Origin of the sequence: Methylomarinum sp. Ch1-1, from assembly GCF_030717995.2 — a bacterium.
GTDB lineage: Bacteria > Pseudomonadota > Gammaproteobacteria > Methylococcales > Methylomonadaceae > Methylomarinum > Methylomarinum roseum.
Genome location: NZ_CP157743.1, coordinates 2,418,529 through 2,879,901, shown reverse-complemented (window position 1 = coordinate 2,879,901; position 461,373 = coordinate 2,418,529). Strand labels below are relative to the sequence as shown.

Annotated in this window: 401 protein-coding genes, 4 tRNA genes, 2 other RNA genes, 4 pseudogenes and 1 CRISPR repeat array (2 of these 412 cut by a window edge); of the genes and pseudogenes, 133 read left to right on the top strand and 278 right to left on the bottom strand. The window is 50.4% G+C overall.

The window, feature by feature from the left end; all coding sequences use genetic code 11:
• From Q9L42_RS13265 to Q9L42_RS13250, 4 genes and pseudogenes are all read right to left on the bottom strand, one after another.
• On the bottom strand, positions 1–478 hold the 5' portion of the coding sequence (locus Q9L42_RS13265) for a transposase (RefSeq protein WP_305907910.1). 662 nt of this gene lie to the left of the window's left edge; only the first 478 of its 1,140 coding nucleotides appear in the window; its start codon is at positions 476–478; its stop codon lies off the left edge, out of view.
• Entirely contained in the window at positions 429–1,178 is a 750-nt protein-coding gene (locus Q9L42_RS13260) for an IS5 family transposase (protein WP_305906342.1), read from the bottom strand. Before Q9L42_RS13260 ends, Q9L42_RS13265 begins: the two co-directional genes overlap by 50 nt.
• A 94-nt stretch (positions 1,179–1,272) precedes the next feature.
• A pseudogene (locus Q9L42_RS13255) lies at positions 1,273–1,494 on the bottom strand (ISNCY family transposase); the annotation flags it as partial.
• 189 nt (positions 1,495–1,683) lie between these two features.
• Complete coding sequence (locus tag Q9L42_RS13250; RefSeq protein WP_349431223.1) at positions 1,684–3,360, bottom strand: ATP-binding protein; 1,677 nt, start codon at positions 3,358–3,360, stop codon at positions 1,684–1,686.
• Positions 3,361–4,411: 1,051 nt separating this feature from the next.
• Here Q9L42_RS13250 and Q9L42_RS13245 point away from each other — a divergent pair.
• Together Q9L42_RS13245 and gltA (Q9L42_RS13240) are read left to right on the top strand one after the other, a co-directional pair.
• Positions 4,412–4,606: a hypothetical protein gene (locus Q9L42_RS13245; RefSeq protein WP_349432757.1), complete on the top strand. Its 195-nt coding sequence runs from the start codon at positions 4,412–4,414 to the stop codon at positions 4,604–4,606.
• A gap of 42 nt (positions 4,607–4,648) precedes the next feature.
• Positions 4,649–5,959 carry a citrate synthase gene (gltA, locus tag Q9L42_RS13240; protein WP_305907914.1) on the top strand — a complete coding sequence of 437 codons (1,311 nt, stop codon included), beginning with the start codon at positions 4,649–4,651 and terminating at the stop codon, positions 5,957–5,959.
• Here gltA (Q9L42_RS13240) and Q9L42_RS13235 read toward each other — a convergent pair.
• The gene (locus Q9L42_RS13235; protein ID WP_349431222.1) at positions 5,956–7,203 is read right to left on the bottom strand and encodes a hypothetical protein; all 1,248 of its coding nucleotides are present in this window, start codon (positions 7,201–7,203) and stop codon (positions 5,956–5,958) included. The genes gltA (Q9L42_RS13240) and Q9L42_RS13235 overlap by 4 nt on opposite strands.
• Positions 7,204–7,333: 130 nt before the next feature.
• Here Q9L42_RS13235 and Q9L42_RS13230 point away from each other — a divergent pair, with 130 nt between their 5' ends.
• Positions 7,334–8,647, top strand: a complete 1,314-nt coding sequence (locus Q9L42_RS13230) for a TolC family outer membrane protein (RefSeq protein ID WP_349431221.1) — start codon at positions 7,334–7,336, stop codon at positions 8,645–8,647.
• Between the two features lie 32 nt (positions 8,648–8,679).
• On the opposite strand, the gene Q9L42_RS13225 is transcribed toward Q9L42_RS13230, so the two are convergent.
• Together Q9L42_RS13225 and Q9L42_RS13220 are read right to left on the bottom strand one after the other, a co-directional pair.
• A complete protein-coding gene (locus tag Q9L42_RS13225; RefSeq protein WP_305907917.1) occupies positions 8,680–9,414 on the bottom strand; it encodes a class I SAM-dependent methyltransferase in 735 nt (244 codons plus the stop codon).
• The gene (locus tag Q9L42_RS13220; protein ID WP_305907918.1) at positions 9,407–9,715 is read right to left on the bottom strand and encodes a DUF1244 domain-containing protein; all 309 of its coding nucleotides are present in this window, start codon (positions 9,713–9,715) and stop codon (positions 9,407–9,409) included. The genes Q9L42_RS13225 and Q9L42_RS13220 overlap by 8 nt, the downstream gene beginning before the upstream one ends.
• Positions 9,716–9,873: 158 nt before the next feature.
• Between Q9L42_RS13220 and Q9L42_RS13215 the strand changes: the two genes are divergently transcribed.
• From Q9L42_RS13215 to Q9L42_RS13195, 5 genes are read left to right on the top strand one after another with little or no spacing between them, the layout of a single operon-like run.
• The gene (locus Q9L42_RS13215) at positions 9,874–10,206 is read left to right on the top strand and encodes a hypothetical protein (protein WP_305907919.1); all 333 of its coding nucleotides are present in this window, start codon (positions 9,874–9,876) and stop codon (positions 10,204–10,206) included.
• A 25-nt stretch (positions 10,207–10,231) separates the two neighbouring features.
• Positions 10,232–10,774, top strand: coding sequence for a septation protein A (locus tag Q9L42_RS13210; protein WP_305907920.1), 543 nt, complete (start codon positions 10,232–10,234; stop codon positions 10,772–10,774).
• Complete coding sequence (locus Q9L42_RS13205; RefSeq protein WP_305907921.1) at positions 10,774–11,076, top strand: YciI family protein; 303 nt, start codon at positions 10,774–10,776, stop codon at positions 11,074–11,076. The genes Q9L42_RS13210 and Q9L42_RS13205 overlap by 1 nt, the downstream gene beginning before the upstream one ends.
• On the top strand, positions 11,073–11,348 hold the full coding sequence (locus Q9L42_RS13200; protein ID WP_305907922.1) for a BolA family protein: 276 nt from the start codon (positions 11,073–11,075) through the stop codon (positions 11,346–11,348). The genes Q9L42_RS13205 and Q9L42_RS13200 overlap by 4 nt, the downstream gene beginning before the upstream one ends.
• A gap of 3 nt (positions 11,349–11,351) precedes the next feature.
• Positions 11,352–12,353 carry a peptidylprolyl isomerase gene (locus Q9L42_RS13195; protein WP_349431220.1) on the top strand — a complete coding sequence of 334 codons (1,002 nt, stop codon included), beginning with the start codon at positions 11,352–11,354 and terminating at the stop codon, positions 12,351–12,353.
• Positions 12,354–12,422: 69 nt separating this feature from the next.
• Here the strand turns inward: Q9L42_RS13195 and Q9L42_RS13190 are convergent, their stop codons facing one another.
• The 13 genes from Q9L42_RS13190 to prmB form a co-directional block, all read right to left on the bottom strand.
• A complete protein-coding gene (locus Q9L42_RS13190; protein ID WP_305907924.1) occupies positions 12,423–13,358 on the bottom strand; it encodes a hypothetical protein in 936 nt (311 codons plus the stop codon).
• Positions 13,359–14,332: 974 nt separating this feature from the next.
• Positions 14,333–16,078, bottom strand: coding sequence for a single-stranded-DNA-specific exonuclease RecJ (gene recJ, locus Q9L42_RS13185; RefSeq protein WP_349431219.1), 1,746 nt, complete (start codon positions 16,076–16,078; stop codon positions 14,333–14,335).
• Positions 16,079–16,187: 109 nt separating this feature from the next.
• Entirely contained in the window at positions 16,188–17,282 is a 1,095-nt protein-coding gene (thrC, locus tag Q9L42_RS13180; RefSeq protein ID WP_305907928.1) for a threonine synthase, read from the bottom strand.
• 6 nt (positions 17,283–17,288) lie between these two features.
• A complete protein-coding gene (locus Q9L42_RS13175; protein ID WP_349431218.1) occupies positions 17,289–18,599 on the bottom strand; it encodes a homoserine dehydrogenase in 1,311 nt (436 codons plus the stop codon).
• Positions 18,600–18,693: 94 nt separating this feature from the next.
• Entirely contained in the window at positions 18,694–19,878 is a 1,185-nt protein-coding gene (alaC, locus tag Q9L42_RS13170) for an alanine transaminase (protein ID WP_349431217.1), read from the bottom strand.
• 119 nt (positions 19,879–19,997) lie between these two features.
• A complete protein-coding gene (gene kdsB, locus Q9L42_RS13165; RefSeq protein WP_305907930.1) occupies positions 19,998–20,786 on the bottom strand; it encodes a 3-deoxy-manno-octulosonate cytidylyltransferase in 789 nt (262 codons plus the stop codon).
• Entirely contained in the window at positions 20,783–20,974 is a 192-nt protein-coding gene (locus tag Q9L42_RS13160) for a Trm112 family protein (RefSeq protein ID WP_305910200.1), read from the bottom strand. Before Q9L42_RS13160 ends, kdsB begins: the two co-directional genes overlap by 4 nt.
• Positions 20,967–21,965: a tetraacyldisaccharide 4'-kinase gene (lpxK, locus tag Q9L42_RS13155; protein WP_349431216.1), complete on the bottom strand. Its 999-nt coding sequence runs from the start codon at positions 21,963–21,965 to the stop codon at positions 20,967–20,969. The genes Q9L42_RS13160 and lpxK overlap by 8 nt, the downstream gene beginning before the upstream one ends.
• Entirely contained in the window at positions 21,962–22,399 is a 438-nt protein-coding gene (locus tag Q9L42_RS13150) for an ExbD/TolR family protein (RefSeq protein ID WP_305907931.1), read from the bottom strand. Before Q9L42_RS13150 ends, lpxK begins: the two co-directional genes overlap by 4 nt.
• A complete protein-coding gene (locus Q9L42_RS13145) occupies positions 22,399–23,013 on the bottom strand; it encodes a MotA/TolQ/ExbB proton channel family protein (protein ID WP_305907932.1) in 615 nt (204 codons plus the stop codon). The genes Q9L42_RS13150 and Q9L42_RS13145 overlap by 1 nt, the downstream gene beginning before the upstream one ends.
• A 96-nt stretch (positions 23,014–23,109) precedes the next feature.
• A complete protein-coding gene (locus Q9L42_RS13140; RefSeq protein WP_349431215.1) occupies positions 23,110–24,300 on the bottom strand; it encodes an MFS transporter in 1,191 nt (396 codons plus the stop codon).
• A 292-nt stretch (positions 24,301–24,592) separates the two neighbouring features.
• Positions 24,593–25,681 (bottom strand): chorismate synthase, encoded by a 1,089-nt coding sequence (gene aroC, locus Q9L42_RS13135; RefSeq protein ID WP_305907933.1) that lies wholly within the window; start codon positions 25,679–25,681, stop codon positions 24,593–24,595.
• 2 nt (positions 25,682–25,683) lie between these two features.
• A complete protein-coding gene (gene prmB, locus Q9L42_RS13130) occupies positions 25,684–26,613 on the bottom strand; it encodes a 50S ribosomal protein L3 N(5)-glutamine methyltransferase (protein WP_305907934.1) in 930 nt (309 codons plus the stop codon).
• Between the two features lie 93 nt (positions 26,614–26,706).
• Between prmB and Q9L42_RS13125 the strand changes: the two genes are divergently transcribed.
• Both Q9L42_RS13125 and Q9L42_RS13120 read left to right on the top strand, forming a co-directional pair.
• A complete protein-coding gene (locus Q9L42_RS13125) occupies positions 26,707–27,585 on the top strand; it encodes an HDOD domain-containing protein (RefSeq protein ID WP_305907935.1) in 879 nt (292 codons plus the stop codon).
• Positions 27,586–27,588: 3 nt separating this feature from the next.
• Positions 27,589–29,079, top strand: a complete 1,491-nt coding sequence (locus Q9L42_RS13120; RefSeq protein WP_349431214.1) for a flagellar hook-length control protein FliK — start codon at positions 27,589–27,591, stop codon at positions 29,077–29,079.
• Positions 29,080–29,124: 45 nt separating this feature from the next.
• On the opposite strand, the gene Q9L42_RS13115 is transcribed toward Q9L42_RS13120, so the two are convergent.
• The 9 genes from Q9L42_RS13115 to Q9L42_RS13075 all read right to left on the bottom strand — a co-directional run bounded on the left by Q9L42_RS13115 (position 29,125) and on the right by Q9L42_RS13075 (position 38,814).
• On the bottom strand, positions 29,125–29,718 hold the full coding sequence (locus Q9L42_RS13115) for a c-type cytochrome (protein ID WP_349431213.1): 594 nt from the start codon (positions 29,716–29,718) through the stop codon (positions 29,125–29,127).
• Positions 29,719–30,189: 471 nt separating this feature from the next.
• Positions 30,190–31,842: a SulP family inorganic anion transporter gene (locus Q9L42_RS13110; RefSeq protein ID WP_349431212.1), complete on the bottom strand. Its 1,653-nt coding sequence runs from the start codon at positions 31,840–31,842 to the stop codon at positions 30,190–30,192.
• Between the two features lie 620 nt (positions 31,843–32,462).
• Positions 32,463–33,977, bottom strand: a complete 1,515-nt coding sequence (locus tag Q9L42_RS13105; protein WP_305907940.1) for a cbb3-type cytochrome c oxidase subunit I — start codon at positions 33,975–33,977, stop codon at positions 32,463–32,465.
• A 2-nt stretch (positions 33,978–33,979) separates the two neighbouring features.
• Positions 33,980–34,576 (bottom strand): cytochrome c, encoded by a 597-nt coding sequence (locus Q9L42_RS13100; protein ID WP_305910202.1) that lies wholly within the window; start codon positions 34,574–34,576, stop codon positions 33,980–33,982.
• The gene (locus Q9L42_RS13095; RefSeq protein WP_349431211.1) at positions 34,573–34,902 is read right to left on the bottom strand and encodes a hypothetical protein; all 330 of its coding nucleotides are present in this window, start codon (positions 34,900–34,902) and stop codon (positions 34,573–34,575) included. The genes Q9L42_RS13100 and Q9L42_RS13095 overlap by 4 nt, the downstream gene beginning before the upstream one ends.
• Positions 34,903–35,624: 722 nt before the next feature.
• Positions 35,625–36,587, bottom strand: coding sequence for a multicopper oxidase domain-containing protein (locus Q9L42_RS13090; RefSeq protein WP_305907941.1), 963 nt, complete (start codon positions 36,585–36,587; stop codon positions 35,625–35,627).
• Between the two features lie 121 nt (positions 36,588–36,708).
• Positions 36,709–37,056 carry a c-type cytochrome gene (locus Q9L42_RS13085; RefSeq protein ID WP_305907942.1) on the bottom strand — a complete coding sequence of 116 codons (348 nt, stop codon included), beginning with the start codon at positions 37,054–37,056 and terminating at the stop codon, positions 36,709–36,711.
• A complete protein-coding gene (locus Q9L42_RS13080) occupies positions 37,053–37,766 on the bottom strand; it encodes a c-type cytochrome (protein WP_349431210.1) in 714 nt (237 codons plus the stop codon). Before Q9L42_RS13080 ends, Q9L42_RS13085 begins: the two co-directional genes overlap by 4 nt.
• Position 37,767: 1 nt before the next feature.
• Positions 37,768–38,814: a multicopper oxidase domain-containing protein gene (locus Q9L42_RS13075; RefSeq protein ID WP_349431209.1), complete on the bottom strand. Its 1,047-nt coding sequence runs from the start codon at positions 38,812–38,814 to the stop codon at positions 37,768–37,770.
• Positions 38,815–39,086: 272 nt separating this feature from the next.
• Here Q9L42_RS13075 and Q9L42_RS13070 point away from each other — a divergent pair, with 272 nt between their 5' ends.
• The 4 genes from Q9L42_RS13070 (at position 39,087) to Q9L42_RS13055 (ending at position 45,546) form a co-directional block, all read left to right on the top strand.
• On the top strand, positions 39,087–39,743 hold the full coding sequence (locus Q9L42_RS13070) for a helix-turn-helix transcriptional regulator (protein WP_305907944.1): 657 nt from the start codon (positions 39,087–39,089) through the stop codon (positions 39,741–39,743).
• Between the two features lie 408 nt (positions 39,744–40,151).
• Positions 40,152–40,781: a helix-turn-helix transcriptional regulator gene (locus tag Q9L42_RS13065; RefSeq protein ID WP_305907945.1), complete on the top strand. Its 630-nt coding sequence runs from the start codon at positions 40,152–40,154 to the stop codon at positions 40,779–40,781.
• 611 nt (positions 40,782–41,392) lie between these two features.
• Positions 41,393–42,487 (top strand): efflux RND transporter periplasmic adaptor subunit, encoded by a 1,095-nt coding sequence (locus Q9L42_RS13060; protein WP_305907947.1) that lies wholly within the window; start codon positions 41,393–41,395, stop codon positions 42,485–42,487.
• The gene (locus tag Q9L42_RS13055; protein ID WP_349431208.1) at positions 42,484–45,546 is read left to right on the top strand and encodes an efflux RND transporter permease subunit; all 3,063 of its coding nucleotides are present in this window, start codon (positions 42,484–42,486) and stop codon (positions 45,544–45,546) included. Before Q9L42_RS13060 ends, Q9L42_RS13055 begins: the two co-directional genes overlap by 4 nt.
• A 39-nt stretch (positions 45,547–45,585) precedes the next feature.
• On the opposite strand, the gene Q9L42_RS13050 is transcribed toward Q9L42_RS13055, so the two are convergent.
• The gene (locus Q9L42_RS13050; RefSeq protein ID WP_305907950.1) at positions 45,586–45,957 is read right to left on the bottom strand and encodes a DUF6444 domain-containing protein; all 372 of its coding nucleotides are present in this window, start codon (positions 45,955–45,957) and stop codon (positions 45,586–45,588) included.
• 588 nt (positions 45,958–46,545) lie between these two features.
• Here Q9L42_RS13050 and Q9L42_RS13045 point away from each other — a divergent pair.
• The gene (locus Q9L42_RS13045; RefSeq protein WP_305907951.1) at positions 46,546–47,175 is read left to right on the top strand and encodes a helix-turn-helix transcriptional regulator; all 630 of its coding nucleotides are present in this window, start codon (positions 46,546–46,548) and stop codon (positions 47,173–47,175) included.
• A 484-nt stretch (positions 47,176–47,659) separates the two neighbouring features.
• Here the strand turns inward: Q9L42_RS13045 and Q9L42_RS13040 are convergent, their stop codons facing one another.
• The 5 genes from Q9L42_RS13040 to Q9L42_RS13020 all read right to left on the bottom strand — a co-directional run bounded on the left by Q9L42_RS13040 (position 47,660) and on the right by Q9L42_RS13020 (position 53,358).
• Positions 47,660–48,817, bottom strand: coding sequence for an HlyD family efflux transporter periplasmic adaptor subunit (locus tag Q9L42_RS13040; RefSeq protein ID WP_349431207.1), 1,158 nt, complete (start codon positions 48,815–48,817; stop codon positions 47,660–47,662).
• Between the two features lie 2 nt (positions 48,818–48,819).
• Complete coding sequence (locus Q9L42_RS13035) at positions 48,820–50,259, bottom strand: efflux transporter outer membrane subunit (RefSeq protein ID WP_349431206.1); 1,440 nt, start codon at positions 50,257–50,259, stop codon at positions 48,820–48,822.
• Positions 50,256–51,836, bottom strand: a complete 1,581-nt coding sequence (locus tag Q9L42_RS13030; protein ID WP_349431205.1) for a DHA2 family efflux MFS transporter permease subunit — start codon at positions 51,834–51,836, stop codon at positions 50,256–50,258. The genes Q9L42_RS13035 and Q9L42_RS13030 overlap by 4 nt, the downstream gene beginning before the upstream one ends.
• A gap of 115 nt (positions 51,837–51,951) precedes the next feature.
• Positions 51,952–52,371 (bottom strand): hypothetical protein, encoded by a 420-nt coding sequence (locus Q9L42_RS13025; protein WP_305907959.1) that lies wholly within the window; start codon positions 52,369–52,371, stop codon positions 51,952–51,954.
• A 63-nt stretch (positions 52,372–52,434) separates the two neighbouring features.
• Positions 52,435–53,358, bottom strand: coding sequence for a hypothetical protein (locus Q9L42_RS13020; RefSeq protein ID WP_349431204.1), 924 nt, complete (start codon positions 53,356–53,358; stop codon positions 52,435–52,437).
• Positions 53,359–53,490: 132 nt separating this feature from the next.
• Here Q9L42_RS13020 and Q9L42_RS13015 point away from each other — a divergent pair, with 132 nt between their 5' ends.
• A complete protein-coding gene (locus tag Q9L42_RS13015) occupies positions 53,491–54,372 on the top strand; it encodes a LysR family transcriptional regulator (protein WP_305907961.1) in 882 nt (293 codons plus the stop codon).
• Positions 54,373–54,772: 400 nt separating this feature from the next.
• On the opposite strand, the gene Q9L42_RS13010 is transcribed toward Q9L42_RS13015, so the two are convergent.
• The 12 genes and pseudogenes from Q9L42_RS13010 to tnpA form a co-directional block, all read right to left on the bottom strand.
• Entirely contained in the window at positions 54,773–55,090 is a 318-nt protein-coding gene (locus Q9L42_RS13010) for a YbjQ family protein (protein ID WP_349431203.1), read from the bottom strand.
• A 155-nt stretch (positions 55,091–55,245) separates the two neighbouring features.
• Entirely contained in the window at positions 55,246–55,770 is a 525-nt protein-coding gene (locus tag Q9L42_RS13005; protein WP_349431202.1) for a hypothetical protein, read from the bottom strand.
• A 311-nt stretch (positions 55,771–56,081) separates the two neighbouring features.
• Positions 56,082–56,495, bottom strand: a complete 414-nt coding sequence (locus Q9L42_RS13000) for a GFA family protein (RefSeq protein WP_305907965.1) — start codon at positions 56,493–56,495, stop codon at positions 56,082–56,084.
• 267 nt (positions 56,496–56,762) lie between these two features.
• Complete coding sequence (locus Q9L42_RS12995) at positions 56,763–57,023, bottom strand: hypothetical protein (RefSeq protein WP_349431201.1); 261 nt, start codon at positions 57,021–57,023, stop codon at positions 56,763–56,765.
• 358 nt (positions 57,024–57,381) lie between these two features.
• The gene (locus Q9L42_RS12990) at positions 57,382–58,047 is read right to left on the bottom strand and encodes a TVP38/TMEM64 family protein (RefSeq protein ID WP_349431200.1); all 666 of its coding nucleotides are present in this window, start codon (positions 58,045–58,047) and stop codon (positions 57,382–57,384) included.
• A 339-nt stretch (positions 58,048–58,386) separates the two neighbouring features.
• On the bottom strand, positions 58,387–58,938 hold the full coding sequence (locus tag Q9L42_RS12985; protein ID WP_305907967.1) for a pyridoxamine 5'-phosphate oxidase family protein: 552 nt from the start codon (positions 58,936–58,938) through the stop codon (positions 58,387–58,389).
• A gap of 114 nt (positions 58,939–59,052) precedes the next feature.
• A pseudogene (locus tag Q9L42_RS12980) lies at positions 59,053–60,440 on the bottom strand (IS4 family transposase).
• Between the two features lie 81 nt (positions 60,441–60,521).
• The gene (locus tag Q9L42_RS12975) at positions 60,522–60,746 is read right to left on the bottom strand and encodes a hypothetical protein (RefSeq protein ID WP_305907968.1); all 225 of its coding nucleotides are present in this window, start codon (positions 60,744–60,746) and stop codon (positions 60,522–60,524) included.
• 350 nt (positions 60,747–61,096) lie between these two features.
• Positions 61,097–61,285: a hypothetical protein gene (locus Q9L42_RS12970; protein ID WP_349431199.1), complete on the bottom strand. Its 189-nt coding sequence runs from the start codon at positions 61,283–61,285 to the stop codon at positions 61,097–61,099.
• A gap of 129 nt (positions 61,286–61,414) precedes the next feature.
• Positions 61,415–61,852 carry a hypothetical protein gene (locus tag Q9L42_RS12965; RefSeq protein ID WP_305907970.1) on the bottom strand — a complete coding sequence of 146 codons (438 nt, stop codon included), beginning with the start codon at positions 61,850–61,852 and terminating at the stop codon, positions 61,415–61,417.
• An 80-nt stretch (positions 61,853–61,932) separates the two neighbouring features.
• Positions 61,933–62,742 carry a hypothetical protein gene (locus Q9L42_RS12960; RefSeq protein WP_305907971.1) on the bottom strand — a complete coding sequence of 270 codons (810 nt, stop codon included), beginning with the start codon at positions 62,740–62,742 and terminating at the stop codon, positions 61,933–61,935.
• A 130-nt stretch (positions 62,743–62,872) separates the two neighbouring features.
• Positions 62,873–63,304, bottom strand: coding sequence for an IS200/IS605 family transposase (tnpA, locus tag Q9L42_RS12955; RefSeq protein WP_305907972.1), 432 nt, complete (start codon positions 63,302–63,304; stop codon positions 62,873–62,875).
• A 460-nt stretch (positions 63,305–63,764) separates the two neighbouring features.
• Between tnpA and Q9L42_RS12950 the strand changes: the two genes are divergently transcribed.
• Together Q9L42_RS12950 and Q9L42_RS12945 are read left to right on the top strand one after the other, a co-directional pair.
• Positions 63,765–64,655 (top strand): transposase, encoded by an 891-nt coding sequence (locus Q9L42_RS12950; protein ID WP_349431198.1) that lies wholly within the window; start codon positions 63,765–63,767, stop codon positions 64,653–64,655.
• On the top strand, positions 64,630–64,806 hold the full coding sequence (locus Q9L42_RS12945) for a transposase (RefSeq protein WP_349432756.1): 177 nt from the start codon (positions 64,630–64,632) through the stop codon (positions 64,804–64,806). Before Q9L42_RS12950 ends, Q9L42_RS12945 begins: the two co-directional genes overlap by 26 nt.
• A gap of 390 nt (positions 64,807–65,196) precedes the next feature.
• Here Q9L42_RS12945 and Q9L42_RS12940 read toward each other — a convergent pair whose 3' ends face one another.
• The 13 genes from Q9L42_RS12940 to acnB form a co-directional block, all read right to left on the bottom strand.
• Entirely contained in the window at positions 65,197–65,520 is a 324-nt protein-coding gene (locus Q9L42_RS12940; RefSeq protein ID WP_305907974.1) for a DUF4357 domain-containing protein, read from the bottom strand.
• On the bottom strand, positions 65,493–65,966 hold the full coding sequence (locus Q9L42_RS12935) for a GIY-YIG nuclease family protein (RefSeq protein WP_305907975.1): 474 nt from the start codon (positions 65,964–65,966) through the stop codon (positions 65,493–65,495). Before Q9L42_RS12935 ends, Q9L42_RS12940 begins: the two co-directional genes overlap by 28 nt.
• A gap of 90 nt (positions 65,967–66,056) precedes the next feature.
• Positions 66,057–66,323 carry a DUF2442 domain-containing protein gene (locus Q9L42_RS12930; protein WP_305907976.1) on the bottom strand — a complete coding sequence of 89 codons (267 nt, stop codon included), beginning with the start codon at positions 66,321–66,323 and terminating at the stop codon, positions 66,057–66,059.
• The gene (locus Q9L42_RS12925; RefSeq protein WP_305907977.1) at positions 66,283–66,522 is read right to left on the bottom strand and encodes a DUF4160 domain-containing protein; all 240 of its coding nucleotides are present in this window, start codon (positions 66,520–66,522) and stop codon (positions 66,283–66,285) included. The genes Q9L42_RS12930 and Q9L42_RS12925 overlap by 41 nt, the downstream gene beginning before the upstream one ends.
• Positions 66,523–66,745: 223 nt before the next feature.
• The gene (locus tag Q9L42_RS12920; RefSeq protein ID WP_305907978.1) at positions 66,746–68,560 is read right to left on the bottom strand and encodes a V-type ATP synthase subunit A; all 1,815 of its coding nucleotides are present in this window, start codon (positions 68,558–68,560) and stop codon (positions 66,746–66,748) included.
• Positions 68,557–69,246, bottom strand: a complete 690-nt coding sequence (locus tag Q9L42_RS12915) for a DUF2764 family protein (RefSeq protein WP_349431197.1) — start codon at positions 69,244–69,246, stop codon at positions 68,557–68,559. The genes Q9L42_RS12920 and Q9L42_RS12915 overlap by 4 nt, the downstream gene beginning before the upstream one ends.
• A complete protein-coding gene (locus Q9L42_RS12910) occupies positions 69,243–69,929 on the bottom strand; it encodes a hypothetical protein (RefSeq protein WP_349431196.1) in 687 nt (228 codons plus the stop codon). The genes Q9L42_RS12915 and Q9L42_RS12910 overlap by 4 nt, the downstream gene beginning before the upstream one ends.
• Complete coding sequence (locus Q9L42_RS12905; RefSeq protein ID WP_305907983.1) at positions 69,926–70,381, bottom strand: ATP synthase subunit C; 456 nt, start codon at positions 70,379–70,381, stop codon at positions 69,926–69,928. Before Q9L42_RS12905 ends, Q9L42_RS12910 begins: the two co-directional genes overlap by 4 nt.
• 2 nt (positions 70,382–70,383) lie before the next feature.
• Entirely contained in the window at positions 70,384–72,177 is a 1,794-nt protein-coding gene (locus Q9L42_RS12900; RefSeq protein WP_305907984.1) for a V-type ATP synthase subunit I, read from the bottom strand.
• On the bottom strand, positions 72,174–72,776 hold the full coding sequence (locus tag Q9L42_RS12895) for a V-type ATP synthase subunit D (RefSeq protein WP_305907985.1): 603 nt from the start codon (positions 72,774–72,776) through the stop codon (positions 72,174–72,176). The genes Q9L42_RS12900 and Q9L42_RS12895 overlap by 4 nt, the downstream gene beginning before the upstream one ends.
• On the bottom strand, positions 72,754–74,112 hold the full coding sequence (locus tag Q9L42_RS12890; protein ID WP_305907986.1) for a V-type ATP synthase subunit B: 1,359 nt from the start codon (positions 74,110–74,112) through the stop codon (positions 72,754–72,756). Before Q9L42_RS12890 ends, Q9L42_RS12895 begins: the two co-directional genes overlap by 23 nt.
• Positions 74,113–74,567: 455 nt before the next feature.
• Positions 74,568–75,692 (bottom strand): cell division protein ZapE, encoded by a 1,125-nt coding sequence (gene zapE, locus Q9L42_RS12885; protein ID WP_305907987.1) that lies wholly within the window; start codon positions 75,690–75,692, stop codon positions 74,568–74,570.
• A 70-nt stretch (positions 75,693–75,762) separates the two neighbouring features.
• Positions 75,763–78,333: a bifunctional aconitate hydratase 2/2-methylisocitrate dehydratase gene (gene acnB, locus Q9L42_RS12880; RefSeq protein WP_349431195.1), complete on the bottom strand. Its 2,571-nt coding sequence runs from the start codon at positions 78,331–78,333 to the stop codon at positions 75,763–75,765.
• A 371-nt stretch (positions 78,334–78,704) separates the two neighbouring features.
• On the opposite strand from acnB, the gene Q9L42_RS12875 reads away from it, so the two are divergent.
• On the top strand, positions 78,705–79,178 hold the full coding sequence (locus Q9L42_RS12875) for a hypothetical protein (RefSeq protein WP_305907988.1): 474 nt from the start codon (positions 78,705–78,707) through the stop codon (positions 79,176–79,178).
• A 57-nt stretch (positions 79,179–79,235) separates the two neighbouring features.
• Here the strand turns inward: Q9L42_RS12875 and Q9L42_RS12870 are convergent, their stop codons facing one another.
• On the bottom strand, positions 79,236–80,246 hold the full coding sequence (locus Q9L42_RS12870) for an isocitrate/isopropylmalate dehydrogenase family protein (RefSeq protein WP_305907989.1): 1,011 nt from the start codon (positions 80,244–80,246) through the stop codon (positions 79,236–79,238).
• A 991-nt stretch (positions 80,247–81,237) separates the two neighbouring features.
• Between Q9L42_RS12870 and icd the strand changes: the two genes are divergently transcribed.
• From icd to cynS, 4 genes are all read left to right on the top strand, one after another.
• The gene (gene icd, locus Q9L42_RS12865) at positions 81,238–82,530 is read left to right on the top strand and encodes an NADP-dependent isocitrate dehydrogenase (protein WP_305907991.1); all 1,293 of its coding nucleotides are present in this window, start codon (positions 81,238–81,240) and stop codon (positions 82,528–82,530) included.
• 131 nt (positions 82,531–82,661) lie between these two features.
• Positions 82,662–83,579, top strand: a complete 918-nt coding sequence (locus Q9L42_RS12860; RefSeq protein ID WP_349431194.1) for a LysR family transcriptional regulator — start codon at positions 82,662–82,664, stop codon at positions 83,577–83,579.
• A 122-nt stretch (positions 83,580–83,701) separates the two neighbouring features.
• Positions 83,702–84,904, top strand: a complete 1,203-nt coding sequence (locus Q9L42_RS12855; protein ID WP_305907992.1) for an NAD-dependent formate dehydrogenase — start codon at positions 83,702–83,704, stop codon at positions 84,902–84,904.
• 207 nt (positions 84,905–85,111) lie between these two features.
• Positions 85,112–85,552 (top strand): cyanase, encoded by a 441-nt coding sequence (cynS, locus tag Q9L42_RS12850; protein WP_305907993.1) that lies wholly within the window; start codon positions 85,112–85,114, stop codon positions 85,550–85,552.
• Positions 85,553–85,779: 227 nt separating this feature from the next.
• Here the strand turns inward: cynS and Q9L42_RS12845 are convergent, their stop codons facing one another.
• The 12 genes from Q9L42_RS12845 to Q9L42_RS12790 form a co-directional block, all read right to left on the bottom strand.
• Positions 85,780–88,146: a phosphoketolase family protein gene (locus Q9L42_RS12845; protein ID WP_349431193.1), complete on the bottom strand. Its 2,367-nt coding sequence runs from the start codon at positions 88,144–88,146 to the stop codon at positions 85,780–85,782.
• A gap of 85 nt (positions 88,147–88,231) precedes the next feature.
• On the bottom strand, positions 88,232–88,480 hold the full coding sequence (locus Q9L42_RS12840) for a succinate dehydrogenase assembly factor 2 (RefSeq protein WP_305907994.1): 249 nt from the start codon (positions 88,478–88,480) through the stop codon (positions 88,232–88,234).
• Positions 88,480–89,265, bottom strand: coding sequence for a succinate dehydrogenase iron-sulfur subunit (locus Q9L42_RS12835; RefSeq protein ID WP_305907995.1), 786 nt, complete (start codon positions 89,263–89,265; stop codon positions 88,480–88,482). Before Q9L42_RS12835 ends, Q9L42_RS12840 begins: the two co-directional genes overlap by 1 nt.
• On the bottom strand, positions 89,265–91,049 hold the full coding sequence (sdhA, locus tag Q9L42_RS12830; protein WP_305907996.1) for a succinate dehydrogenase flavoprotein subunit: 1,785 nt from the start codon (positions 91,047–91,049) through the stop codon (positions 89,265–89,267). The genes Q9L42_RS12835 and sdhA overlap by 1 nt, the downstream gene beginning before the upstream one ends.
• 3 nt (positions 91,050–91,052) lie before the next feature.
• Positions 91,053–91,433 (bottom strand): succinate dehydrogenase, hydrophobic membrane anchor protein, encoded by a 381-nt coding sequence (gene sdhD / locus Q9L42_RS12825; RefSeq protein ID WP_305907997.1) that lies wholly within the window; start codon positions 91,431–91,433, stop codon positions 91,053–91,055.
• Between the two features lie 8 nt (positions 91,434–91,441).
• Positions 91,442–91,816: a succinate dehydrogenase, cytochrome b556 subunit gene (gene sdhC, locus Q9L42_RS12820; protein ID WP_305907998.1), complete on the bottom strand. Its 375-nt coding sequence runs from the start codon at positions 91,814–91,816 to the stop codon at positions 91,442–91,444.
• 473 nt (positions 91,817–92,289) lie between these two features.
• Positions 92,290–92,463, bottom strand: a complete 174-nt coding sequence (locus Q9L42_RS12815) for a DUF1674 domain-containing protein (protein WP_349431192.1) — start codon at positions 92,461–92,463, stop codon at positions 92,290–92,292.
• A gap of 25 nt (positions 92,464–92,488) precedes the next feature.
• Positions 92,489–92,884, bottom strand: coding sequence for a GlcG/HbpS family heme-binding protein (locus tag Q9L42_RS12810; protein ID WP_349431191.1), 396 nt, complete (start codon positions 92,882–92,884; stop codon positions 92,489–92,491).
• A gap of 60 nt (positions 92,885–92,944) precedes the next feature.
• A complete protein-coding gene (locus tag Q9L42_RS12805; RefSeq protein ID WP_305908000.1) occupies positions 92,945–94,252 on the bottom strand; it encodes a citrate synthase in 1,308 nt (435 codons plus the stop codon).
• 1,529 nt (positions 94,253–95,781) lie between these two features.
• The gene (locus Q9L42_RS12800) at positions 95,782–96,651 is read right to left on the bottom strand and encodes an alpha/beta hydrolase family esterase (protein ID WP_349431190.1); all 870 of its coding nucleotides are present in this window, start codon (positions 96,649–96,651) and stop codon (positions 95,782–95,784) included.
• Between the two features lie 11 nt (positions 96,652–96,662).
• Positions 96,663–97,274, bottom strand: coding sequence for a hypothetical protein (locus Q9L42_RS12795; RefSeq protein WP_349431189.1), 612 nt, complete (start codon positions 97,272–97,274; stop codon positions 96,663–96,665).
• A 285-nt stretch (positions 97,275–97,559) separates the two neighbouring features.
• Positions 97,560–98,324 (bottom strand): YdcF family protein, encoded by a 765-nt coding sequence (locus Q9L42_RS12790; RefSeq protein ID WP_305908004.1) that lies wholly within the window; start codon positions 98,322–98,324, stop codon positions 97,560–97,562.
• Positions 98,325–98,934: 610 nt separating this feature from the next.
• Here Q9L42_RS12790 and Q9L42_RS12785 point away from each other — a divergent pair.
• The 7 genes from Q9L42_RS12785 (at position 98,935) to Q9L42_RS12755 (ending at position 108,238) form a co-directional block, all read left to right on the top strand.
• Complete coding sequence (locus tag Q9L42_RS12785; RefSeq protein WP_305908005.1) at positions 98,935–99,087, top strand: hypothetical protein; 153 nt, start codon at positions 98,935–98,937, stop codon at positions 99,085–99,087.
• A 9-nt stretch (positions 99,088–99,096) separates the two neighbouring features.
• A complete protein-coding gene (locus Q9L42_RS12780; RefSeq protein WP_305908006.1) occupies positions 99,097–99,630 on the top strand; it encodes a cytochrome C oxidase subunit II in 534 nt (177 codons plus the stop codon).
• Entirely contained in the window at positions 99,620–101,245 is a 1,626-nt protein-coding gene (locus Q9L42_RS12775; protein WP_349431188.1) for a b(o/a)3-type cytochrome-c oxidase subunit 1, read from the top strand. Before Q9L42_RS12780 ends, Q9L42_RS12775 begins: the two co-directional genes overlap by 11 nt.
• A 2-nt stretch (positions 101,246–101,247) precedes the next feature.
• Positions 101,248–101,895 carry a c-type cytochrome gene (locus tag Q9L42_RS12770; protein WP_349431187.1) on the top strand — a complete coding sequence of 216 codons (648 nt, stop codon included), beginning with the start codon at positions 101,248–101,250 and terminating at the stop codon, positions 101,893–101,895.
• A gap of 545 nt (positions 101,896–102,440) precedes the next feature.
• The gene (locus Q9L42_RS12765) at positions 102,441–103,778 is read left to right on the top strand and encodes a TolC family protein (protein WP_349431186.1); all 1,338 of its coding nucleotides are present in this window, start codon (positions 102,441–102,443) and stop codon (positions 103,776–103,778) included.
• A 96-nt stretch (positions 103,779–103,874) separates the two neighbouring features.
• Positions 103,875–104,969: an efflux RND transporter periplasmic adaptor subunit gene (locus Q9L42_RS12760; protein ID WP_305908009.1), complete on the top strand. Its 1,095-nt coding sequence runs from the start codon at positions 103,875–103,877 to the stop codon at positions 104,967–104,969.
• Entirely contained in the window at positions 104,966–108,238 is a 3,273-nt protein-coding gene (locus Q9L42_RS12755) for an efflux RND transporter permease subunit (RefSeq protein ID WP_305908010.1), read from the top strand. The genes Q9L42_RS12760 and Q9L42_RS12755 overlap by 4 nt, the downstream gene beginning before the upstream one ends.
• Before the next feature lie 47 nt (positions 108,239–108,285).
• On the opposite strand, the gene Q9L42_RS12750 is transcribed toward Q9L42_RS12755, so the two are convergent.
• A complete protein-coding gene (locus tag Q9L42_RS12750; protein ID WP_305908011.1) occupies positions 108,286–108,759 on the bottom strand; it encodes a carbohydrate-binding protein in 474 nt (157 codons plus the stop codon).
• Positions 108,760–108,927: 168 nt separating this feature from the next.
• Here Q9L42_RS12750 and Q9L42_RS12745 point away from each other — a divergent pair, with 168 nt between their 5' ends.
• From Q9L42_RS12745 to Q9L42_RS12725, 5 genes are read left to right on the top strand one after another with little or no spacing between them, the layout of a single operon-like run.
• Complete coding sequence (locus Q9L42_RS12745) at positions 108,928–111,390, top strand: hypothetical protein (RefSeq protein WP_349431185.1); 2,463 nt, start codon at positions 108,928–108,930, stop codon at positions 111,388–111,390.
• A gap of 14 nt (positions 111,391–111,404) precedes the next feature.
• The gene (locus Q9L42_RS12740) at positions 111,405–111,743 is read left to right on the top strand and encodes a DnaJ domain-containing protein (protein WP_305908014.1); all 339 of its coding nucleotides are present in this window, start codon (positions 111,405–111,407) and stop codon (positions 111,741–111,743) included.
• Entirely contained in the window at positions 111,740–112,411 is a 672-nt protein-coding gene (locus Q9L42_RS12735) for a nucleotide exchange factor GrpE (RefSeq protein ID WP_305908015.1), read from the top strand. The genes Q9L42_RS12740 and Q9L42_RS12735 overlap by 4 nt, the downstream gene beginning before the upstream one ends.
• A complete protein-coding gene (locus Q9L42_RS12730; RefSeq protein ID WP_349431184.1) occupies positions 112,408–114,168 on the top strand; it encodes an Hsp70 family protein in 1,761 nt (586 codons plus the stop codon). The genes Q9L42_RS12735 and Q9L42_RS12730 overlap by 4 nt, the downstream gene beginning before the upstream one ends.
• Positions 114,168–114,551: a hypothetical protein gene (locus Q9L42_RS12725; RefSeq protein ID WP_349431183.1), complete on the top strand. Its 384-nt coding sequence runs from the start codon at positions 114,168–114,170 to the stop codon at positions 114,549–114,551. Before Q9L42_RS12730 ends, Q9L42_RS12725 begins: the two co-directional genes overlap by 1 nt.
• A 28-nt stretch (positions 114,552–114,579) precedes the next feature.
• Here the strand turns inward: Q9L42_RS12725 and Q9L42_RS12720 are convergent, their stop codons facing one another.
• Complete coding sequence (locus Q9L42_RS12720; protein ID WP_349431182.1) at positions 114,580–116,820, bottom strand: spermidine synthase; 2,241 nt, start codon at positions 116,818–116,820, stop codon at positions 114,580–114,582.
• A gap of 702 nt (positions 116,821–117,522) precedes the next feature.
• Between Q9L42_RS12720 and Q9L42_RS12715 the strand changes: the two genes are divergently transcribed.
• On the top strand, positions 117,523–119,424 hold the full coding sequence (locus Q9L42_RS12715) for a B12-binding domain-containing radical SAM protein (RefSeq protein ID WP_349431181.1): 1,902 nt from the start codon (positions 117,523–117,525) through the stop codon (positions 119,422–119,424).
• Positions 119,421–120,350 carry a hypothetical protein gene (locus Q9L42_RS12710; RefSeq protein WP_305908024.1) on the top strand — a complete coding sequence of 310 codons (930 nt, stop codon included), beginning with the start codon at positions 119,421–119,423 and terminating at the stop codon, positions 120,348–120,350. The genes Q9L42_RS12715 and Q9L42_RS12710 overlap by 4 nt, the downstream gene beginning before the upstream one ends.
• A 321-nt stretch (positions 120,351–120,671) precedes the next feature.
• On the opposite strand, the gene Q9L42_RS12705 is transcribed toward Q9L42_RS12710, so the two are convergent.
• On the bottom strand, positions 120,672–122,441 hold the full coding sequence (locus Q9L42_RS12705) for an ABC transporter transmembrane domain-containing protein (protein ID WP_349431180.1): 1,770 nt from the start codon (positions 122,439–122,441) through the stop codon (positions 120,672–120,674).
• 401 nt (positions 122,442–122,842) lie between these two features.
• Between Q9L42_RS12705 and Q9L42_RS12700 the strand changes: the two genes are divergently transcribed.
• The 7 genes from Q9L42_RS12700 (at position 122,843) to Q9L42_RS12670 (ending at position 133,110) form a co-directional block, all read left to right on the top strand.
• The gene (locus Q9L42_RS12700) at positions 122,843–123,538 is read left to right on the top strand and encodes an ABC transporter ATP-binding protein (protein ID WP_305908026.1); all 696 of its coding nucleotides are present in this window, start codon (positions 122,843–122,845) and stop codon (positions 123,536–123,538) included.
• Positions 123,535–126,066, top strand: coding sequence for an FtsX-like permease family protein (locus tag Q9L42_RS12695; protein ID WP_349431179.1), 2,532 nt, complete (start codon positions 123,535–123,537; stop codon positions 126,064–126,066). Before Q9L42_RS12700 ends, Q9L42_RS12695 begins: the two co-directional genes overlap by 4 nt.
• A gap of 90 nt (positions 126,067–126,156) precedes the next feature.
• Positions 126,157–127,308 carry a lipocalin-like domain-containing protein gene (locus Q9L42_RS12690; RefSeq protein WP_349431178.1) on the top strand — a complete coding sequence of 384 codons (1,152 nt, stop codon included), beginning with the start codon at positions 126,157–126,159 and terminating at the stop codon, positions 127,306–127,308.
• A gap of 209 nt (positions 127,309–127,517) precedes the next feature.
• Complete coding sequence (locus Q9L42_RS12685) at positions 127,518–128,096, top strand: hypothetical protein (RefSeq protein WP_305908031.1); 579 nt, start codon at positions 127,518–127,520, stop codon at positions 128,094–128,096.
• Between the two features lie 462 nt (positions 128,097–128,558).
• Positions 128,559–129,830: a DEAD/DEAH box helicase gene (locus Q9L42_RS12680; RefSeq protein ID WP_305908032.1), complete on the top strand. Its 1,272-nt coding sequence runs from the start codon at positions 128,559–128,561 to the stop codon at positions 129,828–129,830.
• Between the two features lie 630 nt (positions 129,831–130,460).
• Complete coding sequence (locus tag Q9L42_RS12675; protein WP_349431177.1) at positions 130,461–131,450, top strand: rhodanese-related sulfurtransferase; 990 nt, start codon at positions 130,461–130,463, stop codon at positions 131,448–131,450.
• Between the two features lie 28 nt (positions 131,451–131,478).
• Positions 131,479–133,110, top strand: a complete 1,632-nt coding sequence (locus Q9L42_RS12670) for a protein adenylyltransferase SelO (protein ID WP_432648902.1) — start codon at positions 131,479–131,481, stop codon at positions 133,108–133,110.
• 1,672 nt (positions 133,111–134,782) lie between these two features.
• Here Q9L42_RS12670 and Q9L42_RS12665 read toward each other — a convergent pair.
• The gene (locus Q9L42_RS12665; RefSeq protein WP_305908033.1) at positions 134,783–139,984 is read right to left on the bottom strand and encodes a RecQ family ATP-dependent DNA helicase; all 5,202 of its coding nucleotides are present in this window, start codon (positions 139,982–139,984) and stop codon (positions 134,783–134,785) included.
• Between the two features lie 414 nt (positions 139,985–140,398).
• On the opposite strand from Q9L42_RS12665, the gene Q9L42_RS12660 reads away from it, so the two are divergent.
• From Q9L42_RS12660 to Q9L42_RS12635, 6 genes are all read left to right on the top strand, one after another.
• Positions 140,399–140,947 (top strand): hypothetical protein, encoded by a 549-nt coding sequence (locus Q9L42_RS12660; RefSeq protein WP_305908034.1) that lies wholly within the window; start codon positions 140,399–140,401, stop codon positions 140,945–140,947.
• Positions 140,948–140,954: 7 nt separating this feature from the next.
• Positions 140,955–142,991 (top strand): DNA phosphorothioation-associated putative methyltransferase, encoded by a 2,037-nt coding sequence (locus Q9L42_RS12655; protein ID WP_349431175.1) that lies wholly within the window; start codon positions 140,955–140,957, stop codon positions 142,989–142,991.
• 486 nt (positions 142,992–143,477) lie between these two features.
• Positions 143,478–144,638: a cysteine desulfurase family protein gene (locus Q9L42_RS12650; RefSeq protein WP_305908035.1), complete on the top strand. Its 1,161-nt coding sequence runs from the start codon at positions 143,478–143,480 to the stop codon at positions 144,636–144,638.
• A 126-nt stretch (positions 144,639–144,764) separates the two neighbouring features.
• Positions 144,765–144,941 carry a hypothetical protein gene (locus tag Q9L42_RS12645; RefSeq protein ID WP_305908036.1) on the top strand — a complete coding sequence of 59 codons (177 nt, stop codon included), beginning with the start codon at positions 144,765–144,767 and terminating at the stop codon, positions 144,939–144,941.
• A 215-nt stretch (positions 144,942–145,156) separates the two neighbouring features.
• Positions 145,157–146,428: an AAA family ATPase gene (locus Q9L42_RS12640; protein WP_305908037.1), complete on the top strand. Its 1,272-nt coding sequence runs from the start codon at positions 145,157–145,159 to the stop codon at positions 146,426–146,428.
• A 10-nt stretch (positions 146,429–146,438) separates the two neighbouring features.
• Complete coding sequence (locus tag Q9L42_RS12635; protein ID WP_305908038.1) at positions 146,439–147,104, top strand: RloB family protein; 666 nt, start codon at positions 146,439–146,441, stop codon at positions 147,102–147,104.
• Between the two features lie 781 nt (positions 147,105–147,885).
• On the opposite strand, the gene Q9L42_RS12630 is transcribed toward Q9L42_RS12635, so the two are convergent.
• From Q9L42_RS12630 to Q9L42_RS12560, 15 genes and pseudogenes are all read right to left on the bottom strand, one after another.
• The gene (locus Q9L42_RS12630) at positions 147,886–148,470 is read right to left on the bottom strand and encodes a Uma2 family endonuclease (protein WP_305908039.1); all 585 of its coding nucleotides are present in this window, start codon (positions 148,468–148,470) and stop codon (positions 147,886–147,888) included.
• Positions 148,471–148,539: 69 nt separating this feature from the next.
• Positions 148,540–149,943, bottom strand: a complete 1,404-nt coding sequence (brxL, locus tag Q9L42_RS12625) for a BREX system Lon protease-like protein BrxL (protein WP_305908040.1) — start codon at positions 149,941–149,943, stop codon at positions 148,540–148,542.
• A complete protein-coding gene (locus Q9L42_RS12620; protein ID WP_349431174.1) occupies positions 149,943–152,231 on the bottom strand; it encodes a hypothetical protein in 2,289 nt (762 codons plus the stop codon). Before Q9L42_RS12620 ends, brxL begins: the two co-directional genes overlap by 1 nt.
• Before the next feature lie 4 nt (positions 152,232–152,235).
• Positions 152,236–155,928: a hypothetical protein gene (locus Q9L42_RS12615; RefSeq protein WP_305908043.1), complete on the bottom strand. Its 3,693-nt coding sequence runs from the start codon at positions 155,926–155,928 to the stop codon at positions 152,236–152,238.
• A 124-nt stretch (positions 155,929–156,052) separates the two neighbouring features.
• Positions 156,053–156,520, bottom strand: coding sequence for a hypothetical protein (locus Q9L42_RS12610; RefSeq protein ID WP_349431173.1), 468 nt, complete (start codon positions 156,518–156,520; stop codon positions 156,053–156,055).
• Positions 156,521–156,529: 9 nt separating this feature from the next.
• Positions 156,530–157,870, bottom strand: coding sequence for a DUF4007 family protein (locus Q9L42_RS12605; protein ID WP_349431172.1), 1,341 nt, complete (start codon positions 157,868–157,870; stop codon positions 156,530–156,532).
• A gap of 7 nt (positions 157,871–157,877) precedes the next feature.
• The gene (locus tag Q9L42_RS12600; RefSeq protein ID WP_305908047.1) at positions 157,878–158,672 is read right to left on the bottom strand and encodes a phosphoadenosine phosphosulfate reductase family protein; all 795 of its coding nucleotides are present in this window, start codon (positions 158,670–158,672) and stop codon (positions 157,878–157,880) included.
• Positions 158,673–158,725: 53 nt separating this feature from the next.
• Positions 158,726–159,139 (bottom strand): DUF3368 domain-containing protein, encoded by a 414-nt coding sequence (locus tag Q9L42_RS12595; RefSeq protein ID WP_349431171.1) that lies wholly within the window; start codon positions 159,137–159,139, stop codon positions 158,726–158,728.
• 64 nt (positions 159,140–159,203) lie between these two features.
• On the bottom strand, positions 159,204–159,449 hold the full coding sequence (locus Q9L42_RS12590; RefSeq protein ID WP_349431170.1) for a hypothetical protein: 246 nt from the start codon (positions 159,447–159,449) through the stop codon (positions 159,204–159,206).
• 66 nt (positions 159,450–159,515) lie between these two features.
• On the bottom strand, positions 159,516–162,920 hold the full coding sequence (locus tag Q9L42_RS12585) for a DUF6079 family protein (RefSeq protein WP_305908049.1): 3,405 nt from the start codon (positions 162,918–162,920) through the stop codon (positions 159,516–159,518).
• Complete coding sequence (locus Q9L42_RS12580) at positions 162,920–163,855, bottom strand: DUF4007 family protein (RefSeq protein WP_349431169.1); 936 nt, start codon at positions 163,853–163,855, stop codon at positions 162,920–162,922. The genes Q9L42_RS12585 and Q9L42_RS12580 overlap by 1 nt, the downstream gene beginning before the upstream one ends.
• A gap of 365 nt (positions 163,856–164,220) precedes the next feature.
• Positions 164,221–164,586, bottom strand: coding sequence for a WYL domain-containing protein (locus Q9L42_RS12575; protein ID WP_305910207.1), 366 nt, complete (start codon positions 164,584–164,586; stop codon positions 164,221–164,223).
• Positions 164,562–165,098: pseudogene (locus Q9L42_RS21475) on the bottom strand (IS701 family transposase); the annotation flags it as partial. The gene Q9L42_RS12575 and the pseudogene Q9L42_RS21475, both read right to left, overlap by 25 nt.
• A gap of 105 nt (positions 165,099–165,203) precedes the next feature.
• Positions 165,204–165,668, bottom strand: a complete 465-nt coding sequence (locus Q9L42_RS12565) for a hypothetical protein (protein ID WP_305908052.1) — start codon at positions 165,666–165,668, stop codon at positions 165,204–165,206.
• Complete coding sequence (locus Q9L42_RS12560; protein ID WP_305908053.1) at positions 165,668–165,976, bottom strand: nucleotidyltransferase domain-containing protein; 309 nt, start codon at positions 165,974–165,976, stop codon at positions 165,668–165,670. The genes Q9L42_RS12565 and Q9L42_RS12560 overlap by 1 nt, the downstream gene beginning before the upstream one ends.
• A 511-nt stretch (positions 165,977–166,487) precedes the next feature.
• Between Q9L42_RS12560 and Q9L42_RS12555 the strand changes: the two genes are divergently transcribed.
• Positions 166,488–167,831, top strand: coding sequence for a cyclic 2,3-diphosphoglycerate synthase (locus Q9L42_RS12555; protein WP_305908054.1), 1,344 nt, complete (start codon positions 166,488–166,490; stop codon positions 167,829–167,831).
• Positions 167,832–167,885: 54 nt separating this feature from the next.
• Here Q9L42_RS12555 and Q9L42_RS12550 read toward each other — a convergent pair whose 3' ends face one another.
• The 7 genes from Q9L42_RS12550 to Q9L42_RS12520 form a co-directional block, all read right to left on the bottom strand.
• On the bottom strand, positions 167,886–168,314 hold the full coding sequence (locus tag Q9L42_RS12550) for a transposase (protein WP_349431166.1): 429 nt from the start codon (positions 168,312–168,314) through the stop codon (positions 167,886–167,888).
• 240 nt (positions 168,315–168,554) lie between these two features.
• Positions 168,555–168,740, bottom strand: coding sequence for a hypothetical protein (locus tag Q9L42_RS12545; RefSeq protein WP_349431165.1), 186 nt, complete (start codon positions 168,738–168,740; stop codon positions 168,555–168,557).
• 226 nt (positions 168,741–168,966) lie between these two features.
• Entirely contained in the window at positions 168,967–169,221 is a 255-nt protein-coding gene (locus tag Q9L42_RS12540) for a hypothetical protein (protein WP_349431002.1), read from the bottom strand.
• A gap of 307 nt (positions 169,222–169,528) precedes the next feature.
• Positions 169,529–169,981, bottom strand: a complete 453-nt coding sequence (locus Q9L42_RS12535; RefSeq protein ID WP_305908055.1) for a roadblock/LC7 domain-containing protein — start codon at positions 169,979–169,981, stop codon at positions 169,529–169,531.
• A 22-nt stretch (positions 169,982–170,003) separates the two neighbouring features.
• A complete protein-coding gene (locus Q9L42_RS12530; RefSeq protein WP_305908056.1) occupies positions 170,004–170,417 on the bottom strand; it encodes a roadblock/LC7 domain-containing protein in 414 nt (137 codons plus the stop codon).
• A 31-nt stretch (positions 170,418–170,448) separates the two neighbouring features.
• Positions 170,449–170,997 (bottom strand): V4R domain-containing protein, encoded by a 549-nt coding sequence (locus Q9L42_RS12525; RefSeq protein WP_305908057.1) that lies wholly within the window; start codon positions 170,995–170,997, stop codon positions 170,449–170,451.
• Between the two features lie 20 nt (positions 170,998–171,017).
• Entirely contained in the window at positions 171,018–171,737 is a 720-nt protein-coding gene (locus Q9L42_RS12520; RefSeq protein ID WP_305908058.1) for an OmpA family protein, read from the bottom strand.
• A 919-nt stretch (positions 171,738–172,656) separates the two neighbouring features.
• On the opposite strand from Q9L42_RS12520, the gene Q9L42_RS12515 reads away from it, so the two are divergent.
• Positions 172,657–172,911 carry a type II toxin-antitoxin system Phd/YefM family antitoxin gene (locus Q9L42_RS12515; protein WP_305908059.1) on the top strand — a complete coding sequence of 85 codons (255 nt, stop codon included), beginning with the start codon at positions 172,657–172,659 and terminating at the stop codon, positions 172,909–172,911.
• Positions 172,904–173,170: a Txe/YoeB family addiction module toxin gene (locus Q9L42_RS12510; RefSeq protein WP_305908060.1), complete on the top strand. Its 267-nt coding sequence runs from the start codon at positions 172,904–172,906 to the stop codon at positions 173,168–173,170. Before Q9L42_RS12515 ends, Q9L42_RS12510 begins: the two co-directional genes overlap by 8 nt.
• 811 nt (positions 173,171–173,981) lie before the next feature.
• Here the strand turns inward: Q9L42_RS12510 and Q9L42_RS12505 are convergent.
• From Q9L42_RS12505 to Q9L42_RS12445, 13 genes are all read right to left on the bottom strand, one after another.
• A complete protein-coding gene (locus tag Q9L42_RS12505) occupies positions 173,982–174,536 on the bottom strand; it encodes a FecR family protein (RefSeq protein ID WP_305908061.1) in 555 nt (184 codons plus the stop codon).
• A gap of 14 nt (positions 174,537–174,550) precedes the next feature.
• Positions 174,551–174,946 (bottom strand): RNA polymerase sigma factor, encoded by a 396-nt coding sequence (locus Q9L42_RS12500; protein ID WP_305908062.1) that lies wholly within the window; start codon positions 174,944–174,946, stop codon positions 174,551–174,553.
• Between the two features lie 440 nt (positions 174,947–175,386).
• A complete protein-coding gene (gene arcC / locus Q9L42_RS12495; protein WP_305908063.1) occupies positions 175,387–176,322 on the bottom strand; it encodes a carbamate kinase in 936 nt (311 codons plus the stop codon).
• Between the two features lies 1 nt (position 176,323).
• On the bottom strand, positions 176,324–177,322 hold the full coding sequence (argF, locus tag Q9L42_RS12490) for an ornithine carbamoyltransferase (protein WP_305908064.1): 999 nt from the start codon (positions 177,320–177,322) through the stop codon (positions 176,324–176,326).
• A 49-nt stretch (positions 177,323–177,371) separates the two neighbouring features.
• Positions 177,372–177,557, bottom strand: a complete 186-nt coding sequence (locus Q9L42_RS12485) for a hypothetical protein (RefSeq protein WP_349431163.1) — start codon at positions 177,555–177,557, stop codon at positions 177,372–177,374.
• Positions 177,558–177,627: 70 nt separating this feature from the next.
• Positions 177,628–178,761 carry an alanine racemase gene (gene alr / locus Q9L42_RS12480; RefSeq protein WP_349431162.1) on the bottom strand — a complete coding sequence of 378 codons (1,134 nt, stop codon included), beginning with the start codon at positions 178,759–178,761 and terminating at the stop codon, positions 177,628–177,630.
• On the bottom strand, positions 178,754–179,854 hold the full coding sequence (locus Q9L42_RS12475; protein ID WP_349431161.1) for an alanine/ornithine racemase family PLP-dependent enzyme: 1,101 nt from the start codon (positions 179,852–179,854) through the stop codon (positions 178,754–178,756). Before Q9L42_RS12475 ends, alr begins: the two co-directional genes overlap by 8 nt.
• A gap of 6 nt (positions 179,855–179,860) precedes the next feature.
• A complete protein-coding gene (oraE, locus tag Q9L42_RS12470) occupies positions 179,861–182,047 on the bottom strand; it encodes a D-ornithine 4,5-aminomutase subunit OraE (RefSeq protein WP_305908067.1) in 2,187 nt (728 codons plus the stop codon).
• Positions 182,044–182,397: an ornithine aminomutase subunit alpha gene (locus tag Q9L42_RS12465; RefSeq protein ID WP_305908068.1), complete on the bottom strand. Its 354-nt coding sequence runs from the start codon at positions 182,395–182,397 to the stop codon at positions 182,044–182,046. The genes oraE and Q9L42_RS12465 overlap by 4 nt, the downstream gene beginning before the upstream one ends.
• Positions 182,372–183,787: a 2-amino-4-oxopentanoate thiolase subunit OrtB gene (ortB, locus tag Q9L42_RS12460; protein ID WP_305908069.1), complete on the bottom strand. Its 1,416-nt coding sequence runs from the start codon at positions 183,785–183,787 to the stop codon at positions 182,372–182,374. The genes Q9L42_RS12465 and ortB overlap by 26 nt, the downstream gene beginning before the upstream one ends.
• Positions 183,780–184,097 carry a 2-amino-4-oxopentanoate thiolase subunit OrtA gene (ortA, locus tag Q9L42_RS12455; protein WP_305908070.1) on the bottom strand — a complete coding sequence of 106 codons (318 nt, stop codon included), beginning with the start codon at positions 184,095–184,097 and terminating at the stop codon, positions 183,780–183,782. Before ortA ends, ortB begins: the two co-directional genes overlap by 8 nt.
• Positions 184,094–185,164: a 2,4-diaminopentanoate dehydrogenase gene (gene ord, locus Q9L42_RS12450; RefSeq protein ID WP_349431160.1), complete on the bottom strand. Its 1,071-nt coding sequence runs from the start codon at positions 185,162–185,164 to the stop codon at positions 184,094–184,096. Before ord ends, ortA begins: the two co-directional genes overlap by 4 nt.
• Positions 185,165–185,407: 243 nt before the next feature.
• On the bottom strand, positions 185,408–186,142 hold the full coding sequence (locus Q9L42_RS12445; RefSeq protein ID WP_349431159.1) for a DUF2231 domain-containing protein: 735 nt from the start codon (positions 186,140–186,142) through the stop codon (positions 185,408–185,410).
• A 342-nt stretch (positions 186,143–186,484) separates the two neighbouring features.
• Here Q9L42_RS12445 and Q9L42_RS12440 point away from each other — a divergent pair, with 342 nt between their 5' ends.
• From Q9L42_RS12440 to Q9L42_RS12430, 3 genes are all read left to right on the top strand, one after another.
• The gene (locus tag Q9L42_RS12440) at positions 186,485–186,907 is read left to right on the top strand and encodes a hypothetical protein (protein WP_305908073.1); all 423 of its coding nucleotides are present in this window, start codon (positions 186,485–186,487) and stop codon (positions 186,905–186,907) included.
• A 402-nt stretch (positions 186,908–187,309) separates the two neighbouring features.
• Positions 187,310–188,458 carry an exonuclease SbcCD subunit D gene (locus Q9L42_RS12435; protein ID WP_349431158.1) on the top strand — a complete coding sequence of 383 codons (1,149 nt, stop codon included), beginning with the start codon at positions 187,310–187,312 and terminating at the stop codon, positions 188,456–188,458.
• A 12-nt stretch (positions 188,459–188,470) separates the two neighbouring features.
• Entirely contained in the window at positions 188,471–191,536 is a 3,066-nt protein-coding gene (locus Q9L42_RS12430; RefSeq protein ID WP_349431157.1) for an SMC family ATPase, read from the top strand.
• A gap of 116 nt (positions 191,537–191,652) precedes the next feature.
• Here the strand turns inward: Q9L42_RS12430 and Q9L42_RS12425 are convergent, their stop codons facing one another.
• From Q9L42_RS12425 to Q9L42_RS12415, 3 genes are all read right to left on the bottom strand, one after another.
• Positions 191,653–191,796, bottom strand: a complete 144-nt coding sequence (locus Q9L42_RS12425; protein WP_305908079.1) for a hypothetical protein — start codon at positions 191,794–191,796, stop codon at positions 191,653–191,655.
• A 295-nt stretch (positions 191,797–192,091) separates the two neighbouring features.
• On the bottom strand, positions 192,092–192,622 hold the full coding sequence (locus tag Q9L42_RS12420; RefSeq protein WP_305908080.1) for an REP-associated tyrosine transposase: 531 nt from the start codon (positions 192,620–192,622) through the stop codon (positions 192,092–192,094).
• 22 nt (positions 192,623–192,644) lie between these two features.
• Positions 192,645–192,797 (bottom strand): hypothetical protein, encoded by a 153-nt coding sequence (locus Q9L42_RS12415; protein WP_349431156.1) that lies wholly within the window; start codon positions 192,795–192,797, stop codon positions 192,645–192,647.
• 460 nt (positions 192,798–193,257) lie between these two features.
• On the opposite strand from Q9L42_RS12415, the gene rlmA reads away from it, so the two are divergent.
• Positions 193,258–194,082, top strand: coding sequence for a 23S rRNA (guanine(745)-N(1))-methyltransferase (rlmA, locus tag Q9L42_RS12410; RefSeq protein ID WP_305908083.1), 825 nt, complete (start codon positions 193,258–193,260; stop codon positions 194,080–194,082).
• A gap of 231 nt (positions 194,083–194,313) precedes the next feature.
• Here the strand turns inward: rlmA and Q9L42_RS12405 are convergent, their stop codons facing one another.
• The 8 genes from Q9L42_RS12405 to Q9L42_RS12370 form a co-directional block, all read right to left on the bottom strand.
• On the bottom strand, positions 194,314–194,484 hold the full coding sequence (locus Q9L42_RS12405) for a hypothetical protein (RefSeq protein WP_305908084.1): 171 nt from the start codon (positions 194,482–194,484) through the stop codon (positions 194,314–194,316).
• 10 nt (positions 194,485–194,494) lie between these two features.
• Positions 194,495–194,665 (bottom strand): hypothetical protein, encoded by a 171-nt coding sequence (locus tag Q9L42_RS12400; RefSeq protein WP_305908085.1) that lies wholly within the window; start codon positions 194,663–194,665, stop codon positions 194,495–194,497.
• A gap of 144 nt (positions 194,666–194,809) precedes the next feature.
• Positions 194,810–195,376, bottom strand: a complete 567-nt coding sequence (locus tag Q9L42_RS12395) for a condensin complex protein MksE (RefSeq protein WP_305908087.1) — start codon at positions 195,374–195,376, stop codon at positions 194,810–194,812.
• Positions 195,369–196,757, bottom strand: a complete 1,389-nt coding sequence (locus Q9L42_RS12390) for a hypothetical protein (protein WP_305908088.1) — start codon at positions 196,755–196,757, stop codon at positions 195,369–195,371. Before Q9L42_RS12390 ends, Q9L42_RS12395 begins: the two co-directional genes overlap by 8 nt.
• On the bottom strand, positions 196,754–199,666 hold the full coding sequence (locus Q9L42_RS12385) for a hypothetical protein (protein ID WP_349431155.1): 2,913 nt from the start codon (positions 199,664–199,666) through the stop codon (positions 196,754–196,756). The genes Q9L42_RS12390 and Q9L42_RS12385 overlap by 4 nt, the downstream gene beginning before the upstream one ends.
• Complete coding sequence (locus Q9L42_RS12380; RefSeq protein WP_305908090.1) at positions 199,666–200,472, bottom strand: hypothetical protein; 807 nt, start codon at positions 200,470–200,472, stop codon at positions 199,666–199,668. Before Q9L42_RS12380 ends, Q9L42_RS12385 begins: the two co-directional genes overlap by 1 nt.
• Positions 200,473–200,512: 40 nt before the next feature.
• Positions 200,513–201,151, bottom strand: coding sequence for a response regulator transcription factor (locus Q9L42_RS12375; protein ID WP_305910208.1), 639 nt, complete (start codon positions 201,149–201,151; stop codon positions 200,513–200,515).
• Between the two features lie 507 nt (positions 201,152–201,658).
• Positions 201,659–203,272, bottom strand: a complete 1,614-nt coding sequence (locus Q9L42_RS12370; protein ID WP_305908091.1) for an alkaline phosphatase — start codon at positions 203,270–203,272, stop codon at positions 201,659–201,661.
• Between the two features lie 114 nt (positions 203,273–203,386).
• Here Q9L42_RS12370 and Q9L42_RS12365 point away from each other — a divergent pair, with 114 nt between their 5' ends.
• On the top strand, positions 203,387–204,043 hold the full coding sequence (locus Q9L42_RS12365; protein WP_305908092.1) for an REP-associated tyrosine transposase: 657 nt from the start codon (positions 203,387–203,389) through the stop codon (positions 204,041–204,043).
• Positions 204,044–204,045: 2 nt separating this feature from the next.
• Positions 204,046–205,053: an alpha/beta hydrolase gene (locus tag Q9L42_RS12360; protein ID WP_349431154.1), complete on the top strand. Its 1,008-nt coding sequence runs from the start codon at positions 204,046–204,048 to the stop codon at positions 205,051–205,053.
• Between the two features lie 6 nt (positions 205,054–205,059).
• Here the strand turns inward: Q9L42_RS12360 and Q9L42_RS12355 are convergent, their stop codons facing one another.
• Positions 205,060–205,407 (bottom strand): phenylpyruvate tautomerase MIF-related protein, encoded by a 348-nt coding sequence (locus Q9L42_RS12355; RefSeq protein ID WP_305908093.1) that lies wholly within the window; start codon positions 205,405–205,407, stop codon positions 205,060–205,062.
• A gap of 24 nt (positions 205,408–205,431) precedes the next feature.
• Positions 205,432–206,469: an NADP(H)-dependent aldo-keto reductase gene (locus Q9L42_RS12350; protein WP_349431153.1), complete on the bottom strand. Its 1,038-nt coding sequence runs from the start codon at positions 206,467–206,469 to the stop codon at positions 205,432–205,434.
• Positions 206,470–206,800: 331 nt separating this feature from the next.
• Between Q9L42_RS12350 and Q9L42_RS12345 the strand changes: the two genes are divergently transcribed.
• A complete protein-coding gene (locus tag Q9L42_RS12345) occupies positions 206,801–208,822 on the top strand; it encodes a cache domain-containing protein (protein ID WP_349431152.1) in 2,022 nt (673 codons plus the stop codon).
• A 203-nt stretch (positions 208,823–209,025) separates the two neighbouring features.
• Entirely contained in the window at positions 209,026–209,535 is a 510-nt protein-coding gene (locus tag Q9L42_RS12340; protein ID WP_305908098.1) for a SixA phosphatase family protein, read from the top strand.
• A gap of 60 nt (positions 209,536–209,595) precedes the next feature.
• Here Q9L42_RS12340 and Q9L42_RS12335 read toward each other — a convergent pair whose 3' ends face one another.
• From Q9L42_RS12335 to dapA, 4 genes are all read right to left on the bottom strand, one after another.
• Entirely contained in the window at positions 209,596–210,033 is a 438-nt protein-coding gene (locus tag Q9L42_RS12335; protein ID WP_349431151.1) for an Hsp20/alpha crystallin family protein, read from the bottom strand.
• A gap of 140 nt (positions 210,034–210,173) precedes the next feature.
• Positions 210,174–214,034 carry a phosphoribosylformylglycinamidine synthase gene (gene purL, locus Q9L42_RS12330; protein WP_305908100.1) on the bottom strand — a complete coding sequence of 1,287 codons (3,861 nt, stop codon included), beginning with the start codon at positions 214,032–214,034 and terminating at the stop codon, positions 210,174–210,176.
• 71 nt (positions 214,035–214,105) lie between these two features.
• Positions 214,106–214,765 carry an outer membrane protein assembly factor BamC gene (gene bamC, locus Q9L42_RS12325; protein WP_349431150.1) on the bottom strand — a complete coding sequence of 220 codons (660 nt, stop codon included), beginning with the start codon at positions 214,763–214,765 and terminating at the stop codon, positions 214,106–214,108.
• A gap of 4 nt (positions 214,766–214,769) precedes the next feature.
• On the bottom strand, positions 214,770–215,645 hold the full coding sequence (gene dapA / locus Q9L42_RS12320) for a 4-hydroxy-tetrahydrodipicolinate synthase (protein ID WP_305908103.1): 876 nt from the start codon (positions 215,643–215,645) through the stop codon (positions 214,770–214,772).
• A gap of 397 nt (positions 215,646–216,042) precedes the next feature.
• Here dapA and Q9L42_RS12315 point away from each other — a divergent pair, with 397 nt between their 5' ends.
• Positions 216,043–217,779 carry a DEAD/DEAH box helicase gene (locus Q9L42_RS12315; RefSeq protein WP_349431149.1) on the top strand — a complete coding sequence of 579 codons (1,737 nt, stop codon included), beginning with the start codon at positions 216,043–216,045 and terminating at the stop codon, positions 217,777–217,779.
• Between the two features lie 451 nt (positions 217,780–218,230).
• Here Q9L42_RS12315 and Q9L42_RS12310 read toward each other — a convergent pair whose 3' ends face one another.
• Both Q9L42_RS12310 and Q9L42_RS12305 read right to left on the bottom strand, forming a co-directional pair.
• Positions 218,231–218,770 (bottom strand): hypothetical protein, encoded by a 540-nt coding sequence (locus Q9L42_RS12310; protein WP_349431148.1) that lies wholly within the window; start codon positions 218,768–218,770, stop codon positions 218,231–218,233.
• Positions 218,771–218,918: 148 nt separating this feature from the next.
• Positions 218,919–219,899: an integron integrase gene (locus Q9L42_RS12305; RefSeq protein ID WP_305908105.1), complete on the bottom strand. Its 981-nt coding sequence runs from the start codon at positions 219,897–219,899 to the stop codon at positions 218,919–218,921.
• A gap of 280 nt (positions 219,900–220,179) precedes the next feature.
• On the opposite strand from Q9L42_RS12305, the gene Q9L42_RS12300 reads away from it, so the two are divergent.
• Together Q9L42_RS12300 and Q9L42_RS12295 are read left to right on the top strand one after the other, a co-directional pair.
• Entirely contained in the window at positions 220,180–220,941 is a 762-nt protein-coding gene (locus Q9L42_RS12300) for a hypothetical protein (RefSeq protein ID WP_305908106.1), read from the top strand.
• Between the two features lie 5 nt (positions 220,942–220,946).
• Positions 220,947–221,873: a DNA-methyltransferase gene (locus Q9L42_RS12295; protein WP_305908107.1), complete on the top strand. Its 927-nt coding sequence runs from the start codon at positions 220,947–220,949 to the stop codon at positions 221,871–221,873.
• A 37-nt stretch (positions 221,874–221,910) separates the two neighbouring features.
• On the opposite strand, the gene Q9L42_RS12290 is transcribed toward Q9L42_RS12295, so the two are convergent.
• Complete coding sequence (locus Q9L42_RS12290) at positions 221,911–222,345, bottom strand: IS66 family transposase (RefSeq protein WP_349431147.1); 435 nt, start codon at positions 222,343–222,345, stop codon at positions 221,911–221,913.
• The gene (locus Q9L42_RS12285; protein WP_349431146.1) at positions 222,339–223,481 is read right to left on the bottom strand and encodes an IS66 family transposase; all 1,143 of its coding nucleotides are present in this window, start codon (positions 223,479–223,481) and stop codon (positions 222,339–222,341) included. Before Q9L42_RS12285 ends, Q9L42_RS12290 begins: the two co-directional genes overlap by 7 nt.
• Before the next feature lie 140 nt (positions 223,482–223,621).
• On the opposite strand from Q9L42_RS12285, the gene Q9L42_RS12280 reads away from it, so the two are divergent.
• From Q9L42_RS12280 to Q9L42_RS12255, 6 genes are all read left to right on the top strand, one after another.
• Positions 223,622–223,828 (top strand): hypothetical protein, encoded by a 207-nt coding sequence (locus Q9L42_RS12280; protein ID WP_305908109.1) that lies wholly within the window; start codon positions 223,622–223,624, stop codon positions 223,826–223,828.
• Positions 223,829–223,918: 90 nt separating this feature from the next.
• Positions 223,919–224,671 (top strand): hypothetical protein, encoded by a 753-nt coding sequence (locus Q9L42_RS12275; protein WP_349431145.1) that lies wholly within the window; start codon positions 223,919–223,921, stop codon positions 224,669–224,671.
• A gap of 190 nt (positions 224,672–224,861) precedes the next feature.
• Positions 224,862–225,563: a hypothetical protein gene (locus Q9L42_RS12270; protein WP_349431144.1), complete on the top strand. Its 702-nt coding sequence runs from the start codon at positions 224,862–224,864 to the stop codon at positions 225,561–225,563.
• A gap of 61 nt (positions 225,564–225,624) precedes the next feature.
• Positions 225,625–226,479, top strand: a complete 855-nt coding sequence (locus Q9L42_RS12265) for a hypothetical protein (protein WP_305908114.1) — start codon at positions 225,625–225,627, stop codon at positions 226,477–226,479.
• A 944-nt stretch (positions 226,480–227,423) separates the two neighbouring features.
• Positions 227,424–228,644 (top strand): ISL3 family transposase, encoded by a 1,221-nt coding sequence (locus tag Q9L42_RS12260; protein WP_349431143.1) that lies wholly within the window; start codon positions 227,424–227,426, stop codon positions 228,642–228,644.
• A gap of 51 nt (positions 228,645–228,695) precedes the next feature.
• On the top strand, positions 228,696–229,538 hold the full coding sequence (locus tag Q9L42_RS12255; RefSeq protein WP_305908116.1) for a transposase: 843 nt from the start codon (positions 228,696–228,698) through the stop codon (positions 229,536–229,538).
• Between the two features lie 72 nt (positions 229,539–229,610).
• On the opposite strand, the pseudogene Q9L42_RS12250 reads toward Q9L42_RS12255, so the two are convergent.
• The 10 genes and pseudogenes from Q9L42_RS12250 to Q9L42_RS12205 form a co-directional block, all read right to left on the bottom strand.
• A pseudogene (locus tag Q9L42_RS12250) lies at positions 229,611–230,673 on the bottom strand (IS4 family transposase); the annotation flags it as partial.
• A 258-nt stretch (positions 230,674–230,931) separates the two neighbouring features.
• Complete coding sequence (gene ppgK / locus Q9L42_RS12245; protein ID WP_305908117.1) at positions 230,932–231,696, bottom strand: polyphosphate--glucose phosphotransferase; 765 nt, start codon at positions 231,694–231,696, stop codon at positions 230,932–230,934.
• 260 nt (positions 231,697–231,956) lie between these two features.
• The gene (locus tag Q9L42_RS12240) at positions 231,957–233,000 is read right to left on the bottom strand and encodes a GGDEF domain-containing protein (RefSeq protein ID WP_349431142.1); all 1,044 of its coding nucleotides are present in this window, start codon (positions 232,998–233,000) and stop codon (positions 231,957–231,959) included.
• Positions 233,001–233,055: 55 nt separating this feature from the next.
• On the bottom strand, positions 233,056–233,766 hold the full coding sequence (dnaQ, locus tag Q9L42_RS12235; RefSeq protein WP_349431141.1) for a DNA polymerase III subunit epsilon: 711 nt from the start codon (positions 233,764–233,766) through the stop codon (positions 233,056–233,058).
• A 4-nt stretch (positions 233,767–233,770) separates the two neighbouring features.
• Positions 233,771–235,069 carry a citrate synthase gene (gene gltA, locus Q9L42_RS12230; protein ID WP_349431140.1) on the bottom strand — a complete coding sequence of 433 codons (1,299 nt, stop codon included), beginning with the start codon at positions 235,067–235,069 and terminating at the stop codon, positions 233,771–233,773.
• A 433-nt stretch (positions 235,070–235,502) separates the two neighbouring features.
• Positions 235,503–236,543: a fatty acid desaturase gene (locus tag Q9L42_RS12225; protein ID WP_349431139.1), complete on the bottom strand. Its 1,041-nt coding sequence runs from the start codon at positions 236,541–236,543 to the stop codon at positions 235,503–235,505.
• Positions 236,540–238,684, bottom strand: a complete 2,145-nt coding sequence (locus tag Q9L42_RS12220) for an iron-containing redox enzyme family protein (RefSeq protein WP_349431138.1) — start codon at positions 238,682–238,684, stop codon at positions 236,540–236,542. The genes Q9L42_RS12225 and Q9L42_RS12220 overlap by 4 nt, the downstream gene beginning before the upstream one ends.
• The gene (locus Q9L42_RS12215; RefSeq protein WP_349431137.1) at positions 238,668–240,425 is read right to left on the bottom strand and encodes a carbamoyltransferase family protein; all 1,758 of its coding nucleotides are present in this window, start codon (positions 240,423–240,425) and stop codon (positions 238,668–238,670) included. Before Q9L42_RS12215 ends, Q9L42_RS12220 begins: the two co-directional genes overlap by 17 nt.
• A gap of 36 nt (positions 240,426–240,461) precedes the next feature.
• Entirely contained in the window at positions 240,462–242,471 is a 2,010-nt protein-coding gene (locus Q9L42_RS12210) for a B12-binding domain-containing radical SAM protein (RefSeq protein WP_349431136.1), read from the bottom strand.
• Between the two features lie 205 nt (positions 242,472–242,676).
• Positions 242,677–243,243 (bottom strand): hypothetical protein, encoded by a 567-nt coding sequence (locus Q9L42_RS12205; protein ID WP_305908125.1) that lies wholly within the window; start codon positions 243,241–243,243, stop codon positions 242,677–242,679.
• Positions 243,244–243,588: 345 nt separating this feature from the next.
• Between Q9L42_RS12205 and ssrA the strand changes: the two genes are divergently transcribed.
• Positions 243,589–243,966, top strand: a transfer-messenger RNA (tmRNA) gene (gene ssrA / locus Q9L42_RS12200).
• A 1,127-nt stretch (positions 243,967–245,093) separates the two neighbouring features.
• On the opposite strand, the gene Q9L42_RS12195 is transcribed toward ssrA, so the two are convergent.
• Together Q9L42_RS12195 and Q9L42_RS12190 are read right to left on the bottom strand one after the other, a co-directional pair.
• Positions 245,094–245,420, bottom strand: a complete 327-nt coding sequence (locus Q9L42_RS12195; RefSeq protein ID WP_305908126.1) for a type II toxin-antitoxin system RelE/ParE family toxin — start codon at positions 245,418–245,420, stop codon at positions 245,094–245,096.
• A complete protein-coding gene (locus tag Q9L42_RS12190) occupies positions 245,420–245,695 on the bottom strand; it encodes a type II toxin-antitoxin system Phd/YefM family antitoxin (RefSeq protein WP_305908127.1) in 276 nt (91 codons plus the stop codon). The genes Q9L42_RS12195 and Q9L42_RS12190 overlap by 1 nt, the downstream gene beginning before the upstream one ends.
• Before the next feature lie 467 nt (positions 245,696–246,162).
• Between Q9L42_RS12190 and Q9L42_RS12185 the strand changes: the two genes are divergently transcribed.
• Entirely contained in the window at positions 246,163–246,312 is a 150-nt protein-coding gene (locus Q9L42_RS12185) for a hypothetical protein (RefSeq protein ID WP_305908128.1), read from the top strand.
• 212 nt (positions 246,313–246,524) lie between these two features.
• Here Q9L42_RS12185 and fabB read toward each other — a convergent pair whose 3' ends face one another.
• From fabB to Q9L42_RS12170, 3 genes are all read right to left on the bottom strand, one after another.
• Positions 246,525–247,745, bottom strand: coding sequence for a beta-ketoacyl-ACP synthase I (fabB, locus tag Q9L42_RS12180; protein WP_305908129.1), 1,221 nt, complete (start codon positions 247,743–247,745; stop codon positions 246,525–246,527).
• Positions 247,746–247,757: 12 nt separating this feature from the next.
• Positions 247,758–248,273 carry a 3-hydroxyacyl-[acyl-carrier-protein] dehydratase FabA gene (fabA, locus tag Q9L42_RS12175; RefSeq protein WP_305908130.1) on the bottom strand — a complete coding sequence of 172 codons (516 nt, stop codon included), beginning with the start codon at positions 248,271–248,273 and terminating at the stop codon, positions 247,758–247,760.
• A 74-nt stretch (positions 248,274–248,347) separates the two neighbouring features.
• The gene (locus tag Q9L42_RS12170) at positions 248,348–250,255 is read right to left on the bottom strand and encodes a transglycosylase SLT domain-containing protein (protein ID WP_349431135.1); all 1,908 of its coding nucleotides are present in this window, start codon (positions 250,253–250,255) and stop codon (positions 248,348–248,350) included.
• Positions 250,256–250,569: 314 nt separating this feature from the next.
• Between Q9L42_RS12170 and Q9L42_RS12165 the strand changes: the two genes are divergently transcribed.
• The 5 genes from Q9L42_RS12165 to Q9L42_RS12145 all read left to right on the top strand — a co-directional run bounded on the left by Q9L42_RS12165 (position 250,570) and on the right by Q9L42_RS12145 (position 256,235).
• The gene (locus Q9L42_RS12165) at positions 250,570–252,363 is read left to right on the top strand and encodes an ABC transporter ATP-binding protein (protein ID WP_432648840.1); all 1,794 of its coding nucleotides are present in this window, start codon (positions 250,570–250,572) and stop codon (positions 252,361–252,363) included.
• Positions 252,363–253,196 (top strand): PHP domain-containing protein, encoded by an 834-nt coding sequence (locus tag Q9L42_RS12160; RefSeq protein WP_305910211.1) that lies wholly within the window; start codon positions 252,363–252,365, stop codon positions 253,194–253,196. Before Q9L42_RS12165 ends, Q9L42_RS12160 begins: the two co-directional genes overlap by 1 nt.
• Positions 253,197–253,349: 153 nt before the next feature.
• Positions 253,350–254,783 carry a glutamate--cysteine ligase gene (locus Q9L42_RS12155; protein WP_305910212.1) on the top strand — a complete coding sequence of 478 codons (1,434 nt, stop codon included), beginning with the start codon at positions 253,350–253,352 and terminating at the stop codon, positions 254,781–254,783.
• Position 254,784: 1 nt separating this feature from the next.
• On the top strand, positions 254,785–255,795 hold the full coding sequence (locus Q9L42_RS12150) for a M14 family metallopeptidase (RefSeq protein WP_349431134.1): 1,011 nt from the start codon (positions 254,785–254,787) through the stop codon (positions 255,793–255,795).
• Entirely contained in the window at positions 255,792–256,235 is a 444-nt protein-coding gene (locus Q9L42_RS12145; protein WP_305908136.1) for a YcgN family cysteine cluster protein, read from the top strand. The genes Q9L42_RS12150 and Q9L42_RS12145 overlap by 4 nt, the downstream gene beginning before the upstream one ends.
• 165 nt (positions 256,236–256,400) lie before the next feature.
• Here Q9L42_RS12145 and Q9L42_RS12140 read toward each other — a convergent pair whose 3' ends face one another.
• The 14 genes from Q9L42_RS12140 to Q9L42_RS12075 form a co-directional block, all read right to left on the bottom strand.
• The gene (locus Q9L42_RS12140; RefSeq protein ID WP_305908137.1) at positions 256,401–256,688 is read right to left on the bottom strand and encodes a hypothetical protein; all 288 of its coding nucleotides are present in this window, start codon (positions 256,686–256,688) and stop codon (positions 256,401–256,403) included.
• Between the two features lie 398 nt (positions 256,689–257,086).
• Positions 257,087–258,037 carry a YncE family protein gene (locus tag Q9L42_RS12135; protein WP_305908138.1) on the bottom strand — a complete coding sequence of 317 codons (951 nt, stop codon included), beginning with the start codon at positions 258,035–258,037 and terminating at the stop codon, positions 257,087–257,089.
• Between the two features lie 116 nt (positions 258,038–258,153).
• Positions 258,154–258,756, bottom strand: coding sequence for an SRPBCC family protein (locus tag Q9L42_RS12130; protein WP_349431133.1), 603 nt, complete (start codon positions 258,754–258,756; stop codon positions 258,154–258,156).
• Positions 258,757–259,029: 273 nt separating this feature from the next.
• Positions 259,030–260,481: an exodeoxyribonuclease I gene (gene sbcB / locus Q9L42_RS12125; protein ID WP_305908139.1), complete on the bottom strand. Its 1,452-nt coding sequence runs from the start codon at positions 260,479–260,481 to the stop codon at positions 259,030–259,032.
• Between the two features lie 13 nt (positions 260,482–260,494).
• A complete protein-coding gene (locus tag Q9L42_RS12120; RefSeq protein WP_349431132.1) occupies positions 260,495–260,890 on the bottom strand; it encodes a CBS domain-containing protein in 396 nt (131 codons plus the stop codon).
• 304 nt (positions 260,891–261,194) lie between these two features.
• A complete protein-coding gene (gene nqrM / locus Q9L42_RS12115) occupies positions 261,195–261,380 on the bottom strand; it encodes a (Na+)-NQR maturation NqrM (protein WP_305908141.1) in 186 nt (61 codons plus the stop codon).
• Positions 261,377–262,411, bottom strand: a complete 1,035-nt coding sequence (locus Q9L42_RS12110) for an FAD:protein FMN transferase (RefSeq protein WP_349431131.1) — start codon at positions 262,409–262,411, stop codon at positions 261,377–261,379. Before Q9L42_RS12110 ends, nqrM begins: the two co-directional genes overlap by 4 nt.
• Before the next feature lie 87 nt (positions 262,412–262,498).
• On the bottom strand, positions 262,499–263,719 hold the full coding sequence (nqrF, locus tag Q9L42_RS12105; RefSeq protein ID WP_305908144.1) for an NADH:ubiquinone reductase (Na(+)-transporting) subunit F: 1,221 nt from the start codon (positions 263,717–263,719) through the stop codon (positions 262,499–262,501).
• Between the two features lie 12 nt (positions 263,720–263,731).
• The gene (gene nqrE / locus Q9L42_RS12100) at positions 263,732–264,340 is read right to left on the bottom strand and encodes an NADH:ubiquinone reductase (Na(+)-transporting) subunit E (protein ID WP_349431130.1); all 609 of its coding nucleotides are present in this window, start codon (positions 264,338–264,340) and stop codon (positions 263,732–263,734) included.
• Complete coding sequence (locus tag Q9L42_RS12095) at positions 264,340–265,020, bottom strand: NADH:ubiquinone reductase (Na(+)-transporting) subunit D (RefSeq protein WP_305908145.1); 681 nt, start codon at positions 265,018–265,020, stop codon at positions 264,340–264,342. The genes nqrE and Q9L42_RS12095 overlap by 1 nt, the downstream gene beginning before the upstream one ends.
• Positions 265,021–265,029: 9 nt before the next feature.
• Positions 265,030–265,884 (bottom strand): Na(+)-translocating NADH-quinone reductase subunit C, encoded by an 855-nt coding sequence (locus Q9L42_RS12090; RefSeq protein WP_305908146.1) that lies wholly within the window; start codon positions 265,882–265,884, stop codon positions 265,030–265,032.
• Positions 265,877–267,079 (bottom strand): NADH:ubiquinone reductase (Na(+)-transporting) subunit B, encoded by a 1,203-nt coding sequence (locus Q9L42_RS12085; RefSeq protein ID WP_305908147.1) that lies wholly within the window; start codon positions 267,077–267,079, stop codon positions 265,877–265,879. The genes Q9L42_RS12090 and Q9L42_RS12085 overlap by 8 nt, the downstream gene beginning before the upstream one ends.
• Positions 267,080–268,429 carry a Na(+)-translocating NADH-quinone reductase subunit A gene (locus Q9L42_RS12080; protein WP_305908148.1) on the bottom strand — a complete coding sequence of 450 codons (1,350 nt, stop codon included), beginning with the start codon at positions 268,427–268,429 and terminating at the stop codon, positions 267,080–267,082.
• Between the two features lie 416 nt (positions 268,430–268,845).
• Positions 268,846–269,574, bottom strand: a complete 729-nt coding sequence (locus tag Q9L42_RS12075; protein ID WP_305908149.1) for a metallophosphoesterase — start codon at positions 269,572–269,574, stop codon at positions 268,846–268,848.
• A 114-nt stretch (positions 269,575–269,688) separates the two neighbouring features.
• Here Q9L42_RS12075 and ispG point away from each other — a divergent pair, with 114 nt between their 5' ends.
• A complete protein-coding gene (gene ispG / locus Q9L42_RS12070; RefSeq protein ID WP_305908150.1) occupies positions 269,689–270,909 on the top strand; it encodes a flavodoxin-dependent (E)-4-hydroxy-3-methylbut-2-enyl-diphosphate synthase in 1,221 nt (406 codons plus the stop codon).
• Between the two features lie 562 nt (positions 270,910–271,471).
• Here the strand turns inward: ispG and Q9L42_RS12065 are convergent.
• The 5 genes from Q9L42_RS12065 to Q9L42_RS12045 form a co-directional block, all read right to left on the bottom strand.
• Positions 271,472–272,647, bottom strand: a complete 1,176-nt coding sequence (locus Q9L42_RS12065) for an NnrS family protein (protein ID WP_305908151.1) — start codon at positions 272,645–272,647, stop codon at positions 271,472–271,474.
• Positions 272,640–273,443 (bottom strand): ferritin-like domain-containing protein, encoded by an 804-nt coding sequence (locus Q9L42_RS12060; protein ID WP_305908152.1) that lies wholly within the window; start codon positions 273,441–273,443, stop codon positions 272,640–272,642. The genes Q9L42_RS12065 and Q9L42_RS12060 overlap by 8 nt, the downstream gene beginning before the upstream one ends.
• A 974-nt stretch (positions 273,444–274,417) precedes the next feature.
• The gene (gene rpoS / locus Q9L42_RS12055; protein WP_305908154.1) at positions 274,418–275,398 is read right to left on the bottom strand and encodes an RNA polymerase sigma factor RpoS; all 981 of its coding nucleotides are present in this window, start codon (positions 275,396–275,398) and stop codon (positions 274,418–274,420) included.
• 42 nt (positions 275,399–275,440) lie between these two features.
• The gene (locus tag Q9L42_RS12050) at positions 275,441–276,157 is read right to left on the bottom strand and encodes a peptidoglycan DD-metalloendopeptidase family protein (RefSeq protein ID WP_349431128.1); all 717 of its coding nucleotides are present in this window, start codon (positions 276,155–276,157) and stop codon (positions 275,441–275,443) included.
• Between the two features lie 33 nt (positions 276,158–276,190).
• Positions 276,191–276,679, bottom strand: a complete 489-nt coding sequence (locus Q9L42_RS12045; protein WP_349431127.1) for a DnaJ domain-containing protein — start codon at positions 276,677–276,679, stop codon at positions 276,191–276,193.
• A gap of 470 nt (positions 276,680–277,149) precedes the next feature.
• Here Q9L42_RS12045 and mobB point away from each other — a divergent pair, with 470 nt between their 5' ends.
• A complete protein-coding gene (gene mobB, locus Q9L42_RS12040) occupies positions 277,150–277,674 on the top strand; it encodes a molybdopterin-guanine dinucleotide biosynthesis protein B (RefSeq protein ID WP_305908158.1) in 525 nt (174 codons plus the stop codon).
• Positions 277,671–278,918, top strand: coding sequence for a molybdopterin molybdotransferase MoeA (gene moeA, locus Q9L42_RS12035; RefSeq protein ID WP_349431126.1), 1,248 nt, complete (start codon positions 277,671–277,673; stop codon positions 278,916–278,918). Before mobB ends, moeA (Q9L42_RS12035) begins: the two co-directional genes overlap by 4 nt.
• A gap of 219 nt (positions 278,919–279,137) precedes the next feature.
• Here the strand turns inward: moeA (Q9L42_RS12035) and Q9L42_RS12030 are convergent, their stop codons facing one another.
• The 3 genes from Q9L42_RS12030 to Q9L42_RS12020 are packed head-to-tail and all read right to left on the bottom strand — an operon-like array spanning position 279,138 to position 281,355.
• Positions 279,138–279,857, bottom strand: a complete 720-nt coding sequence (locus tag Q9L42_RS12030; protein WP_305908159.1) for a DUF3581 domain-containing protein — start codon at positions 279,855–279,857, stop codon at positions 279,138–279,140.
• Positions 279,858–279,877: 20 nt separating this feature from the next.
• Positions 279,878–280,201 (bottom strand): rhodanese-like domain-containing protein, encoded by a 324-nt coding sequence (locus tag Q9L42_RS12025; protein ID WP_305908160.1) that lies wholly within the window; start codon positions 280,199–280,201, stop codon positions 279,878–279,880.
• Positions 280,192–281,355, bottom strand: coding sequence for a pyridoxal phosphate-dependent aminotransferase (locus Q9L42_RS12020; RefSeq protein ID WP_305908161.1), 1,164 nt, complete (start codon positions 281,353–281,355; stop codon positions 280,192–280,194). The genes Q9L42_RS12025 and Q9L42_RS12020 overlap by 10 nt, the downstream gene beginning before the upstream one ends.
• A gap of 219 nt (positions 281,356–281,574) precedes the next feature.
• On the opposite strand from Q9L42_RS12020, the gene dksA reads away from it, so the two are divergent.
• The 3 genes from dksA to acs are packed head-to-tail and all read left to right on the top strand — an operon-like array spanning position 281,575 to position 284,886.
• A complete protein-coding gene (dksA, locus tag Q9L42_RS12015; protein WP_305908162.1) occupies positions 281,575–282,006 on the top strand; it encodes an RNA polymerase-binding protein DksA in 432 nt (143 codons plus the stop codon).
• Entirely contained in the window at positions 282,006–282,905 is a 900-nt protein-coding gene (gene gluQRS / locus Q9L42_RS12010; RefSeq protein ID WP_349432754.1) for a tRNA glutamyl-Q(34) synthetase GluQRS, read from the top strand. Before dksA ends, gluQRS begins: the two co-directional genes overlap by 1 nt.
• Before the next feature lie 43 nt (positions 282,906–282,948).
• The gene (gene acs / locus Q9L42_RS12005; RefSeq protein WP_349431125.1) at positions 282,949–284,886 is read left to right on the top strand and encodes an acetate--CoA ligase; all 1,938 of its coding nucleotides are present in this window, start codon (positions 282,949–282,951) and stop codon (positions 284,884–284,886) included.
• A gap of 494 nt (positions 284,887–285,380) precedes the next feature.
• Here acs and Q9L42_RS12000 read toward each other — a convergent pair whose 3' ends face one another.
• Complete coding sequence (locus tag Q9L42_RS12000; protein WP_305908163.1) at positions 285,381–285,806, bottom strand: hypothetical protein; 426 nt, start codon at positions 285,804–285,806, stop codon at positions 285,381–285,383.
• A gap of 571 nt (positions 285,807–286,377) precedes the next feature.
• Here Q9L42_RS12000 and cysD point away from each other — a divergent pair.
• From cysD to queG, 4 genes are all read left to right on the top strand, one after another.
• The gene (cysD, locus tag Q9L42_RS11995; protein WP_305908164.1) at positions 286,378–287,286 is read left to right on the top strand and encodes a sulfate adenylyltransferase subunit CysD; all 909 of its coding nucleotides are present in this window, start codon (positions 286,378–286,380) and stop codon (positions 287,284–287,286) included.
• 32 nt (positions 287,287–287,318) lie between these two features.
• Positions 287,319–287,660: a four helix bundle protein gene (locus Q9L42_RS11990; protein WP_305908165.1), complete on the top strand. Its 342-nt coding sequence runs from the start codon at positions 287,319–287,321 to the stop codon at positions 287,658–287,660.
• Between the two features lie 43 nt (positions 287,661–287,703).
• Positions 287,704–289,335 carry a sulfate adenylyltransferase subunit CysN gene (gene cysN, locus Q9L42_RS11985; RefSeq protein WP_305908166.1) on the top strand — a complete coding sequence of 544 codons (1,632 nt, stop codon included), beginning with the start codon at positions 287,704–287,706 and terminating at the stop codon, positions 289,333–289,335.
• A gap of 499 nt (positions 289,336–289,834) precedes the next feature.
• The gene (queG, locus tag Q9L42_RS11980) at positions 289,835–290,905 is read left to right on the top strand and encodes a tRNA epoxyqueuosine(34) reductase QueG (protein ID WP_305908167.1); all 1,071 of its coding nucleotides are present in this window, start codon (positions 289,835–289,837) and stop codon (positions 290,903–290,905) included.
• A 43-nt stretch (positions 290,906–290,948) separates the two neighbouring features.
• Here the strand turns inward: queG and Q9L42_RS11975 are convergent, their stop codons facing one another.
• Entirely contained in the window at positions 290,949–292,271 is a 1,323-nt protein-coding gene (locus Q9L42_RS11975) for a DUF3754 domain-containing protein (RefSeq protein ID WP_349431124.1), read from the bottom strand.
• A gap of 552 nt (positions 292,272–292,823) precedes the next feature.
• Between Q9L42_RS11975 and Q9L42_RS11970 the strand changes: the two genes are divergently transcribed.
• Complete coding sequence (locus tag Q9L42_RS11970; protein WP_305908170.1) at positions 292,824–293,864, top strand: threonine aldolase family protein; 1,041 nt, start codon at positions 292,824–292,826, stop codon at positions 293,862–293,864.
• A gap of 57 nt (positions 293,865–293,921) precedes the next feature.
• Here Q9L42_RS11970 and Q9L42_RS11965 read toward each other — a convergent pair whose 3' ends face one another.
• The 3 genes from Q9L42_RS11965 to Q9L42_RS11955 form a co-directional block, all read right to left on the bottom strand.
• A complete protein-coding gene (locus Q9L42_RS11965) occupies positions 293,922–294,842 on the bottom strand; it encodes a hypothetical protein (protein WP_349431123.1) in 921 nt (306 codons plus the stop codon).
• Positions 294,843–295,060: 218 nt separating this feature from the next.
• Positions 295,061–295,252, bottom strand: coding sequence for a hypothetical protein (locus Q9L42_RS11960; RefSeq protein WP_305908172.1), 192 nt, complete (start codon positions 295,250–295,252; stop codon positions 295,061–295,063).
• Between the two features lie 5 nt (positions 295,253–295,257).
• The gene (locus tag Q9L42_RS11955) at positions 295,258–297,546 is read right to left on the bottom strand and encodes a DNA translocase FtsK (RefSeq protein WP_349431122.1); all 2,289 of its coding nucleotides are present in this window, start codon (positions 297,544–297,546) and stop codon (positions 295,258–295,260) included.
• 1,666 nt (positions 297,547–299,212) lie between these two features.
• Between Q9L42_RS11955 and trxB the strand changes: the two genes are divergently transcribed.
• From trxB to efpL, 4 genes are all read left to right on the top strand, one after another.
• Positions 299,213–300,169, top strand: coding sequence for a thioredoxin-disulfide reductase (gene trxB, locus Q9L42_RS11950; RefSeq protein WP_305908174.1), 957 nt, complete (start codon positions 299,213–299,215; stop codon positions 300,167–300,169).
• 55 nt (positions 300,170–300,224) lie between these two features.
• Complete coding sequence (gene aat, locus Q9L42_RS11945) at positions 300,225–300,920, top strand: leucyl/phenylalanyl-tRNA--protein transferase (RefSeq protein WP_305908175.1); 696 nt, start codon at positions 300,225–300,227, stop codon at positions 300,918–300,920.
• A complete protein-coding gene (locus Q9L42_RS11940) occupies positions 300,917–301,621 on the top strand; it encodes an arginyltransferase (protein WP_305908176.1) in 705 nt (234 codons plus the stop codon). Before aat ends, Q9L42_RS11940 begins: the two co-directional genes overlap by 4 nt.
• 61 nt (positions 301,622–301,682) lie before the next feature.
• Positions 301,683–302,249, top strand: coding sequence for an elongation factor P-like protein EfpL (gene efpL / locus Q9L42_RS11935; RefSeq protein ID WP_305908177.1), 567 nt, complete (start codon positions 301,683–301,685; stop codon positions 302,247–302,249).
• 97 nt (positions 302,250–302,346) lie between these two features.
• Here efpL and Q9L42_RS11930 read toward each other — a convergent pair whose 3' ends face one another.
• The 10 genes from Q9L42_RS11930 to orn all read right to left on the bottom strand — a co-directional run bounded on the left by Q9L42_RS11930 (position 302,347) and on the right by orn (position 314,341).
• Complete coding sequence (locus Q9L42_RS11930) at positions 302,347–302,694, bottom strand: hypothetical protein (RefSeq protein WP_349431121.1); 348 nt, start codon at positions 302,692–302,694, stop codon at positions 302,347–302,349.
• Positions 302,695–303,132: 438 nt separating this feature from the next.
• The gene (locus Q9L42_RS11925) at positions 303,133–303,834 is read right to left on the bottom strand and encodes a transposase (protein ID WP_349431120.1); all 702 of its coding nucleotides are present in this window, start codon (positions 303,832–303,834) and stop codon (positions 303,133–303,135) included.
• Between the two features lie 52 nt (positions 303,835–303,886).
• Positions 303,887–304,666, bottom strand: a complete 780-nt coding sequence (locus Q9L42_RS11920) for an alpha/beta hydrolase (protein WP_349431119.1) — start codon at positions 304,664–304,666, stop codon at positions 303,887–303,889.
• A gap of 96 nt (positions 304,667–304,762) precedes the next feature.
• Entirely contained in the window at positions 304,763–305,827 is a 1,065-nt protein-coding gene (locus Q9L42_RS11915; protein WP_305908182.1) for a response regulator, read from the bottom strand.
• Positions 305,828–305,857: 30 nt separating this feature from the next.
• A complete protein-coding gene (locus Q9L42_RS11910; protein ID WP_349431118.1) occupies positions 305,858–309,955 on the bottom strand; it encodes a PAS domain-containing hybrid sensor histidine kinase/response regulator in 4,098 nt (1,365 codons plus the stop codon).
• Between the two features lie 738 nt (positions 309,956–310,693).
• Positions 310,694–311,086 carry a hypothetical protein gene (locus Q9L42_RS11905; RefSeq protein WP_305908185.1) on the bottom strand — a complete coding sequence of 131 codons (393 nt, stop codon included), beginning with the start codon at positions 311,084–311,086 and terminating at the stop codon, positions 310,694–310,696.
• A 358-nt stretch (positions 311,087–311,444) separates the two neighbouring features.
• Positions 311,445–312,719, bottom strand: a complete 1,275-nt coding sequence (gene serS / locus Q9L42_RS11900; protein ID WP_305908186.1) for a serine--tRNA ligase — start codon at positions 312,717–312,719, stop codon at positions 311,445–311,447.
• Positions 312,720–312,777: 58 nt separating this feature from the next.
• Positions 312,778–313,089, bottom strand: coding sequence for a DUF190 domain-containing protein (locus Q9L42_RS11895; RefSeq protein ID WP_305908187.1), 312 nt, complete (start codon positions 313,087–313,089; stop codon positions 312,778–312,780).
• The gene (gene crcB / locus Q9L42_RS11890) at positions 313,086–313,793 is read right to left on the bottom strand and encodes a fluoride efflux transporter CrcB (protein ID WP_432648839.1); all 708 of its coding nucleotides are present in this window, start codon (positions 313,791–313,793) and stop codon (positions 313,086–313,088) included. The genes Q9L42_RS11895 and crcB overlap by 4 nt, the downstream gene beginning before the upstream one ends.
• Before the next feature lie 2 nt (positions 313,794–313,795).
• Positions 313,796–314,341: an oligoribonuclease gene (gene orn / locus Q9L42_RS11885; RefSeq protein WP_305908188.1), complete on the bottom strand. Its 546-nt coding sequence runs from the start codon at positions 314,339–314,341 to the stop codon at positions 313,796–313,798.
• 95 nt (positions 314,342–314,436) lie between these two features.
• Between orn and Q9L42_RS11880 the strand changes: the two genes are divergently transcribed.
• Positions 314,437–315,687 (top strand): M48 family metallopeptidase, encoded by a 1,251-nt coding sequence (locus Q9L42_RS11880; RefSeq protein WP_305908189.1) that lies wholly within the window; start codon positions 314,437–314,439, stop codon positions 315,685–315,687.
• Positions 315,687–316,568 (top strand): ribosome small subunit-dependent GTPase A, encoded by an 882-nt coding sequence (rsgA, locus tag Q9L42_RS11875; RefSeq protein WP_305908190.1) that lies wholly within the window; start codon positions 315,687–315,689, stop codon positions 316,566–316,568. The genes Q9L42_RS11880 and rsgA overlap by 1 nt, the downstream gene beginning before the upstream one ends.
• Before the next feature lie 57 nt (positions 316,569–316,625).
• On the opposite strand, the gene cas2 (Q9L42_RS11870) is transcribed toward rsgA, so the two are convergent.
• The 7 genes from cas2 (Q9L42_RS11870) to Q9L42_RS11840 all read right to left on the bottom strand — a co-directional run bounded on the left by cas2 (Q9L42_RS11870) (position 316,626) and on the right by Q9L42_RS11840 (position 328,575).
• Entirely contained in the window at positions 316,626–316,934 is a 309-nt protein-coding gene (gene cas2 / locus Q9L42_RS11870) for a CRISPR-associated endonuclease Cas2 (protein WP_305908191.1), read from the bottom strand.
• Positions 316,934–317,680 (bottom strand): CRISPR-associated endonuclease Cas1, encoded by a 747-nt coding sequence (locus Q9L42_RS11865; protein ID WP_305908192.1) that lies wholly within the window; start codon positions 317,678–317,680, stop codon positions 316,934–316,936. The genes cas2 (Q9L42_RS11870) and Q9L42_RS11865 overlap by 1 nt, the downstream gene beginning before the upstream one ends.
• On the bottom strand, positions 317,677–318,642 hold the full coding sequence (gene cas1 / locus Q9L42_RS11860) for a CRISPR-associated endonuclease Cas1 (protein WP_305908193.1): 966 nt from the start codon (positions 318,640–318,642) through the stop codon (positions 317,677–317,679). The genes Q9L42_RS11865 and cas1 overlap by 4 nt, the downstream gene beginning before the upstream one ends.
• Before the next feature lie 3 nt (positions 318,643–318,645).
• Positions 318,646–318,930, bottom strand: a complete 285-nt coding sequence (cas2, locus tag Q9L42_RS11855) for a CRISPR-associated endonuclease Cas2 (RefSeq protein ID WP_305908194.1) — start codon at positions 318,928–318,930, stop codon at positions 318,646–318,648.
• 294 nt (positions 318,931–319,224) lie between these two features.
• A CRISPR array of direct repeats spans positions 319,225–323,594; the repeat unit is 37 nt; unit sequence GTCTTAATCCCTTCTTAATAAGGTCTAGGTTTTAAAT.
• A 79-nt stretch (positions 323,595–323,673) separates the two neighbouring features.
• Positions 323,674–324,804 carry a Card1-like endonuclease domain-containing protein gene (locus Q9L42_RS11850; protein WP_305908195.1) on the bottom strand — a complete coding sequence of 377 codons (1,131 nt, stop codon included), beginning with the start codon at positions 324,802–324,804 and terminating at the stop codon, positions 323,674–323,676.
• Between the two features lie 14 nt (positions 324,805–324,818).
• Positions 324,819–326,930, bottom strand: a complete 2,112-nt coding sequence (locus Q9L42_RS11845) for a CRISPR-associated ring nuclease (RefSeq protein ID WP_305908196.1) — start codon at positions 326,928–326,930, stop codon at positions 324,819–324,821.
• Between the two features lie 361 nt (positions 326,931–327,291).
• Entirely contained in the window at positions 327,292–328,575 is a 1,284-nt protein-coding gene (locus tag Q9L42_RS11840; protein WP_305908197.1) for a TIGR02710 family CRISPR-associated CARF protein, read from the bottom strand.
• A gap of 272 nt (positions 328,576–328,847) precedes the next feature.
• Between Q9L42_RS11840 and Q9L42_RS11835 the strand changes: the two genes are divergently transcribed.
• Positions 328,848–330,140 (top strand): IS4 family transposase, encoded by a 1,293-nt coding sequence (locus Q9L42_RS11835; protein WP_305910214.1) that lies wholly within the window; start codon positions 328,848–328,850, stop codon positions 330,138–330,140.
• A 126-nt stretch (positions 330,141–330,266) separates the two neighbouring features.
• Here Q9L42_RS11835 and csx16 read toward each other — a convergent pair whose 3' ends face one another.
• The 11 genes from csx16 to Q9L42_RS11780 all read right to left on the bottom strand — a co-directional run bounded on the left by csx16 (position 330,267) and on the right by Q9L42_RS11780 (position 341,053).
• Positions 330,267–330,563, bottom strand: coding sequence for a CRISPR-associated protein Csx16 (gene csx16 / locus Q9L42_RS11830; RefSeq protein WP_305908198.1), 297 nt, complete (start codon positions 330,561–330,563; stop codon positions 330,267–330,269).
• Complete coding sequence (locus tag Q9L42_RS11825; protein ID WP_305908199.1) at positions 330,560–332,212, bottom strand: RAMP superfamily CRISPR-associated protein; 1,653 nt, start codon at positions 332,210–332,212, stop codon at positions 330,560–330,562. The genes csx16 and Q9L42_RS11825 overlap by 4 nt, the downstream gene beginning before the upstream one ends.
• Complete coding sequence (gene csm4 / locus Q9L42_RS11820; protein WP_305908200.1) at positions 332,209–333,165, bottom strand: type III-A CRISPR-associated RAMP protein Csm4; 957 nt, start codon at positions 333,163–333,165, stop codon at positions 332,209–332,211. Before csm4 ends, Q9L42_RS11825 begins: the two co-directional genes overlap by 4 nt.
• Entirely contained in the window at positions 333,165–333,884 is a 720-nt protein-coding gene (gene csm3 / locus Q9L42_RS11815) for a type III-A CRISPR-associated RAMP protein Csm3 (RefSeq protein ID WP_305908201.1), read from the bottom strand. The genes csm4 and csm3 overlap by 1 nt, the downstream gene beginning before the upstream one ends.
• Positions 333,885–333,898: 14 nt before the next feature.
• Positions 333,899–334,285 (bottom strand): type III-A CRISPR-associated protein Csm2, encoded by a 387-nt coding sequence (gene csm2 / locus Q9L42_RS11810; RefSeq protein WP_305908202.1) that lies wholly within the window; start codon positions 334,283–334,285, stop codon positions 333,899–333,901.
• Positions 334,286–334,529: 244 nt separating this feature from the next.
• Positions 334,530–335,060, bottom strand: a complete 531-nt coding sequence (locus tag Q9L42_RS11805) for an REP-associated tyrosine transposase (RefSeq protein ID WP_349431117.1) — start codon at positions 335,058–335,060, stop codon at positions 334,530–334,532.
• A 64-nt stretch (positions 335,061–335,124) separates the two neighbouring features.
• Complete coding sequence (cas10, locus tag Q9L42_RS11800; RefSeq protein ID WP_349431116.1) at positions 335,125–337,815, bottom strand: type III-A CRISPR-associated protein Cas10/Csm1; 2,691 nt, start codon at positions 337,813–337,815, stop codon at positions 335,125–335,127.
• Complete coding sequence (csm6, locus tag Q9L42_RS11795) at positions 337,816–338,922, bottom strand: CRISPR-associated ring nuclease Csm6 (protein WP_305908205.1); 1,107 nt, start codon at positions 338,920–338,922, stop codon at positions 337,816–337,818.
• Positions 338,923–338,949: 27 nt separating this feature from the next.
• Complete coding sequence (gene cas6, locus Q9L42_RS11790; protein WP_305908206.1) at positions 338,950–339,915, bottom strand: CRISPR system precrRNA processing endoribonuclease RAMP protein Cas6; 966 nt, start codon at positions 339,913–339,915, stop codon at positions 338,950–338,952.
• A 551-nt stretch (positions 339,916–340,466) separates the two neighbouring features.
• The gene (locus Q9L42_RS11785) at positions 340,467–340,709 is read right to left on the bottom strand and encodes a type II toxin-antitoxin system HicA family toxin (RefSeq protein WP_305908207.1); all 243 of its coding nucleotides are present in this window, start codon (positions 340,707–340,709) and stop codon (positions 340,467–340,469) included.
• Positions 340,709–341,053, bottom strand: coding sequence for a DUF1902 domain-containing protein (locus Q9L42_RS11780; RefSeq protein ID WP_305908208.1), 345 nt, complete (start codon positions 341,051–341,053; stop codon positions 340,709–340,711). The genes Q9L42_RS11785 and Q9L42_RS11780 overlap by 1 nt, the downstream gene beginning before the upstream one ends.
• Positions 341,054–341,325: 272 nt before the next feature.
• On the opposite strand from Q9L42_RS11780, the gene Q9L42_RS11775 reads away from it, so the two are divergent.
• Positions 341,326–341,466: a hypothetical protein gene (locus Q9L42_RS11775; RefSeq protein ID WP_305908209.1), complete on the top strand. Its 141-nt coding sequence runs from the start codon at positions 341,326–341,328 to the stop codon at positions 341,464–341,466.
• Between the two features lie 417 nt (positions 341,467–341,883).
• Here the strand turns inward: Q9L42_RS11775 and Q9L42_RS11770 are convergent.
• From Q9L42_RS11770 to nrdR, 9 genes are all read right to left on the bottom strand, one after another.
• Positions 341,884–341,960: transfer RNA gene (locus tag Q9L42_RS11770), tRNA-Met, on the bottom strand.
• 54 nt (positions 341,961–342,014) lie between these two features.
• Positions 342,015–342,512 carry a phosphatidylglycerophosphatase A family protein gene (locus Q9L42_RS11765; protein ID WP_349431115.1) on the bottom strand — a complete coding sequence of 166 codons (498 nt, stop codon included), beginning with the start codon at positions 342,510–342,512 and terminating at the stop codon, positions 342,015–342,017.
• Positions 342,496–343,431, bottom strand: coding sequence for a thiamine-phosphate kinase (gene thiL, locus Q9L42_RS11760; RefSeq protein ID WP_305908211.1), 936 nt, complete (start codon positions 343,429–343,431; stop codon positions 342,496–342,498). Before thiL ends, Q9L42_RS11765 begins: the two co-directional genes overlap by 17 nt.
• On the bottom strand, positions 343,431–343,874 hold the full coding sequence (nusB, locus tag Q9L42_RS11755; protein WP_305908212.1) for a transcription antitermination factor NusB: 444 nt from the start codon (positions 343,872–343,874) through the stop codon (positions 343,431–343,433). Before nusB ends, thiL begins: the two co-directional genes overlap by 1 nt.
• The gene (ribH, locus tag Q9L42_RS11750; protein WP_305908213.1) at positions 343,871–344,350 is read right to left on the bottom strand and encodes a 6,7-dimethyl-8-ribityllumazine synthase; all 480 of its coding nucleotides are present in this window, start codon (positions 344,348–344,350) and stop codon (positions 343,871–343,873) included. Before ribH ends, nusB begins: the two co-directional genes overlap by 4 nt.
• Positions 344,351–344,572: 222 nt before the next feature.
• Positions 344,573–345,682, bottom strand: a complete 1,110-nt coding sequence (gene ribBA, locus Q9L42_RS11745) for a bifunctional 3,4-dihydroxy-2-butanone-4-phosphate synthase/GTP cyclohydrolase II (protein ID WP_305908214.1) — start codon at positions 345,680–345,682, stop codon at positions 344,573–344,575.
• Entirely contained in the window at positions 345,682–346,338 is a 657-nt protein-coding gene (locus Q9L42_RS11740) for a riboflavin synthase (protein WP_305908215.1), read from the bottom strand. Before Q9L42_RS11740 ends, ribBA begins: the two co-directional genes overlap by 1 nt.
• A 9-nt stretch (positions 346,339–346,347) precedes the next feature.
• Positions 346,348–347,436 carry a bifunctional diaminohydroxyphosphoribosylaminopyrimidine deaminase/5-amino-6-(5-phosphoribosylamino)uracil reductase RibD gene (gene ribD / locus Q9L42_RS11735; RefSeq protein ID WP_305908216.1) on the bottom strand — a complete coding sequence of 363 codons (1,089 nt, stop codon included), beginning with the start codon at positions 347,434–347,436 and terminating at the stop codon, positions 346,348–346,350.
• Positions 347,433–347,885 carry a transcriptional regulator NrdR gene (gene nrdR / locus Q9L42_RS11730; RefSeq protein ID WP_305908217.1) on the bottom strand — a complete coding sequence of 151 codons (453 nt, stop codon included), beginning with the start codon at positions 347,883–347,885 and terminating at the stop codon, positions 347,433–347,435. Before nrdR ends, ribD begins: the two co-directional genes overlap by 4 nt.
• A gap of 1,395 nt (positions 347,886–349,280) precedes the next feature.
• Between nrdR and Q9L42_RS11725 the strand changes: the two genes are divergently transcribed.
• Both Q9L42_RS11725 and grxC read left to right on the top strand, forming a co-directional pair.
• Positions 349,281–349,925, top strand: a complete 645-nt coding sequence (locus tag Q9L42_RS11725; RefSeq protein ID WP_305908222.1) for a class II aldolase/adducin family protein — start codon at positions 349,281–349,283, stop codon at positions 349,923–349,925.
• A gap of 36 nt (positions 349,926–349,961) precedes the next feature.
• On the top strand, positions 349,962–350,219 hold the full coding sequence (gene grxC, locus Q9L42_RS11720) for a glutaredoxin 3 (protein WP_305908223.1): 258 nt from the start codon (positions 349,962–349,964) through the stop codon (positions 350,217–350,219).
• Between the two features lie 272 nt (positions 350,220–350,491).
• Here grxC and Q9L42_RS11715 read toward each other — a convergent pair whose 3' ends face one another.
• The 18 genes from Q9L42_RS11715 to cysM form a co-directional block, all read right to left on the bottom strand.
• Positions 350,492–351,085 carry a PilZ domain-containing protein gene (locus Q9L42_RS11715; protein ID WP_305908224.1) on the bottom strand — a complete coding sequence of 198 codons (594 nt, stop codon included), beginning with the start codon at positions 351,083–351,085 and terminating at the stop codon, positions 350,492–350,494.
• A gap of 225 nt (positions 351,086–351,310) precedes the next feature.
• On the bottom strand, positions 351,311–352,960 hold the full coding sequence (locus Q9L42_RS11710) for a putative bifunctional diguanylate cyclase/phosphodiesterase (protein WP_305908225.1): 1,650 nt from the start codon (positions 352,958–352,960) through the stop codon (positions 351,311–351,313).
• An 88-nt stretch (positions 352,961–353,048) separates the two neighbouring features.
• Entirely contained in the window at positions 353,049–354,230 is a 1,182-nt protein-coding gene (locus tag Q9L42_RS11705) for an O-succinylhomoserine sulfhydrylase (RefSeq protein WP_305908226.1), read from the bottom strand.
• Positions 354,231–354,465: 235 nt separating this feature from the next.
• Positions 354,466–355,974 (bottom strand): amidophosphoribosyltransferase, encoded by a 1,509-nt coding sequence (gene purF / locus Q9L42_RS11700; RefSeq protein ID WP_305908227.1) that lies wholly within the window; start codon positions 355,972–355,974, stop codon positions 354,466–354,468.
• A 19-nt stretch (positions 355,975–355,993) separates the two neighbouring features.
• Positions 355,994–356,485 (bottom strand): CvpA family protein, encoded by a 492-nt coding sequence (locus Q9L42_RS11695; RefSeq protein ID WP_305908228.1) that lies wholly within the window; start codon positions 356,483–356,485, stop codon positions 355,994–355,996.
• Between the two features lie 8 nt (positions 356,486–356,493).
• Positions 356,494–356,991, bottom strand: coding sequence for an SPOR domain-containing protein (locus tag Q9L42_RS11690; RefSeq protein ID WP_305908229.1), 498 nt, complete (start codon positions 356,989–356,991; stop codon positions 356,494–356,496).
• A 12-nt stretch (positions 356,992–357,003) separates the two neighbouring features.
• Positions 357,004–358,266: a bifunctional tetrahydrofolate synthase/dihydrofolate synthase gene (folC, locus tag Q9L42_RS11685; protein WP_305908230.1), complete on the bottom strand. Its 1,263-nt coding sequence runs from the start codon at positions 358,264–358,266 to the stop codon at positions 357,004–357,006.
• A gap of 14 nt (positions 358,267–358,280) precedes the next feature.
• The gene (gene accD / locus Q9L42_RS11680) at positions 358,281–359,228 is read right to left on the bottom strand and encodes an acetyl-CoA carboxylase, carboxyltransferase subunit beta (protein ID WP_349431114.1); all 948 of its coding nucleotides are present in this window, start codon (positions 359,226–359,228) and stop codon (positions 358,281–358,283) included.
• Positions 359,229–359,244: 16 nt separating this feature from the next.
• Positions 359,245–360,054: a tryptophan synthase subunit alpha gene (gene trpA, locus Q9L42_RS11675; protein WP_305908231.1), complete on the bottom strand. Its 810-nt coding sequence runs from the start codon at positions 360,052–360,054 to the stop codon at positions 359,245–359,247.
• A complete protein-coding gene (gene trpB / locus Q9L42_RS11670) occupies positions 360,051–361,253 on the bottom strand; it encodes a tryptophan synthase subunit beta (RefSeq protein ID WP_305908232.1) in 1,203 nt (400 codons plus the stop codon). Before trpB ends, trpA begins: the two co-directional genes overlap by 4 nt.
• Before the next feature lie 2 nt (positions 361,254–361,255).
• Positions 361,256–361,882, bottom strand: a complete 627-nt coding sequence (locus Q9L42_RS11665) for a phosphoribosylanthranilate isomerase (RefSeq protein WP_349431113.1) — start codon at positions 361,880–361,882, stop codon at positions 361,256–361,258.
• 385 nt (positions 361,883–362,267) lie between these two features.
• Entirely contained in the window at positions 362,268–362,903 is a 636-nt protein-coding gene (locus Q9L42_RS11660) for a DUF2231 domain-containing protein (RefSeq protein ID WP_305908233.1), read from the bottom strand.
• Between the two features lie 350 nt (positions 362,904–363,253).
• Entirely contained in the window at positions 363,254–364,057 is an 804-nt protein-coding gene (gene truA / locus Q9L42_RS11655) for a tRNA pseudouridine(38-40) synthase TruA (RefSeq protein ID WP_305908234.1), read from the bottom strand.
• 1,182 nt (positions 364,058–365,239) lie between these two features.
• Positions 365,240–365,728 (bottom strand): L,D-transpeptidase, encoded by a 489-nt coding sequence (locus tag Q9L42_RS11650; RefSeq protein ID WP_305910216.1) that lies wholly within the window; start codon positions 365,726–365,728, stop codon positions 365,240–365,242.
• Entirely contained in the window at positions 365,728–367,062 is a 1,335-nt protein-coding gene (gene rlmD / locus Q9L42_RS11645; RefSeq protein ID WP_305908236.1) for a 23S rRNA (uracil(1939)-C(5))-methyltransferase RlmD, read from the bottom strand. The genes Q9L42_RS11650 and rlmD overlap by 1 nt, the downstream gene beginning before the upstream one ends.
• A 2-nt stretch (positions 367,063–367,064) precedes the next feature.
• Positions 367,065–367,652, bottom strand: a complete 588-nt coding sequence (locus Q9L42_RS11640) for a YdbL family protein (protein WP_305908237.1) — start codon at positions 367,650–367,652, stop codon at positions 367,065–367,067.
• A gap of 12 nt (positions 367,653–367,664) precedes the next feature.
• The gene (locus tag Q9L42_RS11635; protein ID WP_305908238.1) at positions 367,665–369,800 is read right to left on the bottom strand and encodes a C4-dicarboxylate ABC transporter; all 2,136 of its coding nucleotides are present in this window, start codon (positions 369,798–369,800) and stop codon (positions 367,665–367,667) included.
• The gene (cysM, locus tag Q9L42_RS11630; protein ID WP_432648838.1) at positions 369,760–370,650 is read right to left on the bottom strand and encodes a cysteine synthase CysM; all 891 of its coding nucleotides are present in this window, start codon (positions 370,648–370,650) and stop codon (positions 369,760–369,762) included. The genes Q9L42_RS11635 and cysM overlap by 41 nt, the downstream gene beginning before the upstream one ends.
• A gap of 525 nt (positions 370,651–371,175) precedes the next feature.
• Here cysM and Q9L42_RS11625 point away from each other — a divergent pair.
• From Q9L42_RS11625 to Q9L42_RS11565, 13 genes are all read left to right on the top strand, one after another.
• A complete protein-coding gene (locus Q9L42_RS11625; protein ID WP_305908240.1) occupies positions 371,176–372,360 on the top strand; it encodes a PP2C family protein-serine/threonine phosphatase in 1,185 nt (394 codons plus the stop codon).
• Complete coding sequence (locus tag Q9L42_RS11620) at positions 372,353–372,520, top strand: hypothetical protein (protein WP_305908241.1); 168 nt, start codon at positions 372,353–372,355, stop codon at positions 372,518–372,520. The genes Q9L42_RS11625 and Q9L42_RS11620 overlap by 8 nt, the downstream gene beginning before the upstream one ends.
• A gap of 412 nt (positions 372,521–372,932) precedes the next feature.
• Positions 372,933–374,513 carry a hypothetical protein gene (locus tag Q9L42_RS11615; protein WP_349431112.1) on the top strand — a complete coding sequence of 527 codons (1,581 nt, stop codon included), beginning with the start codon at positions 372,933–372,935 and terminating at the stop codon, positions 374,511–374,513.
• Between the two features lie 376 nt (positions 374,514–374,889).
• Complete coding sequence (locus Q9L42_RS11610; RefSeq protein WP_305908243.1) at positions 374,890–375,426, top strand: hypothetical protein; 537 nt, start codon at positions 374,890–374,892, stop codon at positions 375,424–375,426.
• 51 nt (positions 375,427–375,477) lie between these two features.
• Positions 375,478–375,553: transfer RNA gene (locus Q9L42_RS11605), tRNA-Gly, on the top strand.
• Positions 375,554–375,603: 50 nt separating this feature from the next.
• Positions 375,604–375,677, top strand: a tRNA-Cys gene (locus tag Q9L42_RS11600).
• A gap of 34 nt (positions 375,678–375,711) precedes the next feature.
• Positions 375,712–375,787 (top strand) — tRNA-Gly (locus tag Q9L42_RS11595).
• Positions 375,788–376,325: 538 nt separating this feature from the next.
• Positions 376,326–377,117 carry a bifunctional hydroxymethylpyrimidine kinase/phosphomethylpyrimidine kinase gene (gene thiD, locus Q9L42_RS11590; protein WP_305908244.1) on the top strand — a complete coding sequence of 264 codons (792 nt, stop codon included), beginning with the start codon at positions 376,326–376,328 and terminating at the stop codon, positions 377,115–377,117.
• Positions 377,114–377,728, top strand: coding sequence for a thiamine phosphate synthase (thiE, locus tag Q9L42_RS11585; RefSeq protein ID WP_305908245.1), 615 nt, complete (start codon positions 377,114–377,116; stop codon positions 377,726–377,728). Before thiD ends, thiE begins: the two co-directional genes overlap by 4 nt.
• Before the next feature lie 24 nt (positions 377,729–377,752).
• Positions 377,753–378,223 carry a thiosulfate oxidation carrier protein SoxY gene (gene soxY, locus Q9L42_RS11580; protein WP_305908246.1) on the top strand — a complete coding sequence of 157 codons (471 nt, stop codon included), beginning with the start codon at positions 377,753–377,755 and terminating at the stop codon, positions 378,221–378,223.
• The gene (gene soxZ, locus Q9L42_RS11575; protein ID WP_349431111.1) at positions 378,216–378,533 is read left to right on the top strand and encodes a thiosulfate oxidation carrier complex protein SoxZ; all 318 of its coding nucleotides are present in this window, start codon (positions 378,216–378,218) and stop codon (positions 378,531–378,533) included. The genes soxY and soxZ overlap by 8 nt, the downstream gene beginning before the upstream one ends.
• Complete coding sequence (moeA, locus tag Q9L42_RS11570) at positions 378,533–379,795, top strand: molybdopterin molybdotransferase MoeA (RefSeq protein WP_305908247.1); 1,263 nt, start codon at positions 378,533–378,535, stop codon at positions 379,793–379,795. The genes soxZ and moeA (Q9L42_RS11570) overlap by 1 nt, the downstream gene beginning before the upstream one ends.
• A gap of 269 nt (positions 379,796–380,064) precedes the next feature.
• On the top strand, positions 380,065–380,760 hold the full coding sequence (locus Q9L42_RS11565; RefSeq protein WP_305908248.1) for a helix-turn-helix domain-containing protein: 696 nt from the start codon (positions 380,065–380,067) through the stop codon (positions 380,758–380,760).
• 329 nt (positions 380,761–381,089) lie between these two features.
• Here Q9L42_RS11565 and Q9L42_RS11560 read toward each other — a convergent pair whose 3' ends face one another.
• Together Q9L42_RS11560 and Q9L42_RS11555 are read right to left on the bottom strand one after the other, a co-directional pair.
• Complete coding sequence (locus Q9L42_RS11560) at positions 381,090–381,854, bottom strand: ABC transporter permease (protein WP_305908249.1); 765 nt, start codon at positions 381,852–381,854, stop codon at positions 381,090–381,092.
• Positions 381,851–382,756, bottom strand: coding sequence for an ABC transporter ATP-binding protein (locus tag Q9L42_RS11555; RefSeq protein WP_305908250.1), 906 nt, complete (start codon positions 382,754–382,756; stop codon positions 381,851–381,853). The genes Q9L42_RS11560 and Q9L42_RS11555 overlap by 4 nt, the downstream gene beginning before the upstream one ends.
• 297 nt (positions 382,757–383,053) lie before the next feature.
• Between Q9L42_RS11555 and ppx the strand changes: the two genes are divergently transcribed.
• Both ppx and Q9L42_RS11545 read left to right on the top strand, forming a co-directional pair.
• Positions 383,054–384,550 carry an exopolyphosphatase gene (ppx, locus tag Q9L42_RS11550; protein WP_349431110.1) on the top strand — a complete coding sequence of 499 codons (1,497 nt, stop codon included), beginning with the start codon at positions 383,054–383,056 and terminating at the stop codon, positions 384,548–384,550.
• Positions 384,551–385,798, top strand: coding sequence for a hypothetical protein (locus Q9L42_RS11545; protein ID WP_305908251.1), 1,248 nt, complete (start codon positions 384,551–384,553; stop codon positions 385,796–385,798).
• Positions 385,799–386,427: 629 nt separating this feature from the next.
• Here the strand turns inward: Q9L42_RS11545 and Q9L42_RS11540 are convergent.
• Positions 386,428–387,429, bottom strand: a complete 1,002-nt coding sequence (locus Q9L42_RS11540) for a cytochrome-c peroxidase (protein WP_305908252.1) — start codon at positions 387,427–387,429, stop codon at positions 386,428–386,430.
• A 774-nt stretch (positions 387,430–388,203) separates the two neighbouring features.
• On the opposite strand from Q9L42_RS11540, the gene Q9L42_RS11535 reads away from it, so the two are divergent.
• The 7 genes from Q9L42_RS11535 to Q9L42_RS11505 all read left to right on the top strand — a co-directional run bounded on the left by Q9L42_RS11535 (position 388,204) and on the right by Q9L42_RS11505 (position 395,533).
• Complete coding sequence (locus Q9L42_RS11535; RefSeq protein ID WP_305908253.1) at positions 388,204–388,668, top strand: pilin; 465 nt, start codon at positions 388,204–388,206, stop codon at positions 388,666–388,668.
• A 66-nt stretch (positions 388,669–388,734) separates the two neighbouring features.
• Positions 388,735–390,699: a hypothetical protein gene (locus tag Q9L42_RS11530; RefSeq protein WP_305908254.1), complete on the top strand. Its 1,965-nt coding sequence runs from the start codon at positions 388,735–388,737 to the stop codon at positions 390,697–390,699.
• Positions 390,659–391,546 carry a glycosyltransferase family 2 protein gene (locus Q9L42_RS11525; RefSeq protein WP_305908255.1) on the top strand — a complete coding sequence of 296 codons (888 nt, stop codon included), beginning with the start codon at positions 390,659–390,661 and terminating at the stop codon, positions 391,544–391,546. Before Q9L42_RS11530 ends, Q9L42_RS11525 begins: the two co-directional genes overlap by 41 nt.
• Positions 391,547–391,606: 60 nt before the next feature.
• A complete protein-coding gene (locus Q9L42_RS11520) occupies positions 391,607–392,692 on the top strand; it encodes a glycosyltransferase family 4 protein (protein WP_305908256.1) in 1,086 nt (361 codons plus the stop codon).
• Positions 392,682–393,389 (top strand): class I SAM-dependent methyltransferase, encoded by a 708-nt coding sequence (locus tag Q9L42_RS11515; RefSeq protein WP_305908257.1) that lies wholly within the window; start codon positions 392,682–392,684, stop codon positions 393,387–393,389. Before Q9L42_RS11520 ends, Q9L42_RS11515 begins: the two co-directional genes overlap by 11 nt.
• A gap of 162 nt (positions 393,390–393,551) precedes the next feature.
• Positions 393,552–394,652 (top strand): glycosyltransferase, encoded by a 1,101-nt coding sequence (locus Q9L42_RS11510; protein ID WP_305908258.1) that lies wholly within the window; start codon positions 393,552–393,554, stop codon positions 394,650–394,652.
• Entirely contained in the window at positions 394,649–395,533 is an 885-nt protein-coding gene (locus Q9L42_RS11505) for a glycosyltransferase family 2 protein (RefSeq protein WP_305908259.1), read from the top strand. The genes Q9L42_RS11510 and Q9L42_RS11505 overlap by 4 nt, the downstream gene beginning before the upstream one ends.
• A gap of 68 nt (positions 395,534–395,601) precedes the next feature.
• Here Q9L42_RS11505 and fcl read toward each other — a convergent pair whose 3' ends face one another.
• The 11 genes from fcl to Q9L42_RS11450 form a co-directional block, all read right to left on the bottom strand.
• Positions 395,602–396,579, bottom strand: a complete 978-nt coding sequence (gene fcl / locus Q9L42_RS11500; RefSeq protein ID WP_305908260.1) for a GDP-L-fucose synthase — start codon at positions 396,577–396,579, stop codon at positions 395,602–395,604.
• A gap of 8 nt (positions 396,580–396,587) precedes the next feature.
• Positions 396,588–397,712 carry a GDP-mannose 4,6-dehydratase gene (gene gmd / locus Q9L42_RS11495; protein WP_305908261.1) on the bottom strand — a complete coding sequence of 375 codons (1,125 nt, stop codon included), beginning with the start codon at positions 397,710–397,712 and terminating at the stop codon, positions 396,588–396,590.
• Positions 397,709–398,953, bottom strand: a complete 1,245-nt coding sequence (locus tag Q9L42_RS11490) for a glycosyltransferase family 4 protein (protein ID WP_305910218.1) — start codon at positions 398,951–398,953, stop codon at positions 397,709–397,711. The genes gmd and Q9L42_RS11490 overlap by 4 nt, the downstream gene beginning before the upstream one ends.
• 5 nt (positions 398,954–398,958) lie before the next feature.
• Positions 398,959–399,657 (bottom strand): sulfotransferase family 2 domain-containing protein, encoded by a 699-nt coding sequence (locus tag Q9L42_RS11485; RefSeq protein WP_349431109.1) that lies wholly within the window; start codon positions 399,655–399,657, stop codon positions 398,959–398,961.
• Positions 399,644–400,534 carry a nucleotide-diphospho-sugar transferase gene (locus tag Q9L42_RS11480; RefSeq protein ID WP_305908264.1) on the bottom strand — a complete coding sequence of 297 codons (891 nt, stop codon included), beginning with the start codon at positions 400,532–400,534 and terminating at the stop codon, positions 399,644–399,646. The genes Q9L42_RS11485 and Q9L42_RS11480 overlap by 14 nt, the downstream gene beginning before the upstream one ends.
• A gap of 6 nt (positions 400,535–400,540) precedes the next feature.
• Positions 400,541–401,476 carry a UDP-glucuronic acid decarboxylase family protein gene (locus Q9L42_RS11475; protein ID WP_349431108.1) on the bottom strand — a complete coding sequence of 312 codons (936 nt, stop codon included), beginning with the start codon at positions 401,474–401,476 and terminating at the stop codon, positions 400,541–400,543.
• 95 nt (positions 401,477–401,571) lie between these two features.
• Positions 401,572–402,366 (bottom strand): FkbM family methyltransferase, encoded by a 795-nt coding sequence (locus Q9L42_RS11470; protein ID WP_349431107.1) that lies wholly within the window; start codon positions 402,364–402,366, stop codon positions 401,572–401,574.
• Positions 402,350–403,729, bottom strand: a complete 1,380-nt coding sequence (locus tag Q9L42_RS11465; protein WP_305908266.1) for a flippase — start codon at positions 403,727–403,729, stop codon at positions 402,350–402,352. The genes Q9L42_RS11470 and Q9L42_RS11465 overlap by 17 nt, the downstream gene beginning before the upstream one ends.
• A gap of 873 nt (positions 403,730–404,602) precedes the next feature.
• Complete coding sequence (locus Q9L42_RS11460) at positions 404,603–405,955, bottom strand: ATP-binding protein (protein WP_349431106.1); 1,353 nt, start codon at positions 405,953–405,955, stop codon at positions 404,603–404,605.
• Positions 405,956–405,967: 12 nt separating this feature from the next.
• Positions 405,968–406,798, bottom strand: a complete 831-nt coding sequence (locus Q9L42_RS11455; RefSeq protein WP_305908269.1) for an ABC transporter permease — start codon at positions 406,796–406,798, stop codon at positions 405,968–405,970.
• A 235-nt stretch (positions 406,799–407,033) separates the two neighbouring features.
• Complete coding sequence (locus tag Q9L42_RS11450) at positions 407,034–407,525, bottom strand: CinA family protein (protein ID WP_305908270.1); 492 nt, start codon at positions 407,523–407,525, stop codon at positions 407,034–407,036.
• A 37-nt stretch (positions 407,526–407,562) separates the two neighbouring features.
• Between Q9L42_RS11450 and mutS the strand changes: the two genes are divergently transcribed.
• Both mutS and Q9L42_RS11440 read left to right on the top strand, forming a co-directional pair.
• Positions 407,563–410,133 carry a DNA mismatch repair protein MutS gene (gene mutS, locus Q9L42_RS11445; protein WP_305908271.1) on the top strand — a complete coding sequence of 857 codons (2,571 nt, stop codon included), beginning with the start codon at positions 407,563–407,565 and terminating at the stop codon, positions 410,131–410,133.
• Between the two features lie 1,367 nt (positions 410,134–411,500).
• A complete protein-coding gene (locus Q9L42_RS11440; RefSeq protein WP_305908273.1) occupies positions 411,501–412,517 on the top strand; it encodes an NAD(P)/FAD-dependent oxidoreductase in 1,017 nt (338 codons plus the stop codon).
• A 12-nt stretch (positions 412,518–412,529) separates the two neighbouring features.
• Here Q9L42_RS11440 and Q9L42_RS11435 read toward each other — a convergent pair whose 3' ends face one another.
• Positions 412,530–412,913 (bottom strand): 4a-hydroxytetrahydrobiopterin dehydratase, encoded by a 384-nt coding sequence (locus tag Q9L42_RS11435; RefSeq protein WP_305908274.1) that lies wholly within the window; start codon positions 412,911–412,913, stop codon positions 412,530–412,532.
• Positions 412,914–413,058: 145 nt separating this feature from the next.
• Here Q9L42_RS11435 and smbP point away from each other — a divergent pair, with 145 nt between their 5' ends.
• The 4 genes from smbP to Q9L42_RS11415 all read left to right on the top strand — a co-directional run bounded on the left by smbP (position 413,059) and on the right by Q9L42_RS11415 (position 418,535).
• Positions 413,059–413,412 carry a small metal-binding protein SmbP gene (gene smbP, locus Q9L42_RS11430; protein ID WP_349431105.1) on the top strand — a complete coding sequence of 118 codons (354 nt, stop codon included), beginning with the start codon at positions 413,059–413,061 and terminating at the stop codon, positions 413,410–413,412.
• Between the two features lie 1,243 nt (positions 413,413–414,655).
• Positions 414,656–416,698: a choice-of-anchor F family protein gene (locus Q9L42_RS11425; RefSeq protein ID WP_305908276.1), complete on the top strand. Its 2,043-nt coding sequence runs from the start codon at positions 414,656–414,658 to the stop codon at positions 416,696–416,698.
• A 122-nt stretch (positions 416,699–416,820) separates the two neighbouring features.
• Complete coding sequence (locus Q9L42_RS11420) at positions 416,821–417,093, top strand: hypothetical protein (protein WP_305908277.1); 273 nt, start codon at positions 416,821–416,823, stop codon at positions 417,091–417,093.
• Positions 417,094–417,998: 905 nt separating this feature from the next.
• On the top strand, positions 417,999–418,535 hold the full coding sequence (locus Q9L42_RS11415) for a hypothetical protein (RefSeq protein WP_305908278.1): 537 nt from the start codon (positions 417,999–418,001) through the stop codon (positions 418,533–418,535).
• 49 nt (positions 418,536–418,584) lie between these two features.
• On the opposite strand, the gene Q9L42_RS11410 is transcribed toward Q9L42_RS11415, so the two are convergent.
• The 11 genes from Q9L42_RS11410 to rluC all read right to left on the bottom strand — a co-directional run bounded on the left by Q9L42_RS11410 (position 418,585) and on the right by rluC (position 427,778).
• Positions 418,585–418,923, bottom strand: a complete 339-nt coding sequence (locus Q9L42_RS11410; protein ID WP_305908279.1) for a histidine triad nucleotide-binding protein — start codon at positions 418,921–418,923, stop codon at positions 418,585–418,587.
• 23 nt (positions 418,924–418,946) lie between these two features.
• Positions 418,947–419,543: a recombination mediator RecR gene (gene recR / locus Q9L42_RS11405; protein ID WP_305908280.1), complete on the bottom strand. Its 597-nt coding sequence runs from the start codon at positions 419,541–419,543 to the stop codon at positions 418,947–418,949.
• Between the two features lie 10 nt (positions 419,544–419,553).
• Positions 419,554–419,877 (bottom strand): YbaB/EbfC family nucleoid-associated protein, encoded by a 324-nt coding sequence (locus Q9L42_RS11400; protein WP_305908281.1) that lies wholly within the window; start codon positions 419,875–419,877, stop codon positions 419,554–419,556.
• 10 nt (positions 419,878–419,887) lie between these two features.
• Positions 419,888–421,507: a DNA polymerase III subunit gamma/tau gene (gene dnaX, locus Q9L42_RS11395; protein WP_305908282.1), complete on the bottom strand. Its 1,620-nt coding sequence runs from the start codon at positions 421,505–421,507 to the stop codon at positions 419,888–419,890.
• A 34-nt stretch (positions 421,508–421,541) separates the two neighbouring features.
• An RNA gene (ffs, locus tag Q9L42_RS11390) (signal recognition particle sRNA small type) lies at positions 421,542–421,638 on the bottom strand.
• A 235-nt stretch (positions 421,639–421,873) separates the two neighbouring features.
• On the bottom strand, positions 421,874–423,217 hold the full coding sequence (locus Q9L42_RS11385; protein WP_349431104.1) for an ATP-binding protein: 1,344 nt from the start codon (positions 423,215–423,217) through the stop codon (positions 421,874–421,876).
• Between the two features lie 12 nt (positions 423,218–423,229).
• Complete coding sequence (locus Q9L42_RS11380; protein ID WP_349431103.1) at positions 423,230–423,907, bottom strand: response regulator transcription factor; 678 nt, start codon at positions 423,905–423,907, stop codon at positions 423,230–423,232.
• A gap of 14 nt (positions 423,908–423,921) precedes the next feature.
• Entirely contained in the window at positions 423,922–424,182 is a 261-nt protein-coding gene (locus Q9L42_RS11375) for a PepSY domain-containing protein (RefSeq protein WP_432648837.1), read from the bottom strand.
• Between the two features lie 1,020 nt (positions 424,183–425,202).
• A complete protein-coding gene (sppA, locus tag Q9L42_RS11370) occupies positions 425,203–426,174 on the bottom strand; it encodes a signal peptide peptidase SppA (protein WP_432648836.1) in 972 nt (323 codons plus the stop codon).
• 13 nt (positions 426,175–426,187) lie between these two features.
• The gene (locus Q9L42_RS11365; protein ID WP_305908285.1) at positions 426,188–426,835 is read right to left on the bottom strand and encodes an HAD family hydrolase; all 648 of its coding nucleotides are present in this window, start codon (positions 426,833–426,835) and stop codon (positions 426,188–426,190) included.
• The gene (gene rluC, locus Q9L42_RS11360; protein WP_305908286.1) at positions 426,819–427,778 is read right to left on the bottom strand and encodes a 23S rRNA pseudouridine(955/2504/2580) synthase RluC; all 960 of its coding nucleotides are present in this window, start codon (positions 427,776–427,778) and stop codon (positions 426,819–426,821) included. Before rluC ends, Q9L42_RS11365 begins: the two co-directional genes overlap by 17 nt.
• A gap of 428 nt (positions 427,779–428,206) precedes the next feature.
• Here rluC and Q9L42_RS11355 point away from each other — a divergent pair, with 428 nt between their 5' ends.
• Positions 428,207–430,420: an Rne/Rng family ribonuclease gene (locus tag Q9L42_RS11355; protein ID WP_349431102.1), complete on the top strand. Its 2,214-nt coding sequence runs from the start codon at positions 428,207–428,209 to the stop codon at positions 430,418–430,420.
• A 53-nt stretch (positions 430,421–430,473) separates the two neighbouring features.
• On the opposite strand, the gene dnaE is transcribed toward Q9L42_RS11355, so the two are convergent.
• From dnaE to efp, 8 genes are all read right to left on the bottom strand, one after another.
• Positions 430,474–433,965, bottom strand: coding sequence for a DNA polymerase III subunit alpha (gene dnaE / locus Q9L42_RS11350; RefSeq protein WP_349431101.1), 3,492 nt, complete (start codon positions 433,963–433,965; stop codon positions 430,474–430,476).
• Positions 433,966–433,988: 23 nt separating this feature from the next.
• Complete coding sequence (gene rnhB / locus Q9L42_RS11345; protein WP_305908288.1) at positions 433,989–434,549, bottom strand: ribonuclease HII; 561 nt, start codon at positions 434,547–434,549, stop codon at positions 433,989–433,991.
• A gap of 7 nt (positions 434,550–434,556) precedes the next feature.
• Entirely contained in the window at positions 434,557–435,327 is a 771-nt protein-coding gene (lpxA, locus tag Q9L42_RS11340; RefSeq protein WP_349431100.1) for an acyl-ACP--UDP-N-acetylglucosamine O-acyltransferase, read from the bottom strand.
• A complete protein-coding gene (gene fabZ / locus Q9L42_RS11335; RefSeq protein WP_432648901.1) occupies positions 435,327–435,758 on the bottom strand; it encodes a 3-hydroxyacyl-ACP dehydratase FabZ in 432 nt (143 codons plus the stop codon). Before fabZ ends, lpxA begins: the two co-directional genes overlap by 1 nt.
• A gap of 117 nt (positions 435,759–435,875) precedes the next feature.
• Positions 435,876–436,376 carry an OmpH family outer membrane protein gene (locus tag Q9L42_RS11330; RefSeq protein ID WP_305908290.1) on the bottom strand — a complete coding sequence of 167 codons (501 nt, stop codon included), beginning with the start codon at positions 436,374–436,376 and terminating at the stop codon, positions 435,876–435,878.
• 303 nt (positions 436,377–436,679) lie between these two features.
• Positions 436,680–438,926, bottom strand: a complete 2,247-nt coding sequence (gene bamA / locus Q9L42_RS11325; protein ID WP_349432752.1) for an outer membrane protein assembly factor BamA — start codon at positions 438,924–438,926, stop codon at positions 436,680–436,682.
• 502 nt (positions 438,927–439,428) lie between these two features.
• A complete protein-coding gene (gene epmA, locus Q9L42_RS11320) occupies positions 439,429–440,409 on the bottom strand; it encodes an EF-P lysine aminoacylase EpmA (RefSeq protein ID WP_349431099.1) in 981 nt (326 codons plus the stop codon).
• Positions 440,409–440,978: an elongation factor P gene (gene efp, locus Q9L42_RS11315; protein WP_305908291.1), complete on the bottom strand. Its 570-nt coding sequence runs from the start codon at positions 440,976–440,978 to the stop codon at positions 440,409–440,411. The genes epmA and efp overlap by 1 nt, the downstream gene beginning before the upstream one ends.
• A gap of 439 nt (positions 440,979–441,417) precedes the next feature.
• Between efp and epmB the strand changes: the two genes are divergently transcribed.
• On the top strand, positions 441,418–442,404 hold the full coding sequence (gene epmB, locus Q9L42_RS11310; protein ID WP_305908292.1) for an EF-P beta-lysylation protein EpmB: 987 nt from the start codon (positions 441,418–441,420) through the stop codon (positions 442,402–442,404).
• A 468-nt stretch (positions 442,405–442,872) separates the two neighbouring features.
• Here the strand turns inward: epmB and Q9L42_RS11305 are convergent, their stop codons facing one another.
• On the bottom strand, positions 442,873–443,409 hold the full coding sequence (locus Q9L42_RS11305; protein ID WP_305908293.1) for an REP-associated tyrosine transposase: 537 nt from the start codon (positions 443,407–443,409) through the stop codon (positions 442,873–442,875).
• 399 nt (positions 443,410–443,808) lie between these two features.
• Between Q9L42_RS11305 and Q9L42_RS11300 the strand changes: the two genes are divergently transcribed.
• Complete coding sequence (locus Q9L42_RS11300) at positions 443,809–445,353, top strand: hypothetical protein (RefSeq protein ID WP_305908294.1); 1,545 nt, start codon at positions 443,809–443,811, stop codon at positions 445,351–445,353.
• On the opposite strand, the gene Q9L42_RS11295 is transcribed toward Q9L42_RS11300, so the two are convergent.
• Genes Q9L42_RS11295 through Q9L42_RS11280 form a run of 4 tightly spaced genes read right to left on the bottom strand, consistent with a single transcriptional unit; the run spans position 445,304 to position 447,828 of the window.
• Positions 445,304–446,197: a 5'-nucleotidase gene (locus tag Q9L42_RS11295; protein ID WP_349431098.1), complete on the bottom strand. Its 894-nt coding sequence runs from the start codon at positions 446,195–446,197 to the stop codon at positions 445,304–445,306. The genes Q9L42_RS11300 and Q9L42_RS11295 overlap by 50 nt on opposite strands.
• Positions 446,197–446,943, bottom strand: coding sequence for a phosphate/phosphite/phosphonate ABC transporter substrate-binding protein (locus Q9L42_RS11290; RefSeq protein WP_349431097.1), 747 nt, complete (start codon positions 446,941–446,943; stop codon positions 446,197–446,199). Before Q9L42_RS11290 ends, Q9L42_RS11295 begins: the two co-directional genes overlap by 1 nt.
• Before the next feature lie 16 nt (positions 446,944–446,959).
• Positions 446,960–447,436, bottom strand: coding sequence for a PAS domain-containing protein (locus Q9L42_RS11285; RefSeq protein ID WP_305908296.1), 477 nt, complete (start codon positions 447,434–447,436; stop codon positions 446,960–446,962).
• 29 nt (positions 447,437–447,465) lie between these two features.
• Positions 447,466–447,828, bottom strand: a complete 363-nt coding sequence (locus Q9L42_RS11280) for a roadblock/LC7 domain-containing protein (protein WP_305908297.1) — start codon at positions 447,826–447,828, stop codon at positions 447,466–447,468.
• 570 nt (positions 447,829–448,398) lie between these two features.
• Here Q9L42_RS11280 and Q9L42_RS11275 point away from each other — a divergent pair.
• The gene (locus Q9L42_RS11275) at positions 448,399–448,698 is read left to right on the top strand and encodes a hypothetical protein (RefSeq protein ID WP_305908298.1); all 300 of its coding nucleotides are present in this window, start codon (positions 448,399–448,401) and stop codon (positions 448,696–448,698) included.
• Positions 448,699–449,066: 368 nt separating this feature from the next.
• Here the strand turns inward: Q9L42_RS11275 and Q9L42_RS11270 are convergent, their stop codons facing one another.
• The 5 genes from Q9L42_RS11270 to Q9L42_RS11250 all read right to left on the bottom strand — a co-directional run bounded on the left by Q9L42_RS11270 (position 449,067) and on the right by Q9L42_RS11250 (position 454,586).
• Entirely contained in the window at positions 449,067–449,711 is a 645-nt protein-coding gene (locus Q9L42_RS11270) for a hypothetical protein (RefSeq protein ID WP_305908299.1), read from the bottom strand.
• Positions 449,712–449,714: 3 nt separating this feature from the next.
• The gene (locus Q9L42_RS11265; protein ID WP_349431096.1) at positions 449,715–450,254 is read right to left on the bottom strand and encodes a GTP-binding protein; all 540 of its coding nucleotides are present in this window, start codon (positions 450,252–450,254) and stop codon (positions 449,715–449,717) included.
• 6 nt (positions 450,255–450,260) lie between these two features.
• Complete coding sequence (locus Q9L42_RS11260; RefSeq protein ID WP_305908302.1) at positions 450,261–451,490, bottom strand: hypothetical protein; 1,230 nt, start codon at positions 451,488–451,490, stop codon at positions 450,261–450,263.
• The gene (locus Q9L42_RS11255; protein ID WP_305908303.1) at positions 451,490–452,191 is read right to left on the bottom strand and encodes a tetratricopeptide repeat protein; all 702 of its coding nucleotides are present in this window, start codon (positions 452,189–452,191) and stop codon (positions 451,490–451,492) included. Before Q9L42_RS11255 ends, Q9L42_RS11260 begins: the two co-directional genes overlap by 1 nt.
• Positions 452,192–453,122: 931 nt before the next feature.
• The gene (locus Q9L42_RS11250; protein ID WP_349431095.1) at positions 453,123–454,586 is read right to left on the bottom strand and encodes an SPOR domain-containing protein; all 1,464 of its coding nucleotides are present in this window, start codon (positions 454,584–454,586) and stop codon (positions 453,123–453,125) included.
• A gap of 285 nt (positions 454,587–454,871) precedes the next feature.
• Here Q9L42_RS11250 and Q9L42_RS11245 point away from each other — a divergent pair, with 285 nt between their 5' ends.
• The 3 genes from Q9L42_RS11245 to Q9L42_RS11235 are packed head-to-tail and all read left to right on the top strand — an operon-like array spanning position 454,872 to position 457,308.
• Complete coding sequence (locus Q9L42_RS11245; protein ID WP_305908306.1) at positions 454,872–455,396, top strand: glycine cleavage system protein R; 525 nt, start codon at positions 454,872–454,874, stop codon at positions 455,394–455,396.
• A 6-nt stretch (positions 455,397–455,402) separates the two neighbouring features.
• Positions 455,403–455,873, top strand: a complete 471-nt coding sequence (locus Q9L42_RS11240; protein WP_305908307.1) for a peroxiredoxin — start codon at positions 455,403–455,405, stop codon at positions 455,871–455,873.
• Positions 455,874–455,892: 19 nt separating this feature from the next.
• Complete coding sequence (locus tag Q9L42_RS11235; protein WP_305908308.1) at positions 455,893–457,308, top strand: PhoH family protein; 1,416 nt, start codon at positions 455,893–455,895, stop codon at positions 457,306–457,308.
• Positions 457,309–458,734: 1,426 nt separating this feature from the next.
• On the opposite strand, the gene Q9L42_RS11230 is transcribed toward Q9L42_RS11235, so the two are convergent.
• The 4 genes from Q9L42_RS11230 to Q9L42_RS11215 all read right to left on the bottom strand — a co-directional run.
• On the bottom strand, positions 458,735–459,835 hold the full coding sequence (locus Q9L42_RS11230; RefSeq protein ID WP_349431094.1) for an AI-2E family transporter: 1,101 nt from the start codon (positions 459,833–459,835) through the stop codon (positions 458,735–458,737).
• Positions 459,836–460,117: 282 nt separating this feature from the next.
• Complete coding sequence (locus Q9L42_RS11225; protein ID WP_305908312.1) at positions 460,118–460,423, bottom strand: STAS domain-containing protein; 306 nt, start codon at positions 460,421–460,423, stop codon at positions 460,118–460,120.
• A 10-nt stretch (positions 460,424–460,433) separates the two neighbouring features.
• Entirely contained in the window at positions 460,434–460,730 is a 297-nt protein-coding gene (locus Q9L42_RS11220; RefSeq protein WP_305908313.1) for a hypothetical protein, read from the bottom strand.
• Positions 460,731–460,790: 60 nt separating this feature from the next.
• Positions 460,791–461,373, bottom strand: partial view of a methyl-accepting chemotaxis protein gene (locus Q9L42_RS11215; RefSeq protein ID WP_349431093.1) — the end only. The gene runs 614 nt beyond the window's last position; only the last 583 of its 1,197 coding nucleotides appear in the window; its start codon lies beyond the right edge, outside the window; the stop codon is at positions 460,791–460,793.

The following is a 461,373-nucleotide window of genomic DNA, read 5'->3' as shown; positions in this document are numbered from 1 at the left end:
AATCATCGCCCAGCACGGTGATGCCTCGAGGAGCGTAATGAGCACCCCACGTGGTGAGCCAGCGCTTGGCCGCCGCCAATTCGCAGTCTTGTTTGTCGACGCCGTCTTGGACGCGAACAAATTCCGGCGGCAAAGGCACCACGCGGCTTTGCCCGGGGGCGACAATCACCGGTGTCACGACGGTGTGACGGTATAAGGTTTGGCCGTTTTTCAGCGTTTGTTGAGTACAGCACGGACAGGAAATCTTTTCCGAGCTGAAGGAATCGGTGCCGTCCATCGCCACCAACAAGGTGCCGCCAACACTCATGAACGGCTTCAGACAACCCTGCGTGTAAAGCTGGTCACCCACCTCGGCCAACACCGGATAGAGTGTTTCCGGTGCAATCGGATCCAGCAGGTTGCCGATTTGGCTAGGGGCTGTTGCCGTTTCACATAGGTAACCATAAAAAAGCGCAAGCCAAGGCCACAGAAGCTTCAAAATTTCGTTTGAGCTTGTCATATCGTGTAGCAATAGCTCTGAAATGTTTCAGTCTTGCAAACACATTTTCAACGAGGTGACGATATTTGTAGAGACACCAATCCATATCATCATTCCCTACGTTTGAATTCTTTTTTCTTGGAATGACAGGAACAGTTCCTTTGTCTTGAATCTGAACACGTAGTGGTTCACTGTCATAGCCTTTGTCAGCAACGATATAGTCAGCTTTAGGCAGTTCAGCGACCAAGGTTGGCGCTTCTTTACAATCATGAACTTCGCCACCCGTCACTGTAAAGTGGATGGGAAGACCACAGGCATCAACAGCCATATGAATTTTGGTTGTATTACCCGCAACAGATTTACCAATCGCCGATTCTTGCCCATAGGCCGCACCGCTACTATGCTGATGAGCTTTCACAATACTTCCATCAATAAATTCCCATTCCAAGTCAGGCTCAACTATCAGTTCGTTAAAAATACCCATCAGTTTTTCTTTACGAGACCATTCATTGAAGCGTTTATAAACAGCATTCCAGTTACCAAAGGCACTGGGTAGATCTCGCCAGGGACAACCTACGCGCAAACGATAAAAAATCCCTTCGGTTGTTTGCCGAAGAAAGGGTTTGTCATATATCCCCATTTTCAACATAATCATCTTCAATTTTCCCCAGTGTTCATCCGTAAACATTTGTCGCGGCATAGTTTGCTTGTTTTTGGCTCAAAATAAACAAGTTATGAGGCGGAATTATTGAAATTCAAGGGTAAGTTACAAAACGGCAACAGCCCCTAGTCGAAGGAATTTGATGGACACCAAAAATTGATTGCGCATTGTTTCGATTGTGAAGCTTTTGCATTCGCTGCTGATAGTCCAGAAAAGACGGGCTTTGCGTAAAGAAGACCGAGAAGGCGCTCAGGGCGGCATCTTCCACCGCATATTTCCGATTGTTGCCGGGTTTGCGGTGGTCAGGCAGGTTTTCGAAGGTAGTGCGAATCTGGTTAATTATTTCCAAGTCCATTTGAATTGACCTATGGGATTATGGGGGGTGATTTACAGGTTTAAAATTGCCACTATTTTACCAGGGTTTTAAATTGGGAATTGCTGGTCTTATGATGATTTTTTCAACTCCGAAACTTTATATGTTAAATTATAATCGCCGTCGTCATACAGAGCAGCCACGTTCTCAATGGACAGTCGCCTACACTGCTCATGCGTTCAGGAACGAAAGATGGATTTCGCTGCCATAACGGTGAATAATATCCTGTTTAACCGCGCGATAGGCTTTGGCATTGCGCTTACGGGTTGATTTTTCAACCGCACGCCGAGCTAATTCATCTGAAATTACATCCATGAAAAGCTCGGCCAGCAGTAACCTGGCCGCATCGCGAAAATATCCGCGGCCATCGACATACAGCTGCACTGTCGGCGCTGAGGTGTTGATGATGATTTTTCGTTCCTCAGGACTGTATACCGCTCTCTCCAACGCATTATCGAGCCGCCGAAACTCATAGCCGACGAACATATCGGCGCCGTGATCTCGCGGTTTTTTTCGTTTTGCATCATGAGCGGAATAGCCATGGCGGCGGCCGGATGCCTCTTCGGCGATAACGATCTCGCACCAGGCCGAATAGTTCCCGATGCGCGCACTGATTTCACCATGATCTCCTACTACATCACCCACGATTGACCATTCTAGCCGCTGCAGGCCGCTGTACTTTTCGATCGGTACTGTTGTCGGCGCGGGCTCTATACGCATCGAATCGGACAAGTGATAGTCGAGGCTCAGAAATTCGTTATCGGGAAACTGATTGTGATCGACTAGCAAAGCGACATGAAAAAGGTAATTAACCTTGCGATAATAGAAAGGCGTGGTAAAACGCAGAGCTGCCGGTAATTCTGTCTGCTCGAATGCGTCGGTTTCCATTTCCGGCATAGGCGGCAGTACGATGCCCAAGTCTTGAATCGCCGCCCGGCTCATGCGCTGGAGCAGATGCTCGATCATATGGCTGGTCCGTCCAGACGTGGTTGCGCGCTGCAAATGCTTCAGTTTTTCTTGCTCCGCCAACACATATGGCGCGATCATTCTGCTGACGGCCTCGGAAAAAGCCCTGACGAAGGCATTCTTAGTATTCAATCCCTCTCTTTCGTCGCTAATTATCGCCATGCCCTGGCCTAATTTATCGGTCAACGCTTGGCAACGCACCGTGCCAAAAAGATACTCGGTTCCCACCTGGCTTTCATATTCAAACAGTTGACAGTCGAGGACCGCGGAGTCTGAGAGGACGAGCAAGCCATTGGTCCGCTCATCGCCTTTCAGTATTAATTCCTCATCCTGGGCGCGTTTCAAGGTCAGGGTAAACGGATAGCTCTCTCGTTGATAGACAAAGTTACCGGATTGATCTGGTCCTAGCAGTGTTATAGCAGCCGGTTCACGATACCGCACAGGTCCGCGCCGTTCCGTTTCTTTGCCTCGTTGGATATTCAGCAGTTCTACATTGCGTCGCGACAGCACATCGCGCAGATAGATATTATTGGCTACCGTCTGCACAACGGTGCGGTAATGGGAGATATTGACGTAGCTGTTTTCAATGACGATCGTCACTTGGGTGCCGCTGCCGACTATGCCCATACGGCGATAGTCTTCCTTTTCCGCCGATCGGTCACCTCCCGAATCGTCATATAAATAGCCGCCATTCTCGCTGCGGAATAATTCAATATGGGAATATCGTCCGTTGTGTATGGACTCGATCCAACCGTGACCGAGTCCAAAAATGGCCTGCTTCAGCCCACGACCGAAATATCCGCGCCCGCCACCTTCTCCCCGCGCCAAAGGGCTGTGGGCGCCTCCATAGGCCAAAATCGAGCAGATCCGCTTGAATGACATCCCTTCCGCCTGGTCGCTGACTACCAGCACCCCCCCCGGCCTTATGACGTTGATATTCGATGAGTATGCGGCCAGTCACTTGGGTTTCGAAATTTTCTAGTCGAGCATAACTGTCATCGGAGTTGGTGATCAATTCGACCAAGGCCTTCTCTACAGAAGCGAAGCGGCGCGAATCGATATCGATGACCCGTTGGTCCACTGGCATTGCGGTGATTGCCATGCAAGCTCCCCTTTTACGTTTTGCTGAAGTTTCCTAATAATTCGGAAGTAATCCGTTGTAGCGTCTAGAGCGACATTATTTTTAACAGGGTTTGCGTGAAACATGGCAAATCCATTAAAAAATACCCCTACAAGTCAGGATACCCCCCTAAAAACTGGGAAACTTCAGTACGTTTTGTATATCTTAACTTTTACGTTTTGTATATCTTAATTCGCCGGATATGAACTCTTATGTTTGACGGCGATGGAATTTTCGACTTAGTCCATACGTCATTCTTCCAACATGCTTTGTACCTTAAAAGGCATGAATTAGCAGAGGCGGAATTCACTCGTGATTAGTATTAAAGCATAAACTCATTCCTAAAACAGTAAATATGCCCAGCGTCGGGACGGGATGAATTATCCGACCCGACCTAGCCAGTCTTCCTTTACTCGGCCATTCCTGCAAACCATTGCTGTTTCAGCAAATTTTCCAGGAACCGCAAGCAAATTGTTAAGTCGTAATAACATGCCGGCCCCTCTTCGAGGCGACGGTCTTTCATCAATGAGGAGGTAATAAGGAATACGGTCCATCGATTCCAAAATGTACGCTTATTCAAACAGGCTGGATTAGCGGTGGACAATGGCATCCTCGTAGAGGAAGAGCCCTTGTAATTATTCAGCGTAGCTTTACTAAGAGGGAGTAGGTTATTGATTTATCGGGCTGTCTGCAACAGGACGTTGCAGTCAGAGCTTACATGGAAGTATTCACCCAGCACCTAAATACCATAGACTATTGGCAATGATTTATAATCGTCGTTTATTTAGGTGCTGGGTGAACGCGTCCTGAGAAATCAATGACCTACTGCCTAAAACCCGAAAGATACTGAATAGTTACGAGCCCTTTAAGAAAGACGTCCTCTATTATCAGCAGGAAAATCGAGTGCGAGGCGTATTGTTATGGAAGGTTTGGGAATACGTCGACGCGGCTCGCGCGTTAATCGCCAAATCGGGACCGATTAGCCAGGCGGATATGCAATTATGTTAATCGTTTCCCATTCGCTTACATCCTTTCACGGAGAACCTAGTTATGAGTAGCAAACGCAATTACATTCTATCCGATGACGATGGCTTGAACGCTTATAGCCTGCCGCGGTTGTCCGGTTCGGTGGGGCCCGATGTTGTCGATATTCGAGCTCTCTATCAACAAAGCGGGCTTTTTGCTTACGACCCTGGTTTTACCTCGACCGCCAGCTGCCGTTCGGAAATCACCTATATCGATGGTGAAGCCGGTATCCTATTATATCGCGGTCATCCGATTGAACAACTGGCCGAAAAATGTTCATTCCTGGAGGTCAGCTACTTATTGTTAAATGGAGAATTACCTACGCAGAAGCAGTATGATGACTTTGTCAGACAGGTGACCTATCATACGTTGTTGCATGATCAACTCAGTTATTTCTTTCAAGGGTTTCGACGCGATGCTCATCCGATGGCGATCATGGTTGCTGTGGTCGGTGCGCTATCGGCTTTTTATCACGATGCCTTGGATATACGTTCTAAGGCCAACAGGGATCTAAGCGCGATAAGAATTATCGCCAAAATCCCGACCATCGTGGCGATGAGTTATAAATACAGTATCGGTCTGTCCTTCATGTATCCTCGCAATGACTTAGGCTATGTCGAAAATTTCATGCGCATGATGTTGGGTAATCCTTGTGAGGAATATCATGAAAATCCGGTGTTGGTTAAAGCCTTGGACCGAATTTTGATTCTACATGCCGACCATGAGCAAAACGCTTCGACCTCAACGGTACGCTTAGCCGGCTCCAGCGGAGCCAATCCTTATGCCTGTCTCACTTCGGGCATTGCATGCCTATGGGGACCGGCGCACGGAGGCGCCAACGAAGCGGTATTGAATATGCTGCTGGAGATCGGCGATTCTGAAAATATCAGTCATTACCTGGAAAAAGCCAAAGATAAAAACGACCCCTTCCGACTGATGGGCTTCGGCCACCGTGTCTATAAAAACTACGACCCGCGAGCAAAACTGATGCGGCAAACCTGTCATGAGGTGCTTGATGAGTTAGGCTTGCATGACGACCCCTTATTCAAGCTGGCATTGGAACTCGAGCGCATCGCGCTGGAAGATGAGTATTTCATCGAGAAAAAACTCTATCCCAATGTCGATTTTTATTCAGGCATCGTCCTCAGGGCCTTGGGAATACCAGTCAACATGTTTACCGCGATGTTTGCCATGGGCCGTAGCGTCGGCTGGATAGCGCACTGGGATGAAATGATCTCCGACCCGGAACATAAAATTGGCCGTCCGCGTCAACTCTATACCGGGAAAACCCAGCGCGACGTGTTGTCGATCGGCGAACGAGAGAACAGCGCTTAATCTATCGTTTCAATCCAATGACAGCGCTGTTTGACGGCTTCGGCGGTGTTATTATGACCGATGCCCTTAGCGATCAGTCCAACCACCCTATCATCGGTGTCGTAACCGATATGGGCATCCAAGGGATTTGCCATTTTCCCCATCCCGAACACATCATAGACTGTCGCGACGTTGATAATGACATTGGTCACACTGATGCAGAGTCTGGAGTCCAGATAATTGTTGATGAAATTCTCCGGTATCGCATAACTCAGCAAGTCGTTAGGATCGCTAAACGCGATGATCGGCGTTTTGGCCAGCATCCGTTCGTCATACTTTTCACCTTCAGGCTCACAAAAGGTGTCATGCTGATTGCTGACTTCCGGTAATTTCCGTCCCAATTGCAGCATCGGCAATTGATTGGACATCATATAAATGGGGATTTCCTTGCTTTTTAAAGCAGTCACTAAATCCCAATGCAGCTGATCAGTTTGCGGGCCACCAAATAACGAAGCGATTCTTTGTAAGCCGTCGATGGTGATGCGGCTGCCTAGGCTATGAGAGACAAAAGCGTAATTATCGTTATAGATCGAGTCGATGTTTTGCCACTGACAGCTCTGGTGGACTTCATCGGGCAAATCATTCCAATTGCCGCTGGTCATCCAGCATAACGATTGTTCGAAGGCGACCAGGATATCTTCGCGGCTATCACCCAGATAGATAATCGGGTCAGGGCCGGTATCATTGGAAAACTTCTTTAATAAATCGTTGACTTCGGCGCGCCTGAAGGAATATTCCCCGGAATTATCATAAGACAGAACCTTTTTTTCCTCGGCGGTAATTTCCGACCATGTCAGTTCATAAAGCAGTAATTCTTGGCTTTGTTCTTTGTTCAGGTAGCGGTTGATGCGCAGATTGCCCAGTTTTTTTTCGCCATTGTTTGGAGAACTTAGGGCGATATTTTTATGTTTTGTCGCTGTCACCGTTAAATCGAGTTCTTTGGCCAATTTCTCAAAAAATTCGGTGGCGTAGCCCGGCAAGTGATCCCCTACCCCATGAACCATCAGGACTTTCATTTTACTCCCCTCGACTTCAAGGTTTGGCTTTAAACCTTCGAAAGCATGTCCTCGAATTTCGCATAAGCGGGTGTCCTCTTGCTGTTGTTTTTCCATAATCGCTTCGGTTATGCCTCTTCCAAAACTTGCACAACCATTGAGGGTTATAGCGAGAGTCAATAAAACGAGTGTTGTCAGTGTCTGCTTCATAACAATATCGATGGCTCGTAAAAAGGGATTATGTTCTGATAGTTGATGCCATTCTAAAGTAATTCGTCAAAAAACTGTATTTGCGGCTTGTTAGCCATTACAATTTAGTTTTTCTGAAACGGGGTAGATTGTGTTCAAATTAAAAATTGCTGCTGTTTTGTTGGCAACATTGCCTATTCAACAGGGATATGCTCAAGATTTAATCGAAACCTATCAACTGGCTCTGGAAAACGATCCGCAATTTAAAAGCGCCTATCTCAATCAGTTTTCAACGGCGGAATTTAAATCACAAAGCATCGCCCAGATGCTGCCAAATATATCGGTTTCCGCATCCAGTTCCAGGGACAGATTGAATAACAAAAAGGCCACGTTCCAGCGCGCCGGCACCCAAAACTTTTGGAATCATGGCATAACCTTCAATTTCACACAACCGGTGTTCAACTGGGGGCATTGGGTGCAACTGGGCCAATCCGACAATCGCATCGCCCAGGCGGAGGCTCAATATCAGGCGGAATATCAGGCCTTGATCGTCAGAACAGCAGAAGCCTATTTCGACGTTCTGGCAGCCGAGGATAACCTTGAGTTCACGGTTGCAGAAAAAAAAGCCATTGCCAAGCAACTGGAGCAAGCGAAACAGCGCTTCGAAGTCGGCTTAATCGCGATTACCGACGTCTATGAAGCGCAGGCGGCCTATGACCAGGCTAGAGCCAATGAAATTGAGGCCGCCAATTTACTCGATGACGCCAAGGAAGGCCTGCGCGAACTGATCGGCGATAATCAGGCAGATTTAAATCCTCTGCATGAAAAAATCATCTTGAATCGCCCCGAACCCGACGATATATCCTTGTGGGCGAATTCGGCGCAAAATAATAATTTCAATATCGTGGCTCAATTAAACCAGGCCGAGGTGGCCAGAAAAGAAATCAGGTTGCAACAAAGCGCCCATTTGCCGACCATCGATATCGTCGCCAATTATAACGTCCAGGATAATACCAGTACCTTTGGCTTGCGAGGCGACACGCAAAGCGTCGGCTTGCAACTGAACCTGCCTATTTTCGAAGGCGGCGGCGTCTATTCCCGCACCCAGCAAGCCCAGTATGACTATCAACGCGAAAAAGAAGATCTGACCAAGGTTAAAAGAACGGTCACCCGTCAGGTTAGAAATGCCTATCGCGGCGTGTTGGCCAGCCTCAGTCGGGTAAAAGCGCTGACGGCGACCGTTAAATCGTCGCAAAGCGCTTTGGAGGCCTCCGAGGCCGGTTTAGAAGTCGGCACCCGGACCATGGTCGATGTGCTGGCCGAACAGCGCAATCTGTTTCGATCGAAAAGGGATTACGCCCGCAGTCGCTATGATTATTTAATCAACGGCATCAAGTTAAAAGAAGCCGCCGGCAGTTTGAGCGAGGCTGATTTGCAGGAAGTCAACAAATTCTTGCAACGCTAGCCCGGTCGGCTATTTGACAAAGTCAGCTCACACTACTTCCGCGCCGTCACCAAGGCATTGACTTCCATGCGGTTCGATAATTGGATATCGGTGAATCCGGCATCGGCCAATTGCTGCAAGGAAACGCTTTCACGCATCACATGATTTTCCGATTCGTCGCTAAATAAATGTATGATCCAATGTTCCAGCACATCCAGACGCTGATGTTCGGTGAGGACCTTGAAGTAGCCCGCGACTTCCTGCTGTATCTTCACGGTATGGGCTGAAATGTCATCCAGGCCGTAGCGGTCGCCGTTGATAAATTGACCGTCCTTTTTTAACACCCGGTAGATTTCGTTGATCACCTGTTCCCGGTAGCTATGTTCGAAATTGTGCAAGGTATAAGCCGAGGCGAGCATATCGATACTATCGGAGGCGATATTTTGCAAGGCGGTCAAGGCATCATCGCTGGAAAATGTCACCCTCCCCTGTTCCTGCCAACTTTGCAGATTGGTTTTGGCCTGTTGTTGCATAGTTGGCTCATTATCGACGCTCAATACCTTGACTCGGTCATCGGCGGATAAGACCGATAACGTGGTGATGCCGGTTCCGCCGCCCAACTCCAGGACGTGTATATCTTCGCTGGTAGCGGAAGCCCCAAAGGTCTTGACGGCTTCGCCGACCAGACGGCTCATTTCCGTGGCTAAAGGACAAATAAGCTTGAGCAGCTGATAATCTTGCCCAATGACGCCGGAAAACATGGCGTCAAATTGTTGCTGACTAGTCATGCGTTTGTTTTTCCTCTTGTTTGCGTTGATAGGCGGCTAATTGTTCAGGCGTCGCTTCGCGTTGAAATTTTTCCTTCCATTGCGGATAGGGCATGCCGTAAACGATTTCCCTGGCCTGTTCATAATCGAGCGTATCGCCTCGTTCGGCAGCGGCTTCGACATACCACTTGGCCAGACAATTACGACAGAAATTGGCCAGAATCATCAAGTCGATATTTTGCACTTCGCTATGCTCTTGCAAATGTTTCAACAAGTGTCTGAAGGCGGCGGCCTCATATTCGATTTTGTTATCTTCGTTCATCATAAATCCTTAAAATCCTGCTATTCTAACAGAAACATGTTTCAGTTAATGTACATTGGCGCCCAAAGATTTTACAATTACGCTCAACGCAGATGAAATCCGGCGTTTTTTAGTGAGCCGCGTTACATAAAAATTAAATGCATCGATAGACATCACTCGTGGAAATACATAGTTCATCTCTGGCTTTGTTACCGGCTTCGACGACCCCATCAACGGCCGCTCAAACCAATAACGCCAAGTTAACTGCGAATAAGGAACTTAATTCAAATGAACAAGACAAAGCAAGCATTGCGCGTCAGCCTGAAAACGGCATTGTCAATCCCGAACAACTGGAACAACAACTAGAACAGCTTAAATCTGTGTCACTCGCGTCAGAAAATTTACCCGCCAACAGTCGTATAGTCAAAGCCCTGAATGCCTACAGCGAAACGGTAAATAGTCCATTACAGGAACAACGAACCCGATTAGCCGGGATCGATCTTTACGTCTGAACAAGCAGATTCTGCTATATAACTCATGAAGCAATTACTCGAATTTATCCCTATCATACTGTTTTTTATCGCCTATAAGTTGTATGACATTTATGTCGCGACCGGCGTCGTCATCGTTGCAACGATTGTCCAGGTCGCCATCACCTGGCTCAAATACCGAAAGGTCGAGAAAATGCAATGGATTACGCTGGTGCTCATCGTCGTCATGGGCGGAGCGACCATCTATTTGCAGGATGAAAACTTCATTAAATGGAAACTAACGATCATCGAATGGTTGTTTGGGCTCGCCTTTCTCGGCAGCCAATTTATCGGCCACAAACCCTTTGTCGAACGTATGATGGGCGCTAATCTGGAATTGCCCGGAAAAGTATGGAGAAGATTGAACTTGATCTGGTCCGCATTTTTCATGGGGGTCGGCTGTCTTAATTTGTATGTGATGTATTCCTTCAATACCGATGATTGGGTCAGCTTCAAAACCTTTGTCGTGCCAGGCCTGATGGTCGTATTCATCATTTTACAAATGATTTATTTATATAGATATCTGCCCGAAACAGAGGAAAAAGAATAGTGTTATATGCCATCCTAAGCGAGGACGTCGAAAAGAGTTTGGAAAAACGACAGTCGGCCCGCCCTGCTCACCTGCAACGTTTGCAACATTTACAGGACCAAGGACGCCTGGTCTTAGCCGGCCCGCATCCGTCCATAGACAGTGACAACCCCGGCGAAACCGGCTTCACCGGCAGCCTGGTCGTAGCCGAGTTCAACAGCTTGAGCGAAGCGCAAAGCTGGGCCGACGCCGATCCTTATATCGAGGCTGGTGTTTACGCCCGTGTCACCGTGAAACCATTCAAACAGGTATTTCCTCAATGAGATCTGAAACTATCAAGCAAAAATTAACTGAAGCTCTAAACCCGGAACTGATCGAAGTCATCGATAACAGTGCGGCTCATGCCGGACATTTAGGTGCGGCACAAGGCGGCGGGCATTACAATGTGACTATCATTGCAGATAGCTTTGCCGGTAAGTCGTTGGTGCAGCGACACCAATTAATTTATAAAGCGCTAGGCGACATGATGAAAGAAGAAATTCATGCGCTGGGCATTAATGCATTAACCCCCACTGAACACAATGAAGGAAAATGATAAATGAATAAAAAACTGATTCCGATCATCCTCGCTAGCACCACTTTATTGCCCGGTTGTTTTGAAGAAAAAACCAATAATGCGGGGGGAGCTGAGCCGGCGGCTCCGGCAGTCTCTAAAGAAGACGCAGTCGCCGTGGTCAACGGCAAATATATCAGTAAGCAAAGCCTGCAGGCTCTGGAAAACGACATCAAGCAGCGCAGTCATGGTCAATCGTCGTTTCCCAAGGAACAATTGATCGAAGAATTGATTCAACGCGAATTATTGGTGCAAGAGGCGCTGGAGAAAAAACTGGACCAATCGCCTGAAGTCGTCGAGCGCTTGAGCACGATCAAGAACTCCCTACTGTCGCAAGCCGCCTTACAGAATTATCTGAAATCCAATCCGGTGACCGATGACGAAATCAAAGCCGAATATGATTCGAAAATGGGCAATGCCGGCACCGAGTATAAGGCTCGCCACATTCTGGTCAAAAGCGAAGAAGAAGCGAAGCAGTTGATCGACGAACTGAATAAAGGGGCCGACTTTGTTGAATTGGCGAAAAGCAAGTCGACGGGTCCTTCAGGCCCCCAAGGCGGCGATCTAGGTTGGTTTACCGCCGACAGAATGGTAGCGCCTTTTTCTGAAGCGGTCATTGCGATGGAGAATGGGAAATTCAGCACCGAACCGGTCGAGACTCAGTTCGGCTGGCATGTGATCTTAAGAGAGGATTCAAGAGCACAGACTCCACCTCCGCTTGAAGCGGTTAAAGAGCAGATCCGTCCAATGCTGCAACGCCAGAAAGTTCAAGCTATGATGGAAAATCTGCGCAATCAGGCTAAAGTGGAAATTCTGCTGCCGGCGAGCGCGGAAAAAGCTGAGGCGGAGCCGGCCGCAGCTGCCGAAGCGACAGAACAAGTAGAAACCGAAGTAAAATCAGAGACTACAACAGAACCGCAAGAACCCGAAGCTCCAGCAAGCGAAAGCGAGCAAAGCGAAGAGAAAGCAGCTACGCCAGCTGAATAACAATCGCGAAGCCAACTAAAACGGCTGGCAATCGTACAAACGCCTCCATCAATCTTTGGGGGCGTTTTTTTACTCGTCGGCAAACTTCGGTGGTTTATAACGATGCACATTCAGGGTCAACAAAAACGGTTCTTCATCGATCTCGACATCGGAACGCTTTCGCCGCGCGTTTTGATCCTGAACGGATTGCGGCAACGGCCTGATCCGTGGAATCTGGAAATCGGCATCATGTAAATAAAAAATTGGCGCATAGGCCAAACGCTGACATTTCTCAGGACATTGTCGATATTTGTCCGCTATAACCCGAACCAAATTCACCCTGCGGTGAACGATCTCCGTCTTGATCAACGCGAGATATTCATTGCCCCGCAAGCTGCGCATTAAACGATAATCATGTTGCAAACGCTGATCGCTCGGATCTTCAGGGTCTTCGCTGCCTAGCGCTCGCAGTTTATCTTCGATAATTTGTTTGGCGGTAAGCCTCACCGAAGGAACATAGCGATTCCAGAAAAAACCGGCATATTCCAAAGGATAAGATACCGAAATAAATTTACGACAGACTTGTATCCGGTTTAACCTGGCAAGCCCCATATCGGACAAGGCCTTCCTCGATAACGGAACCTTGACCATTTGATCGCTTTCCGATGACGGGATTTCCAACATAATCTTATCCATGGCCATCAAGATTTTCTGTAGCTCCTTCTTAGCCAGATTTAATCGTTCAAGTTGCTGCAGCGTGTGTTCGGAACAAGCGATCACCCCCGGCATCTGTCTAGTATCCTTTCCGGATGCTTCATGATCTTCAAACATCGTTTCATTGACCATGTCTACAATAGCCATGCGCGCGGATCGCCAATCGGCAGGCAATAAGCGCTCATGGCCATCGATCCAGGCTGGAAACTGGGTCTCGTTCAGGATGGCCTCGGACAACGCTTGATTATGTTGCAACAGATTGTGATAAGCTCGAGCCAGATCCGCGCGTAATTCAGAATGTAAACTCGCCATAAATTTCGCATTAAAATAGTATATTTATACTATTTTAATGCATTCTTCTCAACCGATCAGGATTACTTCATTAAATGAATGAGTGGCAAAGCAGAATTTAACAACAAATACGCCAGGCAGAATGAAGATATGGACTCCTCTCCTTTCCAAGGTGTCGTATACAGCGGTCATTTTTAAACGGAATAAAACAGGGGCCCGACATGAATTATAACGTAGTGGATCTTGAGCGGGCCGGGCTTTGTAAGCCATACGCATCAAGCTAAACGCAACTCCTCGCTTTTTGATGCGCTTCACGCTGTTCAGCACATCCGAAGACAAGGCTACATTGACATGCAACAGGATTCGCCGCCAGGCAATCCGCCTGGATACGCACAACGGCTAATTTTGCCTCCGGTGGCGGGGTTTGGCGGCTTGCTTCGCGAAGCCGCCCTACAATGGCGGATCCGCTGCGCTTAATCCGCCCTACCCGCACCGGTTTTTGATGCGCTTCACGCTGTTCAACATCCGAAGGCAAGACGGTGCTTTGCGTAGGAGCGCCGCCCTCGGCGCGAAAAGAGCCATTCGGCCCGAGGGCGGGCCTCCTACGGGCAGACTTTGGCGAAGCCGCGGCGCAAGGGGAGCCCTGCTCAACCGATAAGTTAATTGATTTGGCTAAGATTAGAGAAAATGTAGACTAATGGCTAGCTATAGTGATCACGACCTTGGCTCAACTCATCATACGGTCATGAATAAAATATTGTTCTTTAGCAGATGAGTCTCCTTCCCTATTTGATTTTTAGCTTAAATTAAGGTTTTTGTATTTAATACACTTCTGTGCTTCGGGGTGTGTTAAATTTAGTACCAATAAAATAGATTATAGTATAAATATACTATTTTATTAATCCGTTGCTCTGCTTGTTTATAATATTATGGTTGAGAAGCTCAGGCTGGGAAATTATTTATCAGCAGCGCTAAATCCTATGAAGCCAGCTGATTCATTTTAATTTTTCAAAGTACTGCAGCATCAGTTGTATGCTTTGATTCCCTCGGTATTCGTTGATGTCCAGCTTATACGCCGCTTTCAGTAAACGGCATCCCAACCAACTTTCCGGTTGTTCGACGAAAAAGCCGATGGCGTCGATCAATAACGAACAATTGTCGGGTCTGAGTACAAACTTTAAATGATGCTGCCCCACTATTCTGCACTGAATAACCTCGAATTGACCGTGAAAAACAGGTTCCGGGAATTCCTGCCCCCAGGTGGCCGAATTTCGGAGCAATTCGGCGAATTCCATCGTTAATTGCCTTTCCTGCAGTTCGCCGTCCGAATAAATTTTCTGCTCCAGGTCCGCATGTTCCAACTTCTCGCTGACAATTTCATCGAATGCCAACGCGAATGGTGGATAATCATGCATTTTGATACTTAATCCGGCCGCCATCGCATGGCCGCCAAACTTGCTCAACAACTGCGGGTGTCTTGCCGCTACTTCGCTTAATACGTCGCGGATATGGACGCCGTTGATCGAGCGAGCCGAGCCCTTGATCTCGCCGTTATCGGCCGGAGCAAAAGCGACGACCGGCCTGTGCAACCGATCCTTAATGCGCGAGGCCAGTATACCTATGACACCCTGATGCCAATCCTGGTTGAACAGGCATACGCCGGACGGTAAATGCTTTTCATCTAAGGCCTTCATTTCCGACAGCAGCTGCATGGCTTCTTTTTTCATCTGCCCTTCGATGTCTTTACGGTCCTGGTTCAGCTCATCAAGTTGTTGTGCGACTTGTTTGCAATATTCCGGGTCATCGCTGAGCAGGCATTGAATGCCCAGTGACATATCATCCATGCGGCCGGCAGCATTCAAGCGCGGCCCGATCGCGAAACCGAGGTCGGACGCATGAATGTTAGTCAGTTTACGGCCGGAAATTTCGACTAAAGCGGGAATGCCCGGGTGACATTGCCCCGAGCGTATGCGCAGCAACCCTTGATGCACCAGGATTCTATTGACCTGATCCAAGGCGACGACATCGGCGACGGTGCCTAATGCGACGAGATCCAGCAATTGGGCCAAATTAGGTTCGGCAATATGTTGCTGTTGAAACCAATTCCGTTCGCGCAGGCGGCTGCGCAAGGCCATCAAGACATAGAATATGACGCCGACGCCGGCGATGTTGGAGCTGGGAAATTTATCGTCAGGCAAATTGGGATTGACGATGGCCTCCGCATCGGGCAACTGCTCTCCCGGAAGGTGATGATCGGTGATCAAGACCTTTATACCGGCCTGACGTGCGGCCTCGACCCCGCTTATGCTGGAAATGCCGTTATCGACGGTGACGATGACATCGGGATTCTGTTGTTTGACCAGCGCCACGATTTCGGGGGTCAGGCCGTATCCATATTCAAAACGATTGGGTACGACAAAAGAAACGTATTGGGCGCCTAGCAATGTCAAGCCGCGCAAAGCCACTGCGCAGCTGGTGGCGCCGTCGGCGTCGAAATCCGCGACGATGGCGATTCTTTGCCGTTCCTTCAACGCGGTCTGCAAATGTCCGACCATGTCCTCGATGCCGCTCAGCAACCAGGGCGACGGCAATTTGTTCAACGAGCGCTCCAGTTGTTCCGCTTTCGTGACGCCGCGGCTGCTGAAAATGCGTTTTAACAGCGGGTCGAGTCCCTCCAGTTGCAGATGTTTCTTGCCTTCCGGACGCAGAACGATATTTTTTTTAACACCCTGATAATACATGGCTTACGATAAAAAAGCCGGCTGTCGCCGGCTTATGTTAGACACCAAAAGAAACGATGAGTATCACGGCGGCTGGCCGCATGACGGTATTTAATCGCCTCGGCGAGACTTACATGTGATCCAGAATCGCTTTCTTCACCGCATCCAGGGTCGCATCGATGGTTACCGGATGGGTGTCTTTACATTGGCCTATCGCGGTATCCGGATCCTTCAATCCATTGCCGGTCAATGTACAGACGATTTTGCTACCTTCCGGAATTTTACCCGCTCCGATATCTTGTAATGCGCCCGCCAGCGATGCAGCCGATGCCGGTTCGCAGAAGATACCTTCAAACTGGGACAGCATTTTCTGAGCGGCAAGAATCTGCTCGTCGCTCATCGCATCAAACCAGCCGCCGGATTCCTTCTGCGCATTCCAGGCCTTATCCCAAGATTGGGGATGGCCTATGCGTATCGCCGTGGCGACGGTCTCCGGATTATCGACCATTTTTCCGGTGACGAATGGCGCCGCGCCGGCGGCCTGATAACCGCACATGACCGGGCGTTTATCGGTCACCGCCTTATGCCCTTCGAAATCGCTGGCGTATTCGGAATAGCCTTTCCAGTAGGCGGTAATATTTCCGGCATTGCCGACCGGTAAACAATGAAAGTCAGGAGCGCAACCCAGTTCGTCGACGATTTCGAAGGCCGCCGTTTTCTGACCTTCGATACGAAACGGATTGATCGAGTTGACGATCGTGACCGGGGCATGGTCGGCCACTTCCTTAACCAACGCCATGCCGGCATCGAAATTGCCGTTGATCTGAATGATTTCGGCGCCGTACATCAAGGTTTGCGCCAATTTTCCCATCGCGATCTTGCCTTCCGGAATCAACACGAAAGCCTTGATGCCGGCGCGCACCGCATAGGCGGCCGCCGCAGCCGAGGTGTTGCCGGTGGAGGCGCAGATGATGGCCTGGCTGCCTTCTTCCACCGCCTTGGTCACCGCCATCGTCATGCCGCGATCCTTGAATGAACCGGTCGGATTCAAACCTTCGTATTTAACATAAATATCGACATCCTTACCGATCAGCCTGGGGATATTTTGCAACTGTATCAGTGGCGTGTTGCCTTCACCGAGACTGATGAAGCGAGTATTATCGCTCACCGGTAAACGGTCTTTATAATTTTCAATTAAACCTGTGTATCGTTTACGAATAGACATAATTATTTATTTCAAGGATTCCAGACGAATGCGGCAAACTTTGCCGGTGACGGTAGATAATGCTTCAATTTCGCTAATTGCGGCATTCATTTCTTTTTCCAGCGTCAACTGGGTCAGCATGATGATCGGCAGCACCGCTTCGCCTTCGTGAGGTTCTTTCTGGATCATCGCCTCGATGCTGATATTATGATCGGCGAGAATATGGGTAATATCGGCCAGCACGCCGGGTTTATCTTCCACCGTCAGGCGCAGATAATAGGCGGTGCGGAAGTCTTCGTCCGACAACACCGGAATATCGACTATCGCCTCCGGCTGAAAGGCCAAATGCGGCACCCTGTTTTCAGGATCGCTGGTCAGCGCACGGACGACATCGACGACATCGGCGACCACTGCGGAAGCGGTCGCCTCGGCGCCGGCGCCGGCGCCGTAATAGAGCGTTGGACCGACCGCATCCCCTTTGACCAACACCGCGTTCATCACGCCATCGACATTGGCGATCAAGCGGCGTTCCGGAATCAACGTCGGATGCACGCGCAATTCGATGCCCTTCTCGGTTTTTCGGGCGATGCCCAGATGTTTGATGCGATAGCCCAGCTGTTCGGCGTATTCGACATCCTCACGGGTGATCTTGCTAATGCCTTCGGTAAAAATCTTGTCGAATTGCAGCGGAATGCCGAATGCGATAGACGCCAAAATGGTCAGCTTGTGAGCGGCATCGATGCCCTCAACATCGAAAATAGGATTGGCTTCCGCGTAGCCTAAGGCTTGCGCTTCGGCCAAGACGTCGCCGAAATCACGTCCTTTATCGCGCATTTCGGTCAAAATGAAGTTGCCGGTGCCGTTGATGATGCCCGCCAGCCACTCGATCTGGTTGCCGCTCAAGCCTTCTCGTATCGCCTTGATGATCGGAATGCCGCCGGCGACCGCCGCCTCAAACAACACCATTACGCCCTTCTCGCTGGCCTTGCGAAAAATTTCGTTGCCATGCAACGCGATCAAGGCCTTGTTGGCGGTGACCACGTGCTTGCCTTTTTCGATCGCCTGCAACACCAAGTCCTTCGCCAGGGTTTCGCCACCGATCAATTCCAGCACAACCTCGATTTCCGGGTCATTGATAATGTCGAACGGGTCGGCGGTCAAGGCAATGCCATCGGTATCACAAATGCGTTCCCGGTCCAGGTTTCTCGCCAGAGCACGGGTCACGATGATCTCCCGTCCCGCCCTGCGGGCGATTTCTTTTGCGTTCCGCTTCAACACATTGACGGTGCCGCCACCGACTGTGCCTAAACCCAATATACCAATTTTTACCGGTTTCAAATGTCACTCCCAAACTGTAAATTCTCTTTTTTGCAAAGCGCGCCGCTAATAATTCAGGCGGCGCCAAGCATGCGATTAGCTCAACAGCCGGCTATTATACTACGTTGTCTTTCTTCAGCATATTGCGAATGCCGCGCAACGCCTGCCGAGTTCTGTGCTCATTCTCAATCAGGCTGAAGCGCACATGACTATCGCCGTGCTGGCCGAAACCGATGCCCGGCGAAACCGCGACTTTGGCATCGATAATCATTTTTTTGCTGAATTCAACCGACCCCATATCCTTGTAGGCGTCGGGAATCGGCGCCCAAACAAACATCGTAGCCTTCGGTTTTTCGACCCGCCAGCCCATCGCATTCAGCCCGTCGCATAGTACGTCACGGCGATTTTTGTACATCTCGCAGATTTCCTTTACGCAATCCTGCGGCCCTTCCAACGCGGTAATGGCGGCCACCTGAATCGGCGTAAAAGTGCCGTAATCCATATACGACTTGATCCGGGTCAAGGCCGCCACCAACTGGGGGTTTCCGCACATGAAACCAACCCGCCAACCGGGCATGTTATAGCTTTTCGATAACGAGAAAAATTCCACCGCGACGTCTTTCGCCCCCTCGACCTGTAATATCGATGGCGCCTTATAGCCGTCAAACACGATATCGGCATAGGCGATGTCATGGACCACCCAGATATTATGCTCTTTGGCCACAGCAACGATCTTTTCGAAGAAATCCAATTCGATGCATTGCGTGGTCGGGTTGCCGGGAAAATTCAGAATCAGCATCTTCGGTTTCGGCCAGGAGTCCTCGATAGCCCTTTCCAACTCTTCAAAAAAGTCCACTCCGGGCACCAGAGGCACATGGCGTAAATCGGCGCCGGCGATGACGACGCCATAGGGATGAATCGGATAGGCAGGATTCGGCACCAACACGATGTCTCCCGGCCCCAAGGTGGCCAACGCCAGGTGAGCCAGTCCTTCTTTGGAACCGATCGTGACGATCGCCTCGGTTTCCGGATTTAAATCGACATCGAACCGATTTTTGTACCAATTGCAAATGGCCTTGCGTAAACGGGGTATGCCTTTCGAAACGGAATAGCGGTGAGTGTCGCAGCGAACGGTCGCCTCAACCATTTTGTCGACGATATGCTTGGGCGTCGGTTGATCGGGATTCCCCATCCCAAAATCAATAATATCTTCACCCTCGGAACGGGCCTTGGCTTTTAATTCATTGACGATATTAAAAACATAAGGCGGGAGACGACTGATTCGATGAAATTCTTCCATTAACGACTCTAAAAAGTTATGACTATAAAATTGGCAAACTGTTTAAGGTAGTGTTTTTACATACCCTTGTCAATCAGCCAATTCGGGACTGCTTGGCATTTCGATGAATTGACCTGAGGTCATGGATAGGCATGAAAGTGGGTTTCGGTCATTAGCCGTTCCACGCGGTGTAAGTCTTGCTCGGTGTCGACGCCGGCCGGCGGCGTTTGCGCGACCGTGTTAACGCGTATTTTTCCCCCATGCCACAACACCCGCAGCTGTTCCAGCGACTCGACCGCCTCCAACGGAGACGCCGGCCAGTCGCAATAACGCGTTAAAAACTCGACGGTATAGGCGTACATGCCGATATGTCTTAAAAAAGGCTGTGCCTCATTGCTCAAGTCGGCGCGCTCCGGAAAGGCGCCTCGTTCCCACGGAATAGGCGCCCTGCTGAAATAAAGCGCGTAACCGTCCTTGTCCAACACCACCTTGACGGCATTCGGGTTAAAGATTTCGGCCTGATCATCAATCCGCGCCGCCAATGTAGCCATGCCGGCCAGTTCTTGACCGGCCAAGGCATCGGCCACCTCGTTAATATAGTCCGGCGGTATCAGCGGTTCGTCGCCTTGCAGATTGACGATGATGTCCTCGTCCCGCCATTTCAGAACACTCGCTACCTCAGCGATTCTTTCACTGCCGGAAGCATGGTTGGGATCGGTCATCACGACCTGCAGACCCAGCGTTTCGACAGCACTATAGATGCGTCGATCATCGGTAGCGACCACCACCTGCTCTGCCTGAGCTTCCAGCGCGCGGGCGCAAACATGGGCGATCATCGGCTTACCGGCAATATCGAGCAAGGGTTTGCCGGGCAAACGGGTGGAACCGAAGCGGGCCGGAATCACGACCTTGAATGCCGTCTTCTTCATTTTTTTAATGCGTCTATTTCTTCATTGGATAATTCGCGCGCTTCATCCTCCAGCATCACCGGAATGTCGTCGCGTATCGGAAAGGCCAAGCGGTCGGCCTTGCAGATTAATTCCTGTTTGGCGTTGTCATAGATCAAGGAGCTTTTACAAATGGGACAGGCCAGAATATCGAGTAATTTTTTATCCATGTTTTTTTTCTTTCAATAAAGTTAATAATTGCTCGCTGAACTCCGCTTGCGGTTCAGCATCGATCGGAACATACCAATGTTTTTCACCGGCAAATTTCAGGCATTTGACTGCATCTTTTTCGGTCATCAGCACTGGTCTATCATCATCAAATTCAATATCGGCGGCGGTAAACTGATGATGATCGGGAAACGCCCGCCCCTCAAAACTCAGACCGGCCTGGTCGAGTAAGTTAAAAAAACGGTTCGGATTGCCGATGCCGGCCAAGGCATGTAGTCCTTGGCCGCAAAATTCCCGCAGCGGCACGGATTCACCGGTTTTCAGACAAACCGCCTCGGCGCCGACAAAATGCATCGAATACTCCCCTTCCTCCACGGCGACGCCATTGACGATCACCAAGTCGACTTCGCGTAGACGTTCCAGCGGTTCTCTGAGCGGTCCAGCCGGCAGGCAATAGCCGTTGCCAAAACGGCGTTCGCCATCGATCACCGTGATTTCGATATCCCGTTCTAAAGCATAATGTTGCAGGCCGTCATCGGAAATAATGATATTACATTGATGCAGCCCGGTTAGCAGTTGGGCCGCCGCAACCCGGTTGCGGCAAACGGCCATCGGGCAGTCGCTGTGTTTAACGATCACCAAGGGCTCATCGCCGACGATGCCAGGTTGGCTGTCCGCCTCCACGATAACCGGTTCGTTCTTCGCTGCGCCGCCATACCCACGGCTGATTATCCCGGGACGATAACCTTTTTGTTTCAACAGCTTGGCCAGCCAGATTACCAGCGGCGTCTTGCCGGTGCCGCCGACGCTGATATTGCCGACGATGATGACAGGAACCGGCAGTTTTGTCGACTTAAGCAAGCCCTTACGATATAAAAAACGACGTAAACGGATGATGTCCAGATAAATCATCGACAAAGGCGCGATCCAGATAGAGAAATACCTCTCTCCATACCATACATCCTGCCACCATCGAGCCAAGGTTTTTTTCATGGCGTCGTCGGCACGCTTTTGGTAGCGAAGGTAATGCGCTTGAACCCCAGCTGACTGGCGATATCCAGAGCGCTAACGACGGCCTGATGCGGCGTCTTGCCGTCGGCGCTAATGACGAAGGGGATCCGTCTGGAATTGCCGGCCGCCTGACTCAACGCTCTTTTCAATGTCGACAATTTTTGATTGATCAACTGATGAAATTTGCCATCGTCGCCGGACAAAAAATAGGTGCCGTCCTCATCGATCATCAACGTGATGATCTTTTCTTTGCTATCGCTCTCTACGCCGTGCGCTTCCGGCAAGTTCACTTTCAACTCGGTTTGCCGATTGAAGGTCGTCGTGACCATGAAAAAAATCAATAACAAAAACACCACATCGATCATCGGCGTGATCGAGATCTCCAGCGGCGGTCTTTTTCGGCGATGAAAATCCATCAGGCTTCCTCTCTGTCACCATGCATGACGTCAATCAGATGCAAAGACTCCTCTTCCATCTTGACCACATACTCATCAACCAAACGTTCAAAATAGCGATGAAAGATCAAGCTGGGAATCGCGACGGTCAATCCGGCCGCGGTGGTAATCAATGCCTCGGAAATGCCGCCGGCCAACACGCCCGGATCGCCGACCCCGTGCACCATGATCGCGGAAAAAACCTTGATCATGCCGATGACGGTCCCCAGCAAGCCCAGTAACGGCGTAATTGAAGCGATGGTGCCCAGTGAATTGAGATAACGCTCCAAATCATGCACCACTTGTCGCCCGGCCTCCTCGATACTGATCTTCATCATTTCCCGGCCGTGTTCACTGTTGGCGAGTCCAGCCGACAACACCGCTCCCAGCGGCGAACTAACCTTGATTCGGCGCAACGTCACATCGTCGAGCTTATTATCCCGATGCAATTGCCATATGCTTGGAACCAGCTCCGCCGGCAAGATTTTCTTGCGTTGCAATGACCAGAAGCGCTCGCCAATAATACCCATTGCACCGATCGAGCACAGAATAATCGGCAACATCATCCAGCCGCCATTTTTAATCAATTCAAACACGTATTTATTCCTTTGTTAACAACCAGATATAGAGTCATACACGACAGCTGAGAGCAACTTCGTCGTGCGCATTTATACATCAAAACGGCGGCCATTTTAACGCATTAGCGTTTGTTTTTCTCGCCCGACCCAGAAGAAGGCGATCAAGAAAGCCAGGCAACAGGAAGCGGCCGCCATCGAATAGACAAAGGTGGCGCCGAAAGAATCCCAAAGATAGCCGCTGTAGAGACTCCCCAGCATGCCCCCCAAGCCGAAGCTCATGCTGCTGTATAAAGCCTGGCCTTTGCCTTGGTGTCGGCTGCCGAAATAATGATGCACCAGATGTATCGCCGCAACATGCGACGAGCCGAAGGTGGCGGCATGCAGCAACTGGGCTGCGACCATCAGCATTAGCGACTCCGGAAAATGGGCTATCATCCACCAGCGGACGATGCTGAGAAAAATACTGAACAGTAAGATAGTCCGCAAGCTGATCTTCGACAGCAGCCTTTTCATGAAGATGAACAGGATGATTTCCGCGCAGACCCCCAGAGCCCAGAGCAGGCCGATCATTGTCGCCGAATAAGCGTATTGATTCAGATAAATGGAGTAAAAAACATAATAAGGGCCGTGGGCCAATTGCAACAACATGTAAACCACGAAGAAAGCCAATACTTCCGGTTTCATCAGGATATGCCACAGACCGAGGCCATCCTGCTGGGAATGACTGGCCCGCGCTTCCGGCGTAATCATGGCAACCAACCAGATCAGGCTCAGCAACACGATGATCAGCCAAGGCAGATAAGCGATGTCAAATAATTCCAACAAGCTGCCTATGCCCAGTACCGAGGCGATGAAGCCCACCGACCCCCACAGCCTGATCTGGCTATAGCGGTGCGATTCCTGCTTCAGATGAAACAAGGTGGCGGCCTCGAATTGCGGCAGCGCTGCATTCCAGAAAAAACTGAAGCAGACCGTGATCACCGCATAGTGGAGATAGCCTTCGGCGAACAGGAAGCCGGAAAAAAACAACGCACCGAAGAACGACGCGATACGGATAACCCTGAGGCTTTTACCGGTATGATCGGCGATCCAGCCCCATAAATTCGGCGCAATGATCTTGGTCGCGACCATTAAAGCCGACAGTTCGCCGATTTCGAGCGCCGAAAACCCGGTGTTTTTCAGGTACAGACTCCAGTACGGTAAAAAGCCGCCCAGCGTCGCGAAATAACAAAAATAAAAAGCGGAGAGTCGCCAATATGGCAATGTCATGCAGACCGATTCATGCTGTTTGATAGGGGAAGTCACTGTTTAGCCGCTAGTACAGCACCATTATTCTAATGGCGGGTAAAGACATTAAAAAATACCGATCTACTCGACCAAAATACCTAAGAATTCATGCGATTGCTAAAGCAGACAATTCGTCAGACGAAAATGACATGTAAGCTCTGACTGCAACGTCCTGTTGCAGACAGCCCGATAAATCAATAATCGACTCCCTCTTATAAAACCACTAAAACCACGCTGATTAAAGACAATAATTTTAAGCGCTGTAGACATCCTATCCAAACCGAAAAGGATGTCTATACCACCTGCCCTGTTAACGCAAAACCGGCAAGCCGGCATCGACGTCGATATTCTGCGCCCGGTGCCGCAGCAGATGGTCCATCAGCGTGATCGCCATCATCGCCTCGGCGATCGGCGTCGCCCTGATGCCGACACAGGGGTCATGGCGTCCATGGGTGACTACCTCGATGCTCTCGCCGTGCCGGTTAATGCTTTTGCCGGGAAGACGCAGGCTGGAGGTCGGTTTCAAGGCGATTCTGGCAACGACGTCCTGGCCCGTCGAAATGCCGCCGAGCACGCCGCCGGCATGATTGCTTAAAAACCCTTCCGGGGTGATTTCGTCACGAAAGGCGGTGCCCTTGCTGTCGACACAGGCGAAGCCGTCGCCGATTTCGACGCCTTTGACCGCATTGATGCTCATCAAGGAATGAGCCAATTCGGCATCGAGGCGGTCAAACACCGGCTCCCCTAAACCGGGCGGCACATTGCGGGCGACGACATCGACCTGAGCGCCGATCGACTCCCCTTCCTTACGCAATGCATCCATATAGGCTTCCAGTTCAGCCACCTTATCGGCATCGGGGCAGAAGAAAGGATTGCTATCGATGACATCCCAATCGATTTTTTCGATCTTGATTGGCCCTAATTGTGATAAATACCCGCGAATTTCAACATTGAACTGCTGTTTCAGGTATTTTTTCGCGATCGCGCCGGCCGCCACCCGAATCGCCGTTTCCCGCGCCGAGGAGCGACCGCCGCCGCGATAGTCGCGGAAACCGTATTTATGCTGATAGCTGTAATCGGCATGACCTGGACGAAAGGTATCGGCGATTTTGCTGTAATCCTTGGAACGCTGATCGGTATTTTCGATCAGCAAGCCGATTGGCGTGCCGGTGGTTTTTCCTTCGAAAACTCCGGATAGAATTTTCACCTGGTCGGCCTCGCGCCGTTGCGTGGTATGCCGCGACGTACCCGGCTTTCTTCTGTCCAGGTCGATCTGCAAATCGTCTTCAGACAACTCCATGCCGGGGGGACATCCGTCGACTATGCCGCCCAGGGCCGGACCGTGACTTTCGCCGAATGTAGTGACAGTGAATAATTTTCCTATTGAGTTTCCAGACATCGTTATAAAGCGTTGGCAAATAAAGAATGATAGTGATTGAGCTGTTCGGCCGTTAACAGAAACACGCCGTCGCCGCCGCGTTCGAATTCCAGCCAGTAAAAAGGCACTTCCGGGAATAAATGCTGTAAGGTTTCTGAGCTGCTGCCCACTTCGATCACGAGTATGCCGTGCTCCGTCAAATAACGACCTGCATCGACCAGTATGCGCAATACCAGATCCAGTCCGCTAACGCCTCCCTTGAAGCCCATTGCTGGTTCGGCATGAAACTCGGGCGGCAACCCTTCCCATTCCTCAACACTGACATAGGGCGGGTTGCTGACGATGATATCGTAGGGTTTCCGAGGCAACGCCGTAAACAAATCCGATTGATGCAGCGTGACCTGATCGGCGAGATCATGTTTTTCGATATTGATCCGGGCAACCTCACAGGCGTCGTCGGACAATTCCACCGCATCGATCTGCGCCTCCGGGAAAGCATAGGCGCAGGCGATGGCGATACAGCCGCTGCCGGTGCACAGATCAAGGACATTGAAGACACGCTCCTCATCGATCCAGGGATCGAAACGTTCCTCTATCAGTTCAGCGAGCGGAGAGCGCGGCACCAGCACCCGCTCGTCGACATAAAACGGCAAACCGGCGAATATCGCCTCGTGAGTCAAATAGGCGGACGGTTTGCGTTCGCGGATTCTTCTTCGAATCAGGTCGACGACGGCCTCTCTTTCCTCCATCGTCAACATAGTGTCCAAATAAGTCTCGGCCAGATTATAGGGTTGATCCAGTGTATGCAATACAATCGCCGCCGCCTCATCCAGCGCCGTGACCGTGCCATGTCCTAGAAAAACCCGATTGGCGGCGAACTGACTGGCGCCCCAGCGAATATAGTCCCTGATGCTGCTAAGTGTTGTGATAACATCTGCTGATGTTGTGTTCATGGCTTATAATTAATTTTCAATGAATCTGGATCAACCGGAGCATGAATTTTAAACTAAACTGTACTGGCTTGTCCGAATAAAGCAAAAATTTTTATGTCCGACCCCGTAACCCCTCCACAATCCGCCAATCTCGCCAAGAACCGTTTATATTTGGATTGCTACAAATATATGCAGTCCGACAAACTGGCATTGCCGACCATTCCAGATGTATCCTTCAAGATTCGACGGGCGATCAATGATAAAAAAGCGAATAACAGTAAAATCGCCAAAGTCGTACAGATCGACCCCAGCATCACTGCACGGCTGATCAAAATTTCCAACAGCCCCCTTTATCGCGGCCGCAGGAAAATTGAAAGTTGCCCCGAGGCCCTGACGCGTCTGGGCCTGAAAGTGTCTCAGAACATCATTACCGCATTTGCGATGAAAGCCGTTTTCACCGCCAAATCCCATATCATTCGGCGCAAGATGCAGGATTTATGGACGCACAGCAGCTATGTCGCGGCGATCAGCGCGGTTTTTGCCCATAAAACGCCCGGCTTCGATCCCGACCGGGCGATGCTGGCCGGCCTGATACACGATATCGGTGTCGTGCCAATTCTGGCTTACGCGGATAAAAATGCCGATATCCTGACCCATCCCAAGGATCTTGCCGAAACCATCAAGGAGCTGAAAAATGACATCGGCATACAGATTATCCGCAAATGGGATTTCCCCAGCGACTTTGAAGATGTCATCAATCATTCGGAGGACTGGTACCGCGATGGCGGCCCGGAAGCCGACTATACCGATATCGTGATGATATCCCAGCTACACAGCTATATCGGCAAGATCGATATCAAGAAAATGCCGAAAATGGACCAGCTCCCCGCCTATAAAAAACTGGCGGCCGGCCATCTCGATGCGGACCAGAGCATCAACATTCTGGATCAGGCCAGGGACGAAATCGATCATATCCAACAAATGCTCAGCTAGTTGATGGACATCAAGCTGCCTTTGCCATCCTTATCGTTGCCCGCTGGTAAAGGCCGACTCGACACCTCATTGCTGCAGTTAAACCAATATCTGGACGTCAAGGTCGTCGACGCCGATGTCGCCAAGAATAACTTGGCGTTACAGTTAGGCAATAAAATTTTGCAGACCCAAAGCGATAAACCCGTCGATATAAAGGCCGGACAAAAGCTGACGCTGCAAGTCGTCAAATTAAGCCCGCTGATTGAATTCAAAGTCGTTGCTGCGCAGACAGAGACGCCGGGTCAACAGAATCAACACCCCCCCTCCGCTTATCGGTCTTCTTCCGAACTCCTGTTGAAACAGGTTTTACCGCAAGCCAGCAGCCTAAAAGAAACATCGGCATTATTGCAACAATTGCCGCAAGGCCAGCGTTTGCAGATGCAAGTGACCGTGGCCGGCGCCGAGCAGCTGACCGGCATGGCATCCGTCGTCGAAGGCGGCCATAAAGAAAACGTGAAAACGCCGCAAATGTTAACGCTGTCCGATAAACAGTTCGTCACCTCGGCCGACGGCAAACAGCCGCCTTGGGCAACGGCGAAACCGGGCCAGCTGATCACGCTGGAGGCGGTCAAAAGCGGCGATCAGGTCCAGTTAAAAATTGTGCAAAACAATACCGCGACAGTGACCGACCAAGTCGTTCACGCGGCCTTAAAACGCTATTTACCGCAGCAAGAACCTGCCGGCGCCGTGATCAATCAACTGATTAGAACCCTGCCTGCGCTGGAAAAAAATGAGCAGATTCCGCAGACGCTTAAGAGACTGGCGCGACAAATTCTGCAGCAGCTTCCGCAACGCTCACAGCTGACTCAGGTGGAAACGTTAAAACAGCAAATCGCTCTATCCGGGCGTTTTCTTGAAAGCCATCTAATTCAAGACAAAACCGACATCGATCTACAGCAAGATTTCAAATTGAGATTGTTAAAACTGATCGATCAGTTGCAGCAGCAAACCGAACCTAAGACGGAGCAAAAGCTAGCCAACAATGAGCTTAACATGCTGAAGGCGCTATTACAGAAATCCACGCAATCGCTGGCCAGGGTCATTGTCGATCAACTCCAGACGCTGCCGAAAGAGGAAGGCAATAAACAAGTATGGATGCTGGAGCTTCCGTTTATCGATGACCAGCAAGCTAATCAGGTAACGATAGCAATCGAACAGGAAAAAAACTCCGCACCAGCGGGACAAAAAAACGGCTGGTCGGTCAAGATCACCGTCACACCGCCCGAATTAGGAACAATACAGTGCAAAATCAGCTATTACGACAACCTTATCAGCACCCGTTTCTGGAGCGAAAGTAGCGCCACCGTCGCGAAAATCGACCGGCAATTGGATTATCTAAAACAGCAGTTTGAAAAAAACGGCCTCAAGCCGGGACCGATGGAGGTACAGCAAGGCAAACCGGAACAGACGAGCACCCCATTGCCCGGTAAAAATCTATTGAACGAAAAAGTTTGAGAGGAAGGCGAAGGATGCAAAACCGCGCATCCTTCATGACGAGTCTTATTCAACCACGCTTAAGCCTGACTGTCTGGCGAAATAAGCGGCGATGTCTTGCAGGTCGTCCTCGGACAAGCCATTCAGCATCGACTGCATGATCGGGTTGTTGCGTTTTCCCGCTTGATAGTCATGCATGGCCTTGATCAGATAGTTTTCATGCTGTCCGGCCAGAATCGGCATGTTGCCGCCATCCTTCAGCTTATTGGTATGGCAGCTGACGCAGGTTGCGGCCAATTCTTTGCCGTTGGCAGGATTCCCCCTCGCAGGTGCTGGACTTTTTTTACCGGGATTGGCTTGGATGTAGGCGGCGATATTTTCGATGGTCTGCTCGCTTAGGTCATAGGCATTCGCTTTCATCGTGCCGTGAGCGCGATTTTTTTCCTTATAGGCTTTCAGCGCCGCCACGCTATACTCGGCCCGCTGCCCACCGATTTTCGGCACATAATAGGTCGGATAGGCATTGCTGTAGTTAGGAGCGCTGTGGCAACCGCGACAGGTTTCAAACGCCGCCTTACCTTCTTCCAGATCAGCCGCCTGCGCCTGTATGCTTGACAACGCCAGAAAGCTGCAAGCAAATGCGATAATTGATTTTTTCATTAGTTCTACAATCCGGTTGTGAGAATGTTTAAGTATGATCCCGCATCTAAACCCGGGGCTCGATTAAGCCGCTATATTACTAAATGCCCAAAAACCATGCAAAGCAACGATCTCAAAAAACACATTTAAATGGAATTTAACATGCTAAATCCAAGCTCGGCTCGGGATAAAAGACTTATATATTGCAAAGGGTTCAGACAGTATCAGGTCGCTCTGGAAGAAGTATGCGGCATGGCCGTTTTTTGTTCTGACCGCGCTCAAGCCTACGCCGCACAAGGACGTGTAAGTGCAGCGGTAAGCAGGAGCTGTTAGCCGCCACGGACGTATTCACCCAGCACCTAAATTCCATAGGCTAATGGCTGCGATAAATCATCTTCGTTTATTTAGGTGCTGGGTGAACGGCGTCTTCTGGAAGCGCTAGCTGATACAGGCGGGTTCCGTAACCGGCACTCAGGTTTAAACCTAGGCAGATCATAACTCTCGATCGTCAGCAGTCATCAAGCGGGCCGCCAGGCGATGATCGGAAAATGTCTCCAATGCCCGGCCTATTTGTAAACACCTGCCGCCCTGGGCCTGATACTGAGCGCTGAAATCATGAATGAAATCCATCACGGTATGGTCGATCAAATAACCGTCGGAAAAATTGAAGACGATAGTCTTACCGTTCTCCAATTCCGCCAACGCCTTTTTCAACGGCAGAAAATTGGAAAACATCGCCGAACCGATCAGTTTAACGACGATGGTGTTATCATCGGGACGGCGTATGCTGAAGTGTATCTTGAACATGTTCTCGGGCCAAACGCCACGCGCCAAATGTATGCCTAGTTTGACGGCGATGCCTATCGCCACGCCGATCAACAGATCGGTAGCTAATACGCCGATGATCGTGATGACAAACAACGCGAACTGTTCCAAGCCTATATCCAATACGTTCCTGAATGATTGCGGCGCAGCCAGTCGGTACCCGGTATAGACCAATAGCACGGCCAACGAGGCTAACGGAATATTATGGATCAGGTGGGGAAATAGTACGACGAACAACAACAGGATCAGGCCGTGAAAGAAATTGGCCCAGCCGGTCCGGGCGCCGTTATCGACATTGGCCGAACTCCGCACGATTTCTGCAATCATCGGCAGGCCGCCTATCATGCCGGCGATGACGTTACCGACGCCTATAGCGGTCAGATCCTTATTCAAATCGGTCGTCCGCTTATAAGGATCGAGACGGTCTACCGCGCTCGCGCTCAACATGCTTTCCAGCGTTCCGACCAAACACAGGCTGATCACCGCTCCCCAGAACTCCGGCGTGGCCCACTTGGAAAAATCGGGAAAATAGAAACTGGCCAGGAAATCATCAGGTATATCAACCAGAAATCGCGGCGCGATCAGATGCTCATGCTCGCCGATCGGGGATAGCGACAAATGAATGTGTTCATGCTGCAAGCCGAAGAACTGTCCCAGCAACATGCCGACAAGCAGCACCACCATCGGCGCCGGAATCATTTTCCAGCGGGCGGACTTGAGTCGCGGCCATAGGCCCAATACCAGCAAACCGCTCAACCCGATGAAGGCAATCTCCGGGGTGGGGTTCATCAAACTATGTGGGATCTGCGCCAAGGTGGACAGGATACCCCCCGGTTCAGGGGTGACACCGAGCATCACATGGCTCTGCTTGGCGATAATGATAATGCCTATCGCCGCTAGCATGCCATGAACGACGGCGGCGGGGAAAAATGCGCTGAGCTGTCCGGCTCTGAATACGCCCAGCAATATCTGCAACACGCTGGCGACGACGATCGCCGCCAAGGTGTAACGATAACCGGCCATCGCATCGCCCTCGCCTAGCGTTTGAACCGCGGCAAAGACCACGACGATCAAGCCCGCCGCGGGTCCGTTTATCGTGACATAAGAACCATTAAAGCGCGACACCAAGATGCCGCCGATCACCGCCGATATAATGCCGGCGGCCGGCGGAAAGCCGGAAGCCACGGCGATCCCCAGACACAGCGGCAAAGCCATCAAAAACACCAGAAATCCCGACAGCAAGTCGCTGCGCCAATTTTCCTTTAACCCTTCCAGACCCGTTTTAGGTAGGGAAGCTGATGCGTGTGAATAATGATTCATTAGCAGTCCCGTTAGAATAAATCATTAATAATATCATTTTAAGCAAGGTAAAAGGAAAACAACAATTCATCAGTTTGAGCGCAGGGCTACCTCATTAAATGAATGAGTGGCAAAACAGAAAATTAGCAACAATTACCAGCAATTCCCAGTTTAAGTATTTTTGCAGGGTTTAGGGCATGAGGTGTGTCTGTCGAGGAGCGCCGTTCACCCAGCACCTAAATTATCCTGGAATGTAAAATATAGTCCTGTAGCCATGGAATTTAGGTGCTGGGTAAACCCATCCCTGGGGGCTTGACGGCAGCATCCTTGCTGCCGACATCCTCGCCAAACACACCCCATACCCTTTTTGAACGCCAAAGTGGGAATTGCTGAACAATTACGCCTAAAGTAAGTTAAACGTTTAGGGTGTGTTAAATAACCCGCCCCAATTTTGCCCTGGTGGCGGTTTTTGGCGGCTTGCTTTGCGAAGCCGCCCTACCCGTACCCGTACCGGTAGGGTGTGCTGACGATAGGAAGCGCACCATTTTTGATGCGCCACACGTTGTTCAGCACATATAACGAGAACGCTCTTCGCAACTGTTGTCATTTTGGAAATGCAGCATGCAGCATTGCCGACCCATTTAGCCTTCCGCTTGGGCAATGACTTCGGCCTTACGCGTCTCCTCCTTACCGATCGTCAATAAATCCCAGATCAGCAACACCAACCCGGCAAATGTCACCAAGCCCCAGACTAAGCGCCATACCATCGCGTTTTGAAAAGAAGGATGATTCTGCGCACTGAAATAACCGCCCCAAGTGGAACCCTCCATCGCCCGCTCTATGAACGACTGTTCGTAACCTGCGATCAGCAACGCGATGGTCATGCCCATCACGCCGGCATTCAGCAGACCCAGCGCCCATTTCCAGCGCCAGGCATTGCGACTGCCGCCGGCCATCCAGACATCGCCCCGCCAGTGTTGAATGGCCAGATAAAAGAACGCGATGTTGATCGTCGCGTAAGCGCCGAAAAAGGCGAGATGACCATGAGACGCCGACCATTGCGTGCCGTGGGTGTAAAGATTGATCTGCGGCAAAGTATGCATAAATCCCCATACACCGGCGCCGAAGAAATTACCGAAGGCATGGGCAATGATCCAGGCCAAGGCCGGATGATTGCCGGTTTTAAAAGCATGAACGCCGGAATCGTAGACGGCATGCACCACCATCGCAACCAGCGGGATGGGTTCCAATGCCGAGAAAAAGCCGCCTATCGTCAACCAGTATTCAGGCGTGCCGATCCAGAAATAATGGTGACCTAGCCCCAAGATCCCCGAACCGAACATCAAGGCGACCTCGATATACAGCCAGGTTTGCACGATTTTGCGTCTAACCCCCAGCAACTTCATCAGCGACCAAGCCATGATCACGCCGACCAAGACCTCCCAGGTCGCTTCCACCCAGAGATGAATCACCCACCACCACCAATATTGATCATGGGTGATATTGGTCATATAAAACATACCGGCCAGATAAAGTCCGGCCAAGGCGACCAAATCCAGGGTCAGGACGCCGGCGATACCGGACCATTTCCCCTTGCTGAAAGTGGCGACTACGTTATAGAAAAACACCAACATCACCGCGACGATGCCGATATCCGCCCAACGCGGCGCTTCGATATATTCCCGGCCTTCGTTAATGAACCAGAGGCTGGAATCGGTGCCGGAACCGATCTGTATGAACAAATAGACCAATACCACCAGCGTCACCGCTCCGGTCAACACCCAAAAAGCAAGATTTCCCCATTTCAAGCCGACGATGTCGCTGCCGCTTTCGTCTTCCAGCAGCCAATAAATGCTGCCCATAAAACCGTACAGCATCCAGACCACCATGGCGTTAATATGCACCATTCGGTTGACGTTGAAATCCAGAATTTCATAAAGGAAGCCGGGAGCAATAAACTGTATCGCCGCCAGCAATCCGAACACAATTTGCGCGAAGAATAGGATCACCGCGACACTGAAATATTTAACCGCCAATTGCTGTCCGCCGCTCAGGTTACCGCTATCTAACCGAACCCAGGACTGGAATCGCTGAATCAACGTACAGACTCGATTCTGAAAAATCAGGGTCACCGATTTTGCTTCATTCGAACTCATATTCAGTCCTCCGTCTCGATGCTGGTAAAGTGATGGGGAAAGCCGTTGGTGTCGATGCTGGCCATCCATTTCAAGAAGGCGACTATGCCCTTGGCTTCATCTTCGGTAATGTTCAGGTTAGGCATCTTACGGCCGCTGCCATAGGTGCGCGCGTTCTTCTCGGGGTCCATCAGAAACTTGACCATCATATCCTCGCGCAGCTCGGTGCTGATCCAGCCTTGATCCAACCAGGCTTTGGTCAAATCCGGCGCATAATAAGCCCCGTTGCCGAGCAGTGTATGGCAATTCATGCAATTTTTCGCCTGTATGGTTTTTTTACCCAGGGTGACCCTCTGCTCTGCCTCTTCAGGGGTGAATCTTTTGCCGAATAACAGTTGTTCTCCGCCAATCACCGGCATATATTTATTTAGTTGTTCATCGAAGCGATAATCGATTTTTTGATTAATGACGGTATAGGCCGGGACGCGCTGAGTGCCGGCCGATGTCTTGCTAAGCGAATCCAGCGTCAGCACGATTAAAATTAAAAAGGACCCGGCGGTCACCCAAACAGCCGTTTTTTTCCAGAATGATTCCGAAGCCCAAAGTGGTGTCTCGTTCATCGGTCTTCCCCCCTTTTTGTGATGGTTGTTCGGTCATCATGTGTTTTCACACATAAATGCCAAATGCCGATAGGCGCAAAAAAATAGCCGATGACCATAGCGAATGAAATCAGCAGCCAATAACCTGAAAAATTCGCCGCCCTAGTCAATTCGGCTACAGCAATGACCAACACGATGTAAGATAAATAAGCGCATTGCTTAATGCGCGGATTCGTATGGATCTTGGACCAGGCAAACAGCAAGGCATAAGCGGCCCCCGCCATGATGATGAGCGCCGATGAAAAAAAAGTGATAAAAAAGTCTTTTAGCGCAACGGGTTCAATCATAAGCAATTGACAATGAAATGTGTTCAGGCATTGAAAAAACCTTCAAGGGCGACGAAGCAAAGCTTTAAAAACCTGCTTTTGATAGCGATAAATTGTGTGACTAATCCATCAAAAACCGATAATCATGTGCTCATATTAGGTCTTGTAACAACAAAATGCGAATTTTTCTCATTCATTAATTATTCAGCGTAGTTTTATAAGAGGGGTTATTGATTTATCGGGCTGTCTGCAACAGGCAGATTTTTGCCCTGACCGTCAAGGAAGGCGAAAATGTAGAAAATGCAGGAGCAATTTTCTACCTGCAAAATCTGCATGTCCATCGTCCCTGACGGTCAGACGTTGCAGTCACCCCTTACGCCGCACAAGGAAGTGCAAGTGCCGCGTGAGATAGGACATCGCTAGCGGCCGCCGCACAAGGAAGTGCAAGTGCCGCGTGAGATAGGACATCGCTAGCGGCCGCCGCACAAGGAAGTGCAAGTGCCGCGTGGGGCAGGATGCCATTAGCTGCCATGGATGTATTAACCCAGCACCTAAATTAACGAAGATTATTAATCATAGCCAATAACCCAGGGTATTTAGGTGCTGGGTGAACCCGTCCCGAGAAATCAATGACCTACTGCCTAAAACCCGAAAGATACTGAATAGTTACAATGAATGCTGTATTAGCTCCTTTTTTTAGATGATGGGTTGTGCATCCCTGCACTGTTGTTACCGGCATCTCCTCAGCGAATCAGAATGTTGTTTCCTTTCCCTAATTCAGGATCGGCATCAGGCATATTCATCAACACGGTGATCGCTCCCCGCATCGCGGCGCTCATCGTATGATCAACAATTGCATTATTGGTGGGATGATCGGCGGGCGACACCAGATCAAAGGTATCCGCCGTGGCTACCGAGACGTTGTAAGTTTGGACACCTTCCAGCACATTTTTCGGATTGCCGTTGATATATACCCTATCCCAGATACCGGCGATGGGGTGAAAGGCAACCGGGTTGTTGATGTTAGCATTGACAAAAAATATCCGGACTCTTTCGCCGGGCTTCGACTGTAACGTCAATGACGCGTCTTCATCGTGGACCGGATCGTAATGGAATATTTTTCCATTGATTAACGACCCCGCCCAGCCGCGATTTTCGATCATGGCGTCTTTATCCTTTGCATTGGGAAAGTATTGCGATTGAATCAATACATATTCTCGGTCTGGCTTAGGATAATTTTTACTATATCCTTCTTTCGGATCAACAATGATGATGCCATACATGCCTCTAGCGATGTGTTGCGCCATCGTCGCGGCGCCGCAATGATACATAAAGACCCCGGGATGCTTGGCGACAAAGCTGAACTGCTTGCTTTCACCTGGTTTTACTTCACTAAACTCTTTCAACACATCGACTACGGCCGCATGAAAATCCATGGAGTGACTTTCTTTATTGGTATCCGGGTTGGTGAGAGTAAAGTCTACCGTATCGCCTTCAGTCACACGCACGACCGGCCCCGGAATCTTGCCATCATAAGTCCAGGCCGGATACTCAGTTCCTTTATTGTCGATGACGACGGTATTTTCCTTGGCCGTCATCGAGACTTTTACCGTTTTCGCGGCAATCGGTTCTGCGATACAAAGAGCCGTCAACATAACGGCTAATACTCTGTATTTGCCTGGGTTGGATAAATATTGAATATTCATGTATTTCCCCTATTATTGTTTTATAAAAATGAAAGTAACTGCTCGCCCCACTTATCGAATGCGGCAGGGGTGGATGCGATCCGCTTATCCACCCTACGAATGAAAGAACGCGGGTTTTCTGCTAACACTGGCAGAGCTGGTGTAAATAGTTAACCAAACCCTCAATTTCTTCATCCGACAGTGTGGAGCCCCAAGGTGGCATCAAGACCGATTTATTAATTGATTGCCCACCCTCCTTGATGACTTTAAAAAGCTCCGCATCGGTTCTAGCCGACATTTCCTTTGCATCTGTGTGATCTCGCGGTTGGGTCGACATATCGGCGACATTGATTCCTTTGCCATTGCCTTCCATACCGTGACATTGCACGCAATAGGTTTTGTAATTGTCCTTCGCCGTTTCAGCGCCTGCATCAGCTGAGGAAATCAATAACAGCGAACAGTAAATCCACATCAACGTTAAAGGTTTCATTTAAAATTCTCCTGACTTAAGGCGCGCAGATAATGCGCCAGTTTCTGTAGGTCTCTTTCCTTTAAACTCTTATTGGGCATGATGGTTTTAGGATTCCAGGCCTGGGGGTTGCGCATGAAACTGATTAAATAATCTTCCTGCAAGCGCTTTGCCGCCGTATAGACTTCAGGTCCGGAGAGACCACCGTAACCCGGTTCGATTTGATGACAAGCTAAACAACCTTTGAACTTGTCAAACGTCATTTCACCCATCGTGATAGAAATTGACCCCGGTTTATAATCGCCGGCTTCCACCAGATTTTGGTTTTGCTTTAGCGTCATTAACAGCCCGGTAACGCGTGAGGCTTCTTCGCTGGACAAACTTGGGTGTTTCACCAGACTCTCCGTCTCGATTTCGTCCGATTTTTCCCCTTGCTTGAGATGGCGGCCATAGAACATTCCCGCGGGCCTGATTCGAGTCGGGTTTTGCAGCCATTCCGTCAGCCACTCGGATTTATATTTGATCCCCGCCGAAGACAAGTCCGGACCTTTTCTGTCCCAGAGATCCTTTAATGTTTCCGGAGTCTTTTTATCGATCGTATGACAAGATAGGCATTGACTATCAAGACTATTCTTGTCGAAATTTCGCTCATCGGCGGAAGTGGTCCCTGCGATGGCGGTCAGCAACGCGGCCGATAAAAAGAGACGATATTGACGTGTCTTGCCATTCATCTTATTCCCCCCTATTTCTGCGGCGTCTTCTTTCAATAGGCGTCCCTTTAAAGCCCGCTTGATCATGTATGCCATGCGCCTTCTTGACTGATTCGCTAAAGAAGAAGTCGCCATCAAAATCCTTGTCTTTCCAAACATACCAATCGTCCACCGGGATGCCCTCATATTCGATTATCGTGATGGCGCCACCGGGGAATTTACCGGCATTGGTAACATGGGTATCGACATGGTCATGAGCGATGAAACGGCCCGGATTATTCATTGTGATGATCGCGTCATAGCGCTCGCCTGGACCGATTAACAAGGTATCGGCTTCGTAAGGCTCGGCTAACGGCAAGCCATCCTTATGGGTGACTAACATATCGTGTCCGTGAGGATGAAAAGAGTGAATCGCGCCGCCGGCGCCGAACAAGCGAAAACGAACGACATCCCCTTTTTTGACGCGTAAGGGCTGAGTGAAAGGAAACGAACGACCATTGATAGAAAAATAATCGACCACATCCGCCGGAGTGCCTCCTTCGCCGAACTTGTCCGCATGACTTGACTCCCAACTGCTGAACATCAAAACGGCATCCTTGGTGACAGTTTTTTCCAGCTCGGTTGGATTGACCGGATCGACAATAATCGGCCCCCACATACCTCGAATCCCGACATGTTCGTTGACATTGGTATGGCAGTGATACCAAAGGCTTCCGGTTTTCTCCGCCTTCCATTTATAGGTAAAACTGTCGCCCGCTTCGATGGCCGCTTGTGTCACATCCGGAACGCCGTCATGGCGCCAATTATTGGTCTGATAAACACCATGCCAATGGATCGTGTGAGGCGTCGATGTGTTATTGGTCACCAACACTTCAACATCATCACCTTCTTTTACATGAATCAACGGTGCCGGAACCTGGCCATTGAAGGCAAAGACTTTGTATTCCAACTTGGGGGCGACGTTAATCGTCACCTCCTCGATAGTCATCTCAAATTGATGTTGCTCCGCTTGAACCATAGTTACCCAGAAAGTCACCATGCCAAGACATATAAGTTTTCCAACGTTCATATTGCACTCTCCTCTCAAGCAATCACGCTAAGTTGAATATTGTTGCGTGATTTGAACCTAAGCTTACCTACCTTAATTAACTTTGTAAAGTATTTACTGTTATAAGTTTTTTATGTTGCAAATTCTTATTTATTTGACCGTTTATTGTTTGCTGATTAATGTTTAAAATAACCAAGCAACCTTGGAGAGATCGCTCAAGCATTCAAAACAGCCCTTGGAATTTAAGTTGGGACGAACGGTCTAAAAAAATTTAATGAACAAAGAGGGAATTTATGGGAATCGTGGGATTCAGTGAAAATCAACAGAAAATACTGCGTTATTTGGTGAAGGAAAAAGAAGGATTGACCATTGAACAGTTTTCCAAACTTTTGCAAATCTCAAGAAGCGCCATACATCAACACATGATGGTATTGGAGAGAGATGGCTATGTCAGAAAATCCGTATCGATGCAAACAAAAGGTCGACCGGGCGCTACGTTTGTACTAACGGAAAAAGGGATACATATTTTCCCTAAAAATTACAGCCTTTTTGCTGAAATGCTGATCAATTTAATCAAACATAAATTGGGTTCAGAGGAGCTGATTAAATACCTCCAAGAATTGGGGGCATCACTTTCAGAAAGCAAAAAAGCGGCGTTGAAAAACAAATCGTTGAATGAACAGATAGAAATGACGGTAACGATTATGCAGGAATTGGGATATGAAGCCCAAATAGCGAAGAGTGAAACTGGAAATGACCTGATGATCGATGCCTATAATTGTATTTTTCATGATCTGGCCTACAAGAACCAGGAAGTCTGTGAACTAGATCTTTCATTGCTCTCATCCCTACTTAATAGCGAGATTGAACACGTCTGTTGTATGGCGAAGGGTGATGGCCGTTGTCGTTTTAAAGTATTGCCTTACGATAAATCCAAAGAAGATGACTAAATGTAATTTGGTTCTTAACTCCTCCTTTTCCTCCAAATAACCGGCATCACGGACAAAACCCTCATTGCACGGGCGCTTTCTCTGCAAGCATTTCAAGCTATAAATCACGCAGCCTGAGCAGCAATCGCTCAAGCCAGAGTCTGCGCTGGCATCCGTGATGTTTATCCAACCTTCTGCGTCCGATATCCCTTAAATTCCATTCTCTTCATGAAATATCCGGGTTAACGAAATAGCGGACTTAGTATGGTGCTTACATTCTTGTCCTGACTTCGTTTCTAAAGCACTGAATAATTCGGGAAAAAGTATCTTTATTTCCCCCATAGTTATGAATCTTATTTATTTTAAATGTTTTATATGTTTTCTATGTTATCTTTAGTATTCGTTAGACTGTACCGGACGAGGCCCGACATGCTACAAAAAATTAGTTCACGACAACATCAGATTCTTGAATTGTTAATGAAAAACAAAACGGGGCTGAGTATCGACGAAATCGCCAATGCCCTGGATATTTCCAGAACGGCGGTACAGCAACATTTTGTCGCCATTGAAAACGAAGACTACATCAGAAAAAACACCCTCAATAAAACCGCCGGTCGTCCGGTCACCATTTATGTCATCACCGACAAAGGGATCAATTATTTCCCCAAGCAATACGCCTGGTTTTCGGAATTGATATTGAGCGATCTGCAGGATGAAATCGGCCCCGAACGCTTTCGAGGCTATATGCAAAGACTGGGTATCAGGTTAGCGGAAAAATTACGCGACCGGTTTGAAGGGAAGAACCTGGAAATGCGCCTGGAAGAGCTACTCGTCATCATGACCGAGCTGGGTTATCAAGTCGAAACGACGGATAACGGCGATCCGGATCATATCCACATGCAAGCGCATAATTGCGTTTATCATGACCTCGCCCAACAACACCAAGAGATCTGTCAATTCGATATAGCATTGATGTCTAACTTGCTTGATCGAAACGTAGAACTATTGACGTGCATGGCTAAAGGCGACTGCACTTGCCGCTTTAACATCAAAAAGTAAAAACGCTATTTTTTCAATATTAGGGCTCCCTCATTGAAAAGTACCGTAACCAACACATTGGTTAATATCGCCTCATCCCTATGGGTGAGGCGGATTATTTAACCCGCCCCAAACGTTTAACTTACTCTAGTCACGGTTGAATCGTTCAGGATCTCGTTGACCTGCATGTCGCAAGCGACATGCGGCTACTTGCTTTTCGCGCCAAGGGCGACTGCCCGTAGGAGGCCCGGCCTCGGGCCGAATGGCTCTTTTCGCGCCGAGGGCGGCGCTCCTACGCAAAGCACCGTCTTGCCTTCGGATGTTGAACAGCGTGAAGCGCATCAAAAACCGGTGCGCTTCCTATCGTCAGCACACCCTACCCGCTCGGTCGAACACAATTTGGCCATTAAACCGCCGACCAGAGGTTAACCGCCGAAACTGCAAGGGCGGCCGATCGGTCGCCCTTGCTGTCAATGTAAGCGTTATTTAATTCCTCTTTCTTTACCACCCCGGAAAATCTCATCAAATTCAGGAATTAACAAAAAAACATTGAATAGAGCCTGTTATAAATACTTATAATGAGTCAATCCTCATGCCTTTGAGCAACAAACGGACACTCATTATAGGAACTCATGATCAAGCGAATTTTCCTTATCCTTACGTTATCCGTATTGATTTTCGGCGGCCTGTTCGGCTGGAAGTTTTACCAGGACAGACAAGCGCAAAGCCAAATGCAAGCGCCGCCGCCCGCCGTTGTGGCGGTTACCAAAGTCAAACAGGAGCAGTGGCAGCCGTATTTGACCAGCGTCGGCAGCCTTGTTGCCGTCGCCGGCGTTGACGTCAGCAATGAACTGGCCGGCAAGATCACGGCCATTCATTTCGAGTCGGGGCAGTCGGTCAGGAAAGGGCAGTTGTTAATTGAACTGGATACATCGACGGATGAAGCAGAGCTCAGAGGTCTGCAGGCCGATCAATTATTGGCGCAGGTCCGTTTCGATCGAGGCAAGAAGCTAATCGGTAAACAATTCATCTCCAAATCCGATTATGACCTTAACCGCGCGCAGCTGGCCCAGGCCAAATCGGCCGTCAAGGCCAAACTGTCGGTAATCGACAAAAAACACATCCGGGCGCCTTTCGACGGCAAACTCGGCATCCGGCTGGTCGATATCGGACAGTATCTGGCCGAAGGTTCGGCGATTGTGCCCTTGCAAATGCTCGATCCCATCTATGTCGATTTCACGCTGCCCGAGCAGCATCTGGCCGGACTGACTATTGGCCAGCAATTGATTCTGACGGTGCAGGCTTATCCGGACAAGCCATTTAATGGCAAGATCAGCGCCATCAATCCGGCCATCGACATCGAGACCCGGTCGATCAAGCTGCGCGCGACGCTGGCCAATCCCGAACAGATCCTGCGTCCGGGCATGTTTGCCGACGTGCGGGTCTTGTCCAGCTGGAAACAGGACGTGCTGACGCTGCCCGATACGGCCATCACCTACAACCCTTACGGCGATTCCGTGTTCGTGGTCGAGTCCGGCGAGCAGGTCCTAACGGTACAGCGCCATCAAGTGGAAACGGGCGAAACGCGCGAGGGTCGTGTGCAAATCCTCAAGGGCCTGCAGGCCGGCGAGCGCGTGGTCAGCGCCGGCCAGGTCAAATTGCGCAACGACATGCCGGTGCGCATCGACGACCAACCCGCGCCCGGCGAACGTGAGAATGCGCCATGAAATTCACCGACCTGTTTATCCATCGGCCGGTACTGGCCAGCGTCATCAGCTTGCTGATTCTGGTGATCGGCCTGCGATCGATTCTCGTTCTGGACGTGCGCCAATATCCGAAGACCGAAGACACGGTCGTCACCATCAGCACGGTCTATCCCGGCGCCAGCAGCGATCTGGTCAAGGGCTTCATCACGACGCCGCTTCAGCAGGCGATTGCCGAGGCCGAAGGTATCGATTACCTGTCCTCGACCAGCCGTCAGAGTAGCTCCACGATCGAAGCGCATATGCGCCTGAACTACAACCCGAATGCAGCGGTGGCCGAAATTCAGGCCAAAGTCGCGAGCCAGCGCAACGTCCTGCCAGAAGAAGCCGAAGACCCGGTCATTACTTCGCAGACCGGCGACCGGACAGCACTGATGTATCTGGCTTTATACAGCGACACGCTGTCGCCGGCGCAGATCACCGACTACATGCTGCGCGTCATACAGCCCAAGATGCAGGCCGTGGCCGGCGTCGGCAAGGCGCAGATGCTGGGCAACAAAACCTTCGCCATGCGCATCTGGCTAGACCCGCAGCGCATGGCGGCGCTGGGCGTGACCGCCAATGATGTCGCCGAGGTGCTGCGCACCAACAATTTTCTGTCAGGCGCCGGCCAAACCAAGGGCGATTACGTCATGATGGACCTGAGCGCCACGACCGATGTCGCGGACGAACAGGACTTTCGGCAGTTGGTCGTGGGCAACCGCAACGGCACGCTGGTGCGCCTTGGCGATGTCGCACAGACGGAAATGGGCAGCGAAAACTATGATTCAATTAATTGGTATAAAGGCAAGAATGCCATCTTCATGGGCATCGAGCAGGCGCCGGGCGCCAATCCGCTGGTGGTCGCCCAGAATGCGCGAAAAGCACTGAACGAGCTTGAGGACGAGTTGCCGGAAGCTCTCAAGGTGCTGGTGCCTTACGATGCCAGCCAGTTCATCCAGGACTCGATCAATGAAGTCTTTTTTACCCTGATAGCTGCGGTCGCGATTGTGCTGATAGTGATCTATCTGTCCCTGGGCTCGGCGCGCGCGGCGCTGGTGCCGGCCGTGACCGTGCCGCTGGCGCTGATCGGCAGCACGTTTCTGATGCTGCTGATGGGCTTTTCGATCAATCTGCTGACCATGCTGGCGATGGTGCTGGCTATCGGTCTGGTCGTTGATGATGCCATTGTCATCGTCGAAAATGTGCATCGTCACATCGAGTTGGGCACCCCGCGTTTTCAGGCTGCGATTGAAGCCATGCGCGAACTGGTGCTGCCGGTTATCGCCACGACCGTCGCCCTGGCCGCGGTCTATCTGCCGATCGGCTTCATGGGCGGCCTGGTCGGGACATTGTTTACCGAGTTCGCTTTTTCGCTGGTCGCGGCCGTGGTCGTATCGACCGTTGTAGCGCTGACGCTGGCCCCCATGCTCAGTTCGAAAGTCCTGAAGGAAAAAGGCGCGGCCGGCCGCTTCGAGCATACCGTCGAGCGTTTGTTTATCGGCCTTTCCGAGCATTACCGGCGCATGCTGCATAAAGTTTTGGAATTCCCGTCAGTGCTGCCGGTTTTCGCGCTGGCCGTGATGGTCAGCCTTTATTTCATGTTCGCGCTGGCGCAGAAAGAGCTGGCGCCGACCGAGGACCAGAGCATCCTGTTCTTCATGGCCACGGGGCCGCAGACCGCGACCTTGAAATACAACGAGACTTACACGCGCGAATTGGTCAAGACTTTCGAGACCATTCCCGAATACAACGAAAGCTTTTTGCTGCTCGGTTTCGGCGGCGACGACAACGTCGTGTTCGGCGGTTTTAAAATGCCGTCGACGACCGAGCGGCAGCGCTCGCAAATGGACATCCAACCGGAGCTGCAGGCCAAGGTCAATGACATCGCCGGTTTTCAGACGGCCGTGATTCCGCGCCCGAGCCTGCCCGGATCGGGCGGCGGCCTGCCGCTGCAGTTCGTGATACAAAGCGATGCCGATTATGCGCAGATCGATCAGCTCGCCGATCAGCTGGTGAACTCGGCCACGGCCAGCGGACGGTTTTCCTTTCTGATGAAGGAAGTCGAATTCACCCGGCCCAAGGCTACGCTGGTGATTAATCGCAACCGGGCCGCCGATCTCGGCATTTCGATGGAGGACATCGGCCGCAATCTGGCCGCATTGCTGGGCGACAGCTATATCAATCGCTTCAATCTGCAGGGGCGCAGCTACAAGGTCATACCGCAGGTGAAAGACGGGTACCGGCTCAACACCGGCAAGTTCAGCGATTATTACCTGCGCACCGCTTCCGGCGGCCAAGTGCCGCTTTCGTCGCTGGTGCACATCGAAAAATCGGTGGAACCCAGCAAGCGGACTCAGTTTCAGCAGCTCAACAGCCTGACGGTTTCAGGATCGCCTGTGCCGAACGTCGCCCTGGGCGATGCCATGGCTTATCTGGAGCAGCTGGCCCGCGACATCTTTCCGCGCGGTTACAGCTTTGATTACACGGGCGCCTCGCGCCAGTATGCGCAGCAGGGCAGCGAACTGATCATCACTTTTTTCATGTCCCTGCTGGTTATTTACCTGATACTGGCGGCGCAGTTCGAAAGCTGGCGCGATCCGCTGATTATTCTGACCTCGGTGCCGATGTCCATCGCCAGCGCGCTGGCGTTTTTGATGCTGGGGGTTGCCTCGATCAATATTTACACGCAGATAGGGCTGATTACCCTGATCGGGCTGACGGCCAAAAACGGCATATTGATCGTCGAATTCGCCAATCAGTTGCAGATCAGAGAAGGTCTGTCCAAACACGATGCCGTGGAACAGGCGGCCAAGATCCGCTTGCGGCCTATCCTCATGACGGCCGTATCGACGATGGTCGGCATGGTTCCGCTGCTGCTGGCGACAGGGCCGGGAGCTGCCAGCCGCTTCGATATTGGCCTGGTGATCGTCACTGGCCTCGGCATCGGTGGTACGCTGTTTACGCTGTTCGTCGTGCCGCCTTTTTATCTGCTGCTGGCGCGCGACCGGCGTCAGGGCGAGGGGCTTGTTCAGAAATCATAGGATGGATGGATAATGGATAGGAATTTCAACCCCACTTTCCTATATCTTCGGGCTCTTCGGGCTCTTCGCAATATTTGCAATATTTGGGGTCAGAATATTTGGGGTCAGAGTAAGAATATTCGAGGCGTCCTCGTCTGATTCTTTGGCTGGACTCGGTGGTGTTTCGTCAGAACCCGCTGTGTCCCGCTGTGTTTCCGATTCGTTGCCGGCATCATTCCGACCGGCCTCTTTTTCCCAGGACGCTTCACTGCCGGGCGGCCGGGAGCTGTTGCGGGAATTTTGCTTTAAGCGTTCGCGCGCCTCTTTTAAATCATTGAGCAATTTCACGGAAAGATGGCGCAGAACTTCTTCCGGTAAATTCAGAAGTTCTTCTTCATCAAGTTGGCTTAAATCTCGGTCGCTCAGCTGCATGGGCTATAGGTTACTTCGTGTGATCAGTCTGAATATTTACTCTCGACCTGCTTCCAGAATCAATTTCGTTTTAGCTGGATCTTTTAATTCTTTCACCCCTATATCTTGTATCAGGAGGCGCTAATTGACTACCCCTTTTAAAGTATTGCCTTACGATAAATCCAAAGAAGATGACTAAATGTAATTAGGTTCTTAACTCCTCCTTTTCCTCCAAATAACCGGCATCACGGACAAAACTCTCATTGCACGGGCGCTTTATCTGCAAGTATTTCAACCTATAAATCACGTAGCCTGAGCAGCAATCGCTCAAGCCAGAGTCTGCGATGACATCCGTGAAGTAGATCCAACCTTCTGCGTCCGATATCCCTGAAATTCCATTCTCTTCATGAAATATCCGGGTTAACGAAATAGCGGACTTAGTATGGTGCTTACATTCTTGTCCTGACTTCGTTTCTGAAGCACTGAATAATTCGAGCAAAAAGTATCTTTATTTCCGCCCATAGTTATGAATCTTATTTATTTTAAATGTTTTATATGTTTTCTATGCTATCTTTAGTATTCGTTAGACTGTACCGGACGAGGCCAGACATGCTACAAAAGATTAGTTCCCGACAGCATCAAATTCTTGATTTGTTAATGAAAAACAGGACGGGGCTGAGTATCGACGAAATCGCCAATGCCCTGGATATTTCCAGAACGGCGGTACAGCAACATTTTGTCGCCATTGAAAACGAAAGCTACATCAAAAAAAATACCCTCAATAAAACCGCCGGTCGTCCGGTCACCATTTATGTCATCACCGACAAAGGGATCAATTATTTCCCCAAGCAATACGCCTGGTTTTCTGAATTGATATTGAGCGATCTGCAGGATGAAATCAGCCCCGAACGCTTTCGAGGCTATATGCAAAGACTGGGCATCAGGTTGGCGGAAAAATTACGCGACCGGTTTGAAGGGAAAAACCTGGAAAAGCGCCTTGAAGAGTTACTCGTCATCATGACCGACCTGGGTTATCAAGTCGAAACGACAGATAACGGCGATCCGGATCATATCCACATGCAAGCGCATAATTGTGTTTATCATGACCTCGCCCAACAACATCAAGAGATTTGTCAATTCGATATAGCATTGATGTCTAACTTGCTCGATCGAAACGTAGAACTATTGACGTGCATGGCTAAAGGCGACTGCACTTGCCGCTTTAACATCAAAAAGTAAAAAAGCACCGTCTTGCCTTCGGATGTACTGAACTGCGTGAAGCGCTTCAAAAACCGGTGCGCTTCCTATCGCCAGCACACCCTACCCGCATCGTAGGACGGCTTCGCGAAGCAAGCCGCCAAAAAATGCCACCGGGGCAAAATTAGCCATTGTGCTTATCAGGCGGATTGCCTGGCGGCGAATCACCCTACGGCTGCGAAGCCAATTTAGCCTTGCCTGCATAGGATGTGCCGAACTGTTTGAAGCGCATCAAAAACGGTGCGCTTCCTATCGTCAGCACACCCTACCCGTACCGGTAGGGCGGATCAAGCGCAGCGGATCCGCCAACGTAGGGCGGCTTCGCGAAGCAAGCCGCCAAAAACCGCCACCGGGGCAAAATTGGCCGTGCACGCGGGGCGGGGTATAAACGTTTAACTTACTTTAGGCGTATTTGTCGTTAATTTCTGTTTTGCCACTCATTCATTTAATAAGGTAGCCCTGCCTGCTACCCTTGATTTTGGACAATAATCCTATCGATCAGTTGCTCGACGCCGTCTAATTCGTGCTGATATATTTGGGTTCGATAGGCATCGCCATCGCTGTTGACCGACGAACTGTATAAGGCATCGCCCGACTCGCTGATATTGATTCGAGTCAGCGTGGAAAGGCCCGGCTGTAACGGGTTTTGCTTGAGTTCTTCGGCATCCAGACCGATGCGCACTGGCACTCTTTCGGCGATATGAATGAAGTTTCCGCTTGAATTATCGGTCGGCAACAGCGCGAAAGAACTTCCGGTTCCTGGATTGATCCCTTGCACCCGGCCGTGATAAAGCAACTCATCGCCATAGGCATCGACTCTAATTTCTGCCGACTGTCCCGGCCTGATATCGGCGATTTTGGTTTCCAAGAAGTTCGCATCGATCCAGAGGTCGTCGAGCGGCACGATCACCAACAAAGACGCGCCGGCCTTAATCGAATCGCCCACCTGAGCCTGCCGTTTAGCCACCACTCCCGATACCGGCGCCCTGACATTGCGACGCTGATATTCCAGGAAAGCGCGACGAACCCGACTCTTGGCTTTCTCGACGGCCGGGTGTGTCTCGACAGCTCCCCCTAAAACCTGGGCCTGCAAACCGTTTTTTTCGGCTCTGATTTCGGCGATCGTCGCTCGCAAGGCCATGAGCCTGTCGCGGGCGTTTTCAACTTTCTGATCGGCAACCGCGCCCTCGCGCTGGGCGGCAACGAAACGGTCAAGATCATGTTTGATTAGGGCCATGGTTGCCTTCTTTGCTGCAATGCGCTGACGCAAAGTTTCAACTTCGGCATTTAACGTCACGATATTGCGCACTGTCTCGCCCAATTCGGCTTGCGCCTGTTCCAGGTCGATTTGCGCTTTGGTTCCGTCGAGACGAACCAGCACCTGCCCGCGTTTGACCGCTTGAGTATTTTCGGCCAGTATCTCGACGACCGTACCGTCGGTTTGGGCTTTTAATTTAATCAAATGACCGCCGACAAAGGCGTCATCGGTCGTCACCCAATCCCGGTTCAGGTACCACCAATAGGCGAAATAAGCCAGACTGGCCAGCAATATGAACAAGGTCACCGCCTTTAAACGGCGATTACGTTGACGAATAATTTCCTTAGGTCGAATATTTTTTTGCATCATCAGAGTCCATCGGTGCGGGCGTAACCGCCCCCCAGCGCTTTAATCAAAGAGGTCGCAGCTTTGAAATAATCGCCTTCCAGTTGCGCCAAATCCAAGCGCCTTTGATATTCGACGGCTCGCGCTTGAAACGGCTTACGCAGATCGCTTAGACCGGTCCGCCATAAAGACTCGGCAAGGCGTCGGGATTCGTTGGCGGCGGCGACCATCTCCCGCTGTTCCTGCAAACGGCCATCTAGATCCCGCCATAAGGTCAAGGCATCGGCGACTTCCTGTACCGCTTTCAGCAACTGACTATTGTAGTGTTCAACCGCGGCATCGTAGCCGGCCTGCTGATAATTCAATTGAGCCCGTAAACGCCCCCCCTCGAAAATCGGAAATTCCAGCGTAGGCCCCACCGCATAGGCCAAACTGGAGCCTTCCAATAGCAAGTCGCTAATACTGACGCTATGCAAACCGGAAAAGGCAATCAGGTTGACATCGGGATAAAATGAGGTCCGCGCCACTTCGATTTCCTGGGCCGCCGCCTGCACGCGCAGTCGGGTCGCTATCACATCGGGACGGTGGGCCAGCAGATGCAAAGGCAGTTGTTCGGGCAACGGCAAACGTTCGGGCAACGGCGTCAAGCCGGCGACCAGCTTCCTGCCCCAATCCGGGCCTTTGCCGGCTAAGGCGGCCAGCTGGTTATGTTGTCGTTCGATTTCGGCGCCGACAGCAGTCAGCTGTTGTCGGGCTTCATTCAATTTAAGCTGCATCCTTAACAACGGCGCCGGCGTAGCCAAACCGTTGTCGACGCGCACTTGAATCAGGGTCATCAAACGTTGATAGCAGGCAACCAGCTGTTCGGCGATGCGTTGCTTTTCGGTGGAGGCCGCCAGGTCAAAATAACCGCGCGCCACCGCCACGGACAACAATAAACGCGCATCGGCCAGCTCGGTTTCCTTGGCCATCGCCTTGCCAATTGCGGCTTCCAGCGCCGCTTTGTCGCGTCCCCACAAGTCCAAGTGATAACGCAGCACGAATGGATTGAGCAACAATTGACGGAAATGTTCGCCGGCTAACTTGGCCTGCGTACTGTTGGCTGAAAATCGCTGGGCGCTGAAACTGACATTCGCTTCGACGGTCGGATAAAGCTCAGCCGCCTGTTCATCAACCAATGACTGAGACTGGCGCAAACGGGCCATGACTCCCTTCAGATCGGGATTGTCGGCGACAGCCGTCTCAATCAGATCATTCAAATCCGGGCTGCCGAATATTTCCCACCAAGCCTGTCTCGGCCAACGATCGCTAACCGGCAGGTTTGCACGCGCCGAGGCCAGCGTTTTGTTCATCGCGGGCATCGCGATAGTCTTTGCCCGCTCAGTCGGCTCAGGAAACCAAGCGCAGCTGGTCAGCAACAACGTACTAGCCAGGACAAGCACATGGTGATAAATGCGGCTCATACTTCCCTCATCAGCAAAGCCATAGCCCGGCGGCGTATAACTTGAATCAGCGTCGGTTTCTTTGCCGGCTGAGTCGGATGAGCAAACCAGACCAGAATCGATAAGCCGACAAATACACAAGCCGCCATCCAATAAGCATCGTTCAAGGCCCAAATCGTCGCTTGCCGGCTCCCGATAGCGGCGAAGCGTATCAAGGCAGTGGATTCCGAAAGGCCACTGACTACCAATGTCTCGATCATTTGCGAAAAACTGGAGTCAAACGGCGACTGAGTCTCGGCTAAACGGGTCATATGGAAAGGCGCGCGTTGGTAAAGCACGATGCCTTGCAACGATATGCCAAAAGCGCCGGCAGCGATACGCATCAGGCTGGCGAGCTCCACCGCTCGCCACTGCCGTTCCGTTGGCAAGCCCTGCAGTAATAAGGCTGTCAGCGGAGCAAAAAAACTACCCAGACAGACGCCTTCCAACAATTTCGGCCAAAACAATTGGGCATAGGCGTCTTGATGATCGAAGCGACTCAGCCAGAAATAGGTTGCGGCGAAGCCTAATAAATTGAGCGAAGCCAATAAACGAGCGTCATAACGCTTGATCAATTGATGAAAAAAACCGGCCACCGGTTTGGAAAAAATAGCCATAGGCAGGAATACCAGGCCAGCCAAAAATGATGAATAACCTAATGACAACTGCAGCTGCACGATCAACATCGACAACAAGCCCTGAAAACAGAGAAAACCGAAAAAAAGGCTTAGCGCGCCAATCGTGAAGTTACGGTAGGCGAATAAACGGATATCGAGAAAGGGATGACGAACGCTTAATTCCCATACAACCCAATAAATCAACATCACCACCGTCATCGCCATTAAGGTCTGAAGATAAGACGACTGTTGCCAATCCCAATCATTGCCCTGGTTGAGTAGAGTTTGAAAACTGCCTAAAATGATCACCAACATGCTAAAGCCGACCCAGTCGAAACGCCGGCGCATGATGCGGGCGCCTCGCCGGTACAATAAAGCTCCGACGATGCCGGCAATCGCCAAGGCGACCGGTATATTGAACAGAAACAACCAGCGCCAGCCTAAATAATCGGCAATCCATCCTCCTAACGGCGGCCCGAAAGTAAAGGGCGTCAAGGTAAATAGATTCCACACGCCGATGCCTATCGATTTTCGCCGATCTGGATACTCCTTTAGAATCATCGATTGCCCTAACGGCAGCGTCAGCCCGCCCGAAAAACCTAGCAGAATGCGGCCGGCAAGAAAAGCATATAACGAGGTGCAATAAAGACAGAGCGCCGAAGCCAGCGCGAACAAGACAAAGGCACAGACAAAAGGACGGTATTCACCGATGCGCCGCGAAAACCATATGCCGACAGGAAACGCCAAAGCCAATCCAATCATGTAGTCAGTTTGGGTCCAGGTGGCGAAACTCGGCGGAATCCGCAAGCCGCCGGCAACTCGAGGCAACATCGCGATATAAGCACCGGCATTGAACAAGACCACAGCATGTCCCAGACCGAGACAGGCATTGAATAATACAAAGCGCCAGCCGCGCAATTTTTTATCGTAAATGACAGCCATGCGCCTCCACTTGTCTGTTGTTTGCAAGCGAAGATCGTTCGTCGCAACTATGTTTCATATTTTCGGGCTCCTTCCGGTTACTAAATAAACTGCATCCAATACCATCGCTAATCGATTAACTAAACAATCCCCATAGTAATAAGCAGCCGCTAACCACCCATACACTCCCCCATTGGATCTTGTCGATCAAGCGCATGGTTTGCCAATATTTCCTAACCTTGTTTTTCAATCCTATACGCGCTTCGAAAAGACTATTTTTCATCTTGCGATAGCTGCCAAGCAGCCGTTTCCCAGCTTTATACACAACGACAGCGGCTGCCAGCATCATTAAATAAAAAGCAATCAACTGTGATGTATAACGATCAGTTTTAAAGATATGCTCAACCAAGGTATCGAGAATAAATTCCAATAACTCAAACGATGTATGCAATAAGTGAAGCAGTTGTTCTAACAAGGTATCGAACAGAACAGTGGCGATCGCCAGCAGTACGATGCCGGTTAATAACTTACGCAAAATCGAAGCTTCACTTTTCATCAGTGGCAACTCAATTATCGTCTGGATCACGAACCGGGGCGAAAAACACGGCATTAACAAACGTTAAATCTTTAACCTCATCTCTTGTAGCCCTTGTGCGACTAAACGCCCCCCCATATCAGAGAATAACAGCTTAAACTTTGCACCATCATGGTTAAGTTGATGTGAAGCAGCCGCTAGAAAAGCTCTGCTTTTGACGCGGGTTTTAGCGATAATCCGACCAGATTCCGGATCGATTAATTTAAACAGCAGCTGTAGCGTTGCGTGTCCATGCACAACTCTGTAATCGGCAATACCGAGTTCAAGCACTGCATCAATGTCTTTAAGGCCCGCATATTGAGAATCAGCCTCACGCCCTTGATACCAGCGCGCTATCGCCGACCGCCAACCGACGAGATCGGCGTCACGCTCGCGTAATGGCAATTGACGCATATAAGAAGCCGGGACCGTTTGAAAAGAATCGGCATTTAATTGCATGGCCGTTTCCGTTGCCAATAGCAATGTTGGCAGCCAAGCGCGGGATTGTTCATCAATGGAGTGTAACCCCCTAATCGTGTCGGATGATTCTGAAAAATCCGCAATATCCACAATGTCATCACGGCCTACATGACCGGTGATCAGGATGCCCCCCGAATTCCGATAGATTTTTCGCTCTGGCGATATGGGCAAGGCCATATTATGAAAACTCTGATAAACCGGCAGACGGGATTCGAGTAAATCGGGAATCACTTCTAGAGGCGGCGCCTCGACCGCCACAACCATGATCTTCTGTACTTTAGGTCTAACCGATTCCGCCAATTTGAGAGCGGATCCCTGGCCTTGACAGCCGACCAATATCGACAGCAATGACAAGCCCAAAAGCAGTTTAATCATATGGATACGGCTGAGTATGGAATTGATCATTTCGTTATGATGGATGGAGTTTAGGTAAGTCTTTGTCCCTGCAGCAGATCTAATCCTTCCTAAAGCTATATTGAGTGACAACATAATGATATCTCGGTTGAATGACAGAAATGCGGCTCGAGAGCCAGCTTGTTAAATACTATAGGATCAGAATATGATATAAGACAAACGATTTTTATTGGACTTTAATATCGAATATATCGATATAATATCGCTATGGACATAGAACAAATCAGAACTTTTTTAAGCGTTGCCGCCAACGGCAGCTTTCAGGAAGCCGCCAACAGACTTTATGTCACTCAGTCGACAGTGAGTACGCGAATACAGCGGTTAGAATCCTATCTGCGAGTCTCGCTGTTCGTGCGCAACCGCTCAGGCGCCCATCTGACCCAACAAGGTCACCGCTTCATGCGCCATGCAAAATCATTATTATTGACGCTTGAACAGGCGCGCCACGATATAGGGCTCCCAACCCGATTTCGAGCCAGCATAACGGTCGGCGCTCGCATCGCCTTATGGGAAGAAATGCTACCCCACTGGATCGGTGAAATTCACAAGCAAATGCCCGACGTCTCTCTACGCTGTGACATCGGTTTCGAAGAAGACCTGACGCGCAGATTGATCGAAGGCACTATCGATATCGGTTTAATGTATACCCCCCAACATAGCCCCAGCGTCATGATCGAACATCTGTTCGATGAAACATTGGTATTACTGACGACCGATCCGACTAAACCATGGCCGGATGATGATTATGTCTATGTCGATTGGGGACCAGCATTTTATGCACAGCATTGCATCAGCTACCCTGACCTTGAACGGCCTGCTCAAGTGGTCAATATCGGCTGGCTGGGCATACAATTGGTCATCAGCAATGGAGGGTCGTGTTTTTTACCGCTGCGTATAGCCGAACCCTTGATTAGGCGCCAACAGCTGCATTGGGTGCCAGACAGTCCACAATTTAAATTGCCTTCCTATATGGTTTTCCCCAAAGACAGTGATTGCAACGTGCTGGAACAGGTGCTTGATAACTTGCGCGCCTTAGCCAGGCTGGAACAGCAAAAGAATTATGATCTAGACAATGCCGGAGCATATTAAACTCGGCGCAATAACAGGCATCGACCCTCAATCCCACCCAATCGGGAATGTACATAACCTATCGTGCATCATCTAATTGATATTAGATGTTCAAGATACTCGGAACCTTGCTTAGTTCTCGATAGCTTCGGGGTAGATTGGTTTGACAAAAATAGAATATAGTATAATTATACTATAAATATAAATCACGCCTTGGATCGGCTTGAGCCACATTTAATGGCGAAAATTTCGAAGTTTGGTGATTTTAAAGCCTTAGATCAGTACGCTGTCATGTAATTATGGCGTTTCACAGGCGACGAATGGGAGGAAAGGCGTTCATCAAATAAGATGAAGTAGAAGACAAATGGTAGAAATCAGTATCAAAGCGACTTTCGATGGAATTGATCAAACCGTATCTTGACTAAGACTTTAGCTTCACGGCGGTGCCGTAAACCATAATTTCGGCAGCTCCTTCCATGACTTGACTGGTGGAAAAACGCACATTAACAATCGCATCGGCATTTTTTCTTTCGGCTTCTGTTAACATCCTTGCTATCGCCTGATTCCTCGCATCGGCAAGTAACTCTGTATAGCCCTTTAACTCGCCACCGACGATGGATTTGAGGCCAGCCATCAGATCTCTACCGATATGTTTCGATTGAACAACATTACCGCTCACAACGCCGAGTATCTCGGCAACGCTTTGATCGGGAATCGTTTCGCTAGTCGTGACAATCATTTTCCAGCCTCATCTTGTAGGTGTAACCAGTGCACGAAGGAAGCTTAACGCCCTTCCCTTTTCCTTAGCTTGGCAAACTCAATCATCGCAATGATCGAGTTTGTCTGGTCATCGCTGTAGGTTGAGCTGAAAACTCAACACTACAGCAAAGTTCATTATTTCAGGCGAATGGGGAATCCCTTGTGTTTTGATTTTTTCTCGACGTCGGCGGCGGTCAGAAAGCCGTCTTTATCGCGATCGAGCGCCTCGAATTTTTTGCGCTCAAAGAGCTCGATTTCATCGTTTTCGACCAATCCGTCGCCATCTTCGTCCATTTGTTTAACAATCTGCTCGGACTTTTGTTCGACCGAATTCAGCGTATTGGTAATAGTCACATCGGCATCATGTTCGGAAACGCCGACCCTGTTCATTTCACTGACTGTTTCGATCAAGTCTTCCTTGAGTTCTAACTCTATTTCGCCGGAAGTGATGTAGCCATCTCGATTGACGTCATATGAATCTTGATTATCGGTGACTTCCTGTTGATAAAACTCCTTGAAATCGACTTTTTTATCGGCATTGTCATCCATTTTTCTAACGATTTCTTTCGCTTCGTCCTCTGCATAAGACTGCGCTAAAACCGAGGACGAAGAGGCGACCATGATTGAACCGGTTATCAATGAACTTATTAATACTTTCATCTGTACTTTCCTTAATTTCTTGATTACTTATGATATCGATAAACCCACATACCTTGATGGCTTTCCAACAAGACATCAAGGTCACGAATCTCGATCGATGATGAATTTATAGCCAATATCGGCCCCTATTATAACGAGATAGCCATGCAATTACAGGGCAAAAGCCATTTTACTTGAGCCGACGCAGATTTATTTTTCAATCAAGAGCCTCAGGTATTAGCAGCTGTATGGAGCTTATACGTATTGCCCAGAGGCCACACATTAGGGACTTATTATTGCTCTACCGCGGTAAAATACGCATCATAAAGCAGTCACCCTGGATATTCTGAGTAACGCGGCAACGTATCTCCATCACATGCCCAATCGACTCGTGAGTCCCAGAAGATTCGTGCCTGTGGCTTGATCGGGATATCGCCCTCCAATGATCCGGCAGGGATTACTACAAAGTTCATTTCCGCAACGAATTGAGCCACTGAACTCCCGCAATTACTACAGAACTGCCGGGTGAACCTCTTGGCTTCTGGAACCTTATATTGCTTCACCGAGGACTCACCGCCCGTAAAGAGCAGGTTCGCATTTGATAAGATTACATTTGATGTATGCCCGGTTCCTGAAGACTTTCTGCACCGTGAACAGTAACAATGATAAAAATGTTGAAGATCACCGTTTACTTCATATTTGACAGCGCCACAAAGGCAGCCGCCTTTAAGCGTTACGTGGGACATATAAACTCCTGTTACTCGATGAATTCAGAATGCTGAACTAAAAAGCCCTAGGAGACTGTCCGATAACTAACGTTTAACTTATTCCACATCAATATATAGATTCTGCCAACAATGTTTAAGCGCTAAATATTGTGCTTATAAAATTGAGATAGCTATTCTCGGACAGCCTCCTAGCGCCAAATGCGGGACCTACTTCTTTTTTAATTTACTTTGCTATGATTCTTAGGCCGTATTTCGAAGTAAGTAACTCACAAGACTGAAACAACTTTAATTCACCTTGAATCTCTTCGACATCACTGCCCCCCCAACGACCAACAACTCTTTCCAACAAGGGTGATGTTCGATTATTGCTTCAACATAACATTCAAACATTTGCACAGCCATATCTCCTTCATCAAACGGAAATGTAGTGACTTCTGATTCCAACATACTTAAAGCTGCTCGATTGGCAACAGTATCCACTGCCCAAATGTAATAATCAGTCGCCAGATCAGCAATTTCATTCGCTGCATCAATACTAACAATCACTGCAATTTTTGATTTTCTGACTGTAGCACTGAACTTTATCTTCTAACATAATGTTCGGTTATTAGAATCAGGTGAGCTTCCTGCCTAGGCTAGGCTGGTTTCACTCGGGAATAACGCCCAGTTCAACGAGTTTATCTCTCTTAACTAAAAGCTTAAAGTGTTTCGGACCATCATCGGCTAACAAATGAAGGAGAGTTTCGAGTAGGACAGACGCTCCCGACGTGAAGGAGGGTTACCCAGGCCTTACATTTCACACTCCCTCTTTTTATTCGTCATGTAAGGTCTAAAATGCTCAAGCGCCGGCGGGCGGATATTTATTATCCTCTGCCAGAATCGGATAAATGAAAGAGGGCCTTTTTCATGAACTGCCTTCCCCTTTCCTCGCCAATAATGGGAATAGACCCAAAAGTGCGAACGATCCCAGCAAGGCCGGCGACAGAATGCCGGACAACGAATCGACATTCGCAAGATGATTGCCGGCGTTGACTAAAACCACAGTTCCCGCCAACATGCCGATCTGACTGACCCAATAAAAAGTCCACGTCCGGATCGTTGTCAAGCCCATCGTCAGATTGATCACAAAGAACGGTATCACCGGCATCATCCGCAAGGTGAACAAATAATAAGCACCATCCCGATTCACGCCTTCATCAATCACTTTTAATCGCGCCCCGAACCGGGCTTTAACCGCATCCCGAAACAAATAACGCGCCGCCAGAAAGGACAGCGTCGCACCGATGGCCGACGCGAAGGATACGATCAATGTGCCCCACAGCAGGCCGAACAAGACCCCGCCCGCTAGCGTCAGCACCGTCGCGCCCGGCAGCGATAAACTGGTCACGACGATATAGACCAGAACGTAGATCGCGGTGGACAAGCCGGGATGAGCGTCCCGATAAGCTTCTATACTCGTTTGTTGAGCCTTCAAAAAATCCAGACTCAGATATTGCCGCAGATCAAACAGAAAAAAAGCGGCGATCAAGACTGCGATTAGCAACAGCAATAATCTTTTTGACGACGTCATGATGGGCTACCTGTCCGCTTTGCCAGAAGAAACGTATAACTCTTATTAATCTATATTATGTCGCATGTTGGAGAAAATATCTAAACAAAGCAAAAGCAGCAAAAGGGTCCAATAATCCCGTCCTTTTTAGATATTTCATCAACAAGTAGCCCCTTGCTTTATCCTTTGCTGCAAACTAAGCGAAGCGACGCTAGGAGCCTGTCCGAGAACTAAGGTTTAACTCATTCCGCGTCAATATATAGTGTCTGTAAATAATTATTAAGCACTAAATATTGTGCCTAGAAAACTGAGATTGCTATTCTCGGACAGCCTCCTAGGTGTGTTCGCTTGAGCGCCGTGTTAGCCATTTTTTGCGACAATGTGAGTAGGGATGCCGTCGATGCTCATTTGATTATTCCTTTCCCAATACTGCTTCAAACCTTCATCACCTTTCTTTGTGGCCCAATCAGAGAGTAATGCTCGATCACCAGCATACGAAAAATAGGGTACAGCCATTCCACAAGAAGTTTGCACGAGGTCAATTCTTACGTCGAAAATTTGCCGAGCACCGGGCAATGGGACGAATAAACCAAAAAGATCATCCCATTCGGGATCGGTGATGTGAACAACCTTTGCGGTACCGTAAAGCCGCAAGATTAGAGGAGGATCATCAAAGGCGCAGAACATGAGGGTCATTCGTGGGTTTTGCAGCACATGAGCGGATGATTCATTACCGCTACCGGTAACATTTAGCCAAGCGATACGAGAATTGCTTAGCACCCTAAACGAGTCCATACCCTTTGGGGACACATTCACGCGACTCTCTGCGGTCGCTGTCCCGACAAAGAAGATCTTTTGTCCTTTGATAAAGTGGATATGTTTATCGGAAAGTTGGTTAAATTGTTGTCCCATTGGGCACGCCGTGTTGAAAAAAGTTGAAAAAGGGGACGGACGAAAAAGGACCGAAAAAGGGGACAGATTTGAATGGCACTTACTTAAGCCCATAACTCTTTTAATAACAACCACTTATTTTACTTTCTTTGGGTGGCCATTCTTTCTAATATCTGCTCTTGCTTCATTTCTAGGTTTTGTTAGTAAAGAGAACTGTTTTGGCCTCCTTTTTACTGCACGGGGCTCTATTCGTCCCGAACGATTTCCAATTCGTCTTTGAGCAATTAATATGAATAACAGCTCTTCACTTGTTCCGATATCAATAAAAACACTTTGTTGATTCCAGGCTAACCAGCATTGTAATGTATGTTTAAAACTCAGCTGGCGAGGCAATATATCGGCTAATAATGCGGACTGAGCCATCAATAGCCGTATTAAGTTATACGCTAAAAAATAAACCCATATTTCTTTCTCAGTCATTTCGGGCGTTTTACAGCTTAAAGTTTCCATTCCCATGGTTGTTTTTATATTGCGAAAATCAACTTCAATTTGCCAGCGTTTTTTATATAACGCTTTTAACTCAGATTTAGAAGCCTCTTTAGGTGAAAGGAGTGTGGTTATAAGTAATTTTCCTTTTACGCTTACCTCGCGAATAAGGAGTGTCTCAGGCGCATCATCATATTGGCTTTGCTCCATCCAGTCAGGTTTTTTCTTTGGTTTTTTTGAGTGTCACCAGGTGGTCTTCGTCACCTAACTGTTTGCCTTTACTGAAATCTGTTGTCCGTTTACGTGCTCCCATTTGTTCAAATACGGCATCAACACCTTTCTCCTGTAGCGATGCCAACAAAAATAAGTGCCATAATAGGCATCTCCTAGAACAAGGTCTCCGGTATTAAAGGTTCCCAGCATGTTACGAAGTAGACTTTGTTCATCGCCTCCTTTCCTTTGAAAGGTCCGATAGACGCATTTAAAACGGCTCCACTCGCCAGACAGATGACGCCTACAAGACGGCAGATAGGAAAACCAAGCCCAGGCTTCTGACAACTTTGCTGGGGATAAACGGCCTGGTTTTCTGCTGTGTCAGGCATCGTAACAGTCGTTCCATCTATTAGATGAACACGCTTTCCTCGCCAACGCCATTGAGTAGGCACTTCCTTATCAATAAGTTCGCCTGTTCGACAAACTAATTCAGAGATCATGGCTAATGGTAGTCGCTGTCTTGCTCGACAATAGCCGCCCGTCGTTGTGCTTATCGCGGGCAAACCTGCTGCAATTCGTTGTATGGCGGCATCATTAACGGCCTTTTGACACGAGCGGTCTTGGTTCATCCCTTGAGCCAAAAACATGGAAAGTGTTTCTGTCGGAGGATAAAGTCTTTCCCGATGTTCGGGCAGCAACCCTTCAATTGAGGATAATAATTCCGGACTGGTTAGAAGATTAAAAAAACTATACGAATGAGTTTCTTTTCTGTACTTCTGAATTCTTTGTTGCTGGGCGTGAATAAGTTTGTTATTAATGAACATTAAGGCAGGGGGCTTGGTGATTGCTTCTTTGTTTCGTCACAATAAGTTTATCACTTCTTCTGCCTTTTTTAATACTTTCAACTAGTTATCGCTTAAGTAAGTGCCATTCAAATCTGTCCCCTTTTTTCCCCTTTTTTCGGTTCTTTTTTCGATCAAGCCCCGCCATAAATTAGACGACATCGATGAGGTAAACGGAACAATCACGGCGAGCAGCGTGTAGACAAACAAAGAGGCTCGCTCCCGTCCCAGGTCAGTCTCGGAAAAATGGGCTTGGAGAGGGCGAAGCAAATCGCGTAAAATGAACATGAATGAGGCCCTTTTGTTTGTGTAATCAATGATTTAGAAACCAATATTATACTACAAAAGGCGACCTCATTCACCCATAAGCTATTGTTTTTAATGAGATTCGCCATAGCCTAACAATCAATATTAGGATCAGCTAATGTTTCAGCTGAATATTAGAATTATCTGATATTCTTGCCCTCAAAAAATTGGGAAACTTCAGGTTGTAAAATCTTGTGTTAATTTTTTCTGCTACAAGAACAGCTGTATGTTGTCTTTTGGGGGCGCTTCTTTTTCTCTATATCCCAGTATTCGATCGTTCTGACAATGTGGGTTTCGTCTGTTTCTCCGAGCATCACTTCAATTTCATAGAGCTACTCATCTGAGCCTTTCATTAAAATATCTAAGCGACCACCAGAAGATTGCTTTTTTTCCTTTGAAACCAGCTCGATATCGCCCAAGCCAAGACATGTAGGATTTTGGCATATATAATCTTGCAGCCAGTATTCATCTAATCCATGATCTCTGACCGATACTAATTCTAATGTTTTTATATCTTGCACTGACCCGAATCCTCTTGAGCTCTAAAAAATAAATCTGTCCCCTTTTTTCCGCCGTGATTGATCAGCTAACGTAAAGGTGAGGGGCGCGGAGCCACGCTTTTTGGCGGAGCGTCCCTCTCGACCGCAAGGTTAGCAAGAAGGTAAATCTTCAGCCAAATTTTGAATATAGCCATAAGCCTTCTTTAGCCACTCCATGTATATCGACGCATAAATATTCAAAGCATCGGATTGTCCATTTTTTTCAGCTTCAATTGCTAGTAGGCGATGCTCATTTGCGAGTTTAATAGCCCAATGAGCTTTCATTACCTTCATGGAAATTGATATAGGCATTACCCCAATTGCTGATACTGGAAGCGGAGTCAGCGACGGCAACTCGGTTTTGCTGAAAACTTTTGCCTCAGTTGTAGCAAAGGGTCTCAAATGTTCCAAAATTACCGAAACTTCAGCTGATAGCGATTTAGACAAAAACTTTTTCTCGCGATACAGCCGAACCCAGTCCACAATCAACGTCAAGCCGACACCAAGAACGGCACCAAATAAAATTTTGATTAAGTCAGAAATTTCCATAACTCCAGCCTGCTAACGCTCAGCTCACCCGACGAAAACCGCGTAGCGGTTTTTGGTCAGGTGGAGCGTCGTGTTAGATTTTACGCCTGCTTGATATTAGAGATTAAATAGCGCTTAGTAACTCCTTTTGAGGTGAGAACGCGCTTGGCATCAATAAGCAGCTTTCCTTCGCCTTGCGCTTCCTGGGCGTAGTGCATTGACCATGTCAACAGTTGTTTCTGGGCAGAACTAACATCATCACCAATTTTGAATGATACGGTTCTATCTAGTTCATCATCATAGAACCTTCCATAACCTGACAATATATTGTATCGAGTGACGTTTCCGCGAATGTTGTGTGTGGTGGCATCTTCGACACGAAGCGATACTTTCTCCAAAGTTGACGAATCTAAACGAACAACCTCACCAATTCTTTGGCGCTTTATAGTAACAACCACATTTTCGTCTTTTTTGATTGGTCTGTGCGCTTGCTCAAGAGGAACCTCAAGGACCTCTTCCATTTCACCGATGAATGGTTCAATTCTCTCAGATAATTTTCGTACGTGCGGGGTTTCTGGTTCGTAGGCGATCTCTAGAGTTTTAGACCATGTCCACTTGATTAGGTCGTAGAATGCAGCAGCGGCAATGCTTGCACCAATAGCTTCTTTGTTTGTAATAACAAACGTTACTATCTGTTCAAAACTGCCTTTTCGTGATGGGTTAATATAGAGTTCACCACCTGCTATTTGGTGCCCTTTTTTCCGTATTTCGCCATCATTCAATAAGGCGTGAGCCGTAATAGATAGTGCTCTTGCAAAGCCCTGGAATGACACAGCTGCATCGTACATATCAAGACGGCCTTGTTCGGCATCACCATAATGATATTTTATGGCGAATGTGATTGATGTCATTTAGGTTCCCTCCGAATGCTTTTAGTAAATATCCCCCGGCAAAGCCGGGGGCTTTATGTTGTGAACCGCTCAAAGCGGTATAAGGGGTCGCTAACGCGGCCCCAATTTAATAGCCACCTAAAGGTGGCACTCAATTCCAAAGATTCAATTGTTCAATTCTCTGGTCTTCTTGTTCTTGGTGACGGATGTATTCTCGGATCATCGTTTCATCTCGACCCACTGTCGAAACAAAGTAACCCCGCGCCCAAAAGTGTTGCCCAACAAAATTTCGTTTCTTCTCTCCATAGACTCGAGCCAAATGGATTGCACTTTTGCCTTTGATAAAACCAATCACCTGGGAAACGGCGTATTTCGGCGGTATCGCGATCAACATATGCACATGATCCGGCATCAAATGCCCTTCTATAATCCGGCTTTCTTTCTGGCTCGCTAGCCTTCGAAATACCTCGCCCAAATGTTTACGCAACTCTTTATACAAAGTGCGACGCCGGCATTTGGGGATAAATACCACATGATATTTGCACTCCCATCGCGAGTGACTTAAGCTTTCATTCTCGTCCATCAGGTTCTCCTCTATCGTGTGCTTGGCGGTTCACGATGTTGAGTTTCCTGATGGACTCCTCTGAATGTCAAACTTTTGCTGTCTCCCCGGCAGAGCCGGGGGATTTCTCATTATTTGTTAAAATCTAACCAATGATTATCAGGTCAATTTTCCCTGATAAGTTGATAATTTCCGGTAATTCGGGCATATATTCCTGCATATCCTGAAAATCAGGCATTTTTGCCTTGATAAGTTGATATCAACAGACAAATCGAGAAAACCGGCCTGCATATTTTTGGGAATGACAGTAAGCGTTAAGTTGATTGTTGTCAAGCGCCCTACTTTGCTAGCTCTTCCCCAGATCGCCCCGACCTCTTCTCCCATAAGCGCCAACTTAAGACGCAAGACTTTGATTCACAGTTAAAAAATCAAGGTGTGACCACAACATAGAGTATTTTTACCGACGAAAGTGAAAATCTCTATGAAGCAGCCACAGCTAACAGATACCCTTTTTGATGACTTTTTGCAAGAGCTCCCAGCAGATTTCCAGGAGCAGGCCTATGAATTACAGGCGTTTGCACGGGCACGGAAAATCCGATCACCGTTGCAATTATTGCAGCTAGTCCTGTTGTATTGCGGACTGGACTTGTCGTTGCGCAGCTGTGCCGGCGAAGTTGCCAAGCTTCAAGGCTGTTTGAGCGACACGGCGGTGACCAAGCGACTGGTGGCCTGCGTGGTGTGGATCAAGTCGTTACTGAAGCGTGTGTTCGGATTGGATAAACAGATCAACAATGGCTCCTTGAATTTCATTGTGATTGACGGTTCGACCGTGCAAGAACCCGGTGCGAAAGAAACAACGTATCGCTTGCATGTGGCCATCGACCTGTTGAGCTTGACACTCCGCGAGGTCAACGTCACGACCGATAAAGTCGGCGAGAGCTTGGATCACTATCAGTTAGCCGCAGGTGATGTCGCGGTGGTTGATCGAGGCTACAACCAACCGAAGTCTTTAGTCCCGGTCATTGATCGCGGCGGCCACGTTGTGCTGCGCTACAATCCACACAGCATGACCCTTTACGAAAGGCGCAACGAACCGAAAAATGTCAAAATCGATTGGGAACAGCGCATACGCGATTTGAATGGTCAGCCGGGTGCGATACCGGTTTATCTGTGTCATCAAGACAAACGTATTGAAGGCGTGGTGCATGCCATGCCGTTACCGCCGGAACAGGCGGCGCAAGCACGCCGCAAAGCGAAACAACGCGCGCGTGATAAAGGTCGCACGGCGAGCCAAAAGACCTTGATGCTGAGCGGCTGGGTGTTGATTTTACTTCGCTCCCGAGTCGCTGCTCGACACGAAATCAATCGCTGAGCTCTACCGGGTTCGTTGGCAAGTGGAGCTGGTCATAAAGCGGCTAAAGAGCTTGCTCGATATCGACCGGCTACGCGCCCGAAAAGACAGCAAGCTGGCGGATTTGTATTTGCACGGCAAGTTACTGTTTGCTGCAGTGACTCAAAAATAGCGCAACGCCGATTCGGCCGAGCGGCCACCACAATGGACGGCGATCGTTCAATTACCCATTGGCGCTTATGGCGCACGATCGCCAATGAGATCAAGGCAGGACTTGGCTTGTTTTCAAAAATAGTACTTTATTGACGACTGCATAAAAAGCCTCTGTGAACGTCCGCGCAAGAGAAAGCTTCAGGGTTTGCCGGATCGAGTTTTGGAGCTCATTACTGAATGTCGGGATTTAGGTGTTAGCCTTTTTTAATCAATTACTTAGATGCTTAAGTTGGCGCTTATGACCTCTTCTCCTTCTCGAGGCCACAGTGTTCATTCTCAAAAAAGAGGACAAAAAGGGAACAGATTTATTTTTCATGCAGCGAGTAATTTTTCCGTGTGCAGCAAATTGTTAAGTTTCATTAGCTTCGATCTCTTTGAGCTGAATGCCTTGTGAATTTTTCCAATTCGTAAGGCCATTTGTATTACCTCCACGAACAACGCTACCAGCGGTGCTTGGTGAGCCAAACTCTATGTCTTTGGTAAATACTAGGTGATCGCCTTCTTGCAAAAGAACCCCCTTTTCAATCAACTGTTCTCTTTTGGCTCGCATACGCTTCGCAGAAGCTCTGTGCTCTAAGACAGCCTGCGAACCAGCAAAGACAATAAAACCGTTTGCAGTTCGTTTCCCCGTGGCAGTGAGCCCCTTTATTTTGCAATAAGGAGTTGAAGACATTTTTCCAGAAAAACATCCATCTCTGCCGCATCTGACTCTGGAAGTCTTGCTCCGCTACTTGCAGAGTTCATAACAATGGCAACGCCATTGTTGTTTGCTCTTTCGATTAGTACACCCTCTATATAGCGTATATGGGCTTTCGTCAGATTCTCATCTTTAGAAACAAAGACTGTTGCAGCATTCCAAAAGTCCTTTGTTGCATGACCTTTCAACCTATTTGTGACATTTTCGGCTTCACCAATATAAATAGCTCTATCACCCGATTCTGGGTCGACGCCTGTTAGAAGATAGAATCCTGGGTTTGCAAGCTCCTCTCGTTTCAAAAGGTCTGAAATCTCTGTTCTTGGCGCGGCGATGGCTTTGCCAGACCAATTTGACAGCTCTGCCGTCCTTAGTCCGCTTGGACTTCCGTGAACCAGGAATATTTTTATTGTTGCTGCTTGCAATGAACTCTCCTTGAAACTTAACGCTTCGCATCACCAGCCGCTAAAAGAAGTGCGAAGCGGCACTTTTGGCGGTCTGAGTGAATGCGATTGTCATGTACTTTGTGCTTTAAGTGGGAATCTTTCAATATGTTCAATGATTTCTTCGGTCAAATCCACATCAATATCTGGCCAATAAAAATGACCAGGCGATTGTTCTTCAACATTAATGACTGAACTTATCGCCTGATCTTTAAACCAGGGAAAATCTTTATACGACATAAAAAGTTCTTTTCCATGACTATAAAGCCAAACACCATGTGTAGAAATATTGGTTACTTCAACTGCCGAAGTGTTGTTTCCATGCGCCAATGAGTTCATTGTAATGAGCCTCCACAAGTGATTCGATTGTTTTCAATTGCTTTCTTGAATAATTATAATTCTTTGCCAATTCAATTTCTGGCTCAAGCCAAAACTTTGCCTCTCCTTCTCCTGATACTACATGGACGTGCATACGTTCCTCTTCTCGTGAGAAAAAGAAAAAACGGTATCCATCTTCTCTAAATACTGTTGGACTCATAACTTCATATTTACCAGTACATAATGAATGATTACCCAGATCTGCACATCTCATTCATTAGAAATGCAAATCCCCCCTTCTGTATTGAAAACCTTGTAGCTCTAAACGGCATAACATACTTATTTTCATGATAAACAGATTTAGATATCTCCAGTATAATATTTCCCATCGTATTACCTAGCTGTCTTCGATTGGTCAAACTCTAGACGCTTTTGTCGTCCCCCTAAGCCTGCACCGCCCCCGCTAGCTCATCAATTTTGTTCAGCAAGGCCTGATATTCGGCGGATTGATATTTCGCATAATTCAGATTCTTGAACAAACCGGTCAAGCGCACGAAATATTCTCTGGCCTGGCTCTGATCGCCGAAGCGGTAATCGGCCGTCACCAGTTTGACTAACAGCTTGAAGTTTTCTTTTTGTCGCTGTATCGGCACCGCGACATCGACCTCGTCGAAGGCGTCCTGCTGCAAATAAACCATGTCTACGAACAATGCCTCCTGATAAGTCACATAATCCGCCAAAGTGATGCCCTCTTCCCCGGCGACCTGTATCATTTGATAAATATCATCACCGCGTTTCAGTAATGCCAGCACCGCCAATACCTGACCGCTCCAGCCTGGCTCCAGTTCGCGTTCATACCAGTCGTGCAGCTGTTCGAGATATCTGGACCAGGAAATCAGCGGGTCCACGGCCGGATAGAAACGCTTATAGGCCCGTTCTGCACTGAGCCCCAAAAATGTCTTAACGGTATTCAGCGTCGACTGGGTGACCGGCTCTTCAAAGTTGCCGCCGGCCGGCGACACCGTACCGATCATCGTCAAGCTGCCGCGGCTGCCGTCGGCGGTCACCAGCATGCCGGCCCGTTCATAGATCGATTTGATCGAGGAATCCAGGTAGGCTGGAAAGGCTTCTTCTCCGGGAATCTCCTCCAGGCGGGCGGAAGTCTCCCGCATCGCCTGCGCCCAGCGCGAGGTGGAATCGGCCAGCAACAGCACATTCAATCCCATCTGGCGATAATATTCACCGAGGGTAATGCCGGTATAGATCGAGGCTTCGCGGGCGGCGACCGGCATAGACGAGGTATTGCAGATGATGATGGTTCTATCCATCAGCGAACCGCTGCCTTTAGGGTCCGATAACTGCGGAAATTCTGTGATCGTTTCGACCACCTCGCCGGCCCGTTCTCCGCAGGCGACGACGATGACGATATCGACGTCGGAATTACGCGAGATCAGATTCTGCAAGACCGTTTTGCCGGCGCCGAACGGGCCCGGGATACAGCCGGTGCCGCCCTCGGCAATCGGAAAAAAGGTGTCGATCAAACGCAGATGGGTGATCAAAGGCCGGTCGGGATACTGACGTTCGGCGAGGTTATGCATAAGCAGCTGTCTCGGCAACGGAATCCTGACCGGCCAGCTTTGTTTCAAGTAAATATTCTGCTCCCGACCGTTTTTCAAGCGGATCACCGCCACTGCTTCTTCGATGCTGACGGCGCCCTCCTGAATCCAGATCACTTCGGCTTCTCCACCGACATCGAAGGGCACCATAATTTTATGTGTGAAGCGTCGTTCAACGACGGTGCCGATGACCGAGCCGGCCGTGACCTTTTCGCCGCTCTGCACGATCGGCGTGAAAGCCCATTTGCTGTTAACGTCCAGAGCCGGCAAATCGACGCCTCTGGGCAGGAAATAGCCGTATTCTTTGCCGAGCAAATCCAACGGATTTTGCAAGCCATCATAAACCTGCCCAAGCAACCCCGGCCCCAACTCCACCGACAACATTCGGCCGCTCTGCTCGACCGGATCGCCGACGGCGATCCCGGCGGTGCTTTCATAGACTTGGGCGTCGGCGCGGTCGCCGTGTATCCGCAATACTTCGGCTTTCAGACGCTCGGTGTACCTGGCTGTGCTTCGGGAAGGCAGGATATAGACCAACTCGTTCTTGGTCAGCGCCTTATCGACGCCCGGCAACGACTGAATCGAAACGATGTCATCCTGAACGGCAATGACTTTTGCGCTTGCCTGTGTCTCTGTATTCATTGATAAAATCCGTCAAAAACACCTTGTAAACGTTGCTCGACGATATCGGAGAAACGTTGCACCGCCTGTTGCTTATGATAATGATTCCAGCGATTGATCACGTCCCAGCGCAGCACATAAATGATAACCGCCTCAAAATCGAAATAATGACCGTTGCCCTGTTGTTCGTAGTGCCGCCATACCAGATTCAGCAGAAATTTTTCCAGCGCCAGACTGTCTTGGTTTCTGATCAGGGTATTGGCCTGATCCAGCCACGGCAACTGACGACCGATGCCGAAATCGGCCTGCTCCCAGTTTTTTTCGATAAACAAATTCCACCGCCCGACCCCCAGCGCGGACTTGTCCGGAGGCGTCTTCATGCCCTGATGACGCTTTCTTAACGCGGCGATGACGGTGCGTAATTCCAAACGCCAGGTGATTACCTGGCGAAAAAAAACATTATGAAGCGTCTCCAATATCGCCGAGGTATGAGCGATAAAATTCTCATCGCTGGCATCGGGTATTTTCGACCAATACAACAAGGATTGTATCTTGGCCAGGTCCTCGGCATCCTGGGGCTCCAGCCACTGTAAACGTTTCTGCAGCTGAATCTCGGAAATCGGCGTCTGCTTGGCGGCGTACAGGTCGGGCTTATGCGGCGGCAGGCTGGCCATCAACATCGCATATTTGAAACGTTCGGCGATCATTTTACGATGCCCTGCAGCAAAGCCCTGAAGCGCGGCTGTATATGCTCCAGCAACAAGGCGGCCACAGTTTGGTCACTGAAATCGATGACCATTTCCTCGTTTTCCAGCTTGATAAACAAACCGCCGCTCAGATCGTCATTGATCTCGAACCTGACTCCCTCCCGCAACATCTCGGCGGCGAGCGAGGCGGTATATTGCGATAACGCCCCCTGTTTCAGTTCTTCGGGGTTCTTTTTCAGTTCTTCCACGCCGATCACATCGGTCGGCAACTGCATGGCGACGGACTCGCTGCGGTCCATCGCGGTTTTTTCCCGCACCGAACCGGCCAGCTCCAGTATCAGTTTTTCCATAAAGGTACGGTCTTGCATTTGTTCGCCGACCACGCGGCCGACTTCCTGGCTGAAGCCGTTGAGCAAGGAGTCGCGCAGTTTGATCAGCGCATCTCTCGCCGCCAATTGCAAGGCATCCTGAGCTGCCGCCTGCATCGACTCGACGTCTTGTCTCGCTTGCTCCTTCAGCTGACGGGCTTCTTCTTCGGCTTCTTCGACGATCCATTCGGCGCGTTTTTGCGCATCGAGTACGATGGCTTCGGCCTTCTTCTGTCCGGCGGCCAAGCCTTCGTTCTTAAGTCGCTCGATCAATGCCTCCACGCCCGAGGAAGCAATTTGTTGTTTCTCCGTCATACCGGCGCCTGCGCGATGCCTGCGCTAATCACCAAGGCGAAGATGAAGGCAAACACGGCAAAACCTTCGACGATGGCGGCCGGGGCAATCGAAAGCCCGAAGATTTCCGGCTTGGCCTTGGCGGCATGGATCGCCGAGGCGCAACACTGGCCTTGATAAACCGCGCTGAATAACAAAGCGAATCCCGACAGCAAGCCGATCGCGAAGATGCCGGCGGCATTATCTCCGGCGATGGGGCGATTCAACGTAAACATAATCACGATGCCGTAAATGACCTGCGACGAAGGCATCGCCGATACGCCAACATAACGGCCATAGCCGCTCTCGGTGTCCAGCATCGCGCCAATCGCCGCCTGTCCGGCTATCGCGCAACCGATGATGCTTCCGATCGCACCGAGCGCCATCGGCGCATATAAGCCCAACCAACCCAGCACCAGCATAATTTCAATCATGTTCACCCACCCTTCCGTGAAAAAGCCTTAAACGGATAACCTTCATCAGACACACTCCAATTATAAAACTCGATAAAATTAAGCCGTAAGCCATGCACCAGGCCGCTCATCAAGCATAACAGCAAATTCAGGCCGTGCCCGAACAGCAAGATCAACAGGCTGAACAACAAACCGACGCCAGGCACCGAATGATAAACCTGGCCAGCCAGCTGATTAAAGGTCAAGGCCAGCGAGGCGCTGGCCAAGCCCAGCGCAAACAAGCGCATATAGCTTAAGACATCACCGAAAATCCGGGTAACGCCGGTCAAACTTTTAAGGCCTTGCAATAATCGCCAGAGCAGATCCACCGGTTGACGAACCGGCCGCTCGCTGTTGAAGCCTAACACGAATATCGCAGCCAAGGTCAACAGGGCATAAGCGGCGATCCGTCCGCTTTCATTAGCCTGTTCCAGCGCTAACCAATAAGTAAAGCCGCCGATGACGGCAAGCACCCAGCCGAGCGGCGCCAGCGCCGATAAGCGACGCCTGTTCTGATAGAACTTGACCAGATTGGCGAGCGCAATATGGCCGACCCCGACGCCGATCGACAACCGCATCATACTGTCAAAATCTTGCAAATCAAAGATCTTCAGTTTCGCGATAAAGCCTTGGCCGGTCGGCGCTAGCCCGAAATAGCTGCCGGTCAGCACTCCCCAAACCAGCGAACAGCCGATCGTGACGGCGGCCAGCATGCGCAGACGCCGCCTGCTCTTACTACGTTTCAGCGAGGACCATTTCAACATCAGCAACACCCCGAACACAAGGGCATAACCGGCATCCGACAAAATCATCGCAAAAAACAGGGCGAAGGAAAAAAACACCACAACCGACGGGTCCCAATCGAAATAACTAGGGGTCTGATAAAAACTAATGACCTCCTCGCCGCCGGCCAGCTCTTCCTGGTTGGACAGCAACGTCGGCGGTTTGTCATTCGGTTCGGGGTCGCTGAACTGTATCGCCAAACCATGGAACTTGGCAAAATCAGCGTAACGTTCGGTTTCGCTGGCCGGAATCCAAGCTTGAGAGACAAACACCGGATCGCTGTCCAGCGTCATCGTATGAGCGACCTTCAAATCGGCATGCTCTTCATTTTTAACCAGACTTAACGAGATCAAGGTAATCCAGCGGGTTAGCGATTCCCGCTCCGCCTGCAGATCCTCCAGCCGCAGTTCGGTCTGTTGCAGCTGTTTTTTCAATTGCGACAGCGGCACCCGACCGGTATGGGTGCGGGCGACCGGCAACGCGGTGCTGTCGGGTTCTTGTTCCGATAACACGACGACATAACAATACAAATTGTCCTGATGCACGACTTGATAAACGAGCGCCTTATTCAGTTTGTGCATCAAGCGTTTCGGAACGATGTAAAACCATAATTGGATCGGGCCCAAATCGTCCTTTTCCGTCAGTTGGAAATCTCCCCAAGGTTCGATTTCGGCGATGCGTTTCAGCAGAAAATCGCGTTGATCGGATAACAGGCGGCATTCGTAGCGCACCTTGGCGACATTGTCGACCACCGTCTCCAAATTGAACTCTTCGTCATCATGAACCTGATGGCGCTTGTTACGGCACTGCATCAGGTATTTCAACGCATTGACGGCTTTTTCGGTGATGTGCTGGGTTGCGGTCTGTGCAGACTCCGGCATCTCGGTCAATGGAATCAAATGGGCGCCGCCCAGGGCCTGCAATTGGTGCAGTATGGACGCTTTTTCGTCGAGCAGACCGCATAAGGTCATTCTTTTTAGGCTGACGATGCTCATGATGCATGCCTGAGTCGTTTTTGCTTGGTGATTTTGGCGCGAATCACCGCCGCTCTTTCGCTATCCGACAGGAAGATGCGAATCTTACGTATATTTTTTTCGGCTTTGGGAATCAATATCTTATCGAACAGATTGACCCGCTGGGTCACCTTTTTGACTGCATGATCCAACAATTCCAAGCGTCTGCGTTCAACTTGCAACTGTATCTTTAGCGTCAGCATCTCCTTCAATTTGCGGACATAGAGGTCGACCCAGTGCGGCTTGCAGAAAAATGAATAAGCTTTTTCGCTGATGTCGATATCGGCTAGCCGGGGAATTTCGACGCCCACCCGATTTTCTTGTTCAATCCGTATATCGTTGACGGCGACCAGCTCGGCCAGCTTGATATTCTCATCGGCCAACATCGGCAAGTTGTCACGGACAAACTGTAGCGTTTGTTCTATCTGCTGTTGCGTCGCCCGCATTTGTTTCATGGCCTTCGCCCGTTCGGCAATTAGTTGCTGGCGCTTCAAATCCAGCGAAGGCAGATACTGACGATAGCGCTTCAACAGGGCGCTTTGCTTGTGCAGCGACGCTTTACTGTATTGCAGTCTGCTCATGGCGCGGATAATATTTATCAATCAAGGACTGCTTCATTAACAATTCACTGTCATCGAAACATTCGGCCAGCGTCTGCCAGCATAAATCGAGAGCGTCTTCGAGACTGATGGAAACATTGATATCCATGAAGCGTTCTCTGAACAGGCGGCCAAACCTTAGCAGATTATGATCATGTTCGGATAAATCAAAGGCCATCGCCTGTTTCTGCTCGGCGTCATTGGCGCCCGAATAAAAACGAATCATCGTGTTCATGATCTGGGCGTGATCTTCGCGAGTCACCTTGCCGATGACATGCTGTTTCAGCCTCGACAATGAACCGAAAGGGTCGAGCATGCGGTCATGCAGATAAAACTGGCCCTCGGTGATATAACCGGTATTGTCGGGCACCGGATGGGTCACGTCGTTGCCAGGCATCGTCGTAACCGACAGTATCGTCACCGAACCGGCGCCGTGGTAATCGCAGGCTTTTTCATAGCGTTTGGCCAATTGTGAATACAGATCGCCCATATAACCGCGATTGGAAGGCACATGCTCCATCGACACGCCGACTTCCTTCATCGCATCGGCGTAAGCGGTCATGTCGGTCATCAGCACCAAGACTCTTTTCCCCTCCTCGACGGCGAAACGCTCGGCGACCGTCAACGCCATGTCCGGCACCAGCAAACGCTCGACGATCGGGTCGGAAGCCAGGTTCGTAAACATCACCGTGCGCGCGAAAACACCGGCCTGCTCGAACTGGGAGCGAAAAAAATAGAAATCATCGAAAATCAATCCCAAGCCGGCGAAGACGACGATATCGGCGTCGGCCTGTATGCCGATCCGGGCCAGGAAGGCATTATAGGGTTCGCCGGAAATCGAAAATATGGGGATTTTCTGGCTTTCGACCAGACAGTTGAACAGGTCGATCATCGGCACATTGGTGCGGATCATTTTCGATGCCATCACCCGCCTCATCGGATTGACCGACGCGCTTTCGATCGCGACCTTAGGGTCCGGTTGCAATGATGAGCCGCCGTCCATCGGTTCGCCCACGCCATTGAAGAGCCGGCCTAGAATATTATTGGAATAGGTCACCCTCATCGAATGACCGAGAAAACGCACCGATGCGTGGGTGGAAATGCCCTGGGTTCCGGAGAAAATCTGCAGCGCTATGTCGTTGCCGTCGATTTTAATGACCTGGGCCAAAGAATGTAGGCCATTTTCATCCTCGATCTTGGCCAAATCGCCGAAACGCGGCGTGATCTCATCCAATATATCCATGTTGGCAAGCCTGATCGTGATGATATTACCGACGATAGACTTGATATTGTGATGCCTGACCATGTTTTCAATCACAAACCATCCTCCTGTTTAAATGAGCTCAATTTTCCCCATTCTTTGAATACGGCTCGCTAAAACCGGGAAACATCGTTCTCCGCCCCCTCAGTTCGGTTTAAGAAACGTAAAAAGCATCAGGCATTGACTCAGAACATGTCTCTCAAACTGTAGGGCAATTTTTTATTCCGAACTCAGTTTATGATAACGCCGGCATGATTAAAATCAATCAGCGCGGTACTTTTCCAGCAATTCCCAGTTTGAACATTTTTGCTGTGTTTAGGGCATGGGGTGTGTCTGTCGAGGAGCGCCGTTCACCCAGCACCTAAATTATGCTGGAATGTAAAATATAGTCCAGTAGCCATGGAATTTAGGTGCTGGGGGCTTGACGGCCGCATCCTTGCTGCCGACATCCTCGTCAAACACACCCCATGCCCTTTTTGAACGCCAAAGTGGGAATTGCTGGTACTTTTCCATCATTTTACATAGCGATCGGATTGCATTTCCATTAATCGCGAGACGGTTCGCTTGAATTCAAACGCTCCTTCGCCCGCCTTATAGATTTCCCGGGGCGGTGCCTCGGCGCTGCAAATGAATTTGACCTTATGTTCGTACAAGGCGTCTATCAGGATTTCAAAGCGCCTCGCTTCATCGCAGTTATCCGGCGCTAATCTCGGGATATCGGCCATTAACACCGTGTTGAACCGCGCGGCGATATGCAGATAATCAGGCGCCCCCAATGATTGCTTGCAAAGCTGATCGAACGAGGTCAGCAAGGTGTCGCCATGCACCGCCGTCAGACTGATGTCCCTGCCGAATACATGAATACTGCCTTTAGACGGTTTTTCCGCCCCGCTGCTATGTAGAAATCGCTGGTTCAGCAAAAAATCCGCCTCGGCGCCTAGCGGGCAGAAATAACGCCGATCTTCAGCTTCCTCGACGGCAAAACGATAATCGACCTGTCCTGCCAATTCGACGATATCGGCCGAATTAAGCAGCAAATCGACGAAAGGCAAAAACTGTTCTCTAAGCAAACCGCCGCGATAAAGATCGGAGGGATGACGATTGGACGTCATCACGGTCACGACGCCGAGTTCGAAAAGGCTGCGAAACAGCCTTTCCATGATCATCGCATCGGCAATATCGGTGACATGAAACTCATCGAAACACAATAATAGCGTCGACGACCTGATTTGTTTGGCCAATGCGGCAATGACGTCACCACGCGGCCGTTTCTCCCAGCGGTGTATGAATTCATGCACTTCCTGCATGAAGGCATGAAAATGCACCCGTCTTTTCTGTTTAACCGGGCAAGCGTCAAAAAACAAATCCATCAACATCGATTTGCCATGGCCGACGCCGCCATAAACATATAAATGTCTACAGCGACCGATTAATTTTTTGCCGAAAACGCGCCGCTGCAGCCTCTCCTGCAACTGTACCCTGTCCAGCACAGCCTGTAAATACTCTAACAGCGCGATTTGATTGGGATCCCGGCGATAATGGTTTTGCTCGATCAATCTGTCATAAGCGCCGCTTAAATCGATCGAGGCGTCGACTGAACTTAATGAATCCGGTTGTAGAAAATATTTTTTCAACATGCTCAGGTTTCGGTATGACTGCCGTCGAGATCGTCCATGCCGCAACAGCGTTGCCGTCGCGGCATGACCATCATGCTTCTTCGTTTACCTGTTCGGCCTTCTGCTGATAACTGTCGAGCTGATCGAAGTTCAGGTAGCGATAGGTGTCGGCGCTGGTTTCATCAATAATGCCGGCATATTGCTTATATTCCTCCATCGTCGGTATTTTACCGAGTAGCGAACAAACTGCCGCCAATTCGGCGGACGCCAGATAAACGTTCGCCCCGGTACCCAAACGATTGGGAAAATTGCGCGTCGAGGTGGAAACCACGGTGGCATTGTCCGCAACCCGGGCCTGGTTTCCCATGCACAACGAACAACCCGGCATTTCCATTCTGGCGCCGACCTTGCCGAAGGTACTGTAATAACCTTCTTCGGTCAGTTGGTTCTGATCCATCTTAGTCGGCGGCGCCATCCATAGGCGAGTCGGTAATTCCCCTTGCTGTTGTTGCAGCAGTTTACCGGCGGCGCGGAAATGGCCGACATTAGTCATGCAGGAGCCGATGAAAACCTCATCGATCTGAGTGCCGGCAACATCGGATAGGGTTTTGACGTCGTCTGGATCGTTCGGGCAGGCTAACAAGGGTTCCTTGATTTCCGACATGTCGATTTCGATGACCTCGAAATATTCCGCATCGGCATCCGCCTGTAATAAACTCGGATTATCCAACCATTCCTGCATCGCCTTGATACGACGCCGCAGGGTTCGGGCATCGCCATAGCCTTCGGCAATCATCCATTTCAACAGCGTGATATTGGAAGTCAGATATTCGCGTATCGGCTCTTCATCAAGACGAATCGTGCAGCCGCCGGCGGAACGTTCCGCCGAAGCATCGGACAGCTCGAAGGCCTGTTCGACTTTTAGATCAGGCAAGCCTTCAATTTCCAGTATGCGTCCGGAAAAGACATTCTTCTTACCTTTTTTCTCGACGGTCAGCAAGCCGCGTTGAATGGCCGCATAAGGAATCGCATTGACCAGATCTCGCAACGTGATGCCGGGTTGCATTTCGCCTTTGAAACGCACCAGCACCGATTCCGGCATATCCAACGGCATCACACCGGTCGCCGCGGCAAACGCAACTAACCCGGAACCGGCCGGAAAGGAAATCCCGATCGGAAATCGGGTATGTGAATCGCCGCCGGTGCCGACGGTATCCGGCAGCAACATTCTGTTCAGCCAGGAATGGATGATGCCGTCGCCGGGACGCAATGAAACACCGCCGCGATTCATGATGAAATCCGGCAGGGTATGTTGCGTTTCGACGTCGACCGGCTTCGGATAGGCGGCCGTGTGACAGAACGACTGCAACACCAAGTCGGCGGAAAAGCCCAGGCAAGCCAGATCCTTCAGTTCGTCACGGGTCATCGGACCGGTGGTGTCCTGGGAGCCGACCGTGGTCATGTGGGGTTCGCAATAAGTGCCCGGCCGCACACCTTCGACGCCGCACGCCTTACCGACGATTTTTTGCGCCAGCGTGTAACCCTTGCCGCTATCGTTAGCGGGAGTCGGACGAAAGAATACTGTCGAAGGCTCTAAGTCCAGCGCCTTGCGGGCCCGGTCGGTCAAGCCGCGGCCGATGATCAATGGAATCCGTCCGCCGGCGCGCACTTCATCGAGTATCGCTTCCGTTTTCAGGGAAAATTCGCAGATTACTTCGTCGGAGTCGTGCCGTTTCACCAAGCCCTGATAAGGATAGATATCGATCACGTCGCCCATGTTCAGATCGCTGACATCGCATTCGAACGGCAAGGCGCCGGAATCTTCCATCGTATTGAAGAAGATGGGCGCGATCTTGCCGCCGATGCAAACGCCGCCGGCGCGTTTGTTCGGGATATAGGGAATATCGTCGCCCATATGCCATAAAACGGAATTGGTCGCCGATTTTCTCGACGAACCGGTGCCGACGACATCGCCGACATAGGCGACTGGAAAACCTTTTTGTTTCAACGCCTCGATTTGTTGCTCGGCATTGGTAATTCCCTCACGCGGCATTTTCAACATCGCCTTGGCGTGCAACGGAATATCCGGTCTGGACCAGGCGTCTTGAGCCGGCGACAAATCGTCGGTATTGGTTTCACCGGTGACCTTGAACACGGTCACGGTCATTTTTTCCGGAACTTGCGGCTTGCTGGTAAACCATTCCGCGTCGGCCCAGGACTGAATGACCTGCTGCGCATAGGTATTGCCCGCTTGCGCTTTTTCGTTGACGTCATGGAAGGCGTCGAATACCAGCAAGGTATGCGACAACGCCTTGACCGCCAATGGCGCCAAGGTTTGATGATCCAGTAACTCGGTCAACGGCGCAATATTGTATCCTCCAAGCATCGTGCCCAACAATTCGGTGGCCCGCTCCGGCGTTAGAATCGGAGAGTCGGCTTCGCCTTTGGCCACCGCAGCCAGAAATCCGGCTTTGACATAGGCAGCTTCGTCGACACCGGCGGGAACACGGTTGGCCAGCAAGTCGAGAATAAACTCTTCTTCCCCGGTCGGCGGCTGTTTGATCAGCTCGACCAGTTGGGCCACCTGTTCGGCGTCCAAAGGCTTGGGAACGACGCCTTCGGCGGCGCGTTCCTCAACGTGTTTACGATATTGTTCTAGCATGATGAATCCTGTTGATTAAATATCTGCGGTCTGTCGCCATCATTAATCGCTACCGACACTTCAGACACGGCGTTAAAGATAGTGTTAATTCTACTCGTTTCACTCCGGCGAGGCCATTTAATCTGGCCACCAGCGGTGTTTACGGCAGTTTGTCGCTTTTTATTTAATTCCAGCAATACCTAATTTGGATAACAAAGAGGCTTGGGGTGTGTTTGTCGATGATTTAATCCGGAAAGCTAAGACTCGCTCCTAAAAACTGAAGAACACGAAATTGTTACCTATACTTTAGATCAGCGTCGCTTGCTGTGCGGCTAAGCAGGCCGATTGGATCGACATTACCTTAATTTGACTAAATAAACCCGAGCCCACCGATGTCCCAACTAGATCGCTTTGAACAGTTGAAAGTCGAATTCAACTTGAAAGACTCCGATTTTTATTTTCTGGATTTAATTCCCCTGATTGACATGATCTGGGCAGATGGAATAAATCAGGAAGGTGAATTAAAAATACTCTATCAATTCGTTATTGAGCATATCGCCAAGCTTGATCAGCTATACGCAACGCCGGTGATTTCGGTGGCCGATGCCAATAGCTTTTTGGATCGTTTCGCCCATCAAAAACCGGATCGGCGCTTGCTCGGGGCGCTGACGACGCTTTTCCTCAGCGAGGATCATCGTCATCGACAAACGATTCTTGACTATTGTATGGATATTGCCGCCGCCTGCACGACTCAGTATCCCTTTGGAATGCATGAAAGAGTGGTGCGGGAAGAGAAGCAATTGCTGGAAAAACTGATCCGAGAGTTGAATATCGCTCCCGAGCGCAAAGGCCCTTATACCGAATGATAGAGAAGCGCCAAGACAGCACCATAGCGGTACTGTCTTGGCCACTGCTTCAGCAGACTATGCCATCGCGTCGATAATTGCCTGACCCATTTCGATGGTGCCGGCTTTGGAAGCCGGATTCAGATCCGGCGTCACAAATTGACCGTCATTAATGACTTTTTCGATCGCTTGCTGCATGCGGGCCGCCGCATCATTTTCGCCCAGATATTTCAGCATCATCACCCCGGCCATCATCACTGCGGTCGGGTTGGCCAGGTTTTTGCCCGCGATATCCGGGGCGCTGCCATGCACTGCTTCGAATAGCGCCGCATCCTTGCCGATGTTAGCACCTGGAATCAGGCCGAGACCGCCGACCAAACCCGCGGTCAGATCGGACATGATATCGCCGAACATGTTGGTGGTGACGACGACATCAAACTGTTGCGGATTCATCACCATATGCATACAGGCCGCATCGATGATTTTTTCGTCGAACTCGATATCGGGATATTTTTGCGCAATTTCCCGGGCGACGTCCAAGAACAGGCCTTGGGTGTATTTGAGGATATTCGCCTTATGGCAAACCGTCACTTTCGAGCGGTTATTGTCGCGCGCATACTGGAAGGCATATTCGATGACCCGCTCAGAGCCTTCGCGGGTGACGACCGCCAGACTCTCGGCGATATCTTTCTTATGGGTCAGATAATGCTCCAGACCGGCATACAAGCCTTCGGTGTTTTCCCTGACGATGACGATATCGACATCTTCGAAACGGGTTTTCACGCCCGGCCAGCTTTTGGCCGGACGAATATTGGCGTACAATTCGTAACGTTTTCTCAGCTCGACATTGATGCTTCTGAAGCCGCTGCCGACCTGCGTGGTTAATGGACCTTTGAAAGCCACACGCGTCTTTTCGATGGATTCCATGGTTTCATCCGGCAACGGCGTACCGTATTTTTCAAAAGCCCCCATACCGGCTTCCGCTTCATGCCAATGAATTTTTGCACCTGATGCGTCAATTACTTTTACCGCGGCCTCCATGATGGAAGGACCGATACCATCACCTTTGATCAACGTGACGTTGTGCATTCAAATCTCCTGAATTGCCAAAATGTGCAGTATGATACACAGTTTCCAAGCATCTTGTCATCTAGTTGCCAAGCTAACCCCTCATCGTTATACATAAGTCTCGTCATACCCGCTGGGATGCGGGTATCCAGGGTCAAGGATGACAGCCCAAATACATCCATGTAGCCTGGATTCCGGCAATCCCTGCAGCAATTCCCATATTTGGCGTTCAAAAAGGGCATGGGGTGTGTTTGGCGAGGATGTCGACAGCAAGGATGCTGCCGTCAAGCCCCCAAGGATGGGTTTACCCAGCACCTAAATTCCATGGCTACTGGACTATATTTTACATTCCAGCATAATTTAGGTGCTGGGTGAACGGCGCTCCTCGACAGACACACCCCATGCCCTAAACCCCGCAAAAATACTCAAACTGAGAATTGCTGAAATCCCTGCCGGAATGACATGGATAACATAAAGATGTGTATAACGATGAGAGCTAACCCAGGGCTCCCTCATTAAAAAATACCTTCTGGGCGGGCCTCCTACGCAAAGCACCGTCTTGCCTTCGGATGTGTCGAGCAGCGTGAAGCGCATCAAAAACCGGTGCGCTTCCTATCGTCAGCACACCCTACCCTACCCGCACCGGTAGGGCGGATCAAGCGCAGCGGATCCGCCAACGTAGGGCGGCTTCGCGAAGCCGCCAAAAACCGCCACCGGAGGCAAAATTGGTCATTGTGGTATCCAGGCGCGCAGCAAAACCTCAATATTCACCCCATGAATGTCAATATTTTCGATTGCAATATCGGCGAATATAGCGGCGGCTGGATCGAAGCCGATCAAATAATTGATATATAGCCCTCCAATATCCCTATTTGTACGGACAGATTTTTGCAGTCAACCGAGGTTTAGTCATGATACTCTGAACAAACTGAAAAACCGTTTTCACCGATAGCGATGACGGCAAACTGGCCTCAAGCTATTCAATCTTTTGAGCTGACAGCGAGGATATCCCATGGCAACGCTTACCCCTCCCTCCAACGGCAGTCCGATAACCATGGAAAACGGCAAACTGGTGGTACCGGACTTGCCGATTATTCCCTTCATCGAAGGCGACGGCACCGGCCCCGATATTTGGCGAGCCACGGTTCGTGTCCTGGATGCGGCAGTCGCGTCCGCCTATCAGGGGCAAAAACAAATTCAATGGCTGGAAATCTACGCCGGCGAGAAAGCCCACCGTCTGTTCGACAGCTGGCTGCCTGACGAAACGGTGGGCGCCTGCCGCGACTACAAAGTCGCCATCAAGGGGCCGTTAACGACTCCGATTGGCGGCGGTATCCGTTCGCTGAATGTCGCGTTGAGGCAAATGCTCGACCTGTATGTCTGTCTGCGCCCTGTGCGCTGGTTTAAAGGCGTACCCTCGCCGGTCAAGAACCCGGCTGCGGTCGACATGGTGATCTTCCGGGAAAATACCGAGGACATCTATGCCGGGGTCGAATTTGAACAGGGCAGCGAAGAAAATGAACGTTTTTTGCAATTGCTGCAGCAACATTTCCCGGATCATTTCAAAAAAATACGCTTTCCTGAAACCTCCGGCATCGGCATCAAGCCGGTATCTAGACAAGGGACGGAACGTCTGGTCCGTGCCGCAATCGAATATGCCCTGGCCAACGGACGTAAAAGCGTCACTATCGTCCATAAGGGCAACATCATGAAATTTACCGAAGGCGCCTTCCGTAATTGGGCTTATGCCCTGGCTGAGCGCGAATTTCCCGAACAAACCTATACCTGGGAGCAGTGGACACGCAGTAAGGAAGCCTCAGGCGAACAAGCCGCTAATCAAGAACAGGCAAAGGCGCTGGCTGAAGGCCGCATCTTGATCAAGGACGCCATCGCCGACATCAGCCTCCAGCAGGTGCTGACTCGGCCGGACGAGTTCGATGTGATCGCGACGATGAACCTGAACGGCGATTACTTGTCCGACGCGTTGGCCGCTCAGGTTGGCGGCATCGGCATCGCGCCGGGCGGCAACATCAATTACCTGACCGGAGCCGCTATTTTCGAGGCGACCCACGGCACCGCGCCGAAATACGCCAATCTGGACAAGGTGAATCCCGGTTCACTGATCCTGTCCGGGGAAATGATGCTGCGCTATCTGGGCTGGACCGAGGCGGCCGACAAGATTATCGACGCCATGGACGCCGTGATCGCCAGTAAACAGGTCACCTATGACTTCGCCCGCCAGATGGAAAACGCCACCGAAGTCAAATGCAGCAAATTCGCCGACGTGCTGATCGAAAACATGTAGCTTAAAACAATGGGGCGGGATGCATATCCCGCCCCCCGCCGCTGTACAAAATTTCGCACAATCCCTGCGGCCGTCATGCCTTCGTCGTTGCTAAACCAGCCTGTCCCCCTTTTTACGTTAATTTCGTTCTCATGTTTATCCGCCAAATTGATTATCTGCTCGCCCTCGCCAAAACCGGCCATTTCGGACGTGCCGCCGAAGCCTGCCATGTATCCCAGCCCGCTTTGTCCACCGCGATCCAGCATCTTGAAGAAGAGCTCGGTATTACCATTATAAAACGTGGCCATCGCTTCCAAGGATTTACCGATGAAGGCGAGAAGGTTTTGCAATGGGCTCGGATTTTAGCCCAAAACTGGGAAGGCATGCGGCAGGCCGCGGCGCAATATAGCCAACAACTGACCGGCATATTGCAGTTGGGGGCGATACCGACGACGCTGCCCGTTACGCCCTTATTGACCGAACCCTGTCAGCTTGAATACCCCGGGATGACAATCAAACTCGTTTCTCATTGCGCCGAGAAGCTAATACGCCTGCTCGACAATTTCGAGTTGGATTTGGCGCTGACCTATTTGGGAGATAGCCGGCTTAAAGGTTTCGCGACTTTATCGCTCTATCGAGAGCGCTATGTGTTGTTGGCGCGCAATCCCGATCCTGGTTTGATAAAAAGCCACTTAAGCTGGCGCGATATCGCTGGATTTCCCCTATGTTTGCTGACCCAAAACATGCAAAACCGCCGGCTGATCGATGCCGCCTTTCGCGAGGCCGATGCCACTCCCAATGTCAAATTGGAAACCGATTCCATTTTTGCCTTATATGCCCATGTCCGTAGCGCCGGGCTATACAGCATCGTTCCGCATAGCATGCTAAGCCAGTTTGAGTTACACCAGGAAGTTACCGCCTTACCGTTAACGCCAGAGTTGTCAAGAGAAGTCGGTTTGATTATGCGTCGACAAAGCACATCTTCCCCGATTCAGGATGCCGCCTGGCAGATCGCTCAACAATTGGATTTACAGCGACGTTTTGATGCAATGATAACCACCGCCTATTAAATCATACTTCAAAACAATTGGACGCACATCGCTGCCTACGCAGACAATAATGCCACCCGGCCGGGAAACATCTGAGCATATCGTTATGCCCAGTCATCCACTAAAATTTAGGTAACAATAAAATGGCTAAAATTGTTTGTGTTCTTTATGACGATCCCATCGACGGCTATCCGACGTCTTATGCGCGCGACGATCTTCCCCAGCCGGAATATTACCCGGACGGTCAAACGCTGCCGACGCCCAAATCGATAGACTTCAAGCCCGGCGTGTTGCTCGGCAGCGTTTCCGGCGAATTAGGGCTGCGCAAATACCTGGAGTCGAATGGCCACGAACTGGTCGTGACCTCCAGCAAGGACGGCGTCGACAGCGTGCTCGATCGAGAATTGCATGATGCCGAAATCGTCATTTCCCAGCCGTTCTGGCCGGCTTATATGACTGCCGAACGCATCGCCAAGGCCAAAAATCTGAAAATGATCATTACCGCCGGTATCGGTTCCGATCATACCGATCTGCAGGCGGCAATAGATCACGGTGTCACCGTCGCAGAAGTCACCTATTGCAACAGCCACAGCGTGGCCGAGCATGTCGTGATGATGACGCTGGCGCTGGTGCGCAACTACATTCCTTCTTACAATCATGTGATCGATGGCGGCTGGAACATCGCCGATTGTGTGGCGCGTTCGTACGACCTGGAAGCGATGAATGTCGGCACGATCGCCGCCGGCCGCATCGGCCTGCGTGTACTGCGTCTGCTAAATCCCTTCGATGTAAAACTACACTATATGGATAGACATCGCCTGCCGGAAGCGATCGAGCAAGAACTCAACCTGACTTATCACGACACTTTGGAAAGCTTAAGCAAAGTCTGTGACGTGGTGACATTGAACTGTCCGTTGCACCCTGAAACCGAGCACATGATCAACGCGCAGTCACTGAAACATTTCAAGCGCGGCGCCTACTTGATCAACACCGCGCGTGGCAAACTATGCGATCGCGATGCCATCGTCGAAGCCCTGGAAAGCGGTCAACTGGCGGGCTATGCCGGCGATGTCTGGTTTCCCCAACCCGCACCGCAAGATCATCCTTGGCGCAGCATGCCCCATCACGGCATGACGCCGCATATTTCTGGCACCAGCCTATCGGCGCAGACTCGATATGCGGCAGGCACCCGCGAAATCCTGGAATGTTACTTCGAAGGGCGTCCCATCCGAGATGAATACCTGATTGTTCAGGGCGGTCAGCTGGCCGGCGTCGGCGCGCATTCCTATAGTGAAGGCAATGCCACCAGTGGCTCCGAGGAAGCCACCAAGTTCAAGCAGGCCTAAAGGCCTAAGCCTAACAACGAGCTGGCTAAGGCATGGCCTATCATGCCCTATGTCCTTCGTTATTAGAATCAACGGTTGAGCGGCGAGACTGCGATATGAATGGCCATATATAGCTTTCACAGTCTCGTCCACCTGGCAGGCAACTACACACCTAATTATCAGTACAGCGGTACAGAGATAACCTTTGTTAAACTCCGGGAGGAAAACATGAATAGAATGAAAGTGACCGAAAAGATCATCGCCAGCAAAATCAGTCAAGGATTAAAATGGAGCGACGTGGCCACGAAGGTCGGTCTGAGCAAGGAATGGGTGACCGCTGCCTGTCTAGGCCAAATGACGCTGGCCGACGACCAGGCCGATATCGTCGGTGAATTATTCGATTTAAGCACAGAAGAAAGAACCTGGCTGACCGTAGTACCTTATAAGGGGGCGACCAGCGACACGCCGGCCGACCCGTTGATATATCGCTTTTATGAATTGATTGGCGTCTATGGACCTACGCTGAAGGAACTCATCCATGAGGAATTTGGCGACGGTATCATGAGCGCCATCGACTTTAAAATGGAAATGGCCCGCGAACCGAACCCAAACGGTGATCGAGTCCAGATCACGATGTCCGGCAAGTTCCTCCCTTACCAGAGTTACTAACGCCGTTTCGGTGCAATAGAGTTGGAGCTATTGCACCCTATCTTTAACCTCAATTCGGTTTAAATAACATGAAGAGCATCAGGCAATGACTTCAGAAAACGCGGACTATATGCGTTCATATATTCTTGAACGCAGCCTCCCTACTGCACGCATTTGTTCTGTCAATACCTGATAAGCATTTATCTCAAATATTAAGAAATTTTCATCCCGAACTCAGGATATCCTTATCAGTCCGGCCAGGTCCATTGGGCGAATTCGGGCTGGTCGACGCCATGCCGGTAGGCGTATTGACTGCATTCGATCTGCATGTCCCGTAGCCTTTCCTTGGCGTGAGCGCCGGCGACCTGCAATCTAGGCACTCGATTGATGACATCGATCGCCAGGCTGAAGCGATCGATTTCGTTGCGTATCGCCAGCTCCAGCGGCGTATTGATACTGCCCTTTTCCTTGTAACCGCGAACGTGCAGATTCTTATGGTTGCTGCGGCGATAAGCCAGTCGATGAATCAGCCACGGGTAGCCGTGAAAATTAAAGATCACCGGTTTATCCTTGGTGAATAGGCTGTCGAAATCGTGATCCGACAATCCATGCGGATGCTCGCTTTCAGGCGTCAGTTTATACAAATCGACGACATTGATGAAACGAATCTTCAAGTCGGCAAAAAACTCCCGCAACAAGGAAATCGCCGCCAATGCTTCCTGAGTCGTCACATCACCGCAACCGACCATGACTGCGTCAGGTTCCTGCCCTTGGTCGTTGCTGGCCCATTCCCAGATACCAATACCCTTGGTGCAATGTTTGATCGCCGCCTCCATATCCAGGAATTGGATGTGTTTTTGCTTGTCGGCGACGATCACGTTGATATCGTTTCTGCTGCGCAAACAATGATCGGCGACCGACAACAGGCTGTTGATATCGGGCGGCAGATAAATGCGGCAAACTTTCGGGTTTTTATTGACGACCACATCCAGGAATCCGGGATCCTGATGGGTGAAACCGTTATGATCCTGGCGCCAAACCGTCGAGGTAATCAATAGATTCAACGACGAAATAGGCGCCCGCCAGGGAATCTCTTCGCTGATCGCCAGCCATTTGGCGTGCTGATTGAACATCGAATCGATGATATGGACAAAGGCCTCATAGCTGGAAAAAAAACCATGGCGCCCCGTTAATAAATAACCTTCCAGCCACCCCTCCAAGGTATGCTCGGACAGCATTTCCATGACTCGACCATGGGGCGACAACTCGCCGCCATCCTCATCTTCCGGCAGATAGCCGCCCATCCAGGTCTTCTTACTGGCCTGATAGATCGCATCCAGTTTATTCGAAGTGTTTTCATCCGGCCCGAACACCCTGAAATTGGTCTTATTCAAACGCATGATATCGCGCAGAAAACAGCCCAATGGTCGAGTATTTTCGGCCTCCTGACGCCCCGGTTTGTCCACCGGAACCGCGTAATCCCTAAAATCCGTCATCCGCAATGATTTACGTAATAATCCGCCGTTAGCGTGCGGGTTGGCGCTCATACGTCGAGTACCTTGCGGGGCCAATGTTTTTAATTCCGGCAGCAAGCGTCCCCTGTCATCGAACAGCTCTTCCGGCCGATAACTGCGCAACCATTCCTCTAGCTGCTGCAGATGCTTGGGATTTTCCTTGACGGCCGCCAGCGGTACTTGGTGGGCGCGCCAATAACCTTCCACCTTGTGCCCATCCACCGTCGCCGGCCCGGTCCAACCCTTGGGGCTGCGCAATACGATCATCGGCCACAGCGGACGACTGACATCGTTATTCGCCCGGGCGCTTTGCTGAATATCCTGGATATCCAACACACATTGTTCCAGCGTCGCCGCCATCTTGCCATGCATGTCCATCGGCTCGCTGCCTTCGACAAAATAGGGTTTCCAACCGTAACCCAGCAATAGATGTTCGAGTTCGTCATGGGGAATGCGGGCCAGTATCGTCGGGTTATTGATCTTGTAGCCGTTCAGATGCAATATCGGCAAGACCGCGCCATCGCGGATCGGATTAAGAAACTTATTGGAATGCCAGGAGGTCGCCAACGGCCCGGTTTCCGACTCGCCGTCTCCGACCACCACCGTCACGATCAAATCAGGATTATCGAAGGCCGCGCCGAAGGCGTGAGAAAGACTGTATCCCAATTCCCCGCCTTCATGTATCGAACCCGGCGTTTCCGGTGTGCAATGGCTGCCGATCCCGCCGGGAAAAGAAAACTCCTTGAAAAAAAGGCGCATGCCTTCTTTGTCTTCGCTTTTGTTAGGATAGATTTCCGAGTAGGTGCCTTCCAGATAAACCGGCGCCAGCACCCCCGGGGCGCCATGTCCCGGCCCCGCCAGGAAAATGGCGTTCAGATCATATTTGTTGATCAACCTGTTCATGTGCACGTAACTGAAACTTAATCCCGGGCTGGCGCCCCAGTGTCCCAGCAAACGATTCTTGATATGTTCCGGCTTGAGCGGTTTTTGCAACAGCGGATTGTCTGTGAGATAGATCATGCCGGCGGCCAGATAATTGCAGGCCCGCCAATACGCGTCCAGCATTTCGTAGTCCGCTCTGTCGTTTTCATTCTTTGCCATTGCCTGCCCCCTTATCGCTTAGATTCAGTCGACCTAAATACTTAACGACAGAGTAACAACTGCTGACGTTAATGTCATCAATACTTTATCCGCCATCCTCACTTAACCGACGCATTTTAGCCACCACTGCGACCAACGCGCCGTCATCCGGCTCGGCATAGCCCATCATATAGCGCATCAACTCGCCGTCTTCCAGCTCCAGCAGTTGCAAAAAAACGTGCCGCTCCGAGGCATCGGCCTGGCAGTAACACTGATCCAGATAACGGCGAAATAGGATGTCCAGTTCCAGCGTCCCGCGCCGACAGCGCCATTTCAACTTGCTCAGCTCTTCCATCAACCCTGTTGTCTTTGCACCAGCTGTTTCTTGATCTCGGCGATGGCTTTGGCCGGATTCAAGCCTTTCGGACAGGTATCGGTGCAGTTCATGATGGTATGACAGCGGTAAAGCTTGAACGGGTCTTCCAATTCATCGAGACGGGCGCCGGTGTTTTCATCGCGACTGTCCGCCAACCAACGATAAGCCTGCAGCAAAATGGCCGGTCCCAAATAGCGCTCGCTGTTCCACCAATAACTGGGACAACTGGTCGAGCAGCAGGCGCACAAAACACATTCATATAATCCGTCCAACTTTGCTCGCTCTTCTTTGCTTTGCAAGCGCTCTCTATCGGCCGGAGGCGGCGTCTGGGTCTCCAGCCAGGGCTTGATCGACGCATATTGGGCAAAAAAATGGGTCATATCCGCCACCAGATCCTTGATCACATCCATATGCGGCAACGGAAATATCTTCACCGCGCCCGAATAATCGGAAATCGCCTTGGTGCAGGCCAAGGTGTTTTTGCCGTTAATATTCATCGCGCAGGAACCGCAGACCCCTTCCCGGCAGGAACGCCGGAAAGTCAGCGTACTGTCGATCTCATTCTTGATTTTCAAGATCGCGTCCAACACCATCGGCCCGCAAGCATCCATGTCGATTTCGTAGACGTCGATGCGGGGCTTCTCGCCGGAATCGGGATCCCAGCGATAAACTTCGAAACGGCGGACATTGCTTGCGCCTTCCGCCGCCTTGAAGGTTTTTCCTTCCGTTATTCTGGAATTTCTAGGCAATGTAAACTCGACCATTAATAAACCCTCTCTTTAGGCGGAAAAGCCTCGACTTCATCGCTTAAGGTGTAAAGATGCACCGGTCGGTAATCGATTTTGACCTGGTTGTTTTCCAGCCACACCAAGGTGTGCTTCAACCAATTATCGTCATCGCGTCCGGGGAAATCCTCGCGAGCGTGGGCGCCTCGGCTTTCCTCTCGTCCATAGGCGGCATTGATGGTCACGGTGGCCTGGCTGAGCAGATTATCCAATTCCAACGTCTCCACCAAATCGGTATTCCAGATCAGCGACTTATCGCTGACCTTAACATCGGCGAAGCTCTCGACCACCTCGGCGATGCCGGCCACCCCCTCGGCCAAGGTTTCCCCGGTCCTGAACACCGCCGCCTTGCTTTGCATCGTTTTCTGCATTTGCAGACGTATATCGGCCGTTTTGCGGCCGCCGTTGGCATGACGGATGCGATCGAATCGCCTCAATGCTTGGTCGCAGGCATCCGAGGCCAGCGGCTTATGCGCCGCGCCGGGTTTGACCAGTTCGGCGCAGCGAATGGCCGCAGAGCGGCCGAACACCACTAGATCCAGCAACGAATTGGAACCGAGACGATTGGCGCCATGCACTGAGACGCAGGCGGATTCACCGATCGCCATCAAGCCGGGCACGACCGTGTCGGGATCGCCGTTTTTTAGCGTCACCACCTCGGCCTTGTAATTTGTCGGTATGCCGCCCATGTTGTAATGCACGGTCGGCAACACCGGTATCGGTTCCTGGGTCACATCGACACCGGCAAAGATGCGCGCGGTTTCGGCGATTCCCGGCAGACGTTCATGGATTATGGCCGGGTCGAGATGTTCGATATGCAGATAGGCATAATCCTTAGTCGGCCCGACCCCACGGCCTTCGTTGATTTCGATGGTGATCGCTCGACTGACCACATCCCGTGAAGCCAAATCCTTGGCCGTCGGCGCATAGCGTTCCATGAAGCGCTCGCCTTCCGAATTAGTCAGGTAGCCGCCCTCGCCTCTGACGCCCTCGGTGATCAGGCAACCGGCGCCGTAGATGCCGGTCGGGTGAAACTGAATGAACTCCATGTCCTGCAGCGGCAACCCTGCCCTTAACACCATCGCATTGCCGTCACCGGTCACGGTATGGGCGGAGGTGCAGGAAAAATAACTGCGCCCGAAACCGCCGGTCGCCAACACCGTCTGATGGGCGCGGAATAAGTGCAGCGTACCATCATCGAGACACCAGGCCAACACGCCGCGGCATTCACCGTCTTCCATGATCAGATCCAGGGCGATGTATTCGATGAAAAACTCGGCATGATGTTTCAGCGCCTGCTGATACAAAGTATGCAAGATAGCGTGACCGGTCACATCGGCCGCCGCGCAAGTTCTTTGCGCCGTCCCCTTGCCGTAATGAGTCGTCATGCCGCCGAAGGCGCGCTGATAGATCTTGCCCTCAGGGGTGCGAGAAAAAGGCACGCCGTAATGTTCCAATTCGATGATGGCCGGAATCGCCTCGCGGCACATATATTCGATCGCATCCTGATCGCCCAGCCAATCCGATCCTTTCACGGTATCGTACATATGGAAACGCCAATGGTCTTCGCCCATGTTGCCTAGCGCCGCACTGATCCCGCCCTGTGCGGCTACGGTATGACTGCGGGTTGGGAACACCTTGGAAATACAGGCCGTTTTCAAGCCTTTTTCGACCATGCCGAAGGTCGCCCTCAGCCCAGCGCCACCGGCGCCGACGACCACGACGTCATGTTTATGTTCGATGATTTTATATTCTGATGACATTGCTTAACCCGCTGAAATAGTACGAAAAATAGCTAGCAAAGCCATCCCCGCCAAAAACAGGCATACCAGCTTGTTGACCCATACCGCGACGATTTTCAGCCATTCGGTCGATACATAATCCTCTATTACGACCTGAACGCCCAGCGCAGCATGATAAAACACGGCGATCGTCCAGGCTGCGATACAGGCCGTATTCAGCGGTTCCGTCAACCAGGCGATCGTTTCGGCATAGGGCGCAACGCTGATCATCTTCAACAATTTAAGCATCCAGACGCTGAGAGGGATCAAAGCGACGGCAGTCACTCGCTGCAGCCACCAATGTCCAGTTCCGGTCTTGGCGGAACCCAGCCCCTGAGCACTAGCTAACGGTGTCTTATATTCCATGTCTGATCCTATAGATAGAGGAAAAAAGTTGCGAGGGTCAACGCAATGGAAGCAAGCAACTCGATAACGGCGTAGCGATTCATCGTGTCGCGCTGAAAACCAGCGCCGCTATCCCAAATCAGATGGCGAACGCCATGACAAAGATGGAAAAACAATGCGTAGATGAAGCCCCAGACTATCAGCTTGAAAACCAGCGTATTCAACGAACCCTGCAGGCTTTGATAGGCGTCTTCTCCGGAAGCCATCATTGAAACGAGATAAACGAAAAAAATCAAACCGATGGATAGCAACACGCCGGTTACCCGATGACTGATCGACATCAGTCCGGTTAATGGCAAACGGTAGACTTGAAGATGGGGGGACAAGGGTCTATTTCTATTCATTGCCAACGATATCCAAAGAGTCGTAAAAAGAACGTAACTATTCAGTATCTTTCAGGGTTTAGGGAGTAGACCATTGATTTCTCGGGACGCGTTCACCCAGCACCTAAATTAACGAAGATTATTAATCATAGCCAATAACCTAGGGTATTTAGGTGCTGGGTGAATACATCCATGTAAGCTCTGGCTGCAACGTCTGACCGTCAGGGACGATGGAAATGCAGATTTTGCAGGAGCAAAAAATCTGCCTGTTGCAGACAGCCCGATAAATCAATAGCCTACTCCCTCTGATAAAAATACGCTGAATAATTACAAAAGAACAAGATTTTATGGCGTTAAAAACGTTCAATGCAGCGAGCGCTTCCGACCTGACATCAGGGCTTGTCAAATCTGGAATAAGCCTGGTTTAGGGGAAAATCATCCTCTGCCCAAATAAACGTTTTTTCGACCCTTTATGCAAGGCCTTGGCCGCCGAATCAGAAATCAATACAACGGCCGTTTTTTTCCCAATCGCCAAAACGAGTGGGTTCGGGTCCTTTGACGCCGCCAATTTCCGGTGTTTGTCCACCGTCCGCCCCGGCATCCTCTTGCCCGGTTTCACTAATGTGTCGATCTTGCGGTTCGCCTGTTTGCTGTTTTTTTATCGTCATCATGCTCACCTAGAGATCAAGACTGTTATAACGCCTTGGCGCCAGCTCTGGCGATATGGCCATCTTCGGCCGAGGTAATCCCGCTGACGCCGATAGCGCCGACTACCTGGCCATTATGCAGTAATGGCACCCCACCCTCAACCGGCAACATCTGAGGCATCGTTAAAAACCCCTGCTTACCATCGGCAACCATTTGTTCCAACGCCTTGGTCGGACTTCTAAACAATACCGCGCATTTCGCCTTGCTGATCGCCACCTCGATACTGCCTAACTGGGCATTTTCACGCTGCAGATAAAGCAAATGTCCACCTTGGTCGACAATCGCGATGACCACATCCCAATTATTGATGCGCGCTTCCGCTTCGGCCGCATTGGCGACCCGTTTCGCATCACCTAACGTCATTCTGTAAATTGTTTCCAAATCATTCCTCCGCCTGAAATATATAAACAATCTTCTTTGCTATCACACTTAGATCATACATTACCGACTTTCAATCGGCACAAAATTTCTTTGTCCCGGTCCCTGATATAACTGTCTGGGCCTACCGATCGGAGTCGACGGGTCGGCCATCATTTCCAGCCAATGCGACACCCAGCCAGCGGTGCGGGCGATCGCAAACATCACAGTAAACATGTCCACCGGTATATTCAGAGCCTTATAAATGATGCCTGAATAAAAGTCGACATTCGGATAGAGTTTCTTTTCAATAAAATAGTCGTCTTTTAGCGCATATTCTTCCAGAGCCAGGGCCAGTTCGAACAAAGGATCGTTCTTATTACAGCCTTCTAAAACCTGGTAACAGGTCTTACGGATAATCGTCGCTCTGGGATCAAAATTTTTATAAACCCGGTGCCCGAAGCCCATCAACCGAAAAGGATCATTTTTATCTTTGGCCTTGGCGATATATTCCGGAATTTTATCAACCGTACCGATTTCGGTCAGCATGCTCAAAACCGCTTCATTGGCGCCGCCGTGAGCCGGCCCCCATAACGCGGCTATACCTGCCGCAATACAAGCATAAGGATTGGCGCCGGTGCTAGCGGCCAAACGCACCGTCGAGGTGCTGGCATTCTGTTCGTGATCGGCATGCAGAATGAACAACAGGTTAAGCGCCTTAACGGCGCATGGATCGATATAATGATTCGGGTCTATATAATTCGGTGACGAACGTGAAAACATCATATTCAGAAAATTTTCACAATAACTAAGATCCACCAGTGGATAGACAAAAGGCTTGCCGACCGAATGCCGATAGGTGGCCGCAGCAATCGTTGGCATTTTACCGATCATCCGAGTCGCACAAATCCTCCGATGCTCTGGATCCTTCATGTTTAGTTCGCTATGGTAAAAGGCCGATAGCGAGCCGACGACCCCGACCAACATCGCCATCGGATGGGCGTCATAATGAAAGCCTTCAAAAAAGCTTCTCAATGACTCATCGAGGATGGAGCGCCTGTTAATTTCATCGCAAAACGTCTCCAACTCTTGTTTCGTCGGCAATTCGCCGTACATCAATAGAAAAGCGACTTCCATGAAGTCGCAATGTTCCGCTAATTGTTCGATCGGATATCCACGATAGAGTAAAATACCGGCATCGCCATCGATAAAGGTGATATTACTTTTGCAGCTGGCTGTCGCGGTAAACCCTGGATCATAGGTAAAACAGTCAAAATCTTTATATAGAGAACGAATGTCAAGCGTTTCTTTGCCTAATGTCCCCTGCAATAACGGATATTCAGCTTCCTGACCAGTCCTATTATGTCGTATCGATATTGTATCTTTTGACATGAAACGCAATTCTCCTGTAACGGTTCAGATGAAGCTAGTGTCTATCTCATCCGTCTCATAGGCCTCCGAGACTTTGTCGCAATAAAAAGAGTTTAGCTTCTTTCGGTCTCAGGATTATTACAACTCCTTTACTTTTAGTCAAAATCCCTTTTAGCCTGAAACGAAAATGGATCTGTATAGTGGCGTTATCGTAGATCGGTTTATTCGATGAGAAAGAATCCGCATGATCGACTCTAGCGGTCTGATGATCGCCTTCGCGGCGCGATTATGGCAGGATTGGAGCTAAACACCGACTCCTTACGGCAAGACTGCAGCAACTCCAGTTTGAGCATTTTAGCGGCATTAAGCACATGAGACCTATCTGTCGAGGACCGCCGTAGCCCCGACCAGGGCTACCTCATTAAATGAATGAGTGGCAAAACAGAAAATTAACAACAAATACGCCTAAAGTAAGTTAAACGTTTAGGGTGTGTTATATAACCCGCCCCGCGTGCAGGTTTTTGGCGGCTTGCTTCGCGAAGCCGCCCTACGATGCGGTAGGGTGTGCTGACGATAGGAAGCGCACCATTTTTGATGCGCTTCACACTGTTCGGCACATCCGAAGGCAAGACTCCATTGGCATCGCAACCGTAGGGTGGATTCGCCGCCAGGCAATCCGCCTGGATACGCACAACGGCCAATTTTGTCCCGGTGGCGGTTTTTGGCGGCTTGCTTCGCGAAGCCGCCCTACGATGCGGTAGGGTGTGCTGACGATAGGAAGCGCACCATTTTTGATGCGCTTCACACCGTTCGGCACATCCGAAGGCAAGGCTACCTTGGCATGCAACAGGATTCGCCGCCAGGCAATCCGCCTGGATACGCACAACGGCCAATTTTGCCTCCGGTGCGGGGTTTGGCGGCTTGCTTCGCGAAGCCGCCCTACGATGCGGTAGGGTGTACTGACGATAGGAAGCGCACCATTTTTGATGCGCTTCACACTGTTCGGCACATCCGAAGGCAAGACTCCATTGGCATCGCAACCGTAGGGTGGATTCGCCGCCAGGCAATCCGCCTGGATACGCACAACGGCTAATTTTGCCTCCGGTGCGGGGTTTGGCGGCTTGCTTCGCGAAGCCGCCCTACGATGCTATTTCTGCGAAAGCTTGTTTTGGGCATCCCAGCCCAAGCAAGCGGCAGAAATTACGTGGCGTTTATTGCCTCCGGCGGCCCCGATTCGTCCTGCGTCCGTGCCACTCCGCCATATCATCGTAAACTCGATGCTGGCTCCGTCGCACTCCCACAAATGACTTGACGGCGTTTCGGGAGACCTTTTATTTTGTCTCCACCTTCGCTCTCGCTTCGATTCCGACAAAACAATCGGCCCTACGCCTATCGGGGACTAAAAATCTTCACTTCGCTGGCGCTCCGTTTCCAAGATTTTCAATGGAGGACCGAACTTACCCTAATCGAACATGAAGCAAAAAAGCAGTTATTTTCGGCCACATCCTTACTCGCTTTACAGACTATTTCATTGATTGAGTTGAATTGCCTTAACGACTTGATGAAGCCAGAAACTTCAGCATAACATTGTTTAATTGCGGCCATTTCGCATGGATTTTCTCCCCTTCACAGTACCAGGTTTTTACTTCGTTTTTACAATCGGTATAAGCGATACAGCCATTTTCTAAGGTTTTCGGAATCGGCGAGCAATCGTTACAGGCGGCCCACCATCCGGAAGCTTCCGAACCGTAACCTGGAAACAGATGGTCGTTTTTACTATGCATGACCATCACGGAAATCGGTTCTGGGCAGCTATGCGTTTTCAAATCGCGATAGCTGACACCCGCGGCGCTAGGCGCGATAGCCGAGGGAATATGCCGGGTTCCGTTCATGAACGCCAACGCCATCGCGACGGTGCCGCCGTCGGAATGCCCTGTTAGATAAATCCGTTTTTTATCGATGCACCATTTTTTAGCGACCTGCTCCGGAATGCTTCCTAGCTCAACGGTGGAAGAAGTCGATAATTCAGGATGATCGGCATAGGCAACAATAAACCCCAATGAAGTCGCCTGATATGTCAGCCCCGTCATTCTTTCAGTTTTGGCGCGATTAGCTTGAGCGGGCGCATAGACGACCAACAAAGGATGTGCAAACGTGGCGTCATAATTCAGCGGGGTACGGACATTATATTTGATTCCTCCTGGCGTTTCTTCGCCGTAAGTCGCGCCTTTTTGTCCCTGAAAACTTCCAGGAGAGCAACTTTGTCTTTCAACACCAGCATAGGATGTCGTGCCCATTTTGGCGAATTCATCATCGTCGTCGACCAACAGTAGCAGAATAACCACTACGATGGGCGCCAGCATAATTATCACTTCATACTTGCGCATGGTAGCGAATTTAGACTTAAGTCTCGTTAACATAGCCGTCCTCTTTATTCGTCAGAGTCCGACGTTGTCATTTGAGTCTCTTGTTTACTCGCCCGGTTCAAGATAACAAAATATGCAATCAGCAGTAGCACGAGTGCAATAAAAACATAAAACCCCCACGGAGTTTTGATTTCCTCGGAACCTACCACAAACGGCAAATGTGTATCCAGTCTCTCGCCCTTATGCACAATAGTGATGTGTGCCAGATAATCTCCGGCGCCATAGGGGGTGAAATCTACCGCCGCATTCATGCTGCCGGTTTTGATTTTTTTCGGTTCTTGATAAAAAATCCGAGTTCCTTCCGGTTCTTTGGTGATCTCATATTCTATGCTGACATCGCGTAACTTCTTGCCTTCATAATCAAAAACTAGATTAGTCAGCCCTACATTCGGAATAAACTGACAAAACCCCTGCCCCTTAGTGAACTCGGGTGTATAAGCGGTAAAATGGATTTTTTCAAAACCTACTTTGATACGACAAGTGTCTATCTCATCGACCGCCCCTCTGTGAGCATAGACGTTAACGGACAACAGGGTCAAAAACAAAACAAATACAACGTTAACAAACCAAAAACCATATTGATTCGAATTTTGTTGCCGAAAAAAATAATTTTTCATGTTTAATGCCTCTATATAAATGCGCATGATAATAAATGCGCATGATACATTGATGCATCAGGCTAACACGGCGCAGACTTCTTTCCAAGGCAATATACTTCGACGGCGGTATTCAAACATATCGGTAACTATTCAGCTTGATACTGAGAAAATATTTCTTTTACTATCAATTGCTTGTGGAAGAAGTGTATGCGACAGGGATGTCGCATCCAAGCCTATAGGGACATATTTACGGCGTCTTCTGGAGCAAGTAACTGATAGTAAAAGCATTTTTATACTGAATAGTTACACATATCGTAACTGATACCAATAAAACCCCAGCCATTCATGGGTCAACAAAAAACTTTTTTGCAACGCGCTGGCCGAGGGAATGAAGCTGAAGATGCCCCATGGTTCAGCACTGAATATGAAATCGGTCGGAGCCGGCAACACCATCAAGCCGAACTTTTCGAATTGAATCAATGCCCTCGGCATATGATATGCTTGAGTAACCAGAATGATGCGTTGAATATTGTTTTCAGCTAGTATTGCATGACTATTGCGGGCATTCTCAAAGGTATTCCGGCTTTCTGTTTCCAGCCAACGCGCCTCGAGTTGATAATCGCGATGCAGATAATCCGCCATCAATTCGGCCTCCGATAAGGCAACATTGTCCAGCACCCTGCCTCCGGCTAGCAATATCGGCAGCCCCGTTTCGCGGGCCACGCTCGCCGCATAATGCAACCGTATCCATGTCCTCGCAGCCAAGCCGACCTTCCGGCCATACTCTTGCCCGGATTTTTTCATGCCGCCGCCCAAAACGACAATCGCCTGCGGTTTTAACTGGGTAACCCTCTGATGTTGCAATGCGGGAATAGTCTCCCAAGACCTCGCGATGAAATTCACAAAGACCGGCATGCTAAAAAGAAACAAGCCGCATAAACTAATAGCAATCATAAACCCGCCTGATTTTCTCTGTCTGATCAACAAACCCGCCATGCCCAGCAACAAGAAACCAGCGGGCGGCAATAACAAGGCTTTCAATAGGGCGATAATTTTCAGCGCTGTCATAATCCGTCGCTTTGCTTCCAAATCATAAGATCATTACTATGCATAAAACGCTGAACAAGTTCGACTGATCCGGATATTTTATAAATGAAGTGGAATTTCTGGGAAATCTGGCTAAAAAACAATCCAGGTCAATTAACTCCGTACACAACAAAAATTTATTCAATGGTTCATGGAGTTTGCGGTAGGGTGAGGAGAAGCGATAGCGAAACCCATCCCACACAAGAAACTAAAATCTCCATGCAAATTAATTTATTACTAATTATTAAGACTTTTTATCATGTACAGAGTTTATTTACTAAATTCGAAATAAAAAATATCACTGACCGATACGAGTAAAAATTGACAGCTAAAATAATCTGCCACTATATTAACTTAACCGTAATTATTCAGCATAGTTTTATAAGAGGGAGTAGGCTATTGATTTATCGGGCTGTCTGCAACAGGACGTTGCAGTCAGAGCTTACATGGAAGTATTCACGCGTCCCGAGAAATCAATGGTCTACTCCCTAAACCCTGAAAGATACTGAATAGTTACACTTAACCTTAATAAAAATAATCCTGCCAATTTCCGCCTGTCCCCAAAAAAATAATAATCCGCCTCGGAGGAAAGATGAATCAACTCAGCGAAGAAGAACGTAAAAAAATACTGAAAAGCGCTCCTATCGGCACCTGGGCGTTGATGCTTCTCGTCGGCGCCAGCATGGTCGTCGCCTGGTTATTCCTGTACTACGGGGTATTCACGCCCCGCGGTATCATCAACTAGGGGGCAATTATGCATATCGATCCGTTAGAAAAGCAATGGGCGCAAATCGTCCTCGCCATTTGCGGCCTATTCGTCACCCTGATCATCATCGACGCCTTGTTTCACAACATCACAACCCCCGGCAATGTCGAAACGATCGATTCCGCCAGCCTGCATTTAAGCGAAGAATTCGCCGAAGATAATCTGGGCGTGCATCGCGATGAAAACGGCAACGTCAGCGTCAAAATGGTGGCGGGACGTTATTCGTTCTTTCCCAAGGAAATCTCGGTGCCGGCTGAAACCAATATCACCTTCCGTTGGGTCAGCATAGACGTTTTGCATGGCGTTCATGTCCCGATGACCAACATGAGCACGATGATCGTGCCAGGCTTTGTCGCCGAATTGCAGACCTCTTTCCCGAAACCGGGCGATTACCCGATGCTCTGCAACGAATACTGCGGGTTAGGGCACGATCATATGTGGGGCAGAATCGACGTGGTCGAAAAAGACCAATGGCATGCGTCTAAACAAACAACGAACGGAGCGGCCGGCAATGAACGATAGCAATGAAAGAAAACTGGCGTTAAGCCATATGACAGTGGCCTTTACCGCCTTCATCATCGCCTGTTTCATGGGCGAATACCAAGTCCTGGAACGCAGCGGCTTAATTGAATCTCTAGGATCGCCGACGGTTTATTTTGCTTCGGTCAGCACCCATGGCGTGTTGATGGCCTATGTGTTGACCACCTTCTTCATCATGGGCTTCGGCTATTACACCGCCAGCACCTCGTTGAACATGCCGGTCTGGAACAAAGAATTGGCCTGGGGCGGCTTCGGGGTGGCTCTGTTCGGGGTGGTATTGGCAGCGATACCGCTGCTATCCGGCCTAGCCTCGGTCCTCTATACTTTCTACCCCCCAGTACAAGGCCATTACCTATTTTACCTGGGCGCCACGCTGCTGATCGTCGGTTCGTGGGCCTGGTGCGTCGTGATGATCGTGATGTTCTATCAGTGGAAAGAGGCCAACCCCGGCCAACCGGTGCCATTGGCGATGTTCGCAACCACCGCCAATGCGCTGTTATGGCTGTGGACCAGCGCCGGGGTGGCGATGGAGGTCTTGTTTCAATTGATCCCCTTGTCATTGGGTTGGTCCGATACGATCGACCCGGGACTGGCCCGCACCCTGTTTGCCTGGACCCTGCATCCGATCGTTTATTTCTGGCTGATTCCGGCTTACATCGCTTTCTATGTGTTTGTCCCGAAACAGGCAGGCGCTTTTATATTCAGCGACGAAGCGGCGCGAGCCGCCTTCATCGTGCTGGTGGTGTTCAGTCTGCCGATCGGTTTCCACCACCTTTATATGGATCCCGAACAAGGCAAGGGCTGGAAAATGCTGCACGGCATCGGCACCTTCATCGTGACGGTGCCGACTTTCATGACCGGTTTCACCGTCATCGCCTCGCTGGAAATCGCCGGCCGCTTGCGCGGCGGCAAAGGCCTGTTCGGTTGGATCGGCAGCCTGCCATGGACCAACACGATGGTGCTGGCGGTGATACTGTCGTTGTTGATGCTGATCTTCGGCGGCTTCGGCGGCATCGTCAACGCCAGCTATGCGATGAATGCGATGGTGCATAATACCGCTTGGGTGCCCGGCCATTTTCATCTGATTTTCGCCGGCACCACCGTGATCATGTATTTCGCGATCGCCTATTATTTATGGCCGATATTGTGCAAGAAACCGCTGTTCTCCAACAATCTTGCTTTGGTGCAATTGTGGACTTGGTTTATCGGTATGACGATTCTGACGACCCCGTGGCATATATTGGGCCTGTTGGGCCAACCCCGGCGTATTTCCAGCGTCGTCTACAACAATCTTTTAACGCTTTCTTGGAAACCTTATGAGCTTGCGATGATAGCCGGCGGACTGATCATGCTCGGTTCGGCCTGTTTGTTCGTCTATCTGCTCTATAAGACGCAATTCGGCCCGGCCACTGAAGAGTTCAACGCGCAAGTCGAGTATGCCGAACCGCTACACCCGGTTAACTCGCTGCCGGAATATCTGAATGACTTCAAATTGTGGAACAAGGTTATCGCGGCTTACATGGCCGTCAGCTTCGGCATCCCGATTCTGCAGTTCTTCTTCATCGGCACCTTCGACTCAAGCGCCTGGGGATATTAACCATGAAATGCCTATTGCCTTTAATTTTATTGCTCTGTCCTGTCCTTAGCGTTGCGGAGCCTTCCACTAACATCGCCTGGACGCCGGATTTACTGAATTTCGTCAAAAACGGCAAACCCAAAAACGGTCAGAAGCTGGCGCAATCCTGCGTCGGTTGCCATGGCGAAAAAGGCGTCAGCCCAATCGCCAGCAACCCGTCGCTAGCCGGCCAACTGGCGGCCTATACCTACAAACAGCTGCGTGATTACGCCGACGGCAAACGCGAGCATATGTTGATGAATTCGATCGCCCAAGGTCTGTCGGAACAGGATAGCGCCGACCTAGCCGCCTGGTTTGCCTCTCTGCCGAGAGCACAAAACCCAAAAAGCGGCAATGGCGCATTGAAAAAGGCTAAAGTGCTGGTAAGCCAGGGAAACGGAAAAAAAATCATCCCTCCCTGCTTCACCTGTCACGGCAGCAACGGCGACGGGGAAAAACAGGATATTCCGGCGCTAGCCGGCCAGCAAGTGGAATATTTCGTCAATACCTTGACCGAATACAAGACCGGCGTGCGTCATAATGACATCTATGGCCGCATGCGTTTGATTTCCGAACAACTCAGCGAGGAAGATATTCGGCAGCTTGCGCAATATTACTATCAACTCAACTAGTACTCAGTCATTTTATATATGACGGGTACTCGGCAGGCGCCAGCTATTCCATGTCATCAGTTTGTGCATTTTTGCTGTGTTTAGGGCATGGGGTGTGTCTGTCGAGGAACGCCGTTCACCCAGCACCTAAATTATCCTGGAATGTAAAATATAGTCCTGTAGCCATGGAATTTAGGTGCTGGGTAAACCCATCCCTGGGGGCTTGACGGTAGCATCCTTGCTGCCGACATCCTCGCCAAACACAACCCATGCCCTTTTTGAACTCCAAAGTGGGAATTGCTGACTTTACCCTGCCAATCGTACAAATTGCGCGACTGGCCCTCTAGATCATCGAGGATCAATGGCGGCAATTCCCAGGCGCTACTGATGCGCCGTTTGTGTTGTGGCGCATCGGCGACCGACACGGGGACATTGAACAAGGCGGTCAAACAGAGTAAGACTATTAAGCGATGAATTCTAAGGTCTTTATTCATTTTCACACTGTCTTTTAACATAGAATCGTATACAATATTAACATTCTCTAACATACTGGAACTGGCTGAGCTATGCACCTACTTCGAAAATACCTTATTTTTCTCGGCGCTGCATTATCGTTGAATAGCGGCCTTCTCCACGCAGAAAGCTATACCCTGCAAAAAGCGGTGGATTATGCGTTACAAAACAATCCCGATCTGCAGATCATGCAGGAAAGAATCGGCCAGGCCGAAGCAAAACTGGGTCAAGCCCTCGCCGCATTCTATCCGCAAATCAAAACACGACTATCCTATGAGCATAGCGACAACCCATCTCGGGCATTCGGCATGGTCATTTCGCAACGACGCCTGGATTTTTCCATAGGCGACAGTGGCTTCAATCATCCCGGCGGAATCGACAATTATCGCCCGGAAGTCACGGCCAGTTATTCATTGTTTCGCGGCGGCCAGGATTACCAACTCAGCAAGGCCGCGGAACTGGGCGTGGAGGCGGCAAGCCTGAACCGGGACGCATTACGCAATCGTTTGATACAGGCGGTACACTCGGCCTTTTACGCCTATCTCGCCGCGATTGAAGCGCATAAGGTCACCCAACGCTCGATTACCGCGGTCAGCAGTGAGTTCGATCAAAGCCGCATCCGCTACGATGCCGGTACGACGCTGAAATCCGATGTCCTGTCGCTGGAAGTGCAACTGGCTCAAGCTCAGGACGATGAAATTCAGGCCGCCAATGCCATCGAACTGGCCCGTACAGGACTGAAGATGCTGCTAGGATTGAATGCCGAACAAACCTTAGACATCGATGCCACCGTTGATTGGCAACTGCCGAAGCAGCAGGCGACTTTTACCGATTTGCTCAACCAGGCATTGGGGCAGAGACCGGAAATACGCGCGGCCAATAAGCAGCTGGCCATCGCCCAGCGCCGGCTCAGCGCCGCAAAAGGCGCCCACCTGCCAAAAGCCGACGCCTATCTTAGTTACGGTTCGGACAGCAAAGATCTGGACTTCAGCACCAATCGGGACAATGTCACCGCCGGGGTGATGGTGGAAATGGATATCTTTTCCGGATTCAGCACCCAGGAAAAAATCAATAACGCCAGCCACCAGCTCTCCGAGGCCGAAAAAGCGGTGACCCGCACCCGTCTGCAAATCGAGAATGAAGTCAAAACCGCCCATCTTAAATTACAGGAAGCGCTGGCCCGACTGAATGTCACGATGGCCTCGGTGGCGGCCGCCGAAGAAGCCTTACGCATGGTCAATGAACAACGCAATGCCGGCACCGTGACGGTCACCCGTTATATCGAAGCGGAAGTCGCGCGTGACCGCGCGCTGTCGCGCAATATCGCCGCCCGCTTTGACGCCCTTACCGCGGAAGCGCTGTTGAATCAGGCCATAGGCCGTTGGCGATGAAATGCAATGCCATGTACCGGTATTGATTTAATCCGGAAAAAGCTGAAATTCCTGGCAGCGCCAATGATCTTAAACCATAACAACTGATAATTCATCATGACTGACGAACATACTTCTACCCCTAGCAAATGGTTGATTCCGGCGCTGTCGATACTGGCCCTGATACTGGTGATTTTGTTTGCCCTGGGCGTGATCGGCGGCGGTGAAAAGGTGGCGCCAGGCAATACTTCGCACAAACTGTCGCCGTTGCCGACGGGGGCCGAAACGCTGACCTTAGGCAAGGAATTGTCCGACAACGTCATGTCATGGCCGGGGACGATACGCTCGCGCAGCATCGCTAAGATCGCCCCTAAGCTGAATGCCCGCATCCTCGAAGTCACCGTCAATGCCGGCGATACCGTTAAAAAAGGCGATGTCATCGCCCGACTCGATGAACAAGCCTTGCGCGCGTCCTATCAGGAAGCGGTGGCCGTGCTGAACGCCGCGCAATCACAAGCCAAACAAGCGATCGCCGATGAAAAAAGAATCAAGGAACTGTACAGCAAAGACGCCGCCACCCGACAAAATTATGACGCCGTCGTGGCTCGGGCCAATACCGCGCGCGCCAATGTCAGACAAGCCCGCAGCGCGCTGAAGCAGGTTAATGTCAATTTAGACGAGAATATCCTGCTGGCGCCGTTTGATGGCATCATCAGCGAACGCCTGAAGGAGCCCGGCGACATGGGCCTCCCCAACGATCCGATCGTGATCCTGCAAAAACAGGATGATTTGCGTATGGAAGCCGCGATCCCAACCAACTGCGCGAAACGCATTACCCTAGGCATGGAGGTCGATATCCGCATCGACACTTTGAATAAGACAATTACAGGCGTCATCGATGAAATCGTGCCGGAAATCGATCCGTTGACGCGCACGCAACTGGTCAAAGCCGCCCTGCCTTCTTCCGAGGGCCTGATCCCGGGCCTGTTCGCCTGGATGGAACAAAGCTGCGAAGAACATCAAAACGTCTTGCGCATTCCCGCTTCCGCGGTGTTGCATTACGGCCAGTTGGAGGCGGTCAAAATCGTCGAGGACAATCAAGTCTATACTCGCCATATCCGCACCGGCAAACAACGCGGCGATAAAGTCGAGGTGTTGTCCGGCCTGCGCGAAGGCGAAACCATCCTGATTAACAGCGGATTAGTGCAATGAGCGATAAGCAGGAAATGCAAAAAGACAGCTTCACCGTCAGCATCGTCAGGCTGTTCACGACCTCGCAACTGTCGCTGCTGTTTTTGATCATCTCGCTGTTGGCCGGCGCCGCCGCGCTGGTATTGACGCCACGCGAGGAGGACCCGCAAATCGTCGTGCCGGTCATGGATGTGTATGTCGATTACCCCGGCGCCTCCAGCGAGGAAATGGAGATGCTGGTGACGACGCCGCTGGAAGCCTTGCTATACACAATTCCCGGCGTCGAATATGTCTATTCCGCCTCCAGTCCGGGACAGGCGGTCGTCACGGTGCGTTATTATGTCGGCGAGGAACTGGAACAAAGCCTGATCAAAACCCGCGACAAATTGCTCGCCAACCAGGATATCATTCCGCCCGGCGTCACCAACTGGCTGGTCAAGCCGGTCGAGATTGACGATGTGCCGACCGTACTGATCTCGCTGTCGCCGCAGAACGAGGTCTACGATTCGATGGCGATCCGCCGTATCGCCGACGAATTGATCGAGCGTTTGCGCACGATTGAAAATGTCGGGCGTAGCCGGGTGGTCGGCGGCGCCGCCCGCCGCATCACCGTTTACCCCGACCCGGTCAAAATGGCCGCCCGGGGTACGACGCTGTTGGAAATCAAACAAGCGTTGGCCAACAGCAATGTCAATAGACAGGCGGGCGCCTTCGACAATCATGGCAAGGAGATTCTGTTGGAAGCCGGACCGCATTTCAAGACTCCGGAACAGGTTGCCGCTACCGTGATCAAAAGCGTCAACGGTCGTCTGGTTTATTTGAGAGATGTCGCCCGCATCATCGATGGCCCGCTGGATCCACGTCATTACACCCGCATCGGTTTCGGCCCTGCCGTCGCAGAAATGCGCGCGATCGGCGCAGCGATCGGCAATCAACCGGAAATCGGCGAAGAACGCGAAATGGTGACCCTCGCGATCGCCAAGCGCAAGGGCAGCAACGCGGTCAGCGTCGCCGAACAGGTGTTGGCGCTGACTGAACAACTGCGCGGCACGTTGATTCCGGATGACGTGCTGCTGACGGTGACCCGCAACTATGGAGAAACCGCCGACCACAAAGTCAATGAACTGGTCAAACATCTCGGCATCGCGATTGTAACCATCATCGTATTGCTGGCCCTGGCATTGGGGCTAAAGGAATCGCTCATCGTCTCGATCGCGGTGCCGATGACCTTCGCCGTGACCTTGCTCTGTGACCTGATCTTCGGTTACACGATCAACCGAGTGACACTGTTTGCATTGATCTTATCGCTGGGTCTGCTGGTCGACGACCCGATCGTCGATGTGGAGAACATTCATCGTCATTACAAGATGCGCAAGGAGCCGCCATTGCAGGCGCTGTTGACCGCGGTTGATGAAGTGCGTCCGCCGACCATTTTGGCGACCTTTGCGGTCATCTTGTCTTTTATACCGATGTTCTATATTACCGGCATGATGGGGCCGTATATGGCGCCGATGGCCTTCAACGTACCGATCGCGATGCTGTTGTCTCTGATTATCGCCTTCACCGTGACCCCTTGGGCCAGTTATCGGCTGTTAAAGAAGGACTACGGCAAGGGTCACAACAAACCGTTCGAGTTAAAGAACACCTTAGGCTACCGGATTTACAAGACTATCCTTGCGCCGCTGATCGCTACGCCGGCGCGATCGCGCTGGTTTCTGTTGGCGGTGTTCATCGCCTTCGTCGCTTCGTCGCTGCTGGCCGTGACCCGCGTGGTGCCGTTGAAACTGCTGCCGTTCGATAATAAAAACGAATTGCAACTGGTCATCGACATGCCGCGCGGCAGCACGTTGGAGGAGACCGATGCCGTGGCGACGGCGCTAGGACGTTATTTATCGACGGTCAATGAAGTCACCGACTATCAGAGCTATGTAGGACTCGCCTCGCCGATGGATTTCAATGGCATGGTCAGACATTATTATCTGCGCCAGGGCAGCCATGTCGGCGAAATCCGCATCAATCTGCTGGAAAAAGAACACCGGGTCCATCAATCGCATGAGATCGCCTTGCGCATACGGCCCGACATCGACCGCATCGAACAGCGCTATGGCGCCAATATCAAGATCGTCGAATTGCCGCCCGGCCCGCCGGTGCTGTCGACCGTGGTCGCCGAAGTCTACGGCCCGCCGGCGGCGAGCTACGATGACATCATCAATGTCTCCGACCGGGTCAAGGCCGCGATGCACCAGACCGATGGCGTGGTCGATATCGACGATATGGTCGAGGCCGAACATGAGCAAATTCATTTTCTATTGAATCGGCCCAAGGCCGCACTGAACGGGATCACCGCCGAACAGGTCGCGGCTACCTTGAAGCTGGCATTGGCCGGAGAAACCGCCGGCACCGTGCATATCGTCACCGAACGCCAGCCGCTGCTGATTCATCTGCAGCTGCCTAGAGCGCTGCGCTCATCGGCCAACGACCTGCTGGCGCTGCGCGTTAAAACGGATGACGACAAGCTGATTTCTCTAGGCGAAATCGGCACGATGGTTGACGAAAAAGGCAGCCGCACCATTTATCATAAAAATTTGCAGCGTCTGTCCTATGTCACCGCCGAAATGGCCGGCCGCAGCCCGGTCGAGGCGGTGCTCGATCTGTATGAGTGGATGGATAACAATCCACTGCCGGAAGGCTTTCATGTCGAATTGGCCGGCGAAGGCGAATGGAAAATCACCGTCGACGTGTTCCGCGACCTCGGTTTGGCCTTTGGCGCGGCGATGGTGATGATTTATGTGTTGCTCGTCGGCCAGACCGGCTCGTTGGGCATTCCGTTGATCATGATGATCGCGATTCCGTTGACCGTGATCGGCATCATGCCGGGCTTTTGGTTCATCAACTTGTTTTCGGAGCCGGTCGGCGACTACGCCAACCCGGTTTATTTCACCGCGACGGCGATGATCGGCATGATCGCATTGGCCGGCATCGTCGTGCGCAACTCGATCATCTTAATCGACTTCATCGAACGCGCCTACAATCGCGACCAGGAAACGACGCTGCCCGATGCCTTGATCGAAGCCGGCGCAACTCGGCTGACCCCGATTTTCCTGACCGCCGCGGCTGCGGTCTTCGGTTCGGCGATCATCGTGCTCGATCCGATCTTCTCCGGGCTGGCCTGGAGTTTCATCTTCGGCATCATCGCCTCGACCCTGTTTTCGTTGGTGGTGATACCGGTGGTCTATTATTTGATCATGCGTAACAAGCCCAAACAGATGAATATCGAGCCAGAACTATAGCCTAAAAAAGCATGTCCAGTACCGGGTTACGTTAACCCGAGGTTGCTTCAGGCCAGCCGCAGCAAGGCCAGCGAGGCGAGCGCTCGGCCTCCGCTGATATCCGGTTTGATATTCAACTCGAGCACCGAAACCTCGGCCAGTTCGACAACATGATCCTCGATTTGATGAGTCGATCCCTGGGGACTGAAATGCCACTGTTGTCTAACAATCTCTTGAAAAGACTCGCCATGATCCGATGACCAGCGCAACACATATTCCTGAGTGCGCTCGATCTCGGTTTCGACGAAACTCAGCCTGATGCGCCTGAGTCGCTGGGGTTCGATGAAGATCAATCGAATCGTCTGCTCGCCCGGAACGGCGGCAAGCCAACCTGAAGCCGCCCCGGGCAGTAATGCGTTTTCAATCGGATGTTGCACATCCTCTGAGCTGAGCTCCACCTTCGCCAACTCTTCGAGATTCAGCCAGTGAGGTTCCTCGATGCTTGTTTCCCGTTGTTCCGGGGTGATGATACGCTTGCGCATGACATGCCTCCTATTTATCGATTGCTAAGAAAATGCGGATGAAAAAGGTCTTGCCTATTGTTCTGCTTCAACGCTAAATAATTTACAATGGCTGTCTAGAAGCGCTGATTAAAGGGGACGAATTTATTCGGCGTTTCCCCTGTACTCTTCGAGCTCGCCATACCCTAAATGATGCCCATGACCGCCGACAATACCTTGCAACAAAAAGCCCGAACCGAAGCCAATGCCGGTCATTATCAGGAAGCCATCGCGTTGTATAAAAAACTGTTGCAACAAGGCGACAACGAAGACTGCCATCGGCAGCTGGCCCATTGTTATCTGCAACGCGCGAAAAGTTTCGCCGGCCGGGAAATGATCAGGGAAGCGCTGGTCTTATGGGAAAATCATGCCCGACATTCCCCGCCCCCCTATCAGGCTTTTGACCGTTACCTGCTGTGGCTGATCTTAAGCAATAATCAGACGAAACTTCAACAGAGAGTCAAACAATTGACCGCGCAACAACTGGATAGGGACTATCCTGAGCTGGCCGCGGTACTGGGTTTACTGATCTTGACACGGCTGCCCCGGTTGCAGCAAGCATTACCGGAGGATTCGGTTTTCACCAGCCACCTTAATCGCGTACAACTCGCGCTGCAGGCGCGAGATCTGGACGGCATGCTGGAAGCGCTGCAACAGCTTCCTTACCGTTCCGCATTCAGGGATTTGCGCAGCTTGGTAAAGGCCTGCAAAACGGCCTCGCATTCGCCAGCCGAAGCAAGGTCGTTGCTGAACAGGATACCGCCACATTCGCCTTATGCAAACAGCGCTAAATTATTGCAGATTTGCGGCTATCATGGCGCCGTGTTGGCCCGGCAGCTGGCGAATCTGGATTCGCATCGACGCCAGCTGCTGGGCGATGTCATCGGCCTCAAGAGCGAACAGCTCAAGCTGTTGGACGCTCTGTGCAAACAAGCGGACAAGCTGAACGATAAGGCTAAATTCACCCTGGCCCTGCAATTTCAATCGTTGTTCGGCGCCGAACTGACGCAACGCTACTGTCTAGCGATGTTGCCGCGTTATCCGGCCGGACTAAAACCGTATCAGAAACATTTCGGGACGATCGATGATTATCAACATCATCGACTCAAGGCGCTGACTTACGAACGGGAACATAGGCATCAAGCGGCCGAGTCACACTGGCGAAACTGCATCGACCTGTTACGGCATAATCCGGACGGCAACAGCGATCTGAAAATCGCGCTGATACTGCGTCACATGGCCGAAAATCAGGAAGGCCCGGAACTGGCCAGCCAGTTACGGATGGAAAGCCTGGAATATGACCCGAACGACCGGAACTGCCTGCTGGAAATTGTCCGTTATTATGGCCAAAGCAAGGAAACAGCCGATCGCCAGAAGGCCTGGCTGACGAAGGCCCTGGCCAAGTTTCCGGAAGACATCGAGCTGTTAACGCTGGCAATCGAGGCCGCAATTCATCACAAAGCCTATAAAAAAACCGTACACTACGCGAACAGAATACTGCAAATCGACCCATTGAACCGTTTCGCTCAGCAAACTCTGCTCAATGGCCATTTAAATCACGCCCGCAAGCTTCTGAAAAACAATAAATATTCTCTGGCCGATCAGGAAATCCGGCAGGCCGAAGCGCTGAAGGGCGGAAAATCTAAGACTCTAGAAACGCAATTGTTGCGCGCACTGCTCTGTTTCGCAGACGGAGATCAAACGCAAGGCCTACAATTGCTGGCAGAAACGCTGACTAAGCTGCATAGCGACCCTGTCAACATGCATTTTCAGGTCGTCGTCGAGGCGCAGTTATGCGGCTTGCCGATGGCGACCCTGTCACAGGCATTGCCTACGGCCAAGGATTATCGACTGTCGGCAAAGGAACTGAGCAGGTTGAACCAGCAACTGCGACAATACGGCGCGCTGCCTGGCAGACGGACATTGCTTTGCAAAGCCCTGGAAAAGATCAAGGAACCGGTGAAAAAATCGCTGACGCAACTGGATGCTAACGAAGACTTGCTGTTAAGTCTTTGCCAAACCCTGGAAACGATCGGCCATTTCGAATTACTGCGATTCTGCTCAGAATGCGCGCCAGAGCCGTCGGCAAATCCGATCTGGGTCTATTATCAGATATTTGCCGATAGCCAGGGCGACCCAACTCGCTGCGACGCCATGCAAGCACACCGTCTAACGGTCAATCTCGACAAGGCGAAAGCGGAAAAAAACCTGCGCGCCAGGGCGCTGATCGAGCCCTACCTTAACCGTTATCATCTAGCCTACCCGGAACTGGAACCGATGCTCGACGTCTATGATCAACATAGGTCCGCGGACTCGATCGAACAATTGTTTGCCCAGGTGCCGGACGAAGTACTGGCTCAAATCAACAAAAAAATGGCAACGCTGTTCAAGAAAATATCGCCGGAAAGACTCGTCAGCGATTTAAATCAATCAACCACCGATAGCGACACGCTATTATCGGCGATCATGAATGAACCCAATTTATTCACCGCCTTATTGATGCTTAGAGCCGCAGATGAATTGGGCGTGGATTTAGGCGTCAGTGTCGAACGGGTGCTGAGCTTTTTCGAAGTAGCCCAGCCACCCTCCCGCTCTTTCCGTTTTCCATTTTGAACATTTCATTAACGATGAAAACACCGTATCAAATATTGGCCGTCAGCGCTGATGCCGACGATGCTCAAATCAAACAGGCTTATTTGCATCAGGTCAAAAACTACCCGCCGGATCGCGACCCGGAAAATTTCCGGCGCATCAAGCAAGCCTATGAAGCTATCAAGGATCATCACAGCAGACTGCGCTATGAACTGTTCAGTCTGCCGGAGGCCGACTTCGATGCGCTGCTGGATCAGGCTTTGGAGACGGCGGCCGACATTCGCATTGACCCTGAGAAATTGCGTAAACTGTTAGATGCCGGACTGGATGACGCCAGTTTGCTGAACACCTTAACCGATAACGATCAATCATGACGACCGACGCTCAGAACAGCGAATTATTAGAAGAATTCCGCCATTATTTGGAACAAAGCCGTACAGAAGATTTCAGTGGCGCGGAATATCCGGACTTACAGACCCTGCTCGGTGAAATGGCCGGATTGAAAACCGAAGTTAAAAGCGAATCCAGACAGTTTAAAAACACGCTGGATAGCTTGAGCCAGGCCTTAGACACGCTGCGGCAGGATAATAAAGCCTTATCGGCGGAACTTGGTCGCCACAGCGAACTGCTGGAACGGCAGCGTCACGACACCCGCCGGACGCTGTTATTGGAGCTGGTCGATATCTATGAACGCTTGGTGACCAGTGTCGAAGTTCTTGACAATTATCAACCGGTCAACGCGTTATTCCGGCATTCCAAACCCAAAGACATACGCTTTATCGAAGGCATTAGAGAGGGACAATCGATCACGCTGAAACGTTTTGAACAATTATTACTGCGCTACCGGGTAAAAGCGATCGACTGCGTCGGCAAACCTCTGGATCCGAAAACGATGAATGCGGTGGCGATAGCCCATGATCCGCTGATGCAAAACGGTATCGTCCTAGAACAGCTACGCCCAGGTTTTCTGTTCGAGGATGAGGTCTTGAGGCTCGCCGAAGTCAAAGTGAACAAAATCCATTCCCCAGTGAAAACATTATGAATGAAACAATTATCGGTATCGATCTAGGCACCACCAATTCGGAAGTCGCGTACGTCGAAAACGGTATCGCGCAAGTCATCGCCGACCAGGGCCAAAAAATTCTGCCTTCCTTCGTCGGCATCGATGATAACGGTACGCTGATGGTTGGCGAGACCGCCAGAAACCAATATTTGGTTTATCCCGAACGCACGGTCAAATCGATCAAACGCCTGATGGGGCAAGACACCCGAATAGCGCTGAACGGTCAAAGCTACACGCCTCAGGAGATTTCCGCTCTCATCCTGAAACGCTTGAAGGCGATCGCCGAGCAGCAACTAGGCCGCGTTGTCGACAAGGCGGTGATCACGGTGCCGGCTTATTTTTCGGACGCTCAACGTCAGGCTACGCGGGAAGCCGGACAAATTGCCGGACTGGAAGTCGTGCGCATGATCAACGAACCGACTGCGGCGGCATTGGCCTACGGCGCCAAGCAAAGCGAGGCCAAACAGATGCTAGTTTACGACCTGGGCGGCGGTACTTTCGATGTTTCGGTCGTCAGTGTGCAAGCCGGCGTGGTCGAAGTCTTGGCCAGTCACGGCGATAATCATCTCGGCGGCGACGATTTCGACCAGCAAATCGTAGACTTTCTGTTGAGCCGCCTAAAACAAAGCCATCAAGTCGATGCGCGCGGCAACAGCAAGGCAATGGCGCGCCTGACTCGGGCGGCGGAACAGGCCAAATTGCAGCTGTCCGACCAGCCTTACGTCAAGATCGAGGAAGAATATCTATTGGAAAAGGACGGCTCCGCGATTAATTTGGCGGTGGAACTTTCGCGTATGGAATACGAGGAGATGATCGAAGACTATATCGATGCGACGATGGATGCGATGCATATCGCGTTGAAAGACGCCAAAATGATCACCTCCGATATCGACGACATCATCCTGGTTGGCGGCTCCACACGCACACCGTGCATACGCGAACGTCTGCTCAATGAATTCGGCTTCGAAGCGCACGGCGAAGTCGATCCCGAATTATGCGTGGCGCTGGGGGCGGCAACGCAGGCGGCGATGATCGCCGGTCAACAGGTCGAGACCGTTTTGGTCGACGTCACCCCTTATAGCTACGGCACCCAAGCGATAGGCACGTTGAACGGTCAGTATTATCCCTATATGTACGTGCCGCTGATCCATAAGAACAGCGCCTTGCCTATCCGCAAGACCGAGGCCTTCATGACCAGCCATGACGGACAGGAGGCGGTCGAAATCACGATCTACCAGGGCGAAGAGCCCGATGCGCTGAACAATATCAAAATCGGCGAATTCTGGGTCGAAGGTCTGCGCGATGTCGAAGCCGGTAACATCATCACGCTGACTCTGGAGCTCGATTTGAACGGCATGCTGCATGTGTCGGCCCGGGAGAAAGCGACCGGCCTGGAGAAATCGATCACGATCAAAAACGCGCTGGCCCGCTTCGAAGGCAGCTCGATGGATTTAGCCAAACAGCGCATTACCTCCTTATTCGGCCAGCTCGAATCAGACCCGGAGGCGCATAAAGATCAAGCATCGGCCGAACCAACACCCGCCCCGGAAATCATTGCCGCCCGGGAATTGATTCGCAAAGCCGAAGGACTGTTCGGACGCGTCTCGGCTGAAGACAAGGAAGACATGGAGGAGCTAATCGAAATCATCGCCGCTTGCATCGAACGGGGTGATCTCGAAGGCTTGGAACAGCCGGCCGAACAACTGAACGACATCCTCTATTATCTGGAGTCATGATGGAACGCTGCCCCTGTTGTAACGCTCGTTTGCGCTCTGTGTCGTTATGCCCGCGCTGCCGGAGCGATTTAAGCCACGCCGCAGCAGCCGAACGAGGCGCCCGGGATTACTTGTTCAGGGCGATACGTCATTGCCAAGAAAACAATGCCGAGCTCGGCCTGCAATCGCTGGCTCATGCTCAGTCTCTAAAAAAAACGCCGCTGGCCGCCGCCTTAGGCGATTTTTTGCTAGACCGACAACGTCGGGAAATATCGCAGTTGCTCGCGCAAAAACAGCTATTGCCGGCCAAAAAACGCCTTTATAAGCTGGCAAAGATCGCACCGGGCGACGAACAATTAAGGCTGCTGAACGACTTTGTCGATTATCAACTGGCATGCCGTTAATTGCCGGCGACATGCTTGCGGCCATGCTTCATTTCCAGATACTGACAAGACTGGTGAAGTCATCAGTCCATGGCCGAATCTCCGCGACCGCGAGGCTATGCCAGCGAGCAGCCTGACTTTCCAACAATGGTTGCAGCGCAGCGGAATTTCTAGCCAACACGACCCAGTCAGAACGGTTGGTCAGCGGAATTTTACGTTCCGGCCTGAATTCCTGTATCAATGCGCTTAGCCCCAGTTTTTGGGCATGATCCGCCAACACCTTCTTCAGTTCCAGATAGCGATTAGAGATATGAAAAGCCAGCAAGCCATTATCGTTCAACCTGGAAAAGTACAGCTCAAGCGCCTCGCGGGTCAATAAATGGGTGGGGATCGAATCCGAGGTAAACGCATCGATCACCAGCAGATCGAACGGCGGCTGCTGCTCTTGTTCCAGCACCAGCCTGGCATCGCCCACCTGTATATCGTAATGAGCTACGCAGCGGCTTAAAAAGTTGAAATATTCCGGCTTGGTCGCGACATCGACGACCGCCGGATTCAATTCGTAGAATCGCCAATATTGCCCTTTTTTCGCATAACCGCCTAAAGCGCCGCTACCGAGGCCGACGATGCCGACCCGCCAGTCTGCGTTGAGTCCATCGTATCGGCTGAATAACTGGCCGATCGGCCCCTGTCGACCATAATAACTGACCGGCGTGCATAGCAGATTCTCACTACGCACTTGTGCGCCATGTTCGGTGGAACCGCTGTAAATCTCATGCCTTACAATGCCTTCGCCGACGTTCTCGGCCAGGGTTTTCTTGATCGACAACACACCATAAAAATTTCTGTCCTGATAAAGCACGCGATCGCTTGCCAGTCGAGCCGTCGAGGTCGTGGTGCAGGAGGCGATTACGCCGCTGTACAAGGCCAAATAAAGCAGGTTTTTGTGAAAGATGAAATAATTGGCGACGACGGCAATGATCACTAAGCCGAGTATCAGCTCGTCGATCGATTCTTCGAAGTTAAGGTAAAAAACCGTACCGAAAAACACTAAATATAGCGACAGGATGATGCTGGCCCAGCGCCCATCTAGGGTAAAACGTTTGGATTTATTGGTCGGATTCAACATCAACGCGACGATAATCATCAGCGGATACTCATAGAACGAGTCAAAAATAAACGGCACGACAAAATTGTTGAATGCCCCGCCCAACATGCCGCCGAAAGACATGATCAGATAATACTGGGTCAGGTGTTGCGGCGCGGGGCGCTTGTGCGCGAATTCGCCATGACAAACCATGATGGAGACAAAAAACACCAACAGATGAAACGCCAATTCCAGGCCAAAATCAGCGAGTTTCTGACCGGAAAAATAATAAATCAAAAACGACGTAATCAACCAAGGCTGGATCAACACGAAGCCTTTGTGAAACACGCTGCTATAGCTTGAAAAAACGATGATGAAGGAAAGCAAATACAATGCCAGCGGGATGACCCACAGTAACGGCACCGAAGCGATATCGATGCTGATATAGTTGGTCGTGCCTAATAACAGACTGGAGGGGACGAAGGATAAAAACAGCCAGCGCAGCTTCAACCACAGATCGGGTTGAGTGGTCAACGTCGTCGTTGGCTGATATTCCCGCCGCTCCGAACGACCTTGATGTTTTAATGTCATCATGCATAAGGTGATGAAGGCGCAAAGCAATAAGAAGCCGGTGCTCCAAAACTGCTGCTGATCCGTCAAGCCGATGCTCGGTTCGAGCAAAAACGGATAACTCAACAGCGCGACCAAGCTGCCGGTGTTGCTGGCGATCGATAGATAATACGGATCATCGCTGGTTTTATGGCCTATCTTCGAAAACCATTTTTGCAGCAACGGCGAAGTGGTCGACAAAATGAAAAACGGCAAACCGATCGAGACGAGCAGTACGGTCAATAACCAAGGCGTAGGGTTTTGTTCGCTGGGCGGCGAACCGTTTGCCCAGATACCGATCGGCAGGAAGCTCAGACTGAGCATCAACAAACTGCCGTGTATCAATATCTGTCGATTTTTGCTGAAATGATTGGCGAGTATGTGGGCATAGAAATAGCCGAGGAATAGAATACTCTGATAAAAAACCATACAGGTATTCCAGACCGAAGCGGCCCCGCCCAATAATGGCAGCAGCGCCTTGCCAAACATCGGCTGCAGAACGAACATCAAAGAAGCGCTGAGGAATAATGTAAACGTAAACAAGAAAATAGGAACGAAATCGCGTTTGGTTTCGCTCTGCAGAGCAATATCCATACGTCATCACCTAATGCTAATTAACGCTGACAAAAAGTCGGCTTTAAACTTAAATCAAATTAAAAATAACAAAGTTCCTTAGTCAAGTATTATCTGCTGTTAAGCAAAAGTTAAAAAAATTTTCCTGCAAAGTCAAGATAAAAAGTTCACCAAAATCAGCGCGGCGACAGGGCTACCTCATTAAATGAATGAGTGGCAAAACAGAATTTAACGACAAATACGCCTAAAGTAAGTTAAACGTTTAGGGTGCTTTAAATACCCCGCCTCGCGTGCACGGCCAATTTTGCTCCAGTGGCGGTTTTTGGCGGCTTGCTTCGCGAAGCCGCCCTACGATGCGGTAAGGTGTACTGACGATAGGAAGCGCACCGGTTTTTGATGCGCTTCACGCAGTTCGGCACATCCGAAGGCAAGACGGTGCTTTGCGTAGGAGCGCCGCCCTCGGCGCGAAAAGCAAGTAGTCCGCATGTCGCTATGCGAAATGCGGGTCACCGAGGTTATGAACGGTTCAACCGAGACTAGAGTCAGTTAAACGTTTGGGGCGGGTTAAATAACCCGCCCCGCCCAGAGGGATGATGCGATATTAACCAATGGGTTGGTTCAGGTACTTTTTAATGAGGGAACCCTGAGCGCGGAGACCTCGTCGCTATTTTCAGTCAACTTTTTAACTTATAATTGCAAGGATTTTTGCTCGCAACGAAATCGATGAAAATTCTGCTGTTAACCCCGCCCATGACCCAGTTGAATACGCCCTACCCGGCGACGGCCTATCTAACCGGCTTTTTAAGGCATCAGGGCTATCAGGCGACGCAACGTGACTTGGCGATCGAGTTATTGTTGACGATGCTGAATCGACAAGGACTGGCGGATATATACCGAATTGTCGAAGACCGCTATGCGGAAGTTGACGACGATCAGCTGCCGGACTCGATTTATCACTTTTTTAGTCACTACCCACTCTATCAACAGCGTATCGAATCCTGCGTCCGTTTTCTGCAGGGCAAAGACCCCAGTTTGGCGCTGCGCATCGCCTCGCGCCGATTTCTGCCGGAAGGCCCGCAATTTGAGGCCTTGCATCAGATGGAAGAGATGTCCGGCGAGGTATTGGAACAGGCTTTCGGTGCGCTAGGCATACAGGATAAGGCGAAATACCTGGCGACGCTGTTTATCAACGATATAATTGCCGTGATCAAAGACGGTGTCGATCCGAACTTCGAGGTATCACGCTATGGCGAGCGCCTGGCTGCCAGTAACCCTTGTTTCGATGACTTGTATCGGCAATTGACGGAAACCGACAGCTATCCCCGACAATTGCTGGGCCAGCTGCTGGAGACCTGTCTGGACGAAACGCAAGCCGATGTCGTGGGCATTACCGTGCCCTTCCCCGGCAATATGCTCGGTGCGCTGGAGATCGCCGATCATTGCCGGCGCATCGCGCCAGATATCAAGATCGTGTTGGGCGGCGGCTTCGTCAATACCGAGCTGCGTACCTTGAAAGATCCCCGTCTGTTCGAATTTGTCGATTACATCACCTTGGATGACGGCGAACGACCGCTGCTGACGCTGCTGGAACATCTGCGGGGTCAACGTCCCGTCGAACAATTATTCCGCACCTACCGGCTCAAAGGCGGCAAGGTTTTCTATCATCCGGACAACCCCGAACTTCAGGACTTTCCCCATCAGAGCACCGGCGCGCCCAGTTATGAAGGCCTGGTGTTGGACCGCTATTTGTCGTTGTGCGAAATGCTCAATCCGATGCATCGAATCTGGAGCGACGGGCGTTGGAACAAGCTGACCGTCGCGCACGGCTGTTACTGGAAGAAATGCAGCTTCTGTGACATCAGCCTCAATTATATCGGTCATTACGACGAAGCCGGCGCCGATATCATCGTCGACCGCATCGAAAGCCTAATCGCCGAAACCGGCCAGACCGGCTTTCATTTCGTCGATGAGGCCGCGCCGCCAAAAGTCCTGTTCGCGTTGGCGAAAAAACTGATCGAACGGGAAATCGTGATAACCTGGTGGGGAAATATTCGTTTCGAAAAGACCTTCAGCGCCGAAAAATGCAGGCTGCTGGCCGAGTCCGGCTGCGTCGCCGTCAGCGGCGGCCTGGAAGTCGCCTCTGATCGACTGTTGCGACTGATGAACAAAGGCGTCAGCGTGGCGCAGGTCGCCCAAGTCACCCGACATTTCGCCGACGCCGGCGTCTTGGTTCACGCCTATCTGATGTATGGTTTTCCGAGTCAGACCGAGGCGGAAACGGTGGAATCGCTGGAAATGGTCAGGCAAATGATGCTGAACGGATGTTTCCAATCGGCTTATTGGCACCGTTTCGCCGCGACAGTCCATAGCCCTGTCGGACAGCACCCCGAACGCTATCAAGTACGCTTACAGCCGAACCCGAATGTGCGCTTCGCCGAAAACGAAGTCGCATATATCGACCCGGTCGCGGCCGACCATGAATTATTGGGGCGCGGCCTGAACAAAGCGCTTTATAATTATATGCATGGCATCGGCTTCGACTATCCACTGAATTTCTGGTTTGATAAAAGCGTCGCCGAACCCGATATCGCTCCCGACTTAATTGAACAATGCTTACAACCATGAAAGACCCAGCTTTCGTCTTTGAACAGATTCATTTGGAAGTCGCCAGAAACGCATCGGATGACTTTAACCTGTTCCATGACAAACACAAGTGGCTGCAAATCACCCATAATCCATTCAAAGGCCCCATCGTTCTCGGCTTTCAGCTGAACACCTTCATCGAATATCAGATGCGCCTATATCGGGAGGCCAATCATGAGAATCAGATCATCGAACAAAACGATCTACGTTTCAGCAATTACCAGATCACCTTCGTCAATGCGCTGCGCCCGCGCCAAGAGTTCCATCTCGATATCAAGAAAACGCTGATCAAGACCATCCCCAATCTGACATTGGGCAATCGTATCGCACTGAAATCGGAAAACAAGACGATTTTACTGGGCTTCAAGAAGGAGACTCATGACCCCTTGTTTCTAGCCGCTACCTCTTTCGATCAATTGCCAGACTTAAACAAGCTGAAGGATAAGACCATGGTGCCCGGCAGTGATTATTTTCTGAAACATAAATACATGCATAACGGCAACGCCAAGAACTTTCTCTCCGGTTCATTAGCCGAACAATCCGATTATTTCGACGAATTGAATCATCTCGCTCATTACCCGGAAATATTTCCCTGCAGCTTGACTTCCGGCGCACTGCTGGAAAAGGCCCAGTTGGAAGATCATGATTTCAAAAGTAATCCGATGGTTTACACATCACACGAACTCTCCGTGGATCGACATCACCTGAGCCAGGTCAAGGACAATGACACATTACATATCCTGGTCAAGCAATTGCCGGAATCCCGGGAAAATACGCTGAATCAAACCAATATCATGCTCCGCACCTATGAATGCTACGGTTTATTGGAACACAACGAAATATTGTTCCGCGCCAAAATGAACCTGGTGCCGTTAGAGGAAATCCTGAAAAACCTCGGACAAACTTAGGCTAGGAGGCTGTCCGAGAATAGCAATCTCTGGGCGGGGCGGGTTATTTAACCCGCCCCAAACGTTTAACTTACTCTAGTCACGGTCGGCTGAATCGTTCAGGACCTCGTTGACCTGCATAGCGACAGGCGGCTTCGCGAAGCAAGCCGCCAAAAAACCTTGATGCGTATGGCTTTACATACCCCGGCCCGCTCAAGATCCACTACGTTATGATTCATGTCGGGCCCCTGTTTTATTCCGTTTAAATTGGCGTTCAAAACATGACTGAGTACGAGCGCAAAATCAGTCGGAGCGGTTCACGCTCCCACTGATGCTCAAAATCTATATGTCCAGATTCCCAAATTGCAGCGCCGCCAGTCTGGCATAAAGACCCTGTTGTTTTAATAACTCCCGGTGCGTGCCGCTGGCGACGATTTGTCCATGATTGATCACCACAATACGATCGGCTTGCAACACCGTAGCCAAACGATGAGCGATCACCAGTGTCGTGCGTTTCTCCATTAAATGCTGCAAGGCAGTTTGAACCAATTTTTCACTTTCGGCATCCAGCGAACTGGTCGCCTCATCCAACAATAGAATTGGCGCATTCTTCAGTATCGCTCTGGCGATCGCGATGCGTTGGCGTTGACCGGCCGACAATCTGAGCCCCCGTTCACCCAAAAACGTGTCATACCCCTCCGGCAGAGCGCGGATGAACTGATCGGCCGCCGCCGCTTCGGCGGCCTTGACGATGTCTTCGTCACCGGCGTCGAGTCGGCCGAAACGGATATTTTCCCTGACGCTGGCCGCGAAAATAGCCGTTTCCTGCGGCACGATCGCGATCCTTTCCCGAAGCTGTCCGGGATCGGCGGCGACGATATCGACACCGGCCACGGTGATCCGTCCCTGCTGCGGTGTATAGAAACGCAGCAAGAGTTGAAACACCGTGCTCTTGCCGGCGCCCGACGGCCCCACCAGAGCGACGGTTTCGCCGGGAGAGACATCCAAGGAAAAGTTCCGCAACGCATGCTGCTGCGGACGGGAAGGATAATTGAAACGCACATCGCGAAATTCAACGCCTTTAGCGATGATATCCGGTATAGGCTGAGGCTGGCGGGGAACGATCAGACCAGACTGAGTATGCAGTAATTCCAGGATGCGCTCCATCGCCCCGGCGGCGCGTTGGATATCGCCCCAGACTTCGCTCAACGCCGCGGCATTGGTGGCGACCATGACACCGTATAGCAGAAACTGGCTCAGCTCTCCCAGCGTTATTTTACCGGCCTGCACCCATTGTGCTCCCAGCCAAACAATCGCCAACAGGGCGCCGAATACGGTGAAGATGGCAAAGGCCGACAGCAAGGCCCTAGCCGTTAAACGATGACGGGCGGTGGCGAATGCATGTTCCACCGATAAGCCGAATCGATGATTGAAAAACTGATCGAGGTTATAGGATTGCAGGACCTGTATCGCATTGAAGGTCTCGCCGGCTATCGCGCTGGACTCGGCGATGCAGTCTTGATTCTTTTTCGACAAGCGCCTGACCTTACGCCCGAAGAAGATCAATGGCAGCAAAATCAGCGGCACCAGGATCAGGATCAAGCCGGTCAGCTCTAAATTGGTGACCGACAACATGATCAGACTGCCGATCAATAACAAGGAGCAGCGCAAGGTCACCGAAATGCCGGCGCCAACCACCGACTGCACCAGCGTGGTGTCGGTGGTCAGCCGTGACAACACCTCGCCGGTGCGAGTCGTTTCGAAAAAAGCCGGTTCCATGCTCAGCACATGGCGATACAGCTTGATGCGTATATCGGCGACGATGCGTTCGCCCAGCCACATGACCAGATAGTAACGCGCCGCCGCAAATACCGCCATGACCGCGATGATCGCCAACAGCACGATGAAATAGCGTCGCAGCATCTCAGCCTGCTGCAACACATAACCCTTGTCGATCAACAGCTTGATCGCCACCGGCAATGCCAACGTCGCGGCGGCTGCAACCAGCAGCACCACCAGAGCCAACAGCAGCCGTAAGCGATAAGGTTTAAAAAATCCGCTTAATTGTTTCAGTGCACTCAGTCGGCGAAAGCCGTTGCGAGTTTCGGGCATGAGGGTCCTCGGAATGTACGGTGATATAAAAAAGGGGAATTGACCGATCCATCAAAACGATTGTATCGCAACGCCAGCGTCGATGTACCGAGGATTGCCATGTATTCTGTCGTCGACGCATACCCTATCGTGATTGATTGAAACCGCTGCGTAATAAGTAGGATGCCGCTGAGCAACGCGAAGCGCATCGCCTCCCATTCGCGCCGAGGGCGGCGCTCCTACGGTCCCGAAGCCGGACGGAGTTTGCAACTCCGTCCGCAATCTGAAATTATAATGATTGCCACAGGTCAGCATAGACGCCACCTTTGATATCGAATGCTAAGATGGGGAGAGAGACGCTAACCTCGTCATGGGCATGACACCATCCTTATCGACAGGCTTAAACAGACCGGATAAATACCATGAGCACAAGCAACGCCGTAGAACTCAATGGATTGGGCAAGGATTACCGGGAATCCGGACAACGCCATCAGATCCTCGCCGAGTTGTCTTTATCGGTCACCGCCGGCGAATTCATCGTCTTGCTCGGCCGCAGCGGCTCGGGAAAATCGACCTTACTCAATCTGATCAGCGGCATCGACCTGCCCGACGAAGGCACTGTATGCGTGCACGACACGCTGCTGAATGATTTATCCGAACAACAAAGAACCTTATTCCGTCGCCGCCACATAGGCTTCGTGTTCCAGGCATACAATCTGATTCCCACCCTGACGGTTGCCGAAAATCTGTTATTGCCGCTGGAGCTGATCAAGGCAATCAACCCCGTTGACCGGGAAAAGGTGTTGTCGTTATTGCAACGACTGGGACTGGCCGAACGCGCCGATACCTACCCGGATCGCTTATCCGGCGGCGAACAACAACGCGTTGCGATTGCCCGGGCGCTGATCCACGATCCGGATATCATCCTGGCCGACGAACCGACCGGAAACCTGGACCTGGAAACCGGCGACCGGGTCATGTCCCTGCTCAACGAACTGGTGCGCCAAACCGGCAAGACCCTGATCATGGCGACTCACAGTCAAGAACTGACCGGGCAGGCCGACCGGGTGTTCACAATCCACGACAAGCGCTTGAATGAGCTGAGCAAACATCGATGAGCCTGTTAAACAAAGCCAGCCGCAACTTTTTATACCGCCACCCCTGGCAATTGGGTCTGGCGCTATTGGGAATCACCTTGGGCGTGGCCGTCGTCGTCTCGATCGACCTGACGCTGGACAGCTCTTTAAACGCCTTTATCCAGACGACGCGCACACTGTCCGGCAAAGCCTCCCACCGCATAAGCGCCAGCGCCGGCGGACTGGACGAGAAACTGTACACGCGTCTACGAGTCAAGCACGGAATACACGGGCTGACGCCGGTCATCGAAGGTTATGTCGCGGCGGTTGCCGACCCGGACACACTCCTTAAAGTCCATGCATTCGACCCGCTGACAGCTTCCCGCTTACAATCGGACTGGCAACAACAAAATACCGCCACCTATGGCCGAGGCCTGATGACCGAGCCGAACAGCGTCCTCATCAGCCGCCGGACCGCGGCCAAGTTCGGTGTAAAAATCGGCGAGCACTTCGTGATCGAAAGCCGGGATAAACGCCACGAACTGACCGTGTTGGGCTGGCTGCCCGAGGACGAATCGGTCGCCGGGGAATTGTTGGACAACTTGCTGATCACCGATATCGCGACGGCCCAAGAAATTCTCGGCATGATCGGAAAACTTAGCGCGATCCATGTCTATAGCAAAGCCGATCAAGATCAGCGCCTGAAACGCATTAAACAATACTTGCCTAACGATGTATTGCTGATTCCGCTCGAAAATCAACAGGCCTCGCTGCGACAAATGACGCAAGCCTTCTCGCTGAATCTGACGGCCCTGGGCATGCTGTCGTTATTGGTCGGCATGTTCCTGATCTACAACACCATGACCTTTCTGGTCATACAGCGCCGGCGGCTGATCGGTTGTCTGCGCGCGATGGGCGTCACCCGGCGGCAGGTTTTCCGTCTGATGCTGAGCGAAGCGCTATGGTTGGGACTGATCGGCACAACATTAGGCATAGCCCTCGGCATCATGCTCGGGCACGGCTTGCTGCGCCTAGTTGCCGGCACGGTCAACCTGTTTTACTTTCATGTCGACCAAACCGCCCTGCTGATTAGCCCGCAACAGATCGGCAAGGCCGTCGTATTGGGGATAGCCGCGACCTTGCTGGCCGTGTTGGCGCCGGCCTGGGAAGCGACCCGGCACTCCCCCCGACTGACGCTGGCGCGTTCGCAACTGGAATCGTCGATGCATCGCCTTTTGCTATCGGCGGCCGGCTTGGCGGTGCTGTTGTTGATGAGCAGCGCCGCCCTGGTCTTGTGGACCGATCAGGCCGTCTTGCCCGGTCTGATCAGCATCTTCCTGATGCTGTTCGGCTTTGCGCTGTTGATGCCGTCGGCGACCTATGGATTGATGCGCCTGCTGGAAAAAGCGCTGCCGCAGACGTCGGGCGTATTGATCCGGCTGCCGGCCAGAATGGTGCGAGCCGAAATCAGCCGCACCGGGCTGGCCATCGCGACCTTGATGATTGCCGTTGCGGCCGCGATCGGCATGGACTTGATGATTGGCAGCTTTCGCCAAACGGTTTCGGATTGGCTGCAAACCAGCCTGCGGGCCGATCTTTATGTCTCGGTCGCCGGCAACGACGAGGCGGCCGATAAAGCCCGACAAGACCGGCGTCTGCGCGACCAATTGGCCGCTTTGCCGGACGTTGCCCGACTGAGCAGCGTGCTGCGCACGCAATTATTTGTCGGCGAGCAGCGGACCCGGGTTTCCGTGTTTGAATTAAACGAACAGGCCAAACAAGGCTTCATTTTCAAGCAACAAATACCGGATGTCTGGAAGGCCTTCAACCGGCAAGACACGATCTTCGTGACCGAACCCTATGCCTATCATCATCACGTCCACCTGGGCGACAAATTGAAGTTGCGCACCGCCGACGGCGAACAGACCGTCAAGGTCATCGCGATATACGCCGATTATAGCGGTGACCAGGGCCACCTTACCATGAGCCGCGACATCTATCGGCAATACTGGCCGGATTTGGGCTACTCCGGCATCGGGATTTATGCGCGCCCGGAAGCCGATCGACAGCAATTGGAGGCGCGCATTAACGCCTTGCTCAAACCCTACCAAACGGTCAATTCCGAAAAGGCGATTTACCGCACCTCGATGCAGATGTTCGCCCGCACCTTCAAGATTACCGAAACGCTGCGCTGGCTTGCCGCAACGATCGCCTTTATCGGCGTGTTCAGCGCCTTGATGGCCTTGCAGTTTGAGCGCACCCGGCAGCTCGGCGTGCTCCGGGCGATAGGCATGACGCCGTGGCAAATCGCCCGTTTGATTGCCACCGAAACCGGCTTATTAGGGCTGTTGGCCGGCTTAATGGCGCTACCGGTCGGACTGCTGATGGCTTATGTGTTGATCACCGTCGTTTATAAACGCTCTTTCGGCTGGACCCTGACCTTGCATTGGGACGCCCAGGTATTGGCGCAAGGCATGCTCTTGGCGCTGATGGCCGCGCTGCTGGCCGGCGTGTTACCGGCGATCAAAATGGCCCGCACCCGTCCAGCCGAGGCATTGAGAAATGAATAACCTAGTAAAGTCGTAGGTCATGTTACCGCGCCAGCGGTTACGTGACGCTTCGAAATAACGGCATTTATGGCCCGGCCGAGGCATCAAAAAATGAATAACACGAACAAACGACTGATTTGGGCTAGCCTGTTAATCGTCATATTGGCGTTGGCCTGGTTTATCGGCCAGCAAAACGCACAGCCTGAAGCCGAGCCTAAAAACACGGTATCCGAGGTGCTGTCCGCCGACGATGAAGAATTTGCCCGTGTATTTAAACCGAGACCGTTCGTCTTTCCAAGGGACCACGGCCCGCATGACGCCTACCGCTCCGAATGGTGGTATTACACCGGCAATCTGCAGTCGAAGACGGGGCGCCGCTTCGGTTACGAACTGACCTTTTTCCGTTTCGCCCTTACGTCACAGCCGATCGCCGGCGCATCGAACTGGCGCAGCAATCAGGTCTATATGGCCCATTTCGCGCTGACCGATGTCGAAAACCAGCGCTTTTACGCCGATGAACGCTACGCCCGCGCCGGCAACGGTTTGGCCGGCGCCCGCAAGGACAAGCTGCATGTCTGGCTTTATGATTGGCAAGCCCGGGCACACGATGCGAATGAAAAGGCAGGCATCACGCTGAACGCTCAAAGCGATGAAGCGGCGATCGACCTGCAACTGACGCCGCTGAAACCGCTTGTCCTGCAAGGTCAAGACGGCCTTAGCCAGAAAAGCGCCGAACCCGGCAACGCCTCGTATTATTACTCCTACACCCGGCTGCAGACCGAAGGCCGGCTACGAATCGGACACGAGAACTTTGCCGTCAACGGCGCCAGCTGGATGGACCGGGAATGGAGCAGCAGCGCGCTGTCAAAGGAGCAAGCCGGCTGGGATTGGTTTGCCCTGCAGCTCTTCGACGATAGCGAGATCATGTTTTACCGGCTGCGACGCAAAGACGGCAAGGCCGACCCGCACAGCGCCGGCGCCGTTTTTCACGCCGACCACAGCCAAACCAATCTGAGCTCAACGGACGTCGTCATCGAACAGCTCGATAATTGGCGCAGTCCGCACTCCGGGATTAGCTATCCATCCCAATGGAGACTGTCGATTCCTTCCCAGAAACTGGAACTATTGATCACGCCTCTGATGGAAGATCAGGAACTGAATATCACCTACCGCTATTGGGAGGGCGCCGTCTCGGTCAGCGGCGTTCATCAGGGTCGCCCCGTTACCGGCCAAGGCTATGTCGAACTCGCCGGCTATCGATAATCCACACATCCCCACGGGCTTCCCTCATCCTTATACACAACGAGCGGTCGCTACGAGCATAAAAATCAATCCTCCCCGTAGACGCGCCGGAAAAAGCGGTTCCAATCTCGCCTGAAGACCCGCTATTTATGCTATGCTGACACTTGATTCCATGCTATCTCGGTGTTCCTTCAAACCTTTTTTGAAACCCAATTTATTTGAAAGCAATCATGAAACCTAATAAAAAACCTGAATTCATTCAATTCACATCAAATTCGGTCTGGTACACCCTTCGAGGAAGGGCAATGGTTGGCATCGGCATAACCATAGCAATCTTATGCTTGGTCTCACCCAATGTATACATGCTGGGAGAAAACGCCTCCTGGCTACCCGTTATTGGCTTGGTGGTTCTGTCGGTGGGTGTATTACGCTGCATCGATGGTCTAAACTCAAAAACAACGCAAGGGTATCTGTATAATATCCAGGGCGGCATATTGGATATCGTCGTTGGTTTTTTAGTCTTTTTTAGCAGCAATAGTTCCGAGATCGAAAATGAAAATCTTTTAATTGTCGGCTATTTACTCACCCAAGGGATATACCGTAATGTTTTGTTATCGGCCAGCGAGATCCCTAACCCCTTGGCCAACAGAGTGACGGGTTTAGTTTCAATTATACTGGCCTTCGTCGTATGGTACGATTGGCCGACCTCGATGTGGTTTATTGCATTTTCACTGAGCATCGATATCATTTTCCGGGGCTGGGCTTTAATGGTCATGGCGGCAAGCCTAAAAAAACATTTTAATGATTGACTCTTACGTCCCCGCAGCCAAACGCACCCTATCGTCAACGCCTTCTGTAGAGCTCCGGGCGCAAAGGAATTTGCCGTTTGAATCAACACTCGTAGGAACGCCACCCTCGGCGCGAAAAGCGTCATTCCGCCCGAAGGCGGGCCTCCTACGGCGACATCACTCGTTCCCACAGCCCTGTGGGAACGCAGAATGGATATAAACATTACCAGGGCATTTATTCTGTTTTATCGAGAATAGTTCTAGGTTCTAGACTTGAAACAGCATATAATAGAAAAATTAAATTCAAGAACGCTCTTGAATACATTCATCATAACATCGATCAACATCACTCTTTAATCTGACTATTACGGCAATCAATGCTTCCCCACCGTTCGTTGGCGTATTCTTAAATTAAAATTGTTATACATTCACAATGCTGCAAGACACTTGTCACCGGCAGCCATTCATTGAGATTTTATTAATATGCCATTTACTGCACTCGGTTTAGCCGATCCCCTTTTGCGTGCTATCGCCGATTCCGGCTATGCCACGCCTTCCCCGATTCAATCACAAGCCATACCCGCCGTTTTAGGCGGTCATGATGTCCTGGCCACCGCTCAAACCGGAACCGGTAAAACCGCCGGATTCACCTTGCCGATTCTGCATCGCTTATCGCAACAGACTTACAGCAAAAACCGACCGGTCAGAGCATTGATCCTGACACCGACCCGAGAGCTCGCCGCACAAATCGGCGAATCGGTCAACAAATACGGAAGCCATTTACATCCGCGCCTGAAGTCCCTGGTTGTGTTTGGCGGGGTGAAAATCAATCCGCAGATGATGAAATTACGAGGCGGCGTCGATATTCTGGTGGCGACGCCGGGCAGGCTTTTGGATCTGGTCGAACAAAATGCGGTCAAATTGAATCAGGTGGAAACCCTGATCCTGGACGAAGCCGACCGCATGCTGGACATGGGCTTCATCCGCGATATTCGCAAGGTGGTCGCCTTATTGCCGAAAAAACGCCAAAACCTGCTGTTCTCGGCGACTTTTTCCGAAGACATACGCAAACTGACGACGGGACTGCTGGTTAATCCGGTAAAAATCGAAGTGGCGCCGCGCAATACCGCGGCGGAACTGGTCGAACAGCGCGCCTATCTGGTCAACAAGACCGATAAAACGGCGCTGCTGTCTCACCTGATCCAAGAACATGACTGGAAACAGGTACTCGTATTCACCAGCACCAAACACGGCGCCAACCGGCTCACCGAAAAACTGAACAAAATCGATATCAAGGCCGCCGCGATACACGGCAATAAGAGTCAGGGCGCCAGAACCACCGCATTGGCCGGATTCAAGGCCGGTGATATCAGAGTATTGGTCGCGACCGATGTCGCGGCGCGCGGCATCGACATCAACCTGCTGCCGCATGTGGTCAACTTCGAACTGCCTCGGGCCGCGGAAGATTACGTGCATAGAATCGGCCGCACCGGACGCGCCGGCGAGGAAGGCCAGGCCATTTCTTTGGTTTCCCATGACGAATACAATGGCTTGCGCCAGGTTGAAAAATTGATCGGCAAGGAAATCAAACGCGAACAAATCGCCGGCTTCGAACCTGCCGCCATTGCCCCGCCGATGCCGGCCAAACCGGCAAGAAGCCCGCGCCCCCGGAGAAGCTCGAACCCGGCCCGCAAACCCAACGGCAACCCCGGAGGCAGTCGGAACAGAAACAGGTCCCGGGCAAAAATCGCCTAACAGACGCCATTTGCCTCGCTGCCCCGATCGCCGCGTATAAACAGATCTCTGCCGGGATGCTGCTGAGCAACGCTCGGCGCATCGTCTTTGACGATCCCTTTTCGCGCCGGGGGCGGCGCTCCTACAATTGGACAAATGCTAGAAACGATCCCTTCTTGTTCTTCAGCGTCTCATGATCCTAGATGAGTGATTGTGGCAGGCTTTAAACGCCGCGTTTTTCAACCTGTGGGAGCGCCGCCCTCGGCGTAAAAGTTTCACAACCAGTAATAATCGCGACTAAAGCCCAGCAATTCCCACTTTGGCGTTCAAAAAGAGCATGGGGTGTGTTTGGCGAGGATGTCGACAGCAAGGATGCTGCCGTCAAGCCCCCAGGGATGGGTTTACCCAGCACCTAAATACCATAGACTATTGGCTATGATTTATTATCGTCGTTTATTTAGGTGCTGGGTGAACGGCGCTCCTCGACAGACACACCCCATGCCCTAAACACCGCAAAAATACTCAAATATGGGAATTGCTGACTAAAGCCCATCATCTACTCAAGCGTTCTCGATTCATGTATAGTCGCGTATTACCAGAAGCGGAGCAGCAAGCCCCTCCCCGTAACCCATCTCTGCATACAGGTGTTATATGCCCAATATTGTAGTTTCCGCATTGTACAAATTCGTCAAACTCGACGACTATGCCGCGCTCAAACCACCGCTGTTGAATCTGATGGACGAACATCAGGTCAAAGGCACTTTATTGCTCGCCAATGAAGGCATTAACGGCACCATAGCCGGTTCTCGGCCAGGAGTTGATGCGGTGCTGGCCTGGCTGCGCGCAGACCCGCGCTTTCAAGACCTCGAAGTCAAAGAATCTTACGAACAGGAAACGCCTTTTTACCGCAGCAAGGTCAAGTTAAAGCAGGAAATCGTGACCATGGGAGTCGACGGAATCGATCCTGAAAAAACAGTCGGCACCTATATCAAACCCCAGGACTGGAATGTGCTGATTAGCGATCCGGACGTCTTGTTGATCGATACCCGCAACGATTACGAAGTCGAAATCGGCGCATTTAAGGGCGCCGTCAACCCGGACACCGAAACTTTTCGCGAATTCCCGCAATATGTCAAAGATCACCTCGATCCGGCCAAGCACAAAAAAGTCGCGATGTATTGCACCGGCGGCATACGCTGTGAGAAATCGACAGCTTATCTGAAGGAGCAAGGCTTTGAGGATGTTTATCATCTGCAAGGCGGCATATTGAAATATCTGGAAGAAATACCGTCGCAACAGTCCTTATGGCAGGGCGAATGTTTTGTCTTCGATAACCGCGTCGCCGTCAATCACGATCTAAAAAAAGGCCGATATGACCAATGTCACGCCTGCCGCCGTCCGATTACCGAAGACGATAAAAACAGCGACCTCTTTCAGCAAGGCGTCAGCTGTCCACATTGTTACGACAAGGTCAGCGAGCAGCAACGCCGGCGCTTTCAGGAACGGCAAAAACAGGTACAGATGGCCAAGCAGCGCGGCGAAGAACACATCGGTTCTTCCGCCCGAGCGATCTCTTCAAAACGCCGGGAGTTGAAACACCAATACAAGGATCAACAAAGAAAAAGTCGGCAGACAACCTGAAGATAACGAATTTCGATAATAATCAATGATGCGTAACAACAGCCAATCTAGCATCGGCCTCGACAACTTGGTCTTTGACAACCGATTCATCCAGGAACTTCCGGCCGATCCCGAGACTGAAAACTATCGCCGCCAAGTCACCGGCGCCTGCTATTCAAGGGTCTTCCCGACTCCGGCGATCCAGCCTGCCTTGGTCAGTTATTCGCAGGAAATGGCCGAACAATTGGGGCTTAACGCCGGCGATTGCGAGTCCGATCATTTTGCTCAGGTTTTTGCCGGCAACCGATTGCTCACGGGCATGGAGCCTTACGCAAGCTGCTACGGCGGCCATCAATTCGGTCATTGGGCAGGACAGTTAGGCGACGGCCGCGCAATCAATCTGGGGGAAGTCGTCAATCAAAATAATCAACGTTGGACCCTGCAGCTTAAAGGGGCGGGACCAACCCCCTATTCCCGAACTGCCGACGGCTTGGCCGTGTTGCGTTCCTCGGTGCGTGAATTCATATGCAGTGAAGCGATGCACCACCTCGGCGTTCCAACTACACGCGCTTTAAGCCTGACGTTAACAGGCGAACAGGTGGTGCGCGACATGTTCTATGACGGAAATCCGCAATCGGAACCGGGCGCCGTTGTGTGTCGGGCAGCGCCCTCGTTCACACGCTTTGGCAATTTTCAGATTTTTGCCGCCAGAGGCGAAACCGACTTGTTGCGTCAATTCACCGATTTCACGATACGCACCGACTTCCCCCATTTAATGAACCGTTCCGGCCAACTCGGCAAAGACATTTACCTACGCTGGTTCGAAGAAATTTGTCGCACCACGGCCGAAATGATCGTGCATTGGCAACGGGTCGGTTTTGTTCACGGCGTCATGAATACCGACAACATGTCTATCCTGGGGCTCACGATAGATTACGGCCCTTACGGCTGGCTGGACCATTATGACCCGGACTGGACGCCTAACACCACCGATGCGACTCACCGTCGTTATCGATATGGTCAGCAACCGCAGATCGCCTTATGGAATCTGGTGCAATTGGCAAACGCCATTTACCCTCTGATTGAAGAAGCTGCGCCGCTGGAACAAGCATTAGGCATTTATCAAGACACCTTTGATCAAGGTTGGCGGGTGATGATGGCGCAGAAATTAGGCTTCGATACCTTCGATCCGAAAACCGACGAGGCATTGTGTCAGGCGTTATCGACCTTGTTGACCGAGGTGGAGACCGATATGAGCATTTTTTACCGAAAACTGGCCTTGCTTGAGGTCGATAGCGACATTGACCGTCTCAGCGACGAACAATTGCTCAAGCCTTTGATGGACGCCTATTATCAGCCTGACGCCATCAATGATGCTGTGCAAGCAAAAGTCGCTGACTGGCTGCGAAAATATTTATATCGTTTGCAGCAAGAAGGCGCGGTGCAGGCCGATAAAAAACAGCGCATGAATGCCGCCAATCCAAAATATGTCTTCCGCAATTACTTAGCCCAATTGGCCATCGATAAAGCCGAACAAGGCGACTTTGCGCTGGTGAATGAATTATTGGGTGTCCTGCGCAAGCCTTACCAAGAACAGCCTGACAAAGAACAATACGCCGTTAAAAGACCGGACTGGGCGCGCCAAAGACCGGGTTGCTCCATGTTATCCTGCAGCTCGTAAATTTATTGAACGACTCATTCCCACGCTCCTGCGTGGGAATGAATCTACCCCCCTGGGTAGGATGCCGCTGAGCAACGCGAAGCGCATCAGCATTGAACCAATCCCTTTCGCGCCGGGGGCGACGCTCCTACAAGAGCCAAACGAACCGATGTTTACTCGTTCCCATGCTCCTGCGTGGGAATGCATACCGGACTTAAAGCCCACAGTATAGGTTCCCACGGAGGACCGTGGGAACCAGTTTACACCGATCATCTTGGTAGGATGCTGCTGAGCAACGCGAAGCGCATCAGCATTGAACCAATCCCTTTCGCGCCGGGGGCGACGCTCCTACAAGAGCCAAACGAACCGATGTTTACTCGTTCCCATGCTCCTGCGTGGGAATGCATACCGGGCTTAAAGCCCACATCTAGGTTCCCACGGAGGACCGTGGGAACCAGTTTACACCGATCATCTTGGTAGGATGCTGCTGAGCAACGCGAAGCGCATCAGCATTGAACCAATCCCTTTCGCGCCGGGGGCGACGCTCCTACAAGAGCCAAACGAACCGATGTTTACTCGTTCCCATGCTCCTGCGTGGGAATGCATACCGGGCTTAAAGCCCACATCTAGGTTCCCACGGAGGACCGTGGGAACCATCCACCCCCTTGGGTAGGATGCCGCTGAGCAACGCGAAGCGCATCAGCATTGAACCAATCCCTTTCGCGCCGGGGGCGACGCTCCTACAAGAGCCAAACGAACCGATGTTTACTCGTTCCCATGCTCCTGCGTGGGAATGCATACCGGGCTTAAAGCCCACATCTAGGTTCCCACGGAGGACCGTGGGAACCATCCACCCCCTTGGGTAGGATGCTGCTGAGCAACGCGAAGCGCATCAGCATTGAACCAATCCCTTTCGCGCCGGGGGCGACGCTCCTACAAGAGCCAAACGAACCGATGTTTACTCGTTCCCATGCTCCTGCGTGGGAATGCATACCGGACTTAAAGCCCACAGTATAGGTTCCCACGGAGGACCGTGGGAACCAGTTTACACCGATCATCTTGGTAGGATGCTGCTGAGCAACGCGAAGCGCATCAGCATTGAACCAATCCCTTTCGCGCCGGGGGCGACGCTCCTACAAGAGCCAAACGAACCGATGTTTGCTCGTTCCCATGCTCCTGCGTGGGAATGCATACCGGACTTAAAGCCCACAGTATAGGTTCCCACGGAGGACCGTGGGAACCAGCATACCCCTTTGGTAATCGGTGAAAATCGCATTGACGGCGGCGGAAACGGCCATCGCAATCAAGCCCGCGGCGCCGGCATTGCCGCCGACTCCGCCTGAATCATGCGTGTAGGTTTGTTTGTAATTATTCAGCGTATTTTTATCAGAGGGAGTAGGCTATTGATTTATCGGGCTGTCTGCAACAGGACGTTGCAGTCAGAGCTAACATGGAAGTATTCACGCGTCCCGAGAAATCAATGGTCTACTCCCTAAACCCTGAAAGATACTGAATAGTTACGTTTGTTTTCCCATAACACCAAACCGGTGCGCGTGTCTTTCAACACATATTCCATTTCGACGACCACGACCGAAGCGAGCACCAGATACAAAGAAATATTTTCTCAGTATCATGCTGAATAGCTACCTTTTTCTTTAAGAGCCATAACAGTTATCGCAAAGTGTAGTCCTGTTCATGACAAGATCAAACGCCCCGCTTGTTCCGAATGATCGATTGCGACAGCATCATGGATCAGCACCTCCAACATCGGCACTTCCCATTTATCCACTTTGCAGCGCGACTGGTAGGCCTCTTCGTTATCGCTTCGATAACGGGTAATCATCGCGATCACCGCCGCAGACCTGACCCGATCCACCCTATCCCACCACAGCTGCCGGGCCTTTTTTGACAAGACCGCAACGGCAGTCTGATCGCTCACGACGACGATCTTATCGCCTTGCCGGCATAGCGATACGACAGAGCCGACATCGAGCGCCGCCAAGGCCCGGTGTATCGGATGGCGTTCGGCAAAACTGCCGGCATAGCTCAGATCCAGATCCTGCAACCCCAGAAACTCATAAGACTTGTCCGCCTGGCCGGCGAGTTCTTCATTCTGATGCTCGACTGCGCGGCGCAAGATAAAGTCGCCCTGTAACGCCGGCAGATAAGGATTAGGACTATCCTGGCTGTGCAGCAGACAAAGCGTTTCCCTGGCCCGGGTCATCGCCACATAGAGCAGTCGGCGCTGTTCCTCGCTGGCCGTCGCCGACCAGCCGCCGTCCAGGATGAACCCATGACTGAATTCCATGCCCTTGACCGAATGGATGGTGCTGAGAAAAACGCCCTGTCCAAGCCGGCAGTCGCGACGCTGCTCTCCCAAAGATTCGTACAGATACTCCAGCAAGGATTGCTTGCCGGTTTCGGCATCGCCGCTTTCATCGCGCCAGCTCTGCAACAGCTTCTGCAGCTGTTTCGTCCAGATGTTGTCAGGCTTGGCGGTCAAATAATCCAGCCATTCGCTGGCCTTGCACAAGCGTTCCGAACTTTGCTTGATTGCGTTAAGCAGTTCCAGATTCTCCCGGATGCGAAACGGCGGCGGCAACGCCTGTTTGGGTAAGGCCAGGCTGAGCGGTATCGCTTGCGCCTCCAGACAGGCCCTGACCGGATTCAACAAGCGCCATTCGGTTGTCAGAATAGCACATTGCGACCAATCCAGGCTGGGATTTAACTGGCGCAGACGTAACAACTCCTGAACCAACACCCGGGCCTGTCGGCTCTGATCCGGGCACTCCAATATCTGTACCCGGCCCTTGGCTAGCGGGTCTAGTTTTTCCCAGCGCCCGCCGGCCGGCAGTGTTTTCCGCCCCTGATTGATCCGGATCGGATGCCGCTGTTTCATCCGGTCCCGATTGGCCTCGATCAATTGGTTGGCGGCGGCGATGATATGGGCGCTGGAGCGGTAGTTCTCGACCAGATAATGTTGAGTGGCCCGATAGTCCTCCTCAAACTGGCGAATGAAGCCGATATTGGCGCCGCGGAACTGATAGATGTTCTGATCATCGTCGCCGACCGCCAATATCGTCAGCTTGCTGTCTTCGTCCCGGTTACGCCCGGCCAGCGCCGAAATCAACCGATACTGCAATTGATCGATGTCCTGGTATTCGTCGACCAAAATGTGGCGATACCCCGCCAACAGCCGATCGCGCATCTCGTCGCCGTCGACATTCAGACAGGGCGTGTCGCCGTTCAACAAGTCGATCGCCTGCTTGATCATGGTCTGAAATTGTTGCTCGCTTTGCTCGGGGTCGCCACCGTCGATGCCAGTCAAGGCATGACCTGTCAGACGTAAACTCAAACCATGATAGGTCTGTATTGTCACCGCCTTGGCGTCGGCCCCGACCAAATCGAACAAGCGCTGGCGCAGTTCGGCGGCGGCATTGCGGTTGAAACACAACACCAGGATGCTGCTGGCCGGCGCCTGCCTGACCCGCAGCAGATAAGCGCAGCGGTGAATCACCACCCGCGTCTTGCCGGAGCCGGGCCCGGCCAAAATCAATTGGTTATCGTCTTCATCAGCGGCGACCAGCGCCTGTTGTTGCGGATTCTGCAAATCGCTGACGATGCGTTGGAATGACTGCTGACTAGTGGCCCGCTCCAGTATCTCCCGACGCCCCTTGAAATAGCGTTTGACGAACTCGGTTTTATCCTGGGAAAAATAAGCCACGACGAAGGCCAGCGCCTGGCCGATCTTCTCCATGCCCTTGCGCGCGTATTCATTCATCACATGAACCTGAAAAATACGCTCGCCGTAATGCTGGGACAGCGGCTCGTAATCGCCCTTGTTATAACGTCGCCCCTTGGACTCCGGTAATACCTTGATCGTCATCGCCTGGCGGAATACCGCCAACCCCTTCTGCAACGTGATGACCTTCTGTTCGTGCAGAAAATTAAGCCCTCTTTCGACCGCCGCCAGCGGATCGTTGACCGCCGAATTCATCTCGATATCCTGCTTCAATGCGGCCAACAGATCCTCGACCGCAAACTCGACCAACAAGTCGGCGCTAGGCTTGGTTGCCGGCGGAATCTTGGCCAGCATCGCATTCAACGCGATCTGGGCGACGCCTTGCCGGCGCTGCACCGTTCCCATCAGCGCTTGCCAGCCCCGATTCAGCTTGACCCGGTATTGGTCCTGCGAACTATGGCGCAGAGTCAGGCTGCCTTTATTGCCGGCCAGCCCCTGACCGTCCCGGCTCATAGACACCAACAACAGACGCAGCACTTCCGGGTTGCATTCGCTAAAGCCCAAGTCCAACATGCGTTGATTGACATGCCTCAGCGACAAGGCCTGCCAATCGCCTTCCTCGGCATCGGGCGCCTGTTCCTGCAATACCTCAATCAGCGCCTGTTCCAGTCGGCAGATCTGCTGCAGCAGACCGGCCGAGGCGTTGGCGACCTTGTAGCGAACGAACGCGGTCAACAACAGGTTTTTCTGGATCAGCCCCAGTTCGGACATTTGATATAAGGTGCGGATCACGCGCTGACTGGCGCTGATCCGCTGTTCCTCGTCGTCGGTTGGCGCGAACTCGCCCGACAAGGCCAGTTCGTCGGCGCTGAAACCCTCGTCGCCGTCGGCATTGAACAAGGCGTCCAGGATCGCCAGCCAGCGTTTCTGCTGCCGCGCCGACAAATCCAGTTGGGCGATTTTTTGCTCCGCCTCCTCCCGGTTTTTCACCAGCGGTCTGCCCTGAAACACCTGGGTCTTGTTCTCGTTGCGTTCGATGAAGCCGGAACGCTCCAGCCACGACACCGCGGTGATCACCTTGGTCGCGGCATTGTAATCCTCGGCGTCGAACGAGGTCTCCACCTCATCGTGCTGCAGCAGCTCGCCGGTCGTGATCACGACATTGCCGCTGCGGTCCTTGCGCACCCGCCTGAGGCCTTTCAAAATTTGGGCGATATCGCGCTGATTCAGCTGCGACGAAGCCGACAGCTTGAACTGGGTGTCGATATCGTTTTCATCGAACAACAGGATGCATTCGGCGTCTTGCTGGTCGCGTCCGGCCCGCCCGGCCTCCTGCAGATAGTTTTCCAGCGATCCCGGTATATCGGCATGAATCACCAGCCTGACGTCCTCCTTGTCGATGCCCATGCCGAAGGCGTTGGTCGCGGTGATGACCCGGGTCGAACCGGTGATGAAGTTGTCCTGGATATGCTTTTTCTCGGCGGCGTTCTTAGCGGCATGAAAGGCCTCGACCCGCCAGTCCTGCTGCTGCAGAAACTCGGCGAGCTCTTCGGTTTTGGCCCGTGTGGCGCAGTAGATAATCGCGCTGCCGCTTTCCAGTCCGTCCAGGTGTTCATGCAGTAGCGTGTTGATGCGCGGATATTTATCGACACTGCCCACGGTCTGCACCTCGAAATGCAAATTGTCGCGTTCGACGCCGCCCTCGAATACTGCCAGCTCCTGGCCCAGATTGGCGCGGAAATAATCGATGATCTCGTCCTTGACATCCTGCTTGGCCGTCGCGGTAAAACATTGCACCGGCGGCAACAGGGCCTGCTGTTTGGCGGCGAATTCCTTGATGAAGCGCCCGACATAGAGATAATCGGGCCTGAAATCATGCCCCCATTTCGACAGACAATGGGCCTCGTCAAACACCCAACAGCCGATTTCACGGTGTTCGATCGCATTTTGAAAACCGACATTGCGCAATTGTTCCGGCGACACATAAAGCAAGGCGATATCGCCCAGCTGTATCGCCTTCAGCACCTCGCCACGCTCCGGCCCGGTCAGCATGCCGTACAGAGCCGCAACGTTGGGCGCGCCGGTCTTGTTACGCAAGTTATCGACCTGATCCTTCATCAAGGCCTGCAACGGCGAAATCACGATCGTCAACACGCCACGGCGCTGATACCGCGCCAGCGCCGGCAATTGATAACACAATGATTTGCCGCCGCCGGTCGGCAACACCGCGAACATCGGCGTGTCGGCCATTCCTGCCTGGACGATGTCCTGCTGCAGGCTGCCGCCCTCGTCATTTTCCGGCTGCGGCCTGAACGCGGAAAAACCGAAATATCGTTGCAATTGCCCGACCGGATCGTGGACTTGCCGGCAATAACGACAATCGGGCGACTGGCAAGGAATGTCGCGCAACTGCCTCAGCGCCGGCGCGACTCGATCAAACTGCCGGCGCACCCACGGCGGCAACACCGAATTGCCGCCGGCGACCCGCAGCCAAGCCAAACAATAGGCCAAGGCCGGGCGCAGTTCCGGATTCGGCAAATAGGCCAATATCACCTTGTTGAATGCCGTCCTGCACACCCTGTCCTCGGTCAAGGCTTTCAGCAAGTCGAAAGCGGCGGCGGCCTTCAACGTATCGGCGCCCATCGCCGAGAAGGCCCGCTGCAAACCGTCATAGCGTGGATTCTCAGCAAAAGCGTAATGATAAAAAGACAATAGCTCCGTGTCGGCGTGCTGCTCCCGCAACGCCTGGAATTGATCCTGAAACAGCGACAGCGCCAATTTGGCGTCTGCCAACGGATCGTTCAGGCTGTCCCGCACCAGCTTGTAGTTCTTCACCAGCCGGTGATAAGGATTTTCCGGAAAGGCCAGCGGCGACAGAAACAAGGTATCGATCACCGGCTTGGCGTATAGATCCAGCCGAGGGTCGACCGCCCGGCACAGCGGCAAGTCATGCAGCAGAATGTTATGGCCCAGGACGAATTCGGCCTCCCCGGCAAAGGCGTCTAACTCGGCCAGCACCTGCCTGATATCGAACGGCGAACGACGCAGAAACGTTCGATCCCGGAACACCGCGCCCAGCGCGATAATCTCGCCGTGCTCATCGGCTTCCAGATCCAAGCTGCAAATATTATGTTGTAGTGTGTCCCAGTCCATTGCATTACCGGCGAAGTCTATTCTCAACGCCTAATCATAGCCTACCTGCCGTCCGATGCCCATTCCCTGTAAAAATCACCTCCCTCCTTAGCTTTTACTCTGCGGCGTTCAATGTAGGGGCTATTGAACGAAGGGTGCCGCTGAACGTAGGGGCAGCTAAACCTAGGGTGCCGCTGAACGCCAGTGAAGCGCACCAACGTACAGTACCGCTAAACGTACGGTACCGCTAAACCGTAGGGTGCCGCTGAACGGTAGGGTGCTGCTGAACGCCAGTGAAGCGCACCAGAGCCGCACCAGACCGCACCAAGCATAGATAACACCCATCAACCACCAACGGCACACACAAAGATTAATGATGACTCAGCCGTTGATGACTGGGAAAATATAAAACCAAACTTGCGATTAACCATCCCTATGACGACATTGAACCCATCAACGCCCTGCAGTCGCCACTTCAAATTCGCCGATTTAATCCATTGCGGGGAAACCTATCAAAAAACGCAAGTGGCTAATATCCCCAAAGATCCGAACACTGTTGCCGCCATCGAACAAATGGCTCGAACCATACTGGACCCCGTCGTCGACCAATTTGGCGAAATAAAACTCACCTATGGCTTCTGTTCAAACGAACTGCTGAAACAAATTAAACGCCAGCCCAAGCCAGGCATCGCTCCTCAACTTGACCAACACGCCGGTTTCGAACTGAATTCAAGAAACACTCCGATCTGCAAACGCCCGGGCTTCGCCTGTGATTTTTATGCCGTCAACACCGACTCATTGATGCTGGCGAAATGGATTATCAATCACCTAACCTTTGACCGGCTATATTATTATGGTAAAAATAGACCGATTCATATCAGCGTTGCGCCGAACATGCTTGGAGCGATTACTCTCTTACAAAACCATCCCAGCGGCCGAAACATTCCACGCAACATAACAAAGCAAGATTTCCTGAAATATTAATCTAAGCATGGATTTCAATCGCTACAGCCAACTAATCAAACCCATAAAAATCGGCAAACATGTCGGCAATGCCTGTTATCTCCATGTGTCCGCCTTAGATGCCATAGAAGACGAACTGCATAAATTTATTAAGCTAATTGCCAATGCCCTGAAAATCCAAGAGGAACAATGGAATATCATCAAACTGCATAAGCAACAGTTCAAACTCTCGTATTTGCTCTATCCAGACTTTGACGACGACGCCTACCCGGCATTGCAACACAGCATCACGGTCGATTTAGAACACAAGACACGCAAAGACGCCGATTACAGCGAAACCGAAAACGTCCCCATTCTGCACCGCAAAGAACTGTTTATCACGCCCGACCACCCGCACTACGATGAATTTGTCGCCATTACCGAAGAAGGCGAAGCCGCGGGACTGTATGAAAACAGCCGCATCATCGGTTTTAAAAAATCTTGGGAACGCCTGATCAGACAACATGGTTATGAATTAGTCGATAATCGATTATTCCGCGCCAGCGCCGTCATCAATAGTGAACATAAAGACGACGCCAACATCGACCGGCACAAAACCGCGATACAACGCCATGCGCTTTCCGCCCCGATGAAGGCATTAGCCAAACATAACTATTTGAATGGCGATTACACCGTGTTCGATTACGGCTGCGGATTAGGCGACGACTTGAGAGAACTTGAGGCCCATGGTATCGATGCCGCCGGCTGGGACCCCACCCACCGTCCTGAAGTCGACCGCTTCCCTTGCGACTTGGTCAACCTGGGATTTGTCATCAATGTCATAGAAGACCGCGAAGAACGCATCGAAGCCCTGCACCTGGCTTATGAACTGGCCGACAAATTGCTAGTCGTCGCAGCGATGATCGCCGGAGAAGCCCATATCGAAAAGTTCAGGGCTTATAAAGACGGGATCATCACCACGCTAAATACCTTTCAAAAGTATTATTCACAGTCCGAATTGCAAACCTTTATTGAAAACACACTGGATGAAAATGCCATCGCCGTCGGCCCCGGCATCTTCTTTGTCTTTAAAGATAAACTGGAAGAGCAGTTATTTCTATCCGAGCGGCAGAAAAGACATCATCATTGGAAACAACTGACCACCCGCCCTATAGGCGACCAGGAAAAATTCGAACTGCTTTATGCCGAAAACGAACCGCTTTTTCAAGAGTTTTGGCATACTTGTCTGTTATTAGGACGCATTCCGGCCAACGATGAATTCGAACAAAGCGGCATAATCAGAAAACTATGCGGTTCGCATAACAAGGTCTTCAACCAACTTAATATGTTGTTCGAAGACAACGAATTTGAACTTGCCCAACGCTATCGCCAGGAAGACTTGCTCGTCTATTTTGCCTTATCGCAATTTGAAAAAAGAAAGCCCTACACCCAGCTTCCCGAGTCTCTGCAACGCGATATCAAGATATTCTTCGGAAACTACAATAGCGCGCAAGAACAAGCCAAAGCATTGCTTTTTTCGATTTCCAATCCGGAACTTATTGAAGAAGCCAGCCTGAAAGCCCAACAACAGCTGCCCGCCAGCGAGTTAAGTGAAAATCATTCCCTGACTTTTCATAAAGACTTCATCGAATTACTACCTTCCCTGTTACGGGCTTATGTCGGATGCGCAATTCAACTTTACGGCGAGCTCGATGCGATTCAACTCGTCAAAGTTCATTTCCATTCCGGCAAAGTCTCGTTCATGGGCTATGAAAACTTCGATGATTCTCCCTTGCCGTTACTAAAAGAGCGCATCAAAGTGAAGCTCGGCCAACAATCGGTAGATTTCTTCGACTATATCGATGAATACAATGACCAACCTTTATACTTCAAGTCTCGATACATCACCGAAGACTATCCCAACTACAAAAAACAATGTAGTTTCGATAAAAAAATCGCCCTCTTTTTACCCCCTCAAGCCCGCTACGGAATCCGACTTGAAAACCTTAAGCAGATACTCAATAACAATGGCGTGGAAATTAAGGGCTTTCGTTTCTATAACAAAAAACCAGGCAATAACATATAATGATTGCAAATCGATATCGATACTTAGGGCTTGGGCACTCATAATTTCCCTCTTATGACTCCCATGCTCCAGCGCTCATCGTTATACATTATTAAGTCTCGTCATACCCGCTGGGATGCGGGTATCCAGGGTCAAGGATGACAGCCCAAATACATCCATGTAGCCTGGATTCCGGCAATCCCTGCCGAATGACATGGATAACATAAAGATGTGTATAACGGTGAGCGCTCCAGCGTAGGAGCACACTTATGCCGCTCTGCAGTGCGGGACGCAGAGCGTCCCTGGATGCATTCCACGCTAAAGCATGGAAACGATGAGGGTAGAAGAAATCGAGAAATCAATAAAAATCACACGCTAGACGTGCTTTATTTCTTCATTAACGAAAAGAAGCCAGGTTTTCATTATTGTGGTTTATCCCGTAAGCCCCCTCCTTCCAAAATATCTAAGTGATAATCCTGCAAATCTTATTACAGTAATTGAAATAATATGACTAACCCGATCTATCTCGACTATGCTGCGACCACTCCTATAGCTCCAGAAGTCGTTGACAGCATGTTGCCATACTTAAGCAACACGGCACTCTTCGGCAACCCATCGTCGCTTCATAGTTTTGGCGAAAAAAGCGGGGACGCAGTTGAATACGCCCGTAAAACAATTGCCGAATATTTGCACTGCAAAGCGAAAGAATTAATTTTTACATCCGGCGCAACGGAATCCAACAATCTTGCCATCAAAGGCATTGCATCCGCTTATCGTAACCAAGGCAAACACATAATCACCTCGGCCATTGAACATAAAGCGGTTTTAGATACTTGCAAATACCTCGAAACACAAGGCTTTGAAGTGACTTATCTACGCCCTAACAACAAGGGCCTGATTGTACTGGATGACATCCTAAATGCGATCACCGGAGAGACGATTCTCGTCTCAATCATGCAGGTCAATAATGAAACTGGCGTGATACAACCTATTGGAGAAATTGCCCAAGCGCTTAAAGATAAGCCATTATTTTTCCACGTCGATGCCGCACAAAGCGCAGGGAAAATAGCGATTGATTTATCGACCACACCAATCGACCTAATGTCGATTTCGGCGCATAAATTTTACGGCCCAAAAGGCATCGGCGGCTTATATATTAGCAAACGTAAAAAACCCCACTTGCAACCGATAGTGCATGGCGGCGGACAAGAACATGGATTGCGTCCCGGAACACTCCCTACCCATCAAATAGTTGGAATGGCAACCGCTTTTCAACTCGCCCAGAAAAACTTATCCAAAGATTTCGAGCATTGTCGACAATTGAAGCGATCGTTGTTAGACATATTGCTGCAAGTTGAAGGCGTCACCCTCAATGGAGGACAGGAACATGCCTTGCCTAATATCATCAATCTCAGTTTTGACCAAGTCGGCTCTGACTCCCTCATCATTGCTCTAAGGGACAGCCTAGCGATATCTTCCGGTTCCGCCTGTAATAGCGGCGCCATAGAAGCTTCGCATGTACTACGGGCGATGGGTATAGAAGGCGATAGGCTATACGGCGCTATTCGTATAAGCTTAGGACGTTATACGACCGAAGCGGAAATTAAGAAGGCGGGACACGCTATTGCAGAGGAAATCAGGCGTTTACGAGAACTTGCACTGACATAAAATAACAAATAAGCAGTCATTAAAAATATACTGAAGTTTCCCAGTTTTTTTGGGGGGGGTATCCTGACTTGTAGGGGTCTTTTTTAATGGATTTGCCATGTTTCACGCAAACCCTGTTTAAAAATAATGTCGCTCTGCACATTGGCTTACGATAACAACCCGAACTTTACCCGCTTGCAGCACGAACTAGGCCTGCCGTTTAAGCCTCACGAAGCCTTCAAAAAGCAGGACTTGGATACCCAGCAACAACTGTACCGAGCTATCTGTGAGTGCATTTGGCATCACGATTTAAGTAACGCCTAAAACGGTTGTCATCGGTGAGATCAATGTTCGTAGTTACGGAGAGGAAGCGGGATAGCTTATATTTTGGGCCGCCTGCAGGCCAGGCCCGGCAATAGGTTGTTTTAGGTTTATTTTTGACAAAAAAGTCAATATTATTAGCTTATTTTGGTTTTATAGTGTTTTATATGCTATATTTTGACATAATTTGTCAAAATATACTTTTCAGGAGAATCTCAATGTTAATTGAGATGACTGTAGCGAACTTTCGTTCGTTCAGCGGCACACAAACCTTTAGCCTGGTAAAAGGCAAAGGAGACGAATTGGCCGCATCGAATACCTTTAAGGTATCTGCGGCCAATGAGTTTGAGCTGCTGCGCTCGACCGCCATTTATGGCCCCAATGCCAGCGGCAAGTCCAATTTTTTGCGAGCACTGCAAACGATGAAGCGCATTGTGCTCGAATCGGCTGCCAGCCAGCAGCGAGGGGATCTTCTTCCGGTAACGCCTTTTCGGCTTTCATCGGATACTTGTCAGGCTCCCAGTGAATTTGAAGTGACGTTTGTGGTAAACGGTGTGCGCTACCAATATGGTTTTTCCGCCACGCCTGAGCAGATTCATGAAGAGTGGCTGTTAGCTTTCCCAAAAGGTCGAGCGCAACGCTGGTTTACCCGTGTCTGGGTAGAAGAGAAAACCCGTTTTGAATGGGAACTGGGTAACAGCCTGTCGGGTGAAAAGCAGCTCTGGCTAAAATCCACACGCGACAATGCGTTGTTTCTTTCAACGGCTGTGCAATTGAACAGTGAGTCGCTACAACCTGTCTTTGACTGGTTTAAGAGTACGCTGCGCTTGGCTAACGTGGGAGGATGGGGACCATCGTTTAGTGCGTCTTTGTGTGAAAATGAAGAAAAATCCAAAGTAATGGCGTTTCTGAACGCTGCGGACATTCACATTGACGACATCCTGGTCGAAACGAAATCCTTTAACCCTGACGATCTACCCGATGATATGCCGGATGCTTTGCGGGCTGTGGTTGTCGGAGAAATGAAAGGCAAAAAAACGCTTGAGATCAAAACGGTTCATAAAGGTAGCGATGGGAAGCCGGTGACCTTCGCTTTTGATGATGAGTCAGACGGCACTCGGAAACTTTTTTCATTTGCTGGCCCTTGGATTGACGCGCTCGAACATGGTTATGTGTTGTTTATTGACGAGCTGCATGACAATTTACATCCCAAATTGGTTCGTTTTTTAGTGGAGCTATTCCACAATCCGGAGACAAACCCCAAAAATGCGCAACTGGTTTTCACCACGCACGAAACTTCTATTTTAAACCAGGAGGTTTTTCGTCGAGATCAGATTTGGTTTTGTGAAAAAAATAAAGCACAGGCTACAGAAATTTACCCGTTAACGGATTTCAGCCCACGAAAAGGCCGTGAAAACCTTGAGCTGGCCTATCTTTCGGGGCGATATGGGGCATTACCGTTTGTGAAAAAGATACGACCAATGGGTTGAGAGGCATCGCATGGGATCGGACGATTTATTTCATAAACGCAAAGCGAAGAACGCCAAGAGCCTGCAAAGAAGACGCCCCCGCCGAGAGACCTATGAAAAAATATTGATTGTATGCGAAGGCGAGAAAACAGAGCCCAATTATTTTGAAGAGGCGAGAGAATATTACTGCCTTAATACGGTTAACGTGGAAGTGCGTGGTGATTGTGGCTCTGACCCGAAGAGTATCATCAACTTCGCTAAACAGCGCTTTAGAGAAGAAAAAGACGCCGGTGATCCTTTCGACAAAATATACTGTGTTTTTGATAAGGACGGACACGCCACCTACGCACGCGCATTAGATACTCTAGCCTCTGCTGCTCCTAAAGATACGTATTTTGCCATAAACTCAGTGCCTTGCTTTGAATATTGGTTACTGTTGCACTTTATCTATTCAACCCGCCCTTATACTGGCTTATCGGGTAACAGCTCAGGCAACCAGGTTTTGACGGAACTAAAGAACTACATCCCAGATTACGAGAAAGGTCGGCGTACACTATTTTCCGATCTTATCGGCCAATTGGATCAGGCAAAGAAGTTTGCTGAGCGAGCCTTGCGAGAAAGCGAACGCAACCAAACAGACAACCCCAGTACTCGCGTGCATGAGCTGGTTCAGGTTTTACAAGATTTAAAGGATTAATAACGCACATGGCCGCCCATCACGAAGTGCATCTTGAATCTTACGTCGTCAAAAAGCTGGTTGAGAACGACTGGGTGGAAGGCCATAACAGCCATTATGACCCGGTACGGGCATGTACCCGGAAGACGTGGTGAGCTAAATTAAAGCCTCGCAGCCGCAAACCTGGGATAAGCTGACCCGGCTAAATGGTGGCGATGCGGAAAAAGCAATGCTGGATCGGTTAGACAAGGCACTCTCGGCCAAAATCGGTGGCGCCATGAAAGTACTGCGTCAGGGGGGTTAATAGCAACATGTCGTACACAGCTAAAACAGAAACATCAGTATATTGAATTTGAACCTGTCTTTTGAAACTTGGTAACTGCTCGCCCCACTTATCGAACGCGGCAGGGCATGTAGGGTGGATAAGCCTGAAGGGCGCATCCACCAAAGATGCCGACCCGGTGGATGCGCTCCGCTTATCCACCCTACGAATGGGGGTGAGTAGTTCCGAAACTTGTTTCCTAACAATTTAACCTCTTGCAAATCAATCAGTTAACCCCGTGAACGCTTACGGTTTGATATGGCTGGATGACGAACGCAACAGCAGTATCAGAACAATATTCTGCACGTGGTGCGGCAACTGAAGTATTGCCCGACACGGGAATGGGCGATTAATTTGGGCTTGTTTATTAATGGCCTGTAGTAATACGTGGAAACAGAATGCAACGCTCATTCAACCAGGTTTTAATCGATACAACTAAATGATAGGCAAAATGGCGACTAACATAAAAAATTGCATTAACTACTCCGGTTTGTAACTTAAAAATTCGATCATATCCTCATTCTGCACCCGGCTATAAATTTCGACCACCGGCAAGGTGAGATCGATCGACTCGAAGGTGATGTCATCGCCCAAAAAATAGTGCCTGGGCAACCAGGATTCATTCCTTCGAATCACCTGAATATCGACATAATCCTGCTCGATCAAAACATACTCTTGCAAAGAAGGAATATTGATATAAGACAGCAGTTTTATCGTCTCATCGGTCTTGCGCGTGGCCTTGGACAGCACTTCGACAATAATGACGGGGGATTCCGTGTAATAAGGCTCAGACTCATCGAAATCACAATCGACGATCACATCAGGATAGAAAAAGTTTGAACCGACTTTAACCTTCATATCCGAACCGAATGGTTCGCACGGAGATCCATCCAAATGATTACCAAATTGTCGGTAAATATTCCCGGTAATCCGCTCATGATTGGCGCTGGCTCCGGCCATAGCATAGACACAACCGTCGATCAACTCATGTTTTACGTCGCTGATTAACTCGCCTTGTAGATAGTCTTCTATGCTAACCCAATCTTTGTTTTTTGGTTTTAACATATTCCAATTCTCCAGAAATACAGAACAATTAAGTACATTAATTTATTAATCCAGCACGCAATATTCAATTTAATTAACTATTTTTTCAATATTGACATATGGCTTGAACTCATGTGGATTCAATTCAGCTAATTGCTCGCGTACCCTTTGCCTGAGCTCTATTGCTGGATTTAATACATATTCTTCATAGTCCGAATGCTCCGGATTAAGAAGTAATAGCTTTGATAAGGCAGAAGCTAGTCTAGTAACAGCTTTAACATCCCGGCTATCGCCTTTTAAATTAGGTACATCACCATAAGGGAACTCGACGTGACTGACTATACGTAATTGATGGAGATACTGTCCAAATACATCGGCCTTAATACCATAACCTTGAGCAGCTGATTCCGTGGTAAATCTAGGAATTTTCCATCCTGGAATAATGCCATGGAAGCGATCAAGTAACGCATCGTCATGAAACATTTCCGGCAAATTTTTAATGTAATCTGGTTGGCGAGGTAGACCATCATATAAATCAATATTGGCTAAAATAATCAATCCACATTCGCTGGTGATTTTTTCCCTTCCAATGCTGTATTGCCCCGATTCCAAATAATCTTTAAATTTCGCATGAATATCGTCAGCACCTTTGAAATTAATTGACTGCCCCTCATCTAACACTAAAAGGTCATACTTTCCTAATAAACCAACTTCCTTAGTGCTCAAGTTCATAAATAACTGTGCTTGAGAAAGAGCTCCACCGCTATTCAACCAAGCATACCTACTTAAATTCGAATAAATAAAAGACTTACCGGTTCCTTTCGGCGCCAACTCCATCATATTCAAATTGTTTTGCACTAATGGCAATAACCGTAACAAAACATAGTCTTGCTGTTCTTCTGTATAAGCACTCGGCTCATAGCCCATCGTCCTCATTAGCAAACAGATCCACTCGCGTGTGGTAAAATCCTGCCTGGAATTAATGAGCTGATCTAACCGAACTATTCCAGACTGCATAGGATGAAACTCTACTAGCTCAATGACCTTATTCTTTCCTTCCGGCCGTATCGATAATCTTCCAGCGCCCCATTGCCCTCCCTCTAGTAAAGTTTGATTTTTTTCCAAAACCTCATGAGCCACATGAGCATTTCGTTCATCTAGACACGGAATCGTTAGCAGTTTTCTATCTTTATTGATATCAATCCGAGCCTCAAAACGGTCCAGCAATACGACGGATTCGTTCAACTGCAAGCGATATTTTATTTTTTCTTTTTCTGTTTTCGCCGGTAAGTGATTACTCATAAAACTGGTAATGTCCCTATAAACATCTCCATCAGTTTTACCAGGCTGTTGAAACCGAGAAACTAACCATTCTTCAACAAAAGTAGGAATTGTACGTTGCTCACGTATTTTTAACTTTCTGACTAAAGCTTTATCAATCGTTAATTCGCTAAAAGTCTCACTAATTTTGTAATCTAATTGTTCTTTATTCATTAGTTGAACATATCCTCAAAGCCTTGAGTCGTAGCATCTTTTTCAATCAATGATTCAGGAAAAACGCAGGAGAATTGCTTAGTATTAATCTCATGAGCTCCGTCTCGATCATATTTCAGATGAATCGTTATATCCGTTAAGCCAATTTGCTCAGAAGAAGATGAAAAATCCAAAAACAATCGCTGATACGAACTAACATCTAAAGCCATTATTGACTCCTCCCCGTTCAAAGGCGATTCAAGTTTTATTTCTACATTTTTTACTGCAACACTAGCAAATAACTCCACACTAAGTCTCCATGTCTTATCACCTAGACGCTGACACTTATTGTTCAACACCGTCAATTCTAACGGCGTTGTTATTGCCTCAGGTTGACGAGAGGTTAATGTTACAAAAGGAACTAAAACTTCTTCCGGCGTTAACCCTCCATGTGTTAAACCGGCGCTATCATTCAAACCAACCCGCGCTGTCGGCACTAGATATCCATAATTCGTGTCTTGCTGAATAAATTCAAAGCCCTCAATATCATCATTAGGCATATTTTTCCTCTTAAAAACACGCTCTTTCACCTCACCTAATACCTCTCCTTGATAATTAGCTTGAACAACCGTCATACCATGGTCAGCTGTAATTAGAAATGCGACCTCTCGATTCATATAGCAAGCATCTTTCTTCCAATTATCGATGGATGCCATCACCTGCTTCAAAATTGGCGCAACATCTTTTCTATGTTTTGAAAAATCAACACAATCATGGAGGCGCTCATCAATTCTGTTCTCAAAAAACACAACAAGATTAGTCTCTTCTACTATGTGCTCTGACGCAGATGATTTCCAACTTTTTATAACTTTAAGTGAATTTTCCTTTGGTAAATAAGCCTGATAGCTCTGTCTGATTGCAGATTCCTGGTCGCTAGGTAATTGGCTTGAGGGCTTCCCTGTCACAATAGCCATTTTCCCTACCTCGGTTAAAGTAGGTAAAGGAGCAAACAAGATTTCGCTTTTCAAATCTAAATGCTCGATTTGTTTCGCGCTTTCCAACAATAAATCCTGATTTAATGCAGATAACGCATCTACCACACAAACAACTACTAAATAACCTTGTTGCAGAAAACTTTCTACTCTCTTAGAAAATTGCCTCCAGTCAGCACCTGAACGAGTTACACGTGCTGACTGTTTAACCAGCCATTTACTAAAACTTACATTTAAAGTTTCGTTAAGCGCTTGCTTATGTAAAAACTGCTGCCGAACAAGTTCAAAATAACGCTCACTCCAACGTAATACATCATCCGTCGTCGCATCGTTCGATAACGGTGAAAGTAATGTTAAATCGACTTGTTTTTTAAAAGCCTCGGCTAATTGGCAAGCTTTTTTAGAATTAAAACACTCCAGTTGCTCTACAAGTTCCGTCGAAATTAATATTCCATTTCTTTTAATTAATTCGACTAATTTATTTAAAAGTGTTGGCCAAGGAGCAATAATTACATCCGAAACATCACTAGGCTTTGCTTGCTTTTTTTCAACCTTCCTAGCAAGCTCTTCCAATGCCGAGATACATTTAGAAGGAAGTTCTCTAGCATCTTCCTCCATTAATTCCAATAGGGGAGCACTTAACAATATTGAGGGTAAAGATTTAGGCGGCAATGATATATGTAAATGCAATTCAGCAAACTTTCTCCTCAATAAATCCTGATGTTGCTCATAGGCTAATAAATCTAAAAAAGCATCTATAGATGGATTACCTACAATTTTCTCTAGAAAAGCCGTTGCTAATTCTTCTGAAAAATCAAAGGAAAAACGAAAATGTTCATAAAAACGTTCTTTAACTTCAGAAACTGCTAACAACTTCCAAAATGCGTTATCTTGCTTTATTAAAGCGTTGGTAAAGTCCAGATAGTCTTTCGCTAATAGATCTCTACCACAGGTCAAAATAATGTTATCAAGCAACGTAGAACCTAAAACTTGACCTTCATGACGACTCAGCAAATTTAACTGAATAATCATTTCATTGCTTAACCAGTCAGGTAATACCTCATTAACTTGATCACGATAAACTAAGCGAGGTAACAAGCGCAGGGTAGGTAATACGTTATCTAAACCTTCAAAATCCTTAAAACGTTCATATAAAGCCTGACTTTTAAAACGCACTCTTAACAACTCCTCGTCACAATCCTTTAGATGTTGAGTAATCGTTTGTCGAAGCTTATCGATTGCCAAAAAATTATTGTCCGCGACAATCGCTTGTTCCGAGTCAATCCCGAAGGTATCAATCACTAATAAAACAGTCATAGGACTATTTCCTATAATCCTCTAGGAGACGTTCTAATATTTCAATCATATTTTCTTTAGGCAAACCAGATTTCTTTACAATATGTCTGACCGAATCCATAGTTTCTTGAAATGACGACGGCTCGCTAACTCCACCTGGCAATGGGTTTGTCCCCGGGAAAGAATTTGGATTCTGAACTGGCTGTGGATCTGGTTCAATAGGCCGGTGCGGTTGCCTAGCCTGCTCGAATGACGTTTCAATTGCATTTATACAACGACCAATATCCAAGTCTGAGCTATCATCAAAGCGTTTGTGGAGCAGTTTATAAATAACTTCTTTAGGATCAACATCTTCTGCTTGACTCGCCCGCTCCAGTAGCATAACTAACTCGTTAGCTTGTCTTGTTCCGATGTGACGCAAACGATTAATAATTGATTCTCGTTCGTCCGGTTTATCCGGAAAATGCTTAAACCAAGATTTTTTTATTTCTAAGAGGTTTTCATTTTCAACTTTTAAAAAATCATCGAACAAGTCCTTAATAGCGATTATTACCTTTGTGACATCCTGATCCGGCAGATGATTTTTCACACCTAATAAATCGATTAAGAAATCGGCCAAGTCCTGGTCGCTTTGTCCTTTTGTATTAACATACTTAACCAACTCTTGCGTTTTTAAATCTAGCTTGTTGGAATTTCGTACGCCCTCCGGCTTGTTATTGATAAACTCCCTTAGCTTTGAGGCGCAGCACGCCGCATATTCCTCTGATGATTGACCTTCTAATTGTTCAAGCTTTAAACATTCACCAGTTCGAAACAACATAGCGGATTGCTTCCGACTAAACTCAAACAGCCTAACTGTTAATTTATTGTCCTTAGTAAATGCTTCAACTAAGTTTTTCGAAAAATTTGATTCCTTACTACATCCCCACCGCAGACGCTTCACTTCATGGCGAATGGCAACCGCGGAAAACAACGGTAAAGTACAAGCAGGCAATCCATAGGGTTCAGCTACTAATTTATTTCTTAACTCACCAACCTGATAAGGGTTTTCTCGCTTTCTTAAAAAGGTATCATGCAGTAATTTCAACAAATCCTTTATGTTTCCTTCAGTTTCCTCAACCAATTTAATATCCCATCCATTGGAACGTTGAATAAACAATTGATTTGCGCCAAGAATGCCATCCGTTAAGGCAGCAGGCTCGCTAGTCTCTTTTTTCTCACCTAACAAATCGGTTTGATAATCCGGGTTCTCATCAAACTTAAGAATGCGTTCGACCAGCTTTACCACTTTAGCACTGCCTGAATATTTCTCATCGCGTAATATATTCATATTCATGGCCCTTATTGGTACTTCTTGTGAATATAACGCATTGACGTCGGTATAAAGCAATTCTTTAAAACCATGCCAACTATTGCACGACAAAGGTTCGACCGAACCAGCCTGATACACTTGGCATTTAGCCGTCTCCAAGCCCGAACGCCCATAAAGGTTTTGTAGAATTTTCTTAATGGCCTGGCGGTTACTTTCCCATTTTGCCTCTAACTGCCGACGCAAGTCTTCCGATAAAGCGGAGCCTTGTTTTAGTTGTTCATTAATCGCGAGATAACGACAGAAAAGATCATTGAGATTGAGCGTTGTATCATTATCGACTACGGTTTCTGTTTCTATGCCTTGAACAGGAATCCAAAAATATATATTGCGCTTGGCCATTTCTTGAATTCTGGCTTTCGCGATTTGGACCTCATGTTGAGATTTTGCCAATACCAGAAAAACGCGGGCTGATAATAAATCAGTCTTAAATTTTAACTGCTCATGACTAAAAGGAGGAGTTAATAGACTAACAGAGTAAGAGCGGATAATACCGCAGGAAGATGGATCTAAATCATGCACACCTAGTACGGGTAAAATATCTTCTTGTAATACAGGGTAATTTTCCAATAGATATTGATAACTACGCCCGGAAAACTGACTTGTATTTTTTTCAATCAATTTATCAATATCAACGCCGCCCTCTCCAGCTAAAGTCCAAAAATGGGTTACGTTATTTTTCCAAATTAAACCAGCACCTTTTAGCCATGCCAAATTTTGATTCAATGGCTCTGATGTAGGCGTATTAGGAAAAGCATCATAAAGCGCGCAGGCCAACAATTCATCGCTAGCTTTAAAGTTCTCTCCCAATAATTGCGCTAAAAGCAGGACATTTAAGATATCCTTTCTTGCCTGATTTTCCGCAGGCGTTTCGCCATTAACTTGGTTGATTGCCTGTTCATATCTGCGCCAATCGCTCCCCGCCACCTTTTTCAAGTTTTCAGCATAATAATTAAGCAATTTAGGCAAACGCACTAACTCCTTTTGCCATAGTTTCGAGTCTTCCAACTCGGCATTTAAAATTTCTCCAGCATTATCACGAAAAAACGTCAATGCGGTACGATTGGCTTGTGCCAATTTAGATAAGTTAAATAAACCAACGGCCATAACCGGGTGCATCGGATAAACATCTTCAAAGACTTGCTCTAAATGTTCACTCAATGGCTGAAACAAAGGTAACCGTTGACATACCTGTAATAATTGAGTCTTGGACGATTGCTCCTCACTCAGCAACTGACGCCCTTGTGCTGACCAGGTTTTCTGCATGCCCAATAAATGATAACCATCCTTTTCAGAAGCATTTAGTTCAATTCTAAATGGCTTATTAAGTCGTCCTGAAATTTTTTCTAAGCCTTCCTTAACTACCTCAGAAGCATGAGTTCTATCGCCATACTCCTGAAAAGAAACATGGGTAACGCCTACAAAAAAAGTATGCCCACTATCCGGTTCACAAACGGTTTCGACAAATTTTTGTAATGAAATTATTTCTTGGCCAGCATTACGAGCCGGATTGCCTATTAGGTCTTCAAGAGCATTACCGAACTCATCCCATAACACCACTATCCCGCCATAATGGTATTTTTCCGCCAGATTCTTACCAGCCTCAAAATAAGCCTCGATATAATTTTTACCGCCGGATTGAGAAATATCAAAGGGTTGACCAAAACAAACGGCTTTATGCCATTGTAAAAAAACATCTAGCGCCGAAGGTTGATGATTTTTTAATGATTCGAGTAAATCCTCCGTCGCCAAAAAATCACTTTGCTCCAAATTCCATTGCGACAAATCAGCATTTTCGAATGCTGAATTTTCAGTAATCATTTCTTCAAAACGTTTAACGCAAACTTCATACTCAGTTGATGGCAATATTTCCTTTATGTCGAGTTTTCGTTCTCGCTGCAACGCATCGTATAATCCCTCCATTAGCTTAGCCCCTAATGAGGTGGTTCCGGAGGCGTAAAGCGAAACAAGCAAATAAGGTCTGGCTTCAGCATCGTTCTGCGGCAAGAAAGTATTTTTTAACTTCTCGGCCAACTGCTTATTGCCTGCCTGCTCTAAACGGGTCATAAGCTGCGTAAAACCAGGCGTCTTTGCACCGTCTCGAAGTAACTGAGCCAACACAACGGCTAAATGGCTTTTTCCCGACCCATAACTGCCATATAAATTGATAGCTCGTTGTTCAGATGTCGCTGAAGGTAAAACTGCCTGGCAAAAATGTTCAAAGACCTGAATAGATGCCTGTGTTGGGGTGTACTGAGCAACTAAGGCATTGTCGGAAACGCCTTGTTCAAGAACGATAGCCGCACTGGTATGTTCTGGATTAATTTGGATTACATCATGCAAATTCATTCTTATTCCTTGTCTAAATCGTAGCTCTAACCGATCAATTCATCCGCCACCATATAAAATATGGGGTGAACGGAGAAGCACAAACTGAACTTAATCTGTTGGCATTAATATTTATTAATTTTTATTATTCCGCTCGCGCTGGACGCCATAGGCGAATATTTAAACCCTCTAGCGATAAGGATTTAAAATAATTATTATTAATTGATTGAAATTCATGGCTTTCCGCGAACACCAAAATGACATTTGTTTGGCCATGCCACATCCCCACTGTTGACCAAAACGCTTGCTTTTCTAATAAAGGCCAATGACTTAACCACTGTTCTGGCTGGTGGATAATGACACCCTCTTGTTTGACCCGAGAAATAGAATCCAGAAAGCTTTTTCGACTAATCAAAGATTCGGGCGCTCCTTGTTTAGACGGATTTTTCCAGACCGCATACCCTGGTAATAGGCTTCTTAATGTCTGCGAGATATCATCTAAATCGGCAAGATTTTTACTAGATAAAGCAATATTCTGGTAACGAAGATTTGATTTTAGATGGAATTGGGTGAGTACCGACTTCAGGCTAGTGTGCAAAAAATTCAAATCCATTATTTTTCCTTACATCCAGGTATCTTCGCCATTTTGCAATAACAACAAAATGGTTTTATTCGGATCACAAGCATCCTTAAACGTAACGGAATCTAAATCCACCGCATGATCGAAGCTAAAAAACGCCTGCCATTCATGCATTTGACTCATACGTTGATAATGTTTGCGTAGTTGATCTTTAGAACAACACAAAAAGTTCGGTAAACCTGTATTCGCTAATGTCGAAAAATCGACGCTCTCGCGGCTTTTAAAATGAGTAAAACGACACAAGGCCAACGCATGAATCAATATCTCATCGGTCAATCTCGGTGATCCAAGCCGCACAGACAAACCAGAATCCTGAAGCCCTTTACGTATTTCAATTAAACCTAGTTCAGCTAGAGGATTATCTGTCTGAAACATTTTTTTTACGCCCTCTAGATTTGAGTTTATGCTTTGTTCAGCAGCGTCTTCAATAGATGAGTAAAGTCGTTCAGTAAATTGTTTCCATGTAACCCAATCTTTAGTTAAGGAGTCCAGCTTAAGAAAGAATTGAATATAAGGCTCTCCTCTGTCTGAAAAACAGAGAGACAAATGTATACCCCACCATGTTGAAGATTTAAGTAGCTTAGGATCATTCTTGGAAATTGACATTCCAAAATCAGTTAAGCCATATTTTCCTTTGTCCGTTATTCTTGATGCTAACATCCAGTTATTTATTGCTTTAATAACTGCAGAACCCGCTATGAAGCATTTCATTGCTTCTCTTTGATTTCTTTGCGAAAAAATATCAGGTTTTATTTGAACTATTTCAATACCTTTACTTAACCACCACCGAGAAATAGCAAACTTTTGAGTACCAATTAATGCCACAGTTTTTTTACTCCTTGTATATTTCACATGATTAACTTCACCAGTTACTTTCAAGTATTCCTTTATATGATTATGTAAATTCAAAGAAATATATTCATGCAACAAGTAATCTATTATCTTTAATATTTTATTATTATCTAACTTGAGTTCATTGTAGACATCAACAGCAAAACCACCAGAAATATTTTTTTCAAATAGTTCCTTTTTGTGCAAGTGTCCAACACTTGTGCGACTTAAATTTTTGCTATCCTCTACTTCCCATATATCATCATTTTCTAACTTACCGAATGGATAATGAGAGTTTTGATATCTTCCTTCTAAATTGAACTTAAAAAAGAAGCCTCTGAATTCATTATCTAATTGTGAAAATGGAATAAATCTATTATGTTGCTTATAACAATGACTCAGTGCTATAAGCAACATAACAGGCTTATGAATACTAGTAACCCCATCTTCTTTATAAGCCCTTATGTTTTCAAATTTTTGAAGAATATCCATATAATCCCTATAGCATACAAATCAAACATCCATCATTATCGTCATCATCTGAATCTAAAACTGCATCAACTAAACCTTTTGAGCGTTTAGTTTTTTCATTATCTTTAGCAAACTTTTCTTTGATTTCATCTTTTCTTGCTAATAACTCATCTAGCGACTCACCTTGAGTCCAGGTGTATCTTTTTCCTGTTTTCTCATCATACTTTTCATATCGTTTAGCGTCTTCGAATAAATCTGGATGATTCTCATACAAACCAATCCATTCTATTTTCCTCTGATAAAAACAAAAGTGGCATCCAGAACGCTTACGCCAATCATAGTATTTAGGCAGCCCTAAACCAGAATCTTCAAGCAGCTTGATAATGTCATCTTTAACTAAACCATCTTCCTTAAAAGGAAATACTGCTTTGATATTCGGTTTAGTGGAAATATAGCCTTCTCGCTGAGGCTCATCTGCGCGAATACCAACGTAACTTATAACTTCGTCATCACCGACAAAATCTTCAAAGGGTTTGAGCTTTAAATTAATCGTGCACCAGCGCTGTTGTGCTGACGGCAAGTAGTTATTGTGCAATTTAAAGTAGTAATCGAACTTTCGTCCTCCATTTAGGCGAATTACTTCTTTACCCAAATAATCTTCCATTAAATCGATAAACTCTAAAGTCTCGGGTAATTCGGCACCGGTATCAGTGAAATAATATTCCATCTCCGGAACCTTATCTTTTAAATAGATAGCAAGTGCCGCACTATCCTTGCCCCCGGACAAACCAAGCAAATGTCTTACTTTTTTCTGTTCACTCATAACTGTTTATATTTTAGGGTTAATAAAAGAGCTGTTATTACGCTGCCCTAACTTTAGTGAATATCTAATAATTGCGCTTTTAAGTGTTGAAGAAGTTGTGGTGACAAATACATATTATGGAGTTCCGTCAATTGCCTTATTTTTTCCCAAGTTTGTTCGGCATTCAAAGATCCTCGCTTTTCCATTAGCAATAACATGCCTATCGTTCCAATCACGTTAATTCCAAGACTTTGCGCTTTACGCCGTGCCAACAAATCATCCAACACAACAAAATCGGCGGCTAATTCTTGGGTGAGCACAATGGCTTCGAGTTCGCCTTGATGCAATCGCCCTAGTGCCCCCCGCACATAAGCTGCACCTATCTCTGAAAGCCTACAAGGCTTTATCAAAACCGGTAACTTATATTCATTCAATTCATCAACAACGCCCTGTGGTACAAAGACCTCATTAACACAGTCGGCTAACAAATGAAGACAGGCTATTTTGCTGAGAAAAATAACCTGGGCTGGTATTCAGTACAATTTTCACGGTTTAAGATAGTTCTCGCACCGTTTGAATATCTTCCAGCACACTCTCATCCGCTACAATATAGCCTTGATTAAAGTGTTCCATTAAGCGTGATTTAAAAGCCTCAAAATCCAGCCCAGCCAGATGTGCAGCACTCGCAAAGCTGATTTTTCTCGCATGATATAAGCTTGCTGCTAAAAAAAATTGCGCAGCATCATTACCTAGCGGTTGTAATACATCGTCAAATTCGGATTGCAATTGTATGTGCATTTTCTTTTCCTAAAACTATTGGCTGAATTTTCACCCAATATTAGTCAAAATTATCCACCCCAGAGACTATTCGTTTTTCTCTAACAATTCACTCATTAATCTCGCAAGAATGGCATGCTTTAAGGATTTGTCCGCTTTATCCAACTTCAGTTCCGCTATCCTAGCATCCGCTTGTTTTTTCAGCTCGTCGGTTAGATAAGCAACCTGGCTATATTCACCCTGCTCACTAACAACCCGAATCAAGGTCGCTTGATTGCCAACATCGGCTTTCAGTTGTTCAGCGTGGACGACTGCTAATTCTTTTAACCGTTCACTGAGTTCGCGGAGCCTATAATCGGCTTCAGTGATATTGTTTTGTTTCCATTTCTCCGGTGGCGCTTTGCCTAAAAAGGCGGCTATCGATTCCAGCCAACCTTGATCGCTATCTTTGTCGTTCTGCAAGCGAAGAATGAACGCCTTTAAACCTAAACCATCTACAGTGTATTTTTCCAAACCCGCATATCGTTGATTGAGCGTATTTCTTATATGCCCAATATTATCTTGTTCACCTAACTCGAAGGCTTGGCAGAGTTGCTGTTTAAATTGCGCCAGCAAATTTTGATAGGCCTTATTCAGTATATTGAGGTTCTCGACCAACACATTGAGAAAGTCGTTGGGGTTGCTGCCGTTAAAATGTTGTTCGTCGGTATAGGCGGGAAAACCACACGCCTCCGGCAACTCCTTGAATAATAATTGCATCGGGCTTTGGGTGTTGCGAAACGCATCACGCACCGCCAAAGCTTTCGGATCCAAGTTGCGGGTTGCCAAGGTATAAGGCGGCAATTGATGGATAAATTTTGCCAGCGGTTTGACGATATCCAGCAAAGTGCTATTTTCCGGCGATTTACCGACCAGTTTTTCCAGATATTGATTAAACAAGTCAGCCCGAATACCGCTGAAGTCGAAAGCTTCAACAGAAAATAAGTCAGGACGCTTCAGTAAAATTTCAAAGTGTTCCTGAGTAACATGTGGGCAAAAAACGCCACTTTCATATAAGGCGAGAGAGCGCTGTTTTGACAGGTAATAGGCGATAAACAGCACGGGGAGGACGCCCTGTTTAACCCCATAAGGTGGCTTACTAAGGAGTTCATAGATCGCCGCTAACGCTTTCGGACGTGTATCGCTTTTTAAATAATCAGTAATCCCTTGCCACACATGGAACAATTGGTAATCGTTATCGCGCGACGGCTCAACAATCTGCCAATAACCATTGTTATTGACATGGATGCCTGTTTCTTTAAGAACCGCTCGATATATCGATTTTTCCGGTGGATATTTTGTCGGATCAAAAGCTAAGTCTTCCTGATGTGAATGGGTTAATAACGCCGCCACCAGTTTATTTCTAGCCGAGTTCGCTTGCGCCGAAGTCTTGTTACGATTGACTAATTCGTTCTTAATTATCGGCGTTTTCGCATAAATAGACTGCAAAATTTCAGAAAGCTGGTGTTGCAATGCTTTTTTATTGGCAATATCCAGTCTGTCAGCACGCCAAAACCACCGATTTTGCTCCGGTTGATCCAATATTTGACTTAATAAAAACTCCTCCGTTTGCCTAGCAGCAACTAATCTGTCCTTCAATTCTCGTTGCGCGACTGGATCTGACTTTATTTCCGGGCTTTCGATTTGAATTCTTTCCAAGGCCAGTACTTCAACGACGGCGCTTAATAACTGTGTGACATTTTCACACAACGCAAATATTGTCAGTTCATTGGCTATTTTCGTGAGCTCATGAAATGCATTGAGTGCGTCCGAATCTTCCGCCAGAAAAAACACAATCTGCGGTGTATCATCTTTTTCAGCCTGTTTTAATCCTGCATCTGACGACGCATAAACGGGTTGAAAATAGCGCAATGTACCGGTTGTAATTGAATATCTTCTCGCCACGATCGGTAACAGAGTCTTACGCTTATTTAACACCTCGGCTAAATCAATCCGACCTAATTGTTGCGAGAATTCATTCACTTGTGCATCCAAATCAAAATCGCTGCCTTCCCAGATGCGATATTCGGAGCTGAATTTGCGATAAGTGACGATCGACTTATCCTGTAAGGCTTTAAGATCGGCACTGACTTGATCTGAATTGGGGAAGCACAGTTCCAATAATTCCTCACTGGCTTTTAATCCGCCTTGCGCGCCGATTATATTGAATAAACCGATGGTTTTAAGCAGCTGGGTCTCGCTTTCCTTGGCATCTCCGAGCCGTTCAATGGCAATCAACACTTCCGTCCAGCGCCGATGAGTCGCATGATCGGATGTCATGGTTGGTTGATTGTGAATAAAGTATTCAAATATTTCCCAAGGCTGAACCCAGTCGCCAACCTTACGCAGACGTGTTAATCCATCTTGAAAGCCATAATGCTCCTGGCTGCCCAAGTAGCTAAACAGCGTACGTTCATTCTGCGCAACTTTTTGGCACAGTACCGGCAAAATTAAAGCTGCAACCGGATGCAACGGATAACATTTTTCCAGGAGTTCCTCGGCAATGGCCGGGGACAAGGATACGGGTAAGGCATGCTGTTTGCTCAGAACCGAGGTAATTTTTTGGGTCTGTTGCCGTATCGCAATTCGCTGGGATTCCGTTACCTTCGACTTGAATGCGGCGGAAACTACTCGCAGCGTTTGTTCGGCAGATTCCAGAAAAGGCATGCTTTCAAAGCGTCCCTGTACTTTTACCCATTCGTTACGTAGCGTTTCACCTAAGCCCTTTGAATATTGCTCAAAAGCCTGATGCATCAGCACGACGAGCAACACATTGGCTTCACCGCCTTTATAGGCATATTCGGCTAATGCTTGCAGTAAATAAATGTCGTTCGCGCCCTGATGGCGTGCTTCGTATTCGAGAAACTTGCCTAACTCATCTATGACAATTAGAACGCCTCTACCCTGCACATTAAGAACGGCTTGTTTTAATTTACCCAACAAGGCAAGGATTTCACTGACTGTGGCGCCGTCCTGCGCCGCAATTTCCAATTCTTTGATGATGCCTGGTTTTTTGCCTTGTTTTTCTTGCCAGTATGTTTCCGCCGCACTATGCATGGCTTTCAGCAAACGCCTGCTCAACGATTCTGCGCTACCGGTTAATAACACAGTGCAGTATGCATTTGACTGTTGGGTATGAACAATAAACCTTTGTGCTAATTTAGAATTGTGTTTTGTTAATAACTCTTCCGCCGATACGCTTGTTATATAATTTGGGTCTTCTAACAAATGCGTCAAGAAAATTGCAAACGAAGATTTCCCCGAACCATAAGGGCCAATTAACGACCATGCTCTTGGTATGGATTGTTCATTAAACGTATCTGCAATTTTATCCAACATCACCATCGCTTTTGACGTTGGGATATAGGCGTTTAGAATTGAGTTTGAATCGATATCCCTTTCAAGATTGATTGATCGCGTATAGTGTGTATCGACTTGTACAAATGCTTCCATTATGCGTAAATTCCTTCCCTACTTTCATAGTGATGGCGTAAAAAACTTAACGACTCGACGTCATCTTTGTCGCGAAATAACTGATTAATCCCCGCTGTTTCATTGATATTGAAAATTCCAGGATATCGTTTAATTAAGTCTTCCAACTTAGAAAGTAATTCACCTTCAGTTAAGCGAAAGGCGCTGCCAATGGCAATTCCGTGTTTTTCACCATACATTAAATCGGCAATAGGCAGTGAGGAGACTTTCCGCTGATTAAAAACTTCATTCACTGCGAAACCGATCACATCTAAGGGTAAATTCTGGCGACGTTCCGGACGAGATATGTAATGTTGCGTCGTACCTCCTAGGGATATTAACCGTAAAGAAACCAACGGAACATCTAAGACATCTTCCAGATCCAGTTTAGCCATTGATCTTGTTTGACTATACATCCTCAATATGAGGTTTATTTCATGTTTGACGGTTCTTTCCGAATGTTTTCCGGTCAAATTTTGATTCACAAATTCGACCAGCGCATTTGCCGCTTCATCGACAGTAAATTCCGATTTGTGAAAACAATTGAAAAACCAGAACCAGGCTGTTGCCAATTCGGCGTTTGAACAAACCAGCCAATGGATTAACCAAAGTGTCGCTTCGTCTTCAAGATAGGGGTCCCATCCATGTTCCGAAAAAATCGCTTTTCCGATTTCTGTTGTTTGTAGCCCTTCCGGTTTGGTCTCCAATATTTGTGTTGCGCGTAACCAATAACGAATCGAATTCACCATGTTTTTTCCGACACCCAGCCTGACAGTAGCTTCATCGGAAGTAAAAATTTTGTTATCGTGTTGAAACGCTTGAAATCCTTTTGTCAGCCAGCTATAGCGAAGGGAAAAAGTTTCGTGACGTCCAAAAGCGGCCTTATTGGGAATGAGAGGTCTGATTAGGCTGTCCATATTAATTTGAAAATTCAATTTTATAAGCTGGCAGCATTCTACACAGTTAATCGGTAAATATAAAATCAACAGGTCCATTCAAGCTCGGTGTTCAGCATGTTTGTCTCAACGTAATTATTCAGCGTAGTTTTATCAAAGGGAGTAGGTTATTGATTTACCGGGCTGTCTGCAACAGGACGTTGCAGTCTGAGCTTACAGGGATGTATTCACGCGTCCCGAGAAATCAATGACCTACTGCCTAAGCCCTGAAAGATACTGAATAGTTACGTTTCAACAAACTTTATTAACATCAGTGATCTGAAAAACGCCATTTATTCATTGATGAATACCCTATACCCTATACCCTATACCCTAGCCTTAACAATTTATGTCACGGTCGTATAATATTGTCCGGCTTCCCTGAGCGTACGCGCTATTTCCTCGCGCAATTCTTCCGGTTTTAACAATTCAATGCGCTCTCCTTCCCCTAATACCCACCATCGAAGCTGCCAATTATTAGGGAGGTTCGCACTTACCACCTTGAAGCCTGGATCAGTTGACTCCGTCAATTGCTGTGATTCGCTTAACGCCGTTTCCGCCAAAATGGCTGCCAAGTGATCGCAGACTCGGGCCTGAAATGGAATAATGTCACCGACACCGAAATGGGCCTGATTTTTGGCGAATTCTGCAAGATCAAAACCTTGCTTGTTTCGGCTATCTTTAGAAGTTACGCATTGACGACCGGATGAAATTCAGGGTTTAAATGTTTGATAGTTGGCACAATATTCTCGATGAAAGAGGCGATGACTTCCTTGAATAAATTCCGTTGTACGCCGTAGCAGTTGTTAATGACTGTCGCGAAGCTGAGTTTCTGTCGTTGTACAAAACCACAAATCGCCGCGAAAAGATGATTATTGATAGCCCCTTTACTGCGAACTTGGAAACGCTCTATGTTGCAGACCTGCTTAATCGCACGGTGATATTGCTCAATCTGCTAAGGTCGGTCATGTTGTTCGTTAAAGGCCTTGCGATCAAAGGTAGCGGTCTGCTCATCGTCGGATAAAGCACAGATATAATGGCGCAGTTGGTCTTTTAACTGCGTCCGAAAGACTTTGCCATAACCGAAATTCTTGAGCCAGACCCTTAAACCATCTCCTGGAATGCCCAACTGTTGAGCTTGAACCCAGGACCCTTTTTCCACGGAAACCAACTGGTTGCTTTCCAAAACAGTAAACCCGGTGTTTCCATTTATGATGCGTATCAAAATGCCAATGCCTAGCGGCATCTTCCTGCGGACAAGCCAAGCAAATGCCTTACTTTTTTTGTTCGCTCATAATTTTTGATCTCTAAAATTCAAAAAGGTAACCGGTTACGGTTTATGGATATAGGGGGCAATAAATACGCTCACCTTTTCGAGCACCTCAAGCAGTTGTGCCGCCAGTTCAAATGCCTTATTCAATATTTCCGCTTGTAAATCGGGGTCATCGGGATAGTCGTGTGAGAAGGCATTTCTAATTTCTCGCATCAACAACCAATCATCGGCCGAAGGAATCGCGCCTATTTTCTCTAGCCGATAAAGTTTATCGATAAAGGCTCTCAGATCGCCTGGTTCTTTGGTGAGTTCGAGTATGACGGGGAATAACTTTGCCCCCATCAAATCATGCAATTTGCCAAAACGGGTAGAGAATTGGTCGAGTATGGCGATCTCGACATTAGTCAAGCACGATAATTTTTCCGCCGAAAAAGGCAAATGAGATTGTAACTCCGCCATAGCCCACTGTAGACGGTCGGCATGTCGGTCGCATAGTTTCAATACTTCAGTAATCGTTTCCATTATTGCAATAACACTCCGGTTTGCCTTGCGATCCGATAGATCGGCAAATCAAGCGATTGTCCGGCTCTACGCAAAACGACATCGATCTTTTGCTCACCGATTTTTTTATGGCATTCGCGTAAGAACTGCAACTTAGCCGTTATCAGTCCAGCGGCATCCTGACTCTGCGATTCGATATAGAGGTCGATATCGCCCCCTTTGCTCTCATCGTCTACTCGGGAGCCAAATAACCACACATGGGCATCCGCGCCAAAGTATTTTACGGCGCTTTCACAGATGACTTGTTTTTGGATGTGTGTCAATCGCATGGTTCTAGTTAAAGCATTTCGCTACTCAAAGTATGGCTTAATAAATTATTTCGTACCTGCGTAATACTGGTTTTTCATCTGCTCCAAAATAGCAAGCGTCAGCATCACACAGGTTATTAATCAGACTCACTGAAATATTGACATTCTTGGAAATGAATAGGCTGTCCATGTTTATTAGAAAAATCAATTTTATAAGCTGGCAGCATTCTACACAGTTAATCGATAAATATGAAATCGGCGCGGCCGTTCAAGCGCCGTGTTTTGCATGTTTATCTCGATAGACATCATCATCTGAATTGTCAGGGAACATTCGCGCGCACCCTGAGCTACCCGGTGCAGATACCGTAGCCCGGATGCAGCGTAGCGAAATCCGGGATTCGTGGCTACTTGCTAATAATTATGGGCATCCGAATGGGAGCGTATTACGATATTGGAGTAAAAAAGCTTTAGCTTTTTAGGCAAAAGCTAAAGCTTTTGCATTCCGAAAATCAAATTAACGAGGCGAAAGCAGATGGCAAAGACAACAGACAGACGGCGTATCGTCATCATGGGGGCGGCCGGGCGCGATTTTCATAATTTCAACATGGCCTATCGCGACGACGCAGACTGCGAGGTGGTCGCCTTCACCGGCGCGCAGATCCCGGATATCGCCGGCCGCCGCTATCCGCCCTCGCTGGCCGGCCCGCTTTATCCGGACGGCATTGAGATCGTCGAGGAAAGTGAATTGTCGACGTTGTGCCGGGAACGAAGAGTCGATCAGGTCGTGTTCGCCTACAGCGACCTCCCCCATGTCGAAGTGATGCATAAGGCTTCGGTCGTGTTGGCGGCCGGCGCCGATTTTGTGCTGATGGGGCCGGAGCGCACGATGCTGACGGCGAACGTTCCGGTGGTCGCCTGCTGCGCCGTGCGTACCGGCTGCGGCAAATCGCAAACGACGCAATGGCTGGCGGGCCTGCTTAAGCAGCATGGGCTTAACGTCGCGGTGATTCGCCATCCGATGCCTTACGGCGATCTTGAGCGGCAGGCTGTGCAGCGCTTCGCGTCCCGGGCCGATCTGGATGCCGCCGAATGTAGCATCGAGGAACGCGAGGAATATGAACCGCATCTGGAATTGGGCAACATAGTGTACGCCGGCGTCGATTACGCTCGAATTTTGGCCCAGGCGGAACAGGAAGCCGACGTGATTCTCTGGGACGGCGGCAATAACGATTTTTCCTTCATACGCCCCGACTTGCATATCGTGCTGGTCGATCCCTTGCGCCCCGGCAACGAGAGCAGCCATCACCCCGGCGAAGCGGTCTTGCGCATGGCCGATATCGTCTTGATCAACAAGGTCAATTCGGCCTCCGACGAGAATATTCAAAACGCCGCCGAAGCGGCGCGCCGGCTCAATCCAAGCGCGCCCATCGTACGCGGCGCATCGGTGGTGCAGTTGCAAAACCCGGAATCGATACGCGGCAAGCGGGTACTGGTGGTCGAGGACGGCCCGACCATCACCCACGGCGGCATGCCCTATGGCGCCGGCTATGTCGCCGCGATCCAGGCTCAGGCCGGCGAGATCGTCGACCCTCGCGCCCTGGCGGTCGAGCAAATTGCTCAGGTATACAGCACCTATCCGCATATCGGCAAGGTATTGCCCGCGATGGGTTATCATCCGGAACAATTGCAGGCCTTGCGCGAGACGATCAACCAAGCCGATGTCGACGTCGTTGTCGCGGCGACGCCATGTGATTTGGCCGCATTGATAAAGATCAACAAGCCGGTGCGGCGGGTCAGCTATCGATTTGCCGAAGTCGGCGAACCTTCGTTAGCTCGTTTGCTCGAGACTTTCCTCCGGGAAAAGCGACTCGGATAATTCCTGAACATTTTACAGGCTTTAGTTTGATAACTGAAGTTTCCTAAAAACGCCTCAAGCCACCATGCGTAACAACACCGCGACCAGCGAATTTTTCATGGGATTGGTGGGTTTATGGCAAAGCCTATCAAAATCTTCACTCAGTGAGGCTTCGGCGATGAGGCGCCGGACATCGGAAAAGGCGAAACTCGTCCGCCCCTTGACCTTGTGCCGACGTTGCGGATCCGCTTTGATGCGATCGGCGTACATCCAGGTGACCGTGGTGGCCATCATACAGAAATGCAGGTGGTTTATCACGGCCTGGGCATTCCGGCTCTGGCATTTTTGACTGCCAATGTCTTGCTTGAGTTCTTTAAAGCCGGACTCGATCTTCCAGCGAGCGCCATAATATTCGATGACCTGGGTGACCGACAAGTCGAGATCGGTCGTAAACAAGGCGACCCACTGGGTTTTACGAAACACCACACGACCTTGATGGGGCATTTTAAGGTCTTCAGCATGACGGTTTTCTCAACCGCCAGTACTTCGCGTACTTTGCCATACAGGTTAACCTGATAGGCAGCAGTTTGCTGCCGGAGCGCGTGCGCTCGGTCGGTCACGGTCCCCAGACGCTGGCCGTATTTACGGGGCGTCCGCGTGTCTTGGCATCGGCGGACCGGGCGTCGGGGAGCGCATAGAGCACCTGGTTGCTGCGCAATCGGGATAACAGGTGAAAACGTTCGCCTACCGTTTGGCGCACCGGCTTCCATAACCCTGATTCCCAAACCAGCTGTCGGTGACCGCCAGCATTGGTGTCGAAGCAAAGTGACCGGCGACGGCGATTAGCAATTCCGCCGCTTGCGTGAGTTTGCTTTGAAACGGCGCGACTTGGCCTTTGATTTTGGCGGTTTCCTTTTGTTCGGCGATCATGTGACGGGGTAAGTAAAACGAAAGCCCAAAACAAACAGGCCCAACGACCTTTGACCTGCTTCAGTAAGCCGATCGACACCACATTTTGCGCCCAGGGTAACGGCTTTGATTCGCTTTGGCGGCATGATCGAAAATCGACGCGCAGCCGAAAATGTGTTGACCCACTTTGAGGTTGATAAAATCGTCCAAGCCAATCAATAAGCGGCCATCGGTCGTGGGGACGGAATCAATCCCACAGCGTCGTCCAAAGCCTTTCCCAGGGCAGTGTCGACGAAGCCATGAAGGTATAGAACCGCTTTTGCTTAATCTCGATCCCGAACAAAGTCTCCAAGGCCCGCCATAAATTAGACGACATCGATGAGGTAAACGGAACAATCACGGCGAGCAGCGTGTAGACAAACAAAGAAGCTCGCTCCCGTCCCAGATCAGTCTCGGAAAAATGGGCTTGGAGAGGGCGGAGAAGATCGCGTAAAATGAACATGAATGAGGCCCTTTTGTTTGTGTAATCAATGATTTAGAAACCAATATTATACTACAAAAGGCGACCTCATTCACCCATAAGCTATTGTTTTTAATGAGATTCGGCATAGCCTAACAATCAATATTAGAGCCGGCTAATGTTTAAGCTGAATATTAGCATTACCTGATATTCCTTGCCCTCAAAAAATTGGGAAACTTCAGTTTGATAATGGAGCCGTCCGATTGCGTCAAGCGAATCGAACCCGGTCCGTATAGCATCAATAATCGAAAATTGAACGACATGGCCGTCCGAACATAAAATCCTTCGCTTATTTTCGCCGGCTCAATGCCGAGGCCAGGTTGACACCTTTGGGACAGGCAATGCAAAGGACAATCGGGCCGACATTTAACATGGCGACTTTATCGGTTGAGCCGATAATCAGGATCTGTTCAATGTCTCCCAAATTCAATATCGCGGCCCCTTTTCGCGCCACGCCGACACTTTCCTGAATCATCGCGCCCAAAGCGCCCAAGGCATCAATATTGGGCATCCGGCCGGAACTGACCAACACCAAGCCTTCATGATAAGCCGCGCAGGCGCTTATACCCTTGATTTCCATAATATTATCGACCAATTTCTGCAGCGCATCGATAAAACGGCGGCGTTTAATGCGAAGATCTTCGCTGGTCCTGATAATATCTTCTGAGGTTTGTCGTTGAGAGTTCAGATAGTCCGCCGCTAATTGGTCCAATGCGGTTAACTGTGATTCAAACCAGTGCATATAGGAGTTCTATCTGATATTTTCATTTCGCCAGGTAATTGGAAAACAATTTTTTTAATACCGGAATGGTTTCCTTCAGTTCGAAGCGCACCCGTCCCAATAGGGCATCGCGCTTCGTTATTAAAGCCAACATAAACCCAGCCTCGATAGGCGTGGACAGAATATATCCTTCGGCATTCTCGCAAATCACCAGATTCGTCAAATGGTGTCCGACATGAGACGCGGCCTTGGATGCGGCGCCAAATACTACTTGCACCGAAGCCCCAATGGCGTCGGTATTGATTTCGTAATCGCGCTGAATATGCGTAACAAATCCATCGTTATCGATGATCGCGGCGGCAGAAACACCTTGTATGCTCATCAAATTGCGCAGAATGGAGTCAATTTCATTGGCTTGCGATTTGCGGGGATCGAGAGTATGGATAGTGCTACTCATAAAATACTCCTTAAAATTTGAATCATGGGTATCATAATAAATCGACGCGAATCAAACAGGTCTTATCGCCCAGCGCATTACATTTGGTTTCCGTCGCTTTGACATTGCGTTTGAAGTAGGCCTTAACAATACCGCCTACCATTCCTGCCTCAAAATGACAAATAGGGGCCGAAACGTTATGAATACCGGCGCAGGAAACACATTCATCCACCCGCAGTTCCAGCAAGCCGCCCTCCAAGTCCACTTTATCCGGCACCACCAAACCGACAGAAAGCTGACGGCATAATTGTTGGATCTTGCCGATATAGGTTTCCAAATCCTTGTCGGCATTGCTAGCGACAATTTGCCCTAGCGTCGATCCCAGGCTTTGCCCCGAATGGTAAACCAACGATGGCGCGCCCTGCCCTAGAATATCCTCGACGTTCGAACCCAAAGCGACCATTCTTAACACCTGAAACAGCCTGATCGGAATCATAGGCCCCAAGCCATCGCGATTTTCGATATTAAATTCACCGGAAACAATGCCGTCGAGAATTTGCTGTTGCGCGAGTTGATAGTCTGTTGTGTTGTTCTGTGCCATGCCAATTTTCTCTGTTTCGTTCATTGATCCAGGCATTTCAATTCTGCCCGACGATTCTTTGCCCGCCCGGACGGCGTGGCATTCGATGCGATTGGATTATTTTCGCCCGCGGAAACGGTTTCTATACGTTGAATGCTAATGCCGTAATTCATGAGAACTTGTTTTACGGCATCCGCTCTTGCCAACCCCAAGTGCCGATTGACTTCGTCACTGCCCAAGTTACATGTGTATCCGGTAATGCGAAGAAGTCGATGACAACGGTTTGCCACATCCATCATTTCTTTGGTTTCGCTATCGGATGCCAAAATCGGTTTGCTGGAATTGAATTTGAAATGAATGGTAAATGGGCTGTTGTTGATTGTCGCCGCTGGATAGCCAGCGCCAGTCGGTTCCGTCGGAAGCGCCAACTCCTCATCCAAACGTTGTGGTGTTTCTGTTGCTTGGTTAACCGATTCTTTTTGATCAATGCGTTGTTCATCTACAGGCCGCAACGGTAAGTCAGTTTGCAGTGCATTCGCGGAGAATGGCTTGATCCCGGTATTCTCTGTTGTTTCTTCCGAACTCGCTGTGTTGATCGGTAACTGCAGCTTTTGTCGGAGCCAGAATGACGCCATTGCCAGTAAAATTATCAAGAGTATTGGCAATATTAACCCCGACCAGTTGGCTTTCGAAGTCAACTGCGCAGAAGAGTGAACGACGCCGTCCAAACCGTCAAGATCGAGTGATCTAGGTTTTTTCATAGAATTACCTTGATACACATCACAAATATCGGAAATTTCGATTCTACTCCCAAAACCGCCTCTTGTGGAGGCTGACTTAATCTTATCGCCAGAAACCGCGAGACCGAGCATTGCCAAAACATATCGATGATAAAAGAAAAGATGCCGCTCATGCTGCCGCGCGGAAGAAACATGGCATTTGAGCGCGCACCCAACTTCGAAATGTCAGGGAACGCTGGCGCGTACCCTGACCTACAGAAACCTTCAGCGAAACCATTCGTAGGTCACGTTGCCCAGCACCTAAATTGCTTAGACCATGATAAATATTTCTTCATGCCTAATTTAGGTGCTGGGTTACGTGACATTTGGAAGCAGATATAGGTCAGGGAACGCTGGCGCGCACCCTGACCTACAAAAACCTTCGGCGGAACCATTCGTAGGTCATGTTGCCCAGCACCTAAATTACCTGGTTATTATCAAATTATTTTTTCATGCCTAATTTAGGTGCTGGGTTACGTGACATTTGGAAACAGATATAGGTCAGGGAACGCTACACGCACCCTGACCTACAAAAACCTTCGGCGGAACCATTCGTAGGTCATGTTGCCCAGCACCTAAATTGCTTAGACCATGATAAATATTTCTTCATGGCTAATTTAGGTGCTGGGTTACGTGACATTTGGAATGTGTTATCCGCTTAGAAACGTCAGGGAACGCTGGCGCGCACGCAGGACATCACCGTGCCGGTCGAAGGATTTACGACCAGGTCGATAACGAGGATGTCGCGATTTTCCACAAACACCGTCAGCGTTAGGGCGAGCATTGCCTACCCTACCAGGCTATTAGCTAAACCTGACTCCATGTGACCTTTTCTGCACTTGCACAATTAAACAGACAAGTTATACTTGTTCAGTATATTGTACAAGTATAGGGGTACTCCATGAGAGTTATTAGTTTTTCCGATGCCAGAAATAGACTAAAAAGCGTTTTGGATCAGGTGGTTGAAGATTGCGATTATACTGTCATCTCGCGTAGAGATGCCGAAGATGCAGTTGTCATGTCTCTAGATCAGTTCAACGGACTAATGGAAACAGTGCATCTATTAAAGAGTCCAGCTAATGCAGCGCACCTGGCAAAGTCAATCGCTCAATATCGCTCAGGAAAAGTTGAAAATCATAGGCTAGTTGATGATTGACGTATTGGCTTGGACAAAAGAAGCCTGGAGGGATTATGTTTACTGGCAAGGTCAGGATAGAAAAACGCTGAAGCGCATCAATAAGATAATCTCTGATACTCAAAGAACGCCATTCGAAGGCATCGGTAAGCCCGAGCCATTAAAAGAAAATTTATACGGTTTTTGGTCTCGTCGTATTGATGAAGGTAATCGGTTGGTATACATAGTAGACGGAAATCAACTTACCATTATTTCCTGTCGTTATCACTATGAAAAATGATTTAAGAAAAAAGGGAGAAAAAGAGCTAGCGCGCCACTATTTCTGCGAAAGCTTGTTTTGGGCATCCCAGCCCAAGCAAGCGGCAGAAATTACGTGGCGATTATTGCCTCCGGCGGCCCCGATTCGTCCTGCGTCCGTGCCACTCCGCCATATCATCGTAAACTCGATGCTGGCTCCGTCGCACTCCCACAAATGACTTGACGGCGTTTCGGGAGACCTTTTATTTTGTCTCCACCTTCGCTCTCGCTTCGATTCCGACAAAACAATCGGCCCTACGCCTATCGGGGACTAAAAATCTTCACTTCGCTGCCGCTCCGTTTCCAAGATTTTCAGCGGACGGGGTAGATTTTCGATACCGCACTCCAAATTGAATTTTTTTATGTGTCGGCAGCAATGTAGGTCACGTTGCCCAGCACCTAAATTACATAACGAGTATCAATATTCTTTGTGGCTACTAAATTTAGGTGCTGGATTACGTGACATTCGAGCACCTTGCTGTATCCGGTCTGTCAGGGAACGCTAACGCGCACCCTGACCTACGCACGAGCGTCGGTATTAATAACGAAGTTGCGTGTTTTTTGGTGCGAATTTCTTTTCCCACCCACCATACAACAACACGAGTACGATGTAGGTCACGTTGCCCAGCCGCTGAATGCAATAACGGTTTTCTCTTTGTATATGCTTCAAACAACAGGATGGTTTGACGTTTAGATGCTGGGCTACGTGACATTCGAGCGCCTTGATGTATCCGGACTATCAGGGAACGCTGACGCGCACCCTGACCTACGCATGAGCGTCGGTAGGGTGATGTCTACTTCGAATACAACCATACGAAGCGTCCGCCCAGAGACATCGACTTGACCGGCAGGGTCTGATCGATAACCGCCAACACCTTGTCGATTTGGTCGATATGAAACAATACGTTGACCCTATAACCGGCCAACGTATTGTCCGATAGAAAAACATGGCCGGGGCGGTAGCGGTTGATTTCCGCGACGACGTTATCCAGCGTTTCCCCTTCGAAGATCAAACGGTTATCACGCCATGCTCGTACCCTTTCTGCATTCACCGTTCTCATCTGTCCAAGCGGTCGACCAGAAGCGACATCAATACGCTCACCGGAGCGCAATACCACCGGTTCAATTTTCGGGCTGGCGGGCTGAGACACTTGCACGGCGCTCTCGATGACGGTCACGCTGACGCCGCCCTGTTGTTTCTTGACGATGAAGTCGCTGCCCAAAGCCTTGACCTCCTGCCCATCCGCGACCACGACAAAAGGCCGCGCCTTATCCTTGGCGACGACGAATTCGGCCTCGCCGGCGATCAATTCGATCCGTCGTTGCTGCGGACTGTAATCGGTATTCAACGCACTGGCCGAGTTCAGGCGAAACGACTCATCATCAATATTTTCAGACTAAGCGGCGACAATTCGCTCAATGCCTGTTCGCACAGACCAATTTGCTGCTGGCTGAAAACGATCGCTTCAGGTTCCGCCCTTGCTTCGGAAATGTCTTTGATTACGGCCGAGTCGAGATCGACGGTATCTCGATGCTTGCGTAAATGATCCGTGGCCAGATTGGCGGCGATCCGATAAACAAAGGCGCGTGGATTGAGGATAGGTTCGGATGATTTCAAATTGACCAGGCGCAGAAAAACATCCTGCAGCAAATCGTTAGCCGTTTCGGCGCAAGCCACACGCCGCAACAAAAAACTGTGCAGCTCCTTTCGATATTTTTCGATCAGCGCTTCCGCTTCACTCGGGGTGAATTCCAGCATGTGTACTTAGTAGATTAACAAGGTTCTTGTTACTTCGGTGATGATTAGGCGCTCTAACTATGGGAATGAGGCGAAGTGATCGCTGGAGAACGTAAAGCAAAGATCAAGCCAACGGCCCATAACCGCTAGTCCTGGGAATACGAGCAAGAATGAATGCTAATTATGTTATATGACACACTCAGATTGAGCTTTATAACATAGTATAATTACTCCCAGCTCTATCTTCCGGCTAAATCGCTATGTCTTGCCGCTACAAACATTAACGTTCGCTCTAATAAGTAATTTCGTAGTGTTCAATCGGAGGTTATGGTGTCGCTAAAACCGTTTCATGACAATATTGCACCGATTTGTCAGGTAGCGCTAGCGCGCAACCTGACCTACCCACTATCGTTTTTGACGTCTAGCGCTTAGGTGACATTTCGAAACAAAATCCGCTTGCGTTATCGAGACCAATAGTCGATTCCGCTCGCCTCCCTGTCTATCAGGGTCCCCGCCTCGCCGGCCAGGATCGCGGCCGCATCCTGCAACCTGCCTATGCCGGCGATCGTCCCGCTCTGTTCGACAAAGCGGCAAGCTGCTTCGACTTTCGGCCCCATCGATCCGGGCGCGAAACAAAATTGACCCAACGCCTTAGGTGCGATGCGGCGTATGGCGCGGGCTTGGTCGGCAGGCCATGCGCTATAGACGGCTTCGACATCGGTCAACAGCAGCAGCGCATCGGCCTTTAATTCCCTCGCCAACAACGAACTGGCCAGATCCTTGTCGATCACCGCCTCGACGCCTTCCAAGCCGCCGTCGTCAAGGCGCACGACCGGAATGCCACCGCCGCCGGCGCAGATCGTCACGACCTGTTGTTGTAGCAGCAATTCGATGACGCCCAGCTCCAGGATGCGCTTCGGCTGAGGCGACGGGACGACGCGGCGGCATTGATCGCCGTCATGGATAATGCTCCAGCCCCGCTCTTGAATCAGCGTGTCGGCTTCGGCTGAGGGATAAAACGGCCCGATCGGTTTGCTCGGATGATTAAAACCGAAATCCTCGGGGTCGACTTCGATCTGGGTCAGCAAGGTCGCACACTGTCGTCCCGATGGCAACCGACCGATCAATTCCTGTTCGATCAGGTAACCGACCATGCCCTCGGTTTCGGCATCGAGTATATCCAGCGGATAGGCTTCGCCTTCTTGATATGCCGCGCCTTGCAATGCCAGCAAGCCGACCTGCGGACCGTTGCCGTGAGTGATGACCAGATCGTGATCTTGCGCCAACGGGGCGATGGCCTGCGCGGCGAGCCTGACATTACGGCGTTGATTTTCGGCGCTCAATGCTTCGCCGCGGCGCAGCAGCGCATTGCCGCCCAAGGCGATGACGATACGCATGTCAATCGCTCAGCGTCGCGACCAACACCGCCTTGATCGTATGCATGCGGTTCGCCGCCTGATCGAAAACGTTCGAGGCGGGTGATTCGAACACCTCTTCGGTGACCTCCAAGCCATCCAGGCCGAACTTCCGATAGATCTCCTCGCCGATTTTCGTCGCTCTGTTATGAAAGGCCGGCAGACAATGCATGAATTTGACTTTTGGATTGCCCGCGGCCTGCATCAATTGTTGATTGACCTGATAAGGCCTTAACAGGCTTATCCGCTCGGCCCAGGCCGACTGCGGCTCTCCCATTGACAGCCAGACGTCGGTATAGACGAAATCGACGCCATTGACGGCGTCCTGCTTGTCTTCGGTAACCGACAAACGCGCACCACTATGTTCGGCCAGTTTGCGGTATTTGTTAATCAGCTCAGGTTTCGGCTGTAATTCGGCCGGGGCCGCCAAACGAAAATCCATGCCCAATATCGCCGCGCCAATCATCAACGAGGTCGCCATGTTGCCGCGGCCGTCGCCGATGAAGCAGAAGCCGGTGTCTGTTAATGCTTTATCGCAATACTCCTTCATCGTCAGCAGGTCGGCCAGCACCTGAGTCGGGTGATATTGGTCGGTCAGGCCGTTCCAGACCGGCACGCCATGTTTGCCCAATTCCTCGACGGTTTCTTGATCGAAGCCGCGATATTCGATGCCGTCATACATTCGCGCCAGTACTCGAGCGGTATCGCGCATCGATTCCTTGACGCCGATCTGCGAACCGCTGGGACCGATATAAGTGACATGGGCGCCCTGGTCGTGGGCCGCGACTTCGAAGGCGCAGCGGGTGCGGGTCGAGTCCTTCTCGAAGATCAGCACGATGTTCTTGCCCTTCAGTCGCTGTTTTTCAATGCCGGCCGTTTTGTCCGCCTTCAGTTGTCCGGCGAGATCGATCAGATAGATGATTTCCTCGGCGCTGAAGTCGAGCAGTTTCAGAAAATTGCGTTTATGTAAATTGAATGGCATGGCCGCCTCCCGTTTGGATTCGATTCTCACTCTCCGTGATGAGTTGAATCTAACAGTAAACGTCCGGATTGCCTAGTAGCTTGGTGCGCTTCACGGCGTTCAGCAGCACCCTACGTGATTCATCGATCCGGTTAAGGATCGTCGACTCTTCATGGCCTTCATGGTGATCAACATCATTGATAACGTTGCCGTTCGCGCCGGGGCGGCGCTCCTGCGAAGGAATATCGGGGCGCATCGATATCACGCATCGGCCAGGCTTGGTGCGCTTCACGGCGTTCAGCGGCAGCCTACGTGATTCATCAAAATCAAGCGACGACGATGCGCGGCGAGCGTTGAGAGATCGCGGTGACGATTTCGTAATTGATCGTGCCGAGTTTTTCGGCCAGCTCGTCGGCGCTGATTTCCAGCCCGCCCTGCTCGCCGATGATCACCGCTTCGTCGCCGATTTCGACGGCGCCGCGCAACTCGGTCACGTCGACCATACACATGTCCATCGTGATGCGGCCGACCTGCGGGCAGCGGCGGCCGCCGATCAATAAGTCGACATTGTTGGACAGGCAACGGCTGAAGCCGTCGCCGTAGCCGACCGGAACGGTCGCGATCAACGATGGTCTTTGGGTGATAAAAGTGCGTCCGTAACTGAGTCCTGTGCCGGCCGTCACTTCCTTCAGATAAACGATCCGGGTTTTCCATTCCAGCACCGGTTTCAACCGTTCGACGGCCGGATTGATGATGTCTTGGGATGGTCGCAATCCGTAGATAGCTATGCCGGGGCGGCAGATATCGAAGCCGGCCCCTGGCAGATCGAAGATCGCCGCACTGTTGGCCATATGGCGGATCACCGAGTTTCCGCATTCGGTTCCGGTAATGGCGGCATTGAAAACCTCGATTTGGCGATAGGAAAAGGTCTTGTCGGTCTCGTCGGCGCAGGCGAAATGGCTCATGATGCCGCGCAAATGCAGCGCAGGCCGGGACCGGCAATGCTTGACGAATTCAGGCAATCGCTCCGGATGAATGCCGACGCGCCCCATGCCGGTATCGACCTTGATATGCACCGCGATACGCTGGCCGCGGCGTTCGGCCTCGTCGGCCAACTCGTCGATCATGTCGTGAGTGCAAATCACCGGTTCGCAGCGGTATCTGACCAAGGCCGGTATATGTTCGGACAGCGTCGCCGACAACACGATGAAGGTCGCCTCCAATCCGCTCTCGAGCAACGCGATCGCTTCGCCGACATCGGCGACGCAGAAAGTCTTATAGCCCTGCCGATAAAGATGGTGAGCGACCAATTCGGCGCCGTGGCCGTAGGCGTTGGCCTTGATGCAGGGCCACAGCGGCCGTTCCCCGACCTGTTGCTGCAGCAGTTTCAGGTTTTCGATCAAACGATCCAAATGCAGATAAACCTTGGTCAAGCGGCCTGGTTCGTCAAGCTTAGGCACAGAAGATCCGATCATCGAACAAGGTGCCGCGAATACAGTTTTTTTTGACGTAGACCGAGGTCATCGCCGCCAACAGCGCGGCGTAATTGACGTCGAAAGACAGGATATCGCCCAGCTGTATGCGCCCTGACAGCGCGGAAACGTCCAAGCCCAGATAATCGCTCGATGCGCCGATGATAGTCACCGGCTGTTGCGGCGTGATGCCTTCGACGGCGACATCCTGCCTGCCGATATTGACCAAGGCATGCAGAATGTCGCCATGATCGTCAAAATGGGGGTGGCCGCCGAAGGCGTCCTCGCCATGCTCACCGGGGAATGCCGACGGTTTCCGTTTCAATTCGACGACTTCGGCTTGCAGCACGAAGGCGTCCTGATAGGTGTTCGGCCAGGCTTCTCGGCGCGTGGTTTCGCGGCCCAACAAGATGCCCTCGCCGATCCGGGCGTGATTGATGCGCTCGGGCATGCCTCCTTCGGCTATTAAATTAAGGCCGCTGGAATTGATGCCCGAGATCCATTGCAAGCGGATAGCACAGGCTTGTTCGATCTCGGCGGCCAACTCGGCCAGCTGCAACATGTTGTCATGGGTCGGAGTCAGGCCGCCGAAACAGGCCAGGTTCGCGCCTATGCCTTTCAGCTGTATGCCTTGCCACTGCATCAGCATTTTAGATCGCTCGACGGCTAGATCGGGCCAGACTCCCTCGCGCAAATCGCCCAGATCGATCATCATGATCACCTGATGCGACTTGCCTCGGCTCCTTGCCGAGTCCGACAAGGCCTGCAACGTCTGCAGCTCTGAATTCAGGCTGATATCGGCGCAATCTATCACCTCGTCGACCCGGGATAGGGAAGGCAGCCTCAGCAGCAGATAGGACACATCCAGGCCGGCTGCGCGCATCCTGAGGATGTTCTCCAACCGGGAGTCGGCGATGCCATCCACGCCGCCGCGCAGCATCGCCGCCGCCACCGCCGGATGGCCGCAAACGACCTTGGTCACGCCGCTGACTTTGATGCCGTGGGCGGCGCACAGCGCGACCATGACCTTGGCATTATGTTCGATCTTGTCCAGATCGATGCATAGAAGTGGATAGTCCATGCTTGATCAGGCCTGCTCCCGCCAACGGCGCACTATGAAGCTGGCGACTTCGCGGCCGGTCGCGCCGTGACCGAATCCTGCGTCCATACCGCATTCGCGTGCGATGCGTTCATCGATGCGCGGGCCGCCGGCGATCAACAGCAGATTTTTCAGGCCGCGCTTGCCGGCCAATCGCGCCAACTTGCGCATGTGCTGCTTATGGATATCGGCATGGGTGATCACCGTCGAGATCAGCACCGCCGCGGCGCCGCTCTCCTCGACCTTGTCCAGCACCTGTTCGATCGATACCGAAGACCCCAAATTATGGCAATGAAAACCGTATTTTTCGATGCCGCCGTGTTTGATGTCGAGGATTTCGTGCAGGCCGACCGTGTGTTCGTCCTCGCCGACCGTCGCCGCGACGATATGAAGGTCGCGCGGCCTGACCCAGGATTCGATGTCCTCATCGGTCAGCAGCGTAACTTGGCTATAGGCCGGTAGAGCGTTTTTATCGATATAGAGGTCGACCGTGCCCTTGATCTCCAACAAACTGCCTTCGGCCGGGTGCATGATCCTTTGATTGATCACTTCCGGGTTTTGCAAGCCCATATGCAAGGCCAGTTCCAGCGCCGCCTGCTTGGCGGTATGCGGCTCGTCGGGAATGAACAAGGTGACGCAGACGACGCCATCGCCGTGTTTTTCGACTTCGGGTCGCAACCGCCCTTGTTCGCGTTCGGCCAACGGTTTCTTGAGCCGCTGCATCACGTTGTCTTGGTCGTCGACTTCGTCGATATAGCGGATTTTGGCAGGATCGCACAGCGTACAGCCGCCATAGTCGTCGCAGGGTTTGCCATCCTGTTCTGGGTAACGGTTTTGACCGAAATGACTGCACACCGGCGCGCCGTAATCCTGTTCGCGGGGAATCACCGTTCCCGCGCAATCGCCGCCGTCGACTTCCCTGACGATACCGTCGCCTTTTCGTTCCGGATAATAGCCGGAATCGACGAACTGGCCGGTCTCGACCGCAGTATAGTATCCACCCGCATGCAAAATTTCCTCGAGAAACAACACCGCCCTTTCCTTCAATTCGCGCACCTGCTCCCGAAATGAACCCTCCTGTTTGATGTCCAGCAGTTCATCGAGGCCATCCAGGCCCATCAGCGTCTGTCTCGCGGCATTGACGCCGGCGATGTTGTTATAGTGCCAGGGGATGTTGCGGCCCTCGTCCGGCGTGATCGTGCTCTGTATATCGGTCTCGGTCAGCCTGGAGATCAGCGTGTCGAGCACATGGGACACCGTCGCCTCATCGGTGTCCGACTCCATATAGCGGGTATTCTGCTGGGCGCGAAACTTGTAACCCTTGAACAATTCCCTCAGCGCCACGGCGTAAGGCAGGTCCAGCCGCAGCTTAGGCGCCGGCGGCGCGGTCGGCGGCACCGTCGACAACGCGATCTGTTCCGCTTCCATGCCGGCCGCCCTGGAATAGGCGGTATTGACGGCATGCTGAACGAACAGCTCCGGCGTCACCTTCCAGGCCTCCTTGGCGGTGGCGTTGGCGTTATGCGCGCCGTCGAGCTGCAAAATGCCGGCGTCGGCCATGATCTTCTTCGACTCGGCCGCATCGACGAAGGAACGGTGCATGTTGATGTCGCGGTACAAAACATTGTACTGCGGGTCCTGATGCGCGCCATTGACGCCCTCCTCGGCGAACAGCACCGCAATCTCCGGTCCGGCGACGCCGCTGACATAGGAATGGAAATTGATCGGCCTACCGACCTCGTCCTCGATCGCGTCCAGCGCCTTGCGCGACGCCCTAATCTGCTTGCGTGAGATCGGAATGCCGCCGACGCCTTCCGGCGTGCCCTCGATCAGGCCGTCGATATGTGACTGGCCGGTGGTGCGGATCACCATGATGTGGTCGGCGCCGTGCCAGGCCGCCATGCGCATGCGCCTGAGATCGTCCTCGAAACGACCGGAGGCGATTTCGGTGGTGATGATCAGGTCGCATTGGGGATCGATGTTGGAAAAATATTCCGCGGCCGGCAGCGGCAGCGAATTTTTCAGGTTTTCGGAACTGTTCTTATAGACGAACGGACCGACGGTTTGTTCGGGGACGAGCTTGCGCCAAACCCAACCCTTGCGCCGTGGCCGATAATGTTCGAGGTTCTGCAATACCTCGAGGATATCGAGTTTCTTGTCCGGGTCGAGTTTCATGGCTTTAGCTCCCGCCAACAGTCGCCTTTCAACAAAGCTTCACCGGCCGCCCGTACCGAAAGCCCTTTGCGCAAAGCCAGTTGCAGCAACAGATGACCGGCGCCGTGGCCGAGCAGACCTTGTCGATGCATCCTGTCTACCAGTTGCTTGGCCTCGGCGCTGGTAAAGCCCATGCGCAGCAATACCGAACGCTCGATGCCGGGACTGGTATGGGTGCGCGCTTCCTCGACCAACGGGTCGCTGATACGCTGCACCAGCTCCCAGAATCGGGCGTGCAGTTGTGCGTCCGACAACCCTCGCAAGTGCTGGCGGCGGGTCTCGAAATCATCGGGCCTGTCCAATGTACTCATCACAGATCTCCTTTACTTGGGTGATATCCAACCGGGTCTCGGCGGCCAGAAACATGTAATCGGTTTCTGTCAGTGTATGCTGTTTTTCCAGCGATTGAAGCGCATGCTGAAGATAGGAGCGTCGCACCCGCATCAAATCGATGTCGGCGACCGCCAGTTGCTCCGGACTTTCCGGGATCACGATGCTCTGCCCCGGCTTGCTGGTCTTGGGGTCGCCTCGGCTGATGGCGACGCCCATGCGCTTGGCCAGATTCAACTGCGCCAACGGATGCTTGCCGGCGCCGGTGTATTCGGTTTCCTGCACGACGACGATCCGATCTTCCGTTAATTGCTGGGCGATGACGAAGGCCGCAGCCAAAGACGTATTGCCGGCAGGCCCGCGCTCCAGGCCCTCCAGTTCGGCCAAGGCCTGGGTGATGTAAAACACTTCGCCCTGGGTCACGGTCACGAAGCGGTCCATGTAACGCAGGGCTCGGGCCGCATTGCGCGGCACATCGGCGCGGTCAGGCCAGGTCGTGAACGGCAGCGAAAAGCCGGTGTGGCCGGTCGTAAACGATTTACGGTTGAAATCGTGGTCCGACGCCATATGCAGGCCAGTCAGATCGACGCTGGCGGCGATGATTTCGGTATCGCCCGCGCCGGCCTCGATCAAACCGCGCGCGGTGCCGGTCAGATTGCCGCCGCCGGCATGAGTCACGACCACCGCATCCGGATGGACCCGTTCCCGATCTAATATCTGTTCGGCCAGTTCAAAACCTAAAGTCTCTATGCCTTGTATCGAATAAGGCGTATACAACGAGGCGTTGAAATAGCCGGTCTCTTTCAATAACCGCAGAAACTGATAGAACAGCTCCGGGCCGACCGACAGGCGCATAACCTCGGCGCCGTAGGCTTCGCAGGCCCGAGTCTTTTCGGCGATTTCCGGCTGGGCGACGCCCCGGCTGTCGAAGGCTTCCTGGACGATGATGCAGCGCAGACCAGCCTTGGCCGCCTGCGAAGCGATCGCGGCGCCATAGTTGCCACTGGTCGCCGCGATCACGCCGGGATAACCACGCCGCTTGGCCTCGAACACCGACAGCGAGGCCCTTCTGTCCTTGAACGAACCGGAGGGATTGGCCGCCTCGTCCTTGACGAACAGGCGCGCGCCATAGCCCGGTTTAGCCAGCCTGCGCGCCAAGCGGGTCAGGTTTTTCAATTCCACCAACGGGGTGTTACCGACCGCGGTGCGGCCCTGTACCTCGCGGACTCGGTCTATTCGATAACCGGTATCGTCCATCAGCCTCTGATAATCGAAGGCCAACACACCGGTCGCGTATTTCCGATAATCGATGCCGACCGATTGGCGCATGATGTCGTTGCGTTGGTCCATGACGGCCTGATAGCTATGCATCGTCCGCATCCTGCTGCGCCAGCAAGGCTCTTAGTTCCTGGCCGATCGTCGACAGTTCCGGTATCGGCGCACCGAAACCGTGTCGATAGGCCGGATTGATCGCATCCAGCCTACCGCGGAGACGGCGTCCGGCGGCGGTGACGATCTGGGCCTGATCGCCAAGTCTTGCAGGCTCTATGAGAAAGCCCTTGACCCGCATCTCTAACGGAATCTTGGCGGTGTCTTCAGGAATCTGAGGCGCGCGTTCTCCGGGATGCAGCACGATCGTATGAATTTCGACCCAAACGCCTTTGTCGATCAGTTCGGTCATCTAGCTTCCCTTTTTCGTTTGCCCCGGCCGAAACGACGAAAAATCCCGTCACCCAACATCGCCGCCGGCGCCGGCAGGTCCGCCATGCAATAGAGTCCTGGAGCGGCCTGCAAAACCTGTGGCGTCATGTTGACCGCCAGGGCCACGGTGGCCTGACCGCCCGGTATCTCGGGACGGCCTTCGATATTCAGGTCCGGAGCGCCGTTGATCCGAATAAGATCGCCGGTTTCGACGCCTTCCATTTCAGGATGGATCTGTTGCGGATGGCTCAAACTGATCACGGCGCGGCCATCCCGATAGGCGACCGCGGTATGCAGACAACCGGCCACCCGGCCCGGCTCGACCGTGACGAACGGCGTTTCTCGCCTGACCTCAGCGATGATCGGCTCGCGGCTCTGTTCGATCCGTTCCAGCTCCCAACCCAACGCCGCCGCAATCATCTGCAGCGACTGTTCGAAACCGACATGACCGACCACGCTGCCGTTGCTGAGTCCCTGTTCGAAGGCTTCAGGCGTCAAGCCGACGCCCTGCTCGGACAGCACGGTCGGACCATAAGGAGCCAGGTCGTTGACCCGCGTAGCCTTGATCGACTCCACCTCGGCGCAAACTCCGGTCAGCAGGATGATCAACAAATCGAGTACGAAGCCCGGATTGACGCCGGCGCCTAGCACCGAGACGCCGTGTTTGATAGCAAGCTGATGTAATTGCTCGGCCTTGATCGGGGATTTCGCGGCCGGATAAGCCATTTCCTCGGCGATCGAAATGACGTTGACGCCATGTCCTATCAGTATGTTCAGTTCCCGCCAGGCGTCTTCCAGCGTCGAACAGGTCGCCTGTATCGCAATATCGGGTCGGGTTTGTTCAAGCAACGCATCCAGCTCGGTTGTAACCGAAATACCGAGTTCGCGTTCCAGCCCGATCGCCAATCCGAGGTCCACGCCGTCCCGCCCCGGCCTTCTGGCGCAGGCGCCGGCCAACTGCAAAGCCGGCTTTTTCAGGATCAAGCGGGCGATACCGGAGCCCATCTGGCCGGTCCCAACCACCACCACTCGAATCGTATCGCCCATGCCGCATCCCCATAAAAAGAACTAGCGCTGACTTAATCTTAAACGCTAACTTCTCTTTGAGGCAATTCCCACTTTGGCGTTCAAAAAGGGCATGGGGTGTGTTTGGCGAGGATGTCGGCAGCAAGGATGCTGCCGTCAAGCCCCCAGGGATGGGTTTACGGCGCTCCTCGACAGACACACCCCATGCCCTAAACACCGCAAAAATACTCAAATATGGGAATTGCTGATCAAATAGCCTCGGTGTCAGCGTTCCTTCCGCCCACTGCTGCGGGTCGGTTTGGCCAAGCCGTGGATGATATAGTTGTACAATTCTAGAACGTGCTGGTCGGAAAGTTTTTTTGCCTTAAAAGCCGGCATCGGACCTTTTTCACCATTGGGCAGTCTCGGATTTCGAATGAATCGAATAAATTGCTCATAACTTTCCAGCTGAGGGGCCGAACGCAACGGCAGGTTCGGGTAAATAATATTACCGCCGTTGACATGACATCCAGAACAGCGTCTGATGAATATTTGTCGGCCCTGAGAGAAACGTTCGCCTGCTTCCGGGACCCTACCTTCATAGACCAGCTGACCGCCGAAATAGCCCAATCCCAGCACATTGAACAAGCAGAGGGAAAAAAGCGTGCTGACGATCCAGGTCGGGGTTTTCGGGTTGCGGCCAACAATCAAGGTGATGACAAGCAGCAACAACAGACCGGCCGCCAGCGCAATTTTCATCCTGATCGGATAAATATAGGCGCCGTAATAATAATGTTGCCAATCCAGAAAGCCGAGCACAACGGTCGGAAAATACAGGATAAATGCAATGATCACAGCATAATATGCCGACTGCTGAAAATTTTTGTTCGGCCATAGCTTAGCGGCAATCCCCAACAAAAAAGCCACGATCACTGCGCCGATGGGTCCATGGGTCAGCGGCGGATGCAGCGGATGAATATACCCTACGTTGGCCAGCAAGTCATAAAGATAGTCGATCATGATAGCTCCCAAGAAAGCACCGTTTCATGATACCGTAACTTCGCCGGCGATATCCATCGCCGCTCTATTCAACTATTCAAACTCCGCCCATCCTTTGCAGGGCGCCGCTGAACGCAGTAAAACTCTGGGCGGGCGGGTTATTTAACCCGCCCCAAACGTTTAACTTACTCTAGTCACGGTTGAATCGTTCAGGACCTCGTTGACCTGCATTTCGCATAGCGACATGCGGCTACTTGCGCCGCGGCTCCGCCAAAGTCTGCCCGTCGTCAGCACACCCCGCACCGTAGGGCGGCTTCGCGAAGCAAGCCGCCAAAAACCGCCACCGGGGCAAAATTAGCCGTTGTGCGTATCCAAGCGGATTGCTTGGCGGCGAATCCGCCCTACGGTTGCGATGCCCATGTAAAGCCGATTGTCTTGAAGCACATCGAAACATGGTGCGCTTCCTATCGTCAGCACACCCTACCGCATCGTAGGGCGGATCAAGCGCAGCGGATCCGCCAACGTAGGGCGGCTTCGCGAAGCAAGCCGCCAAAAACCGCCACCGGGGTAAAATTGGCCGTTGTGCGTATCCAGACGGATTGCCTGGCGGCGAATCCGCCCTACGGTTGCGATGCCCATGTAAAGCCGATTGTCTTGAAGCACATCGAAACATGGTGCGCTTCCTATCGTCAGCACACCCTACCGCATCGTAGGGCGGATCAAGCGCAGCGGATCCGCCAACGTAGGGCGGCTTCGCGAAGCCGCCAAAAACCGCCACCGGGGTAAAATTGGCCGTTGTGCGTATCCAGACGGATTGCCTGGCGGCGAATCCGCCCTACGGTTGCGATGCCCATGTAAAGCCGATTGTCTTGAAGCACATCGAAACATGGTGCGCTTCCTATCGTCAGCACACCCTACCGCATCGTAGGGCGGCTTCGCGAAGCAAGCCGCCAAAAACCGCTACCAGGGTAAAATTGGCCGTTGTGCGTATCCAGGCGGATTGCCTGGCGCGGTAGGCGCGAATTTATTCGCAGTGCGCGGCTAAATCTGGCCTACATTCACAATTACCGACAAAATAATACTGACTATATACTCGTTTTGGTTTGCAGCCCACGCGAAATGCCGGAAACTACGCCGTTTTTTTGCTATCATGATACTCCTCTGTTTATCCGATAAACCCCAAACACCATGCGTTTCATACACACCGCGGACTGGCATCTGGGCCGCGTTTTTCATAATGCGTCATTGCTGGAAGACCAACAACATATACTCGACCAGCTGATCCTGACTGTTGAGCAACGTCAGCCGGATGCGCTGATCGTCGCCGGCGATGTCTATGACAAAGCCATTCCTTCGGAAGGGGCGATACGCCTGCTGGAGGACTTCATCCAGCAGGTCGGCGGGGCGTTGAATGTGCCGCTCATCATGATCAGCGGCAATCACGACAGCGGCGCCCGCCTGAGCTTCGCCTCCGGCCTGCTGGCCAAGGCCTCGGTGCATATCGTCGGCAAGGCCGAGCTCGAAACCCGGCCGATCATCCTAACCGACGAACACGGCGAGGTGTATTTTTACCCCCTGCCCTATCTGTCGCCGCTGGCGGCCAGGTCCCTGTACCGAGACGCCGATATCAAGACTCATCAGGATGTTATCCGGCGTCAAATTGACTGCATAAACGCCGAACACCCCACCGATAAACGCAAGGTATTGATCATGCATGAATTCGTCGGCGGCGCCGAGGAAAGCGACTCGGAGCGCCAGTTGACCGTCGGCGGCGCCTCGCAGATCGACGCCGGCATCCTGCGGGATTTCGATTATGTCGCGATGGGGCATCTGCATAGACCCCAGGCCACGGGCGGCGATCATATCCGCTATTCGGGCTCGTTGCTGAAATACAGTTTCAGCGAAGTCCATCATCACAAGGGCGTGACCGAGGTAGTGCTGGACGGCGACGGTTTTGCCGAATGCTTGTCGGTGCCGCTGCAGCCCTTACGCAACATGCGCATCGTTCGCGGCAGACTGGAAGAGATTGTGCAACAGGCCCGCCTGGATGCCTGCAGCGACGATTATATCTGCGCCGAATTGTTGGACGAAGGCGCGCTGTACGAGCCGATGAGGCGCCTGCAGGAAGTCTACCCCAATACCCTGGAAATCAAATACGTCGTTCAAAGCAGCCCTCAAGGCATAAGCGGCGACAAAAGCTTTCACGAACTGCATAAACAGGATGTCACCGAACTGTTCGACGAATTTTACCGGCATGTTTGCGCGGAGCCGTTGAATGACCCTCAACGGCAATTCGTCAAGACGATCGTCGAACAGCTCGAACAGACAGATCATTAAAGGATCGACACGATGAGACCCTTGAAATTAACGCTCAGCGCCTTCGGCCCCTATGCCGGCGAGCAGCTATTCGATTTCCGGCTGCTGGAGGACCGCAACCTGTTTCTGATCAGCGGCGATATCGGCGCCGGCAAGACCACGATCTTCGATGCGATCTGCTGCGCCTTGTACGGGGAAACCTCCGGCGGAGAACGCACCGTCGAGGAAATGCGTTCACACCATGCCGATCCGGATACCCGCACCGAGATCACGCTGGAATTCGAGATCCAGGGCGAGCTTTATCGCGCCTGCTTTTCGCCGCGGCAAAGCATCCCGAAAAAACGCGGCGAAGGCTACACCGAACAAACCGTGCAATCGGCCTTGTACAAAATCGACTTTGTCGACCAGCCCGGCGAACAAGCCTTGCTGGTCAGCGAAAGCATCAGCAAGACCCGCCCTGAGATCGAAGCCTTGATCGGCTTCAACGTCCACCAGTTCCGCCAGGTGGTGATGCTGGCGCAAGGCAAGTTCAGGGAGCTATTGAATGCCAATTCGGCCGAACGCGAGGAAATCCTGAAAACCCTGGTCGATACCGAGTTCCTGTCCCGCTTCGAGCGCAAGCTGAAGACGCTGGAGACCGAATTGAAACAATCGGTCGTCAATCTCGAGGCGCAGATCAAGGGCCTGCTGAAAAGCGAGAATGTCGAACACGCCGATCAACTGCTGCCGCAAATCGAGGAGATCAAACGACAACGGCTAGATGCGGAACGGCAAATCGACGATGCCGAACGGCTACGGGGCAAGGCCGAAGCCGAGCTGAACGAGGCGACGGCGCTGAAAGACCTGTTTGCTCAGCAGCGGCAATTGCTGCTGTCCCGACAAGCGTTAGTCGAGCAAAAAGATCGCATCGAGGCGCTGGCCGCCGCGCTGCAACGGCACGGCGAGGCGGAAAAGCTCTGGCCGGATTACCGCTTATACGAAGAAGCCGACAAGGCGTTGAAATCGGCCGATGAGGCCTTGGCCGAGGCCCGACATGAACATGAGGCGCGGCAGCGCATCGCCATCGAGGCCACCGAACAATTAACGACATTGGAGCAAGAAAAACCGGCGCAGGAACAAAGAAAGCGGGAACTGCAGTCGCTGCGGCAAACCCATGCCGCACTCGCCTCGCTGGCCGGCGATAGGCAAAAACAGCATCAAGCGAATACATCGTTGCAAACGGCCCAACAAGCACTGAGCCAGGCCGAGACAAAACTGCAGGAACAACGCTCGGCATTGGAAAAAAGCGAAACGGAACTGGAAACCCTCGGTTCCTGCGACGCCGCGCTGCTGCAAACCCGGCATCACCTGGAAAAAAAGCAGGAACAACTGAAACAAATACAACGCATAGAGAACAAACAGCGCGAACTAGAAAACGCGACAAAAAAACTACGAGCCTTGCAACGACAGTTAGAGACACGGCAGCAAGAGGTCGATAGCTCGGCAGGCGCGCTGCAACAATTGGAACAGGCGCGCATGCAGGACATCGCTTCGCATCTGGCCGCGCAACTGCAACAGGGTCAGCCCTGCGCCGTCTGCGGCAGCCATGACCATCCCCTGCCCGCCACGCCGCCGGCGCATATTCCTGCCGATGAACAACTCGAGGCGGCCCGGCAAAACTTGCAGGCGGCAGAAAAGCAATTGTCGGAGATACGTCAAGACTTCGATCATCAACGGCGCGAACTGGACCGCATCGCCGGCGTCCTGGACGAGTTGAAGACAGTAGGCGCGGAGTCCGAAATCAGCCGCGACGACTGTCAGGCGGACATCGATCTACTGAAGCGTCAGGCCCATGAACTAACGTTGCAAGCCGAACAAAAACAACTGTTAAAGAACCGTCAAGGACAGTTGAAGACGGCGATCAAGAACGACGAAGACGCGCTGACCGGCTTGCGAACACGACTCGGCGAATGTCAGTCACAAGTCAGCACGCTGGCTGGGCAGATCCAAAGCCAATTGGAACGAATTCCCGAACTGTATCGGGATAAAGCCGACTTGAATCCGGAAATCGCGGCTCTGGAACGGCAAATCCAGCAGTTCGACCGCCGTCTCGACGAAGCGAGCCGCGCCCATCATGCCGCCCAGCAGCGGTTCAATACCGCCCAGGGTGTGCTGAACGGCGCGCAGAAACAACGTCTACAGGCATCCGCCGATTTCGAGAGCAAGCAAAGGCTGATTACCGGCTTGATCGAACAGTCGCCTTTTGCCGATATCGCCGCGTTGAAGTCATCCAAACTGACCGAACAAGAGGTCCGCAGTCAAACCGAGCAAGTGGAGCATTACCGTGAAGAAACACGGCGCATCGAAAGCCGCTTGGATGAATTGGCGACGCAATTGACAGGAAAAGCCAATCCGGATCTGGCGCCGTTGCAAGACGCCTATCGGCAGGCGCAGACGCACAAAAATGATTGCTTGGAACGCAGAATTCGCCTCGATGAACAGCATCGCGTACTGGATAAGCTGATCAACAAAATTGCCAAAGAACAACAAGCGTTGGAGGCCGCGACGCAGGAGTATGAACAGGCCAGCCATCTGTCCCGCATCGCCAACGGCAGCGGTCATCAGGGCAGCAAGCTCAGTTTCAGCCGCTATTTATTGGGCCGACTGCTCGATGAGATCCTGCAATCCGCCTCCAGCCGGCTGTATATCATGAGCGAAGGCCGTTATCGGCTGATCCGCAAATTGGACCAAGCCAACAAACGTTCGGCCTTCGGTCTGGACATCGAATTGACCGACGCCTATACCGGTCAAAAAAGATCGGTCAGCACTTTTTCCGGCGGCGAAGGCTTTTTGGCTTCTCTGTCGTTGGCCTTAGGCCTGAGCGAGGTGGTGCGCAGCAACGCCGGCGGCATACAGCTGGACACGCTGTTCATCGACGAAGGCTTCGGTTCATTGAACGACGAGGCGTTGGAACAGGCCATCAATGTGTTGACCATGCTCAGCGGCGACGGCCGCCTGGTCGGCGTGATCAGCCACGTCAACGAATTGAAGGAGCGCATCGACGCGCAATTGGTGGTCAGCAAAACCGCCAACGGCAGTTCGGCCGAGTTTGTGTTGTGATTTTACATCCATTGCACCGTAGGGCGCCGCCGAACAACGTGAAGCGCGCCAAGCCTCGATAATGTCCTTTCGCCTCATCGAGGTCAAAAGCCAAGCCTGCAACCATGTCAGGCGAATCAAGCCCAGCGGTTCCGCCAAAAACCTCGACGGTGCGCCTCCTTCGTCGGCAGCACCCTACATTCCTGCCATTCATTACCCGGTAGTGTGCCGCTGAACAACGTGAAGCGCACCAAAGCATCGATGATGTCCTTTCGCCTCATCGGGGTAAAGAACCTAGCCCTGTAAACATGCCAGACGGATCAAGCGCCAAAAATCTCATCGGTGCGCCTCCTTCGTCGGCAGCACCCTACATTCCTGCCATTCATTACCCGGTAGGGTGCCGCTGAACAACGTGAAGCGCACCAAAGCATCGATGATGTCCCTTCGCCTCATCGAGGTCCAAAGCCAAGCCTGCAACCATCTCAGGCGATCAAGCCCAGCGGTTCCGCCAAAAACCTCAACGGTGCGCCTCCTGCGTCGTCAGCACCCTACATTTCTAACATTTAAAACAATATCTTATTCTCCGGTCTCCAACTCAAAATCCCCCGCATGCCCCCAATTTTCCGAGTAAATTCCAGCCTTAACATAACGATGAAAGCTGGAATAGGGCCAATCGGAAACCTTTGCCACATAACCATGTTTGACCGGATTCCAATGAATATAATCGACATGCTGATTAAAATCGACTTGGTCGCGGATCATGTGCTCCCAGAACCGACGCTGCCAAATACCTCGCTCCCCTCGTTTTGATCGGCTGTTTATGACTCGCTCCCCTTCTTCCAGCGATCGGGAAAAATGGCCTTTCAGTAAATTCCAACGCGTCGAAAAATCGCTATCTCCCTCCGGCAACGTCCACATGCAATGCAAATGATCCGGCAAAACAACCACCGCATCGATGTTGAACGGATGACGCTGTTTCACATAACGGAAGGCCTGACGCAGGGTAGCGATATTGTCGAGCAACAGTGATCGTTTCTTTCTATCGGCCACAACCACGGTAAAAAACCAGCTGGCGCCGGGAATATAAAGCCTGTGATATTCGCTCATTGTGTGCTCTCAATAATTCAATCTAGTGGTGCGTCTCCTGCGTCGGCAGCACCCTACATCCCTGCCACTCGTGACCTTGTAGGGTGCCGCTGAACAACGTGAAGCGCACCAAGCCTCGATAATGCCCCTTCGCCTCATCGAGGTCAAAAGCCAAGCCTGCAACCATGTCAGGCAAATCAAGCCCAGACGGTGCGCCTCCTTCGTCGGCGGCACCCTACATTCCTGCCACTCGTGACCTTGAAGGGTGCCGCTGAACAACGTGAAGCGCACCAAGCCTCGATAATGCCCCTTCGCCTCATCGAGGTCATAAGCCAAACCTGCAACCATGTCAGGCGAATCAAGCCCAGACGGTGCGCCTCCTGCGTCGGCAGCACCCTACATTCCTGCCACTCGTGACCTTGTAGGGTGCCGCTGAACAACGTGAAGCGCACCAAGCCTCGATAATGCCCCTTCGCCTCATCGAGGTCAAAAGCCAAGCCTGCAACCATGTCAGGCAAATCAAGCCCAGACGGTGCGCCTCCTTCGTCGGCAGCACCCTACATCCATACCATGCGCAATAAGAAAACCGGCAAGCGATTAACCAAGCCGGAGACAAATGTTATAAAATTACCGCCCCCTGCAAACCATTTATCACGATGACCTATATCTGTCCTATTTGCCAAAGTCCGCTGCAGCAACATCTGCCTTCCAAAGGTTATTATTGCGAAAACAAACATCACTTCGACATCGCCAAGGAAGGCTATCTCAATCTGCTGCCGGTGCAGCATAAGAAATCGAAGGAACCGGGCGACAGCCGAGCCATGATGCGTTCCCGACGCAGTTTTCTCGAAGCCGGTTTCTATCAGCCTCTGGCTCAAACGATCACAGCCTTAATAGACCAACACCGAACGGTGCAGCCTCCGATGCATATCCTCGACATGGGCTGCGGCGAAGGTTATTACAGCCGGCAAATCGAAGCCTTGTGCCAACACCCCGAGCAGCTGGATTTACACGGCATCGATATCGCCAAAAATGCCATTTTGGCGGCCGCCAAGAAACAACCTAACGCCCATTTCATCGTCGCCAGCAACAAGCGCATGCCTTATGCCGATCATTATTTCGATCTGATCGTCATAGTTTACGCTCCGGCTAATGATGCCGAAGTCGTGCGTCTGTTGAAAACAGACGGCTTGTTGTTGACGGTGACGCCCGGCCCGCGCCATTTATGGCAATTGAAGGAGTTTATTTATAAAGAGGTCAAAGAGCATAAAGTCGAGATCGACTTGCCTGAGGGCTACGAACAAATCGACAGCCGACGACTCAGCTATACGATCACGCCCGACCAGGAACACCGCATGGCCTTATTGCAGATGACGCCGTTCGCATGGCGAGCCAAAGGCGAAATCCAGAGCCGTATTCAACGCGCCCAGGACTTGGAAATCGAAACCGATTTCATCATTACGCTGGCGACTAAACGTTGAACCTAGCATTTCAATGGTGCGATGCTCTCTATAACCGTCTAGGGCAAATCAAGCCCAGCGGTTCCGCCAAAAACTTCGACGGTGCGCCTCCTTCGTCGGCGGCACCCTACATTCCTGCCACTCGTGACCTTGTAGGGGGTGCCGCTGAACAACGTGAAGCGCACCAAGCCTCGATAATACTTTTCGCCTCATCGGGGTCAAAAAGCCAAGCCTGCAACCATATCAGGCGAATCAAGCGTTGCGGTTCCGCCAAAAACTTCGACGGTGCGCCTCCTGCGTCGGCAGCACCCTACATCCCTGCCACTCGTGACCTTGTAGGGTGCCGCTGAACAACGTGAAGCGCACCAAGCCTCGATAATGTCCTTTCGCCTCATCGAGGTCAAAAGCTAAGCCTGCAACCATATCAGGCGAATCAAGCCCAGCGGTTCCGCCAAAAAACTTGACGGTGCGCCTCCTTCGTCGGCAGCACCCTACATTCCTGCCATTCATGACCTTGTAGGGTGCCGCTGAACAACGTGAAGCGCACCAAGCCTCGATGATGCCCCTTCGCCTCATCGAGGTCAAAAGCCAAGCCTGTAACCATGTCAGGCGAATCAAGCCCAGCGGTTCGGCCAAAAACTTCGACGGTGCGCCTCCTGCGTCGGCAGCACCCTACATTCCTGCCATTCATGACCTTGTAGGGCGCCGCTGAACAACGTGAAGCGCACCAAGCATCGATAAGGCATTATCACGGTTGCACACCGGCCGATGGATTGTATGCCTCGCTCAATTCACGGAAAAAGGCGGCTCCGGCGTCGCTCAGCACATAATGGCCCCGACTGTTGATAAACATCAGGCCGCGGGCGACCAGATGATTGTTGATCTCCTCGTCGATGCCGCGTGATTTGCATAATTTACAGGTATGCAGGATGTCCAGATAGCGCTCTTCGCCGGCTGCAGCCGCCAGGTCTTTAGGGCGGATGCCGGCGCGATGGTCGGTCAGCACCTCGAACAGATAACCCTGCTCGGTGACGATGCGGCCGATTATGATCAGCAGCGCCTGGATCTTGATCGTCACGTCGTTGGCCTGTTCGCCGCCGAGCTCACGGATAAAGAAAAAACCGCCGTCTTGATGCACCAGCTCGAAATTGATGCGCTGATACAGCTGGCGGTATTCGTCGAAATTGATAAAAATCTCGTTATACAACGGATTTTCCTCCAGCTCGTTGCATTTGGCGAGATAGCGATGCTTGCTGATGACTTTGCCATTGATCAGCAGGTTGTAAATGGCTTGACTGAGTTCGTTGCTAATCATCGGATAACAGGCGTTTGTTGTATTCCAGGACGTGATTGTGATATCGGATCCGCCGCTGCGGCCGTTCGAATGCGACCTTTATTTTGAACTTAGCGCCATGCCGCTGCTTGAAGCAGCTGACGCCATAGAGCAGATAAGGCAATTGATAATCCCGCGACAGATGTTCGGCGAGATAATGGTGAAGTTCGGCATAGAGATCATCCACCGGCGGTTCGATATGGCATAGGTCGACCAGTTGTCTGATTCGGCGTTTCAAGGCGTTGTTCGGCTCGGTCAGCCGTTCCTTATCGAAGGTGGTGATCTCGGCCGGGCTGTCGCTGCGCCTGCGCGCCTGCCGGTTGACCAGATATTCGTTGAAATAAATCACATGATTGCGAGGATTCCATTCAATACGCGCATCCTGGGCCGCGGCATGAGTCTTCAGTCCGTTGAAATACAGCATGTCCTGCTCCAGCGCCTTGAAGATATATTTGTCTTTCAATTTCTCGGTGAAGGTGCCCTGCGCCAGCTGCTGCAAATGCAGATAAGCTTGTTCGATGGCGTTGTAGGTCAGCCGGTGCCGGCGCTCCTGGTGCAAATAACGCTGCAGCGTTTGTTTGACTTTCTCGACCGATTTGTAATGACTGAGGATCGACAGCTTATATTGGTCTATGTAATAGCTGTCGTCTTCATAGCCGCGGAGGTCGTAGAGTCTGCTAAGCTCGTCGATCAGGATCAGCGGCGCCTTGACCTTGCTGTATTCCCGGCTGTTCAGAAACTCCAGCGTCGGAATGATTTCGCGGTCGTAAATTTGCTTGACCTGCACCAGCATGTCTCGATGTTGGCGCGACTCATCGAGCGACAATAGCGTCGGATCATGATCCAGCCGTTTCGACAGGCGGTCGGCCTGATGCTGCAAATGGGCGGTGTTGTTCTGAATCTGGCTGTTGATCCTGCGCAGCAAATCGAACAGATGATCGCGTTGCTCCAGGAAGGCGATGTTGTCGTCGGCGAAGCTCAATGTTTGATGCTGACGATAGGCGTTTTCCAGCTGGATGCGGATGTTTTCCAACTCCGCGCTGCGCAATCCGCGCACCCGCTCCTTGTCGAACAACCTAAAGATATCGAGCACCGCCGGTTGCAAGGCGATCGTGCCGCGCGACTGATTGAATTCGGCGACGATGCCGGTCTTGATCAGGTTGTCCAGATCGAAGGCGTCGCCGAGACGTTCGCTCTCCGTTCTGCTGGCCAGACTCTCCAGCTTGGCGCGCAGACTGTTGAAAAAGACCTCGGCCGGCAAGTCCCGGCGCTGATTGCCGTCCATGTAGTCGATCAGTCTGAACATCAGCTCCTTATGCTCGATCAACAGGATCAGCGTACGGTCCAGGGCGACATGCATCATGCCGGGCGCTCCGTTTCCTGATACAGACGCTCCTGAAAATGATGAAACACGACATCGCGCTCGCCGCTGGCGTCGTACAGCGTGTTGACGTGAAAATCGTCCAGATGGATGTAATAATCGACCACTGAGACCACTTCCGCGGTGTCGGTGGGCGAGGCGCAGAACAGTGCGAAGCCGTGTTCGCCGGCGGCCTTGATCGCGGTGCGCTGATTGTATTCGTCCAGCGCCGTGAACTCGTCGAAAATCACCGGCAAGGTCAGCTTGCTGTCCTGCGCCAACAGATCGCCGAGCAGAATCGTCAACAAGGTGCAATTGATCAGGGCGTTGGTGCCGGTGCTCTGGTCCTTGTCTTCGCGTTGGTCGCGATGGGCCTTGCGATAGCTGTATTTAACATTTTTGATGATTTTGCCCATCTCCAGGATGCGATTGTCGCGCACGCCGGTGAAAAAATCCTCGCAGAAGGCATTCAGCCGTTGATACAAGGCGTCGTCATGAATATCGGTGGTGTTCAGATTGGTCTGCTCCAGCTCGTCGATCAGCTCCTCGAAACGCGGGTCCAGCTCGATTTCCACCCGGATGTCTTGCAGGTTGGAAACGGGATAGTGCTCGAATTGTTTGTTGACCTTGTTGATGAAGGCGCGAATATGGCTGCGGTTGCCGGTCAGCTCGGAAATCTTCGCGCCAGTCATCTTGTTATGTTCGATGACCCGGCTTTGCAGGGTTTCCAATTGATGCGGCAAGGCGACGAAAGTGTTGTTCAGCGCCACGAGGATGGCCTCTTGCTGTTCATCGCTGTAACTGCTGTAGGCGATCTCCACCGGCAGATGGAAATGACCGCACTGAACGAAGATGTTGATGTTCTCATCCAGGCCTTCCTTCAGTTTGACCAGTTTGGCCCGCTCCCCTTCCAGTTCGCTCAGGTCGGCGGCCGTAACACTGTCGACGGATTTAAATTCGGCGGTGTTCGCTTCCGGCGGCTTCAGACTCTGCAGGCGCTGAATCAGCGCCGTCGCCTCTTTCAAGCGCTTATGCAATGCTAGCAATTTTTCCTTGCCGGCGGCGTGCTCGCTGCGATTTTGTTCCAGTTCGACTTGGATCCGTTCCCGGTCTTTTTCCAGTTGCCCCCTGGCGTTTTCGAGCTCCTCGATTTCGACGGTTCTGGCCTGTTGCTGTTGCCGGGTCGATTCGATGCCGTTGACGATCAACAACTGTTCATGGATCTTGATTCTTTCTTGCTCGGCCTGCTGCAACTGCTGCTGTTGGGCGTCGCCGGAAGCGCTGGCGATTTTTTGCAGTTCCAGAATCTCTCTATCCAGTTGCAATAATGCTTGATCGAGCTGTACAAGCTCCCCTTGCAGTTGCTCCTTAAACTGCTGAGGCGACTTGACCGGCTCGCTGCCGAATGCTGCGCCGAGGAAATTCAGGCCATTCGCTTCGATGCTGAACAGATCGGCGAAACGTTCGATGGTTTCGCGTTGTCGCCCGTCGACATCGACGATCAATTCGGCGAACTGCCTATTCAGGTTGCTCAGCACCGCCGCGCTATGTTCATCGAGTTGACTGACCAGCAATTGCTGGTATTGCTCCAGCGCTTGTTTTTTGCGGCTGCGCTCGGCATTCTTGCTTTTTTGCACACCGACCTTGGCGCTCAGCGCCGCGATCGCCTGCTGATTGTCCTGAAGATGATCGATTTTCTGCTTCAGCGCCTCCTCCCGATCTTGCAACAGCTTGCGTAGCTCGATCAGTGACGCTTCGGGATATTGGTTGTGGATGTTCTCGAACTGCTCTACGGCCAGTTTCAACTGCTGACTATCCTTGTTCAAGGTCTTCAGCTGACCGCCCAATTCGCTGTGCTGTTTTTGCAGCTCGATGTCTTGTTGGCCGAGCCGTTGCTGTGAGGCATACAATCTGTCGACCTCGGGTTCGAGCTGCCCGACTAAGCGACGGCATTCCGTTTCGGTGTTGCGCAAACAAACATCATAGGCTGCGAACGTCGCGGCGAAGGCTTGTCTCTGCTCGTTCCGGCGTTGATGCATCGTCTGTAATTGACTGAAGTCGTCACGATAATTGGCGATCGCCTTCAGCTTATCCTGGCTCTGGCGCAGTTCGTTATAGTCATCCATAATCACCTGCAAATCCTGGTGCAGTTTGTCCTGGGTGTTGATTTTGCCGCTTTCGATGATCGTCGCGAAGGTGTCGGTCAGCCCCTTGGTGTCGGTCTTGGCGATTTCGAAGGTAAAATTCATCAGCTGGCGAAAGGCGCTCAATTCGCGCTCCATGCCGCCTTCCTTCAACGGAACCAGACAGTAACGGCCCTTGGCCCGCTGCAGCGGGCTATGGCTGAACAGCTTGTCCTTGATGTCTTTTTTAGTCTTCAGGATGACCGCGCCGGCCGCTTTATACTGCTGATACAGGGCAAGAATTTTAGGAATGCCCAGATCCGCCACCGGGCTGCCCAGCCCGTTATTAATCTCGGTGTTGTCGATATCCCAGAATTGCCCGCGGATCTCGTCATAAGCGCAGGGCAAAGCCAATCGCTGATAACCGAAGCTGCTGTTGGATTTGAACAGAATCAGGCAGAAAGGGCCGTGGATGTTTTCCGCCTCCAGAATCAGAAAACTGCTGTCGCTGGGGAAATAATAGCTGTAACTGTCTTCGCTGGAATACAGCTCCCCCTTCGATGACTTGAAGGCAAATTTACCCTTACAATCGTTGAAACTGATCTCCGGAAACAAATGCAGCTTCAACGCGTTCAGCAACGAAGTCTTGCCCAAATTGTTGCGTCCGAACAGCGCGCAATGGCGGTCTATGGGCAACTCGACATAACAGTAACTGATCGAGTTGATCGCGATCAGCTTATTGACCGCATAGGCGGTCTTTTTTTCCAATAATTCCAAATTTTCCAACATTATTCCTGTAAATACATTTCCTGTTCCAGCATGCGTTGCTGCCTGACGATCAGCTCTATGGCCGGCCGCAATGCCGGATAGTGATCGTGGTGCTTGCGCAAGGCCGGCAGATGCTTCTCCGCAAGCTTCAGCTTGGATTGAGCCAACAATTTTTCGGCGCAAGGCGGCAGCATAAAATGCAGCCGGGCATGATCGGTCAATTTATGCAAATTAGCAAATATTTCCAGCCCGCCTAGATCCAGGTCCAACAGGCAGTCGATCCGTTGATAACGATCGAAGAAGGCCTTGTTCAGACGGTTAGTGATCGCGTTGCCGGCGCCATGAGCGATATCGAGCTCGATGTCGGCGAAATCGGCATACTGATGGCGCAGAAAAGCTAGCGTGCGCTGTTTTTGCACGAAGTTTTCCTGGTTCTCGACAATCAGCAGGCGTTTCGCCAAGGCCATCGGCGTGTTAATGCCGTCCGCATCATTGATGACGACGACCGGATGCTCCTGCTGGCTAGGCCACAGGATGATCATCGCCCGACTGACCGGACGCTTATGACTATCGCCGGCGCGCGCGGCGCTGACTCTATCGTTGACTGGATAGACGGGGAAATCAGCCTGCAGCTGGGCGAACAATCGTCGGTCTAGGATGCTGATCCGGTAACGAGACCGGGAAGTCTTGTCGACGGCAAAGATCTTGAACAGCGTCTGATCGTCATAGCCTTGCCGATTCAGCAGCTGACGCAAACGATCGAAATTGACCGGTTTGGCGGCGATAATGTTATCGAGATAATGTGCAATCCGTTCGTCGAAAGCCAAGGCGTTCCCTCGTTCTTGTTGCTGTCAGGCCGCGCTGCAATTATTCCGGCATTACGTTTATGCCGAGCGCTTGCGCGATCTGCGGCAGCTCGGCAATACTCTCGGCCTGCAATTTTTTCTTGATTTGGGTGGCGTAATTGGCGACGGTCTTATAGCCAAGACAGAGCTCCCCGGCAATTTTCTGCACCGTCAGGCCTTTGGCCAGCAACCTGAATACATCGAATTCCCGCGCCGAGAAGGCGTCGACTATCGCCTGATAATCCTGTCCCGATGATTCCTTCAGCAGTCCGACTTCGATATAGCGTTGCCCCTGCACGATGTTTTCAATCGCTTCAGGCAGAATTTCCGGCGCACTGTTTTTGGTGATATAGCCTTTGGCGCCGGCCGATAACGCCCTGTTCACATAAACCTGTTCATGATGAACGCTGAACACCAGAATGTTGATATGATCATAGCGCTGCAACAGGCGGCGTATCGTTTCCAGTCCGCCGATACCGGGCATCGATAAATCCATCACGACGATATCGGGCTGCAAATCCTGATACAGTTGAATCGCCTGCTCGCCGCGCTCGGCTTCGCCGCAGACATCCATGCCCGCCACCGCCGACAGCAGCATCTTGAAGCCGGCTCTGACCACGGCATGGTCGTCGACTAACAGTACTTTAATTTCATTCGTCATCGATCTTCTCGGTTCATAGCGAGCGATATTGTAACGCGACCGGCGCGGATGTAACGACTTAGCTTGCTCGGACAGCATTGAATCATCGTCCGACGGTTAATCGCTGCTGTTTCAGTCGGCGAAAACACCAACCCAGTCGAGCCAAAATTCTTTAACCGCCGACCGTCAAAAAAACGCACAATTTATCACATCATTTGCCAGTTGTTTATACAAAAAATCGCTAACTGCCGATAACGATTAAAAATTTTGCAGTTACCCACAAAACCTGTGGATAACTTTGTGGATAGCATGTCCAAATCGGTCCTGAGACCACGTATTTATTACAGTTTTGTTAAATTGTATCTTTTTTAGTCAATTAAACTTTATCTATATTTATCAATAAGATAAAAAAGTCAATAGCTATTTTTCAGCTTCTCTGCCCTGTCGACGGCAAAAAGATAGCGAGCAAAAACCATTTTGTGCATAACACCGACAAATGGATTGATAAACGAGGCAAAAATGCCGCTATCATTGACTCGTTAATGCCTCCATCATCCATAGTCCTATTTCGGTATGGTGGGACAACGTGGAAAAACGGCGGACATGGCGTTCCGGTCCCCAGGCAATCACCGGCACCGGCGTATGGGTATGCGTGCCGGTCGCCCAGACGATATTTTGCTGTTTGGCCAGCGCCCGCCCGATCAGGTCCAGATGGACACCGTCGCCGTAAACATAAAATTCTTCGAAATCATCGACTTTGGGAAATTGCTTCGCCTTCAGATAGCGATGGCCCGGCCTGTAATAGGCGTTGGCTTCTTTTTCCAGTATCCTGCCCGCCGCCAGTTTGTCGATTTTATAGGCGCTGTTGGCATTTATCGCGGCCAACAATGAATCTGCGTCCGGCGCCGCCCTTTCGCCCTTGGCCTGACGCCAGATCTGATAAAAACTCTTTTTCTGGGCGTAAAGACGGTCCAATACGACCGGGTCGGCGAAATTGAAATTCGGTTGGTAGAGATGCTCGGCGAACGCCGCTCCGGGCAAAGGCTTGGCCTCGGGAACACGATAGCGACTATAGCTGAAACCGAAGCCGCCGGTTTCATGATCGGCGGTGATGATGACCAGGGTATCCTGGCGATGTTTCGCCCAGGCAAACACCGCGGCCACGGCCTGTTCGAATCGTATCATTTCATGCAGTAGCTCGCCGGCGTCATTATTATGTCCCGCCCAATCGATCTGGCCGCCTTCGACCATCAGAAAAAATCCGTTTGGATTTTGTTCCAGACCCTCCAGCGCCTTTTTCGTCATCTCGGCCAGCGAAGGCTGGTGAGGATTGCGTCGATGATGATCGTCCAAGGCATCCTGCATCGCCGAGGAGGCGAACAAGCCCACTATTTTTCCTCCCTTCGCCTGTTGCAGCTGCCTGCGGTTGAAGGCCAGCGCATAACCCTGACGCCTAGCCTGCTCCAGCAGGTTGTGTTGGTCCCGTCTGGCCGAGACCAATTCGATGGCCGGCTCATCGATCAAGCGGGCGATAGCCGCCCTAGTCTCAGCCATTGTGTTGACCGACTGTGGCAGCCAATGACGCAAGCCGCCGGATAACATCACATCAACCTGATTGCCGCTCAGCATCTCGTCGGCAATCGCATTTTCCAGCGAACGGTGGCGTTGATGGCTGGCAAAGGCCGCGGGTGTCGCATGAGTGATGCGGGTGTCGGAAACCAGGCCCGTCGCCTTACCCTGCTGTTTGGCCTTTTCCAATATCGTTTCGACCGGATTACCCCACTGATCCAGACCGATCATTTCACTATTGGAACTGATGCCGCTGGCCAGCTGCGAAGCAGAACAGGCGGAATCGACGACCAACGCATCGGCCGGCCCATTTGACGACAGGCCGACTAAGCCCTGCTCGGCAAAACGGTCAAACGCCGTCTTGCCATTTTGAGCGAGATAGCGAGAAGACTGAGCTCGGCGGGCATATTCTCGCAGCAGCCCTAGTTGTTGAGGCCCCATGCCGTCGCCGATCATCAGAATCAGATTTTTAACCGGCTGGCGAACCTGCCTGTCTTGTTTAACCAGCGGTTGACTGCAAGCCGTCAGCAGCAATCCGTAACTGATGGCAATAAAAATTAACAAACGTTTCATGATTGTTTCCATATTCTCACCTCAAAGAAAAAGGGGACAGGCTACTTTAAAATCAGACTACTTTAGATAAATCCGTTAAAATCATCGTAATGCTAGCTCTAACAGAGGTGAAATATGCCCCGTATAGCGCGCGGAGAGAAGGCAGGCGGAATTTACCATATCATCAACCGCGGCAATAGGCAGATGCGAGTCTATGATGATGAAGAGGACTATGACTATTTTCTGGAACTGCTGAAAACCGCCAAGCAAAAAGAAGCTATCGAGATCCATGCCTATTGCCTGATGCCCAACCACTTTCATTGTATGCTGGTTCCTCATCGGGAAAAAAGCCTCAGCCGGTTCATGCAGTGGGTGTTGACATCGCATGTTCGCTATTACCATAAAAAGAACAATACTTCCGGCCATGTATGGCAAGGACGCTACAAAAGCTTTATTGTCGAACGGGAAAGCTACTATATCACGCTGATGCGTTACATCGAAGCGAACGCCAAAAGGGCGAACCTGGTCAAGAACGCCGAAGATTGGCCCTATAGTTCTCTCTATGAACGTCTTCATAAAAACAGGGATCTGCTCAACACTTCCTTGATAAAGCCAAACGATGCCTGGACAGGCTATGTCAATAAACCTATCTACGCCAAAGAACTGGTTAAAATACGCAACAGCGTCAATCGTCAAGCTCCGCTGGGTGTTGAACATTGGCAGCAGAAGACGGCAGCGGAATTTGGCCTTTTGTCGACACTCAATAAGCGTGGAAGACCGAACAGAAAGTGAAGATGAAAATTAAAGTAGCCTGTCCCCTTTTTTTGTTGTTGATTGTATACGGGTGTACGCCGGTCGTGATCAAACCCGGGCCGGATGTCGGCCATGGTTATTTGACGGAGCATGCCTTTGTTACCGAGGACGGCGTGAAATTAGCTTTGCGAAGCTGGCAGGCGAACGATATCGAGGCGGTGTTGATCGCCCTGCATGGTTTTAATGATTACCGGAATTTTTTCGATAAACCCGGCGACTATTTTGCTCGGCGCAACATCACCTCCTATGCCTATGATCAGCGCGGCTTCGGCGAAAGTCCCAAGCGCGGTTACTGGAGCGGCATCGAAACCTATTGCGAAGATCTAGCCACATTCGTAAACCTGATCAAAGCTCGCCATCCCGATACGCCTGTTTATCTGCTCGGTGAAAGCATGGGGGGAGCGGTGATCATCAACACGATGACGCGATCGATAAAACCGCGGGTCAACGGCATCATCCTGGCCGCGCCTGCCGTCTGGGGTAGAAAAACCATGCCTTGGTACCAAACCGCCTTGCTTTGGTCGTTATCGCACAGCCTGCCCTGGCTGACGCTGACCGGCGAGGACCTGGAAATTACCCCTTCGGACAACATCGAGATGCTGAAGGCCCTGGGTCAGGACCCGTTGGTGATCAAAAAAACCCGGGTGGACGCCATCTACGGCTTGACCAACCTGATGGACCAGGCGCTGGACAATGCGGAATTACTGAACGTCGACACGCTGATATTGTACGGGGAAAAGGATGAAATCATACCGCGACAGCCGACCTATCTGTTTTTGCGGAATTTGCTGAGCGCCGACCCGAGCGATAAAACCATCGCCTTCTATCAGGACGGTTACCACATGCTGTTGCGAGATCTGCAGGCGCCGGTTTTATGGCGTGACATCGCGGCCTGGATCGAATCCAGCACGATACCCCTGCCTTCCGGCGCCGATAAGCGCGCTCAGCAGATGCTGAACATCAACACCCTTTCCCTGTCCAGCAACTAACAATTCTCAGCCGAATGTTGAACCGTTCCAGCCCCAGTGTTCGGCCGGACAGTTGCTGAATTCGATATAAACCCGGTCCGGCGCTAATTGCAGCCGGGTTTGCAGCACCTGACTGATAGACGCGGACAAGGCCTTGACCTGGGCCGAGGTCAAGCCGATGCTCTTGCATTCCAGATACGCCAACGGCTCGTCGGTGCCGGAAAAAAGCATCGTCCGCCCGGAACTCATTTCCACCATGACATAGCGCTCGGGTTTACCGGTCTCGCTGGCAAGCATTTGCGACAACTCCGCAAGCAACTTCGGCGATTGTTCCTGACTGACGGCAATATTGGTTTTCAGTTTCAAGTATGGCATCGTTTCTCCTCAACGGTTTGATGATTACGGACAAGGGTTCGGATAACGTCGATGAATCTCCTCGATGTCCTGCAATAACTCCTCGTTCAATTCCAACTCGACGCTGGCGAGGTTTTCCTTTAATTGCTCCAGATTGGTTGCGCCGATAATCGTCGCGCCGACGAAAGGCCGGCTGTTGACGAAGGCGAGCGCCATCTGCGCAGGCGACAATCGATGTTTGCGCGCCAGTGCGACATAATCGGCGGTGGCGGCGACGCCGTTGTCGGTGGAATAACGCTGATAGTTATTGAACAGACTGAGACGAGCCTGCTCCGGCTGCTGACCGATGTACTTTCCGGTCAACACGCCGAATCCCAACGGCGAATAAGCCAACAGAGGCAATTGTTCCTGCCGACTGATTTCCGCCAAACCGACCTCATAGCTGCGATTGAGCAAACTATAGGGATTCTGTATCGAGACGATGCGCGGCAAATCCAGTCTTTCACTGCAGCGTAGATATTCCATCACCCCCCAAGGCGTTTCATTGGAAACACCAACATATCTGACCTTGCCGGCCTTCACCAAATCCGCTAACACCTGCAGGGTTTCTTCGATCGTCGTCGGCGGCGATTGTTGCGCATATTGATAACCGAGCTTGCCGAAAAAATTGGTTTGCCGATCAGGCCAGTGCAGCTGATATAAATCCAGATAACCGGTTCGCAGCCGGCGCAGGCTGTCGTCTATCGCTTGCTCAATGTTGGCCCGGTCCAAACAAGCCCGGCCGTTACGGACATAGGACATCCACTCGGCCTGGCCGATCACCTTGGAGGCGAGGATGATTCGATCGCGTTTGCCGGTTTTATGCAGCCAATTACCGATGATGCGTTCGGTTTCGCCATAGGTTTCCGCGCGCGGAGGAATGGCGTACATTTCCGCCGTATCAATAAAATTGACGCCGTGATCCAGCGCCATATCCAGTTGAGCATGCCCTTCCGCCTCGTTATTCTGCTGACCGAAAGTCATCGTGCCCAAACAAATTTCGCTGACCTTCAGGTCGGAACGGCCCAATAGTCGATAACGCATGATGATAATCCACTGCTCCTGAAAAGGCTTCCATATTATCAGACCAGCAAAAGAATGACATGCTGAGTATGCTGCAACAGCAATTCCCACTTTGGCGTTCAAAAATACTCAAATTGGGAATTGCTGATGCTGCAGATCGACGCACCACATTCACGCATCCACGACCCCATTTGGTGCAAATCAATCAACTGTCGCTTAAACCGATGATCTAGTAACGCACGCTAGGGCGCCTCACATACCAGGTCCATGTTAGCAAGGCATATTTATTGCTTAAGCCCTGTTTTCAATCGCAGCCTTACAGAACCATAACTTCAATAAACCGCGCAACACCATGCAAGCATTCTTAAATAAACATTCCAATACCCTGATGCAAGCCATGCCTTTAGTGCAAAACTATGAAAAGCGCTTGGACTCGCTGAACAACTGGTGGGGGAAAATCGCCTTAATTGGCAAAATCAACAGCCACAACATCGCTTCGACGATACTGGAAGACATGCAGCGCACCAAGGATAAATTCGGCGAGTTGCAGAACAAATTGACCGATAACCTGTTATTGGAAAATCTGCAAAAACTGACTCTCGATAACGCCTCGAAGGCCCAGGTGGCGGTCGATATCCTGATTCGAAACCTGTTTGAACGCACCGCCGATGTCGGTTTTTTAGCCACCGACGACGATATACGCTCATTTTTATCGGCGACAGGCGACATCGACGAGTCATTCATAGCCTTGCGCCTGCAAGAGTATGTGAAAAAATATTCCGTTTATGACGAAATCATCATTTTGGATACCCATGGCAACGTCAGGGCCCATCTGGATCACGCTAACCCGATTAAGCATTCGAAAGATGCTTTGATTCGGGAAACCCTGAACAGCGATACGGAGTATGTCGAAACCTTTCGCTACAGCGATCTGCAATCGAATAAGCCGCATTCATTGATCTATTCCAGCAAAATTACCGCAACCAATGACGCAGCCTCTGAAGTTCTGGGCGTTCTATGCCTTTGTTTTCGTTTCGACGATGAGATGACGGGGATCTTCGACAATTTAATGCGGCCCGACGATATCGGGGTGCTGATGATACTGGACAAACGGGGCAAGGTCATCGCCAGCAGCGACAATAACAAGATACCGCCGGCCGCGACCCTCAATACCCATGATCCGCTGAGCATCGTGACGTTTAAAGGCCAGAAATACATCACCAGCACCTGCCGGACCAACGGTTATCAGGGTTTTTTCGGCCTGGGCTGGCGGGGTCAGATGATGACACCGTTGAATCTGGCCTTTAAAGACGATCAAAAACAACGCGATAACGGCCGGAATTATGCGGAGATCATCAATCAGGCCAGCCATTTTACTCCGGAGTTAAAAGAGATCCGTCAAGCATCGCTGGACGTCAACACGGATTTGAGTTTGCTGGTGCTGAACGGCCAGATCACATCGGCCCGCAAGAATGCCGCCGAATTCATGCCGGTCTTGGACGCCATCAAGAAGATCGGCTCCGACATAGCCGACATCTTTACCGAATCGGTCGATTCGCTGCAAGAAGTGACGGTCATGTCGTCCCATCTCGACAATGCCGGCTTTCTGGCCGCCCTGGCGGTCGATATCATGGACCGCAACCTCTACGAACGCGCCAATGATTGCCGTTGGTGGGCCTTGACCACCGAATTCAGACGGATCTTGAATCAGGCCGAAATAAACAATGAAGACAAACAGCATATCGCCAATATCCTATGCTACATCAATGACTTATACACCGTTTACACGAATCTTTATGTCTATGACCAAAAAGGGGAGATCTTAGCGGTTTCCAACCCGAGCGAACAACATATCGTCGGCCAGCTGTTGCCTGAACAGACGGCGGCCTATAACGCATTGAGAATCCACGATAGCCAGCAATACGCCGTTTCGCCGTTTGTCGAATCCAGTTTTTATGGCGGCCGCCATACCTATATCTACAATGCCTCGATTAGCGAGCTGAATCATAGCGCCAACATTCTCGGCGGCATCGGCATCGTCTTTGACAGCGAGCCGCAATTCCGCTCGATGCTGGAAGACGCCTTGCCACGCAATAAAAAAGGCCGGCTGATCGACGGCTGTTTCGCGCTTTTCGCCGACAGGCAACAAACCATCATCGCCGTCGCCAATCATGCCGAGTTACGCAGCGGCGCCCGGCTGGAGCTAGCGGAACGCTATTTTAACTTAACGGCGGGCCAGCGTGCGTCGGAAGTCATCGACTACCAAGGCAAAAAATACATCCTGGGCATCGCCGTATCGCAAGGCTATCGTGAATACAAAACGGTCGACAATTATCGCAACGATGTTGTCTGTCTGCTCTTCATTCCCTTTTAAGCCAGCCATTCCGAATTTGAAAAAAGAGGGCTTAGGGTGTGTTCGGCTAGGATGTCGGCGGCAGGTGCGAACAGGGTCAGGTCTAGATTTATAGCTGTTTTATCAAAAATAAAGAGGGTAAACTCATTATCGCTTTAAATTTCGAGTGTTGGTTATAGCTATTTTTCTAGACCTGACCCTAACCACGCTCTGAATAATTACCCATGCATAAACAATTACTGTTATTGCGCCATGGCAAATCGGATTGGCGTGTCGATGTCGACGATTTCGACCGCCCGCTGAAAAAACGCGGCAAACTCGGGGCCAAGCGCATCGGAATTTGGCTGAAAGATCGACAGTTGATCCCCGATTATATCGTCAGTTCACCGGCGGAAAGAGCTAAAGCGACCGCTAAACGATTAAGCAAGGCGATTGAGTTGGACACGCGGTCTATACATTATGATCCTCGCCTCTATGAGGCCGGTCTAGGCGACCTGAAGGCGGTGCTGAGCGATTGCCCTGCGGGCGCCGAACGGGTGTTATTGGTCGGCCATAACCCCGGCCTGGAACAGCTGCTGCTTTATCTCCAGGCGGGAACCTTGGCGCCTCCGAAAGACGGCAAATTGCTGGCCACCGCGACACTGGCAATGTTGAATATGCCGGATGACTGGACGAAACTGGCTAACGGCGCCGCCCAGCTCGTTAGCCTTATCCGCGCCTCGTCATTGTCTTGAAAAAGGCCGAGGAGCCGCCTCGTTCAAACTGAAACGGAGCCCTAAGGCTCCGTTTCTGTCTTATTCCTCAGCGGCGACGCTGATTTTTTTCGGTTTGACCGCTTCCCGCTTCGGTATCACGATTTCCAGCACGCCATTTTTTGATTTTGCGGTAATCGCCTCGGCATCCGCGGTATCGGGCAAGCTGAAGCGACGATAAAACGAGCCGGAAGTCCGCTCGATGCGCTTGTAACCTTCTTTTTCGGTGCTAGTTTCGCTTTCCTTTTCACCCTTGATCGTCAGCACGCCTTCTTCCATGCTGACATCCATATCTTCCGGTTTAACGCCGGGGATATCGGCATATAAGGTGAAACGATCGTTATCCTCTTTAATATCCACCGCCGGCGCCCATTCCGCGGTCGCGATGGAGCCGCCTTCGGTATCGCCTTCGTGCATGCGATCCAGTTCACGCTGCAATTGATTCAACAGGTTCCAGGGTTCGTAACGTGTAATAGCCATATTATTCTCCAGTTAGTTGCGGAAAAACTTCACTATGCATTATCTGCATACGATGGAACGAGGCGAATTGATCTCACCTCGTTTCATTATTCACTTGGAAAACGTTTTCAGCAATGAATATGGCATCTTTTTTTTGGTTTTCAACCCACCCAGACTCTGGCGTTTCTAAACATCCTCATCCAGGCGCCGTCTTCGCGCCAATCATCGGGATGCCAGGAATTCTGCAGCGTCCTGAAACAGCGTTCCGGATGCGGCATCATGATCGTGAATCGGCCGTCGAGCGTCGTCAAGCCGGTGATGCCGAACGGCGAACCGTTAGGATTGGCCGGGAAGTCGGTCGTCACCCGGCCGTAGTTATCGACATAACTCAAGGCCACCTGGGCCTCATGCGGATCACCGGAGAATTCGGCGCGTCCTTCCCCATGCGCAACAACTACCGGCAGCATCGATCCGGCCATGCCCTGCAACAGGATCGACGGCGATTCCTGCACCTTGACCATCGCGACGCGCGCTTCGAACTGCTCGGAATCGTTGCGTTTGAAAGCCGGCCAATGCTCGGCGCCCGGTATGATTTCCTTCAGTCCGGACATCATCTGACAACCGTTACAGACCCCTAATCCGAAGGTGTCTTGACGCTGGAAGAATGCGGCAAATTCATCGCGCGCCTGATCATTGAACAGGATCGATTTGGCCCAGCCGCCGCCGGCGCCGAGCACGTCACCATAAGAGAAACCGCCGCAGGCAACCAGACCGGTGAAGTCGCGCAGCGTCACGCGGCCATGAATGATGTCGCTCATATGCACATCGATCGCCTTGAAGCCGGCGCGGTCGAAGGCGGCCGCCATTTCGACATGGCCATTGACGCCCTGCTCGCGCAAGATCGCCACCTGCGGCCGTTCGGCGTCGGCAAATCGGGACGCGACATCGTCATTGACGTCGAAACTCAGGCTTGCCGACAACCCCGGATCATTGTCATCGGCGATGCGTTCGAACTGTTTTCTGGCGCAATCGGGATTATCCCGCAAGGCCTGCATCCGGTAGCTGAGCTCCGACCAGGTTTGCTGCAGCTCGGCCCGATTATTGGCATAGATCGTCTGACCTCGATGAGATATCGTCAGCTGCTGGCGATCCGTCACGCGTCCGATTTGATGGCTGCAATGGCCTAAGCCGGCTTGTTCCAGCCGATCCAAGACATACGCGCAATCGGCGCTGTTAACCTGGATCACCGCGCCCAATTCCTCGTTGAACAAGGTCGCCCAGGCATCATCACCTAGACTGTCTAAATTTAGCTCCGCACCTTGACGGCCGGTGAAGACCATTTCCGCAACGGAAGCCAACAAGCCGCCGTCGGAACGGTCGTGATAGGCGCGCAACTTGTCTTCGCCGTTCAGGGCCTGGATGACCTCGAAAAAGGCCTTCAATAAGGCCGCATTAACATCGGGCGCTTCATTGCCCAACTGCTTGTAAACCTGAGCCAGCACCGAACCGCCTAGACGGTTTTTGCCTTCGCCCAAGTCGATCAACAACAAGTCGCTGTCGCCAGCTTGCAATTGCGGAGTCAGCGTCCGACTGATATCGGCCACCGGCGCAAAGGCGGTGATAATCAATGACAGCGGCGACGTCATCGTTTTCTCGCCGCTAGCGTCCTTCCACACCGTCTTCATCGACAACGAGTCTTTGCCGACCGGTATCGCGATGCCCAGTTCAGGACACAGCTCCATACCGACCGTCTTGACGGTATCGAACAACGCCGCATCCTCGCCTGCGCTGCCGGCCGCCGCCATCCAGTTGGCGGAAAGTTTCACCTTGTTCAGCGATTCGATGCGAGTCGCCGCCAGGTTGGTTAACGCTTCGGCGATCGCCATGCGGCCGGAAGCCGGCGCATCGATCAAGGCCAGCGGCGTCCGCTCGCCCATCGCCATCGCCTCGCCGGTCAAGGCCTGAAAGCCTGTCGCGGTCACCGCGACATCGGCCACCGGCACCTGCCAAGGACCGACCATCTGATCCCTGGCCACCAACCCGGTCACCGAGCGGTCGCCAATATGAATCAAAAAGCTTTTGTCGGCCACGGCCGGGAAAGACAGCACGCGCTTGACGGCGTCATCCAGCGATAAACCGGTCAAATCCAGCCCCGCCAGCGTTTTGTCCTGATGGCTCACATCGCGATGCATCTTCGGCGGCTTGCCGAACAACACCGACATCGGCAGATCGACGGGCTTGCCGCCCAGCCAGGAGTCGCTCAGCGTCAGATGCTCTTCGTCGGTGGCTTCGCCGATCACCGCATACAAGCAATGTTCGCGCTCACAGAACGACTTGAACAGCGCCAGCGATTCCGGCTTGATCGCGACGACATAGCGTTCCTGGGCTTCGTTACACCAAATCTGCATCGGCGACATGCCTTTGTCGGCGTTCTGCACGTCGCGCAATTCGAAGCGGCCGCCGCGATCACAGTCATGGATGATTTCCGGCACCGCATTGGATAAGCCGCCGGCGCCGATATCGTGTATCGAAACGATCGGGGTGTCGTCGCCCAGCGAGTTACAATGGTTGATCACTTCCTGACAACGCCGTTCCATTTCCGGATTCTCGCGCTGCACCGAAGCGAAATCGAGCTCCTCGGCGCTTTCGCCCGAGGTTTGCGATGACGCCGCGCCGCCGCCCAGGCCGATCAGCATCGCCGGACCGCCGAGTATGATGATCAATGAACCGGCCGGGATCGGCTGTTTGTCGACCAGCATCGGACGGATATTGCCCATGCCGCCGGCAATCATGATCGGCTTGTGATAACCGCGATAGGCGTTAGTCTCGCCGGTTTCGGAGGGCTGTTCGAAAGTGCGGAAATAACCGGCGATATTGGGGCGGCCGAATTCATTATTGAACGCCGCGCCGCCAATCGGCCCTTCCAGCATGATATCCAAGGCCGAGGCGATCCGTCCCGGCTTGCCGAAATCCTCTTCCCAAGGCTGTGGGTAACCGGGAATCTTCAGATGCGAGACGCTGAAACCGGTTAAGCCGGCCTTGGTAGCTGAGCCCCGGCCGGTTGCGCCTTCGTCGCGAATTTCGCCGCCGGAACCGGTCGCCGCGCCCGGATGCGGGGAAATTGCGGTCGGATGATTATGGGTTTCCACCTTCATCAACAGATGCGCCTGCTCTTCGACATAGCCGTATTCGCCGCTCGCGGCGTCGCGGACAAACACTTGACCGCGACTGCCTTCGACCACCGAGGCATTGTCGCTGTATGCGGATAAGATGCCCGCCGGACTCTGCTCGGCGGTATTCCGTATCATGCGAAACAATGACTGCGCTTGATCCACGCCATCGATGGTCCAGCTGGCGTTGAATATCTTGTGCCGGCAATGTTCGGAATTGGCTTGGGCGAACATCATCAGCTCGACATCGGTCGGATTTCGGCCCAAGCGACTAAAACTATCGGTCAAATAATCGATTTCGTCATCCGACAAGGCCAGCCCAAGTTCGCTATTGGCGGCCACCAAGGCCGCCCTGCCCTGTTCGATGATCGCCACCGTTTGCAGCGGTTTTGGCTCATGCTCTTCGAACAGGTTCAAACCTTCGGCGCTGTCGACGACGCTCTGTATCATGCGGTCATGAATCAGCGCATGAATCTGTTCGCGGGTTTCGCTCGCCAAGGCGTTTTTGCCGTCAATACGATATTCGATGCCGCGCTCGATGCGTCTGATTTTTCCCAGTCCGCAACGCTCGGCGATTTCGCTGGCCTTGCTGGACCACGGTGAAATGGTGCCGGGTCGTGGTATCACCAACAAGGTCTGGCCCTGAATTTCCTCGTCGGGTGCGGCGTAACCGTAATCCAGCAAACGCCGCAGGATTTGCGTTTCCTGTTCGGACAGTTCGGCTGCCGCATCGATGAAATGGATAAAGCGCGCCGTCACCGCTTCGATGCCGGCGTCGAGAGTCTGCAACTCGCCCAGTAATTTGTTAATACGGAAATTTGAAAGTGCGGAGGTTCCGGGAATGATGATCATTTAATTCAGAGGGTTCAGTAAAAGGGTATCGGTTAATCTGGCGACAGCGTCAGCATGGCCGAACGGCTTGGTTATTGCTTTTTATTGGCCAGATCTTCGTTGATCGTATTTTTCAGCAAATTCAGCAACTTCAATCCGGCTCCCTGGGACAATGGGGTGTCGTGCTTATCCAAGACGATCACCTCGGTTAGGCGGGCGTTTTTTTCAGACATTCTGATCCGGAATTCTTTTTCCTGGGCCGGGTCCTCCCCGAAAAAAAACACCAACTCATCCCAGATGGCGCCGTCTTCGACTTTTTGGGCGTCAGGGTCGTACTGCACCACATAAAGATGTTCCTGCTCGTTGCGGCTGGTGATTTCTATCGAATGTCGACTCAGCGCCTTGCCGACAAGACGCCAAGCCCTGACCATCGGCTCTTCGATGCGCAGGCGGGTCGCCCCGCCGTCGAAGTCGACCAGTTCGACAGGAATAAAGTCTTCCGTCGTTTCGACGACGGGTTTAGCGTCCTCGTCATAGACCGGTGATCTCGGCCTAGGCAACGGCTCCGCAACCAGCGGCTTGTCAACGATGGCGTTATTTTGCAAATCGGACGGCAGTTGCAGTGGGGGGATCTGAGTGGTGTACTGATATTCCTTCTGCTTGTCGGGAAAATAACTTTTGATGCGACTGCAAGCGCTGGTATTGACCAACACCGCCGCCCCTAGCACCATTAACCAAGTTGTCGCCTTCATAGACTTATATGACGCCGGCCTGCCGCATCGCTTGCCGCACGGTTTCATAGCAATCTTCCGTCAACCACGTCATCGGCAAGCGGATACCTTGCCCCATCAAGCCCATTTCGGCGACGGCCCACTTGACCGGAATCGGATTGGACTGGATAAACAGCGCCTTATGCAAACCGGCTAATTTTTGGTCGATCGCTTCCGCCGTTTCCCGATCGCCGTTGATCGCCGCGGTCACCATTTCATGCGACAACTTAGGCGCCACATTGCCGGTCACGGTAATACTGCCGTTCCCGCCCAGCAAACAGAACTCGCGGCTAGTTGCGTCATCGCCGGTGTAAATCGCGAAATCATCGCCGGTCAATTGGCGAATCTGCTGTACTCGTTGCAAATCGCCGGTGGCCTCCTTGACCCCGACAATGTTCGCGATCTTCGCCAACCGGCCTATCGTTTCAGGCAACATGTCGCAGGCGGTTCGACCGGGCACATTGTACAAAATCTGAGGAATATCGACCGCTTCGGCCACCGCCTTATGATGCAGATACAAGCCTTCCTGGGTAGGCTTATTGTAATAAGGCGTCACCAGCAGGCAAGCATCGGCGCCGGCCTGCTTGGCCCGTTCAGTCAGATCGATCGCCTCGCGGGTTGAATTAGCCCCGGTGCCGGCAATCACGGGCATTCTACCGTCGACATATTCGACGACCGACTCGATGAAATCACAATGCTCATCCTCATCAAGGGTTGCCGATTCGCCCGTCGTTCCTACCGCGACCAGCGAATCTGTGCCTTGCTCGATATGAAACTCAACCAGCTTCTTCAGACTGGCCTTATCCACGCTTCCATCTTCATTCATCGGCGTTACTAAAGCAACGATACTACCTTGAATCATGCAAATCTCTCGTCCACAAATAAAACATTAAAAAGGGGGTAACTATTCAGTGTTTTCCGCGTTGAGACAAAGGGCATTGATGTTGCCGTTTCCGGCAGTTTAAAATCGTGCGCATACGTCCTTATCAACACTGACTGCAACGTCCGACCGCCAGGGACGGCGAAAGGGCGGCCCGATCAACCAATGCCCCGCTCCATTCTCTATAATTTTGCTGAATAGATACAAAACCTGAATATTATAACAAGCAAAACTTGAAAACTCAGCCAATTTAAAGCATTAACCCGCCCAGAAAACAGAAACAGACAAACAATATATTTATAACTGTATCTATTATAGTATAATGCTCTGTTATCTTTGCTTCAGGCAAAGTCTCCATTTTATTTTGCAGGTTTTTTTCATGCCCGAAACCAATTCCACCGTCCCTTCTTTTCAAGAACTGAGTTTGTCCGCCCCGGTATTAAAAGCTCTTGAAAGCGTCGGTTACGAAACCCCATCACCGATACAGGCGCAAATCATCCCCTTTGTCTTGGCCGGCCGCGATGTGCTCGGACAAGCGCAAACCGGCACCGGCAAAACCGCCGCTTTCGCCCTCCCCATATTGTCGCGCCTGGATATCAGCCAAAAAAACCCGCAAGTCTTGGTGTTAGCGCCGACCCGCGAACTGGCGATACAGGTGGCCGAAGCCTTTCAACGCTACGCCTCAAAACTGAACGGCTTCCATGTTTTGCCCATTTATGGCGGACAGGATTATAGCACTCAGTTGCGGCAATTGAAGCGCGGCGTCCATGTCGTCGTCGGCACGCCGGGCCGGGTCATGGATCATATGCGCAAAGGCACGTTAAAATTGGACCAGCTCAACACTCTGGTCTTAGACGAAGCCGATGAAATGTTACGCATGGGCTTTATCGACGATGTCGAATGGATCCTGGAACAAACGCCGAAGGGCCGGCAAACGGCTCTATTTTCGGCGACCATGCCGACGGCCATCCGTAAAATCGCCCAGAAATACCTGGATAATCCGGAACAAGTCACCATCAAGGTTACCACCACGACTGCTGAAAATATCCGTCAACGTTATTGGTTCGTCAGCGGCACGCATAAACTAGACGCATTGACCCGCATTCTGGAAGCGGAGAGTTTTGACGGCATGATTATTTTCGTCAGAACCAAGACGGCGACCGTGGAACTGGCGGAAAAACTGGAAGCGCGCGGCTATTCGGCCTCGGCGATCAATGGCGACATGTCACAGGCGTTACGGGAACGCGCCATCGACAACTTAAAAAACGGCAAACTCGATATCTTGATCGCCACCGATGTCGCCGCACGCGGCCTGGATGTCGACCGAATCACTCATGTCGTCAACTACGATATTCCTTACGACACCGAATCCTATATACACCGCATCGGCCGGACCGGCCGCGCCGGCCGAACCGGGGACGCAATTTTATTTGTATCGCCTCGAGAAAAACGCCTGCTCGGCAATATCGAACGCGCCACCCGGCAAAAAGTCGAGGAAATGCAACTGCCTTCGACGGAGTTCATCAACAATGAGCGCATCAAACGCTTTAAGCAACGCATCAGCGACACGCTGGCCAGTGAAGAATTAAGCTTTTTCATCCAACTGATCGAACAGTATCAACTTGAACACGATGTGCCGGCCGTCGATATCGCCGCCGCCTTGGCCAAACTGTCTCAAGGAGACACGCCTCTGCTATTGAAAGAACTGCCAAAGAAATCGCGCAATCGCCAGGAAGCGCCTAAAGGTCAAAAAGAATCAGGACCGAAAGAGCGACAGGCGAGAAAGGAAAGAAGCGGCCGCATGGCGATGGAGATTTTTCGTTTAGAGGTCGGTCGCAATGATGGCGTCAAGCCTGGCAATATCGTTGGCGCCATCGCCAATGAAACCGGCATCGACGGCGAACACATCGCGCAAATCAAAATCGAAGAGAATTACAGCACGGTGGAACTGCCGGCCGGCATGCCGAAAGAGCTGTTCAACGCCTTGAAAAAAGTTCGCGTCGTCGGTCGTCCGCTGAACATATCGCGCATGGACAAGGCGTTAATCAAGAAGGCCAAAAGCAAGAAACGCGTCGGCTCGAAATCCAGACGCAGCAAAAACAAAGCGGCGGATTAAGCCGCAGCGCCACAAAGAGAAGAGAGCTCGGTGCGCAATGCGCACCCTCCGAAACGCCTTCCCAAGATTCTGAAGAAAGCGCCATGAAGCGCATGAATATAGAATCATGCGCTTCATGGCAAAATCAGCCAGCAATTCCCACTTTGGCGTTCAAAAAGGGCATGGGGTGTGTTTGGCGAGGATGTCGGCAGCAAGGATGCTGCCGTCAAGCCCCCAGGGATGGGTTTACCCAGCACCTAAATTCCATGGCTACTGGACTATATTTTACATTCCAGCATAATTTAGGTGCTGGGTGAACGGCGCTCCTCGACAGACACACCCCATGCCCTAAACCCCGCAAAAATACTCAAACTGGGAATTTCTGCAAATCAGCGGTTTTAACTTGCATTCGAGACTTATTTACCGCCTCGGCGCCGTAAATTGCCGAATTCGGGACCCGGGAAACAATCCCTTAATGCCAACCGCCATATTGCTTCGTGGGGTCGCCACGAAAACCGGTCGTCGTTTTATTGGCGTCAGGCACGCCGACGGTGCTATCGGCGGCTAACACCATGTTGGAATACGTATAGCCGCCCAATTCTTTGGCGCGTTTGGCGATGGTTGTGGTTAACGGGGTGATATCGTAGCTAGACACTGCCGCGGAAACGCCAACCGCTTTCAACGGCTCCGCCATCCCTTTGACACGAATACTCAAGACGACCGGCAACTCGGTGCCCGCTGGAACTTCTACCGAGTAATGCTTGCTGTTGTTGAGCTGGGTCGTCGCAACAATACGCCCAGAACTATCCGCGACTTTAACTTCCCCCTCTAATACAGGACCGTTTTCATCCATAACCACGCCTTCCAACGTTATTGCTTGCTTATAGCTTTGCACCGGCATCTTGATGGCGGGTTTATTCGATTTCTGGCTGTCACAAGCCGCCAGAAATAAACTCATGACCGCTAAGGCGAGCAAGCTCTTAATCGTTTGATTTTCAATATAAGTCTGCATACACTGTTCCTCTCTTTTTGCATCGAAGCCATAAGATCTCAGCCCCCTGACACATAGTCAATATTATTCTGTCGGCAATTGTAAATGCGTTGACCCCTTTTGTTCTACTTTCGTTGCTATAATTTGCATTACCCTTTCTTTTTTCGCCTTACAAATCATCCAGCGGACTAACGACCCCCTCCCCACCCAACTGTAAAACATGCGTATAAATCATTGTCGTTTCTAAATCCTTGTGTCCAAGCAACGATTGAATGGTCCGAATATCAGTACCGCGCTGCAACAAATGGGTGGCAAAGCTATGGCGAAAAGTATGCGCACTCACTTTTTTCGTGATGCCTGCTTTAACTACCGCCTGTTTAATGGCTTTATTCACCACCGATTGATCAATATGATGCCGCCGAGTAACCCCGCTACGCGGATCGACAGATAAATTACGACTGGGAAAAACATACTGCCACGACCACGCTTTTTCCGCATTTGGATATTTTCTCTCCAACGCATAGGGTAAATAAACAGCGCCCAATCCCAGCGCTAAATCCTGCTCATGAATCGCTTTAACCCGCTCCAAATGATTAAGCAATAAGGGCGTTAAACTTTCTGGGAACGGAGTGACGCGATCCTGCATGCCTTTACCATTGCGTACTGTTATTTGTTTATAACCATAATCAATATCCTGCACGCGTAAACGAACCGCCTCAGTAATCCGCAAACCACTGCCATACAATAACTTTACCAATAATTCTGGCGTGCCTTCCAAAAAAACCAGCACCCGCTTAACTTCTTCGCGCGTCAAGACCACAGGAATTCGCTTTTCTTTACGTGTTCGTGCAGCCTCCACGCCCTCCAAAGGCGATTCAAGTATCCGCCTGTACAAAAAAACTAGAGCATTAAACGCTTGATTTTGAGTAGACGCCGCCACATTCGCCTGAACCGCTAAATGCGTTAAAAAATCCTCAACTTTTTTCTCAGGCTCAATCAATAAAGCACTTCTCTCCTGTAAATGATGAAAACGGATATAGCGCGCCACCCAATCGCAATAGGAGCGCTCAGTATGAATGGAGTAATGCAGACGCTGCATAGTGTTGCGCATTTCCTCCAGCAGGCTTTTTCCGGAATCTAAGGTTGACATAACAATTAAAAGGAATTACTTTTGGTACTATTTTTCATGATTAAGCGGATAATATCAATTATCAGGTTAATTTGACAGGATAAATTGGATAGCAGGCAAAGGTGCCTGATTTGCCGGTCAATACCGTAGAGAAACAAGGCAAAAGGCTAGGATATTAATATCCTGTCAAATGTGCCTAATTTATCGGTGAGTACTGTGGAATATCAGGGCGATTGTGCCTGATAATAATATAGTTATACGCCAACACAGAGTTACAGCATCAACCAAAATTAGGAATAATATGACATACGAAAGTCACGATCTAAAAAAACCCGTTGAATCTGAAGACTATCAGGATTGTTCTGAGTTTGTGGTCTCCTCTATTGAGTCAATTATGAAAGAGGCAATGGATACTGGCCGAAACAGAATAGAAATTAATACAAATCTTAAACTCGGTATTCCGATGGAGAATGTCAATAAAATAGCAGGCCCTTTTGTAGAAGCTTGGGCATTTGAGATTTTTACGGAGTCTCTTGAGGATGGTGAGAATAGATATGACCTAATAAATGTGGAAGCTGGTGAACGCTTAAATATGGCTGATGTCATTCTTCAGTTCAAAAAAACAAGGAAAAGGAGTAGTGCTGTAACAGGTCATGTTGATGTAAAAGCCACATCAAAAGATATAGAAGGAAGCGGTAAATCACCAAACATTACGTCGTATGCAAGAATTAGGAGTGCTTATGTCAAAGATCCTGATTTTATCTTTGTAATTCTTTCAATTAAGCACAGAGTATTTAGTGCTCGTGATGAAGAGACGAAAATGATGATGGGCGTTATGGAAGTGGTTGACTTTAATGCATACGATTTAAAATATTTATCAGACAGTGATATTAGCTACAACCCTGCACTTGGGACAGGTCAAATCCAAGTTAGAGACATTCATTATGTAACAATTGTCAAAAGAACCACATGGGAATTTTGTCAATTACTAGACAAGAATTTTTTGCGTCAAAAAAAGGCTATGGACAATGGCTTGAATATGCAGAACAGAATGGGTGGATAAAGTAAATGAAGTCAATTGATTTACGTTGCGGCGATGCACTTGATCTATTCAAAGAAATAGATAGCAATTCAATTGACGTTGTTATCGCAGACCCACCTTATAACCTTGGTAAAGACTATGGCAACAATCATGATTTGAAGGGGTTTGATGAATATTTAGATTTTTCAAGACTATGGCTATCTGAAGCAAAGCGTGTATTAAAACCTGAAGGCACAATATATGTGTTTATGGGGGTTCGGTTTATTTCCTATTTGTACGACATCCTAGATAGAGATTTAGAGATGTTTTTTAACAGTTGGATAGTCTGGCATTACACGCAAGGTTTAGGAAAAACCAAGGGCTTCTCCCCTAGGCATGATGATATTCTTATGTTCACAAAAACAAATAAGCACACGTTCAATCTGGACAATGTCCGTGTACCTCAGAAATATTATCGTGCTCGCAACAATATGCGTGGTGCTAATCCAGGGGATGTGTGGAAGTTCTCCCATGTACATTACTGTAATCCCAACAGGCAAAATCACCCTACACAAAAACCAGAGGGCTTAATCGAGCGAATGATTTTGGCATCTAGTAATGAGGGAGGGAATATTCTTGACCCGTTTTCTGGAAGCGGAACGACCTTGCGGGTTTGTCAGCAGACTCATAGAAATGCTATTGGATTTGAATTAAATCCAGAATATGTCGAAATGACTCACGCCAGATTAAGGGAGAAGTTTGTAGGCTTTGATAGTGTTGACCCAAGAATGGAGCGTGTACCTAATGATCTCCGAAAGCCAGAAATACGGGACGAATATTTAGAAAATCATATTCATTGGTTCTTGAACAACCATGAAAATGCACTTGAGGTTTTCAAGAAAGCAGTAAAGGAAAAATACGGTGTGGAGGTAAACAAAAAGTCTGACACAACAAAGCAGGCGGACTTATTTTGATTTATCTAAGAGTCCAAACAAACCGAGTTAAACGTAATTATTCAGACACCCTAACAATTGGCAAGGCCGGTACCGGCAAGCCTGACCGCTGACTTGCGATCACTTGTGCCAAATAAATCCACGGTGACTGATTTCTTTTGCGGCAGGTTTCAATGACGCTGATTAAAATAGCGAACACACGCGTCCCATTTTCCGAGCGCGTGCCATAGCAAATGCCGCGTAAAATAACCCAGTGGCGCAACGCTCGCTCCGCTTCATTATTCGTTAAGGGCTGATGCGGTTGATCCAGAACTTGAAAAATAGCTGTCCAGTCATTTAGCATTTCCGTGGCTAATGCTGCTGTTTTCTTATGTTCATGGGTTTTCATTTGTATACACATCTGCTGATAGAGCAGTAATTGCAGGCGATAAGTTTCAGAAAGTGGCGTATCAGGTGGTGTTATTCGCGCTTTGCGTACCGCACCTATCAACACAGCCAGTAAATCGTGCGTTTGTTGACCAAAAGCTGGGCGTCTCTGTTTAAGCTTTCATTGAGCCCTTTCGCTTTACGCAGAAGATGAGCCCAGCAACGTAACCGACTCAGATATTTGCGATAAACCGTGTAGCCATCGCTCATTAACCAACCATTAAAGTCGTCGCCTAAAAGATTTTCCAATAATTCAGCGCTACGCGTAGCAATCCAATAGGCTGTGACGCGATTCGTACTGAACACCCATAACCAAAGAAAAGTCGTGTGCTCCATCCAGGAGGTTTCGTCTACATGCAGCAATTCGCTGTTAATGATTTCTTGTGCAAACTCATCTTCAAGCGGCATAGCCGCTGCGCCACTTTCATGCAGGGTATTATTGATGGTGCCAACACTTAATTTAATACCTAACCAGTCATATAAAAATTCCTGAATACGCTCACGCGATAGGCGCATACGGTAGGCAAGACAAACAATCATTGCTGCCAGTCCAGGCCCCACTAAACGCCATTCAGTTCGGCTAATACCCGGCAATTGAGCATGACTGCTACGACTGACTTCTTTGCGCGTGATATGTCCATTGGCGCACACTACTTCATAGAGAGTGTGCTTGGTATGGGTGACTAGAATGCCTGGATGCTCAACATCGCCCCATTCGACATTGATTGTTTCATACGCGGCATAGGCGATAGCATGACGCGGCTCTAATGTTTGATGGCAGCAGGCACATATTTCAGGGTAATGATCTTGATAGTGGGTAATGGCTAGCTTTTGTGTCCGGCCAAAGCCTTGTGCGCCTGGTTGTTTGCCGGGTTTGCGGGGTTCTTGATGTTCATTGTTAGGATCAGCGGACTGTTGCTGATCTTTTTTAGAAGGCGACGGGGGGGTGACGGTGTCTTCCGTTTCAGCAGACTTATCGATCTCCGTTTGTTCTTGATCGTTTGTATTATCTGTAGCTGCTTTATCCCAAGGCGCTTCGCTGCTAGGTGGACGAGAGCTGTTGCGCGAATTTTGGCTTAAGCGCTCACGCGCTTCTTTTAGGTCGTTAAGTAACTTAATCGATAGGTAACGTAATTCCTCTTCCGGTAAATTGAGAAGCTCGTCTTCATCGATTTGGCTTAGGTCCTGGTTACTGAGTTGCATGGGATAAATACTAAGGCTTCTTAATGGATTTGTACAATGTTCTTGTGTCGGTTTGTCAATTATTTTGTATTTTCAGCTAGGGTGTGTGAATACTTACAGTTAAACTCAAGGAAATATTAGTTTTATTTCAGCGTGGTGCTATGGAAGGAGAACGGTTAATCGCCCCGAGACCACTACCAAAGACGAGTTTTAAATACTACATTGGTTTTGCATGCGTTATTGATGGCTCTGAAAACGAGAAAACCTTAACTGCGATTAAAAACCATAAACAAATTGAAAAATCGGTTTTTGAAGCTGAGGTTAAAGCCATTGACTACTTCTGGGAGTCTGCATACAAAAGCGTATAACAAGGCGCTGCACTCGGACAAAATAAAGCTGCGCTCGTTCCTCGCTACGCTTTATTTTGCCGGTGAGCTTGGTCGTTATGTTTTTCGCGTATGAATGAACTATATAAAGAAACCTTAAAATTCATGGAGCATGCTGTAAACTATTTTTCAGGGAATGTGCCACCACCAAAACAGGTTCCCTTTAAAGATAGTTTTGTGTTTCGATATGAAGAGCAATCAATATTACAAGCCATAGTACAAAAATTAGCTCGTATGGTTACAAGTCTGCATTCAATAAAAGTGTTAACGGATAATGGTCTTTTTCAAGACCAAGCAGCTATACAGCGAATGCTAGATGAGTTTCAGGAAGATATTTTATTTCTTGTTTATGGACTTACAAATGGAGAAATAACGCAAATTCATAAAGATTATCTGGACGAGTTTTATAAAGAGGAATTTGATAACCAAGATTCTGCACTAAAATCCACACAGAAAAGGGGTATGGTTTCAAGAAAAAAAATTCGTGCTTATGTTTCAAAAATTAATGGGCAAGAATTAGACCCGAGTACAGGAGTAGAGTTGTCCAGAACAATAAATAAAGCATATTCTGGTTTTGTTCATGGTGCATCACCTCACATTATGGATATGTTTGGAGGTATTCCTCCAAGATTTCAAGTATCGGGAATGCTCAATACACCTAGAGAAGAAGAGCATCGTTCAGATATGTGGAATTACTTTTATAGAAGTATCCTTGCGTTTGGGTTTGCAGCAAAAGCATTCGAAGATCAAAGTTGTTTTTATAAGGTAATCAAATTTCGTAATTACTTCGAAAAGCAATCAGGAGTAAGCTATGATAAAACCTAACCAAGGAACATCGAAAGGGAACATCGAAAGGGTCAGACACCTTTGTTCTATTGCGCCATACGGCTCTAGGCGGCCTGTAAAAAAAAGTAGAAAGGGTCGGACTCGATTGGTTTCGATTGCCTCTGGATCCTGAGTAGACGTGCATTGGATTTCTTAAAACTGGTTGTGATAAACGTTATTTAATTTAAATATGAAAAAAATTATTTATACTCTAATTTTAATTGAAGGTTGCGCAAGCATGAAATATCCTGGATGGGAAGAAATTAAAATAGAAAATTCGGTAGAAAATAAACCGTGCATTGAAAGAAAATCTAAAGAAAGATGTATTTATTCAGTTAGTGAATGCAAAGATTGGTTTAGAAAAAGAGCAACACTAGTAGATTCAAATACAGTAGAAATGTATGTGCAAAAAAATGGATCTCCTATAGGGAAATACTTTTATTGTAAGCCTGGGCTCCCTCATTACGTGCCTCCAAAATTCATCAAAGAAGAATATCAATCAGGTTCTAATATCGTAACTGGTCAAGCTTTTTTAAGGCAAAAGGGAGGGGGAATAGTTACATGTGCTGGACGAGATGTTTTAATGTATCCTGATAGTGCATATTTTAAAGAGTATATAGACTATGATAAATATATACTTTCGATTGAAAAACTAGATGGAGAGGCAAAAGATCTATTAAAGTCAAGTGTATGTGATGCACAAGGAAACTTTGAATTTCATGATATACCTGCTGGTAAGTGGATAATTCAAGCAATTGTGTCTTGGGATGTTCCTTCTGTTAATAACATAGGAAATTATTACTATACAACAAGTAACCTACAAGGAGGATGGATCGAGCGTCATGTACTTGTTTCTAATGGAGGGGTAAACAAATTTATTATTGCTCAATAACTATTTTAGAAGTCGAAAGGGTCAGGCTCCAATACTGCAATAATAGAATTAGAATAGTCATATGAACGATAAGTTAAATCCTTATTTAAACACAGAAGGTCAAGTTGAGTTAAGTAACTCTATAGTAGCTTTTCTTGATGTTCTTGGATTTAAAGAACTTGTTCGAGATGCAAAAAAAGATGGTAAATCACAACAATTATTTGCAAAATTTCAAGATGCGTTAAAGGAAGCTAACTTTAGCTTAACAGATCACTTCGCCGATGATTTGTATAATTTATCTAGTAATTCATCGGAAATAAAAGCTAAGCACAAGTTTCGTGTTTTTACGGACTGTATCTTAATCGGTTGCCCAATCGGCGATAGTTTCCATTATGGTACGTTGATAAAAGGACTTGATGCGTTTTGGACTGTATTCAGAACTCTTTATTTAATTCAGTCGCAACTGGTAAATCGTGGTTTTTTTGTTCGTGGCGCTATTACTGTTGGTGAACTTTACATGGATGAAAGGACTATTTATGGAATTGGTCTTATAGATGCTTATGAAGCGGAATCAAAGCAGGCCAAATATCCGCGTATTATTCTGACGAAATCAGCAGAAGCCATGTTTGTCGAAATCGACAAAGATTTTCAATTGAATAAGTATAACAACTATTTAAAGCAGTATTTGTATAGGGATAGTGATGGACTTCTTTTTCTCAATTACCTTGAATCTATCAATATTTCGGACGCTCCGTTTTTGAATGAATTGGATATGCACAAAAAGGTGATAGAAAATAAACTACAAAAATATTATGACAAGCCAGACATTTTGGAAAAATATGTATGGGCAGCGAATTATCATAATCTTTTCTGTAACTTTGATAGTAATGAGGAGTATAGAATCGATTTAGTCCGATACCAAATGCAATCTGTATAGGTACTTCATTTGACTAACAAGTCGGTCAAAGGGACGTGCAGATCCAAAGGTGTCTGCCCCTTTTTGGTTATTGAATTAGATTAAACTAAATATTTTATTAATATATCTTAATTTATCGACCAAAAAAAACCTGGTAAATAAATCTGCCAGGTTAAATTGGAAGAAATTACCAACATCCCTTTACAGTAAAGAACATGTCTATACAATAATTTGATTTACAATGTTCGTTTACTACAACAAACGTCCTTTTGTCCATGACCGGCAGCATTTAGATTAAAGAAGAATCGAGGCTGATTAATTTATCATCTTCTCAAATCGTATTCCAACGGTTTTATCCGGGCTTCAATTTTGAAAGACAAATCTAAAAACCTGATTATGTCAATTTTAGACCAGATAGTTTATTCCTTTATTTTCAGTGCTGTATAATTCTCAGTACTAAAAATCAAAGAAAATTAAACCACTAACTATTAATTGTTTCTTGTAACATGTTGATTCGACTCGTCAGGATCATCCATACAACCAGTTAAACCAACAAGCATTAATGTAACAGCTAAAATTGCGAATACTTTTTTCATTATTTTCCCCATTTTTGTAATATTTGCACCTGTAGTAAAAGTGCGATTATATTATGTAAATATCTATTAATTCAGTTTCACTTTATACCACCTTATAAAAGCCAATATTATAAAGTTATCGAGAGAAAACAAATCAACAGAACCTTACTTATAGCATGGTAATTTCAGGAGCACAATGATTACTTGATCTCTGTACACGACAAAAATCATCTAATTAGCCTTTCAGTCATACCTTGAGAACCATTATTTCCGGTTTTTACGGCTCTTCCGGATTTCCCGTGGGAGACCACAACATATAGTATGTTAGGAGACCGCAACGGGAGCCTCATGTAAAATACCAGAACGACACGACTTTTTCTTTGAATGCCAATGAATCAACCGCAGATACAAATACCGTTAGACTTGCCCAATGTTAGCGTCGAAAAATACGAACAAACCGATAAGGGTCTGGTGATCACTGTTGTCAGTACCCGTGATACGGGGGTATGTCGTCACTGCGGACGGACGATCGACAAATTTCACGGTTACGACAAAGCGATTACGCTACGGCATCTACCGATTTTTGACCGACCGGTCTGGATTCGCATCCGGCCGAAGCGTTTTCAATGTCCCTACTGTGACAAAGGGCCAACGACAACGCAACGTTGCGAGTGGTACGATCCCAAGAGCCCGCATACCAAAGCCTATGAGAATTGGATTTTACGCGAGTTGGTCAATAGCACGCTCAGTGACGTCAGCCTGAAACGGAATCTCAGCATCGGTTGTATTGAAGGCATCCTCGATCGGCATATTCAGCGCCAAGTGGACTGGTCGACAGTGCCCGATTTAGAGTTGATTGGAATTGATGAAATTGCCTTGAAGAAAGGCCATAAGGATTTTGTCGTCATCGTGTCCGGACTGACGGCGCAACGTGAAAAGTATCTCTTGGCGGTGTTACCGGATCGCAAAAAAGAAACCGTCAAGGCCTTTTTAAAGACGCTGCCGCCTCGGCAATGCCAAAGCATCCGTCGTGTCTGCATCGATATGAACGAAGGTTACTGTAATGCCGCTCAAGAAACCCTACCCAACGCTCAGGTTGTGGTAGACCGCTTTCATGTCGCCAAACATTATCGTGACTGTGCCGATAAAGCGCGCAAAGCCGAAATGAAGCAACTGAAACAAACCTTACCGGAATCGGAGTATGCTCAACTGAAAGGCGCCATGTGGGCGTTTCGAAAGCCTTGGAATCGCTTGACCGAAGAACAGCAAATCGTTTTATTGGCGTTATTCCGGCAGGCACCGGTACTGAAAGAGGTCTATGTACAACGTGAAGTCCTGACCGGTCTCTTTGAACAAAACCTGTCCAAAACACAGGCCGAACACGCGTTAACGCAGTGGCTGAACAGGATTGCGGAATTGGGATTGGAGTGTTTCTCGCCCTTTGTGACCACCTTGGGCAACTGGCGTGATCACATCACCAACTATTTTATTCGTCGTGAAACCAGCGGGTTTGTTGAAGGATTGAATAACAAAATCAAAGTGATCAAGCGCCGCTGCTACGGTATCTATAACTTGGGCCGATTGTTTCAGCATATTTGGCTCGATGTGTGAACAGCACGGGGTCAGTTCTAACATTCCAACATTGAGGAGGCTATTTTAACCATGGCACGCCCTTTACGATTAGAATTTGCTGGCGGACTATACCACATCACTTCACGGGGAGACCGGCGCGAGGCGATCTATTCCAACGATGATGAACGGCAGCTCTGGTTAGACGTGCTGGGGCAGGTCTGTGAGCGGTTTAATTGGGTGATTCACGGCTATTGCCAAATGACCAACCATTATCACTTGCTGGTTGAAACTCTCGATGGGCATTTGTCGCGCGGCATGCGGCAGCTCAACGGAGTCTATACGCAGCAATTTAATCACCGGCATCATGAAACGGGGCACTTGTTTCAAGGACGCTATAAAGCAATTCTCGTCCAAAAGGACAGCCATTTGTTGGAACTCACGCGCTATGTGGTGTTGAATCCGGTGCGGGCGGGCATGGTGATGCGACCGGAGGACTGGGCGTGGAGCAGCTACCGGGCGATGATCCAGGCTGCCAGCGAGCCGCGCTGGTTGGATGTCAACTGGACGTTGAGCCAATTCGGGATGAGCCGGACCCAAGCCGTGGCTGCGTATCGGCAATTTGTGATGGCAGGGAAAGGGCTGCCCGACCCGAAGGCGCAGGTAAGACACCAACTGTTTCTGGGTGATGAGGCTTTTATCGCCGCGCATCAGCAGCCTGTCGAAAAGCCGGACGCGTTGCGGGATGTCTCCAGGGCGCATAAACGAGCGGTCGCACTGACGCTGTCAGCGTATCAAAGCCGCTATCCAGACAGGGATGAGGCGATGGCGAATGCGTATTTATCCGGGACCTATACGATGGCGGAAATCGGCCGGCATTTTGGCGTCCACTATATGACTGTCAGCCGAGCTGTAAAAAAACATGAAGGACAATAATGTCATGTTGGAATGTGAGAACTGACCCGAATGGCACTTACTTAAGCCCATAACTCTTTTAATAACAACCACTTATTTTACTTTCTTTGGGTGGCCATTCTTTCTAATATCTGCTCTTGCTTCATTTCTAGGTTTTGTTAGTAAAGAGAACTGTTTTGGCCTCCTTTTTACTGCACGGGGCTCTATTCGTCCCGAACGATTTCCAATTCGTCTTTGAGCAATTAATATGAATAACAGCTCTTCACTTGTTCCGATATCAATAAAAACACTTTGTTGATTCCAGGCTAACCAGCATTGTAATGTATGTTTAAAACTCAGCTGGCGAGGCAATATATCGGCTAATAATGCGGACTGAGCCATCAATAGCCGTATTAAGTTATACGCTAAAAAATAAACCCATATTTCTTTCTCAGTCATTTCGGGCGTTTTACAGCTTAAAGTTTCCATTCCCATGGTTGTTTTTATATTGCGAAATCAACTTCAATTTGCCAGCGTTTTTATATAACGCTTTTAACTCAGATTTAGAAGCCTCTTTAGGTGAAAGGAGTGTGGTTATAAGTAATTTTCCTTTTACGCTTACCTCGCGAATAAGGAGTGTCTCAGGCGCATCATCATATTGGCTTTGCTCCATCCAGTCAGGTTTTTTCTTTGGTTTTTTGAGTGTCACCAGGTGGTCTTCGTCACCTAACTGTTTGCCTTTACTGAAATCTGTTGTCCGTTTACGTGCTCCCATTTGTTCAAATACGGCATCAACACCTTTCTCCTGTAGCGATGCCAACAAAAAATAAGTGCCATAATAGGCATCTCCTAGAACAAGGTCTCCGGTATTAAAGGTTCCCAGCATGTTACGAAGTAGACTTTGTTCATCGCCTCCTTTCCCTTTGAAAGGTCCGATAGACGCATTTAAAACGGCTCCACTCGCCAGACAGATGACACCTACAAGACGGCAGATAGGAAAACCAAGCCCAGGCTTCTGACAACTTTGCTGGGGATAAACGGCCTGGTTTTCTGCTGTGTCAGGCATCGTAACAGTCGTTCCATCTATTAGATGAACACGCTTTCCTCGCCAACGCCATTGAGTAGGCACTTCCTTATCAATAAGTTCGCCTGTTCGACAAACTAATTTGAGGATAATAATTCCGGACTGGTTAGAAGATTAAAAAAACTATACGAATGAGTTTCTTTTCTGTACTTCTGAATTCTTTGTTGCTGGGCGTGAATAAGTTTGTTATTAATGAACATTAAGGCAGGGGGCTTGGTGATTGCTTCTTTGTTTCGTCACAATAAGTTTATCACTTCTTCTGCCTTTTTTAATACTTTCAACTAGTTATCGCTTAAGTAAGTGCCATTCAGAACTGACCCCGTCTTCCCCACCTTTGTGAAATATCCGGGGTTAGCCTTTTGATTGGACCGATTGACTGCTCTTTGAATGCGCATGAAGCGCGGCGCCGACGATGCCTGCCTGATTCAACAATTCCGCCGGTTTTACCGGGGTATTAATGCTAATTTGGTGCTTGAATTTATCAAATTTTTTGCTAGCACCGCCGCCCAGTATGATCAAATCGGGCCAAAACAGCGCCTCCATTTGCTGGAGATATTTATCGAAACGTTTGCCCCAACTTTTCCAGCCGAGATCTTCGCTTTTTCTCACCGCATCCGACGCAAAGTGCTCGCCTTTTTTGCCATTCGGCAGATAAAGGTGCCCCAATTCGGTATTGGGCAATAGCACGCCATCGGAAAAAAACGCCGTACCCAGGCCGGTGCCGATGGTAATAAGCAGGACAACGCCGGATTGTCCGACACCTCCGCCAAAATTCATCTCGGCGATTCCGGCGGCGTCGGCATCATTGAGATTGAAACAAGAACATTTCGTCACGTCGGAGAACAATGCATCGATATTGGCGCCAATGAACGAAGAAGAAAGATTAGCCGCGGTTCGAGCTACGCCATGCTGAATTGATGCCGGGAAACCGCAACCCACCGGGCCTTCCCAGTTAAAATGATTGACCAATTGCGCAATAACTGCCGCCACGGCTTCAGGCGTCGCCGGTTTCGGCGTTGCTATCCTGTGACGTTCGCCTACAAACTCACCCGTTTCAGTATCAACGATAGCGCCCTTAATGCCGGACCCGCCGACGTCTACACCAAGAATATGCATGAATTTTCCTTATCTGTTGATTAAAGACACTAACTATTCAGCTTGATACCGAGATAATATTTCTTTTACTATCAATTGCTTATGGAAGAAGTGTATGCGACAGGGATTATACGGCATCTTCTTTAGCAAGTAACTGATAGTAAAAGTATTCTTATGCTGAATAGTTACAAAGACACTTAACCCAGCTTAAATTTTACTGTCATCAAGCGCAATGGCTTGTTACTTTCAAAGGGTGAATACAAGCGATCTTAAACGCCGAGTTAAAACAGTTCAATCGTTCCTTCTTCGATACGCTCCTTTATGGAACCGGAAGCGACCAAGTCCTCATAAAAGCGCAACTGATTCCTGCCCTGTGCTTTGGCGTAATAAAGCGCCTGATCCGCTCGGCCGACGATATCGGCAGGGATGGCATGTCGCTCGGTCACCTGCGTCGCGCCTATGCTGATGGTTACGAAATCGATTTGCGGAAAATGATAAGTCTCGACATTCCGGCGAAAACGCTCCAATACCTTAGCGACACCTTCGACAGCGTCCCCCTTCAATATGACGACAAATTCCTCGCCCCCAAAACGAAACAGTAAATCTTCGCCGCGAAAACTTTCCCGCATCAGCTGTGCCACCAACAGCAAGACTTCATCACCGTAGACATGGCCATAATTATCATTGATACGCTTAAAATGATCGATATCCATAATCGCCAACCAAAAATGGCCGGCTGAATCCGCCCGTCTTTTTTCAATACCGCTATAGCGCTCGTCAACTTCGCCCTGCGTCAATAGCGCCTGTATTTTATTGATGCTGTCCTCGAAGGTTTTACGATTCAACAAGCCGGTTAATTTATCTTCCTGGTTTTCTTGTAAAAGGATATGAAAATTATGGGCAATACTGAGTATACTGTTGATCACCAATGCTTCCGTTTCATTTAAGCGATGCGGCAATTGCAATGAAATGTAACCGACAATATTTTTCGCGCCGATCACCGGATAGACAGTCTGATAAACATCATCCTGCGCTAAAGTATAAGGTGAGTTGGTCGACTCGATCCACGCAAAAGCCGTTTTGACATAGCCCGGAATATCGTCATCAGAAATCAGGGCTTTGTGGAATTCCACGCCATCGCCCTGACTCGCCTGCTGATTATCATTCTCGGCGGTGTAAGTTAACAAGTAACATGACGAATGCCTATCGTCGACTTTATACATCGACAATTGCTTTATTTTCAAAAGCTCGGCCAACGTTTTCAATACGCTTAACTCAAAGGCCTCGACATCCCTGATTCGAGTCAACGAAGCCAGCTTATTCAAGACAGAGGGGGTTTTAACGGTGTTTACGACGGACATGGATAATAAGAAAAGCCTTCTATTTCAGCCACATGCAGGCGCCATTGGCGTCCTGCAGATGTTGCAGGTGTTTTTCATGGGCGCTCAGCTCGTCATCGGAACAGCGTATGACTTTCAGTCTAGGCCTGTCCGTCGACAGCCGAATGATCTGCTGTCCGCCCTCTGTATCATTTGTCTCTTCCTCTTCCAATAAAGACGCCTGTCCGCCGGTCATCAGCAAATAAACATCGGCCAGAATCTCGGCATCCAACAGGGCGCCGTGCAATTCGCGATGGCTATTATCGATGCCGTAACGCTTACACAAGGCATCCAAGGTGTTTCTGGCGCCCGGATGTTTTTTTCGGGCGTAAGTCAGCGTATCGAAAACACCACTGAGCATTTCGGTCCGACGCTCCTCGCCTTCCAACAAGGACAATTCATGATCGAGAAAACCGACATCGAACGGCGCATTATGGATGACCAACTCGGCGCCACGGGTAAATTCGAGATAATCTTCGACGATATCGGCGAAGCGCGGTTTGTCCTGTAAGAATTCGTTGGTGATGCCATGCACTTCAATCGCGCCGTCATCGATGATGCGATCGGGGTTGATATAGACATGGAAACGGTTGTTGGTTAACCGCCGATTGATCAATTCGACACAGCCGATTTCAATAATCCTGTGACCTTCTTTCGGATTAAGGCCGGTGGTCTCGGTGTCGAGAACCACCTGTCTGTTTATTTTTTTCATGTGCTTATCTGTTGGCTATCGGCACGACATCCCGCTTCGCCGCGCCTTTATAGAGTTGTCTTGGACGTCCTATTTTTTGTTCGCTATCGGTGATCATCTCATCCCATTGTGCGATCCAGCCGACGGTCCTGGCCATCGCGAAGATCGCGGTAAACAAGTCGGTAGGAATCCCGAGCGCGCGCAAGACGATGCCGGAATAAAAATCGACATTCGGATAAAGCTTCTTGGCAATGAAGTATTCATCCTCCAACGCAATCTTTTCCAATTGCATCGCCAGTTTGAATAACTTGTCGTCATGCAACCCCAACTCATTCAAAACCTCATGACAAGTTTGCCGCATCAAGATCGCCCTCGGGTCGAAATTTTTATACACCCGATGCCCGAACCCCATTAGTTTAAACGAATCTTCCTTGTCTTTGGCTCTTTTTATATATTGATCGATGCGCGAAACATCGCCGATCTCCTCCAACATCAACAATACCGCCTCATTGGCGCCGCCATGCGCCGCCCCCCATAAACAGGCGATGCCGGCCGCGACACAGGCATAGGGGTTGGCGCCGCTGGAGCCGGCCAGCCTGACCGTCGAGGTCGAAGCATTCTGTTCATGATCGGCATGCAAAATCAAAATTCTGTCCAACGCCCGGGTCAAAACCGGATTCGGCAAATATTCGTCACACGGCGTGCCATGCAACATACGCATGAAATTTTCGCTATACCCCAGACTGTTTTTCGGAAACATGAACGGTAAACCGGTGCTGTATTTGTGACACATCGCAACGATGGTCGGCATTTTCGCAATCAGCCGTATCGCCGACAATTTGCGAAACTCTTCGTCCTTGACATCCATCGATTCATGATAAAAGGCCGACATCGCGCCGATCACACCGACTAATATCGCCATCGGATGGGCGTCTCGGCGGAAACCATTAAAAAAATGGGTTAATTGTTCATGCACCAAGGTATGCTGAGTAATCGAATTGACAAATTCCTTCATCTCCCGGCCATCGGGCAACTCCCCGTTTAACAACAAATAACAGGCTTCGAGAAAGTCGCATTTTTCCGCCACTTGCTCGATCGGGTAGCCACGGTACAATAATATCCCTTTATCGCCGTCTATGAAGGTGATTTTAGAACTGCAACTGGCGGTTGAAGTGAACCCAGGGTCGTAAGTGAACGCTCCGGTTTTCTTATGCAAGGCTCTGATGTCGATCACATCGGGGCCCATTGTACCGGACAATACCGGCAATTCAGCGGGAATTTCATTACCGGTCAAAGACAAAGTGGCTGTAGTGTGCTCGGTCATACCTCGCTCCTTCTTTTTACGAATAGTTTTAAAGACTTATCAAGCCGTGAAAGCAAATACTAAGCCACGCGGATAGCGCCCATTACCCCTTGAATGGCCTCCTAATGCCCCAATTAAGTGCAACTTAAGGCAATCGAGCACTAAAAAGGTTCAGAAATGGTAACTATTCAGCATCTTTCGGGTTTTAGGCAGTAGGTCATTGATTTCTCGGGACGCGTTCACCCAGCACCTAAATTAACGAAGATTATTAATCATAGCCAATAACCTAGGGTATTTAGGTGCTGGGTGAATACTTCCCTGGCAGCTAACAGCATCCTGCTTCACGCGGCACTTGCACTTCCTTGTGCGGCGTAAGCTCTGACTGCAACGTCCTGTTGCAGACAGCCCGATAAATCAACAACCTACTCCCTCTTAGTAAAACTACGCTGAATAATTACCAGAAATGATGATATATCGACAATACCCGTGCCGAGGTTTCTTGGTAAGAACGGTTGCGCCATTTCACCCAAAGATTAGTGGCGAAATAGCCGTAAGGCATAACCGGCCCTTGCTCCAAATAAGGCGTTTCCGGGAAGGCCATGCCCGCATGCCGATGATGGCCGATATGTTTCGATAAGCCGACCAAGGCATACTGAGTCAGCCACGAGCGGTTGACCCAAGCCAATTCTTCATCGCCTTGCCGGTCCGCCAGCCCCCAATGCTGAAAATAATTGATCGTTTCCAGCAAACGCACCGCCGCCAAGGCCTGGTAGAGAAAAATAAAGGCCGCCACCCAGCCGAACTGGACAATAATCATCACCACCAGCCAGGCTTCGATCACGATGCCTTGCAGCACCCGGTTTTTCGCCCATAAGAACATCGATCGGGTCTGACTGACGATCCCGAGCCGCGCCATCTCATACCGCCAGGCATAACGGAACTGCCCCTTAACGACTCTCTGCCAATAACTGTCGAAACTTTCGCCGAGACGAGCCGTTGAGATATCCTCGGGCGTCGCCACCTGCTGATGATGACCTTGCAGATGGGCGATGGCGAAATGATCGTAGCAAACAGTATAAAGCAGTCCATGCCCCAGCCCTCTCAATATTTTTTGGCGACGATGAATCAATTCATGCGCGACGATGATCGCCGAGCTGCCGGAACTGGTGCCGACCAATATCCTCAATACGATCAAATTGACGATGGAAACGGCCGTCTCGCTGAGGCTAGACCATGGTAATTGCGCCGCATAACGCAACAACAAAAAGATATTGACGAATTGGATCATCGCCAGCAGCACCAGTATCCAATCGAACCAAAAAGTTTGCTTGAGCGGAGGGTTGCTGGCCTGATTCAGCTTGGGGCTGTAACGGTCGGCGAGACACAGCAGCCATAACGGCAGCGTCCACGATAACGCCGCGGCAACACCATGCGGACCGCTGTAAAGAAACAACAAGACACAAAGCGGAAAGATAAAACTGCACAGATATTTCATAGCGAGGAGTTTTTTTTATTATTGTTATCTGATATCAGAGACCGGCGAGTCATCTTATTGAACATATAAACCGCCGGCACCGCCAGTTTAAAACGCCAGCAGATTCGATTCAGCGATACGTATCCGCTGAATATTCTACGCCAGTGTTGCTGCATGGCCTGCTCGCCCTGGCCGACCAGAACCTCGTCCAAATACAGCTTGATCGCCTCTTTAGCTTGGGCGGCATGGCCATCGGCAAAATTATCGATGGTGACATGCAAACGGGCAATCGTGGCATCGATGCCCCAGTAATTCAGTTCATCGATCAGCGACAGATAGCCCCGCCCCAGCCCGCTCAATTCTATCGCCATGTTCAAGCCCAACAACTCGGGCAGAAAACGCTGCGGAAACTTGGCCAGCGCCAGCATGAAAACCGGCAGATCGAAGGCGCTGTCGACGAAATTTTCATGTTCACTAAATGCCTTGCTGGCGATAGGCGGCAGATCGATCCCTAAGGCTTCCAACAGATTGCTGAAAACGACCGGGTGACTCTGTTGCAACCGTCCGCGACCCAGCTCATCGGCATAAATGCCGGTTAAAATCGCTGCGATCTCCGGATGGCTGCAACGCAGCCGGCTGCAATGCTGCAGCCAGACACCATCGATTAATACCGTCGGAGCGATCTGCTTCAACCCCCAGCGATAGGCCGCCCGGGAAATATTCGGCTTGCCGGACAGGGGCCGATAAGCGGCCATTTCGTGTTGATAAGTCGCGTGCAAATACCGTTCGAATCGAGCATGACTGTAGCGTTTAAAAGGCAAGCGACTGAGCCGGCCGAAAATCGCCAGTTGCCGGCTGACCTTAGCGGCCGCTGGCGGCAAAACCTGTGGGTAATATTCCGCATTGAGCAGATAATAATATAACTGACGATTCGACAAGCGCCCCAAGTCTTCAGATTTAGAGACAACGAAGCGGACTGGTCTGTCTTCGTGATCGGAGCGCGGGTTCAACGGTTCGGCTGTCGCCGTGGATTGATCCGACAGCCAGTTTTTGACGACAGCCAATTCCTGTTGGTCGAGAATTCCGAACATCGGGCCGTTGAATTCGAACAGCTTTAACAAGCGGCTGTTTTGCGGCTCAGCGGCATCGACATAGGAAGAGCGGCGCAACGCCGTCAACAGCTCGCCTCCAGTCTCCGGCAGCCCCCTGAACCAGTCATCGAGGTTTTGCCCTTGTAATTGTACCCGATGGTGATGACCGATGGCGGCGGCCGTCTTGCGTTGCAGCAGTTGTAGCATCGCCTCGGTGGCGGAAGGATGGTGCAGCAGATGCCTTCCCAGTTGGCTACGGCAGCGCTCAACCAAGTCCCTATACAGCCAGAAACCGGCCTGGATTCGCTGCCAAGCCTGTGCCTTAGGCCCCGCATTCAATGCCAGCCAGTCATCGAGCATCCGGGCCACCCCCTCAGATTGACAGGCGAGCAGCGCCCGCCGCCTGCGGAAAAAATCAGTTTGTCCGGTTTGATCCGGAAAATACTGCTCCACCGGCGTCGATGAGCGGCAATAAGCCAGCGTAAAACCCAAGAGTTCGGCCTCATAGCGCCGAGGATTGTCCGCCAGCGCCAGCTGTACCGCCGCGAAATCGATGAAACCGCTCAACAAATCTTTACGCTGGCTATAAGAGGCGCTATGCAATGGCGGCGACGCAAGGCCGAACTGCGCTAGCAAGGCTCGGTAAGCATCGTCCAAATGGGCCGCGCTCAAGGCCAAATAAACCCGCATCAACGCGGCGGCCGTGACTTCCTGATTGCTGGTCGCCTGACAAACATCCTGCAGCCAGCAGGGTTCGGTCAGTAGCACCGGCGCCGACTGTCTCAAGCTTTCCACGAAGCCGGCCTCGCCGACCGACATAGGCTCGATATTAGACTCGACAGTCAAAGACGCCATGGGGTCGTCGCCAAGCTCGGTGTATCGATTGTAATAATGCCGTCCGGCCCGTTCTAAGCTTTGGTTCAAAAAAGCCTGAGCAAGCTGCTGATTGTCGAGAAAGACGTTGAAATGCAACAAGCGATAAAACAACGCCCTGCCGCCAATCGACACAGACGTGACAGACTGCCCGGTGGCCGAGGACGGTTTAAATGGCAAATCAGCGGCTCGACTCATGACCCTTCGGCTTGCTAATCAGATAATCGTTAATCACCAGATGGTCGAGCCCGCTGGTCAAAAACACCGCAAGCGCATCTTCCAGGCTATGCACCATCGGTTTCCCCATGACATTGAAACTGGTGTTCAACAAGGCCGGCACCTCCGTTAAGCGATGAAATTCCACGATCAATTGATAAAAACGCGGATTAAACTCCTTAGTGACCGTTTGCAGACGTCCGGTTCCATCGACATGGCAAACAGCGGCCAGGCTGTCGCGTTTATCGGCCCTAATACTCAGGGTCTTGTCCATATAAGGCGAACTCTGACTATGGTCAAAAAAATCCTCGGCGCATTCGGCCAGCAACGCCGGCGCGAAAGGCCTGAACTGTTCGCGGAACTTGATCGTCGCATTGATCCGATCCTTGGTCGAGGCCCGCCTGGGATCGGCCAGTATCGACCGGTTGCCCAAGGCGCGCGGCCCGAATTCCGCCCTGCCCTGCACCCAAGCGATCAAATCGCCATCGGTCAGCAAGCGGGCGACAGTGTGACAAAGACTATCCGGCAAATGCCGAACCTTCAGGCTGCGGTTATATTTTTTAAACTGCTGCAGCGCCGCATCGGGAATCGTCGAGCCTAGATAAGGCGTCAAGGCGGCGCCGCCCAACGCGACAGACGGATTATCCTGGCGCAAAGCCAACCAGGCTGCGCCCAATGCTGTGCCGTCGTCGGCCGGCGCCGATGGAATATGGACGCGCTCGAAGCCGGTGCGCTCGACGATCTGGCCGTTGAAGGCTGAATTCAGCGCGCAGCCGCCGGCCAGCGCCAGTTGTTTCGAGCCGGTCATGTCCTGCAGATTGCCCAACAAACGGCCGACCAGTTCGGCGAAAAAAAACTGTCCGGTAAAGGCGATATCGGCGGCCTGTTCGATCGATTGGTCTTTTTGCCGCTGGAAACGCGCCAGCTCGTCGACTCGCTCGAACAGCCTGCGCCCCGGATGCTTGCAGCTCAGTCCCTCGACCACGATCAAAGACTTCAACAATTCATAGAGTTCCGGGTTCAACTTGCCATAAGGCGCCAAGCCCATGACCTTCCATTCTTCCCCTTTTAGCCAGTCGAAACCGCATAATTCGGTGATTTTCATATAATAGAAACCGATGCTGCCGGCGCCACGGTTTTCATGGATCAGTTGCAATCGGCCGTTGCGAAAATGATAGAACGCCATTGATCCGTTCTCGCCAAACGAATCGACCACCGCGCAGGCGGCTTCGCTAAAAGGACTGCTATAACAGGCGCAGGCCGCATGGGTCAGATGATGGGCAAAGTCGGCGAAACGCAGCGGCGTCTGTGGATAAGATTGCCGAAGAATACGCACCAGATTCAAACCGGCCGTCTTAATCTTGCTGCGCTGACAGGCGATCATGTGATGCAGCTGATAATTGGGCAAAGGCGAGCGCAGACGTTTGATGCCCTGCTTCATCAAGCCCGGCGCATCCAGACACCCCAGCGCGGCGACGACGTTTTCATACCAGGGCCGACGTTTGCGCCAGTTGATCGCGATCGTGATTTGACAGGGAAAACGACAATGCTCGGCCAATAACTCCGGCACGCGCAACAACGGATCCGCCTCGCAATTCAACGCGCGCTTGTGCTGCAAATACCGCTCGCCGGCCTCGGCGAACAAAACCCGGCCCTTTTCATCGACAATGGCCATGGCGGGATCATGATAGGTGACCGACAAACCGATGTAATAGCGTCTCATCACCGCCCTCTACTCGCAGACATTCGAGCTAAACCTTTAGCACTCATCGCTAAGCGCCTTCAACGCCAAGAATTTACGGAACCGCCGCCGCATTTGCAGAACGAAGTCGTGATTTTGCGCCAGCGTGGCCTGAAGATGGCGTTCTATCTCTTCCCAAGCGATGCCGCCGGCGATGGCCGTTCTTTGCCGGTATACCGCGGCAAAGGCCTCGATTTGCAGCGCCACAAACTGCCGGTCTGACGGCATCGCGTCGGCGCCATCGGCAAACGCCTGCCATATCAACGGCTCGCAGTAATACTCCATCAGCTGGAGCCGCGTCCCGGTCAAGCAATGATCGAGCGCTAAATCGAGGCGGATCGTATCGAGCAGCGGCGTATCCGGGTGGGCCTGTAATAATTCGACCGCTTCAATCTCGGCCGCCAATACTTGTCGCCAGGAACAGCGCTGCCAGCCTTGGTATCGCCTGTGCTCGATTTGCCGCTGCAAGGCCCGGGTCTGGCCGATGAAATGAGTGTATTGCGCGCATAAGGCGAAATATTCGGCCGTCAACGCTGTGTAGGCCGCACTGCCCGCCGGAAACCGGCGGCCGGCGATTTTCAGCGCCTGGAACAGGTAGCGCCAGTAATTCAAGGCGTTTTGACGGCTCAGAATCTTGATGACGGCCGACAGCTGTTCACGGCGATCGCGAAAGTCCCCCTTTAGCAGCGGATCGACGCGCTGCAAGTGCCGCATCACCCGCTTGAAATAGGCGTCCGGGTGATAAATGGCTTGCAGGATCTTAAGATAATTGCGTTCCGCCTGTTCGATGGAGAAATTCAGCGGAATGAAATTGATCACACCATCGGAGTTGTTGCCGCTGCTGTGCTGGATGAAACGCCCTTCTTTTTTCAGGCGTTCCATCAGAGCGGTGCGCGGCAACGCATTCAACAAACCCGCCATGACAATCGGCGCATGGGTGGCGTTGACAAAATCGATGAACGGCTCGACGGTATCGTCGCTGTCATGATCGAAACCATAGATCATTCCCATCATGACGCCGGAACCGGTCTGTTCGCTGATATAGGCCAGTTTTTCCACCAGGCCCTTGTCGCCGCGCAGATTCTGCTGCTTGTCCGTTTCCCTGAGCGCAGCCTTGTTCGGCGTTTCCACACCGTAGAAGCTCTGACTGAAATTGCAGCGCCTGAACCAATGCCGCAGTTCCTGCATCACCGTCGAATCATCGGCGAATCTCAGCGTCATTTCGGTATATTTGGGGTGATGTATGCCCAAATCCTCGCCGATATGATAAAGATGGCGCAGGGCTTCCAGCGCCTTGCGCGGATTGCCGATGAAATTATCGTCGACGATAAACACCGGCCCGGACCAGCCCAGCTCGGTCAATTGACGAAACGCCGCCGCGGTCTGCCGCCATGGCGTGACTCGATAATTTTTCCCGAATCGGGACGGAATATCGCAGAATTCGCAAGACTCGGGACAACCGCGACTGATCTGCAAAGCCATGTGGGCATAATCTTGCAAATCGATGGCGGAAAAGTCCGGTTGAAAGAATCGGTCGGCCGGCGTGACAGCCCCCCGGTAGTAATGCCGTGCGCTGCCATCGCTTAGTCCCTGCAATAAATCGTCTATGACCATTTCCGCTTCATTCTCGATCAGATGATCGGCGACGTCGAGCAGCGGCGAATCCGGGGTGACTGCCGTTCCGCCGACAATCAAGGTCTTGCCGCTTTGCCTAACCTGTTCGGCATCGCGATAAAGACTGTGTTGCTGCGCAGACATGCCGCCCATATAGACATGATCGGCATCGCCGATCTGCTCCGCCAATGGTCTGGGATCGACATTTCGGTCGATCAGCTCAATTTCCCGATAATAAGGTTTCAGATGTCGATACAGGCCCAACAGCCCTAGCGGCGGCAACAGTCTTTTCGGCAAACCGAAGCGATTTCCGGACGCATATAAACCCAGACTTCGGGCGTAACTCCAAAAGGTATCCGAGGTATCAAACCGCGGATAAATTAAAACGGCTTTGACGGCGATAGGTTCGGTCAACGGTAAAGGACCTTGTCAATTAGGCTTAACGACAAGTTTTACCACGTAACGCGGGGTTTTCAAGATTAATTTTCTGCGGAACGATCAATAGCCTCGTTCGCAGGAGCAAAAAGATGCGCCTCCCGAGGTCGGCGCATCCTATGATGTGGTTTGACAAATTCTAAAAAACTTGTTGAGTCAAACCGAGATTAACAGATCACGGTCTTTATTTCTGATCGACGACATGGACGCAAAGATTGGTCGGACTGCCTTTGTCATCCAATATCGGCTTCAACGTGAAAGAAACCACCGCTTCGACGCCGGCATCGCCTAAATCGGCTACCGGGACATCTTCCACCTTAATCTTGTTTTTTCTCACCGACCACTTGTAATCGGCGTCAAAGGCCTTGTTTTTACCGGAATTATCCAGATCGACCTCAAAATTGGCGCCTTCACAGGCTTGGGTCGGTTCTTTCAAATCCAATACATGAGTATGAAAGCCACTCGTCGCGTTTTCATGAGAACTGTCGTCTATCGGCAAATGGGTCACCGCGACCAACAGATTGTTAGGACCATCGCTAAGAGCGGCATAACCAAAGGCGCCGGATTTCCCATCCATCGGGATATTGCCCTGCGTCTTGATCTCCAGCTCTAAGGTTTTTTTACCGTTTTCCGCTTCAACTTCCGTTTCCACGCTTTTTAATTGCAGATAATCGGCTTTGTCGCCGGCATAAACCGCCGCGTTCAACACACTGCCGAACAACAGCGAAATACATGCAGTCTGAATTTTCATAAAACCTCCCCTGATTTTTTAAGTATCGAATCGATATTGTATTGATTTAACCTCACCTCTGTAAAGGACTGAGATCATTTTCATCGAAAAAAATACGAAAAACCTCCGACCCATCATAGTCATCCTTTTCATCTTACACCTGTTCCGAGGGGCTGCAAAATGTTTATTCGGCTCTTTCAGCAAGACCTTTGCCGGAACTTTCTTTGCTATATTGCGACTAATTATTCGTCTATTCCGCTGCTTAGCCAACAACAGACGCTAAGCTGGAAAAATGAAATTTATTGAACTTTTACAAATAAACTTGTCGAAAAGCACAATAACTTTTGAGTATAATTACAGTTTCTTGGGGGCGACCTGGCTTCGACGTGGGTAGCAAAACCTCGAGTGCATGCCGAGGACAGTACATCTCGTAAAATATACTGATATTTAAAGTATTCGCAAACGACGAAAACTACTCAGTGGCTTTAGCAGCTTAAAACCTGCACCACTCCTCTGACTACATGTGCTTATGCGTGTAGGTTCTTCGGAACATTCAGGGGTCATCTGACATAAGATCGCGCCAAGGCTTTGTTCGGAGCCAACAGCGTTAAAACCAATCGAAATCGCCGCTGATCTTCCTGGCCCGTCGGGTAGTCAACGGTTAAATTAAAAGTGCGGGATAAGCATGTAGACCTTGTGGCGGAGTACTTGCGGACGCGGGTTCAATTCCCGCCGCCTCCACCAATACCCAAACCCCAACCACTCTCGGTTGGGGTTTTTTATTATGTGCTCCCGCCAGACCCCGCGAACACGCGCGGAACACTAAATAGGTTTGGGGACTTCGACAGTCTGGCCTGCTGCCTACCTGTGGCCACATGACGCTCTCTCGGGGCCATTCCTCTCTCCTTCCTTACCGCCATAAAACCGCCCGAAGTCCACAAGCGTCACGCCTCATATTGATCGATCAAGCGGTTGTTTCCCAGAATTGGTAGGATGAGCATTTCTGCATCCATCAAGAGAGTTCATGGGAATCATCGATCAAACGACCTACACGCTCACTTGCCCGAAATGTGGAACCAGCGAGTCGCAGAAAGTTCTCGACAAAGGCTCTAACTGGAGCGGTTCATGGTGGCAAAGCGGCGCGAGCTTCACGCAATTCCAAACAACCTGGGATGAGGAAGGCCGGTCTATTTAGCCCAAACTGTCCTGCGCGACCGCTGAAAATCTTGGAAACGGAGCGGCAGCGAAGTGAAGATTTTTAGTCCCCGATAGGCGTAGGGCCGATTGTTTTGTCGGAATCGAAGCGAGAGCGAAGGTGGAGACAAAATAAAAGGTCTCCCGAAACGCCGTCAAGTCATTTGTGGGAGTGCGACGGAGCCCGCATCGAGTTTACGATGATATGGCGGAGTGGCACGGACGCAGGACGAATCGGGGCCGCCGGAGGCAATAATCGCCACGTAATTTCTGCCGCTTGCTTGGGCTGGGATGCCCAAAACAAGCTTTCGCAGAAATAGTGGCGCGCTAGTTGTAAGAGTTGCCACTCCGAGTCCCAGGTATCCACCAGCTGGCGAGTGGCTTTTGAAAGCTGCTTTGGCTGCCTAGTAACCGTAATGACACTGCTTGCACCGCCAGGAGCCCTCGGCGCATATGACTGCCAGAATAGCCTCTATCTTCTTAGATTATATCCACCAACCGCCAACCCTGGCTAACCTGTAAGCCGATAAATTCAGCACAAGCCATAAACTGAGCACTAACTGAATCGAACGGATCGCGATTATCTTTTTCTACAGAGGAGCATGAGTAAATAGCACAGCGCTTAAGCAAGGGTTGATCAAAGTATCGGCGCCACTAAGATCAGACATGGCGATAGTTTAGGCTTGAAGCAGGCGACGCTGCAAAAGAGCTTGCATGTCACGACGACCATCAGCAATCACCATAACATAGACATGCTGAGCAATAACCCGATAAATAATACGGTAGGGCTTGAAATAGACTTCTCGATATTCGCGCAAGCCAACAGCTAATAACTCATTTGGATAAGCACCGCGCTCTGGATTATCGACAAGGCTTGAAAATGTCTCTTCTATTTTGTCGAGAACGTAGTCAGCCTTTTCTAGCGAATCATAGGATTCAATATAGTCGTACAAATCCTCAAGATCGTAAGCCGCGTCGTCAGTAAGAAATACCTGATAACTCATTACCGATTTTTGCTCCGACTACGCAGCTTGGCAACAACATCAGCGGCTGGCTGAACTTTCCCTTCGTCGATCTGGCGCTGACCTAGCGCAAGCATCTTCAAAAGCGCCATAGTTTCCTGCGTTTGCTCGTAGCTTTTAATGTCCAGCATTACAGCCTTAGCTTCACCATTTTGGGTAATCACCAAGGGCTCCATCTGAGTCGACAGATTACGCACGACTTCAGCGGCATGGGCTTTCAAGTAGCTAATAGGCTTGATTTGATCTGATAATTTCATAAACACCTCTCATTAAGACCAAATATAGTCCAAAAACAGGTCGTCGGTCAATTAAAAAGAGGGAAAAAGGGGACAGGCTACTTTTACTGCAGGCTACTTTTACTGAAGTTTCCCAGTTTGAGCATTTTTGCTGTGTCTAATCTGAGTTCGGATTAAGAAAACTGTATCAGGTAGCGCTTCCAGAAGACGCCGTTCACCCAGCACCTAAATAAACGAAGATGATTTATCGCAGCCATTAGCCTATGGAATTTAGGTGCTGGGTGAATACGTCCATGTGAGCTTGAGCGCGGAATCTGACCACCAGGGATAGTGGAAATGCCGCGCACACTTTTTCCAGAGCGAGCTGATACCGTCTTAACCCTTGGCAATATAGAATTATATTATCCGGAACTGACGTTGTGTTTAGGGCGTGTCTGCCGAGGAGTGGCGCACCCGCGCCTAAAAGTAAAATGTAGCGCCCAAAAGCCATGGAATTTAGGCGCTGGGGGCTTGACGGCTGCATCCTTGCTGCCGATATCCTCGCCAAACACACCAATATCCGCCGCTACACCCGACTCACCCAAAGCTGCATCCTTGCTGCCGATATCCTCGCCAAACACACCCCATGCCCTTTTTGAACGCCAAACTGGAAACGGCTGCGATAGGTGCGAATTTAATCGCATTGCGCGGCTAAATCCGCACCTACATTCACAATGGCCGACAGAATAATATTGACTATGTTGTACTAGGCCTTTTGATCTAACGGCGCCTGTCCGACCTTAGCGTGAGGACAAGGATGAGCTAGTACTGCAAGGCACGGACGCATTGACAGCGCCCGTCTTTTGATCGTCTAGCCGTTATAGCGCTGTAAAATCAGCGTGGCATTGGTGCCGCCGAAACCGAAGCTGTTCGACATAATGGTATTCAGCGTCACGCCATCCTGACGTTCGCGAACGATGGGTATGCCCTTCGCCTCAGGGTCCAATTGAGTGATATTGGCCGAAGCGCTGAGGAAGCTTTCTTCCATCATCAATAGCGAATAAATCGCCTCATTGACGCCAGCCGCGCCTAGCGCGTGACCGGTTAACGACTTCGTGGAGCTGACCGCCGGCACGTTATCGTCGCCGAAAACGGTGCGCAAAGCCTCCAACTCCCGCATATCGCCAACCGGTGTGCTAGTGCCGTGGGCATTGATGTAATCGATGTCGCCATCCACGGTCGCCATTGCCTGTTGCATACAGCGTACCGCGCCTTCCCCGGACGGCTGCACCATGTCGTAACCATCGGAAGTGGCGCCGTAACCGACCAGTTCCGCATAGATTTTCGCTCCGCGGGCTTTGGCGTGCTCCAATTCCTCGATGACCAGCACGCCGCCGCCACCGGAAATCACGAAGCCATCGCGGGTTTCATCATAGGGCCTGGAGGCGGTTTCCGGCGTATCGTTATACTTTGACGACAAGGCGCCCATCGCATCGAACAAGACCGACATCGACCAATGCACCTCTTCACCGCCGCCGGCGAAGACGACATCCTGCTTGCCTAGCTGAATCAACTCCATCGCATGGCCAATACAATGCGCGCTGGTCGCGCAGGCGGAACTGATACTGTAATTGACGCCTTTGATTTTAAATGGCGTGGCCAGACAAGCGGTGTTGGTGCTGGACATCGTTCTCGGCACCATGTAAGGACCAACTTTTTTAACCCCCTTTGAGCGCAGGATATCGGCCGCCTCAACCAGATTCGAGGTAGACGGTCCGCCCGACCCCATCACCAGCCCGGTGCGATGGTTAGATACTTCATTATCGGCAAGACCGGAATCGGCAATCGCCTGTTGCATGGCGATATAATTGAATGCGGCGCCATCGCCCATGAAGCGTTTGACCTTACGATCGATGAATTCATTCAGATCAATGCTAATAGGACCCCGAACATGACTACGGAACCCCAGTTCTTGGTAATCTTCCGCAAATGCGATGCCTGATCGCCCTTGTTTTAGAGCATCAACCACTTCATCGCGATTATTCCCGATACTGGACACAATGCCCAAACCTGTTACGACGACTCTTCTCATGTTGTTAAACCTTTAGAAATCTTTTGTTGAAGTAAACAAGCCAACTCGTAGATCATTCGCCTCATAAATGGTTTTACCATCCACAGTCATCGTGGCATCAGCAATACCCATCACCAATTTGCGCATAATGACACGTTTCAGATCGATTTTATAGGTGACTTTCTTCGCAGTCGGGAGCACTTGTCCGGTAAATTTCACCTCTCCACATCCCAAGGCGCGCCCTTTGCCCGGACCTCCCAACCAACACAAATAAAATCCGATTAACTGCCACATGGCATCGAGGCCGAGACAGCCCGGCATGACCGGGTCGCCCTGAAAATGACAATCGAAAAACCACAAGTCGGGAGTAATATCGAGTTCAGCAATGATTTCGCCTTTACCATACTTACCGCCTTCATCCGAAATATGCGTTATTCGATCCATCATTAACATATTGGGAAGAGGTAACTGCGCGTTCTCCGGACCATACAACTCGCCCCGTCCGGACATTAATAATTCGTCGCGCGTAAAACTATGCTGTTTCTCCATTAAAATATACCTGGCTAATTATTCTAATCAACCTCATATTATCTTACAGTCGTAGAAAAAAATCAGCTCAATTTTCAGTTTGGCAAAATATCGCGCATAAAATCTTTAATTTTTAACATATTTCGCTGCATCCGCTGCTGATAAATCAACGCATAAGTCAACACCGCGGAAACATAGGCGCGCGTCTCCTTGAAAGGAATCGTTTCGATCCAAATATCGGCCGCAACCGCATTTTCATCGGGCAACCAGCCTTCGACGCGATGCGGTCCGGCATTGTAGGCCGCCGCAGCCAAAGCGTAATGTCCATTAAACTGCTGTAACAGTTTTTTGTAATAGTAAGTGCCGTACTTGACGTTCACTTCCGGATTAAACAGGCTCTGCGCACTCCGCCACTGCTCTTTTAAGTCGCGGGCGATCTGCCTGCCGGTTCTCGGCATGATCTGCATTAAGCCTCTAGCCCCAACCGGCGATCGTGCTTTTTCGTTGAAGGCGCTTTCCCGCCGAATCAAGCCGAACACTATGGCCGGATCCAATTCATGCAGTCTTGCATTGACTTTAACTTGGTCCAAATATTTAACCGGAAACCTCAAGTCTACATCATCCCAATATTTAGCCTTGGCGATGGTAAAGATAGCCACCTGATCCCATTGCCAATGCTGAGCCAGCTTTGCCGCAACCAGGATGTCATTTTTTTTCAGCCGCGACACCGCATACCACCACTGCCTCTTAGCCTCTTGATTGCGGTCAATTGCGCGCAATTCTTCGATCATCTGAAAATCCTTGTGAGACGCCAGCTCGGCAATTTCGGTTGCTGAAACGCTGATCGGCCGATCACCGATACGGATTTCTTGATTCAGTTTATAGGCCGATAAAAAACCATAAAAGCTGCGATCGCCGGCTAACTGATTGAACAGCTGCAGGGCCTGCTGATGCTTACCGTCTTGATCATAACTTCTGGCCCGCCAGTATTGCCAATTAGCTTGCTGTTTTTCCTTGACATCGAGCTTATCCAGCGCCGCAGCCACATGCGGCCAATGCTGCTCGGTCAACGCCGCCCTGACCCGCCATTCCCTGACCGCCTGGTCGGACTTATTCAGTTTTTCCAGCCGGCTATAGGCGCGAGCGTCTCGCCTGAAAGCCAGACCTAGCGCCAAGCGTCTTTCAATTTGATCGACCCGATATTGCGGAATGGTATATTTATCCTTGTGCTGATCCCAAACCTCGGCCGCCTTGATCGAATTTTTCCTATCGATACGCTCGACGGCATGGGCAAAAATCAAACCGGCTTGACGATAGCCTTGATGCCAGTCAGGTTTCTTAACCAACTGCGGTTCCCGATGCACTTTTAACCACAGTTCGGCGGCGGCGCGGTCTTTTTTTCCCATCAAGCCTTTGACATAGTTCGCCAATTGCACCCTGCCCTTGCCGAGCGCAGCTTGAAAACGTCGCCAGACCATGTCTCGGGTAAAATATTTAGATTTCATCAAGACATCGAATAACGGGTCACAGTTTGCCGGCTGCGAATGGCCGACAACCCATAATTTTTTCGCTGCGACCAAGGCGGTTTTCTTCTGACCGGTGTTATATTTGGCGCGGTAATAATTGCATTGCAGCTCGGCGCTACTGCTGCTGCGATAATGCTTGATCAATTCCGTCCAGTTTTTGTGTTTGGCCAGCTGGCGCAACCATAAATTTTTTAACAGCCCCGCGTAACGCGTCTCGTGATGAGCCAATAAAAAATCCTCTATCGCCTTATTTTGATCGAGATTTTTTTTCAACCATTGGTAATGCAAATAAGGATATAAGGCATAGTCTGTTAATGAATCGGCCAGCTTAAAATATTCAGCATCCTGATCGGTGCGGATCAACTTTTCCGCCCGTAAAAAATCCGCTCTCATTTCCGGCAGCGATTTCACCGCCATAGCCTCAGTTTCCGTCAGCAACAAACAGCAGAGTATCAATATTTGAAATTTGGCGAGCATGGATAGTTTGTTAGGTTGATGGTGACAATACTGAATGGGTTATTGATGCGCTTCCTGTCGTCAGCGCATCCTACAATGCCTCACAATTGAATACAGTGACGTGAAAAGCATCACAGCGCTATGTTAACTCTTCCAAGGGGGCAAAGAGAAGAGCGATTATAGACTTTTGCGCGATTAACGATGCATGTCTATGAACAAACCACCGGAGGATTTAACTTAGCTGCAGCAGGTTGATAGCCATATAACTATATTTCCCAAAACAGGGCTCCGACCGTTATAATTTACGTTATTTAACCAACGCCACTACTCTCAACGTGACACGTTCTCGCTCTCCCCAAGCGCAATATTCCTGGAACTACATATATAAAATTGCATTAGAACATAAAAAAGAACTTTTTTCGGCGCATATCGTCGCCTTGCTGGCGACTATCGCCAGCGTCCCCGTCCCTTTGCTGATGCCGCTGCTGGTTGACGAGGTTCTGCTCGATCAACCCGGCGTCACCGTCGAATTCATTAATCGTTTCATCGCCAGCGACTGGCGCCACCCTTTAACCTATATCGGCGTTATCCTGATCGTCAGTCTGCTGCTGAGATTGTTCGCGCTAACGCTCAACATCATTCAGACCCGGCAATTTTCGTTAATCGCCAAGGACGTCATTTTCCGGATTCGGCGCAATTTAATCAATCGTTTGCAAAGCATTTCGATGTCGGAGTATGAAAGTCTCGGCAGCGGCACCGTGGTCAGCCACATGGTCACCGATCTGGATACAATAGACAACTTCATGGGCACGACGATCAGCAAAATGCTGGTCGCCTGCCTGACCGTGCTCGGCACGGCGGTGATTCTGTTATGGATGCACTGGCAACTGGGCTTGTTCATCTTGTTTCTGAACCCGGTCGTGATTTATTTCGCCAAAGTTATCGGCTCCCGAATCAAAGACCTGAAGGCCAAGGAAAATCAGGCTTACGCCATTTTCCAACAGTCTTTGACCGAAACCTTGGAAGCGATACACCAGATTCGCGCCAGCAATCGTGAACAACATTATTGCCAACGCTTAATCGATTCGGCGTTGACCGTGAAGAACCATTCGACCGCCTTCGCCTGGAAAAGCGATGCCGCCGGCCGCCTGAGCTTCCTGGTTTTCCTCTTCGGCTTCGATATTTTCAGGGCCATCGCGATGTTCATGGTGTTATATTCGGGTTTAAGCATCGGCCAGATGCTAGCCGTATTCGGTTACCTGTGGTTCATGATGGCCCCGGTGCAGGAAATTCTCGGCATTCAGCATGCCTTTTACGCCGCCAAAGCCGCCTTGCACAGAGTCAACAGATTAAACCAGCTACGCCAGGAGCCGCACTTTCCCCACCTGGAAAACCCCTTCAAGCATCACAACACGGTAGACGTTCGCATCGAAAACTTGCATTTTAGTTACAACGAGGAACCGGTGCTCAACGGCATCAATCTGAATATCAAAAAAGGCGAGAAAGTCGCGCTGGTCGGCGCCAGTGGCGGCGGCAAATCGACGCTGGCGCAGACCTTGATCGGGCTTTACCCACCCCGGCAAGGGAAAATCTACTTTGCTAACATACCGGTTGAGCGGATCGGTATGGAAATCGTCCGCGAGCATGTCGCCACGGTGTTGCAGCACCCCGCGCTGTTCAATGACACGATTAGAGCCAACCTCACGCTAGGCCGCGATATCCCAGATCGGGAATTATGGCGAGCCTTGCAGATCGCACAATTGGAAGCATCCGTCGCCGGGCTCGAGAACGGCCTGGACACCATGGTCGGCCTGCATGGCATGCGCCTGTCGGGCGGCCAGCGCCAGCGTCTGGCGATCGCCCGTATGATCGTCAGCAAACCGAAGGTCGTTATCCTGGATGAGGCGACATCGGCGCTGGATACCGAAACAGAGCATCAAGTACACGCGGCGTTAGCGGATTTTCTAAAAGACAAGACCACCATCATCATTGCCCACCGTTTAAGCGCGGTCAAACAGGCCGACCATGTCTATGTGTTCGAAGAGGGACGCATCTGCGAACAAGGCAAACATGCAACTTTAATCCGGCAAAAAGGTCTTTACGCAAAACTATATGGCGAATATCAATAATCATGGATAAATACGACCTACATTGCCACTCCACCGCATCCGACGGCGCACTGACGCCTACGGAATTGGTTAAACGGGCTCATCAGCAAGGCGTCACGGCGCTGTCATTGACCGATCACGATACGACGAACGGATTGGCCGAGGCGCAACAGACCGCCGACGATATCGGCATACGATTGATCCCCGGCATCGAATTATCATCGACGTGGGAACATAAATGTTTTCATATCGTCGGACTGGGCATAGACCCGGACGAGCCCAGCCTGCTCGAGGGCATCGAGCAACAACAGATTATTCGCGCCGAACGCGCCAAGAAAATTGCTCTCAAGCTGGAAAAGAAACGCATTCCAGGCGCCTATGACGCAGTCAGAGAGGCCGCCGGCGACGGCATGATCACCCGCTCCCATTTCGCCAGTTATCTGCTCGAACAACATCATGTCCGCAGCCAGCAGGAGGCCTTTGATAAATACCTAGGCCGCGGCAAACCCGCCTATGTATCGACGGTCTGGGCCGGGCTGGAGGAAACCATCGCCTGGATCAAATCCAGCGGCGGTGTCGCAGTGCTGGCGCATCCGTTGCGCTATAAGCTGACCAGCAATTGGATGAACCGCGCGTTAACCGCGTTTAAACAAGCCGGCGGACAAGGCATTGAGGTCGTCACCGGGCGCAGTTCCGTCGACGATATCCAACGCAGTCATTTTTTTGCGCAAAAATTTCAATTACGGGCCTCCCAAGGCTCGGACTTCCATACCCCAAGCAATGAATGGGTCGAGTTAGGGCGTATGGCCGCCCTGCCTGACGGCAGCCGGCCGATATGGGAGCTCCTTAATTAACCTCAGTTCGGTTGAATTAGCTGCATTATCGGGAATTGCTAGAATTAAGCCAGCGGTTTGCCTATGGTCGATTATTACGGTAAAACAAGCTAAGAACAGCACTGATTAAATCAGCGCGTCCCTCTTAGCTTGTCACTTACCACAGGGCGCATCATGGGCCAGGAAATTTCATTTTCGGAGTTCGAGCAAGGCGACTTTGACCGCTTTTATCAAAAACTAAGGCAGGAAACTTCATTACTCAGACATCTAATCGAACATAGGCGCTTCTCCAAGCGTACGCCGGTCGCGGGTTTCGAGATTGAGGCCTGGATACTGGACAACAACTGTCGGCCGTTGCCGATCAACGAATCCTTCCTAGCGACTCTTAATCACCCGCTCGCCTTCGAAGAGTTGGCCAAATTCAATATCGAATTGAACAGCACCCCGACGCCCCTGGCCGGCAATGTGTTCAGTCGAATGCACAGCCAGTTACAGGAAACTTGGGACACGGCCTACCGTCATGCCGAATCATTAAATGGTCGCTTAATCATGATAGGCATCTTACCCACGCTGGTGCAGGACGACCTGACTTTGGCGAACATGTCGAACCTGAATCGTTATCGGGCCTTGAACCAACAAATCCTGCAATCGCGCGGCAAGCCGGTGCATCTCGACATCACCGGTCACGAACATCTGAAACTGGATCATCATGACGTGATGCTGGAGTCGGCCACCACGTCTTTTCAGATCCATATACAGGTTCCGCTGGGCTTGGCTCATCATTTTTACAATGCCTCGATTATCGCGTCGGCGGCGATGGTCGCCAGTTGCGCCAACGCCCCTTATCTGTTCGGCAAGGACTTGTGGAACGAAACGCGCATCCCGCTATTCGAGCAAGCCATCGAAACCGGGGGCTACGCCGGTGTCGCCCAAGGCCCATTGAGAAGAGTCAGCTTTGGCACCGATTATGCCCGCAAATCCATTATGGAATGTTTTGAAGAAAATCTGCAGCATTTCCCCATCTTGTTGCCGGAGGCCATCGATAGCTCACCGGAAGCCTTTGCCCATTTGAAATTACATAACGGCACGATCTGGCGCTGGAACCGTCCCCTGCTCGGTTTCGACGCCGATGGCACGCCGCACATCCGCATCGAACACCGTACACCGGCTGCCGGGCCGACGCCGCTGGACTCCATCGCCAATGCGGCCTTTTTTTATGGTTTGAGCAAGAATCTCTGCGATGAAATTATCACCCAGGGTCTGCCCTTCCCTTTTTCACAAGCCAAGGATAATTTTTATCAGGCGGCCCGCTACGGTCTGGATGCTTCGATCCATTGGCTTAACGGCAAAAAAATACGCATGCATACGCTGCTGCGTGAAGATCTGATCGAACGTGCGGCATTGGGCCTGGCATCACTGGGCATCAGTCGCTGTGACAGCGAAGATTATCTCGATATAATGCGGCAACGGCTCAATAATCAACAAACCGGCAGCCAATGGCAACGACAGTTCATCAAGGAACAAGGTAAAAACTTTAAATTAATGACCGAAACCTATCTGAACAATCAACAATCAGCCACACCAGTCGGCGAATGGAGTACTCATTAAAATGTCGAGATTGCAGCAATTGGACTCTCTACCGGAAGGACTATTATCGGCCTCGCCGAAGACTCTCCATACGATCCTTGCGAAACCCAGCTTAATCCATCTGCAAGGCCAGAGAGCCGAACCCTTATTCGTCTCGCTGCTATTACACGGCAATGAACCGACCGGTTTTCTCGCCCTGCAATTATTGCTGCAAAAGTTTCACGACACACCGCTGCCTCGCTCCTTGTCTATTTTTATCGGCAATATCAGCGCCGCAAGACACGGCTTGCGCCGATTGGAACATCAGCCCGACTACAACCGGGTCTGGCCTGGCACCGACTTGCCGGAATGCGAAGAAACTTTGATGATGCAGGAAGTCGTCGACGTCATGAAAAAAAGGCGCGTCTTCGCCAGCATAGATCTACACAACAACACCGGTTTAAATCCCCATTACGCCTGCATCAACAAGCTGAACAACCGTTTTCTGCAACTGGCCTCCCTGTTTGGACGCCTGATCGTCTATTTCACTCACCCTAAGGGCGTGCAATCGGGCGCTTTCGCCGAAATTTGTCCGGCCGTCACCCTCGAATGCGGTCGCCCCGGTCAACACTATGGCGTCGAGCATGCCTTTGATTATCTGAACAGCTGCATCCATTTACCGGAAATTAGCGAATTAGCCGTTCCCGATCGCAACATCGATGTCTACCATACCGTCGCCCAGGTCAAGACCCGAGAGGATATCAGCTTCAGCTTCGATCGCCCCGATTGCGACCTTTTACTGGACAAGGAACTGGAAAAAATGAATTTCACCGAAATCGCCGCCGGAACCATGCTTGGCAAAGTGAATCACAACCATATGATGCCGGTCGTTGCCCGTAATGAAGACGGCAACATCGTCACCGACAACTTTTTTCAAATCAATCACAACGAATTACAATTAAAGCGACGCACAATGCCTTCCATGCTGACGCTGAATGAGCGAGTGATCAAACAGGATTGTCTGTGCTACCTAATGGAAAGAATGACATTATGAATTTTTGGGAAAGCAAAACCCTAGCGGAAATGACGACCGAGGAGTGGGAGTCTTTATGTGATAACTGCGGCAAGTGCTGCCTGAACAAATTGGAGGACGAGGAGACTGGAGATATTTATTTCACCAGCGTCGTCTGCGACCTGATCGATCTGGACACCTGCCGTTGCACTCGTTATGCGGAACGCTGCACGCTGGTGCCGGAATGCCTGGATCTGAAACAGCACGATTTTTCCGAATACACTTGGCTGCCGTCGACGTGCGCCTACCGTCTGTTAACGGACGGCAAAACATTGCCCGACTGGCACCCGTTGGTCAGCGGCACTCCTGACTCAGTCAAAGAAGCCGGCGTAGCCATCGGCAGCTATGCCATGAAGGAATCAGACGTTGAGGACCTGGAAGATCATATTATCGAGTGGCTGGATGAACCAAGCACGCGATAAAGGCGCTGAAACACCGTCCTTGTTTGGCTTAGGCGCTGTATAAATAGCCTAAGCCAAGCAGCTCAATCGTTAAGCTATTGGTTATTCAACTCGCCCCGAACGTTTTTATTTAGCTCAAAGGAAAGATTCAGGACGAGATTACATGCCCCGTCCTGCCCGAAACGATCATTCCTTGCCTATCCACTCGGATAAAGCCTCGATCACTTCCTTAGCCTGTTTTTCGCTGGAAATATTGAACTTGGACTTTTGCTGATATTCGCCATTTCTTTTCTGATAGCGGCGAATAGTGAATTTATCCGGCCCATACTCCTCTTTACTTCGATTCCAATCCTGGTAGCGAAAAATCACCGTTGCCCAGGCGCCCTTACTCAGCACCTTCTTATCCAGTTCTTTAACGGTCTCTATGCCGCCATCTTCATAGCTCACCGTTAACTCATCAACTGTTTCCGCCATAATAAACCTCTATCAAATGGTAACCGGCCAGCAGTCTATCAAGTAAACGCGAAACTGCCAAACTGTTTGAGAGATATGAGCATATTGACGGAAAAAGTATGCAGCAGGGCGGATTTTTACGCCTCGGCATCAGCTCCTGCGTCACCCAAAACCTCTACTGTCGACGGTCCGCTACCTACCATTCCTGGCGATGCAAAATCCGCCTGTTGCGGACAGCCCGATAAAACTGCGCCGAATATTACGATTATTTGGTCGCACTAACTACTCACCTCCATTCGTAGGGTGGGTAAGCGGAGCGCATCGCATCCACCGGGTCGGCATCTTTGGTGGATGCGCCCTTCAGGCTTATCCACCCTACATGCCCTGTCGCATTCGATAAGTGGGGCGAGCAGTTACGATTATTTTATGATGAACTCGCCGAATGCCCGACTGCCCTCGCCGGCAACGATCGTCTCAGTGACTTCCAAGGTTTTCGCATCTATGACCGAGACGGTGCCGTCGAACCAGTTGGCCACATAAACCTGGCGATCGTCCGGATGGGTGCTGATGCCCTCAGGCTTCTCCCCGACTTCGATCTCGGCGATCTGCTCCAATGTCTCGGTGTCGATCACCGACACGCTGCTGTCATCCTGGTTAGTGACAAACAAACGGCTGTCATTTAACGCCAGCGCAACCGCATAAGGTCGGCTGCCGACCTTGACCGTCGCCACTCGTTTCAGATGATCCGGCCTCAACACCGTGACATCATCGCTTTCCACATTGGCGCTATAAATGCGCCGACCGTCGGAAGACACGGTCAGACCGAACGGATGCTCGCCGACCTTGGTTGTATTTCTGATTTTCAACGTCGACAAATCGATCTGGGAAATGCTGTCATCCATCCGATTGGCGACATAAAGCCAGCGGTTATCGGGACTGACGATCATGCCGGAAGGCGACCGGCCAACCTGAATCTTCTTGATATGAGACAGGGAGGCCGTATCGAATGTGTCGACGGTATTCTCATACCAATCGGCGACAAACACTCTCTCGCCCAATCTGTCTACGGCGATGCCCAATGAAGCGCCGCCGACTTCGACGGTTTCGATCAGTTGCAGGTTTTCACTGTCCAGCACGGCAAAACCGCCGCCCTGAGGTGTGCTGATATAAACCCGTCGCATCGGCTGATTAACGGCGACACCGGCCGGTTTGCCGGTGACAGCAATTTTTTCAATGACCCGCTGTTGGTTCAGATCGAGCACGGAAACATTATCATCCAGTTGATTGGTAATGAATGCGTAGGATTCGGCATATGCGTCGGCCGTTAGCCATAATGCAAGGCTGAATGCTGTGATTATCTTTTTCATCATGATGGGTCGGTCAATCCGTCCCTGAAAGGCTTATTCAGATCCAGATTGCAATATTGGGAGATTCAATAATTCCCGGACAGAGCGTCCGGGAACCGAAAGCTGGGTTTTAAACGCTGTTAACGCTTAAGTTTGATTTTAACATCGGAAGACGAGGCGCTAGCATCGAATTTTTGCGCCAGGCTGGCCAGACCGTCGGTCAAAACTGCGGTCACCGCTTTATCCGCTGCTTCTTCGTTCAGCTCAGCCGGCGGATTGTTGTTGACGTAACCGCGATAGTAAGTCGCAACCCAAGTAACCACGGACTTGCCGCCCTTATCTTTGACTGACAATGTCGCCGCGTAGTTTTCTACCGGCAATACAGGGATGGGCTCATCCTGTCCGGCGTGATGCACGGTGCCGGTTGTGCTCATATCGATGATTTTATATTTATAAGACATCTTGTTCGCCTTATAGGCTTTCATTTCTTCGGTAATGGTCCCGCCATTAGCCAAGGTCAGAACACGAACAGAGCCTTTTTTGTTGCCTTTGTCAGCGGTAGTGCTTTTAATGCTCGGGTGCCATGACATGTCATCATAGTTTTTAATGACATCCCACACTTGTTCGGCCGAGGCATTAATTGTCACTGAGGCGGTCAGTTTCCCCCTGACTGGGCCATGCGCATTCACCGCACCGGCGAACAGCAATGACATGAAAGAAACAAATAGTGAGATTTTTTTCATATTGACTTCCTATTATGGACTCTAAACAATGGTAACTTTTCAGCATACTTCGACTTTTCGGGCAAAGGCTGAACAAATACAAAAATGAACTTCCAATTATAAGATAGAGACTATCAGAATGCTAACAACTATCTCGAAACGCAAGACAATTATCTAGAATCAGGCTGAACAGCATATGAATGCCGGCAATTTTGCCGCGACTTCCCCCAAAGACAGGAATGCTTTGTCCGCACTCAGCTTCAAGAATACCGCTAAGCCCGCCTGATGCTTTGCTCAGTCTGTTGTGTGCGGCGCGAACTGGCGTTGTTTGGCTTCGGCAAATGCCTGCAAGTCCGCCAAAATAGGATTTTTTCCCGGATGGTCGAGGCGCAACCGCTGCAAACGAAGTAAAAAATCCGGCAACGTTAACGCGGCGCCGACCTGCTCGTCATACATGACCTCGGCGCAGTGTCGACGCCAGCGCCGCCGTTCCTCTTCGGTCAGCGTCTGGGGGAAATTACGCCCCTTGTACCTGAACAGCATTTCCGCAAGTCTGCGGTCATGAAAGTCCGTTTGCAGGACTGGCAATTGTTCCGGCTTCGCCTGTCTGACTTTACTCATCTCGGCCTTGTCATGCGGCGCAAAGAAACCGCCACTGTAGATCATCAGATCGGGATCCTGCACCGAATTGTCGAAATCCGTTGTAAATACGACATTTAATTTATCGACCAGGCCGCCGGCTTGCTTGATGCGTTCCAAATTGGCGTGGCACCGGGCCAAATCGCAATCGAGCCTGAGGGCATCGGCTTCACGAATCACCGGCAGCGGCGCCAAAACCGGACATTTATTGACGTGGACAGTTTTCAACGGAATCCTGTCCACGTCGTCGGGCAAATCCCCGCTCGCGGTAAATACCCGCTGTTTGATCTGCTCCGCCGACAATTCCAATAGAGGCGCCGGGTCTACGGATAAATCATAGACGATCACGCCGTTGCTGTTTTCAGGGTGTTCGCAGAGCGGGACGACAACGGCCAGGCAATGTTTAACGGCTGGATACATACCGGAAACATGGACCAGCGGCGTATAAGAGCCTAATTGCATCAGCTTGATCACTTGCTGTTTAACGCGATGCTGGAACAGAAATCGATAGAGTTTGGGTTGCTGCTGCCTGATCAACTTCGCCATCGCAATAGTGGCGTGAACATCGGATAACGCATCATGGGCGGTCGTATGTTCGATGCCATTGGCCCGGGTCAAGTCTTCCAGGCGAAAGCTGGGCCGCCCTTCCTCGTTGACCGGCCATTCGATGCCGTCGGGCCGCAACGCCCGGGCCGCCCTGACCACATCGATCAGATCCCAACGAGAATTATTGTTCCGCCATTCACGGGCGTAGGGATCGTAAAAATTCCGGTACAGCAGATTGCGAGTCACTTCATCGTCGAAGCGAAGGTTGTTATAGCCGACCACGCAGGTGGATGGTTGGGCCAATTGCTCGTGAATAAGGCGGATAAAATCGGCTTCGCACACCCCTTTGCTGTCCGCCAATTGCGGGGTGATGCCGGTAATGATGCAGGCATCGGGATGAGGTAAGCAATCGGCAGATGGTTTACAATAGATCGTCAACGGTTCGCCGATAATATTGAAGTCATGATCGGTGCGTATGCCGGCAAATTGACAGGCTTGGTCGCGTTGGGGATCGGTCCCGAAAGTTTCGTAGTCATGCCAATAAAAGCTAGGCTCAGTCATGACTGCGAAAGAATTACTTAATCGAAATCAGCGCTTTCAACACATCGGTTCTGCTGACGATGCCGATCAATGCACCATCCTCGCACACCGGAAAACTTCTGACCGATGAATCCTTAAATCTTTCAGCCAAATCGACAACGCTGTCGTCGGCGTTCACCGTTAAGATCTCCTTAGTCATGAACTCTCCGACCTTGCCGCTCATGCCTTGATTGTATGCGCAATTAAGGACGACCTTCATGCTGTCCTTTTCTGAAAACATGCCGACTAGTTTGCCGTGCTCGTCGACTACCGGCGCGCACGTCACTTTATGGGCTAACAACGATGTAATGGCCTGTAAAACACTTGTTTCTTTTTTTACCGTGAAGACGTGTTTCGTCATATATTCAGCTATGGTGATTTTAGCCAGCATAAGAAGTCCTCATATCAATAATGTTAATCCTGGTTTGAAGCCGGACATACAGTCCTAATGCTCGGCGAATAGCCTGTTGCGCTGTAACGATTCAGGATCTTTCAGTGCTTAGGCAGTCGGTCATAGATTTCCCAGCACCTAACAGCATCCTGCTTCACGCGGCACTTGCACTTCCTTGGCGGTCAGAGCAAAAACTGCCTGTTGCAGACAGCCCGATAAATCAATAATCGACTCCCTCTGTTAAAAGTACGCTGAATAATTACGTTGCGCTAAGCCTTAGCGGCATCCGGCACTAATAAATATTTTACAGCTTTCCTTCCGATTCAGCCTCAAGTTTTTTTCTTTTATCGCATTTTTCCACACAAACGCAATTGCCATTATTGGCGCCGCCACAAGAACCTTTAATGGCCTTTCTCCCAAAAATGACGCCGACAGCCATGATCACGATGACTATCAACATAAATACGAAAGTCGCCAAAAAATAAGTCATGATTTCACCTTGAAAAAGTCGCTAAATGCCGAGCTGCTTTTTTCGATAAAGCCAACATCGGTTTTGATAATAAACAACGCGGGTATGTGTTGCTGTTCCGCCAACTGCAAGCCCTGCGTCGGGCCCAGCACCATCAGTGCAGTCGCCCAGGCATCGGCAACCATCGAAGTCTCGCTCAACACCGTGACAGAGGCCAGCTTATGGGTGATAGGACGGCCATTACGCGGATCGATGGTATGGGAAAAACGCACACCATCGACTTCAAAGAAATTCCGATAATCACCCGAGGTCGCCATCGCGATATCGCTAATCGGCAAGACCTTCTGAATCATGCGACTGTCGGCGGTCGGCTTTTCGATCGCAATGCGCCAAGGCTCTCCCTGAATATTCTGCCCTTTCAACCTAATTTCACCACCAATCTCGACCATGTAATGCCTTATGCCTCGTTCTTCCAAGAGCAAGGCGACCCGATCTACCGCATAGCCTTTCGCCAGCCCCGACAAATCGATATAAAGCGCGGCAATGTCTTTTCTGACCGAGTTTTCACTCTCATTGAGCGATAAATGCTCGGATCCGATCACCTGTAATTTTTCGGCGATTTGTTCTGCCGGCGGCGCGACAAAATTCATCGGATCCGGTCCGAAACCCCACAAATTAACCAAGGGGCCGACGGTCACGTCAAATGCGCCATGCGATTGTTCATGCACCTGCTTGGCTTTTGCCAAGACCTCGAACAATGAAGGCGAAACCCCCCGCCATTCAGTCGATTGACTGTTATTAAATCGAGATAGTTCAGAATCCGGCAGATAAGTGGACATTTGTCCATTAATCAACGCCAATAAGGCATCGATTTGCTGTTTTAACGATGCGTCGCCGACCGCTTCCGGTAACTGGCTGACTTTTATCGTGAAACTGGTCCCCATCGTTCCATTGCTATATTGGAATGGATAAGGTTGATTGGAGCGCGACTGCATTTCGCAGCCCGCTAATAAAAAAACGAGAAGCAGGCCCAAGCCTACTCCTCGCTTCATTGATCTTATGCTCATTGATTTTTTCATTTCCATCCTTCTCCAATCAGGAGAAGGATGTCTTCATTGAATAAATTCGACAAAAGCGAACTAGCCGCCGAAATCGTCCAGCATGATGTTTTCTCTCTCAACACCGTTTTCAATCAGCATGTTGATCACCGATGAGTTCATGATCGGTGGCCCGCATAGATAGTACTCACAATCTTCCGGCGCCGGATGGTTCTTAATGTATTCTTCGAACAATACATTATGAATGAATCCGGTATAGCCTTCCCAATTGTCTTCCGGTAATGGATCGGACAAGGCCACATGCCATTCGAAGTTATCGTTCTCGGCCGCCAGCATGTCGAAATCCTCGACATAGAACATCTCGCGTTTACTACGCGCACCGTACCAGAACGTCATCTTACGTTTCGATTTCAATCTGCGCAGCTGATCGAAGATATGCGAACGCATCGGCGCCATACCGGCGCCCCCGCCGACGAAGATCATTTCATTATCGGTGTCTCTGGCGAAGAATTCACCATAAGGACCCGAAATGATCGCTTTATCGCCAGGCTTCAGATTAAAGATGTACGACGACATCACGCCTGGGGGCACGCTGTCCGGCGCACCCGGCGGTGGCGTCGCGATACGCACGTTCAGCATAATTTCCTTTTCTTCCGGATAGGACGCCATCGAGTATGCGCGCAAGGCCGGCTCTTTGACTTCGGAAACATAACGCCACAAATCGTATTTATCCCAATCTTCACGGTATTCCTCGCCGATATCCATGTCTTTATAGCGGGAAACATGCGGAGGACACTCGATTTGGATATAACCGCCGGCGCGATAATTAATGGCTTCACCCTCCGGCAAATCCAGCACTAATTCCTTGATAAAGGTCGCCACGTTGTCGTTTGATTTGACCGTGCATTCCCATTTCTTGACGCCGAAGACGCTGTCTTCTACTTCGATTTCCATGTCTTGTTTCACCGTCACCTGGCAGGAAAGGCGTTCGCCTCCCGCCGCCTCACGCTTGGTGATATGAGACATTTCTGTCGGCAGGATTTCACCGCCGCCCTTCACCACCTTGACGCGACACTGAGCACAGGTGCCGCCGCCGCCACAAGCCGAGGGAACGAATAATTTATTGTTGGCCAGCGCTGTTAATAATTTCGAGCCCACCGGTACATGAATTTTCTTCTCATCATTGATCAGAACTTCAACATCCCCTGAAGCCACCAGTTTGCTCTTCGCACCGATAATGATAAATACCAGCGCAATCACGATCACCGTGAAAAATATTACGCCTAATGCAATTTCAAGCATTACTAAACCTTCCTAAAGTTGGATTCCAGAAAAAGCCATGAAGCCTAGCGACATCAGACCCGCGGTAATAAAGGTGATACCCAGCCCCTGCAAACCGGCGGGGATATCGCTGTATTTGAGTTTTTCGCGCACACCGGCCAAAACCGTGATAGCCAATGCCCAGCCAAAACCACTGCCTACGCCGTAAACGACACTTTCGGTCAAATCATAATCACGTTCGATCATGAACAGACTGCCACCGAGAATCGCGCAGTTCACCGTAATCAACGGCAGGAATACACCCAGGGCGTGATACAGCGCGGGAAAGAATTTATCCAGCACCATTTCCAGAATCTGCACCAAGGCGGCGATCATGCCGATACAGCTCAATAGCGCCAAGAAACTCAGGTCTACGCCGGTAATCCCCATCCACGACAGGGCATCTTCTTTAAGCAAGGTGTGATAGATGATGTTATTCACCGGCACGGTGATGGCTTGCACGATTAATACCGCAATCCCCAGCCCCATAGCCGTCGAAATTTTCTTCGAGACCGCCAGGAATGTACACATCCCCAGGAAAAAAGCCAACGCCAGGTTTTCAACGAAAACCGCTTTAACAAAAAGACTGACATATGCATCCATTAGTGATGCCCTCCTTCACCGTGAGCAATATCCATGATTTGGAAATCCTGATGTTCAACTTGCTCCGGTTTCCATTGGCGGAACACCCAAATAATCAAGCCGATGATGAAGAATGCACTAGGCGGCAACAACATCAAGCCATTCGGATCGTACCAGCCGCCGTCTTTGGTCAACTGAAACACCTCGATGCCCAATAATTTGCCGGAACCCAGCAATTCTCTGAAAAAAGCGACGATGACCAGAATCAAACTGTAGCCTAAGCCGTTACCGATGCCGTCGATAAAACTCGCCATTGGCGGATTTTTCATCGCATAAGCTTCGGCGCGCCCCATCACGATACAGTTGGTGATAATCAAGCCGACGAATACCGACAATTGCTTGCTGATTTCGTAGGCGAAAGCCTTCAAAATCTGATCGACCACGATCACCAACGAGGCAATAATCGTCATTTGCACGATAATACGGATACTGCCTGGAATATGGTTCCTGATCGCACTGATCGCGGCGCTGGAACAGGCCGTGACCGAGGTCAACGCAATGGCCATGATCAGTGAAGTAGACATTTGCGAAGTCACCGCCAATGCCGAACAGATACCCAGCACCTGTAAGGTGATCGGATTGTTATTGACCAACGGTTCGGTCAATACTTTTTTAGTTTCGTTATTTATTACAGCACTCATGATGATCTCCTAGCCCTCGCTTCTAATCTTATCCAGATAAGGCGCGAATCCTTCGGCACTCATCCAGTATTTAATCAAGTTGCTGACACCGTTACTGGTCAAAGTAGCACCGGCCAAGCCATCGACTTTATATTCGGAACCCGGTTTACTCTCATCAACGGTGCCTTTAATCAGGGTCAACACCGGCTCGCCGGCTTCGTTGTAAACCTTCTTGCCCTGCCATAAGGCCCGCCAATTCGGATTCACAACTTCACCGCCCAGCCCCGGGGTTTCCGCCTGATCATAGAAGTTGATGCTCTTGACGGTTTGTCCATCCGCTTCCAGCGCCAAGAAACCATACATCGTGGACCATAGGCCATAACCATGAATAGGCAGGATGATCGATTGCAACTGATCTCCTTCCTTCACCAGATAAACCTTGGCGATTTTCGCCTTGGTTCTGATGCTGGCGATATCCTTTTCCGATGGAATAGCGATATTTTGTTCCGGATCCTTAGCCGCTTTACGCTGATCATACTGCGCAGGGTCCATGTCTTCGACATAGTCACCCGTTTCGATATCGACCAACTTAACTTCGATCTTATCGGCGAACTCCTGGTGTATATCGGCGCCTTCCCCCAATAAACCAGCGACATCGAGAATATTTTTCTTCATATCCATCGCTTTATTGGTCGCTTGGATCGGTCTTAACGCAACCGCCGCGAATGACACCAGAATCGCACAGACGAAACACAATGATAAGGCGACGGCAATGGTTTTTTCCAGGCTTTCGTTACTTAGCGCCAACACCTTATTCTTATAGGCATTGAACTTCTGATAGTGTTCACAATTTTCCAATCGTTCTTTTAAGTTTCCATTAGACATGACGCTTCATCCTTCTTCTAACATTTGCCTGAACGACAAAATAATCAATAACAGGTGCGAACATATTGGCAAACAATATGGACAACATCATTCCTTCAGGGAAAGCCGGGTTGACAACACGAACCAGCACCACCATCACACCGATCAACGCACCGAATATCCAGCGCCCGGTATTAGTCATCGCGGCACTAACCGGGTCGGTCGCCATATAGACCATGCCGAAGGCAAAGCCGCCGACGGTCAGATGCCAATACCAAGGGAAAGCGAACATCGGATTGCTATCACTGCCGATCGAGTTGAACAGCACCGTAGTAGCGATCATACCGATCAACACACCGCCCATGATTCGGTAGGAAGCGACTCGGGTATAGAGCAGAAACGCCGCGCCGATAATAATAGCCAGCGTCGAGGTTTCACCGATTGAACCCGGCATGAAGCCCATGAAGGTTTGAAACCAGCCGTAACCGGCGTTTTGAACGGCATCCAAACCGCCTTGCGCCGCCAGGCCTAATGGTGTCGCCGCGGTATAACCATCGACCCCGACCCAAACCGAATCGCCTGAAATGGAAGCCGGATAAGCGAAGAACAAGAACGCACGTCCGGTCAAGGCGGGATTCAGGAAGTTTTTACCGGTGCCGCCGAAGACTTCTTTGCCGATCACGATACCGAAGGAAATACCCAGGGCGACTTGCCATAAAGGCATATCGGGCGGCATGATCAAGGTATACAGCATCGACGAAACCAGGAAACCCTCGTTGACTTCATGGCCTCGGACGGTAGCGAACAACACTTCCCAGATACCGCCGACAGCCAATGTGACGATGTAAATCGGCAGAAAATACAAGGCGCCATGGACGAAGTTTGAAAGCGGATTCATCGGGTTATAGCCAAACAGCATCATTGGAATGCTGCGCCAACTATTGGCCTTTTCCAGCCCCATCGCTTCCATCGCCAGGTTGGCTTGATAACCGGTGTTATACATTGCCATCATGATGCAAAAGAACGTCGCAATGACTACAAAAGTCATGGTCCGTTTCAGGTCATTGCCATCACGAACATGGGTTTTGCCGCGTGTTACATCAGAGGGCGTATAGAGAAAAGTATCGACCATCTCGTAGAGACCGTAATACTTCTCTAACTTACCACCTGTTGTAAAATGCGGCTCTATGCTATCTAAAAAGTCTCTAGCCGACATTTATCCTTCCTTCTCAATTTTAGTTAAATTCGCTCTCAGCACCGGCGCAAAATCATGCTTGCCTGGATCGACGAAGGTAAACAAAGAAAGATCTTCTTCATCCAGTTCCAGACAGCCTAAGGCCTGCCCCTGATCGGTATCACCAACCACCAGCGCCTTCAATAACGGTGTCGCCAAAATATCCATAGGCATCACGGTCTCATAGACGCCCACCGGAACAATCGCCCTGTTACTACCGTTTTTATCGGTGGTCAACGGAAACAGGCGATTGCTGTTGCGATCTTTACTCGATGTATAAACATTTAGCGCCGAATATTTGTTTTTCCCGGGCACGATCCAGCCGAAAAATTCGCGTTCACGACCTTCTTTCAGCACGGAGACTTGATTGCTATAGCAGCCCAGGAATGCCGACCAGTCTTTCGCCTCATGTCCATACAATACGGAACCGGAGATAACCCGACTCTCCACACCGTCATCGACTTGACCGGCAATGATGTCATCGGTATTCGCGCCGACACGGGTGCGCACCAATCGAGGTTTCTTCACCGTTGGGCCGGCCAGTGAAACGACGCGTTCGACATTAATTTTGCCGGTGGTGAATAAGGAGCCGATCGCCATCACCGCCTGATAATCGATGTGCCAAACGGTTTTTTCCGCGTGCACAGGATCGATGAAATGAATATGGGTGCTCGGCAGTCCTGCGGGATGTGGTCCGGAAAATTCGGCCACTTCCACACCGTCGCCAGCTGGGACATCTGCGCCGCCGGCCTTGCATAAATAAACTTTCCCATCGGTCAATCTGGAGATCACTGCGAGGCCGTTATTGAAGTCCGCCACGCGTTCATTGATAATGACCGTCGGGTCGGCCGCCAGGGGGCGGGTATCGATGGCCGTGACGAATATGGAATTCGGCGCGCTATCGGCGGCGGGAACTTTTCCGTAAGGACGGGTCAAAAAGGATGTCCATAACCCGGAGGCCAATAGGTTTTCTTTAACCTGATCTGAAGTCAGCGATGCCAGCTCGGAATCCTTGTATTGTTTGAACGATTCCTGGGCATTTCCCTTCAGCTCGATCACAACGGATTGTAATGCTCTTCGAGCGCCACGATTAACGGCTTTTACGACTCCGGCCCCCGGAGCGGTAAAATTGACGCCAGGATTTTGTTTATCGGTAAAAAGTACCTGGCCAAGTTTGACGCTATCCCCTTCGGCGACCATCATTTTGGGTTTCAGGCCAACATATTCCGTCCCCAGGACGGCAACGGAATTAACCTTGTTACCCTCGCTAATCTTCTGTTCGGGCCCGCCCGTTATGGGTAAGTCCAAACCTTTTTTAATATTAAATTGCATAGTGAATAAGCCTGCTCTCCAGACAAGTTGCAGCGAACAACCCTCTTGCTTCAAACAGCTTAAACAAGAGGCACTTCAAGACATAAAACTTGAATATTAGACCACAACTTCACGCCATTCTCAACGTCAATTCTGCGGCAACGACAAAAGCAGACACCCGCGCTAAGCGTCAATTCGCAATCAATTTTACATTGTTTAATTAACCTGAGTTAGGGTTAAGAAACCAACCTGTATCAGTTAGCGCTTCCAGAAGACGCCGTTCACCCAGCACCTAAATAAACGAACATGATTTATCGCAGCCATTAACCTATGGAATTTAGGTGCTGGGTGAACGCGTCCCGAGAAATCAACGACCTGCTGCCTAAGTACAGAATGACACTGAATACTTGGCATTTTCTACAGTGCTAAGCCAGTCATCATATAGTCACCGTTCGATTAACATCGAATTGCTCAACCAATTTGCGTCCATAATAGCCCCTGGGATTGCTTAAGATACGCGCACCGGCAATCCGGTAATCGCCCAAACTATGCACATGACCATGAAACCAGGCGGCGATTTCATACTGATGAAACAACTCCTTCAAATCATTGCAATAAGCCAATTTTTTCAATGCGCTTGGCGCATCATTCCAGCTCCATTCTGTCGGAGCATGATGAGTGATCACAACGGTTTTACCCTCAAAAGGCTGCTCCAACTGCTCGACCAGCCACTGCCTGGATCTTTGATACAGTTTCGAGAAGATTTTTTGATTGAAGGCATAGTCTTTATAGGTGATCTTTCTAAAATCATTGAGACTGGCTCCCAAGGCAAGCGCCTTCTCATCACCCTCGGCAAACAAGTCCGCCCATAGGGTACAGCCTAAAAAACGCACACCTTGATAAATCAAGATCTCGTTTTCCAGAAACACGATATTACTGCCCTCGCATCCCGCCCGTATCACTCTCAAGGTGTCATTGTATTCGTTCGCATAGAACTCATGATTACCGGCAACATAAACAACCTTTTTGTTCAAAGACTTGAGCCATTCAACTCCCTGCTCGTAAACACCAATATCACCGGCAGCAATAATCAACTCGGCATCGTTCTCCGGCTTTGCCAGCTCACCAAATTCCAGGTGAATGTCAGAAAAATAATTTATCCGCACAATTTAACTCTTTTGTCTATCCGGTATGGAGTATAATTTCGAAAATCGAATTATAGTAAATTCAGCATAATTCTTTCAGATAACTTCGTATTTATTGAAAATTAAATTTTTATCATGTCAATTAGCCCGAGAAAACAAACACAACAAGTTCTGGTCGGCGATGTCAAAGTGGGTGGAGGCGCCCCGATCGTCGTTCAGTCAATGACAAACACCGATACCGCGGACATAGCAAGCACGGTACAGCAAATCATTGAGTTGTCTATGGCCGGCTCAGAGCTCGTCAGAGTCACGGTCAACACCGAAGAAGCCGCCAAAGCGGTGCCAGAAATCAGAAACCAACTGGATCAAAAAGGCTTTTCGGTGCCCATCGTCGGCGATTTTCACTTCAATGGACACAAATTGCTGGAAAAATACCCGGCTTGCGCCGAAGCACTGAGTAAATTCCGCATTAACCCCGGCAATGTTGGTCGTGGCAAGAACCGCGATCCTCAGTTCCAACAAATGATTGAATTTGCCTGCCGTTACGACAAACCGGTGCGTATCGGCGTCAACGGCGGCAGCTTGGATCAATCGGTACTCACCCGCCTGCTCGATGAAAACCGTAAAAAAGCCAATCCTCAGGAATTGCCGGCCATCACCCGGGAAGCGATCGTCCTTTCCGCTTTGGAAAGCGCCGCCAAGGCGCAAGAATACGGCCTGGGTAAAGACAAGATCATTTTGTCTTGCAAAATCAGCAACGTACAGGAACTGATCAGCATTTATCAGGATATTTCCGAACGCTGCGACTACGCCCTACATCTCGGTCTGACCGAGGCCGGCATGGGCTCGAAAGGCATCGTTTCTTCCTCGGCCGCGTTAGCCGTGCTAATGCAGCAAGGCATCGGCGATACCATACGCATCTCGCTGACGCCCGAACCCGGCACCGCCCGAACCAAGGAAGTCGTGGTTGCGCAAGAACTGCTGCAAACGATGGGCTTCCGCTCGTTTACGCCATTGGTCATCGCCTGTCCCGGCTGCGGACGCACCACCAGCGACTATTTTCAGCGTCTGGCCCAGGACATTCAAGCGTATTTACGCGACCAGATGCCGATCTGGAAAAACAAATACCACGGCGTGGAAGAAATGGAAGTCGCGGTCATGGGCTGCGTGGTCAACGGTCCCGGAGAAAGCAAAAATGCCAACATCGGCATCAGCCTGCCCGGCACCGGCGAATCGCCGGTAGCGCCGGTTTATGAAGACGGTGTTAAAACGGTCACGCTGAAAGGCGACAAAATCGCCGAGGAATTCCAAGTGTTGGTGGAGAAATACATCGAGTCGCATTACAGCGCACAATAATTCGGATAAGGGCGCGAGCACATAGTCAATATTATTGCGTGCGGCATGGCCGATACTGAGCAGGACGAGGTTTGCAACCTCGTCCTGAAGCTTCATATCCCGCGCCAAGCTAATAAGCGAACGTTCGGAGCGGGTTGAATAACCCGCCCCGCCCTAAGCAACCTCAGTTCGGGATAAAAGAATCATAAATTACCAAGGGTTAAGGCGGCATCAGGTCGCGCTGAAAGAAGTGTGCGCGGCATGACCGATTTTTGTTCTGACCGCCAAGGAAGGCGGAAATGTAGAAAATGCAGACATTAAAGTAGCCTGTCCCCTTTTTGTATAGCAATGGCTAACTGAGCAGGACGAGGTTTGCAACCTCGTCCTGAAGCTTTATATCCCGCGCCAAGCTAAAGATCAAAAGTTCGGAGCGGATTGAATCCCCCCCCCGCCCCGGAAGGCGCCTGAGCAGGACGAGGTTTGCAACCTCGTCCTGAAGCTTTATATCCCGCGCCAAGCTAAAGATCAAAAGTTCGGAGCGGATTGAATCCCCCCCCGCCCCGGAAGGCGCACCGCCCTCGCTTCAGCCTTCCCGGCCGTCAGGCCTGGGTTCGGTTAAGATCGGATAGGAATGCAATACGAATAAAGAGAACGCCGCCAACCAACAATAGGTCGACGCGATAAGCAAGCCACCATACCAATCCGGCATCAGCGCCGGTAACAGCGCCCTGAACAGTGCGGCGACATTGATCAGCACGAAAGCCAGCGCCAACATATTAGAAACGCGCAAAGCGCGACCGCTATGGCCTAACGACACCCGCGCCATCATGCCCAGCGTCAATACACCGATTCCGCCGACGGTAAACGCATGCATAGCCAATGAAAACGGCACGATTTGGTAAGCCGCCAGCGCCAACATGATAAAGCCGAGCATGATCCAGGCATAACCGACATACAACACCCAGAGCAAAGGCACAAACCAGATGCGGGCATCATACCACCCCACCGCGCGGACCACATTCAAGCCTAAAGCAAGCAAGGCCGCGGCAAGCAAATAACCGCCCGACACCCCGGCGATCACCAGGATAAATGCGACAATGGCGGCGGCGACAGACAACATATCCAGCAACGGATTTCTGATCGCGATAACGCCACTCAACCCTCGTTCGGTAAAGTAGGGAAAAATTCGACCGGCGATCACCAGTATCATGCCGATAATGACGGCGACGACGATATTCAACCCCAACCAAGCCGTGTTTTCACTAAAACCGAGTATCTCGGCATGAACCAAGGCATTGCCGACTGCTAGCAGCAATAACAATGCGGAAAAAATCAGGTTTTTATAATTGCCCGCCTTTAATATAGGCACACTGATGTAATAAACCAGCAGCGGCAGAAAAGCAAAATCGATCGCCGCGATCAGTAAATCCGGCAGCAATTCAGAATAAAAAGGAACGATGCGCCCATAAATCCACAACAAAAAAAGCGCCGCCAGCTTGTCATAGGTGATCGTTTCGATACCGGTCCAATTTCTCACCGCCGTCAATAAGAAACCGGCGATCACCGCAACGGAATACCCCAATAACATCTCATGCGCATGCCAATAAACGCTAGCGAAGTAATTGTCTGTTTTCAATGAGCCGTCGAAAATAGAGGTCCATGCCGCAATCAACAGCAATGCCGATAAGCCCGCCAAGGTAAAAAAAGCCCTGAATCCCATGGCAAACAATGGATAATTAAAAACCGGTTTTTTATTCATTTGCTCTACTTTCCAGCCAATCTATTTCAACATTCGAGAATCCAGCAATTATACGCATTTCTCGATTAAAAGGCCCTTTCGGTTTGCCTTTGTAATACCTTACGATCAATTGCCGATATTTTTCTTCCGGTTCATAGCCCCGTGTTCTACAGAAATATTTAAACCAATAAGATCCCAACTCCACATGCCCGACCTCGTCCTCAAGAATACGCGAAAGAATCCTCACGCTATCGTCATCCCCCATGCGCTTGAATTTTTCTATCATCGCCGGCGTGACATCCAGCCCCCTTGCTTCCATGCAACGCGGCACCAACGCCAGACGGGCGAGCAAATCCGCCGCCGTGTCTTCGGCATGATCCCACAAGCCTCGGTGTGCAGGCAAATCCCCATAATCGACACCCATCGCCATCAAATGCTTGCGCAACAGGGCAAAATGCTGCGCCTCCTCATCCGCGACGCGCAACCAGTCCCGATAAAATTGTTCCGGCAAGCCGCGAAATCTGTAAACGATGTCCCAGGCTAAATAGATCGCGACAAATTCAATATGGGCGAGCGCATGAAAAAAGGCTGCCCTGCCGCTGTCACTGGTAAGCGCCCGACGCGGCATATCCCTGGGCGACAACAATTCAGGCCTGCTTGGGAAAACCGTCACCCCTATCGGTAAAACGTCATCGTTCGACTGAAAAGACAAGGAATTGCTATTAGCGCACTGAAACGCCTGATGAGTCAGCGCCAGTTTTTCATCGATCTCGTTACGCTGCAAACATTGCGCAGCAAGGGTAAAAATATTTTCCACGTTATAAAAAATAGACTATTGAGGATGGGCCAAACCTAACTCAGCCATGAATACGCGCACCTCAACCGCGACAAAAATCAACCTGATTACGTATAAGTTTCGGCCATAATCGAAATACATTGGCTTCGAGGGGATTGATAAAACATCACTTTTCCAAGCCAAATCAAACCGGCTGAATGTTCTTCGCAATCAAAAAAATTAATGTCGGATTAAACAGCAGCACTATGATACCGCAGTCATCCTATCATGTGCTTGCAGGATTTTGTTGCCAGGCACAAGCGCCTGATGAGATATCGGACTTAAGCGCCACCAAAATAAACTTGAGTGTTCTAACCCGAATATCTCTGTACACGATACAATTTCACCCAATGGTTGATGGAGATGGGGGTAGATGGGCAGTAGCGTTAGCGAAACCTACCCCCACACAAGAAAGCAAAAATCCCGATGCAAATCAATTTATTACAGATTCTTAAGATTTTTTGTCGTGTACAGAGATTTTTTGGTGAAGTTTGCACCTAAATGGTTTTCTGAAGTATCTGGACTTTAAGGTTGCAGCATTAGCAACAAAGTTGAACTAGGACTCTCCATTAGTGAATAATCGCACGCCCTTATTGAGTGGTATGGGGGGAGGAGATGCAGCAATTCCCACTTTGGCATTCAAAAAGGGCATGGGGTGTGTTTGGCGAGGATGTCGGCAGCAAGGATGCTGCCGTCAAGCCCCCAGGGATGGGTTTACGGCGCTCCTCGACAGACACACCTCATGCCCTAAACCCTGCAAAAATACTCAAACTGGGAATTACTGGAGGAGATGGGTAAACTTGACAAAGCCGAGATAAGAGGGGAAAAGCTAGAAAACATCAGCAAATTTTGCGTGCAAAATCCTGCTTTTTCAGCAAAAACAGAATCTCGACACTATAAAAGACAAGCCGGCACTACACCGGCCCTTGTCATCATCAATTTCTCGGAAAACTGAATCAATGAAAGATAGATTCAAATGAATACCCGCCGACTTCAAGAATTTCCTTGAGCCTTTTCAATGCATCCATTTGAATTTGTCTGACACGCTCGCGAGTCACTCCCAACTCCTGAGCAACCTGCTCCAGAGTTGAATTTCCATAGCCGCACAAGCCATACCTGCGGCAAATCACTTCGCGCTGTTTTTCCGACAGCTGATGCACCCAATGAGTGATGTTATCCTTGATGCCATTTTCTTGCAAAATGTCGGTAGGCGAAGGACTATGATCATCACTGATAGAGTCGACCAGAGGTTTTTCAAAATCCTTGCCGCCCGGCACATCGACTGAGGTAACCCGCTCATTTAATTTCAGCATCTTACTGACTGTTTTAACCGGCTTATCGAGGTAATCGGCAATTTCCTCGGCCGTCGGTTCGTGATCGAGCTGTTGAGTCAAAGAGCGTTGAGCCTTCAGATAGACATTCATTTCCTTAACGATATGAATCGGCAAGCGTATCGTGCGGGTCTGATTCATAATCGCTCGTTCGATCGTCTGCCTGATCCACCAGGTGGCATAGGTCGAAAACCTGAAACCGCGATCCGGATCAAATTTTTCCACGGCCCTGATCAAGCCAAGATTGCCTTCTTCGATCAGATCCAGCAATGGCAAGCCTCTGTTCAGATAGCGTCGGGAAATTTTCACCACTAGGCGCAAATTACTCTCGATCATCACCTTGCGAGCTTCCTCATCACCACGCAAAGCGCGCTTGCCATAAAACTTTTCTTCATCCGCCGTCAGCAATTGTGATTTACCCAGTTCATTCAAATAAACTCGGGTTGCATCAAAATAACTTTCGTTCGGGGAGTCATTCACCTCAACTTCACTGACTTTGAATTCACCCTGTAAATCAGTTTCAGCATCATTTACATCAAATGAAGCGAAATCGGACACATTCATGCCGACTTCCCTGGTCATTACATCGACTATTTCTTCCGTCATTTTATCCTCCAGGTCAATAGGCTTATCGCCACGGTCGTAACATCACTTTTTGGGTAAATACCGCATTGGATTTACCGGCTTCCCTTTTCTTCTTATTTCAAAATGTAATGAAGTTTGCGAGCCCCCCGCTTTGCCAACTTCTGCAATGGTCTGTCCCTTTTTCACCACTTGCCCTTCCTTGACTAACAAGCGACGGTTATGGCCATAGGCGCTCAAATAAAGTGAACTGTGTTTGATAATTAACAAGTTCCCGTATCCAACCAAACCGTGCCCGCTATAAACTACCTTGCCGCCGGCAGCCGCTTTGACCGACTGCCCCAGCTTCCCGCCTATATCAATCCCTTTATTTCCAGTTTGAGAAAAACTTTTTAAGATTTTCCCCTGAATCGGCCACTGCCAGTACAACTTTAACACTTTTTTCTTATCGTTTGAAATCCTTAGGTTTTTTTGTGATGTATTTCTCGTTTTTGCGACTCCCCTATTAACTGAAGGTTTTTTTTTCGAGGTTCTAAGTTTTTGTTTGGATTTAAATAATTTTATTTTTTGCCCGACAAAAATCCGGTAGGGCGGAGAAAGTTTATTCCATGCCGCTAGGCGGCGATAACCATGTCCGGAACGAAAACCGATCGCATACAAAGTATCGCCCTTTTTAACGGTATAATATTTTTGCGCCTTGGGAATATCCCGATAATAGCTTCTAACCGGCGCATAATTGCCAGCGCCGGCGCAGCCGGCCAACAGCAGCACCGTGACAATCAAACTTATCGTTCTAACTCTGCAACGATTCATTAATCAGTCTAATAAGATTTTTTTTGCCTGATTGATTTGCGCAGCCAGATAATCGGATCCGCCACGATCGGGATGAATTTTTTGCATCAGTTTGCGATGCGCTTGGATAATTTCCTGCTCCGTGGCTCCCGGTTTTAGCCCCAGAACATCATAGGCTTGCGCCTTGCTCATCTTGCCAGAAGCGACATGCTGATTCTGTTTGGAGGATTGGTTTTTTGCCGTATTGAACATCACCCAAAAACGCTGCAAATACGGCGCATAACGCAGCAAAACCGGCAGCATCCTGGCTATCGACGCAAACGCCACCCCTGCCACTGCAATCAACCAGTTCAACTTGCCCATCGCGGCCAATAAAACCAATATAACGGCGATAATCACGATGCCGGTTCTTCTAAAATAGCCGGCAACTACAGCCGGCGGCGTCTTTAAAAACCAGCGCAGCAATAAAAAAGCCAATACCAGCACAATGACTAGCAAATAAACCCGAATCAATGGACCTCTCCTACTGTTACTTCTGTTGCATAATCAATAACTTCCTATCGAACATCAGGGCAGGCGGCAACCCTGTGACATTGCTGAATGTTCATAGCATGCCCTAGAAAAGTTATGCGGACTACTTGCTTTTCGCGCCAAGGGCGACGCTCCTACGTCACTTTACCTTTGTAGTTGTGCTGAACGGCGTGAAGCGCATCAAAAACGGTGCGCTTCCTATCGTCAGCACACCCTACCGGTACCGGTAGGGCGGATCAAGCGCAGCGGATCCGCCAACGTAGGGCGGCTTCGCGAAGCAAACCGCCAAAAACCGCCACCAGGGCAAAATTGGCCGTGCACGCGGGGCGGGTTATTTAACCCGCCCCAAACGTTTAACTTACTTGTAGCCCTGCAGTATTTCCTTAGTTTACGGACGAAAACCGAATAATACCTTAAAATAAGCCTTTATTTGATTACAGCAAAAGTCTTACATGCGACACGCTAGCGTTCCGATACTGGGCTTTGCCGCGTTCAGCGGCACCGGCAAGACCACATTACTCACCCAGCTGATTCCCTTGTTAAAAAAAGCCGGGTTAAGATTAGGCGTCATTAAACACAGTCACCATAATTTTGAAATAGACAAACCCGGCAAAGACAGTTTTCGTCTCAGAGCCGCCGGCGCCGATACTGTGATGCTCGTTTCACCCCATCGCCGCGCCATCATTAGCGAATTTCCCGACCCCATCGACCCCATATTGGACGAGCAATTGGCCGTGCTCGATCAAGCCTCATTAGACCTGATCCTGGTGGAAGGCTTCAGAACCGAACGATTTCCCAAAATTGAGCTGCATCGACCGATCCTGAACAAGCCGCTTATTTATCCGGACGATCCCAGCATCATTGCCATCGCCTCGGACCGAAAACTGAATACGCCGGCGCATCTAAGCCGGCTGGATTTAAACAATATCGCAATGATAGCCGACTTTATTATCCATCAATTCCTGCCAAATCAATGATGAAAGACCTTTGCGACCTCGACACAACCGGCCTACTGACGATAGAACGCGCCCTTGCGCTAATCGAACAGACAATCACCTCGATAAGCGGCCAGGTTAGACTTCCCTTGAACAAAGCCTTAGGCCGGGTTTTGGCATTACCCGTCACGGCGCCGATCGATATTCCGCCGGAGCGTGTCGCGTCGATGGACGGCTATGCCTTTTCCAGCGCCGACATCGTCGACGGGCAAGCCTTCTCGCTAAGGAACATCGGCACATGCTGGGCCGGACATCTCTTTGATGGTGCGTTGGAGCCAGGTCAATGCGCCAGAATATTCACCGGCGCCGTGGTGCCAAAAAACGCCGATAGCGTGATCATGCAAGAACGGGTGAGCTCGAACGCCGACACCATCACCTTTCCGCCGCATACTCAGGCCCGGCAAAATATACGCCAGGCGGGCAGCGACATTAAACAGCACGGTCTTTTATTGGCCGCCCCCAAAACGCTCACCGCCATCGACTGCGCATTGCTGGCATCGGCAGGCATCTACGAAATCAGCGCAAAACGCCGCCTGAACATCGCCTTTTTTTCCACCGGCGACGAACTGACTGCGGTCGGCCACCCCTTACAGCCCGGACAAATTTATGACAGCAATCGCCATGCCATAACCAGTCTGTTGAAAGATGAACGTTTTTCGGTGTCCGACCTCGGCGTCATCCCCGACGATAAACAACGCTTGCAACAAGCGCTGAAGAACGCCTCGCGATGTCATGACGCCATCATCACCACCGGAGGCGCATCAGTCGGAGAAGCGGATTATATTCACGAAATTCTCGCCGAACTCGGTCAAGTCAATTTTTGGAAGATTGCCATGAAGCCGGGCAAACCCTTGACCTTCGGCCACATAGGGCCATGTCAGTTCTTCGGCCTACCGGGTAATCCGGTTTCGGCTGTCACGACATTCCAGAAAATAGTGCGCCCCGCCCTTGAGCTATTATCCGGGACAACGCCGAAACAGAACCTGAAAATTAAAGCCAGAACTCTAGTTAATTTGAACAAGACTCCAGGTCGACAGGAATATCAACGCGGACTGCTAAAGCAATTGGAAAATGGCGAATTAATCGTCGATATCGCCGGACAACAGGATTCTCATCATTTAAGTGCGCTCAGCAAAGCCAATTGCTATATTGTCCTGCCGGCCGAATGTGATGGAGTCGATGAAGGAGAATACGTGACGGTCGAACCTTTTACCCCGCAACTCTAAGCCGGATCTTTCATGAAGGGAATGGAATTTCCGGGAAATCGGACCAACAAGGTTGGACAAACATCATAAGTCATTATTCAGTGTCTTTCAGGATTTAGGCGGCAGGCCATCACGCAGCTTGCCGCCACCCTTCCGTGGTAGTGGTTAGACATTAACCTCGAAGCGCCGTCCCGGGATGCGCAAGCACGACACGACAAAGAGGGCGATAGACAAACGCCATCAAGCCACGATTTTCTGCAAATACTGTTCTTTCCTAGCCAGATAGTTATCGACAAACTGCTGCATCGGCTCCGCTTCAAATGCGCGCAAGCCACTGATGGCCAATTTTTTATAACCGCATCCGACCACTGCGCCGGCCGACTTAATTTGAAAATACAATCTAGCGGAACCGCGCTTGCCGGTGACATCCAGTTCCGGCTCCAACATTTCCAATTGCGGTTCAACGAAATCAAGATGCTCGAATTCGATGGTCATGCTGTCATAAATCACTAAGGGCCGCTCCAAATTGATCATGACATTTTTCTTTTCCAGCAAAGGCACCAATACATAGGGAAAATTTTGCCCCGAGAAAGCCACGTAATCACGCACGAACGCCTCGATCATCGCCTCATTGCGACTGACCGGCCCGCTCCGCTCAACCTGCAAATAAGTTTTGTCGTTATTATCGGTGACATCGAATTGCGGCGCATCGGTATCGGGAAAATTCAACTTCACACCATGGCCAACCATGCCGGCAAAGGTAAAATTCATTTTCTCGCTTAAGCCATACTTTTCCAGCACCAGAGAAAACAGCAGGTCCCCCGGCACACAAAAACGTCTCGAATCGGGATCATGCAAAGGATTGAAATCGCCTGCGACTTCCTTGGCAAACAGACTGGCCTGGACGGCATCAATGGCAACATTGCCGTCGTTAACTGAATAAAACTTTTTTAAAAACATGATTTTAGTATTTATTATTCTCAATATCGGGGAACAGAATCATCACATTGAACAGACCATGCATCGATTCCACCGGTTAAATTATATAGTTTAGCGAATCCGCGGCCTTGTAAATAATTCGAGGCCTGCATGCTGCGCACGCCATGATGGCAAACCAACACGGTTTCCCGATCGGCATCGAGTTCGGCGACCCTTAACGGCAGTAAAGCAAGTGGTATCAATTCGCTGCCTTCGATGTGGGCATAATCGAATTCATGCGGTTCCCTGACATCAAGTAATAGCAAATTATCGCTATTGCGTATTTTTTCCCGTAATTCCGTGGCGGATAATTGCGTTATCGGCATAAAAATCGTTCCAGTCGGTTCAAAGCATCGGCCATTCTATCGATTGAAGCGGTATATGCAAATCTAATATAAAAATTATCATTATTTTTACCGAAATCCTTGCCCGGAGTCACTGCGACTCCTTCGCTTTCCAACAACTCCTTGGCGAACCGGAAACTATCATCGCTAAAGCGACTGCAGTTAGCATAGATATAAAACGCCCCTTCCGGCTTACAATCAATGATAAAACCCAGTTTGAGCAGATTTTCATAGAGAAAATCTCGGCGTTTGGCAAATTCCCTGCGTCTGCGCTCCAGCTCTTGAGTATTTTCCGGTGAAAATGACGCCAACGCCGCATATTGGGAATGAGTCGAAGTAGCGATAAAAAGGTTCTGCGCCAACCTTTCGACGGGGTCGATAAAAGCTTCCGGCGCCACCAACCAACCGATACGCCAACCGGTCATGCCGAAAAACTTGGAGAAACTGTTGATGACAAATACCTCATCGCTGTACTGCAAGGCACTGGCGGACGGTTGCCCGTAAACCAAACCATGATAGATTTCATCCGAATAAAAACAGCCCTGCAAAGCTCGGGTCTGCTCAATGGCGGCCTTTAATACGCCGGCTTCAATCACGGTGCCGGTAGGATTTGATGGCGAAGCGATCACCGCGCCTTTGCAGTTTTCCCGCCAATGCTGACGTATTAACTCGGCATTCAATTGATAGCGACTCTCGGCCGTTACATTGACGAAACGGCTTTTACCCTCGAATAAACGCACGAAATTATCATTACACGGATAACAGGGATCGGCCATTAGAATTTCCTCGCCGCCATTCAAACTGACGCCTAACGCCAACAAGAAAGCACCGGAGGCCCCGGGCGTGACGAAAATCCGCTCCTTGGCGATGTTGACCTGATAATGATCCTTATAATAGCCGGCGATCGCTTCGCGCAACGCCGGCAAGCCGGCCGCCGCAGTGTATTTAACCTGCCCCTCTTGCAAACACTGCTGAGCGGCGCCAATCACCGCATCCGGCGTCGCGAAATCGGGTTCGCCGATCTCCATATGGATGATATCTCTACCCTGCTGCTCCAACTGCTTGGCGCGTTGTAGCAATTCCATCACATAGAAAGGCGAAATACCCTGCATTCTGTTGGCGATTAACGATTTCATGACTAGCTGTTCCTTGTTGTTTGGCCGGGAAATGATAACAAAATTGAACCTATTCAATATAAATTTGACTAACCCGCTTGTTAAATCATCAGCTTGTCGGCAAGCACACAGAAATAGCCGACTCATTCACCTGCAAGCATGGTTAAACAAAATTCTTGCTAAGACCGCGCTATTCTGATAAAAATGCGCAGTTTTTTTAAATTTGCTAGGAGTTAACGGATGACCGATCCTAAAACTGATGACAATCATTTCAGTTTTAAGCCTTACGAAGAAAAAGAAGGCGAAGAATACATGAATGAGAATCAATTGAAACACTTTGAGTCTCTTCTGAGAAGCTGGAAAGCCGAATTGATGGAGGAAGTCGATCGTACCGTACATCACATGCAGGATGACGCCTCTAACTTCCCGGACCCCAATGACCGCGCGACTCAAGAATCTGAGTTTAGTTTGGAATTGAGAACCCGTGATAGAGAACGCAAACTGATTAAAAAAATCGATGAATCCTTAAAAGACATCGAATCCGGTGATTACGGCTACTGCGAGACCTGTGGCATTGAAATCGGTATCCGCCGCCTAGAAGCTCGCCCGACGGCCACCTTATGTATCGACTGCAAAACACTCGATGAGATCAGAGAAAAACAAGTAGGTTAATCCTGTCCGGCTCCGGCTCCAAACGTTATATTGGCCGGTTTGCGCCTTCGCCGACCGGCCCGCTCCACTTAGGTTCGCTATACACCGCGCTGGCGAGCTATCTAGATGCGCGTAGCCATCGCGGTCTATGGCTACTGCGTATCGACGACCTCGACACCCCGCGCAACGTTCCCGGCGCCGCCGAACAAATCATCAACGAACTGCAAATATTTGGTCTGCACTGGGACGGCCCCATCGATTATCAAAGCGAAAAACTGGCCGATTATCACCACGCCATCGACCGTTTGCTAGAAGAACAACGGCTCTACCGCTGCAGCTGCAGTCGCAAATCACTGGCCGAGGCGACCCACAATCAGCATCCAATTTATCCAGGCTTTTGTCGCGTTACCCCCCCCGATGCCAATCAACCCGCTGCATTGCGCATTAAAACCGACGACCTCATGCTATTTTTTCAGGACCGCCTGCAAGGCTTTATACAGCAAAACCTAAGCCGCGAACTGGGCGACTTTATCGTGCAACGCAAAGACCGGATTGTCGCCTATCAACTGGCGGTTGTCATCGATGACCACCAACAAAACATCACCGATGTCGTGCGCGGCTACGATCTGCTCGACTCGACGCCACGGCAGATATTTATTCAACGCTTACTCGGTTATCAGCGCCTAAGTTATATGCATGTCCCCATTATCGTCGACGAACAGGGACACAAATTAAGCAAACAGACCCACGCGCAAGCCGTCGACACACAAAGACCGGCGCACACGCTGTTTCTGTTGCTGAAGTTACTGAAACAAAAGCCGCCAGCAAGCCTGGGCAAAGCAAACGTCACTGAAATCCTCGATTGGGCCATCGCCCACTGGCAGCCGGAAAACCTGAAAAAAGTCCGTGCAATTCATTGAGGAATTGACTAATGTAAAGCCACACTGTAAGCAAGGATCACTTATGTCAGAACACAAGATTTATGAGGTCAGCCCCGAAAACGCCGCACATGCGCACATCAATGCTGAAAGCTATCAAGCTTTGTATCGGCAATCGATCGCCGACCCGGAAGCCTTCTGGGCCGAACAGGCCGAAAATTTCCTGGACTGGATACAGCCCTGGGACAAGGTGCTGGACTACGATTACCCTAAGGGCGAAATCAGCTGGTTTAGCGGCGGCAAACTGAATGTCAGCGCCAATTGCCTGGACCGTCACCTGGAAAAACGAGGCGACCAGGTGGCAATCATCTGGGAAGGCGACGACCCCAGCCAAGACAAGAAAATCACCTATCGCCAGCTGCATGAACAGGTCTGTAAATTCGCCAACGTTCTCAAGACTCAAGGCGTTAAAAAAGGCGACAGGGTCTGCATCTATCTACCGATGCTGGCCGAGGCCGCCGTCGTCATCCTCGCCTGCACGCGTATCGGCGCGATACACTCGATCGTGTTCGGCGGCTTTTCGGCCGACTCCTTGAAAGACCGTATCCTGGACGCAGACTGCCAATACCTGATCTGCGCCGACGAAGGTTATCGCGGCGGCAAAACGGTGCCTTCCAAGATCCATGCCGACAAAGCGGCGGCAAGCTGCCCGAATCTGCACAAAATCATCGTTATCGAAAACACCGGCAACGACATTCCCTGGAGCGAAGGCCGCGATCTCTGGTATCACGAAGCGATGGCGGAAGCTTCCGCCGACTGCCCGCCGGAAGCGATGGATGCCGAAGATCCATTATTCATCCTGTACACCTCAGGCTCGACCGGCAAACCGAAAGGCGTCCAGCACACCACCGGCGGTTATCTGCTCTATACCGCAATGACGCATAAATACGTGTTCGACTATCATGACGGCGACATCTACTGGTGCACCGCCGATATCGGCTGGGTTACCGGCCATTCCTATATCATCTACGGCCCGTTATGCAACGGCGCGACCACGCTGATGTTCGAAGGCGTACCGACCTATCCGGCCGCCGACCGTTTCTGGCAAGTGATCGACAAACACCGGGTCAATATTTTTTATACCGCCCCGACCGCAATCCGCTCATTAATGGCGCAGGGCGACGACTATGTCGAACGCACCGAGCGCAGTAGCCTGAAACTGCTGGGCAGCGTCGGCGAACCGATCAACCCGGAAGCCTGGGAATGGTATTATCAGGTTGTCGGCAACCAACGCTGCCCGATTGTCGACACCTGGTGGCAAACCGAAACCGGCGGCATCCTGATCACGCCATTGCCAGGCGCTACCCGACTGAAACCGGGCTCCGCGACACTGCCGTTTTTTGGCGTGAAACCGGAAATACTCGATAACGAAGGCAACGTGCTGACCGGAGAAGCGGAAGGCCTACTGGTGATCAGCTTTCCATGGCCCGGGCAGTCCCGCAGCGTCTATGGCGATCATCAGCGTTTCGTCGACACCTACTTCAAGAACTTCCCCGGCTATTATTTCACCGGCGATGGCGCCCGCCGGGATAAAGACGGTTACTACTGGATTACCGGTCGCGTCGACGATGTAATCAACGTTTCCGGTCACCGCATGGGCACCGCCGAAGTGGAAAGCGCACTGGTGCTGCATGACGATGTCGCCGAAGCGGCCGTAGTCGGCTATCCACACAACATCAAAGGCCAAGGCATCTACGCCTATGTCACGCTGAATGTCGGCGTCGAACCCAGTGAGAAACTGCGTCAGGAACTGATCCAGCTGGTCAGGGACGAAATCGGCCCGATCGCTCATCCCGACATCATACAATGGGCGCCGGGCTTGCCTAAAACCCGCTCGGGCAAGATCATGCGCCGGATTCTACGCAAAGTGGCCGCTAACGAATTGAATAATCTCGGCGACACCTCGACGCTGGCCGACCCCGCCGTCGTCGATGAAATCATCGATCATCGGGCGAATAAGTAAGGCGAAAGGCGAAAGGCGAAAGGCGAAAGGCGAAAGGCGAAAAAGCATAGAGAGTCTGTGTATACTGTCAAGCTTCTAACGAATCTTTTGTCCTTAGTCTTTCTTGATTACTTATAACTCTCAGCTACTTGGCGAGTGTTCGGTGGCTTGCTCTGCAAGTGTGTGAGGCATGGATGCCGAACCCAAGCTTATAGGGATATATTTACCCAGCACCTAAATTCCATAGGCTAATGGCTGCGATAAATCATCTTCCTTTATTTAGGTGCTGGGTGAACAGCGTCTTGGAGAGCAAGTTACCGAATGCTCGTTTTTCACCTATCTTAGCAAGTACGCTTAATATACTGTTCGCACTTCAAATTTCGGTTCTTTTGATGCCCTCATCCAGCCTTCTCCCGGAGGGCGAAGGTACAAGGTGACGAAGTTTGAAGTGCGATGACTATAATTATTCTTTAAAGTTGGCGGAAACTTATGGGTAATCAGGTAGTCTTTTGTCCTTAGTCTTTTGTCTTTTGTCTTAAAACCTCCTTAATAGAAACCTTAAACTTCAGCCGCGCCTGATCGCCTGCTTTACCGCTATAACCGCCCCCTATATACCAATCGACGCCACAGACCCGGGGCAACATTGAACATCTTCCGGTGATCGAAAAGCAATCACCTTGCAGGCGATAAGTCAGCGGCACACAATCGTCCCGGATAATTTCTCCCGCCAGCATAAAATCGATGCGTTGATCGAATTTTTCATAGTCCAGCGAGCCGGCCTGTAAGCCCAGTACAGCCAACAAAACGTGCTCTTCAGCTTGCTGGCCGTAAATATAACACCGACAATGCTGCAAATCCCGCATCAGCACAGCCGCCAAGGCCTGATGGGTCGGATGGCGGCTGTTACATTGACGTTTTAGCGCCTCTAATCCATGTTTCATCGTAATTTCAGCGTATTTTTATCAGAGGGAGTCGATTATTGATTTATCGGGCTATCTGCAACAGGCAGAATTTTTGCTCTGACCGCCAAGGAAGGCGGAAATGTAGAAAATGCAGGAGCAATTTTCTACCTGCAAAATCTGCATTTCCATCGTCCCTGACGGTCTACCTCACCGGTTCCCGACCGGTGTGGCATTCCCACCTTCCCTGGGGGTCAGACGTTGCAGCCAGAGCTTACGCCGCACAGGGAAGTGCAAGTGCCGCGTGAGATAGGACATCGCTAGCGGCCGCCGCACAGGGAAGTGCAAGTGCCGCGTGAGGCAGGATGCCGTTAGCTGCCATGGAAGTATTCACCCAGCACCTAAATACCATAGACTATTGGCAATGATTTATAATCTTCGTTTATTTAGGTGCTGGGTGAACGCGTCCCGAGAAATCAATGGCCTACTCCCTAAACCCTGAAAGATACTGAATAGTTACGTCATTAATTGCGTAAGCTTCTGGCTTTCAAGCCCTATACGCTTTAAAATAAGGAGTTTTTTGTTAAATGCTGGCAGTGGACTGGATACATTAATGACTGATTATAAACTAACTCACCTGAAACAACTTGAAGCTGAAAGTATTCATATAATTCGTGAAGTGGCGGCGGAATTCGAAAAGCCGGTGATGTTGTATTCTATCGGCAAGGATTCCGCGGTGATGCTGCATTTGGCAATGAAGGCCTTTCACCCGGGCAAACCTCCTTTTCCCTTATTGCATGTCGACACCACATGGAAATTCAAGGAAATGATCCAATTCCGCGATCAACTGGTGAAAGACCTAGGTCTCGAGCTGTTGGTTCATATCAACCAGGAAGGCGTCGAACAAGGCATAGGCCCATTCACTCACGGCAGTAAAAAACATACCGACGTGATGAAGACCGAGTCTTTGAAGCAAGCGCTGAACAAATACCAATTCGACGCGGCCTTCGGCGGCGCAAGACGCGACGAGGAGAAATCGCGGGCCAAGGAGCGGGTCTATTCATTTCGCGATAAAAACCATGGTTGGGATCCGAAAAATCAGCGCCCGGAACTCTGGAACATTTATAACGGCAGAATCGACAAAGGCGAAAGCATACGCGTATTCCCGTTATCCAACTGGACCGAATTGGATGTCTGGCAATATATTCATCTGGAAAACATCCCTATCGTACCGCTGTATTTCGCCAAGAAACGTCCAGTCGTCGAAAAAGACGGCATGTTGATCATGGTCGATGACGACCGCATGCCGATCGGTCCAGACGATAAGATAGAAATGAAAATGGTGCGTTTTCGCACCCTCGGCTGCTACCCACTGACCGGAGCGGTGGAATCGACCGCCACGACACTGCCGGAAATCATTCAGGAAATGCTGTTAACCACGACCTCCGAACGCCAGGGCCGCCTGATCGACTTTGACCAAGCCGGCTCGATGGAACAAAAGAAACGGGAAGGATACTTTTAATACGAAAGCCAAAAGACGCAAGACAAAAGCACATGCGCTTCGAGGACCTAGAAGTCTGGAAACGATCTTCAAGGCTTTGCGTTGAAATCTTTAAAGAGTTTAGCAACTTAAAAGATTATGGCTTTAAAGATCAAATAACCCGTAGCAGCTTATCCATTCCTTGCAACATTGCCGAAGGTTTTGAACGGGAAACGGATAAAGACGGTAACAAATTCTTTTATTACGCAAAAGGCTCATGTGGCGAATTACGAACACAGATTTATATAGGCATTGAAATTGGTTACATCGAAAAAGAAAAAGGTTTGCATTGGAAAAATGAAGCGGAACAGCTTTCAAAAATGCTATCTGCACTCATAAAATCCAGAAGCCTTTGACTTTAGTCTTTCGTCCTTTGCCTAATTTTTCAGGAAAAATTCCATGTCCCATCAATCAGATTTAATCAGTACCGATATTAACGCCTATCTGGCTCAACACGAACGCAAGGAACTGCTGCGTTTTTTAACCTGCGGCAACGTCGACGACGGTAAAAGCACCCTGATCGGTCGCCTACTCCATGATTCCAAGATGATTTATGAAGACCAGTTGGCGGCGGTACAGGCGGATAGCGTCAAATCCGGCACCACCGGCGCCGGCAACGTTGATCTGGCGTTGCTGGTGGACGGCCTGCAAGCGGAGCGCGAGCAAGGCATCACCATCGACGTGGCCTATCGCTATTTTTCCACGTCGACCCGTAAATTCATCATCGCCGATACGCCTGGACACGAACAGTACACCCGCAACATGGCGACCGGCGCCTCCACCTGCGATCTGGCGGTCATCTTGATCGACGCCCGTTTCGGTGTGCAAACCCAAACCAAACGCCACAGCTTCATCGCCTCGTTGCTGGGCATCAAGCATATTATCGTCGCGATCAACAAAATGGATCTGGTTGAATACAACGAAGAAACGTTCAACGAGATTAGAGACGATTATCTCGCCTTCACGAAAACGCTGAATTTACAAGACGTTCACTTCATCCCCCTTTCGGCGCTAGACGGCGATAACGTCGTCAATCCCAGTCCGAACATGCCTTGGTTCTCCGGCAAGCCATTGATGGAATTGCTGAACTCCATCGAAATCGCCAGCGACCATAATTTCCGCGACGCTCGTTTTCCGGTGCAATACGTGAACCGTCCAAACCTCGATTTCCGCGGGTTCTGCGGCACCATCGCCTCCGGCGTATTTCATAAAGGCGACTCGATCACAGCCTTGCCGTCCGGCAAACATAGCCGCATTAAATCCATCGTCACCTATGAAGGCGAACTGGAAGAGGCTTTTGCAAGCATGGCGGTCACATTGACGCTGGAAGATGAAATCGATATCAGCCGCGGCGATACGATCGTCGGCAGCAGTTCGTCCATGCCGATAGTGGCCGACAAATTCAAGGCCAACATCGTCTGGATGACCGAAAAAGCCATGATACCGGGCCGTCAATACACGATCAAACTGGCTACCCGCAGCGTCTCCGGCTCCGTGTCGACGATCCATCACCGCATCGATGTCAACACACTGGAACACCATGACGCCGATGAATTGCAACTAAATGAAATAGCCTCATGCACCGTTTCGGTCAATGCGCCGGCCGTTTTCGACCCCTATACACAAAGCAAAGGCACCGGCGCCTTCATCATCATAGATCGCCTGACCAACGTCACCGTCGGCGCCGGCATGATCAGCGGCACGTCCGATAGCGCCGATCTGCCGCCAGTGACGGCTGAAGATCGCGCCGCACGTTTCGGCCAAAAACCAGCGATCATCACATTGACCGGAAGCGAAAGCGCCGAACGCGCCTATCAGCTGGAACGAAAACTGTTCGACACCGGACACGCCACCACGGTCCTGGAAAATCAAGAGCAAAACCTCACGGTGCTGCTGCCGGTCATCAAACATGCCGGACTGATCAGCATCTGCGTCGATTGCGCCGGCGATGTCGCCGATTTGTCGTTTGACACCGACCAACAGGACATGGACGCCATCTACAATGCGCTGAAAGGCAGCGATACGATTTGATCTTAGAATGGATGCCTAGCGCAATGTTTTATCACTAGTACATAGTCAATATTATTCTGTCGGCAATTGTGAATGTAGGTACAGATTTAGCCACGCAATGCGAGTAAATGTTCGAACCTACCGCAACAATTCCCATATAGAGTTCGAAAAGGGCATGGGGTGTGTTTGGCGAGGATGTCGGCAGCAAGGATGCTGCCGTCAAGCCCACAGGGATGGGTTTACCCAGCACCTAAATTCCATGGCTACAGGACTATATTTTACATTCCAGGATAATTTAGGTGCTGGGTGAACGGCGCTCCTCGACAGACACACCCCATGCCCTAAACACCGCAAAAATGCTCAAACCGGGAATAATTGGCACCTGCCGAGTACCCGTCATATATAAAATGACTGAGTACTAGTGCGGCAGGCCCAAGTTGCCTAAATTGAAAAAGGTGCAAGGCGCAATTGTTAGCGCGCCTTGCACATTTCCCTATCGTAAAGACGCTCCCGCCTTGCAATGGCCCAAACAAAATCCCCCGACTTTATTCGATTAAGCCAACAAATCAAGACCTGGGGCATAGCGCTCGGCTTCCAACAAATCGGCATCAGCGATACACAACTCTCGGAAGCCGAACAACATCTGCATCACTGGCTGGCTAAGGGCTATCACGGTGAAATGGACTATATGGACCGGCACGGTCTGAAGCGCAGTCGCCCCGCCCTGTTGCAGGAAGGCACGGTCAGCATCATTTCGGCGCGCATGGATTACATGCCGGAATCTCAAACGCTGACCGAACAGACTTTAAGCGAACCGACAGCCGCCTTCGTTTCTCGCTACGCGCTGGGCCGAGACTACCACAAGCTGATGCGCAACCGCTTGCAGAAATTGGCCAACAAAATTACCGAGGAAATCGGCCCTTTCGGTTATCGGGCATTCGTCGACAGCGCGCCGGTACTGGAAAAAGCGATCGCCGAAAAAGCCGGTTTGGGCTGGATCGGCAAACACTCGAACCTGATCAATCGCAAAGCCGGTTCCTGGTTCTTTCTCGGTGAAATTTACACCGACCTGCCCCTGCCCAGCGACAGCAAAGCGGCGGCGCATTGCGGCAGTTGCCGCGCCTGCCTGGACATCTGCCCGACCCAAGCCATCGTCGCTCCCTATCAAGTCGACGCGAGACGTTGCATTTCCTATTTAACCATCGAACTGCACGGCTCGATCCCGGAACCGTTAAGACCGCTGCTCGGCAACCGCATTTACGGCTGCGACGACTGTCAATTGATTTGTCCTTGGAACCGCTTTGCCAAACTCAGCCGAGAAAACGATTTCACGCCCCGCCACAACTTGAATAACGCAGAGCTGGTTGAATTATTCAATTGGGAGGAACAGGAATTTCTGCAAAAGACCGAAGGCTCGGCGATCAGGCGCATCGGCCATCAGCGCTGGCTGAGGAATATCGCCGTCGCGCTGGGCAACGGCAAAGCCAGCGAATCGGCGATCGACGCCTTGTCAAAACGACAGAATCATTCTTCCGAATTGGTCAGAGAACATGTGCAGTGGGCATTGTTCAATTTGGCCAACGCCAAATAAATCCATCCCTGGATTTAATCAGCGCCTCCCTAAGAGGGATAATTCAAACTGGCATCGATAGCGAAGCTTCCGCGGATGTATCCCCAAATGAAAACAGGTCGTCCCATTCCCGGTCCAGGCGAGCCAAAGCGCTTACCAATGGACAAGCTTTTATCAAATTATCGTCGCTTTCTTCTATCAAACCCGACTCGCGAAGCTTACGGACCCCGTCGCTCAATTCGAAATCGACTTGGACGCCATAAGATTCTTGCAAATATTTCTCCACCTTCTGATCCAACTGCTTCTGAGAACACAACTCCTGTCGCTGCGCTAAAAGGAAACCGTAAACCAGGAGCGCCTCCTTGCACTCCTCTTCTTCCGCCATTTCGATCAGGTTGGAGAGCACGCCCAGATTATTGTCGAGATTATGAAAATAAAGACTGCTGGCAAGCGTCGCAAAATAGCGGTTTCGACTGGAAAGGACCTTGCTGGCCTCCCGCCAGATAATGCCTATGAAACCGGCAAACGCCAGCATGATGGTCGCGGGATGAGCCGCCCTGGCAATTTTCGACACAGCCGCCATGACGCCGCCAATAATGCCGCCACTACCGCTGACTCCCATGGTGACTTTATCGAAGCGCTGCATTTCCACTCGCGTATTCGGGAACAACATCTCCAAATCGGATTTTGGAATATCTTTAAATAGTTTTAGATAAATAAACGAACTGTCACCCCCTTGAGCCATCTTATATTGAAAAAGATGATGCCATTTTTCTGTCAAATAGGCTTTCGGATCTACGAAGAATGACGTTTTGCTTGACTGACTGCACGACGATTTCAGCTTGAGCACCATGAACAATCTTCGATAAATTGGAATTTCGACCGCTTCTGTTCGCAAAAAAAACGTTCGCCAGGATCGTTTATGCTCGATTTGATTAGACATCCCTCGGTAATAAATAAGAATTTCGTCGAAATCGTCGAAATCGACCGAGACATCAAGCCCATAGGGTGAAATTTCAGCTAACGCACGATTCAACTCATCTTGCGTAATCAAGCTGTAATTGGCTTTATTGATAATTGTTTGAATGTCTTCAATCAAATTTGCTCTTCGCTTCATCAACTCGGCATTTGAATAGCGCCGAAGTGGCAAAGTCGTACGATCCGGGCTAAACGGCAAGTAGTTTTCTTTTAAGTTTTGCAATGCGGCAAAGAACTTAGCGTGATAAAGAGCCACAAATATCTTGCAAAACCGTTTAAAAAGCAATTGATCTTCAGAAGATAAATCAAGATCAACCATTAAATTAGTGACGATATCGTTTAACCTAATTGGAATAAAACGCTCATCACTCTCTTCTTTATACACTTGACTTCTCGCTTTCTCTATCATTCCCCCTCCCGAAAAAACCAAAGCGCACAACCCCCGCGGCGCTGCTAGTAGACAGAGTGTGCTGACGATAGGAAGCGCACCGGTTTTTGAGGCGCTTCACGCAGTTCAGCACACCCGAAGGCAAGACGGTGCTTTGCGCAGGAGCACCGCCCTCGGCGCGAAAAGCAAGTAGTCCGCACGTCGCTATGCGAAATGCAGGTCAACGAGGCCCTGAACGATTCAACCGCGCCCAAAGCAAGTTGAACGTTTGGGGCGGGTTAAATAACCCGCCCCGCCCAGAGCACACTTCTTCCAGAGCGACCTGATACCGTCTTAGCCCTTTGGAATAGATGATTCTTTTATCCCGAACTGAGGTTATAAGATACGGAAAAACTCCCGGCCTTTTCGGATTCTAACAGAATAAATGTAGAGCACAGCAACAATAAATAGCCTCGCGGCCATTTTAAAGATACCCGTTTCCACCGAAACATAAACGTTTTTCTTTGAATTTAAAAACCTGCGATGAGAAACTAAGCGTATCGGCTTATGATTCCAGCAAAGGAGATCCGATTGATGGCGCAACGACATTTTATCAGCGACAACGCCTCGGGCATCCACCCGCAGGTCTTGCAAGCCATCGCCGCGGCCAATACCGGTCATCAACCCGCTTATGGCCAGGACGACATGACTATCCGAGCGGAAGACCTGTTCAGGCGTCATTTCGGCGCGGACACGATCTGTTTTTTCACTCTGACCGGCACCGCCGCCAACATCATCGCCTTACAAAGCGTCGTCCACTCGTTCGAAGCCATCATTTGCGCCGATTGCGCCCATCTGCATCGTGATGAATGCGGAGCGCCGGAAAAATTCATGGGCTGCAAGCTATTGACGGCAGCGACGGACAACGGAAAAATCACCCCGGCGACGATAACCCCCCTGTTGCGTGACACCCACATCATTCATCGAGCGCAACCTAAAGTCGTCTCGCTCGCCCAATGCACCGAATGGGGCACAGTGTACACGCCCGAAGAATTGAAAACATTATCGGATTTTTGCCATGAGCACCGCTTGCTGCTGCATATGGACGGCGCACGTTTATCCAATGCGGCGGCGGCGCTCGAACTGTCGCTAAAAGAAATCACCACGGACTGCGGCGTCGATATGCTATCTTTCGGAGGCTCCAAAAATGGTCTAATGAACGCCGAGGCCGTGTTATTTTTTGACCCGGAACTGGCGACTCATACTGCCTTTTACCGCAAACAAGCAATGCAGCTCGCCGCCAAAATGCGCTTTATCGCGGCTCAATTCGTCGCCCTGCTCGATGGCGATTTGTGGCGGGACAATGCCGCCCACGCCAATCAAATGGCGCGACTACTGGCTAAAGAAATCGGCAATGATGTCGAGATTGTGATGCCGGTGACAACGAATGCGATCTTTGCCCGTATTCCAGCTGACTGCGTCGAACCGTTGCAACAGCACTATCAATTTTCCCTCTGGAACAGCCATGAGTCGATCGTGCGCTGGATGACGTCCTTCGATACCAGCGAACATGATGTCCGGACTTTTGCCGAAAGCATCCGGGAACAGATGAATTCGTTAACTGCTAGCCATTGATTTTGCAAGCCGCATTGCCGCCGGCGATCCGGTATGACCTGAACTGTCCGATCCGGCTTAAGCAATAAAGCGTCTGATAGACTGATACAGAAACGCAACGATTCGGCGACTCGAACTAGACATCGTTTGAGTCGACCAGTGCTCCGGCCAATTTTCTTGGGTCCAGGCATAAAGCTGAGATGTTTTTCGTTTCAATAAATCCCGCCCTTGTCGAAAAAAGACGGCGCCGGCGTCTTTAACAGTCGCCCAAATCCGCCTATAAGAGTTTGGAAACCACATCTGAAACAGACTCAGCCAAATCTGAAAGTTCAACGACATTCCCATCAAAGCGCCGCTCAGCACTAGCAAATAAGCAAAACTCGCTATTTCTCGCGTCAAATACCAGGCCAAAATATCGACCAGCATGCTCAAAAACGGAATGCCGATGGTCAATCTCTTTATCCATACCGGAATATCGCACAAAATGAATAACTTGCCGACAAAAAACAGGATGAAGGCGATACCGAATAGATGAATATGCGACACCCTGACCAGCGAAGGAATCGACGCGCCGCGGTCGGCCTCGGTCAATTTAACGACCTCCTGATAACGAGTCAGCGGCGGCACGTTCATGCCACTCGCGGGAGAATGACAACCGAGACAATCGCGCTGCAAAATTGGCGCGATCCGAGTTTGATAAATTTCCCGCTTCGCCCCCGAGTCTATCCAGCTCAGGATGGCCTCCCCATCCTCGGGACTTCTAAGATTCCCCGCCATCGGTCCTTTGATAGCCGCCGCCAAGCGAGTTTGATCGGGGCTCCCGTGGTAAGCGATGGCAACATCGTCAATCGACAGCCCAGGCTGACCGTCGCGCCCTTGATGAGTGAAATAAATCTGTTCCAGTGAAAAAAAGTAGCCCAGCGCGATGCTCAACAGAAAAAAACTACTCAGGATTCGCTCGGAAACTGAAATATCGCTAAATCGTTGACAGGCTTGCATGATACCCCCCCCAAAAGTTACCGGTACCGCTTGATATCATGCAAAAAACACACCTCTTGAGATTTTGGCTAATTTACCGGCATTGCGCGGCCATCAGAGCACATCGAGACGACAATTTGAACCAAATTGGTGAATTCACGCACCAACATTTAACATATTGAATATTTCGAACAGGACCTTACCATCAAGGCCTTGGCTGTTCGAATCAGACATTTTTGCTAACTAAACTTATCCAGCAAAAAATAGCCTAAGGCAAACAGCGCAACCTGAAGAAACACCAGCAGCCAGAAATACAATACGAACAGCATTACCTTAACCGGTTTTTCAACCGGCTTGCGGGCGCTGATGAACCAGCCGCCTCCGGCGGCCAGCAGCATCATGCCCAGCAAAGCGGCGACATATTCATTCATGACGATCAATCCTTAGGCGGCGGTGGCGCCAACACTTCACGACTGCCGTTTCCTTCCGGCGAACTGACCACTCCGGCCGCCTCCATGTCTTCAATCATTCTGGCGGCACGATTATAACCGACCTTGAATCGCCGCTGTACGCTGGAAATAGAAGCCTTGCGAGACTCGGTGACGAACTGCACGGCCTCGTCATACAAGTTGTCCATTTCCGCTGCCGCACCTTCGCCAGACGCGATATCGCCGGTGTCGGTGCGCTCCTGAGTGATTTCCTCCAAATAATCAACCGGGCCGGTTTTCTTCAAGAATTCCACGACCCGATGAACTTCGTTGTCGTCGACAAATGCGCCATGAGCCCGGAGTGGAATACTGGTGCCGGAAGGCAGGAACAACATGTCGCCATTGCCTAACAATGCTTCCGCCCCCCCCTGATCCAATACCGTTCTGGAATCGATGCGCGAAGACACCTGAAATGAAATACGAGTCGGAATATTCGCCTTGATCAGGCCGGTCAACACGTCGACCGAAGGCCTTTGCGTGGCCAGCACCAAATGAATGCCGGCGGCGCGAGCCTTTTGCGCCAATCGCGCGATCAACTCTTCCACTTTTTTGCCGACGATCATCATCATATCGGCCAGCTCGTCGATGACGATGACGATGCTGGGCAAGGCCGTCAATACCGGAAATTCCTCGCCTTCTTCCAGCGGCCTATCCAATTGAAACAGCGGATCACGTATCGGCTCGCCTCTTTTCTCGGCATCCTTAATCAACTGATTGAAACCGGCCAGATTCCTTACGCCGACCTTGGACATCAGTTTGTAACGACGTTCCATTTCGGCAACGGCCCAGCGCAAGGCGTTCTGCGCGTCTTTCATATCGGTGACTACCGGCGTCAACAGATGAGGAATACCTTCATAGACCGATAGCTCCAACATTTTCGGATCGATCATGATCAGGCGCACATCCTCAGGTCGGGATTTATACAGCAAGCTCAGGATCATCGTGTTGATGGCAACCGACTTACCGGAACCGGTCGTCCCCGCGACCAGGGCATGAGGCATCTTAGCCAAGTCCGACACCACCGGCGAGCCGGCGATATCCTTACCCATCGCAAAGGTCAGCTTCGATTTAGCCTTTTCAAAATTACGCGAGGCCAGCAAGTCTCGGAGGGCGACCATTTCCCTCTCCTGGTTGGGGATCTCCAAACCGATCACGCTCTTGCCTTCAATCACTTCGACGATACGCACGCTGGTGACGGAAAGTCCGCGCGCCAAATCTTTCGCCAGACCGCTGATGCGACTGACTTTCACGCCGGCCGCCAGTTGCAGTTCAAAGCGAGTGATCACCGGCCCCGGATGCACAGCCACCACCTCGACGGCGATATTGTAATCCTGCAACAGATCCTCGACATGCCTGGACATGTCCTCCAGGTCGGCTGGCGAATAGCCTTCGACCTTGATCTCGCGTTTTTCCAACAACGACAGCGGCGGCAAGGCCCCTATCAATGATTTATCGTCGAACAGATCGATTTGGGATTCTTTTTTCTCCCGATCGCTGCTCATGACACTCTTAATCACCGGCGCGATTTTAACTTTCGCCTTATTCGGTTCTTTAGCCTCCTTCGCCACCTTCGGCTCTTTCCGTTTCTTAATCACCGGCTTAGGTTGGCTGCCCTTGTTTGTCTGATAACCTCTTAGCTGTTCAGTGACTTTGCGGTACAGCAAGGTACACGCCAACAAGGAATATTTGCCGACAAAGTCCATCAGAGCGAACCAAGACAGGCCGGTAAACAAAGTGATGCCGGCCAGAAAAATGGCTAGCAACAACAAGGTTGCGCCGGAATCCCCCAAAATAATCACCAACGCGTCGCCGATTTCCTGTCCCAAGACGCCGCCGGTGCTCCCGGGCAATTCCAACTGAATTCTTAACAGGTGCAGATAAAATAACGCCGCGCCTGAAGCCATCGTGGCCAAAAAACCGCTCCAGCGAACGGCAAGAACAAATTTACTGCCTTTCAACTTAGCCTTGGTGTAGACCAGATAGCCATGCCACAAGATCATGACCGGAAATAAATAGGCCATCAGACCAAAGAAGCTGAGAACGAAATCGGACAACCAAGCGCCGACCACCCCACAGGCATTGCTGATGGTTTGCATGGAGCCGCTGTGGCTCCAACCCGCATCCTCAAGGTCAAAAGTGATCAAGGCGATGAAAAAAAACAGCGCACAGCTTAAAAAGGCCAAAAACGCAGCCTCGCGCAAACCTCGCACGGTCTTTTCTTCTATAACAGCAACCATATTAATTATTCATTCGAACAAAGTTTAGATAAAACATCATTATAGATGATTAAGCATATATTTCACCTTAAATGCGAATTAAGTAGCCGTTAAGGGATGCAATAGCGATCCCTGAACATACCACGCCATAGCCTGTAAGTGTCACATATATTTGGAGATCTAAATGTGCGTAAGGTGTGTCTGGCGAGGATGTCGGCCCCAAGGATGCGGCCGTCAAGCCCCTAGGGATGGGTTTACCCAGCACCTAAATTCCATGGCTACCGGACGATATTTTACATTCCAGGATAATTTAGGTGCTGGGTGAACGGCGCTCCTCGACAGACACCCCATGTGCTTAATTCAGCTAAAATGCTCAAACCGGGAATTGTTACATTATTGCAGCAACTTGACCAACGACTATCCACCTCGAAGCCAGGGCTCCTCATTAAAAAATACCTGAACCAACACATTGGTTAATATCGCTTCATCCCTCTGGGCGGGGCGGGTAATTTAACCCGCCCTCGGGCCGAATGGCTCTTTTCGCGCCGAGGGCGGCGCTCCTACGCAAAGCACCGTCTTGCCTTCGGATGTGCTGAACAGCGTGAAGCGCATCAAAAACGGTGCGCTTCCTCCCGTCAGCACACCCTAGCGCATCGTAGGGCGGCTTCGCGAAGCAAGCCGCCAAAAACCGCCGCCGGGGCAAAATTGGCCGTTGTGTGTATCCAGGCGGATTGCCTGGCGGCGAATCCACCCGGTTGCGATGACCCTCGTTCCCACGCTCCTGCGTGGGAATGCATACCGGGCTTAAGGTGGCAAAGTATGGGTTCCCACGGAGGACCGTGGGAACCAGGAACGGTTGCATGCCAATGTAGCCTTGCCTTCGGCTGTGTCGAACAGCGTGAAGCGCATCGAAACAAGGTGCGCTTGCTATCGTCAGCGCAGCGGATCCGCCAACGTAGGGCGGCTTCGCGAAGCAAGCCGCCAAAACCCCGCACCGGAGGCAAAATTAGCCGTTGACCCTCGTTCCCACGCTCCTGCGTGGGAATGCATACCAGGCTTAAGGTGGCACAAAGTATGGGTTCCCACGGAGGACCGTGGGAACCAGGAACGGTTGCATGCCAATGTAGCCTTGCCTTCGGCTGTGTCGAACAGCGTGAAGCGCATCGAAACAAGGTGCGCTTGCTATCGTCAGCGCAGCGGATCCGCCAACGTAGGGCGGCTTCGCGAAGCAAGCCGCCAAAACCCCGAACCGGAGGCAAAATTAGCCGTTGACCCTCGTTCCCACGCTCCTGCGTGGGAATGCATACCAGGCTTAAGGTGGCACAAAGTATGGGTTCCCACGGAGGACCGTGGGAACCAGGAACTGGTGCGCTTCCTATCGTCAGCACACCCTACCCGCACCGGTAGGGCGGATCAAGCGCAGCGGATCCGCCAACGTAGGGCGGCTTCGCGAAGCAAGCCGCCAAAAACCTGCGCGCGGGGCGGGTTATTTAACACACCCTAAACGTTTAACTTACTTTAGGCGTATTTGTTGTTAATTTTCTGTTTTGCCACTCATTCATTTAATGAGGTAGCCCTGACCTCGAAGCGATTTCTTTTCATGCCAAATTCGAGAAACGGTTTTATCGGGATACAATTATTCGTATAATTGACGGATTTTCTTAACCCGCTTATGGAGACGCAGTCAATGGCCGATGCAAAACATTGCAAACTTTTAATCCTCGGTTCCGGTCCGGCCGGTTACACAGCGGCTGTTTATGCCGCCAGAGCGAATCTCGAACCGGTCATCATCACCGGCATGCAGCAAGGCGGGCAATTGACCACCACCACCGATGTCGATAACTGGCCCGGCGATGTAGAGGGCCTGCAAGGCCCGGACCTGATGGAGAGAATGCACAAACATGCGGAGCGTTTCGATACTGAAATGATTTTCGATCATATTCATACGGCGGACCTATCCTCGCGACCGTTCACCCTGACCGGCGACTCCGGAAGCTATACCTGCGATGCATTGATCATCGCCACCGGCGCCTCGGCCAAATACCTGGGCCTGCCTTCCGAAGAAGCATTCAAAGGGAAAGGGGTATCAGCCTGCGCCACCTGTGACGGCTTCTTCTATCGCGACAAGCCGGTCGCGGTGATCGGCGGCGGCAATACCGCCGTTGAAGAAGCACTCTATTTGTCCAATATCGCTTCCGAAGTCACCATCGTGCATCGTCGCGACAAGTTCCGTTCGGAAAAGATCCTGTCCGACAAACTGCTGGAAAAGGCCAAAAACGGCAATATCACAATCGAATGGAATCATACCCTCGATGAGGTACTGGGCGATGACATGGGCGTGACCGGCATCCGCATCAAAAGCACCGTCGATGAGTCCACTAAAGAGATAGACGTACACGGCGTATTCATCGCCATCGGCCACAGCCCCAACACCGACATCTTCAAAGGCCAATTGGAGATGGAAAACGGCTATATCGTTGTCAACAGCGGCATCAAAGGCAATGCCACGGCCACCAGCGTACCCGGCGTATTCGCCGCCGGCGATGTCATGGATGCCCATTACAAACAGGCCGTAACATCTGCTGGAGCCGGCTGTATGGCGGCGCTGGATGCGGAAAAATTCATCGACGAACAGGAAGGCTAATTTCGTTGAACCAAGGGACGGCTCAATCACGGCGGTCCCTACCCTCCTTATCCTTATGAAACTGACTGTGCTTGATCCGTTTAGCCCGGATCAACCCTTTCCGGACCCAGAAAACGCCTTGCAGGAACCGGATGGTCTGCTCGCCATTGGCGGCTGTTTAAGTCCTGAACGCATCATTAACGCCTATCGTCACGGCATCTTTCCCTGGTACGGCCCCGACGAACCCATATTATGGTGGTCGCCGAACCCGAGACTGGTGTTGTTTCCGGAACAATTAAAAATATCCCGCAGCCTGAGAAAAACCATCCGCAAAGAGGTTTTCCAACTCAGTTATGATCAGGCCTTCGCCGAAGTAATCGAGGCCTGCGCTGCGCCCCGTCAAAAACAGGACGGCACTTGGATTACCGAGGAAATGAACGAAGCTTACACTCAGCTGCACCGCCAAGGCATCGCCCATTCTGTCGAGGCTTGGCATGACGGCAATCTGGTTGGCGGACTCTATGGCCTGGCGATTGGCCAAGTGTTCTTCGGCGAATCGATGTTTCATCGAAAAACCGACGCGTCCAAAGTCGTCTTCGCTTACCTGGTCAAACACCTGATCGATTGGCGTTATCAATTGATCGATTGTCAGGTGCACAGCCCGCACTTGGCCAGCCTGGGCGCGGTAGAGATTGAACGGCGAGATTTTATTGGCCGCCTACGAACACTCTGTAATCAGGCGCCTGGTAAACAAGCCTGGCAAAGCTTATGATCTCCATTCCGTTAATCATTACCGAACCGCACGAATGCAGCTATCTGCCAGATCAATCGGCGCAAAACGCCTTTGTCCACCCGTCATTTCCGATGACGGGACAAATTTATTCGCGCCTGATTGAACAAGGCTTTCGGCGCAGCGGCAATGAAGTTTACTCACCGCAATGCCCAGATTGTCAGCAGTGCATCTCAGTCAGAGTCCCGGTCCGCCAGTTTAAGCCGGACCGCCGGCAAAGACGTTGCTGGAAGAAAAATCAGGCGACGACAGTCGCTATCAAACCGGCCGTTTTCGATCAACGCCATTACGAACTTTATCTGCGCTATCAGCAACATCGTCATGCCGACAGCAGCATGGCCAATTCCAGCCCCGAGGAATACATCGATTTTCTCGCCAGTCGTTGGTGCAATACGCTGTTTGCCGAATGTCTCATCGACGACAGGTTAGCCGCCGTCGCGATCGTTGATTTGTTGGACAACGCCCTGTCGGCGGTCTATACCTTTTTCGATCCGCAGTTAGCATCCTACAGCCTGGGAACCTTTGCGGTGCTATGGCAAATCGAACACGCCAAACAACTGGAACTGGATTATCTCTATCTCGGTTACTGGATAAAACGGTGCGGTAAAATGAGTTATAAAGACCAGTATCGGCCGCTCTATGGCTATATCGAGCGACAATGGCGGCCCATCGCCGCATCATGAGACGAGTCTGCCGACGGTTCCCATACCCTTTTTCAACCAGGTCACTTAAGAGGACAGTACATTGCCAAAAGCTAGCGAACTAAAGCAAAGCTCTGCCGTTGAAATCAACGGCGAACCCTATGCCGTTAAAACGATAGAAGTCAGAAATCCAACCTCACGGGGCGCATCGACGTTGTATAAAATCCGATTTGCCCACATGAAAACCAAGCAAAAATTGGATGAAACCTTCAAGGGAGACGATTTTCTCAAAGAAGCGGACTGCTCCCGGGTAATGGTGCAATATTCCTATCAGGACGGGGATGAGTATCATTTCATGAATCAAGAAACCTATGACCAATACAGCCTCAATGCCGCCGAATTGGAAGGCCAGCTAGACTATTTAACCGAAGGACTGGAAGGCATTATCATGCTGCTGCTAGACGATGCCGCCTTGGGCATTGAACTGCCAACGACGATCACGATGGAAGTTGTGGAAACGCCGCCGGCGATGAAAGGCGCCAGCGCCACCAACCGCACCAAACCTGCCAAGCTAACGACTGGCCTGGAAATTCAGGTCCCTGAATACATAGAAACCGGAGAAGTAATCAAGATCAATAGCGATACCGGCAAGTTCATGTCCAGGGCTTGAACCAGATCACCTGTTCATGGCGGATCACGCCGTCATGAACAGGCCGTTACACAACCCTATCGACCCCACCCTCGTCGCCCAAACCGGAAGCCCGCTGTCAGGAAGATAGCGTCTGATTATCGTCGACCGGCAGCAACTGCAGGCTACAGCGTAGTTCGTTTGCATATTTAAAACCCACCGCACTGAACAATTTTTTGTCGATCTTAGCTAAATTGAGCGCCGTCATCATAGCCGCCTTCTGAAAGGGTGAGCTCTTGCGGGCCAATATCGACAATAAGAAAATTGCTTGTTCCTCGCTGATTTCTTGTTCATCGATCATGTCCTGCGCCATCGCAGTAATCTTCAAATAAGCCTTAATTCTTTTTTTTCGGCTCAAGAAACCGATTGAAGGAATACTGCTATGCAGCTTATCATAAGCCTGTAAGGATATATCCGCCTCGTCCATTTTTACTCCTGCTTGTCAGCTGTGGCCAGCCAAGACACTAAATTAACAACATATACCGGACGATTAAAGACAGCCCCGAGTAATGACAGGGCGATTTAGCTGCGAAACCTCCACCCTGCTCGCAGATTACACAACAGATGACATACCCCGTCAACCACCGGCTAAAACGGCATAGGCGGATGAAGGCGAAATAAAAAAGTCAAGATCAATATTTCTAGCGTATCTCAGCCTTCGAGAGCATCGTAAATGAAAGTCGGTTTGACATAGAGCCGATTAATGCATACCTTTTGCCTATGAATTTTGATAAGTCAACGATAGTCTCACAACACGAATAACAAAAAATCAGGTCATTTAGCGAAGTGTCCCAAAAGGGTCAGACTCGATTGGATTTTTTTTAAAAGCAAAAGAAAAGCAAAAGAAAAGAGCAAAAGAAAAGGGTCAGACTCGATTGGATTTTTTTTGCCTCTTTCCCCCTCTTGGCTTCGGTGACGCTTGCCGTTTTGTTAATCGCTTTATTTCGTCCCTAAAGCGATCGTTACCCAAAACCCAAGCCTTGTTCGTAGCTTCTCGTATAGTATCGATCTCCTTGGAAGAGAGATGCTGATCAAACAATGCGCGATAATTTCTACATCGCTCTTTGTCATCCCCCCCTAAAGATCGATAGAGGCAGTGATTCGTTAACAGCGGATCATCATCATTCAGCGCATTGCCTCGATAACTGGACCACCGATAATCTTCTGGTGATTTCACCATGCCTGCACGAACCGGATTCAATTCTATATAGCGACTACAGACCAAAAAATATTGATCGCTATTCAACAGCGTCGCCTTATAACGTCCTTCCCACAATGTGCCTGTGCGTTGATATCGCCGATTAAAATATTGTACATAATATCGCCCCACCGATTGCATGACCTTGCTGATGCCATTTCCAACGTAGGGCGTAATCAACAAATGCACATGATTAGTCATCAACACATAGGCATGTATATCACAATGATGCTTCTCACAGGCTTCTGTCAACTTGCTCAAATAATATTGATAGTCTTCTTCGACTACAAAGATAATATGACGATTATTGCCACGTTGAATGACATGTTGGGGTTGTCCGGGTAATACGAAACGGGGAAGTCTAGACATGGCTTTTACCTGATGAATAGAAATGAATCGAGTCTGACCCTTTTGGGAGAGATTAATCGATGAATTGCATCGCTTCGCGCCACCACGGACGCCAGGGCTCCAGAGGGAGGTTGTTATGACTGGCGCTTTCGAAACGCCAGAGCCTTTTTTGCGCAGGTAAGTTATCGAATAAAGACAGGGTCCGCCGATTCGGTATTATCTCGTCCTGTCCTGCCATCAGCACCGCGATATTGCCTGGAAAATCGCGCAATTTGGCCACATTGTCGAATTTATCCAGCAGCAGCCAGCGCGCGAAGAAAAACCAATAATGATGCTGCGCGACTTTAGCCATCGCATCGAATGGCGTGATTAATAACACCCCCTGTACAGGGACTTGATGCGAAGCGACTATGCCGGCCACGACGCCGGTGCCCAACGATTCGCCGCATAGGAACAGAGGCTCTTGAAACGCCTGCTTTACCTTTTTGGCGATAGTTATGCCGTCGTCGATCAGCACCGTTTCGGATGGCGACCCGGTGCGCGCACCATAGCCTGGATATTCGGCAATAATCGCTCGATATCCCAATCGACACAATGCCTCGACATAATAAGTTCGGTGCAGTGCGGCGCCTGCATTGCCGTGAAAAACCAATACCGTGCCTTTCACATCAGTCATCGGCGTTTTGTTGATCATGCCAAGAGGTTCGGTCGCCGACGGCCAAGGCCGTATTGGCAAACCTGCGATCAAGCGATGTTGCTGTTGCCGGCTGAAACGGGACGGAAAATACATCATTTTTCGTTGCAACAAAAACACCGCCAACAAAATCAATAAATATGTCAGCAGAAAAGTCATGACGCGAATCACCATAATGACGAATGGCGGCTTGCCGGCCTAACACCATTCGTAATTTCAGGAACAATACCCCAGCCTCAGTATAGAGGGAATAATTTAATGGGCGGCGGCCTCCTCCATCATAGCGGTAGATTCGGCGTATTGCTCCTTAATTTTCAATATCTCCGGCATGACTTCGTGAAACATCGGCACTAGCTCCGGATCGAAATGAGAACCGGCGTTTTGATCGATCACTTGTACCGCATCCTCAACGCTCCATGCCTTCTTGTAGGGACGTTCATTGGTTAGCGCGTCGAACACATCGGCAATCGCGACGATGCGTCCGGAAAGCGGGATATCTTCCCCCTTGAGGCCGAATGGATAGCCGGAGCCATCCCATTTTTCATGGTGACTCAGGGCAATTTCCCGGGACATCTTCAGTAATTCGGAGCGATCATCGCCTATAATCGAAGCGCCGATCTCCGGGTGACGGTGCATCATGCCCCATTCCTTTTCATCCAGTTTACCCGGTTTTCTCAGCACATTATCCGGTATGCCTATCTTGCCGATATCATGCATCGGCGAAGCATTGAAAACCAAATCCGACCAACTATCGCCATGCTCGACGACTTCGGCAATCAGCCGGGAATAATGCCCCATCCTTATCACATGCAGGCCTGTTTCATTGTCCTTGAACTCGGCGGCCCGTCCCAGACGGCGTATAATTTCCAGACGGGTCTGGCGCAGTTCTTCGGTGCGCTCGCGCACCATCTTATCCAGCGTTCGGTTCTGATCATAGAGCGCTAGATGGGTGTGAACGCGCGCCCGCACAATGGCCGGACTGATCGGCTTGGTAATATAATCAACCGCGCCCAACTCCAAACCCTTGGTCTCATCTTCCTCATGATTCTTGGCGGTGATAAAGATGACGGGGATTCCGGCAGTGGCCGGATTGGCCTTCAGACGACGACAAACCTCATAGCCATCCATACCCGACATCATAATATCCAACAAGATCATGTCCGGTTTAGGATCGGCGCCAGCAATCTGCAACGCGCGTTCACCATTGATGGCCGCCTTGACCTTGTATTCTGGTCTGAGCACACTGCTGAGCACATCGATGTTTTCCGCACCATCATCGACTAACAGAACGGTTTGTTTATCTTGATGGGTTCCGATCATAATTAACTCCAAATTTTAGATTCAAATTAATCAATCCTTTTGCCTCTCGTTGAGCAAAGTTACCAGATGATTCAGTTCCTTGATCGCCAGTTCAAAATCATAGCCACCGACAGCTTGTGAAAGCCGCTGTAACGATCTCTCGTAAGCCATCATTCCAGGCATCGCTTCTAGTTCCTCGATCACTGTCGACGCTTCAACGTCATCTTCTTCCAGCAACGTTTTTAATCGACTAGCAAGTGGCTGGACACGCTTTATATCGAACTCGCCTTTCTGCTCCTCGATCTTTCCTCGCCGCAGATGACTCAACCCCAACAGCACCGGAGACAATTCGGCCATGACATCGGCTAAACAGCGATCGATTTCCTCACCCTGTATGTGTTCTTTACAAGCAAACTCCAGAGCCTCGGCCGCCTGCCGCACGCCGGTCGCGCCAATGTTGCCGGCGACACCTTTTAAGCTATGCGCGCAACGGACAGCGGCCTGCGCGTCAGACGACGCACAAGCGGCTCGAAACTGCGCCTCGAAATCATGTTGATTGTCGCGGAATCGCCCCAGCAGCTTGCGATAAAGCTCTGACTTATATTGACAAACGGCCATCCCCGCGTTCACATCGATGCCGGGGAGCTCCGGGAAACTTGCCACCTCGGTTTTTTCCATTTCCGCAACAGGATTATCTTCGGCGACTGGCTGCGCTGGCTTGATCCACTTGGCCATCGTGTGGAACATTTCATAAACATTGATCGGTTTGGAAATATGGTCATTCATTCCCGCCTCTATCACCTTTTCCCGATCGCCGGCCATGGCGTTGGCCGTCATCGCCAAGATCGGCAAATCCTTGAAGCGCTGCTGCCGGCGCAGCCGACGGGTGGCCGTATAGCCGTCCATCACCGGCATTTGACAGTCCATCAAAACCCCGTCAAACGGCTGCTGTTGCAACATATCCAACGCCTGTTGACCGTCACCGGCTAATTCGACATGCATTCCATGACTGCTCAGCAATTCCAGCGCCAATTCCTGATTGCTCTCATTATCTTCGACCAACAGCACCTTGGCGCCGCGCAGTTTGGCGATCTCGGCCGCCGCCTCGGCCTTGCGGCCATGGCGGCGAGATTCGACGTCCACCTCCCGCCCCATCGCCAATAAAATAGTTTCCAGCAATGTCGAAGACGTCGCCGGCTTATGCAAGAAACCGTCAATCTTAACGTCATCGGCCGCATAATACGCTTCTTGCTTGCCATAGGCGGTCACCAGCACGATCACCGGCCATGGCGAGATTGCTTGAACTGTCTGGATGCTTCGAATCGTTTCGATGCCATCCATTTCCGGCATTTTCCAATCCATCAACACCAGCTGATAGGGATCACCGGCGGCGTCGCCTTCAGCCAGCTTCACCATCGCTAGCCGGCCGTTTGCGGCCTGTTCGACCCGCAAGCCGAACCTGCTCAACATCGCGGTAAAAATTTCCCTGGCCGAGTCGCTGTCATCGACCACCAATACCCGCAGACCGGTTAAACCATTGCTGCTCAGACGACGCTTAACGGGGACCCGCTTTTGTTTGTCCAAACAGACGGTAAAATGAAAAACACTGCCAACGCCCAAGTCACTGTCGACCCAGATTTCACCCTGCATCATTTCCGTCAGTCGCTTCGAAATCGCCAACCCCAGACCCGTCCCGCCGAACTTGCGCGTCGTGGAGCTATCCGCCTGAGAGAAGGATTCAAATAACTTCAGTTGTTGTTCGGCGCTCAAACCAACCCCGGTATCGCGCACCGAGAAATGCAATTTAACCCGTTGCCCATCCTCATCAACGACTCTGGCGGCAATCACGATCTCGCCCTGCTCAGTGAACTTGACCGCATTGTTGCCTAGGTTGGTCAATATTTGCCCCAGGCGCAGCGGATCGCCGACCAAGGCGGTAGGCAGTTTCTCCGACAAATCGAACATCAATTCCAAGCCCTTCTCTTCGGCCTTGAGCCCGACCAGGTTGGCCAAGTTATCGAACACATCCTCGAGACGAAACTCGATATGCTCCATATCGAGTTTGCCCGCTTCGATCTTGGAGAAATCGAGTATGTCATTGATGATGCCCAGCAGAGCCTCGGCCGAACGATGGACCTTATCGATATAATTGCGCTGTTTACGGTCGAGTTGGGTTTGCAGCGCCAGATGCGACATGCCGATAATCGCATTCATCGGTGTGCGGATCTCATGAGACATATTGGCGAGAAAATCCGATTTGGCCCTGGTCGCCTCTTCGGCGGCCTCTTTCGCCCTAGCCAATTCCTTTTGTATGGTTTTTAAATTGCTGATGTCGATAAACCAGCACAAGGCGCCGCGGCAACCCTGATAATCGATGCCGTAAAAGGTCAGCAACATATCGCGGATATTGCCGTCCGCCGCATACATCCGAGTCTCGTAATTTTTGACGATGCCATCGCGTTGAATGGCTTCGATCAGCTCAACGCGGTCATCGTCGTTAACATACAGCCGCCTATCGTCACCACCCTGCGTTAGCCCCAACATCTTGGTGATGCGCGGATTGACAAAGCGCATCAGGCCATCGACGCTGATCGCGACACCGACCGGACTGGTATCGAGTATCGTCTGCAACTGCTCTCTTTCGGCGCTCAGGGCCTGATCCATCAGTTTACGTTCGGTAATATCGCTGTGGGCGCCGGCCAGACGGACCACGTCACCTTCTGCGTTCTTGATGCTGGCCCCGCGGCCGAGTATCCAAACCCAATGTCCATCCTTATGCTGCAAGCGATATTCCATTTCGAAACTGTCCACCTCGCCCTTGACGCAAGGCATCTTGGTTTCCAGCACCCGCTCCTGATCATCGGGGTGGACGCGCTTCAGCCACTCGTCAAAACGATGGGAAAATTCTTCCGAACCATAGCCCAACATCTCCTTATAACGCGGCGAAAAGTAGATCTGATTGGCCTCGATATCCCAATCCCAGATGCCGTCGTTGGCGCCGCGCAGCACCAGCGCATAACGCTCTTCACTGGCCCTTAACGCATCCTCGACGCGCTTGCGGTCGCTGATATCGATCACCGTGCCGACCAGGCTTTCCGCACCGCCGTCCTCGGTATAGATCGCCTGACCTTGTTCATAAACGGCATGCACATTGGCATCGCAATCGATCAACCGGTATTCCACCGTATAGGGTCGATGCGCCGTTACCGCCGCCTCGATCACTTCCTCGACATGATTGACGTCTTCGGGATGGATCACGCTGGCAAAGCTCCTCACCCCATTGGCGATGAAATCGCTGGGCGGATACCCGACGAGGCGTTGAATCTCGTCACTGATGAAGATCATCGTCCAGTCTTTATCCATCTTGCATTGATAAACGGTGCCGGGTATGGTCTCGACCAAGGTTCGGAACTGCAATTCATTTCTAGCCTGCTCCTCCTCGGCGGCCTTGCGTTCGCTGATGTCGCGTATCGAGCTTGCGACCAACAAGCCGTCTTCGGCGTCTATAGGACTTAAACTGACCTCGATCGGAAATTCACGTCCGGACTTGCTGAGAGCGACGAGACTCTGTCCCTTTCTCGACCCCATAGGCCTCGAGACCGGTTGTTGCATATATTGCTGTCGATGCCCTATATGCATCGCCCGGAAGCGTTCCGGAATCAAGCATTCGACGCGATTCCCGATCAGCTCGTCTCGCGTGTATTCGAACAAGGCCTCGGTGCGCTGATTCACCCTGACGATCACCCCTTGCTGATCGACGATGACGATCGGGTCCGGCGTCGATTCCAACACCTTGCGCAACTGCTCGGTACGACCGGCGACCAGACGCTTGAGTTGTCGATTGACGATGAACAGGAAAATAATCAGCAGCAAGACCGTGACGGCGACCAGTGCGGCCCATTTAAGCCAGTCGGGAACATGGTCTTCCAGAAAACCCCTGTAATCGATGCCTTGCAAATCAACGTCGGCATCGACCAGGTTTTGGTCGCGATAAATCTCGGCGATGCGGGTAAATCGTCCAGGATGGAAGTCGGTAAACTCATACTGGCAGAGCCATGACAACGCCAATGTCATATTGTCGGCCGCTTGCGCCTCCGGCAACAACCCCAGCATAAGCGCTAAAAAAGCGCCATTTTTCATTGTTCGCATAAAGTCAGATCCATATTTCAGCTACACCGTCTGTATATCGCAACTATAATCATGATCATTGCATCGTAAAATTTGCGGCTTTAGGTCGGCGAATTTCATGGCGACATAACGAGGTTAAATACAAAACAATCTATGCCTTCAAATGGATTCTAACGGAGTGACTGTAATCTAACTCCTACACTAAGCCGCTATTTTTTCCCGTCTTCTGCCAAAATTAACTCGGTCGACGTAACTACTCCCCTCATTCGATCGGCATCTTTGGTGGATGCGCTTTTCAGGCTTATCCACCCTACATGCCCTGGCGCGTTCGATTAGTGGGGCGAGCAGCTATCGGCCGACTTAACCATCTTGATTACGTATAACTCTCAGCCAAATCCTGTAGACCTGGATAGCCGTCATGTCGGCAGGGATTGCCAACATCCAGTTTACAGGGATGTAAGTATTCAATTCATACATCCAGCTATGTCATCCTTGTCACCCGGAACCCGGAACAAATCCGTCTGGAACGGATTTGCATTGACCCGAAGGGCATTGGGCAGGATAGCCCAATGTGAATCCACGCCGGGGTGACGCCTTGAATATTGGCTGAAGCTAGCCAAACAAAAATCGTTTTCAAATTGCATTGTTTATACGCCAACCTTTTGCATTTATCAAGACGCACGCGAGCCGGCTCAACGCCGCGATTATCTATGGGAACAGTCGTTCTTGAACTCTCGCCTACACTGTCTGGCACAATCATCAGCTAACGGCATAATTAACAATATCGAAACCCACCCACAGGAATCCGATAGTGGCAACGGTAAAACTGAGCGCCGTATATATTTTCCAGCCGGTTTTATCCCAGAACTGCGGATCGAAGGCGGCAATCACGAAAATAGTGGGATTGGCGATCGCTCCGATCACGACCAGCCAGCAAGCCGTGACCGCCAGCGGCACCTTGATCGCATAAAACCCCAGACAAAACAGCGCCATCAACACATAATCAATGTGCGCTCGAATCAAGGTGTTGTAATCCTTTAAAAATGCGCCATCGATCCCTTCGATCGGAAACCAGCGGGCGAAAGTCATCAACCAGGCCGAGACCAAGGCAGCGACAATCAAAATAACCGCGCCAATCAATAATATTTCCATGCATTTTCCTCAGATATAAACAATCAATCACTTAGATGAATGATTATAGTCGACTAGCTGGATTTTGCTCGGGAATCAGTTTGAATCGTTCAGGACGAAGTTACAAACCCCGTCCTGCTCATAGTGTAGGTCACGTTGCCCGTTCCCTTGCGCAATGACATTTCAACCCTGCCGAACAAACCAAACGCAAGGGGGCGGGTTACGTGACAATCACCAGCAACATAGTTCCCACGCGGGGCGGGTTATTTAACCCGCTCCCAACGTTCAACTTGTTTTGGGCTCGGTTAAATCGTTCAGGACGAGGTTAAAAAACCTCGTCCTACTCAGGCGGCAACGCATTGCCGCTGGCCTGACACCGTTATTTGAGCACTTCCTTGCCGCCCAGATACGGACGCAACGCTTCCGGCACCGTGACGCTGCCGTCTTCGTTCTGATAGTTTTCCAGCACTGCGATCAGGGTTCTGCCGGCGGCCAGGCCGGAGCCGTTCAGCGTGTGCACCAACTCCGGCTTGCCGGTTTCCGGGTTGCGCCAACGCGCCTGCAATCTGCGCGCCTGAAAATCCCTGAAGTTGCTGCACGATGAGATTTCCCGGTATTTCTGCTGGCCGGGCAACCAAACTTCCAGGTCATAGGTTTTTGACGAAGAAAAGCCGGTGTCGCCGGAACACAGCAACACCTTGCGGTACGGCAGTTTCAATTTCTTCAGGATGTTTTCGGCATGATGGGTCAATTCCTCATGCGCCTTAGGCGAATCTTCGGCCTTGACGATCTGCACCAGCTCGACCTTTTCGAACTGATGCTGGCGGATCATGCCGCGCACATCGCTGCCGTAGGCGCCGGCCTCGCTGCGGAAACACGGGGTATGACTGACGAATTTCAACGGCATGTCCTTGGCGTCTACGATCATGTCGCGGACGATATTGGTCACCGGCACTTCGGCAGTCGGAATCAGGTAAAACGTCGGATCGTTGTTGACCTTGAACAGGTCTTCCTCGAATTTCGGCAGCTGTCCGGTGCCCCGCAGGCTGTCCGCATTGGCCATGAACGGCACATAGGTTTCGTCATAACCGTGCTCGTTGATATGCGTATCCAGCATCAACTGGATAATCGCCCGCTGCAGACTGGCCAGCTGGCCTTTCAGCACGACGAAGCGGGCGCTGGCGATCTTGGCGCCGAGCTCGAAATCCATGCCTTTCAGCCCTTCGCCGAGTTCGACGTGATCTTTCGGCTCGAAGGCGAATTCCGGCGCATCGCCCCAACGGCTGATTTCGACATTGTCCTCGTCGCTTTTGCCGGCCGGCACGGCGTCATCGAGAAAGTTCGGAATGCCTTCCAGGATCGTCGTCATTTGCGCCTGGATTTCCGCCAATTCGCCTTCCGCGGCCTTCAGTTCGTCGCCCAGATGCTGCACCTGATCCAACAACGGCTGGATGTCTTCCCCTTTGGCCTTGGCCTGACCGATCGATTTCGAGCGAGTGTTGCGCTCGTTCTGCAACTCCTGAGTTCTGACCTGGATCTCTTTGCGCCGGCCTTCCAGCGCCTCATAGGCGGCCGCATCAAAGTCAAAAGCGCGTCTGGCCAATTGCTGTTTGACTAATTCGATATCGGTTCTGAATAATCGGGGGTCTAACATTTTGTATAGTTACCTGGTTATAAATTGAAAAAAGAGAATCGTGACCGGCATGACGCCGTTATGCCTGATCGATATGCGCCGTCGCCGGCCAACTGATGATGTGTTTTAATTCCAGCCGCTGCTTCAGCTTTTCGATCGCCCGCAACACCTTATCGGTCTCGTCATAAAACTCGATAATCAACGGCAGCTCCAGCGACAGATTCAGCAGCGTCGAGGTGTGGATTTCCTTGGACACGCCAAAACCGGCGATGCCTCGGGTGACGGTCGCGCCCAATATGCCCTCTTCGTCTCGCAGGATGTCGAGAATATGATTCAGTTGATCATGACCTTCCAGCGAATAAACGCGGGCGATGGTGATTTCTTTGTTCATATTTGTTTCCCCGCCAAAAGTCCAAGCCACAGCGCCATGCCGCAGACCAACACGTTACTCATGAACACGCCCAGCATTGCGCTCAGGTGGGATTCGAAGGAATGGCCGCTCTCGATCAAATAAAGAATCAGATACAGACTGGACAAGGTGATGAACACGCCGACCATGACCGTCACCAGCGCCGCACGATATTCCAGCGAAAGGTCGATTTTATGCATCAATATCGTGCTGACGATGCCGATGATGAAGGCGCCGATCGCATTGACCACTACCAAGGCGTAAGGGAAAGCCCAGCCCATCCAACGCACGACGCCGCCGGAATACATGAACAGCGTACGGCCCAGCAACAAGCCGATCCACACCGCGAATAAACAGGCGAACACGCTGACCAATATATTCAACGACGCTTTCAGCAAGTTGCCCTGCTCGATCAGATACAGCGTCTCCAATGAAAAAGTGGAAAAGGTCGTCAGCGAACCGAACACACCGACCAATATCGCCGCCCGGTATTCCATCGAGATCGCGATGCGCTGCAGAATCAACGCCTCGGTCATCAAGCCGATCAGAAACGAACCGATGATGTTGACGCTCAGCGTGCCGTAAGGGAAGCCGCGCCCCAGCCACTGATAAACGCCGGAAGAAACCAGAAAGCGGAGCGTCGCGCCGATAGCGCCGCCGAAAGCCACTGCGATTAACTGACTCATGTTCAGACTTTAATAAAGTGTTCCCGGTAGTATTTAAGCTCGTCTATCGACTCCATGATGTCGTCCAGCGCCTTGTGCAAGGCCTTTTTGCTGAAGCCTTCCGGCAAGCCCGGCGCCCAACGCGCGGCCAATTCCTTCAACGTGGAGACGTCCAGATTGCGGTAATGAAAATAATCTTCCAGCTCCGTCATGTAGCGATACAAAAAACGTCTGTCCTGACAGATGCTGTTGCCGCACATCGGCGATTTATTTTCCGGCACCCATTGTTTTAAAAATTCCAACGTTTGCCGTTGCGCCTCGGCTTCGTCTATCGTCGAGGCCTTGACCCGTTCGATCAAACCGGATTGGCCATGATGCTGCTGATTCCAATCATCCATCGCCGCCAGCGTTTCATCGGATTGATGCACCGCCAACACCGGACCTTCCGCCAAAATATTGAGATCCTTGTCCGTGACTATCGTCGCTATTTCAATAATCAAATCGTTATCGGGATCTAAACCGGTCATTTCCAGGTCAATCCAGATGAGATTATTAGGGTCCTGAGCCATTAATCGTTTCCGTCGCTATTATTAAGTTGCGGTAAATTGTAGCATTGGCTAATCTGTATAGCTAATTCTTAAAATCCGATGTTGTTACAAAACAAATGAACACCTTTACCCTTATATTTTTAATTGCTTTAGTCATCTCCTATTCGATCCAATTCTGGCTATCGATGCGCCAGAAATCCTATGTCTCAAGCCACCGCAACTCGGTGCCGCAAGCGTTCAAAAACAGCGTTTCATTGGCGGCCCATCAGAAGGCGGCCGACTACACCGTCGAAAAAGGCAAACTGGGCGATATCGACAGTATCATCGGCGTCATCTTTCTGCTGTTGTTGACGCTGGGCGGCGGCATCAGCCTGGCGTTTAACTTCTGGTCCGGCTTCGACTTATCGCCGATGCTGAGCAGCCTGGCCGCGGTCGCGTCCATTTATCTGTTCATGACCCTCGTTGAAATTCCCACCAGCCTTTACCAAACCTTCGTCATCGAGGAAAAATACGGCTTCAACAAAAACACCCCGGCGCAGTTTTTCAAAGACCAGTTGCTGTCGATCACCCTGGTGCTGGTCATCGGCATGCCGATCCTGGCGCTGATACTCTGGGTCATGGACAGCATCGGCTCGTTATGGTGGCTATACGCCTGGGCCATCCTGATGGGATTTTCGCTGTTAATGAGCTGGCTGTTCCCCACCGTGATCGCGCCGTTATTCAACAAATTCACGCCGATGGAAGAAGGCTCTTTGAAACAGCGCATACAGGCCTTATTGGAGCGTTGCGGCTTCAGCAGCAACGGCATCTACATCATGGACGGTTCGCGCCGCTCCGGCCACGGCAACGCCTACTTCACCGGTCTCGGCAACAACAAACGCATCGTCTTCTTCGATACCCTGGTCGATTCCCTCGACGAAGAAGAACTGGAAGCGGTGCTGGCGCATGAGCTGGGACATTTCAAACGCAAACATGTCATCAAGATGCTGGCCGCTTCCTCGGTAATGACGCTGATCAGCTTCGCCATCCTCGGCTGGCTGATCACCCAATCCTGGTTCTTCACCGGCCTGGGCGTCGAAGTCCAATCCAATGCCGCCGCGCTGCTGTTGTTCATGCTGGTGTCGCCGGTGTTCACCATCTTCTTGCAACCGATCAGCGCCTATTTTCAGCGCAAATTCGAGTTCGAAGCCGATGAGTTCGCCACCCGCAACGCCAAAGCCGGCAAGATGATCAGCGGCCTGGTCAAACTGTACGAAGAAAACGCCAGCACCCTGACTCCCGACCCGCTGTATTCCGCGTTTCATTACAGTCACCCGCCGGCCGCGATCCGCATCGCCCATATCGAAGAAAAGATGCAATCGGCCTGATGAATACACTACAAGAGGGACTGGTGCTGTCGCACCTGGGCAAGGGAATTGCCGTCGAAGCCGGCGAACAGCTATTTCTCTGTCAGACCCGGCGTAAAATCGAGACCGTCGCAGTCGGCGACCGTGTGCTGTTTTCCCTCGCCTCGGCCGACCAGGGCCGGATCGAAGAAATCCTGCCCAGACGCTCCCTGCTGATGCGGCCCAGCCGCAACGGCAAGACACGGCCGGTCGCCGCCAATATCGACAACGTCTACGTCGTGTTCGCCAGCGAGCCGGCCGCCGACTTCTTGCTGATCGACCAATATCTGGCGATCTGCGAAAACCGCAACATCGATGCGGTGCTGGTGTTCAACAAAATCGACCTGGACCGCAACGAAAATCTGGAGCGGGAACTGCAGTATTATCAAGCGCTGGGTTATCCGCTGCACCGGGTCAGCGCCGCCGACAATATCGGCATCGCCGAACTGAAACAGGCCTTGAACGGCCATGTCAGCATTTTCGCCGGCCAATCGGGCGTCGGCAAGTCCTCGCTGACCAACACCTTGATTCCCGACAAGGAACTGAAAACCAACACCATATCCGCAACCACGCGCCACGGCCGCCACACGACGACCGCGGCGACGCTGTATCATCTGCCCGACGGCGGCGATCTCATCGACAGCCCCGGCGTCGCCATCTTCGGCCTGGCAGGCTTGACCGAACGCCAGCTGGCCTGGGGCTATCGGGAATTCCAGCCTCTGCTCGACCTCTGCCGCTTCCACAACTGCCGCCATGTCAACGACAAGGGCTGCGCGGTCAAAGTGGCGGCGGAAAACAACGAAATTTCGATGGCCCGCTACCAACGCTTCCTGAAATTGCGGGAAAAAATGCCGACCGACTGAACCGGCCTTGCCCGGCGTTTGAGAAAGAAATACAAGTAACTTACATAATGAGGGCGTTTAAACCAACAGCCTTGCAACCCCATTGCTGAACAAGGCAATATCGTCCGGAAAATACTGTCTGCCTATCGTTTTACAGTCGATATTAGCCGGCAAGGCATAACAGCGCACGTCATCTTCTTTTTCGTTAATAATCTCTTCGATGCTTTGTAACAAATGCTTGATTCCAGAACCGCTCGCCACCACCGAAAACACCGAATATTGCACCGGCAGGCCTTGTTTTTTTAGCAAGCGATGAGTTTTTCCCAAACGTTTGGGATCGGCAATATCATAAATCACCAAATACTGTTGTTGTTTATTGATCGCCATTATCTGTTCTCTCTTAAACATTGGTGCAGCTTATTCAGCAAACCGCGCAATAAATGTTCGATGCGCTGTTTTCGCCGTTCGAACAATACCACCAAGCCGGCATGATCAGGACAAACACCCGATTGTTTCCGCAAGCAAACCAATGGAGGATAAAAATCCCACAACAGCAAAGCCGCCAAATCATCCGCCAAAAAGAACCGTTCGCCCGCGACAGAATCATCGCCAGAATCCAGTCCCAAATCGCCCAGATATTGCAACACCGCACTCACCAACATTCCGTTGAACCTGCCAACGACAGCCGACCATTCCGCATCCAGATAATCGTCCAACCAGCCATTAAAACAGTCCGCATCCGCTAATTGCCAATCGGAAAAACCCAAGCGTCGCGCCGTGCTTCTGACCGCCATCCGTTGCATGCCGGCATACCAGTTTCGATAAAACACCTCGGCATCGGTTTTTTGCAGCATTTCCTGCAAATTTTGCATAAAACTCTGTCGGTTGCGCAAACTTCCTAACCAACGGCTACGGACCTTACCGCCGTCAGTCAAAAAAATTACAGAGATGCCGGCATCCGCACAAGCAAACAACGCCGCCATCGACCAATCCACGGAACCTGAAACAATCACTCGAGAAACCCTGGCAAGCGGAAACAGCTGACGCGACTTATCCGGCACACTGACCGCTAAAGCCGGATCATCAAATTCCACCTTGATCCCGGCCTTGCCTTGCACATAAAGCGGCTTCATGGCGACACACCTTTTTCGGCTTGCAGATAAAAGCGCGCCAAACTATGACCCTGCAAACGAAGCAGGCGCCGTACCGGATGAGCAAACCGTTCATATTCGGCATAAAAAACCTTGCGACCGTCCTTATTCAACAAGCAACGCTTATTTTCAAAAACAAACTGCTCGACCCGAAGCTTTCGGTCCCGGAACAACGACCAGACCAATGCATCCAGACGAGGCCTGAGCGGCTCGATCAGATCACAAGCCAGCGATTCCCTGCCGAATGCGGGTTCATGATAAAACCCCAGCATGGGCTCCAAACCAACCATATAGCAAACACCGACCGCTTCAAAATGCAGTAAAGTGTAGCCCAGCGATAGACAGGCATTCACCGGATCGGTGGGCGGCCGCTTATTACGAGCGTTAAAACCCAACTTAGGGCTAAACAATTGAGTGAATGCGGAAAAATAAGCGGCTGCGGCCGCACCTTCATAACCTCGCAATTGCGCCACTGACGCCACACCCTCGTTCTGTTCCATGATCCCCCGTCGGTTCACCTGCAGAGACCGTATTGCACTCGTGAAAGTCTTTCTCAAATCTGGCCGTTTAGACAAGCAGCTTTCTAGCATTTGCAACTGTTTTTCCAGTTTAGCCAACACCAACCCTGTCGCCAAATTACGCTGCAATTCCTGCCCCAAGCTTACTTTATACTGAGTCAAGCGGCGCTTGGCATCATTATGCTTATGCGAAAACGACATCGTGCCACGCTGGCTATTGCGCCCGGACAAAAACAAGATATCGACCTGATTCCTTCCCAATGCGCATAACAAACGGCTTTCCAGAGTCACATTCCCCCTGACCACGACTTTCTCCAGCATCCTGAATGGAATTGTGCCGCGCTTAACATCATTTTCATACAACGCCATCGCATGCCCATCCAGTTTCAACGCCAGCCCTTTACGATCCAGATATAACGTACTCACCTTTTACCCCACATAATAAAAACCACCATCCTGCGGCGGAACCGCCTTACCTAGAGTCATAACACGACAACGAACATCCAGCCTCAACAAAAAGAAACTGTCTGCCTCGCTATCGATCACCGCCCTCACTTCATCCAGCAATTCGCTTCTTTCCGAGGCGGTTAAGAAACATTCAAACACCGACTTTTGCCCTCCCGAAGCATAGCCGCGCAAGACCTTTAACGCCCGTCTCAATCTTTTGTTGTCGCGTATGTCGTAAGCGGCGATGAATAATATTCGATGACTCATGCCTTCATCCTAGAACAAGACAAAAAAAAGCCATGCATCGACAAGCTTGTCGAACTCTGATTGGTGATTGTTTTCCTTCCAAACCAGATGCTAGTGGAAATCTGATTGGTAACAATCGACCGCATAAGTGACCTGAAAAAACTTACTTGTCTTTGACTTCGTCGTTCCGGCATGGATTGCCGGAACCCAGTTATCATGGATGATGATTTATACCAATAAACTTCTTTCGATGGACTTAATAAGGTCTAGGTTTTAAATTCTCGTATTCAAACAGCATTAGGTAATTAAGCAGACGTCTTAATCCCTTCTTAATAAGGTCTAGGTTTTAAATACATCAGTGGTCTTAGGGCACACTTCACCAGTATGTCTTAATCCCTTCTTAATAAGGTCTAGGTTTTAAATTACCGCGGGCTGGCGAACGTGTGGAATTACAGGTCTTAATCCCTTCTTAATAAGGTCTAGGTTTTAAATAAATTGGCAGTAAGCAATTATACATTCTAAACTACGTCTTAATCCCTTCTTAATAAGGTCTAGGTTTTAAATGGGCAACAATCCACAGCGATGCGGATTTGGGAAGGTCTTAATCCCTTCTTAATAAGGTCTAGGTTTTAAATCACCACGGCTGGTGATAGCCGCGATCAGCTGTCGGTCTTAATCCCTTCTTAATAAGGTCTAGGTTTTAAATTAAATGAACTACACACATGGACAGAGAAAGCAGGTCTTAATCCCTTCTTAATAAGGTCTAGGTTTTAAATGTGACAGTCGCGCCCAGTTGCCGAAAGACATTATGGTCTTAATCCCTTCTTAATAAGGTCTAGGTTTTAAATTTTGTTAAACACGGGGGTAACCCTGAATCACTAGTCTTAATCCCTTCTTAATAAGGTCTAGGTTTTAAATATGACAAGAGCAGAGTTCATAAAGGGAGTGTTGTCTTAATCCCTTCTTAATAAGGTCTAGGTTTTAAATCTGGTAAACTATCAGGACTGGTACGATCAAGAGGTCTTAATCCCTTCTTAATAAGGTCTAGGTTTTAAATCAAAAATTAGAACATATATCAGATATATCGAAGTCTTAATCCCTTCTTAATAAGGTCTAGGTTTTAAATCTCTTTAAAAGGAGAAAAAAAGCCAAGTGGGAAGCGTCTTAATCCCTTCTTAATAAGGTCTAGGTTTTAAATATAAAATGTTAATATATTCAAACAGAACAGGTCTTAATCCCTTCTTAATAAGGTCTAGGTTTTAAATTGAGTGTATAAACGAAGATGATAATAAAAAATATCGTCTTAATCCCTTCTTAATAAGGTCTAGGTTTTAAATGGAAGTGGTCAAGGCTTACGATCCGCTAAAGGTCTTAATCCCTTCTTAATAAGGTCTAGGTTTTAAATTGAAAACGGGAGGGGTATATCTTTAATACCTGTCTTAATCCCTTCTTAATAAGGTCTAGGTTTTAAATAATAATGTAAGTGTATGTGTTAAACAAAAATATGTCTTAATCCCTTCTTAATAAGGTCTAGGTTTTAAATATATTGTAAAAGAGTTATTAGTCTAAGGCTAACGTCTTAATCCCTTCTTAATAAGGTCTAGGTTTTAAATAAAGTTGAATTCAGGCTTCAATAAAAAATCCTACAGGTCTTAATCCCTTCTTAATAAGGTCTAGGTTTTAAATACCAACAAGAACCTTAATATACTTGATTTTCTTGTCTTAATCCCTTCTTAATAAGGTCTAGGTTTTAAATAGTGTTGCGATGTCCAAAGTCCAGCTGTTACGTCTTAATCCCTTCTTAATAAGGTCTAGGTTTTAAATACCATGAAAACATACATCAAATGCACAGTAGGTCTTAATCCCTTCTTAATAAGGTCTAGGTTTTAAATTTTATCCATGACGACGATCCTAACATAATCCTGCGTCTTAATCCCTTCTTAATAAGGTCTAGGTTTTAAATGCAAGCAAAGCCGGACATACGAGTGAATATTTGTCTTAATCCCTTCTTAATAAGGTCTAGGTTTTAAATGAAGCAAAAATGTATATCAGTGGTAATTTCTGGTCTTAATCCCTTCTTAATAAGGTCTAGGTTTTAAATGTAAATAACAAGGACATTGTCAAAGAAAAATTAGTCTTAATCCCTTCTTAATAAGGTCTAGGTTTTAAATACAACAATTCGTGAAATGTTCAGCAAATTTAAGTCTTAATCCCTTCTTAATAAGGTCTAGGTTTTAAATATTTATACAGCAAGTGTATGCTGGAAACCATGTGTCTTAATCCCTTCTTAATAAGGTCTAGGTTTTAAATCAGCCAACAGGCATGGCCAGTATGGTTGGCAGGTCTTAATCCCTTCTTAATAAGGTCTAGGTTTTAAATCCGACATCATCGCCGAACGTGCCGCCATATTCGCCGTCTTAATCCCTTCTTAATAAGGTCTAGGTTTTAAATGCCAAAAGAAGGCGAAACAGTTGGCAAACTTACTTGTCTTAATCCCTTCTTAATAAGGTCTAGGTTTTAAATGTGAGCAAATCGGCAACAAACAATTGTACATTCGTCTTAATCCCTTCTTAATAAGGTCTAGGTTTTAAATTTTAAAGATTTTAGTGAATCGGTACGTCATGAAAGGTCTTAATCCCTTCTTAATAAGGTCTAGGTTTTAAATAAGGAAGTTGAGAAGTATGTGCGGGGGTACTTAGGTCTTAATCCCTTCTTAATAAGGTCTAGGTTTTAAATTTACTTCTCAGGCTCTTTCGGGTCTAAATGTGTCTTAATCCCTTCTTAATAAGGTCTAGGTTTTAAATTTACACAACACAACATCAGCAATTCGGGAAGTCTTAATCCCTTCTTAATAAGGTCTAGGTTTTAAATGAAAATGCGGGAAGTATTCGAACGCGCAGGAAAAGTCTTAATCCCTTCTTAATAAGGTCTAGGTTTTAAATACTTATAACGTCCATTTCGACCTGCCGAACAGTCTTAATCCCTTCTTAATAAGGTCTAGGTTTTAAATGACGTTAGAGAGGCGATTAGTCGCCTTGTCCGTCTTAATCCCTTCTTAATAAGGTCTAGGTTTTAAATATCATCATCAAAGAAACTTCCGCAGTTGAAACCCGTCTTAATCCCTTCTTAATAAGGTCTAGGTTTTAAATTCAGCAATTCGCGAACTGTTCAGCAAATTTAGGTCTTAATCCCTTCTTAATAAGGTCTAGGTTTTAAATCGAGCAAACTAAAAACTGTTTTGCGGATACTGTCTTAATCCCTTCTTAATAAGGTCTAGGTTTTAAATATATTATCTTGCCTGCCTTTGTTATTCTTTTGTCTTAATCCCTTCTTAATAAGGTCTAGGTTTTAAATATCATGACAAGAGAAGAGTTTGTACGGCAGGTATGTCTTAATCCCTTCTTAATAAGGTCTAGGTTTTAAATGGAGAAAGGAGGAAAGGTTCCGTACCGTAACACAGTCTTAATCCCTTCTTAATAAGGTCTAGGTTTTAAATGCTGTGATTGTTGTACCGTTCTGCTCGGTAAGCGTCTTAATCCCTTCTTAATAAGGTCTAGGTTTTAAATCCTTCGGGAGGATAAGATCATGACAAGAAAAGAAGTCTTAATCCCTTCTTAATAAGGTCTAGGTTTTAAATGAACTGCTCCTAACCCTCTTGGTGATTTTATCACCGTCTTAATCCCTTCTTAATAAGGTCTAGGTTTTAAATATACAAAAAACAAGCAACTCGCAATTAATAACCGTCTTAATCCCTTCTTAATAAGGTCTAGGTTTTAAATGCATGGTGGCTGGAAAACCACTAAAGTCCACCAGTCTTAATCCCTTCTTAATAAGGTCTAGGTTTTAAATTACATTCTAAACTACAAACGATATAGCTTGCTTAGTCTTAATCCCTTCTTAATAAGGTCTAGGTTTTAAATAACTGATCGCGATCGAACAGTATAGTGCGGCGATTGTCTTAATCCCTTCTTAATAAGGTCTAGGTTTTAAATAAGGGCATTTTCTTGATATCCAGAAAATGTCGTCTTAATCCCTTCTTAATAAGGTCTAGGTTTTAAATAACAATACGTGAAATGTTCAGCAATAAATTCAACGTCTTAATCCCTTCTTAATAAGGTCTAGGTTTTAAATCAATGTAACTGCAAAACTATTACTTGACTTACGTCTTAATCCCTTCTTAATAAGGTCTAGGTTTTAAATACAGAGTTAACAAACGAAGTAGTTGTTAGGTCTTAATCCCTTCTTAATAAGGTCTAGGTTTTAAATTCTTTAATACCTCATACCATTACTAATCTAACTTGTCTTAATCCCTTCTTAATAAGGTCTAGGTTTTAAATAGGGTAATAGCTCTACCGGGGAAGGAATGAACGTCTTAATCCCTTCTTAATAAGGTCTAGGTTTTAAATGCAAATCAATAACAAACAATTGTACATTCTGTCTTAATCCCTTCTTAATAAGGTCTAGGTTTTAAATCTATGAATAAAGAAGAATTCAAGCAATGTTACGAGTCTTAATCCCTTCTTAATAAGGTCTAGGTTTTAAATACCAAGTTACAGTAAACTTGGTCCGCAGGACTACTGTCTTAATCCCTTCTTAATAAGGTCTAGGTTTTAAATTAGAGGCGGAATAAGTAACCACCGGCCAAGGAGTCTTAATCCCTTCTTAATAAGGTCTAGGTTTTAAATTGCTCGTCGTTTTTCTCCTTTTAATATCATGGGGTTACAAAGGGGGTTGCCGGAAATCCCGGGTTTCGAAAAGTTAGCCTCATTTTTTGATCCATTCACCGAGTTTTTCCTCCAAAAATTGTAATTCCCGATGGCTACAGGTTTCGATTTTTAATTCCCTCGCCCGTTGCAAATGCGCATCTTTTAACGGATTAGCGCTAACCAACATCGAACGGGCCTGCAATCCAGCCAGATTATCGCGAATACTGCCCAATTTGTATAGCATCTGGTCGGCCTTAGGGCCACCCGGCGATTTCGCCGACAATTGACTGGTTTTACATTCCAGAATATGCAGCCGGTTGTCTTTCAATAACGCCACATCCAATTCATTTTTTACGTTGTTGGCTTTCTCCACGACGACGCTTTGCCCGACATCCTGCAAGTTACGGGATTTTTTAATGTTCAGGCAACAGGCGTAAGCATAGGATTCCAGCCAGCCGCCATTGGCGATAAAGCGGGCGTCCTCGTCGCGAAACCGCAATCTGCATCCTTGTTTATCCGCTAACCCGGCATGCTCAAACAAGTCAATCAGCTTCCAGAAATCATGCCGCCCGTCCATTTTCACTTCGGGACTTAAACATTCCCGGTTATCCGCCTTCGCGGCATAGAAATTCAAGCTGCCTAACGCATCACTGAAGACTTCGATATTGCGCGCCAGTTGTCCGGCCAATTCTCGCAACTCGGCGCTAACGCCACCCTGATAAGAATCTACAGCCACCGCACCGTAGCTTTGCAAATATTCCTTAATCTTGATCTTATCCGCCAGATCAACCGTATCCCGGTCACCGGGATGCATCCAAATCAAGCGGTCGGCTTCCGGATGCACATAAAAAATGGCTTTATCGAAGGTTCTGAACACCTCGTAGGCGGCGATGCTCATCGGCTTGGTGCCGCCGGTTGCGTTAAGGACGATGTCGTCTTGCTCATATTCCGTCAGCAGTTCCATGACCCGGTTGCGGATGTGCTCGACATCCCAAGCGTCGTCGACGAACCATCGCTGGACTTTGACGCCGCGTGGCTGATAAATCCTTTCCAGGTCGTCGGCGCGCGCCCGCATATCCGGCGACACCAGCATGACGACACGGTCCGGTCGGAAACGTTCGTCCAGAATCGGCGTGATATTCGGCACGGATTGCGCTGAAATCAGCACTAAATGGGTTTGGTATTTCATTGTTTTTATAGGGTCTAGGAATTAAAATCGAATGTCTCGCTCAGATAACGGTAGATGTCGGCATCAAAGCGTTTCAATAACCTTTCTTTTTCTCCGCCAGGTAAAAAAGCGTGTACAAAGCCTTGCTTGATCATTGCCAACGCATCCCACAAGGTCAATTTGCCATCGCTCATCGCCGCCGCCATCAAATATTCGCCGGTCAAGGTCGTTCGACTGATACCGGGGTTATCGGTGCACACGGTTAGCGGCAAGCCCTTGTCCCACAACGACATCAACGGATATTCGGAAAACTGCTCGGTCGCCGGGTTGCCGGGAACCCGGAAACCGACCACCTCGATATTGGAAGTCGGGCATAGTTCCAAGCAGATGTCGCGGTTGCGAAAGCGTTCGGCCAGTTCCGGATGGTCGTTCAACGTCAAACCGTGACCAATGCGATCGGCATGGAGCAAATAAGCGGCCTTCCAGATCGCCCCGGCCTCCTCGCCTTCGCCGGCATGGATCGTGATCGGCAGGCAGACTTCGAAGGCCGGCAAGAAAACCTCGCCGATGTTGTCCGGAAGCAGCTCTGATTCATCACCCGCCAAATCCAGGCCGACGATGAAATCCGGCCAGCGTCGTTTAGCCTGTACGGCAAGAGCGATGGTTTGTTGCAATTGCTCATTTTTGCGCCGGTCGGCGATGATGATAAAGCGGAATTCCGGTTTTAACCGAGCCGGCAAGCTTGCCAATGCCTGTTGCAGAGCTTGGTAAAAGCTTTCCAGAAAGACCAGTCCGTCGCCGTATTTTTGTGGACTGCCGCGCAGTTCCACATAGGCCAAGCGTTCCACGACACATTGGCGAACGATGCATTCGGCATAGCTAGGGATTGCCGCCGGCGAAGACAACAGCGTCGATCCACTCAAATCGCCGGGCCGCTCGTAGGCGGAAAATCCCCGTTCGCCATGCTTGAGCGCCACGCGCGGTTCGGTCGCCTGCCACAGGTTATTATGTAATTGAGCGTCGCTGGCCTCGACCAGCAAGGCCGCCGAAAGATGCGCTTTGTTGTCGCAATTTTTGATCGAGTCGATCCAATTCCAATCCCAATGCCGGTCGGATTCATCGAGCAAGGTCTTCACCGCTGCCAACGCTTTCGCTTTTTCTTGCTTTGACAACGCTTGCCAAACGGACAGTCCGACTTGTCGCTGATCTTCCAAGTTCAGGCAGCCGCCCAGATGCCGGTGCAAATCGGCTTTTGGCAAGCGCTCCAGCCAGTTTTTGTGTTCAGGTCCCAAGGGTGTCTGACGCAGATGATTGATCAGTCGCGGCGACAGTCGATAGAGACTGCGCCAGTTTTCATGCTTTTCATGCCGGCTCAGGTCGAAAAAATAATTGCCCAGCAGGCGGCTGCCGGTTTTTTCCCGATTCTTGAGTTCCTGTTCCAACCATTTATCGGGCGCAGGCCAGACGACGCTCTGCCCCGTTTCCGGCAACGGCAGCGGAAACGCTTGCGCTGTGACCGCCTCGCAGTCGTCCATGCGAATATCCAATAAATCGCTGCGCTGGGTTTGGCCGGTGATCAGCGGCATGATGGCGGCGCAATTATCCGCAATGAGCGGCTTCGTGAATAATTCCGGGGCTGCATTTTTCAGTGATTCAGGCATCTGTTTGAATTCCGCGCCGATCACATGCAGCAGGGCGCTGCAGCCGAATACCGTGGCCGCCCACTGCATGTCGGCGCTCATCGTCTTGCGTCCGCCGGCCAGCGACAAGGTCACTTGCCCACCCTGCGCATATTCGTGCGCCGCGAGGACCGCCCTGACGATCAATTCCCGAATATGCCGGCATTCATGCTGTGTCGTCAGTTCGTTGGTGGCCTCGGCCATCCAAATTCGAAGGATCGGCGGTTTCGGCAACAGGTCAGCCCATTGCACGAGACTGGCCAGGCTTTTTTGCGTGGCTTCGCCCTGGGTCGTGCAAACCCATATTTCGTCGACTTCTTCAAGATCGTATTCCGCCAGGAGTTTGTCTAATTCCGGCTTGTTCGGATGATGTCGATACAGCGGCAGTTTGCCGGGGCTGGTGAAGCCGTATATTTCAGGCGCCACCGCCCAGCTTGCGCCCAAGGTACATAGCAATATATTGGTCATGTTTCGTGTCGTTGATTAATCGTCTCTAGGTAGCGCGGTTTAGACGATGCGCTAAAGCCCGCTTACAGAATTGCCTCGTTCCCACAGTCTCCGCTCATCGTTATACATAAGTCTCGTCATACCCGCCGGGAGCGGGTATCCAGCGTCAAGGATGACAAGCCAAATACATCCTTGTAGCCTGGATTTCGGCAATCCCTGCCGGAATGACATGGTTCACATAAAGATGTGTATAACGATGAGCGGTCTCCGTGGGAACGCATGCTGCGCCGCTCCGGCGGCGTAAAACACTAAGCGTCCGACGATGTTTTCTCGTCGGAAAATGGGCATAATCGAATTCAACAAACCACACGTTTGTCCGGCATTAATTCAATTCATATCTGTTCGGCAGTTGGTTAGGCAATGTTTTTATCCCAACGCAAGCTGTCTCCGCCAGTAACATCGGAATGAATTTGTGCTCGATAAAGCGGACTAACTCGTGCCAATGCTCGCGGCGCACCGGCGAAAAGCCGTGCGCCAGAATGGACTGGTTGCGAATCTTGATATGGTTCAACAAGGTTTTATCTTCCTGTTCTATAAACTGGGCCGCGGCGCCATCGGTTTTCAGCTTGATCAACTGCCAGGCATTGTAAAGGCCGGCTTGCCATTGTTGCTCGCGATTTAGGCTCAGTTGCATGCCGTCCGGAATTTCCGTTTCCGGCACATTGGCAGTATCGATGCCGCAGCGATGAAGCAGCATCCATTGCGCAGTCCATTCTATCAGCCGGTAAATCCGGGCAATCGCATCATCAAAGCGTCCCTGTTCGGCTCGGCGCAGGGCGTTCAGATATAAATCGTAAAGTCGCGCCGCATCGCGTTTTTTGGGATCATTGTCATTCAGGCGCATGGCTATACCGAGATAGGGCTTCATAGTTGACGGCATGCTTGGCGCATAAGGCCGCAGTATTCTCAGGGCGATTTCATGATTGAAATTATCCCATTCCGCAAAGGCCGTGCTTAAATCCCGGAATCGGTTCAATGCGGCCCTTAGCTGAGTATTTCTGGGCGTTTGTATCCTTTTCAGCCCCGCTTCGGCTTCACCGTAAGCGAATCTCTCCCAACACGCGCGGAAAGGCGCAAGGGTCCGCTGAAAACGGATTTGCTCGATATTGGCCAGTGCGGTGTATTGCGAACCGTCATGGACTTTGATCAGGTCGGAGCGGTTTCCGGTCACCAACTGCAGTTCGATGTTAGGATTTTCCAGCGCCGCCATCGCCAACCCGGCGCTCATAGATTTGGTGCCGCCGGTATAATCGGCGACAATGCCGGCCCCGGGAAATTTTTTCAAGACGGAGTCAATCACCCGACTGCAATCGAGATAAATACGATCTAGATCGTCAGAAACCGTCAATACGACTTCATAAGCCTCTTGTGATAGTCCCGTCTGTTGTGGGATCGCCGGTAGAGTCGGCTTATCGTCGTTATTATGGGCCTTGATGCAATGGCCTTTTCCCGTAATCTGAATATTCGAGCCGGGTCGGCCAGTGGCCGGATCTTTATCTGTGCAAATAAAAACGACATAATCGGGTCGCATTTCGTTGATCGCGCTGACGATGGGCTGATGACTGCCACCTACGGTGCAGACGAGAATAATTGGTTTGCTGTTCATACGTTGGTGTTATTTCTTTGCGTTGCAATCGTTTTTTTAGGGGCCTGAATTTTTATGGTTCCGGCGCGCGAACCAGCAGGCATCACTCCCGCGGTTACTGGACGCTGAGCTTCACTGGATACGTTCCCACGCAGGAGCATGGGAACCATAACATATCAGTCTCTTTTCCATATCGTTCCCACGGTCTCCGTCACTGCCATTAAGTTAAGAAGAAAATTATTGAAAATAAACGATAATACCAGCCTTTTACCGTTAATAATGCCTAAAAAAAACTGGCTCTCACCCACAGCCGCACACAACTCGAAGATGAAACGTTTAAAAACACTCACAGAACATCAGAAAAGGACTTTACTCGAAAGCGAAGTCTACCGTTTGCATTGCTGATGGTCTTGATTATGAGAAAGAGTGTCAAACCTTTGCAAAACGTCCTTAACGAGGCCATGATGTGGCTGAACGAGCCGCTAGTGACCGCCAGCGCGTATTCGCAAGCGCGCTACAAACTCAAACATACGGCATTCATCGAATTAAACCAGAGCGCCATCGTTGATACCGTGTATAGCGATGATGAATATCATAAATTCTGGGGTTTTCGCATACTGGCCGTAGATGGCTCGAAAGTGGTGCTGCCCAATACCGAAAAGGTACGCGAGGAATTTGGCACGATCAACTACTCTAATGGCAAAAATAACGAAATCGAAGGTGAGCATCCTTATGCGCTGGCATCGGTGCTGTATGATGTGCTGAACCGCATGGCCGTAGACGCGCGGTTGGGCAGAGCAAAAGCCTACGAGGTCGATTTAGCAATTGAGCACCTGGCTCACACCAAAGCTGGCGATTTGCTGACCATGGACAGGAATTACCCGTCATATCGCATGTTGGCCGAGCTGGTTCATCGCTCGCGCGATTTTGTGATTCGCTGTTCGGCGGCCTCATTTGCGGCAGCCAGAAAAATGCTGAAAGGCGAGGGAAAGGCCAATCAGATTGTCACCTTGAAGCCTTGCGCCGATCAGAAGCCTTTGATGCAGAAACTTGGGTTGCCGATGTCGCTGAAAGTTCGCTTTGTGCGCGTCCGTTTGAGTACTGGTGAATACGAAGTTCTGGTGACCTCGCTGTGCGACAAAGACCTTTACCCGACGGCCGAGTTTTTAGAGCTGTATCACTTGCGCTGGGGAATCGAGACCTTTTACGGGTTGCTGAAAACCCGCCTGGAATTGGAAAATTTCACCGGAACGCAGGCGGAAGCGGTCAGGCAAGATTTTCATGCAACTGTGTATTTGACAGGACTGGAGTCGATTCTGACCGATGCGGCGCAAAAGCAGTTGGATGCTAAAAATACCCAGTTTCCACAGAGGGTTAATCGTTCAGTATCGTTCAACGCCATCAAGCACCATGCTTTGGAACTGCTGTATGGCGATACTGAAATCGAGATTCTCGAAGAAAAGCTTACCGCTTTATTTTTAATGAATCCGACCATAGTCAGAGAGCGCCGCAATCCGCCTCGCAAAAAAACATCTGCGAGGCGCTTGCTAAATTTCCATAAACGTCAGAAAAAGCATTGTTTTTAAATGAAATTCTTTAACTTAATGGCAGTGACGGTCTCCGTGGGAATGCATGCTGCGTCGCTCCGGCGGCGCGGGGCGCAGAGCGACCCCTCCTGCGTTCCCTCGCGGAGCGTGGGAACAATGAAAAAGCTACTCCTCGATCCTGTCTACCCGATATTCTTCCAAGCGGGCATGGCACTGCCGCATCTGTTCGATGTTCAGTTCCAACCCGCGCCACTCCGTCGGCAAGTCCAGGGTCAGATGCAAGTAACGCGCGTTTTTCAGTGTCAATTCGGCGACCAGATTGACCGGCAGACTGCCGATCACGACATCTCCGGATCGTATCTCGTCGATGTCCAGATGCGCCAGTTGTTTATCCACGCAAATACCTTGTTCTTGCGCCCATTGTATCGCGCCGGGGTGGCGGGAAATGAAGTAGGTGGTCATGGTTGCAAAGCCTTGAGCAGTTCCTTGGCTTTTTTGTTGCCGTTGGCGCCGATAAACGCCAACACGTCTTTAGCAACGTCCAGTAATTCGGACTTGGCACCAGCCGGCCAAGCTTCAGTTTGCTTGATCAACTCCCGCATGTCGCCATAAAGCGGGCCACCAATCTGCTCACGCAGGTTGGAAGCTTGCTTTTGTTGCAGCTTTTGTCTTAATGCATCGATTTGCAATTGCTCCGGCGTCATCGAAGCGCGGCGCCGTTCTTCCTCTTGTTGTTTCACACGCAATGCTTCGGCCTGCTGTCGTTCGACTTCTTTTTGCTCTTGTTTTTTACGCAGCCGCAATTCGGCTTGTTGTTTGAGCCGGTTTTGCTTGTCGAGTTGTTGCAGCATCCACTCGGTTAAATCGCCGTGGCTCTTTTCCAACCAATTCTGCAATTGCGTGTCATGCGATTGAGGATCGATTTCAACCAACACCCAACCGAACGGCAGCAAGGACTTATGATCGGCAATATCATCGGCGACCAGCCACCAGGTCTTAGGCTCTTTTTCCCATTTAGGCTTTTCGCCACGACCTTGCATAATCTTGATACTGCGAACGCCGCCGAGTGTCAAAGCCTCGGCACCGCTATGGCGGCCAATCCGGAGCATGAAAGCCTCTCCGTCATTCAGCCGTTTCAACAGGTCGTTTTCCATCAATTGCTCGATTTGGTTCAGCCAATCGGATTTTAAATAATGTCGTTCCTTCATGGCGTTCAATTCTCGCCAGAACAGTTCCATGTAAAACCCATTGCAGGCTTTAGCGATCTCTTTTATCGTCCAGTGGAAGCGTTGTTTAGGTAATTTTCTATCGTCTTGCGCAATCGATTGCGTATCGTGCAGCGTTAAACTACCTGTAAAACCCTGGTAATGATTGGGAGCAATACATTCCAACAATTGATAGAGCTCGCGGGTTTCAGCCTGTGATTTGATTAATTGGCCATTTTTCACAACGGGCTTGCGTTTGCGGTTTACCGCGAATCTCACCTGGCAGGCCGGTTTGTCAACGCTGCCCTGCCAAGCGGCATCGCCGATAGAAATCAGCCGCATCGGGTCGGTATGGAAGTTACCTGCCAACAAACGCTGCTGGAATTGTTGGTTACGCTCTCTACGATCTTTAAGCCGTTCTCCGTCGTTAATCGCATCTAAAAGAGCCGTGCGAATGGCGCCTTTGATGCTGCTACCCGGCAGTAACGGTGTGGCATCGACCGGGTTATAAAAGGTCCGTTCGATTTCCAGTTTATTGATGATTCGCCTGCCATTGCCTTCGTGTTGGGCTGTTTTGCCGATCCGTTTTTGGTAAAGTGACTTTATGCCACTCGCCGTTGGGATAGGCTGCTTGGCAAACGCCAACAGCTTTTCACGGTGGTTATGAAAAAACGCTTGCACTTTGGTCAGCATGGTGTCGTCCGGCTTGCCATTGACGATGGCCAATAACTGCTGTCTCTCGTTTTCGCTTAAACCAGCCAATGCTGCTTGACTATCGAAGCCATATAACGCGCCGGCTTCATCATCGATCACATAGTTGCCCGGCTCATAACTTTCATCGGCACCGATATGCAAGGGCGACAGCGGCGTATATTTCAGCGTGTAATGATTCAAAAAATGGGTCATGAACATTCCTTGGAATTAACGTTGATCGCGATAACCGGCGCATAACCTTGATGCACCGTCGCAGACAGTGTTTTGGATAATTCGCCATTGCCGCCGATGCCTTGTCCGATAAAACCGGATTCGGGCGGATTTGTCCCGAATACGGCGGCAGTCTGCGCCAGTAGCACCGGATTTTTAAACGGTTTGCCTTCCTGGTGTACGGCGATATCTCCATGCCGGCCAAAGCGGGTAAATAACTGGTAGAAACTAAGCCGCCCGTCAAACCCCAGGCCTTGGGGTGCGCAAGGCGCGAGCGTCAGACAGGCATTGGCGTTGTCCTGCGTCGGCAAGGGCCTGGCTTGAAAATCCTCAACCGCGAATTTGCCGAGCCCAATGCTGGCGTCACGGCCAAAGCCGATATTGCCGATGTCAGCCAGGCATTGTTCGCAATCTTCGGCGCTCAACCGCCCGCTGTCGAGCACTAGATAAAAAGACCATTTGAGGCCGGGGATAAACCATTCTTGTTCGATGCTGTAAGGCGCAAAACCGCCCTCACCCGTCGTGTTGGTTCGTCGATCGATGGTATTGTGAGATTGAGGATGCTTTTCGCTCAATTTGGAATACTCTCCGGCAAGCTCCGAAGCATTGCGGGCCAGGCCCAACCATTCTGAAACCGGTTTTTCAATCTCTGTTTCAGGCAGCCAGCAGCGCTTCTTGACCGCTTTACGATCTTCTCCGGCTATGGCTTGATAAAAACTGCCCGGCAGTTTGGGCAACGGTAAATAATGCTCAGGAAACGCATCGGAAACCACCGCGAATGGCTTGCCGTCTGTGTAGCCATCCAGTAATTCGGTCAAGTACGCTTCACCGAGACGATTGCGAATTGCCCAACACAGTTGTCCAAACAGCGTGTCGCCCTTTAACGGCGTGGCAAATGCCGATAAAGGGCGTAACGTCACACAGAAGCTTTGCATCAGGCGGCCTCTTGCAGTTTGAGTTGTTCAAGCCTGGCTTGAATGTCCTGGTCATCCAGTTTCAGGCTGCGAAAGGCTATTTTGCCGTAACCGCGCGACCCGGAGCCACCCAGGCCGGTCAGTTCCAACAATTTGAGGCCGACCAGGATCGTATCGGTCAGGTCTTCTTGATCGTGGACGCGTATCGTGAGGTTAAAATCAAATCGAGCGGTGGCGGGGACGCGCTCGGTGTTGCGCGGATGCTCGGCCGTGCCTTTGATGCGGTCGATCGTGTTTTCCATCTTGGTTTCGGTGAGCAACAGGTTTTTGCGATCCATTTCATTAGCCCATTCGGGATCCAGCGAGCAATCCCAAAAGGACAGACGGCTGGGGCCGATCTCGGCCAATAAATCGACGGCAATATCGCCGTCCGGCGCGCCGCCGAACAGCTTGATCAGGGCTTTGGATGCATCCAACATCTTACCGTCTAGTTTTTTCAGATGCTTGAAGCTTAAGGGATGGCCGTCTGTTTGTCCGACCACGCCTAATTGCCATTCCAGTAAACTGCGCATTTTGCCTTTGATGCTGGAACCTGGGATATAAGGTTGCTGGGTAATCGGGTTCTTGATGACCGGGTTGTCGGTGCCGCCAATATGAATTTCGGTATTGCCGCTGCCGATATGTAGGCCGCTGAGCAGTTCGATCTGGCCGGTGAGTTTTTGAATTTTGGTCAGTTGCATAGCATTGCCTCGTATCAGTTAGGACGTTCTTGTTTGTAAAAGCCCATGAAGGCTTCCATGAATAATTTGAAAGTGTGTAATGTTTTAGGGCAGACGACTTGCTGCAAGCCCTTATGAACCATGTCGACAAAGTTTTCGTCCACCAGCTTTCGGCCTTTGGCATAAGCGGCCTTGGCGTTGATCATGCGGATGAAGGGCAAGTATTCATCGAATTTTTCCGGATGTTGCAAAACCTTGCTATCCCATAAAACAATTTCGTCATAAAACTTTCTCAACTGAGTCGGTTTATTATCGTTTTTTCTTCGGTCGTCCCCTGCTATGCGCTTGGCAGCCTGTTGCGCGATACTGTTAAACAATTCCGGGTCGAGTTTTTCGCCGGGTTTTCCGAGTTTGATATCCATAAGGTCTCCTGTATTGAATTGTCATTTATCGTTCCCTCACTCTACGTTGGGAATGCATCCAGGGACGCTCCGTGTCCCATACCGCAGAGCGGTACGAACTTGCTCCCACGCCAGAGCGTGGGAGCTATGTTTTATCGTTCCCACGCTCTGCGTGGGAACGCATCCGGCGACGCTCCGCGTCCCGTACCGCGAAGCGGTACAAACTGGCTCCCACGCCGGAGCGTGGAAGCTATGTTGGTTTTAATCACCAAGGATCGATATCAATCAACCCTACCCCGCCGAAATAATTCGCCGCACTGGAATAACGCCAATGTTCCGGCCGGGCGACATAGCCGCGCTTGACCGGATTGTTGTGGATATACTCCAGCTTCTGCTGCATCATATCTTCGTTCAAAATCAGTTCGGCATGGGTTCCTTCCTGCCAGAATTGATATTCCCTGTCTATTTTATGCGCTTTCTTGGCAAACCTGAGCCGCGTCAGAATCCGTTCGACATGATTCGCCCGCAATGTATCGATAATTTTCCGGGCCGTGAACGATTTAAAACTCTCCACGCGTTGATCCAAGCGTTCCGCTTGCGCGATAAAATGTAGGTGGTTTTCAAGTATCACGTAGCCGTATAGTTTCAGTCCTTGTTCCCGTCGTTGGTAAGTCCAACTGCCGAGCAGTATTTGCACCGTTTCCGGCCGAGTGAATACCGGCAACCATTCCTGCACCGTGCAAGTCAGGAAATGCGGCTTATCCGGCTCGGTAATTCGGTATCGGCTTCTTCCCATGTTGCTTTTCCTCTGTCGACGCAGAGCGTCTCGGGATACGTTACCACGCAAAGCGTGGGAACGATCAATCGCGTTGTTGATACAAATGGCAGAACAATGCGACTCGGTAATTGCCGCCGTGCCGAATAATACCGGTATTGGCGATTTCTTCGGCCAGTTCTGCTTGCCGGCGTCTGCGCTGGTCTCGGTCGAGTTGTTTATTGCGGTCCAGCATGCGTACCGTACGATAAGCAAAATAGCTGTGCCAAATTGCGTTTTCCGGCTTTTCGTTGACCTTTTCCGCCATGTCGATCAAGTTCAACAGGCCATAGACGTAGCCGGTACTCAAACCGTTTTGCTCGCTCAATTCTTGCAGTCGCGAATACCGAGTGCCGGTCAACTCCATAAACTCTTCCCAGAACATGCGCTGATTGAAACAGCTCGCGGCATTTTTCGGGGCTATCTCCAACGCATTTGGATTGTGCGCTTTGGCCTGTTCCAACGCTTCCTCCGCCATTTCACCCAACTGTGAAATCGGCAAACCGGGCTTGGTAGTGCTGATGCCTGCGGAAAAGTGTACTTCGGAATTGTGCGCGACATAGTTTTGAAAAGCTTGCCGCATTTCTCCTGCCAACTTGATTTGCGATCTCCACGGCCCGATCAGGAAAAAGTCGTCCCCCCCTGCGAATACGGTATAGCTGTTGCGATACTTCGTATGGCAAAGCCACGGTAAATAAGTGGTAAAGAACGCATTCACTTGTCTGGACAAGGCGGCGGTTTTGCTGAAACTGGCATCGTCGCCAAGGCCCGATTGAAAAATCAGACCGAGATTATCGACATCGCCTTTTAAAGTGGACAAGGCACTGATACCCTGCCATTGATGATTTTCCTGAAAAATCTGATCTTCGCAGGCGATATGATTGAGGGTTTTAGCTTCGCCTAAATCCAGCATTTCTTCGCCCGCATATTTGCCCAATTCGGCTTCACCTTGAGCTTTGTCATCAAATAGCGGCACATAGGCGTTGATCGCACGGCGGGCGTAGCCATTCCACAGCGCCCGGTCGGCCGATTTGGGCAAGGAAAAATCCCAGGCCCTGAGCAAATTGCCGTTTCTGGCCTGCTCGCCGAACTTACCCTGCGTTTCTTCGTTTCCTGCAAAGCTGATGTGATAACCGAAGATGGGAATTTTTAGGGCGCTTGTTAGCCCTAAGGATTGGCGGGTAATCAAAATGCGCTCTCGCCGAGTCAGCCAGTGACCGGTTTCAATCTGATCTTTTGCCAATTCGCTGATATAAGTATCGCTATCGATCTGTTCACTTGCCGGTGAACGGCCGTCGATTTTGCATACCCCTTTGTTTTTATCGAAACTTTCAAGAAAGTCTTTGAAAAAGATTGGCGCCGATGAATCGCCGCACAGGTTGAAGCGCTGGTTTTTGATGATCTCCAGTTGTTCGAATAATTGAACGATCAATTGTTTATACGGACTCGCTTTGCCTTCTTTGCCCCGCCGGAAATCATTGCAGGACGCTTTCATCCAGGCCAATCCCACTCCTGCCTGTCCCCAGCTATGTTGCAAGAACCACTTATCCAGCACTTGTTGGACTTTCTGCAATTTTTCAATGGTTGCTGCGGTATTGGGCGCCACGATCATGAACTTACCGGCTGCATTGATCACTTGGCTCGTAGCCGGCAAATTCAGTGTATCTAATACTTTAAGCGCGGCGCACTCGCTGAGTAGCGATACGTAAAATGAGCGACCGCGCAGCAATTTGGCAGCTCGCTTATTGGTTTCTCCGCCGCTGGCGAAGATGAAATCCTGAATACCAAAAAAATCCCCTTGTATCAGCAGGAACTTTTCTTCTTTCCAGCTTTGTTGCTGGTCAGCCAGCTTTTTAACAGCAGATTGGCTAGTCTCGCCGTATTCATGGTGATAACGCCATAAGGCGGTCGCTAAGGCCGCTGCGACGCGGGAATGATCGTACAGCGACACATCCGGACGAATGTTGAATGCCGTCGCTGATGGAATGGCTTGCGTATAGACGCCCCACAGAGTTTCAAAATGATCCAGCCATAACGACCAGTTGTTACGGTGCGATTTAGGCATTTGCTTGAGCGCTTCATTGAAACCCCGCCATAATTCCTGATATTCTTTTTGCGCTGCCGTATCATCGTTCCCTTCATAACTCGCGGCTTCCACGGGAAAAATGCTCTCGGGCGACAACGGTTTGAGCGGATAACGATAACGAAAATCTTTTTCGGCCATGCCCGATTTGTTGATTTGTTCCAACAACGTCAGTTGTCGTGCCGTGTAATGGTTTTTGCCCGTTCGCGTAAGATCTTCGCCCTGGTTATATTTTTCGAATTCTTCGCGGTCAAACCCCGATGCCACCCTGTCCGCCGTAGCAATGATCCACTGTAAAAAACTTTCCGGTTTGTGATGTTTGGCGGCCGCGTTGATAAACGAGTCATCTACATCTTGGGTTTTCCATGAACCGAAGGGGGCAAAATCATTCCCTTTTAAGTCAGGCATATAATCTTCTATCAGGTCCATAGCCAACCCGGTATAGGCCGCATGAACATGACTGAACCAACCGCGATCATCGGTGTATTTTTTTCTATGCGGACAATAGAGTTGTTTGTTGGCCGCCAGCACTTCTTCATCGACCGGTATTCTGGCGCGTTCGGCAAACTTTCCCAAATCATGCAAAAATGCCGCGAGCGCAATTCTGCAGGATTGTTGTAACAAATCGTTGTCGTTCTTATCGTTTGCTTGCATCTATGACTCCTGATATTCAATCTGCCTGGATTCCAATTCAATCCGGTAATAGGTTCGCGGCCTTTTTCCTCGTGCCGCAATCAAATAAGGCCCGGCCCTGCTTTGTAAGGCGTTTTTGATTTGTCGATTGACGCGCGCCTTGCGTTGTTCGAAGAAACTTTTGCTCATGCCTTCCTGTAAGACTTGTTCGGTTCTTTCACCCGGCCCCATTTCACCGATGATTTGCCGGTAATGCATTAAATAGGCATGGGCATAATCGGGTTCGGCCACGCCATCGCTCGGACATAAGATCGGTTCCAGGCCCTGTAGCTGGTTTTGTATCAACCAGTGGTAGAACGCCAGTTCGGCCGGTTTGAGACGGATATCGATGCCTTGAGCAATGACGATTCTTTGTTTCAAATCGATGATCAACTTCTGCGGACCCAGCGATTGCTGCGCCCGCTTGACCGAGGCGCTGAAACTACTTTGCCCGTTCAGCAAGTCGTCATCCAGACCGTGCCGCAAGCGTACGAACGCAATGTCGGCCAGCATGACGTCGGCCTGCCGAGTATCCAACGGTTTATTGCTGCGGTCGTTGGTATAGATCGTTTGCGAATACGGCGTCGGATAGAAGAATTGCGGATGTGATTCATAATGGGCCGAAACTAGCACATGACTGAGCCGGTCCTGATCGCGTCCGTACAATGATAAGGCGTAGCCGGCATAAAAACCCATGGTTTTGCGGCCGCCGGCGATGCTGACATGAAGGCAGCCATGAGGATCGGAGGTGAATTGCCGAATGAGTTCGGTGATGCCGTCAGCCATTGCCTGATTGTCCTGTTGACTGCGGATGTCTTGCAGAGGCTGTCCGCCTGGATCTTTCAGGACATGAATATGGTTGTCGTCAAAAAGCGCTTGCGGTAAACCGTAATCCGTGTAGAAACGGCTCAGCCAGCGATCGTTGATCAGTGTCAACCGCGCGCGCTCTGCGCCTTCGGCGGTGGTCAAGATATGAATGGCGTCGGGCTGGGCTGCACCGGCCTGATGCAAGGCATACAGGGTTTCGGTCACCACCTGCGGGGTCAGGCCGGTCACGCACAATAAGATGGTTTGAGTTTGTGTTTCCATGACCCGATTATTCCCTATGCCGTCGAGCTATCGATTGTCCGGCAAGCTTGTCGAATCGATGCTGTAATGCCCCATGCCCATGCTGGTGCCTTTGCCGGCATGAGTCCATTGTCCCAGCCATAGATAAGGCCAGAATGCTTCCATGCCTTTCATGTCTAGCGTCACCGAACCGATGACCCCACCCATGTTCATTTCGGTTTTCTGTCTGGATGAATAGCGTTTCCAGTCAAACCAGTGCAAATCTCTTGCGTTGAATTCGATGGTTCTGGCGCGCTGCATCATGCCAGCGAAATCGGTTTCCAGCGGCGTATCGCCGTGAAAGTAGCTCAACATGGAGATTCGTCTGAGCAAATTTCCGAAGAAAGCGCCGAAATTAAAACTTTGTGGATTGAGATTGCGGCCATTCTGTTTGATTCTGAGCGGCGTATGCAAGGTAATTTCAATGCACTCCGGCAGAGGCGGGATATTTACGTCCAGTGTTTGATTTTGTTGCTGTAATTGACCATCCTGATAGACAACTGTCGCTTGGCCGCCAGCGGATAACTGCGCCACTTGATCCAACAAGAAGATTTGTCGATTGCTGCCGATTCCCTCTTGCCCTGCACGTTGCAACGCATGTACGAGATAAGGAAAAAAACGCTGTCCCTTGCCGACCAGGATCAAATTCAAGGCATAGCTTCCGTTTTCATTGGATGAATCCAAAGGAAATTGCAGGACAAACGGATGTGGTGAGGCGCTGTATTTACGCATTTTTTCCGTTTGTTGCGGGGGCGGCGTTTCGAATATATAGGAATAGGCGCAACTGCCTTTCAGCATGCAGGCTGAGCAAGGGGTGTTCCTGACGACACAGACGGTTCTTTTAAGGGCGTGACCTAACGCGCCGCGCCAAGCGGAGCCTGAAAACTTAGGTAGGCGAACGCGTTCCTGGCAAGTGAACAGAAATTGATAGTGATAAATCGATAGCTCGGGAATTGCTTGCTTCTCTAGCTTCATTCTTTGACCTCCTTGTGATGCAGTATGCAACAAGGTAACAATTAGATAGGTTATTGGCAAGCTTGCCGGGGAGTTCTTGTGGGTTTGTCCAAAGCTTTTTAGCCGTCATCGATAGGCTGCCACGCCTAAGCATGGAAGACCGAGGCAATGTGTTATAGATCTTACGGATTTTTTTGGCGGATCGGCTTGCGCTTGATCCACCCTGCACACTCGATGCATACAAGCTGAGGGATAATTGCGCCCAGCGTCCCGGGAATACGTTAAAAACGCGGAATATGCATAAGAATTTTGGAACTTGGAAACGAGCGCACGGCCAGCGTTTCCCGAGATGAGGCAATCGAGAAAGGTTGCGGACGGAGTTGCAAACTCCGTCCGGCTCTGTCCGTTGACAACCATACCTGGCTTTTATGACGGGCACAAAAAAGGCCTTAGATCGATTGATCTAAGGCCTTTTATTTTGTTTGGTAGCGGGGGCAGGATTCGAGACTAATCTACAACGGAAAGCCTTGATTCCGTTGACGTGCGACTAAAATGAAACTGGCAACAGTTTATCATTTTTTGTTCAATGCCGCGTAAAACTGCTTTTTGGTCACGCCGGCCTGCCGGGCCATATACATGATCAAGTCTTGCCCGAAAGGCGATTTCGGACAATCTACGGTTACTTTATAAAGCTGGCCCTTGTCAATTTTTACCCAATGTTGATGTGAGGTACCATCCTGTTTTCTTGGTTCAAAGCCAAGCTTTTTTAAGATCTTCTTAACCTCTTTGCAAGTTAATGGATGGTACCGGCTCATTAATGATGATGGTTACACATTGGTGCAAGTGGCAATGTATCGGAAAGCAACGTCCGCGCTTTGTCTTTTACTGCGCCAATTTTAGATAAACCAAGAAAAATATAATATTTTACCCAATACTGTAATGGCGCTTTTCTATTTAGTAGTTGTCTGGCAAATGCTTTGTCTTCTCCGACAGTCGCGTCGTAGACGTACTCGCATATCATGTTTCTCAATTTTTCATGAGCTCCATCAAGCGTATCGTCTTGCGCCGCCAAACATAAATCTAAACAAAACGCTTGCCACTGCCCGTCTTTGCACTCGGCATACCCTCGCAACACGAGAGAATTTGGTCGTGCGTTCATTGCTTGCCTCCAAGTTCCGACTAAGCTCAGCCGGCTATTTTATAATTAGCCTGATAAGGCCTTTATTTGCAATAAAATTGAATTGCGTTTTTTTGACCAGGAAAGTATGACTAAGTTTGATATTTTTTTCAATCATGAGCTGCGTTATTTGCCTACTCCCAGTAGCTAATTAATTGTTTGTTGTTGGTTGATAGGTCCCTTTTGCGGCGCAACTTGCTTGTTAGTTGCCGCGCTTTTTCTTATAGCTATAGCTTTTGACTTGGAGAAGCGCGATGAGCGAAGAAACGGTGCTGTATATTTTTTTAGGGATGTGGGCCTTGTTTACTGTAATTGGGTTTAGTAAGAAGTTTTCCGCAATAATTAGTATTGGAGGCGGCTTTATAGTTTCTATGCTGCTGTATGCAACAAAGTAACAATTAGATAGGTTATTGGCAAGCTTGCCGGTAAGTTCCAGTGGATTTGCCCAAAGCTTTTTTAGCTGTCATCGACAAGCAGCACGCCTAAGCATGGAAGACCGAGGCAATGCTTTATAGATCTTCCGGATTTTATCGGCTTGCTCTTGATCCACCCCGCACACTCGGTGCAGACAAGCTGAGGAATAATTGCGCCCAGCGTCCCGGGAACACGTTAAAAAACGTGGAATACGCCTAAGATTTTGGAACTTGGAAACGAGCGCACGGCCAGCGTTTCCCGAGATGAGGCAATCGAGAAAGGTTGCGGACGGAGTTGCAAACTCCGTCCGGCTCTGTCCGTTGACAACGATACCTGGCTTTTATGACGGGCACAAAAAAAGGCCTTAGATCGATTGATCTAAGGCCTTTTATTTTGTTTGGTAGCGGGGGCAGGATTTGAACCTACGACCTTCGGGTTATGAGCCCGACGAGCTACCAAGCTGCTCCACCCCGCGATTGATTTGTACTATTATACCGACAAATTTCGGTTTGGCAAGCTCTTTTTTTACTTAAAAGAAATAAATCAGAATCAATGCCGCAAAAAGTCCGGCCAGCACATCATCCAACATGATGCCCAATCCGCCATCGACTTTCCGATCTGCCCATTGTATCGGCCAAGGCTTGACGATGTCAAATAGGCGGAACAATACGAAACCGGCCGCCAGCGCCGGCCATGAAAACGGCACGAACCACATCGTGATCAAGAGACCGGCTATTTCATCCCAAACGATGCCGCCAAAATCATGGACTTCTAGCTTTTCCGCCGCATGCGCGCAGATTTTGATGCCGGCCAACACGACCACTATCGTCAAGGCGCTGTAAACCCAGGCGTTGGTTTGAATCAACAGTCCATAGAGCGGCAGCGCCGCCAACGTACCGAAGGTCCCGGGCATGTACTTGGACAGACCGGAGCCGAAACCGAAGCCCAACAACATCAACGGGTCCTTCATGATCTGTCCCGCCGTCAGGCGGCTTTTGCCGTATTCCGCTTTAAGAAAAATGCTCATAGCCTTTCGCCGTTATAGTTTCGGTGCGCCCCTTCCTGTCCACCCTCAAGCCGGGTTCGTTATCGATCACGCCGATGCAGGTGCAGGGTATGTCCAGCCGTGACTGATTTTCGGGCGGCACGGTAAAACAGAGTTCGTAATCGTCGCCGGCGGTCAGCGGCAGCAACCAGTCTCCGCTGGCGTCGATATATTGCCTGACCGGCGCCGACAAAGGCAGCTTATCCCATGCTATGCGGGCCCCGACCCCGCTCTGTTCCAGGATATGGCCCAGATCCGACGCCAAGCCGTCCGACAAGTCGATACAGGCATTAGCGATATCGCGTATGGCCAGGCCTTCTCGTATCCTCGGGTTCGGGGTATTGAACTGGCGCAGGATCTGTTCGGAATCGCTGCAAGAATAGCCCTGCTCGATTTTCAGGCCCAGGCCGGCATCGCCCAATCGACCGGTGACATAAAGCAAATCGCCGGCTTGCGCCCGGGAACGCAGCATGGCGGCATTTTCCGGCACGATGCCCATGGCTTGCAAGGTCAACGTCAACGGCCCGGAGGTGGTATCTCCGCCGATCAGATCGACGTCGTATTGCTCGGCCAATTGTCTCAAGCCGTTGGCAAAGGCCTGCAACCAGTTTTCGTCCACGTTCGGCAACGTCAACGCCAGCGTCACCGCGATCGGCTGAGCGCCCATGCTGGCCAGGTCGCTCAGGTTGACGGCCAACAGCTTATGGCCCAGCGTTTCCGGGTCGGCGCCGGCGAAGAAATGTACGCCTTCGACCATCGTGTCGGTCGTGACCGCCAGTTGATAACCTGCGGGCACTTGCAGCAACGCGCAGTCATCGCCTATGCCCAAACGGGTGGCCGAGTTTGCGTTTTTATGGCCGGCGAAATAACGCCTGATCAGTCCGAATTCCGAAACCGGCATTAGGACTTTTTCGCGCCTCGTTTGGCCTGGATTTCGGTCGCCCTTTTCTTCTGGCTGACCTTGTCCAATATGCCATTGATGTATTTATGACTGCCTTCGGCGCCATAACATTTGGCCAGGTTGACGCCCTCGTTGATGATGACCCGATACGGGGTTTCCAGGCGATTAATCAGCTCATAAACGCCGATGCGCAAAATCGCCCGTTCCACCGGATCGATTTTTTCGACGGGTCGGTCGACAAATTCGGCGAGCACGGCATCGATGACATCGAGCTGTTTCGGAACGCCGTGAAAAATATCGTGAAAATAACTTTTCTGCGCGCCCTTCAGCATTTCGTCTTCGAGAAAATAGGCTTCGATTCGATTCAGGCTTTCACCGCTCATCTGCCATTGATATAACGCCTGGACGGCGCATTTTCTGGCGTTCGTTTTCGTCTGACTCATTCAGCGGCCATATTATTGAAAAGACTGACCATTTCCACCGCAGACATCGCCGCTTCGGCCCCTTTGTTGCCGGCCTTGGTGCCGGCTCTTTCGATCGCCTGTTCGATGGTGTCGACGGTCAATACGCCGAAGCTGACCGGCACGTCATGCTGCAGCGAAACCGAAGCCAGGCCTTTGACGCATTCGCCGGCGACATATTCAAAATGCGGGGTGCCGCCGCGTATCACCGCACCGAGAGCGATGATGGCGTCATATTTTTTGCTGGCGGCGATGCGTTGCACGACCATCGGCAGTTCAAACGCGCCCGGCGCCTTGACCAGGTCGATGTCGGCCTTATCGGCGCCATGCCTGACCAAAGCGTCAATCGCCCCGCCTTCCAACTGTTCCACGATGAAGCTGTTGAAACGGGAGGCTACGATACAAAATTTACCGCCTTGTGCGGATAAATGGCCTTCAATTACATTCACTGTCGACATTTCTTTCTCTGTTATTTTAAAAAACTGGTAATTATTCAGTATCTTTCAGGGTTTAGGGAGTAGACCATTGATTTCTCGGGACGCGTGAATACATCCATGTAAGCTCTGGCTGCAACGTCCTGTTGCAGACAGCCCGATAAATCAATAATCTACTCCCTCTGATAAAATACGCTGAATAATTACAAAAACTGAAACTATTCAGCATCGGGTGAGGCTCTCCAATTAGTCCGATTCGATATGTTCGACCACTTCCAGGTCGAATCCGGACAGGCCGATATATTTTTTCTGTACGCCCATGACCTTCAAACGATGCACGCCCAAGTCGGACAAAATCCGCGAACCTGTGCCGGTCGTGCGCCAATCGCTCTCGACGCCTTCGCCGTTGCCGGTTTTGATGCCATGATCTTCCATCTGATACTTATGAATCAGCTCGACCAGCGCCTTATTATCCTCGTTCTGTCGGATAATCACCAACACTCCGCGCCCCATCTCGGCGATTTTCCGCATCGCCTCGCGCACCGGCATGCCGCAATCGGTTCGTTGGGAGAAAAACACATCGTCCATCAGGTTGCGCGCATGCACCCTGGCCAACACCGGTTCGCCGTCGGCGACATCGCCCATCACCAGCGCCAGATGCACGTTATTATCGTTTCTGTCCTGATAGGCGTACAAGCGGAAATCGCCGAATTCGGTCGGATAATTGCACTGACTGATGCGTTCCAGCGTGTTTTCATGCTGGATACGGTAATGGATCAGATCCGAGATCGTGCCCATTTTCAGATTATGTTCCTTGGCGAAAATCTCCAGGTCCGGCCTTCTGGCCATGGTGCCGTCTTCATTGAGGATTTCGACGATGACCGCCGCAGGCTCGACGCCGGCCAGCCGGGCCAGGTCGCAGCCGGCCTCGGTATGCCCCGCCCTGTTCAACACGCCGCCGGGCTGCGCCATCAACGGAAAAATATGGCCCGGTTGCACCAGATCTTCCGGCTGGGCCTTTTCCGCGACCGCGGCCTGCACCGTCAAGGCCCGGTCGGCGGCCGATATGCCGGTCGTCACACCTTGGGCCGCCTCGATCGAGACGGTAAAATTGGTCGAATGAGCGGTCTTGTTGTCATTGACCATCAACGGTAGGCGCAGCTGTTGGCAGCGCTCCCGAGTCAGGGTCAGACAGATCAGTCCGCGGCCGTATCGGGCCATGAAATTGATGTCTTCGGGGCGTATGAAGGTGGCGGCCATCAACAGGTCGCCTTCGTTCTCGCGGTCCTCATCGTCCATGATGATGACCATCTTGCCCTGTCGCAGATCTTCTATTATCTCTTCGATGCTATTCATTAATTCAAAAATCCGCTGTTTTTCAATAATTCTTCGCTCACGCCGCCGTGGCTTTGGGCGGCTGCTCCCCCTTGCAGCAAACGTTCCATGTACCTGGCCAGCAAGTCGACTTCCAGGTTGACCTCCGCGCCGACGTCGGCGCCTCCCAGCGTCGTTTCTTGTAAGGTGTGGGGAACGATATTGACGCTGAAGACGACGCCATCGACCTCGTTGACGGTCAGGCTGATGCCGTCGATGCAGATCGAGCCTTTTTCGGCGATGTATTTGGCCAAACCGCTCGGCGACTGGAAGCGAAAACGCACCGAACGGCCATCGTTTTGCTTGTCGATAACCTTGCCGATGCCGTCGACATGGCCGCTGACGATATGGCCGCCTAGCCGTGTGCTCGGCGTCAAGGCCAACTCCAGATTGACCGCCGTGCCGGTCGTCGCCGCTTGCAAGGTCGTTCTGGACAGCGTTTCATTGGAAACATCGGCGCAAAAATAATGCCCGCCCAACTCAACCGCCGTCAGGCAGACGCCGTTGACCGCGATACTGTCGCCTAACGCCACATCCTCCATCGGTAATTTGCCGGTGTCGATTTTCAAGCGGCAGTCTCCACCCCGCGGCTGTACTGCGGCAATTTTTCCAACCGCCAAAATAATACCTGTAAACATGTTCCGCCTTTAGTTGTGTACGGTGAAAGTCAAGCGTAAATCGGGGCCCACCTGCCTGACCGAGGTCATCTGCAAATTTTTCCGCTCCGCCATCCGCGTTAAGTCCGGCAGATGCAGCAGGCCGCGCGCCTGATCGCCCAGCAGACAGGGCGCCATATAGACCAGCCATTCGTCGACCAGTTCGGTATTCATCAACGCGCCGTTCAAGGTCGCGCCGGCCTCCACCCAAACGTTGTTGATTTGCTGCTGCGCCAGCGCGGCAAAAGTCTGGGCTAAATTCGGCCGCCCTTGCTTTTCCTCGACATAGAGCACGACGACGCCGGCATCTTCCAGGCGGCGAATCTTGTCTTGATCGTGACTGCAAGTGACCACCCAAACCGCTGCGTCGTCGGCCAGCATTCTGGCGTCCAACGGCAATTGTAAAGCCGAGTCCAGCACCACCCTGACCGGCTGTTCCACTTCCTGATCCAGCCTGACATTCAAACGCGGATCATCGGCCAAGACGGTGTTGATGCCGGTTAATATCGCGCTGCTTTCGGCGCGGAAACGCTGCACATCGGCTCGGGCCTGTTCCGAGGTGATCCATTTGCTTTCGCCGGAGGCCATTGCGGTGCGGCCATCCAGGCTCATCGCCATTTTACTGCGGATGAAGGGATAACCCTGAGTCATTCTCTTGATAAAACCGCGATTGAGCTGCTCGGCGTCCTGTTGTAACACGCCGGTGACGACATCGATGCCGGCGGCGCGAAGTTTCCTGATCCCGTCGCCGCCGACCAAGGGATTGGGGTCCTGCATGGCGACGACGACTCGCGCGACGCCGGCGTTTATCAAGGCTTCGCTGCAAGGGCCGGTGCGACCATGATGACTACAGGGCTCCAGCGTGACGTAAGCGGTGGCGCCTTGCGCCTGATCGGTTTTGGCCAAGGCTTCGACTTCGGCGTGACCGCAACCGGCGCGCCGATGCCAGCCCTCGGCGATCACCCGCTGACCTTTGACCAGCACACAGCCGACGCGCGGATTGGGATCGGTGGTATAAAGCCCTTTTTTCGCCAGTTCGATCGCCCTGGCCATATAGACGGCGTCTTGTCTATCCGTCATTTGTTTTTCAATTTGTCGATCATCTCGGTAAATTCGCTGACATCTTCGAAACTGCGGTAAACCGAAGCGAAGCGTATGAAGGCCACCGGGTCGAGCGCGCTCAATTCCTTCATGACCAGCTCGCCTAATTCATGCGCCTTAATCTCTCTCTCACCTTTCGCCGTCATCGTTTTTTTGATGCGACTTATCGCCGCCTCGATTTCATCCACTTCGACCGGCCTTTTTTCCAATGCCCGCTGCATGCCCGCCCTCAGCTTGCTTTCATCGAACGCCTCACGTTCGCCATTGCGTTTGATGATACGCGGCAGCGACAATTCCGCCACTTCGTAGGTGGTAAAGCGCTCCTTACAGCCGGTGCATTCGCGCCGCCGCCTGACCTGATCGCCCTCGCTGGCCAATCGCGAGTCGATCACTCGTGTATCCTGCGCCCCGCAAAATGGACATCGCATAGTGTATTTACCTTAACCAGAATACCTGTATTAGGCCGTTAGTCGAACGCCCGAACAGCCATTGAGAAAAATTTACCATTTTATCTTAAAATCGCATTGATTAAAAACCGCGGTAAGAACAGTCAGTATCCAGTTGGATTGCCCGGCGGCGAATCCGCCCTACGGTGGGGCCATCCGACGGTTGCGATATAACGCGTAGGCGGCTTCGCGTAGAGTGGCTTCGCGAATCAAGCCACCAAAACCCACACTGGAGGCCAAATTAGCGTAGGGTGGATCAAGCGCAGCGGATCCGCCAACGTAGAGCGGCTTCGCGTAGGGTGGCTTCGCGAAGCAAGCCACCAAAACCCGCACCGGCGGCCAAATTGGCATTGTGCGTATCCCAGTTGGATTGCCTGTCGGCGAATCCGCCCTACGGTTGCGATGCCTTTCGTAGGATGTGCTGAACAACGTGAAGCGCATCAAAAACTGGTGCGCTTCCTCTCGTCAGCACACCCTACCCGCACCGGTGGATCAAGCGCAGCGGATCCGCCAACGTAGAGCGGCTTCGCGTAGGGTGGCTTCGCGAAGCAAGCCGCCAAACCTCGCGCCGGGAACCAAATTGGCATTGTGCGTATCCAGGCGGATTGCCTGTCGGCGAATCCGCCCTACGGTCGCGATGCCTTTCGTAGGATGTGCTGAACAACGTGAAGCGCATCAAAAACTGGTGCGCTTCCTCTCGTCAGCACACCCTACCCGCACCGGTGGATCAAGCGCAGCGGATCCGCCAACGTAGGGCGGCTTCGCGTAGGGTGGCTTCGCGAAGCAAGCCACCAAACCCCGCGCCAGGGGCAAAATTGGCATTGTGCGTATCCAGGCGGATTGCCTGTCGGCGAATCCGCCCTACGGTCGCGATGCCTTTCGTAGGATGTGCTGAACAACGTGAAGCGCATCAAAAACTGGTGCGCTTCCTCTCGTCAGCACACCCTACCCGCACCGGTGGATCAAGCGCAGCGGATCCGCCAACGTAGAGCGGCTTCGCGTAGGGTGGCTTCGCGAAGCAAGCCACCAAAACCCGCACCGGCGGCCAAATTGGCATTGTGCGTATCCCAGTTGGATTGCCTGTCGGCGAATCCGCCCTACGGTTGCGATGCCCATGTAAAGCCGATCGTCGTGAAGCGCATCGAAACAAGGTGCGCTTCCTATCGTCAGCACACCCTACCGGCAGCCGGGGCGTGTCGGCCACCATGCTGTCGATCATTTCATATACTTCTTCATCAACGATGTCAGCAGCAGGATGATGCGCAAAAGCAATTTGCATCGTATTTCCGATAAAATTATCCTTATACGGGTTGAGCAAAGCTTATAGCAGGCTATTTATCGCCGCTTCCTATCTCCGGTTGCATCACGGTTACTTATATGACTGAACAAGAAGGCGTCATCAAATACCGCCTGCTACACAACGACAAAGCGATATCCCCGACCTTCCCCTTCGCCGACCTGAATGCCTGGCGCCACATCCTTTACCGCTTGGAATTGATTGGCCAGGACCCGCAACGCTATGACGGTTACGGCTTCGGCAACATCAGCCTCAGAACCGCGGGCGAGAAATTTCTCATCAGCGGTACGCAAACGGGGCATCTGCCGATGCTGTCGCCTGATCATTATGCCGTCATAGAACGCGCCGAGCCCGAATTAAACCGCCTGGTTTCATATGGCCGCATCAAACCGTCATCTGAAGCGCTGACGCATGCGATGATTTATGAACAGGACCCGGCTATTGCAGCGGTCATCCATGTGCATTGCCCGGAAATATGGCGGCACACGCACGAAATGGATTTACCCCATACCCGGAAAGAGGTGGCCTACGGCAGCGTAGAAATGGTTGCTGCGGTGAAAAAACTATTTACGAGCGGCCGCTTAAAGCGCTCGTCGATTTTCTCTATGCTAGGCCACGAAGACGGCGTTGTTGCATTCGGCGAAGATTTGGGCCAGGCCGCCTGCCTGCTGATCCGTCAACTGTCCCTAGCACTGACGATTGAACAGCGGCTTAAAAACCGTTAAAATTGCCGGCTATTTTAGAATATATTAATAAACACAATGACAGAAATACTGATTTATACCGCAAACCTTTGTCCATACTGCACGATGGCCAAGAAGTTGTTGGATAAAAAAGGCGCGCGCTATTCGGAAATCAATGTCGACTCTAAACCCGGCCTGCGCCAGGCAATGATGGAAAAGACCCAACGCCGCACGGTGCCACAAATTTTTATCGGGGATTTACATGTCGGAGGATTTGACGAATTATACCGTCTGGAACAGAGCAAGAAACTGGACCCCTTATTGGCCGATTGTTGAACCGCAAACTACGCTGAACAACACGAACCCGTTTTTTTAATCATTGCTGGATTTCGCGACAGGCCATCACAATATTGCTTGAATCGTCAGGGAACGCTCTTCGCGCACCCTGACCTACGGCTTTCCAACGATTCCAGCACCGTAGGTCACGTTTTGCGCTATGACAATTCCGGGCAAAGCAAACGCAGTGGGTTACGTGACAACCATCTGCAACATAGCGCGATTGCCCTGAAGTGAATAGGAAAACATCCGGCAATAGGTTAATGGCCATATTAATCGATGCCCAGATAACGTAAACCGACCGTCAACCGGTCATCACCGCTTTCATTGATCCAGATGATCTTGGCTATCGCCTTGCTGATGCTCTGGCCGGAAATTTTCAACTTGACCACATCCCCGACTTTGATGTCATAGCCTTTTAAATCACCGCTGACAGCCAAGCCGTCCGTGGACATATTGAGACCGAGCGTTTCGACTTTACTATGATCCAGCATCATTAAGCAGGAAAACGGCTTGGTTCTGCGATAGGCCTTGCGTCTTAGCCATAATTTCTGGGCGTTATGTTCGATATCGCCGTACTCCAGGCCCAATTGAATTTTCCCGCCTTGACCGCCTCTGACCCAGACGATGAACGCTTCTCCGCTCAGCTTCAGTTCTTTGACATAGATTTCAACCCGATTATTATCAGGCAACAGCGCCTGGAAATCCTCGAGCTTGGCTAGAAACTCACCGGGACAGACTTCAACCATCAGGCCTTTCAACGAAACATCATAACTCTTAAAATCCAATATTTCGCCGGCGATCGCCAACTGACCGCTGGAAGTTAAGTTTTTTCGGTATTCTTTTCTGTCTTGGAATGTCGCCATGTCCGCACCGTTTATTTGATAGGTATGAGTAAAGATAGCCAAAAACCACGAGCCTACAAATCAATCGCAACACCGGCAGAAGCGCCGCATTCGGCCCGAGAGGGCGAGCTGAGGACATTAACAGCATTAGCGCCCCCCTCTGCAACCTCGACGTGTCACGTAACCGCGCCTGTAGGAGCGCCGCCCTCGGCGCGAAAAGCCGCATTCGGCCAAAGGATAGGCCTCCTACGACGACCTTTGATAAACGGCGGCTTGCCAGGGATTCTCCTGCATCCAGCATTCAAAATCCGCTAATGACATCGGCTGATTGAAAAAGTATCCCTGCACCAAATCGCAACCGTGAGCAGATAATTTATGCATAATCGCCTCGTTTTCGACGCCTTCCGCGGTCACATGCAGGCCCAGATTGTGCGCTAGATTGATCGTCGCATTAACGATGACCTCATCGTTCTCGTTCGTCAAAATTTCGGCGACAAAGGATCGATCAATTTTCAATTCAGCCAATGGCATTTTTTTCAGATAGGCCAGCGACGAGTAACCGGTGCCGTAATCATCAATCGAGAATTGATAACCCATGCCGTTTAAGCGCTTGATGATTTCCAGCGCCCTGTCGGGATCGGTCATGATCGAACTTTCGGTAATTTCGAGCATGACCCATTCCGGCCTGATGCCGGTGGATGCGGCAATCCCCGAGACCAGATCGGGCAGCTCGGGGTCATGCAGATCTCGGGTGGATAAATTGACCGAAATGATCAAGTCTTTGCCTTGCGCATGCCAAAGCGCCGATTGTTTGAACGCTTCCTTCAATACCCAAAGTGTTAACGGCTTGATCATCCGGGTGCGTTCCGCCATGATGATGAATTCATCGGGCGGAATAAAACCATGTCTGGGATGTTGCCAGCGCAACAATGCCTCGGCCCCAAACAGCTGGCCGCTTTGCAGGGAAACCTTGGCCTGATAATACAATTCCAGCTGGCTACTCTCGATTGCCCGGCGCAACTCGCTCATCAAGGTTAGACGGCGAGGACTATGATCATCGAAGGCCGGCTCATAGATGGCATAGCCTTCATTGGATTTAGCCGCCATGAATAATGCCACGCCGGCTTTCTGCACTAGCGTGTCGACATCTTCGCCATGTTCGGGAAAGTTGACGATGCCGATATTGGCATGAACCGGAATATGCAATTGATCGACCATGAAAACCGGTTCCAAAGCCGTTTGAATATACTTGGCCAAGCTCAGCGCATCGCTTTCATCGCAGCCCTCGGACAACAAGACGCTAAAGACATTGCCGTCGATACGGGCTACTTTATCGCTGCCCAACACCACGCCCTGCAAGCGCGTCGCCAGTTGCTTGACCACCAGATCGCAGCTATTGTGGCCCAGAGTATCGTAAATTTCCTTATAGTTGGCGATCTCAACCAACAAAACAGACAACATACGGCTAAGGCTGCTGGCCGAATAAATACTTTGCTCCACGCGATCGTAAAACAGAGCCCGATTGGGCAGATCGGTCAGGATGTCATGGGTGGCGGTATAATTGGCTTGTTTCTCGAGATGCTCCGCCCTGTTTCTCAACGCCTCGGTCTGATCATAAATCAAGGCGCCTGCCTGATAGGCGATCACCGAGCTTGAGTATTGTCCCCAAAAGCCGAAGACAAAAGGAACCGTGTCCAAGACCCACAACACATAGTTCTGTTGCTGGGCCATGATGATGCCGTCGGCCGATACCGTCCCGATATGATAATAGCTGACCAGCATCGTCGCGATGATGATGCTGGCGACGGCGATAAACACGCCCTGATAGGCGGTTTTAGACACCTGACTCTTCAGCAGACGGACGTTGTCATTGAATAACGTATTGGCAAAAACCATAGGCGTAGATCATCTTATCCGGACGCATCGTTAATAAACTGCGATTCTGCAACCGAATTACCCACGCCGTCTACGGCAGGCGGCTATGTTATAAGCCGTTCAGCAAATCTTTCTCGATATCCTCGATATCTTCCAAGCCGACGGAGATACGCACCAGGCTGTCCTTAATGCCTGCCGCGGCTCTCACTTCAGGCGTCAGCCGACCGTGGGTGGTGGTGGCGGGATGGGTAATGGTTGTCTTTACATCTCCAAGATTAGCAGTAATCGACAACATTTGCGTGGAATTAATCAATTTCCACGCCTGTTCCTGCCCGCCTTTCAACTCGAAACTAACCACGCCGCCGAAATGGCGCTGTTGGCGCTTGGCCAGTTCGTGCTGGGCATGGTCGGACAAGCCCGGATAATGCACCTTTTCCACCGCATCCTGTTGCTGCAGCCATTGCGCCAGCGCGTAGGCATTATCGCAATGCGCCTTCATTCTGAGCGCCAGCGTTTCCAGTCCGGCAAGAAAGACCCAGGCGTTGAAAGGGCTCATCGTCGCGCCGCCGGTGCGCAGATAAGGATAGATGTCTTTTTCAATGATGTCATGATTGCCGACCACGGCGCCGCCGACACAGCGCCCCTGCCCATCGATGTATTTGGTGGCCGAATGCACGACCAGATCGGCCCCCAGCGTCAATGGCTGCTGTAAGGCCGGCGTGCAGAATACATTGTCGACGATCAACAAACAATCGTGTCGATGAGCGATATCGGCTAGCGCTTTGATATCGGCGATCTCGATCAACGGATTGGAAGGCGTTTCCAGAAACAAGAACCGGGTATTGGGCTTGATCGCCTGCTCCCAGGCTTCCAAATCGGTCAACTCGACAAAATCGGTTTCCACGCCGAATTTAGCGAAATAGTTTTGAAACATCAAAACCGTGTTGCCGAACACGCTGCGCGAGCACACGACATGATCGCCCGATTTCAACAAACCCATGCCGACCGCCATGATCGCCGCCATCCCGGAAGCGAAAGCCAAACAGCGCTCGCCCTGCTCCATCAAGGCCATGCGCTCCTGAAAAGCATTGACGGTGGGATTGGTAAAGCGGGAGTAGATATTGCCGGGCTGTTTGCCGGTAAACCGCAATGCCGCGTCTTCGGCGCTGTCAAAGACATAACTGGAGGTCGCATAAATCGGTATGCTGTGCTCGTCTTCATGAGTGCGTCTATGGCCCGCCCTGATCGCCTGCGTATCCAATGAATAGTCTTTCCAGTCTTTTTCGGTCATGTCATCCAATCGTTAGTGTGTTGTCGGCAATTAAGCCTTGCATAAATCTGAGTATCGATGTCAGCAATTCCCAGCATGTAGGGTGGATAAGCCTGAAGGGCGCATCCACCCTACGAATGGGGGTGAGTCGTTACAATCTAAGTATCGATGTCAGCAATTCCCATCAGTTTGAGCATTTTAGCGGCATTAAGCACAAAAGGTGCTGCTGGAGTTTACGCATCCGGCAGCGTACGTATCAAGCCGAATTCTGCATTTCGACAATTAAATTTTCGGTGCTGCGTTTGGTTTGGGCATCGTCATTGCGCAACTCCTCGATCCGCTGCAAATAGGCGTCATCGATGTCGCCGGTCACATATTGTTGACTGAAACAGGAGGTATCGAAATGTTTGATATCCTTATTCCCTCTCCTGACCGCGGCGACTAGATCGTCGAGATCCTGATAGATCAACTTATCGGCGCCTATCGCCGCGCAGATTTCTTCTTCGCTGCGATTATGCGCGATCAATTCATGCGCCGCCGGCATATCGATGCCGTAGACATTCGGATAGCGCACCGGTGGCGCCGCGGACGCGAGATAGACCTTCTTGGCGCCGGCATCCCTGGCCATCTGGATAATTTGTTCCGAGGTCGTGCCCCTGACGATGGAATCGTCGACCAGCAATACATTTTTGCCCTCAAATTCCAGCCCGATCGCATTGAGTTTCTGTCTCACCGATTTTTTCCGCATCTGCTGCCCGGGCATGATGAAGGTGCGGCCGATATAACGGTTTTTGATGAATCCCTCGCGGAATTTAACCCCGAGCTTGTTAGCCATCTGCAAGGCCGATGTCCGGCTGGTATCCGGAATCGGAATCACCACGTCGATGTCGTGATCGGGCCACTCCCGCATGATTTTTGCCGCCAGCTTATCCCCCATCCTGAGACGGGCTTTATAGACGGAAATGTCGTCGATGATCGAGTCGGGACGGGCAAAGTAAACATATTCGAAAATACAGGGGCAATGGTCTACCTGCACGGCACATTGTTTGCTGTGCAACTTGCCGTTCGCTTCGATAAAAATCGCCTCGCCCGGTTCGATATCGCGTATCATCTCGAAATCCAACACGTCGAGGGCGACGCTTTCCGAGGCAATCATCAAATCGGTGCCGCCTTCGGTTTTACGTTCGCCAAACACCACCGGACGAATGCCGTTAGGGTCTCTAAACGCCAGAATGCCGAATCCGGCAATCATGATGACGACGGCGTAAGCGCCACGGCAACGTTTATGCACCTGCGACACCGCGGCGAACACGTCATCGGGGGTAATCCGCAGTTTGCGCAATTCCTGTAATTCGTGGGCAAAAACATTCAATAAAATCTCGGAATCCGAGTCGGTATTGATATGACGTTGATCCTCGACATACAGCTCTTTTTTCAGCTGCTCGGTATTGGTCAAATTGCCGTTGTGCGCCAACGCCAATCCGAACGGCGAGTTGACGTAAAAAGGCTGAGCCTCGGCGGAACTGGTGCATCCCGCAGTCGGATATCTGACATGGGCGATGCCCATATTGCCACGCAACTTCATCATTTGGCTGGTGGAAAAAACATCGCGGGTCAATCCATTGTCCTTACGCAAACAAAAACGACTCCCTTCGCAAGTCATAATACCGGCAGCATCCTGCCCCCGATGCTGCAACACGGTCAGGGCGTCGTACAAGTCCTGGTTAACATTTTGATGAGAAACAATCGCGGCGATACCACACATAAAACAAACCTAAAAGATATTAACGATAATTTATATAAGCCGCCATGCCTGACGGGACATGATCTCGCAACCAGACGGCCAGAGTTTGAAAGGGCGGGATCAAACTCGATTCCTTCCACCACGAATCTTCCGGTAATGGCGTCAACCCCGCCAGCATGATCACCAGCGCAACGACAACCATGCCTCTGACCACACCGAATATCATCCCTGCAAAACGATCCGAGCCAGTCAGCCCGGTTTTTTCTATTAATTCACCCAATAGATAACTGATTAAACTACCCAAGATCAGCGTCATAAAAAACAAGACGGCAAATGCCACGGCAATACGGGCGGAAGGATAGCTGATCAGCCCTTCCAGAAAGACGGCGAATTCCCGGCTGAAATTGAGCCCTACCCAAATCGCCGCCATCCATAACAACAAAGAAAACGCTTCCTTGATAAAGCCGCGAAACAAGCCGATCACCGACGAGATAACAACCAGGGCCAGTATGGCGTAATCAATCCAGATCATGGCGCACCTCAGTCTTCGTCCTGGATGACAAAGCTATTCAGGTCATTTTGTTGCTTCAATTTAACTTTGATCGCTTCCGCCCGATCTCTATTCATTTCCGGACCGACCTTGACCTTGTACATCTCGCCCTGATCGCCTTTCACCTTGCTGACCGATGCGGCATAACCTTGTCGCCTCAACTGGTCGCGCAGGCTCAGCGCATTTTCTTGTTGGCTGAACAGCCCCACTTGCAAATACCAGCGATGCAATGCAGATGCTTGGTCGGAAGCCGCGGTCACCGTTTTCATGGGACGCTTAAGCGGCAGCTCGATCACATCGTCGCTGTTTTGCGGAACGCGGACGGCTTGGCTGCTTTGCAACCGCTCCGGCAATTCAGGAATTTTCAATTCGTTAATTTTCTTTCCCGTTTCATCGACCGGATCGTCAAACAGCATCGGTATGAAAATTGCGGCCAAGGCCGTAATCACGACGGCGCCGACCAAACGTTGTTTTAATTCCTGATCCATTTTTCACCTCACTTAACAGCTTGCTAAATATTCGGACACCAGAAAAAAGGAACCGAATACTAAGATTAGCTCATCTTGTTTCGCCTGTTGTTGCGCGGCGCTAAATGCCTCGCTAAAGTTGGCGAACCCTCCCGTCACATGATCGACCTGATTGTCATTAAAGCATTGCTTGACCATGGCTTCGCTGGCCGCACGGGGGTTGGACAAGGGCGCCAGATACCAAGCGCTGATGACGGGACTGATGATCTTGATTACGCCGCTAATGTCCTTATCCTGCATCATCGCGAAAACCGCATGAATTTTAACTCCGGCGTAGTGTTGTTGCAGATATTCCAACAAGGTTCTGACGGCTTGCGGATTGTGGCCGACATCGAGCAGCACCGGTATATCGCTGTCGATCAGCTGAAAGCGACCGCTCAATTTGACCTCGGTCAGCCCTTGACGCATCGCTTGTTCACTGACCGGCAACCTCTCCGCCAAAGTGCTGATTGCGGTCAGCACCGAAGCAGCGTTACGAAATTGATGCTCTCCCTGCAGCGCCGGCAACGGTAATTGAGTCAGCAAACGATCGGCGTAACGCCATTCCCAGCCGCCGTCTGTCTTCCGATAACCGAAATCGTCGCCTATGCGCAGCAACGGCGTGTGCTTTTGCCGCGCCACCGCAAGCAATGATTGAGGCGGATCGGTATCGCCGATGACGGCCGGCACGCCACTGCGGAAAATACCGGCTTTTTCCTGACCGATCGCTTCCCGGGTTTCGCCCAGCCAGTCGACATGATCGATGCAGATGCTGGTGACGATGGCGGCGTCGGCATCGATGATATTAACCGCATCGAGACGTCCGCCCAGGCCCACTTCCAGCAGCTGAACATCGACCTTGGAGCGCCAAAACAAATCCAGCGCCGCCAAGGTTCCGAATTCAAAATAACTGAGCGTGGCCTCGCCTCGCGCCGCATCGATGCGTTCAAATGCGGAACAAATCAAGTCATCGGCAACCGGCTGGCCATCGATTTTGATGCGTTCGTTATATTTTAGGATATGCGGAGAGGTATAGGCCCCCACCTTATAGCCTTGCGCCCGATAGATGGCTTCCAGAAAGGCGATGCAGGAGCCCTTGCCATTCGTGCCGGCAACGGTGATGGTCGGCGGCTTAACGTTGTCCGGATTGAGCTGTTGATAAACACCGGCGGCTCTATCCAAGCCCATGTCGATGACCCGGGGATGAAGGCCTTCCTGCCACCTCAACCATCCCTGCAGCGAATCAAAACGCGCCATGTATGAAGACCGGCCTATTCCTGGTGATCGGAAGTGTCCGTATCGGCGACTTCAACGACGACTTCCGACTGCTGTTCCTCGTCGGCGCTTGCTTGCGCATCCGAAAACTCGGGTCGGTAAAGAATCGACAGAATGCTGGCGATTCGATCGCGCATTTCGCGACGATCGATAATCATGTCGATCGCGCCATGTTCCTGAAGAAATTCGCTGCGCTGGAAGCCTTCCGGTAATTTCTCTCTGACCGTCTGTTCGATGACGCGAGGGCCGGCAAAACCGATCAAGGCATTCGGTTCGGCGACGTTGATGTCGCCCAACATCGCCAGACTGGCGGAGACGCCGCCCATAGTCGGGTCGGTCATGAAAGAAATATAGGGGATGCCCGCTTCGGCCAGCCTGGTTAACGCGGCGCTGGTCTTAGTCATTTGAAACAAGGAAAACAACGATTCCTGCATTCTGGCGCCGCCGCTGGCGGTGAAGACGATGAAGGGTACGCCCAATCTCAGGCTTTCATTGACGCCGCGGACAAAACGTTCGCCGACCACGGATCCCATCGATCCGCCCATGAAGCCGAAATCGAAGGCGGCGGCGACGATGCCCCGACCTTTCAACGTCCCTTTCATGACCACCAGCGCATCATTTTCGTTGCTTTTCTTCTGCGCCTGGGACAGGCGATCCTTGTATTTCTTGCTGTCCTTGAATCTTAGCGGATCGCTAGGCTTCAAGCCGGCGCCGATTTCTTCCCAACCTTCTTCGTCCAGAAACATATGCAAACGCTTCCGGGCGGAAATGCGCATGTGGTATTCACATTTCGGACACACATTAAAATTCTTTTCCAGTTCGGCATTGTAAAGGATGGCGTCGCAACTGGGGCACTTGTTCCACAAACCTTCCGGAACCGAGGCCCTTTTATTCGACGCTTCTGTTCTGATCGTGGAAGGGACTAATTTTTCAAACCAACTCATCGATGTTTGCTCCGATTTAGTCTTCACTGTCCATGGCATGACGCATGGACTTTAATAGTTCTATAATATCTTTTTTTGCCTGTTCGGGATCATCCAGACTGGCTTCAATCATGGAAATCAGGGCGCTGCCGACCACGACGCCATCGGCGATCGCGGACACGGTTTTCGCCGTCTTCGCATCCTTGACGCCAAAGCCGACGCCGATCGGCAACCGGGTGTTCTGCTTGATCATCGTCAGCTTCTGGGCGACATCGGCCGTGTCCAGATGACCGGCGCCGGTGACGCCTTTCAAAGATACATAATAGATGTAGCCGCTGCCGACCTCATCCATCTTCTGCACCCGTTCGGCCGTACTATTGGGCGCCAACAGAAAGATCTGGTCGATTTCCCGCTGCCGCAATAAGGCGACGCAATCATGCGCCTCTTCCGGCGGCAAGTCCACCGTTAAAACGCCGTCGACGCCGGCGTTTTGCACCGCGTCGGCAAACTGTTCATAACCCATTATTTCAATCGGGTTCAGATAGCCCATCAACACCAACGGCGTTTGCTGATCAGTTTTCCTGAACTCAGCCACCAGGCTCAAAACTCTTCTTAAGCCGACATGGTGGGCCAATGCCCTTTCGCTGGCCCGTTGTATCACCGGACCATCGGCCATCGGATCGGAAAACGGCACGCCCACTTCAATGACATCGGCGCCGGCCTCCACCATCGCATGCAGCATCGGCACGGTAAATTCGGGATTAGGATCGCCGGCGGTGATAAAAGGGATCAGAGCCTTACGTCCATCCTGTTTGAGTTGTTCAAAACGGTTCTTTAAGCGACTCATACGTTAATTCCCTCCCGTTGCGCAATGGTATGCATATCTTTATCGCCCCGTCCCGATAGATTGACTATCATGATTTGTTCCTTGCTCATCGTCGGCGCCAGTTTCATCGCATAGGCCATCGCATGGCTGGATTCCAGCGCCGGAATAATACCTTCCATGCGGGTCAAGGCATGAAAGCCCTGCAAGGCTTCATCGTCTGTGATGTTGACATATTCCGCCCTGCCGCTGTCTTTCAGCCAGGCATGCTCGGGACCGACGCCCGGATAGTCCAGACCCGCCGAAATGGAATGGGTTTCGATGATTTCACCGTCGTCATCGGCCATTAAATAGGTCCGGTTGCCATGCAAGACGCCCGACCTGCCGGCGCATAATGGCGCCGAATGACGTCCGGTTGCTATGCCGTCGCCGGCCGCTTCGACACCGTACATTTTAACCGACGCATCGTCGATAAAAGGATAAAACAAGCCGATCGCGTTGGAGCCGCCGCCGACGCAAGCCACCAAGGCATCGGGCAGCTTGCCGGTCATTTCCAGGCATTGTTCCTTCGCTTCGCGCCCGATGATCGCCTGAAAGTCCCTGACCATGGCAGGATAAGGATGAGGACCGGCGACGGTGCCGATAATATAAAAAGTATTGTCGATATTGGTTACCCAGTCGCGCAACGCTTCATTCAAGGCGTCTTTCAACGTTCTGGACCCGGATTCCACCGGCACCACGGTGGCGCCTAGCAGCTTCATCCGATAAACATTAAGCGCTTGCCGCTCAACATCGACGGCCCCCATATAGATGACGCATTCCAGCCCCAATCGAGCGGCGACCGTCGCGGTGGCGACGCCGTGTTGTCCGGCGCCGGTTTCGGCGATAATGCGGGTTTTGCCCATACGTTTGGCCAATAGGGCCTGACCGACGGTATTGTTGACCTTATGGGCGCCGGTGTGATTGAGGTCTTCACGTTTTAAATAAATTTGCGCGCCGCCAAGTTCCCTGCTCCAGCGTTCGGCATGGTAAAGCGGCGACGGCCGCCCCACATAATGCTTCAAATCGGCATCCAGCTCGGCTATGAATTCAGGGTCTTTCAGATACTTCTGATAAGCCTCATTCAACTCGGTTATGGCCGGCATTAATGTTTCCGCCACAAAAATACCGCCATAAGGGCCAAAGTGCCCTTTTTCATCCGGCATATTGTATTTATCAGTCATGGTTATTCTTCTATCGCTTCATTGGTTTTTTGTATGAATGCAGCCATTTTCGCCGCGTCCTTAATGCCTTTATCGGTTTCCACGCCGCTGCTCACATCCAGCGCATAAGGTTTGACCACGCGCACCGCTTGCCCGGCATTTTCCGGCGCCAAGCCGCCCGCCAGCACGATCGGCAAGGCGCAATCTTTAGGGATCAACCCCCAATCGAAATTGCTGCCGCTCCCCCCCTTGATTCCAGGATGGTAAGCATCCAACAATAATGCGGAGGCGTCATGATAGCGATCCGCAATTGCCGCCACATCGATACCCTGTTGCATACGCACCGCCTTCATATAGGGTTTACCATAAATTCGGCATTGTTCCGGACTTTCGTCGCCGTGAAACTGCAGACACTCCACCGGTAAATTCGCCAAGACCCGCCTGATCTGCTTTTCGCTGGCGTCGACGAACAAGGCCACCACTGACACGAAAGCCGGCAGAGCCCGTACGATTTCGGTCGCCGTCGTCAGGCTGACATGACGAGGACTGGGGGGATAAAACACTAGCCCGATTGCATCCACCCCTAACTTCGATGCATAAACGGCGTCTTCGACCCGAGTAAAACCGCAAATTTTAACGCGTGTCCGCATAAAATGTCTCAACAAAACAAGCCCACTAGGATAACATATTTAAGCTAAGCTCGGTTTAAGAAATAGATCTATCCCAGCAATTCCCATGTCATCAGTTTGAGCGTTTTTGCTGTGTTTAGGGCATGGGGTGAGTTTGGCGAGTTTGATACTGACAAGGGAATGAAAAATGCAAGCATGCGTTGGTGATACTCATGAGTAGACAGGCCCAGCTGGTTTTTGTTCATGGCGGCAGCATTTAATCCGGATATTTCATTCCCTTTGTGAAATATCCGGATCAATGTTTAAGTAGCGAAATCCGGGAAGCGCATGACTCCAGACCCTGAATTGCGCTTTCCTACCCCTCAAACCAGCAGATTGACGAGAAGTCGCCTCGGTAAAAGATGAGTTAATGGGAGTGTTGATGCTGCTGAAAATAATCCAACATCGACGGTTCGCTGGTTTCCACGGCGACGCCGTATTTGTATACCATCAGGCCGCCTAAATCGGCGGTCAACACGACCAGCCCCCCTAATACGGCGACCAGGAGCAAATAGAGCACATTCGCCCCGCCTTGGATCACCCCTCGACTCAGCAAACGCCAAAGCGACAGCAACGAAGCCAACAGCAAGATGGAGATCCCCATATACTGATGCCGCTCCATGATGGCATGAACATTATCGCCATGAGAGACCGATGCGGCGGCCGCCAACCCGGCCGCGACGGTCAAGGCGGCGGTCAACGTGCCCAGATAAAGAAACCAGCCCGCGGCCTGACGCCAGCTTGCCTTACCGGCAAGGCTGCCGGCAAAATCAACCAGAATAAAAGCACTCAAAAATGCGATGGGAAAATGCACCAACAGCGGGTGTATATTTTCCATGGCCGCGATGCCGGGCATGATCGAGCTAAAAATCTCCCCCGGCGACTGGGTCGTTAATGTTTCCAGAAACGCCAGCAACTGTTGAACGGCGCCGGCAACGCCTCCCCCATGCCCTCCTTGCCCACCATGGATGGCAAAGGAAAGATAATTATTAACATTAAACATGATTGGTAAATTTTATAATTTAATCAGCCGCCAATATTAACACCAGTCCATGTCCGACTAAAGCGGCAAATTTTATGGCAGCAATTCCCACTTTGGCGTTCAAAAAGGGCATGGGGTGTGTTTGGCGAGGATGTCGGCAGCAAGGATGCTGCCGTCAAGCCCCCAGGGATGGGTTTACCCAGCACCTAAATTCCATGACTACTGGACTATATTTTACATTCCAGGATAATTTAGGTGCTGGGTGAACGGCGCTCCTCGACAGACACACCTCATGCCCTAAACCCCGCAAAATACTCAAATTGGGAATTGCTGATTTTATGGAATGGGAGACACATCCCGTCCCGCCGGCCTTAATCGAACCGCTTGGCGTCTTTCGGCAACCGCTTGAATATCGGATGATAGACCAGACCATAGCGCTCCGGATAATAAACGCCGCCCAGATACAAGCCATGCGGCGACGCAGTCACTCCACCCTGCTCTCTATCCTTGACCTTAAGCAAGTGCTCGGTCCAATCCGGCGATCGCCGTCCCCGGCCGATATCCATCAAGACGCCGGCAATATTTCTCACCATGTGATGAACAAAGGCGTTGGCCGATAGATCGATGATCACCCGGTCTCCATCGCGGTAAACATCGATGAAATACATCAAGCGCCTAGGACTCTTGGACTGACAGCCGTGGGCCCGGAATGAAGAAAAGTCGTGCTCGCCGATCAGAACCTGAGCGGCCTGATGCATTTTTTCCGCATCCAGCGCCTCATAACACCAGGTGACCTGGTTGCGCGCCAGCGCCGACTTCACCGGGCGATTGAAAAAGACGTAGCGATAAAAGCGGGCGATGGCGCTATAGCGGGCATGAAAATCGGCGATCGCCGGCTTGGCCCAGAGAATCCTGACATCACCGGGCAATTGACTGTTGCCCCCCATCACCCAGGCGCGCATATCGCGTTCGGCTTCGCAGTCGAAATGCACCACTTGCTCCAAGGCATGCACGCCGGCGTCGGTACGCCCGGCGCAGAGCACCGTCACCGGTTGGTCGGCGACTTTGCTCAAGCCGGCCTGCAGCTCTCCCTGCACGCTGCGCTTCCCGTCCTGCCATTGCCAGCCATGGAACTGGCTGCCGTCATATTCTATACCTAATACGATTCTGGGCATTTGCTAAAATCAACCTTAATAAACAAAATGGGGTAACTATTCAGTATCTTTCAGGGTTTAGGGAGTAGACCATTGATTTCTCGGGTGATTTCTCGGGACGCGTTAACCCAGCACCTAAATTCCATGACTACTGGACTATATTTTACATTCCAGGATAATTTAGGTGCTGGGTGAACGGCGCTCCTCGACAGACACACCCCATGCCCTAAACCCTGCAAAAATACTTAAACTGGGAATTGCTGCCGAACCTCCACCGCCAGGGCTCCCTCATTAAAAAATACCTTCTGGGCGGGGCGGGTTATTTAACCCGCCCCGAACGTTTAACTTACTCTAGTCACGGTTGAATCGTTCAGGACCTCGTTGACCTGCATTTCGCATAGCGATGCGGACTACTTGCTTTACGCGCCGAGGGCGGCGCTCCTACGCAAAGCACCGTCTTGCCTTCGGATGTGTCGAACAGCGTGAAGGCATCGAAACAAGGTGCGCTTCCTATCGTCAGCACACCCTACCCGCACCGGTAGGGCGGATCAAGCGCAGCGGATCCGCCAACGTAGGGCGGCTTCGCGAAGCAAGCCGCCAAAAACCGCCGCCGGAGGCAAAATTGGTCATTGTGGTATCCAGGCGCATTGCCTGGCGGCGAATCACCCTACGGTTGCACGCCAATGTAGCCTTGCCTTCGGATGCGTCGAACAGCGTGAAGCGCATCGTAACAAGGTGCGCTTCCTATCGTCAGCACACCCTACCCGCACCGGTAGGGCGGATCAAGCGCAGCGGATCCGCCAACGTAGGGCGGCTTCGCGAAGCAAGCCGCCAAAAACCGCCGCCGGAGGCAAAATTGGTCATTGTGGTATCCAGGCGCATTGCCTGGCGGCGAATCACCCTACGGTCGCGATGCCTTTCGTAGGATGTGCTGAACAACGTGAAGCGCATCAAAAACCGGTGCGCTTCCTATCATCAGCACAACCACATCCGTGAGATGGATCACGCACAGCGGATCCCCCTGGCGTATTTGTTGTTAAATTCTGTTTTGCCACTCATTCATTTAATGAGGTAACCCCGAAACCTCCACAAAGCCTACTGTTTCGGGAAGTTATTTTGTGCATATTCCTCTGATAAAATACGCTGAATAATTACTATCCAAACAGTATAACGATTCAGCAACAGAACCTATGTTTCTGCCGCCTATCGATGAATGAAAACCGGACAGCCGGCCGCAACCCGTTCGAACAACTCGATCACATCGGTATTCTTCATCCGGATACAGCCGTGCGATTCAGGCCGCCCCTGCAACAAATGATCCGGACAACCGTGGATATAAATATAACGCCAGCCGCTATCGACCCGGCCGTAGCGGTTTTTCCCCGGCTCCATGCCGTTCAGCCATAAAATCCGGCTCAGTATCCAGTCACGGCGAGGATATTGCCGGGCCAACTCGGCGCTGTAGACTTCCCCGGTCGGTCTTCTGCCGACAAAGACACTATTGATCGGCTGACCCGCGCCGATTTTGGCGCGGATCCTATGCCAGCCGGTAGGCGTACATTCACTCCCCATTCGCTCCCCCGGGCCGTTTTTTGCGGTGGAAACCGGGTAAGTCTTGACGATACCCCCATCCTGCCAGACCACCAACTGCTGATCGGCGATGAAAACCTCCAGATAACGATCGGCCCGCATCATCGCTCGAACAACGCAATCGATTCCACGTGTGCGGTCTGCGGAAACATATCCATAACCCCGGCCTTGATCAGCTTATAATCGAGTTCATTGACCAGAATGCCGGCATCCCTGGCCAAGGTCGACGGATTACAGGATACATAGACGATACGTTCCGGCCGCCAGTGCTTGAAATTATGCAAGACCTCCGAGGCGCCGGCCCGGGAAGGATCGAGCAACACCTTGTTGAATCGTTGACGACTCCATTCTTGCTCACTGACATCTTTGCTCAAATCGGCAACATAGAAATCGACATTGTCCAATCGATTCAAACGGGCATTTTCTCGGGCATGCTTGACCAGCGGCAGATCGGCTTCGACACCGACCACATGTCCTGCCCGGGTCGCCATCGGTAAGGTGAAATTGCCGAGGCCGCAGAACAGGTCCAGCACATTGTCGTTTTCGTTCAGTTCCAAGGCCTCGATGGCTCGATTCACCATTTTACGATTGATATCGTAATTGACCTGGGTGAACATCGCCGGACGAAACTTGAACGCCACCTGTTGATCCGGCAAGCGATAGCCGGGCGTCACCTCCGCGTCTCCCGGTATCGGCATGATCGTATCCGGCCCTTTAAGTTGGAGACAGATGCTGATGCCGTGCTCCTTACCGAAGTCACTCATGATTTGCCTGTCTTCCGCGGTCGGCGCCTCCAGCACCCGGAATGCCAGCACGCACGCCTGCTCACCGATCGCAACTTCTATCTGGGGAATTTTGTCCTTGATAGTCAGTTTTCCGATCATCGCCGACAAGTCCATCAGCTTTTCGCCGACGATCGGATGCATGACCTTGCAGCTTTCGATTTCGGCCAGAAACGGATTGCGGCGTTCGCGAAAACCGACCAATACCCGGCCTTTTTTCGCCACATATTTAACCCCCATGCGGGCTTTGCTTCGGTATCCCCAATGCGGGCCGGTCAACGGCTCCCAGATCTTGGGAATTTCCACCTTGCCGATACGTCGAAATTGTTCCTGCAGCAAATCCTCCTTGAAGTGAATCTGTTCGGCGTCATCGACATGCTGAAAGCTGCAGCCGCCACAGACGCCGAAATGCGGGCAGGCCGGTTCAACACGATGCTCCGAGCGAGTCAATAATGTGGCCACCTTGCCCTCGGCATAATCGCGGCGATTGTCGGTGTAGATGAATTCCAATTCTTCGCCGGGTAAGGCTTCATCGATGAAGACCACTTTGCCGTCCACATGCGCGACGCCGCGTCCGTCATGCGATAAGGATTCGATGGTGACTTTAACCGGGTTTTCCGGTAATTTCTTCTTTCTGACTCTTCTTCTCGCCATGCTTATTTCTGTTTATAACTGCCGTTTGAGGTTTGATACCACCAACCCGAATGAGCATTGCTGATCCACCTGGCGGCAAAGGTTTCTTTGATTTGCGCGAACCATTCCGGATGCCCGTTGGCATTAGCAATGGCCTGATACAATTTATTGCGGTCGGCGTTTTCCGCTGCGACCAGTTTGTTGACCCGATTACGTTCTCTCAGCGGCACGCTGCCTCTGACCGTCAACATGCCGTCGGCGCCGATAGCGATATAGCCGGCGTCATAGAAAGGCTTCAAATCGGCGAAGCGACTCTGCATCGAGGCGCGAATTCTGCGAATTTCCGCGCTGTCGACGGACAGATTCGCCGCGGCATGCGCCGGTGTAATCAACACATCGAGCAGCTCATCGACGCGCCGATAGAAACTGATCCGCCAACCGGGCAAACGCGATTGCGGTTCGACCGATTGCGCGGCATCGGCACCGGGCGCCTGCTGTATATCCTGGATAATCTCGTCCGCCACCTTCTCGGCCGCCGCGGCCGGAAAATAAATATTGATCGTGACGCATGCCGTTAAAAACAACGCCCCTATAAATGTCATCTGTTTCATCATGTTCTCCCGTTATTCGACAATCACTTCGTCGCTAGCCGTGATCCTGCGTAATCGTTGCATCAACACATTCCAGTCCAAACGCGGATTATAGCCGATAACGTCGATTCTGGGCAGGCCGCCGCCCTTGATTAGATAATAGCCATTGTCGGCCGCCTCCACCCCCATCATCTGACAGACCCCTTGATGCAGATAACAGCCGAAGCCCAGTTTGTCATAGCCAAAGGTATCAAACAAACTCATGAAGCCCTTGGAAATCGCGTTCGCAGCGCCGCCACCGCCGAGGCTGGCGATGTTTTCCACCGCCTTCTGACTGATCCGGTGCCTGGAATCGTCATCTTCCGGCGTTCCCAGCCAAGCGTAGAAGGAAATCGGCCGCCAGTTTTCCAAATAGATATTATGAGCGTAGCCCGACAAGCGGCCTTCGATGTTGCCGAATTGAAATTTGCGGGTCAAGGCATTCAAATCCAGATTATCGACATCGATGTCGGCATAAAACTGGGCGAAATCGGTGAATAAGCCCGAAGAAGCCAATTGCTTGATCGTCACGACCCCATCAAATATCTGCATCGTCAGCGCCCCATCCAATGCCAACGTTTTGTTGCGATAGGTCACCGAGGGAATTTCACCGCTGATTTCACCGCTGAGCGGCGTCCAATCCAGCGCCTCGGACAACTGCGCCAATGACAGCCCCTGCAAGGCGCCGGAAAAATGCACATCGGCGTCTTGATTTTCCATGGCGGCATAACTGAATCGATGGATCGACAAGGTCCCGCCCAACAACGACACGTCGGTCTGCTTATTCAATTCAAACTGTCGATCCTGGGTGACGAAATCCAGCCTTCCGGGGCCAACCGGAATCGCCTTAAGCTTTAACTGCCGCCAAGCGACAAAGGAAGGCTCAGCCTGCTGCGGCCAAGGTCTCCAATTGAGCTGACCGGCCGCTCCATTCAGCTGAAATCGCTGCGCCCCATCGATCGCAGTCAGGTCGTTAAAATCCAGTTTCAGCGCATTGATCCCTTCTTCACCGAGCGACAGCTCGGCCTGCATTTGACCGGCCAATTCGAGCCCGGCCAGTGGACCCGCCTCCAGAAAAGGCGTCAGGTAAATCGGCGCAGCCTGATCCAGCCGAGCAACGCGCCCGCTGATGTCGGCTCGCCTGACGCTAAAGCCGCCCTGCCGAGCTAGCGAGCCGCGCCCCTCCAGTATACCGACACCGGGATGGTTAAAGGTTGCCGAATGCACATCGAAGATGTCGCTGCCAGGACGCCACGTTCCGTTGCCATGCAAACCAAGCGGCTGGTCAGGCTGGATATCCAGAAACAGCGGCTCGACATATAAGGCCCCTTTACTCAGTCGGTTTTGCTGACGCCATTGCCAGACGTCCTGCTTTTTCACCGCGTTCAGCTCGACATCCAGCGTCAGCGCCTCGGCGGCGAGCTTGCCGTTAAGGGCCTGCAGCGCTAAATTTCTCGCCTGTGCGGCGACGTTGCATTGCTGCAGATTGTCTCGTCGCCCTTTCAGTTCGGCATTCAAATCGATTCGGCCGGCGATGTTTTGTAATTCGGGCCTCTTCAGCAAGGCCTTCAGGCTCGCCAGCCTCAGGTCCTTGCCGTTGACCACGACTCGCCAGCTAGCGTCATTTTCTTCGGCCAGCAACGCAACGCTGCCGTCGAACAGACGCAGATGGTCGATATTGATGACGCCGCGCCGCTCCCGCACTTCCATTGAAAAATCGAAAACCGGCGAGGCGTAACGCGCAGAAACGATCTTGCCTCGCCCTTGTCTGCAGCTCAGATAATGCTCCCGCCACTGGAATTGCCGGCAGCTGATTTGCAAGCCGGTAATATCGGCCAAAGGCGGAGGTAGGCGCATCGAGGCCGACTGCAGTTCCCAGCGAGGACTGTTTTGTTCGATGCCAGCAAGACGTAGACTGACATCCCGCAATTCCCAATCATCGGCGTTGATATTACCGACATTCAAGACCACCGACTCCAAGGCCGAAACATCGGGCGGACCAACAAGCAGACCCATAGCGATGAAACAGCGAGGCAAGCCTCTGAACAGCCGCGTCAACACGGCAGTCCTGACCACCTCAAGGCATGAATCAGCTAGGGAAAACACCGGTGGATAAATATCGATCGCCACGGTCGCAGATAATGACCACGATCACCGCGTTCTCCACTTCCTTGGATAATTCCAAGGCGGCGAACACCGCGCCGCCGGAGGAAACGCCGGCAAAAATGCCTTCTCTGGCGGCCAGCGCACGGGTTGTATCTTCGGCGGACTGTTGATCGACCTCTATAATGCGGTCGACACGGTCGGCCTGATAAATTTTCGGCAAGTATTCTTGCGGCCAGCGGCGAATGCCGGGGATCTTGGACTCCCCGGCAGGCTGCACACCGACGATCTGGATGGCGTCATTTTGCTCTTTCAAGTACCGCGACGTCCCCATGATCGTGCCGGTCGTTCCCATCGCGCTGACGAAGTGGGTGATTTTTCCCTCGCTATCACGCCAGATCTCCGGACCGGTGCCTTCATAATGGGCCCTGGGGTTATCCGGATTGGCGAACTGATCGAGTATTCGCCCCTTACCGGCCGTCTCCATTTCCCTGGCCAGATCGATCGCACCCTCCATGCTTTTCGCGGCCGGCGTCAGAATGATTTCAGCGCCATAGGCCTTCATCGAGGCGATGCGTTCCGCACTCATGTTGTCCGGCATGATCAGCACCATCTTATAACCCTTGATCGCCGCCGCCATCGCCAGGGCGATGCCGGTATTGCCGCTGGTCGCCTCTATCAGACAATCGCCCGGCTTGATGTCGCCGCGGGCTTCGGCGTGCTGAATCATGCTCAACGCCGGCCTGTCCTTCACCGAACCGGCCGGATTATTGCCCTCCAACTTAACCAGTATGGTGTTGCTGGTTTGTCCGGGAAGTCTTTGTAGACGCACTAAGGGCGTGTTACCGACATAGGATTCGATCGTTGCAAATTTCATTTTCAAGTTGCCTGTTAACAAAACACCGCTAAATTATCCCATAAAATAGACTAATCGCCGCGTCTGTCACAAACAACGCGGATTGTCTGGCGACAAATCCACCCGGTGAGGCCATCCGATGGTTGCGGGTAACGCGTAGGGCGGCTTCGCGAAGCAAGCCGCCGCAACCCGCACCGGGGGGCCAAATTGACGTTGCGTGTATCCAGGCGGATTGCCTGGCGGCGAGTTCACGGTTGCGATGCCCCTCTGTAAAGCCGATCGTCGTCAAGCGATGTTGTTGACAGACGTTTCAAAAAAAATATACTTGGAAAGAGTTACCGATAATCTTCAAACGAAGACGACTAAATAGCCCCTTCCATACACTGACGCTAAACAGGCATTGACGACATATTTTCTGCAGCTGATGACTGACCTCGAAAACAACGCAATCGATGTCGCGCCCAGCTTCAGCCCAGCCCATCATCAGTCCTAAATCACTGAACTCTACTACGGGCTAACCGCCAAATAATTTGTTCTAGGACAAGAATGACCGAAAATACACACTTCGCATTGAAAATCCTCATCACCGAAGACAATACGGAGACATTATCGCTGCTCACCCACTTCCTACAAGAACAGGGACATAGCCTATTGTTGGCGAAAAATAGTGACGAAACTTTGGATTTATTTGTGCGCGAATATCCCGACTTGGTCCTGGCCGACATCAATATACCGGGGATCGACAGTCTGGAAATCATCGCGCAGATACGCAAGGCGCAAACCGGCAAATGGACGCCCATCATCATCCTATCCGCCTCCAATCAGGAAAACGATGTCATTAAAGGTTTGCAAGCCGGCGCCGATGACTACATGACCCGCCCGATTAACCTCAATATCTTGAATGCCAAAATCCAATCGATGGAACGCTTTGTCGCCTTGCAAGTCAACAATCAACAAAGCACGTTGTCATTAAGCCAGGCCAACGAGGAGCTGAAGAAAGAACAACAACTGGCGAAACGACTGCTCGATAAAATGCTGAACATGGGGGATTTGAATTGGCCCGGGCTCAGTTACTGGTTATGCCCCAGCACTCATTTCAGCGGTGATCTAATCGCCGCCTCCCGCTCGGAAGGCGGCAAAATATATCTGATGCTGGCCGACGCCACCGGCCATGGCCTTGCAGCCGCACTGCCGACCTTGATCATCGCTAGAACATTTCACGCCATGTCCGCCAAGGGTTATAGTCTGGCCAGCATCGTCACGGAAATCAACCGCAGCGCAAAAAACGATCTGCCCACCGGCTATTTTGTCGCGACCGCGCTGTTCGTCATCGACTTCAATCATCAAACGATCGAATACTGGAATGGCGGTCTGCCTGACGCCCTGCTATTGGATAATGACGGCAATATCATGCATACCCTGAGTTCCGAACACCTGGCCATCGGCATTTTAGCTGCCGAGCAATTCGATTCGGTGACCCGACTGCTGCCCTGGTCTAAACCCTGTGAACTGGTCGCCTACTCCGACGGCCTGACGGAATCCTGCAGCCCCGACGACGAATTTTTCGGCGAGCATCGCTTAATCGACATCCTACAAAAAAGCCCGCCGAAACAACGCATACAAAACGTCAAAAAAGCCGTTCTGGAACATATCCAAACCAGCAGTGGTCAGGACGACATATCCCTGCTTTCTATAGATTGCGGCCTAATAAAGCAACAAAGCGATGAATAACGAAAGTTTAAAATGGCGTTTTGTCTGCGCCATGGTTTTGCTGATTTTCGCATTTCTGGGCGTAGGGCCTATTCCGCTGACCAGCACCTTCGGCCTGTACATCGTCATTTTCAGGCCAAAATGGTTCAAACGCCTGATTAAATCGATTTATTCCGACTGATGACAAAATCATTGCGTATCCTATGATGCTCGGCGTTAGCGTTTGGAAAACGCCATTTTATTACGTTAAACTTATTCAATTAGGCTAAACTTGATGTAATTATTCAGCGTATTTTTATCAGAGGGAGTAGGTTCCTGAAAGATACCGAATAGTTACAACTTGATAACAATCGCATCTAAATTGAGACTTCCGAGGAATATCGCATTTTCTTCGGTCGAGCGCTGAGCATCCCCGGTCCGATTCATTCGGTGCTTTACTAAAGCTGTCCGGCGAAACTCGGCCACCGAATCGGTGGCATGCGATAGAAAACTCATTCAGCGCTTGCCAAGGAGACTCGTCGTTTTTTCTCCTCTCCAGGCCGTAGCGCAGCGACATTGAAAATCACCCTTGAATTATTAAGCATGGGAAATTTGTGAAAAATTCTTTTTTTCTGGTCATTCCTAATCAAAAACACGATCCGGACCTTTTATCATCCTTTGCAGAAGCTTCGTTGACGCAATGGATAACCGAGTTGCCCACGGCCAATCCCGGCCTGTCGACCCGTTTATTCCATGACTTGCTGATCGAAATGAACGAGCTTAGCATGCCGGCGCAAAAACGCCTGGATGCATTGGAACTGCTTAGGCACAATTTCCTTAACATCGAGGATTATCTGCGCGCCAGGCTGATTCAAACCGGCTTTCCCAAGAGCACAAATGACCGCAAGATCATGGACGTGCTGATTTCGATGGAAAAACAGTTCACCATCGCCTACTGGATGATCGTGCGCGAATTAACTCGCCGTGATGTCGGTTGGCTGCAAGGAAAAAATACCGCTCTGGCTATTCAACGGACCATCAGGGGCTTGAGCAGCATCGTCGTAACCTTTTACATCATGAACACCCCGGTTCCCGACTGGATCTGGATTGATTTGCACTCGCTCTATCGATTGAGCGTCAAGGTTAAAAAAGACACGACCAAGGTAGCTGATGAAGCCTGTACACTCGGCAAAACCAGCACCGCCGAAGATTGTTATAAACAAATCCTGCTTTTCAGTCTCGCCGACCCTTCCGGTCTAATGCAGAAGGAATTTCGGCAAATTTACAACTTCATTGAAAAAATCAATAGCCTGGTGCGCATTGAAAGCCATGAAGTTGACGAGCAGGATATCCAATGTGCGATTCTGATGGACGAAGACAGCGCGCCGTTTTTCTACACTGACCATAAAACGACCGACTCGGCGATGATGTATTTAGACCTGAGCCGGCTTTACAAAGCATGCGGTCAGCCTGACAAATTCTGCAGTGAAAAAGAGCCTCGTTACAGTCCGATCGACCTGCAACGCCACAAAGCCGATAAATTGCCCGCCGAATTATTCCACTACCTGCTCGAACGCTGGCAAGGCAAACCGTTACAGGGCGCCACATTATTCAATGATAGGTTGGACCGTTTTATCGCTATAGGCTTGGAGCCAACCCACTGCCTGCAAAATTCGAATGCCGGTGAAGAACAAGAAAATTTGGAAATAGCGACACAGTCGAGCTCCGACCGCGCCTTGTCCTGCCAATTCGAAACGCCTGGCATTCTGTCCATCGGCAGCCTGGTCAGTTGTCGAAGAAACGATGCGCCGGTCAATTTACGCTTACTCGGCGTGGTTTGTAAAATAACCTTGCCGAAACAAGACAATAAGCTGATCTTCGAATTAAATATCATCGCACCGCAATCTTTCGCAGTCAGTTATGTTAATATCGATGCGCCTGCCGACGCCGAACCGCAGAAGGCCTTATTGTATGCAACCAAGGAAGGTGACAAGGAAAAAAGCTTCATCATCATGGATTCTTTTCTGTTTAAGGATGGCGATGTGCTGAGAATATTCCTGAATCAGGAGAATTTTCCCATCATCTTGAGAGAACGAAAGAATATAGGTTTGGGATATTGGCAATTTGAATGCCGCCGTCTGGCCGAAAAAACCATCGCCAGTGATAAAAAGAAAAAAGGCTATGACTTTATCTGAATCATCACTGCCTCAAAACATGGTTTTGCGTCTTGACCAAGCGCTTAAACAAGTAGATAGATAAATGAGCACTTGAAATGTTCTGCCAGCATGGTAAGTTTATGACTTAGTATCTATTCAGCACTATTAAGCTTTTTAGAATTCGACCCTTGATTTTTCGACTGTGAATACAGGTCTGGCGGTATCGAAATTCACGATGCTAGTTTTTATCGCGATAACGCCTGGGATGGAAACGCAGCTTTTACAGACCTCAAGGCCGGCGCATCATCAAGACGATATATCAACGACCGACTTCTCGATTACAATACGCTGTCTAGTTACAGAAATGCTAGCATAATAATAATTACATACTTATCTTTTTTAGAGGAACTACAGAATGAGCAACGGTGAACACGAAAACACTAATGAATCTGAAAACCAGACTGATGTCGAAACCCCTACCGAAGCGGAACAAAAAACTGAAGCTAAGGGCGAAGAGAAGAATGCTTTAAATAACATTCTTGCTTCCATCATGGAAATAAAAGAATCTAAGCCCAAGGTATTTTATGGCGGCATTGGCGCCGTCGTTCTGGTCCTTATTATTATTTTAATGAGCGGCGGTTCAGACAAGGAGCTTCCGGTCCATCAGGCTAAGAACATCGTTGTCGGTCAGAATTATGTTTTAAAAAGCGCTAACGCGGCTCTCCCAACCGCCCCTGTTCGCCTGGTATCCGTTCCCGGCTCGATGGCGGCCTATGACGACACCGAAGAAGAAGATCGCACCGGTTGTAAACAAATTGCCCCCGGCACGCCGGTCAAAGTCGTGCAAACCCAGGATGCCTTCGGCAAGAAGGATGCCTTCGTTCAGGTCGAAATGACCGACGGCGAATGTCAGGGACGTAAAGGTTGGGTTTTAGCCATCAATATCCAATAAAAAAGTTGACAGGTTATTTTTAGGCGCTATAATAGCCGAATAACTTGAAACGCGGGAATAGCTCAGTTGGTAGAGCACAACCTTGCCAAGGTTGGGGTCGCGAGTTCGAATCTCGTTTCCCGCTCCAATGGATTTTAAAAGCCGCGAAGATGTCGCGGCTTTTTTATTGATTTTCAAGGCTGCGTAGCAAAGTGGTTATGCAGTGGCCTGCAAAGCCATCTACACCGGTTCGATTCCGGTCGCAGCCTCCATATCAGACAGACATCTGCCTAAGCAGAAAAATACGCGGGAATAGCTCAGTTGGTAGAGCACAACCTTGCCAAGGTTGGGGTCGCGAGTTCGAATCTCGTTTCCCGCTCCAGATTTCACCCCATCTTTATTCGCTTGTTAAAGCAATTTCAGCAAAAGAAACTCCCCATTACAGGTTCAACGAGAATATCCTACTTGGATGGATCGGGGCTCCGCCGTTAAGCGAACTTCATTTATCCCCTTCTCGTAGAGTTTGCGACAGAGCCCGACAATGGGCTTGATGGCCTTCCTGAGTAGGCCGGGGTTTGAAACCCCGGCCTGAATCTTTCAATTCTATGTCAAGCTAAAAACCAAAACGTTCGGGGCGGGTTGAATAACCCACCCCGCCCAGACGCTCAAACCGGGAATTGCTAACTTCTAGCTGTCAATAGCCACCTGAGCAGGCCGGGGTTTGAAACCCCGGCCTGAATCTTTCAATTCTATGCCAAGCTAAAAACCAAAACGTTCGGGGCGGGTTGAATAACCCACCCCGCCCAGACGCTCAAACCGGGAATTGCTAACTTCTAGCTGTCAATAGCCACTCTGTCGCTAGACTGTCGTATAATATCGAAGTGTTCAAATAAGCTGTCCATCAGCCATCTTAACTCATCATGCAAAACAGACGTCCGGTCGTTTTATCCTTTTCCGGCCATGATCCCAGCGGCGGTGCCGGCATACAGGCCGATATCGAAGCCCTGATCAGCCATCAATGTCATGCCTGCAGTGTTATCACCGCCTTGACCGAACAAGACAGCAGCAATGTCAAGAAACTGATCCCCCAAAAACCGCAAGACATCATCGAGCAGGCCCGCACGTTATGCGCCGATTTCCCGATTGCCGCGATTAAAATCGGTCTGTTGGGCCATCACGAAAGCGTTGCGGCGATTCGGACTGTGCTACTGGAACATGAGCATATCCCCGTCGTTCTCGATCCAGTGCTGGCAGCCGGCGGCGGCGCTCAACTGGCGACCGAACAACTGATCGACAGCATCAACGAATTACTGCTGCCTTTAAGCACGGTGCTGACGCCGAACAGCGACGAAGCCCGCATATTGGCTAAACAACAAGACCTGTCGGCTTGCGGACGCCATCTGCAAAGCCAGGGCGCTGAATTTGTTTTAGTGACCGGCGCCGACGAACGCTCCGAACAAGTCCATAACCGCCTGTTCATGGCCAGTCAGCAGGAGGAAACATTCACTTGGCAGCGCCTGCCTGAAAACTATCATGGTTCGGGCTGCACGCTGGCCAGCGCCATCGCCGCACTGCTGGCGCACGGCCTAGACCCTTTCACCGCCGTCGTCGAAGCCCAGGAATACACTTGGAACGCCTTGCAAGCCGCCTATCGACCGGGACGCGGCCAGTTTAATCCCAATCGCTTGTTCTGGGTGGAGGATCAGGCATGAAATTTCCAAGCAAAGGCTTATACGCCATCACCCAAACCGAAGCCAAATCCGCCGACGCCATCATCGCCGAAGTTCGCGCGGCGCTGCAAGGCGGCGCCGTCGTCATTCAGTACCGCGACAAAACAACGCGTGAGGCTCAGCCCCTAGCATCGGCATTACTGCAGGAATGCCATCGCCATCATGCGCCGCTTATCATTAATGACGATATCGAACTGGCGGCAAAAATCGGCGCCGATGGCGTGCATCTGGGCAGGGATGATGGCAGTGTCGCGGCCGCCCGCCAGCTCCTGGGGCCAAAGGCGATTATCGGCGTCTCCTGTTATGATGATTTAGCCAAAGCCATCGATATGCAAGGGCAAGGCGTTGACTATGTGGCTTTCGGACGTTTTTTCCCGTCCAATTCCAAACCGCTGGCCTCGCCCGCCCATATCACCACTTTGCAACAGGCCAGACAGTCGATTAACATACCGATCGTCGCAATCGGCGGGATCTTGCCGGATAACGGCGCCCAATTGCTGGCGGCCGGCGCCGACTTGCTCGCCGTCATCGGCGGAGTGTTCGAACATGACCCGGAACAATCGGCGCGCGCTTACCAGCGTTTGTTTATTTAGTCCGGCACTTAGCAACGCATTAATATGGATAACACGCGTAGACAATTTTTACATAAAACGGCATCGTTGAGCGCCTTCACCGTATTTGCCATCAGCGGCCTGATCACGCCCGACCGAGTCCATGCTCAATGGCGCAAACACCATTTTGCCGACGCCAGTTTCGAGCAAATCCTGCGGCGCCTGTTCAAGAACCGAGAAATTGTCGATAGCGACCAAATCAGTATCAAAGCCCCTAAGACGGCCGAGAACGGGGCCACGGTACCGATCACGATTAACAGCTCACTGGACGGCATCGACAAACTGTATCTGTTGGTGGAAAAGAATCCGGCGCCATTATCGGCGATATTTACCCTGTCTCCGTCCGTCGATGTCTATGTCAAAGCGCGAATCAAAATGGCGGAAAGCTGCGATGTGGTAGTGATAGCGGCAAGCGGTAAACACCTATACCGCGCCCGACGTTCGATCAATGTCACGACAGGAGGCTGCGGTGGCTAAACTGTCCAGCATCAAGATTCGCAGTAAACGTTTGGGCGACAAGACTCAGATCAGAACCCTGATCGCTCACCCGATGGAAAACGGTCGCAGCCCGGATAAAAACGGCCAGTTCATTCCGGCCCACTTCATCCGGGAAATCTCCGTTAAACAAAACGACCGGGTCGTTCTGAACGGTCATCTCGGCGGCAGCATCTCCAAAGACCCTTATTTCGCCTTCATGCTGAAAAACGCCCGCCCCGGCGATAAAATAACGATCAGCTGGTCCGACAATCAGGGCCTCAGCGACAGCAAAGATCACTTTATCAGATAATGACGACAGCCAAACAGCCTAGTTGCAGCGACCACTTCGAATCCGGCCTGCTAGCCGTTGATTCGGCGTTAGCAAATATTCTAAGCAAGCTGTCACCGGTCGACGGTTTTCAACAAATCGCCATCGCCGATGCCCGCGGCCGCACCCTCGATGAAACGATTTATGCGCCGTTCAACGTGCCAGGCCATGATAATTCAGCCGTCGACGGCTACGCGATCAATAGCAGCGACATTCCAAATCAGGGCCATAAGTCCTTGCCGATAGGTGGCCAGGCTTTTGCCGGCAAGCCATTTAGCGGGCGCCTGCCCAAAGGCCAATGCATACGGATCATGACGGGCGCCCCGATTCCCGCCGGCGTCGACAGCGTTATCATGCAAGAACATGTGGTCGTCGAACAAAACGGCATCCTTATCGATTCCGAACACCGCGCCGGACAAAACATTCGCCGCGCCGGGGAAGACATTCCCCAAGGCGCAGCCATGCTGAGCGCCGGCAAGTTGCTGGCGCCGGCCGATATCGGCTTACTGGCGTCGATAGGCATGGCGGAAATCAAGGTCAAGCGCCCGCTGCGCATCGCCATTGCCTCGACCGGCGATGAACTGCATGCCCTCGGCGAGCATCGCGCCGAGGGCGGCGTCTATGACAGCAACCGTTACAGCTTGCAGGCCGCATTGGACAGGAAAGATATCGAAATCCTCGATCTCGGCATCCTCGCGGACAAACCGGACACCTTGCTCAGTCAATTCAGCGAGGCGAGTCGTTACGCCGACATGATTATCTCCTCCGGTGGCGTATCAGTCGGCGACGCCGATTTCACGAAAACCGCCCTGCAGGAGGCGGGGCAAATCGATTTCTGGAAAATCGCCCTCAAGCCGGGCCGGCCATTGGCGTTCGGGACGTTGAATGACAGTGTTTTTTTCGGCCTGCCCGGCAATCCGGTTGCCGTCATGGTCACTTTCTACCAGTTTGTGCTGCCGGCTATCGAAAAAATGCTCGGCATCGTCGACAAACCGATTGCTCCGACGGTAACCGCGGTCAGCACGGAAACTATTCGCAAAAAACCGGGTCGCACCGAGGTAGTGCGCGGAATACTTGAACCACAGGCCAACGGTCAGTGGACGATTAAAACGACCGGCAAACAAGGCTCCGGCCTGTTGAGGTCGATGAGTCTGGCTAACGCCTTCATTATTTTAGAACACGACAGAACCACGGTCGGCATCGGTGAAACAGTCAAGGTGCAACCATTTGCCGGCCTGATCTGACCAAGCAGCGCTTCCCAATTCGGATAACAAAGAGGACTTGGGGTGTGTTTGGCGAGGATGTCAGGGGGGATGTAAGCCATACGCATCTAGCTAAGCGCAACTCCCCCACTACCCGGATGTGAGTAGGGTGTGCTGACGATAGGAAGCGCACCGGTTTGGCGTTCAAAAATGCTCAAATAAGGGAATTACTGCCAAGGAAGAAAGCTACCCCCCTGGTCACATAAAAGCGGTATAATAACCCGAATTTTTTAATGGAATAAGGTCTGCTTATGCTAAATCAAGTCAGTTGCAATAATTGCAGTCTCGACAGCATCTGCCTGCCGCGCGGTTTGTCGCAACAGGAAATAGAAAATATCAGCCGGGTCGTCAAGGCGAGAAAAACACTGCAGCGTGGCGAATTCATTTATCATGAGGGCGATAACTTTAAAGGGGTTTTGGCGATTAAATCCGGTAGCGCCAAATTGGTCGCCAATGACCCTCATGGCAACGAGCATATCCTTAACATCCTGCTGCCGGGAGAGTTATTGGGCTTCGACGGCTTTTCCAGCGATTTGCATCAATGTTCGGCCATCGCCCTGGAAACCACCCGTTTCTGCATTCTGCCGGCCGCCAACATGGACGAGCTATGCCGCAATGTCCCCGGCCTGACCCGGGAACTATTCCGCCATACCGGCGAGAAAGTCAATATCGACAAGGCGCAGATGGTGCTCAGCAAAAGACCCGCCGAAGAGCGCCTGGCTTATTTCCTGATCAGCTTATCGGAACGCCTGAAGAAGCGCGGCTTTTCTTCCTATGCATTCACATTATCGTTGACCCGCCAGGAAATCGGTAATCATTTAGGGCTGGCCTTGGAAACCGTTAGCCGGTTATTGAAAAAATTTCAACAGGATGAGCTAATCACGGTCCAAAACAAGCTGATCGAGATCAAAAACCCGCACGGCTTGAGAGACCTGCTGGAACCTTAATATCGGGGCCGCACTAACTATTCAGTATCTTTCGGGTTTTAGGCAGTAGGTCATTGATTTCTCGGGACGCGTTCACCCAGCACCTAAATTAACGAAGATTATTAATCATAGCCAATAACCTAGGATATTTAGGTGCTGGGTGAATACTGGACGACGATTTCCTGGTTCCCACGGTCCTCCGTGGGAACCCATACTTTGCCACTTTAAGCCCGGTATGCATTCCCACGCAGGAGCGTGGGAACGAGGGTCAACCTTAATATGGAACGGTGGGCAATGCCCCCTACGCCTGCATTAAACGATGCAAGTGAGGCGAGTATAGTTTGTTCGCCTCAATTCTTGATGCCCACCCCTTTATGCAATAAGAACAGGCTGAATAGCGTCAGCAAGACGATAAAGCCGCCGGTAATCGCGAAAGCGACCTCGATATTGACATCGCTCACCCCGAGCAAACCGTAACGAAACGCATTGATCATATACAAGATCGGGTTGCCCAGCGAGATAGTCTGCCAGATATCCGGCAACATGCTCACCGAATAAAAAACGCCCCCTAGATAACTCAGCGGTGTCAGCACAAAATTAGGGATGATGGAAATATCGTCAAAACTGTCGGCGAAAACCGCATTGATGAAACCGGCCAAGGCAAACAGGGTCGCCGTCAAAATAAATACAGCGATCGCAATGCCCCAGTAGTGCACCGAAATTTTGGCGAATAACGTCGAAATAGCCGCGACGACGAAACCGACCAATAAGCCGCGAGCGATGCCGCCGCCAACATAGCCGGCCAGAATCACCCAGTTCGGGACCGGCGCCACCAGCAATTCCTCGATATGACGCTGAAATTTGGTGGAATAAAACGATGACACGACATTGGCATAGGAATGACTGATCACCGACATCAAGATCACCCCCGGCACGATGTAATCCATATAGCTGGCGCCATTGATCGTGCCGATGCGGTCTCCGATCAATTTGCCGAAAATCAGAAAATAAAGCGCCGTGGTGATCGCCGGCGGCAATAGCGTTTGCGGCCATATACGAGTGAAGCGGCGGATTTCTTTACCGAGAATAGTGCGAAAAGCGATCGAATAATTCATCGTACAAGATCCATAAACAATTGTTCGAGTCGGTTAGACTTGTTCTTCAAACTGAGCACGGCAATTTGCCGTTCCGATAGTCTTTGAAACAGCTGGTTCAGCCCCTGCTCTTTCGGCACCGCGACATTCAACACATGAGGCTCGACCAGTTCGATCTGATAACCGTCAATTTGCGGCGCTTGTCGTAGCGGCTTGGCCAAATTCAACACGAAATGATCCAAATTGATCCGGCTCAATAGACCCAACATATCCGATTTTTCGACTATCTCTCCATGATTAATGATCGCGATGTGTCGACACAGGCTTTCCGCCTCTTCCAAATAATGCGTGGTGAGAATAATGGTCGTGCCTTGCCTGTTAACTTCCTCCATCATCTCCCACATCGAGCGGCGAATTTCGATATCGACGCCGGCGGTCGGCTCATCGAGGATCAATAACCGAGGTGCGTGCACCAAGGCCCTGGCGATCATCACTCGTCGCTTCATACCGCCGGATAGACGCCTGGAAACAGTATCGCGCTTGCCCCATAAATCCATCTGTTTCAGACATTTTTCCATCCTGGCGACCGCTTCTTTTCTGGGAATGCCGTAATAACCCGCCTGATTCAGCACGATGTTTCTGACCGTTTCAAACTGGTTGAAATTGATTTCCTGGGGCACCAAACCGATGCAGCTTTTCGCTAGAGCCGTTTCCTTTTCCAAATCGTGGCCAAACACCGTGACGGTTCCACTGCTCTTGGTCACCAGCGAACTGATGATGCCGATCGCGGTGGACTTACCGGCGCCATTCGGCCCCAACAAGGCGAAGAAATCCCCTCTCTCGACATCAAGATCGATGCCTTTCAAGGCTTGAAAGCCGTTGTTATAGGTTTTTTTCAGATTTTTGATAGATAAAGCGTTCATACAGTACGTTATACTTAACGGATGAGTCCAAATGCGGTAAATTACCAGCAATTCCTACTTTGGCGTTCAAAAAGGGCATGGGGTGTGTTTGGCGAGGATGTCGGCAGCAAGGATGCTGCCGTCAAGCCCCCAGGGGTGGGTTTACGGCGCTCCTCGACAGACACACCCCATGCCCTAAACACAGCAAAAATGCTCAAACTGGGAATTGCTGGTAAATTACCCCGCAATTGCACGCGATAAAAACCTTGTAATTTTATCAGAAATTTAAAACCCTCGTAGATAAAACAGGACAGGACTTTGCCACAAAAACTCCCCAGCAGCGTCGCGGCCGTCGATCTAGGCTCGAACAGTTTTCACATGCTCATCTGCAGTCTGAAGGACGGCAAATTACAAACCGTCGACCGCCTGAAAGAAATGGTGCGCCTGGCTTCCGGCCTGGATGAACATAAAAATCTCGATGAAAAAACTCAACGAAGAGCCCTGGCCTGTCTGGAACGATTCGGCCAACGTATCGGTAATTTTCCGCCTCACAGCGTCGGCATCGTCGGCACCAACACCCTTAGAACCGCAAAAAATTCCAGAAAATTCATCGCTAAAGCGGAAAAGGCGCTTGGCCATCCGATCCACATCATCTCCGGCATCGAGGAAGCCCGCCTTATATACCAGGGCGTCGCCAACAGCCTGGGCAGTCATGCCAACAATCGCTTTGTCATGGACATTGGCGGCGGCAGCACCGAATACATTATCGGCAGTAACGACATCGCTCATACCAAGGAAAGTCTGCACATGGGCTGCGTGACCTTCAGCAACCTGTTTTTCAAAGACGGCGTGTTATCGAAAAAAGCCTTCAAAAAGGCCACACTGCTCGGCGAACAGCGGCTAGAACCATTTCAACAGAAGTTCAACCGCCACAACTGGGATGAAGCGATCGGCGCCTCGGGCAGTTTAAAAGCGATCAGCAACGTCATTCAGGCGGCCGGCTGGAGCAATAACGGCATTACCCGGGACGGCTTGGAACAACTGGTCGCCCATATCGGCAAATGCAAGCATATCGACGAATTGAAACTGCCCGAACTCAGTAGCGAACGCTTACCGGTGTTCACCGGCGGGGTCGCCATCGTCTATGCTACGTTCAGGGCGCTGGGCATCGAACAAATGACCGTTTCCGACGGCGCCCTGCGCGAAGGTCTGATTCATGATTTGTTAGGCAGAATCTATAACCATGATATCCGCTCCGAAACCACTAAGACCATCGCCGAACACTATCGCATTGACAAGCAACATGCGGACAACCTGAAACAAACGATCCATTATATTTTGCAACAATTGTCCGATCATCCTTGCCTGACCGACAACAAGGCCAGCATACAATTTTTGGAATGGGCGGCGGAACTGCATGAAATCGGCCAGGGAATCGCCCATAGTCAATATCATAAGCATAGCGCTTATATCATCGAGAACGGCGATTTCGCCGGCTTCTCCCGTCAGGATCAAAGCCTGTTGGCGACAATCGTGCGCACTCATCGGAAAAAATTCTCCATGTCGCGCTTCACCAACCTGCCCGAACCCTGGGATCAGTGCGCGCCCGTGTTGACTATCATCCTGCGTCTCGCGGTGTTGTTGCACAGAAACCGTCACAGTGTACGCCCGGACTTTGAAATCGCCTTCAGCGGAAAACGCATCCAACTGCATTTTTCCGAACAGTGGCTGGATCAGGCGCCGCTAACCCATGCCGATCTGGAGCTTGAAGCCAAGTATTTGCAAGCGGCCAAGTTCAAGCTGGAATTCAGATAAATGCTGCGGCCGCTACGCATCCTGTTTTTTTATCTGGCGGCTCCGCCTTGCTTGCTGGCGATCCTGGTGTTTTTTGCGATCGAACAGGAACCCCTCAGCAAAACACACCGAAAACTGAGTCAAAGCGATATTCAACGCGCCAAACAGATCATAAATACCTCGTCAAACTACATCCAAAGAGTCAGAACCATTGAGCTGAACGAAGCCGATCTGAATATCGCCAGCAATTATCTGCTCAATCATCTGATCGAAAGTTCCACCGAGATTACTCTGCAACAGGACGCGTTACACTTCAAATTATCGCTGACGCTGCCTGACAACCTATTCGGCCCTTACCTGAACATCACCTTCAATCTAAGCAAGATGTACGGTTATCCGGCAATCAAGGCGCTGAAAATCGGACGCATAGAAATCGCCGATGAATTTGCCGGTCAATTGATCGAAAGCATCATCAAACATACGCCATTGAAGCAATATTACATATTGGCCGCGCAACACATCAGCAATATACAGATCCAACCGGATCACCTCGTCATTACCTATTTGACGACATTCAAAGATGCGGCCAATAATGCCACGTTGCTGGAAAACAAGAGTTATCAGTCGCTGATTTTTTATCAGCAACAAATCAATCAAATCATCTTGAAACATGACCCGGCCTGGCGTTTATCGCTAGCCGACATTATGCAGCCGTTGTTTCTGGCCGCCTATCAGCGCTCGACAACGGCCAATGCGGTGACAGAAAACCGGGCCGTGCTAATCGCCATCAGCAGTTATGTCAACAAGGAAGAGCTTAGCTCTTATCTGCCGATCAATCTGACCATGGCCAAACATTATCCGGTCTATTTGTATAAACGCATCGACATGGCCAAGCATTTTGTCGCTTCGGCAGCGCTGGCCGCGACCGGCGCGTCCAATCTGGCGCATTTACTGGGACAGGAAAAGGAACTCAGCGACGCCCAAAGCGGCAGCGGTTTCAGCTTTATCGATCTGGCCGGCGACAGGGCCGGATTAGAATTCGGCAAAACCGCCACCGCATCGCCGCAAAGCGCCAGAAAATTGCAAAAAGCCATGCACGATATCGAGGATTACCGCGCCTTCATGCCGGATGTTCGCGATTTGCCGGAAAACATGACCCATCAGCAATTCCAAAGCCGTTATGGCTCGGTCTATAGCGAGGCTTATCAGGATATGTTGAAGCAAATAGACGAACGCATCTCGGCATTGCCTATTTATCAAAACCAATAAAAAAGCCCACCCATTTCATGTAGCATGGATCAAGCGAAGCGGATCCACCAAAAGGCAAGATCTTAGGCGGGACGGGTTATTCAACCCGCCCCGAACGTTTTGGTTTTTAGTTTGGCATAGGGTCGAAAGATTCAAGCCAGGGTTACAAACCCAGGCCTGCTCAGAAAGCCCACCCATTTCATGTAGCGTGGATCAAGCGAAGCGGATTCACCAAAAGGCAAGATCTTAGGCCGGGCGGGTTATTCAACCCGCCCCGAACATTTTGATTTTTAGTTTGGCATAGGGTCGAAAGATTCAAGCCAGGGTTACAAACCCAGGCCTGCTCAGTGGATCAAGCGAAGCGGATCCACCAAAAGACATGGCTATGTCACCGTTAAATATTGAAAATTTATTATTTTTTGTGAGAGGCGCGCCGGCGGAATGAAAGAGCGCGGTCAACGCTTCCTGCGATGAGGCAATCGATGAAAGGTTGCGGACGGAGTTGAAAACTTCGTCCGGCTTTAGGAAAGATCTTAGGCGGGGCGGGTTATTCAACCCGCCCCGAACGTTTTGGTTTTTAGCAATAGAGCGGCAGCGAAACCCATCAACAACATTGTTTCTGATCAGTTTCGGCTACCGCATCTACTGGCTCAGTTAAAGGTATTACCTGAGTAAGCCGGCAATCTAGGCATTTTTTGCTCCGGAAATTCGCCGGTCAACGCGTCCAGAAACGCGACGATATCAGCAATCTCGGCATCGGATAAATCCTTGCCCAGTTGCAGTTTAGCCATCAACTTGACCGCTTTATCCAAGGTTTTGACTTTGCCGTTGTGGAAGTATGGCGCCGTCAACGCGACATTACGCAAGGTAGGAACCTTCCAGAAGTTTTCATCTTCTTCCTTGCCGGTCACTTCCGCTAACCCCTTGTCTTTCTTGAAGTCATACTGTGCTTCGAAATAGCCGTTATCGATGACGGGGAATTTCTGGAACGTGCCGGGACCATTAAAGGCCGGACCGCTATGACAGCTGGTGCAACCGAGCTCAACCGCCTTGTTCATGCCGCGAACCTGTTGTTCGGTCATCGCTGACTTATCCCCTTTCACGTACTTGTCATAGGCGCTATTCGGGGTAATCAGAGTGCGCTCATAAGCGGCGATCGCCTTGGTGGCGGTGTCCTTGGAGATCGAGTCCTTGCCGAAAGCTTTTTCAAAAGCCTTTTGGTAACCTTCTATTTTTTTCAAACGGGCGACCACATCATCCCAGCTTTTCATGCCCATTTCGATCGGATTGGTGACTGGTCCCGCCGCCTGTTCTTCCAGGCTGGCCGCGCGTCCATCCCAGAATTGCACCTTGTTGAAGGCCGAGTTCCAGACTGTCGGCGCGCTACGCCCACCGATCTGCCCGCCGACGCCGACCGAACCGCCGCGATTGTCATCGCCGCCCAGCATGGTGTTATGACAGGACGCACAAGACACGGTCCCGCTGGAAGACAAACGCGGGTCATGATACAGCATTTGCCCCAATGCGACTTTTTCCGCCGTGGTAGGGTTATCGGCCGGCGCAGGCGCCTTAGTCGGCAATGCCTCGGCGGCAACAACCGACATCGAGCCGGTCAACGCCAATGCGGAAACCAGTAAACGAATTTTAAACATACATTCCTCCGGATATTATTATTGTTAATGAACCACTGCTGAATTGTAAGGGATGAGACCGATCAGGTAAAACATAAATGGCGTTTACATGGCGCCACCTTCTCTTTTAGCACCGTAGGTCGCGTTGCCCGCGCCCTTGCGCCATGACATTTCAACCCTAAACGCAAGAGGGTTACGTGACAATCACCTGCAACATAGCGCGATTGCCCTGCCGTTTACATAGACCAGGCTTACCTGAACCGTGCTCTTTCAGCGTGGATAAATCACCAAGAAAAAAAGCCAAAAGATAGAACGCGTGACGGGCTATGCAGATCATATATATGAGTCGCGACGAACAAGAGCCGCAATAATAAGTGCCTAGAAAAAAGTCAGACGGTCTTAGGTTCTCCGTCATTCCGTCATGGACTGCCGGAATCCAGTTATCATGGATGATGGCTTATACAACCATACTTATTACAAATCACTTACTCTTAAATTATATAGCTGACTTTAGAGTCACTGTGATAATTTCAGCAACGCACAAACAACCGACTGACAATTTTTGTCACTTACTAACGTAAATACTCACCTACACCGGCAATAAATCGAAACCATCATCGCAAACCTTTCAGAAAAGGTTAATTTTTAAGTCGCCAAATAGCCACCCATGCAACTGTTTTTAATGACTTTTTGTATTTCACTGAATTTTTTATCGAAAAAATTCGAGATTTGGCACAGCTTCTGCTTTATCCATAGCGAGTTTATTTACTTTCCAACGAACAAAAGGCAAACATCATGAAAATGAATAAAGCACAACAAGGTTTCACCCTGATTGAATTAATGATCGTCGTCGCGATCATCGGCATCTTGGCAGCCATCGCGATTCCAGCTTATCAGGATTACATCGCTAGATCGCAAGTCTCAGAAGGTTTAAGCTTATCCGCTGGCGCAAAAACCACCATTGCTGAATATTGGGCTTCTGAAGGCCAATACCCTAATAATAATACAGACGCAGGTTTGGCTGCCGCCTCAGACATTTCAGGCAACTATGTTTCTAGCGTTACCGTCACAGGTTCAGATGGCACCGACACAGTTGTTAATATCCTTTTTGCAGACCAGGCTGGTGTATCCGAAGGTATCCGCGGCACAACATTAACCATCAGCCCAAGAACAACGGCCGGTTCTATTATCTGGACCTGTAAACCTGGCGTTTCTGGAACAGCCATATCAACAAAGTACGTACCAACTTCTTGCAGATAATGGATCTTCAATAAAACACAACGCTTTGCATGACATCATGCAAAGCGTTTTTATTTCGTTTACCCCATGGCCACATCCATCAAGCGTTATTATTGGGCTGCAACTTATTTATTCATCTCAAGCATTTTTATTGCCGCCTACCATCCAGGCTTATTTGGCGGCTTTTTATTAGATGATTTCGGCAATGTGGATAAACTAGGCGACTACAACGGCGTAAGAAATCTAGACACGTTCATACAATTTTTCACCAGCGGCATCGCAGGCCCCACTGGCCGCCCCATCAGCCTTCTAAGCTTCCTCCTCAATGCCAACACATGGCCCGCCAACCCTTACCCATTCAAACTGACCAATGTCATCCTGCACGCTCTGAATGGCTATCTGTTGCTGCTCATCATTCAACAAATATTAAGTGCCGTCGCCATACCAGCCACTAAAGCCTCTTGGATTGCCTTAATCTCATGCGCCTTATGGCTGCTGCATCCTTATCATGTCTCCACGGTACTCTATGTGGTTCAGCGCATGGCGATGCTATCGACATTTTTTTCCTTAATCGGCATCTTACTGTACTGTCATGGCCGTCTAAAACTGAGCAACGATCAAAAAAGCGCTTACCGCTTTATGACCAGCGGCATAGTGCTAGGTACGATTCTGGCTACATTGAGCAAAGAAAACGGCGCTTTGCTGCCAATATTGCTGTTATGTATCGAAGCCACTATCTTTTCATCCCCGTCTTGCACATTACCGCGTTTAAGAAAACGCTGGCTAGCCGTCTTTCTAATATTGCCAACGGTTGTTATTATTGGATACCTACTTTCTCGCATCAATTTCAGCCATTTCGATGCTCCTATGGGACAGCGGGAATTTAGTCAAAAACAACGTCTCTTAACCGAAAGCCGCTTAGTCATCGGTTACTTATACAATCTGCTGATTCCCCAGATGTTTTACAGTGGAATCTTTAACGAAAGTATTCGCCTATCCCACAGCCTACTCGACCCCATATCCACATTACCTTCGGTCCTACTGGTCATTACCCTACCTACTGCCGCCTACTGGTTGCGTAAAAAACACCCGTTTTTGGCCCTGGCCGTGCTGTTTTTCTTTGCCGGCCATTTATTAGAATCGACCACTATCGGGCTCGAGCTCTATTTTGAACACCGCAACTACCTTCCCTCTTTATTTTTGTTTTTACCGCTTGCCTACTACCCACTTTCATCGCAGCTAAAAACCTGGCGTTTTGCCATCATAGGCTATGCAGCGGTTTGCGCGTTGTTTACGTATCAACGCTCAACTCTATGGGGCAACCCGGTCGAGCTTTCTTTGTTCTGGGCCAAGCAAAACCAGCAGTCTTCGCGCGCGCAACGCACAGCAGCATTGACACTGGAGAAATATGGCAACCCGCAAGCTGCTTTAGAAATTTTGACGCAAGGCAAAGCGAACATCCCCGACAGCCTGGATATCAAACTTCATTGGGCGATGCAAAAATGCGCTATTTCCAATCTGACCAGCGAGGATGCCGCCGGCCTAAGTCAAGCCGCCCTAGCCAATCCTTATACCACCAGTTATTACAATTTATTGGAAGCTTTTGTGCTACAGGCCAATCAGAAACAATGTTCTGAATTAAACCCACAGCTAGCATTAACTATTTTATCGGGTCTGGATAATAATCCGTCTATATTGAAAAATCATCGAGTATCTTTTCAATTCGATCATTTACGCGGATTAATTTATTTACACACCGAACACCCCAAACTGGCCTATAATGAATTTCATAACGCGCTTGCAAAAACTCAACGCATCGGCCATGGCTTGTTGCAAAGCAGCCTCTTAGCCTCCTATGGTGAATATAAGCTGGCGCTTCAGCACCTGGATTACACGGAAACCTTGCTGCCATCCTACCAAGCGGTTGATTATTTTTCATCGAAGCATGGGGATGAATTAGTTTACTTACGCCAACAAATAGAATCAGACGCTAAACAAACACTTCAAACACATGAAACCAAGCATCAGCATCGTCCTGCCAGCAAAGAATGAAGCATTAAATATAGAGCCGGTCATCAACAAATTAAAAAAAGAAGTCTTTTCCGATCTCAGGCAAATTGAAATATTAGTCATCGATGATGGATCAACAGACGATACGCGCATATTGGCGGAGCAAGCTGGAGCGCGAGTGATCAGCCATCCCTATTCACAAGGCAATGGCGCCAGCATCAAAACCGGCGCCCGCAATGCCAAAGGAGAGATTCTGGTATTCATGGATGCCGACGGCCAACACGATCCGGCCGAAATTCCTACGCTGCTGCAAAAACTGGATGAAGGATATGACATGGTAGTCGGCGCTCGTAAACCCAGCACCCATGCCAGTCTATTCAGACGTTTCGCCAATGCCTTCTATAACCGGCTAGCTTCGGTCATGACTGGACACAAGATTGAAGATCTGACCTCCGGTTTTCGCGCAACAAGAGCGGAAAAATTCCGTAAATTCCTTTATCTGCTCCCTAACGGATTTTCTTATCCGACCACTAGCACGATGGCTTTTTTCCGTTCCGGCTTTCCGGTCGCCTATATCCCGATTCATGCCGGGAAACGCGAGGGAAAAAGTCATATAAGAATAATAAAAGACGGTATGCGTTTTTTTATTATTATTTTGCGCATAGGCGCTTTATTTTCACCGATGCGATTATTTCTCCCACTTAGTCTCGGTGTTTTCATGACCGGTGCTATCTACTATGCCTATACGTTTTTCACTATCAGTCGCTTTACTAATATGAGTGCGGTACTTTTTCTTTCGTCCTTATTTATCTTCTTATTCGGCATCATTTCTGAACAAATCTCGAGCCTTCATTACAAAGATTTTGAGCGTAGTCCTTGGAAAGATTGATACTTTGGAAAGATTGATACTTTTTTAATGATTAATCAAGCTTAAAATAAATTACAGGTTATGAAGTTACTTTTTATATCAAGGGCTTATCCGCCCATTGTTGGAGGATTGGAAAACCATAACCATGAACTCCATAAAGCCTTACAACAAAAAATTTATACGGATAGCATCATAAACAAAAAAGGAAAGAAGGCGCTTCCTTATTTCATGCCCCTTTGCGCCCTAAAATCGCTATTCGTATCCTCAAACTATGACGCAATAATACTAGGTGATGGCGTTCTCGCTCCTATAGGCTGGTTAATTAAGTTATTTAAACCCAATACGCTCGTAATTTGCATCATTCATGGACTCGACATCACCTATAAAAACCCTATTTATCAATACTTCTGGGTTAAGGCGTTTCTTCCAAAAATCGATAAAATTATTACCGTTAGTCAGGCGACCGCTAGCGCCGCAATTGAACGACAAATTGACAAAACAAAACTAGCGGTCATCCCAAATGGAATAACGCAGCAAAGCAACGCCACTCAGCGCAACCGCCAACAACTTGAAGATTTATTACAAACTTCCTGCCAAGAAAAAACCATTCTATTAACAGTCGGTAGACTGGTTAAAAGAAAAGGCGTTCATTGGTTTATTAATCAGGTAATGCCGTATTTAAGCGATAAATTTATTTATATTATTGCTGGGGATGGACCGGATAGAGCTGCTATTAATAAAGCAATCATTGAAAAACAGCTAACAAATCGAGTCTTCAACCTCGGCTTTATCGATAATGGTGTAAAAAATATGATTTATGCAAATGCCGATCTTTTTATACAACCTAACATTAAGGTTGACGGCGATATGGAAGGATTTGGAATAGCCGTCTTGGAGGCAAATCTTAATGGCTTGGCTGTCGTCGGATCAGAGCTTGAAGGACTTAAAGACTCCATCACTAATGACCAAAATGGCTGGTTAATAGAAGCGGAAAACCCCACAGCTTTTATTCAAAAAATTGAAGACGTCAGTAAATCAGATTTAGAATTAAAAAACGCGGGTATGAATGCTAAAGCATTCAGCTTAGAAAACTTTTGCTGGAATAAGTTGGCCGATCGATATATCAAAACCATTGATGAACTTAAAGTAGATGAAAATGCATATTAATGATGATGAAAAGAATAAGCTTAAAGATATTAAAAAGTTCTACGAGTCGGTCTACTATAAAAATACAATAGCAGATACCCATATTTCAAAACATAATAAAAATCTGGTCAATAAACTTAATATTTCAGAAGGCCAAAAAATCCTTGATGTTGGATGCGGCAACGGAAGTTTTCTATACGCAGCAAGCCAAAACAATGCAATACCAACGGGAATCGATTTATCCACAAAAGCCATTGAAGCTTGCAAATCTATCATGCCTCAAGGTGATTTTCATGCCATTCCAGCCGAATCATTGCCTTTCGAAATCGATTTTATCACCTGCCTTGGTTCACTCGAACATTTTGTCAACAAAAAACAGGCGATTGAAGAAATGGTAAGAGTCGCCAAAAGTAACGCAAAATTTTTAATACTTGTGCCAAATGCCGACTTCCTGACTCGTCGCCTAGGCTTGTTCAAAGGCACTCATCAAGTCGAAGCCAAAGAAGAGGTTTTGCCGCTAGCCCAGTGGAGAAATTTATTCGAATCAGCAGGTCTGGAAGTCACAGCTAAATGGAAAGATTTACACGTTTTGTCATGGTCTTGGATTTTAAAAGACAAATGGTATAAAACGCCTATCAGGGCGATCCAGGCGTTCGCCTTAACAGTTTGGCCGCTTCATTGGCAATACCAAATTTATTTTCTCTGCCATAAAAAATAATTGCTAACTATTCAGCAAAATTTTAAAGAAGCAAATAGGTTGTTGATTTACATAGACATCTGCAACAAGATGTTGCATTCAGAATTTCATCGCGCCAAAGATGAGCAAGTGCAGCGAGAGGCGGGATGCCGTTTGCTGCCCTGTATTTTGTCTTGATGCATCTTGAAACAGCCTAAGACTACGCCGATGAACGTGTACTGCCTTTGTAAACGCTATTACACCAATAAAGACTTAATTAACGACCAGTTCGGCCGCCTGTTCCAGCTTCCCTTACAGCTAGCACAACATGGCAATCAAGTAACCGTTGATGCCATTGACTATAGAAATAAATTCAAGACAACACTCAACGCATCAAATGTTTTCTTTTCGACAATACCTTCGACATTCACTCAATTGCCGAAACTGATTCCACGCCTATACAGCGGCATGCGTCGTGCTAAACCTGAGATTATAATCGGTAGCGGTGATAGCCATATTGGCTTTTTAGGACTACAAATGGCAAGACGACTTAATGTACCTTTTGTGTTTGATGTTTATGACTATTATCCTGTCTTCAAAGGTAATCGCATCCCCAGCATGAGGGCGATGTTTCGTTCCGCCGTAAAAAACGCAGATCTTGTGATTTGTCCTAGCCTCTCATTACAAAAAATATTAAGCCAAGCAAATCCAAACACCCTACTGATAGAAAATGGTGTCGATAGAACGTTATTTGCGCCCGGCGATATGCAGCAAGCCAGAACAACATTGGGTCTTGCTAACGATGAAAAATCGGCACTAATAGGTTATTTTGGCTCAATCACACCTACCAGAGGCCCTTTGCTTATTGAAGCCTGCCGCAAGCTAAAACAGACCATGCCACGGTTGCGTCTGGTATTGGCTGGCAGAGTCACTGGAACGAGTATTGATGAACCTTGGATCGACTATCTAGGGGAACTGCCGCAGCAATCGATTCCGACTCTGATTCAAGCATGTGATGTGGTCAGTGTGCCGTATCAAGATGATACCTTCAACCAAATGTCCGGCGCCTGCAAAATTGCAGAATACCTGGCCTGCGAAAAACCCGTAGTAGCAACGCGAGTGTCCGGTCATGAGCAAATATTCAAGGGGACTGCCAGTTCGCTCTGTGAACCCGATCCTGTTGATATGGCCCGCGCAATCCGCTCTCAATTAACTGACCCGCAAATTGCGTCATTTCCTGAAAGCCTGGCCTGGGAATCAATCGGTCGGATATTGCATGACTCATTAATCAAACTCGCCCCATGAACGCTCTCCATATCATCATCACCGACTTCAACGGCTATGCTCAGACTCGGATCTGCCTGGAAGCATTGCGCAAGAGCCGTTACCGAGAATTCAACATTCTGGTAGTGGATCACGGCACCACCAATGAAACCCGTGACAAGCTAGCTGTAGAGTTCCCGGAGGTCATACGTTTGACCGGCTCAGCTGACCGCTGGTGGGCGGGCGCAACGAATCTGGGCATCCGTTACGCTCTGGATCGTGGCGCAGAGGCAGTCATACTTCTTAACAACGACTGCTATGTGACATCAGATACTTTAGGCACCCTGGTCAAGCTGGCAAATGACAATCCCGATAGCATAATCGCTTCTATCCAGCGTGATTGGCAGAGCGGCCGACCAATTTCAATCAGTTCCCGCACTTTTTTGCTGTTAGGGTTTCCAAGCCTGTCCGGCCCACGAGAGCTGACGCCCGCCATGGAAAACAGTGAATTACTAGCGGTGAAACTCATTGTCGGTGGTCGTGGAGTGATTATTCCATCGTCGGTATTTACAAAGATTGGACTGTTCGATGAGAAGCGATTGCCTCATTATGGGGCCGATCATGATTTCTATTTACAAGCCAGCAAGCGACATATACCGCTATATAGCGCTCCCCGCGCCTTCGTGGAAATAGACAACACTCGCACCTCGCTGGCGAATAATCCTGGCGCGCTAAATTTCAGTGGTTTTTTACAATCCCTGCACAGCATCCGCTCGCACCGGAACTTACGCGATGTCACCACATTATTCAAAGCGCATTACCCGATCCCATATCTTTATCCTTTGGGAGTGACGCTATATACCGTCCGCTATTTGTTAGTCTATCTGCTTAAACGTGCGCTATTTTTGTCGTCTAGAAGCTAACATAACTTGTGCGTTGCGATCCTAATAATAACTTGAAAATACCAAATAGAATTAGCGCCAATTTGCCGCTATCGCCCCGATCGTCTCAATCGCTCTTCATGCTCCAAATACCACCGATACGTTTCCCTAATGCCGGAAGGCAAATCCATTTGTGCTTGCCACCCCAACGCATTTAAGCGGGAAACATCCAATAGTTTTCGCGGCGCACCGTCCGGCTTTGATGAATCAAACAGCAAACATCCCGAATACCCAATAATCTCGCACAATAACATAGCCAAAGTACGTATACTATAATCACTGCCGGTGCCGACATTGATATGTGAAAGCATCGGCTGAGTGACTGAACCATAGGCCTCATGGGTTAAGGTCATGACAAAAATGCAAGCTCGCGCCATATCATCGACAAACATAAACTCACGTTTTGCCTGGCCGCTGCCCCAAATCGTCACAGTTTCCACCTGATTTATTTTGGCTTCATGAACTCGGCGCAGCAAGGCCGGAATGACATGAGAATTTTCAGGATGAAAATTATCATGCGGTCCATATAAATTGGTCGGCATCACACTTCGATAATCGCGGCCATATTGACGGTTATAACTCTCACATAACTTTATGCCGGCAATTTTAGCTATGGCATAAGGCTCGTTAGTTGGCTCTAAGGCACCAGTTAGCAACGCGTCTTCACTCATCGGTTGTTCGGCATGTTTTGGGTAAATGCAGGACGAACCTAATAGCAACAATTTCTGCACATTGGCACGATGCGCCGCATGAATGACATTACATTCGATCATCAGGTTCTGATAAATGAACTCCGCCGGATAAACATGATTGGCATGAATGCCGCCAACCTTGGCCGCCGCCAAGTAAACCTCATCGAGCGCCTGACCGTTAAAAAACGCTTCGACCTGATCCTGGCGGGTCAGATCGAGTTCGCCATGTGAGCGCAACACCAGCTCAATATTATCCTGCTGTTGTAACTGCCTGACCAGAGCCGCGCCCACCATGCCGTTATGCCCAGCCACATACACCCGTTTCTTAGCCTGCATAGCCAGCCCTACCCCTCGTGACTCATAGCCATAGTAAAACCATGCTGTTTCAGCAAGGCATGACGCCGGGCCTGTTCCAGATCATTGGCGACCATTTCGCCGATCATCTCAACCAAGGTAATCTCAGGCTCCCATTCCAACTTCGACTTGGCATTGCTGGGATCGCCCAGCAAAGTCTCCACTTCCGCAGGACGAAAATAACGCGGATCGATCCGCACAATGACATCGCCTGGCTGTAATGCCGGCGCCTTATCACCTGCAACCTGATCGACGATACCGATCTCATCCAGACCTTGACCCTCAAAACGCAAGGTTATCCCCAGCTCGGCGGCCGCCATCTCAATAAACGCCCTGACCGTGTATTGTATTCCAGTGGCAATGACAAAATCCTCCGCCTGCTGCTGTTGCAGCATTAGCCACTGCATCCGAACATAATCCTTGGCATGTCCCCAATCCCTGAGCGCATCCATATTCCCCATATACAAACAATCTTCCAAACCCAACGCGATATTACAAAGACCTCTAGTGATCTTACGGGTCACGAAGGTCTCGCCCCTTCGCGGTGACTCGTGATTGAATAATATGCCGTTACAGGCATAGAGACCGTAAGCCTCACGGTAATTAATCGTGATCCAGTAAGCGTATAACTTAGCCACCGCATACGGCGAACGGGGATAAAAAGGCGTAGTTTCCTTCTGCGGCGTCTCCTGCACAAGGCCATACAGTTCCGATGTCGAAGCTTGATAAAAACGGGTTTTCTTCTCCAAACCCAAGAAACGAATCGCCTCCAGCAAACGCAAAGCCCCTAACCCATCGACATCCGCGGTATATGCCGGCGACTCGAAACTGACCGCGACATGCGACTGCGCCCCCAGGTTATACACTTCATCCGGCTGCACTTCCTGAAGAATTCTCGTCAGATTTGAACTATCGGTCAAATCGCCGTAATGCAAAATCAAATTGCGCTGTTCAACATGAGGGTCTTGATAAAGATGATCGATACGTTCGGTGTTGAACAACGAAGCCCGGCGTTTGATGCCATGTACTTCATAGCCTTTTTCCAGCAGGAATTCAGCCAGATAGGAACCGTCCTGGCCGGTGATGCCGGTGATGAGGGCTTTTTTATTTGTCATGTAGATTGTTTATTTAAGATACTTTGGTACAAATCGATATACTTTTTGGCTACTACCCGGCTATCGAATTCCCGCTCAACCTTTTCGCGAGCATTTTGAGATAATACAGAATAATTTGGAGCATTCAATACCCATTCAATGCCTAGAGCGAGATCTTCACAATCAAAAGCTTGAGCCAAATAGCCGTTTATTTGATGCTCAATCATATCCCCATTGCCCCCTGTATTGAATGCAACTACAGGCGTTCCACAGGCCAGACTCTCCATAATCGCATTGGATAAATTTTCCTGTAAACTGGGAACAACCATCACATCGGCAGCGCTATAAAGCACTCGCAGACTCAGATCATCATGCAAATGCCCTAAATAATGCGCTTTTAATCCAAAATTAGGCGCTTCCTTAGGCCGGCTACTGCCAAACACGACTAATTCGGTATTGGTTACTTCCAAGGATGTTAATGAACCAATCAATTCACGAAACCCTTTCCGGGGATCGCTAACCGCATTCATAGCGCCGAATAAAATCAATTTTTTATCGGGTGGTAAATTCAGCAATGATCGAGCGATTGACTTTTCTAAAGGAGCGAAAGTTTGGGTATCGATAGGATTCGGCAAATTAACGACCGTATTGTTTTTAAAAAGCGAGCTGTTTTGAGCACAATCAGCAAGCCACCGGCTTAATCCGACAATCGTCAAATTGGTATGCTTAGCAAAATGTTTTGCTTTTCTATTAAATACCCAACGACTTAAATCATAAGAAGTTGCAGAACCTAAAACCTTGCAATTACCACATTGTTTCAGATAACCAGCACATGCTTCATCATAATGACAGCCTCCCGTAAATGCCCACATATCATGCAGACTCCAAACAATCGGTGCTTTAATCTTGGCTATATCTTCTGCTCGCATCATGCCCGCCGCTACCCAATGCAAATGCACTATATCCGGATTAATCCCATTAATGTGATCAGCTACATCCGAGAAAGGCACCCAGGCGGGTGAAAATAATGTTGGGGTACGGTTTTGATAATACCAAGTCGGCAGTCTATCTAACACTTCACGCAACTTTGCCGAGCCCCGCTTTAATAATGTATCCGGTCGCAAAACCGTATGATCATCACTGGATTTATTATTAACGAGCATATGGCTTTCTATGCTTCTCAATAAGGCGAGGTTCAAACGATAGGCTGCGCGGGCGGCTCCGCCTTGGATATCAGAATGACATAAGTGAAGAATTTTCATTGTATTCACTTGTAACCAAAATATAAAAAATCTTCTTCATAGACTGATTTTATTATTTCTTCTGAGAACTCAGATATCTCAATTTTTTTTTCAATAGACTTATTTGTTTTTTTATTTTCTATTTTTATATCTATCTTTCGACTAGAAATAAGATTCAGTAGGTCCTCATAAAGATTCTCAAAGGATAGCCAAAAAATCTTTTTTTCGTATTCTCCACTATTTTTTACAAAAGAAACCTGTGGTTTTAGGTGCATCAACTGATCAAATCGGTTTAATACATTTGATGGGTTCTTAATTATTTTTTTACAAAACTCATCAAAATTCATTTTTCTATTAAAACCCCAATATTTATAAATAGAAATAGCTCTATCGATAGGGTTTCTATGGACTGATATCAATAAGGAACTATCTAAAACTTCTTTATCTAGGATGCGATATTCTATTATGTCTCTCAAAGAAGCATGTTGAAATACATATGATCCGCCAAACTGACCATAAATATATTTTTTTTCAAGATCATACAACTTACTTCCCTTTTTTAAAGAGCTATATTGATCTTTCAAGGTTCTGTAAAAACATTTTTTGTCTGTTGGTTGTTCATAGGTTACAATTTCTTGAGGTATACCAAACTGCTTTTCAACAAACATCCCTGCATTTTTTGGTATATGTATAAAGAAAACTTTATGTTTTTCAAAATAAGGCATTTTTTATTTTACAAATTATTTTTTCTATAAGAGGCTTATCAAGTCTTTTTGAAAAAAACATTTTGTCATCTTTTTTATTAGTTACGTAAAACCTAGGTCCTTTGATATTTATGTATTTAACGTCATCGGCTTTATTATCGAAAATGTTTTTGTCAAACGTTTTTGTATGGGTAGCATCATTTCCAAATCCAATGTTAGTTACTAAGTTTTTAGAGGGTCTAATAGATAAATAACCTTGTGTTAACAACGTAAAACACCATTGGTAATCCCATGTATCTATGTCATTAATAGAATTAAATATTTTGTACCAATAACAATACATTTTTTTATCATATAGCCTGTTTTCCAAGGCGTCTATGACATTTGGATTAATACTTAATATTACATTATAATCTTTCCATCGATCTGCCCATGTAGCCCATCCCCAAATTCCGGGAAAAAGGCTATAAAAATAGTCGCAATCAAATACTCTATTAGGAAAATGGTTATATCCAGAAATATGACCAATTCTTTTATCATATTTATATTTTTTTAGTAACTCATCGCAAAAACCAAAAAAAGACTGCGCCGGCAAACAATCATCCTCCAGAATAATTCCTTCTTCCTCCTGCTCAAAAAACCAGGTAATAGCACCACTTACCGCATATTTACACCCGAGGTTTTTCTCTCGAAATAATGTGACCACTTCACATGGCCAATCAACATCAGTGGCAATCCGACGGACTTCTTCACATCGTACGGCTTCTCCTTCTCTATCGGGGCGCGGACCATCGGCAGCAACATATAAACGTGGCGGCTTGGCTTGGCGAATGGCTTCAAAAACCTGTGTTGTCGGTTCCGGACGGTTAAAAACCAAAAATAATACGGCGCTTCTCATCGATTATTAGCCTAATGTCTTCTTAAAATAAGCAACTGTCTCTTTCAAACCGTCTTCCAATTGCACTTTTGGCGCCCAGTCGAGCTTTGATTTTGCCAGATCAATATCCGGCTGACGTTGCTTAGGATCGTCTTGAGGTAACGGGTGGAATGAAAGTTTGGATTTTCCGCCGACTAGTTGCAGTACTTTTTCTGCTAATTCAAGCATAGTGAATTCGACAGGGTTACCCATGTTGATCGGTCCCGTAAATCCGCATTCTGTATTCATCATACGGACAAACCCTTCAATTAAATCATCCACATAACAAAATGATCGCGTCTGTTGACCATCGCCAAAAATAGTGATGTCTTCGCCCTTAAGAGCCTGAACAATAAAGTTACTGACCACTCGCCCGTCGTTAGGATGCATGCGTGGTCCGTAGGTGTTGAAGATGCGCGCAATCTTGATATCCAAATTGTGCTGACGGTGGTAATCAAAAAATAACGTTTCCGCACACCGTTTGCCTTCGTCATAACACGCGCGCGGACCAATCGGGTTGACACGCCCCCAATAGTTTTCTAGCTGAGGATGAACCTCGGGATCGCCATAAACTTCGCTGGTGGATGCCTGAAATATTCTCGCTTTTACCCGTTTGGCCAATCCCAACATGTTAATAGCTCCATGCACACTGGTCTTGGTGGTTTGCACGGGATCAAACTGATAATGAACTGGACTGGCTGGACAAGCTAAGTTGTAAATTTCATCGACTTCGACGTATAGAGGAAAGGTCACGTCGTGACGCATCATCTCGAAAAACGGATTACCGATAAGATGAGCTATATTGGTTTTGCTACCAGTGAAAAAATTATCTACACAGAGAATGTCATTCCCATTTTTTAGCAAACGCTCGCAAAGATGCGAACCAAGAAAACCGGCACCGCCGGTGATTAGGATTTTTTTCATTTGATTATATTAATAACAGATTACAATCCAATCAGATATGCTGCCCAGGAGGGAGATATCTTTCGCGAATGATATGTTTCATTCATAAACACACCTTATAATCCTGAGTCATCATCAGATTTCAATATGGCAACAATATTTTGATAAGCAAATATTTCGCAAAAGACAGGACTGTACTTTTTTATCTTCACCATACCATCTGGAAGAAGCCTATAAAAATCGTAATTTGGAAGAATATTCCAGAAATCTCTAAAAAAAGTTCTACTAGATACATTCATTTCATTAAATTCAAAATGTATCGCCGCAACCAGGCCACCATTTATTTGCTTTTTCATACCTTTCAAGACACTCAGCTCATGACCTTCCGTATCGATTTTTAGTAAAGAAATTTTTTCGATATTATTAGCTTCGATATAATCGCCAAGGGAAATTACTTTAACCCTATGACTAATTGCATGGCCTTTATGTATATTTTCTATTACATCTTTGTATAAGGATGCATGGGAAGAACCATCACGCTCCTTATAATCATAAAGCGATAACAATCCTTCGCGTTCACCGGCGGCTGCATTTACCGCTTTAAAGTTTTCAGCAGCTATATTTTTATTCAATAATTCAAATGTTTTTGGATGTGGCTCAAAACCAACCACTTTAGCACTAGGATTGTATTTAAAAACACTTCTAGTGTAATTACCAATATTGGCCCCAACATCAAAAACATTTCCTCCTGGATTGTTCTTAAAATAATTCTTAAGAAACACAGATTCGCCACTGACTTTTTCATCTTCAAAGTTTAAAACACCTAAACCACAAAGACTTAAGCGATATAGTAGCTTATTAAATCGGTAAAAAAATACTCTTGCAAAGAAAACTTTAATTAACTGCTTCATTTAACTGAAACCTTTTCCGAATAAATAACATAAAAGGCAATAGTGATGCCGTTTTAAGTGCAAAAGTCTTTCTTGTATTTTTTTGTACGGCATCATACAAATAAGCGGCAACAACCTGTGATGCTAAAGTGCCCATCGCCGCACCGATAACGCCATATGTTGGTATCAGCTCAAAGTTCACAATAATATTGACAACCATGCCAGTTAATGCCCTATAGAATGCACATTTCTGCATATTCTCGATCAAGAACCATTTGCCACTTGCCACACCAAGAAAGACGAAAATTGCAGCCCAAATATGAAGTGCCAATACCGCTCCTGCTTGCTGATATCTATATCCAAACAAAGAACTAACCAACCAGTCCGCACAAAAAGTAATCGGTAGAGCGATTAATACCCCTAACCAAACCATCAGGTCATATAACATCTGAATCCGTCGATAATAAAGCGCCTCACTGTGTTTTTTTGCTTCTATAATCGACGGAAACACCGAGGCCACGATTGCCGTTGGAATGAAGTACCACATCTCGCTGATACGCACTGCCGCCGAATAAATACCGACCGCTTCATCGCCCAACATTTGACCTAACATAATTTGGTCAATGCGCATGTAGACCATGACAGCGAGACCGGATAAAACTAACGGCCAACTATCCTTAAGCAAAATTTTTGCGCGACGGCCCCGAACACACCAGGCTCTTAATCTTCCACCACGCCAAGCAAACATGATTAATAAAACCACGGCCACAAGGGCGGCTTCAGCCAAGACAATCCAGACGAAAGTGATAAGCGGCGCTTGCTGCAAGATCAATATGACTTTAACTCCGGCAAAAATCAAAAAAGCGGCATTCTCCACCCAAACGCTATATTTGGATTGCACCTGTGATTCAAACCAATACTTCACTACGTCAGTGGCCTTCAAAACCATAACCAAGCCCAGCAGCGCGACCATCAGCTTAAGCAGTTCATCACCGGGCCGGATAATAGCAATAGCGACGACTGCAATACAAAAAGCCATCAGGCCGCCGATAATTTGCAATACAAAAGCAGTCCCAAGCGTAGCTTTAGCATTTTCCGGATCGTTGACCAAATCGCGCACGACAATACCATTCAATCCCAGACCAGCAATCGCACCAAACAGTGAAACAAAGGCAACGGCATAATTTAACAAACCAAATTGTTCTGGCCCCAAATAACGCGCTACCCACACGCCAACGAACAAACCTACTCCCATACGCAAAATACGATCAGCAAAAAGCCAACCTGTGTTCGCCAGAACTTTTTGCAAATTGGGACGGTTTTTTAAGCGTTTAAACATGACAGTAATTAAGATACAAGGATGGGTAGAATGCAATGAAACCATCGCTCGCTCTGTTATTCGTTCTATATATGGTTTTTGAGGGGTTTTCGCTCCTATCAATCCTACAAATTGCGCTCATTTAAGTAACTCATCAATTTTTGCTTTAGCATGTGGATAGCATCCACCAAAAATGCCGACCCGGTGGATGCGCTCCGCTTATCCACCCTACGAATGGGGGGCTCGTAGTCCGCATCAAGCATCGTGGAATGCGGGACCCTCGGAACCACGCCATTCCCGGATTCCGCTACGCTGCATCCAGGCTACAAACTATTTATTCAAGCCTAACCGGTCCAAGAGCCAAGGCGGGCATTGGTTTTTCCGTACACGCTGGCGCTTTGTATCTACGCATCTGTCGGCGTAAAAGCAAAAGCTAAAGCTTTTGCACTCCCGGAAGCATTCCAGCACAGAGCGCTGGTTGTGAGGACATCCATAAACTGTGAGGACATCCATAAACATTGAATCTCATCAATCCCTAGCGGAACGCTCATTCTTATACACAAGTCTGAAAGCACCTTATAAATCAATCATATTGCAATCTGGCTTTTTTCGACTTATGTATATCGATGAGCGCAGAGCGTGGGAGCGACGCAGGCGTCGCTCCCACAGAACCCCTTCATTTGCCTGGGTGATGCGGCTTTTTCGTGATCGTTGAGATTTAATAAGCCTGTCATACTCCGCGTGATTTCCGATCCAAAACCAGCTCGTAGCCCGCATGAAGCATCGTGGAATGCGGGACCCTCGGAACCACGCCATTCCCGGATTCCGCTACGCTGCATCCAGGCTACAAACTTAGTGTCTCGTAACGATGATGGCCGGTCTGTTTTTCATGCCTGATGATATAGCGCTTACTCAGATTTTCTACTTTGATCGCAATGGTCATTTTTGTACTTCCCAGTATCCGCCCTTAGTGCTGCCAATCCGATGCAGTCGACCTGCTTTTTTTAATTTGGCAATTTGTTGTTTGATGGCGTTTTCACTCACGCCAATTTGCGCGGCCAATTCCACTCGCGTTATTTTGCTGTTTTGCTCAATAAGCGCCAGCATTTGATCTTGAGTCGATAACTTCCGGACTGTTTCTTGGGTAGTTTCTTGGGTAGGTTCTTGGGTAGTTTCTTGGGTAGTTTTTTTATAAAGCGTTACCTTAAACCCTTTGTGTTTCTCTTCAAATATCGGCTCCTTTAGCCCTTGATCGGCACAGAGCTTTTTAATTCGACTTATGCCGGAACCGTATTTTTCGATCAAACCGCACTCTTTGAACATCATGGCGATGAGTTTGTTGCGCGTTTTTGATTGATAATTGTTGGTGATCAACTGCTCAACGGTAAGGTCGTCGTATAACCCTCCAGGATTGTAAAACTCCATGCGGTCATCGAATATTTTTATTACCGAATCGCTACTATCCCGATAGTCTCTATGAACGATCATATTAAGTACAATTTCTCGAATGGCATCGAGTGGATAATCGTAACGGTGCGCTCGTTGAGGTTCTCCGGTAATGATGTATTCTACCATCAGATGCTTTTTAACGAAGGCCGTCAGTTCTTCAACTTCCGTAAACAAATCGCTATTAAGGGAAATACTGTCGATGATATCCGTTGGGGTTTTGAAGCGACCAGCCTGTATTCCGCTGAGTGGGCAAAAATCTTGTGCAAACAATAAATAAGCGCCAAAGGTGATTTGGTCGTCCCGAACCAAGCCATATTTATGCAAAATCTGTATCGGCGTATCATCAAACGATTTATCAAGATTTTTTTCTATTTTACGGACAGCATTTTCGATTTTTTTCAGACTGATGTCCCTGAAATTATGTTGACTATCCGAATAATAATCCCAACTGCTATTTTTGGTTTTAAGATATTCGTTGGCAATTTCGTCCATGCTCATGATGTGATTGGCATTTGCTTTACGCACCAGATATCGATGTTTAACACTAACCGGCTTAATCGGATATTCTTTAACCTCCATAACAACAATCGTTTTTCCCTCTACGATTGCCGTGTCAACATCCGGAATGACGGAAGGCGAGGTTGCTTGTTTTATTTGATTAACCCAATTTTGTAGACTTTCTTTATTCAGTTTAACGCCGATAATATCGCCTCGGTCATTAACGCCTATATAAACCCTTCCACCTTTGGCGTTGGCAAAGGAAACAATGGTTTCTATGACTTCTTTCTGAAAAGTCATTTTAAACTCAGACGTTTGTCCTTCACCTTGTTTAAGTTGTTCCATTACGTCGTTCACTTAAATCACGTCCGCAAAGGTTTTTTCGGTATTTCTAAAGTGCGTAATGCCAATGAAGCAGAGCAAAACGATCATTGTCAATGAAATCATCAATTCGTCACGATTCAAACCAGTAGTGCCACCACTGATCGCCCAGCGAAAACCGTCGATAACGCCGACCATTGGATTCAAATAATAAAAGACCCGGTATTGTTCCGGAATAATCGTTGAGCTGAACCCAACTGGAGAAATATAAAGCCCAAGCTGAACGATAAAAGGAATAACGAAACGAAAATCCCTGTATTTGACGTTTAACGAAGCGATCAATAAACCCATACCCAGAGCGGCAAAGAATGCCAAAAATAACAAAAACGGCAAAGCAACCATTTGCCAACTCGGCAAATAGCGATACCAAACCATTAGAGCCAGTAAAATTAAAAAAGAGATCAAAAAATCCACGACGGAAACGATAACAGAGGCCGCAGGAATAATTATACGGGGGAAATATACTTTAGAAATCAAGTTGGAATTACCAATCAGGCTATTACTGGCATCGGAAAACGCCGTGGCAAAAAACGTCCACGGCAACATCGCGGCAAAAACATAAATAGGATAAGGAACTCCCTCACTAGGCAACTTAGCGATCTTGCCGAATACCACGACAAATATCATCATCGTCAATAAAGGACGAAGCACAGCCCATAAAACACCGATAATGGTTTGTTTATAACGAACCGCAATGTCTCTCCACGCCAAAATATAAAAAAGCTCTCTGTAACGCCATAAATCCATCCAGTAATGACGTTCGGCTTTCCCCGCTTCAATGGTGAATTGAAATTGTTCTTTTTTCATTATTGTTTTGTTCTTTCCCAGATTTGGTTTTTTAGGACAGCCGGCGGTTATATGATGGCCAATAGACTCTATTGAGCGTTCAGCCAAGGTCCTGACTACTGCAATGCCCTCTAAACGATTTAGTGGAATTCTTCTAAAATTACACCTTTGAGTGTTTAAACTCCATCATAAAACCTTATCTTTTAAATCTGCCAATTTCACCGTAAATTCGATTTTATCTGGGTTGCTTATATACTTAACTGTTTTTTCCAAGTTCCAAACACCCTTTTAAAGCCATCTTAATCGTTTGCTGGCGGATCTCGGCGCGGGAGCCGCTAAACAAAAATCTTTCACAACGCCCTTCTCTGCTTTTATGCTTCCAGGCGATAAATACCGTTCCCACCGGTTTATCCAAGGTCGCTCCGCCGGGACCGGCAAGGCCGGTCACGGCCACGGTGATATCGGCCAGGCTATGTTGCAATGCGCCTGCCGCCATTTCCGTAGCGACCTGTTGACTAACGGCGCCGAATTGTTCCAGACTGGCCTGTTTGACGCCCAGCAGGTCTTTTTTCGCATCGTTGCTGTAGGTCACAAAGCCTCGGTCAAACCAGGCCGAACTGCCCGGCACCTCGGTGATGACCTGACAAATGCCGCCACCGGTACAGGATTCGGCAACGGCAATCATCACGCCCTTGCTTTCCAGAACAGCACCCAGCTGTTCGGCCAGCGCAAATATTTCGATATCCATAGTGTTCTGTCATATCAGTTTAGATAAAATACGCAGTATGACAACTAAATCGAAAACCGCCAATCAACATACCCCAATGATGCAGCAATATCTGCGCATCAAGTCTCAACATCCGGACACACTGCTTTTTTACCGCATGGGGGATTTCTATGAATTATTCTTTGATGACGCCAAGAAAGCGGCGCAAATTCTCGACATCACCCTGACCAGCCGGGGACACTCGGCCGGACAGCCGATTCCGATGGCCGGCATTCCCTATCATGCCGCCGAAGGTTATCTTGCCCGCCTGTTGAAAAACGGCGTCTCGGTGGCGATCTGCGAACAGGTCGGCGATCCGGCCAAAAGCAAGGGCCCGGTGGAACGCAAGGTCGTGCGTATCGTCACGCCGGGCACGGTGACCGACGAGGCCTTGCTGGAAGACCGCCAAGACAACCTGCTGGTTGCCGTCAGTCGACTGGAAAACCATGTCGGCATCGCCTGCCTGGACCTGACCAGCGGTAAATTCGTGCTGCAACAGCTTAGCTCCGAAGAAGAACTGATCAGCGAAATTGAACGACTGAATCCTGCCGAATTACTGTGCAGTGAAGACGACAAACTACCGACTCACTTAAACGAACGGCGGGGTTTATGTAAAAGACCGCCATGGCATTTCGATTTGCAAAGCGCCACCCAGCTGGTGCTAAAACAGTTCAACACCCACGATCTGAAAGGTTTCGGCTGCGAGCATCTGAGCGCGGCGATCAGCGCGGCCGGTTGCCTATTGCAATATGTCAAGGACACCCAGCAAAGCGCCCTGCCTCATATTCAGGGTATTGCGGTCGAAAACAGCCATGAAAGTATTGCCTTGGATGCTTCCAGCCGCCGCAATCTGGAACTGGATACCCATCCCAGCGGGGATATGCGCTACACCTTATTCGGCGTGCTGGACAAAACGGCGACGGCGATGGGCAGCCGCTGTCTGCGTCGCTGGATCAATCGCCCCTTACGCAATCACAACACACTTAACGGACGTTATGCCTGTGTCGACACGCTGTTGCAGCAGCAGCTCTACGAAACGGTACAAAGCAGTTTGAGACAGGTCGGCGACATCGAGCGTATCAGCTCGCGGATCGCTTTGAAGTCCGCTCGGCCGCGTGATCTCGTAGTATTGCGCAATACCCTGGCGGTCTTGCCGGAGCTACAGGCGCAATTATCCGGCGCGGAAAATTCGCATCTCGAAGCGCTCCGCCAACAAATCGGCGAACAACCGGAGTCGCTGGCTTTGCTGCAACGCGCCATTATCGACAACCCGCCGGTCTTGATACGCGATGGCGGCGTCATCGCCGCCGGCTACAATCAGGAGCTGGACGAATTGCGCAACTTGAGTCAGAACGCCGACCAGTTTTTGCTCGACATGGAAAGCCGCGAACGAGAAACGACCGGCATCAACAACCTGAAAGTCAATTACAACCGCGTGCATGGCTATTATATCGAGATCTCACGCTTGCATGCCGACAAGGCGCCCGCCCATTACACCCGCAAGCAGACGCTGAAAAGCGCCGAACGTTACATTACCGAGGAACTGAAAGCCTTCGAAGACAAGGTGCTGAGCGCCCGGGAAAAATCGCTGGCATTCGAAAAATCCCTGTATGACGAATTGCTAGAGCACATTGGCGGCTCCTTAGCCGTCATTCAGCAATGTGCGACGGCGCTGGCCGAACTGGATGTCTTGGTCAATTTCGCCGAGCGCGCCGACACCTTGAACCTGACCCAACCGCTGCTGACCGATGATCCCGGTCTCGAAATCGAAGGCGGCCGGCATTTGGTGGTCGAACAGGTTTCCGATATTCCCTTTGTCGCCAACGACCTGTCATTTTCCAATCAGCGCCGCATGCTGGTCATCACTGGCCCGAACATGGGCGGTAAATCGACCTATATGCGGCAATCGGCGCTGATCGTGCTGATGATGCATATCGGCTGCTATGTGCCGGCCAAGTCGGCCAGCTGCGGCCCTATCGACAAGATCTTCACCCGCATCGGCGCCTCGGACGATCTGGCCGGCGGCCGCTCTACATTCATGGTCGAAATGTCGGAAACCGCCAACATCCTCCACAACGCCACCGCCAACAGCTTGATCCTGATGGATGAAATCGGTCGCGGCACCAGCACCTTCGACGGCCTGTCGCTGGCCTGGGCCTGCGCCGATTATCTGGCCAAGCAAACCAAGGCCTTCACGCTATTCGCCACCCATTATTTCGAGCTGACGACGCTGGCCGACGAGCAAAAAAACATACACAACATCCATCTGGATGCGATGGAGCACGGCGACAAGATTATTTTTCTGCATTCGGTCAAGGATGGACCGGCCAATCAGAGCTACGGCCTGCAAGTCGCCTCGCTGGCCGGGGTGCCGAAATCGGTGATCGCCAACGCTAAAAGCAAATTACAGCAACTGGAAGACCATGCCTACCTGCAACAGCAGGCAGAGACCGGCAACAGTCAACTGGATATATTTTCATCGAAGGAATGCCATCCGGCAGTCTGCCTGGTGGAGGAAGTCAATCCGGACAATTTGAGTCCTAGGCAGGCGTTGGATTTGCTCTATCGGCTGAAGGAGTTGGTCGAATAAAAAGCTTATCTGTTCACGGGTTACCCGACAATTGCGATGCCAATGTAGGGTGGCTTCGCGAAGGTTGCGGACGAAGTTGTAAACTCCGTCCGGCTTTGAGAATTCATCCGGCGATTGCGATGCCCTACCCGCACCGGTAGGGCGGATCAAGCGCAGCGGATCCGCCAATGTAGGGCGGCTCCAGGCGGGGCGGGTTATTTAACCCGCCCCAAACGTTCAAAGTCTGCCCGTAGGAGGCCCGCCCTCGGGCCGAATGGCTCTTTTCGCGCCGAGGGCGGCGATCCTACGCAAAGCAACGTCTTGCCTTCGGATGTGTCGAACTACGTGAAGCGCATCAAAAACCGGTGCGCTTCCTATCGTCAGCACACCCTACCCGTGCCGGTGGATCACTCGCAGCGGATCCGCCAATGTAGAGCGGCTTCGCGAAGGTTGCGGACGGAGTTGTAAACTCCGTCCGGCCGGTGCACGTCCTATCGTCAGCGCACCCTACCCGCACCGATAGAGCGGATCTTCCAGGCGGGGCGGGTTATTTAACCCGCCCCAAACGTTCAAAGTCTGCCCGTAGGAGGCCCGCCCTCGGGCCGAATGGCTCTTTTCGCGCCGAGGGCGGCGCTCCTACGCAAAGCATCGTCTTGCCTTCGGATGTGTCGAACTGCGTGAAGCGCATCAATAACGGTGCGCTTCCTATCGTCAGCATACCCTACCCGCACCGGTAGGGTGGATCAAGCGCAGCGGATCCGCCAACCCAACGTAGGGCGGCTTTGAGAATTCATCCGGCGATTGCGATGCCCGACCCTCGTTCCCACGCTCCTGCGTGGGAATGCATACCGGGCTTAAGGTGGCAAAGTATGGGTTCCCACGGAGGACCGTGGGAACCAGGAACGGTTGCATGCCAAGCGCACCCTACCCGTACCGGTAGGGCGGATCAAGCGCAGCGGATCCGCCAACGTAGGGCGGCTTCGCGAAGGTTGCGGACGGAGTTGTAAACTCCGTCCGGCTTTGACTCCGTCCGGCCTTGAGAATTCATCCGGCGATTGCGATGCATGACCCTCGTTCCCACGCTCCTGCGTGGGAATGCATACCGGGCTTAAGGTGGCAAAGTATGGGTTCCCACGGAGGACCGTGGGAACCAGGAACGTCAGCACACCCTACCCGCACCGGTAGGGTGGATCAAGCGCAGCGGATCCGCCAACGTAGGGCGGCTTCGCGAAGCAAGCCGCCAAAAAACCGCGCCGGGGCAATGTGGCGTTGTCCATATCAAAGGCGGATTGCCTGGCGGCGAATCCACCCTACGGCTGGGCATTGTCACAGCAAGCTTAATCTGTATATGATAGTCCCGTCATCAATTGGATCTTAGAGAGGCGGCCATGCGAGTCATCATTATCGGTTCCGGCATCGCCGGTGTGACTTTTGCCGAGCACTATCGCAAACTGTCGCCCGACGCCAAAATCACCCTGTTGACCGGAGAGAATCGAGGTTATTACTCCAGGCCTCTGCTGTCCCGAGGTTTTAGTGAAGAGGATATAGAAAAGACCATCATCCTCAGAACCTTCAATGCGCTGCAGGAAAAAAACATCTGCATCATCCCCGGCGTAACGGTCACCGCCATTCACCCTGAGGAACACTCGATTGACGTCAAGGGCATCGATGAGATCGAGCAACTCGATTACGACAAGTTGATCATCGCCACCGGTTCGGCCGCCTTTATTCCGCCACCGTTCCAACCTTATCGGGAAAATTTTTTCCTGCTGAACAGCTTGGAAGACCTCATTACGCTGCGAAGATTCAGACAGCCTTTTCTCGATAGCCGGCGCAAACCTAACTGGGCCATCATCGGCGGCGGCCTGATCGGCTGCGAACTGGCATCCGACCTGGCCGTTTCAGGCGATAAGGTCTGCTTATTCCACGCCATGGACAAACTGATGGAACGTCAACTGGTTGAACAAGACTCTACAGCCTTGTTGACGGTGTTGGAAAAACTTAGCATCGAGGTCAGATTGAATCAAGCGATACAGCGTATCGATAAGGAATCGGGAAAAATCGCTATCAGCGTCGACAATAACCGGCGCCCATTCGATGCGGCGATCGTTTCCTGCGGGTTCAAGCCGAGAATCGAGTTGGCCGAACAAGCGGGCTTACAAACCGGACGCGGCATACGGGTCAATCAATCCCTGCAAACCAGTCATGAAGATATTTACGCGCTGGGAGATGTCGCCGAACTGCCCAACGGCAAACTCTACGCCTATATCATTCCGATACGGCATCAGGCTCGCTGGCTGGCCGAATATTTCTGCGGTCAGCCGCAACAAGACTGGCGGCCGGCTGAATTCAGCCCGGAAGCAAAAGTCCATGGCTTTCAAGCCGCTCATCCCTACCGCTTTTAAACGAACAGGCTGTCAATCGTATTTGATGTATTTAAATCGCGGATCGTCCGGCGTTCCTTCCAAGGCTCCGTCTTCCTTGCCTGGCTGCCACATCACCACCTGTTCGATTTTATGAGCTAATTCGAAATCCTTGTTGGTCACCCCTTTAGCCGCGTGATTCACTAATTTGACAATGACGAAGGCATAAGAAACAGTCAGATCGGGATGATGAAAAGCCGCCTCGGCCAAATGTCCTACGGTATTGACCACCATCAGCGTCGATTTCCAGCCGCTGGTTTTATATTTACGTCTGATCCAGCCCTTCTCATAATACCAATGCGGCAATTCGTCCTGTAAACGCTGGTTAATCTCTTCTTCGTTATAAGTTTCTTCATGCTTACGTTCTCTCCACCCCATGACACCCTCCTAGATTTCAGCTTTAAGTGGTAAGACTCTATTTTAGTCCAATAATTCAAGGTTAGTTTGAACAAATTTCTGTGATATTAGTCACATTTCTACCATTCCAAAAGAATGGCTTCAAACCAACGAGGGGGAATTAACAATGAAAAAAAACAACATCACATTATTCAGTTTTTTACTGGCCGCGCTGACGACGTCCTTTATGTTCATGAATAACGCCTATGCCGGTGAGCATCATGGCGCCAACGCGTTAGAACATGCCGCCGTCGCCGCCAGCCATGCTGAAAAAGGCCACTTGGAGTTGATATTGGAACATAGCAAGGAAGCCTTGCACCACGCCAAAATGGCCTCTCAAGAACATCATGAGAAACATATGCATATGGAAAAAGCCGTGACAAAACTGAATGAAGCCATAGACCACGCCAATAAAAAACACAGCGACTTAGCCTCCAAAGCCGCTCACGAAGCTATGGAACATATCCATAAAACTTTCTAGATGACCTGGATGACGGAAACGGACTTCTGTCATCCCTCTTCACATCGATTGAGGCGCACCGACAGGCGAGCAAACTTTTATATAAAAGGGGGACAGTATAAAAGGGGGACAGGCTGCTTTTTTCATTTGGTGCTCGGCGAATTCGAGAATTGGCGTTTTGCTGTCGCGAAAACGCCCTACGGCCCTAATGCTCCATTCAAAATAAGACTGAAAGTCCAAATTCGGTCATAAAGCTGTCACCCCGTTATGCCATGGATTACGCCTTATCCCTTGGCCGCCTAAGTCCCTTGACCTGCTATGGCTTTACCCGACTTTGTTATGGAGAAAACAAAAATCATATATACCATTGTTTTTTAAAGCACTTAAGTGAATTGTCAATTTTTTTAACAAATATAAAAACATCTACCACTTCCCCTTTATCAAATTTCAAGAACAGCGTGCCTTTATCGTCTGCATAAACTTGACTAATCCACTAGCAATTAGACTGTAAATCAATAAATAAACTTTATTTTCCCGGAGGTTACCCAGTTAGCCCTAAAATTCCGGGCTATCGTCACTCGACCAATAAAAACTGCAATTCACATAACCCTCAACCTTTCAGCTTGCTGCTATCAGTATTTAGCTTCTAAATTTGTAGGCAATTGGATTAACGACTGTCAGGACTTTTTACATACTTGCTATTGCGCATTTAAGAATTTTCGATAAACCACTGATAAAGAATGTTATCCATATCAAGGTATAAAAAATGCTTGATAATTATTGAAAAACCAAGTTTTAAAATGACACGGAGATTAAGTCAACGACTGAAACCGATAAATGAATCGGGTGGAGTTATGTCAGGAACTTCTGACAGCGGCGTCAAGAGCCTCTCCCTTTTTTTAATCTAGTCAGGCTTAAGGCGCCGGTTTACTTGGTTTAATGTGTAACAAAGCAAAGCGTCGTCAATTAAAGACACGCTAACGATAACGACCTGCAATTAAAGGGCAGTTCAGGGGAAATCACGAAAAACAATATTATAAATCAATAATTTAGTTACAAACTTATAAATTTAATTAAAAAATTATGACTTTATTATTAACAGAGCAGGAACCTGACTAATGCTCGATCTGGAAAAATTAGTCGGCTCATCAGAACATTGATAAAAAGTATTTCGAAATGAAATATCGAGAAAAACTGATCATAGCGATCACGAATCCTCCTATGTGAGCTGACGTAGTACCCATAAATACATGAGGATATAAAAATGAAAAACATGACTCAACACAAATCACAGCCGACAACCGGCTGTTCGCGCGTCGCGAAGACTGCACTGGCAATCGCATTGGCGGGACTCGCACTCTCCGTCCATGCAGGCAAAATCACCTCGGCGCCCTCGGCTAGCGGCGCATCAGGCTTTGGAGGGTGGAACCTCAACAATGTGGAAGTAGTGCTGAACGGCACCCAAGGAGTTGTCGGCAGTGCCGACAGCTGGTTCGATCCTATAACCGGCGCTTACAATTTCGCAGCAGACTCCGATTTCACCTACGAAAGCCTCGTCTTCGATGAGAGCCTTCTTACCCGTATGGGCATCGTGCTGGCAAAAGACTGGCCGGTAGGCGAACCCTCCGGCATCAAGATTATCAACGATGACCCGGGGGTAAAAAATGACAAGCCTGCCAACTGCATCATGTCGACATCCTATCTGAAGGATCATTACCTGGACTCTGCCGATCCACAACAGGTTGTCTGCAGCAGCCCGTTCCAAACTCACAAACGTTACAAAGTTGCGATGCTGCCCGCCACCGTAGATGGCGCTGGCTCGGAAAGCGTAGACCTGGTATTCAATGTCGAGCCCGAAGCGGGTTCACGTGATTACCAGGTATTCCAGAAAATAAACAACTGGACCGATATGCGCCTGCAAGGTTTCACGGTTCAAGTGGGCTTTGGCGTTGGCGTCGACTTCGTCAGCGTCACTGATGCCGGCGTCGATCTTGCCGATCTGAACATCGCCGTGCCTTCGAATATTTGGAGCCCCACTCAGCTCGCCACGTTCTCGGCGGGACTGTTTGGACCGGAAGATAAGCACACTGGAGAATTAGGATTCTTCGATCCGAAAACTCGAGCAGGCTTTTATATCGACGAGTATGTGGCCGGCGAACAACCGCTGACCGATACCCTGACGGCAACCACGCCACTGCCCAGCGATTATGCCGACGTGCCTGAAGGAGCCGGGGCGGCCGCAAATCAATTCGGACCTTGGCTGCCCAATACCATGCTGCCTTACGGCATATTCTTCGATGACGACGGCAACCCCGATACCGACGCGGCGCTGCTCGCCTGGTATGGCTACAATCCTGCTACTGGCGAATTGGGCTGGATGCGCGGAGCTCTGGATGATTTTGCAGCCGTTTCGGATGAAGATATCCAGGAAATGGGCGCCAACCTATCTTATACCGCCGACCTAATCGATGACTTGGTCAATATCGGCCTCAACTATGTGGTCAGGGTGGGTGACGTTACAACATTTCCCAACAGCACCTTCACCATCCGTGTGACACCTACAGCCGACGCCTCAGGAACCGGCCAGCCGAGCTATGTCGGAGTGACGCCCGTTCCTTGGCTGCTGTTTACCAATTCCGATGCGTCAGTGGAGCTACAGCCTGAACCAACCTTTTCGATCGGCAGCCTGCTGACGGCTCGCGTCGGTGATGCAGACTTGAACCTGAATCCAGACGAAGCCGAAGAAGTGGATGTCACTATTTCGACGAACACCGGACTGAGCGACACGCTGACCTTGGTTGAACAAGGCGAGAACCGTGGAGTGTTTGCCGCGATCCTGCCCGAAGAGTATAGCGAAGTTACAGAGGGAACCGTAGTCACGATGTCATACCTCGACGTATCTGCGGCGGCGACCAAGACTGCCAGCACGACTGCGGAACAAGCTCCTCTGCCGATACTCTCGGATGTGTCTATCACTGATCTTTCAGTGCCCGACACGCTGGCCGACGGGCTCTCCAGAAACTTGATGCTTTCGATCATTAATGACAAGCAGGCCTTGGAAACCGCCTCTGGAGAGGTGCTACTCACCGGGACGGACGGAAGTGAATTCAGCGCCGCCTTTACCGATCTGCGCCTGGGCGGAAAACTGAAGTTCAAATTCAGGTGGACCGCGGATCTCGCGGATCCAGACGTTTCCGAGACAGTGGAATGGGCTGCCAGCGTGTCCGTCGATGGCCAAATCGTTGACAACGCCGAAGCCTTAACAACGATCGAAGTCAAGCGAGGAAAAAACCTGAAGGTCAAATAAATTATCGCCCTAATGCGGATGCGCCTAACTCAATGAGCGCATCCCACCTGGACGTTACGTGAAGCCGGAAGGAAATATCTTTCTTTATCACGCATAATCATTTTAACCATGAGGATAAGACCATGAATAACAAGCATTTATACAAAGCTTTGCTGATCTCCGCCGCTTTAGCATTCTCGGCGTCGAGCTTTGCCGGACCCGGCGGTGGCGGCGGCAATAGATCGGGAGGACAAGGCGGACAGAGAGACTTTGGCCAGCGACAGCGTCGTTCCGATCAAAAGCAACAACGCCAAGAACAACGCATCCGCAAAAGAATCCACCAAGACCAAGGCAGCGGCCCGCAAACAAGACAGCGTAATGAGCAGCAAAGAAGAGATAGAATGAAAGGCCAATAGAAATCATTAGCGCAAGCGGAGAAGGTGTAATAGATGACCGGCTATTGCACCCTCCTCCATACAGATCGTGCAAACGCTGAACTACGGATTATCCGCATCCGTCCTAGTACATAGTCAATCTTATCCTGTCGGCCATTGTGAATGTAGCTGCAGATACAGGCGGTTTTCTCAACCCGAACTCATATTAAACACAGCAAAATGCTCAAACCGGGAATTGCTGGCATCTACCGCACTAAAAGTAGCCCGTCCTCTTTTTTCCTGTATGGAGTTCAAAAAGGGCAAGGGGTGTGTTTGGCGAGGATGTCGGCAGCAAGGATGCTGACGTCAAGCCCCCCCAGCACCTAAATCCCATGACTACAGGACTATATTTTACATTCCAGGATAATTTAGGTGCTGGGCTCCTCGACAGACACACCCCATGCCCTAAACACAGCAAAATGCTCAAACTAGGAATAGCTGGCACCTGCCGCACTAAAAGTAGCCCGTCCTCTTTTTTCCTGTATGGAGCTCAAAAAGGGCATGGGGTGTGTTTGGCGAGAATGTCGGCAGCAAGGATGCTGACGTCAAGCCCCTAGGGATGGGATTTCGGTGCTCCTCGACAGACACACCCCATGTCCTAAACACAGCCAAAATGCTCAAACTAGGAATAGCTGGCACCTGCCGCAGTAAAAGTAGCCTGTCCCCTTTTTCACAGCCGATTACCAACAACAGGCCTATGACTTCAAAGCCTTTGCTCGTGCGCGCAAAATACGCTCACCGTTACAACTGTTACAGCTGGTGATACTTTACTGTGGTCTGGATTTCTCCTTGCGCGGCTGTGCCGGCGAGGTAGCTCAGTTACAGGGCTACCTGAGTGACACGGCGGTAAAAAAAGACTGGCGGCTTGTGTTCCTTGGGTAAAATCTTTGCTGTCCGGCGTATTTGGGTTGGAACAGGTTGTCGAAAGCGGTTCATTGAGCTTTGTTGTCATTGATGGCTCGACCATCCAGGAACCGGGGGCGACAGAAACCACGTATCGGCTACATATAGCGATAGACTTGATTAACCTGAGGCTGCGCCAGGTCGAAGTGAGTACGGATAAGGTCGGCGAAAGCCTTGATCATTATGCGCTGGCATCGGGCGATGTAGTGTTGATTGATCGTGGCTACAATCAGCCTAAGTCGTTGGTGCCTTTCATCGATCGAGGCGGAGATATTGTTCTGCGCTATAACGCGCACAGCATGAATTTATACGAGGATGACGGCCAAGGTGGCATGATGAAAATCGACTGGGAGAAGCGTTTGCAAAGTCTGGGAAAGCAAACGGGAGCTATACCGGTCTACTTGTGCCATGATAAGAAACGAATAGCCTGCACGCTGCATGCGGTGCCGTTACCGGCGGGAAAAGCCGCACAAGCTCGCCGCAAAGCGAAGCTTAGAGCACAAAATAAGGGTCGTATGTAGTAAAAGTAGCCTGTCCCCTTTTTACCTCTGGGAAACTTCAGGAAACATTTCAACCCGGCGGCCAGGTCATTTGTCGTCCGCCCAACAGATGGAGATGCAGGTGGAATACGTCTTGACCGCCATGCCGATTACAATTAAAGACGGTCCGATAGCCGTCTTCGGCCAATCCTTCCTGCTTGGCGATGGCGGCGGCGGTTTTCAGAATATGGCCGCCCAGCTCGGCATCGGTCAGCTCATTCAAGGTCGGCACATGCTGCCTTGGAATAATCAGGATATGGGTCGGCGCCTGAGGATTGATATCCCTGAATGCCAACACCTTATCGTCTTCAAACACCACATCCGGCTGAATCTCACCGGCGACCATTTTACAAAATAGACAGTCACTCATTTCCCATCCCCTTGCCGCTAAAATCAGATCTCCCGGCGACCGCTGAAAGCATGCATCAGCGTCCCGCTGTCGGTATATTCCAGCTCCCCGCCCATCGGCACGCCGTGAGCTATCCGGCTGGCCGGAATCGTATATTTGCGCGCCAGTTCGGCGATGAAATGGGCGGTCGCCTCACCTTCCACCGTCGAATTGGTCGCCAAAATAATTTCCTGTAATTGACCGGAGCGCATGCGCGCCTCCAGCTCATCGAATCCCAATTCATCGGGACCGATGCCGTCCAATGGCGACAAACGTCCGTGCAGCACGAAATAATGACCCCGAAAAGCGGTGGCTTGCTCTATCACCCAGACATCGGCCGGACTCTCCACGATGCATAATAAACCTTGCTCCCGTGCCGGATTGGCGCAGATATCGCACAACTCTTTTTCGGTCAGGGTTCGGCATTGCCGACAATGACCGATTTCGTTGACCGCCTTGGTCAGAATATCGCTGAGCCGTCGCGCGCCCTGGCGGTCACGCTGCAACAGATGAAAGGCCATGCGCTGCGCCGACTTAGGGCCGATGCCGGGCAAACAGCAAAGGCTGTTTATCAATTCTCCAAGCAGACCTTTTCCTTGCATCAAAACCCTTTTAGAACGGCATTTGGAAACCTGGCGGCATCGGAATGCCGGCGGTGACGTCGGCCATCTTTTCCTTCTTCATCTTGCTGACTTTATGTACGGCATCGTTGATCGCCGCGGCTACCAGATCTTCCAGCATGTCCTTATCGTCACCGACCAAGGAATCGTCGATCGTGACTTTCCTGACTTCCCGCTTGCCGGTCATTAGGATTTTAACCAGTCCACCGCCGGATTCGCCCTGAACTTCCATAGAGGCCAGCTCTTCCTGCGCCTTCTTCATGTCCTCCTGCATTTTTTGGGCTTGCTGCATGATATTACCCAGTGCGTTTTTCATAGTCGCTCCACTATTCATCATTCGGTTCAATGGTGCCGGACATCACTCTGGCGCCAAACTGTTCGTTCAAGACCTGCACATTTTGATCGGCATCGATCGCGTCAACCGCCGCCTGCTGGCGCTGTTCTCGATCGCGCTGATGTTGAACGGCCGGTGTTATATTATCGGTTTTTTGCGTTGTAATACGCAACTTTAACGGCTTGCCGAAATAATCCTGCAAGGCCTTTTGCAGTTTCTCTTCGGCCTTGCCGCCCAGCAAATGCTGATGGGACGGATCGATAATCAAGCGGCAACCGCTGTCATCGACGCCGTCATAAACACATTGATTGGCCAATTCCCGGGTCATGCCGCGAATTTTCATCGCCTGTATCATATCCATCCAGTTGTCGTCGCCCGGTTGCGCCTGACCAAGCGGCTCGACTGGCGGAGGCGCCGCCGTCTTAGCCGGCGCACTCCTCTGTTCCGGGACGGAGGCAGGCTTGGTCTGCACTGGAGCGGGCGACGGACGAGGTTGCTGCACGGCAGCCGGCGCCGCTTCAAGCGCTGATTTTTTCGGCTTGAAGGTCAACATCCGCAGCAAAATCATTTCGAAGCCGCTGCGCGGATCCGGCGCCAAATCCATATCTCTCTGTCCGATCAGGGCAATCTGATAATACAGCTGCACATTCTCCGGCGACAATTGGCTGGCCAGATGATCGATGACTTGTTTATCAAATTCATGATCGACCAACCCGGGGACCTGCTGGGTTAGCGCCACACGATGCAAAACTCGCAACAATTGCTGCAAGATTTCACTGAAATCCGGAGTTAAATTGGCGATTTCATCAACTTTCGCCAGCAGCATGCCGCCATCTTCGGCGACCAATGCCTGCAAAAGCTCATCCACCGGCTGTTGCGCCACCGTGCCCAACATCGCGGCGACCTCATCGTAACGCACCGCGCCGCTGCCGAAAGCAATAGCCTGATCGAGCAGACTCAAGCCGTCACGCATGCTGCCGTCAGCTGCGCGGGCCAGGATCTTGATGGCGCTTTCTTCAAACTCAATCTGTTCCTGTCCCAGAATATAACGCATCTGGCCGTCGATCTGATCCGGCAGCAAGCGTTTCAGGTTGAATTGCAGACAACGCGACAGCACCGTCACCGGAATTTTTTGCGGATCGGTGGTGGCGAGCAAAAATTTTACATGCGGCGGCGGCTCTTCCAACGTCTTTAGCAAGGCATTGAAACTATGCCCAGACAACATATGCACCTCATCGATCAGATAGACTTTATAGCGTCCCTGATTGGGCGCATATTGCGCATTATCGAGCAAATCGCGGGTGTCTTCGACCTTGGTCCGCGATGCGGCATCGACTTCTATCAGATCCATGAAGCGGCCCTGCTCGAAGTCCTGACAGACACGGCATTGACCACAGGGATTGAAATCGTTCAGATTTTCACAATTGATGGCTTTAGCCAAGATGCGAGCGATGGTGGTTTTGCCGACGCCGCGAGTACCGGTGAATAAATAAGCATGGTGCAGACGATCATGCTGCAAGGCATGAATCAAGGATTGACTGACGTGTTCCTGACCGACGATCTGGGAGAAATTTTGCGGTCGCCACTTTCTGGCGAGTACCTGATAAGTCATTAGACTCGACAAGGATGGAAAGATTGGGCGGCTACCGTGCCAGCCGCATCCCGGCACACGAATCTGCTGCTACCGTTGCTCCCTTCCGGGCCTGGCGGGGTTGACAGCGTATCGTTGCGAGAGGACCAACACAGTAACCATAATTAATTCAGTCCCTGACTGAAAGACCGCTATTATCCATGATTTTTTTCGATAAGGCAAGACCAGTAAAAATTCTTTGTCATGATTCAATGTAGTTTTCGGGCAGGACGGGGCTTGCAACCCCGTCCTGAAGCTTTCCCTTGAGCCAAGCAAAAAAGTTCGGGGCGGGTTGCATAACCCGCCCCGCCCAGGCAAGGTGCTCTGCAACAGCGATAAATTTTTTTATCAGGGCAAATAAACCTGCCACTTCATGCCGCCCAATGCGGCGCTTTTGCCGCCAACCAGTCGCCCCCCCAACAACTCGACCAATTCATGGACGACCGCCATGCCGATGCCATGCCCTTCGGTATTCTCATCGGCGCGCACGCCCCTATGCATGATCTCGGCAATTTTTTCCGGCGCGATGCCTGGGCCGTCATCCTCGACGGTCAGTAGCACCGCCTCGACGCCCGCCTCGTTTGCATCGACTTCAGTTAACGACACTCGAACCTTGCTTCGACACCATTTCGATGCATTATCCAGCAAATTTCCGGCAATCTCATAAATATCGCCTTCCTCACAATATAAACGAAAGATCTTGGCCGCCGAAAACCGGTAATCAATGCGTTTTTCTTGATAAACTTTGCTCAAGGAAGCGATGATCTTATCCAGCACTGCATTGATATCGACCTTGCCGGTCAGCTTCTTCCGCCCCTTGGCCGCCGCTTTTTGCAATTGATAGTCGACGATTTCATTCATTCTGGAAATCTGATGCTGTATCGTTTCCCGATTGACTTCCGTCGTTTCGACACTCCCTCGTAATATCGCCAACGGCGTCTTAAGGCTGTGGGCCAAATCGGCGAGGGTGTTGCGGTAACGCTCCAGATGCGCGCGCTCGCTGCTGATCAACGCATTCAAATTGCCGGCCACCGCTTTCAACTCGGCGGGATAACGGCCATCCAGACGACTTTTGGCGCCGGCTTCGATCTGGCCGAGATCGGCTTCGATCTGGCGCAACGGTTTGAGTCCCCAGCGCAACAGCAAAAACTGAGTCAACACCAACAGCACGCCTATTCCCGAAAGCCAGCTGGTCAACGTCACCCTGAAACCGGCCACCTGCTTGTCGAGCAATTGCCCGTCTTCGGCAACGGTAAACACATAGGCCCTTTCAAAACCGGCTTCGTTCTCCCAGAGCACGGCGTAATGCAACACAAAGCGCTGACTGTTGTCGCGCACAAAAGCGAATTCGCCCTGCTGTAATTGTTCGGCGACTGGCAGCTCGACCCCGACCGCGGATGGCGAGCGCCATACCAGGCTTTGGTCCGACAAACGAATCGCGGCATAGAGACCGGAGCCGGGATTGGAAAAACGCGGCTCTCTCAACGCATCGGGCATCTTCAGTTGCAGCGCACGGTCCATTTCCGCCACCGACAACAACGAATAAATCTGAATTTGCAGCTTTTCCCTGAGCGCCTGCTCGGTGCTCTGCTGAAAGGCCTGCTCCAACACCAACGCGACCAACGCGAAAAAGGCCGTCAACACCAAGCCGGCCGACAACAACAACCGAAAACTGAGCGAGTTAGTTTGCACCGAACGCCGTCATCAATGTTCTTGTGCGGGAATACGGTATCCCCGGCCGCGCAGCGTTTCGATCGGCTTGGTGATGCCCTGGGGATCGAGTTTTTTTCTCAGCCGACCGATGAACACCTCGATGACATTGCTGTCACGATCGAAATCCTCATCATAGATGTGCTCGGTCAGGACCGATTTCGACACCACTTCTCCGCGGCGGAACAACAAATACTCCAGCACTTTGTATTCGAAAGCGGTCAACTCGACCAATTTACCATCCACGGTGACATCCTGCGACACCGTGTCCAGCCTGATATTGGCGAAGCTTAGCACCGGATGAGCATTGCCTTTCGAACGCCTCAGCAAGGCATTGACCCTGGCCATCAATTCTTCATAATGGAAGGGCTTGGCTAAATAATCATCGGCGCCGGCTTCCAAACCTTCCACCTTATCCTGCCAACGACTTCTGGCCGTCAACAACAAGACCGGCAAATGATTGTCCTGAGCCCTGAGTTTTTTGATCAATTCGATGCCGGAAAAATCGGGCAAGCCGATATCGACAATCGCCGCATCGAGCGGATATTCGCTGGCCAGATAATAGCCGTCAGCGCCGGTGTCGGCGCTATCGACGGCAAAACCCTTATCGGCAAAATACCGTTTGATCTGCTGACACAACACCTGTTCGTCTTCGACCACGAGAATACGCATGACTCTTACCTTTTCTACTTAACGACCCGACCGCTGTCCGCATCGATCTTGATATGCTGGATTCGCCCTTGCGGAGTTAAAATCTTGATAATGTGCACCCGCCTGCCATCGACCGTTTCCGTGCGGGTGGCCAGCACCTTGTTTCGTCCCTGTTGGATGATTTTCCTGGCGGCCTCATCAAGCGTGACCAAGGCGGTGTACGATTGTGTTCCCGCCAGACTGACTGGCGCGAGACAGGCGGACAACAACAATACGGTAAGGATTTGTCGCATCAAGGCTTTACCTCTCGGCTTATTAATGTGCTCGGCCCCATGAATTGGATATTTCCGCTAATTATAGATCTAAATTTCTGAATCCGGACTGAATTAGGTTATGGATGCGCCTTTAGGGCGGGGCGGGTTATTTAACCCGCCCCGAACGTTTAACATACCCTAGTCACGGTTGAATCGTTCAGGTCCTTCGTTGACCTGCATTTCGCATAGCGATGCGGACTACTTGCTTTTCGCGCCGAGGGCGGCGCTCCTACGCAAAGCACCGCCTTGCCTTCGGATGCGCTGAACAGCGTGAAGCGCATCAAAAACGGTGCGTTTCCTGTCGTCAGCACACCCTACCCGCACCGGTAGGGCGGATCAAGCGCAGCGGATCCGCCAACGTAGAGCGGCTTCGCGAAGGTTGCGGACGGAGTTGTAAACTCCGTCCGGCTTTGACTCCGTCCGGCCTTGAGAATTCATCCGGCGATTGCGATGCCCGACCCTCGTTCCCACGCTCCTGCGTGGGAACGCATACCGGGCTTAAGGTGGCAAAGTATGGGTTCCCACGGAGGACCGTGGGAACCAGGAACCGGTGCGCTTCCTATCGTCAGCACACCCTACCCGCACCGGTAGGGCGGATCAAGCGCAGCGGATCCGCCAACGTAGAGCGGCTTCGCGAAGGTTGCGGACGGAGTTGTAAACTCCGTCCGGCTTTGAGAATACCCTCGTTCCCACGCTCCTGCGTGGGAATACATACCGGGCTTAAGGTGGCAAAGTATGGGTTCCCACGGAGGACCGTGGGAACCAGGAACCGGTGCGCTTCCTATCGTCAGCACACCCTACCCGCACCGGTAGGGCGGATCAAGCGCAGCGGATCCGCCAACGTAGGGCGGCTTCGCGAAGCAAGCCGTCAAGCCCCAGCTCCTCGACAGACACACCCCATGCCCTAAACACCGCAAAAATACTCAAACCGGGAATGGCTGGCGCCTACCGAGTACCCGTCATATATAACATGACTGAGTACTAGTGAGATACCGAACTGACTCATTGCAGCATCAGCGTACGCGCCGTAGTACCGAGAGCATGACCGAACGACGCGCCGAATTTGCCGACCAGACGCTCCAAAAAGCGTTCCTGAGGGGTGAAATTAACCTTGTCTTCGACACCGAGCACGTCTTTCGCCACCGAATCGACGCTGCCGAAATCATCGGCCAGCCCCAATTTGACGCCTTCCGTACCGGTCCACACCAAACCGGAAAACATCTCCGGCGACTCGGCCAGACGATCTCCCCTGCCGGTCTTGACGGCGTCGATGAACTGCCGGTGCACTTGATTCAGCAGCGACTGCATATGCTGGGCTTCCGACTCCTTGACCGGGGAAAAGGGGTCCAACATCGCCTTATGCGAACCCGCCGTCAACAGTCGACGCTCGACCCCGAGCTTATCCAGCACGTTGACGAAACCGAAGCCATTCATGATGACGCCGATCGAACCGATGATGCTGGCCTGATTGACATAAATTTTATCGCTGGCCGATGCTATATAATAACCGCCCGAGGCGCAGATATCGCTGACTACCGAATAAATCGGCATATCCGGATGTTTTTCCTTCAGACGACGAATTTCATCATACACATAGGCCGATTGCACCGGACTGCCGCCCGGAGAATTGATGTTCAGAATGATGCCTTGAGTACTGTCATCCTTAACGGCCTTTCTTAGCCCTTCAATAATGGCGTCGGCATTGGCCGCTTCATTTTCGGCGATGACCCCTTGCACATCGATGATGGCTGCATGCTTCTTTTCGCCGTGACTCATTTCCGTTTTAAACCGGGGATACATCGCGATCGCCAAAATGGCAATCAGATAAGTAAAAGTCAGCATTTTAAAGAAGATGCCCCAGCGCCGAGCTTTGCGCTGTTCATTCACGGCGGCAAACGCCAGTTTTTCCACCAGTTCTTTTTCCCAGCCGTTTTCTTTATGCTCTTGATTCATATCGTCTTGTTGATTTTCCACTACTCAAAACCTGTTAGATTAAGTCCAATAACGCGCGGGTCTGCGGCAAACACAGCAGCGGATCATACTGTTTCAACACCTCTGCCCGATGCGCGCCACATTCAACCGCAATCGCGGCCACGCCGGCATTGCTCGCCATCTGCAAATCATGCACCGAATCTCCGACCATGACGACCCTGTCCTTGCCTACGTTCATTTCCTCAATGATCTGATCGATCATCAACGGGTGCGGCTTCGATGCGGTCTGATCGGCGCTGCGCGTGGTATCGAAAAAATCGATCACGCCGGTAGCGCTCATCGCATCCATTAGACCGGCGTTTTTCTTACCGGTCGCCACCGCCAATCGATAACCGGCCCGTTTGAACTGTTCCAGCATTTGATAAACGCCATCGAACAAATCGTCCCGGCCGATTTTTTTACTAAAGAACTGTTGACTATAAACCCGAATCAATTGTTCCTGAGTCCGCGCATCGATACCGGGAAACAACTCGGCCATGGCCCGTTCTATGCTTAAGCCGATAATTTCCCTGGCCGCCTGCGCCTCGGGCGCGTTACGGCCACACTCCCGCGCGGCGTTTTGCAAGCAGCGCACGATCCAGTCAATCGAATCGACCAGCGTGCCGTCCCAGTCGAAAATAATTAAATCAAACTGTTTTTTCATGATCCAGCAAGTTCTGTAATTCCTGCGGCAAAGGCGCGACAAAATGCATCACCTCCCCACTCAGCGGATGGCGAAAGCGTAATTGCTCGGCATGCAAAAACAAGCGCTTATAACCTCTTTTCTTGAACAGCCTGTTGCTGTCCTCATTCCCGTAGCGATCATCACCGATAATCGGATGCCCCAGCCAGGCCGCATGCACCCTGATCTGATGCGTCCTCCCGGTTTTAGGCGAGGCATGCACCAGCGTGGCGTCGACATATTTTTTCAACCTGACAAACAGCGTTTCCGCCGATTTACCTTGCTGACTGACCACCACCATCCGCTCTCCGCCTTTGTTGATATTTTTCAGCAACGGCGCCTCAACCCACTGTTTTTTACGCTGCCATTGCCCGTCCAGCAAGGCCAGATAAGTTTTTTCGACGCCGTCGCCTCTGAACAATTCATGCAAATACTTCAGCGCGCTCCTCTTCTTCGCCACCAGCAAGCATCCGGAAGTTTCTTTATCCAGTCTGTGAACCAGCTCAAGAAAGCGCTGGTTGGGCCTAATCTGACGCAACGCCTCGATCACACCCGAGCTCACGCCGCTACCGCCATGAACGGCGAACCCGGACGGTTTATTTAAAACGATGAAGCCTTCATCCTCATAAAGCACCTGATTTTCCAGACTATATTTCAGCGTCGGCTGAATCGCCGGCGCTTCATTACGTTCGGCAACCCTGACCGGCGGAATCCTGACGACATCATGCGTTTGCAGACGATATTTAACATCGACCCGTCCTTTATTGACCCTGACTTCGCCTTTTCTGACGATGCGGTAGATCCTCGTTTTCGGAACGCCTTTTAATTGGCTAATCAGAAAGTTATCCAGCCGTTGTCCGTCATTTTCTTCGCCGATTTCCAGCCATTTAACTTGCGGCTTAGTCTTATTTGTTGTCTCACTCATGGAGCAATCATAACAATTTCTTTTAATAAATGATGATTAAATTGATGCAACCTATAAAGATTGCTATATTAGTGAAGTTTTTGTGTAACGTACAGTGCACAAATAGGCTAACCGGCCCAACAGATAGCGCCGGTTTTAAGATCCAGGCCGAGCGCCTGGCGACAAACGAATTTTTCGGGTTTTATCGTTCGACCCATGATGAGCGACACTGCTCCTTAAGGACAGACTGACGGTTTAACTGACCTCCCCAGATAGGCGACAATTCCGGATATCATCCGATGATGCCCAAGGTTGATAATAAACATTTAGACAGACTGACGCGGCCCGCCTATAGTTAGAATTATGTCAGGGTAGCCACACAACGCTATTTATAACGACTCTGTTCGGAAACTCAAGCTAATGGAGCAGGAAACTACAAGGATAATTAAATGAAAAGAATGCTTATCAATGCCACCCAACCTGAAGAGTTGCGTGTAGCCTTGGTAGATGGTCAAAAACTTTATGATTTTGATATAGAAGTACCATCAAAAGAACAAAAGAAATCGAATATTTACAAAGGAATCATTACCCGGGTTGAACCCAGCCTTGAAGCGGCCTTTGTCAATTACGGCGCCGAGAAACACGGCTTCCTGCCCTTTAAGGAAATATCGCCTCAATATCGACGCAGCACCAACGGATCCCCGGAGGGTGAAGACAAATCCAGCGCCAAAAAACCGGTTCAGGAAGGCCAAGAAGTCATCGTTCAGATTGAAAAAGAAGAACGCGGCAACAAAGGCGCGGCATTAACGACCTACATGAGCCTGGCCGGCACCTATTTAGTGCTGATGCCGAACAACCCCAAGGCGGGCGGCATCTCTAGACGCATCGAAGGCGACACCCGCAGTGAGTTGAAAGAAACCATGGCGGCCTTGGACATTCCTGAAAACATGGGCCTTATCATACGCACCGCCGGCTGCGGGAAAAATGTCGAGGAGTTGCAATGGGACTTAAATTACTTGTTGCAGTTATGGGAAGCGATAGATCGCTCTAGCAGCGAACAAGCCGCACCGTTTTTGATTTTCCAAGAAAGCAACGTCATTATTCGCGCACTGCGCGATCATTTACGCGGCGAAATTGATGAAATCCTGATCGATAACGAGGAATCATTCAAACTGGTGCAGAAGTTTCTGAAACAGGTCATGCCGCATTACCTGTCCAAAGCCAAGCTTTATTCCGACAGCGTCCCATTGTTCAGCCGCTATCAGATCGAGACCCAAATCGAAATGGCTTATAACCGCGAGGTGTCACTCCCCTCTGGCGGCTCCATCGTGATCGATCACAGCGAAGCCTTGACCTCGATCGATATTAACTCGGCTCGCGCCACCAAAGGCAGCGATATCGAAGAGACCGCATTGAACACAAACCTGGAAGCCGCCGACGAAATCGCCCGGCAACTGCGTTTGCGCGACTTAGGCGGTCTGTTCGTGATCGATTTCATCGATATGATGGCCAACAAAAACCAGCGCGCCGTCGAGAACCGGCTGCGCGATGCGCTGAAAATCGATCGCGCCCGCATTCAAACCGGTCGTATCTCGCGCTTCGGTCTGTTGGAAATGTCCAGACAGCGGATCCGCCCGTCGCTGGGCGATGCCTCGCAACTGACCTGTCCGCGCTGTAAAGGTCAGGGCTCGATCCGCAACGTTGAATCGGTGACGCTGGCAGTGCTGCGCATCATCGAAGAAGAAGCGATGAAGAAAGGCACGGAAAAAGTCATCGCCCATCTGCCGATCGAGTGCGCTACCTTCCTGTTGAACGAAAAGCGCAACACCATTCAGGACATCGAAGACAGGTTGAACGTCTCCATCATCGTACTGCCGAGCAAACACCTGGAAACACCGGCCTACGACATAGAACGCATCAAGGCCGCCGACAGTACCGACGAAAAGTCCAGCCACCTACAAATCAAGGAAGAAGACATCACCCTGCCGGAATTTGCCAAGCAGTCGCGGCAAAAATTCGAAAAGCCGGCAATTAAGGAATTTTTACCGGATTCTCCGGCGCCCGTGCAAAACAAAAAAACATCCGCCAGCTTGATTCAGCGTTTCTGGCAAAAACTTGTCGGCGCTAGCGAAGAAGAGATCCCGGCCAGCCAGACTCCGGCGGAACAAGGCAAAAAAAATGGCGGAGGCCCGCGCAAGAAGGACAAGACCGAACCCCGTAAAGCGCGCCCATCCGGACAGGGCCGCGGACCAAAACGCCGCACCGATAAACCACCGAAAAGCGACACCGATAAAAACGCGGCGGAAACGAACGTTAAAGAGAGTGAGGACAAATCCGCGAGCAGCGACGAATCGCCCAGAAAACCGCGCAACAGTCGACGGGGAAACAATCGCAGAAGACGCAACCCGAATTACAAAAAAACAGAGCGCAATGACAAGCCAGCTGAGGCAAAAAGCGATCAACAAGCTTCTCAGCCCGCCCAAACGGAAAAAGTAGAGCAGCAGAACGGTCAAACGGAAAAGCCGCGCTCATACGCGAACCAGTTTGCCGAGCGTAAGGGTGATGAAAAAACCGACGTCAAAAAGGCCCCGGCGCCGGAAAGCCAGACCACGGAAAAGCCCAGTGAGCCGCCGAAAGCGAAAATGGAAAACAATGAATCCTAAGCGATAGGCATATCAGCGCTGTTATAAAAAAGCCCTCTTTCGAGGGCTTTTTTTTATCGGTATTTTATCTCGACCGCCTCGGCGGAAAGAAACCGCCGCAATCGCAGCAGCAATTCATCGGCCGGCGTCACTCGCCAGTCATCACCCAACTGTATCGCCGCCTTAGCCTGTGGCGAACAATAATGAATGATGACGGGACAGCTCCCGCCACAGTAAGGCCGCAGTATTTCCGCCAGGTTCTCGATAAAATCTTGATGGACCTGATCGCTGCCGGGCCGCCACTGCAACTGTATGCTGCGAGCAAACATCTCCCTTGCCTGCTCGATACTGTACATTTTCTCTGCGGTGACCCGCAACATGCCGGAAAAATCATCGATACTCAGCGAACCTTCGGCAACCAGCAAGGCATCCTTCGACAATATATCACGGTATTGTTCATAAACCTTGCTGAATGCCGCCACTTCCAGACGCGCGGTGCGATCGTCCAGGGTAGCGAATCCCATCATCTTGCCCTGCTTGGTTTGCCGGGTTCTCAGCTCGACCACTAAACCGGCAACACGCCCCTCCATCTTGCCTTTCGATCGTTCCGCATCGGCCACCAGGCTGGCGATGTCGCCATGAGTGATATGCTTCAACTCGGCTTCATATTCGGCGATCGGATGTCCGGTCAAATACAGGCCCAGCGTCTGCTTTTCCGCCTCCAGTCGCTCTTTTTCCGTCCAGGGATCGACCCGGCTGGTGTAAGCCTCAGCCTCGCCGTCCTCACTTTCCACCTGCACCGACAAGCCGAACAGGTCGTTCTGCCCGGTTTGACTCATCTTGCCATGCTGTTCGGCGACTCGCAACGCAGTGGTTAACTCGGCCAGGTGAGCGGCGCGGTTGGCATCTATCGAATCAAAGGCGCCAGCCCTGATCAAGGCCTCCAGCACGCGGCGATTGACTTTGCGCAGCTCCACGCGCTTGCATAATTCATAAAGCCCGGCATAAGGTCCGCTAGCCTTGCGCTCGGCCAGCAAGTCTTCAATCGCCGATTCACCGACGCCCTTGATCGCGCCGATGCCGTAAACAATCTGCTGCTGCTCGTTGACGGTGAAACGATAATCGGAAACATTGATATCCGGTGGACAAACGGTCAATTTCATTTGCCGACATTCCTCGATCAACACCACGACCTTATCGGTGTTATCCATATCGGACGACATCACCGCCGCCATGAAGGCGGCCGGATAATGGGCCTTCAGCCAGGCCGTCTGATAAGCGACCAGCGCGTAAGCGGCCGAATGCGACTTATTGAAACCGTAACCGGCGAACTTCTCCATCAAGTCGAAGATATAGGTCGCGATCGATTCTTCGATGTTGTTTTTGATCGCGCCTTCGGTAAAGATCTCCCGCTGCTTGGCCATTTCCTCGGGCTTCTTCTTACCCATCGCCCGCCGCAGCATGTCGGCGCCGCCCAGCGTGTAGCCGGCCATGTCCCGAGCGATCTGCATCACCTGTTCCTGGTAAAGAATGACGCCGTTGGTCGGCTGCAAGATCGGCTCCAGCAGGGGGTGGGCGTATTCGGCCTTGGCGCCGTGCTTGACGTTGATGTAATCGTCAACCATCCCCGACTCCAACGGCCCGGGCCTGAACAGCGCCACCAATGCGATGATATCGTCGAAGCAATCCGGCTTGAGCTTCTTAATCAGCTCCTTCATGCCGCGCGATTCCAACTGAAACACCGCGGTGGTCTGAGCGTTTTTCAGCAGCTCATAACTGGCCGCATCATCTCGCGGAATCTGACTGATATCGACCGGGGCTTCGCCTTGCCGCCGCCGCTGTTCGTTGATCGTCTGCAAGGCCCAGTCGATGATGGTCAGCGTGCGTAAGCCCAAAAAGTCAAATTTGACCAGGCCGACCGCCTCGACATCATCCTTGTCGAATTGAGTCACCAGATTGCCGCCACCCTGCTCGCAATACAAAGGGGTGAAATCAGTCAATTTGCTCGGCGAAATCACCACGCCGCCGGCATGCTTGCCGGCATTACGGGAAATCCCTTCCAGCGCTCTCGCCATGTCGATCAAGGTTTTGACTTCTTCCTCGCTGTCATACAAGTCCTTCAACTCGGCGCTTTCTTTCAAGGCCTTTTCCAGGGTCATGCCGATTTCGAACGGAATCAGCTTGGCGAGGCGGTCGACAAAGCCATAGGAAAAAGACAATACCCTACCGACGTCGCGCACGACGGCCTTCGCAGCCATCGAACCATAGGTGATGATCTGGGAAACATGATCGCGGCCATAGTGGCGGGCGACATAATCGATGACCTCATCGCGGCGCTCCATGCAGAAATCGACATCGAAGTCGGGCATCGATATCCGTTCCGGATTCAAAAACCGTTCAAACAGCAGATCGAACTCGATCGGATCGAGATCGGTAATCTTCAACACATAGGCAACCAAAGACCCGGCCCCTGAACCCCGTCCCGGCCCAACCGGGATGCTGTTATTCTTCGACCATTGGATGAAGTCGGCGACGATCATGAAATAACCGGGAAAACCCATTTGCACGATGACATCGAGCTCGACCTGCAGACGCTGTTCATAGACCTTGCGATTCTCTTCAGGCGTCCCGCTACCGACCGGAGCATGCTGCTGCAAGCGCTCTTCCAAGCCCTGCCAGGACGCCTTGGTAAAATACTCATCCAGGGTCATGCCTTCCGGAACCGGGAAATCAGGCAAGTAGTTTTTCCCCAGGGTCAACTGAACATTGCAACGCTTGGCGATTTCTATCGTGTTTTCCAGCGCCTCGGGGATATCGGCGAATAGCTCCTGCATTTCCTCGGCGCTGCGCAAATACTGCTGACGGGTGTAATGGCGCGGCCGCCTGTCGTCATCGAGCACCCGTCCTTGGCCTATGCAGACCCTGACTTCATGGGCTTCGAAGTCCTCTTGCCTGATGAAACGAACGTCATTGGTGGCGACCACCGGCAATTCCAACTGCAAAGCCAGATCGACGGCCGCCTGAATATAACGCTCCTCATCAGGCTTGCCTACTCGCTGCAGCTCCAGATAAAAACTATCGGCAAACAACGCAGACCAGTACTCGGCGTATTGTTTGGCCTGTTCGTCTTTGTCGGCCAACAAGGCCTGACCGATATCGCCGTCCATCGCACCGGACAGCGCGATCAAATCGCCATGATTCTGTTCTATCCATTCCCTGCGCAGCATGGGCACGCCAAGATGCTGCCCCTCCTGATAGGCTCTGGAAATCAATTCGGTCAACACCACATAGCCGCGCCCGTTACGCGCCAGAAAAGTCATCCGATAGGGCGTGGCCGGCTCCTCGGGATTGAACACATTGACGTCGGCGCCGACGATCGCCTTGATGCCCTGACCTTGAGTCGCGCGATAGAATTTGACCAGCGAAAACAGATTGGAGTGCTCGGTCAACGCCGCCGCCGGCATCTGGTAGCCGGCAAGCTTTTCCACCAACGGCTTGATTTTGACGATGCCGTCGACCAGGGAAAATTCGGAATGAATACGTAAATGAACAAACGCAGGATTCATAACATGATGGCCCGATGAAGGGTTCAATCGACCAGCAATCTTTTAACGGGAGCGAATGATTTACGGTGCTGCTCGGTGACGCCTAATTGCTGTAATTGTTGCAGATGGATTTTGGTCGGATAACCTTTGTGGGCGGCAAACTGATAGCCCGGATAGAGCCGGTCGAGCACGGACATTTCATCGTCGCGGGCGACCTTAGCCAGTATCGAAGCCGCGGAAATCTCGGCGACGCTCAAGTCGCCTTGCACCACGGTCTCGCCCGGACAGGCGATATCCGGGTAAAATTTGCCATCGACCAAGGTTTTTTCGACCGTTGTGGACAGTTGGGCAAAGGCGCGCTTCATCGCCAGCAGCGAAGCCTGCAAGATATTCAGACGATCGATTTCACTGGCTTCCGCCCTGCCTATCGCCCAATCCAGCGCCGACCGCTTTATTTCTGCGGCCAATTGCTGTCGCTTTCTGGCTGTCAGTTTCTTCGAATCGGTCAAACCGGCAATCGGCTTATCGGGATTCAACACCACGACCGCCGCAACCACAGGACCGACGATACACCCCCGCCCCACCTCATCGATACCGGCTAACACGGATCAATTAACGCAAAATGCCGCGGGTGACATTACGCAGAAAGCTGACCATATTGGAAAGCTCATTGCTCTCGCCGGCCAGATCTTCGATTTCTTCGATCGCATCCTCAAGACGCAGATTGTTCTTATAGAGAATTTTATAGGCCTTACGTATCTGCCGTATCACTTCCGCGGAGATGCCGTCCCGCTCCATGCCGACCGAATTGATGCCATGCGGCCGGGTCGGACGTCCGCCGACCATGACGAATGGCGGAATATCCTGGGTCACGGCGCTGCCCATCGCGGAAAAACTGTATTCGCCGATCTGGGTAAATTGATGCACCAGAGTGAAGCCCCCCAAGATCGCATGATCGCCCATGTGAACATGACCGGCGATCGAGGCGCCGTTAGCCATGATGACATGGTCGCCGATGACGCAATCATGAGCGACGTGAGTATAAGCCATGAACAGGTTATCGCTGCCTATCAAGGTCAAGCCCTGATCTTGCTGTGTTCCTCTGTGCATCGTGCAGAATTCTCGGATCGTATTCCTGTCGCCAATTTCCAGGCGGGTAATTTCATCGGCGTATTTTTTATCCTGCGGATCCTCGCCGATCGAGGCGAATTGATAAATCTGATTGTCCTTACCGATCGCGGTAGGACCTTTAATGACGACATGCGGACCGATGACCGTGCCCGAGTCGATTCTGACATCCGGTCCGATCACCGAGAAAGGGCCGATTTTTACATCATCGGCGATATCGGCATTGATATCGACGACTGCTTTTGGATCTATCACTATTCTACCGCTGCTGCACACATAATTTGAGCGCTGGCCGCCAGCTCGCCTTCCACTTCGGCGCGACAATCAAATGTCCAGATGTTGCGCTTATTCCTGACATAGATCACTTCCAGCATTAACTGATCGCCCGGGCCGACCGGCCTTTTAAAACGGGCCTTATCGATACCGGCCAGATAATAAGTCATGCCCTTACCCAGGCTTTCGTCCGTTTGCGACGCCAACAGGCCCGTTGCCTGGGCCAACGCCTCCATGATCAAGACGCCCGGGAAAATAGGCACATGGGGGAAATGCCCTTGAAAAAAGGGCTCGTTATAGGTGACATTTTTCACCGCTAGCAGGCGCACCCCCGGCTCGCACTCGACGACCTTATCAACCAAAAGAAACGGATACCTATGCGGTAAAAATTCCTGGATTTCTAATATATCCAACTGTCCGGCCATAATTCCTATATTCCCTCAAATCTCTCAAATGACTCTCGACCAAGCCCAGAACAGGGTGATCTTTCCGCCCCGCCAGCAGTCGATAATCTTAATTCATTAAAACAATCAGTCCGACAGATTGGTTAGTTTTTCCTGTACTTGACTGGTCACGTCAATTTGCTCGCCGGCATAGATAACGCCATCGGTTAACAGCAAATCGTAATTTTCCTCTTTGGCCAATGCTCTGATCGCTTCGATGATGCGCCGTTGTAATTTCCCCAGCTCCTCATTTCTGCGCATATTGAAATCCTCGCTGAACTCCTGTTGAGAGCGTTTGGCGTCCCTTTTCTTGCCGATAATATCCCTTTCCAGCTTACGACGTTCGGACTCCCCCATCACCGAGGCATCGCGAGCCAGCTTTTCTTCCAGCGCCTTGATTTCTTTTTGTTGCGCGACCAAATGCTTATCACGGGGTGAAAATTCCTTTTCCAATCGCTGTTTTGCCTTGGCTGCTTGCGGCGCTTTTTCCAACACTCTGGCTACATTAACAAAACCGATTTTTAATTCAGCGTAACTTAAATTAGCTGTAAACATCAGCGCCAAAAACAAAGCAATTTTATTTTTCATCGTTAAAACCATCTCCGCTTAGGTTTATTTGTGGGTAATCTGTCCCTAGGCCTATTGCCGTTAGGGGTCGCAGATTGGAGAGTTGGACCGCCTCGTGAAAAGTTCGCTTTTCGCCGGTCATCCCTGCCGTACAAGAACGGCCAAGGAAGATCCGCTGTTCCCTTTGGCCGAGCGCCGAGAAATCCTGGTGGAATATCTTCAGCGCTTTCGCTGCAGGGAACCGAGGTCCAAGCGTCAACAACACCGAACAACTCAATTGACTAATAGGTTGTCGATTATAGGGTAAAACTCGGTCAAACTAAACTAAAATCCTGAGCCGAAGGAAAATTGGAACATCTGTTCATCGTCATTTTCATCGGCGTTCAGCGGCAAGGCGACGCTTACCGCCAAGGCCCCGAAAGGCGACAACCACTCACCCGACAGACCGACCGAATAACGCAGATTGCTGACTTCGAAGCCGTCGCTGACGGTGCCGGCATCAAAGAACGACCCTAGACGTATCGACTTCGCGTCTTCGATGAAAGGCACCGGGAAGAACAACTCGGCTTTGCCGATAATCTTACTGGAACCGCCGAAAGGCCGATTGTTTGAATCACGCGGTCCTATCGTGTTGTCATTGAAGCCCCTGACCGAACGCACGCCGCCGGCGAAATAGTGCTCGAAAAACGGCAAGCCGTCGGTATCGCCATAGCCATCCCCGTAAGCGACCTCCCCCAACAACCTAAAGGTCAAGTCCTTGGCCAATGGAAAATATTGCTGCTGCTTATAGGAGACCTTGTAATACTCCAGATCGCTGCCCGGAATCGTCGCCAACGCCGACAAGCGCTGCTGCCCCCCGGCGCTGGGGAAAATCGCCCGGTTCAGGGTGTCGTGGGTCCAGCCGATCGAAGTCGCCAGTGTGAGAAACTTATCGCCTTGGTCTTCGACGAAATTGGTGATTTCGGTTGATGTAAACGACGAGGTATTCAGCTTAGTGTGCTTGAGATCGATATTGAAGCGCAGACGGTCAAATTCGTTCAACGGGATGCCAAAATTAAAACCGCTGTTGATGACGTCGGTCGAATAATTGGAAATATTGGCCTGGTTCGCGTCCCGGGCGCTGTAGCCGATGTCATACCCCATGCTGACGCCGTCCAAGGTAAAATACGGATCGAAATAGCCGAAGCGATACTGGGTGGTGATATCGCTGTTGTTGAAGGCCAGATTCACTCTTTTACCGGAACCGAATACATTATCCTGGGAGATGTTGGCGTTAAACACGATGCCCTGAGTTTGCGAGAAACCGACGCCGGCCATCAGATTGCCGGACGCCTTCTCGACGACGCTGTAGTTAACGTCGATCTGATCGGCGGTGCCAACGACAGGCGGCGTCTCGACATTCACCGACTCGAAATAACCCAAGCGCTCCAGTCGCGTCTTCGAGCGCTCGATCTTGGCCGTCGACGCCCAGCTCGACTCCATCTGTCTAAGTTCCCGGCGCAGCACTTCATCCCGGGTCTTGGTGTTGCCGCGCATATTAATCCGACGCACATAGACGCGCTTCCCGGGATCGACGAAGAAGGTCATCGCCACCGTTTTCTGCTCCTCATCGATCTCCGGCACCATGTTGACGTTGGCGAAAGCATAGCCCTCATCGCCCAATCGATCGGAAATCGCCTTTGAGGTTTGGGTTGCATTTTTACGAGAAAAAATCTCCCCCGGCCCGACTTGCACCAGGCCTATCAACTCCTCCGGCGGCACGATCAGGTTGCCGGTCAGTTTGACCTTCTCCAGCGTGTACAACTCTCCTTCCTTGACATTGACGGTAATATAAATCTCTTTTTTATCCGGCGTGATGGCGACCTGGGTCGAATCGATGGCGAAATTGATATAACCGCGATCCAGATAGTAAGAGCGTAAACGCTCTAGATCCGCGGACAACTTCTGTTTGGAATACTGATCATCCTTGGTATAGAAGGACAACAAATTCGTTGTGCTCAGTTCGAATTGCTTCAACAACTCGTCTTTATCGAATACCTTGTTGCCAACGACATTGATCTGTTTAATCTTGGCGACGCGGCCTTCTGAAATCTTAATATGAATGCCGACCCGGTTACGGGTCAAACGTGAGACATCGGTTTTGATTTTTAGACCGTATTTGCCATGACTAAAATATTGTCGTCTTAATTCCTGCTCAACTTTTTCCAACACCAAACGGTTGAACACCTTGCCCTCGGCCAGACCGATCGAATTCAGCGCTTTTTGCAAATCCTCGGTGCTCAGATCCTTATTGCCTTCAAAAATAATCTTGGCGATCGAGGGTCTTTCCACTACATTCACGATCAGCGTTCCCCCTTCCCGCTCCAACGTGATGTCCTTGAAAAATCCGGTCTTGAAAAGCGCCCTGATCGATGGACCGGCTTTTTGCACGGTGAATTTTTCCCCGATATTCACCGGCAAATAGTTAAAAACGGTCCCCGCCGAAATTCTTTGCAAGCCCCTGACTTGTATGTCTTCGACGACAAAACTGTCCGCCCCTTTAACCGTTGGCGAGGCCAAAGCAGCCAGCATCAGAATATGAAAAAAACGTTTCTTGCTCACGGGGTTACCAGTTAAAAAATAGAATGACTATGGTCAAGTTATTCGCACTCATCGATGTTCGCACGCAAGATCTCCTCGCGCCAAATGAATCAGCCTTCCCGCAATGAACGCAGACAAACCGATCAGCGCCATGCGCTACGCCAATAGCCGTCACCGACAAAATAGCATCGATTATAGCATGCCCACAGAAGCCTTGACGCCAACACCTTGCGCCCAGCAATTCCCAGTTTGAGCATTTTTGCTGTGTTTAGGGCATGGGGTGTGTCTGTCGAGGAGCGCCGTTCACCCAGCACCTAAATTATGCTGGAATGTAAAATATAGTCCAGTAGCCATGGAAATTTAGGTGCTGGGTAAACCCATCCATGGGGGCTTGACGGCAGCATCCTTGCTGCCGACATCCTCGCCAAACACACCCAATGCCCTTTTTGAACGCCAAACTGATGGGAATGGCTGCCTTGCGCCTGCGGCCGAATCAAGCCCTGGCGATAGGAAACGCCAGTATATCATCAATGCAGGCGGCGCCGGTCAGGATCATCAGCAGCCGGTCCAGGCCAATCGCCACACCGCTGCAATCAGGCAGACCAGACTGCAGCGCCGCCAAAAAACGACGGTCTTTTTCGACCGCCGGCAAGCGCCGCGATCGCCGCTCGGCAATCTCTTGATCGAAGCGTTCTTCCTGCTCGGCGGCGTCCGCCAATTCAAAAAAACCGTTACCCAACTCGATTCCTCGAACAAAGACTTCGAAACGCTCGGCAACCCTCGCGTCGCTTGCACTGATGCGCGCCAGCGAAGACTGTATGGCCGGATAGCCATGCACTAAACACAACGACTCTTCACCCATGCTCGGTTGAATTTTATGACTGAAAATAAAATCCAACCACATCGAATGATTATCCTCACAAATGTCTATGGCCTCTCCAAAACCCTGTCTTCGCGCATAATCACGGTATTGCTCGACGCTAAAAACCAACGGATCCAGCCCCGTTTCGTCGATAAACAATTGCTGATAAGCGATGATCCGCGTCGGTCCTAAGACTCGATGAGGTTCCAGCAACGTCGTGATTAATTCGGCGACTTCATGCATCAACTCATGCAAACAGTAATCGACCCTATACCATTCCAGAATGGTAAATTCAGGATTGTGAAAACGGCCGCTTTCGCCATTCCTGAAAGCCTTGCAAATCTGGTAAATGGAACCGCTGCCGGCCGCCAACAGACGCTTCATAGCGAATTCCGGCGAAGTTTGCAGATACAGCGAGGACCGCTGAACCGACCTTTGTCCATCAGTGCAGAAAAAGTCCAGTTGCGGATCGGTTCCGGTGGCCTGGCACAACAGCGGCGTTTCCACCTCCAGCACCTTTCTGGATTGAAAAAAGGCCCGAACCGCCGCCAGCAATTGCGCCCTCGCGCGCAACTGCTCCACCTGACAGCTCGGACGCCATGCCTCCGACACTATTCTTTGACGCGGGAGACATATTCGCCGGTGCGCGTATCCACTTTAATCAATTCGCCGATTTGGACAAATAACGGTACGCGGACAACGGCGCCGGTTTCCAACGTGGCCGGCTTACCCCCACCGCCGGAAGTATCGCCTTTCAAGCCGGGATCGGTTTCGGTGATCGCCAATTCAACAAAGTTTGGCGGCGTCACAATCAAAGGCGCATCATTCCACAACGTCATCGTACAAATATCCTGTTCCTTCAACCATTTGACCGCATCGGCCACGGCGCTGGCATCGGCCTGATATTGTTCAAACGTGTTTGGCTCCATGAAATGCCAAAACTCTCCATCGTTATACAGATATTGCATTTCGACTTCGACCACATCGGCGCCTTCAACCGATTCTCCCGATTTGAAGGTGCGTTCAATCACACGTCCGGTTTTAAGGTTTCTGATCTTCACCCGGTTAAAGGCTTGTCCCTTGCCTGGTTTTACAAATTCATTTTCAATAATCGAACAAGGGTCCGCATCCAGCATAATTTTCAAACCGGCCTTAAATTCGTTGGTGCTATAGGTAGCCATTTTTTCCTCGTCTGAACAAACAATAGTGCGAGGCATTATAATGGATATGTTTTTTGATAGGAAATTGACTCAACAGGAACTGCAATTTTCAATTTTAGCATCGAACAGGGTGCGGGGTATGTCTGGCGAGGGTGTCGGTAGCAATTCCCAATTTAGATAACAAAGAGGGCTTGGGGTGTGTTTGGCGAGGATGTCGGCAGCAAGGATGCTGCCGTCAAGCCCCCAGGGATGGGTTTACCCAGCACCTAAATTTCCATGGCTACTGGACTATATTTTACATTCCAGCATAATTTAGGTGCTGGGTGAACGGCGTTCCTCGATAGACACTCCCCATGCCCTAAACACCGCTAAAACGTTCAACTGGGAATTGCCGTAACAATTAACGCCCTCCTATCGCCATTGAATTCCTTAAACCGCAATTTAGTAACTATAGAATCGAGTGGAACTTAACAACACTAGCTGGCAGCAACAGCTTGCCGAGGCCTTTACCGACCTAAACGATTTATGTCGTCATTTAAACATCGCTATCGAAGACCTACCGGTATTAGCGGACCATAAAGCCTTTCCACTGAAGGCGCCGCGCAGCTTCGTCGACTGTATCGAAGCAGGAAACCCGGCCGATCCGCTGCTGCGTCAAGTACTGCCATTGCAGCAAGAGCTATCCGATTTACCCGGTTTTAGCGCCGACCCGGTAGGCGACCTGGACGCGCTAGCGGAAGCGGGCGTCCTGCATAAGTATCAGGGACGGGCGTTATTCATCATGACGGGCGCGTGCGCGATCAATTGTCGTTATTGTTTCCGCCGCAACTTCCCTTACTCGGATGTGCAATTAACGCCACAAAGACAAGCCAGGGCGATCGCCTATTTAAAAACTCATCCCGATATCAGCGAGATAATACTCAGCGGCGGCGACCCGATGTTGCTAAGCGACGACAAACTGATTGCCTTGATTCGGCAACTGGAACAAATCCCTCATCTCGAACGCATCCGCATACACAGTCGTTTGCCAATTGTATTGCCGGCGCGCGTCACCCCCGCCCTCCTCGATTGTCTTCGCCTATGCGCGAAACCGGTGGTTATCGTGCTGCACGCCAACCATGGCAATGAATTAAGCGACGCCGTAAAAGGGGCATGCGGCCAACTGAAGAACCAGGGCGTCACTTTATTGAATCAAAGCGTTTTATTGAAGGGCGTTAACGATACCGTGAGCGCCCTATGCGAACTCAATGAAAAGTTATTTTCGATAGGCGTATTGCCGTATTACCTGCACATGCTCGACAAGGCCAGCGGCACCGGACACTTTGCCGTCAGTCAAGAGCAAGCGCTGTTATTGATGAACCAGATTAAAAAACATCTACCCGGTTACCTAACGCCTAAATTAGTCAAAGAAGTGGCCGGGGCGCCGAACAAGATAATGATTTCTTAAGCGATGGCGTTTATAGTTCTTGGAAAAGGGGACAGGCTACTTTTACTCGGGAAAAGGGGACAGGCTACTTTTACTCGGAAATGGCCTCAAGTGTTTTGTGATAGTCAAAACACGCTTTCTCAGTCCTGATATCGTTCCGTAGCCTCCCTACCAAATCAAACGCCTCTTCACAGTCCGCATCAATGAATTTCACCTTGCTGTAATAGCTGTCGGCTGCCAACTCGAAAAATGTTTTTCATGCAGAATCACAGTAGCGACTTAAATTACGAAAGGTCGCTTTGCTTTGAAATAGTCCCAATACTCAATACAAGCCTAGTTGTTAAAAAAGCTGAAGCTTTTTAACTCCAAATAGTTCTTTTTTATGCCTGAAATGCAAAATGCTTCAGCTTGTGCTTAAAAAACTAATTATTTTACTCCTATACGTTGTTTCTATACCTGGAGTGCAAATGCTTCAGCTTTTGCAACAATCTAAAATTCATCATCTAGCGATAGCGTTTTATAGTCAGCATAATGTTTAAACTGATTCCGTAAAAATGCACGCCCCTGTTGTTGCATAATGTCCGGAAAGCTGGAATATGGGTAGTCATTCAAGTCGGTCACATAACCGTGCTTAATCGGGTTATAAAATAAATAGTTCAAGTGTCGAAAATAGTCATTTTCATCACGCAGGCAATAATCCCAATAATTCCACCACACCTTACCCGATATATCTGCTATTCGCTTGATATGAAAACCGGATTGCGCATGTATTTTTTTAATCAATTGAGGCAGATCATTTCCTTTATCGCTTCTGCCCAGTAGATGATAATGGTTATCCAAAATCACCCAATGATGCAGTTCCCAGCCATAGTCTGAAAATGCTTTACGCATGCACTCTAACAGCAATTTTTTTGCACCATCAGCAATTATAAACCGTTGTTTTTGATAGGTTGCACCGGTAATAAAGTAAACCGCATCGTCCATAAACAAATGAGCGGGATTGTGCAGATATTTTTTAACCGACATTGCTCTCTTTTTTGTACGGAGTAAAAAAGCTTCAGTTTTTTAGGCAAAAGCTGAAGCTTTTGCACTCCGATATTCTGTTACGCCACTTTTGTTTTCTGATGCCACTGTTCTTGTTTTTGCAGTTTAAGCTGGATATTATCTGGACTGAGTTTTAATCCGTGCCGCCAACACAATGCTCCCATTTCCAAATAGAACGGTTTAAAAAAGATTCTTGTTCCGATATACGAGCATCATCCGTTGACGGTAGGCATCTATGCAGCCAAGGGAAACTACACCCAAACTTACAGGGAGTATTTACAGCTTCTTGAAGATAATTGTCAAAAAGCCAAACTTCTCTCAGAAAACACTGATAAATAAACTAAACTTGAATCATCTTTTTCATCACCCCGTTAACCTTTAATGTCAGATACGCATACACTTCCTTTTGACTTAAATGACGATTCGCTGACCCGCTGGCTGGAAACGCTCAGCCGTTTAAGCACCATCAATGCCGGCAGTCAACTGAACCAAGCCATCGCTCAGCTCAGAAAACTGGACGATGACATCAACACCCTGTTCCCTCTGCTATTAAAGCTGACGCCGGCGACACTGCATTCAGCCCATGCCCTGACTGCGGCGTTGCAACCGGGGCCGCAAACAGACAACAGATCGGCGAAAATCGCCAGGCTGAGCCTACAGTTATTGAGAAATCTAAGTCTCGTCTTGCATGCCGGACAGGAAGCCGAGCAACTGCCGCTAACGCAGAAACTACAAGCGAGTTACTTCGCCTTACAACTGATCGGCCAGTACTTGCGTCTCAGCAGTCTGTTTCATGAACTCCCGTCCGAGACCCTCTGGCACAAAAGCGGCGAACTCTTCATTTTCGCCAAAAATAACAATGGACTTCAACAAAACATCAACACTAGAATTGCCGAATTCAAACACCAGTCATCCATCGAGCAGGCCATAAAGCGCAATTTATTATTTACCCTCATCGCCTTTCACCGCTTATCGGCGTCCGATAATCAGGCTTTGTTCGATTTCGCCAACCAATATGCCTCGTTACTGAATTTCGATCCTGTTCAGCAGCCACACGGTCATTTCTGTTGGAACTATAGCAACGGCATCCCCGGTCCCATGCAACGTCCCAGTGAAGCTTTACAGAATCATGAAATCAGCTTGGACACAACGGAGCTACTCCACCATCTACGACCGGATTCATTCGAGTCGGCGATCGGCACCAGCGAACTCCAACGCTTGCACCAGCATTTGTCGGGCTATAAGAAACTGATTGGCGACAGCATCCCGGCGGCGCCTGTTCAATTCACTATGTTGTCGGGGTTCAAGCCAGTTTACGATTTTTTGACTCAACAGGAAAAGTTAAACCGTATCAACAGGCTTAGCGCGCAAATCGTCGAGACGCACAACTCGAGCATGGCGCTGGAACCGCTGGAACATGAAAAAAGTTTCCTGAGCAATTTTTCTACCCCGCAACAGAAAATCGCATCGCATCCGAATGCCCCGAAAACGGGCCAGACGGTTAAGCTCTTGCTAAACAAAAACAAAAACTATCTGCTTGCAGAGAGCAAGCAAAGCGACTGCTCGGTCGGTGACCTGGTCATCCTGAGCGATCATAAAAATGCCCTGATTCCCGGCGTGATAAGGCAAGCAAAAAAGATCGAAAACACGCAAGCGACGACGCTCTTGATTGAAAAGATACAGGGTGAATTATCGGCACACAGCGGCTTGAGCGAACGTCGACAGAATACCGCGATTATCCTCGTCAACGAAAAAACCGACCATCCAGAGGCGATCTTGAACTATGGCAAATATCGCAATGGTTCAACGCTGGTGCTGACCGGCAAAACCGTCCGACTCGAAGCATTGCTGGATTACAGCCCTCTATTTGTCCGCTTCAAGGTCGCTTTTGACTCGCCACGCCATGAGGCACATGCGCGGCACTAATCTTGTGTTGCTGCGCGGATTGGCAATGCCCTTGCTGGTCATCGAAAAAAATATCGGCGCCAAAGGCCCGCAAAAAAGGCCCCTTGGCGCGCCCACCCAAAAACATCGCCTCATCGATGCGGATATCCCAGGCCCTTAACGTGCGCACCACCCGCTCATGGGCCGGCGCGGAACGCGCGGTCACTAAAGCCGTTCTAATCGGCGCCGGTGTTTGCTGGCATTGCGCTTGAATACGGTGTAGAGCCGCTAGAAAGCTCTTGAACGGCCCGCCGACCAGGGGTTTTCGGGCGTCTTGACGTTCTTTCTCGGCAAATGCATCCAGCCCCTGTTGTTGATAAACTCGCTCCGATTCATCGGAAAAAAGAACCGCATCGCCATCGAAGGCGATGCGCAATTGCTCGGAGCGAACGTTTTCGGAGCCGCAAACGATGGTCGCCGCCGCATAGCCACTGGCCAACGCCTTTTCGACATCCTCGCCATTGGCCGACAAAAACAAATGGGCGCCAAAGGCAGGCATATATCGGTACGGCGAGTCGCCGCTGGTAAAGGCTGCCCTGCTGATATCGAGCTCGTAATGCTCAATTGAATTAAAAATGCGCAAACCGGTGTCGGCGCTGTTCTGTGACAGCAGGATAATTTCCACCAACGGTTCGCCTGGGAACAATAGATTAAGGTTGAGGAATTTCTTGACCAGATTGAAACCGAAACCCGGCTTCAATATTTCGTTTTCGTGTTCGATTTGATAACGGCAAAAAGCCTCTTTGCCCTGTTGCTGAAATATATTGTGCGACTCATCGAGGTCGAACAAGGCCCTCGATGAAATCGCCACCACCAACTTTTCCATTAAATAACGAGCGTATCCATTAAATCGATCATAAACTCCATTTCTTCATCGTCCACCTTGTTCCAGGCGGAGAACCCTAGACTGTTCAACACGCCCCGAGTCTTTTCGTCTTGGCCCATGGCCAACAGCGCCGCTTCGATATCGGCGCGCCTATGCTGCAATTTCGGTCCGATCATCAAGGCATGATGAATAACGCTGATCTGGCTACGCACTAAAACGCGCAGTTGTTTTTTGATGACCGACGACAAGTCATCGTAGGCTTCGGCCAGAAAAATCCCGACGTCGGCATCCCCCCTCAACAGATGCTTTGCAACCAACACATAGCTATCGCAGAGCTGCGGTTTGATATTATTGCCATCGAGATCCCCCGGTTCGAGCATAATCATGCCCATCATCTGTACATCGGGATCCTCGGTATAAGCCACCTTAACGCCCGGCGACAAATGGGCGACATCCTCGACCGCATTATCGGCGTTGACGGCGATGATCGCTTCATCGGCGACACCTTCCGCCTTCACCAGCGGCTGAAAACCTTTTTCCCTAACCAACATCGCGGCATCGAAGGGATTGGCATAGATCAGATCCACCTTATCGTCCTCAATCGCCTGTCTCTGGTTTTGAAAGTCATTATACATTTCCAGATGAATCCCTTCGCCGGTCTGTTTCTGCAACCAGGTGTTGAAAATATACCAGCCAGACAAATGATCCGGGGTAAAATCGGGGCTGACCGTAAACATAAACGTCATTCGTGATCTCCGCAAATTAAAACAGGGTCGGATAAAGTTTAATGCATTCTTCCACCTTGGTTCGAGAAGGCTTCCGGCGCACCGAAGTATAGCCGACAACCCGGCCATGACGAACATTGGGAATCACCGTCGCCTTGACCCAATAATAGCCCCCATCTTTGCGTAGATTTTTGACGAATCCTTGCCATTTCTCTCCCCGTTTGACGGTATCCCATAAATCCTTAAACGCCGCGGGCGGCATGTCGGGATGCCTCAATATCGAGTGAGGCGCGCCAATCAATTCTTCCTCGGTATAACCCGACATTTCAATAAAAGACTGATTGACATGGGTAATGACGCCCTCCGGCGTGGTTGTGGAAACAATCAACTTACCGTCCGGATAAGGCGTTTCAATCTCCGTATATAACACTTTTCTGGATATTGAATGATATAAATTCAAGGTGGTTTCCTTGTATTCCCCCATGATATCTTCGGCCTTCATATCACTAATCATGCTGTGCTCCGTTAAATTTCATCCTTGTCCTACAATAATTCAGCGATGCTTTCGGCCGCCCTCTTAACGTCCAGGAAAATAAGCCCCAATTTAGCATTCGGCTTGGCCATCACCGTCAACACCGCTTCTTCGCCGGCATACGTCATCAAAACATAGCCGCTGTCGCCTTTGATCAATACCTGCTCCAAACCGCCGCGCTGCAATTCTTGGGCGGTTCTATCACCCAGCGAAAGCATTGCGGCGCTCATCGCACCGACCCGGTCTTCATCCAGCCCCGCCGGCAATACCGAGGCCATCATCAAACCATCAGTGGAAATTACCCCCGACGCTTCGATATCCGCCGATGTTCCGTTCAGTTCAGTCAAAACTGAGGTCAGCATATCTGCTCTCATAATCTGTTTCCTCTTAACAATCTCATCATCATTATTTGTGTTTATGTAACTATTCAGTATCTTTCGGGTTTTAGGCAGTAGGTCATTGATTTCTCGGGACGCGTGAATACTTCCACGGCAGCTAACAGCATCCTGCTTCACGCGGCACTTGCACTTCCCTGTGCGGCGTAAGCTCTGACTGCAACGTCCCAGCAATTCCCTTTGGCGTTCAAAAAGGGCATGGGGTGTGTTTGGCGAGGATGTCGGCAGCAAGGATGCTGCCGTCAAGCCCCCATGGATGGGTTTACGGCGCTCCTCGACAGACACACCCCATGCCCTAAACCCCGCAAAAATACTCAAACTGGGAATTGCTGGCAACGTCCTGTTGCAGACAGCCCGATAAATCAATAACCTACTCCCTCTTAGTAAAACTACGCTGAATAATTACGTGTTTATTTAGTTGTAACGATTCAGCTTGGTGTTAAAAAAATATTGCCGCGACTATCAGCCACTTGCGAAAGCAGTCTATGCGACAAGGCAGATTTATGTTCCTCGGCAATTGCTCCTGCATTGCTCTACTACACGCCCTCCATGGCGTTATCGGCAATTGCTCCTGCATTGCTCTACTACACGCCCTCCATGGCGTTATCGGCAATTGCTCCTGCATTGCTCTACTACACGCCATCCATGGCGTTATCGGCAATTGCTCCTGCATTGCTCTACTACACGCCATCCTTGGCATTATGGCAAAATCTGCATTTCCACCCTATTTGGATAACAAACAGGGCTTGGGGTGTGTTTGGCGAGGATTTCGGCGGCAGGGAGTCCGCCGTCAAGCCCCCAGCACCTAAATTCCATAGCTTTTTCACTTCATTTTACATGCCAGAATAATTTAGATGCTGGCTGAACGACGTCTTCTAAAGCAAGTAACTGATAGAAAAAGCATTTTTTATACTGAATAGTTATATTTAGTTTTTAGGTAACTGCTCGCTCCACTTATCGAACGCGGCAGGGCATGTAGGGTGGATAAGCCTGAAGGGCGCATCCACCAAAGATGCCGACCCGGTGGATGCGCTCCGCTTATCCACCCGAATGGGGGTGAGTCGTTACGTTTTTAGAAAGACTACGCTTAAATACCTAACCCGGACAGGCGGCCTTGCTTTTAAAATAAACTTTAAAAATCGATCGATTAGAATTAATATCGAGTTATGTTTTCCTGATACAGTTTTGTATAAGCATCAATCTTGCAGCCACTGTTGTCATGCCATGCCGCCAGAATATCGAATACTCAACGCCCAGATCAAATTGACAAATTCCGCGCGGTTGAAATGCGGTATCCCTGCAATCGCTATCACGAAACGGTTAGCGCCAATAAAAACCGGCCAAAAACCTATTTGACTGTGCCCATAGGCATCGACGATCGCCCAGGCATGACTGGCCATGCCCAGATTATTTCGTATCAAGCCAGAGCGCCGATTATGCACCGTCGCAATTTCGGCGCTCAAAGCCGATAACTCTTCGGCGGTTTCATGGGCGAAACCCTCACTGGCCAGATAAAAGCCCTGATCGTCCGCCAGCAGCACTTTGCCCGATTCAGAAACGTGTTTCAGTAAATCCGGCAATGTTTCTTCCAACACCCCTGCCGGAGGAGACAACGCCTCATCGACGCCTTGAACCCAGCCCAGTTTCTGACAATGATGCAGCAATTCCAGCGCCTTCTCCTCATCATCGACATCGCTCAAGCGCAGTAATTGTTCGATGCTCAGCTCCGGCGTCTTGGCGCTTTGCAGCAACTTACGCAAAAATTTTCTCGCCCTTTCTTCCTCATTCGAGGCGATTGCGTAATAAGCCCCGGACGGCGTCGGCAACAGGAACAGACCTTCAACCAGCTTATATGCGCTCATTTATCATTCACTCTCTATGCCTGGATCAATTGAATACAGTAAGGCCTGCACCAACAATGACACATCATTTTTTTCCCGGGCATCGACTGAAAAAACAGCTGGCTTGATACGATAACCCTGCAGTTGGATATGGTAGTCATCGATCGTCGGTTTATTGTTTAAATCCATCTGGGTGACGCCAATCGCGACACTGGTTTGACCGATGAAACTGTCGAAGGAATCAAGAAAAAACTTCATATCCTGAAATGGGTCGAGCCTGCTATTGTCCAGCAATAAAACCAAGCCTATCCCGCCGGTAGTCAGGATATCCCACATAAAATCGAAGCGTTCCTGACCCGGCGTTCCATAAAGATGTATTTTTTCGCCGCCGTCGAGATTCATCACGCCATAATCCATCGCGACCGTCGTGGCCGATTTCCGGCTCTTGGTCATGTCACTGGCTACCGCATCTGTTTTAACCGGCGGAACATCGCTGATAGAGTTAATTGCCGTGGTTTTACCTGCTCCTACCGGTCCGGTGAAAATAATTTTGTATTGACTCATATAGTTTTATTCGGCTGATTTCGCGGCTCTTAATTTACTTAATATCTTGTTGAACAAACCGCTGGATTGCGTCGCTTTGATGTTTTCGGGCGCCACCATTTGATCGGCCTTGCGTTCTGCCTGCCCCAACAGATCAAGCGCATGACATGCGCTGACAAAGACAAACACATACTGCGGCTTAATATTAAGCACTTCGGCAATATTCATCAGCGGTCTCGGTTCCCTGATCAACAGAGCGGCGATACGCAACGCATGCGGCGTATTGACCAGACGGGTCATATTAGGCCATCTCTTCAAAAAAACCGGCTTATCGATATCGAGATTGGAGGGATAACGCCCCTTAGAAGTCCATAGCGTTAATTTCCAGATGAACGCATCCATGCTGAGAAATTTATCCAACGCCCCTCCGTTTTGGGCCTCTTTTAAATTGATAGGCGACAATGACATCCCCGAGCCTGAGCTATTGTTGATGGTGATGCCGGCGAAGGCTCTTAACTGCATATCATCGGCATCCAACCATACTTCATGACTTTGTGGAAAAATCAGTAGCGGTTTCCAACCGGAATTTAACTGCACGACCCTGGCTTTGGCCTTAGCGACTTTGAAAGCGGACTTGACATAGCCTTGATAAAAATTAAGCGGATTATAAACAGCCTTGCGCACCTGCTCTTGATTGTTGAAATCGATGTCCGGAAGAACGCCGATGAAGGTGGAAAAGCCGCCTTCATTATATTGTTTGGCCGTTTGATGCTTGGCGGTTTTCTTCCGCTCTTCTTCGTTAATCGTTTTCTTAGAGGATTGTCGCGAGCTCTCAACCGTTGCTTGCGCCACAGCGCCACTGCGATCCTTGTTGTCGGATTGCATCCCATTCATCGACGGCTTAACAAATAAGGTTTTTTCGCTTTGCTTTCGAGCCAGTGTCTTAGCTTGCTCTAACGCGGTCAGCAGACTCTCCCGCTTGATTGGCTTTTTCAGAAAAATGCTGTTTTCCAGCTGCAGGTTCTCCAATGACATCGCGATAATCGGCCGATCTGGGCTAGATTGCTTGCGTTGTTCTAAGATTTCTCTTGCGGTGGGATAATCGGCATCGATAATATCGATCTCCGCGTCGATGTCTTCGACGACAACGGCAGCCCCGTTACAGGGTCCCTGCAGATACATCACCATGGTTTTGTAACTGCGGCCATCCATGCCATAAAGCGCCACTTGCAACGGCTTCTTATCCTTAGCTTTCATTATTTCCGCCCGTTAAAATAGTGTTCCAATGAATTCCAAGCGGGGATCATATCATGTCTACTTTGCGATACCGATGCATACATCGACTTGAAACGAGCCTGATTATCGGTGAGTCGATACAACTCCAGTAATTGCTCCTGTAAATCTTCCCTAAAAGGCGCCTCGTTGACTCCTTGTTCGAGCACATCCATCGCTTCATCGAGTTGACTGTATTCAATGTAGTCATGAGCCAATGCCAAATAATCATGCTCTATCGTTACGGCGGCGGTTTTTTCAATGATCTGCGGGTCGCCCACCTGTCCCTCTGTCAGGATGCTAAATCCATTGCCGGGCAAGCGATGACCGCCTTGAAAATAGCGCTGCAAGTTCGCCAATTGTTCGCGATCCATCCCCCTCGCCGTTCCTTTGATCACTCTATATGCCAGATTCTTCCCGCCACCCGACAACAGGGTAAGCAAGTCGGCCAAAGCCGCATAGAGCTGTTCCGATCTTCGTTGTCGATAACAAGCAAAAATTCTTTGCATGTGTAGCAATAGATTCTTGGGTTTTTGCACGACCCGATAAACCAGGTTTTCTATCTCCTTATCTTCACTCAGCTCGCAGGGATGATAAATGACGCGATTGGTGCGCAGGAACTCATATTGGGTCGGCCGATCAGCTTTCGTATGGTGATGAATTAATATGGAATGATAAGTAGGCATTGCCAAGTCTCTAGCGGTATTACCACAAGGATAGACAGAAATTAAATTTTTACCAGTTTGTGTTTGTGACGAAGATCTCTATTTTAATAACCGCCGAGACCTGAAAATTTGACGCCCTCCCCTTGGGAAGGCGGACGAAGCAGCTTGGACAAACATCGCCACTGCCATGAGCAGGCTTTGATTTGAGAGACTTTGCAAATTCCAGTTTGGATCACAAAGAGGGCTTAGGGTGTGTTTGGCGAGGATGTCGACAGAAGGATGCTGCCGTCAAGCCCCCAGCAGCTAAATTCCATGGCTTTTGGGCTACATCTTACATTCCAGGATAATTTAACTGCTGGGTGAACGGTGCTCCTCGACAGACGCTTCCTTGGGCGGGGCGGATTATTTAACCCGCCCCAAACGTTTAACTTACTCTAGTGACGGTTGAATCGTTCAGGACCTCGTTAATCTGTATTTCGCAAGCGACATGTGGGCTACTTGCTTTTCGCGCCGAGGGCGGCGCTCCTACGCAAAGCACCGTCTTGCCTTCGAATGTGCTGAACAGCGTGAAGCGCATCAAAAACCGGTGCGCTTCCTATCGTCAGCACACCCGCACCGTAGGGCGGCTTCGCGAAGCAAGCCGCCAAAAACCGCCTCCGGGGAAAAATTGGCCGTGTACGCAATGAGGCAGCCCTGAGCTAAATTTCATGGCTTTTGGGCTACATCTTACATTCCAGGATAATTTAGCTGCTGGGTGAACGGCGCTCCTCGAGACACTTCCTAAACATAACCTCGGTTCGGGATAATTGCTCCTGCATTTTCTACATTTCCTTGGCGGACAGAACCAAAATCGGCCATCCGGCCGGATAATGGGCGTCCTATTAATCCTCATGCATGGGTTGTTAACCGACAGTCATTCAAAGACAACGGCCGGCTTCATGAAATATCCGGGTTAACCGTCTTTAGTGACCCAAACGGAACTTAAATTCAGCGTTTTTTTAACCTTCGCGGCATAAGCGGCGGCCTTATATTTGCTCTGAAAACCTGTCACCCGCAAGCGAAACCAGTCTTCTCCTTTAACCTCAACGTTCATCACTTCAACCGGAACGCCTTGTTTTTCGAATTCCGCCGCCTTGCGTTTGGCATACCACTGCTGTTTGAACGAAACCAGGTTAACGACCCAGTTTTGTTTGACGACTGGGGCTTTTTTAGGCGTTTTTTTCACCGCCGCGATGTTTTTGCTTTCCAGCTCGTCGACTTTTTGTTGCAGCGCCTCAAGCACCGCCCCAGTTTGCATATTGCGTTCGGCCAACTGAGTTAATTGATTGTCTAGAGATTCACCGCCAGAACTGCCTTGCAACGCCTGCATCTGCTTGTTCAGCTCGGTTATTTGCGCAGAATAACGGGCGACCTCGCTATCCATACGATCCAAACGAACACTCACCGAATTCAACTGATCGCTGTTATTATCCCTCGCAATCCAGGCATCGACTTGTTCTTCCAGGCTGATCAAGGCCTGTGACAAATCGGCGGTCCTGGAATTGGCGGAGAAGCCGACGATACCCAAGCCCCCCCCCAGCAGCAACGCAAGGATGGCGACGGCTAATGCGGCATAGGCAAATACCGGCTTTTGCTGCTCCAACGCCGCAACCTTGCGCGACATTTTTTTCTGTCCACCACTGAGCTCGTCCATTTCTTCAGTCAGGGCAACCGCCTTGCCCTCTTTATGCTCGATCGCTGCCAATTGTTGCCTGAACATTTCCTGAGCGCTTTGTAACGCAGCCAGTTGCGTATGGATGGCGGCGATGGCGGCGTCGCTCTCGGCTTTTTCGTTAAGCGGCGCTTGTTTTGTCTCAGAGTCGGCGGCATCAACGCCGCCCTGCTCTTCCTGATCCGCCCAGTCCTCTTCAACCTCCGCCTCATCCGCCGAAATATCAAAATCGGACAGCATGAAGTCCTGCTCAACCTCGGTATTTTCCGTCTGATCGGACGGCTCATCCTGTTGAGCAAATTCATCCGCGTCCTCTACCTGCGCTGCTAGTTCATCATCGAATTGCTGCTCGGCGAATTCATCGATGCCAGCATCTTCCGGCGTTTGTTCCTTTCCGCCATCCAGTTCCACAAACGGCTCATCATCGGCAAACTCATCCACTTCCTCTTCCCCGTCATCGAACTGAGAGGGTGGGCTCTCGTTGGCGCCGTCACCGATCAGCTCATCGATTTCGGCAAATTCGTCCTCTTCTTCATCGATCGGGCTATCAAAGGCATTATCCATTAACAGACGATCGATTGCGTCTTCATCATCGATCAATTCATCGGAGCGATCCGTCGATTTTTCAGATTCATCCAACATTGAATCGAAGTCATCGACTAGCTTGTTTGTTTCAGTTTTGTTATTTTCGGAAGAGTCAGCCATTTTCATTCTCTGCGGCGTCGCCGTTTAAGTTTGCCGGTATCGACAAACATTATACTCAATTAAGCGCTCAGTATAGTCCGCATCCTAGAAAGTTGTAGCGTACTAACGCAAGCATTGGAGGTGTCGATTTATCATTATTAAGCGTCGCCCCCCTCATGGCGGGCAAGAGAATGAAATTTCTGGTAAATCGAACGAAGTGTCGGTTTAATCTCACCTCCCATAATAATTGTTATCTTTTAATGCAATTTTGATGCTAAACTGAAAACGAAAAACAGGTTATCTTTTATGCAACTGGCAATTACCGCGTTAGGCACAAAAACGACCCTTTATTTGGCCGAAGTTTTATCGGCAATCAGCAATTGTAAATGTAATGTCGTAGAACTAAGAACCTCTCAATTGGCCACCACCTCTGCCGCTTATCTGCTCATTGAAGGCAATTGGAATCATATTGCCAAACTGGAAAATATTTTAGACGGTTTACAGGACCGCCTCGGCATTCAATTCCAATCGATGAGACCGGAGACCACTAAATCCGCTAGCGATGGCATTCCCTATTCCCTAGAAACCTTGTCCTTATACCGCAATGACGTGATCCAGGATATCACTGCATTTTTAATGAACCGCGACATCGGTATCGAAGAAATTTCCGCCAGCCGCTACCTGGCTCCCTATTGCCAAAGCCCAATTTTTTCAACTCGCTTCATCCTCACCATTCCCCCGGAGATCCGTTTACTCTCGTTACGAGAAGAATTCCTCGATTTTTGCGACAATCTCAATCTGGACGCTATTTTGGAACCCATTAAACGCTAACAAACCATGACGATGATCAACATTAACGAAACCGTACCCGATTTTGAAGCCCCCGCGACCGGCGATAAAACCTTCAAACTTTCCGACTATCGTGGCAAAAAAGTGGTCCTATATTTTTATCCCAAGGACAACACCCCGGGCTGCACCCAGGAAGGCCGTGATTTTCGCGATAACATCGAAAAATTCAATGACTTGAATACCGTCATCCTAGGCGTCTCCAGAGACAGCGTCAAGGTTCACGAAGGCTTCAAATGCAAACAAGAATTTCCTTTCGATTTGCTCTCGGACAAGGAAGAACAACTGTGCCAATTATTCGATGTCATCAAGATGAAAAACATGTATGGCAAGCAAGTCAGAGGCATAGAACGCAGCACCTTTCTGATCGACGAACAAGGCGTACTGGTTCATGAATGGCGCAAAGTAAAAGTAAAGACGCATATCGAAGAAATTTTGCAAAAACTCAACGAACTGTCCTGACAGAGAGGGAAATCGACATATGAATTTAGAGTCATCGGACAATAAAAAACTGTTTGTTCTTGATACCAATGTGTTGATGCATGATCCCACTTCAATTTTTCATTTCCAGGAACATAATATTTTCATTCCGATGGTTGTTCTGGAAGAGCTGGATCGCACCAAGCGCGGCCTCTCCGATGTCTCCAGAAACGTGCGTCAGGTCAGCCGCTTTCTCGATGAACTGATCCATGGCGCCGATCGCCAATCGATAACCGATGGCTTGCCTTTGTCCCGTATCGAACATGGCCCGAATACCGAATCGTCGTTTGACGGCCGCCTCTACTTCCAGACCCGCCAGCTAAATGACTCACTGCCTGCGAGCATGCCGGGCCATATCGCCGACAATTCGATTTTATCGGTCGTGCTGGCGTTGACTAAAGAACATCCCAGCACCAATATTATCTTGGTGTCAAAAGACATCAATATGCGCATCAAAGCCGCAGCGCTGGAACTGAACGCCGAAGACTATCACAGTGATCAAACGCTGGAGGATATCGATCTGCTCTATAGCGGCGCCCAGGGCTTGAGCGATGACTTCTGGGAAGTACACGGCTCGAAAATGGAATCCTGGCTAAACAATGGCCGCACCTTCTATAAGCTCAATGGCCCCCTGGTGGCCGACTGGTATCCGAACCAGTACTTGTACATGGAAAATGAATCCAACTTTGAAGCCATCGTCAGGACCTGCGATGGCGAAACAGCGACGTTGGAGTTGCTTCGCGACTATCGCAGCAAACATAACAATATCTGGGGAATCAGCGCCAAGAATCGCGAACAGAATTTCGCCCTCAATGTGCTACTCGACCCCGATATTGATTTCGTCACCCTATTGGGAACCGCTGGCACCGGTAAGACATTGCTGGCGCTGGCCGCCGGCCTAACCATGACCATGGAACATAAACTCTATCAGGAAATCGTCATGACCCGGCAAACCGTGCCGGTGGGTGAAGACATCGGCTTTTTGCCAGGCAGCGAGGAAGAAAAAATGGCGCCCTGGATGGGCGCATTAATGGATAATTTGGAGCTGCTGGGCAGCCGTTCCGGCAACAACGAATGGGAACAAGGCGCCAGTCATAATATCCTGATGAACCGGGTTAAAATCCGTTCACTGAATTTTATGCGCGGCCGGACATTTTTGAATCGTTACCTGATCATCGATGAGGCGCAAAACCTAACTCCCAAGCAGATGAAAACCCTGATCACCCGCTCAGGGCCCGGCAGCAAGGTGATCTGCATCGGCAATCTGGGGCAAATTGACACGCCCTACCTTACCGCAACGACGTCAGGCCTGACCTATGTCGTCGACCGTTTCAAAAGCTGGCAAAACAGCGCGCATATTACCCTGCGTCGCGGCGAGCGTTCGCGCCTAGCCGACTACGCCTCGGAAATACTATAAACGTACCGGCGCGGCGCGCCAGTGCGCGCCTCACGATAGATTGTGGGACTCCCTGTCTGGGCGGGGCGGGTTATTTAACCCGCCCCGTACGTTTAATTTACTTTAGGCACAGTTGAATCGTTCAGGACCTCGTTGACCTGCATAGCGACATGCGGCTACTTGCGATGCGGCTCCGCCAAAGTCTGCCCGTAGGAGGCCCGTCCTCGGGCCGAATGGCTCTTTTCGCGCCAAGGGCGGCGCTCCTACGCAAAGCACCGTCTTGCCTTTCGTCATCACACCCCGTACCGGTAGGGTGGATCAAGCGCAGCGGATCCGCCAGCGTAGGGCGGCTTCGCAAAGCAAGCCGCCAAACCCCGCACCGGGGGAAAATTGGCCGTTGTGCAATTGCCTGGCGGCGAATCCACCCTACGGTCGCGATGCCTTTCGTAGGATGTGCTGAACAACGTGAAGCGCATCAAAAACTGGTGCGCTTCCTATCGTCAGCACACCCTACCCGCATCCGTAAGATGGATCACGCGCAGCGGATCCGCCAACGTAGGGCGGCTTCGCGAAGCAAGCCGCCAAACCCCGCACCGGGGGAAAATTGGCCGTTGTGCATATCCAAGCGGATTGCCTGGCGGCGAATCCACCCTACGGTCGCGATGCCTTTCGTAGGATGTGCTGAACAACGTGAAGCGCATCAAAAACCGGTGCGCTTCCTATCGTCAGCACACCCTACCCGCACCGTAAGATGAATCACGCGCAGCGAATCCGCCAATGTAGGGCGGCTTCGCGAAGCAAGCCGCCAAACCCCGCACCGGGGGAAAATTGGCCGTTGTGCATATCCAGGCGGATTGCCTGGCGGCGAATCCACCCTACGGTCGCGATGCCTTTCGTAGGATGTGCTGAACAACGTGAAGCGCATCAAAAACTGGTGCGCTTCCTATCGTCAGCACACCCTACCCGCATCCGTAAGATGGATCACGCGCAGCGAATCCGCCAAAAGCATTCAATTCGCGCGTCTTCTGGAAGATCTACCTGATACCGGCGGGTTTCTTAATCCGAACTCAGGTCAAACACAGCAAAAATGCTCAAACTGGGAAACTTCAGCCAGCGTAGGGCGGCTTCGCGAAGCAAGCCGCCAAACCCCGCACCGGGGGAAAATTGGCCGTTGTGCATATCCAAGCGGATTGCCTGGCGGCGAATCCACCCTACGGTCGCGATGCCTTTCGTAGGATGTGCTGAACAACGTGAAGCGCATCAAAAACCGGTGCGCTTCCTATCGTCAGCACACCCTACCCGCACCGTAAGATGAATCACGCGCAGCGAATCCGCCAAAAGCATTCAATTCGCGCGTCTTCTGGAAAATCTACCTGATACCGGCGGGTTACTTAATCCGAACTCAGGTTAAAGTAAAGTAGCCTGTCCCCTTTTTCTTTCCGGATGGCTATAAATTGCTGGACATATGCTTGTCCTCGATACGCGGCCAAGCGGTCAGCACGGCCTTAACCAGCGTCGCCAACGGAATGGCGAAAAACACCCCCCAAAATCCCCATAAGCCGCCAAAGAAAAAAATCGCGACGATGATCGCCACCGGATGCAAATTAACCGCTTCGGAAAACAGCAACGGCACCAACACCACGCCGTCCAGCGCCTGTATCACTGAATAGACAATCACCACATACATGAATTGATCGCTGGTCACCCCCCATTGGATATAGGCCACCGCAAGCACTGGAAAGGTCACCAAGGTCGCCCCAACATAGGGGATCACCACCGAAAGCCCCATCAGCACGGCCAGCAGCATCGCATAATTCAGCCCCAGCGTCGAATAAGCGATATAACTAACAAACCAGAGGATGAAGACCTCGACAAACTTCCCCCTGACATAATTACCGATCTGCACATCGACCTCATTCCAAACCCGAACCGTCAAATGACGGTCCCTGGGCAAGAACTGTATAAACCAGTCCAATATCAGTTTTTTATCTTTTAAGAAGAAAAACACCATAAACGGCACCAGGAACAAATAAACGATGGTCGTGGCAATCCCGAGCACCGAGGAAGCCGAACTGGAGATCACGTCCTGACCATATTTCAATAACTCTCGTTGTACCGTAAACATGATTTCCCTGATTCTGCTTTCGGAAATAAATTGCGGATACATGACCGGCAAATTCATGATCTCCGTTTGCGCGCTTTTGACGATTTCCGGAATGTTCTGCACCAATTGCACCGCCTGACCGGAAACCATCGGCATCAACACAAAAATCATGAAACCCAGAATCGCCATAAAGCCCGAAAACACCAAATACACGGCCGGTAACCGCGGCAGTTTTTTCCGTTCCGCTTTTGCCACCAAGCCTTCCAGCAAATAAGCCAGAACGACGGAAGCAAACACCGGCATTAACAAGCCTGATAAGGCGTAAATCAGCAAGGAGCCGACAATCAGGATTACCGCCAAGACGATCGCCTGGGAATTAGGCAAAAAACGATGAAAAAAGTCGCGGATAAAAGTCAGATTGGAGAAATCAGTTTGTGTAGTCATTATCGGTAATGGATTGACAGAATTGTTGTTATTGTTGTTGTTCGCTACACTAACCTAGCCCGGAAACTGATGAAAGCCGCCCTCAAATCAGGTCGGCATTACAATATAAAAGTCAATGAAACGCTAAATCGGCAGCAATTCCCAATTTGGATAACAAAGAGGGCTTCGGGTGTTTGGCGAGGATGTCGGCGACTGCTGCCGTCTTTCATCGCCATCGCTGGCAATCATGGCCGGCCCACAATGTGAAAATGCGCGGAATTGTCATCAAAAACATCACCTCAATCAAACCAACGTGAACAATTTATCAAAGTTGGCGATTTCCAGAATTTTTCTGACTTCCGGCTTGGCATTTTTTATCCTTACCGCATTTCTGTTTTCACCGAGCCTATCACGCAATACCAGCAACATGCCCAGCGCCGAACTATCCAAATAGTCGGTTTGCGCCAAATTCACCTCGATTACATTAATCTTGTCATCGGTCAGGTTTGTCGCATCGCGAAATTGTTGATGGACACCGAAATCAAAGCGGCCGCTGACCTCAATGTGCAAAGTGCCAGTATTGGAATCAAGTTTCGTCGTTACGCCCATTTTCTATTCCTTAATAAAGAATCAATTTAGGAACGAGCATGAAATAACTTTCAAATGTGCGAAGAGAGTTCGGTATCTCGATTGACAGGTGTCGGTGGCAGGGCAGATTTTTTGCTCCTGCAAAATCTGCATTTCCACCATTCCCTGGCGGGCAGATGCCGCCTTCAAGTCTACGCCGCACAAGGATGTGCAAGTGCGGCGCTAAGCAGGAGTTGTTAGCCGCCAAGGATGTATATTCACGGCGCCCTGTCAAGCGAGTTGTCGAACCTTCAAAAAGCTTACTATTGATCGAAGTTATTTTGTTCATATTCCTTAATCGCAAACCTTGAAGCCGTTAGCCATGATTTGCATCCGCTAACATTTCCAATCAAAATAATTCCACTTCACCTTCATCCATCGCAGACTGAGTGACGGTCTTTTTTTCTCTTACTTGCCATTGATTTTTCATTTCATGCAAGCGCTGCGTTCCTTCCCGCAATTCATTAATCCATCGCTGACCATCGCCGGTCTTGAATACCCCTAAGCCGATGCGCATTTCATCGGCCATGGCCTGAAAGTGCTGCGTGCTGAATTGTAGATACTCAACAATTTGTCTGGCCATATCCTCAAACTGTAGTCCCCGAACCGCATCGTTAACGGTGCTATCGATCTGCATATTGAGGCTGGAAACTTGACTCAATTTATCGGCAATCGATTGATTCATCGCCGCAATCTCGGTCATCATTTTATCGATATTGGCTTTCGAGTTAATGGTCAGATTCATATCCTTGGAGGCCATTTTTTCGATCATCGACTGGGCCACATCGATATTGTTTTTCGAAGCATTCACCACCATCCTGATTTCCTCACTGAATTTATCGGAATTTTTCGACAAATTGCGCACCTCGTCGGCTACCACGGCAAAACCGCGCCCCGCTTCGCCGGCTCTGGCCGCTTCGATGGCGGCATTC

What these genes read in the sequence shown, in the direction of transcription:
- Q9L42_RS13260 (WP_305906342.1), bottom strand. Translation starts at nt 1,178, where the DNA reads ATGCCGCGACAAATGTTTACGGATGAACACTGGGGAAAATTGAAGATG.
- Q9L42_RS13250 (WP_349431223.1), bottom strand. Translation starts at nt 3,360, where the DNA reads ATGTCATTCAAGCGGATCTGCTCGATTTTGGCCTATGGAGGCGCCCAC.
- gltA (WP_305907914.1), top strand. Translation starts at nt 4,649, where the DNA reads ATGAGTAGCAAACGCAATTACATTCTATCCGATGACGATGGCTTGAAC.
- Q9L42_RS13235 (WP_349431222.1), bottom strand. Translation starts at nt 7,203, where the DNA reads ATGAAGCAGACACTGACAACACTCGTTTTATTGACTCTCGCTATAACC.
- Q9L42_RS13225 (WP_305907917.1), bottom strand. Translation starts at nt 9,414, where the DNA reads ATGACTAGTCAGCAACAATTTGACGCCATGTTTTCCGGCGTCATTGGG.
- Q9L42_RS13220 (WP_305907918.1), bottom strand. Translation starts at nt 9,715, where the DNA reads ATGAACGAAGATAACAAAATCGAATATGAGGCCGCCGCCTTCAGACAC.
- Q9L42_RS13210 (WP_305907920.1), top strand. Translation starts at nt 10,232, where the DNA reads ATGAAGCAATTACTCGAATTTATCCCTATCATACTGTTTTTTATCGCC.
- Q9L42_RS13200 (WP_305907922.1), top strand. Translation starts at nt 11,073, where the DNA reads ATGAGATCTGAAACTATCAAGCAAAAATTAACTGAAGCTCTAAACCCG.
- Q9L42_RS13195 (WP_349431220.1), top strand. Translation starts at nt 11,352, where the DNA reads ATGAATAAAAAACTGATTCCGATCATCCTCGCTAGCACCACTTTATTG.
- Q9L42_RS13190 (WP_305907924.1), bottom strand. Translation starts at nt 13,358, where the DNA reads ATGGCGAGTTTACATTCTGAATTACGCGCGGATCTGGCTCGAGCTTAT.
- recJ (WP_349431219.1), bottom strand. Translation starts at nt 16,078, where the DNA reads ATGTATTATCAGGGTGTTAAAAAAAATATCGTTCTGCGTCCGGAAGGC.
- thrC (WP_305907928.1), bottom strand. Translation starts at nt 17,282, where the DNA reads ATGTCTATTCGTAAACGATACACAGGTTTAATTGAAAATTATAAAGAC.
- alaC (WP_349431217.1), bottom strand. Translation starts at nt 19,878, where the DNA reads ATGGAAGAATTTCATCGAATCAGTCGTCTCCCGCCTTATGTTTTTAAT.
- kdsB (WP_305907930.1), bottom strand. Translation starts at nt 20,786, where the DNA reads ATGAAGAAGACGGCATTCAAGGTCGTGATTCCGGCCCGCTTCGGTTCC.
- Q9L42_RS13160 (WP_305910200.1), bottom strand. Translation starts at nt 20,974, where the DNA reads ATGGATAAAAAATTACTCGATATTCTGGCCTGTCCCATTTGTAAAAGC.
- lpxK (WP_349431216.1), bottom strand. Translation starts at nt 21,965, where the DNA reads ATGAAAAAAACCTTGGCTCGATGGTGGCAGGATGTATGGTATGGAGAG.
- Q9L42_RS13150 (WP_305907931.1), bottom strand. Translation starts at nt 22,399, where the DNA reads ATGGATTTTCATCGCCGAAAAAGACCGCCGCTGGAGATCTCGATCACG.
- aroC (WP_305907933.1), bottom strand. Translation starts at nt 25,681, where the DNA reads ATGTCTGGAAACTCAATAGGAAAATTATTCACTGTCACTACATTCGGC.
- prmB (WP_305907934.1), bottom strand. Translation starts at nt 26,613, where the DNA reads ATGAACACAACATCAGCAGATGTTATCACAACACTTAGCAGCATCAGG.
- Q9L42_RS13125 (WP_305907935.1), top strand. Translation starts at nt 26,707, where the DNA reads ATGTCCGACCCCGTAACCCCTCCACAATCCGCCAATCTCGCCAAGAAC.
- Q9L42_RS13120 (WP_349431214.1), top strand. Translation starts at nt 27,589, where the DNA reads ATGGACATCAAGCTGCCTTTGCCATCCTTATCGTTGCCCGCTGGTAAA.
- Q9L42_RS13115 (WP_349431213.1), bottom strand. Translation starts at nt 29,718, where the DNA reads ATGAAAAAATCAATTATCGCATTTGCTTGCAGCTTTCTGGCGTTGTCA.
- Q9L42_RS13110 (WP_349431212.1), bottom strand. Translation starts at nt 31,842, where the DNA reads ATGAATCATTATTCACACGCATCAGCTTCCCTACCTAAAACGGGTCTG.
- Q9L42_RS13105 (WP_305907940.1), bottom strand. Translation starts at nt 33,977, where the DNA reads ATGAGTTCGAATGAAGCAAAATCGGTGACCCTGATTTTTCAGAATCGA.
- Q9L42_RS13100 (WP_305910202.1), bottom strand. Translation starts at nt 34,576, where the DNA reads ATGAACGAGACACCACTTTGGGCTTCGGAATCATTCTGGAAAAAAACG.
- Q9L42_RS13095 (WP_349431211.1), bottom strand. Translation starts at nt 34,902, where the DNA reads ATGATTGAACCCGTTGCGCTAAAAGACTTTTTTATCACTTTTTTTTCA.
- Q9L42_RS13090 (WP_305907941.1), bottom strand. Translation starts at nt 36,587, where the DNA reads ATGAATATTCAATATTTATCCAACCCAGGCAAATACAGAGTATTAGCC.
- Q9L42_RS13085 (WP_305907942.1), bottom strand. Translation starts at nt 37,056, where the DNA reads ATGAAACCTTTAACGTTGATGTGGATTTACTGTTCGCTGTTATTGATT.
- Q9L42_RS13080 (WP_349431210.1), bottom strand. Translation starts at nt 37,766, where the DNA reads ATGAATGGCAAGACACGTCAATATCGTCTCTTTTTATCGGCCGCGTTG.
- Q9L42_RS13075 (WP_349431209.1), bottom strand. Translation starts at nt 38,814, where the DNA reads ATGAACGTTGGAAAACTTATATGTCTTGGCATGGTGACTTTCTGGGTA.
- Q9L42_RS13070 (WP_305907944.1), top strand. Translation starts at nt 39,087, where the DNA reads ATGGGAATCGTGGGATTCAGTGAAAATCAACAGAAAATACTGCGTTAT.
- Q9L42_RS13065 (WP_305907945.1), top strand. Translation starts at nt 40,152, where the DNA reads ATGCTACAAAAAATTAGTTCACGACAACATCAGATTCTTGAATTGTTA.
- Q9L42_RS13060 (WP_305907947.1), top strand. Translation starts at nt 41,393, where the DNA reads ATGATCAAGCGAATTTTCCTTATCCTTACGTTATCCGTATTGATTTTC.
- Q9L42_RS13055 (WP_349431208.1), top strand. Translation starts at nt 42,484, where the DNA reads ATGAAATTCACCGACCTGTTTATCCATCGGCCGGTACTGGCCAGCGTC.
- Q9L42_RS13050 (WP_305907950.1), bottom strand. Translation starts at nt 45,957, where the DNA reads ATGCAGCTGAGCGACCGAGATTTAAGCCAACTTGATGAAGAAGAACTT.
- Q9L42_RS13045 (WP_305907951.1), top strand. Translation starts at nt 46,546, where the DNA reads ATGCTACAAAAGATTAGTTCCCGACAGCATCAAATTCTTGATTTGTTA.
- Q9L42_RS13040 (WP_349431207.1), bottom strand. Translation starts at nt 48,817, where the DNA reads ATGCAAAAAAATATTCGACCTAAGGAAATTATTCGTCAACGTAATCGC.
- Q9L42_RS13035 (WP_349431206.1), bottom strand. Translation starts at nt 50,259, where the DNA reads ATGAGCCGCATTTATCACCATGTGCTTGTCCTGGCTAGTACGTTGTTG.
- Q9L42_RS13030 (WP_349431205.1), bottom strand. Translation starts at nt 51,836, where the DNA reads ATGGCTGTCATTTACGATAAAAAATTGCGCGGCTGGCGCTTTGTATTA.
- Q9L42_RS13025 (WP_305907959.1), bottom strand. Translation starts at nt 52,371, where the DNA reads ATGAAAAGTGAAGCTTCGATTTTGCGTAAGTTATTAACCGGCATCGTA.
- Q9L42_RS13020 (WP_349431204.1), bottom strand. Translation starts at nt 53,358, where the DNA reads ATGTTGTCACTCAATATAGCTTTAGGAAGGATTAGATCTGCTGCAGGG.
- Q9L42_RS13015 (WP_305907961.1), top strand. Translation starts at nt 53,491, where the DNA reads ATGGACATAGAACAAATCAGAACTTTTTTAAGCGTTGCCGCCAACGGC.
- Q9L42_RS13010 (WP_349431203.1), bottom strand. Translation starts at nt 55,090, where the DNA reads ATGATTGTCACGACTAGCGAAACGATTCCCGATCAAAGCGTTGCCGAG.
- Q9L42_RS13005 (WP_349431202.1), bottom strand. Translation starts at nt 55,770, where the DNA reads ATGAAAGTATTAATAAGTTCATTGATAACCGGTTCAATCATGGTCGCC.
- Q9L42_RS13000 (WP_305907965.1), bottom strand. Translation starts at nt 56,495, where the DNA reads ATGTCCCACGTAACGCTTAAAGGCGGCTGCCTTTGTGGCGCTGTCAAA.
- Q9L42_RS12990 (WP_349431200.1), bottom strand. Translation starts at nt 58,047, where the DNA reads ATGACGTCGTCAAAAAGATTATTGCTGTTGCTAATCGCAGTCTTGATC.
- Q9L42_RS12985 (WP_305907967.1), bottom strand. Translation starts at nt 58,938, where the DNA reads ATGGGACAACAATTTAACCAACTTTCCGATAAACATATCCACTTTATC.
- Q9L42_RS12975 (WP_305907968.1), bottom strand. Translation starts at nt 60,746, where the DNA reads ATGTTCATTTTACGCGATTTGCTTCGCCCTCTCCAAGCCCATTTTTCC.
- Q9L42_RS12965 (WP_305907970.1), bottom strand. Translation starts at nt 61,852, where the DNA reads ATGGAAATTTCTGACTTAATCAAAATTTTATTTGGTGCCGTTCTTGGT.
- Q9L42_RS12960 (WP_305907971.1), bottom strand. Translation starts at nt 62,742, where the DNA reads ATGACATCAATCACATTCGCCATAAAATATCATTATGGTGATGCCGAA.
- tnpA (WP_305907972.1), bottom strand. Translation starts at nt 63,304, where the DNA reads ATGGACGAGAATGAAAGCTTAAGTCACTCGCGATGGGAGTGCAAATAT.
- Q9L42_RS12950 (WP_349431198.1), top strand. Translation starts at nt 63,765, where the DNA reads ATGAAGCAGCCACAGCTAACAGATACCCTTTTTGATGACTTTTTGCAA.
- Q9L42_RS12940 (WP_305907974.1), bottom strand. Translation starts at nt 65,520, where the DNA reads ATGTCTTCAACTCCTTATTGCAAAATAAAGGGGCTCACTGCCACGGGG.
- Q9L42_RS12930 (WP_305907976.1), bottom strand. Translation starts at nt 66,323, where the DNA reads ATGAACTCATTGGCGCATGGAAACAACACTTCGGCAGTTGAAGTAACC.
- Q9L42_RS12925 (WP_305907977.1), bottom strand. Translation starts at nt 66,522, where the DNA reads ATGAGTCCAACAGTATTTAGAGAAGATGGATACCGTTTTTTCTTTTTC.
- Q9L42_RS12920 (WP_305907978.1), bottom strand. Translation starts at nt 68,560, where the DNA reads ATGAATACAGAGACACAGGCAAGCGCAAAAGTCATTGCCGTTCAGGAT.
- Q9L42_RS12915 (WP_349431197.1), bottom strand. Translation starts at nt 69,246, where the DNA reads ATGATCGCCGAACGTTTCAAATATGCGATGTTGATGGCCAGCCTGCCG.
- Q9L42_RS12910 (WP_349431196.1), bottom strand. Translation starts at nt 69,929, where the DNA reads ATGACGGAGAAACAACAAATTGCTTCCTCGGGCGTGGAGGCATTGATC.
- Q9L42_RS12905 (WP_305907983.1), bottom strand. Translation starts at nt 70,381, where the DNA reads ATGATTGAAATTATGCTGGTGCTGGGTTGGTTGGGCTTATATGCGCCG.
- Q9L42_RS12900 (WP_305907984.1), bottom strand. Translation starts at nt 72,177, where the DNA reads ATGAGCATCGTCAGCCTAAAAAGAATGACCTTATGCGGTCTGCTCGAC.
- Q9L42_RS12895 (WP_305907985.1), bottom strand. Translation starts at nt 72,776, where the DNA reads ATGAGCAGACTGCAATACAGTAAAGCGTCGCTGCACAAGCAAAGCGCC.
- zapE (WP_305907987.1), bottom strand. Translation starts at nt 75,692, where the DNA reads ATGTTGAAAAAATATTTTCTACAACCGGATTCATTAAGTTCAGTCGAC.
- acnB (WP_349431195.1), bottom strand. Translation starts at nt 78,333, where the DNA reads ATGCTAGAACAATATCGTAAACACGTTGAGGAACGCGCCGCCGAAGGC.
- Q9L42_RS12875 (WP_305907988.1), top strand. Translation starts at nt 78,705, where the DNA reads ATGTCCCAACTAGATCGCTTTGAACAGTTGAAAGTCGAATTCAACTTG.
- Q9L42_RS12870 (WP_305907989.1), bottom strand. Translation starts at nt 80,246, where the DNA reads ATGCACAACGTCACGTTGATCAAAGGTGATGGTATCGGTCCTTCCATC.
- icd (WP_305907991.1), top strand. Translation starts at nt 81,238, where the DNA reads ATGGCAACGCTTACCCCTCCCTCCAACGGCAGTCCGATAACCATGGAA.
- Q9L42_RS12860 (WP_349431194.1), top strand. Translation starts at nt 82,662, where the DNA reads ATGTTTATCCGCCAAATTGATTATCTGCTCGCCCTCGCCAAAACCGGC.
- Q9L42_RS12855 (WP_305907992.1), top strand. Translation starts at nt 83,702, where the DNA reads ATGGCTAAAATTGTTTGTGTTCTTTATGACGATCCCATCGACGGCTAT.
- cynS (WP_305907993.1), top strand. Translation starts at nt 85,112, where the DNA reads ATGAATAGAATGAAAGTGACCGAAAAGATCATCGCCAGCAAAATCAGT.
- Q9L42_RS12845 (WP_349431193.1), bottom strand. Translation starts at nt 88,146, where the DNA reads ATGGCAAAGAATGAAAACGACAGAGCGGACTACGAAATGCTGGACGCG.
- Q9L42_RS12840 (WP_305907994.1), bottom strand. Translation starts at nt 88,480, where the DNA reads ATGGAAGAGCTGAGCAAGTTGAAATGGCGCTGTCGGCGCGGGACGCTG.
- Q9L42_RS12835 (WP_305907995.1), bottom strand. Translation starts at nt 89,265, where the DNA reads ATGGTCGAGTTTACATTGCCTAGAAATTCCAGAATAACGGAAGGAAAA.
- sdhA (WP_305907996.1), bottom strand. Translation starts at nt 91,049, where the DNA reads ATGTCATCAGAATATAAAATCATCGAACATAAACATGACGTCGTGGTC.
- sdhD (WP_305907997.1), bottom strand. Translation starts at nt 91,433, where the DNA reads ATGGAATATAAGACACCGTTAGCTAGTGCTCAGGGGCTGGGTTCCGCC.
- sdhC (WP_305907998.1), bottom strand. Translation starts at nt 91,816, where the DNA reads ATGAATAGAAATAGACCCTTGTCCCCCCATCTTCAAGTCTACCGTTTG.
- Q9L42_RS12815 (WP_349431192.1), bottom strand. Translation starts at nt 92,463, where the DNA reads ATGACGATAAAAAAACAGCAAACAGGCGAACCGCAAGATCGACACATT.
- Q9L42_RS12805 (WP_305908000.1), bottom strand. Translation starts at nt 94,252, where the DNA reads ATGTCAAAAGATACAATATCGATACGACATAATAGGACTGGTCAGGAA.
- Q9L42_RS12800 (WP_349431190.1), bottom strand. Translation starts at nt 96,651, where the DNA reads ATGTTAACGAGACTTAAGTCTAAATTCGCTACCATGCGCAAGTATGAA.
- Q9L42_RS12795 (WP_349431189.1), bottom strand. Translation starts at nt 97,274, where the DNA reads ATGAAAAATTATTTTTTTCGGCAACAAAATTCGAATCAATATGGTTTT.
- Q9L42_RS12790 (WP_305908004.1), bottom strand. Translation starts at nt 98,324, where the DNA reads ATGACAGCGCTGAAAATTATCGCCCTATTGAAAGCCTTGTTATTGCCG.
- Q9L42_RS12785 (WP_305908005.1), top strand. Translation starts at nt 98,935, where the DNA reads ATGAATCAACTCAGCGAAGAAGAACGTAAAAAAATACTGAAAAGCGCT.
- Q9L42_RS12780 (WP_305908006.1), top strand. Translation starts at nt 99,097, where the DNA reads ATGCATATCGATCCGTTAGAAAAGCAATGGGCGCAAATCGTCCTCGCC.
- Q9L42_RS12775 (WP_349431188.1), top strand. Translation starts at nt 99,620, where the DNA reads ATGAACGATAGCAATGAAAGAAAACTGGCGTTAAGCCATATGACAGTG.
- Q9L42_RS12770 (WP_349431187.1), top strand. Translation starts at nt 101,248, where the DNA reads ATGAAATGCCTATTGCCTTTAATTTTATTGCTCTGTCCTGTCCTTAGC.
- Q9L42_RS12765 (WP_349431186.1), top strand. Translation starts at nt 102,441, where the DNA reads ATGCACCTACTTCGAAAATACCTTATTTTTCTCGGCGCTGCATTATCG.
- Q9L42_RS12760 (WP_305908009.1), top strand. Translation starts at nt 103,875, where the DNA reads ATGACTGACGAACATACTTCTACCCCTAGCAAATGGTTGATTCCGGCG.
- Q9L42_RS12755 (WP_305908010.1), top strand. Translation starts at nt 104,966, where the DNA reads ATGAGCGATAAGCAGGAAATGCAAAAAGACAGCTTCACCGTCAGCATC.
- Q9L42_RS12750 (WP_305908011.1), bottom strand. Translation starts at nt 108,759, where the DNA reads ATGCGCAAGCGTATCATCACCCCGGAACAACGGGAAACAAGCATCGAG.
- Q9L42_RS12745 (WP_349431185.1), top strand. Translation starts at nt 108,928, where the DNA reads ATGATGCCCATGACCGCCGACAATACCTTGCAACAAAAAGCCCGAACC.
- Q9L42_RS12740 (WP_305908014.1), top strand. Translation starts at nt 111,405, where the DNA reads ATGAAAACACCGTATCAAATATTGGCCGTCAGCGCTGATGCCGACGAT.
- Q9L42_RS12735 (WP_305908015.1), top strand. Translation starts at nt 111,740, where the DNA reads ATGACGACCGACGCTCAGAACAGCGAATTATTAGAAGAATTCCGCCAT.
- Q9L42_RS12730 (WP_349431184.1), top strand. Translation starts at nt 112,408, where the DNA reads ATGAATGAAACAATTATCGGTATCGATCTAGGCACCACCAATTCGGAA.
- Q9L42_RS12725 (WP_349431183.1), top strand. Translation starts at nt 114,168, where the DNA reads ATGGAACGCTGCCCCTGTTGTAACGCTCGTTTGCGCTCTGTGTCGTTA.
- Q9L42_RS12720 (WP_349431182.1), bottom strand. Translation starts at nt 116,820, where the DNA reads ATGGATATTGCTCTGCAGAGCGAAACCAAACGCGATTTCGTTCCTATT.
- Q9L42_RS12715 (WP_349431181.1), top strand. Translation starts at nt 117,523, where the DNA reads ATGAAAATTCTGCTGTTAACCCCGCCCATGACCCAGTTGAATACGCCC.
- Q9L42_RS12710 (WP_305908024.1), top strand. Translation starts at nt 119,421, where the DNA reads ATGAAAGACCCAGCTTTCGTCTTTGAACAGATTCATTTGGAAGTCGCC.
- Q9L42_RS12705 (WP_349431180.1), bottom strand. Translation starts at nt 122,441, where the DNA reads ATGCCCGAAACTCGCAACGGCTTTCGCCGACTGAGTGCACTGAAACAA.
- Q9L42_RS12700 (WP_305908026.1), top strand. Translation starts at nt 122,843, where the DNA reads ATGAGCACAAGCAACGCCGTAGAACTCAATGGATTGGGCAAGGATTAC.
- Q9L42_RS12695 (WP_349431179.1), top strand. Translation starts at nt 123,535, where the DNA reads ATGAGCCTGTTAAACAAAGCCAGCCGCAACTTTTTATACCGCCACCCC.
- Q9L42_RS12690 (WP_349431178.1), top strand. Translation starts at nt 126,157, where the DNA reads ATGAATAACACGAACAAACGACTGATTTGGGCTAGCCTGTTAATCGTC.
- Q9L42_RS12685 (WP_305908031.1), top strand. Translation starts at nt 127,518, where the DNA reads ATGAAACCTAATAAAAAACCTGAATTCATTCAATTCACATCAAATTCG.
- Q9L42_RS12680 (WP_305908032.1), top strand. Translation starts at nt 128,559, where the DNA reads ATGCCATTTACTGCACTCGGTTTAGCCGATCCCCTTTTGCGTGCTATC.
- Q9L42_RS12675 (WP_349431177.1), top strand. Translation starts at nt 130,461, where the DNA reads ATGCCCAATATTGTAGTTTCCGCATTGTACAAATTCGTCAAACTCGAC.
- Q9L42_RS12670 (WP_432648902.1), top strand. Translation starts at nt 131,479, where the DNA reads ATGCGTAACAACAGCCAATCTAGCATCGGCCTCGACAACTTGGTCTTT.
- Q9L42_RS12665 (WP_305908033.1), bottom strand. Translation starts at nt 139,984, where the DNA reads ATGGACTGGGACACACTACAACATAATATTTGCAGCTTGGATCTGGAA.
- Q9L42_RS12660 (WP_305908034.1), top strand. Translation starts at nt 140,399, where the DNA reads ATGACGACATTGAACCCATCAACGCCCTGCAGTCGCCACTTCAAATTC.
- Q9L42_RS12655 (WP_349431175.1), top strand. Translation starts at nt 140,955, where the DNA reads ATGGATTTCAATCGCTACAGCCAACTAATCAAACCCATAAAAATCGGC.
- Q9L42_RS12650 (WP_305908035.1), top strand. Translation starts at nt 143,478, where the DNA reads ATGACTAACCCGATCTATCTCGACTATGCTGCGACCACTCCTATAGCT.
- Q9L42_RS12645 (WP_305908036.1), top strand. Translation starts at nt 144,765, where the DNA reads ATGTCGCTCTGCACATTGGCTTACGATAACAACCCGAACTTTACCCGC.
- Q9L42_RS12640 (WP_305908037.1), top strand. Translation starts at nt 145,157, where the DNA reads ATGTTAATTGAGATGACTGTAGCGAACTTTCGTTCGTTCAGCGGCACA.
- Q9L42_RS12635 (WP_305908038.1), top strand. Translation starts at nt 146,439, where the DNA reads ATGGGATCGGACGATTTATTTCATAAACGCAAAGCGAAGAACGCCAAG.
- Q9L42_RS12630 (WP_305908039.1), bottom strand. Translation starts at nt 148,470, where the DNA reads ATGTTAAAACCAAAAAACAAAGATTGGGTTAGCATAGAAGACTATCTA.
- brxL (WP_305908040.1), bottom strand. Translation starts at nt 149,943, where the DNA reads ATGAATAAAGAACAATTAGATTACAAAATTAGTGAGACTTTTAGCGAA.
- Q9L42_RS12620 (WP_349431174.1), bottom strand. Translation starts at nt 152,231, where the DNA reads ATGACTGTTTTATTAGTGATTGATACCTTCGGGATTGACTCGGAACAA.
- Q9L42_RS12615 (WP_305908043.1), bottom strand. Translation starts at nt 155,928, where the DNA reads ATGAATTTGCATGATGTAATCCAAATTAATCCAGAACATACCAGTGCG.
- Q9L42_RS12610 (WP_349431173.1), bottom strand. Translation starts at nt 156,520, where the DNA reads ATGGATTTGAATTTTTTGCACACTAGCCTGAAGTCGGTACTCACCCAA.
- Q9L42_RS12605 (WP_349431172.1), bottom strand. Translation starts at nt 157,870, where the DNA reads ATGGATATTCTTCAAAAATTTGAAAACATAAGGGCTTATAAAGAAGAT.
- Q9L42_RS12600 (WP_305908047.1), bottom strand. Translation starts at nt 158,672, where the DNA reads ATGAGTGAACAGAAAAAAGTAAGACATTTGCTTGGTTTGTCCGGGGGC.
- Q9L42_RS12590 (WP_349431170.1), bottom strand. Translation starts at nt 159,449, where the DNA reads ATGCACATACAATTGCAATCCGAATTTGACGATGTATTACAACCGCTA.
- Q9L42_RS12585 (WP_305908049.1), bottom strand. Translation starts at nt 162,920, where the DNA reads ATGGAAGCATTTGTACAAGTCGATACACACTATACGCGATCAATCAAT.
- Q9L42_RS12580 (WP_349431169.1), bottom strand. Translation starts at nt 163,855, where the DNA reads ATGGACAGCCTAATCAGACCTCTCATTCCCAATAAGGCCGCTTTTGGA.
- Q9L42_RS12565 (WP_305908052.1), bottom strand. Translation starts at nt 165,668, where the DNA reads ATGGAAACGATTACTGAAGTATTGAAACTATGCGACCGACATGCCGAC.
- Q9L42_RS12560 (WP_305908053.1), bottom strand. Translation starts at nt 165,976, where the DNA reads ATGCGATTGACACACATCCAAAAACAAGTCATCTGTGAAAGCGCCGTA.
- Q9L42_RS12555 (WP_305908054.1), top strand. Translation starts at nt 166,488, where the DNA reads ATGGCAAAGACAACAGACAGACGGCGTATCGTCATCATGGGGGCGGCC.
- Q9L42_RS12550 (WP_349431166.1), bottom strand. Translation starts at nt 168,314, where the DNA reads ATGCCCCATCAAGGTCGTGTGGTGTTTCGTAAAACCCAGTGGGTCGCC.
- Q9L42_RS12545 (WP_349431165.1), bottom strand. Translation starts at nt 168,740, where the DNA reads ATGATCGCCGAACAAAAGGAAACCGCCAAAATCAAAGGCCAAGTCGCG.
- Q9L42_RS12540 (WP_349431002.1), bottom strand. Translation starts at nt 169,221, where the DNA reads ATGTTCATTTTACGCGATCTTCTCCGCCCTCTCCAAGCCCATTTTTCC.
- Q9L42_RS12535 (WP_305908055.1), bottom strand. Translation starts at nt 169,981, where the DNA reads ATGCACTGGTTTGAATCACAGTTAACCGCATTGGACCAATTAGCGGCG.
- Q9L42_RS12530 (WP_305908056.1), bottom strand. Translation starts at nt 170,417, where the DNA reads ATGAGTAGCACTATCCATACTCTCGATCCCCGCAAATCGCAAGCCAAT.
- Q9L42_RS12525 (WP_305908057.1), bottom strand. Translation starts at nt 170,997, where the DNA reads ATGGCACAGAACAACACAACAGACTATCAACTCGCGCAACAGCAAATT.
- Q9L42_RS12520 (WP_305908058.1), bottom strand. Translation starts at nt 171,737, where the DNA reads ATGAAAAAACCTAGATCACTCGATCTTGACGGTTTGGACGGCGTCGTT.
- Q9L42_RS12515 (WP_305908059.1), top strand. Translation starts at nt 172,657, where the DNA reads ATGAGAGTTATTAGTTTTTCCGATGCCAGAAATAGACTAAAAAGCGTT.
- Q9L42_RS12510 (WP_305908060.1), top strand. Translation starts at nt 172,904, where the DNA reads ATGATTGACGTATTGGCTTGGACAAAAGAAGCCTGGAGGGATTATGTT.
- Q9L42_RS12500 (WP_305908062.1), bottom strand. Translation starts at nt 174,946, where the DNA reads ATGCTGGAATTCACCCCGAGTGAAGCGGAAGCGCTGATCGAAAAATAT.
- arcC (WP_305908063.1), bottom strand. Translation starts at nt 176,322, where the DNA reads ATGCGTATCGTCATCGCCTTGGGCGGCAATGCGCTGCTGCGCCGCGGC.
- argF (WP_305908064.1), bottom strand. Translation starts at nt 177,322, where the DNA reads ATGCCATTCAATTTACATAAACGCAATTTTCTGAAACTGCTCGACTTC.
- Q9L42_RS12485 (WP_349431163.1), bottom strand. Translation starts at nt 177,557, where the DNA reads ATGCGCCCCGATATTCCTTCGCAGGAGCGCCGCCCCGGCGCGAACGGC.
- Q9L42_RS12475 (WP_349431161.1), bottom strand. Translation starts at nt 179,854, where the DNA reads ATGGACTATCCACTTCTATGCATCGATCTGGACAAGATCGAACATAAT.
- oraE (WP_305908067.1), bottom strand. Translation starts at nt 182,047, where the DNA reads ATGAAACTCGACCCGGACAAGAAACTCGATATCCTCGAGGTATTGCAG.
- Q9L42_RS12465 (WP_305908068.1), bottom strand. Translation starts at nt 182,397, where the DNA reads ATGAGTACATTGGACAGGCCCGATGATTTCGAGACCCGCCGCCAGCAC.
- ortB (WP_305908069.1), bottom strand. Translation starts at nt 183,787, where the DNA reads ATGCATAGCTATCAGGCCGTCATGGACCAACGCAACGACATCATGCGC.
- ortA (WP_305908070.1), bottom strand. Translation starts at nt 184,097, where the DNA reads ATGACCGAACTGATCGACAAAGGCGTTTGGGTCGAAATTCATACGATC.
- ord (WP_349431160.1), bottom strand. Translation starts at nt 185,164, where the DNA reads ATGGGCGATACGATTCGAGTGGTGGTGGTTGGGACCGGCCAGATGGGC.
- Q9L42_RS12445 (WP_349431159.1), bottom strand. Translation starts at nt 186,142, where the DNA reads ATGATCGACTATCTTTATGACTTGCTGGCCAACGTAGGGTATATTCAT.
- Q9L42_RS12435 (WP_349431158.1), top strand. Translation starts at nt 187,310, where the DNA reads ATGCGTTTCATACACACCGCGGACTGGCATCTGGGCCGCGTTTTTCAT.
- Q9L42_RS12430 (WP_349431157.1), top strand. Translation starts at nt 188,471, where the DNA reads ATGAGACCCTTGAAATTAACGCTCAGCGCCTTCGGCCCCTATGCCGGC.
- Q9L42_RS12425 (WP_305908079.1), bottom strand. Translation starts at nt 191,796, where the DNA reads ATGAGGCGAAAGGACATCATCGATGCTTTGGTGCGCTTCACGTTGTTC.
- Q9L42_RS12420 (WP_305908080.1), bottom strand. Translation starts at nt 192,622, where the DNA reads ATGAGCGAATATCACAGGCTTTATATTCCCGGCGCCAGCTGGTTTTTT.
- rlmA (WP_305908083.1), top strand. Translation starts at nt 193,258, where the DNA reads ATGACCTATATCTGTCCTATTTGCCAAAGTCCGCTGCAGCAACATCTG.
- Q9L42_RS12405 (WP_305908084.1), bottom strand. Translation starts at nt 194,484, where the DNA reads ATGGTTGCAGGCTTAGCTTTTGACCTCGATGAGGCGAAAGGACATTAT.
- Q9L42_RS12400 (WP_305908085.1), bottom strand. Translation starts at nt 194,665, where the DNA reads ATGGTTACAGGCTTGGCTTTTGACCTCGATGAGGCGAAGGGGCATCAT.
- Q9L42_RS12395 (WP_305908087.1), bottom strand. Translation starts at nt 195,376, where the DNA reads ATGATTAGCAACGAACTCAGTCAAGCCATTTACAACCTGCTGATCAAT.
- Q9L42_RS12390 (WP_305908088.1), bottom strand. Translation starts at nt 196,757, where the DNA reads ATGATGCATGTCGCCCTGGACCGTACGCTGATCCTGTTGATCGAGCAT.
- Q9L42_RS12385 (WP_349431155.1), bottom strand. Translation starts at nt 199,666, where the DNA reads ATGTTGGAAAATTTGGAATTATTGGAAAAAAAGACCGCCTATGCGGTC.
- Q9L42_RS12375 (WP_305910208.1), bottom strand. Translation starts at nt 201,151, where the DNA reads ATGACGAATGAAATTAAAGTACTGTTAGTCGACGACCATGCCGTGGTC.
- Q9L42_RS12370 (WP_305908091.1), bottom strand. Translation starts at nt 203,272, where the DNA reads ATGAAACGTTTGTTAATTTTTATTGCCATCAGTTACGGATTGCTGCTG.
- Q9L42_RS12365 (WP_305908092.1), top strand. Translation starts at nt 203,387, where the DNA reads ATGCCCCGTATAGCGCGCGGAGAGAAGGCAGGCGGAATTTACCATATC.
- Q9L42_RS12360 (WP_349431154.1), top strand. Translation starts at nt 204,046, where the DNA reads ATGAAAATTAAAGTAGCCTGTCCCCTTTTTTTGTTGTTGATTGTATAC.
- Q9L42_RS12355 (WP_305908093.1), bottom strand. Translation starts at nt 205,407, where the DNA reads ATGCCATACTTGAAACTGAAAACCAATATTGCCGTCAGTCAGGAACAA.
- Q9L42_RS12350 (WP_349431153.1), bottom strand. Translation starts at nt 206,469, where the DNA reads ATGCGTTATCGACTATTGGGCCGTTCCGACCTGAAGGTCAGCGAAATT.
- Q9L42_RS12345 (WP_349431152.1), top strand. Translation starts at nt 206,801, where the DNA reads ATGCAAGCATTCTTAAATAAACATTCCAATACCCTGATGCAAGCCATG.
- Q9L42_RS12340 (WP_305908098.1), top strand. Translation starts at nt 209,026, where the DNA reads ATGCATAAACAATTACTGTTATTGCGCCATGGCAAATCGGATTGGCGT.
- Q9L42_RS12335 (WP_349431151.1), bottom strand. Translation starts at nt 210,033, where the DNA reads ATGGCTATTACACGTTACGAACCCTGGAACCTGTTGAATCAATTGCAG.
- purL (WP_305908100.1), bottom strand. Translation starts at nt 214,034, where the DNA reads ATGATCATCATTCCCGGAACCTCCGCACTTTCAAATTTCCGTATTAAC.
- bamC (WP_349431150.1), bottom strand. Translation starts at nt 214,765, where the DNA reads ATGAAGGCGACAACTTGGTTAATGGTGCTAGGGGCGGCGGTGTTGGTC.
- dapA (WP_305908103.1), bottom strand. Translation starts at nt 215,645, where the DNA reads ATGATTCAAGGTAGTATCGTTGCTTTAGTAACGCCGATGAATGAAGAT.
- Q9L42_RS12315 (WP_349431149.1), top strand. Translation starts at nt 216,043, where the DNA reads ATGCCCGAAACCAATTCCACCGTCCCTTCTTTTCAAGAACTGAGTTTG.
- Q9L42_RS12310 (WP_349431148.1), bottom strand. Translation starts at nt 218,770, where the DNA reads ATGCAGACTTATATTGAAAATCAAACGATTAAGAGCTTGCTCGCCTTA.
- Q9L42_RS12305 (WP_305908105.1), bottom strand. Translation starts at nt 219,899, where the DNA reads ATGTCAACCTTAGATTCCGGAAAAAGCCTGCTGGAGGAAATGCGCAAC.
- Q9L42_RS12300 (WP_305908106.1), top strand. Translation starts at nt 220,180, where the DNA reads ATGACATACGAAAGTCACGATCTAAAAAAACCCGTTGAATCTGAAGAC.
- Q9L42_RS12295 (WP_305908107.1), top strand. Translation starts at nt 220,947, where the DNA reads ATGAAGTCAATTGATTTACGTTGCGGCGATGCACTTGATCTATTCAAA.
- Q9L42_RS12285 (WP_349431146.1), bottom strand. Translation starts at nt 223,481, where the DNA reads ATGCAACTCAGTAACCAGGACCTAAGCCAAATCGATGAAGACGAGCTT.
- Q9L42_RS12280 (WP_305908109.1), top strand. Translation starts at nt 223,622, where the DNA reads ATGGAAGGAGAACGGTTAATCGCCCCGAGACCACTACCAAAGACGAGT.
- Q9L42_RS12275 (WP_349431145.1), top strand. Translation starts at nt 223,919, where the DNA reads ATGAATGAACTATATAAAGAAACCTTAAAATTCATGGAGCATGCTGTA.
- Q9L42_RS12270 (WP_349431144.1), top strand. Translation starts at nt 224,862, where the DNA reads ATGAAAAAAATTATTTATACTCTAATTTTAATTGAAGGTTGCGCAAGC.
- Q9L42_RS12265 (WP_305908114.1), top strand. Translation starts at nt 225,625, where the DNA reads ATGAACGATAAGTTAAATCCTTATTTAAACACAGAAGGTCAAGTTGAG.
- Q9L42_RS12260 (WP_349431143.1), top strand. Translation starts at nt 227,424, where the DNA reads ATGAATCAACCGCAGATACAAATACCGTTAGACTTGCCCAATGTTAGC.
- Q9L42_RS12255 (WP_305908116.1), top strand. Translation starts at nt 228,696, where the DNA reads ATGGCACGCCCTTTACGATTAGAATTTGCTGGCGGACTATACCACATC.
- ppgK (WP_305908117.1), bottom strand. Translation starts at nt 231,696, where the DNA reads ATGCATATTCTTGGTGTAGACGTCGGCGGGTCCGGCATTAAGGGCGCT.
- dnaQ (WP_349431141.1), bottom strand. Translation starts at nt 233,766, where the DNA reads ATGAAAAAAATAAACAGACAGGTGGTTCTCGACACCGAGACCACCGGC.
- gltA (WP_349431140.1), bottom strand. Translation starts at nt 235,069, where the DNA reads ATGACCGAGCACACTACAGCCACTTTGTCTTTGACCGGTAATGAAATT.
- Q9L42_RS12225 (WP_349431139.1), bottom strand. Translation starts at nt 236,543, where the DNA reads ATGAAATATCTGTGCAGTTTTATCTTTCCGCTTTGTGTCTTGTTGTTT.
- Q9L42_RS12220 (WP_349431138.1), bottom strand. Translation starts at nt 238,684, where the DNA reads ATGAGTCGAGCCGCTGATTTGCCATTTAAACCGTCCTCGGCCACCGGG.
- Q9L42_RS12215 (WP_349431137.1), bottom strand. Translation starts at nt 240,425, where the DNA reads ATGAGACGCTATTACATCGGTTTGTCGGTCACCTATCATGATCCCGCC.
- Q9L42_RS12205 (WP_305908125.1), bottom strand. Translation starts at nt 243,243, where the DNA reads ATGAAAATTCAGACTGCATGTATTTCGCTGTTGTTCGGCAGTGTGTTG.
- Q9L42_RS12195 (WP_305908126.1), bottom strand. Translation starts at nt 245,420, where the DNA reads ATGAGTTATCAGGTATTTCTTACTGACGACGCGGCTTACGATCTTGAG.
- Q9L42_RS12190 (WP_305908127.1), bottom strand. Translation starts at nt 245,695, where the DNA reads ATGAAATTATCAGATCAAATCAAGCCTATTAGCTACTTGAAAGCCCAT.
- Q9L42_RS12185 (WP_305908128.1), top strand. Translation starts at nt 246,163, where the DNA reads ATGGAATTTAGGCGCTGGGGGCTTGACGGCTGCATCCTTGCTGCCGAT.
- fabB (WP_305908129.1), bottom strand. Translation starts at nt 247,745, where the DNA reads ATGAGAAGAGTCGTCGTAACAGGTTTGGGCATTGTGTCCAGTATCGGG.
- fabA (WP_305908130.1), bottom strand. Translation starts at nt 248,273, where the DNA reads ATGGAGAAACAGCATAGTTTTACGCGCGACGAATTATTAATGTCCGGA.
- Q9L42_RS12170 (WP_349431135.1), bottom strand. Translation starts at nt 250,255, where the DNA reads ATGCTCGCCAAATTTCAAATATTGATACTCTGCTGTTTGTTGCTGACG.
- Q9L42_RS12155 (WP_305910212.1), top strand. Translation starts at nt 253,350, where the DNA reads ATGGGCCAGGAAATTTCATTTTCGGAGTTCGAGCAAGGCGACTTTGAC.
- Q9L42_RS12150 (WP_349431134.1), top strand. Translation starts at nt 254,785, where the DNA reads ATGTCGAGATTGCAGCAATTGGACTCTCTACCGGAAGGACTATTATCG.
- Q9L42_RS12145 (WP_305908136.1), top strand. Translation starts at nt 255,792, where the DNA reads ATGAATTTTTGGGAAAGCAAAACCCTAGCGGAAATGACGACCGAGGAG.
- Q9L42_RS12140 (WP_305908137.1), bottom strand. Translation starts at nt 256,688, where the DNA reads ATGGCGGAAACAGTTGATGAGTTAACGGTGAGCTATGAAGATGGCGGC.
- Q9L42_RS12135 (WP_305908138.1), bottom strand. Translation starts at nt 258,037, where the DNA reads ATGATGAAAAAGATAATCACAGCATTCAGCCTTGCATTATGGCTAACG.
- Q9L42_RS12130 (WP_349431133.1), bottom strand. Translation starts at nt 258,756, where the DNA reads ATGAAAAAAATCTCACTATTTGTTTCTTTCATGTCATTGCTGTTCGCC.
- sbcB (WP_305908139.1), bottom strand. Translation starts at nt 260,481, where the DNA reads ATGACTGAGCCTAGCTTTTATTGGCATGACTACGAAACTTTCGGGACC.
- Q9L42_RS12120 (WP_349431132.1), bottom strand. Translation starts at nt 260,890, where the DNA reads ATGCTGGCTAAAATCACCATAGCTGAATATATGACGAAACACGTCTTC.
- nqrM (WP_305908141.1), bottom strand. Translation starts at nt 261,380, where the DNA reads ATGACTTATTTTTTGGCGACTTTCGTATTTATGTTGATAGTCATCGTG.
- Q9L42_RS12110 (WP_349431131.1), bottom strand. Translation starts at nt 262,411, where the DNA reads ATGAAGCGAGGAGTAGGCTTGGGCCTGCTTCTCGTTTTTTTATTAGCG.
- nqrF (WP_305908144.1), bottom strand. Translation starts at nt 263,719, where the DNA reads ATGCTTGAAATTGCATTAGGCGTAATATTTTTCACGGTGATCGTGATT.
- nqrE (WP_349431130.1), bottom strand. Translation starts at nt 264,340, where the DNA reads ATGGATGCATATGTCAGTCTTTTTGTTAAAGCGGTTTTCGTTGAAAAC.
- Q9L42_RS12095 (WP_305908145.1), bottom strand. Translation starts at nt 265,020, where the DNA reads ATGAGTGCTGTAATAAATAACGAAACTAAAAAAGTATTGACCGAACCG.
- Q9L42_RS12090 (WP_305908146.1), bottom strand. Translation starts at nt 265,884, where the DNA reads ATGTCTAATGGAAACTTAAAAGAACGATTGGAAAATTGTGAACACTAT.
- Q9L42_RS12085 (WP_305908147.1), bottom strand. Translation starts at nt 267,079, where the DNA reads ATGTCGGCTAGAGACTTTTTAGATAGCATAGAGCCGCATTTTACAACA.
- Q9L42_RS12080 (WP_305908148.1), bottom strand. Translation starts at nt 268,429, where the DNA reads ATGCAATTTAATATTAAAAAAGGTTTGGACTTACCCATAACGGGCGGG.
- ispG (WP_305908150.1), top strand. Translation starts at nt 269,689, where the DNA reads ATGTCAATTAGCCCGAGAAAACAAACACAACAAGTTCTGGTCGGCGAT.
- Q9L42_RS12065 (WP_305908151.1), bottom strand. Translation starts at nt 272,647, where the DNA reads ATGAATAAAAAACCGGTTTTTAATTATCCATTGTTTGCCATGGGATTC.
- rpoS (WP_305908154.1), bottom strand. Translation starts at nt 275,398, where the DNA reads ATGACGGAAGAAATAGTCGATGTAATGACCAGGGAAGTCGGCATGAAT.
- mobB (WP_305908158.1), top strand. Translation starts at nt 277,150, where the DNA reads ATGCGACACGCTAGCGTTCCGATACTGGGCTTTGCCGCGTTCAGCGGC.
- moeA (WP_349431126.1), top strand. Translation starts at nt 277,671, where the DNA reads ATGATGAAAGACCTTTGCGACCTCGACACAACCGGCCTACTGACGATA.
- Q9L42_RS12030 (WP_305908159.1), bottom strand. Translation starts at nt 279,857, where the DNA reads ATGTTTTTAAAAAAGTTTTATTCAGTTAACGACGGCAATGTTGCCATT.
- Q9L42_RS12025 (WP_305908160.1), bottom strand. Translation starts at nt 280,201, where the DNA reads ATGCCGATAACGCAATTATCCGCCACGGAATTACGGGAAAAAATACGC.
- Q9L42_RS12020 (WP_305908161.1), bottom strand. Translation starts at nt 281,355, where the DNA reads ATGAAATCGTTAATCGCCAACAGAATGCAGGGTATTTCGCCTTTCTAT.
- dksA (WP_305908162.1), top strand. Translation starts at nt 281,575, where the DNA reads ATGACCGATCCTAAAACTGATGACAATCATTTCAGTTTTAAGCCTTAC.
- acs (WP_349431125.1), top strand. Translation starts at nt 282,949, where the DNA reads ATGTCAGAACACAAGATTTATGAGGTCAGCCCCGAAAACGCCGCACAT.
- Q9L42_RS12000 (WP_305908163.1), bottom strand. Translation starts at nt 285,806, where the DNA reads ATGAAACATGGATTAGAGGCGCTAAAACGTCAATGTAACAGCCGCCAT.
- cysD (WP_305908164.1), top strand. Translation starts at nt 286,378, where the DNA reads ATGACTGATTATAAACTAACTCACCTGAAACAACTTGAAGCTGAAAGT.
- Q9L42_RS11990 (WP_305908165.1), top strand. Translation starts at nt 287,319, where the DNA reads ATGCGCTTCGAGGACCTAGAAGTCTGGAAACGATCTTCAAGGCTTTGC.
- cysN (WP_305908166.1), top strand. Translation starts at nt 287,704, where the DNA reads ATGTCCCATCAATCAGATTTAATCAGTACCGATATTAACGCCTATCTG.
- queG (WP_305908167.1), top strand. Translation starts at nt 289,835, where the DNA reads ATGGCCCAAACAAAATCCCCCGACTTTATTCGATTAAGCCAACAAATC.
- Q9L42_RS11975 (WP_349431124.1), bottom strand. Translation starts at nt 292,271, where the DNA reads ATGATAGAGAAAGCGAGAAGTCAAGTGTATAAAGAAGAGAGTGATGAG.
- Q9L42_RS11970 (WP_305908170.1), top strand. Translation starts at nt 292,824, where the DNA reads ATGGCGCAACGACATTTTATCAGCGACAACGCCTCGGGCATCCACCCG.
- Q9L42_RS11965 (WP_349431123.1), bottom strand. Translation starts at nt 294,842, where the DNA reads ATGCAAGCCTGTCAACGATTTAGCGATATTTCAGTTTCCGAGCGAATC.
- Q9L42_RS11960 (WP_305908172.1), bottom strand. Translation starts at nt 295,252, where the DNA reads ATGAATGAATATGTCGCCGCTTTGCTGGGCATGATGCTGCTGGCCGCC.
- Q9L42_RS11955 (WP_349431122.1), bottom strand. Translation starts at nt 297,546, where the DNA reads ATGGTTGCTGTTATAGAAGAAAAGACCGTGCGAGGTTTGCGCGAGGCT.
- trxB (WP_305908174.1), top strand. Translation starts at nt 299,213, where the DNA reads ATGGCCGATGCAAAACATTGCAAACTTTTAATCCTCGGTTCCGGTCCG.
- aat (WP_305908175.1), top strand. Translation starts at nt 300,225, where the DNA reads ATGAAACTGACTGTGCTTGATCCGTTTAGCCCGGATCAACCCTTTCCG.
- Q9L42_RS11940 (WP_305908176.1), top strand. Translation starts at nt 300,917, where the DNA reads ATGATCTCCATTCCGTTAATCATTACCGAACCGCACGAATGCAGCTAT.
- Q9L42_RS11930 (WP_349431121.1), bottom strand. Translation starts at nt 302,694, where the DNA reads ATGGACGAGGCGGATATATCCTTACAGGCTTATGATAAGCTGCATAGC.
- Q9L42_RS11925 (WP_349431120.1), bottom strand. Translation starts at nt 303,834, where the DNA reads ATGTCTAGACTTCCCCGTTTCGTATTACCCGGACAACCCCAACATGTC.
- Q9L42_RS11920 (WP_349431119.1), bottom strand. Translation starts at nt 304,666, where the DNA reads ATGACTTTTCTGCTGACATATTTATTGATTTTGTTGGCGGTGTTTTTG.
- Q9L42_RS11915 (WP_305908182.1), bottom strand. Translation starts at nt 305,827, where the DNA reads ATGATCGGAACCCATCAAGATAAACAAACCGTTCTGTTAGTCGATGAT.
- Q9L42_RS11910 (WP_349431118.1), bottom strand. Translation starts at nt 309,955, where the DNA reads ATGCGAACAATGAAAAATGGCGCTTTTTTAGCGCTTATGCTGGGGTTG.
- Q9L42_RS11905 (WP_305908185.1), bottom strand. Translation starts at nt 311,086, where the DNA reads ATGGAAATATTATTGATTGGCGCGGTTATTTTGATTGTCGCTGCCTTG.
- serS (WP_305908186.1), bottom strand. Translation starts at nt 312,719, where the DNA reads ATGTTAGACCCCCGATTATTCAGAACCGATATCGAATTAGTCAAACAG.
- Q9L42_RS11895 (WP_305908187.1), bottom strand. Translation starts at nt 313,089, where the DNA reads ATGAACAAAGAAATCACCATCGCCCGCGTTTATTCGCTGGAAGGTCAT.
- crcB (WP_432648839.1), bottom strand. Translation starts at nt 313,793, where the DNA reads ATGAGTCAGTTAATCGCAGTGGCTTTCGGCGGCGCTATCGGCGCGACG.
- orn (WP_305908188.1), bottom strand. Translation starts at nt 314,341, where the DNA reads ATGGCTCAGGACCCTAATAATCTCATCTGGATTGACCTGGAAATGACC.
- Q9L42_RS11880 (WP_305908189.1), top strand. Translation starts at nt 314,437, where the DNA reads ATGAACACCTTTACCCTTATATTTTTAATTGCTTTAGTCATCTCCTAT.
- rsgA (WP_305908190.1), top strand. Translation starts at nt 315,687, where the DNA reads ATGAATACACTACAAGAGGGACTGGTGCTGTCGCACCTGGGCAAGGGA.
- cas2 (WP_305908191.1), bottom strand. Translation starts at nt 316,934, where the DNA reads ATGGCGATCAATAAACAACAACAGTATTTGGTGATTTATGATATTGCC.
- Q9L42_RS11865 (WP_305908192.1), bottom strand. Translation starts at nt 317,680, where the DNA reads ATGAAGCCGCTTTATGTGCAAGGCAAGGCCGGGATCAAGGTGGAATTT.
- cas2 (WP_305908194.1), bottom strand. Translation starts at nt 318,930, where the DNA reads ATGAGTCATCGAATATTATTCATCGCCGCTTACGACATACGCGACAAC.
- Q9L42_RS11850 (WP_305908195.1), bottom strand. Translation starts at nt 324,804, where the DNA reads ATGAAATACCAAACCCATTTAGTGCTGATTTCAGCGCAATCCGTGCCG.
- Q9L42_RS11845 (WP_305908196.1), bottom strand. Translation starts at nt 326,930, where the DNA reads ATGACCAATATATTGCTATGTACCTTGGGCGCAAGCTGGGCGGTGGCG.
- Q9L42_RS11840 (WP_305908197.1), bottom strand. Translation starts at nt 328,575, where the DNA reads ATGAACAGCAAACCAATTATTCTCGTCTGCACCGTAGGTGGCAGTCAT.
- csx16 (WP_305908198.1), bottom strand. Translation starts at nt 330,563, where the DNA reads ATGACCACCTACTTCATTTCCCGCCACCCCGGCGCGATACAATGGGCG.
- Q9L42_RS11825 (WP_305908199.1), bottom strand. Translation starts at nt 332,212, where the DNA reads ATGACCCATTTTTTGAATCATTACACGCTGAAATATACGCCGCTGTCG.
- csm4 (WP_305908200.1), bottom strand. Translation starts at nt 333,165, where the DNA reads ATGCAAAGCTTCTGTGTGACGTTACGCCCTTTATCGGCATTTGCCACG.
- csm3 (WP_305908201.1), bottom strand. Translation starts at nt 333,884, where the DNA reads ATGCAACTGACCAAAATTCAAAAACTCACCGGCCAGATCGAACTGCTC.
- csm2 (WP_305908202.1), bottom strand. Translation starts at nt 334,285, where the DNA reads ATGGATATCAAACTCGGAAAACCCGGCGAAAAACTCGACCCGGAATTG.
- Q9L42_RS11805 (WP_349431117.1), bottom strand. Translation starts at nt 335,060, where the DNA reads ATGGGAAGAAGCCGATACCGAATTACCGAGCCGGATAAGCCGCATTTC.
- cas10 (WP_349431116.1), bottom strand. Translation starts at nt 337,815, where the DNA reads ATGCAAGCAAACGATAAGAACGACAACGATTTGTTACAACAATCCTGC.
- csm6 (WP_305908205.1), bottom strand. Translation starts at nt 338,922, where the DNA reads ATGGAAACACAAACTCAAACCATCTTATTGTGCGTGACCGGCCTGACC.
- cas6 (WP_305908206.1), bottom strand. Translation starts at nt 339,915, where the DNA reads ATGAAGCTAGAGAAGCAAGCAATTCCCGAGCTATCGATTTATCACTAT.
- Q9L42_RS11785 (WP_305908207.1), bottom strand. Translation starts at nt 340,709, where the DNA reads ATGAGCCGGTACCATCCATTAACTTGCAAAGAGGTTAAGAAGATCTTA.
- Q9L42_RS11780 (WP_305908208.1), bottom strand. Translation starts at nt 341,053, where the DNA reads ATGAACGCACGACCAAATTCTCTCGTGTTGCGAGGGTATGCCGAGTGC.
- Q9L42_RS11775 (WP_305908209.1), top strand. Translation starts at nt 341,326, where the DNA reads ATGAGCGAAGAAACGGTGCTGTATATTTTTTTAGGGATGTGGGCCTTG.
- Q9L42_RS11765 (WP_349431115.1), bottom strand. Translation starts at nt 342,512, where the DNA reads ATGAGCATTTTTCTTAAAGCGGAATACGGCAAAAGCCGCCTGACGGCG.
- thiL (WP_305908211.1), bottom strand. Translation starts at nt 343,431, where the DNA reads ATGCCGGTTTCGGAATTCGGACTGATCAGGCGTTATTTCGCCGGCCAT.
- nusB (WP_305908212.1), bottom strand. Translation starts at nt 343,874, where the DNA reads ATGAGTCAGACGAAAACGAACGCCAGAAAATGCGCCGTCCAGGCGTTA.
- ribH (WP_305908213.1), bottom strand. Translation starts at nt 344,350, where the DNA reads ATGTCGACAGTGAATGTAATTGAAGGCCATTTATCCGCACAAGGCGGT.
- ribBA (WP_305908214.1), bottom strand. Translation starts at nt 345,682, where the DNA reads ATGAATAGCATCGAAGAGATAATAGAAGATCTGCGACAGGGCAAGATG.
- Q9L42_RS11740 (WP_305908215.1), bottom strand. Translation starts at nt 346,338, where the DNA reads ATGTTTACAGGTATTATTTTGGCGGTTGGAAAAATTGCCGCAGTACAG.
- ribD (WP_305908216.1), bottom strand. Translation starts at nt 347,436, where the DNA reads ATGACGGATAGACAAGACGCCGTCTATATGGCCAGGGCGATCGAACTG.
- nrdR (WP_305908217.1), bottom strand. Translation starts at nt 347,885, where the DNA reads ATGCGATGTCCATTTTGCGGGGCGCAGGATACACGAGTGATCGACTCG.
- Q9L42_RS11725 (WP_305908222.1), top strand. Translation starts at nt 349,281, where the DNA reads ATGACTGAACAAGAAGGCGTCATCAAATACCGCCTGCTACACAACGAC.
- grxC (WP_305908223.1), top strand. Translation starts at nt 349,962, where the DNA reads ATGACAGAAATACTGATTTATACCGCAAACCTTTGTCCATACTGCACG.
- Q9L42_RS11715 (WP_305908224.1), bottom strand. Translation starts at nt 351,085, where the DNA reads ATGGCGACATTCCAAGACAGAAAAGAATACCGAAAAAACTTAACTTCC.
- Q9L42_RS11710 (WP_305908225.1), bottom strand. Translation starts at nt 352,960, where the DNA reads ATGGTTTTTGCCAATACGTTATTCAATGACAACGTCCGTCTGCTGAAG.
- Q9L42_RS11705 (WP_305908226.1), bottom strand. Translation starts at nt 354,230, where the DNA reads ATGACCGAAAAAGACTGGAAAGACTATTCATTGGATACGCAGGCGATC.
- purF (WP_305908227.1), bottom strand. Translation starts at nt 355,974, where the DNA reads ATGTGTGGTATCGCCGCGATTGTTTCTCATCAAAATGTTAACCAGGAC.
- Q9L42_RS11695 (WP_305908228.1), bottom strand. Translation starts at nt 356,485, where the DNA reads ATGATCTGGATTGATTACGCCATACTGGCCCTGGTTGTTATCTCGTCG.
- Q9L42_RS11690 (WP_305908229.1), bottom strand. Translation starts at nt 356,991, where the DNA reads ATGGATCAGGAATTAAAACAACGTTTGGTCGGCGCCGTCGTGATTACG.
- folC (WP_305908230.1), bottom strand. Translation starts at nt 358,266, where the DNA reads ATGGCGCGTTTTGATTCGCTGCAGGGATGGTTGAGGTGGCAGGAAGGC.
- accD (WP_349431114.1), bottom strand. Translation starts at nt 359,228, where the DNA reads ATGAGTTGGTTTGAAAAATTAGTCCCTTCCACGATCAGAACAGAAGCG.
- trpA (WP_305908231.1), bottom strand. Translation starts at nt 360,054, where the DNA reads ATGAGTCGCTTAAAGAACCGTTTTGAACAACTCAAACAGGATGGACGT.
- trpB (WP_305908232.1), bottom strand. Translation starts at nt 361,253, where the DNA reads ATGACTGATAAATACAATATGCCGGATGAAAAAGGGCACTTTGGCCCT.
- Q9L42_RS11665 (WP_349431113.1), bottom strand. Translation starts at nt 361,882, where the DNA reads ATGCGGACACGCGTTAAAATTTGCGGTTTTACTCGGGTCGAAGACGCC.
- Q9L42_RS11660 (WP_305908233.1), bottom strand. Translation starts at nt 362,903, where the DNA reads ATGTTTAATGTTAATAATTATCTTTCCTTTGCCATCCATGGTGGGCAA.
- truA (WP_305908234.1), bottom strand. Translation starts at nt 364,057, where the DNA reads ATGCCCAGAATCGTATTAGGTATAGAATATGACGGCAGCCAGTTCCAT.
- Q9L42_RS11650 (WP_305910216.1), bottom strand. Translation starts at nt 365,728, where the DNA reads ATGCGGGCCGATCGTTATCTGGAGGTTTTCATCGCCGATCAGCAGTTG.
- rlmD (WP_305908236.1), bottom strand. Translation starts at nt 367,062, where the DNA reads ATGGCGAGAAGAAGAGTCAGAAAGAAGAAATTACCGGAAAACCCGGTT.
- Q9L42_RS11640 (WP_305908237.1), bottom strand. Translation starts at nt 367,652, where the DNA reads ATGAAACAGATGACATTTATAGGGGCGTTGTTTTTAACGGCATGCGTC.
- cysM (WP_432648838.1), bottom strand. Translation starts at nt 370,650, where the DNA reads ATGAAATTTGCAACGATCGAATCCTATGTCGGTAACACGCCCTTAGTG.
- Q9L42_RS11625 (WP_305908240.1), top strand. Translation starts at nt 371,176, where the DNA reads ATGACCGAAAATACACACTTCGCATTGAAAATCCTCATCACCGAAGAC.
- Q9L42_RS11620 (WP_305908241.1), top strand. Translation starts at nt 372,353, where the DNA reads ATGAATAACGAAAGTTTAAAATGGCGTTTTGTCTGCGCCATGGTTTTG.
- Q9L42_RS11610 (WP_305908243.1), top strand. Translation starts at nt 374,890, where the DNA reads ATGAGCAACGGTGAACACGAAAACACTAATGAATCTGAAAACCAGACT.
- thiD (WP_305908244.1), top strand. Translation starts at nt 376,326, where the DNA reads ATGCAAAACAGACGTCCGGTCGTTTTATCCTTTTCCGGCCATGATCCC.
- thiE (WP_305908245.1), top strand. Translation starts at nt 377,114, where the DNA reads ATGAAATTTCCAAGCAAAGGCTTATACGCCATCACCCAAACCGAAGCC.
- soxY (WP_305908246.1), top strand. Translation starts at nt 377,753, where the DNA reads ATGGATAACACGCGTAGACAATTTTTACATAAAACGGCATCGTTGAGC.
- moeA (WP_305908247.1), top strand. Translation starts at nt 378,533, where the DNA reads ATGACGACAGCCAAACAGCCTAGTTGCAGCGACCACTTCGAATCCGGC.
- Q9L42_RS11565 (WP_305908248.1), top strand. Translation starts at nt 380,065, where the DNA reads ATGCTAAATCAAGTCAGTTGCAATAATTGCAGTCTCGACAGCATCTGC.
- Q9L42_RS11560 (WP_305908249.1), bottom strand. Translation starts at nt 381,854, where the DNA reads ATGAATTATTCGATCGCTTTTCGCACTATTCTCGGTAAAGAAATCCGC.
- Q9L42_RS11555 (WP_305908250.1), bottom strand. Translation starts at nt 382,756, where the DNA reads ATGAACGCTTTATCTATCAAAAATCTGAAAAAAACCTATAACAACGGC.
- Q9L42_RS11545 (WP_305908251.1), top strand. Translation starts at nt 384,551, where the DNA reads ATGCTGCGGCCGCTACGCATCCTGTTTTTTTATCTGGCGGCTCCGCCT.
- Q9L42_RS11540 (WP_305908252.1), bottom strand. Translation starts at nt 387,429, where the DNA reads ATGTTTAAAATTCGTTTACTGGTTTCCGCATTGGCGTTGACCGGCTCG.
- Q9L42_RS11535 (WP_305908253.1), top strand. Translation starts at nt 388,204, where the DNA reads ATGAAAATGAATAAAGCACAACAAGGTTTCACCCTGATTGAATTAATG.
- Q9L42_RS11530 (WP_305908254.1), top strand. Translation starts at nt 388,735, where the DNA reads ATGGCCACATCCATCAAGCGTTATTATTGGGCTGCAACTTATTTATTC.
- Q9L42_RS11525 (WP_305908255.1), top strand. Translation starts at nt 390,659, where the DNA reads ATGAAACCAAGCATCAGCATCGTCCTGCCAGCAAAGAATGAAGCATTA.
- Q9L42_RS11520 (WP_305908256.1), top strand. Translation starts at nt 391,607, where the DNA reads ATGAAGTTACTTTTTATATCAAGGGCTTATCCGCCCATTGTTGGAGGA.
- Q9L42_RS11515 (WP_305908257.1), top strand. Translation starts at nt 392,682, where the DNA reads ATGCATATTAATGATGATGAAAAGAATAAGCTTAAAGATATTAAAAAG.
- Q9L42_RS11505 (WP_305908259.1), top strand. Translation starts at nt 394,649, where the DNA reads ATGAACGCTCTCCATATCATCATCACCGACTTCAACGGCTATGCTCAG.
- fcl (WP_305908260.1), bottom strand. Translation starts at nt 396,579, where the DNA reads ATGCAGGCTAAGAAACGGGTGTATGTGGCTGGGCATAACGGCATGGTG.
- gmd (WP_305908261.1), bottom strand. Translation starts at nt 397,712, where the DNA reads ATGACAAATAAAAAAGCCCTCATCACCGGCATCACCGGCCAGGACGGT.
- Q9L42_RS11490 (WP_305910218.1), bottom strand. Translation starts at nt 398,953, where the DNA reads ATGAAAATTCTTCACTTATGTCATTCTGATATCCAAGGCGGAGCCGCC.
- Q9L42_RS11485 (WP_349431109.1), bottom strand. Translation starts at nt 399,657, where the DNA reads ATGCCTTATTTTGAAAAACATAAAGTTTTCTTTATACATATACCAAAA.
- Q9L42_RS11480 (WP_305908264.1), bottom strand. Translation starts at nt 400,534, where the DNA reads ATGAGAAGCGCCGTATTATTTTTGGTTTTTAACCGTCCGGAACCGACA.
- Q9L42_RS11475 (WP_349431108.1), bottom strand. Translation starts at nt 401,476, where the DNA reads ATGAAAAAAATCCTAATCACCGGCGGTGCCGGTTTTCTTGGTTCGCAT.
- Q9L42_RS11470 (WP_349431107.1), bottom strand. Translation starts at nt 402,366, where the DNA reads ATGAAGCAGTTAATTAAAGTTTTCTTTGCAAGAGTATTTTTTTACCGA.
- Q9L42_RS11465 (WP_305908266.1), bottom strand. Translation starts at nt 403,729, where the DNA reads ATGGTTTCATTGCATTCTACCCATCCTTGTATCTTAATTACTGTCATG.
- Q9L42_RS11460 (WP_349431106.1), bottom strand. Translation starts at nt 405,955, where the DNA reads ATGGAACAACTTAAACAAGGTGAAGGACAAACGTCTGAGTTTAAAATG.
- Q9L42_RS11455 (WP_305908269.1), bottom strand. Translation starts at nt 406,798, where the DNA reads ATGAAAAAAGAACAATTTCAATTCACCATTGAAGCGGGGAAAGCCGAA.
- Q9L42_RS11450 (WP_305908270.1), bottom strand. Translation starts at nt 407,525, where the DNA reads ATGGATATCGAAATATTTGCGCTGGCCGAACAGCTGGGTGCTGTTCTG.
- mutS (WP_305908271.1), top strand. Translation starts at nt 407,563, where the DNA reads ATGACAACTAAATCGAAAACCGCCAATCAACATACCCCAATGATGCAG.
- Q9L42_RS11440 (WP_305908273.1), top strand. Translation starts at nt 411,501, where the DNA reads ATGCGAGTCATCATTATCGGTTCCGGCATCGCCGGTGTGACTTTTGCC.
- Q9L42_RS11435 (WP_305908274.1), bottom strand. Translation starts at nt 412,913, where the DNA reads ATGGGGTGGAGAGAACGTAAGCATGAAGAAACTTATAACGAAGAAGAG.
- smbP (WP_349431105.1), top strand. Translation starts at nt 413,059, where the DNA reads ATGAAAAAAAACAACATCACATTATTCAGTTTTTTACTGGCCGCGCTG.
- Q9L42_RS11425 (WP_305908276.1), top strand. Translation starts at nt 414,656, where the DNA reads ATGAAAAACATGACTCAACACAAATCACAGCCGACAACCGGCTGTTCG.
- Q9L42_RS11420 (WP_305908277.1), top strand. Translation starts at nt 416,821, where the DNA reads ATGAATAACAAGCATTTATACAAAGCTTTGCTGATCTCCGCCGCTTTA.
- Q9L42_RS11410 (WP_305908279.1), bottom strand. Translation starts at nt 418,923, where the DNA reads ATGAGTGACTGTCTATTTTGTAAAATGGTCGCCGGTGAGATTCAGCCG.
- recR (WP_305908280.1), bottom strand. Translation starts at nt 419,543, where the DNA reads ATGCAAGGAAAAGGTCTGCTTGGAGAATTGATAAACAGCCTTTGCTGT.
- Q9L42_RS11400 (WP_305908281.1), bottom strand. Translation starts at nt 419,877, where the DNA reads ATGAAAAACGCACTGGGTAATATCATGCAGCAAGCCCAAAAAATGCAG.
- dnaX (WP_305908282.1), bottom strand. Translation starts at nt 421,507, where the DNA reads ATGACTTATCAGGTACTCGCCAGAAAGTGGCGACCGCAAAATTTCTCC.
- Q9L42_RS11380 (WP_349431103.1), bottom strand. Translation starts at nt 423,907, where the DNA reads ATGCGTATTCTCGTGGTCGAAGACGAACAGGTGTTGTGTCAGCAGATC.
- Q9L42_RS11365 (WP_305908285.1), bottom strand. Translation starts at nt 426,835, where the DNA reads ATGAAAAAACAGTTTGATTTAATTATTTTCGACTGGGACGGCACGCTG.
- rluC (WP_305908286.1), bottom strand. Translation starts at nt 427,778, where the DNA reads ATGAGTGAGACAACAAATAAGACTAAGCCGCAAGTTAAATGGCTGGAA.
- Q9L42_RS11355 (WP_349431102.1), top strand. Translation starts at nt 428,207, where the DNA reads ATGAAAAGAATGCTTATCAATGCCACCCAACCTGAAGAGTTGCGTGTA.
- dnaE (WP_349431101.1), bottom strand. Translation starts at nt 433,965, where the DNA reads ATGAATCCTGCGTTTGTTCATTTACGTATTCATTCCGAATTTTCCCTG.
- Q9L42_RS11330 (WP_305908290.1), bottom strand. Translation starts at nt 436,376, where the DNA reads ATGAAAAATAAAATTGCTTTGTTTTTGGCGCTGATGTTTACAGCTAAT.
- bamA (WP_349432752.1), bottom strand. Translation starts at nt 438,926, where the DNA reads ATGCTGGCTGCTTTGGCCTCGCCAACGGTTAAAGGGGCGGACAGTTTT.
- efp (WP_305908291.1), bottom strand. Translation starts at nt 440,978, where the DNA reads ATGGCTACCTATAGCACCAACGAATTTAAGGCCGGTTTGAAAATTATG.
- Q9L42_RS11305 (WP_305908293.1), bottom strand. Translation starts at nt 443,409, where the DNA reads ATGTCGGTTAAAAAATATCTGCACAATCCCGCTCATTTGTTTATGGAC.
- Q9L42_RS11300 (WP_305908294.1), top strand. Translation starts at nt 443,809, where the DNA reads ATGTCAGATACGCATACACTTCCTTTTGACTTAAATGACGATTCGCTG.
- Q9L42_RS11295 (WP_349431098.1), bottom strand. Translation starts at nt 446,197, where the DNA reads ATGGAAAAGTTGGTGGTGGCGATTTCATCGAGGGCCTTGTTCGACCTC.
- Q9L42_RS11290 (WP_349431097.1), bottom strand. Translation starts at nt 446,943, where the DNA reads ATGACGTTTATGTTTACGGTCAGCCCCGATTTTACCCCGGATCATTTG.
- Q9L42_RS11285 (WP_305908296.1), bottom strand. Translation starts at nt 447,436, where the DNA reads ATGATTAGTGATATGAAGGCCGAAGATATCATGGGGGAATACAAGGAA.
- Q9L42_RS11280 (WP_305908297.1), bottom strand. Translation starts at nt 447,828, where the DNA reads ATGAGAGCAGATATGCTGACCTCAGTTTTGACTGAACTGAACGGAACA.
- Q9L42_RS11275 (WP_305908298.1), top strand. Translation starts at nt 448,399, where the DNA reads ATGGCGTTATCGGCAATTGCTCCTGCATTGCTCTACTACACGCCCTCC.
- Q9L42_RS11270 (WP_305908299.1), bottom strand. Translation starts at nt 449,711, where the DNA reads ATGAGCGCATATAAGCTGGTTGAAGGTCTGTTCCTGTTGCCGACGCCG.
- Q9L42_RS11265 (WP_349431096.1), bottom strand. Translation starts at nt 450,254, where the DNA reads ATGAGTCAATACAAAATTATTTTCACCGGACCGGTAGGAGCAGGTAAA.
- Q9L42_RS11260 (WP_305908302.1), bottom strand. Translation starts at nt 451,490, where the DNA reads ATGAAAGCTAAGGATAAGAAGCCGTTGCAAGTGGCGCTTTATGGCATG.
- Q9L42_RS11255 (WP_305908303.1), bottom strand. Translation starts at nt 452,191, where the DNA reads ATGCCTACTTATCATTCCATATTAATTCATCACCATACGAAAGCTGAT.
- Q9L42_RS11250 (WP_349431095.1), bottom strand. Translation starts at nt 454,586, where the DNA reads ATGGCTGACTCTTCCGAAAATAACAAAACTGAAACAAACAAGCTAGTC.
- Q9L42_RS11245 (WP_305908306.1), top strand. Translation starts at nt 454,872, where the DNA reads ATGCAACTGGCAATTACCGCGTTAGGCACAAAAACGACCCTTTATTTG.
- Q9L42_RS11240 (WP_305908307.1), top strand. Translation starts at nt 455,403, where the DNA reads ATGACGATGATCAACATTAACGAAACCGTACCCGATTTTGAAGCCCCC.
- Q9L42_RS11235 (WP_305908308.1), top strand. Translation starts at nt 455,893, where the DNA reads ATGAATTTAGAGTCATCGGACAATAAAAAACTGTTTGTTCTTGATACC.
- Q9L42_RS11230 (WP_349431094.1), bottom strand. Translation starts at nt 459,835, where the DNA reads ATGACTACACAAACTGATTTCTCCAATCTGACTTTTATCCGCGACTTT.
- Q9L42_RS11225 (WP_305908312.1), bottom strand. Translation starts at nt 460,423, where the DNA reads ATGGGCGTAACGACGAAACTTGATTCCAATACTGGCACTTTGCACATT.
- Q9L42_RS11220 (WP_305908313.1), bottom strand. Translation starts at nt 460,730, where the DNA reads ATGAACAAAATAACTTCGATCAATAGTAAGCTTTTTGAAGGTTCGACA.